Here is a 461,373-nt window from a genome sequence, read left to right as displayed (position 1 = left end):
ACCCGGTCATCGCCGCCCTCTTCCAGGGCACCACGGGACACTGGGTATTCAGCGGACTGGCCAGCATGGGACTGATCGACAAGCTACCCAGCGGCGAGCCGGTCGTCGGTGGCTTGCCCAAGGTGCTGGTGTGGTGGGTCCTGCTCGCGATCGGCGCCGGATTCGTGCTGGCGCGTACGCGCTTCGGCAACTGGATCTTCCTCGTCGGCGGCGACTCCAACGCGGCCAAGAATGTCGGCGTCCCCGTGCGTCGCGTGAAGATTTCCCTCTTCGTCCTCACCGCATTCTGCGCCTGCCTGTTCGGTGTACTGCAGGTATCCGACGTCGGCTCCGCCGCCGCGGATCGCGGTTTGCAGAAAGAATTCGAAGCCATCATCGCGGTCGTCATCGGCGGTACGTTGCTCACCGGCGGATTCGGCTCCGTGCTCGGTGCGTGCTTCGGCGCCGTGATCTTCGGCGTCGTCCAGATCGGCATCTCGTATACGAATATCGACTCGGACTGGTATCGCGTCTTCCTTGGCGGCATGTTGCTGCTGGCGGTGCTGTTCAACCACTACATCCGCAGCCGCGCGACGGCTAATAAGTAGGAGCGACGACGTCATGGCCAGCGAATACATCCTCGAACTCGACAACGTCAGCAAATACTTCGGCACCGTCATTGCGCTGCAGGACGTGACCCTTCGCCTGCGCCGCGGCGAAGTGCACTGCCTGCTCGGCGACAACGGCGCGGGCAAGTCCACACTCATCAAGACCCTGGCGGGCGTGCACCGCCCGAGCACCGGCGACTATCGCGTGGAAGGCGAGTCGGTGAAGTTTTCTTCGCCGCGCGAAGCCCTCGACCGCGGAATCGCCACGGTCTATCAGGACCTGGCACTGGTGCCGCTGATGAGCGTGGCCCGCAACTTCTTCGCCGGACGCGAACCGCGACGCAAGCTCTTCGGCGTCATTCCCGTCATCGACATGAGTTACGCCAACGAAGTCGCACGCGAGAAGCTCTCGGAAATGGGCATCAACGTACGCGATGCCGGCCAGCCGGTCGGCACCATGTCCGGCGGCGAACGCCAGTGCCTGGCCATCGCCCGCGCCATCCATTTCGGCGCGAAAGTTCTCATCCTCGACGAACCCACGGCCGCGCTGGGCGTGAAGCAGTCGGCCAACGTGCTCAAGCTGATCCACAAGGCGCGCAAACGCGGCATCTCGATCATCTTCATCACGCATAACGTGCACCACGCCTACCCCATCGCCGACAGTTTCACGCTGCTCAATCGCGGCCAGTCGATGGGCTCCTTCGCCAAGAGCGACATCACGAAGGAAGCCGTGCTCGAAATGATGGCCGGCGGCACCGAGATCCAGAACCTCGTCGACGAACTCGAAGGACGCGCGGCCTGACCGCGCATCCCTCCACGGAAGAGATCCCCATGTTCAATCCCCCACCGCGATCCCCCTCTCGCCCTATCGACGTCGTCTGCCTGGGCCGGCTCGCCGTCGACCTTTATGCGCAACAGATCGGCGCACGTCTCGAAGATGTCACCAGCTTCGCCAAGTATCTCGGCGGTTCGTCCGCCAACATGGCCTTCGGTACGGCGCGACTTGGCCTGGCATCCGCCATGCTGTCGCGCGTGGGAGACGATCACATGGGTCGCTTCCTCACTGAAACGCTTCAGTCCGAAGGCTGCGACATCAGTCAGGTCCGCGTCGATCCCGACCGGTTGACCGCGCTGGCGATCCTCGGCATCAAGGACCGCGAAACCTTCCCGCTACTGTTCTATCGCGAAAACTGCGCCGATATGGCGCTCGCGGCCGACGACATCGACGAGGACTTCATCGCCCGCAGCCGCGCGCTCGTCATCACGGGCACGCACTACTCCGAGCCGGGCGTGCATGCCGCCAGTTCGCGCGCCGTGGCATTCGCGCGCAAGCACGACGTCCGCACCGTTCTCGATATCGACTACCGCCCCGTCCTGTGGGGTCTGACCGGACGCGGCAACGGCGAAACCCGTTTCGTCGCGGCCGATCACGTGACGCACCATCTCCAGGCGATTCTTCCCGACTTCGATGTCATCGTCGGCACCGAAGAAGAATTCCATATCGCGGGCGGGAGCGACGACCTGCTCGCCGCGCTGCGTGCCGTGCGCGGCGTCAGCGCCGCCATGCTGATCGTGAAGCGCGGCCCACTGGGTTGCAGTGTCGTCGAAGGTCCGATTCCCACCTCGCTCGACGATGCCCCGACGTATCGCGGCGCGCGGGTCGACGTGCTGAACGTGCTCGGCGCGGGCGACGCATTCCTTTCGGGCTTCCTCACCGGCTGGCTGAACGGTGAAACGATCGAGCGCAGCTGTACATTCGCCAACGCCTGCGGCGCGATCGTGGTATCGCGGCACGGCTGCGCGCCGGCCATGCCCAGCCGCGCCGAACTCGATGCGTTCCTCGGCCGCGAAGGCGGCATCGCGCATCCGGACCGGGACGACCAGCTCGCGCATCTGCACCGTACCAGCGTGCCGCGCACCGCATGGGACGATCTGCACGTTTTCGCGTTCGACCATCGCGTACCGTTCTTCGAACTGGCACGCGACTGCGGTGCGGACGAATCGCGCATTCCGCTGCTCAAGCGCCTGCTGGTCGACGCGGTCGCGGCCACCGAACGCCATAACCATCTGCAAGGGCACATCGGCCTGCTGGCCGACGACCGTTATGGTCAGGATGCGCTCAATGCCGCCACCGGCCGTGGCTGGTGGATCGGCCGCCCGGTCGAAGTGCCGGGTTCCAATCCACTGGAATTCGAACGCGGCCGCTCGATCGGCACGCAGCTCGTGTCGTGGCCGAAGGAACACGTGGTGAAGTGCCTCGTCGCATTCGATCCCGACGCGGAACCGGCACATCGCGTGGAACAGGAAACGCAGTTGCGTTCGCTGTACGACGCCGTGCGCGTCAGCGGTCACGAACTGCTGCTGGAAGTGATTCCGCCGGGCAACAGCGAGGCGGCGGAGCGCGACGAGCGCGTCCTTCGCTCGATGAAACGCATCTACAACCTCGGCATCCGCCCCGACTGGTGGAAGCTCTGTCCGCCCCGGAAAGAAGCATGGGAAGCCGTCGATGCGCTTATCGAAGAACGCGATCCTTACTGCCGCGGCGTCCTCCTGCTCGGACTCAACGCACCGGTGGAAACCCTGGCCGAAGGCTTCGCCGCCGCAGCGGCCAGCCGCACCTGCCGTGGCTTCGCCGTCGGCCGGACCCTGTTCGTCGACCCCGCTTCGGCCTGGCTGCGCCATGAGATCGACGACGCGATGCTGGTGGCCCGGGCACGCGAAGCCTTCGAACACATGATCGGCCTGTGGCGCGGTATCAGGCATCCGCACGCCATTGCCGCCAAGGCGGGATACGCCGCATGAGCGATACCGTACGACTGACCTGCGCGCAGGCCCTGATCCGCTATATCGCCGCCCTGCACACGCGCGACGACGACAACGGCGAACTGCTGCCGTTGTTCGGCGGCGTGTTCGCGATCTTCGGTCACGGCAACGTAGCGGGAATCGGCGAGGCGCTGCATGCGCACCGGGACAGCCTCCCCACCTATCGCGCCCATAACGAACAGGGCATGGCACACGCCGCGATCGCGTACGCGAAGAGCCACATGCGCCGCCGCATGATGGCCGTCACCAGTTCGATCGGCCCGGGGGCGACCAATCTCGTCACCGCCGCCGCGCTCGCCCACGTGAACCGGCTGCCCGTTCTGCTGCTGCCCGGCGACATCTTCGTATCGCGCGCGCCCGATCCCGTGCTGCAGCAGCTGGAGGACTTCCAGGACGGGACCGTTTCCGTCAACGATTGCTTCCGTCCGGTATCGCGCTATTTCGATCGCATCGTCGCGCCGGAACAATTGCTTACGGCGCTGCCCCGCGCGATCCGGGTACTCACCGACGCCGCGCTCTGCGGCCCGGTGACACTGGCCCTGCCGCAGGACGTGCAGACCCAGGCCTACGACTATCCGGTGTCGTTCTTCGAACCGCGCGAGATCCGCTTCCGCGCGGCACCACCCGCGAGCGACGATGTAGAACGCGCCGCCGAAGCGATCCGCGCCGCCGAACGCCCCGTCATCGTGGCGGGCGGCGGCGTACTGTACGGCCGCGCCAGCCTCGCCTTGCGCGACTTCGCCGAACGCCACGGCATTCCCGTCTGCGAAACGCAGGCGGGCAAAGGCGCGTTGCCGTGGAACCATCCCCTGCAACTCGGTCCGGCAGGTGTCAGTGGCTCGTCCGCCGCCAACTCGCTGCTTGCCGGAGCCGACCGGATCATCGCCGTGGGCACGCGTCTGCAAGACTTCACGACCGGTTCGCGCTCGCTGTTCGCCCACGTGCCGATCCTCGGCATCAACGTGAACGGATACGACGCCCTGAAGGGCGAAGGTCTCGATATCGTGGCTGATGCGACGCTTGCCCTGGATGCACTGTCCGCACAACTTGGAAGCTATCGCACACCCGATCGCTGGATGTCGTACTCGCGCGATGCCGGCCAGGCGTGGCGGGATGCGGTGGACCGGATCGTCGACGCACGCACGCCGCCCGACGGCCGTCTGCCGTACGACGGCGAAATCATCGGTGCCGTGCAGCGCTCGTCGGCGACATCGACAACGAAGGACATCGTGGTCTGCGCCGCCGGCACGCTACCGGCCGAACTCGAAAAACTGTGGCGCACCGAAACACCGGGCGGATACCACATGGAATACGGCTATTCGTGCATGGGCTACGAGATCGCCGGCGGCCTCGGCGTGAAGATGGCCCGGCCCGACCGCGAGGTCATCGTCATGCTCGGCGACGGCAGCTATCTCATGATGAACTCGGAAATCGCCACGTCGGTGATGCTCGATGCGAAGCTCATCATCGTCGTACTCGATAACCGTGGCTACGGTTGCATCAATCGTTTGCAACAGGCCTGTGGCGGCGCGCCGTTCAACAATCTTCTCGACGATTGCCTGCAAGGTCCGCACGGCGCACCGGCTATCGACTTCGCCGCCCACGCCCGCGCGCTTGGCGCCATTGCCGAGCATGTGGCCGATATCGCCGGTCTGGAAGCCGCGATGCATCGCGCGCGCGCGGCGGACCGCACCTATCTCATCTGCATCGACACCGACCCCGCGCGCACCACCGACGAAGGCGGAACGTGGTGGGAAGTCGCGGTGCCGGAAGTCTCGACGCGCGACGCCGTGCACGATGCGCGCGCCTCCTACGAATCCGCATTGAAGGCCCGCAACGGCCAGGTGAAAGCATGACCATCCGTATCGGTATCAATCCCATTTCCTGGAGCAACGACGACCTGCCCTCGCTCGGCGGCGAGATCCCTCTATCGACAGCGTTGAGCGAGGGCAGGACCATCGGTTACGAAGGCTTCGAACTGGGCAACAAGTTTCCCAAGGACCCGAAGGCGCTGCGCGACCTGATGGCCGGCTACGGCCTGGCCGTGGTATCCGGCTGGTACTCGGGCCGGGTGGCCGCGCGCGAAGCCCACGATGAAATTATTGCCGTCGACAAGCATCTTCGCCTGCTGGCGGAGAACGATTGCAAAGTCATGGTCTACGGCGAGGTCGCCCATGCCATTCAGGGCGAGCCCGTTCCGTTGTACAAGCGCCCACGTTTCCGCAGCGCCGACGAGTGGAAGCGTTACGGCGAACGGATTACCGAATTCGCGCGGCACACGCTGAAGCATGGCGTACGCCTCGCCTATCATCACCATATGGGCGCCTATGTCGAATCGCCCGACGACATCGCGCAACTGATGGCGAACACCGGCGACGAGGTCGGGCTGCTGTTCGACAGCGGACATACCTATTTCGGCGGCGGCCATCCGCTGACCGTGCTGAACCAGCACATCGACCGCATCTGTCACGTGCACTGCAAGGACGTTCGCCCCGACCTCATCCGCCTCGCGCGCAATCGCCAGTGGACCTTCCTCGAGTCCGTGCTCAATGGTGTCTTCACCGTACCGGGCGACGGCGCCATCGACTTCGCCGCGATCGTCGCCCGGCTGAAAGAGCATGGCTACGAAGGCTGGCTGGTCGTCGAAGCGGAACAGGATCCCTCAGTCGCACCCAGTTACGTCTATGCCGACAAGGGCTATCGCACCCTGCGCGGCTTGCTCGATCGCGCTTCGCTCGGAGAAGCCGCATGAGCCTGCTCGTCAAAGCCCTGCGTGAAGGCGAAAGCATCGTCACCGTGACGCCCGAGAGTGCGCACTGGAAGCATGTCGGCTTCGTCGCACGGCGTCTTGTCGCGGGACAGAGCGTGGATATCGCCCTTCCCGCGAACCGCGAAGGCTGCCTGGTCGTACTCACGGGAACCGTCGACATCGCGGTGGGCGCTTCGACGTGGCGCAATCTTGGCGGTCGCGGGAGCGTCTTCGACGATCGCTCGCCCACCGCCGTGTACGCGCCACCGTCGTCGGTCTGCCGCGTCACCGCGTACGACGACGTCGAACTCGCGCTGGCCAGCGCGCCCGCGACGGGTCGTTTCCCGGCGCGGCTGATCGAGCCGCAAACCATGAAGCGTTCTGCGCGCGGCACCGGCAGCAACACGCGTTACGTCTGCGACATCCTCCCTGAGACCGAAGACGCCGAATCGCTGCTCGTCGTCGAAGTCGTCACGCCCGCGGGCCACTCGTCGAGTTATCCGCCGCACAAGCACGACACCGATGCGCTTCCCGAAGAAAGCGTACTCGAGGAAACCTACTACCACCGCATCGATCCCCCGCAAGGTTTTGCGTTCCAGCGCGTATACACCGACGAGCGCGACATCGACGAATCGATGGCCGTCGGCGATCACGACGTCGTGATGGTTCCCCGCGGTTATCACCCCGTGGTGATGCCGCACGGCTATCGCGGCTATTACCTGAATGTCATGGCCGGACCGCGCCGCGAATGGCACTTCCGCAACGACCCCGCCCACGAATGGATGCTCGCACCAGTTTCCCGGAGTTGAACGACATGTCCGCCCAGATTTCCGAACGTAGCGCCACCCTTCCCCGCATCGGCCATTACATCGCCGGCAAGCCTTATGCCGGCAGTGCCGCGCGCTCCGCGCCCGTCTACGACCCGGCCCGTGGCGAGATCGCCGCCGAGGTCGCCCTCGCTTCCGCCGACGATGTCGACGTTGCCGTGCGTGCGGCGAACGAGGCCTTCCACGCGTGGTCGCAAACGCCTCCGCTGAAGCGTGCACGCGTGATGTTCCGGTTCAAGGACCTGATCGAACGCGACATGGACAAACTCGCCCGCATCGTTGTGCACGAGCACGGCAAGGTGCTTTCCGATGCGAAGGGCGAGATCGTGCGCGGGCTCGAAGTGGTCGAGTACGCCTGCGGCATCCCCGAACTCCTCAAGGGCGAGTACACCGAGCAGATCGCCAACGGCATCGACGCATGGACGATGCGTCAGGCACTGGGCGTCTGCGCGGGCATCACGCCGTTCAATTTCCCCGCGATGGTACCCATGTGGATGTTCCCCATGGCCATCGCCTGCGGCAATACATTCGTGCTGAAGCCCTCGGAGCGCGATCCGTCGCTTTCGTTGGAACTTGCGAAATTACTTAAAGAGGCGGGCCTTCCCGACGGCGTATTCAACGTCGTACAAGGCGACAAGACCGCGGTCGACGCGCTACTGGATCATCCGTTGGTGCGCGCGGTGAGTTTCGTCGGCTCCACGCCCATCGCCGAGTACATTTATTCGCGCGGCAGCGCGCAGGGCAAACGCGTACAAGCCCTGGGCGGAGCGAAGAATCACATGATCGTCATGCCCGACGCCGATCTCGACAAGACCGCCGATGCGCTCATGGGCGCCGGATATGGCGCGGCCGGCGAGCGTTGCATGGCCATTTCGGTCGCCGTAGCCGTCGGCGAAGCCACCGCCGACGCCCTGGTGGAAAGGCTAGCGCCTCGCGTTCGCGCGCTGCGCATCGGCAGCGGCCTGGACGAAAGCGTGGAGATGGGCCCCGTCGTCACCAGCCAGCACAAAGACCGTATTACCGGCTACATCGACGATGGCGTACAGAGCGGTGCCGAACTCATCGTAGACGGCCGCGGATACCAGGTAGCCGGCTGCGAACAAGGATTTTTCGTAGGCGGAACGCTGTTCGATCGCGTCACCCCGTCCATGCGGATCTATCGCGAAGAAATCTTCGGCCCTGTCCTGTGTGTCGTTCGTGTGCGCGACTTCGCATCCGCGCTAAAGCTCGTGGACGATCATGAATACGGCAACGGCACATCGATCTTCACGCGAGATGGACAGGTCGCGCGCGAATTTGCCCATCGTGTTCAGGTCGGCATGATCGGCATCAACGTGCCAATTCCTGTACCGATGGCGTTTCACAGTTTCGGAGGTTGGAAGAAAAGCCTGATGGGCGATCACCATGCCCATGGTCCCGAATCGGTGCGTTTTTATACGCGTCAGAAAGCCGTAACCCAGCGTTGGCTGAACCACGACGAAAGCACGGGTGCGGAGTTCGCTATGCCGACGCATTAAGATAGCGCCGTTGTACGCAGGGGGAATGCACTGCGCAAGGATCGCTAGAAATTGAAAACCAATAACCACCACGTACATTGCGTCACTTTCAGGGAGAACGTTTCATGCTCACCAACAAACTAATGCGGCCACTGAGTACGGCGTTGCTCGCCTGCCTGGGTCTTGGTTTGGCCGGCCATGCAAGCGCGCAGGACGCGTCGGACAAATATCTGTTCGGCGACTGGAACGGAACGCGAACCCGCCTCGCGAACGAAGGTATCACCTTCGATCTCGGTTACGGCAGCGAAGTGGCGCACAACTTCACCGGCGGTACGAGCCACCTGACCCGCTATACGGATCAGTGGAAACTCGGTTCCACACTCGATCTCGACAAGCTCTGGGGTTGGAAGGGCGCCACCTTCCGCATCATGGTTACCGACCGTAATGGTCGCAATCTCGGTGCCGACGCCCACATCGGCAACAACCAGCTGATCCAGGAAGTCTACGGCCGCGGCCAGACCTGGCATCTCACCGAATTCTCGCTCGAACAGAAATTCTTCGACGGCAAGCTCGACTGGAAATTCGGACGACTGCCTGTCGGCAGCGATTTCGCCGCGTTCTCCTGCGACTTCCAGAACCTCACGTTCTGCGGTGCACAGCCCGGCAATATCGTCGGCGACTACTGGGTGAACTGGCCGACCAGCCAGTGGGCCACGATCCTCAAACTCAATACGACGGACCAGACGTATATCCAGATCGGCGCGTATCAGGTCAATCCGAAATACGTCGACGATCGCTACGCGCGCAAGAACGGCTGGAAGCTCAACAATCCGGGCGGCACCACCGGCGCGCTGATTCCGCTGGAGTTCGGCTGGACGCCGTCGGTCGGCGGCCTGCCCGGCAGCTACAAGATCGGCGGCTGGTACAACACGTCCAAGGGCAACGATCTGTACCTCGACGTCAATCGCGAACCGATTGCACTAACCGGTGGCAAGCCGCTCCAGCGCGATTCGCGTTACGGCGGTTACATCAACTTCGAGCAGCAGGTCTCGGGTGTGGCGGGCGGCAAGGGCACCACGGTGTTCCTGAACATCTCGCAGGCGGATCGCGACACGTCGGCCACCGATGGCCAGATCGCGCTGGGCATGGAATACAAGGGCATCTTCGATCGCCCGAACGATTTCGTCGGCGCAGCGTTGGGTGCAACGCACGCGAACGGACGCAAGGGAGACTATCAGCGCCTGTTCAACGAAACGCATCCGGATCAGGCTACCGTGGTCAACGACGGTTACGAGTACGTCGCGGAAGTGTTCTACAACTGGTCGCCGATCGCGTCGATCAATCTTCGTCCGAACCTGCAGTACATCCTGCATCCGGGCGGCACCAGCCAGAACAGCAATGCGTTCGTGCTCGGTCTGAAGACCAGCGTTACGTTCTGACGGAAGCGACATCGAAGAACGAAACGGCCCGGCAACCGGGCCGTTTTTTTTGTTCTTCGTGCACTGCGGGGACGATCTCGTACGGCTCGTCGCTCTTTGGTTGAGGATCGCCGCTGGGCGGCTCGTGTTATCAGCGGCGTGGTCGGCTCACGCTCGTGGCTCGAGGAAGCCGCGACCGGGTTGGCCCTTGGGGCCTTCGGCGCCGTCCCTGCGGGAGCGGGCCGTAGCGCCCACTTCGCTACGTCAGTGGGTGATCGCGGCCCTCGGCTAAGGCGGCCCCAAGGGCCAACCCGGCCACGGCACCGTCGACGGCGGTTTGCTGCGGGCAGAGCACGAGCTAAGCAGGTGATCGGACCGGACCGGATGCGGCCATGACGGGTCCTGCGTCACGCGCAGCTTTCCCCCACGTAACCGCAACCTCCGGAAGAGCCGTCGGCCACCGCCCTCGACGCGACTTGCGGAACCGAGCGCGGCGGGCGGAAAAGGCCCGAAGGGGGCGGACCAGGACGGTCCGCCGTTTTCGCTGAGGCAGGAGCCGAATCGAAAACCCCCGCCCGCCGCGCGGGCGCGACGGGGCGCAGCCATTAAGACACCAGCCGCGCAGCGGCTATCCCTTCCCGAGCGACGGTGGAGACGGAGCGGCGAGGGCGGTGGCCGACGGCTCTTCGCGAAGCGTCCGAGTGCTACGGCGAAAGCGATGGCGAAGCCGAGCCCGCCCCGAGAATGCGTGAAGAACCTTTCTCAGGAACACGCCTAGCCGTCGTTTTCGCCGGATACCGTGACGAAAACTTTCTCGTCCTCGCCTACCGTTACCCTGACATCGATCGGGCGGCAGCACACCTGGCAATCCTCGACATAGATCTGATCGCCAGCCGAGGCGTCCACGACGATCTCGATGGATTCGCCACAATACGGGCAGTGGATGTTGACGAAATCGGTCATGGGTCGTTCCTCCGGTGGAGTCTCGCCCGTTATGCTACGCGGCTTCCCCCGGATTCCAAGCGGAGCAGCGCCATGATCGACCTGGTCGGTTTCGACGGCGATGACACCCTCTGGCATAGCCAGGACTATTACGACCACGCGCAGGCGGAATTCGAGAGAATTCTGGCCAATTACATCGATCTGGCCGATGCCGGCCTGCTCGATGCGCTGCTGGCCACCGAGCGCGGCAATCTTTCGCTGTTCGGCTACGGCGCGAAAGGCATGACCCTTTCGATGATCGAATCGGCTATCCAACTAACGAACGGCCGCATCGATGCTGCGGATATCCATCGCATCGTGAAGCTCGGCAAGGACGTGCTGAGTCACCCTGTCGAGCTGCTGCCCGGCATTCGCGATGCCGTGGAAGCCGTGGCGCATACCCATCGCATCGTGCTTATTACGAAGGGTGATCTGTTCCACCAGGAGTACAAGGTCGCACGCTGCGGACTGGCCGACCTGTTTCACCGGATCGAAATCGTGTCCGAGAAGAATCCGGCAGCGTATGCGCGCATTTTTCGCGAATTCGATATCGCGCCGGAACGTTTCGCCATGGTGGGCAATTCGCTGCGCTCGGATATCGCGCCGGTGGTCGCCCTTGGCGGCTGGGGCATCTATATGCCGTATCACAGCACCTGGGCGCATGAGACGGAAACCGATTTCGCGATGAACGAGCGGGTGATCGAAGTGGCCGGTGCCGAAGGCATTCCCGATGCGGTCGCCACAATGCACGCCACGGCCGAACGTTAACAACGACATCTTCTTCGCGTCTTACCGGCGACTCTTCACTCCACGCTCACCTGCGGCAGGGAGACGGCATCGTCATGCACAGACATATCCACCTCGGTTTACGCGTGGTCAAGACCACCGCGACGGGATTCGGCGACGACGAGCTGATGACACGGGCCGCCGCGCTGGCGTTCTATTCCGCCCTTTCCTTTGCGCCCCTGCTGGTGCTGTTGTTATGGATCGTGGCCTCCCTGCGCCCCGAATGGCAGAGCCAGCTCGTCGATAGCCTGAACGGCCTCGTCGGCGAACGGGCGGCCGGTGCCGTGCAGTTGGTCATCGCCAACGCCAAGGAGCGCCCCGGCGTCGGCAGCATGGCCGGCATCATCGGTCTCGGGGTCACCATCGTGGGCGCTTCCGCCGTGTTCGCCCAGCTTCAGGGTGCACTGAATCGCGTGTGGAGCCTGCAACCCAGGCCGGGACAAGCGGTGCTGGGCTGGCTGCGCGCCCGCGTGCATGCGCTTGGGCTGCTGCTGTCGCTGGCCTTCCTGCTGATCGTCTCGTTCTCCGCCAGCGCCATGATCGCTGTGTTCGTGCGCGGCGGTACCACGGCATGGCAGATCGTCGAGGCGGTGATCTCGCTGGGTATCTTCGTCGTTATTTTCGCGGCGATCTTCAAGGTGCTTCCGGACGCGATCATCGAGTGGCGCGATGCCATCGTCGGTGCGGCCCTTACCGCCGTGCTGTTCGTTATCGGCAAGTACGCCATTGGCATTTATCTGGAGCACAGCAATGTGGGCGGACCGTATGGACCGGCCGGTGGCGTCGTGGTGTTGTTGGTATGGGTTTACTACTCCGCGCTGATCCTGTTATTGGGCGCCGAATTGACGGAAGCCGTCGCGGAAGCGCGCGGCAACCCGATCAAACCGCGGCCGTATGCCATGTCGCTGCGATCGGGCAGACCGTCGACTGTTGACCCATCCGTCACGGAACCGGCGGTATCCCTGTCCAGGTCCCCCAAGGAGGAACGGTCATGAAGAAACCTCTGATAGCGTTTGCCGCGCTCGCCCTGATCGCCAACGCGGCCGTTGTTCCGCAGACGCAGGCCCAGAGCAGCCATCGCCGCCAGGTGTGCGAGAACGTCGAGGTCAGGCACAGCGATGCCAAGGACCAGCACCAGATCGCCGGTACCGCCATCGGCGCGGTGGCGGGCGGCGTGCTCGGCCACCAGGTCGGCGGCGGCAAGGGCAAAACCCTGGCCACGGTCGCCGGTGCGGTAGGTGGCGGTTACGCCGGCAATCGCATCCAGAAGAACAACCAGGACAAAAACAGCTATACGACGACGGAACGTCGCTGTCACTACGTGGACGACTGAGCGCCCATGTAATGACCGGGGGCCGCGGCCGGTCTCATGGGTAAGGCGCTCTGCGGGGCGCCACCCCACTTGAGCGAGGTTCCCCCATGAGCACCGCCGATCGATCCCGCCGCCGCTTCGTCGGCGCCCTGGCCACTGTTTCCGCTTTAGCCCTGGCCATCAGGCTTCCCCGTGCGGCGGAAGCGCCCGCGCCGGGTAACGTCACTCTCGATTGCTTCGGCGCCGACAAGAAGCCGCTGGGGCCATGCGTGCAGCCGCGTGTCGTGCTGTCCGATGCCGAGTGGAAGAAGAAGCTCAGCACGAAGGCTTACGACGTCACCCGTCGCGATGGCACCGAGCCGGCATACACGGGGGAAGGCTGGGATCGTCACGACAACGGTCTGTATCGCTGCATCTGCTGCGACACCGCGCTTTACGATTCGGCGACCAAGTTCGAATCCGGTACGGGCTGGCCGAGCTTCTGGCAGCCGATGTCGAAACGTAACGTCGTCGAACACGAAGACACCAGTCTGTTCATGACCCGCACGGCGGTGTCGTGTGCGCGTTGCGATGCGCATCTGGGGCATGTCTTCGACGACGGTCCGCGACCGACTGGTTTGCGCTATTGCATGAATGCGGCAGCGATGCGTTTCGTGGGGGTGGCTGCGTAGCTGCCACCCAATGCGAACAATCGATGAGGCGAAAACCTGTCGCATCGCGCTGGGCTCCTGCCTGCGCAGGAGCGACGGGAGGCAACATTCGGCAATTCCCTCACCGTCGTCCCTGCGCAGGCTTCGGACCCAGTGCGGTGCAATGGGTTGTCGCGACTACGTCGGTTCAGAGCTTAGGAGTGAGGTGGTAAATCGGGAGCGGCAACTTACCCACCAAGCGCCTGCCGCGCCGCCTCGTCCGTCATCGGAAAGAACCGCCAACCCGCCCCGTGCCCGACCGCACGGATAAACCGTCCGTCGGGCAACCGGCATATCAGCGTCGTCGCTTCACCGGAACGTATGACGCGCAACACGACAGCCTCCGCCCCCGACCACTCCTCGTCGCCGATCCGTATGTGTTCGCCCGCCAGCGAGATACCGCGCAGCCTTCCCCTGTCGCGGTACCGATAAACGAGCCAGCCACCGACCAGACAGACGAGCAATAGTCCGAGCGATTGCATGGCTTGTGTCCGTTCAGCCGCCCGGAGGCGTCATCGGCGCCATCTGGTATTCCTTCGGCGGCGTGCCGCCCTGCAGGTTGCGCACGAAGTAATCCCAGCGACGACGCGTCATGTACTGCGTCGCTTCGCCGTAGCCATGGTGGGCATTGGGAATCATGATGAGGTCGAAATCCTTGTTCGCCTTGATCAGCGCATCGACCACCAGCAGCGTTTCATACGGCGGCACGTTGTCGTCCATCGTGCCGTGCGCGAGCAGCAGGTGTCCCTTCAGACCAGCCGCATGTACCTGATTGGCCTGATCGTCGTAGTTGGACGTACCGTCGGGTTTCTTCACGAGCAGACCCTGCCACTTCTCGGCCCAGTCGTCCTCGTAGTTGCGGTTGTCGTGATTGCCGCTTTCCGAGATACCTACCTTGAACAGATCGGGGTAACGGAACATCGCGGTCGCGGTCGCGTTGCCACCGCCCGAATGGCCCCAGATACCGACCTTGTCCATGTCGATCCACGAGTAACGCTTGCCCAGTTCGCGCAGACCCGCGACCTGGTCGGGCAGCGTGTTGTCGACGATATTCTCGAAGTACGCATCGTGGAATGCCTTAGTGCGCCACGGCGTACCCATGCCGTCGATGGCGACGACGATGAAGCCCAGTTCCGCCAGCGCCTGGTTGTCGCCATGCGCGGGGATAAAGCTGCGCGTACGCACCGAACCGGTCTGCGGACCCGGATAGATGTAATCGACGATCGGATACTTCTTCGACGGATCGAAGTTCGTCGGCTTGAACATCAGGCCGTAGAGATCGGTCTTGCCATCGCGGGCCTTGACCGTGAACGCCGTCGGCGGCACCCAGCCCGCCGCCTTGAGGCGCGAGATATCGGCACGCGCGACTTCCTTGACCGTCGCACCCGTGTCCGAGCGACGCAGCACGGTCACCGGCGGATGGTCGATCGTGGAATACGAATCGACGAAATACGTGCCGTCCTTCGAGAGCTCGACCGTGTGATCGGCATCTTCAGGCGTCAGCAGCGTCAGGCCCTTGCCGTCGAAACCGATCTTGTAGAACTGCTGGTAGTACGGATTGCGACCCTTTTCCTTGCCGACGCCGCGGAACCAGATCGTCTTCGACTTCGGATCGATGCGCAGCACTTCGGTGACGTTGCCGTCGCCCGAGGTGATCTGGTGCTTCAGCTTGCCGGTCTTGAGGTCGTACATGTACAGCTGGCCCCATTTGCTGCGCTCGCTGAACCAGATGACCTCGTCGGTTTCGGGCACGTACTGCCAGTTGACCTTGCCGTTGCCGCTTTCGAAGTACGTCTTCACCTTTTCGCCGAAGACTTCGCGCACCGCACCGGTGTCCGGATTGGCCACGCGGAACCATTCCTGCTTGTGATCGCGCGACGTGGAAACGAACGCAATGCTGCGACCGTCGGCGGCCCAGCGCACATCGTCCCATTCGCCGGGGCTGCACGACACGTCGTCGCACAGCGTCGAACGATGCTGGTCGGGCGGCATCTGGAAACGAACGGTTTTGTGCGACGGCACGTCGATCACGACGCGCTCGATCATCGTCACGTCCTTGTCGCCCGGCAGCGGATACTTCCAGGTGTCCACCGTCGGATGACCGACGTTGGTGCCGACCAGCGTCATCTCGCCGGTCTTGCGCTGATCCTGCTGGAAGGTAGCGATCTTCTTCGAATCCGGCGACCAGACGCCGACGGCTTCGTCGGTATGTTTCCAGCCCGCGTTGTCCGTCGCATAGCCGTAGTTGGCCACGCCGTCGGTGGTCAGCTGTGTTTCCGCACCGGTCGCGATGTCGCGCACCCAGAGGTTCCAGTCGCGGATAAAGGCTTCCTGCTTGCCATCGGGCGACGCCAGGCCGGGCTCTTTGGCCAGCGGCTTGCCGTCGGCGCCCTTCTTGGCAACCGGCTCGGCACAGGCAGCGAAATCGGCGTCGCAGACGAAATGCTTGCGACGCGCGGTGACGTCGTAGCGGCCGTCTTCGCGCACGGTATACGCGGACACCGGAAGCTTGTTGGCCTCGACCTTCTTGCCCAGCGCGGTGCTCAGCGCCGTGGCGAGCTTGTCCTGGTCGAACGCCGGGGTGACCTGACCGGTTGCTGCATCGACGCGCAGGAAACGGTCGCCGTTCTGGTCGTGGTCGCGATACCAGAAGTGCGTGTCGTCGGTCCAGGTAACCCGGCCCACCGCATGGTCGACCAGCGGACCGGCGATGTTCCCGAGGAAGCTTTCCGCGTGCTTGTAGTCATTCGCGGTGAGCGTCTGCGCGGCTGCGCCGGTGGAAACGAGGCCTAGCAGCAGAGCGCCCGCCAGCCGCGTGTTGAGAATCGTCGACATCGCATAGTCCCCGTGTCATGGCTAAGGACAGCGCCGGACGGCGCCGCAAACCCACGAGGCTACCGGCAGAAGGCCCCCGGAACGTATGCCATTGGTCACCCCTGATGACCGCCCACCCTGAACTTGCGGCCTTGTTTCTCGACCAGCCGCAACGCCAGGGCGTCGGGCATCAGCTTGAACAGGGATTTGATCAGCCCGTTGACCCGCCCGTTCACGTAGACCGCCTTGCCGGCCTCGACGGCCTGCCAGCCCTGCCGGACGACCGTGGGAGCGTCCATCCACATGAATTTCGGCATCTGGGACACGAGCTGCCGCGAGCCGCTGACGTCGTGGAATTCGGAATAGGTGAAACCCGGGCACAGGGCGGTGACGTTCACGCCCGTACCCAGCGTTTCCAGCGCCAGCGACTGGGAAAAACGGATCAGGTACGCCTTCGAGGCGCCATACAGCGTGTGTCCCGCCGACCCCGGAATATGCCCGGCCAGCGACGCCACGTTGACGATGCGTCCGTAACCACGCGCCTTCATGCCGGGGAGCAGGCGATGGCTGAGTTCGGTCGGCGCCGTCATCAGCACCTGGATAAAGTCCGCGTGGGTTTGCCAGGGACTCTCGTCGAAATAGCCCGGGATGCCATAGCCGGCATTGTTGATCAGGATGTCGATGGGCAGCTGCTGGTTGTCCAGCGCGGCGACCAGCGCTTCGACCGCGTCGGGCCGGGCCAGATCCAGCGGTGCGACCGTGGCTTCGACGCCGTGCCGCGAGCGCAGCTCGGCGGCCAATTGTTCGAGGCGATCGGTACGCCGCGCCGTCAGGACCAGCGCGATGCCATGGGAGGCGAGTTCGCGCGCGAATGCTTCGCCGATACCGGAAGACGCGCCCGTAATGAGGGCGCGACGTGGAGGATTCGTGGTCATGTAGAAGCCTTGTGTTCGCTCACTTCCCGTCGTCCGACTCTTTCATCAGCGCCGAAATCTGCGCCTTGTGCGATTCGTAGAAAGCCACATTGGCCTGGTTCACCTTCTTCTGGTCGACGTACTTGGCCATCTCCGGATTGCTCTTCGCTTCCGACGCGATGGCCGCGTTGGTGACCGCGAGGTTGGCCAGAAGGAAGTCGCGCGGCGTGAAGCCGTACTTCTTGATGAGCGGCGCGATACGCGGATCGGCGCTTACCACCTGGTTCGCCAGATCCTCCAGGCTGTGGATCTTGTTGAAATCGGTCGGCGCTTCGCTGGGTTTGATACCCGCGGCCTTGGCTTCCTGGGACACAGCGACGATGCGTTTAAACACATCGTCATTCAGCTGGTAATTCTGAATCGCCTGTTTGTCCGACTCCGGGATGTGCGAAGCCGGGTTGTCCTGGGCAAGCGCGGCCATGGGAATCAGAGCGGCAAACAGCAGCCCGAAGGCGGCGGCGACGCGGGCTACGGCGGGAAACGAAAGCTTCATCGACAACTCCTTAAGTGTGTTGGACATGTTTGACGGCCGAGGATAAGGGCGGAAAGGTTAGGTTTGTGGCAAGAGAGCGGGGATGGGGGGTGGGAAGTGGGGGCGTGTTCCCGGCGAGCGCCTGAGGGTACTGGTATCGTCCGGCGGAAGTTACGTCTGCGGGGGGCTTGTCGTTCCCTCATGCGATCGCCGGAATGGCGCCCCCACTTCCCACCCCCCATCTCCGCTCTCCACCCATTACGCTTCGCCAATGACCCTGACCCTAACCTTGCTTCTCGCCGCCATCGGCGCCCTGTTTCTCTGGCGGCAACGCCGTCGCGCCGCCGGCGTCTTCTTCGTCCTGTCCATCCTGTGGACCTTCGCGATCGGCTGCGGCCCCGTGGCGAGCTGGCTGCTGCGCGATCTCCAGGCGGGGATGGCGCAGGACGTCGACCACTGGGGGCAACGCAACGTCATCATCCTGCTGGGCGCGGGTACCCTGCGCGGCGACACGGGCGCGGTGGAGCCGGGCATGGCGGCGAACGGCCGCATCCTGCGCGCCACCGAGCTTTATCGCGCCTGCAAGGCCACCGGCGCCGAATGCCGGCTGGAAGTCAGCGGCGGCGACGCGGCCGGGCTCAAGGAGCCGGAAGCCGCGGTATACGGCCGGACACTGGAACGGCTGGGCATTCCCGCCGACGACCTGTTGCTCGAGCCACGCAGCATGAACACGTTCCAGAACGCCCAGTTCAGCGCGCCCCTGCTGGCCGACCTGCACCCCGATCGCATCGTGCTGGTCTCGTCCGCGTTCCACCTGCGCCGCGCTTCGCTGTACTTCGCGCACTTCGCGATCCAGGCCACACCCGTGCGGGCGGACTACCTTAAAGCGAGTTACGACTGGCTGCCCCAGGCGTCCAACATGTACATGGCGGATGTCGCCCTGCACGAATACATCGGCATCGCCCGCTATCGCCTCTATAACGCGATGGGCTGGAACGTGCCTCGCGTCAAGGCGTCGTAAGCGCCTGCCGGATGCGACGCACGAACGTGTCGCCGTCGAAACCTATCACTATCCCTGAGGTTGCTATGAGCGACGAACGCACTCCCATCCCTCCGTCCGGCGCCGGTGCCGTCGTCGAACCGACGGGTGCGGGCCTTTTCCAGAGTCGCATTACCGCGGGCAGCCTGCACTTCATCGCCGACGAACCGGTCGCCGATGGCGGCAACGGTACGGGGCCGGGACCGTACGATCTGCTGGCCGCCGCGCTCGGCGCCTGCACGGTCATGACGCTGCGCCTGTATGCGTCGCGCAAGTCCTGGGATCTCGGGCGGCTTCATGTCGAAGTCGCCCACACGAAGGACGCCACGCGAACGCCCGCCGACGTCTTCACGCGCACCATCGTCTTCGATCCGTCGATCGACGAGCAACAGCGCGCGCGGCTGCTCGACATCGCCGACCGCTGCCCCGTTCATCGCACGCTGGAAGGCGGTGCCAGCGTGGTTACCCAAGTGTCCGATGTGTTGCCGGTGCCCACCGCCTGTGCGCCCGGCGCCCATGTCGTTGGTATGGAACTGGCCTGCGACGAGACGGGTTAACCGAACAGCTTCGCCGCGACCTCGGCGATGTGCTTGCCCTGATACTTCGCGCCCGCCAGTTCGTTGGCACTCGGCTGGCGCGAACCGTCGCCTTTGGCGATCGTCGTCGCCCCGTAAGGCGCGCCACCGGTGATCTCGTCCATATTTGTCAGCCCGGCGAAGCTATACGGCAGGCCGACGATGATCAGGCCCAGATGCATCAGGTTCGTGATGATCGAGAACAGGGTCGTTTCCTGACCGCCATGCTGCGTGGCCGTGGAAGAAAAAGCCCCGCCGACCTTGCCGTTCAGTGCGCCGCGCATCCACAGGCCGCCGGTCTGATCGAGGAAGTTGGCCATTTGCGATGCCATGCGGCCATAGCGGGTGCCGACGCCGACGATAATCGCGTCGTAAGTTTCCAGGTCCTCGACCTTCGCAATGGGTGCTTCCTGCTCCAGCTTGAAGTGCGAACTTCTTGCGATCTCCTCGGGCACCAGTTCCGGCACCCGCTTGATATCGACCGTCGCGCCCGCTTCGCGCGCGCCCTCGGCGACGGCCTTCGCCATCATTTCGATATGGCCATAGGCCGAGTAATAAAGCACCAGTACTTTTGCCATGACGGCGGACTCCGGATGGGGCCTCAAATCTAGACGTCCACGGGTCAATGCGACGTAGAAGACCGCAAAAGCATGCAGCTGGCCGCGTGGACGTCCCATCCACGCTGCACGGCGAGGGGCGACGGGTAGGCAACGTAACGACAACCAGCCTGCTCGCGCTAAAGTGCCTCATCGCAAGACAGGAACCACCCCGTGTCGATCGACGAAGCGCAAAACCCCGAACGCCAGGAGCGCATGACCGCCGAGCGTGCCTACGAACTTTTCTGGGCCGAGCTGCTCGATGCCGGTGCGACCTTCGCCTGCGTCGGCACCGGATGCACCGCAGCACTCATCTGCGCCTGCCTCGATAAACCCGAACAGACCCTGCGCGTACGCCCGTACTTCCGCTCCCGTCGCATCGAAGATCACGCGGAAACGTGCGAAGTACTCCACGGCACGCGATCCGGTACGCGGAAACCGGAAACACCCACGCCCGACGTATTCGAACTGGAACGCCCCGCCGATCACTTCCGCGCATCGCCGCAACCGGGCACCCCGTCCGTGCAGGCCACGCGGGAAGCTCCCGCGCCGAAAAAATCGTCGGGCCTGCGCACCGGTGCCAGTCACTACTACCGGCTGTCGTCCGTCGTGCAGAAGTTCCTCGAACACCGCCGCGACGGCACGCTGGCCGAAGCCACCGTCGCCATCGGCGGCGAAACACCGACGTACGAGGTGCTGTTTCGCAATGTCTATCGACAGAAAGTCGAGGACATAACGGGTGTCCGCGCTATCTGGTGGGGCACCGCATACGTGCAGCGCCTGAAAAAAGAAAACGGCTACTTCATCCGTTTCACGCGTGCATTCAGAACCGGCGAACAGGAAATCAAACCGACCATCACGCTCGGCGAGAAGCTGATCGAAACATACCCCGTGCGCAAACTGCTACGTGCGCGACTCGATAAGCTCATCGCCGAAACCGGCGGTTACTGCGTCGTCTTCGTCTGGGCGAAACCATGGACACCGGCGGAAAGCGAAGCATCGTTCGTTCGCTTTTACGTGAACAACCCCGACCACATCGACATACGTGGTCCGGAGGTTCTCGAAGAACTGAAACAGACCTCGCGAATCGCCCGCGCCCGGTAACGGTATGCTTTCGTCATGACGCCCAAACCGCCGAAAAAACGCCGTCGCTGGCATCGCCTGCATTACGCGCGGCGTCCGCGCGATGCGTCGCACGACTATAACGACGCCGACTACGACGGCGGCAACGCGTCGGGCGGCCTGTATCTTCGCCACGTGATCGCCATCGGCGCCGCGATCGTGGTTGTCGTCGTGGTCGTCCGCTGGCTTGTCGGTTAAACCGCCTTGCGGCCGAAGATCAGGTGCAAGCCGAACAACGCAAAGAACACGCCCGCGCCGCCATCGATCCAGCGACTGGCCCGCACGTAGCCCCTGCGCATGGCCGGCAGCGCGAATACGCCGGCCACCACGGCGAACCAGGCGAACGTTTCCACCGTCACCAGGGTCCACAGCCCCCAACGCGACGACGTATCGACGCTATCGCCAAGGAACGCGGAAAAGATACTGGCGAAATACACCGCCGCCTTCGGATTGGCGAGATTGGTCAGGAGACCGCGACGCAGGGCCACCAGAGGGCTCGATCCGCGCAGGTCGACGACCGGACCGGCTCCCGGCTGCGGCGCGCGAACGGCACCGCGCAGCATCTGGAACGCCATCCACAGAAGATAGGCTCCGCCGCAGATCGCAATCCCCCGCTCCAGCCAGACCAGCCGGTGCAGCAGCAATTGCAGGCCCAGCAGCGCCAGCGCCGCCCAGACCGCCACGCCGAGGGCGATGCCGACGACACCGAACAGCGCCTCCCGCTTCGACCGGCTGGCGGCCAGCTGCGATACGAAGAAGAAATCGGGACCGGGAGTAATCAGGGCCACGATGTGCACGACGGCGATAGTCAGGAAGAGATTCATGGGGGTGGGTCCGGGGGCGACACGTGAGCCTAACGTCCTGACGAGACTGAGTAAATCCTCATCGAAACGGCAAGCCTCCACGAACCCCGCCGCGCTGCGCCTTGCCCCACTCCGCCCCGTCCTCTACGCTGCCGCAATTTACGCGGTCACGGGGCTTTCCCCGGCCTTCTAAGGGGATTGTCTGATGCTGGCTCTGCTTGGCCATGTTCTATTTGGCCTGTTCGGTTTGGCGGTGCTCGTGGGCATCGCGTTCATTTTTTCGAACAATAAGCGCGTCGTCGACTGGAAACTGGTCGCCACGGGTATCGCGCTGCAGATCTGCTTCGCGGCGATCGTGCTGAAAGTGCCGCTGGGCCGCGACGTTTTCGATGCCATCGCCACCGGCTTCGTCCGCCTGCTCGACTATGTCGATGTGGGTTCGCGCTTTATCTTCGGCAGCCTGCTCGACAGCTCGAAGTTCGGCGTGATCTTCGCGGTGAAAGTACTCCCGACCATCGTGTTCTTCGCCGCGCTGACCGGCGTGCTGTACCACCTCGGCATCATGCAGCAGATCGTCAAGGGCATGGCCTGGGTCATCACCAAGGTGATGCGCGTGTCCGGCGCGGAAACCACCAGCGTCTGCGCCAGCGTGTTCATCGGCCAGACCGAAGCGCCGCTGACCATCAAACCCTATATCGAACGCATGACCCAGGCCGAGCTCATGACCGTCATGATCGGCGGCATGGCCCATATCGCCGGTAGCGTGATGGCCGCGTACGTGGCGATGCTCGGCGGCGACGACCCCGTGCAGCGCATGTTCTACGCCAAGCACCTGCTCACCGCGAGCGTCATGGCCGCGCCGGCCACGATCGTGCTCGCGAAGATCCTCGTACCCGAAACGCAGGAACCGCTGACCCGCGGTACCGTCAAGATCGACGTCGAACGCACCACGGCCAACGTCATCGACGCGGCGGCCACGGGCGCGGGCGACGGCCTGAAGCTGGCAATGAACGTTGGCGCCATGCTGCTCGCCTTCATCGCGCTTATCGCGCTGATCAACGGTCCGGTGCAGTGGCTCGGTACCGTCGGCGGTCCTGACGGCAGCCTCAATCACTGGCTCACCGGCCTCGTCGGCCACGACGTGAAGCTGAGCCTCGAAACCATCTTCGGCTGGGTCCTCTCGCCCATCGCATGGCTGATCGGCGTGCCCTGGCAGGATGCGACGCTGGTCGGCAGCTTCATCGGACAGAAGGTCGTCATCAACGAGTTCGTCGCCTATGCGGACCTCGCCAAGCACCTCGACGAGCTGCTGCCCCATAGCCGGTTGATTGCCACGTACGCGCTGTGCGGCTTCGCCAATTTCTCGTCGATCGCGATCCAGATCGGCGGCATCGGCGGACTGGCACCGAACCGTCGCGCGGACCTTGCACGCCTTGGCCTGCGCGCCGTGCTGGGCGGCTCCATCGCCACGTTCATGACCGCGACCATCGCGGGTGTGCTCGAGGGGTTCTGAGCGGTTAAGGCTTAGCAGCCCGCCACAGATTTGTGGGACAGACCTGTGGGGCAGACCTGTGGGAGCGCGCCTGCGCGCGAAAGCCAACAGGGCGAGGATGACGGATGCTCACCTTCGCGAGCCCGCTTCCCGGGCTGCGGATGTCACGCATAGCATCTTCGCTACGTAGGCTTTCGCGCGCAGGCACGCTCCCACAGGACTGCCTCATGGCCGCGTCCCAAGGGCATACCCCACCGGTCCGCGGCGAGTTTGCGGGTTCAGGTTTCTATCCGGAACACATACGCATAGCGGCCTACCGGTTTCGCCGGCAGCATCAGGCGAAGTCCATCCTTCTCCTGCGTCCACTTCACCGCCTGCCCATCGGCCAGCATCGTCACCTTTCTTACGCGATCGTCCGCGCCAACCGAACGAATCGTCAGTGTCCCATCCGCGGGCCAACCCAACGCGATCGCATAGAGCACGCCATCGCGCGTCGTGAACCGGATGTCCTGCGCGGTGAATGGCCGTGACTTGCCTTCCTGCAACGGCCCCGCGACATTGCGCGTCGGACCCTCGCCGAAAACACGCCACGGCTTCGACGCATAGATCGCATCGCCGTTGACCTTCAGCCAGCCGCCGATGGCGAGCAGCGTCGAGCACTCTTCCCCGGTTATCGAACCATCGGCGCGCGGCCCGATGTTGAGCAACAGATTCCCGTTCTTGCTGACAACATCGATCAGCGTATGCACGACCGTTTCAGGCGACTTGTACGTATCGCCTTCGACATAACTCCACGATGCGTTTCCCAGCGACGTATCGGTCTGCCAGTGCGTCGGATGGATGCCGTCGAGCTGGCCGCGTTCGACATCCAGCGTGCCCGCACCATCGGGAAAAGCGCCCAGCTTGTAATCGACCACGACGCCACCGCGTTTCGCGCCGTCGTTGTAGTAGTAGGCCAGTAGCGGCGGCAGCGCGTTGCGGAAGGTCGGATGACCGATCCACCAGTCGAAGTAAATCAGGTCGGGGTGATAACGTTCGACGATCTCAGCGGTCCGCGCTGTCCAGTCGTCGAGCCAGGCCTGCGACACATACGTCCAGTCGGCCGCCAGGTCGAGGTCGCCGTGTGTGTCGCCGCGCGCGTGCGCCGGACCGTAGAACGCGGCATATCGGGGATCGTTCACATCGGAATCAATCGTGCGGCCGTTATCGAAGAACCAGTCGTGTTCCGCACGATGCGACGAGAGGCCCAGGTGCATACCCTCCGCGCGAATGGCCGCGGCCAACTCGCCGACGATGTCGCGATGCGGACCCATCTTCATCGCCGTCCAGTCCGATAACCGGCTGTCGTACATCGCGAATCCATCGTGATGCTCGGCCACCGGCACGACATAGCGCGCGCCGGCCTCGCGAAATAATTTCGCCCAGGCGCGCGCATCGAAGCGCGGTGCCTTGAACAACGGAATCAGATCCTTGTAACCGAAACGATCCTGCGTGCCATATGTCGCGACGTGATGCGCGAACTCCGGCGTCCCCGGCTTATACATATTGCGCGAATACCACTCGTTACCGAACTGCGGCACGGTATAGACACCCCAGTGAATGAAGATGCCGAATTTCGCATCCTCGTACCACGTCGGCGCGCGATAGCCTTGCAACGATGCCCAGTCGGCACGGAACGGTCCTCGCGCAGCGCCTTCCGCCACGCGACCCAGCAAACGAAGACGTTCCGCATCGAACGCCTTACCCGATTCGCGCCATGTCCGATCGATGGTTTCGGGGGCGACCTTGCCAGCGGTGGGCGCCACGGCCTGCGCCTGCGTTGCACAGGAAACAAACAATGCGGCCGCTATCAGCGCACGCAGGAAATTAGTGACCCAGGCGGGCAAGCGCATGCTGTTTTTCCTGATAGGACTTGGGTGTGCAACCGAGTTCGCGGCGAAACACGGTGTAGAGGTATTGCACCGACGTAAAGCCGCAGCGCTGCGCAATATCCGCATAGCTGGTTTCGCCGGCGGCAAGCATCGACTGCGCCCGTTCGATTTTGTGACGCAGAATTTCCTGGTGGACACTGCGTTTCAAACCCATCCGGAAGTGCTCTTCCAGCAGCGAACGCGAAACGCCCACGTAATCGGCGACCTGCTCGGTCTTGATGCCCAGGCAACCGTATTGCCGGATGTATTGCAGTGCCCGCATCACGTGCGGGCTACGCACCGTCTGGTGCCGGCTCGACGCCGCCGCGTCGATGCCATCGGGCGGAACGACGACGCGTGCGTCGCTGCGGCCGATGCCCTGGAGCATCCCGTGCAGCCATTCGGCCGCGGTCCGCCCCATCTGCACGGTGCCCTGACGGATCGACGTCAACGGAATGCGGCACAGCGTGCGCGCCAGCGGATCGCTGTCGATGCCGACGATCGCGATCTGCTCGGGCACAGCGATGTCGGCCATCATGCAAGCCTGGATGACCTGCCGGGCCCGTGCATCCGTTACCGCGATCAAGCCCACGGGCTTGGGCAAATCGCGCAGCCATGCGATCAACGCGTCGGTGGATTCGCTCCACCCCGCCGCGCTGGTCGCGTGACCACGGTAGATGTGTGCCGGTACGCCGTCACCGGCTACCGTCGTTGCGAATATGCGTTCGCGTTCCTGCGCCCAGCGGCTGGACGGAAGTTCCGGCAGCGAATACAGCGCGAAGTTTCGCAAACCCTGCGCTACGAGGTGGTCGTAACCCAGACGGATCAGCTTCGCATTGTCCGTCGCCACATAGGGAAGATTCGCGGGATAGCGCGCCGGGTCGGCATACGAGCCGCCCACCGCGACAATTGGAATATCGACGGTCGCCAGGGCTTCGGCCACCTGCGGATCGTCGTAGTCGGCGATGATCCCGTCCCCTGCCCAGTCGGCCAGACCGCCCAGCCGCGCACGGAAGTCCTCCTCGAGGAACAGGTCCCATGTCACGCGGGTGGAACTCAGGTAAGCGCCCACGCCGGCGATCACCTGCCGGTCGTAAACCTTGTTGGCGTTGAAAAGAAGCGCAATGCGGTGCACGCCGCCCGATCCGACCATTCCCTCCGTCCCTTCTCCATCCGCGCCCCCGCGCAGCCATGGGATTGAAAACTACAGGCGAAGAAGCCGGTTCAGGCACGTTTGCGGCAAACGCAAACGAAGAAACGTCAATCCCGATGAGCAATTTCGTAATTGTGTGCAGAGAGGCATCGCCCCAGCATGCAGCCCAGTCGCATGCCGCCCGTCAACGAGGGGCGACGGTATGGGGTCAGGAGCCAGGGGAGGCTCGTCGGGAAGCGAAACGCTGGCAAAGCGGATCGCCTCGTGGGGCGTGAGGGGCGCGGAACAGGACACCGGATCGGGGCCGGACGTCCGTCGGAAGCCCATCGCTCTCAAGTGATGCAGGAATGGCAAGCGCGCCGGATGGGCCGCGCGGGCGTGGGTAACTGCGGAAAACGTCCGGCGAGCACAGCCTCCCGGAATGAACGAAAACATTTCGGGGAGAGCAATAATATGAATCACCGGTCCGAACAGACCAGGGTCCAGCGCGTCGACCAACGCTTGACCGTCGCCCGCCTGTCCGCGGGTATCGCCATCGCCATCGCCCTGCTGCAGACGCCCGTGCACGCTCAGGACGCATCGCCCACCGGAACGCAGGCCCAGACCGCGAAACCGGATACCGGAAAGAAGAAGACCGAGGCGCAAAAAAAGGCCGAGGCGAATAAGCAGGTCGATCCCACTGCCACGGAACTCGGTGGGATCACCGTGACCGGTGTGCGCGCCAGCCTCCAGTCGGCGGCATCGATCAAGCAGAACGCCGATCAGATCGTCGATTCGATCGTGGCCGAAGACATCGGCAAGCTGCCCGACAGCAACGTGGCCGAAGCCCTGCAACGCATTTCGGGCATCCAGATCGACCGCAACTACGGCGAAGGCAGCAGCATCGCCATCCGCGGCCTGACCCAGGTCCGCACCGAACTTAACGGCCGCGATTCATTCACCGCCAACGGCGGCCGCGCGCTGAGCTTCGAGGACGTTCCGTCCGAACTGCTTGCCGGCATCGACGTGTACAAGAACCCTTCGGCGGAAATCATCGAAGGCGGCCTGGGCGGCACGGTGAACCTGCGCACGCACAAGCCATTCGATTTCGAAGGCAGAAAGCTCGCCGTCACCGGCGAGTACGATTACGGCGATCTGATCAGCAAGGGCAATCCGTCTGCCTCGGGTCTCTTCAGCAATCGCTGGAACACGGACATCGGCGAATTCGGCGTGCTGCTCGACGTCGCCTATCAAAAGCATGCCTTCCGTCAGGACGTTGTCTCGACCGAACCGTTCTACCAGGTCAATGAAGGAAGCGGCGGCCCGGACACGATCTATCCGGGCTACGCAGGCCGGACTCTCAATGTGCCGCACGGCGGCGGCGTCGGCGAAACCTACGGCGACCGCAAGCGTCTGGGCACCGCGCTGGCACTACAGTGGCGCCCGAACGCCGAGTCCGAGCTCTACCTGCAGGCACTGCGTTCGGACTATAAGTTCCAGTGGAAGGATTATGCGGTCTTCGGCTACAGCAGCGCGAACGGCATGGTTCCCGAACCCGGCGCACCGTTCCAGTTCGGTCCCAACGGCGACTTCCAGAGCGGCACGTTCAACGGCACGACCGATGCCAACAGCGGCGCTTACAGCGCGGGTATACCGGTCGACTCGAACTCCAGCCTGGCGACGCGTCACTCCAAGACCACCGACATATCGTGGGGCGGTTCGTGGAATGCGACGAACTCGCTGACGCTGAGTACCGACTTCCAGTACATCAAGGCCACCACGGACCAGCTGCGTTACATCCTGAACACGCACACCACCGCACCGTCGATGTTCCAGGACATTTCCGGCGGCATTCCGGTCATCACCGTGCCGCAGGGTTCGCTCACCGATCCTTCGACCCAGCAGATGGGTTTCGCACTCGACGATCGCGACAAGAGCAAGGGCCGCGAATTCGCATGGCGCGCCGATGCCGAATACACCTTCGACAGCAATTTCTTCCAGTCGATGAAGTTCGGTGTGCGTACCACGGATCGCAAGGCCGACACCCAGACCACGGGTTATCGCTTCAGCTACCTCGGCAAGGACCTGTCGACGCTTCCGTCGTCCATGTGGATTGTCAATTCGTTCAACGACTTCTTCCGCGGCAACGCGAATACCTTCGGCGAAACCATCGCGCCGAACCCGGCCCTGTTGTCGGATTATCCGGGCTCGCTCACGGCCCTCGGCATCACCGATCCGCTTACCTACAATCCGTTCCTGGCCAACCATCAGAACGAGAAGACCTATGCGGCGTATGGCGTGCTGCGCTTCGGTTGGCGCATGTGGGACATTCCGGTCGACGGCAATATCGGCATGCGCGGCGTGCGCACGAAGGTCGGCACCTCCGGCTTCATGTCCGACCCGAACGGCAGCGGCACGTACACGCCGCTGAGCGTCAACAGCACGTACAACTCCTACCTGCCCAGCCTGAACCTCAATATTCACCTGACCGACAAGCTGCAGTGGCGCTTCGCGGCATCGAAGGCGCTGACGCGCCCGAACTTCGACCAGCTGAATCCGACACTTTCGCTGTCGACGCCGAATGCCAGCGGCGCGAACAGTTTTACTGGTACCGCGGGCAATCCGAACCTTCAGCCGATGAAGGCAAAGCAGTACGACACTTCGCTGGAGTGGTATTACAACCCGACCAGCATGCTGTACGGCGCGCTGTTCTATAAGAGCGTGGATGGCTTCATCGCCAACGGCGTCTTCAACGAAACCTATAACGGCCAGGTCTATCAGGTCACCCGTCCGACCAACGGCGACAACGGCATCATCAAGGGCGCCGAAACGGGCTACCAGACCTTCTTCGATTTCCTGCCGGAGCCGTTCAATGGCCTGGGCGTACAGGCGAACTACACCTACGTGTACAGCAAGGCGCCGAGCCCGAGCGCGACCGACACCTCCGGCCGGCCGTTGCAGGTTCCCCTCGAAGGGCTGTCGAAGAACAGTTACAACTTCATCCTGATGTACGAAAAAGGCCCGGTTTCCGCGCGCATCGCGTACAACTGGCGTAGCCAGTGGGTGGAAACGACGGCCGGCAACGGCACGGGCAATCTGCCGATCTACGACAAGGCATTCGGCCAGGTGGATGCATCGGTTACCTATCACGTCACCGATGCGTTCTCGCTCACCGGTGCCGCGGTCAACCTGACCAATACGAAGCGTTCGACGATCTTCGGTCTGGACTCCCGCCCACGCGATGTGCAGATCAACGATCGTCTGTTCAGTCTGAAGGCGCAGTTCACCTTCTGACAATGCGGGACCAATGAGTGGGGGTGGGGGATGGGAAGTGGGGGCGTCGGTCCGGCGATCGGCTGAGGGGGCGGGTATCGCCCGGGGGAAGCAACTTCCGCGTGGCGTTTGTCGTTCTCTCATACGATCGCCGGAAGCACGCCCCCACTACCCATCCCCCCCGCTCCACGACCGAATCATTCAGAGCATCCCTAACGGGCTGCCGGCATGTAGTGGCTTACGAGGAGAAGGATGGGCACGTACCGACGATGGCGGTCATGGCACAGCGCGTTGCTGACGATAGCGGCCGGGCTGATATCGACCGGTGCATCCGCGCGCGATGCCGTTCCATACACATGGAAAAGCGTACGCATCGGCGGCGGCGGTTACGTCAGCGGCCTTTCATGCCACCCCCGCGTGCAAGGCCTGTGTTATGCGCGTACCGATGTGGGAGGCGCCTATCGCTGGGACGCGGCCAGAACACGATGGATACCTCTGACCGACTGGATCGACGCGGACGATGTCAACCTGGCCGGCATCGATAGCCTTGCGCTCGATCCGTCCGACCCCGAGCGCCTCTATCTGGCCGCCGGCACCTATACAACGGAACAAGCGGGCAACGGTGCCATCCTCCGCTCCGACGATCGCGGCGCAACGTTCCGGCGCACCGACCTCCCCTTCAGGCTCGGCGGTAACGAACTGGGGCGCGGCAACGGCGAACGTTTGTCGGTGAATCCCGCCGACGGCCGCCAGCTGATGTTCGGTTCGCGCGGCGCGGGTCTGTGGCGCAGCGACGACCACGGTGCGACCTGGCGGCATGTCGATAGTTTTCCCGCCGTCGCCACCGCGCTTTCCTCCACGGCGGAAAACAGCTGGCGACGGCAATCCATCGGCATTGTGTTCACCGTCTACGACACGTCGACCGTCTATGCCGGCGTGTCGACACGCGAGACCTCGCTGTTCGAGTCCAGCGACGGCGGCAGCGCATGGCAGCCCGTGCAGGGACAACCGACCGGTCTGCGCCCTACCCATATGCGTGCCGATGGCCGTGGCGGCTGGTATCTGACCTACGGCGACGAACCGGGTCCCGATACGATGAACGACGGCGCGATATGGCACTACCAGCCGAAGAGCCATAGGTGGACCGACGTGACGCCCATTCCGCGCGACGGCAAGCCCAGTGGTTTCGGTTGGGGCGATATCGCCGTCGACACGAAGAACCCCGATCGCCTGCTGGCCAGCACGCACGCCCACTACAAGCCTGACGGCGACCTGCTTTTTCGCAGCACCGACGCAGGCAAGCACTGGTCGGAAGTATTCGTTCGCTCCGACTTCGAGCACGACAGCGCCACCTGGACGCGCGACCACAGACCGCACTGGATGACGACGGTCGTCATCGATCCTTTCGATAGCGATCACGCGATGTTCGTCACCGGATACGGCATCTGGGGCTCGCGAAACCTGCGCGCCTTCGACAGCGGCGCGCGGGCTTCGTGGTGGTTTCAGGACGACGGCCTCGAGGAAACCGTGCCGCTTGGACTGGTGAGTCCAGCCAAGGGTCCGCCACTGATAAGCGCCGTCGGCGACCTCGACGGATTCCGCCACGACGACCTGACGCGCGCACCGTTGCAACTCGCCGGGCCGCCGCGTTACATGAATTCCGAAAACATCGACGTCGCGGGCAACGCGCAGGACATCGTCGTTCGCGCCGGACGCATCCGCGGCAACCCCACAACGGCACGCGCGGCCTGGTCCGTCGATGGTGGACGCTCCTGGACTGCTTTCGCCAGCGAGCCCGATGACGGTGCCGGCGCGGGCACGATCGCCGTGGCGGCCGATGGCGTTGCCGTAGTGTGGATGCCGACGCAGGCGCGTACCGCATGGCTGACCGTCGATCGCGGTGCGCACTGGACACGCACCGTGGGCGTGCCGTTCCGGTCGCGCGTTTTCGCCGATCGCGTCGATCCGAAGCGATTCTATGCGTGGTCGTCGATGGACGGACGGTTGTACGTCAGTCGCGATGGCGGCCGCGAATTCGCAGCCATCGCCGGCGAATTCGCCACCGCGCTGACCGCGGGGGCTGGCCAGGCATACGCCACGCCGGGCAAAGCCGGCGACATATGGTTCGCCAGCGCCACGAACGGGCTCATCCACGGTAACAGCGACGGCAGATTGATCGGCCGCGCTGCGCATATCGACGTCGCCGATTCGCTGGGTTTCGGCAAATCGGCGCCCGGAAGCACCACGCCCACGCTATTCGTCGCAGGCAAGCGCGACGGGAAACGTGGCCTCTATCGCTCGACCGACGACGGTGCGAGCTGGGTAAGAATCAATGACGACACACACCAGTTCGGCCGCATCGGACACGTCACAGGCGACCCGCGCCTCTTCGGACGCGTGTATTTCGCCACGGGAGGCCGGGGGATTTTTTATGGCGATGAAAACAAATAGCCGAAAGCGCACCTATCTTGTAGGAGGCCGCTCGCGGGCTTGTGCCAAGCAAAAGATCAATGACGGTGCGAAAGCCAACAGGGCGGAGAAGATATGCGTGGCATTCGCAGCCAGAAGGTCGGGCTCGCGATGTGAGCATCCGTCTTCCTTGCCCCGTTGGCTATCGCCCGCAAGCGGGCTCCTACAGGTGTGCTTGCTGCTCTTGTTGCCCCTCAGCGCCCACGCCCAGCTCGACCTCCCGCTTGTCTACACCAGCGGCGCCGTCCTTCAGCGCGACCAGCCCATGCATGTCTGGGGCTGGTCGACCCCGGGCTCGATCGTCCACGCCACATTCGACGGCAAGCATGCCAAAGCAAAAACAAGCAACGACGGCCGCTTCGACATCGCCCTCCCCGCGCACAAAGCCGGCGGTCCGTACGTTCTCGCCATCGACAACGGCAAGGAACATCGCGACATAAGCGACATCCTCGTCGGCGACGTCTGGCTCTGCTCCGGCCAGTCGAACATGGAATTCATGGTGGCGCAAACCCGCGACGCGGCAAACGAAATCGCGAACGGCAACGACGCCGCGATACGCCAATTCAAAATTCCCAACTCATGGGCGCCCACCCCCGAGGATCGCCTCGCCGGTGGCGAGTGGATTGCCGCATCATCCGCGACCGTCGGCAAGTTCTCCGCCGCATGCTGGTTCTTCGCGCGCGAAATGAAGGCAAAGAGCGGCGTAGCACAGGGACTGGTCAACAGCACCTGGGGTGGCAGCCGCATCGAAGCCTGGATGAACGCGACCACGGCCCGCGTCCGCGCCGACGATGTCGCCGCGCGCGTGAAGAAGATGGACGCCGACGAGCAACGGGCGACGGACGCAACGCGTCGGCGCCTTGCCCGCTGGAGCAACCCCGCGCCGCATACCGGCGCGGCATGGTCCTCGCCCGGTCTCGACACGAAAGACTGGGTATCGATCACCGTCCCCGGCTACTGGGAAACCCAGGGTTATTACGGTATGGACGGAACGGCCTGGTATCGCACCACGTTCACGCTGACCGCGCGGGAAGCGAAGCAAGGCATCACGCTCGGCCTTGGCACGATCGACGATTCGGATACCAGCTTCGTCAACGGAACGCAGGTCGGCGAAACGAAGGCGAAATGGAACGGCATACGCGCCTATCGCGTGGACCCAGCGAACCTGCATGCAGGGACGAACACGATTGCCATCAAGGTCGAAGACCTCGGCGCAAACGGTGGTATTTACGGCGACGCGAATCTGCTTTACGTCCAGCCCGAAGGCGGCGAGAAGCGCCCCCTGAAAGGGCCATGGCTGTTCCGGCCGGATATCGTCACGGTGACTGCCGCCGAAGGAAAGAACCAGCTCGCGACACTGCTCTATAACAAGATGATCCATCCGCTCATCGGCTTCCCCCTGCGCGGCGTGCTCTGGTATCAGGGCGAAGCAAACGCCAACAAGGGCGAAGCATTGGCCTATCGCGAGCAATTCGCGGGCCTGATCGGTCAGTGGCGCGGCGAATGGAAAGCACCCGCCCTGCCCTTCGTCTGGGTACAACTCGCCAACTGGATATCCGGCGTCGACACGCCGGACGAAAGCCCGTGGGCCGAACTGCGCGAATCGCAGTCCGCGAATCTGGGACTGCCGGCGACCGGCGAAGCAGTCATCATCGACATCGGCAATCCGAAAGACATCCATCCGACGAACAAGCAGGACGTCGGACACCGACTTGCGCTCGCCATGCGCCATGCCGCATTCGGCGACACAGCGACGTGGTCGGGTCCGCGCTATCGCGATCTGAAGGTCAACGGTGCCAACGCCAGCGTCGGCTTTGATCTGCACGGTGGCAAGCTTGCCATCCGTAACGGCGACGCGCCGGCGGGTTTCGAAGTCGCCGGCAACGACCGCCGCTTCCATCCCGCCACGGCTCGGATCGAAGGCGACCGCGTTATCGTTTCCAGCGACGCCGTCTCCCATCCCGTCGCCGTGCGCTACGCGTGGAGCGATAACCCCGAACAGGCCAACCTGACGAATGGCGAAGGCCTTCCCGCATCGCCATTCCGCACGGAAAGCGCGACCCAACGGAGTATCCGATGAAACGAAGCACACTGAGCGGCGCGCTGCTTCTCGCGCTCGCCGCCTGCGGAGCAGGCTGGGCCGCCGACATGCCGCGCATAGCCAGCGAGAACGGACGGCACGCGCTGATGGTCGACGGCAAGCCGTTCCTCGTGCTCGGCGCGCAGGTCAATAATTCCAGCGCGTGGCCCGCGATGCTCGACAAAGTCTGGCCAGCGATCGGCCAGATGCATGCCAATACCGTACAGGTTCCCATCGCATGGGAGCAGATCGAGCCCACCGAAGGCCGTTACGATTTCAGCTTTCTCGACACACTGGTAACGCAGGCACGCGAGCACAACGTGCGACTCGTACTGCTGTGGTTCGCCACATGGAAAAACAACGGCCCGAACTACGCACCCGCCTGGGTAAAACTCGATAACACCCGTTTCCCGCGCGTGATCAATCGCGAAGGCAAGACACTGGGATCGCTGTCGCCGCACGCTCCCGCCACACTGGAGGCCGACCGCAAAGCCTTCGTCGAGTTGATGAAGCACCTGCGCTCTATCGACGGTGACCGCCATACCGTCATCATGATGCAGGTGGAAAACGAGTCGGGGACGTATGGCACCGATCGCGACCACTCGCCCTCCGCCGACAAGCTCTTCGCCGGTGCGGTGCCCGATGCGCTGCTGAAGCGGGACGGGAAAAAACCCGGCACGTGGCAACAGGTCTACGGCGCCGACGCGGCGGAGTTCTTCCATGCGTGGTCGGTCGCACACTTCATCGAACAGGTAGCCCACGCAGGCAAGGCGGTCTACGACCTTCCGATGTACGCCAATGCGGCCTTGCGCGATCCGTTCAAGCCCGGCCCGCCGGGCGGTTACTCCAGCGGCGGTCCCACGGACAACGTACTCGATGTCTGGAAGGCGGCGGCGCCTTCGCTCGACCTGCTGGCACCGGATATCTATATGCCCGAGTACGACAGGTACACCGCCGTGCTCGATCGCTACGCCCGGCCGGACAATGCACTGTTCGTCGCCGAAACCGGCAACTCAAAACCGTACGCACGCTATATGTTCGCGGCGCTCGGCAAACGCGGTATCGGCTTTTCGCCATTCGGCATGGACTTCACAGGCTATGCGAACTACCCACTCGGCGCGCGCAAGGTCGACAACGAAACGATCGACGCGTTCGCGAACAACTACAAACTGATCGAACCCCTCGCCGGCGTACTCGCCGAGTTGTCGTGGCAAGGCAAGGTATGGGGCGTCGCCGAACCGGTCGACCGGTATACCCAGGATATCGATCTCGGCGACTGGTCCGCGCACATCGGCTACGGCCAGCCGCAGTTCGGTGTCGATCCGGCCCCCGGCAACGTCGAGCCCGTCGGCGGCGTGCTGATCGGCCAGATCGGCAAGGACGAGTACCTCGTCACCGGCCGCCACGCGCGCGTGAACTTCGGGAACGGGAAAGCCAACGCCCGGCGCAATTTCATTCTTGCGCGCGTCGAGGAAGGTCACTACGAGAACGGCCACTGGGTCTTCGATCGCCTGTGGAATGGCGACCAGACCGACTACGGCCTCAACTTCACCGACGTGCCGCAGGTGCTGCACGTCAAACTCGCTACGTTCTGAAGGAAGTCACGATGCTGAAGAAAGCACTTACCGTCGCGCTGCTGACGGTATTCGCCGCGAGTTCGGCGTTCGCACGGATCGCCGCCGTCGACGACACGACGGTGGACCTGCGTGTCGACACCATGCTCGGCAAACTGACTCTCGAACAGAAGGTATCGCTTCTCGGCGGCGTGGAGAATTTCTACGTGCGTCCGCTTCCCGCGATCGGACTGCCGCGACTCACCATGTCCGACGGCCCGTTCGGCGTTCGCGCGCCCGGCCCGTCGACGGCGTATGCGGCAGGCATCGGCCTTGCCGCGAGCTTCGATCCCGAACTGGCCCAGCGCGTCGGTACGGCCATGGGCCGCGATACGCGCGCCCGGGGCGTGCACTTCCTGCTCGGCCCCGGCGTGAACCTTTATCGCGCGCCGCAGAACGGTCGCAACATGGAGTACTACGGCGAAGATCCACTGCTGGCCGGCAAGATCGCCGTCGGGCTCATCAAGGGCGTGCAGGGCGAAGGCGTCGTCGCCACCGTGAAGCATTTCGCGGCAAACAACTCCGAGTACGACCGCCGCCACCTCGACACTCTCATCGACGAGCGCACCCTGCGCGAACTCTATCTTCCCGCCTTCGAAATGGCCGTCAAGGAAGGCCATGCCGGCGCGGTGATGACCAGCTACAACCTCGTCAACGGCGATTATCTTTCCGAGAACAAACCCATCAGCCACGACATCCTCAAGGGCGAATGGGGTTTCCGCGGCCTGCTGATGTCCGACTGGGAAGCCACGCACGACGGCGTCAAGGCGTTCGACGCCGGACTCGATCTGGAAATGCCGGCCGCCACCGCCATGAAACCGGAGACGATACTTCCCGCGCTACGCGACGGCCGTCTGTCCGAAGTCGCTCTGGACGACAAAGTCCGCCGCATACTGCGCACCGCCGCGCGCTTCGGTTTCCTTGACCGGGACCAGAAAGACACCGCGCTGCCCCTGTTCGATCCCGAGAACAATAAGGCCGCGCTGGACTCCGCACGCGAAGCGCTCGTATTGCTGAAGAACGACAAGGTCCTGCCGTTCGACGCAAATACGATCCGCACGATCGCCATCATCGGACCGGCCGCGCATCCGGGCAACGCCAGCGCGGGCGGCAGCTCGCATATCGACACATTCCGCACGCAAAGCATCCTGACCGGCCTGACCGATCGCCTGGGAGGCAAGGTTCGCGTTCTCTATGCGCGCGGCCTGCCCTCGCCCGAGCAGGTCTTCAAGCAGGAAGCATTCGTCACCGCAGACGGCGCCCCGGGACTGAAACGCGAAACGTTCGCCAACGCAAACTTCGACGGCAAGCCGTCCGTCAGCGATGTGGACGGCAAGATCGACCAATGGAAACCGGAACTGTGGACGACGCCCGCCGTCGACCGGACCAGCATCCGCTGGAGCGGCCGCTTCGTGCCGAAGACGTCCGGCCGTTTTCTGTTCCTGACTGCGGCCGCGAGCAAGGACACTTACGTTCTCTACATCGACGGCAAACCGGTCACGACACAGCCGGAACGCGAAGGTCAGGCACCGCTTTACGCGACCGTCGACCTCAAGGCGGGCAACGCTGTCGATGTCCGGCTCGATTACAAGCCCGACGTCAGCTATAGCCGCATGGGTCTGGGCGTGGTGTCGCTCGACGAGCTGATCTCCGCCGAGGCACGCAAGATCGCCGCCTCGGCCGATGCCGCGGTCGTGGCCGTCGGTTTCGATTCCACGTCGGAAAGCGAAGCCTACGACCGCACCTTCGATCTGCCGTGGGGCCAGGAAGCCCTGATCGAAGCGGTGGCGAAGGCCAATCCCAAAACCGTCGTCACCGTCACCTCCGGTGGCGCGTACGCCACGGATCGCTGGCTCGGCAAGGTGCCGGTGCTGTTGCAGAACTGGTATCCCGGCCAGGAAGGTGGGCAGGCCATCGCGGAAGTCCTCTTCGGCGACCGCGCCCCCGAAGGCAAACTGCCCATCAGTTTCGAACATCGCTTCGCCGATAACCCCGTGCACGACTTCTACGACGCGCCCGCCCATCCGGCCGGCACCCACCCCACGGTGAAGTACGGCGAAGGCGTGTTCCTCGGCTACCGCTGGTATACGAGCTATCCACGCAAGGCCCAGCCGCTTTATGCCTTCGGTTACGGTCTGACGTATACGACGTTCCGCTTCGCCAATCTGAAGCTGTCCGCGACGCAGGCCCATGCAGGCGACAGCATCACGGTCGATGTCGACGTCATCAATACCGGCTCGCGCGACGGTGCGAACGTGGTGCAGGTCTATGTCGGCGATCCGTCGGCAAAGGTCTCCCGTCCCGCGAAGGAGCTCAAGGCATTCGAGAAAGTACGGCTGGCACCCGGTCAGACGCGCCATGTTTCGCTGACCCTCGACCGCCGCGCATTCGCTTACTACGACGTGCATCGACACGACTGGCAGATCGACGCAGGCCGCTTCAAGGTCTATGTCGGCGACGCCTCGGACCATACGCCGCTCGCGGCCGACCTGACGCTCGAGAACTGATCATGAAGTCCACCACACTTGCTTCCCTGCTCCTCGCACCGCTTGCCACCGCGTTGCTCGCCAGTTGCTCGTCGTCGCCATCGGCCCATGCCACGACGCCGGTCAGCCACGCAACACGCATCGCGGACGGTGCCGTCGTCACCGTCGATCGCTCGACGCAGAAGGTACGCCTGCAACTCGTATCGCCGAAGATCGTGCATGTCACGGTCACGCCGGACGGCAACTTCGATCTGCCCGCCAGCCTTATGGCGGTCAGAACCGGCGGCGATGAGTCGTTCTCGCTCGACGAGTCCGGCGATGAAGTCGTGCTGAAGACGGCGGCCCTCGAAGCCCATGTCTCCACGAAGGATGGTGCCGTCCGCTTTACCGATGCGCAGGGGAAACCCATCCTTGCCGAACGCGCCGGTGGCCGCACCTTTGCGCAGACGACCGTCGAAGGCAAACCGTTCGTCGCGGTTCGCCAGCGCTTCGAATCGCCCGACGACGAAGCGTTCTACGGCCTGGGACAACACCAGAACCGCCAGATGAACTACAAAGGCGAGGACGTCGAACTCGCCCAGCACAATATGGATGTCGGCATACCGTTTGTCGTCTCCACCCGCAACTACGGTCTGCTGTGGGACAACAATTCGATCACCCGCTTCGGCGATCCGCGCGAGTATCCGCTGGCCGGCCAGACGCTGAAGTTCTACGACGCGGATGGTAAGGAAGGCGGACTGACCGCCCGTTACTACACCGGCGACACGCTGAAGGCGACGCGCGTCGAGCGCGAGGTCAACTACGCCTACATCAAGGATCTTGCGACCTGGCCCGCCGAACCGACGGCAAAGAAGACCGACCGGGTCGTCTGGGAAGGGTCGTTCGAAACCGTTTCCTCCGGCGAACAGAAATTCCGGCTGTATTCGTCCAGCTACGCGAAGCTCACCATCGATGGCAAGGTCGTCTACGACGACTGGCGTCAGAACTGGAACCCCTGGTACCACAACATCCGTCTGCCCACGGAAACCGGCACGAAGCACACCATCAAGATCGAGTGGAAGCCGAACGAAGGTTATATCGCGCTATACCATCTCGACCCGCAACCGGATGCGGAACAGCGCGATCTCTCGATGTATTCCGAGGTGGGTCACGCGGTCGACTACTACTTCGTCGCCGGCTCGAATCTCGACGATGTCGTTTCCGGATATCGCACGATCACGGGCAAGGCGACGATGCTGCCGCGCTGGGCCTACGGCTTCTGGCAGAGCCGCGAGCGCTACAAGACGCAGAAGGAAATCGTCGACACCGCGACACGCTATCGCAAGCTGGGCCTGCCGCTGGACAACATCGTCGAGGACTGGAGCTACTGGCCCGAGAACGCGTGGGGTTCGCACGAGTTCGATGCGGCACGCTTCCCCGATCCGAAGGGCATGATGAAACAGCTGCACGACATGCACGTGCAACTGATGATTTCCGTATGGCCGAAGTTCTATCCGGAAACGAAGAACTACAAGGAACTGGACGCCAAGGGTTACATCTATCGCCGCAATGTCGAAAAGGGCGAGCGCGACTGGATCGGTACCGGGTACCTCAACTCCGACTACGATCCGTATGCGAAGGAAGCGCGCGACATCTACTGGCGGCAAATCCAGGAGAACCTGGGCGTGCTGGGCATCGACGGGTGGTGGCTCGATGCTTCCGAGCCCGACATTCATTCGAATCTCGACATCGCCGAGCGCAAGCTACGCATGGGGCCGACCGCTCGGGGTCCGGGTGCCGCGTTCTTCAATTCCTATCCGCTGGTCCACACGACCGGTGTCTATGAGGGCCAGCGTGCCAGTGCGCCGGATCGGCGCGTATTCATCCTGACGCGTTCATCGTTCGCCGGTCAGCAGCGCAATGCCGCCGCTACATGGAGTGGCGACGTGGTGTCGCGCTGGAGCAATCTGCACGATCAGATATCGGCGGGCGTGAACTTCTCGCTGTCGGGCATTCCGAACTGGACGACCGATATCGGCGGTTTCGCGCTGGAACCACGTTACGAAAAACCCGGTGCGGCCGACCTGAAGGAATGGCGCGAACTCAATCTTCGCTGGTTCCAGTTCGGCACGTTCACCCCGCTGTTCCGCTCGCATGGCCAGTTTCCGTACCGCGAGATTTTCAATCTCGCGCCGAAGGGTTCGGACGTCTACGAATCCCTTGCGTGGTACGACCGTCTCCGTTATCGCCTGATGCCGTACATCTACACCCTGGCTGGCGATACCTGGCAGAACGATGGCACCATCATGCGCGGCCTGGTCATGGACTTCCCGAACGATACGAAGGTACGCACGATCGACGACGAGTTCATGTTCGGCCCGGCCTTCCTGGTCGCGCCGGTGCATGAATACGGCGCGCGCAGCCGCAAGGTCTATCTGCCAGCCGGTTCGGACTGGTACGACTTCCAGACGGGCAAACGCCACGCCGGCGGCACGACCATCGATGCCGACGCGCCGCTCAACCGCATGCCGCTGTTCGTTCGCGCCGGCGCCATCGTTCCGGTCGGCCCGGCGATCCAGTACACCGGGCAGAAGCCCGACGCGCCGATCACGGTCTATATCTACCCCGGCCGCGACGGCAGTTTCTCGTTGTACGAGGACGAGGGGACGAACTATGGCTATGAGAAGAATGCGTCCAGCCGCATTCCCCTCGCGTACGACGATGCAAGCCATACGCTTCACATAGGTGAACGCCAGGGCAGTTTCCCCGGCATGGTGGAGAAGCGGCGGTTCCGCGTACGGCAGCTCACGGAGAACGCGCGTCCCGGCGTGGAATTCGACGCAAAGGCCGATAAGGAAGTTGAGTACACAGGCCAGGCGATGACGATCCAGCTTTGACGCCACCTGCCGTTGCAGGAGCCCGCTTGACGGCGAAAGCCAACGGAACGGGGAAGATGTGCGGGACATCCGCAGCCCGCACGTCGGGCTCGCGGAGGTGAGCATCCGTCTTCCTCGCCCTATTGGCTTTCGCCCGCAAGCGGGCTCCTGCAACAATACGGGGATGCGTCGCCGAGGTGGCCCCCATGCCCCCCGGGGGCCTAAAATGCCCCCATGCACATCGGCCCCTACCCGATCGCGCCTGCCGTGGTGCTCGCACCCATGGCCGGCGTCACCGACAAACCCTTCCGGCTGCTCTGCAAGCGGATGGGCGCCGGGCTGGCCGTGTCCGAAATGACGACCGCCGATCCACGTCTGTGGCAGACCCGCAAATCCCTGCATCGCATGGATCATGTCGGCGAGCCGGAGCCGGTCAGCGTCCAGATCGCGGGCTACGACCCGGGTATGCTGGCCGATGCCGCGCGCTACAACGTCGACAACGGCGCGCAGATCGTCGACATCAACATGGGCTGCCCTGCGAAGAAGGTCTGCAACGTCTGGTCCGGTTCGGCGCTGCTGCAGGACGAACCGCTGGTCGCGCGTATCCTCAAGGCCGTCGTTACCGCCGTGGACGTGCCGGTCACACTGAAGATCCGTACCGGCTGGGATCGCGACAACCGCAATGCCCTGACCATCGCGCGCATCGCCGAAGACTCGGGCATCGCCGCGCTGGCCGTGCACGGCCGCACGCGCGCCGATAAATACGAGGGCGAAGCGGAGTACGACACGATTGCCGCGGTGAAGGCCGCGGTGCGCATTCCGGTCATGGCCAACGGCGACGTCACCACGCCCGAACAGGCACGCCATGTGCTCGCCGTCACCGGTGCGGATGCCGTCATGGTCGGCCGTGGGGCGCAAGGACGGCCGTGGATTTTCCGCGAGATAGCGCATTACCTGGCAACCGGCGAGACCTTGCCCGAGCCGGATGCCGGCGAGGTCTGCGCCATCCTGTGCGCGCATCTCGAACATCTTTATGCGTTCTATGGCGAACTGCAGGGCGTGCGCATCGCACGTAAGCACCTTGGCTGGTATGCGAAGGATCGCGCGGAGAACGCGGCATTCCGCGCGGTGGTCAATCGCGCCGATACCGCCGATGCGCAGTTGCGGCTGACGCGCGACTATTTCGCCGCGCTGGCGGCTGGGACTGCGCTGGCGGCCTGAAACAGCGTCTCGGCATACCTCACCGTCGCTCCTGCGCAGGCAGGAGCCCAGTGCGGTGCGTACGGTTTTAGCGATACGGCCCGTTCACGCTCCGAGTGCCCGCGCAGGGGCGATAGTGAGGAGCGAATCGACACAGCTTCGATGTAACGGGCGTACCATTCGTCAATGCGCACAGGCACGGCGAGGCGACCATGACCGACGAAACGAAAGTCCCCGGCATCGAAGACTATGAAGGCGCGGCTGGCGGCTGGGGCGCTCTTGGCGCCGTCGCGAAAGCCATCAGTGGCCAGATGGCCATCGCCCGCGAATCCATCGCGCTGCACAAAGTCAACCAGCCGACCGGTTTCGACTGCCCCGGCTGCGCATGGCCCGATCCCAAGCACACCTCGTCGTTCGAATTCTGCGAAAACGGCGCCAAGGCGGTGTCCTGGGAGGCGACCGCCAAACGGGTGAAACCGGAATTTTTTGCGAAGAATCCGGTATCGGCCCTGTGGAACCTGACCGACTACGCGCTGGAAGGTCTCGGCCGCCTGACCCATCCCATGGTCTACGACCGCGCCACGGACACCTACATTCCCATCGCATGGGACGCGGCGTTCGAACGGATCGGTACGGCGCTGCGCGCCCTGCCCGACCCGGACATGGCGGAGTTCTATACCTCCGGTCGCGCATCGAACGAAGCAGCCTTCCTGTATCAGCTTTTCGTACGCGAATTCGGCACGAACAATTTCCCCGACTGCTCGAATATGTGTCACGAGGCCACCAGCGTCGGCCTTCCCACATCGATCGGGGTCGGCAAGGGAACCGTCACGCTCGACGATTTCGACCACTGCGACGCGATCTTCTGCATCGGTCACAACCCCGGCACCAACCACCCACGCATGCTTACGACGCTACGCGAAGCATCGCTGCGCGGCGTACCCATCGTCGTCCTCAACCCATTGTCCGAGCGCGGCCTGGAACGTTTCACTTCGCCACAGCACCCGGCGGAAATGCTTACCGGCCGCTCGGTCCGCATTGCGTCGACGTATTACAAGCTGAAGATCGGCGGCGACGTTGCGGTGCTGAAGGGCATGATGAAATACCTGCTCGACGCCGACGCGACGGATCTGGCGGCCGGGGGCGAAGGCGTCATCGACCGCGATTTCATCGCCACGCATACGACGGGTTTCGATGCGCTATGCGACGATATACGTGCCACGTCGTGGGATGCGATCGAATTCAAATCCGGCCTCACCCGCACCGAGGTGGAGACCGCCGCAGCCATTTACGCCGAAGCCAAACGCGTGATCGTCTGCTACGGCATGGGTATCACGCAGCACGCGCACGGCACGGAGAACGTGCAGCAGATCGCGAACCTGCTGCTGATGCGCGGCAATATCGGCCGCGAAGGCGCCGGCATCTGCCCGCTGCGCGGCCATAGCAACGTGCAGGGCGACCGCACCGTCGGCATCACCGAGAAACCGAACGAGGCCCTTAACGAGGGTATTCGCCGTACCTACGGCTTCGAGCCACCCGTCGTGCACGGGCACGATGCCGTCGAAGCGGTACGCGCCATCCGCGACGGACGCTCGAAGGCACTGATCTGTCTGGGCGGCAATCTGGCCGTCGCCATGCCCGACACGAAAGAAACTTTCGAAGCGATGCGCGGACTGGATCTGGCCGTGCATATCGCCACGAAACTCAACCGTTCGCACCTGATCCTGGCAAAGGAATCGCTGATTCTTCCCTGCCTCGGCCGTACCGAACTGGACGAACAGGCCACCGGTACGCAATCGGTTACCGTGGAAGATTCGATGTCGATGGTGCATGCCTCGGCAGGCAGTCTGAAGCCCGCATCGGAGCATCTGCGCTCCGAACCCTGGATCGTCGCCGGCATGGCGAAAGCGGCGCTGCCGCATACGAAGGTCGACTGGGATCGTCTGGTCGGCAACTACGATTTCATCCGCGACGATATCGAAAAGGTGTTTCCGATCTTCGCGCAATTCAACGAACGGGTACGCGCGCCCGGCGGATTCCGTCTGCACATCGCAGCGTCGGAACGCGAATGGGCCACGCCGGACAAGCGCGCGCACTTCCTCATCGCACGCGGCCTCGACGAGGATGCTGCGGTCGACGAAGGCGGTCTCATGCTGACGACGGTCCGCTCGCACGATCAGTACAACACCACCATTTATGCTCTGAACGATCGCTACCGCGGCGTCAGCGGGCGACGCGATGTTGTATTCATGCATGCGAACGATCTCGCCGCGCGCGGACTGAAGCAAGGCGACCGTATCGACGTCGTCGCCACCGGACCGAACGCACAGGACGGCAAGGTACGCGCGGTACGCGGATTCATCGCCGTCGCCTTCGATATCGCGGAAGGCGCGGTGGCCATGTACTACCCGGAAGGCAATGCGCTTATCGCGCTGGAGTCGCACGATCGCAAGTCCGGCACTCCCGCCTATAAGTCGGTACCCGTGATGATCAGCGCAAGCAGCGCGAAGGCGGCACGTGCGGTCTAAACAAACCAGGCACAAGGGAAGCGCGAAGCGTCCGGTCATTCGCGTCGAAGCGGGTATCGCGACGTCCACGGAGGATTACCTCGCCGAAGAGGTACCTGTCGCCATGCATTTTAACGGCACGCCGTATGCCGTGATGATGACGACGCCAGCGGATCTCGAAGACTTCGCCTACGGGTTCGCACTGACCGAACGCGGACTGGCGAATGTCGACGATGTCGACGTGTCCGAATCGCTGGAAGGCATCGTCATCGACATCCGCGGCGACGTTCGGGACACACGTTCGCCCCGCGACATGCCGGGGCGCAGCGGCTGCGGCATCTGCGGCAGCCGCGAACTTGAAGACATCGTGCGGCATCCGGAGCCGGTAGGCGAAGGCATCAGCATTCATGCCGCGACCGTGGAACGCGCACTGGAAGAACTGCGCGATCGCCAGCCGATCAACACCGTGACGGGGTCGGTGCATGCGGCGGCCTGGATCGACGCGCAGGGCACCGTCATTCTCGTGCGTGAAGACGTCGGGCGGCACAATGCACTCGACAAGCTGATCGGCGCCATGCGTTGCGGCGGAGTCGACCCCACCCTTGGCTTCGCGGTCATTACCAGCCGCGCCAGCTACGAGATGGTGACGAAAGCCGCCACCGCCGGCATTGCCATCGTGGCGGCAATCTCGGCGCCCACCGCGCTGGCCGTGCACCTGGCCGACGCCTGCAATGTCACGCTGCTGGGATTCGCGCGACCGGGGCGATTCGTGATGTACGCACACGAACGCCGCGTACGCTGTTAAGTCAGACGTTGCGCCGGCGGCGTGCGCTGTCTTTCACGTCCACGTCGAAAAGTATACGCATGGCGTCGATGCCCCCTGTCGGCACATCGAAGATGAGTCCTTCCTTGCTCGGCAACCGCGAGGCCAGCTCGCGCACTTCGGCGTCCGGCAGGTCGATGCGCCAGTCGGCGGCCTGACCGTCCAGTCGACACGTCCGGCCGTCGTGCAGGCTGACCGCATAGCGCATCAGGAAGAGCGACCCGAATGCGGTGGTGCCGATGATCGACACGCCACCGAGCAGTTCGGACAGCTCGTCCTCGTCGATGCGCAGGCGCACTGTGTGACCTTGCAGCTGCACTCTCATAGGCTGGCCTCGTTCCATTCGTCGGGAGTATTGCAGTTACGCAGGGCGCGCGTGTCCGTCGCGTCGACGGGCAGTCCGGCGACGCCCAGTCGTCGTTGCAACCCGCCGATCGAACAATCGCGACCCGGGCGGGAGACCATGTCCGCAAGTACGTCGCGCGCATGCGCGTCCAGCCGCATGCGCATCGGCAGGGCGTACGCGATCCAGCACGCACATGCCTCGTCCGTGGCCAGCAGCAATGGCGCCAGCCATTCTGGCCTCAGTTCCGGCATGTCCACGGGAACGATCAGCAGTTCGCCATCGTCCAGCACGTCGGCGACGCTGGCCAGTCCACCGACGGGCCCGGCATCCGGCCAGCGGTCGGGAATGCCGTTGTACCGGGGACGGTCACCGCTGATGACGACCTTCGCCACGCCTGTCGCGAACAATATGTCGCGCATGTGCTCGATGAGCGGATGCCCGTGCCACGCCAGCATCGCCTTGTCGGTTCCCATGCGGGACGATCGGCCACCGGCGAGCACGATGCCGGCGGTCACGGCGAATGGCCGGCATCGAGGGGATATGCGCCCCCCATGTTGCCGTCCGCGCTACTCAGCGACAGCCACACCTGCGCCTGCGTAAAGGGCAGCATGCGATAAGCCGTCTGGCGACCGACGGGACGCGCGCGCAGTCGTGCGTCGTCGTCGCTGAAGAGGTTCGCGAGCACGAAGTGACGCAGGCCTTCGCGCAGATCCGGTGTTTCATCCAACAGCACTCGCAGCGGCCGCTCGGAAGACAGACCGAGCATCGTCCGTACGAGCGGGACGACGAAGAAGCGCATGCCGACGGCCACCGCCATGGGATTGCCCGGCAATGCCATGAGCAGCGGCCCGTTCGCCAGGCGCGCTGCGAGCAGCGGTTTACCCGGGCGAATCGCTACTTTGTGGAATAACGTACGTGCGCCGAGTGCGGCCATCGCGGCGGGCAGGAAGTCGTAACGCCCCGCGGATACCGCGCCTGTCGTCACGACGAGATCCACGTGCCGGTCCAGTGCACGCGCGAGCGATGCCCCGAAGGGTATGACGTCGTCACCGACGGTATCGCACTGGACCACGTGCGCTCCGCACGAGGTAAGCGCCGCACGCAGGAAAGGACCATTGGAGTTATGGATCGAGCCGGGAACGAGTATTCCGGCCCCCGCATGGAGTTCTTTTCCCGTGCAGACGATCGCGACACGCGGTTGACGGCGGACCGTGGCTTCGTCGATGCCCAGCGCGGCCAGCAGCATCAGGGCGGCGGCATCGATCTTCCGGCCAGCCGGGAGCGCGGGTTCGCCGTGTGCGATGTCGTCGCCCGCTTTGCGGACGTGTTGTCCGCGTACCGTATCGTCCAGAAGACGAATGGTGTCGCCATCGCGCTCGACGCGCTCGACAGGCACGACGGTATCGAATCCGTCGGGCATGCGCGCACCGGTCGCGATTTCGCAACTGTCGGCGCCGGTTTGTTCCAGCGTGACGTCGCCGGCGGCTTGCATGCCGCGTACCGTATGGATGCTGCCTTTCGAAAGTGCGGCGGTGCCTGTACGCAAGGCATATCCGTCCATCGCTGCGTTATCGAAAGCGGGAAGCCGCATGGTGCTGGCAATGTCGCTGGCGAGTACGCGGCCGGATGCATCGGCAATGGCGACCCGCTCGGCGTCGAGCGGCTGCGTTTCGGCAAGCAGGGTGGCCAGCGCGTCTTCATAGGAAATCATGTGGGAAGCGTAGCGCACGAGGCCGTACCGCAGGAGCAACGGTGAGGGAATTGGGCGTCGCTTTACGCATGGTCGGGGAGGGCTCGGCTTTGCCATCGCGTTCGCGTTCGGACGTTTCGGGGAGAGCCGTCGGCCACCGCCCTCGACGCTCCGTCTCCACCGTCGCTCGGGAAAGGAGAACCGCTGCGCGGTTGTTGTTCTATGGCTGCGCCCCGTCGCGCCCGCGCGGCGGGCGGGGGTTTTCGATTCGGCTCCTGCCTCAGCGAAAACGGCGGACCGTCCTGGTCCGCCCCCTTCGGGCCTTTTCCGCCCGCCGCGCTCGGTTCCGCAAGTCGCGTCGAGGGCGGTGGCCGACGGCTCTTCCGGGTGTTGCGGTCGCGTGGAGGAAAGCAGCGCGTGACGCATGGCTAGTGATGACCGCATGCCGGTCCGGTCTCATCACCTGCTCGGCTCGCGCTCTGCCTCCAACAAACCGCAGTCGACGGTGCCGTGGCCGGGTTGGCCCTTGGGGCCGCCTTAGCCGAGGGCCGCGATGACTAGTGACGGAGCGAAGTGGCACTACGGCCCGCTCCCGCAGGGACGGCGCCGAAGGCCCCAAGGGCCAACCCGGTCGCGGCCTCCCCCGAGGCACGAGCGTGAGGCGGCTCTCCTCATCCGAAGCTCGACGCGACACGCCAATCCGTCCCCGCTAATGCGTGAAGAGCCAAAAAAGCGGGGCGCCCTTGGGCGCCCCTTTCCTCATGCCGACCGTCTCGCCGGCGGGACCGATTGCTGCGATTGCGCCGGGCGGTAGGCTGCGAATGCCACCGTGGCGGATGCCCGGCCCTGGCTCAACGAGCGCAGCGAGGTCGTGTATCCGTCCAGTTGCGCGAGCGGAACTTCGGCTTCGATTTCCGTCCGGCCCGCTTCTTCGACGAGGCCGATGACCTGCCCACCGCGACGCTGCAGATCGCCGAGTACGTCGCCGACCGCGGTGCCCGGCGCGCTGACGGAAACTCGCATGACGGGTTCCAGCAGTACTGTGCCGGTGGCTTCCAGCGCGGCGCGAACACCTAGCTGGGCCGCACGGTGGAAGGCCATCTCGCTCGAATCCACCGCATGGAATTGACCGTCCAGCACCCTGACCCGCGCGCCCACCACGGGATACCCGCGCGGACCTTCCTGCAACGCGGAGAGGATGCCTTTCTCCACGGCTGCCTGGAACGCCTTCGGAATGACGCCGCCTGTCGTACGATCGTCGACGACATTGCCGCCGCCCTCCTGCGGCGCGACAGACAGGACGACGCGCGCGAACTGGCCGCTACCGCCGGTCTGCTTGGCGACCTTGCCTTCGACGGCACCCGAGTCGCGCGCCGGCGCTTCCTGATACGCCACGCGCGGCGATCCGGTACGCACCGCTACATCCCATTCTCGCCGCAGACGCTCGACCATCACTTCCAGATGCAGTTCGCCCATGCCCCATACGAGCGTTTCGCCCGTTTCGGGATCGGTGCCTGTGCGGAAGGACGGGTCTTCCTGCGCTAGACGAGCCAGACCGTTGCCAAGACGCAGCAGGTCGGCGGAGCGTTCGGGCGATAGCCGCCACGCGAGCACGGCGGGTTGCGCCTCGATAGCTTCGAGACGAAGGCGATGGTCGGTGGCCGTGAGCGTTTCGCCTGTCGCGACGTCTTTCCATCCGGCGATGGCCACGATGTCGCCCGCTTCGGCGACGTCGATGGCTTCGGTGTCTTCCGCACGCAGCACCGCCAGCCGGCCGATGCGTTGAACGCGGTCGTTACCGCTACGCCATACCTGGTCGCCGACATGCAGCTTGCCTGCATACAGACGGATGAATGCGAGCGGGCCGTGCGCCTGGTTGACGACTTTGAAGACGAGCGCGGCCAGTGGCGCGTCCGCATCGGGCGCGACCATCGTGTCGCCATCGTCGGTATGCGCGACGACGGCCGGACGATCCAACGGCGATGGCAGGTACGCGACGAACGCGTCCAGCAACGGTTCGATACCGACGTTCCTGAATGCCGAACCGGGCAGCACGGGCGAGCCGCGTCCCGCCAGCGTCGCGCGGCGCAGTGCAGACATCAGCATGTCCGCGTCCACGGGGCGTTCTTCCAGCCACGCTTCCAGCAATACGTCGTCATGCTCCGCTACCGCGGCAATCAGCGTCTGACGTTCGGAGGCGTGCAGCGCGGCCTCGTCAGCTGTCCACGCAACGACTTCGGGTCGCCCCGATGCATCCCAACGCCATGTGCGTTCGCCAACGATGTCGACGAGCGCGACCATCTGCTCGTTTTCGATCAGCGGACGCGCGACTGCCCACGGATTGGCGCCAAGCCGTTCGCGCATCTGCACGAGGACGGCGTCGAAATTTGCACCGGGGCGATCCATCTTGTTGATGAAGGCGATCAGCGGCACGCCATGCCGGCGCGCCTGGCGCCACACGGTTTCGGACTGCGGCTGTACACCGGCGACGGCCGAGAACACGGCCACGGCGCCGTCGAGGACGCGCAGCGAGCGCTCTACTTCGATGGCGAAATCGATGTGTCCGGGCGTGTCGATAAGCGTCAGCCGGTGCGTGGCTTGCCCTTCGGGTGTCCAGGCAGCCTGCACCGCCGCGGCACCGATGGTGATGCCTCGCTCGCGTTCCAGTTCCATGTGGTCGGTGGTCGTTGCGCCGTCGTGGACTTCGCCGGTGCGATGGATCGCGCCAGCCTTCCACAACAGGCGTTCGGTCAACGTGGTTTTGCCGGCGTCGACGTGGGCAATGATGCCGAGGTTGCGACGACGTTCGACGGGGATGACTTGGCGGGTACTCATGGTGACTTGTATTCCTGTTACGAAACGCCAGGGGCTGGTTCGTGCAAGGGAGAGCGAGATCGACCCGTTCAGCTGACTCGTGGCCCCTGGCGGGTAACGGTCAGCAGTGGGGCTCGCGATGGTTTTTCATGGCACGTGTGCTCCGGTGAAAGGCAAAAAAAAGCACCCTTTCGGGTGCTTTGGATGAACGGACGATAGCGACGGATGGATTATCCGTTCGTATCGCCCCGCTGCAGACGCACGCACCCGCGATGCGCCTGCAAAGCAGGCGGCCTGTCGTGGATCAGTATGTGCATCACGCGGATCATGGTCGTTCGGTGTCCTTCGGTTGTCGCGCAGGCTACGCCTGTCGCGACAAGGTTTCAACGTGACCCATCAGATCGGGTTGGGCGCACTTCTTTTCAAGACCCGGGCACCCGGCCGGGCTAAGCTGGCTCCCACGCGAACGAACGAGATGCCCGCATGCCCCTGTTCTCCCGGTCTCCCTTCGCCTTCGGCATCCTGCTCAGCTTCGCCGCCGCTTTTGTCGACACGATCGGCTTCGTCGCGCTTTTCGAGCTGTTCACGGCCCATGTCACGGGCAACTTCATCGTTATCGGTGCCACGCTGATCGGTCATCACGGCGGTCTGGCCATGAAGCTGCTGGCGTTGCCGGTGTTCGTCGTTTCCGTCGTCGTCACGACGCTTGCGGTGCGCACGCTGGAACATCGCGGCCGGCAGACGCTCGGCTGGTTGCTGGCCGCGCAGATCGTCTTGCTCTGCGTGTTCATGGCGTCCGGCATGCACTTTGCGCCCATTGTCGATGCGGATGCCTGGAGTACGGCCGTGACGGGACTGATCGCCGTCGCCGCCATGGGTATCCAGAATGCCGGTTCGCGCATCGTTTTTCCGACCATCGCGCCGACCACGGTCATGACGGGCAATGTGACCCAGGTCGTCGTGGATCTCACCGACCTGTCCCGGCACGGCACCGACGCGGATCTGACCGGGGCACGCATGCGTCTGGGCAAGATGCTGCCGGCGGTACTGGCATTCGCGATGGGGTCGCTCACCGCGGCGCTGCTGTGGCAACGGGCCGGGTTTGCCTGCGTCGCGCTGGCTATCGCCGCACTGGTCGCGGCTTTCTTCGTGGCGCCGGCCGGACAGCCCGCACCGGCGCACTCGCCGTAATGCGGCCCTGTCCGGTATAGCTGGCGCGATCGTCCGGATCGGCACATCATTCGAGACCTTCGTTCGTTCTCATGAAGGCTGCTCGATGGAATACGTAAAACTCGGCCATACCGGTCTCGATGTCTCTCGTCTCGTCCTCGGTTGCATGACTTACGGTGTGCCCGATCGCGGCAGTCACCCATGGACGCTGGATGAAGATGCCAGCCGGCCGTTGATCCGCAAAGCCGTGGATCTGGGCATCAATTTTTTCGATACCGCAAATTCCTACTCCGACGGTACGTCGGAAGAAATCGTGGGACGTGCGCTGAGGGATTTCGCGCGACGCGACGAAGTCGTGATCGCCACCAAGACATTCTTCCCGATGCGCAAGGGACCGAATGGCGGCGGTCTGTCGCGCAAAGCGATCCTTCATTCGATCGACGCGAGCCTCGAACGGCTCGGCACTGACTATGTCGACCTATTGCAGATTCATCGCTTCGACCCGGCGACGCCTATCGAGGAAACCCTCGAAGCGCTGCACGATGTCGTGAAAGCCGGCAAAGCGCGTTACATCGGCGCATCGTCGATGTTCGCGTGGCAGTTCGCACGGATGGTCTATACCTCGCGCATGAACGGCTGGACGGAGTTCGTCAGCATGCAGAACCATCTGAACCTCATCCAGCGCGAGGAAGAGCGCGAGATGCTTCCGTTCTGCGAAGACGAAGGCATCGCGGTCATACCGTGGAGTCCGTTGGCGCGCGGTCGCCTGACCCGTGACGCGGATACCACCAGTACGCGGCAGGACACCGATAACTACGGCGGTACGTTGTACAACGGGGCGGTGGAGTCCGATCGTGCGGTGATCCAGGCGGTGGCACGGGTCGCGGCCAATCGGGGCGTGCCTCGTGCGCAGATCGCGCTGGCCTGGGTCATGAACAAGCCCGAGGTTACCGCGCCGATCGTCGGCGCATCGAAGCCGCAGCACCTCGACGATGCGGTCGCGGCGCTGGAGATCGCGCTTTCGCCGGAGGAAATAGCCACGCTGGAAGCGGCGTACCTGCCGCATCCGGTGGTGGGTTTCGAGTAACCCCGATAGCACGTCCGTGTGTGTAGGAGCCCGCTTGCGGGCTCCTACACACACGGGCTCGCCTCTATAAAAGACAAACCTTCTCATCGCAACATGCTCACGTCCTTTACCCCTAACATCGACAAATGCCCGCCGACACCCCAGACCTTGGCCTCCTCCTCGCCGACCTCGCCGCCAATCAGGCGCGTGCGCTCGCGCGTGCCCTTGGCCGCTCGAAAGACCGGCACAAGGCGATTCACGAGGCGCGAAAGGCGGTACGCCGCCTTCGCGCCGTACTGAACATCGGTCTGGCCAGGTTCGACGAAGACGCAAGCGCCATCGACCGGGGACTGCGCGCACTGGGTCGCGGCCTGTCCACCCTGCGCGACTCACATGTCGCCGTGGTCACGGGAAAGACCCTGGTCGGCGAAGCCAAACCCGCGGAACGTGCGGCATGGGACGCCGCAATCGCGGCGCTGGAAGCGCGCCGCGACGGCATGCTCGGCGAGGCCCTCCGCCTCGATCCCGAATTTCGCCGGCGCATCGCGCGCGTGCAGCGAGCCGCTGGCGCTATCGCCGCGCTGCCCTGGAAGCGGGTAAAGAAGAAGCATGTCCGGGAGGCGCTGGAACTCAGTGCCCGGCGAGCCCACCGCGCCGCCGAAAGGGCTCAGGAGGAAGGCACGCCCGTGACGATCCATAGCTGGCGCCGCCGCGTGCGCCGGGAGCGGCTTCAGTTGCAGGCACTCCAGTCGATGCACAAACGCTCGGGTGTGCATATCGAGGGCGTCGTCGAACACACCGGCTCCATCCGCAAGCTCATGCGTACGGCCGACCGCCTCGGCTGGCAGCAAGACCTACGCCTGCTGAAGAACGGCCTGCGCGCGACGCATACCGATATCGACGAGGCCGTACTCGCCACGATTCGCAGCGCCATCGCCTCCGCTCGTCCCTGAGACCACCGCCCTTTCCTGCGAGAACGTTTGACTTCGGACGTCCGGACGGCTAACTTTCGCGTCGTCAGCGGTCTTTATCTCTGTATTCGAATATAGAGATAAAGCTAAGAGGGAAGCCGGTGTGAATCCGGCGCTGCCCCGCAGCGGTATGTGGAAACGAACTCGTCAGGGGCTCGAAGCCCCGGCACTGGACCGGATCGGTCCGGGAAGCGACGAGGCAGGTGGTGCGCATGCGCACCGTGTCCACGAGCCCGAAGACCTGCCGCCGACCGAGGGCGCGAGCGACCGTCATGGGTTGCACGCGCCTGGTCCGACCTGGGTTCGCGTTTCCGTTTCCGAAACGCTACCGGTTCGCCCGCGGGGGCGAAGGTCGACGGTCAGTCCGCCATGACGCTCGCGCTTGTCTCGCTCTCATGGGCGGGACACACGGGCGCGCGTCGCGACGGTATGGCCGCCCTTCCCTCCTCTTTGCCACGAAGAGGATGCACTCATGCCACACGTTACCTACCTTGGATTTCCCCGCATCGGCCGGCGCCGCGAACTGAAGCGAGCGCTGGAAAGTCACTGGCGCGGCGAAAGCTCCGCCACCGAACTGCTCGATACCGCACGCGACCTGCGCCATCGCCACTGGGCGCTTGCCCGGGAAGCCGGCGCGGACAGCGTGCCGGTGAACGATTTCTCGCTTTACGACCACGTACTGGATACCGCGGTGCTGCTCGATGCGATCCCCGATCGTTATCGCGCACTGGATGCCGCCGATCCGCTCGCCGCCTATTTCGCCATGGCGCGTGGCGTGCAGACGGCTTCGGTGGATCTTCCCGCGCTTGAAATGACCAAGTGGTTCGATACGAACTACCACTACCTCGTGCCCGAGCTGTCGGCGGGGCAGCGATTCGCCGCGCGTACGGACAAGCTGATCGGCGAATTCCGCGAAGCCACCGCCGCCGGCCATCTCGCCCGGCCGGTCGTGCTGGGCCCGATATCGTTCCTGCGGCTGGCCAAGACCACCGATGGCAGCGACGCACTGGCATTGCTCGATGCGATTCTGCCCGCGTATGTCGACGTGCTCACGGCGCTAGCCGCCGAGGGCGCCGCATGGGTACAGATCGACGAACCCTGTCTGGCACTCGATCTGGACGACGCGGCACGCGATGCCTATCGGCATGTGTATGCCACGCTCGCGGCTGCCAACGGCCCGCGCATCCTGCTCGCCACCTATTTCGCGGCACTGGACGATAACCTTCCCCTCGCCGTTTCGCTGCCGGTCGCCGGCCTGCACGTCGATCTGGTTCGCGCGCCGGAGCAGCTCGAAGCGGTTGCCCTGGCATTGCCCACCGATCGCGTGCTTTCGGCCGGTGTCGTGGATGGCCGCAACATCTGGCTGAGCGACCCGGGCAAGGTCATGGGGCAACTGCGCGCGCTGTCGGCGCGTATCGCCGACGACCGTCTGTGGGTCGCCACGTCGTGCTCGCTGCTGCACGTTCCCATCGACCTTACCGGCGAAAACGACCTGCGCTCCTCGTTGCGCGACTGGCTGTCCTTTGCCCGGCAGAAAATCGCCGAACTTCGACGCTACGCCGATGCGCTCGCGGGCGACCCCGATGCGATGAATGCTCTGGCAAGGCAAAGCGAACGCGTGGCGACGCGCGCGAAATCCAGCGACGTGGTCCGCGTCGACGTCCGCGCGCGCCTGCGCCAGCTGACGCCGCAGGCGGCACAGCGTCGATCGGGTTATTCCAGTCGCGTCGTGTCCCAGCGCGAGCGCTTCGGCCTGCCGGAACTCCCGACGACCACGATCGGTTCGTTCCCGCAGACGCAGGAACTGCGCAAAGCGCGTTCGGCCCATCGCGCCGGCAAGCTCGACACGGCAACCTACGAAGCCGTGCTACGCGACGACATCACACGCGCCGTACGTTTCCAGGAAAGCATCGGCATCGACGTGCTCGTCCACGGCGAGCCCGAACGCAATGACATGGTCGAATACTTCGGCGAACAACTCGACGGTTACGCCTTCACGGCCAACGGCTGGGTTCAGAGCTACGGTTCGCGCTGCGTAAAACCGCCGGTGATCTACGGCGATGTCGCACGCCCCGAGCCGATGACCGTGCGTTGGTCCGCATATGCGCAGTCGCTGACCCAACGTCCCATGAAAGGCATGCTCACCGGCCCGGTGACGATGCTGCAATGGTCCTTCGTACGCGACGACCTGCCGCGCGACGAAGTATGCCGGCAGATCGCACTGGCACTGCGCGACGAAGTGCACGACCTGGAAGCCGCCGGTATCGGCATCATCCAGATCGACGAACCCGCGCTGCGCGAAGGACTGCCGCTGCGTCGCGCCGAGTGGACGAACTATCTGGGCTGGGCCGTACACGCCTTCCGCATCGCGGCCGGCGGCGTCAGCGACGCCACGCAGATCCATACCCATATGTGCTACTCGGAGTTCAACGACATCATCGAATCCGTCGCCGCGATGGACGCCGATGTCATTTCCATCGAAACCAGCCGGTCGCGCATGGACCTGCTCGATGCCTTCACCCGCTTCCGCTACCCCAACGGCATCGGCCCCGGCGTCTACGACATCCATTCGCCCCGCATCCCCAGCGAAGACGAAATGGCCGACCTGCTGACCAGGGCGCTGGCTGTCCTGCGTCCCGACCAGCTATGGGTAAACCCCGACTGCGGCCTGAAAACCCGCGGCTGGCCCGAGGCGGAATCGGCCCTGAAAGCCATGGTCTCGGCGGCACAGAGACTGAGGGCACGCGTCCGGACGGCGGCGTAATCTTCGTGTGCGGGAGCGCCCTGGCGCGCTCCCGCACACGTTTTCTGTCTGAATATCACGCAACCGTCAGGGAGGCGCGATAGGCTTGGACTGCAAAACCGCCAAGGGCCGTGTATCATAGCCCGCCCCCATTCATCTCTTTATCCGTAAAGAAGGATATATCACCGCGATGAGCAGCTACCTCTTCACCTCCGAGTCGGTCTCCGAAGGCCATCCGGACAAAATCGCCGACCAGATCTCCGACGCCGTTCTGGACGCCATCCTGGCCCAGGATTCGCGTGCACGCGTGGCCTGCGAGACGCTGGTGAAGACCGGCGTGGCCATCGTCGCCGGCGAGATCACCACCAGCGCCTGGATCGACCTCGAAGCCCTGACCCGCAAGGTCATCCTCGACATCGGCTACGACAGCTCCGAAGTCGGTTTCGACGGCGAGACCTGCGGCGTGCTGAACCTGATCGGCAAGCAGTCCCCGGACATCAACCAGGGCGTCGACCGCAAAAAGCCGGAAGAACAGGGCGCGGGCGACCAGGGCCTGATGTTCGGTTACGCGACGAACGAAACCAACGAATACATGCCGGCGGCGATCCACTACGCGCATCGCCTCGTCGAGCAGCAGACCAAGGTCCGCAAAAAGAAGAACAGCCCGCTGCCGTGGCTGCGCCCGGACGCGAAGAGCCAGGTCACCCTGCGTTATGAAGACGGCAAGGCCGTCGCCATCGACGCCGTCGTGCTTTCCACCCAGCACGATCCGGGCGTGAAGCAGAAGGACCTGATCGAAGGCGTGCGCGAGCTGATCCTGAAGCCCGTGCTGCCGGCGAAGCTCCTGCACAAGGGCACCAAGTTCCACATCAACCCGACCGGCAAGTTCGTGATCGGCGGTCCCGTGGGCGACTGCGGCCTGACCGGCCGCAAGATCATCGTCGACACCTACGGCGGCTGGGCCCGTCACGGTGGTGGCGCGTTCTCCGGTAAGGATCCGTCGAAGGTCGACCGTTCGGCGGCCTACGCGGCTCGCTACGTGGCGAAGAACATCGTCGCCGCCGGCCTCGCCGACCGTTGCGAAATCCAGGTCAGCTACGCCATCGGCGTCGCCGAACCGACCTCGATTTCGGTCACGACGTTCGGCACCGGCAAGATCTCCGACGAGAAGATCGAAAAGCTGATCCGCAAGCACTTCGACCTGCGCCCGTACGGCATCATCAAGATGCTCGACCTGGTGCACCCGATGTACCAGCCGACGGCATCCAACGGCCACTTCGGCCGCACCCCGTACGACATCACGGACGCGAACGGCAACACGTTCACCGCGTTCTCGTGGGAAAAGACGGATAAAGCCGATGCGCTGCGCGAGGCTGCTGGTCTTGGAGTTGCGAAACGTAAGTAAGTCGCTTCGGACATGGCGAGATAAGACGGGCGCCTCGCGGCGCCCGTTTTTTTTGCGCGCGTCGAACGATTCAGCGCCGAGAGAAACCTGCCCCTCACCGTCGTCCCTGCGCAGGCAGGGACCCAGTGCGGTGCAATGGGTTGTCGCGACTACGCTCGATCAGCTCTTCGCGACAGCACGACGTGCGGGGGTGAGGCAAAGAACTCGCCGTCCCCACGTCGAGGCCACGTCGAGCGGTGAGGGAGTTTGGGGTAAGAGCGGTGGCTTACCAGCGCTTCGCGGGTCTTGCGTAGGAGCGTGCCTGAGCGCGATATCCACGAAGTTGCAGGAAGTGCCGAACCACCGTTATCGCGATAACTCATTGCACCGCACTAGATTCCTGCCTGCGCAGGAATGACGGTGAGGGAAGGTTTGGCCTCATCGCATTCTCAAATAATTACCACGCATTTTTCGGAATAATCGGATGGCTGCGTGGGTGACGGGTTGCGATGCTTGGCGAGCCGTCGACTCCTTTGACGGCCGGGCGTCGAAACCCGAGTTACTAAAACTACGCAGGTCGACTCATGTCGCCTGCGTTCACTCCCGCGTGTTTACGGCGGGCGTGTCGGGCAGGCTTCGGCCTGGCCGGGTTTTGGTTTTAGTAACCGGTTTCGACCCCGACACGTCCGCCACCTCGCGCATCGCGGGTGGCGGCTCTTCGGTCACATGGAGCCGTGCATGTCCTCTCCCTTCCCCGCCCTCGTCTCCTCCTGTCCCGTGTGTCGCGGCGATCTCGCGCTTTCCATGGACGAGTTGCACGATGCTGCGCAGGTGCGGCTTACCGCATCGACGGCGATCTTGAGTCAGCTGGCGCTTTCGACACATACCGATTTCGATGCGACGACGATGTCGCAGGCCATGACAGCCGTGCGGCGGTTGGTCGATGAAGCGGCGGAGTTTGTCGTGGCGATATGGCGCGAGAAAGGGTGTGTCGCCGATACCATCGAGCGATAGAGAGTCGAAGGCCTCCACTCTCCTCACCGTCGTTCCGGCGCACACCGGGACCCACGGCGAGGCGGTCGGTGGTCGCTACGGCCATGGTCGCTTTCAAGCGGAAACCTCAGCGTTCGGGCTTGCCCCCACGTGGTCGCCACGGACCCCGGCGTGCGCCGGGGTGACGGTGAGGGGTGAGGTGGCGCGAGGGAATCTTCAGCGTTGCGCTCTTGTTCTCCATACCGTTTACCGCACGACTCGGCGCAAAGCGCAACCGCTTAAGCGTTCCGATTAGACCCAGACAACACATCAACCCAAACAGCCAACACCAGAATCACACCCTTGATAATCATCTGCCACGAGTTATCGACATCCATCAACTGCATGCCGCTATCGAGACTGGCCATCACCAACGCACCGATCAGCGCGCCGTAAACCGTACCCGAACCGCCACGCATCGACGTACCACCGATAAAGCAGGCGGAGATAGCGTCAAGCTCGCCCCCCGTACCCGCCGACGGCGAACCCGAACCCGTGCGCGCCACTGTGATGATGCCCGCGAAGGCACACATCAAACCCATGATCGCGAACACAGCCAGCTTCACGCCCGCCACATTGACGCCGGAAAGCCGCGTGGCTTCCATATTGCCGCCCACCGCGTAGATGTGGCGACCGAACACCGTCTGCGTGGCGATATACGAGAACACGGCGAGCAGCGCGAGCAGGATCATCACCGGGATGGGAATGCCGTCGGCATCGTTCAGCATGTGAACGAAGGCGCCGATGAACACGCCGATCGCGACGACTTTCGCCACATCGATCCAGAGCGCGCCCTGCTGAAGACCGAGCTTCGCACGGCGCACGCGGCGACGCGCGGTCAGCGCCACCAGAGCGAGGAAGATCAGGCCGCCGATGTAGATCGACAACCGCGGCGGCACGAAGCCCTGCCCCAGCGCCACCAGATCGTCGGGTACCGGCGCAATGGTCTGGCTGTCGGTGAGATAAAGCACCAGACCGCGAAACGCGAGCATGCCACCCAGACCGACGATGAAGGACGGCACGCGCATCTTCGTAACGACGAAGCCATTGAATGCGCCGATGGCAAGACCGAGTAGCAGCACCACACCGATCGCCGACCAGGTACCCCATCCGTGATTGACGGCCAGGATCGCCACGACGCCGCCGAGCAGGCCAAGCATCGAACCGATGGACAGATCGATTTCGCCGGCGATGATCACGAATACCATGCCGCACGCGAGCATGCCGGTGATCGCCATCTGCCGGAACAGGTTCGACAGATTATTCGGCGTGACGAAAATGCCGCCCGTCTTGATGTGAAAGAAGAGCCAGATCACCGCGACGGCAAGAAGCAGCGCGAGGATCTTGTAGCGGACGAACAGTTGCTGCACTTGCTGGGCTTGCATGTCGGCTTCCCTGAAAACGCGGAATGGGATTCTTGTTTTGTGTCAGGCGGCGTTCGGTGTCGCCGCCGCGCTGTCTATGGCGGCGGCGAGCACCTGCTCCTGGGTCAGCCCGACGTTCGGGAAGTTACCCTTGAGCTTGCCCTCGCCCATCACCAGCACACGATCGCTTACGCCGAGCACTTCGGGCATTTCGGACGAGACCATGATGATCGACACGCCCTTCGCGGCAAGTTCGAACATCAATGTGTAGATGTCGAACTTCGATCCGACGTCGACGCCACGCGTGGGCTCGTCGAGAATCAGCACCTTCGGGCTGGGCAACAGCATCTTGGTCAGCACGGCTTTCTGCTGGTTGCCGCCGGACAGGCCGGCGATGGCCAGCTCCGGGCTGGCTGTCTTCACGCGCAGACGCTTGATCTCGGCTTCGACGGTCTGCAATTCGGCGGCGCGATCGATGCGGCCGGCATGCGAATAATGCTGAAGCGTGGCCAGCGTGATGTTGTCGCCCACGCCAAGCAGCGGAACGATGCCCTGGCGCTTGCGATCTTCCGGCACCAGCGAGAGCCCGGCGCGGATCGCCTGCTGCGGCGACGCTACCTTGATCGGCTTGCCTTCGAGCACCAGCTCGGCCGTGGAACGGCCCGGATACGCGCCGAAGATAGCCGATACCAGTTCGGTACGCCCCGCCCCCACCAGGCCCGCGATGCCCAGAATCTCGCCGCGACGCAGTTCGAACGATACGTCGTCGACGCGCTTGCGGTTCGGATTGGCGACATCCCAGCATGTCACGTGGCGGGCTTCGAAGATCACCTCGCCCACGTGGTGCTCGCTCTTCGGGAACAGGTTATCGATTTCGCGACCGACCATCGCCGTGATGATCGAATGCGTCGTCATCTCGCTCATCGGCCTGGTGAGGATGTGCTTGCCGTCGCGGATCACGGTCACCGTGTCGCAGACGCGCGCGACTTCTTCCAGCTTGTGCGAGATATACACACACGCCACGCCTTCGCGCTTCAGGTCTTCGATGATCGACAGCAGCGTGTCGGTCTCGCTGGAGGTCAGCGACGACGACGGCTCGTCCAGGATCAGCAGGCGCGCGTTCTTCGCAAGCGCCTTGGCGATTTCGAACAGTTGCTGGTAACCGCCGCCGTAGTTGCTGACCGGCGCGGCCACGTTGACGCCTTTCAGCTTCAGCCGTGCGAGCAGCGCTTCGGCCTTGGCGTACATGGCGTCGTAATCCATCAGTCCGCCGAACTTGCGGATCTCGTTGCCGAGGAAGATGTTCTCGGCAACGGATAGCTGGGGTACCAGCATCAGTTCCTGATGAATGATGACGATGCCGGCTTTTTCGCTGTCGCGCACGGAGTACGCATGCAGCGGCTTGCCGTCCCACAGGATCTCGCCTTCCCACGTGCCGTAAGGATAAACACCGGAGAGGACTTTCATCAGCGTGGATTTACCCGCGCCGTTTTCACCGCACAAACCGACGCACTCGCCGGGCCGCACGGCCAGATTGATGCCATTGAGCGCGCGCACGCCGGAGAACTCCTTGACGATATCGCGCATCTCGAACAGGTACTCGCTCACTCCCACTCCCTCGTCATGGAGAAACCCCGCCTCCCCGGCGGGGTTTCCCATTTTTACCAGACGCCCGCGTTTGGGGCGCCGGTTTTACAGGCCTAGCTGGGCCTTCGTGTAGAAGCCGTCTTTTACGACAACATCCGCGTTGGCCTTGGTCAGCAGCGTCGGCGTCAGCAGGATCGTATCGACATCTTTCTTGCCATTGTTGAGCTTGCTGGTGTACTTCGGCGTTTCGCCCTTGGCCAGCTGAACCGAGAGTTCGGCCGCATCGGTGGCGATCTGCTTGATGGGTTTGTACACGGTCATCGTCTGCGTACCGGCGATGACGCGCTTCACGCCAGCCAGGTCGGCATCCTGACCGGATACCGCAACCTTGCCGGCCAGCTTCTGGCCTTCCAGCGCCTGGATGGCACCGCCAGCCGTACCGTCGTTGGAAGCGACGATGCCCTGGATGTTGTTCTTGTTGGCCGTGAGTGCGTTTTCGACGATCTTCAGCGCATTGGCGGCGAGCCACTCGTTGGTCCACTGCTGGCCGACGATCTTGATATCGCCCTTGTCGATCAGCGGCTGCAGCACCTTCATCTGGCCCTGGCGAAGTATCTTGGCGTTGTTGTCCGTGGGAGCGCCGCCGAGCAGGAAGTAGTTGCCCTTCGGAGCCGCGTTGACGACGCCCTGCGCCTGCATCTCGCCGACCTTCTCGTTATCGAACGAGATATAGGCGTCGACGTCGGCACCGAGGATCAGGCGGTCGTAGGAAATGACCTTGATGCCGGCCTTCTGGGCCTGGGCAATCACGTTGGTGAGCGTCTTGGCGTTGAACGGAACGATGACCAGCACATCGACTTTCTGGGCGATCAGGTTTTCGATCTGGGACTGCTGCTTCGCTTCGTTGCCGTCGGCGGAGCTGACTTTTACGGTGGCGCCCTTCGCTTTGGCCGCAGCGATGAAGTAGTCGCGGTCGCGGGTCCAGCGCTCTACACGCAGATCGTCGATAGAGAAGCCGATAACCGGCGCGTCCTTGCTGGCGTGGGCCTGCGGCGTGGCGAATATGCCCGCGGCAATCATGGAAACGGCAAGCAATGTGTGTAATGCCTTGTGCTTCATGGTCTCTCCTTAGCTCTGGTCGCCCTTCAGGATGGGCGGATGTCGGCGCCGTTGGCGACGTCAGAAAAGATAGGCTTCAACTGCTTGTACAAGCGGCGGAACAAAGGGTGGCGGGTTTCGCGGAAATAAGCATGACGCGCTGCATCGGGTTCGCGAACGGCCAGGCGCCCGGGCATCGGGCAGACCTGGTCGAGCGTAGCACCTGGCTCGGCGGCCAGGTGAGCAAGGCGCGCGGCGCCCAGCGCCGGGCCAACTTCGCCGCCCCGGCACAGGACGAGCGGCTTGCCAAGGATGTCCGCAAGCATCTGGGTCCAGTAGGCGCTACGCGATCCGCCACCGATCACGGTGATCTCATCGGCGACGAGGCCCGTGGATTCCACGGCGAGAAGGCCGTCCAGAAGGCCAAGGCCCACGCCTTCCAGCGTTGCATTGACCAGATCGGCCCGCACGGTGTCCGGCCCCAGGCCCGTGAACGAACCTCGCGCATGCGCATCGTTGTGCGGCGTGCGTTCGCCCGTGAGATAGGGAAGGAACATCGGGCCGTCTTCACGCAACCCGAAGGATTCGCCGTCGGCCAGCAGGGACGGTACGTCCGCGTAACCGGTAAGACGCGCGGTGAAATCGAGGCAACTGGCGGCGTTGAGCATGACCGACATCAGGTGCCAGGTGTCCGGCAACGCATGACAGAAGCTGTGCACCGCCTGTTCGGGACGGGAACGGAAACCGTCGGAAACAGCGAAGTACACGCCGGATGTTCCCAGCGAGAGCATCGCCTGACCGTGGCGCACGATGCCCACGCCCACGGCACCGGCGGCGTTGTCGCCACCGCCGGCGGCGACCGGCACGGTGTCGATGCCCCAGCGCTCGGCGACATCGCGACGCAGACGGCCGCTCGCCTGACTGCCTTCGCGTACTTCGGGCATGTTCGCGCGCGTAAGACCGGTGGCGGCAAGCATCTCGTCGCTCCACTGCCGGCGCGCCACGTCCAGCCAGAGCGTACCCGCGGCATCGGAGGCGTCGGTGACATAGTCGCCGGTCATCAGCAGACGCAGATAATCTTTCGGCAGCAGGACTTTCGCGACACGATCGAAAACGCCGGGCTCGTGTTTGCGCACCCACGCGAGCTTGGGCGCCGTGAAGCCCGGCATGGCCAGGTTTCCGGTGATATCGCGAAAATGCGGAACACGTTCCAGTTCCGCGCATTCGATATCGGAACGCCCGTCGTTCCACAGGATGGCCGGACGAAGCACGCGGTCGGCGCTGTCCAGCAATGTGGCGCCGTGCATCTGGCCGCTGAGACCGATGCCGGAGACGCGGCGGCGACCGATGCCCGCGCGTTCGGCCGCACGCAGCGCTTCGCCGACCGCCGCCTCCGTCGCCGTCCACCACGACGCGGGGTCCTGCTCGGACCATCGCGGTCGCGAATGGGATACGTCCAGCGGACTGGACGCCATGGCGCGCACGTCGCCTTCCTCGTCGATCAGAACGGCCTTGACGGACGATGTGCCCAGATCGATGCCCAGAAACATATGACTGTCCGTATCCCTGCCGACCGGATCAACCATAAATATAGCGGTTGACGATGTTTTCAAGCAGTTCCTGTTCGCCCGACCGGTGGTTCGGATGGATATTGCGCAGAACCGCGTCGTCTGCCATGGAGGCCAGGCTGAAGCCGCCGTCGAGGATTTTGCGACCGAACGTACCGTCCCATCCGGCATAGCGCCTGGCCTTCAGCTCGGCCAGCGTGTCGCGCTCGATCATCTTCGCGGCACGTTCCAGACCAAGCGCCAGCGCATCGATCGCGCCGATGTGCCCGTGGAACAGATCCGCCGGATCGGAACTCTGACGGCGCACCTTGGTATCGAAGTTGAAGCCACCGGACGTAAAACCGCCAGCGCGCAGGATTTCGTAGATCACCAGCGTGAGTTCTTCGACGCTGTTCGGGAACTGATCGGTATCCCAGCCATTCTGCGGATCGCCGCGATTGGCGTCGATGCTGCCGAAGACGCCCAGCGCGATCGACGTGGCGACCTCGTGCTGGAACGAATGACCGGCGAGCGTGGCGTGGTTGGCTTCCAGATTCGTCTTCACCTCGTTTTCGAGGCCGAATTCCTTGAGGAAGCCGTAGACCGTTGCGGTGTCGTAGTCGTACTGGTGCTTCGTAGGTTCCTGCGGCTTCGGCTCGATCAGGATCAGTCCGTCGAAACCGATCTTGTACTTATGCTCGATGACCATCTGGAAGAACCTACCGAGTTGCGCGCGCTCGCGCTTGAGATCGGTATTGAGCAGCGTGTCGTAACCTTCGCGGCCACCCCATAGTACGTAGTTGGCGCCGCCCAGACGCAGCGTGGCATCCATCGCATTACGCACCTGAGTGGCCGCGTAGGCGAACACGTCCGGCTGCGGATTGGTCGCGGCGCCGGCCGCATAACGCGGATGGCTGAACACGTTGGCGGTGCCCCAGAGCAGCTTCATGCCCGTCGTGGCCTGCTTCGCCTCGAGCACGTCGACCATCTCGGCGAGGTTCTTCTGGTACTCGCCCAGGCTGTTGCCTTCGGGCGCGATATCGGTGTCGTGGAACGTGTAGTAAGGCGTGCCCAGACGCGAGAAGAAATCGAATGCGGCATCGGCCTTCAGGCGTGCCTGGGTCATCGGATCGCCGGCCTGCTGCCAGGGCCGTTCGAAGGTGCCGGCACCGAATACGTCCGAGCCCGGCCATACGAAGGTATGCCAGTAGCAGACGGCCAGACGCAGGTGTTCGGCCATGGTCTTGCCCAACAGCTTCTTGCTGGGATCGTAGTGATGGAACGCGAGCGGATTATCCGATCCGGTTCCCTCGAAGCGGATCTTCGGAATGGCGTCGAAGTAGGACATGGCGGTTCTCGAGTGCTAGACGAATAGCCAAGATGCTGACGATGGGGCTTCTGGCGGGCAATTGCGAAATTCGCCAGTCCGATGATCTTTTTCATTGCCGCGCTGCGTCATGAGGGGTGGCGGACCTCGTGCTAGCGTGAGCGACCGGCAAGCCGCCAGGTCTTCCTTTCGAGAGTCATGGCTCCGCATCGCATCGCGCTGTTGTTCAACGCCAACAAGGTGTACGACCGGCAGGTCATCGCGGGTATTGGCCAGTATCTGAACTCCACTCGCGTGGAATGGGACCTCTTCATGGAGGAGGATTTCCGTTGCCGCATGCGCGACATCCATCGCTGGCAGGGCGACGGCATCATTGCCGATTTCGACGATCCGGACGCCACCGACGCCCTGTGCAATCTGACGATGCCGGTGGTCGCGGTGGGCGGGTCGTATCACGATGCTGCCGCCTATCCCGTCAACACGCCGTATATCGCTACCGATAACGCGAAGCTGGTGCGCCTGGCCTACGATCACCTGATCGAGCAGGGCTTGCAGCGTTTTGCGTTCTACGGCCTGCCACCCAATCCGCGCAGTCGTTGGGCGCTGGAGCGCGAAGGTGCCTTCGAACGCATTCTCGCCGCGGACGGCATGGAAAGCACGGTCTACCGCGGCTCGCCCACCAGCGCGGGCGGCTGGGGCCAGGCGGTAGAGGAACTGGTCGCATGGCTGCGTTCGCTGCCCAAGCCGATCGGTATCGTCGCGGCGACCGACGCGCGTGCGCGGCAGCTTTTGCAGGCCTGCGTGATCGGAGAGATTTCGGTACCCGAGCAGGTCGCCATCGTCGGCATCGACAACGATCCGATGGCGCAGTTGCTTACGCGCATTCCGTTGACGTCGGTGATCCAGGGCGCGGAGGAAATGGGGCGCACCGCTGCGCATCTCCTGCATCAGATGCTGCGCGGCGCCACCTGCACGGATACACGGGTACTGGTGCCGCCGGTCGGCATCAACGTGCAGGCGTCGAGCAAGCACCTGCCGGTGAAAAGCCCGCACGTCATGCGCGCCAGCCATTACATTCGCCAGTACGCCTGTCTTGGCATCAAGACCGAACAGGTGGCCGACTATGTCGGCATTTCGCGCACGGTGCTCGAAGAACATTTCAAGCGCGAACTGAAGCAGACCGTGCACCAGGCCATCCTGCAACACAAACTCGAAACAGCGCGCGAACTGCTCGCCGGTTCGACGACGCCGCTCACGGATATTGCCGTGCGCTGCGGCTTCACCTCGTTGCAGTACATGTATGCCGTGTTCCGCCGCGAATACGACTGCACACCGCGGCAGTATCACGAAGCCCATAGACAGATCATCCCCAGCTAGCACGGAAGCGATCCATGAACGCCATTACTTCCGCCCGGCCTTGGGGCGTGCTGCCAGACGGCCGCGCCGCGCATCGCTGGACACTGCGCAACGCCACCGGCATGACGGTCGACATCAGCGATCTCGGCGGCACCCTGCTTTCCTGGCAGGCACCGGATCGTCAGGGCCGCTTCGGCGATGTGCTGCTAGGTCACGCCACGCCGGGCGACTATCTGGATGCGACGGCGTATATGGGGGCTCTCATCGGGCGCTGGGCCAACCGTATCCGCGATGGCCGTTTCGAGCTGGATAACGTGCCCTACCGGCTGGACCGGAACGACGGTCCCAATCACCTGCATGGCGGACTGGACGGTTTTCACCACAGACTATGGGAGGTCGAGGCGTCGGTTGGCGAACTGCACCTGCGTCTCGTATCGCCCGAGGGCGAAGGCGGATTCCCCGGCGAGCTGAGCGTGGAGGTGACTTATCGCCTCGACGACAACGGCACGGTGGAAATCGCATACGCCGCTCACACCGATGCGGCCACGCCGGTGAACCTGACGTCGCATCCCTATTTCAATCTCAACGATCGTCGCGGCGACATCCGCGATCACATGCTGCGCATCGACGCGGATGCGTTCCTGGCGACCGACGCGGGCGGCATTCCGTACCGGCGCCAGCCCGTCGCTGGCTCGGCTTTCGATTTCCGCGACGCGGCACCCATCGGCGCGCGCCTGCTCTGGCCGGACGACCAGCTGAAGATCGCTGGCGGCTTCGACCATTGCTACGCTCTGACCGGCGGCCACGCATCGCTGCGCGAGGTAGCCGTCGTGGCCGATCCGGCCAGCGGCCGGCGCCTGACCGTGTCGACGGATCAACCCGGCCTGCAGTTCTACAGCGGCCAGAAACTGGGCGGCACCGGGCGCCGCGAAGGCGGCCATTACGAGGCTTTTTCCGGCTTCGCGCTGGAGGCCCAGGCCTTCCCGGACCAGATCAACGGACCCGACGCCGCCGCGGTGGTCCTCCGGCCCGGAGCGGTTTATCGGCAGACCACGCAGTACAGACTCGGCGTCGACTGAGGGGCAGTCCGCTACACTAGGGGGATGTCTCTTATCCAACTCATCCACGTCGACTACAGCATCGGCGGCCCCCTCCTGCTCGAACAGGTCGATCTTTCCATCGAACCGAACGAGCGTGTGTGTATCGTCGGCCGTAATGGCGCCGGCAAATCGACCCTGCTCAAGCTCATCGCGGGTGAGATTCATCCCGACGACGGCGAGATTCGCGTTCAGGGCGGCACGCGCATCGCGCGTCTGACCCAGGAAGTCCCCCAGGGCACCGCCGGCAGCGTCTTCGACGTCGTGGCCGAGGGCCTGGGCGAGCTCGGTCACCTGCTCGCCCGCTATCACCACCTGCTGGCCGAAGGCGATTTCGACGCGCTGGGCGACGTGCAGAGTCAGATCGAAGCGCAGAACGCGTGGGATCTGGACGCCCGTGTGCAGCGGATCGTGGAACAGCTGGAACTGCCGGAAACGGCCGACTTCGCCGATCTTTCCGGCGGCATGAAGCGTCGCGTACTGATGGGCCAGGCCCTGGTGCGCGCGCCCGATCTCCTGCTGCTGGACGAACCGACCAACCATCTGGATATCGAAGCGATCGCGTGGCTCGAAGATTTCCTGAAGAACTTCGGCGGCAGCATCATCTTCATCACCCATGACCGCAGCTTCCTGCGCTCGCTGGCGACGCGCATCGTCGAAATCGACCGCGGCAATGTGACCAGCTGGCCGGGCGATTACGAAAATTACCTGCGTCGCCGCGAAGAGCGTCTGCACGCCGAGTCGCAGGCCAATGCGCTGTTCGACAAGAAGCTGGCGCAGGAAGAGGTCTGGATTCGTCAGGGTATCAAGGCGCGTCGTACCCGTAACGAAGGTCGCGTCCGTGCGCTGAAGGCGCTGCGCAACGAGCGCTCCGAGCGGCGCGAGGTAACCGGCACCGCGAAGATTACGCTGGCGAACGCGCAGTCCGGCGGCCGCAAGGTCGTGGACGCGAAAAACGTGACGCAGGCGTATGGCGGCCGCACGTTGCTGCGCGATCTTTCCACCACGATCATGCGCGGCGACCGTGTCGGCATCATCGGTCCGAACGGCGCGGGCAAGAGTACGTTGCTGAAAATCCTGCTGGGTGAGCTGAAGCCGCAGGAAGGCGAGGTGACGCTGGGCACGGGACTGGAAATCGCCTATTTCGACCAGCATCGTTCGACGCTGGACGATAGCCTGAATGCGCTGGACAACGTGGCCGAAGGTCGCGAGTACATCGAGCTCAACGGCACGCGCAAGCACATCATCGGCTACCTGCAGGATTTCCTGTTCTCGCCGGAACGCGCACGCGCACCCATCACCCGCCTGTCGGGCGGCGAACGCAATCGCCTGTTGCTGGCGAAGCTGTTCGCGCAGCCGTCCAACCTGCTGGTCATGGATGAACCGACCAACGACCTGGACATCGAAACGCTGGAGCTGCTCGAAGAACTGCTCGGCGAATACAGCGGCACGCTGCTGCTCGTTTCGCATGACCGTGCGTTCATCGACAACGTCGTTTCGAGCACGCTGGTGCTGGAAGGCGATGGCGTCGTCGGCGAATACATCGGCGGCTATAACGACTGGGTGCGCCAGCGCCCGGCTGCCGCGGCCGCGATGGCACGCGCGTCGAAAGCTCAGCTGCCAGCGACATCCGCTCCGGCTCCCGCTCCTGCGAAGCGCAAGCTGAGCTTCAAGGAACAGCGCGAACTCGACCTGCTTCCCGAGAAGCTTGAGACGCTGGAGAAGGACATCGCCACGCGTACCGAAGCGATGAATGCGCCCGGCTATTTCCAGCAGGACAATGCGGTGATCGTTCGTAACAACGAAGCCATCGCGAAGCTGCAAGCCGAGCTGGATGCGGCTTACAAGCGCTGGGAAGAACTAGAAAACGGTTGACGCTGAAGAGCGCTCGTCGTCCCTGCGCAGGCAGGGACCCAGTGCGGTGCATTGGGTTGTCGCGGCTACGCTCGATCAGCTCTTCAAGGCGCCGCGACACCAATCAACCCGTGTTCTGCAACCCCTGCGACACACCATTCACGCACGCGACCAGCGCTTTCAACAATCCATCGTCCTGACCGCCCGTGGCGCGCCAGCGCTTCAGCAAATCGACCTGCAACAAGCTCATCGGATCGACATACGGATTGCGCAGGCGAATAGACGTAGCCAGACGCGGGTCGCTCGCCAGCAATTCATCGGCACCCTTCAGCTTCAGCACCCAACGTACCGTGCGCTCGAATTCATCGCGGATCATCGGGAAGAATGTAGCGTGGCGTTCGCCGGCAAGTTGCGAGAACGCTTCGGCAATAGCCAGATCGGCTTTTGCCAGAATCATTTCCACATCGTCCAGCATGGTCGAGAAGAACGGCCAGTCGTGCGCCATGTCGACCAGCGCCTGCTCGCCACATTCTTTCGATACCTCGTCCAGAGCGCTGCCTAGTCCATACCAGCCCGTCAGCACAGCACGGCATTGCGTCCAGGCAAATACCCAGGGAATCGCACGGAGATCTTCTACACCTTTCATGCTGCGACGACGCGCCGGACGCGATCCCAGCGTCATGCGTTCGATCACGTCGATCGGCGTGGCACCACGGAAGTACTCGACGAAACCTTCCGTATCGACGAATGCGCGATATGCTACGCGACTGCGATCGGACAGCCGCGCCATCGTCTCTTTCCACTGCGGTTCGCGCTTTTCTTCGATGCGCGGTCGCAGCGAGGCACGCAATACGGCGCCCAGCGTCTGTTCCAGGTTACGCACAGCCAGTGCGCGAATGCCGTATTTGCGATGGATGACCTCGCCCTGCTCCGTCACACGAAGCACGCCACCTACCGAACCGCGTGGCGATGCCATGAGCGCGGGGGTGATGCGCGAACCGCCACGGCTGGCCGAGCCGCCGCGACCATGGAAGAACCCGAGCCGGATGCCGGCGCCATGCGCCACTTCCAGCATTTCCACCTGTGCACGTTGCAGACCCCAGCGCGATGCGACGGTGCCGCCGTCCTTGCCGCTATCCGAATAGCCCAGCATGACCCATTGCCGGTCGCCGCGCGCTTTCAGGTGATCGCGATAGACCGGATCGTCCAGCAGCGCCTGCAATGTTTCCGGGCCGCCTTTCAGGTCGTCGATGGTTTCGAACAGCGGCGCGACATCGAGGGGAACGCGGCCGTTTTCGAGCAGGCCGCCGCGACGCGCGAGCGCGAGGACGGCGAGTACGTCCGCCGCTGTTTCGGCCATGCTGATGATGTAAAGGCCTGTCGCTTCGCTGCCGTAGCGTTTGCGCGAGTCGGCGAGCGTGGCGAAGACGTCGCGCAGCATGGTCGCCGCTTCGTTGTTCTCGCCAGCGACAAAGCTGCGCTCGCCGCTGGCATAGGGGCGCAGGGTGGCGACGCGGCGTGCGGTGTCGCGCTGCGCCCAGTCGTCTTCGCCGAGCAACGCCGCAAGCGCTTCGTCGTGTACCCGGGCATCCTGACGGACGTCGAGGCGGGCGAGATGGAAGCCGAACGTACGCGCGCGCCACAACAGACGGCGAACGGCGTATGCACCGGCGTGTTCGCCGCAATTCGTGGCGAGGCTTTTTTCGACCAGTGCGATGTCGCCAATGAACTCATCGGCGGACGCGTATGCGTCGTCCTGTTCGTGCCGGGTTGCGTCGATGCGTGCGCTTACGAAGGCGAGGAAGCAACGATATGGCATGTCCGCGTGACGTGGACGGATGTGTGCGGCGGTGTCTGGAAGACGTTCGCGGTAATCTTCCAGACGGCGCACCAGTTTCTCGTCGAGATCGACGCGGTCTTCGGTCTGACTGAGCAGACGCGCCAGCTCGCCCAGGTCTTCGCCGTAGCGTTCCAGCACCAGCGAACGCTGGGCGGATAGGCTGGCCGCGATCGTTTCGGCACCGACATTCGGGTTACCGTCCATATCGCCACCGACCCAGGTGGCGAAACGAAGCAGGCGCGGGGGGACGATGTCTTCGCCATAGGTTTCGCCCAGCGCCTGCTGCAAGGCTTCGTACAACGCGGGCAGTACGCGATAAATGGGACGGGCGATATAGAAACCGACGTGGTCGAATTCGTCCTGCACGCTTGGACGCACCGGTGAGGCTTCGGCGGTTTGCCAGCCCGCGGACAGCGCCATCAGGATGCGCGCGTCGTCGTCGCGCAGTTCCTGCGGCGTACGTGTCGGATCGAATTCGTCCACCAGCGCGCGGACGATTTCCTGTTCTTTCTCCAGCAGCGAACGTCGTACCGCTTCGGTCGGGTGGGCCGTGAATACCGGTTCGACGTCCAGCCGACCGAGCAATGCCACCAGTTCGTCGCGACCGACGCCTTCGTGCTTCAGCCGCGCCAGCACGGCGGCCAGTGACTCCGGCTGCGGCGACGAGCCTTCGCGCTGGTAGTCGCGGCGGCGCCGGATGCGATGTACGCGCTCGGCGGTATTCACCGCCTGGAAATAAGTGGCGAAGGCACGGGCGAGCGCCTCGGCTCCGGCCGCATCCAGGCCGGTCAACGGCTTTGCCAGGGCCTCGACGGCTTCGCCGCTGCGGCGGCGCTGGATGGCGGCGGTGCGGACGTGTTCCACCTGTTCGAAGAATGCCTGCCCGCCCTGCTCGGCCAGCATTTGTCCGACGAGGGCCCCTAAACGGCGTACATCCTCGCGTAGCGGGCCGTCGTGGGGGAGGAATTCAGCGTCGCGTGCGGCTTCCATCGGGATCTCGTCTGCATGGATCGAACCCCGAGAGTACCGAAACCGACGTTCATCCGCTCATGGCGATTAGGAGATATAATCGGCGTCCGTTTTGCCCGCCGAGGGGCGCTGCGACCGTTGGGGCTTTCATGCTTACCACCGGCCAGGCTCGGCGCGGCGTGTTCGACAACGGCGCCCCCGTGACCATCCGGAGCTACGCCAATGAACGCCGTCACCCAAGACAACGTGACCCACGATTACAACGTCCGCGATATTTCGCAAGCCGCCCTCGGCCGCCGCCGCATCCGCATGGCGGAAGAGGAAATGCCGGGCCTGATGCAGATCCGCGCCCGCTACGCGAAAGAAAAGCCCCTTCAGGGCGTACGTCTTTCGGGCTCGCTGCATGTCACCAAGGAAACCGCGGTCCTCGCCGAAACGCTGCGCGAACTCGGCGCATCGGTTCGTTGGGCTTCTTGCAACATCTTCTCGACGCAGGACGACGTCGCCGCGGCCATGGCCGCCGGTGGCCTGCCGGTGTTCGCCTGGAAGGGCGAGTCGCTGGAAGAGTACTGGGACTGCACGCTCGACATGCTGACCCATCCGGGCGAGACCGGCCCGCAGCTGATCGTCGACGATGGCGGCGACGCCACGCTGCTGATCCACAAGGGCCTGGAACTCGAGCAGGGTTCGGACTGGGTGAACAGCCCGGGCGCGAATCACGAGGAACAGGTCATCAAGGACCTGCTGAAGCGCGTCGCGAAAGAGCGCCCGGGCTTCTGGACGAAGGTCGCGGCCGAATGGCGCGGCGTGTCCGAAGAAACGACGACCGGCGTCCACCGTCTTTACCAGCTGGCCGAAGCCGGCAAGCTGCTGGTGCCCGCGATCAACGTCAACGACTCGGTCACGAAGAGCAAGTTCGATAACCTCTACGGCTGCCGCGAGTCGCTGGCCGATGGCATCAAGCGCGCTACCGACCTGATGGTCGCCGGCAAGGTCGCGGTCGTCTGCGGCTACGGCGACGTGGGCAAGGGTTGCGCCCATTCGCTGAAGGGCTTCGGCGCGCGCGTTATCGTGACGGAAATCGATCCGATCAACGCCCTGCAGGCGGCGATGGAAGGCTTCCAGGTCACGACGATCGAAGAAACCCTGGGCATCGCCGACATTTATGTCACCACCACGGGCAACAAGGACATCATCACGCTGGAACACATGGCGGCGATGAAGAACAACGCCCTGGTCTGCAACATCGGCCACTTCGACAACGAAATCCAGATCGATCGCCTGAACACGGCGAAGGACGTCTCCCGCGAGACGATCAAGCCGCAGGTCGACCGTTACACGTTCGCTTCGGGCCGCGCCATCTACATGCTGGCCGAAGGCCGTCTGGTGAACCTCGGTTGCGCCCATGGCCACCCGAGCTTCGTGATGTCGAACAGCTTCTCGAACCAGACGCTCGCGCAGATCGATCTGTGGGCGAACAAGGATCTCTATGAGAAGTCGGTCTACCGCCTGCCGAAGAAGCTCGACGAAGAAGTCGCACGCCTGCATCTGGAGCAGATCGGCGTGAAGCTGACGAAGCTGACGCCGGAACAGGCCGAATACATCGGCGTGCCGGTCGAAGGTCCGTACAAGCCGGATCATTATCGTTATTGATTGATTGCACCGCATCCCGGCGCCATGAAAGGAGCGGCCTTCGGGCCGCTCTTTTTTTGCCCGGAAATTGCCATCCGCGATAACTAGCGTGTACGAGTTACCCCGTAGCTCTCAAGGAAGAACCGTTATGCGCCTCATCCATGGACTGGTGGCACTTTGTACCGCTCTCGTATCGTCATCGTCGTTCGCCGGCGTCGTACTCAAGAACGCGCAATGGCAGGTGACGGTCGAACCCGACACTTTTGCCATCAGGGCAACACCGGCCCACCAGGCGCCGGTCACCGTTTCGACCGGCGTGGATGGGCATCGCGTGGCATCGCTCATCGCCACCGATGCCCATGCCACATGGTCGTGGGACGACGAGGCCTACCGCGTCGATGCGGTACTGGAAGGGCAAGACCTCGCGCTGACGATTCATGCAAAAAATCCCGGCGAACTCCGGTTCTTGCGCCAGCCCGGGGCGGCGATGGGACAAGGACTGATCCTGCCATTGGCCGAAGGACATTACGTTCCTCGGGGCAACGCTGTCTGGCGGCAGTTCATGGTCGAAAACATGGGCGAGACGAATACCGCCGAGGATCTCAGCCTGCCGCTGTGGGGAAATAACCATGGTGCGTTCTCGCTTAGCTGGTTGTTGACCAGCCCATTCGACAATCGACTTCGGTTCAGCGCCGATGACGATGCGCTTGCTGTCACGGCAAGCCACCAGTTCACCGCGCTCAACGTCGATACGCCGCTCACCCTGATCCTGCATCTGGGCGAAGGCGACACCGACCTGCTCGATGCGGCGAAACGGTATCGGCGATGGCTGATCGCTACGCATCGTTTTGAAACGCTCGAGGCCAAGCGCCACACTGCTCCGGATGTCGACAAGCTGATCGGCGCGACACACGTGTATTTATGGGGCGGCGGATTACTCGCGCCCCCCGATGTCAGGGACTGGACCGTACTCGTGGCCTCACTCCGCGGAGCCGATCCTTTGGCGGGCCGACTCAGAGATCGCTTCGATGCCGAATCGCGAAAGCTTCTTGCGACAGCAGAAGGTACACCGAACGATTACGAGAAACGCAGCTTGCTGGATGCGCTCAACAGCGCTCTCAATGCGGAAGCCAGAAATAGATGGCTAAGCGACGAACCCGACATGACGGTACTCGTCGATAGCTACGGAATCGTGCGCGAACAGGTCAAGAAGGTTTTCGGTGCAGCGCTGACGAACGATCCGTCGCGTTGGGGTGGTGGTGTCTCTCTGTCGACGATGCACCGGTTGCGGGCATCTGGGCTATCCCATCTCTGGATCGGTCTGGGCGAGGGATGGGAAGGCGGCCTGTGGCACCCGGAAGCCATCGCGTCCGCCGTTGAGGCGGGTTATCTGATCGGGCCCTACGATTCCTACGAAACGGCGTTACCTCGCGACGTAAACCCGGACTGGATCACCGCACATCTTGACGAACGGGCCTACTCCACCTGCGCGATCGTTCGCGAGAACGGAACGCCCCGGCCAGGCTTTCAGGGCAATGGTCACTACACCGACCCGCGTTGCGTTCGCCCGCTACTCGAAGCGCGCATTTCCGCGTTGCACGCGAAGGTTCCGTTCAATAGCTGGTTTCTCGACGCATATGCCACGGGAATGTCATTCGAAAGTACCCGGCCAAGTGCCACGATGACCCGGCAGCAAAATGCCGACGGCAATATCGCAAGCATGTCGTGGGTAAGCGCATCGCTTCGACTGCCGACCGGCTCCGAAGGAGGCAATGCGGCCACGGCGCAAGGGTTGGTCTTCGCGCATGGCATGCAGACACCGGTCATCGGCTGGGGCGATCGCGATCTGGGCGTCGGGGTCAAACCGAACCGGGGATCGCGTTACTACGTCGGCAACTGGTACCCAGCCTATGAACCGGCCGTGTTCTTCAAGCCCGTTCCCATGAAAGAACCATATCGCACGGTGCACTTCGATCCGGCATTCCGTCTCCCGCTGTATCAGGCCGTGTTCCACGATTCGATCGTCACGACGCATCACTGGCACTTCGACAACCTGAAGCTGACCAACGTCCATGCGGACAGCGAACTGACCCAGATGCTCTACAACGTACCGGCGCTATATCACCTGAGTGCCGGCAGTCTTGCGACGCGCCTTCCCGCGATAAAGCGCCAGGATGCGTTCTTCAGTGCCCTCCATCGCAAGCTGGGCACTCAGGCGTTAACCGGATTCAGCTGGTTATCGGCTGACCGCCGCTTGCAACAGACCACCTTCGCGGACGGTACCCGCCTCGTCGCCAACTTTTCCGACGAAAACAGGGAAACTGGCGGACAGCGGTTCGATGCCCGCAGCGCGACGGCGATTCACCCGGACGGAACGAGGACTTGTTACAAAGTCGATAAATAGACATCTTTTCATCTCGATTGAAAGATATATACTCGGAGCCAACATCCAGCCGGTTCCCTAGCCATGCCCGCCATCAGCTTCGAATTCTTTCCGCCGAAGACCGACGAACAGCGGGCTCAGCTCGATACCACCGTACGCAAGCTCAAGTCCCATGCGCCCGACTACGTGTCGGTGACGTTCGGGGCGGGCGGATCGACGCTTAGCTATACCGACGAGACGGTGAAACGCCTGCGCTCCGAGCATGCTCTCAGCGTCGCGCCGCATCTGAGCTGCATGGGCGGCACGCGGGCCGAGATCGCGGCCCTGCTCGATACCTACCGCGAAACCGGCTGCCGTCGCATCGTGGCGCTGCGCGGCGACCTGCCGTCGGGCATGGCGTCGCCCGGCGACTTCCGCTACGCGGCGGAGCTGGTCAGCTTTATCCGCAAGCACAGCGGCGACCACTTCCATGTGGAAGTGGCGGCGTATCCGGAGACCCATCCGCAGGCGGAAAACGCGCTGAAGGACATGCAACACTTCAAGACGAAAGTCGACGCGGGTGCGAACGGCGCGATCACGCAATACTTTTTCAATGCCGATGCGTACTTCCGCTTCGTGGACGATGCAACGAAACTGGGCGTGAACATTCCCATCGTGCCGGGCATCATGCCGATCGCGAATTTCAGCCAGTTGCAGCGTTTTTCGGAAGCGTGCGGCGCGGAGATCCCGCGCTGGATCGTGAAGCGGATGCAGGCCCATGGCGACAATGCGGCGGCGATTCGCGAACTGGCGGCCGACGTGGTGGCCGAGCTGTGCCGGCGGCTGCTGGATGGCGGAGCGCCGGGGCTACATTTTTATACGATCAATCGGGCGCGTTCTACGACGAGTGTGTTGGAGCGGTTGGGGTAAGGCGTCGCTTTTTCGTACGTGATCGCCCTAGGTTCCTGCCTGCGCAGGAACGACGACGAAGAGGGGCCGAGAGCGACGCAGAGCCTCCCCCACTTATCCACCGCGTATCGTCATTCCTGCGCAGGCAGGAATCTAGTGCGGTGCAGCCGGTTTTCGCGAGACGGCGCCACACGCTTCAAAACCGTGACACACCACGCGTGCCATTCACGCCCGATCCGATAGTCTCCGCCAGCTACCCTTGGCGAGACATCGTGACCACCCTCCTCCGCGCCACTTTCGCCATCGCCCTGCTCTGCGCGCCGGCCATCGCTCTCGCCCAGAACCCCATCCGCCGCTGCATCGGCTCCAACGGCCAACCGGTTTTCACCGACCAGCCCTGTTCGGCGATGAACGCTACCGCGGCCGTGCCGGCACCAACGGACACCCTTGCGGGAAACGCGTCCAGCGCGCCGCCACCGTTGCCCATGCTGTGCGCCAAACACGTCGCCGACCTGCGCCAGGTCATCGTCGACGCGTTCGCGACGAGGGAGGCGAACCGGATCGGCGGGGTGGTGCTGTGGGATGGGTACGGGTCCAAAGGTGCCGTGGCCGATATCCAGGTCATCGGCGCCATGCTGCGCCAGCCGCTGGTTTCCGTAGGCGGCGCCGGCGAGGATGCCGACTCGGCGTCCGAGATCGCAGTGACCACGTCGGACGCCGGCGGCAGCCGGACGTCGCGGTTCGGGATCGCCCGGCAGGCGGGCTGCCTCTGGCTTCGGCCACCGGACTGAGGGTGCCGCGCCAACCGTGTCGGGCTATTATGGGCGGTCACCTGGAGACCCCCTCATGTCGCAGAACTACCCCGAATGGATCTGGCAGAACGGCGAGATCAAGCCGTGGCGCGATGCCACCGTGCATGTCATGGCCCATGCCCTCCATTATGGTTCATCGGTTTTCGAAGGCATCCGTAGCTACGCGACGCCCGACGGCGCAGCGATTTTCCGGCTCACGGATCACCTGAAGCGTCTGTACCTCTCGGCGAAGATCTACGACATCGAGATTCCTTACACCATCGACGAGCTGGCTGCGGCCTGCCGTAACGTGGTGAAAAAGAACGACCTGCTCGCGGCGTATCTGCGTCCCGTGGCGTTCCGCGGCCTTGGCGGTTTCGGCCTGTCGGCCGAATGCCCGACCGACGTCGCAGTAGCGACCTGGCCGATGGGCCCGTACCTCGGACCCGAGGCGCTGGAAAACGGCATCGACGCCTGCGTGTCGAGCTGGCAGCGGTTCGCACCCAACACCATTCCGGCCGGCGCCAAGGCGGGCGGCAACTATCTCTCCGGCCAGCTGATCGCGCGCGAAGCGCGTCGCCTTGGCTTCGGTGAGGGTATTGCACTGGCTTCCACGGGCCTGCTCAGCGAAGGTGCGGGCGAGAATCTGTTCCTGGTATTCGACGGTGTTCTGCATACCACGCCGGCCAGCGCGTCCATCCTTGCCGGCATCACGCGCAACACGCTGATCGTGCTGGCACGCGAGGAAGGCCTGGAAGTGGTCGAGCGCGACCTGCCGCGCGAGTACCTCTATCTGGCGGACGAGATCCTGATGTGCGGCACGGCGGCGGAAGTCACGCCAATCCGTTCGGTCGACGGCAAGCAGGTCGGCAGCGGCAAGGCCGGTCCGATCACGCGTCGTTTGCAGGAGCGGTTCTTCGGGCTGTTCACCGGCGAGACGACGGATCGCTGGGGCTGGCTGGAAAAGCTCTGATCGAAAGCGGCGTCCCCACTGTCGTAGGAGCCCGCTTGCGGGCTCCTACGATTGCTGACGCGGTCTTAGCGGAAGTCGATGGTCGACACCGCGCCCGCCATTTCCGGCCGGGGACGTAGGGATACGTCCCAGCCGTACAGCTCGCACAGGCGACGCACGATCGCGAGCCCCAGACCCGCACCGCCGCCAGCAGCCCCCTCACCGCGAATACCGCGCTGGAAGAGCTTTTCGGCATCTTCGGGCTTGATGCCCGGCCCCGTGTCGAGTACATCGATGCGGCCGTCGATCACACGTACGGTGACCTTGCCCTGCATCGTGTACTTGATGGCATTGCCGATGAGATTGGTGAGCGCGACGGACAGCACCGACGCAGGCGCGTTGACGGTAACCGTATCGCCGACGATCAGCTCGATATCGATGGACTTGCCGCCTATCTGCGGACGTTGACTCTCGATGACGTCGGCCGCGACCTTGGCAACGTCGGTGCTTTCGCCACGCGTCGGTCCGCGCCGCTCGGCACGCGACAGCAATAGCAGCGCTTCGATCAGTTCGGTGGCCTGACGCGAGGCTCGCTCGATACGCTTCAGGCGCTCGCGCAGCTTGTCGGTCAGATCGGGCGAACCCTGCAGAAGCTCGGTCGTACTGGCGATAACAGCCAATGGTGTGCGCAATTCGTGGCTGACGTCGGAGTTGAATTCGCGATCCCGCTCGACGACGGCCGTAAGCCGCGTCGCGTATTCGTCCAGCGCCTGGGCCAGCTGGCCGACCTCGTCGTCCGCGAAGTGCGGCGCCAGCGGCTCCGCCTTGCCGATCTTGCGGAAATCGCGCAGACGCTTTGCCAGCTCGGTGACGGGCTTGAGCACCTTGCGCGACAGCCAGAAACCCAGCGCCAGCGAGAGCAGGCCGAACAGGAATACGGCGCCGATGACACTGATAAGCAGTTGTTGTTTGCCCAGTTCTTCGCGCGAGGCGTCGTAACGAAGGAAGCTGATGATGCCCTTGTCGCGATAGACCGCCAGTTTGTAGTGACGACGCTGGGCGGTCTCGGGATCGACCTCGTAGATGTCGTGCACGCCGGTGTCCAGCGTCTGCCACGAAAGCGGCGCCTTGTAGAGCGTGCGATCGCTGAATAGCTTGGCGGCGAGCAACTTCGACGCGATGGGCTCGCCAGGATGCGCGACGACCTGCTCGTTCGCGTAGCGGGCATCGTCCAGCAAGCTGGCGTTGACGAGCTGGTCTTCGACGCGCTCGCGGATATTGAGCGCCGCGACCGCGAACAGCGCACTCAGGCCGAAGCCGAAGAGCGCGAACGAGACGATCAGGCGGAAACGAAGCTTACGTCTGGACCGCATCCGGATCGACCATGCGGTATCCAATACCGTGACGCGTGTGGATGAGCGGCTTCTCGAACGGCTTGTCTATCGCCGCGCGAAGGCCATGGATATGGACGCGCAGCGAGTCGCTGTCCGGCAGTTCCTCGCCCCAGACACGTTGTTCCAGATCCTGCCGGGTAACCACCGACGGGCTTGCCTCCATCAGGGCCTGAAGGAGCTTGAGGCCGATGGGATTGAGCTGGATCGACTTGCCCTCGCGGTTCACCGTCAGGGTGTCGAGGTTGTAGGTAAGACCGTCGACTTTCAGCACCCGACTCTGCGGACCCTTGCCGCGCCGCGCCAGCACTTCCAGGCGGGCCGCCAGTTCCTGCAGCGCAAAGGGCTTGGTCATGTAGTCGTCCGCGCCCGACTCGAAGCCGGTGAGCTTCTGCTCCAGCGCGTCGCGCGCGGTCAGCATCAGCACCGGGGTCTGCTTGTGGGCTTCGTGCCGGAGCTTTCGCGCCACGTCGAGGCCGTCCATGCCGGGCAGCGTCAGGTCGAGCACGATGACGTCGAAGTCGTGTACCACGGCCAGATGCAGGCCGGTCACGCCGTCGCCGGCGAAATCAACCACATGGCCACGGTCTTCGAGGTAATCGCCGATGTTGGTGGCGATGTCGTTGTTGTCTTCGATCACCAGTACGCGCATGCGGCACTCCGTGGATGGCTTTGGACTCGCAGGGGCCAGTGCCCCGTATCGAGAGCATAGAGTCTAGTGTGAAGAGTGAGAATAGCGTCGTAACGCCTCAATCTTTCTTTGACTCCGCTCCTTGAGGACAAAGAAAGGCCCAGACCAGACTCTCGTCTGCCCTGGGCCCAAGCTACTGCCCCGATACCATAAGCCCGCGCGCGGATTCACAGTGGGGCATATATAGACCAGGACCGTTTAAATCGCTGTTAATGCCCTGCCTTCGCCTTGCGGCGGCGCTTCGGTCCGGGCGACGGACGCTCGGCAACCCGGGTTTCGCAGTGCGCCACGATGGCGCCGGCCACGTCGACGCCGGTGCTTTTCTCGATCCCTTCAAGGCCCGGCGACGCGTTCACTTCCAGCAGCAGGGGGCCTCGGGAGGACCGCAGCAGGTCCACGCCAGCCACTTCCAGACCAAGTGCCGAGGCGGCATGAATGGCCACCGTGCGCTCGTCGTCGGTCAGTTCGACCGCCATGGCGCTGCCGCCACGATGGAGATTGGCCCGGAACTCGCCCGGGGCCGAGGAACGCTGCATGGAGGCCACGACCTGGTCGCCGACAACGAAGCAGCGCAGATCGCTGCCATTGGCTTCGCGAATGAATTCCTGCACCAGGAAATTCGCGTACAACCCGCGGAATGCCTCGATCACGCTTTGCGATGCCGAACGCTTTTCGGCCAGCACCACGCCCTGCCCCTGCGTGCCTTCGTTGAGCTTGATGATGTGCGGCGGCTCGCCGAGCATCGCGAGCAGGTCGGACGTGTCGTCCGGTGCGTCGCCGAACGCCGTGACCGGCATGTCGATACCGCGTGCCGCCAGCAGTTGCAGGCAGCGCAGTTTGTCGCGCGCGCGCAGCACCGCGTCGGAAGGATTGGGCGTGTATACACCCATCAGTTCGAGCTGGCGCAGTACCGCCGTGCCGTAGAACGTGCTGGATGCGCCGATGCGCGGGATCACGCAGTCGACCGCGCCGAGCGGCTTGCCCTTGAAGTGGATCGCGAACGACTGCGGCGCGATGCTCATGTAGCAACGCAGCGGATCGATCACGCGCACCGTGTGCTTGCGCTTGCGCGCGGCCTCGACAAGCCGCTGCGTGGAATACAGCCGCGCGTTGCGCGACAGGATAGCGATCTTCATTTTGTTTCCGTGGCTGCACGCCGTACGGGCGACTGCGAGTAGGACAGAGAGGGGTCGACCCGGAAGCGTCCGTCGAGCGCGGTACGTCCCAGCAATAGGGGAAACAGCATATGGCGGCGATCGGTGAGATTGATCTCTGCGGAGAAACGCTCGCCGGCCAGTTCGATGTCCGCCAGGATGAACCATCGTGTGGTTACGTGACCGCCGGAATCCGTGACGGCGCGCCGACCGGTGGCGAGCGCCTCGCACGGTTCGGACAGGCCGCCCTTGCGCGTGGTGCGCACCTGGAAGCGCAGCCACGTACCGTCGGCGCGCTCGTCGACCTCGAGCCATTCGACGTGCAGCGACGAACTGCGCGCGCCAGTGTCGAGTTTGGCCTTTAGCGAAGCGATGCCGAATTGCGGAATCGCAAGACGTTCCCGCCAGCCGAGGGTGATGACATTCGCCATGAGTCTCGCGCGCTCGACCGGTGCGTTGCGGGGGGATGCGGATCGGGGGAGCGATCCGGGGAACCGCTTCGACCAGCCGCGGCAGGGAAAGCATGCCCAAGGACGAAGACGGATTCAACTGGCACGAGTAAGAACCGTATTCCACCCGTCACTTCGGTCAAGGTTCCGTGAACCGTAGACAACCGCTTCCTCGACCGGATGGACGCTCAGGAACGGGTCGCGCGTGCGGGATGTCGCGTCGACCGAGATATGCAGCGCCTCGTCCAGCACGTCTTCCAGCAGCCTCTGCCGGACCTCCCCGCCACGCCTGATGCTGCCAAGGTCGAGAAAACGAAGTCGCCGCAGCCCCAGGCCGGTGGCGAGCCGGGTCAGCGCCTCGCGGCCGGGCGCGCCCTCGCCAAGACCCACGGTAAGTACCGCCCCCGGGGGGTGCAGGGCGGATATTTCACAAGCGAGACGCTCGAAAAACACAAGAAGGCGCCCACGAGCCGTTTCGTTGTCGACCGCGGGGAATTCGGGAACCGCCAGCCGTAAAGGACGCGGGTGGCGCAGCAGCCACTCAACCCGCAGGCGGCACAGGGTGCCATGGAGATCGCCCGTGGAATCCGGACGCGCGGGATGGCGCTCGTAACGTGCAAGCAGTCCGGCGATGCAGCGGGCTTGATGACTGTTATCCATGGGGCACTCCATTGCGTGGTATTGGCAACCGGGACTGCGGAAAAGCTATCGTCCGGCTAAGGCCCGTCGTCTTCGGTTGGCGCACATGATGTCGCCAATGCCCCTCACGGATGCAGGGGCGTATCCGACAAAACGTGTAGGGGAATGCCTCGTCTCATGTTATGCCGGGGTCGGACGACCCGCCGATGACCATTCGCGCGTATCGGACACGACCAGACCGCTTTCGAGCTTTATGACGCGGTCCGCCACATGGAAATACCGGTCGTCATGACTGATGGCGATGATCGTCTTTCCTCGCCGCTTAAGTTCGGGCAACAGCGTGCAATAGAAGAAATCCCTGAAGTGGGCGTCCTGGTCCGCGGCCCACTCGTCGAAGAAAAAGATCTCCCGGTCTTCCGCGTAACACTGGAGCAGGGCCAGCCTTTTCCGTTGACCGGTCGAGAGGGTCAGCTTCGAGAGTTCGCCCTGATTCGCCTGGACGTGCGACCCGAGGCCCAATGCGGCAAGCAACGTCTGGATGCGTTCGTCCGACAGATGTCGACCGCTCGAATCCAGAACGTGCGGGAAGAGAAAGAAGTCGCCAAAGACTCCGGTGAAACGCTCTCTGTAAAGAAACGGGTCGCCGTCGAGCGGGATGCCGTCGACGGATACGCCGCCGGCATGGGGACTTAACAGGGAGCTGAGCAGTAGCAGCAATGTCGATTTGCCGCTTCCGTTTCCACCCACGACAAAGACCATGTCCCCTCGTCTGAAGTCCAGGCTGATGGGCCCCAGCGTCGGCAGCGATTCGACTTCGCCGGGATAGCTGTAGCAAACCCCGCGCAGGCTGATGCACTGCCAGTCGTCGAACGAGCGACGCTCCTTGCCTTCGGGCCGGTTTTCGGGAGCCTCCCGACCCAGGTCCAGTCCGACGCGCTCGAGATGGCGAAGACTGGCCGTACCCACGCCGACCTGTCTCGCGGCACTCACAATGAAGCCGATGGGGCCGCTGAGGAACAGCGCACCGATCACGAAACGGATGATGGTGATCTGCGACAGCCCCAAGGCCGCATAGCCCAGATACACGATCAGGAAAACCGACCCGTAGATGACCGCCGTCGACCAGGCCTCGTTGAAACCCAGCCCCGCATGAACCTGGATCATGATCCGTCTTGCACGCAGGATAGCCGGCTGCATCAATTCGTCGGTGACATAGGTTGCACGCGAAGCGTTGAGTGTCATCTCCTTCTTTCCTTCGCTGATGTAACGAAAGTATTCGAAGACTTTCTCGTTGGCCTGCCGCAACTGGTCGAATCTGGCTCGCAGTAAGCGCTCGAGCGTCAGTGAAACCACGAGCGTCGTGCACAGGAATCCAAGCAGGATACCGAGCAACTGAAGCGAAACGCTTGCCAGGTAACCCGCATACAGAATGGCCAGCAAAATATTGTAGGCAAGCAACGGTGCAACGAGTACCAGCGGGGCGATGCTTGCGATGTCCTCGATCAGCGAACCGAAGACCGCATGTTTCTTGTCGGCCAGTTTCTCGTATTCCAGATCGATGAATTTCTTCGACAGCTCGATGCGTAACTGAGCCACCAGGTTTCCGCCCAGGTTGGCCAAAAGAAACTGGGATGCCGCACTGGTAATCAGCAGCGCAACGAGCCAGCAGACGCCGATCGCGAATGGCCGTAACCCGAGCGCATGAAAACCGCCCGAAGCCAGGTTATTGATGTGGGAAAGCAGCGCCATGGTTGAAACCGCGCTCGCCGCCGAGAGAACCACCGCGCCAATCAACGAGCCCCGATACTGGCGAAGAAAGCGTTTTAAGATCATCGAATCTTCCGGCTAATTGATAAGTCGCTTCGCCCGGTGAACTTACATCGACAATTCCAGACTACAAGCGGCGGCCTGCCCCTGAAGCATCTTCGCGCATTTCTCCGAACGGTAGCCTGAGTTCGTCGGCAAGCAAACCACTACACGTCAAGGCTACGCAATTTCGGCAAATTTCATGATGCTCGTAACGTTGTCGGGATTCGACTTCTGTGATCTGGTAGTTCCAAATGCGGCCAACTCCGGCGCAAGAATGCTTATGGGGAACGCCACGACACCGAAACACCTTGGAATGAAGGTGCGGTAGTTACGCTGGCGCAAACCGTGATCTTGTGATTAGGATTGCCCGATTCGGGGATTTGTCACCGTAGAAGCGCCCACTGCGGTAAGCCGTTGTGCCATATCTGGGCGCATACCTGTAACAAACCATGGAGTACTCATATGCAGACCGACAATATCTTGGCTGGCTGGTTGAGTGGTGCCGACAGCGTAGGTGGGTATGACAACCCTGCGGGATCGCTTTACACGGAAGGTCACGCCAACACGATGGCGGCCATGACCAGCCCCGATATCGCACTCGCATCGAACTGTAGTTCCTGTACGGCCTCCAGGCCGGGTTTCTGCTGCTGATATTCAGCAGTGGCGATAGCCGTGGCTAACCCCCACGGCTATTTCTGAAACGATGAGGTGCCTACAATTCGGGAATGCCTGGAATTCAAAATGGATGAATCCCACTCGCAAAATACGTTTGCATCGATCATCGAGTACCTGACCGCCGATGCCAGGCAATCTCTCGCCAACCACATTTCTACTCAGGCAGGCCTGAGCGAAAACGAGATACGCATCGTCCAGCAGGTCGCCGACAGGGCATTGCTCGACAGTGCCGAACGAAAGCTCAATCGGGTTCTGTTGCTGGAACTGCATGCCGCGAAGCTATCCGGCCAGCTCATCGGGGCCAACGAAACGGCGAAGTTCGCGGAATTCCTCAGACAAGCCAGAACCCCCGGATTCATCGCGAAAATCGGGCAGCGCTACCCCGTACTGAAGGCGCGATTGAACCGGGTACTCGGGCAACAGAGCCAGGCGATTGTTTCCCTCGCAGCCCGCATCGCTTCGGATCGTGGCGAACTTTCCGCATTCATCGGGAGCCCCATTGGCGAGCTGCTCTCAGTGGATCTTGGCGAAGGCGACGTTCACGACGGCGGACAAACCGTCGCCAGAGTAAAATTCGCCGGCGGCACCGTGATGTACAAGCCGCGCTCGCTTCGTATCGATGCCGCGCTTGAAGGTTTCCTCGACAAACTTCTTTTCGACCAACCGGACCACATCCAGGTCCCGGCCGTGCTTGACCGGGGCGACTATGGCTGGACGCGATATGTCGAGCACACCTACTGCGTCGACGACATCGAACTCGCGGCGTTCTACCGGAACATCGGCCACTGGCTGGCGGTCATGCGCCTGCTTGGCGGCACGGACATCCACTACGAAAACCTGATTGCCTCGGGCCCCATACCTTTCGTGGTCGATGTCGAAAGCCTGTTCGTCATCGACCTGATGCCACCCTCTTCGGATAAGGGTGAGGCGGTCGATCTGGCGGAAGCATTGATTCGTTCTTCGGTACTGAGGACCGGCCTGGTGCCCTTTCGTGCTCCGGCACTCGGCTTAAGCGGCGTGGATATTTCCGCTATTGGCGCACTGCAAGGCGAACAGCCAAAAATACGCATCCCGGAAATCGTCAACCACGGAACCACCGATGCACGGGTCGGTCTGGTCAGTATCGATATCGAGATGGCCAAGAATCATCCGTGCATCAACCCGGACATATCGCGGTTCTGGGAAAACATCGTGTCCGGTTTTCGGGAACTGACCGATCGTCTGGCCCAACTCCAGCAGGACGAAAAACTGGCTCCCATGCTCGTTGCATTCGGGGGCTGCCGCATCCGGCTCATTCGCAGACCGACGCAGACCTACGTCGAAATCATGCGCATGCTCTGGCATCCGGCGTCCCTGCATGACGAACCGGCCGCCATCGAACGCGCAAGGGACTTGCTGGCGCGAAACGCAGCCGTTTCACCCGTGGCCCCCTCCGAGCCGGAAATCATCGCTTCCGAAATCGACGATATGCGTTACGGCGACATCCCCGTTTTCGCCAACGAGCTTGGCCAGGCGCAAATCGACGAAGTGTTCCAGGGCTGGCTCGACATGCGTACGGAGCTGGAAGAACTAACGATACGAGGCGCGCTCGTCACCGCGCATCTCAACACCCGCCTCAACGACGACAAGCGCTCCCCTTACGACCTGGCCGCGCGTCATCCGCACGCAGGCAACATCGATCGGCGGCGGCGGTCCATGGCGAGGAAAACGATCGAACAGCTGCTCCAGCTTTCGGTAAGAGGCCGCGACGGGACGATCACCTGGATCAGCCCCATTCTGGGACGAAGCGGCTGGACGATGCGCACGCTGCAACCCAATCTTTACGTCGGACTATCGGGCATTGCACTCGCACTGGCCGGTTACGACTATGAAATGAAGCGGGGACGCGTCGACGAAGTGACCGGCGTATCGAGCGCGCTGGATGGCGTCCTGCAAGTACTGAGAAAAGCAGAGGACGCAGAGCAACCGGAGGCCGTGGGTGGCTTTGTCGGACTAGGCTCCCAGATTCTCACATGGCTGACACTGGATGTACTCAAACCGGGGTCCGGACTGCTCGAAAACGCGGTGAAACAAGCGGCCGTCATGGAGCAATGGGATATCGAGAACGAGCGTGGCTTCGATATTCTCGAAGGCATCAGTGGCGCGGTCGTACCCCTGTTGCAGCTTGCCGAAGCCACGGGAGACGCCCGCTGGCTGGCACTCGCCGCACGAGCGGGAAAGCGTCTGGAAAGCGCCGCGATCCTCGATGAAAAGGGCGCCTGCTGGCCCGCCTCGATATTCAGCGAACCCATCGGCGGATTCGCCCACGGCGCAACCGGCACGGGCTGGGCGCTTGTCCGTCTTGGATTGAGTGCGGCCGGAAGCGCGGACGACCGGCAGCGCTGGCTTGCGCTGGCCGAGCGCGCTTTCGATTTCGAAGAATCGCTTTACGACGCCGAAGCCCGCAACTGGATCGACGTACGAAAGCCCGAGAATCGCGACTTCGCCAACACGTGGTGCCACGGCAGCGTCGGTATCGGGCTGGCCGCGTGCGATCTCTACGCGCGCACCGGCCATCCCCGCCACCTGAGCACCTTGCAGCGCGCCGTGAACGCCGCCATTCAGGGCGGCTGGGGTTACAGCCACACGTTATGCCATGGCGACCTGAGTTCGTGGGAACTACTGATGCGCGCAAGCAAGATCGATCCCGATCTGGTTCCGCCCAGCGCCATGCCCGGCATCGCGATCATTCTTTCCAGTATCGAAGAACACGGGATCGTAGGCGGCCTCGCGAGAGATGCGTTCACGCCCGGACTGATGAGCGGCATCTCCGGCTCAATCCATCAGTTGAACCGGATGCACCCCGACTGCCCGCTTCCCTCTCCGCTTTTGATGGAATATCGGGTGGGGGAGTACGTGCGGAACAAGGCCTTCGAAGGCGAGCTGGTAGCCAGCGAGTAATCTCCCTGGTGTAACGTGCAAGGCGAGAAACCAGGACAATCGTCGCCCATGCCCGGAGCACGGTTCTGGCAGCTCGTCATCGCGTAACACTAGGGGTTCTGAATGCGTCGTCGTTCCTTGCTTGCTTTATCGCTGGCGTTGTACGCCATATCAGTCATAGCGGGTACGGAACCGGGACGCCTCACGACGCGAAACCCCGACGGCTGGTTCACGCTATCGATTCCGGCAGCGCTAGCCAAGGTGCATCGTCATGCGGATGTCGACGGCGGCTTTTTCGATGGCGACGATACCGGTGCACGGATATTCGTGTCGTGGACCTATTGGACCTATGAAGCCACCCCCAATGCCCATCGCGACGGCAACGGCAACTATTCGAAAGACGCACCGTCCATGTGCCAGGGGAAACCTCAGGGCAAGCACATCGTTGTCGATGGACATCCGGGGATTGTGGAGCAATGCAAATTGTCCGCAACGACTCCTGCCTATAGCCAACAGAACTATCGCTATCGATATGCGGTTCGGTTTTCGGAACTATCAGTAGCGCAGGATGTGGACACCACGAGTGAGCCACCCGCAACGGGCGCGAAACGTGGCAGCGGCGTTTTCACTATCTACGTGGACTATCGCAATCAGGGAGACGAAGCATTGGCGAAACGCATCGCGACCTCGCTCAGATTCGTGCCTTGAACATGCATACATTGACGAAATGCGTTGCTCTTAGCCTGCTTGTTGCGTTGCCAGCTACCGGCATCGGTCCGTTGCATGCACAAACAGCCAGTGCGACGACGGCCGATCGCGAGTTCGCGGGCACCTATCAAGCGGCCGATCCTGAGCAGCCCGGCATAGGTTTTCAATTCAAAATCGCCCGGGAAAAGGGCGTGCTTCGCCTGTACGTCATTCCGGACGACATCGACTGCGATCCCATCCTGTGGCTTGCCGAAGACGGCAAGACGCCGGTCAAGGTGCGCCCTGCCTCCCCGTCAAAACTGAAACAACTGGTCGGCGACCACGCCAATCAAGTCCATGCGATCGATCTGGATGGCGTTGGAATACTTGTCCATGCCCCTGCGGGATGGCGGCTCAACGAGCATTTCGTTACACGAACCGGCTACTTCATGGCACCGGCAACCGACTCGCAAGTCATGGCCGACGCGAGGCCTGCCGACATGAAGAAAGTCGATCCCGAATCCTTGTGCCCTGCGGATAGATGGCGCAAGGCGGGGATACGCCCGATTTAGTCCAAAGGCGAAACCATTCCTTCGAACAGCGTTTTGATCGGGCGCGTGCGGTCGTGCTCGTGGTCCGCTATCTGGCGCTAATAGCAGATGCCGTAGTGAACGTAGGTTTGCGGGAATTTTACGGCGAGCGATCTGCATTACGTATCATCTTTACGGAGTGTCGCAATATCTTGCTGTCTTCGCGCAAAAAACACGTTTATTCGTGGCGCCGAGGACGTTTGAAAGCACAATGACAAATACATATGGCCGGCTAAAATCCTTCAACTTCGCTGCTGTTCTCCTCACGGCTCTCATAGCCTCAGCCCACGTACCAAGGTTGCACGCCGAAGCAGCACCTTCCACCCCGATCTGCACGGATCGCCCCACAAAGGCAAACTCGACCTGCACGGTGCCGGCAGGCAGTTGGCAGCTAGAAACGGATATCGGCGGCTACGTACGTGACAGTCAGCCAACCGTTCTGACCGAAACGGTCTATTACGCCAATCCCACCCTCAAATATGGTCTGACGGACAGCACCGATTTGCAGGTGAACTGGGCGCCCCGCATCCGCATTCAAAGCAAGGATCGAACGACGGGCGAGAGCAAAGTCTCGCGCGGCGGCGGCGACATCTACCTCCGGATTAAAACCCGCATCTTTGAAAGCGACCGGGCCAGCATCGCGCTCATCCCGTTCGTCAAGGCGCCGACAGCCGCTCGTGGCATCGGCAACGATACGTGGGAGGGCGGCATTGCCATGCCCATTGCCTTGCCGCTGTCGGGCGGGTTCTCACTCACGCTTGGCCCCGAACTGGATGTACTCGCCGACAGTGATGGATCGGGACACCACGGAGCCCTGATCAACCTGATCAACGTCTCCCATCCCGTTACAAGCCGGCTCACGCTGGCCGTCGAAGTGTGGGATTCCGTTAACCGGGATCCTTCGGGAACGGTGCGCCAGCAGTCGGCCGATGTCGCACTGACTTATCTGGTCGGCCCCGACTTTCAGCTCGATGCCGGTGCGAACTTTGGTCTGAATAGCAGCACACCCGATAGCCATATCTACCTCGGCCTGTCGCGACGGTTCTAGGTTCGATGCGGTCGGCCGCTTCCTTTGAAAGGAAAAGCGTAAGCCATAACGGTATCGGCGTAAGCCAGTTCGCAAAAATCGTGCATGCGTGGCGATGAAAACGCGTTACGTGCCTAGCATGGGCGACCGCACCCGATTCGTGCGAGATTCGTAACGGCTAACGAGGAGTTGTAATGGCTACTGTGGACTATCGCTCGGACCCGAAAATCAACGAAAAATGGAAGGCGCGTTTCGCATTTTTCGACCAGTTCGGTGCGCCGAACACACCCGAATACAAGACTGAGCTGAAGACACTTCCCTTCGGCAAGAAGATTTTGATCAACACCAACATCTGGGCGTTTTTCTTTGGCCCCATCGCCATGGCCATCATGGGCATCTGGCGCAAGGCGCTGTCGCTGCTGGGCATCATCGTCGCGGTGAGCATCGTGCTTGCCGTACTGAATGTGCCCGATGCCGCCACGCGCGGCGTAGGCGTCGCGTTTGGCTTCATGTGCGCCATCTGCACGAACTACGCGGTCTACCTCAAAAAGGTAAAGGGCCAGGATGGCTGGAACCCGTTTGAAGGTATGCGCCTCTGAGAAAACGATCAAGGCGAACCGATTCCGTAACGCGGGATCATGTGCGCCAGGGAAACCTTGAGCCCGGGTCCGGCAACGTGTCGGGCCCGGGCTTTTTCACAGGCATTACGGTCGCGCCATCAAATACTCCGCCACTGCGGAATAGGCGGGCAAGGATGTCGGGTCGTTCGCCGCATTGCCTGCGGTAGGGTGTGAGCTGAAGCGCGCGATCACCATTTGCGCGGCGGGGTCGACGTAGATCGTCTGCCCGTGAACGCCTCGGGCCATGAACGCGCCGTGTTCATTGTGCGTGACCCACCACATATCGCGGTAGCTCCAACCTTTGAGCAGGCCATAACCCGCCTTTGCAAAAGCGGCTTTGTCTCCGCCTGCACGGATGCGGTCAATCGCAGTCTTCGGCACCAGCCGCTTACCGTTAATGATGCCGCCTTCGAGCATCAATTCACCGATCCGGGCCATGTCGCGCAATCCGGCATTAAATCCTCCCCCGGCGTAAGGCGTTCCGAGAGAGTCGACGGTGTAGTAACCGTCCTGCTCGGCGCCCATGCGACTCCAGATACGCTCTGCAAGCAACTGGGCAACCGATTTACCTGTCTTGCGCGCAATGATCCAACCCATCGCATCGGTATTGATCGTCTTATAAGCAAAGGCCATCCCGTGCTCTCCTTGCTTTCGGACGGTTTTGAGATATTCCCAATAGCTCCGCGGCCCCTTGTAATCGCTGGACCGGGGGAGCGGGCTTCCCGCCGCCGAATAGGTCCAGACTTCCGCGTCGGGATCGGCATAGTCCTCGCTGTACTGAAGCCCGGTCGTCATGTCCAGCACCTGACGAACAGTGGCATCGCCGAATGCACTCTCACGCAATTCGGGCACGATGGTGTCGACGCGCGCCTTGTCGTCGATCACGCCTTCCGCGACGAGCATTTCGCCCAGCAATCCGGTCAACGACTTTGTCACCGACATCGTTCCATGCTGTCCGGCAGCGTCGAGACAGCCCGCATAACGCTCATACACCACCACGCCCTTGTGCAGGATGATGACCCCATCCGTGTAGTTTGCGTCGAACGCCTGCTGCCAGGTCATCGCTTTGCCGCCACCAAGCGGAGTAAAACGGATCGTGTCGATACCTGGATCGATCCTCCGCGCAAGCGGGACGGCCGCATCCGAACCGCGCGGCACACCCACGGTCGGCATCAGTTTGCGGAAATGACAGACCGTCCAGCGCGACTTGGGGAAAGCAAAATAGTCGCTATCGGTGAAGCGGATGACTTTGTCATCGAGGGGAGGAAAGCCCGTCATCCAGCCCAGCTTGCGCGGATCGGACTGCATAGCCGTCAATGAGGTTTCCGTCTGCGCGTGCGCGGCGAACGGCATAGATGTCGTAGCGAACCCCAACAGCCCGATCATTGCGGCAAAGGCTGATCTGAACCTTGATAACGACATTGACGAAATCTCCTGACCGCGTGAACACTCCGACATCCCGGCGTTCTTCTGGCGAAGATAAAGTTTAGTCGTCGACGATACCTTGGAACGCCACCGCCTTGTACCGGCTCTCCATCACAGTCTTCTTGTGCTGCCCCGCGCTGCCCCACTTCTTGGCGGCATCTGATCCCCCCAATACGCGGAACCAGATCATTTTGCCGCGCGCGGCAATCATTGCCGATCAAGAAGGCCACGTGCAAAGCAGGACGCGCAAGTCTTCACCGCGATGCCACCTCGACTAAGCCAGAAGAGGCAGATGCATACATTTCAATCACCCGATCAGCAGATGCGATTGTTTCAGGACGATGAGCGATAGAGATACGTGTCATCTTCAAATGATTGATAGCAGAGTTGATATACCGTTCACGAGCCGTATCAAGATGGCTGGTCGCCTCATCCAGGAGGAGAATTTGCGGCTTCGCGTAAAGTGCGCGTGCGATAAGCACACGTTGGCGCTGGCCGCCAGATAGGGAGGAACCCATATCTCCAACCAGAGTCTCATAACGCATCGGCATCGCAACGATGTCTTCGTGAATTATAGCTTGCCGCGCAGCCTCTTCAATCTGCTTTTGATCAGGTTGGTTATCGAAAAAGGCAATGTTCTCACCGACGGTCCCAGCGAAAAGCTGATCGTCTTGCATAACGGCGCCGATCATAGAGCGGTATAGCTCCAGGCCCAGCGCGCGAATGTCGATGCCGCCGACAGTGATACTGCCTTCTGTTGGCTCTATCAGGCCAAGGATTAATTTTGCGAGCGTCGATTTTCCGCACCCCGATGGGCCAGTAATCGCTACGTATTCGCCAACAGCAATCGTGAAGTCAACATTCCGGAAGACCCATGGATCATCTGACGCGTAACGGAAACCGACTCCGCGGGCAACGATAGTCGGCTCGGGCGTAGACCCTCTCCAAGTACCATGCAGAAACTTCTCCGGTTCGACTAGAACGATATCCGCAAGTCGTTCAGCGTGCATTTTTAACATCCGGAATTCGACGGCCTTATCCACCAACCGCCCAACCTTGGTCGCAAACTGATCTGCATAGGCAACATACGCCACCAACATGCCCGCCGTGAATGTGCCCCGGATGGTAAGCCACGCGCCCAACGCGATCAGTAGTAGTCGCTGAACTCCGAAGACACCTTGGTTCGCGGCACCGAAGATTAACCCAAGCCGCTGGCTTTTCATGTCTCGCTCGGTCGCCTCTATAGTTGCGCTGGCAAGGCGTGCCGAACGCTCGGCGCTCTTATTACCTAGCTTGATCGACTGGATACCACGAACAGATTCCATCAGCTCGGACTGCTGACGTGCGCCGTAAATGATCTGCTCTTCATTAATGAGCCGAAGGGCGCGGAAGTTGACCCAACGCAAAATGGCATAAATGGCAAATCCGAGGAGCACAATGAGCGACAGTAGCGGACTGTAGATCAGAAGAATCACCAACGTCAGGCAACCAGTCATGCCGTCCAGCGCTGCTTCCACAAAGCTTCCGGTGATGGTCGACTGAATCATGCGGGCAGATGAGAAACGAGATACCACGTCACCCATATGACGCCGCTGGAAGTACTCCATGGGGAGCCGCAGGAGATGCTGGAAGATGTTCGAAATCCACTGAATGTTGATCGTCGCTCCCAACCAAGTGATGACGTAAGCTCGCGCAACGCTCAGCCCCATGTGGATACCAACGACTATGGCAAACATTGCCGATACCAACCAAAGAAGGTTGATATCTTGCGAAAGTAATATCTGATCGAGTACCCACTGCGCCTGGAACGGGATGATCATGGCAAGTAGCTCAATAGCTAGCGCCAACCCAAACGCTTGAGCGACGCTCCGTTTCAGGCCCGTGATCTTGCCAACCAAAGTACGTAGCGAAACCGTACGCCGTTCAGTTACAGGAGCAAAGCCCTCGACAGGGGCAAGCTCGATGACAATGCCGGTGAAGTGTTTACTGACCTCATCCAACGGCATGGTGTAGCCGCCTCTCGCGGGATCAAGTATCTCGAGCCCCTTTCGCCCCACTCGATTAAGCACCACGAAATGTGCAAGATCCCAATGTAGAATGCATGGCATCTTGGTCGAAGGTAAGTACTCCAGCTCCGCACGCAATGGGCGCGCCGACAACCGCATCTGACTCGCGATCTGCATCAGCCGCGACAAGCTCGCGCCCTTGATTGAGATGCCAAATCTGAGCCGCGCTGTCGCTAAGTCGATATCGTAACCATGAGATCCCGCGACCATCACTAGGCAGGCAAGTGCGCACTCCGCCGCCTCAGTCTGCATAACCAGCCTCGTGCGTTTCCGAGACCAAGCCTCTTCTTTCGATGCACCATCAGCCATAGTCGATCCAATAAGACGTAAGACGAGTTCAGCGAGACGACAACCGATATAGAGGTTCGAGCACCCAGTCGATGAGGGGACGACGCTCTAGAAGAATGTCGGCATCTACCGCCATTCCAGCCATCAGAGGGTGAGCTCCCCCGGCAAGATTTATCGACTGTGCGTTCAATGTCACTGTGACCCTGAACTGTGGCTCACTGATTTGTCTGCCCAGAACCTGAGAAAGAGTTGCCGGATCGATCGCCGTACCTGCTGCCTCGTCCACCGCGCCCATGTGTTGACCGAACTTCTGATATGAATATGCCTCATAGCGAAGCACCACCAGATCACCTTTACGGATGAAGCCGATAGCACTGCTCGGCAACCAAAACTCCGCCCGAAGAACAGACCCGTCAGGCAGAATGCTCGCGGCATGCTGATTCGCCGGGATCGCCTGACCGCTGTGAACAAGCACATTGCTGACAATGCCATTGCCCGAGGCCCGAATGATTAAAGCGCGGCTCGCTTCGTTCTGTGCAATCTCTCGATCAACGTCAGCGATATCTCGGGATATTTCGCTAATGTGAGCGTCGCTATCGCGCGGAGCACTGCTTATATCTCGATCAATCGATATGCGCCGCTGTCGCAAGTCAAGGACCTGCCGGTTCAGTTCCTTAACTGTCGCCTGCATTTGTAGGGTGGTATCGCGCTGCTGGAGCACCTGAAGCTTACTAACTAGTCCGGAACCGGCAAGCTTTGTCCATTGCCGATAAAGATCCATCGACGAATCTGCACGCTGCTGCTGCAAAGACGCTTGTGCCTGCAACTGGGCCAACTGGGCATCGACAGACAAAGATTTTGAACGCAAGCCATCAAGTCGCGACGAGACCGTCAACGCTTCCTGTGCGATATCGCTTTCAAGCCGTTTCCGCTTGATTTGTAGCTGACGTCCAATATCCGCATACGTATCCCCCAAGGACGCGCTGCTCTGCTCCTGAGATACTTCAAAGAGCGGATCACCCTGGTGAACATGCTGGCCTTCCGTAACCCACACCTTCGTCACTACGCCCCCTCCCTTCGACGTTACGGAAAGCACACCTCGCGAAGAAACGAGTGTTCCGGATGTACGTTCATGGCTCGTATAGGTACCCAGCAGAACCAGAGTTGAAAGCAGCACCAAAGATAGTAAGCCGCCACCCAGCGACCACCACCCGAACCGCGGTGGATGTACCCGGATCGTTCCGATCCATGCTTCTTTTTTGGCTCTGGCGACCTCAGGCCTGAACAAACTATCGGCCATGCAATTTACCTTCCTTTAGTCACAGATTGCTCCGGTCACTTTCTTCGGCTAGCGTAGCTATCACGGACAAGAGAACGACAGGAGCAATTGTGCGATTCGCACGCAAGCATCTTTCAAGCAGACGAATCGTCGCACTTGTCATCGTAATCGCCGTCCACATGGGCGCATTGCTTTACGTCATCATCCCGCCAGCGCCCTTGCCATCACGGCCTTTTGCCGAACCTGAACATGCAAACTCGGTGCAAATCCGACTGATAACAATCGTCGACCCACCAACCATAGCGCTCCTAGGTACATCAGCACTCGCCCCGCCACCCTCTTCGGGCTTGCGCAAGTTGGTTACGGAGCATAAGCATTCCACCGATATAGCAAGGAGCGCACGCGCAACCACTTCACTCACTATAAATACAGAAGGCCCACCGAAGGCAACTCAACTCAACATTTACAACGCCGACGGAAGCATACGACTGGCCAATCCAATAAAAATGGTGCTTCCCCCATCGGGGATAGCTGACATGCGTCATCGCAACGTTATTGAATGCCGGCAAACGCGATACTCAAAAATGGCGCCACGTTACGAATCCATGGGCGTTCACATTGCCCGAAAATATCTTATCTATTTCAATCTATACAACAGATATTTCGAAGAGAAGCATCGCGTACTTACGGCACAGATCGATGCATCATGCCCAGAAATATGAACGCGCGACTTGGGGCCGTAAGAACCCGATTGAACCCATATGACGGGGTCAAAACACAAATCGGAACCGCCAATAATTGAGGTGAGCCAGAAGCAACGTCACCATAGAAAATGAGATTCGTTACGACTGCAATGCGCCCACCATACAGACGTAGCTCTCGACGGGCATCAAACCTACCTTTTCGCGCCGAACGTTGACATCCTTCAGGTTATCAATGGGGATTTTTGGTACGAGGTGGCCACCACTGAAATCCAACTGCGACCCATAGCGCTGCGGATGGCCCTGTCCAATATTCACCCGATCTTCGAGCATTGCGAACTCATCACCGCTAATGTCATGCCCCACTCGGGACTGTAGACTCTCAAGAACCTTTTTCTGAAAGCCGGGATCGGCATCGGCGTGCTGAGTGAGAAGCATGGCGGCTTCAACGCCATCAGTGCCAACCTGAGTAACGGTGGGGAAACCTTGTTTATTGACGATAGTTTTCAGACGAGCAAGGTTCGCCTTATCCGCATCGAGAACTGGTTTCAGTAGACGATCAGTATGATGCTCACCCTCTGCTTGAAATGGTGCCCTAACCTCTGTGTCGTTTCGGGCCATTGCAATAAGTTCATCACGCAATGATGGATCGACCGGAGTGGCGGCAACACTCTTCTTCGCCAACTGCTTCGCCTCTTCGGCCTTGAGCCACTTTGCAGCCTCCGGACATTTCGACGCAATCTTTGCTTCCATGTCCTGATCCTGCGCATGAGCCGGCGGCACAGAAACTCCGCATGCAAGAGCGGCGCAGAGCATGCCCAGCTTCACTTTCTCATATATTGAATGCATCGCAATATTCCATTTTCAGCTTAAGATCCTACGACTTCACTTGCCGGCTCTTCACTATAGGAGCCAGCAGGCTGCCCGACATTTCCGCGCGCAAAAGTGAACTCGTCGACGAATCGAGAGTGGTCTTCAGTCGCGACATAGTCATCAAGTGTGACCGACCCAACAGCATTAGTTAGAGTTGGACCAACGATGTGCCGCGCCATAGCGTCAAGCAACCGGTACTTCGGCGAAAAATGCTCGTTGAACAGAAATTGTCCTTGAGGATTGAGGTCAAGGAAATACAGACTACCGTCTTCGGCTTCGGCGAAGTCAGCACTGGCATAGGTGAGACCGAAGTGCGTCAGAACGGCCAATAACGAACGCTGCGTAGCGACGTCCAGTTGAACCGCCTCTGCCACCGTAGCCTCTTCCGAACGCATATTGACTCTGCAATCGAAGTTTGCGTCGAAGCCCGATTTCACGCTGTAGCGCGTAGCGTAAATGGTCGTACCAATAACCACAGCACGAATATCGGCGACCTTGTCGACGCTCTCCTGATAAATCGCCGGACATACCGAAACAGATGCCTCTGTCAGCAAGCTCGCATCATCCACACGATTAGCGATCGCCTCGAACCGAGGCGTATCGTCCTGATACCACAGATGCCCACTAAAGGGCTTGATGACAAACGCGCCCAATGACTCGGTGAAGGCAAGAACCTGACGATAGTCGCGCGAAACAAGCGTCCTGGGCACAGCAAGCCCTACCGCCTGTGCAGCCACAAGCTGTTCGAGCTTGTTCTCGGAGCGATCGATCACACGCGGCGGATCAATCCACCTAAGATCAGGCTGCGTGTGGAGTAGCTTCAGCGCAGCAATATCGAAATAGCGCGATTCTTTAGCGACGAACTCACGGTCCGACGCATGCACACGCGCATCACTGTTCTTGGGAAAGCGGCGCCGGTCCCAGACTGCACTGAACTTAAGAGTACCCGTCGGCGTGCGAAGCGCGCCATCGCCATTGCAAAGTTCGAACGACCACCAGTCCTTTTCAGTGCCGACGTCCGCAGTGTCGTAGTAGCTGACCGCGCAACCGTAGTGTCTGAGCGCCCAAGCGACCGCGCGCGCGTGAAGATCCAGTGGCGAGGAAATAATAAGTACGGAATGGTTCGTCATGAATGTGGCTATTCTCGGGAGCTGAAGTGAGGCCGGTCACCGAAGACTTCGGTCATCCGCACACCGATGGTGCCACCGATCCCGCGATGTGGATCGGTGGCGGGCGCCTTAGAAGCTCACGCCATCATCAACGCCAGCATCCATATTTGCGGTGCCCGAGGCGCCGGCCGTCGGGTTGCACTTCACACCACCGGCGACGTTGAGGATGTCTTCCTGGGTCATCTCACGAGCCAGTTCGCGAACCACCGGACGGACGTTCTTTTCGTTCTGATTCATTTCAATTCCTTGAACGGATGCAGTTGAGTTGACGCGGCGTATAGGACGTCGCGGCCCTTCGGTACACAAAGAGCCCGCTAAAGCTATCGAAATATTCTCAACTACGCTGCCAGTAATCTCCTACATCGATGTAGGACATCGCCTACACGCTCTCAACTTGACATCTCTCGCACTGTTTCGATGATTGATCAAACAAGTGGCAGGGACAGCAGGGGATATCAGCAGCTACGTGCGTGACAGTCAGCCAACCGCTCTTGCCGAAACGGTCTGCCACACTAACTCCGCCATTGAGTACGGCCTGACGGACAGCACCGATGTTCAGATGAACTGAGCGCTTCACATCTGATCCAAAGCCACGAACGAATCACCGGCGAACTCCAAACGGAGAATCCGGTTGCGTGGCGGCGTCCCGTCTGCGGCAGGCAGATGGACTCAAGCATGAAACGATGCGGGGGTCATGTAAGCAGCCCAAGCCGACCATGCACCTCCCTCCTACACCCTCGCCACGTCTTCAATTTCGGCGACCTTCTGGAACTCGGTCAGGTACACCGGCCGATTCCGGGCAAGCCACTTGACGATGGCATTGCTCCCCAACAGTACGCACAGGTGGGCCCGCAACAACGTCAAGTCGACCATCTCCTGCCCGTAGGCGTCGACGACCGTGCTGGTCTTTTGCTGGAGGGTGTTGAGCTCACGCTCAACCCGGGCGATGGCCACAACGGTGTCTTTCCGCCGCTGCCCCTTGGCTGCGGCCGAGCTCAGGAACTCGTCCGGAGTTGCCGATAACAATGCCTTGGCAAACGGGACCGTGAAGTTCTGGCTGGCAATCATCAGTTCCGCCGCCTCCATCTGCCGGACGGGTTTGAGTCGTTTGAGGATTTCGATGGCGGCGGCAGGACACTGCGTGTCACCAAGCAACACGGCGACCTCCTTGCAGATGCCGTCGAGCAGGCGGGCCCGGCGGCGGATGGTTTCGGGCGTGCGGGCAAGGCCCCGGGACAGCCGCTCGATAGGCACTCCGCTCTTGATGACCTGCAAAATCATCCGGTGGTCCTGGACTGCAGAGATGCGGTTGACCTGGGCGTTGAATGTGTAGGTGTCGTCCGTACTGCTCACCAGGCATTCGACCACCGTACCGCCGAGGTCGCGGAAGGCTTCCAGCCGCATATGTCCGTCGACGACATAGTAATAACCCGGCCGGTCCGATATCGGAGTGACCACCGGCCATTCAACCATCCCCTCCTCCCGGATGGACGCGAAAATCTCCTGCCATTTCGATGTGGCTTTGATTCCTCTGGGCAATGCCCGAAGCGACTCGATGTGGTCAACGTTCACCTCGATGGTCGCGGCAGAAAACGCGGTCTTCAAAGGCGCAGTCGCGTCCTTGGGTTGTGCATTCATGGCTGGCTCCCCATCCGTTCCGGCAGCATCTTCGGCATGGATTCGAGCTTTTCGTTTTTGAGAATCGTCCGGAACTGCGGCTGCATCAGCAGGTCCTTCATGGCTCCCACGCAAAACGTCAGGTGCCGGTGGACAACCTCAGCTTTTTTCAAAAGTAGGCGTTGCTTGTCGGCCTCGCGCTCCAGCATGCGGCGAAGCTCCGCGCCTGACAGTGGCCTGGGCTTGCCCTTCGACGGCGGGTGATACCCCTCCCTCATCTGCACCGAACGGTTGGCCCGTGCCTCGAGCAGCCGGCGCAACCGCCCCATCCGTTTCCCCCGTATCCCTTGGTGATAGGCATCGTTGAGAATGGCTTGGATTTCCGGCGTGCTCGCCCTGGCAATGTCGACGGCCATCGACAAAGTGATGAGCCCTGTCTGCACGCCAACAAGCAGGCGCTCTTCGCCCTTGTCGAGCAGGACACTAACCATGTACACCCAGGACGCACTCGTACCAATGAGTTCGCCGATTTCTGTATCGGTGTGCCCCCGGTCACGGAGCCGCCCGATTTCGCGCATGGTGTCGATGGCGGACTGGGGGCGTCTTGCGATGTTCTCGATCAAGCTCATGACGAGGCAGTCCTCCTCACTGGCCTCGATGACCACGGCGGGCACATGGCTGTGGCCGAGCGCCGTGAGGGCTTCGATTCGGCCCTGCCCACAAACGAGGTCATACCCGGCCTGCCCGTCCTTGCCGGGCCTCCGGCACACCGTGACGGGACGCCGGAGCCCGGTGAGCCGGATGGTTTCGGTGATGCTGGCGTGCTGCGACTTGTCCCGGGACCGGGGGTTGAGCACGCGAATGAGTGCAATGGGCACCGACTCGATGGTCGGTGAGTGGGTGACGTTTGCTTTCATGCGGCCTCCGGATAGCGCACGCGGGCGGCCAGTTGCCCGAGGACGTCGAGGGAGTCCTGGCGGTAGCCGTCGATGAGGGGAGTGTTGTCGAACCCCAGGTGTCTCGGCCACATGCCAAGGTCGAGGCGTGGGATGAGGTAATAATCACGAACCCCACTGCCGGCCCTGTCCATCCGGCAGGCGAGGGTCAGGTCGGGACGCAAGACGGCATCAAAATGGATGCGCCAGCGGAGCGTGCCGTCCGGTTGTTCCTTGCAGGGCGCCAACACCACAGACAGGGTCCATTCCTGGTTGACCCGCAGCAGTCCACTGCCTTCGTCTTGCTCGACCGAACCTCCAGCATGCCGCAGGGCATCGACCACAGCATCGATGACCCCGGGCCGCCATGCACGGAGTTGCCTGTTGAGGTTCAGATACTCAAAGCTCCGGCCGGGGTCATAACTGATGAGCTGGTAGGCCCGGACTAAACCCCCAAAACGATGCTGGTAGGCGCCACTCGATGGCATGCCTTCTTCCTCATCGATGATGAGGCCGGATAGCTCTCCGGTTTTCTCCAGAAGTTTCCGGAGCAACTCCAGCATCTGCGCGTCGGAGAGCTTTTCGGACCGCAGTGCAATCCGGCGGCGCGCTTCGAGAAACACGTCCCGCGAGACGATGGCCTCGAATGCCCCGTCACACCGCACCCATTTCTCGGGCGGATTCGGTGCCGACGGTTGTTTGAGTTTTCCCGAGCGCTTGGCGTAGATGTTCGAGCCAACGTATTTCTCGTTCGTCAGCACCTGGTGCACGGTCCCCCGTGTCCAGGGCCGCTGCATGTCGGTGAGCACCCCCTGCACGTTCAACCGCTCGGCGATGACCGATTCGGTGAGGTCGCCATCAATGAAATCCCGGTAGATGCCACGGACAATGTCGAGCTCATGGTCTGGCCCCGGCACCAGAATCACGCGGTCAGTCTGGATGCTTTTGCGCTCGCCGGGTTCCAGCACGCCCTTCGGTCGTCGTTCCCCGTCAATCAGGGCACGGCGAAGGCCAAAACCCGGAGGGCCGGCCTGACGGAACCCTAGACTTGCAAGACGGCACTGGCCAGCAAACACCTTGGCCGAGAGTTCACGGCTGTACTCGGCCGCCATGCTTCTCTTGACGCCTTTAACAATCGTCGCCAGCGGTGAGCCGTCGTTCTCAAACGGCTCGGCAACATAGACCACCCGAACACCGGCCTGGAAACACCGGTACTCGTAAAAGGCCGCCTCATCTGCATTCTGGAAACGGCCCCAGCGCGAGACATCAAACACCAGCACCGCCTCAAACGGTGCGTGTCCGCTTTCGATGTCAACGAGCAATCGTTGGAGTGATGCACGCCCGCCGAGGTCAAGACCACTCTTGCCCTCGTCGCGATATGTCCGCTCAATGACCATCCCATGGGCAGCAGCATAGGCGTGAATGGCGTCGGACTGGTTTTCGGTGCTGTAGCGCTGGTGGTCGGTCGACATGCGGACGTACTCAGCAACGGAGATTGCTGCATCAGCCCTGCCAGGAGCTGCCGGACGTGCCACGGACTTGGCCATGGTGGCCCCGGTGGGGCCGAAGAACTCCGACTTTATGCCTGTTTTCCGCGTGTAGGAAGCCTGTATCACGGGCGCAACAGAAAGCATAAAGCGGGCCGAGGTATGGCTTCGAAACTGTCGATGTGCCTCCCGTAAGCAGCCTGCCGTCGGTCTCGCCGCCAACATTGCATCGGCATGGAAAGACATGCTCAAGGATGCACGGCCGGTGTTCTCGATGACCGACGAGCAAGTCATCGAAGCGCACGCCGAGATGTTCGAGTATTTCGGTGGCGTGCCTCACGTCATTGTCCCCGATAACGCGAAGTGCTTCATCGAAAAAGCCGGCGGGGATTGGCCCACTGTGTAGCGGGGCTACGCGGACCTGAATAAGCACTACGGCGTTGCCGTGCTGCCGGCTCGGCCTTATCACCCAAAAGATAAGCCGAAGGTCGAGGCCAGCGTGAAATTCCTTCAGATCCATCTGATGGCGCGGCTGCGTTTAATGACCTTTTACTCTCTGGAAGAGTTGAACGACGGCAGCGAGCGCGCCTGAGTGAGTGTGTCTTCGTCCAGGTGCATTGCGGGCCTAGTGATGATGCCAAAGGTCAGCGACCCGCTGTCATGCACGCGATAATCGTGATGCTTGGCGTCGGAGTGGGCGAACACTTCATTGCGAAGGTCGACCCACCGGCCGTGTAAAGCGCGCTGAGCCGCGTCGAGGCCGCCCCCTTTAAGGCGAAACTTCCACCGGTCGTTGTCGGAAAATGGACGCGCGTACGTGACAACAAAAGCAGTACAAAGCGCGAGCTGCTGGACTTCGCGTGCACTAACTCCAGCGAAGACTGGGCCAAACCACTTGCGCCTTATCAGCAGCGCCGCAAAAGCGTCGGCGCGAGAAAAATCGTTCAGCGCTACCCGGTGACCGTGCGCAGCAATGGCCCGCGCGTCATCTGTTTGCATCCCAACTCCCCATGTCAGCCTCCGTGTTGATATTGAATATAGATGCGCTGGCCCCTCCTCGACTACGACCTATCATCGACGATAGGCTTCTCTGGGGAACTCAAGCTTCGCCTAGAGATGCCGATGACAAACGATGCAGTCGATGGACAGGGGGCGCCGGTGATTTCGGAAGTTAGCGCACGCCGCGGGCGGGCAGCCCTCTTGGCTTGGGTGGTCGCCATGCTCGGGACATGGTGGTTCTCGTCTAAGACTGCCACCGGAATCTTTCTTACGGGAATCGCTGCCCTTTGGGTGCAGCAGTCGCTACCCAAGAGTCGACAGCTTCTTAGCCAGGCGACGGAAGAATGCCGCGCGGCTGCCGGCCACCTAAGGCGGGTCTCGCGCGCCGCCCCCGCCGCAGTTCGTCAGCCCGCTTGGCTCCAGCTGCTGTGGCGCGTCGCCTGGTATGTCCTGTTTGTCGCAGGATGCGGCTCGGCGTTTTTCGCCGCCTCGGGTCCCTGGCAAATCGTTCTCGGCGTTGCTGTCAGTTTCTTCGGGGTGGTGGCTTCGCTTGACCTCGTCGTGTTCGGGCGCGCCCTCGTCCACTGGGGTGCCGCGCGGAAGATTGGCGTTGTCGTGTTGGCGGCGGTGGCTGCGCTAATGGCAGGACTTTCGCTGAGCCTAGCCCGAAAGACGTTGTTTGACCTCACCGGGCAGGACCCAGGCTCGTTTCCCGCCGCGTTGACCGCACTCACCGGCTTGCTCGCCCCTATAACCTGGCTCTTCGCCACCGCGTTGCTCGGCGCGCTGCTGATGGTGCCTCTATTCGTGCTGAGCATGGCACGTGGCGGATGGTTAGCCAGGCGACACCGGCCGTGGTCAGACGACCTGCAGGATTTCATCCAGATCGCGCGTCCCCTTTTTATTTGTGCGGTGCCGATCGTGATCGCAGGCGAGATTGCCCACGTCGACCTACGGCAGGGCTCGATGCTTCGAAAGGCCGGCTTGGTGGTTGTGGTGGGCCTGGATTTCTGGCAACGCCCCGTCTGCGGGGCAGCGACCGCCCTTGCAGCACGCATCGATGACCAGCATTTTGTCGTTTTCGACCCGAGTGCCAGGCCTTGGGCGATTCGTCCAGTGAGCTGCGCACCAGCCACCTTAGCCGGCGCAGAAGCGGCACCCCCGCGGCTCGCAGGAAGTCGTGAGTAAGATATCTGCATGGCGCCACACCAACGCGGACGACCCCAATGATCTTAGGCACCATTGAGCTGACGGACGCCGAGGCTGCCCTCCTGGCGGAAATCGAATTTCACGCCCGCACGCATGATGCTCTTGTGCGATCGTGCCGAGCCGCCGCGCGCCTGACGCCCCTCTTGCTAGATCGAGGAGCCATTCCTGAGCAGCGGCTTCGGTACTTCTTCGATCCCGACTACCACACCGGCAAGCGCTCGCGGTGCCAAATCTTTGAAAGCAATGGCACCGTCGGCGACGAGATCTTTGGCCACGGAAATTTCCTTCGACACCTACGCTATTTCGTTCACGGGTCGGCTCTAACGGATCATGCCAAGCAGACCATGTCGGACGCCGTCGGCGACCCCGCGCACTTCACCGGAGGCGATCTGGAGCCCATCCGTAAACTTGCCCGAGCTACCGCCCGTAGGCAAGGACTGAATGCTTCGGCAGCTGATGACTTTTTTCAGTTGATGAACGACCTTGGGCTAAGCGCAGACCATGCTCATTCGGTACGTCACGCCATCCTGTCGGTCCGTTAGTCCTTAACTGCCAGAGAGAATGCCGGCGGCGACGCCAGCATTCATGAGTGAATCACGGACTGCGTCAAACCGGCGGTCGATGAGCTTTCTGAGCTGTTCGATTTACGTTTCTTCCCTCCGCTTCTGCGGCGTTCACCAGCTTCTGTAGTGACATCGTGGGCTCGCTGGTTGCCGCATACAACTTGAGCCACGGCTTCTCATCAGCATTCGCGACATCTATCAGCTCTTCGACCGCGGTGTGGTCTGACGTTTCCAGCAACGCCAAGCGATGCTTGACCTTGCGCCTATCGTCGATGGCATGAAGCCGCCAGGGCATTGCACGCTTCGCGATGTCTTTGAGCTGTTCTTCGATGCCGTTCGACACGCGAAACCGGTCTGCGACCTCTTCTTCGAGTGTGCGAATCTCCGCAAGGCGCTTGCGATGCGCCGGCTCATGCGAGGCGCATCCGCGTGTCGCCGACCTGCTTTGACGGGCACGTGATGGTGATGGAGCTGATCGAGAAACTGGGCCTCGCCGAGCGGATGCGGCCGGGGGCGCTGCCATCTCCCCGTCGGGGCGGCGCCGATCGCGGGTTCCTGGCCGACCGTGGTGGTTCGGGATCGCCGCCCATCATCGTTGCGATGGCCCGCGGCGGAGAGGTCGCCTCTGGCGCGGCGCAGAACCCACGCGAGCCTGCCATCCGAAGCCCGCCCCCGCCCCCTACCTCGCAAGCTCCGCTGACGGCTCAGCTGCTACTGACGGCACCGGTCGTGCCCGTCGTCATGCCCTCGGCGAATACTGACGTCATTCCATCGCCAGCCACTGACGTCTCGATGGCCGGTAGCATGCTCAGCACCTTGATTGAGCGTCACCTCCGGAACCTGGCCTTCGGGCCGAAGCGGGCGACCCCCGCCACCCGTGATCGCGGCTACCCAAGCCGGGCGGCTTCCAGGCGCGCGGCATCGCCGCGCAAGCCGCCCAATGATCGAACAATAGTCTTGGACCCCACGGCCTCCCGCAGCGCCAGGGGCACCCAATAGCGCGCATACAACCCGCTGGGGCGACGCAGCAACAAGGGCTTTGGCATCGAAACAGTCCCTCAAACAGTACCTCGGAAAGGTCGGTTTGAGGTGGCCTTCGCGCTCCAGAAAATCCTTTGATAGCAGGCAGTTGAAGCGGCCTGACAAAAGGATTGGAGCGGGTGAAGGGAATCGAACCCTCGTCAGTAGCTTGGGAAGCTACAGCTCTACCATTGAGCTACACCCGCGTCGGGCTGGGATGTTAGTACGTCGGTCGGTCTGCTGGAAGCGCTATCGGCTAGCGGCCGGCTGAACGGCCTGCGGGTCCCGGCCTGCACGGGCCCTGGCGGCCGCGCATAATCGGCGCAGGAACTTACCCGTCGGAGCTCGAAACCATGCGCAGGTCCGTCCGTCCAGCCTCGTCCGTTCTTGTCGCGCTAGCCTGCGCCGCGTGTGCGCTGTCGACGGTCGCCATCGCGCAATCGGCTAATCCACCCGCCCGGACGGTCTCGACGGCCAATATGCCGAAACCCGGGGTCAGCTTCATCCAGGGCCCGACGCCGGAGCGGCGTGTGACGACGACCAGTTACGGCACGCTGCCGACGCCGGCGCGGCTGCACGTCATGGAGAGGCGTACGGACGGCAGCTATTACAGCGAAGACAACAACGGTAATTACAGCGAAGGCGCCTATTCGTCCGGAACCTATGTCAGCGGCTATGCGGCGGGCTTTGGCGGCTGGGGCGACGATGACCGCCGCGGTCATGGCGGTAACCATGGCCACGATCATGGGCATGACGGTCACGATGGTCCCGACGACGGTCATCATGGCGGCCGCCCCCAGAACGGCAATTCGGTCAGCGTCGCGCAGCCGATGCCCTCGCGCCCGTATCCGAACGCCGGCGGCGGACAGATCACGCTCGCGCCACCACCGCCTCCGCCCCGGGATAACCACGGCGGGCAGTCCGGCGGTCGCCCGCCCCAGCCCGGAACCGGGATTCCCGCCAATGCGGGGCCGCAGCAGGGTACGGGGATGAGCGGTAGCGGGTGGCGGCCGGGTAGCGGGCATTGAGCGACCGCTATTTGTAGGAGCGCGCTTGGGCGCGATGGATGCTGGGCTATCGGCCGGTTATCGGTCGGCTGGGTGGGAGCGGACTTCGTCCGCGAAAGCAGGCTTGCGACTCAGACGATGACGCGAGTGGGGTTTCGCGGACGAAGTCCGCTCCCACCTGCCATACCCAATGTTGTCGCTGGCACCTGTCGCGCTCAAGCGCGCTCCTACAAAGGAAAAGTCCCGTGCAGCCCCGGGCAAGCGGCTTCCGCTACAATTGCGGGCATGCAAATCGTGCTCAACGGTAGCCCGCGCGACTGCGCGTCCGGCACCACTATCGCCCTGCTCCTCGACCAGTCCGGCTATGCCGGCAAACGCGTGGCCGTGGAAGTGAATCTCGATATCGTGCCGCGCAGCCAGCACGCCAGCCATACGCTTGCCGACGGCGACCGCGTGGAAATCGTGCATGCCATGGGCGGCGGCTGAGCGACCCGGCTTTCATCAGGACCGAACACCATGACCCAGCTAACGCAGACCGGCGACGACACGCTCGTCATTGCGGGTAAGCCCTTCCACTCCCGCCTGCTTACGGGCACCGGCAAGTACAAGGATTTCGACGAAACCCGTCGTGCCACGGATGCGGCGGGTGCGCAGATCGTCACGCTGGCGATTCGCCGCGTGAATATCGGTCAGGATGCCAGCCAGCCGAACCTGCTGGATGCGCTGCCGCCCGATCGCTTCACGCTGCTGCCCAATACGGCCGGCTGCTATACGGCCGACGACGCCGTGCGCACCTGCCGTCTGGCGCGCGAACTGCTCGATGGCCATTCGCTGGTGAAGCTCGAAGTGCTGGGCGACCAGCGCACGCTGTATCCGGACGTGGTCCAGACGCTGGCGGCGGCCGAAAAACTCGTCGCCGACGGTTTCGACGTGATGGTCTATACGTCGGACGACCCGATCCTGGCGCGCCGTCTCGAAGAGATCGGCTGTGTCGCGATCATGCCGCTGGCCGCACCGATCGGTTCGGGCCTGGGCATCCAGAATCGCTACAACCTGCTGGAAATTATCGAGAACGCCAAGGTGCCGGTGATCGTCGACGCAGGAGTCGGCACGGCGTCCGACGCCGCGATCGCCATGGAACTCGGCTGCGACGGCGTGCTGATGAATACCGCCATCGCCGGCGCGAAAAATCCGGTGTTGATGGCCCATGCGATGAAGCTCGCCGTGGAAGCCGGCCGCGCCGCGTTCCGCGCGGGTCGCATTCCGCGCAAGCGTTTTGCGTCGGCGTCCAGTCCCATCGACGGCCTGGTGGGTTGAGTTAACGCCATGCAGCACGACGACGACACACCGGAAACCACGCCTTATCTGCGCCGCATCCGCAGCTTCGTGCTGCGCGAAGGCCGCATGACACCCGCACAGCAGCGCGCCTTCGACGACCATTGGGCGCGCTTCGGCCTGGACTATGCGGCGCAGCCGCGCGATCTCGATGCCACCTTCGGCCGCTCCGCGCCCCATGTGCTGGAAATCGGCTTCGGCAACGGCGAGGCGCTGGCCTGGGCCAGCGAGCACGATCTGGAGCGCGACTACGTCGGTGTGGAAGTGCACAGCCCCGGCGTCGGACGCGTGATGAATGCGCTGGCCGAACGCGACGCGGCCAATGTTCGCGTCTATAAGCACGACGCGGTCGAAGTGCTGGAAAACGAAATCGCACCGGGCACACTGTCCGAAGTGCGCATCTGGTTCCCCGATCCCTGGCACAAGAAAAAGCACAACAAGCGCCGCCTCGTGCAGCCGGCCTTTGTCGAACTGCTGGCATCCCGCATGGCCCCCGGCGGCCTGCTGCATCTGGCGACCGACTGGGAGGCTTACGCCGAACACATGCGCGAAGTCATGGAAGCCGCGCCGGGCTGGCGTAATCGCGTCGGTCCCGGACTTTCGGCGGACAAGCCGGCATGGCGTATCGAAACGCACTTCGAGCGTCGCGGTACCCGCCTAGGTCACGGCGTCTGGGATTTCCTCTACGAGCGGACGACGACGGCGCCTTGACCCGGCTTCGGGCATAACGCGGGGCTATCCCCCCGCGGAGCCCCGAGTCCATGTCCATCGAAAGTCTGGCCGACCTTATCGCCGAAACGTTGCAGGAAGCCGGTGTCCGGCGCATCTACGGCATCGTCGGCGACAGCCTCAACGCCATTACCGAATCGCTGCGCGAACGCGGCCGGATCGACTGGGTGCACGTGCGCCACGAGGAAGTCGCGGCCTTCGCGGCGGGCGGCGAAGCGCAACTGACCGGCGAACTTGCCGTCTGCGCCGGCAGTTGTGGCCCCGGCAACCTGCACCTGATCAACGGCCTGTTCGACTGCCATCGCACGCGCGTCCCCGTGCTGGCCATCGCCGCGCATATTCCCAGCGCGGAAATCGGCAGCGGTTATTTTCAGGAAACCCACCCCACCGATCTGTTTCGCGAATGCAGCGTCTACTGCGAAATGGTGTCCGATCCCGCGCAGATGCCGCAGGTTTTCGACTCGGCTATCCGTGCCGCGATCGGGCTGAACGGTGTGGCGGTCGTCGTGATTCCGGGCGACGTGGCAATGAAGAAATCGCCGGTAAAGCGGACCACGCCGCTGGCCGGCCTGATACCGCCAGTGCCGCGCATCGTGCCGGCCGAGAAGGAACTCGACGCACTGGCCGCGTTGCTCAACGCCGGCAAGCGCGTCACCCTGCTATGCGGTCGCGGCTGCGCGGGTGCGCATGACGAACTGATGGCGTTGGCCGGCGCACTCAAGTCGCCGATCGTCCACGCACTGGGTGGCAAGGAATACGTCGAATTCGACAATCCCTTCGACGTCGGCATGACCGGCCTGATCGGCTTCAATTCCGGCTATTACGCGATGGAAGACTGCGACACGCTGCTGATGCTGGGCACCGACTTTCCCTACCGCCAGTTCTATCCGGAAGACGCGACGATCGCCCAGGTGGACCTGCGGCCCGCCCATATCGGCCGTCGCTGCCGAGTGGATCTCGGGGTAGTGGGCGACGTAAAGGCCACGCTACAAGCCCTGCTGCCGCGGATCGAAGAGAAGCGAGTCAGCGGTCATCTGGATCGCTGTCTCGCCCACTACCAGCGCAGCCGCAAGGATCTGGACGACCTCGCCGCCATCGAGCCGGGCCGCGACCTGATCCATCCGCAGCAAGTCACGCGCCTGGTCAGCGAACTGGCCGAGGACGATACCGTGTTCACCTGCGACGTCGGCACGCCCACGATATGGGCCGCCCGCTATCTGCGCATGAACGGCCGTCGTCGCCTGCTGGGTTCCTTCGTGCATGGCTCCATGGCCAACGCCCTGCCCCAGGCCATCGGTGCGCAGTCCGCGTTTCCCGGACGGCAGGTGGTCTCGCTGTCGGGCGACGGCGGTTTCACGATGCTGATGGGCGACCTTATTACGCTTACCCAGCAGCGTCTGCCGGTGAAGGTCGTCGTGCTCAACAATGGCACGCTGGGTTTCGTCGAAATGGAGATGAAGACCGCGGGCCTGCTGGAAACCGGCGTCCAGCTCGACAACCCCGATTTCGCCGCCATGGCGAACGCGATGGGTATCCACGGCCGCCGGGTAACCCGCGCCAGCGACCTGCCCTCGGCCATCGCCGAGGTGCTTGCGCACGAGGGGCCGGCGCTGCTCGACGTGGTGAGCAATCGCCAGGAACTGTCGATGCCGCCGAAGATCAGCGCCGCGCAGGTGAAGGGTTTCAGCCTCTACGCGCTGAAGGCGGTGATGAGCGGACGAGGCGATTCGATCGTGGATCTGGCGCTGAGCAATCTGAGCCGCTGAAAGCCGCCTTTTTTGCAGGAGTCCGCTTGCGGGCTTGTGCCAAGCAAAGATCAATGACGGTGCGAAAGCCAACGGAGCGAGGAAGCAGGATGCTCACCTCCGCAAGCCCGACCTCCGGGCTGCGGATGCCACGCACAGCATCTCCGCTCCGTTGGCTTTCGCCCGCAAGCGGGCTCCTACAAAGAGCGGCGTTGCATTTCGCGACACCCATTCAGCCCCCGCGCAACTTCGCATCTCATGCGCAGCGTATACTCCGAACGCATAACCCGCTGCCCTGGCCACACGATGCCGACAGCTCTACGTACGCGCAACACCGACCGGACCAGGACCGCCGGCTAGTGGCACTGACTCTCACTCCCGAAATGATCCTCGTGCTTGGCCTGGTGGGCTTCACCATGGTCATGCTCGTCCTGGAGTGGATTCGCGCGGATATGGTCGCGCTGCTCGTGGTCGTAACCATCGGCCTCACCGGCCTGATCCCCGGCGACCAGGTGTTCAACGGCTTTGCCGGTAACGCGGTTATCGCCATCATCGCGATCATGATCATGGGCGCGGGCCTCGACCGGGCCGGTGTCCTGAACCTCACGGCCGCCTTCGTCATGCGCATGGCGCGTGGCGTCGAATCGCGCCTGGGCGTGGTGGTCAACAGCGTCACCAGCCTGTTCAGCGCCGTGATCCCGAGCCAGGCGCTGGCGGCGCTGATGATTCCCGTGACCAGCCGTCTTTCCGCGCGCACGGGCGTGCCGCTGTCGCGACTGCTGCTGCCGATGTCCTTCTGCATCCTGACGGCGACGAACACGACGCTGATCGCGAACTCGCCGCTGATCGTACTGAACGACCTCATCGCCAGCGCCAACAGCAACCTGCCCCCGGGCGCGCACACCATTCCGAAGTTCGGCCTGTTCAGCGTCACACCCGTGGGTCTGGTGCTGGCCGTGACCGGCGTGCTGTTCTTCTATGCGTTCACCCGCAAGCTGCTGCCCGAGCGCGAGGACGACCGCCTGAAGGTCACGCCGGGTCGTACGGAAAGCTACTTCGCGGACACCTATGGCATCGTCGGCGAAACGGCCGAGCTGACCGTAACCGCCGAAAGCCCGCTGGTCGGCATGAGCATCGGCGAGGTCGAACAGCTGCACGGCGCGCCGCTGATCCTCGCGATCAAGAACGGCAACGAATCCCGCGTGGCCCCGCCGTCCGACCAGATGATCTGGGTGGGTACCGTGCTCGGCGTGCTGGCCCCGAAAGAAGCCATCGGCGTTTTCGCGAACAACCAGCTGTGCCGCGTATCCACCCGCATGCGCCAGCTGGGCGAGCAGTTCAACACCACGCAGGCCGGTATTTCCGAAGCCGTCATTCCGCCCAGCTCGCGCTTCATCAAGCAGACGGTGGGCGAACTCCGGCTGCGCAAACGCTTCGGTATTTCCGTGCTGGCGGTGAACCGCGGCGACGAAGTGTTTCGCGAAGACGTACGCGCCGTGACATTGCGTGCCGGCGATACGCTGGTCCTGCACAGCAAATGGCGCGACCTGATGCTTGCGCAGGAAGACCGCGACATCGTGGTGGTGACCGACGTACCGAAGGACGAAGCGCGCCCCGGCAAGATCTGGCAGGCGGTGGGTTTCTTCGTGCTGGCCAAGTGCCTCGCGCTGTTCACGCACCTGGATCTGTCGGTGGCGATGATGACCGGCGCGGTAGGCATGTTGCTGACCGGCGTGCTGAACATGGACGAGGCCTATAAGGCCATCAACTGGAAGACCATCTTCGTCACGGCGTGCCTGATTCCGCTGGGCTGGTCGATGGATTCCACCGGCACGGCCTCGTGGATCGCCCAGGAAGTGCTGCAGATACTCGGCGGCGCGCCGCAATGGACGCTGCAGTTGTCCATCGCCGTACTGACGCTGCTGTTCTCGCAGGTGATGTCGAACGTGGGCGCGACCGTGATGATGGTGCCCATCGCCATCAGCGTGGCGGTCAGTACCGGCGGCAATCCGTCGGCGTATGCGTTGATCGTCGCCGTATCGTCGTCGAACACGTTCCTGCTGTCGTCGGGTCACCCGGCCCTGATGATGGTCGCGGGTCCCGGCGGTTACCGTTCGAAGGACTTCCTGCGGGTCGGCATTCCGCTGACCATTCTGGTTCTGACGCTGACGCTGGTCACCATCAATTACATGTATCGCTGAACGCCCGGCCCGGCCGCGTTTTTGTGGGAGCGCGCTTGCGCGCGAAAGCCCACGGGGCGAGGAAGACTGATGCTCACCTCCACGGGCCCGATGGTCTGGCTGCGGATGGCGCCCATCCCATCGCCGCTTCGTTGGCTTCCGCGCGCAAGCGCACTCCCACAACGGCATGGCGGCCGTTACGGCAGCACGACGCGCCCGTCCGTCACAGCCACCGGGACCGACCGCAAACGATCGCCGCGACACGGGCCCGCCGTGCATTCGCCGGTCGCGGCCGCGAAACTCGCGCCATGCGCCGCGCAGACCAGTACACCGTCCTTTACCAGGAACTTGCCCGGCGCCCAGTCCAGACGACGCCCGGCATGAGGGCAGATATTGAGATAAGCGCGTGCTTCCGTATCCCGGCGCCAGACCACCAGCGACTCGTCTTCGCCATTCACGACGGCATTGACCTCGATGGCCTCGCCGTCCGGAATGTCGTCGAGGCGGCACAACACGGTGGCCGGGGATGAAATGGCCATGGGCACTTGTCTCCTGAAGGATTTGGCCCCAAGGTTAGAGGCCTGCATGCATGTCATTGTGCCATACGGATTTTTAACCAATGAGCTTCACGTTTCCGCCTCCCCGCCGCTCCCGCAATCCGCTCGTCCGCGTGCTCTCGCTGCTGGCGGGACTGGCCGTGCTGGGGGTTCTGCTGGTGTTCGGCGTAGTGGTTCTGGGTGTACTCGCGGTCGGCGGCATCGTCTTCTTCGGCTGGCGCCAATGGAAACTGGCTCGTGCCCGCGCGACCGGCGCGGCTCCCGCCTCCCAGGCGCGCGCCACGCACGATCCCAATGTGCTGGAAGGCGAATTCGTGGTGATCAACCAGAATCGTCACGCGCATCATTAATGCGCAAGATGCGGATGGTATGGGGCGTCGCCTCCTCCTAAGCTGGTCTTCTTCGGGAGACCTATGATGAATTCATCGACAGCCATCGCCCCATCGTCCACGTCCGATGCCCTCGAACGGGTACGCATCGAACTCGAACAGTCCGAAACAGCGCCGAACCTCGCCGATCTGGCGCGTATCGCGAACCTGAGCCCGACCCATCTCCAGCGCGCTTTCCGGCGTCGCTACGGCGTCAGTCCCGCCGAGTACGCCCGCGCCCGGCGCTTCGGCCAATTTCGCAGCGCCCTGCGCGACGGCGCCGCGGTTACCGATGCCGTTTACGAAGCCGGTTTTGGCTCGGGCAGCCGGGTCTACGAGCAGAGCAACCGCCTCCTCGGTATGACCCCGGCGAGTTATCGCTCCGGCGGCGCGGGCGCGAGCATCCGCTATACGACCACCGACACCCCGCTGGGTGCGCTATTGGTGGCGACCACCGAACGCGGCATCTGCGCCGTAACGCTCGGCGACGACGACGCGACGCTGGAAAAAAGGCTGGCGGACGAATTCCCGCTTGCGGCGCGCGAACGTGTCGATAACGGGCGGGAAGAATGGCTGGATGCCGTTATCGCCCGCGTGGCGAACGAACTGGGCTGGAGCGACCGGCAACCGCCCGAACTGCCGCCGCTCGATATCGCGGCTACCGCCTTCCAGTGGCGCGTATGGGATGCGCTCACCCGCATTCCCCACGGCGAAACGATGAGTTACGGGAAGCTCGCCGCGCAACTCGGCGCACCGAAAGCGGCACGAGCCGTCGGGCGTGCCTGCGGAAGCAATCGGCTGGCGTTGATCGTGCCCTGCCACCGCATCGTTCGCGAAGACGGGACGCTCGGTGGCTGGCGCTGGGGTGTGGAGCGCAAGGACCGGCTGCTGGCCGCCGAGCGTGCCATGAACGTCGCTCAACGCTGACCACGAAACGTTTCGCTACCGCCGCATCACGCGCGGCGATATCGTCACGGGTCCGCGTCTCCGGCGCGGCCCACGGACACTCCCCATGAACGACTCTGCCTGTACCACCGCGACCGTAACCACGCCCAGCCTTGCCGATCCCCGCTGGATGGTGCCGCTCGCGCTTTTTGCGCTGTATGTCATCTGGGGCTCCACCTATCTGGCCATCCGCTACGCGCTGGCAAGCTATCCGCCGTTCCTGCTCGCAGGTGTGCGTTTCACCGTCGCCGGCCTGCTGTTGTTCGCGGTGTTGCGCCTGCGCGGCGCGCCGTTGCCCACCGCGCGGCAATGGCGCAATGCCGCCGTTACCGGCGTCCTGCTGCTCGGCTTCGGCAACGGCCTTGTCTGCTTCGCGGAGCAGTCGGTGAGCTCCGGTATCGCCGCCGTGGCGGTTGCCAGCATGCCGCTGTTCGCTGCGATCTTCGCCGGCATGTACGGCGACTGGCCCAATCGCGGCGAGACTGTCGGGTTGCTACTGGGTTTCGTGGGTGTCGTCGTGCTCAATCTGGGCACCGGCCTGTCCGGTTCGCGACTTGGCGCGCTGGCGCTCATCTGCGCCGCCACGGCCTGGGCCTTCGGATCGGTGTGGAGCAAGCGGCAGGACATGCCCAAGGGTCCGATGAACGTCGCGGCGCAAATGCTCTGCGCCAGCGTCGCGCTGATCCTGGTGGCCCTGCTGCGCGGCGAGCGCCTGCCTGCCCATCCCCTGCCCAGCGCCACGTTCGCCGTCGCTTACCTGGTGGTATTCGGTTCGATCGTCGCGTTCAGCGCGTATCTGTATGTGCTGAAAACGGTGCGTCCGGCGCTGGCGACCAGCTACGCCTATGTGAATCCCCCCGTCGCGGTGCTCTTCGGTGTGGCGTTCGCGGGCGAGCATGTCGGACCGTTCGATATTGTCGGCATGGCGATCATCCTGGTCGGCGTGGGCATCATCACGCTGATGCGGCAACGGGCCGCCGCGCGCTGATTCGACCATCGGCCAGTTGCCCGTAGCGTCCGCTGCTTCCACCATGGGTGGGAATCAGGAGACGCTACGATGCAACCGAACGAAGAACGTGGGCTGGCCCGGTTTGCCCTGCGCTGCACCGCATGGGCGGAACGCTGGTTTCCCGATGCCTATGTGTTCGCCGCGTTGGCGGTCATTGTCGTCGCGTTGCTGGCGATGGGCATGGGCGCTACGCCGGTCGCGACCGTTACCGCCTTCGGCGACGGCTTCTGGAGCCTGATTCCCTTCACGATGCAGATGGCCTTCGTGGTCATCGGCGGCTATGTCGTCGCGACGGCACCGATTGTCGCGCGCTTTATCGAACGGCTGGCACGCGTGCCGCGTACGGGGCCCGGTGCGATCTGCTACGTCGGACTCGTCAGCATGCTGGCTTCGCTACTGAGCTGGGGATTCTCGCTCGTCTTCGGAGGGCTGCTTGTTCGGGCGCTGGCCAGACGGGAAGACTTGCGCATGGACTACCGCGCGGCGGGAGCCGCGGCCTATCTCGGACTCGGCGCGGTATGGGCCATGGGCCTGAGTTCGTCGGCGGCGCAGTTGCAGGCCAATCCGGCGAGCATGCCGCCCGCCCTGTTGAAGATCACCGGCGTACTGCCTTTCAGCCAGACGATTTTCCTGTGGCAGTCGATCCTGCTCACCACCGTGCTCATCGGCGTATCGCTGGTGGTGTGCTGGCTGACTGCGCCCCGTGCGAACGCACGTACCGCACGCGATGTCGGCGTCGAGGACAACGTGTCGACGCCTCCGCTACCGAAGCGCGAGCGGCCCGGCGAATGGCTGGAATACAGCCCGGTACTGTCGGTCCTGATCGGTTTGCTTGGCCTTGGCTGGCTGGCGCACGAGTTCGCCTCCAAGCAGGTCGTTACCGCGATAGCGAACCTCAATACCTACAACTTCCTGTTCCTTACCGTGGGACTGTTGCTGCACTGGCGTCCGCGCAGTTTTCTCAATGCCGTGGCACGTGCCGTTCCGAGTACCACCGGCGTACTCATCCAGTTCCCGCTTTACGGCGGCATTGCCGCACTGCTCACGCAGGCGAAGGGTGCCAGCGGCGAGCCGCTCGCGCATCATCTGGCGAATGCTTTCGTACGTATCGCATCGACGGATAGCTTCACGCTCGTCATGGGCGTGTATTCGGCGATTCTCGGCTTCTTCGTGCCGTCGGGCGGTGGCAAGTGGGTGATCGAGGCGCCGTATGTGATGCAGGCCGCCAACGATCTGCATGTGCATCTGGGATGGGCCGTGCAAGTCTATAACGCTGCCGAGGCGCTGCCGAACCTCATCAATCCGTTCTGGATGCTGCCGTTGCTTGGCGTGCTTGGATTGAAGGCGCGCGATATCGTCGGTTTCACGTTTATGCAGTTGCTGGTGCATATCCCGTTGGTGCTGGGGTTGCTGTGGTTGTTGGGGATGACGTTGGCGTATGTGCCGCCGGTGATGCCCTGAGGATTTGGGTGGGAGAGCTTGATCGGACGTTTTCGCGACAACCCTTTGCACCGCACTGGGTTCCTGCTTGCGCAGGAACGACGGCGAGGGTTACGCAATCGCCACTAACCCTCACCGTCGCCCCTGCGCAGGCAGGGGCACAGAGCGAACGCGCCCGGCATTACCAGAGGCGAACGATCCGGCCCTACAACTCCCGCAACGCCGTCGTCACCGGCACCCGCGCCGCGCGCACCGCGGGAAACAACCCGCCGATAAACCCGATCGCCAACGCCCACTTCAACCCGGTCCACAGCAACGCGGGCGATACCTTGAACTGAAAGACGACCTGACTGAAGTTCGCCCCCAGCGTCGATGCGGTGTATCCGTTGAAGATCACCCAGACGATGCCCGCTCCGATCGCTCCGCCGATCAAGGCCAGCAGCATGGTCTCCAACATCACGGACACCACGACCGGGATGCCGCGAAACCCGATGGCTCGCAGCGTGGCGATTTCGCGAGCGCGCGCGGCGATGGCGGCGAACATGGTGTTCAGCGCACCGAATACCGCACCCACCGCCATGATCGCCCCCACGACGATACCCACGATGCGCAATACCTTGGTCAGCCCCTCGGACTGCTTGTTGAAGTATTCCTTCGTCGTCGTTACGTCGACCTTGATGCGCGGATCGGCGACCAGCGCCGCCTTGAACGTATCGAATGCCTGCGGTGAATCGAGAAGTACGGTGATCGACTGCACACTGCTGCCCCGGCGATACGCCGACGCCACGCTTTGCGTATCGCCCCACAGTTCCGATTCCAGCACATCGCCCGATGCAAACACGCCAACGACCGTCCAGGTCTGCCCGGCAAGACGAAGCTCCTTGCCGACATCCAGTCCTTCGAATTGCTTGCGCGCGCCTTCGCCCACGATGAGTTCGCGCAACCCTGGCCTGAACTTGCGTCCCTGCGTGATACGCACCTGATCGCGCAGACCCCACACCGCATCGCTGACGCCGCGAATCGGCACGTTCGCATCGCTGTTCGGATCGCCCTTCATCGGCAGATTCGCCACGACGACAATTTCACCCGACGCCGTCGGCCTGCCCTGTGCATCCTTGCGCACACCCGGCGCCTGCATCACGACGTTGGCGCTGTCGCGATCCATGACCGAATTCAGCTCGGCCTGCGATCCACCGCGCAGGACGATTGCCGTGCGGTCGTTGCCCGCCGATTGCAGCGTGGCGCTGAAACCGTCGCTCATGGCCAGCATCGCCACCAGTACACCGACGACACCCGCAATGCCGATCACCACGACCGACGACGAGCCGATGCGCTGACGCAACGTACTTAGTCCGACGCGGGTCACCGACCAGGTCTGCCGGCCGCGACGGGTGAATACCATCCATAACGCCAGAGCCACGGCAATGATGACGACGCCTTGCCAGGGGAGACTGATCCACAGAGCAAGAAAGGCGGCGACGACAACGAGCATGCCGAGTCCGAAGAAGAACTTGTTCATGACTTTCACGGGATAGTTCTCCTTAACGACCGGCAAGCGCATCGACGATGTTCAGTCGCATGGCACGCATGGCAGGCAATGCACCTACGGCGGCGCCGATAACGATCATCAGCACGAGTCCGAGCACCCATGTACCGCTGCCGATAGGCGGCAACTGCAACATGCCTCCGCTACCCGCACTGATGATCGGGACGAGTACCGCGGCGAGCGCCAGTCCGAGAATGCCGCCGATAAGCAGCAACAGCACGCCTTCGGACAACACCATGGCCAGGACGCTACGGCTCGAGAAACCGATCGTCTTCAGTACGGCCAGTTCGTTGGTGCGCTCGCGTACGGCCTGGGCCATCGTGTTCGCCGTCAGCAAGATCAGGGTAAAGAACACCGCGCCCATGATCGACCCGACGATGAGCCCGATATTGCCAAGCTGCTTCGCGAACGATGCGTTGAACGCCTGCTCGCTCTGCGACTTGGTTTCATGGTCGGAGTTGGCCGAGAGCGCATCGATGGCTTTCGCGACGCGGTCGGCCTCCTTCGCATCGGTGAGTTTCACGATGTACCAGCCGACCGTCCCCTTCGTGTATGCGTTGGCTTCATCGAAGTAGGTCCAGTGGAACAGGAACTGTTGATCGGTACCGTTGGCGGCGCCTTTGGCCGGCGTATAGATGCCGACGATATCGAAAGGCCAGGTCTTGTCGCCGTTCTTGCGCGGAAAGATCGTCGACTGAAGCGGAATCTTGTCGCCCACTTTCCAGCCGTAACGCTTGGCCAGCGCGGCACCGACAATGGCGCCCGTCCGGGTCTGCTCGTAGGCTTTGCGTTGGTCGGCGGGAAGCTCGATCTCTTTATACATATCGAGATAGTTGTCGCTGACGGCAAAGCTCAGCACGAAGTTCTTCGGGTCCTGAAAGATGCCGCCGAACCAGTTCGCGTGACCGACCGTGGCCACGCCGGGTATGGCGGCGACACGTGTAGCAAGGCTGGCCGGTAGCGACTGGATGATTGAATAACGCGATGTCACGATCAGCCGGTCGACGCCCACGACACTGTTGCCGCCCGACGTAAACGCGATGCGTACCGCATCGAGCATACCGAACAGGAGGAAGGCGGCAAGAATCGATACCAGCGTCAGGAACGTGCGCGACTTGCGCCGGAAAAGCGCGGCCCAGATCAGATGCAGATACTTCATGGCGCTTCCCTCAGCCGATGGCCTGTTCGACCAGCGTGCCCTTGTCGAGGTGCAGGGTGTGATTGGCGTATTCCGCGGCCTTGGGGTCGTGGGTCACCATCACGATCGTCTTGCCGTGTTCGCGATTGAGTTCGCGCAACAGACCGAGCACGTCTTCCGCCGACTGGCGATCGAGATCGCCCGTGGGTTCGTCGCAAACCAGCAACGTGGGATCGGAAACGATGGCGCGCGCGATGGCGACACGCTGCTGTTGACCGCCTGAGAGTTCGCCGGGCTTGTGTGTGGCCCGATCGCTCAGGCCGACAAGTTGCAACGCGACCGATGCATTCTGTTTGCGCTGCGCGCCGGATAACTTCGTCAGCAGCAACGGCAGTTCGACATTGCGCTGCGCGGTCAGCATCGGCATCAGGTTATAGAACTGGAACACGAAACCGACGTGCGTCGCGCGCCAGCGGGCGAGAGAACCGCTGCTCATCTTGTCGATACGCTCGCCCGCGACGGTAATGCTTCCACCTGTCGGCGTATCCAGACCGCCGATCATGTTAAGCAGTGTCGTCTTGCCCGAGCCCGACGGCCCCATCAGCGCGAGGAAATCGCCTTCCTCGATTTTCAGATCCACGCCGTGCAGCACTTCCACTTTCTGCTTGCCGCGTTCGTACACCTTGGAAAGGTCGTCGATATCGATCAATGTGGTCATGGGTCGGACTCCGATGATGGATGTCGCGCTCAGGGCGCGGGTTCGTTGGTGACGGCCGAGCCGTCCTTCAGTTCGACCGGAGGCGAAACGACCAGCGTGTCGCCGGCATTTACGCCATCGGGAATAAGCCGTAGATCGCCATAGGCATGCTTTGCCGGGACGACATCGCGCCTCCTTGCATGGCCTTCCGTAACGAGGAAGACGACATCGTGGCCGTCGCGATGGGCGACGGCCACGGCGGGGACGAGTACGCCGCGAGGCACCGCCGTCTCCACGGGTTTGCTCTCGAGGAAGGAGACCCGGGCGCCCATGTCGGGAACGATGCGGCCGTCCTTGTTTTCAAGGGCCACACGCACTTTTACCGTCGCCTTGCCGCGGTCGGCGGCGGGAACGATGGCGATGACGTGCGCTGGAATCCTCCAGTCGGGATAGGCATCCAGTACGGCTTCGGCGGGCATGTCGGCTTTGACACGGCCGATGTATGCCTCGTTGACGTCGACGTCCACTTCAAGCGAATCCATGTCGACGATGGTGCCGACGCCCGTACGCGTGAATCCGCCGCCCGCCGAAAGAGGCGAGACGATTTCGCCGACCTGTGCCGCCTTGTCGGTGATCACGCCATCGAAGGGCGCGCGCACGATGGTGTAGTCGAGATTGACGTTCGCGACGGCGACCTGCGCCTCGGCCGAGTCGGCCTGACGCCGCGCCGTATTCAACTGCGCGCGTAACGTCGAGGCCTGCGTGCGTGCCTGTTCCGCGATCTGCCTGGACACCAGCCCTCGCCCGACCAATGCGTCCTGGCGGTCCGCATCGCGCAACGCCTGATCCAGTTGCGCCTGCGCCTGGGCCACCTGGGCGTGCGACGCCGCCGCGCTGGCCCGGTAAGCGTCGAGGCTGGCGCGGGTAGCGTTGTCTTCCAGGCGAGCCAGTATCTGACCCTTTTGCACCCGATCGCCTTCTTCGATCAGCACTTCGGTCAATGTCCCGGTGATCTGGGCGGAAACCGTGGCCTGCCGGCGCGCGGTGACATAGCCGGTGGCCTGAAGCACGGCGCCCGCATCGGGGTTGCTCGCCGGCGATACGGCGGTCGCGGTGTGTACGGCTATGGGGCGCCGTCCCATGACATACCAGGCCCCGCCCGCCAGGATGGCCGCCACGACGACTGCGATGCCGGCGATCAACGCGATGCGACCACCGCGTCCCCCGCCGCCGGGCTGCTCGCGATGCGACTTCTCAATCCTGAGCTGCTTCAGGAGTTCAGCGTTGCTACTCATGCGTTTCCTCGCCCCCGCGGCATCCGCCGCCCGTGATGAAGCATGCGCTCCGTAAGAACTTGAAGGAACTACGGGGCATCAGGTGGTGGGCGTGACAGGTGTCAGGCGGACATGCGCTTTCCGCCATCGCCCACGCCCGCTACCCTTCCCCCATGACCACGATCATCCCCACCCCCACCGCCCCGACCGTCCCCGTCCAGGGAAGCGACCTGCGCTTCCCGGTACGCCGCATCTTCTGCATCGGCCGGAATTACGCCGACCACGCCAGGGAAATGGGCGCCACGGCGGATACCGCAAACCCCATGTTCTTCTGCAAACCCGCCGATGCCGTGGTGACCGATGGGGCCGACCTGCCCTATCCGTCCGTCACCGGCGATCTTCATCACGAGGTCGAGATGGTCGTGGCCCTGAAGGCCGGCGGCAGCGATATCGCCCCTGCCGACGCCGCCGGTCTGATCTGGGGCTATGGCGTGGGCCTGGACCTGACCCGCCGCGACCTGCAGGCGCAGGCGAAGGCCAAGGGCGCTCCATGGGACGTCGCGAAGGGTTTCGACCATTCGGCGCCGGTATCCGCACTGCGTGCTGCCGAAACCGGGGTACCCGGCCCCGAAACGGAGATTACTCTCCGGATAAACGGGGATGTGCGCCAGCGGGCCACGCTGGGCGACATGCTCCTGGACGTACCCCATATCATCGCGGCATTGTCGAAGCTGTTCGAACTGAAGGCGGGCGATCTCATTTTCACCGGCACGCCCGCGGGCGTATCGGCGCTTCAACGAGGCGATCGTTACGAAGCCGAGCTGGTCGGCTTCGCGACGCTCTCCGGCAAGGTAATCTGACGTTTCGCGCCCTGCTTACATATAAGCGACTACTTTTCGCCCACCGCACACGAGGAGCAACAACCGATGAGCCTTATTTCGGAATTCAAGACATTCGCGCTGCGTGGCAACGTAGTCGACCTGGCTGTCGGTGTGGTGATCGGTGCCGCCTTCGGCAAGATCGTCACGGCGCTGGTCGACAACATCATCATGCCGCCCATCGGCTATCTGGTTGGCGGTATCGACTTCTCCGACTGGAAGTGGGTACTCAAGGCGGGCGACCCGACGACCAAAACGGCCGAGGTCGCCGTTCAGTACGGTGTCTTCATCAACGTGCTGATCCAGTTCGTCATCATCGCGTTCGCCATCTTCCTCGTCGTCAAGGCAATCAACCGCATGACGCGTCGCGAAGCCGCCGCCCCTGTCACGCCGCCGGACGTGGTGGTCCTGCAGGAAATCCGCGATCTGCTGAAAGCGGATCGACAGAAGTAAGGAAAGCGGGGATTGGGGGTGGGTAGTGGGGGCGCATAGCTGCATGCGGCGGTAACTGTGCATTTTGCGACCACAGCAACACAATATATGCCCTCATCCGCGCGTAGCCGCGCCCCCACTACCCACCCCACCCTCCAGACCGTGACCTTCGGCCTAGAAGTACGTGAGTCGAATGGACACATAATCGGGACTTTCCCACCGGGGGTCCCCATGAACCGTATCGTTCGCTTCCACGCGCTGGCACTTGGCCTGTCGCTTGCTTTATCGGCGCAGGCCGCCGATAAGGCCACCACCATTCCCGCGAAGGCAGTCAGCGCAGCCGAACAGCTGCGCGATCGCGCCGTGACCGACCAGACGGCATACAAGGTCGTCGAGTCGCTGACGACGGAAGTCGGTCCGCGCGTCGCGGGCAGCCCGAACGACGAACGTGGCCGCGCGTGGGCCGTGGCGAAGTTCAAGGAACTCGGCTTCGACAAGGTCTATACCGAGAAGGTGACCTACCCGCTATGGGAACGCCGCAGCGAGCACGGCGCGATCGTGTCGCCCTATCCGCAGCCGCTGACACTGACCGCGCTTGGCTACTCCGCAGGCACGCCCAAGGGGGGTCTGACTGCCGATGTCGTGGGCTTCGCGGACCTCGATGCGCTGAAGGCAGCGGATGCGGCCACGATCAAGGGCAAGATCGTCTACGTCAGCACCCATATGCAGCGTCAGAAGGACGGGCACGATTACGGCATGGGCTCGGCCACCCGCACACTCGGCGCCGTCCTTGCTGCCCAGAAAGGCGCGGCCGCTTATCTGCTGCGCTCCGCCGGCACGGATGCGCATAGCCGTACCCCGCACACTGGCGTGACCGGATTCCGCGACGAGAAGCAGGCCATTCCGGCCGCCGCGCTCTCGCTGCCGGACGCCGACCAGCTCGAACGCATACTGGCCAGCGGCAAGCCGGTGACGCTGAAGCTCGACCTCGATGTCGGTTTCAACGGCACCTATACCGGCGCCAACGTCATCGGCGAGATCACCGGCCGCAAGCATCCCGATCAGGTCGTCGCCATCGGCGGACATCTGGATTCGTGGGATCTCGGCACGGGCGCCATCGACGACGGCGCGGGCGTGGCCATCGCCATGGCGGCCGCCAAGCTCATCAAGGACATGCCGCAGCGTCCGGATCGCACGATTCGCGTGATCGCTTTCGCGAACGAGGAGATGGGCCTGTGGGGCGGTCGCGCGTACGCCGAGCAGCACGCAAAGGATGTAGCGAAGCATCAGCTCGGTACGGAATCCGATTTCGGTTCCGGCAAGATCTGGCGTATGACGGCGAGCGTGAAACCGGAAGCGCGCGGCGCCATCGAACAGATCGCCAAGGTCATCGAACCCCTGGGTGTCGCCTACGACGCCACGAAGCCGGGCGGCGGCGGTTCCGACCTGTCGCAGATGCACGGCAAGGGCATGGCCGCGCTGTCGCTCACGCAGGACGGTACCGACTATTTCGACTACCACCACACGGCGAACGACACGCTGGACAAGATCGATCCGAAGGACCTGGCCCAGAACGTCGCCGTGTACGCGGTGTTCTCGTACATGGCCGCCCAGGCCAACGGCGACTTCGGCTCGGCACCGAATGCGTTTGCCAATGATGGCGCTCGCGACTGATTAGACCCCGGCGGGGCGCACGGCGCGCCCCGCCCTTCAATCAAGGGCAGCGCCGACAATCGACTGCTTTTACGCCGACAGAAAACAAAAACCCCGGCTTCATCACCAGAGCGAGCTGGGAGAGGAAATACCGGGGACTGCCGTGAAATAATGCACAAAGGAGCAGTGCTGCGTCAAGTAGGGTATCGATATGGAAATCATAGACGTTCGATCCGTCGAACGATCACTTTCAAGCGCGCGCATGGCGCCTTACAAAACACATGGCACGCCTTTTGAAGCCATCATCAGGCACCAATGGAACGCTTCGCTATCTCGCGCGGCGCTTTGTTCGCTGCAGCTTCTCGAGCTCGGCTTACGTAATGCAATGTATAACGCGATAGCCGACAAGACCGGCAATCTCCACTGGTTCGACGCGGCCTGGTTACGCGACAGCGAATCACGACAGATCGAAGATGCGAGACGCTCGATCATGTCCAGTCGAAAAACTGTGACCTCCGACGCCACCGTATCTAAGTTGGGCTTTGGTTTCTGGTGCAGCCTGTTCAACAGACACTACGAAACCAACCGGTCGCTGTGGCCATATCTCGTGAAGCCTGTCTTCCCGCGACTGGCCAAACGTGATCGCGACCTGAGGCGGATCGAAGCCACGCTCAATGCGGTTCGTCTGATTCGAAATCGCATAGCGCATCACGAGCCCATCTGGAACGACCCCGGATTGAGGAACATCCATCTGCGCATGGTCACGCTCGTGCGCGGCATCAACCCGGAACTCGATATCTTGCGCCGCTCTTTCGACTCGTTCCCGATACAACTGGATTCGGGCTTCGCCGAATTTCAGACAGAGGTAAGGCGTTTGGTCACCGCCAACGAATAGTTTCGCTTATGCCTCCGCGGCAATGTCGCGCGGCTTACCCAGCTTTTCCTGCAAACGATTCATATACAGATAGATCACCGGCGTGAGGTAGAGCGTCAGTACCTGCGATACCACCAGACCGCCGACCACGGCCAGACCCAGCGGGCGGCGGGTTTCCGCGCCCGCGCCGATGCCGAGCGCGATCGGCAAGGTGCCGGCGAACGCGGCCATCGTCGTCATCATGATGGGGCGGAAACGTACGCGACAGGCTTCGGCGATGGCTTTCGCCGGGTCCATGCCCTCGTCGCGCTGACGTTCCAGAGCGAAGTCGATCATCATGATCGCGTTCTTCTTCACGATGCCGACCAGCATCACGATGCCGACGAACGCGAACAGATCGAGCGACGCGTTGAAGATCACCAGTGTCAGCAGCGCGCCGACAGCCGCGGCGGGAAGGCCGGAAAGAATCGTGAGCGGATGGATAAAGCTTTCGTAGAGAATGCCCAGCACCAGATAGATCACGAACACAGCCAGCAGCAGAAGCATGCCCATGCCCTTGACCGAATCCTGGAAGGCCTGTGCCGTGCCCTGCACGCTGCCGCTCAGCGTTGCGGGCAAGCCAAGCTGTTTTGTCGCCCGATCGATCTGTGCGACAGCCGTACTCAGCGATACGCCCGGCGCCAGATTGAACGACACGGTTACTGCTGGCAGTTGCCCCTGGTGATTCACCGTGAGTACCTGCGGTTTGCGCTCGAAACGCGCCACGGCATCGAGAGGAATCGACTTGCCGGTACTGGACGTGACGTACAGCTTCGACAGCACCGCCGGGTCGTCCTGCATGCGACGTTCGACCTGGAGAATCACCCAGTATTGCGTCGCCGCGCCGTAAATCGTGGATATCTGGCCCTGCCCGAACGCGGTACCGAGCGCCGTCTGCACCTGGTCCATAGTCAGTCCGAGCGGTGCCAGCTTGTCGCGATTGACCGTCACCACCATCGACGGACTGTTCAGATCGAGATCGCTGGTGACGTCCTGGAAACCCGGGAGTTTCTGGAATGCATTTATCAGACGACCCGACCAGTCGTACAAGGCGTTCAGGTCGGTCGACTGTACCGTGTACTGGTACTGGGCCTTGGATTGACGGCCACCCACCTGGATGGCCGGCGGATTCTGGATATAGGTGCGGATGCCCGGCACGGCCGCGAACTTGCGGCGAAGTTCCTGGGTGATCTCGTCGGGCGTGGTGTCGCGATCGCTCGCCGGCTTCAGCCGCAGAAGCATCGAGCCGGAATTTGCCGTCGCACGCGCACCGCCCGCACCGACGCTGGACATGACCGCTTCGACGTTCGGATCGTCGCCCGCGATTTTCGCCAGCACCTGCTGTCTTGCCGACATAGCGGCGAAGGAGATATCCGTCGGGCCTTCGGTCGTCACGCGCAGCTGGCCGCTGTCGCCGGCGGGAATGAAGTCCTTCGGTACGATGAAGAACAACAGACCGGTCGCGGCAAGACTCAGCGCGAACACGAGAAGCACCGAACGTGGATGTCCCATGCACCAGGCCAGCGTCCGGGTGTAGCCGTTCTGTACGGCCAGGAATCCCCGGTCGAACCACACGACCACGAAGATGCGCTTGTCGTGATCGTGCGCGCGTACGAAACGGCTGCACAGCATCGGCGTCAACGTGATGGAAACGAAGCCGGAGATCAGGATCGACACGCTGATCACGACCGCGAATTCGTGGAAAAGCCGGCCGACGATGCCGCCCATGAACATGACAGGGATGAAGACCGCGACCAGCGATAGCGTCATCGAGAAGATGGTGAACCCGATTTCGGTCGCCCCCTTCACCGCCGCCTCATAGGGTTTTTCGCCCGCCTCGATGTGCCGCATGATGTTTTCCAGCATCACGATCGCATCGTCGACCACGAAACCCACCGCAAGCGTCAGTGCCAGCAGCGAGAGATTGTCGAGGCTGTATCCCAGCGCGAACATCGCGCCGAACGTACCGAGTACGGAAATAGGCAGCGCGACCGCCGGAATCAGCGTGGCCGATGCATTGCCCAGGAAAAGATAGATCACCAGTACAACCAGCACGCCGGCAAGGATCAGCGTGAACTGCACGTCGTGCACCGATTCGCGAATGGATTGCGAACGGTCGTACATCACATCCAGCCTTACCGAGGGCGGTAGGGTTTCGGTGAACGCGGGCAACAACGCGAGAATATTGTCGACCGTCTGTACGGTATTGGCGCCGGGCTGACGCTGGATAGCCAGCGTGATGGTCCGGCCGCCATTGAACCAGCTCGCCTTCTGATCGTCCTGCACGCTGTCGCGCGGCGAGGCGATATCGCCCAGACGCACGGGTGCACCGTTGCGGTAGGCCACGACGATCTGCCCGTAGTCGGCGGCGCGCATGAGCTGGCCGTCCGAACGGATCGACAGTAGCTGCCGGCTGCCATTGAGCGAACCGGTCGCTTTGTTGACGTTGGCGGCGGCGACCGCATCGCGCACCTGATCGACGCCGATCCCGGTCGCGGCAAGGCGGTCGGGATCTACGTTGATACGCACGGCGTATTTCTGCGATCCGTACACATTGACCTGCGCAACGCCATCGACCATCGACAGTCGCTGCGCGAGTTCGGTTTCTGCGTAGTCGTCGACAGTCGAAAGCGGTAGCGTCGACGACTGCATGGTCAGGAACAGGATCGGCGCGTCGGCCGGATTTACCTTGCGGAAGGTCGGCGGCGTTGGCATGTCCTGGGGCAACTGCCGCAGCGCCGCCGAGATGGCCGCCTGAACGTCCTGCGCTGCCGCATCGATGCTTCGAGCCAGCGTGAACGTGACGGTGATGGAGGTCGAACCCAGCGAACTGCTGGAGCTCATGGAATCGATACCCGCGATCGTCGACAGCTGCGCTTCGAGCGGCGTCGCCACCGACGAGGCCATCGTCTCGGGAGACGCTCCGGGCAGATTCGCGCTGATGTTGATCGTGGGGAAATCGACGTTGGGCAGTTCGTTGACCGGCAGCTTCGGATACGCGGCGATGCCGAAGATGACCAGGGCCGCCATTAGCAGCGTGGTCATAACGGGGCGGCGGATACAGAGTTCTGGCAGGTTCACGACGGAACCCTCAGTTCTTTTCGACGCGGATGTGCGCGCCGTCGACGAGCAGCATCTGCCCTTCGGTCACCACGCGTTCTCCCGCGGTCACGCCCTTGTCGATGACGACATGGTCGTTACTGGTCGGGCCGACGGCGATGCTGCGCTGTTCGACGGTATTGTCCGCTTTGACGACGAAGACGAAGCTCCCTTCCGTCGAACTCTGCAACGCCACGACCGGAATGCTGACCGCATCGCTGAGGCGGGTGGTCGGCAAGGTCACTTCGGCGAACTGACCGGAGGTCAGGCGGCCATCGGCATTGTCGAATCGCCCCTTCAGCACGATCGTGCCCGTGGTGATGTCGACAGCGTTATCGATGAATTCCAGTTCGCCGGTCAACGGCGCGCCCTTGTCTCCCGTGACCCGTGCCGTGACCGGCATCGCACCGCGACGCAATGTCGTACGCACGGCGGGAAGGCTGTCCTCGGGGATGGAGAAGGCGACGCGGATCGGATCGATCTCGTTCAGGACGACGATGTCCGTGGTATCCGCGGACAGCGTCGCACCGGGATAAGCCAGTGGCGCGCCCGTTACGCCATCGAATGGCGCGGAAACCGTCGTGAAATCCAGTTGCACCTGCGCGGCCTGCGCGGCGGCGCGGTCGCTTTCCAGCGCGGCGCGGGCCACGCCCAGGTTCGCCTTGTACAGATCGAAATCGGCACGCGAAACGAATCCCTTGCCGAGCATGTTCTGATAGCGCGAAAGGTCGGCCTCGGCCTTCACCAGTTGCGCCTGGTCGCGCGCAACGTTGCCTTTGGCCTGGTCCAGTGCCGCCTTGAGCGGGCGCGGGTCGATACGCGCGAGTACGTCGCCCTTGCGCACATGCGCGCCGGGCGTAAACGCCAGCGATTCAAGCTGCCCATTCACACGCGAACGGATATTGACGGTCGAATAGGCCTCGGCGCGACCGATGACCTTCAGCGACAGATCGATATCGCCACGTGTCGCGGTCGCTACCGTGACGGGAACCGCGGCGCTCGCGACCGGCTTCGCGGTACCTGCCTCGCCACCCTTTCCGCCTTCGTGTCGCCACGTCGCGAATGCGACAACCGCAACGACGAGCAGTCCGGTCAACAGGAGAAATTTCTTCCTTGGGGAACGCTGCATGTGTACTCCGGCCGGACCGCCTGCGGTCCAGGGATGTCGTCCAGGGCAAGGCCCGTGACGACAGCGGGTGGTCGGCCATCGGCCAGTGAAAATGTATAAACGGTGCGCGCCTTGACGCCGCCCCCAAGGAGGGATCAGTCCCCGTCGACCGGATTATCCAGCGCCTGGAGGTTATCTTTCATGCGGTTGAGCACATTCATGGTCGTCACCAGGTCCGCGTGGGAAATGCCGTTATGGGCATCCAGCCTGAGACCGCGGGCAATCTCGTCCATGCCGTCAATCACACCACGAGCCTGTTCGGTATCGTGCAATCGCCACGCACGGCGGTCGCGCGGATCGGGACGGCGCTCGACGAATCCCGCCGCCTGCAGGCGGTCGATGACGCGTCCCACCGCGATGGGCTCCATGTCGAGCTGCTCGGCCAGTTCGTTCTGCCGCAGGCCCGGATGGCGATGCAGCGCTTTCAGCGCGCGCCATTGGGCACGGGTCAGGCCGAAACGCACGGCTCGGCGATCGAAATGCTTGCGGAAAAGTAAGGTCACGTCGTTGATCAGGTAACCGAACGACATGTCTTCTGATTTAAGGGTCTCGGGCATAACCTTCGGTGCTGGCCACTGGGGCCTTGGGGTGGCAAGGCGCCCATCGTAACTAATTGCCGCGTCGGAGGACGAATGGACATCGATTTGCTGGAAAGCGACATCACGATCCTGAACGTGGATGCGATCGTAAACGCGGCAAACGAGTCGCTTCTTGGGGGTGGCGGCGTCGACGGGGCCATCCATCGCGCGGCGGGCCCCCGCCTTCTCGCGGCCTGCCGGGCACTCCCCGAGGTCCGCCCCGGCGTGCGCTGCCCCACCGGGGAGGCCCGCATCACGCCTGGCTTCGACCTGCCGGCGCGTTTCGTCATTCATACCGTGGGGCCGGTCTGGCACGGCGGGGGAGACGGGGAAGCCGGTGGATTGGCGGCGTGCTACCGGAACAGCCTGGCATTGGCCCAGGCATACGGCCTCCGCTGGATCGCCTTTCCGGCGATCAGCTGCGGGGTTTTCGGGTATCCGCTCGATGAAGCGGCGACGATCGCGGTGCGCAGCGTGCGCACCGCGACGGAAGGACCGGAGCGCGTGGTGTTCTGTACGTTCGGGGCTGCAGCGACAGGGGCTTTTGCCAAGGCGCTTGGGGCGTAGTCGCGTACGTTCGCTTTACGCTTCGCAGGGATCGCCATGCGGAAGGCCGCCATGAGGCATCACCGGGGATAAAGCGGCGGAAGCGGATCGTCGCTTTTCGAAACCGTATCGGCTATCCAGACAAACCCCCGCGCAAAAGCCGCCCGCAGCGCGGCGCCATCGACCGTTCCCCCACCAAACCGCGCCCGCTGCAACACCGCAACGGCGTCGCGCTGCGCGCCATCGCCCAGCAGCGGCAACAACGCACCCAGGCTTCTGAGTTCGGGGTGCGCGATGCGTGCCCAGGCGAGAAGCGTCGACTCCTGCGCAGCCAGGTCGTCGCCGTGTGTCGTGGCGACGAAGGCATCGCGTTGCTTGCCGTGATTGCGCCCGGGCTCAGGTACCGGCTTGCCGCCGTTCGCCGGCGCAGGACGCCTGCGCGCCGTAACGAACCACGCAAGCATCGTCAGTGCCCAGAGTCCCAGCGCACCCACGAAAAGCCAGCGCCAGGGGAAGCCCGAAGCCGATGGCGTCACCGCGACCGGCGGTGCAACCGTACTCGCGTGTGCCGGAGCGGCCGACGCCGGTGCAGCAGCCGTACCTCCCGTGACTTCGAGGTCGTGCGCCGGAATACGCGCGGTTTCCAGACGATCCGTCTGGACGTTCCACCAGTGCAGGGTGGTCTCGGGAATATGCAGCGTCCCCGCGCGACTGGGCACGACCGCGAAGCCCTGCTCGCGCCAGCCAGTGATCCACGGACCGCTGTTCGCGCCGCCGGTATTCGGTTTATCCGGATAGACGTCCGCACCGTCGATCGGCGGCAGCGACAACGCCGGCAGCGCCTCGAAGGGAATGCCCGTGGCCTGCAGACGCATCGTCAGGGTGACAGGCTGCCCCACCTGCGCTTTGCCATCCTGCGGCCATCCACCGATGTTGAGCGTCAATTCGCGGGCCGGCAGCCACGCGCCCTCTCCGGCTGTCGCCGGTTTCGCACTCACCTCGATTTTCTGCGGTTGTCCGACGGCGTTGACCGGTGTTCCCGCGCCGAAGAATGCGCCCGGATCTTCCGCGTCGACCGCGGTGCCCTGGAAGGTCGGCGGCCCGATCTGAAGCGTGCCGGCGCGCTGCGGCATGATGGCGTAGTGGCGTTCGATGACGTTGAACGTACGACCGCCGCGCTGGGTCTGGAACGTGACGTCCTGACCAACGCGGCGGATGTCCGTGCCATCGGCGCCCGGATCGCCCAGCGTGCCATCGGCCAGTCGTACGCCGTAATAAAGACGCAGCGTGTAATCGATCTGCTGACCGACATACGCATGCGTGGTATCGGTTTTGACGTCGAGGAAAACGGTCGCATTCGAACGGGCCGGCGCGTTGGGATCCGTCGCGTCGACATTCAGTTCGAGAACCGGCGTGCGCTGCCCGCCGACGATCAGCGCCGGAACGGTGATGTGCCCCTCGTGACGAGGACGCAACGCGATGCCCAATACCGCCCGCGCACGACGCTGTCCGTTGACGACACTGAGCGACCGGCTGACCTGCGTACCGAGCACGACGAAATCGGTGCCGAGCGGCGACAGGTCGGGTGAATCGATATCCACCGAAGCATCGGCTTCGATGTTCAGCGTGACCGTTTCTCCGACGCCCACGTCGGTGCGATCGAGCGATGCGCGCACGCCCGGCGCCTGCGCCAGTGCGAGATACGGCGCGCAGATCAGCGCGAGCAGCACGAGGATCCTTCGCGACATTATTCCTCCGGTCCGACGCCATGACGGCGCTGGTATTCGAGCATGAACTTGCGTCGCAACAGACCGCCAGGATCGTCGGGCACGCGCTGCAATGCCTGGCGCACTTCCTGGGGCAGTTTCTGCGTGGCATCGCCGGGAGCTTCGGCGCCAAGATCGTGCACCTCATGGTCGGCGGGCTTCGCGTCCTTGTTGGCTTCGCCACGGGCGAGTGCGGCGTCCATGCGCTCCTTCAACGCCTGCTGGGCCTTTTGCGCTTCGGCTTTCTGCTCCGCGGTTTTCGCATCGGCATTGCCTTGCGGTGGCTCCGCAGGCGACTGCTTGTCTCCAGCGGACTTACCGTCGTCGCGATCCTTGTCGCCCGGCTTGCCCTGCGGACCCGCTTCGCCGCCTTCCTTCTGGCCTTCGCTACCGTTGCGGGCGTCCTTACCGTCCTTCGACTGGTCGCCTTCCTGTCCGTTGTCCTGTTTGTCGCCCTGCTGTCCCTGCTGATCGGAACCACCGGGCTTATCGGGCTTCTTCGAACCGTCCTTGTCGTTGTCGCCCGACTTTTTCCGCTCCTGTTCTTTCTGCTTTTTCAGCCAGTCCTCGACCGCCTTGCGATTGGCTGTCGCGTCGTCGAGCGACGGATCGGTCTTGAGAGCCCGGTCATATGCGGCAATCGCATCGTCGTAGCGCCCCTGCTTCGCCAGTGCGTTGCCGAGATTGTACTGAGCCTGCGCATCCGGCTGTCCGTTCAACGCCGCCGCCGCATCCGCGTAATCGCCGGCGCGATAGGCCGCGGCGCCACGCAACGCGTCGCTATGCGCCAGAGACTGGGCACGTTTGGCATCGCCATTGGCAAGCGCGCGCGCTGCCTGCTGATCCCGTGTGCGGAACAGATCCTCGATGCCGTCCGCATGCGCGCGACCGGGAACGAGCGGCATGAAAGCCAGCGCCAGTACCAGCAGCCAGCCGCGCCTGAAGACAAGCGCGAGTAAAGGCAGCAGCGGCAGCAGGAACCAGGGACCGCGATCCTGCCATTCGCCGCCCTTCGCACCGGCGACTGCTTCCGCGCCCGCCACGTCATCGACCTGCGTCGCCAGGGCGTCGGTGTCCTCGTGGCCCGAAGCAATCGGTACGTAGCGACCGCCGCCCGCGGCGGCGACCGCGGCGAGCGATGCGTCGTCGCGGGCCGCCATGACAACGTTGCCGGAAGCGTCTTTCACGAATCCGCCATCGCCGGTGGCGATCGGTGCGCCCTGCGCGGTTCCTACGCCCAGCACGGAAACCCTGCGGCCGGCCGCACGCGCGCGCCGCGCGGCGGCCACCGCGCCGGCGTCCGCTTGATCGGTGACCAGGATGATGGAGCCCCCCGGTACGTCGGCATGACGAATCAGTTCGACCGCCTGGTCGATGGCCTTGCCCGGATCGTCGCCTTCCGCGGGCATCGTGTCCGGGGACAATGCATTCAGGAGATCGTCGACACTGTGCGCGTCCGAGGTCAGCGGCGCCACCACGAACGCTTCGCCCGCATAGGCGACGAGCCCGTTCAGGCCGTCATGATGAGCGGCGAACAGATCGCGAACCTTGAATCGCGCGCGACTCAGCCGATCGGGCACGACGTCGCGCGAAAGCATGTGCGGCGACATCGACATTGCCACGACCTGCGCGGAACGCTGCGAGAAAAGCGGTTGTATCTGCCGGTCCCAGGCCGGGCCGGCAAGAGCGATTGTCGCGAGCAGGCCCGACGCCAGCAAGGTCGACGGAGCGAAGCGCGAGCGATTCGGCACGCCGTCGAGCAGATACGGCAGCAACGCCGGATCGGCAAGCCGCGCGAGCACGCGCTGCTCGCCGGAACGACGACCGGTCAGCCATGCGACGAAAACCACGACAGGCAGCAACAACAGCCACGCCGGCTGCAGGAAATGAAACGAGCCGAACAATGTGCTCATGTGCGTGCCCCCGGCCCGACGAAGCGCGGCAAAGCGGCGAACGCGAGCAGAACCATGGCCGCCAGCAGGGGCCAGCGGAACAGTTCGTAGTGCGGACGTAGCGGCTGGCCTGCCTGAGGCATCGGTTCGAGTGCATCGATAGCGCGATACGCCTGGGCCAGCTGATCGGTATCCGTAGCGCGGAAGAAGCGGCCGCCGGTCTGGTTCGCGATATCGGTGAGCATGCCGACATCGAGATCGGCCGACGGATTGATGACGCGGCTACCGAAGAAGTCCGGCACACGCATGGCGTTCGCGCCGATACCGATGGTGTAGATGCGAACGCCGGCAGCCTTCGCCGCTTTGGCGGCTTCCGCGGGCGAGATCGAGCCGGCGTTGTTCACGCCGTCAGTCAACAGCACGACGACGCGTGCCTGCTCGGGAAGGGCAATGAGGCGTTTCACCGCGACAGCGAGCGCATCGCCGATGGCCGTCTCGGTGCCCGGCAAACCGACCACCGCACCGTGTAACTGGGCGCGCACGGCGTCCAGGTCGTAAGTCAGCGGCGTCACCAGGTAGGCCTGCGAACCAAACAGGATCAGACCCACTTCGTCGCCGGCACGCCGGTCGATGAAATCGCCCGCGATGGCTTCGACCGCGGCGAAGCGGCTTACCTGTTGTCCGGCGAGCAGCATGTCTTCGCGCGACATGCTCCCGGACAGATCCACCGCGAGCATCGTGGCGCGGCCGCTGCGCTGCTGCGGCTGTGGCGGTCCCAGCCACTGCGGACGCGCCGCCGCGACCACCAGACAGCACCACGCCAGCGCAAACAGCATCACGGCACGGGTGGAGGGGCGTGTGCGGCTTGCCTGCGTCAGTACCAACCCGGGATGCGGGAGATTGAGTGCCTGCGCCGGCGCGGCGGGTCGCCACACACGACGGACGACGAAGGGAAGCGGCAGCACGAGAAACAGCCAGGGCCACGCGAACTCAGGCAGGAGCATGCGCAACCTCCCCGGCCCCAAGCACGGTACGTCCGGACGATGCGAGCGCCACGGCCGCCCATGCGCGCAGATCGCGCGCCACGGCATCGACATCCAGCTCGACAGCCGGTGCATACAACGCGTCGTCCAGCGCGGCAAGCCGATCGATATCGACACCCGGCGCGAGTTCGCCGAGAACATGACGCCATGCCGCGCCGCGCCGGCTTACCGATGCCGGTCTGCGCGCACGTGCAATACGACGGAGCAACTGCGATGTGGCCGCGACGAACGTCGCGACCTCGCCATCGCGGGCGTAACGCGCTTCCGCCGTACGCAGATCGCCGAGCGCCGCATGCACGAAACGACGCTGACGGCGACGTCCGCGCAGCCATAGCGCAAGCAGGACGATCGCAAGCAGGAACAATGCGATTAGCACCCACCATCCGGGTGCGAGCGGCCACCACGCGCTGACTGTCGGCACGTGGATGTCGCGAAGTTCGGGGCCGTCGGGAAGGTTCACGGGCCGCGTCCTCTCGCGCCGAGCAGCGCGATGGTCGCGTCCAGAGGGTCGACGACGGTGTCGATCGTGCGCTGACGCAAGCCAGTAGCGGCGGCGAGCGCTTCGAGCTTCATCCGTCCCTGGCCGAGCGCGAGCGCGAAGTCGTCGCGCTGACGCGTCGCGTGCAGGACGACGTCGTAATGTTTTCCCTCGTGAGCGAGCGGATAGCGCCCCGGTGGCGGCGCGGCCAGTTCCATCGCGTCGGCCACCGTGAGTACGGCGACATCCGCGCGACGCATCAGATCGAGCAGTGGACCGCGCGCACCGTCGTCGCAGCTGAAGCCATCGCTGATCAGCAGCACTCGGCTGGCACCGTGCATGAGGCGTCCCGCACGCTGCAAGGCACCGGACAGGGATTCGAAGCCAGCGTCGTCGGCGCGTGCATCCCACGCGGCGATAGCCCCGAGTGCGGCAAGTGCGCCTCGCGCCCCGCCACGAGGACGCAGCAAGTGACGTTCCGCACCGAAGGCCAGCACGCCGACGCGATCGCCGCCGCGTACCGCGTACCACGCCGCCACGGCCGCGGCGCGCGCGGCCTGCACGGATTTGAAACGGACGCGGGTACCGAAACGCATGCCCGCATTGGTGTCCAGCAGGATCAGCAGCCGCCCTTCCCGTTCTTCCTGAAAGAGCTTGGTATGCAGGCTTCCGCTGCGCGCGGTCAATCGCCAGTCGAGCCGGCGCACATCGTCGCCGGGCTGGTAGATTCGCGATTCGGCATAGTCCATGCCGCGTCCATGCAACCGGCTGGGTTGCTGGCCGCTGCGCGCGGCGCGCGATACGACCGGCGGCGAAGGCGCACGCGCCACTCGCGCGCGAAGCGCGATCAGTTCGGCGAGATTGACGCTGACCCGTCCATCGCCGTCGCGGTTCATGGAGACGCGGGCATTCACGGCAACGGCACGAGATCCAGCAGGCGATCGATGACGCTGTCGATTTTCACGCCCTCCGCCTCCGCCTCGTAGCTGGGCAGCACGCGATGACGCAGCACTTCGTGAGCCACCGCATGCACGTCTTCCGGCAGCGCATAAGCGCGCCCGGCCAGCCATGCGCGCGCCCGGGCGCAGCGATCCAGCGCGATGCTGGCACGCGGGCTCGCGCCCCAGGCGATCCAGCGCTTCAGTTCGGGGCCGTACACTTCCGCGCGACGCGTCGCCACGACCAGCTGCGTGATGTATAGCTCCAGCGCGGGCGCGACATGTATGGCGAGAACGGCATCGCGCGCCGCGAATACGTCCTCGGGACGCAGGACATGCGCGGGTGGCGGCACCGGATGCATCGCCTCTCGCGCCTGCTCGCGCGCAAGGCGCAGGATAGCCAGTTCCGCGTCGGCATCCGGATAACCGATGGTCACGTGCATCAGGAACCGGTCGAGCTGCGCTTCGGGCAGCGCGAACGTGCCCTCCTGCTCGATCGGATTCTGCGTGGCCATCACCATGAAAAGTTCGGGCAGCGGCCACGTGCGGCGACCGATGGTGATCTGCCGCTCGGCCATCGCTTCGAGCAGCGCGGACTGCACCTTGGCGGGCGCGCGGTTGATTTCGTCGGCAAGCACGATGTTGTGGAACAACGGACCGCGCTCGAATTCGAATGCGCCGGTCTGTGGCCGGAAGATATCGGTACCCGTGAGATCGGCCGGCAACAGGTCCGGCGTGAACTGGATCCGGTGAAAATCGGCTTCGATCCGGGTTGCCAGCGCCTTGATCGCCGTCGTCTTGGCCAGCCCTGGCGCGCCCTCGACGAGCAGATGCCCGTCGGCCAGAAGGGCGATCAGCAGGCATTCGACCAGATGCGGCTGACCGATAATGCTACGCCCGAGCTCCTCGCGCAGACGGACGAACGCGTCCTGGAGGGGCGTGGCGACGACTTCGGGTAGGGACATAGGGGATCTCGAGTACATGGAACGAGGGTGAGACAACACAGTACCCCAGAAGTTTATGCCGGTCGCTGTCCTGTAGGAGCCCGCTTGCGGGCTCCTACAACAAGCAAAAAAAAAGCGGCCCGGAGGCCGCCTCTTCTTCGCCGGTAAAGCCCCTTACTGCAACGTCTCGCTCAGAATGCGCGGCGTCACGAAAATCAGGAGTTCGGCCTTGTTGTTGCTGCGGTTCGTACGGCGGAAGAGCACACCCAGACCCGGGATGTCGCCCAGACCCGGTACCTTGTCCGTCGTATTCGCCTTCGTGATCTCGTAGATACCGCCAAGGACAACAGTCTGACCGTTGTCGACGAGCACCGACGTGTTGATTTCGCGCGTGTCGATCTGCGGCACCGAACCGCCGCCCGGACTCGGCACCATGGCCGCCAGCGCATCCTTCTTCACGTTGATCTTCAGATAAACGCGGCTATCGGCCGTGATGGTCGGGGTGACGCGCAGCTCGAGTACCGCGTCCTTGAACTGGACCGTCGCGTTCTGCGCACCGCCACCGCTGGAGCTGGCCTGATAGGTCACGTAACCGATCTGCTGACCCTGCTTGATGACCGCTTCCTGCTGGTTCGCGGTGATGACGCGCGGGCTGGAGATGACTTCGCCACGGCCTTCCGTCTGCGCCGCCGACAGTTCGAGGTCGACGAGGTAGTTGGCGCCGAGGATCGCGAGACCCAGGCTACCGGCCGGGTTCGAGACCGGCAGGTTGACGTTGTAGCCGCCCGGCAGCTCGACCGAACCCGGAACGGGGACATTCGTCGGAATGGCGGTACCCGCGGCCTGTGCCGCCGCAACGTCGCGGTTGTACTGGTTGAGGGCGTTGTTATAGGTGACGGCGTTGTTGTGTACGCCAGTTACCAGACCCGCTGTACCCGTGCCGTTCGTACCGCTGCTGAGGTTCGGCGTCGTACCGATGACCTGACCGCTCGGATTCGTATTGGACGCCTGCACACCCCAGCGCACACCGAGCTGACGGGTGAAGGTATCCGTGGCGACCACGATGCGCGATTCGATCAGCACCTGCTGCACCGGACGATCGAGGGTACCGATCAGTTCGCGCAGATCGCGGATCTTGTCCGGCGTGTCGTTGACGAGCAGCGTATTGGTGCGGTCGTCGAAGGAAACGCTGCCGCGCGCCGAGAGGAAGCCGCGACTACCGGTGCCCTGACCGCCACCACCCGTGGACTGCATACTGCCCTGGGTCAGCAGCTTGGCGATGTCCGCCGCCTTGCCGTAGCTGATCGGAATGTAGTCGGAAATCAGTTCCGCCGAGTTCTCCGCTTTCTCGCGGGCATCGGCCAGGCTCTGCTCGTAGCCGGCCAGCTCGGCCTGCGGTGCGATCCAGATCACGTTGCCGCTGCGGCGCTTGTCCAGGCCCTTGGCGCGCAGGACGACGTCCAGCGCCTGATCCCAGGGAACATTGACGAGACGCAGCGTGACGCTGCCGCCGACGCTGTCGGATGCAACCAGATTCAGGCCGGAGATATCGGCGATGAGCTGCAGCGCCGAGCGGACCGGAATGTCCTGGAAATTGAATGTGACGCGGTTGCCGCTATACGTCGGATCCTGCCCCTTGGCCAGCTTGGGATTGACCGGCGCGGCCTTCTTCGGGGCCACTTCGACGACGTATTCGCCGCCGCTCTGATAGGCCGATACTTCGACCTCGCCCTTGGTACGGATGTCCATGCGACCGCCGCCGGGCGCGGCCTTCGTGTCGATCGACTGCACCGGTGTGGCGAAGTCGAGCACGTCGAGGCGCTGGGCAAGTTTCGACGGAATGCTCGCACCGCCAAGGCTGACGATGACGTGATCGCCTTCGCGATGCATTTCCGGGCTGGCCGTGCTGCTGCCGAGCGTGACCAGAACGCGGCCTTCGCCGTTGGGGCCACGACGGAAGTCGATGTTGGAAATCGGCGTGCCACCCGACGAGGGGAGTGCCTTGGTCGGATCGGAAACGACCGCCGTGGTCGTCGTGGCGCCCGTCGGCCCGTTGTTCACGGTGACATAGAGGTTATTGCCGTCGACGCGCGTCTTATAGGCGGACTCGCGGAACAGTTCCACCACCACACGGGTCTTGCCGCCTGCGGCGATGACCGAGATGCCGGACGTCGAACCCTTGCCGATGTCGATATGTCGCGTGGCGAATGCGTTTGTCGTATCGGCCAGGTCGACGGCGATGCGCGGAGGGTTGCTCGTCGTGAAGACGTTCGGCTGCGGTGCCGGACCTGCGAAAGCGAGCTTCAGCTCCACACGGCCGCCGGGCTGGACATCGTAGGTGACGTTCTGCAGTGCCGTCGCGGCGGTCGCCGCGCCGGCGAAGATCGCCGAACAGGTAAGGGCTACGCCGAGGAACCAGCGGCGCATAGTGAAACGCGCGCTACCCGGCAGATGATTCTTATTGATGGTCATGTGCGTCATCCCCGAGTTCATTTTTCACCGACCGCAATGCTTGCCTGCCTTTCCATCCAGCCGCCGGTGCCGTTGGGCACCAGCTCGACGAGATCGATGCGATCTTCGGCGACACCGGTGATACGGCCATAGCTCTGCCCCAAGTATTCGTTGCGATGGACGCGGTGGATCACCCCGCCCGGATCTTTGATCAGTGCTTCCATCGACGGACCGGCACCTACCGTGCCCACCATCTTCAGGCTGTCGAGCGAGAACATCTCAAGCGGCTGCTTGGCACGATTTTCGTCCGGCCGGGGGCCCGAACCATTCCCCTGCGCCTGCTGCATCTCGGCGCTGCTGGGACTGAACGGGTCGCGCTGGTTCTGGTCCTGATAGGCGAACGTTTCGAAGGTACGGATCACGGGCAGCGGCGGAATCGGCGCGCCTTTCTTGTGTTTTTCCTGCGCGACCCAGTCGCGCAGATCCGACTGGCCCCGGGTGCAACCGGCCAACGCCAGCGCGCTGAAGGCCACGAGCAGGAACTGACGGTGTGTAGCGTGCATGCGCTTCATCACTTCTGCCCTCCCTGGGTCGCCGGTGCCGACTTGTTTACGTCGGTACTTTCGTCGTCCTCGAGGTAACGGTAAGTCTTGACCGTCCCCTGCAGAACCAGCATGCCGCCCGGTACCGGATCGCCGCCCTTGGACGCTGCCGTCTTCGGGGTCAACGACACATCGTGCAACGTCAGGATGACGACACGCGGCAGCGAGGCCACGCCGCTGATGAATGCGCCGAACTGGTGATAGGTACCCACCATGCGCAGCGTGATCGGCTTCTCGGCGTAGAAGTCCTTGGGCGTCTCGGGACCGGGCTGGAACAGCTCGGTCTCGATGCCTGCCGCAAGGGCCGTCTGCGAAACGTCGACGAGCAGCTCAGGCATTTCCGTCTTGCTGGGCAACTGACGCAACAGCGTCCGCAGCATGTCCTGCATTTCGGCCAGCTGCTGCTCCAGAGCTTCGAGGTTTGCCGCCTTGGCCTGCTTGTCGGAGAACTCGCGCTTGAGTTGCTCTTCCTTGCTTTCCGCCGAGGTCAGATCGTCCTGCTGATTGCTGATGTAGAAATACCAGCCCGCCAGGGTGACGACCACGAACACCAGGCCCGTGAAGAACAGCTTGATCGACTTCGGCCAGGCGCCGACGTTATGCCGATCGAGATTGCGCAGATCGTCTAGGAATTTCATGGCTTGGCTCCTACCGTGGCGGCGGGAGTCGGACGCGGTGCGGCGACCGGTGCGGTGGGCGTGGCGGAGGCCGGTGCCGTGGGCTTTACCAGTCCTGTCACCGGACCCGCGATGGCGGCAGGCACGGCGGCCGGAGCCGTCGATGCGGCGCTTGCCGGAACCAGCGGTACGCCACCGGCGGCGTTCGGATCGGAGGCGTCGGTGCCCGGCTTGCTCAGGCGGACATCCAGACCGAACGTGTACGGCATGCGCGATGCGTCGTGCGTGTTTTCGGTCTTGCGCAGATCGACGTGACCCATCCACGGGCTGGCTTCGATATTGCGCATGTAGTCGGCCACGCTGGTGTTCGACTGGGACACACCATCCAGCGAAAGCGCGTCGCCGGACTGCTTCATGCCGGTCAGGCGGGCGCTGCCCGGGACGGTCTTCACCATCTCGTCGAACAGATGGACCATCTGCGAACGGTTGGCCTGCAGCTGTTCGATAATCTGTTTGCGCTGGAGCAGGCCCGACCGGACCTTCTCCAGATCCTTGATCTTCGCGATGCGGCTATCGAGCTGCTTGATCTCGTTCTGCAGATACGTGTTGCGCTCGCCCTGATTGCCGATACGGGCATCCATCCAGAACGACCACGCCAGCAGCACGAAGACCGCGGCGGCAAAAGCGATACCCAACTGGATGTAAAACTCGCGCTCGCGCAGCTTGCGCCGCTCGGCTCGCCAGGGAAGTAGATTGATCCGTGCCATCAGTCGAAACTCCTCATGGCAAGACCTACCGCGATCATCAGTGCGGGGGCGTCTTGTGCGAGGGACTCCGCCTGCACCCGGTTCGACAGCGACATGCGTGCGAGTGGGTTGGCGACGATGCAGGGAATGCCAAGCTGCTGTTCGAGCACTTCGCTGATCCCTTCGATGGAAGCGCAGCCACCGGCCAGGACGACCTGGTCGACGCGGCTGTACTCGCTGCCCGCGAAGAAGAACTGCAGAAGGCGACTGACCTGCTGCACGAGCGATTCCTTGAACGGCTCCAGCGCTTCGATCTCATAGGATTCCGGAAGGCCGCCCTTGCGCTTGGCCCGGCCGGCTTCCTCGTAGGACAGACCGTAGCGACGCATGATTTCGTCGGTGAGCTGCTTGCCGCCGAAAACCTGCTCGCGCGAATAGATCGTGCGCTGGTTCTTCAGCACCGCCAGCGTCGTCATGGTCGCGCCGATGTCCACGACGGCAACCAGCGCATCCCGGGATACCGAGAGCTGGTCGGCCACCATGCCGAAGGCGTTTTCCATGGCAAACGCTTCGACGTCGACCACCCGGGCGGACAGGCCGCCGAGGTCGAGCGCCGCGATGCGCATGTCCACGTTCTCGGTCCGCGAGGCGGCGAGAAGGACGTTGTTCATTTCGGGATTGTCGCGAACAGGGCCCATCACCTCGAAATCGAGACTAACTTCCTCGATCGGGTAGGGAATGTACTGGTTAGCTTCGACCAGTATCTGTCCTTCGAGGTCATCCTCGGACAGGTCGGCCGACATGGGAATGATCCGGGTAATAACCGCCGAACCCGCCACGGCGGCAGCCGCGTGCTTCAGCTTGGACCCGGACCGGGCCAGGGCGCGGCGAATAGCTTCGCCGACCGCCTCGACCTCTACGATGTTCTTTTCGACTACAGCATTGGGCGGCAGCGGTTCAACGGCGTAGTGCTCGACGCGATAGCGCCCGCCTGTCTGACTGAGCTGCAGCAACTTTACGGCAGTCGAACTTATGTCGACGCCGATTAACGGCGCCGTCTTGGGTGTAAAGAGCCCCACGTTGTCCCCCTTCCCCGCGCCTTGTCGGAATGTAATGTCTTCGGCGCGAAGGCATTAGAACGAATCCTTAATGGATTAGCAACGGCCGATCAGACCCCTCTTCGGGAACTGAATCACAAGTTTAGTCACCGGCTTACATAATCCCCTTCAGGTTTGACGGAAAGTCCCCCCGGCGTCCCCAAACCGGCGTTGCATCTATACTCTGGACGATCCCTTTACGGTCGAAGATCCGATCCCGCATCCATGCGAATTCTCAAGCGTTTACTGCGCTACGCGCTGATTCTCGCCCTCGTGGGCGTGCTTCTGGCGGTTGGCGCCGTCGGTGTCGCCTACTGGCTGATCGCCCCCCGCCTGCCTTCCGTGGCGGTTTTGCGCGACTACCACATGCAGGTTCCGCTCAGGGTTCTGAGCTCCGATGGACGGCTTATCGCCTCCTTCGGCGAAACCCGGCGCATTCCCGTGCGCATCGCCGACGTCCCGCAGCGGCTCAAGAATGCCGTCCTGTCGGCCGAAGATGCCGATTTCTATAGCCATCCCGGCGTGGACTGGCACGGCATCGCCCGTGCGGGCATCCACGTCATCCTGTCCGGGGGCGACAAGGGCCCCGGCGGCTCGACTATCACCCAGCAGGTGGCGCGGAACTTCTTCCTGAGCCCCGAAAAGCTCTACTCGCGCAAGCTGACGGAGATGTTCATCGCGCTCCGTATGGAAAACGAGCTGACGAAGGACCAGATCCTCGAGCTCTATATCAACAAAATGTTTCTCGGCCATCGCTCTTACGGCCTTGCCGCGGCCGCTTCTTATTACTACGGCAAGACGCTCGACCAGCTCACCGTGGCCGAAAGCGCCACGCTGGCGTCGACGTTCCAGCTCCCCTCGGTGGTCAATCCGCTCAATAACCCGAAGCGCATGATCGGCCGCCGCGACTGGGTACTGGGCCAGATGCTGTCGAACCGGTTCATCACCCAGGCCGAGTACGACGAGGCCGTCAAGGAACCCAACGACGCTTATCCGCACGAGCAGCAAATCGAAGTGGATGCACCCTATCTCGCCGAGATGGCTCGCCAGCAAGTGCTGGAGAAACTGGGCAACGATGCGTTGACCGAAGGCTATGTCGTGAAGACGACCGTGCCCAGCGACAGCCAGCAGGCCGCCAACGAAGCGCTGCGCACCCGCCTCGCGTCCTATGACCGACGGCACGGCTATCGGGGTCCCGAAGGACACGAGGAACTGCCCGCGCAGGCCGGCCCCGAAGACTTCGATCGCGTTCTCGCCGGCTACACGAGCATCGCAGGCATGATGCCCGGCATCGTCGTCGAAACCGGCGCGAAGGAGGCCAGGGTGTACCTGTCGGCGCGCGAATCCGTCACGCTCGATTTCGACACCGTCGCCTGGGCACGGCCCTACGTTAATGAGGGTCGCGCCGGCGCCACGCCGAAGGGCGTCGACTCGGTGCTCAAGCGCGGCGACGTCATTCGCCTCTCCCGTGGCGAAAAGGGCGAGTGGGAACTGACCCAGATTCCAGCCGTGCAGGCCGCGCTGGTCGCACTGGATCCCGAAGACGGTGCGGTGCGCGCACTGGTTGGCGGCTTCAGTTTCGTACGCAGCAAGTTCAACCGCGCCGTCATGGCGGCTCGCCAGCCAGGCTCCAGCTTCAAGCCGTTCCTTTACTCGGCGGCGTTCGATCGCGGCTTCACGCCCGCATCCATCGTCAACGATGCGCCGGTCGTCTTCCCCGATCCGTCGCGTCCGGACGGCCAGTGGACCCCCGCGAACGACGACAACAAATTCGACGGGCCGATGCGCCTGCGCGAAGCGCTGGTGAAGTCGAAGAACCTGGTATCCGTGCGTCTGCTCGATGCCATGGGCCTGCGCTACGCCCGCGACTATCTGCAACGCTTCGGCTTCACGCCCGACGCGTTGCCGCAAAACCTTTCTCTGGCGCTGGGCACGGCATCCGTGTCCCCCATGAGCATGGCGCGCGGCTACGCGGTGTTCGCCAACGGCGGCTATCTCGTCACCCCGTACTTTATTTCCGAAATCGACGACCGCGACGGCAATCCCGTCTACCTCGCCAATCCGGAGCGTGCCTGCGCCGACTGCCAGGAGCGACTGCTCAGCCCAACCCAGCCCGGCCCGCCGCCGGTCAACGCACCAGCCGTCGCCGCGCGTCCGGCCGCCGCCAGCAGCACCGGCGGCAGCGAAACGGGCGATGCCGTGCTGCCCGCCGATGCGCATGGCGATGCCACGCGGGCTCCACGTCTGGCGCCGCACGTCATCGATGTCCGCAACGACTATCTGGTGACGTCGCTGATGCAGGATGTCATCAAGCGGGGCACCGGTTCGGCCGCAAGAGAACTCGGCCGCGACGATCTCGCCGGCAAGACCGGCTCGACGAACGACCACCGCGATGCCTGGTTCGTCGGCTTCAACAGCGACGTGTCCGTCGCCGTATGGGTCGGCTTCGACGACTTCACATCGCTGGGTAAAGGCGAGTTCGGCGCGAAGGCCGCGCTGCCGATCTGGATGGACTATATGGGCAGCGTCCTCAAGGATCGCCCATCGCACACGCTTTCGATGCCGCCAGGCATCAGTACCGTACAGATCGATCCGGGCTCCGGCCTGCCCTCGGCGGGCGGCATGCCGGAGATCATGAAGGTGGAAGATGTCGACCGCCTTCGCCAGCAGGCCACACAAAAACAGGAAGAGGACCAGCAGCAACACGCCTACGATATCTTCTGACGCGAGGCGCCCGGACGGGCGCCGCTCGCGACACGCCAAAAAACACCAGCACGGGGGTGAGTCATGGCAAGAGGCGAACATCATCGTATCCACGCGCAGGACAGAACACTGCGCAACCGCGTCCGCGTCGCCCAGGAGGCTGCCCGCCTCATGAGCGAGCACGGCATCCGCGATTTCCATCACGCAAAACTCAAGGCCGCCGAACGGCTCGGCATACTCGACACGCAGGCCCTGCCTCGCAACAACGAGATCGAAGACGCCCTGCGGGAACATCAGCGCCTGTTCCAGGCCGACAGCCAGCCACAGGCCCTGCGCGAACGGCGCGAAGCGGCCATAGAAGCGATGCGCTTCCTCCGCGGCTTCGATGCCCGACTGGTCGGTGCGGTGCTCGAAGGCACGGCGGACGAACACTCGGCCGTCTGCCTCCATGTATTCAGCGACGATCCCGAAGCCGTCACGCTCTTCCTTCGCGAGCAGGGCATTCCGCTGGAAACCCAGTCGCGCCGTCTGCGCTGGTCGAACACGGAGCAAACCGAACATCCCGTACTGCTCTTCGGCGCGGACGGCATTCCTTTCGACATCACTGTATTGCCTCTCGACGCCATGCGTCAGGCACCGCTCGACCGTGTGGACGAACGTCCGATGCGCAGGGCATCGGTGTCGATGGTGCAGACGTTGCTGGAAGAGGAAGACATGCAGGCCTTCGACAGCGCGCAATAGGATCTCTGTTAAAAAAAGTGCTGGTGTTCGATTCGTAACGAAACAAAACGGCCGGTAATGCGAATGACGCGTACCGGCCGTTTTCATTTTTTCGCAATCAATCGCTACCCCGCACTCAAAAAGCGCGCTAAGCGCTCCTATCGAGCTGCGTCGAGATGTCGGCAGCCGTCAAAGCGACATCCCTCGCTGCTGCTCCTGCGCGTTGGCCCGGTCCTGCTGCCACTGGAACTGCGTGGCCCGCTCGCGATGGTGTTCGGTGGCGTCCTGAAACTGATCGTAGGACTGTTCGGGCGGCGTACGCTTCGCCTTCTCGGCATCCGTGACGCTCTGCGGTATGCCGTCCCGGCTCGGGTCGCCCTGATAGGCAAAGATGTAACCGTTCACATCCGGCCGGTCCCTATCGTCGTCACTGAATTCCAGAGACGTCACCCGGGTAATGGTGGCACGGCGCGCGTCGGCCATGATCGCGGCCGTCGTGCGTTCGAGGTGTTGTTCGGACAGGGTGATGTTCTCGTCGGCATAGAGCTTGCGCACCTGCTCGCGCACGCCCTGGTGCATGGCGTGGTCGGGGTGGCCGGGCGTGCGCGGATCGGGACGTTGCTGGAGCGTGTCCATCGCGGGTGTCGCGTGACCGGCGGACGGTGCGGGTGGCGATGCAAACGGTGCCTGATAGGTGGGTTCCGGGGTGGCAAACCCGGCATACGGTGCGGGGGGTGGGGAAGCAGCCGCCGGCCGAGAGGGCTCGGACCACGACGGTGTGGGCGACGGCGTGAGGTGCGCTCGAGGTGCAGACAGCTCCGGCTGTCGGGTGACGGACGGCTCGTCCCTACGCGGCAGAGGGGCTTCGGGTAGCGCTCGCTCCGGCGAAAGGTGACGTTCCGCGGTCCGGTCCAGCGCAAGAGTGGGCGCCCGAAACGGCGCGTGGTCCTGTCCCGGAAACGCCCTGCCATGCTCCTGTTCCGTTCGCTGATTAATCAGGTCGATATCATGTGCCAACCAGCGTTCGGCAACCGGGTCCGCCGTGGGCAATCGATGCACAGGCTGAAGGGACAAGTTGGGCAAGGTGTCGTCGCGGTACTCGTAGTCGGCGGGCAATGGGATATTGCCGATGGCGTGACTGCGTTCGAGGTCATACGTGCGGCGTACGGGAAGCGGTTCGGCAAAGCGCTCGCTATAAGTCGGTGGCGTCGGAGCGATATCGCGTGCGGCCGCATAGGACGGAACCATCGACGGCACGGCCACCCGGTGCCGCTCGCCCAACCCGGCGGCGAGTAGCGGATCGACCGGATCGGGCGGCGCACAGGTTTCGACGAGACGGCAATGCGGCGGCGCTATCTGCGCGCCCATGACATCGCGTACGCCGTCCCGCTCGAAGGTCGAGGTGCCATAGATGAACAGATGTTCTTCGGAACGATGGATCACATACCGCGCCGGATCGTCCGGAAGCTCCCGCTTCCGCACCAGCGGCGTATCGCTCAGGGCATTGATGTAGTCGGCCATCAGGTTGCCGTTGAGACGTGCCAGTCCATCGACGTGGTAACTGCCGCCGATATCCGAATGCGCGCCCGGCACGGTGACGCCAAGGAAGCGGCCATCCGCCGAAAGCCCCTGCGGAATAATCCGACTGGACGGAAACGCATTGCGCCGTTCGTCGCGCGCGACGATCTGAAACCCCGAGACGACCGATGGCGGCAGGTGGCGATCGCGCTTTTGCGGCGTGCCGGTACCGACGGGATCGAACAGGGCGACGGCTTGGGCGACTTTGCCGGGGGCGACCAAGGCGGGTTTGGTGTAAATGATTTCGTCTTTGCCGAAGGTGTGGTCAACCTCTATGCGGCCGGCGGGATCCTGAATACCCCGCTCGTGCACCATGCGTGCAAAACCCGCGGCCTGATCGGCACCGCGGCTAAAGCCGGTTTCTATGATTCGTATTTGTGCTTTCGGATCTTCATCTAGCCATCGCTTTGCCTGAAACAGGAACTTCAAGTACATATCTTCGAGCCGCTTGTCATACGTATAGCCGAATGCACCGTCGGCCGTACGGATGAAAAAATTCCCTTGCGTTCCGGGACCCTCAAGATACTGAACACGAACACGAGGACTTATCCGCTCTATATCCTTGAGGGATTTACTCAACAGAGCAACATTGGTCGCGTGCTCAGGATCGCCATCTACGTCATTGCCGGTCCCATCGAAACTCGCCACATAAAGGCGATCATGCGGATTGGAAGATCGGTACAAGGTCGGCACGGGGAGCGATCCTAAGCCCAGCGCCACACCTTGAAAAATCGCCATATCAGACGTGGTCACCGCATACGTACCAACGCTATCCTGGATTTGCCCGTCTGGGCCGTACTTGTGTTTCTCTGCCATTCCTTTGCCCTCGTCGATCCATCAATACGTGTGGCTGTATGCCAGAACCAAACTGTCACTAAAATCACTGTGCTTGTTTGTCGGATCTTTCAAGTCTTTTAATGGAATGAAAGATTTCATGTAGACGCTGATGGTGCGGTCATCCACAACTAAAATAATGTCCGGATTCGCTATCGCGGCGTTTTCGGGAATATCTCGTTCGTCAACATCGTGAACGATGCGCCGGTCTTTAAAAATCTGCCCAAGGTCAATTTTTTCCTCGTGATATGCGCCATCCTTTGATTGCCACGTCACAACAGCCGGCAGGGGGAAATTCTGTATACCAACCCGAATGGCATCGAGGTGCTTTAAGTGGTCGGCCCCCATGAGCGGGCTCGATACCTCGTCGTCGCGATCTTCGACGTCGTATCTACCGTGATAGAACACCTTGCAGCCAATCGTGCTGAAACAATAGGCAGAAAAATTATGTTCAGTGAACTTGCGATGAGATGATCCACGGTCGTGCGGATGATCGGCGTTGGACATGGCGGTCTGGCATCCTGCGGCGAATAAAGAAAGAAAACTGAGGACGAAGGCGTGGCCTGCGTGACGTATTCGATGACGCATCATGCGTACTTCCTGTTCGGTTCGATCAGCCAAGATTGAGTTTCGGCACATCGATCTTCGGCAATAGTCGCTTCTTGAAGAAGCGATCCGCGTAGTACCTGATCTTGCCGCACTTGATCGGATGCGGGCTACCTTCGATGAAAATGATCTGTTCTTCGGGACTCAATGCCTTCAGTTCCTGCGGGAGCATCAAGGCGCGACGCTCTTCGACCTCCGTATAGGACACGCTTCTATCTCCCCCATTCGAGCGCGTTTTGTTGCGCTTGCGTAGTGTCGTGTAGCCCAGCATTTCCGAGTATTCGTTCGCGTCGCGCTGCTCGCGTGGCGTATAGACGATCTGGCAGGCCAGATTGGTCACCATGCCGCGTGCGACATCGCGCCCGTACGTCGCGTCCAGTTGCGACAGCGACTGGATAACGGTGAATATCCGCAAGTTGTAGCCGGCGAGGTAGCTGATCGCCTTCGCAATGATATCGACACGACCCAGCGCGGTGAATTCGTCCAGCAGGATCAGGCACTGGTGTTTCAGTGCGGGATTCTTTTCCGGCAGTTCCTTGACGTTCTGGTTGATGACCTGACTGAAGAACAGATTAAATATCTTGCTCGACTCGACGAGCTTGTCCGGCGAAATGCCGACATAGATGCTCATCGCTCTGCGGCGAAGATCGGTCAATCGGAAGCTGTCGCCCGATGTGGCCTTATCCAGAATGGGATTGAGGAAAATGTGCAAAGGCGCCTGAAAACTGCCGATGACCGACGAGAAAGTCTGGTCGGCCAGTGCGGTCAGGTTGGCGAACGCGGTCCGGGCATCCTTGCTAAGAAACGTGTGGTGGGTGAGGCCTTGCAGGTAGGCCTTGAGGTCGATGCCATCGCCGGAGAACAGCCGGTAGATACGTCCCAGCGTAGGAACCTTTATCCGACTTCGTTTCTTCTTGTGTCGGCGCTCGTGATCCCGTTGTTCGAACAGGTAGAGACTTGCCGCGAGAAAGCAGTTGCGGGCGTTGTTCGTCCAGAAGGGATCGCCGCCGGCTTCATCGCCGTAAAGGATCGCGGCGATAGCTTGTAAATCGGTGGTGCGGAACGTGGGATCGTCGCTCACATAGGTCATCGGGTTCCAGCAATGCGTACGCAGATCTTCGGCGAACGGATTGAACAGAAACACCGGGCCGAGCGTCGCGCGCCAGCCGGAGGTCAAGTCGTAGGCTTCCTGCTTGATATCGAGCATGACCACCGAATCGCCGTAGGTCAGCAGGTTGGGGATCACCGCGCCAACGCCTTTGCCGCTGCGCGTCGGCGCGGCCAGCAAGGCATGCCGCGTACCGTGCAGGCGAAGCAGGTCGCTGCCGTTTTTACCGATGACGATCCCGTTATCGGTGGTCTTGAGCAATCCCTGACGGGCGAGCTCGCCACGCTGAGCGAAGCGGGCGTCGCCATGCGTGGCCCGGGCGGTTCGTTTGAACAGTTTCGTCAGCAGGAATACCCACAGGATCATCGGTACGCCAAATCCCACGAGACCCGACGCCTTGATCGTGATGGCGTAGCGCGCGATGTCGGGCCGGTCCAGTATCTGGAAGTACTTCCAGTACGTATTCCACGTCCAGGGAACATGGTTCGCTTTCAGCAGGAGCAGCATCAGGAAACCCGAGGCGCACACGCCTGCCAGAAGGGCCAGCGCCAGACACGCGAGCGCGAGCCCGACCTTGATCTTGTTCATCCTTGAATCTCCCCATACGCAGCCCCGCGTACGTGTTGTCATTCTCACGGCGACGCACAAACAACGCCTTCAGACTAGTCTGAAAAATCATGCGTATTTAGCGCGATGGATTGACGGGCGTGGGCGTGGCCACGATGCTTCTCCGGCAGCCGCACACCGGCGACCGGCATAGAAAGCCGGGTTAGGCAACGGGCGCAGAAGACGCCGTCTCACACGACGTCTTCATGCGTGAGGGCTCGGCTTCGCCATCGCTTTTGCGCTCGGACGTTTCGGGGGAGAGGAGAGCCGTCGCGGTGACGTGGAGGAAAGCATGGCGTCGACGTATGGACAGAGATGACAGCAGGCTAGCCACTCCCATCACGTGCGCAGGCGCAGGCTCACGCTCTCCTCACAGCAAACCGCAACCGACGGTGCCGTGGCCGGGTTGGCCCTTGGGGCCGCCTTAGCCGAGGGCCGCGATACCCCACTGACGGAGCGAATGCGGCGCTACGGCCCGCTCCCGCAGGGACGGCGCCGAAGGCCCCAAGGGCCAACCCGGTCGCGGCCTCCCCGACGCACGAGCGTGAGGCGGCTCTCCTCGTCCGAAGATCGACGAGACACGCCAATCCGTCCCCGCTAATGCGTGAAGAGCAAAAAAAAGCCCCGCAATGCGGGGCGTTTTTGTACTTGCGAACGTCTTAGCGCTTGTCGGCGCCCACGTAATCGCGGACATCCGCACCCGTGTAGATCTGACGCGGACGGCCAATGCGCGACCCCGGGGTTTCGTGCTGCTCGATCCAGTGAGCGATCCAGCCGGACGTGCGGGCAATGGCGAACATCACCGTGAACATTTCGGTCGGGATACCCAGCGCCTTGTAGATCAGGCCCGAGTAGAAGTCGACGTTCGGGTAGAGCTTGCGCTCGACGAAGTATTCGTCCTTCAGTGCCGCCTCTTCGAGCTTCAGCGCCACATCGAGCAGCGGATCCTTCACGCCAAGCTCGTTCAGCACCTTGTGGCACATCTCGCGGATGATCTTGGCGCGCGGGTCGAAGTTCTTATACACGCGGTGACCGAAGCCCATCAGGCGGAAGCTGTCGTTCTTGTCCTTCGCGCGCTTGACGGCGGTCTCGACGTTATCCGGCGAACCGATCTCTTCAAGCTGCTTCAGCACGGCTTCGTTCGCACCGCCGTGAGCCGGGCCCCAGAGCGCGGTGATGCCGGCGGCGATCGACGCGTACGGGTTGGCACCGGTCGAGCCAACCAGGCGAACCGTGGAGGTCGAAGCGTTCTGCTCGTGATCCGCGTGCAGGATGAAGAGCAGGTCCAGCGCCTTGGCGGCCACCGGATTCAGTTCCAGCGGCTCGCTCGGCACTTCGAACATCATGTGCAGGAAGCGCGTGACGTATTCGAGGTTGTTGCGCGGATAACGCACCGGCCAGCCGACCGAACGGCGATGCACGGCAGCGGCGATCGTCGGCATCTTCGCAATCAGGCGGATCGCGGCAAGCTTGCGATCTTCCGGATTATCGACGTCGAGCTTGTCGTGATAGAACGCGGACAGCGACGCGATCGACCCGGCCAGCATGGCCATCGGGTGCGCATCGTGGTTAAAGCCACGCAGGAAGAACTTAAGGTTCTCGTGCATCATCGTGTGATGCGTGATGTCGTGTTCGAACGACGCGAACTGCGTCTTGTCCGGCAGTTCGCCATTCAGCAGCAGGTACGAAGTTTCGAGGAAGTTCGACTTCTCGGCGAGCTGTTCAATCGGGTAACCGCGATACAGCAGGACGCCCTTGTCGCCGTCGATGTACGTGATGGCGCTCTTGGTGCTGGCGGTGCTTCCGTAGCCCGGGTCGTACGTAAAGTAACCCGTGTCCTTATACAGCGTACCGATATCGACGCACGCAGGGCCCAGGGTTCCGCTGATGAGCGGCATTTCGCTCTGGGTCTTGCTGGATTCATCGACCAATTTGACGGTTTTGGCGTCGGACACGGCGAGCTCCTTCAGTCTGCGCCGGCGCCCGAGGGAATAGGCGCCGACCAATGTACGTTTTAGGGAAACGTCGCCCGGGGAGAGGCGACGCGACGGCCGCCGGAGCGACCGAATCTGCCCATTATCGCACACCGAAGAATCAAACGACCGTTAGACCTATGTCCGGTTCCGGGACGCAAAAAAGCACGGGGCGAGCATAGCTCGCCCCGTGCCTCTATCCTCGCGCGCACCCCGCAGGCGCGCTCGGGATGATTCAGGCTTTCTTGGCGTAACGCTGACGGAACTTGTCGACGCGGCCGCCGATATCCAACGTCTTCTGCTTACCCGTGTAAAACGGGTGCGAATGGCTGGTGATATCGAGCTTGACCACCGGGTATTCGTTACCGTCTTCCCACTTGACGGTTTCCTTGCTGGACATGGTCGAACGCGTAAGGAACGCGAAGTCGGACGAGAGGTCCTGGAAGACCACGGACTGGTACTTCGGATGGATGTTTTCTTTCATGGCAGACTCTGGAAAGCGGGGTGAAAAGAGCGGCATTGTAGCCCGCCGACCAACCCTCTGCAATACAAAGGGCACCGCCCCATCCCATGCCGGCGCAAGGGAACGGGGCGATCGGGCCTGGATCAGGCAGCGGGAACGCCCAACGCCCCGGCAATCAGCTCGCCGAAGCGGGCGTGATCCACGTCGAGCACGATCCTGGCGTTCGGCGTCCCACCCAGCCGACCGTGCCAGTCGACGACCGTCGCACCGCGGGTCAGGCGGCCATCGAGTTCGATGGCGACATGGCGCGTTTCGGCGCGGGTCACGATGGATGGATCGACCGCGACGGCCATCGCCAGCGCGTCGGCCGCGATGAACCCCGCGCGCTCGTGCTGCGCATTGAATTCGCGTGCCGTGCCGAAAATGGCGTGGAAGAATCGCGCACGCTCATCGCCCTGCGCCGACCATGCCTGATACACGTCGTCCGGAAACGCATGCCGCACGGTGGCTTCCCAGTCCACGAGCTCGAACATGGGAAACGCTTCGAAGACCACGTGCGCGGCTTCCGGGTCGAAGCCGATATTGAACTCGGCGGGAATCTTCCCGGTATTGCCATGCCCGGTGACGGCGCCGCCCATGATCACCAGGCGCTTGACGCGCTGGGGAAGCGTAGGATCGAGGCGCACCGCCAGCGCAAGATTCGTCAGCGGCCCCAGGGCCACCAGCGTGATCTCGCCCTGCCGTTCGCGCGTGATACGCAGAAGCGCCAGCGCGGCGTGCTCGGCCTGCGCGCGAGGCGCGGGTTCCGGGAATCCGACATCGCCGAAACCGTCCGCCCCGTGCACGAAGGCGGCATCTTCATCGGGAGCGCGCACCAGCGGCGACGGACAGCCGGCGAAGACAGGCGTATCGACATCCAGCAGCTCGACCAGCTTGCGCGCATTGCGCACCGTATGGTCCAGACCCACGTTGCCCGCGGCGACCGAAAGCGCAATCACGTCCGCATGGGCGTGCGCCATAAGAATCGCCAGAGCGTCGTCTACGCCAGGGTCGGTGTCGATAAGCAACAAGGGTCGGGTCATGGCCTGGCCTGATCTGATCGGCCGCACAGCATAGCGCTGCCCGGCACGTTCAGACAGCCTCGGTCGCGACCCGAAACGAGAACCCCAGTTCGCCGACCACCCGCTCTACCGACGCGCACAGCGCGTCGAGCGCCGGACTGCGCTCCGCGACGCGCGTCCGCAGGTCCAGCGTGCACGCCAGGGCAACCTGCAACAGATCGCCGTGCGCCACGTGCAGCGTATCTGCCTGTTCTGTCGTCAGCAGGCCGACGTCGCGCAGGGCGTCGATGAGGCTCGTGTTCGCGGTCGTGTCGAGCAACGTCGGATATCGCGAAGCGTGCGCCAGAACCATGCCCTGCAGTACGAATTCGATATCGAGCAGCCCGCCACGCCCCTGCTTCAGGTCGAGATGCGTCGCATCCGACCGGTCGCGCTCCTGCCGCCAGCGCACACGCATGCTGCCGACCTCGGCGTACACGCGTGCGGGATCCCGCTCGGCCGAAAGCACGTCGCGCCGCACCGCCGCCAGCGCCGTCCCCAGCTTCGCATCGCCGGCGACGAGCCGTGCGCGCAGCAAAGCCTGGTGCTCCCAAGTCCATGCGCGACTGCGCTGGTAGCCGTCGAATGCGTCGAGACTGGCCACGAGCAGACCTTTCGACCCGTCGGGGCGCAGTCGCGTATCCACCTCGTAGAGTCGACCCGCGTGGGTCGGCGCACTTAGCCAGTGCATGACGCGCTGGGCAAGGCGCTGATACCAGCGATTGCCATCCACCGGGCGCGCACCGTCGCTCATGACCGATGCGCGCGCACCGTCGTAAACGAAGACGAGATCGAGATCGGAGGCGAAGCCGAGCTCCTCGCCACCGAGGCTGCCGTATCCGAGTACGGCGAAGCCCGTGCCAGCACCGGGCAATCGCCCGTGCTGTGCGGCCAGCTCGCGCGTGGCGAGTGCCACGACCGCCGCCACGACCGCTTCGGCGAGGCCCGCGAGCCGGCGCGCCGTGGTCGCCGCATCGGCGCGTCCGTCGTTGAAGGCCAGTCCCAGGCGAAAAGCGATACTCGAACGAAATTCGTTGATGCGTTCCAGCTCGCGTTCGGCATCGCGATCGTCGAGTGCGCCCAGCACGCGCACGATCTCGGCCGAAATATCCGCGCGGCGGAGAGGAATCTGGTCGATGCGCGGATCGAGCACGTCGTCGAGCAACAACGGCTGCGCGATCACGCGCTCGGCAAGGAACGCGCTGTCGGAGAAAACCCCGGCCAGACGGCGGCGGGCTCCGGGCTGCTCGTCGAGCAACGCCAGATAGGACGAACGTCGCGCAACGGCCTGGACCAGACGAACCAGTCGAAGCAACGAGCCGGTCGGCGCCGCACTGGCGCGTGCCGCGGCAATCAGCTGCGGCATCAGCCGTTCCAGGCGCTCGCCCGAGCGTGCCGACATCGCACGCACGGAACTGGCGCGTGGCAGCTTGCGCAGCGCGTCGGCCGCTTCGTCGCCGGGCACGAAGCCCGAGGCCTCCATCGTTTCCGCGGTCAGCGATTCGTCGCGCGCGGCAGACCATAGCTCAACATCGGCCGCGGGCGCGCCCGTGGCGCTTCCCCCTTGCGGCATCAGTACAGCGGCGAACTCTTCCGATACGGCATCGCGATGGCGCGCAAGCTCAACGCCCAGCTCGTCCCATGATCCGTAACCTAGACCCAGCGCGATACGTTCGCGGGACAGTTCGTCTTCGGGAATATCGTGCGTCTGCGCATCCCGCAACATCTGGACACGATTCTCCAGCCGGCGCAGGAAGAGATAAGCCGCGCGCAGCAGTTTCGCGCGAGCGGCCGGAATATGTCCGCGCGCCTCGCAGACCTGCAAAGCCGGCAACAGTCCGCGCACACGCAAGGCAGGGTCGCGACCGCCCCGGATCATCTGGGTCAGCTGAACGATGAATTCGATTTCGCGGATGCCGCCCGGACCGAGCTTCAGATTTCCCGCCAGATCCTTGCGGACCACCTCGGCATCGATCAGCGCTTTCATCTCACGCAGGCCGGCGAAGGCCGTGTAGTCGAGATAACGGCGGTAAACGAAGGGCCGCAACATATCCTGCAATTCGCGACCCGCGGTGCGATCGCCCGCCACGGGACGCGCCTTGATCCAGGCGTAACGCTCCCAGTCGCGCCCCTCCCGCTGGTAGTACTGCTCCATCGCGGCGAACGGCAACACCAGACGCCCGGCATTGCCGAAGGGACGCAGGCGCAAATCCACGCGTGCGCAGATACCGTCCGACGTCGTCTCAGCCAGAAGCCGCACGAGCTGACGGGCCTCGCGAATGAAGTACTCGGCATTGTCGAGTTTGCGCGGGCCATCGCTTTCGCCTCCGGCGGCATAAGCCAGCACGAGGTCGATATCGGACGAAAAATTCAGTTCGTTGCCGCCCAGCTTGCCGAAGCCGAGTACGACCATGCGCTGTTCGACGCCAGCGGCATCGCGCGCACGCCCATAGCGTTCGAGCATCGCGTGTTCCGACCAGCGCAAGGAGAGCTCCAGCAGCGTCTCGTATAGCGCGCTCGTCGACGAGAGCGTTTCGCCGACGTCGTCCAGACCGTTCACGTCGCGGAAGACCAGGCGAAGCGCCTCGGCGTGCCGGAAACGACGCAACGTCGCCATGCACTCGGCCTCATCGGCCGAAAGTGTCAGCGTCGCACTGCGGGTACCGGCATCGGCCGCGGAGCGAAGTCGCTCCAGCCCGTCCGGAGCAAGCAGCTTCGGCTGGCGACGAAACACGTCGAATGCGAAATCGCTCGCAAGCAATGTGCGACGAATGCGTTCAGCGACACCCGCATCGTCATGCAAAGGCACCCGGGCGGCCCGGCACGCGGCCATCACATCCGCGTAGCGGCTGTCGATCAGGGCCCGGAGTTCGGCGCTTTCGCGCGGGTTGGCTGAAGGCGTGTTCATGGGGCGGCCATTGTGCCGGAGAAGGCAACCCTCCGGGCGCCCTCGCCCGTCCACTGGCTTTCAGCGAGGTGGTCACCTGCATGTCGCCTGACAACCGGTTCATGTCAGCTGCGTTACAGTCCCTACCCCTTTGGGAAAGCAGCCGCGAGCTTGGGAACTTATGGCTTATAATTCAAAAGCTTGGAACGACACAGCCAAGCGCATCGCGCTACCTTTGCTGCTCGCCGTGGCATTCGTGCTGTACACCGGCTTCCTCGACGGCAATCCCGGCGTAGCCGCGGATCGCTGGAGCGACCGTCCCTGGCACCTGTTCGCCAATGCCTTTCCCGGCCTCCTGCTAGCGTCGCTCCTCCTCGTCCTCACGCGACGCGCGCTACTGTCGTTCGGCCTCGCATTCTTTGTGCAAGGCGTCGTGCTGGCGGTCAGCGCGATCAAGATGAAAAACCTCGGCAGCCCGTTGCTGCCCGCGGACTTCCGCATGGTGGGCCAGCTGAAAAATGGCGGCGCCTCCCTGCTCGGCGGCTATCTGCCGCACCAGATCGCGCCCTACCTGATCATTGCGGCCGGCGTCGCGATCGTCGTGCTACTCGCCCGGTATGAAACTCCACTGTTTGCACGGCGGACTCAGGGACGACGCCTGGTGACCGCCATGGCACTGACCGGCCTGATCGGCACGCTGTTGGCAGGCGTACCCGCGTGGTCGCACGTTTACGACCACAACCGTCTGGGCATGGAGCCCTGGTCGGCCGCCGCCAACGCCGGTAATAACGGCGTAGTGACGACCATCATGCAGTTCCGCCTGCAAAACGCCGGAAAGAAAGTAAAACCCGATCCCAACGCCGCCATGCAATTCCTCGGCACCACGGATGCCCAGCTTCGCGCGCATATGGAACAGGCCGCGGGCAACGCGCGACAGACGCCGGACATCGTTATCGTGCAAAGCGAATCCTTCTTCGACCCCTCGATCATCCGGGGTTACGAGCACGAGGATTTCGCACCCAATCTTCATCGTCTGGCAAAAACGTCCAGCACAGGCTCGCTGCACGTGCCGACGTTCGGCGGCGGCACGATTCGCACCGAGTTCGAAGTATTGACGGGACTGTCCCTGCGCTATTTCGCGAACATGCAGTTCCCCTATCTGCAGATGCATAACGCCGTGGTACCCGGCATGGTGCGCGCGTTGCGGTCGCACGGCTATGAAACCGTCGCCGTACACGGCAACGATGCAGGATTCTGGAACCGCACGACGGCGTTCAAGGCGCTGGGCTTCGATCGCTTCGTGTCGTTACCGGATTTCCCCAAGGACGCCCGGAAGGACGGCGAATACATGGCCGACAGCGCCATGACCGACGAGATCATGTCGCAGCTACCCGATGCCGGTTCGCCGCGCCTCGTCTTCGCGATCAGCATGGAAGCCCACGGCCCGTACGACAAGACCGTCAACATCGATGCCGACGAACGCGATGCCATCCCCGTTCCCGACGGCATCGACGGCAACGCGAAGCTTCAGCTGCAGAATTACATCTATCACATGCGTCATGCGGACGCCGAACTCGGACGCCTGGCCGATCTACTGGCCAAACGCGAACGTCCGACGCTTCTCGTTTTCTACGGCGACCATCTGCCGGCACTTGTCGAAACCTACGCCAAGGCGGGCTTCACCAACGGGCAAAGCATGCTGACGCAGACGGTGCCGTGGATTCTCGTCGACGCGCACAACGATGGCCCCCCGCCAGCGCACGAGGATCTTGCCGCATGGATGCTTCCGGGATTCGTACTGGAGCGCGCCGGCGTGCATGACGATGCCTACTTCGCGCTGACCCAGGTACTCGCACCGCGGCTAGCGTCGCTGACACACGCCCCCGATGCGCCCACGGCGGCTGAAGACGCCGAGATGAAAACCACCGATATGGCCATGGGCAATCTCGCGTTGCTGCGCTTCAAGAACCGCCTCGATCCGCTGCTTGCGCAATACGCGCTGCCGGATGCCGCCGCACTTGCGCGGCAGAAGGGCGAAGAGGAAGAACGCGCCGCTGCCGGTGCACGGCAGTAGCGCCGACGCGCCCGACCCGCTGCCGTGCTAGTCCGCTTGCGGACTCCTACAACAAGCGAAAAAGGTTCTTCGCGCATTAGTGGGGACGGATTGGCGTGTCGCGTCGAGCTTCGGATGAGGACAGCCGTCCTACACTTGTGCGTTTGCGAGGCCACGACCGGGTTGGCCCTTGGGGCCTTCGGCGCCGTCCCTGCGGGAGCGGGCCGTAGCGCCACTTTCGCTCCGACGAGTCATCGCGGCCCTCGGCTAAGGCGGCCCCAAGGACCAACCCGGCCACGGCACCGTCGACTGCGGTTTGCTGAAGATAGAGCGCGAGCCAAGCACGTGACGGAACCGGACCGGATGCGGGTCACCCTCGGTCATACATCACCCGCTGCTTTCCCCCACGTCACCGCAACACCCGGAAGAGCCGTCGGCCACCGCCCTCGACGCGACTTGCGGAACCGAGCGCGGCGGGCGGAAAAGGCCCGAAGGGGGCGGACCAGGACGGTCCGCCGTTTTCGCTGAGGCAGGAGCCGAATCGAAAACCCCCGCCCGTCGCGCGGGCGCGACGGGGCGCAGCCATTAAAACACCAGCCGCGCAGCGGCTATCCCTTCCCGAGCGACGGTGAAGCCGGAGCGTCGAGGGCGGTGGCCGACGGCTCTCCTCGAAGCGTCCCAGCACTACGGCAATAGCGATGGCAAAGCCGAGCCCCAGACCATGCGTGAAGAACCAAAAAAAAGCCCCGCCGAAGCGGGGCCTTCTGTATTGCAGCGAACTGAGACTTCTTAGAAGTCCATGCCGCCCATGCCACCCATGCCGCCGCCCTGGCCACCATGGCCGTGGCCGTCGTCCTTCTTCGGCATTTCGGTCACAGCGGCTTCGGTCGTGATGATCGAACCGGCAACCGACGCGGCGAACTGCAGTGCCGAGCGGGTGACCTTGGTCGGGTCCAGAATACCGAACGCAACCATGTCGCCGTACTCGCCATTGGCAGCGTTGTAACCGAAGTTACCCGTACCTTCCTTCACCTTGTTCAGGACGACCGACGGCTCTTCGCCGGCGTTGGCGACGATGGCGCGCAGCGGGGCTTCCAGTGCACGGCGCGTGATCGCGATGCCGAGGTCCTGGTCCGTGTTGGCACCCTTCAGGCCTTCGACAGCCTTCAGCGCGCGGATCAGGGCAACACCACCGCCCGGGACCACGCCTTCTTCGACGGCTGCGCGCGTGGCGTGCAGGGCGTCTTCGACGCGGGCCTTCTTTTCCTTCATCTCGACTTCCGTCGCGGCGCCGACCTTGATGACGGCAACGCCGCCGGCAAGCTTGGCAACACGCTCCTGCAGCTTCTCGCGGTCATAGTCCGAAGAGGTCTCTTCGATCTGCGCCTTGATGTTGCCGATACGTGCCTGGATCAGCTCGGCTTCGCCCGCACCGTCGATGATCGTGGTGTTTTCCTTGGTGATCACGACGCGCTTGGCGCGGCCGAGATCGTTGATCGTCGCCTTCTCGAGCTGCAGGCCGACTTCCTCGGAGATCACGGTGCCATGGGTCAGCACGGCGATATCTTCCAGGATGGCCTTGCGACGATCGCCGAAGCCCGGCGCCTTGACGGCGGCGACCTTGACGATGCCACGGATCGTGTTGACGACGAGGGTCGCCAGGGCTTCGCCCTCGACTTCCTCGGCAACGATCAGCAGCGGCTTGCCCGCCTTGGCAACGGCTTCGAGCACCGGAAGCAGCTCGCGGACGTTCGAGACCTTCTTGTCGTGGATGAGGATGAACGGGTCGTCCAGTTCAACCTGCTGCGACTGCTGGTTGTTGATGAAGTACGGCGACAGATAGCCGCGATCGAACTGCATGCCTTCGACGACGTCGAGTTCGTTCTCGAGACCCGAGCCTTCCTCGACCGTGATCACGCCTTCCTTGCCGACCTTCTTCATCGCGGTGGCGATGATGTCGCCGATGTTCGCATCGGAGTTGGCCGAGATCGTACCGACCTGGGCAATGGCCTTGTCGTCGGCGGTCGGGTTCGACAGCGCCTTCAGACCGCCAACGGCGGCGGCAACGGCCTGGTCGATACCGCGCTTGAGGTCCATCGGGTTGATGCCGGCGGCAACAGCCTTCAGGCCTTCCTGGATGAACGCCTGGGCGAGAACGGTCGCGGTCGTGGTGCCGTCGCCGGCGACGTCGGACGTCTTCGAGGCGGCTTCCTTCACGATCTGGGCGCCGATGTTCTCGTACTTGTCGGCCAGCTCGATTTCCTTGGCGACGGAAACGCCGTCCTTGGTAACCGTCGGGGCGCCGAAGCTCTTCTCGATCACGACATTGCGGCCCTTCGGACCCAGGGTGACCTTGACCGCGTTGGCCAGGGTGTTCACACCCTTGAGCATGCGTGCACGTACATCTTCGCCGAAGCGGACTTCTTTAGCTGCCATGGGACAAATCCTCGTAAATAAATAGGGTTGGATCGGGGGTTACGCGGCGAGCGAAGCTCAGCCCTCGATAACCGCCACGATGTCGTCTTCCTTCAGGAAGACCAGATCTTCGCCGTCGACCTTGATTTCCTGGCCGGCGTACTTGCCGAACAGGACGACGTCGCCTTCCTTGACGCCCATCGGACGCAGCTGACCACCGGCCAGGACCAGGCCGTTGCCGGCCGCGATGACCTTGCCGCGGGTGGGCTTTTCGGTCGCGCTGTCCGGGATGACGATGCCACCGGCCGAAACACGCTCTTCTTCCAGACGCTTGACGATGACGCGATCGTGCAGCGGGCGCAGTTTGCTCATGACTATTTCACCATGTGGTTGACTTGAAAGGAAAAAACATCACCCTGTTAGCACTTGGCCCGGGTGAGTGCCAGAATTTTAGCCGCAATCTTTCCCTTATCGGAAGAGGTTCGCGGTCCCAAGCACAGATGGCGACGCGGCGACGGGGATCAAGGGGGCGGCATGAATTCCTTGCATTCCACCTAGACAACCGGCCCGCGCTGTCGGCCCCACGTCATTCGCGCGCCATCGCCCGCTGCCAGCATGCCTTCGCATTATGACGGAGGCGGTATGGCATTCGAACTGGCGGTTTTCGACATGGCGGGCACCACGGTGCACGACCCCGACCTGGTGACCCAGGCACTCACCGAAGCCCTGGGCGCTTTCGGTTGCCACGTAAGCGCGGCCAAGGTGCGCCTGCTCATGGGCTACACCAAACCGGCGGCCATTCGCAGCCTGCTCAGCGAGCACGATTTCGCGGCCGACGATGCACAGGTCGACGCCGTCCATGCGGACTTCGTCGAACGCATGCTGCATTGCTACCGGAACGGCAACGACGTGCGCCCGATGGCTGGCGCCGAAGACGTTTTCGCGCAATTGCGCGATGCCGGTATCCGCGTCGCCGTGAACACGGCGTTCTCCCGCGATATCGCCGAGACGCTGATCGACCGCTTCGGCTGGCGGACTCGCGGCCTTATCGACGATGCCACCTCGGCCGACCAGGTGGCCGAAGGGCGGCCTGCCCCGGACATGATCCGGCAACTCATGCTGCGCAACGGCGTCACCGATCCGCGCCGCGTCGTGAAGGTGGGCGATACGGAAGTGGACATCCGGGAAGGACGCCGTGCTGGGTGCGGACTGGTGATCGCCGTTACGACGGGCGCGTACGGCCGGGAGCAACTCGAGCCTTACCAGCCCGATGCCCTGCTCGACAGCCTGGCCGAGCTGCCACCCCTGCTCGCCTCGTTCGTCCACGGCCAGACCCGCTAGGAGCGCGCGTCATGCGGATCGCTACCGGGTGGACTTCGCCGGAACGCTGGCCCGCGGGCATGTTGCCCGTCGCCGCGGGCCTTGCCGCCTTTTCCACGTATCTGTGCATGTACGCCTTCCGCAAGCCGTTCAGCGCGGGCAGCTACGACGGCATGACCTGGCTGGGTATCGACTACAAAATCTGGCTGGTGATGGCGCAGGTGCTGGGCTACGCGCTGAGCAAGCTCTGGGGCATCCGCCTCGTGCCCGAACTGCAGACCGCGCACCGCGCGCGGCACATCCTCGTGCTCATCGGACTCTCCTGGATCGCGCTGCTCGGCTTCGCCACGCTGCCGCCCGTCGTGGGCATCGTGTGCCTGTTCCTCAACGGCATACCGCTGGGCATGGTCTGGGGCCTGGTCTTCGGTTTTATCGAAGGCAGACGGGCAACGGAACTGATGGGAGCCATCCTCGCATCCAGCTTCATCTTTGCATCGGGCGTGGTCAAAGGCGTAGGCAAAGCCATGCTGCTGGCGGGCGTCAGCCAACACTGGATGCCCTTCCTTACCGGCCTGGTCTTCGTACCGCCGCTACTGCTTTCGCTGCACGCGATTTCGCGCATACCGCCACCCGATGCCGCGGACATCGCCGCCCGCGCGCCGCGCGGCCAGATGGACCGTGCCGCGAGAAAAGCATTCGTCCGCCGGTTCCTGCCCGCGCTCGTGCCGGTCATCACGCTATACGTTTTGCTGACGGTACTGCGCGACTTTCGCGAAAATTTCGATACGGAAATCTTTCGCGAACTTGGACTCGGATCGAGCGCGACGGTCTTCGGCGAAGTCGACACGCCGATCGGCATAGGCGTACTGACGATGACCGCGCTGCTATGCCTGGTTCGCGACAACATGCGCGCCCTGATGCTCAATCACGCACTCATCGGCGGCGGCCTCGTCTGTGCGGGACTCGCCACGATGGCCTTCGTCGAGCACATGCTGACCCCGATGGCATGGATGACCTTTGTCGGCTTCGGCCTCTATCTGGCTTACGTACCGCTCAACTGCATGTACTTCGAACGCGTCATGGCGAGTTTCCGTGTCGTCGGTACGGCGTCGTTCGTGATGTATCTCGCCGATGCATCCGGCTATCTGGGCAGCGTCGCCATGCTGCTGATCAAACAGTTCGGTGGATTGCACCTCAACTGGACCGAATTCTTCATACGAGCCGTCCTGTTATGCAGCATGGCCGGCATCGTACTCATCTCCCTGGCCGCGCACTGGTTCCGGCGCCATGGCCAGCAGAACGCGCACGTTCCCGCGCCGGCTCTATTCATGATGGAAAGTACCCGAGTATGACGAACGGAAAGACACGTAGCGCGATCGTGGTCGGCGCGGGCATTGTCGGCCTGGCCATGGCGCGCGCACTCGCCGAGGACGGCTATCAGGTCACGGTTTACGAGCGGCACGAACGCGCGACCGGCGCTTCGGTCCGGAACTTCGGCACGATCTGGCCAATCGGCGTGCCCAACGGCAAACTTTACGAGCGTGCGATGCGTTCGCGAGCCGTCTGGAAAGCATTCTGCAAGGCCACCGACGAATGGCATGACCCGTCCGGCTGCCTGCACGTCGCCTGGCAGGACGACGAACTGGGCGCCATGGAAGACTACGCGAACATCAATGGACAGCGTCGCCCGTGCCGGATGCTCAGCGCGGCGGAAACATTGCGTCTCGCACCCGCCGTCAATGCAAGCCATCTTCGCGGCGCGCTTTTCAGCGGCGATGAAATGACCATCGATGCACGTAGCGCGATACGCCGCCTGCCCGACTGGCTGGAACAACGCTATGGCGTCCGGTTCAACTGGAAGCGGCCGATTACCCGTGTCGAATATCCGCACATCTGGTCGGGTCGGCAGCGCATCGCATCCGCCGACCTGATCGTCGTCGCGGGAGGCGCGGACTTCGAACTGCTTTATCCAGAACTGTTCGCGCAGCAACCGATCACCCGCTGCAAACTGCAAATGATGCGGCTAGCTGCGCAACCGACCGATTTCAGGCTAGGCCCCGTCCTGTGCACCGGCCTGTCGATGGTTCATTACACGGGCTTCGCCGAAGCGGCCGGCGTGACCGAACTGCGCGAACGCTACCAACGCGAGCACGGCGACCTTCTCAAGCTGGGCATTCACGTCATGGCCGCGCAAAACGGTGCGGGAGAAATCACCATCGGCGACTCGCACGAATACAGCCATACCGTCGAGCCCTTCGACGAAGCGCATATCAATCGCAAGGTCCTTGCCTACCTGGAACGCCTCATGGTGCTCCCGCATTGGGAACTGAAGCAGAGCTGGCACGGCGTTTACGCGAAGCGCACCGACGGCGGGACCGAAATGGTGCTCGAACCCGAATCCGGCGTCCTCGTGGTCAATGGCATCGGCGGTCTCGGCATGACGCTATCGTTCGGGCTGGCCGAAGAAATCGTAGCCGGGTCGCGTCGTGCGGACCCTGTCGAAACCGATATCCGTACGGCGATCGGCGCCTGACCCGAAACCGGCTCAACGATCGCCGGTCGACATCACCAGTTGCACGCGCTCGGAAGCGAAGCAGGTTAATCCGTACTGCACGGGCATGTTCTGGCCGTCCGCATTCAGCGATTCCACTTCCAGCACGGGAAGCCCGGGCGACTGACCGAGTACGCGTGCCGTCGCGGCATCCGGTAGTCGCGCGCTGACTTTCGTATAGCTACGGAAATAGTCCGCGATACCGAATTCCGCCAGGGTGCGGCTCACCGAGCCCGTGCGCTCGTAAATCGCGTCCAGTCGTGGGAATCGCGCCGCCGGGAACCACGCCTGACTGTGGTCGACGACACATTGCTCGGCATAAGCCGAGGATTCGATCCACCAGGCCCGCTCGCCACGCGCCAGCGCCAGCGCTGCCGCAACGCGCGGCGGCGGCGTCACCAGGCCCGTGGCAAGCACTTTATTGCCCGCCGCGACATTCAGATTGTGCATGTTGCGGCTGAAGCTGGTCTTGCGTCCGATGACGTAGTCGTAGCATTCCTCGCGGACGCGAAGGCCGCCGCCGGGAGCGGCAAGCAGGACACCGTTCTCCGTCATTTCGCCAAGCGCGCGCCGGACGGTGTGCCGGTTGACCTTCAGCTGCCGCGCCAGTTCCAGCGCGGAAGGCAGCCGCTCTCCCCCGCGCAGGCTTCCGTCCCGGATCCGCTCGAGAATCCGCTGCTCGATCTGTCGCCATACGGGTATGTCGCATGTCCGGTCCGGCGGGATCATCCCCTGGCATGTCATGTTCATTGCATCTTGCTCGCGCAAACTTGCCCATGATCTCAGGCGTACGGATTCGAGTGTGCAACAGACAGCTTTCAGATCGGTGACAGATGCAAAGAAAGGCCCACCGCCGCCGCCGTGGTCGATCGTCGGCGCACGGGTCGTGCTTCGCGACGGCGTGATCGAGGGAGGCGTCGATGTCGAAGAGGGGCGTATCTCGCGCATCCATACCGGACGCCGGATGCATGAGGAAGCCATCGATTTCGACGGCGATTTTCTTCTGCCTGGCCTGATCGAACTGCATACCGACAATCTTGAGAAACATCTTATGCCGCGCGCGGGTGTGACCTGGCCCGCGCTGCCCGCCTTTCTCGCGCACGATGCGCAATTGCTGGCCGCTGGCATTACCACGGTACTCGACGCCATATCGCTCGGCGATCTGGAACAGGGCGGCGGCCGCTTCGATACCTTGCGGAACTCGCTCGATGCACTCGACGAGGCGCGGACGCATCGTCTGCTTCGTTGCGACCACTACCTGCATCTTCGCTGCGAACTCAGCTGGCCCGGTCTGCCCGGCTTGCTGGAACCGCTTATCGGGCGGCCCGACCTGCGCCTGCTTTCCCTCATGGATCACACGCCAGGCCAACGACAGTATCGGGACGTCGATCAGTACCGTACGTACTACAGCCGCAATGGCCTGCGCTGGAACGACGACGAATTCGGGCAACTGCTGGAGCAGCGTCGCGATCAACAACACAGGTATCGCGACCGGCAGCTCGCCGATGTCCTCCACCTGTTAAGCGGACACCCCGTCCCGCTGGCCAGTCACGACGATACCGAAACGGCACATGTCGACGATGCCGTTGCGGCGGGCGCCAGTCTTTGCGAATTTCCCACCACGCTCGAAGCAGCGCGTCGCGCCCGCGCCGCAGGGCTTGGCATCGTCGCCGGCGCCGGCAATCTCGTTCGGGGTGGCTCGCACGCGGGCAACGTCGCCGCTTTCGATCTTGCGCAGGCGCACTGCCTCGACATCCTTTCGTCCGATTACATGCCCGCGAGCCTGCTGCAAGGTGCGTTCATCCTGCATCGACAAGCCGGTTGGACATTGCCCGAAGCCATCGCCACGGTGAGCCAGACGCCTGCGGCCGCGCTCGGTTTCACCGACCGCGGCCGCATCGCGTCGAACACGCGAGCCGATCTGCTTCGCGTGCACATGCACGGCGATCAACCCATCGCACGTAGCGTCTGGGTCGAGGGCAGCCGGCATTTCTAGAACGTCATATCCACGCTCAGGAATCCCTGCCGGGGCGATCCGGTAAGCAGCGTCTGGAAAGTACCGTTGGGGTCGGAGGTCGTGAAGCCGTTGCTATCGATCGTCGCGATGTACTTCTTGTCGAGCAGATTGCTGACCGTCAGCGACACTTTCAGCGACTTCGCGAAACCGAGGTTCTTGCGCTCCCACGACAGACCGGCGTCCATCAGCCAGAAACCGGGCACGCGCTGGTCGTTGACGTATGTGTAGTAACGCGCACCCGTATACTTCGCACCGAGCCGCGCACGAAACTCCCCGAACGTATACGACACGTCGCTGGCGAACATCGTCTTCGGCGAATCGACGACCGTCTTGCCGCGCGTGGGAATGAGAGCGCCGGCATCGAGATAATTGTCGCGGTACTTCGCATCGTTGTACGTCGCCGAGTTGAACCAGCGGAACGCGTCCGTCGGCTGCCAGACATAGGTAAATTCCGCACCCTTTGCGTTGACCCGGCCGACATTGGCGATCTGGTTCGGGCAACTCACCACGCCGGCGCAGGGGACGATCACGAGGAGCCGGTTCTTGAAATCGATGTTGTACAACGCAAGCGACGACTGCACCGTGCGATCGATGTAGCGCAGGCCGATCTCGCTATTGCTCGACCGCTCCGGACGAAGGCTTCCCGCAAGGGCGTCGAACGTTTGCTGCGTCGACGACCATGCGCCCGCCGCGCCCGGCTGGAATGCGTTCTGGTTCATGGTGAACGACGCGAACGATTCGAAACCATTGCCAAAACGATAGTTGGCACCGATCTGCGGAAGGAAATCGCTCTGCGCACTCAGCGTGCCGCTTGCGCGCCCGGGCAGCAGCGCCACGGCACTGGTCGTCACGTCATGGCCCTTGAATCCCGCATCGATATGCAGCGCATCGTCCATCAGCGACCAGGTGTCCTGCAGATACCATTGCCGGGTCAGTGTCGTGAAGCGCTGGCGGAAGAGCGTGTTGTAGTACGTGTCGTAGATCGTGTCCTGACTGATCGGTCCCGGTGCGGGAATGGGCTGGAAGCTGCGGGCGATCGTGTACTTGCTGTCTTCGAACCAGAAACCGCCTTCAAGGCGATGGTCGCCGAGATCGAGGGCAAGCGAGCTGGTAAGACCCCCGCGATTCATCAGGTAATGCGAAAGACGCAGCGCGATCGGCTCGTCGCCGGGTGCGGGTGTGTAAGGAAGGTCGCTTGCCGGCGCGAACCAGTGCCCCTGCCCCAGGTCGTGGTGATAGTACGGCTGGACCGTCAAGGTGAGGCGGTCGTTGAGGAAGAACTCACCCTTTACGGACGCCAGTTCGTCGTGGCGAATGCCGTTGCCTGCGTAGTACGTGTCGTCCGCCGATGTCACGCAACCGCTGTACTTGCCATGGGCGATGTCGACCGCGCGTTGCCAGTCCGGGGCGAGATAGTCGAAGTTGTAACCGCAGCGCTTCAACGAGTCCTTGGACAGATCGAGATACGGTTGCTCGACCCGGCGACTCACATCGACGAGCGCGGTGATGCGTCCGCCCGTCCAGTTGTAAAGCGCCTTCGCATTGATCTGGCGCTGGCGCTGACTGTCCTCGCCCTTCCACTTGGGCGCATCGACGTACATGCCCGAAAGATAGCCGCTGAAGCCTCCGATATCGCCGGTGTCGGCGCGAATGAAACCTCGCTTGAATCCGTAGGAGCCGCCGGTGGCGTTGACCCGCACGCCGGGCGTCATGGCCGGATCGTCCGTATGCAACTGCACCGTGCCGCCCAGATTGCTGGTCGATGCGGTACCCAGCCCGCCACTTCCCTGCGACAGTTCGAGGTCGCCCAGATTTTCGCTGATCCACGCACGGGTCACGCTGAGACCGTCGCCGGAGTGGTAGTCGGTATTGCCCAGCGGAATGCCGTCGAGCGTGTAGCCCAGCTGGGTGTGATTGAAGCCGCGCAGGCTGATGCGGGACGACCATTCGTCCGTGCCGAACGGATCGTTCGATACGAAGTTCACGCCGGGGAGCGTCTGCAGCATCTGAATCGGGCTGGTACCCGGCGTCGCGTTGTCGATTTGCTGCTTATCCAGCTGCTGGACCTGTCGCGTGGCGCTCTGGCCCACGACCGAGACGGTTTCCAGCGTTTTCGCGGCGCGGGTCGACGCCGCGGGGGACGACGTGTCGCCCTCGACGACGCCATCGGTGGCGAGTACCGGTGCGGCAAGAGCCGCCAGCAGCGCGAGACTGAGCGAAGTGCGGAGCATATTCATCGGTATGTCTTTGTGTGGGTGGGAGGTTGACGACCGGCACGGACAACGGGCGCAAAGCAGCCGTCATTACGCGCGAGGGTCGTTACACCCCGGTTTTGGCCACATGTCTTCCGTCGGGCACGGCGTGGACAGCGCGTCGGAGCTGTCTAGACAGCGCCCCCGCTTTGATGCCGGGCCTATAGATGCCCGGAATACGGTGCCTCTTGAAGCGGGGATGGTTGAAGCGGGGGTGGGGGATGGGAAGTGGGGGCGCGCTTCCGGCGATCGCCTGAGGGAACGGCAAACGCCACGCAGAGATAGCTTCCGCCGGGCGATACCCGCCCCCTCAGGCGTTCGCCGGATCGACGCCCCCACTTCCCATCCCCCACCCCCGCTTCAACCATCCCCCGCTCCAGTACGACTGGGTGCGGGCGTCCACGGGGCGGTGAAAGCGAAAGTCCACCGCACCGGTCATAATCACCGATGCACTTCGCGCGACCCAGAATCGCGCACCGACCGTGGAGCCGTGATGTCGCAATTTTTTCGCCTGGCCAGAAAGCTGGCCGCACTGTCGCTGATCGCGCTCGCCTTCCCGGCGCTCGCGCAGAACGACGACGACCTGCTGCCCGTCACCCAGGCCTTCCACCTCACGCCGGACGCCAGCCAGCCCGGCGTGGTGAAACTGCACTGGAAGATCGCCCCCGACTATTACCTCTATCGCGGGCGGATCAGGATCAAGGCGGAAGAAGCCGGCGCGGCAACGCTGGGTGAGCCGGCGCTGCCCGACGGAATCAAAAAACACGACGAATACCTCGGCGACGTGGAGATCTATCACGGCGACGTCGAAGCCACGGTGCCGTACACGCTGACCGATCCGGCCGCGAAGACCCTGAAACTGTCCGTGCAGTATCAGGGCTGCCATGAAGTCGATCCGAAGATCTGCTATCCGCCCAACACCGAACATCTGAGCCTGACGCTCGGCGCTGCCCCCGCGACACCTGCGGCGCCGTCCGCACCGGCCGCCAGCCCTTCGGGCGCATCGCTCCTGGGCACGCCCGCGGCGCTGCCGGGTACCGACGCACAGGCATTGCCAGCCGATCGGGCCTTCCGCTTCGAAGCGATCGCGAAAGGCCGCAGCGGTCTTCTGCTTCGCTGGACGATGCCGAAGGACTATTACCTTTATCGCGACAAGACCACGCTTACCGTATCCGGTGCATCGGGCGTTTCGCTCGGCGAACCGGACTGGCCGAGCGGCGTTGCCCATCACGACGAACATTTCGGCGACACGATCGTGTACTTCGATCAGGTCGAATTGCCGGTCCCGCTGATCGGCGCCGGCAACGCGAAAACGTTCACGCTGGACGTGGGTTACCAGGGCTGCCTGGAGAACGGCATCTGCTATCCGGTGATGACCCGGCAGGTGACGTTCGATCTGGATGCTGGCACGGCAAGCATCGTCACTCCCGCGGCAGCGTCCGCCGCCACCGACGACGTCGCGCCCACGCCGCCGCCTCCGGGCGCTGCCGCGGAAGGCAGCGTCGGTATCGCCGCTGCACTGGGCCTCGCCCTGCTGGGTGGCCTCATCCTCAACCTGATGCCCTGCGTCCTGCCCGTGCTGTCGCTGAAGGCGATCACGGTCCTCGAAAGCGGAGAAAGTCCGGTCGAGGCGCGTCGCCACGCCTTGTATTACACGGCGGGCGTACTGGTTTCGTTCGCCGCCGTCGGCCTTGCCGTGGTCGGTATCCGGGCCGCGGGCCATGCCGCTAACTGGGGCGCCCAGTTCCAGCAGCCCGTACTGGTCGCGGTGCTCGTCTATGTCATGCTGGCCGTCGGGCTGTCGCTGTCCGGCGTGGTTAACTTCGGCTCGTCGCTCGGCAATGTCGGCAGCGGCCTTGCGTCGCGCTCGGGACGATCGGGCGATTTCTTCACCGGCGTCCTCGCGGTCGTCGTCGCCAGTCCCTGCACGGCACCCTTCATGGGCTCGGCGATTGCCTACGCCTTCGCGGCACCGATGGCGGTCGCCTTGCTCATCTTCCTCGTACTGGGCCTCGGGCTCGCCCTGCCATTCCTCGTCATCGGCTTCGTTCCCGCCGTGGCCCGCCTGCTGCCGCGTCCGGGCCGCTGGATGGAAACACTGAAGCAGGCGCTCGCTTTCCCGATGTACCTCACCGCCGTGTGGTTGCTGTGGGTGCTGGCCAAGCAGCGTGGCGCCGATGCCGTCGGCCTGGTTCTTGTCGGTGCGGTGATGCTGTCCGCGGCGCTGTGGTGGTTCGAACGCAGCCGTGGCCGTGCCACGTGGTCGCGCGTGTTCGTCGCGCTTCTCGCGCTGGGCGTCGCCAGCCAGCTGTATTACCTGTACCGCCTGCCGGCCGCTCCGATGGCGGCCATCGCAGGCGACGAAGTGCCGTATTCGCCAGAGAAGCTCGCCGAACTGCGCAAGAGCGGCGTCCCCGTTCTTGTCGACATGACGGCCGACTGGTGCATCACCTGCAAAGCCAACGAAAAGGCGGTGCTCGATACCGATGCCTTCCGTGCGCTGCTGAAACGTACGGGCACGGTGTACATGAAGGGCGACTGGACCGACGTCAATGCGCCCATCGCCGCCTTCCTCGAGCAGTATCACTCCGTCGGTGTGCCGCTCTACGTCGTCTATCCGAAGGGCGGTGGCGAAGGGCGCAAGCTTTCTACCGTACTGACTTACGACAAGGTCGAAACGGCACTCGAAGCGGCGGCACACTGACGTGGCACGCGGACCCACGTTCTGGATCGTGTCGCTGTCTGTCGTGGCAGCCGTCGCGGGTTTCTATATCGAACACCGGCGCACAGCACCTCCCCCGCCGCCTGCCGGTGTGATCGTGGCCGGCATCGGCGACATGCGACCCGATGCCTCCTACGTCGATGTCGACGGCCATTCGCATCGTCTGGCCGACTGGAAAGGGAAGCGCGTCCTGCTGAACTTCTGGGCGAGCTGGTGCGCACCGTGCCGGAAGGAAATGCCGCTGCTGAACGCGGCGCAGAAAAAATATGCGGGGCAGAACCTCGTGGTCGTCGGCGTCGCCGAGGACACCGCGGACGATGTGCGCACCTACCTTGCCCAACGCCCGGTCGACTACCCGATCGTGCTGGCGGCAAGCGATGCACCCGGTGCGTCGCTTTCGATGGGCAATACCCGGCGGCTGCTGCCGTACAGCGTGCTGATCGGGCCAGACGGACGCATTCTGAAGAGCAAGCTCGGGGCGCTCGGCGAAGACGAGCTGGACGATTGGCTGGGATCCGACCCCTAGCGAGCGCTCGCTTGTGTGTGGAGCCCGCTTGCGGGCTCCTGCCTACAATAAGCTGCCTCCTTCGACGCTTCCGGATATCCCATGACCAACGACACCGTCATCGCCGCCACCCGCCAATGGCTGGAACGTGCCGTGATCGGCCTGAACCTGTGCCCGTTCGCCAAGGCCGTGCACCAGAAGGGACAGGTCCGCTATGTCGTCAGCCAGGCAACCACGCCCGAGGCGCTGCTTGAAGATCTGCAGGCCGAACTGGAATACCTGCGCGATGCCGAGCCGAACGAGACCGATACGACCCTGCTCATCCATCCGCACGTACTGACGGACTTCCTCGATTACAACGAATTCCTCGAAGTCGCGGATGCCGCCGTGACGGATCTCGATCTGGAGGGCGAAATCCAGGTCGCCAGCTTCCACCCCGATTACCAGTTCGCCGACACCCTGCCCGACGACATCACCAACTTCAGCAATCGCTCGCCCTATCCGACCCTGCACCTCCTGCGCGAAGACAGCATCGACCGGGCGGTAGCCGCCTTCCCCGATGCGGCGTCGATCTTCGAGAAGAACATGGACACGCTGATAAAGCTGGGGAAGCCGGGCTGGGATGAGCTGATGTCGCGCTAAGACGCCTCCGCGCCGCTTTGTGTGCAGGAGGTCGAGGGGTCTGCTTACCATACGCCGCCGTCTGGAATTCGCCCATCTCCAGCGAACTGCGGCGAACTGCGCCGAACTGGACAACGGGATGGGCTAGGCGCACACTGCGCCGCGTTCCGGGTAACCCGGACCCTGGCCTGAGGTAACCGTGGCAAAGATCCTCGTCCTTCATGGACCGAACCTCAATCTTCTGGGCGTCCGCGAGCCGGACGTTTATGGTCGCGAGACCCTGTCCGACATCAATGCGTCGCTGTCCGCGCGCGCCCAGGCAGCCGGTCACGACCTCAGCTGGTTCCAGTCCAACGCCGAACACGAACTGATCGCCCGCATCCACCAGGCGCGGGACGAAGGGACGGCGATCGTCCTGATCAACCCCGCCGCCTTCACCCACACCAGCGTCGCCATCCGCGACGCGCTGGCCGGCGTGGCGATCCCGTTCATCGAGATCCACCTGTCCAATCCGCATGCACGCGAACCCTTCCGTCATAAGTCCTACCTGTCGGACATCGCGATCGGCGTGATTTCCGGCTTCGGTGGCGACAGCTACCGGCTGGCGCTCGAAGCCGCACTGTCGCGCCTGGCCGCACCGGCGACCGCCTGACTCCGCTTCATCAAGACACCCCTACCCTCGGCGCGCCACCGCGCGCCTGACCACAGCCATAGAAGGTTTGTCCCATGGACCTGCGCAAGATCAAGAAGCTGATCGACCTGCTCGAGGAATCGAATCTCGCCGAGCTCGAAATCAAGGAAGGCGAGGAAGTCGTTCGCCTGTCCCGCGTGCCCAAAGGCACCGCCGCCGTCGCGGCACCTCAGATGATCGCGGCACCCGTGGCCGCGCCCGTTGCCGCCCCGGTGGCCGCCGCGCCCGTTGCCGAAGTCGCCAACGCGCTGCCGGCCGGTCATGTCGTGAAGGCGCCGATGGTCGGCACGTTCTACGCGTCGTCCACGCCGGGCGCTCCGGCGTTCGCCGTCGTTGGCAAGCAGGTTCAGGCCGGCGAAACGATTGGCATCATCGAAGCGATGAAAATGTTCAACCAGATCGAAGCCGATGTCTCCGGCACCGTCGTTGCCGTCCTCGTCGAGAACGGTCAGCCGGTGGAATTCGACGAACCCATGTTCGTAATCGCCTGAGGCCGTGCCCATGCTCGAGAAGGTCGTCATCGCCAACCGCGGCGAAATCGCGCTGCGGGTCCTGCGCGCCTGCGCCGCGCTGGGCATCAAGACGGTCGCGGTGCACTCCACGGTAGACCGCAACCTCAAACACGTCGGCCTCGCCGATGAATCGGTATGCATCGGCCCGGGCCCCTCGGCCGAGAGCTACCTCAACATTCCCGCGATCATCGCGGCGGCGGAGATCACCGACGCCGGCGCCATCCACCCGGGATACGGCTTCCTGTCCGAGAACGCCAACTTCGCCGAACAGGTGGAGCAGTCCGGCTTCATCTTCATCGGCCCGACCGCCGACGTCATTCGCCTGATGGGCGATAAGGTCGAGGCGATCAAGGCAATGAAAGCGGCGGGCGTCCCCTGCGTCCCCGGTTCCGGCGGTCCGCTGGGCGACAATACGGATGAAAACATCCGTATCGCCCGTGAGATCGGCTATCCCGTCATCATCAAGGCCGCGGGCGGCGGCGGCGGTCGCGGCATGCGCGTCGTCCGCACCGAGGCCCACCTCGCCAATGCCATCACCATGACCAAGCAGGAAGCCAAGGCGGCTTTCAGCAACGATCAGGTGTACATGGAGAAGTTCCTGGAAAATCCGCGTCACGTGGAAATCCAGGTGCTGGCCGACGGTCAGGGCAACGCGATCCATCTGGGCGAACGCGACTGCTCCATGCAGCGCCGCCACCAGAAAGTCGTCGAGGAAGCGCCGGCACCGGGCATCACACCCGAGCAGCGCGCCCAGATCGGCAAGGTCTGCGTCGACGCATGCCTGCGCATCGGCTATCGAGGCGCCGGCACATTCGAGTTCCTGTACGAGAACGGGCATTTCTACTTCATCGAAATGAACACGCGCATCCAGGTCGAACATCCCGTGACCGAACTGGTCACCGGTATCGATCTCGTTCGCGAGCAGTTGCTGATCGCCGGTGGCGAGAAGCTCTCGATCCGCCAGGAGGACATCGTCCTCAACGGTCATGCGATCGAGTGCCGCATCAACGCCGAAGACCCCGATACGTTCATGCCGAGCCCCGGCACGGTGAAGCGTTTCGAGGCACCGGGCGGTCCGGGCGTGCGCGTCGACACGCATCTGTACGATGGCTATCGCATTCCACCGAACTACGATTCGATGATCGGCAAGCTGATCGTGCACGGTCCCGACCGCGCCACCGCCATCGCGCGCATGCGCATGGCGCTGACCGAGACGGTAATCGAAGGCGTGAAGTGCAATATCCCGCTACAGCAGCGGATCATGGCCGATGTCGGCTTCCAGCTGGGTGGACAGAACATCCACTATCTGGAGAAGCGCATGGCCGAGCAGAAGGAACAGGCGGCGCTGGGCGGTAGCTAAGACAGACCCCTGGCTTTCCGTGGGAGCGCGCCTGCGCGCTCCCACGGAAAGCAAAAATCGTTACAGACGCACGCCGCTGATTCTCACCCAGTCTTCCAGCGTCGCGACTTCCAGGTCGCCGAACCATTCGGCATAACGCGTCAGCAATTCCTCGTGCTGGCCCATCAGAATGCCCGACAGCGCGAACGGCGCGCCCGGCTTCACCGCCGCGGCGAAGGTTGGTGCCAGCTCGCCCAGCGGACCGGCAAGAATATTGGCGACCAGCACGTCGGCCAGATCCTTCGGCGCCTCGCCCGGCATATAGACGTCCAGATGCCCCTCGACGCCATTGCGCCCGGCATTGTCGCGCGAGGCGATCACCGCCTGCGGATCGTTGTCGATGCCGACGGCGTGCGCGGCACCCAGTTTCAGCGCGGCTATGGCGAGAATGCCCGAGCCACAGCCGAAGTCGAGTACCGTCTTGTCCACCAGATCCTGACCGTCCAGCCATTGCAGGCACATATCCGTCGTCGGATGCGTCCCCGTGCCGAATGCCAGGCCGGGATCCAGACGCACCACGACGGCTTCGGCATCGTCCGCCGGCGGATCGATATTCGACGGATAGACCCAGAGCCGGCGACCGAACGACATCGGCTTGAAGCGATCCATCCAGACACGCTCCCAGTCCTGGTCCTCGACATCGCGGTATTCCAGTTGCGCGGGTTCGATCCAGGGCAGCAGGTCCGCCAACGCTTCGGTAAGACCGCGGCGATCCGTATCCGCCTCGAACAGCGCATTCAGCACAATCGTGTTCCACAGCGGAAGCTCGCCGACGCCGGGCTCGAAAATCGCCTCCTCGTCCGGCGTCTCCGCGTTGGCATCCTGCAATGTGACGGACAGCGCACCGAGGTCTTCGAGTGCGGATTCGACGCGCGGCTGCTCCGCGAGGCGGACGGTTAGGGAAAGTTCGAGCCAGGGCATGACGTGTCCGTTGCGTGGGGGCCGGTCGCTGAGCGGGCCGGCCGATCCGGAGATTCTACCGACCCTGTCCGCACGGCGCAGCCGGACATCCCGTCACCTCGGGCTACAATCGGGGCATGTACACCCAGTGTCCCGAGTGTCTCACCGTATACAAGCTGGACGCGGCGCTTCTCGTGCCCGCGTGCGGATGCGTCCGTTGCAGCCATTGCGATGGCGTTTTCAACGCGCTTGGCACGCTGGCAGAGCAGCTCCCGCCCGAACCGTTCACCCATCTCCCGGTGCACGATCTCGACAAGGACCCACCGCTGCTGGACATCGCCGTCTTCCGGCCAAAGGCTGCGCCTGCCCCCGAGGAGCAGCCCGCTGCGGAAAACGGAATCGACGCAAGGGAAGATGAAACATCCAGCGAGGACTTCTCGCACCTGATATTCACTCCGCGTTTCGCCAAACGCCGCCGACGCTCATGGCATGCCATCGCCTGGGTCATGGTATGCATCGTCCTGCTCGTCGGTCTCGGCGGCCAGCTTGCCTGGGCCAAGCGCGACACACTGATCGCCGACCCCACATTCGGGCCGTGGCTGCAATGGAGCTGCGACATGCTGGGCTGCGAGCTGCCGCTGGTCAGCGACACGCACCGCCTGCGATTGCTGGCGCGCGACGTGGAAGCGCATCCTTCGGTGCCCGACGGCCTGCTGATCACGGCCAGCGTGCGAAACGATGCCGCTTTCGCGCAACCCTATCCCACCGTAACGATCACACTCGCCGACGTCGACGGCAAACGGTTGGCGATGCGTCGCTTCCAGCCTGGAGACTACGTGGGCGATCCAGCGGCGCGTGCGCGCGGGCTGGCTGCCGGCGTGACCTCGGCGATGGTGTTCGAAGTGCAAGACCCGGGCCAGAAGGCGGTCGCTTTCGAGTTCGCTTTTGAATGAAGCTGCAATTTTTTTATTTCGCAAGCCTTAAATTCGACGACGGGGACGGGTACACTCGATCCCTTCGCGAGCCGAAAGACCGACGCGCCAGCGTCCGTGCCGCATCGCCGCGACCATACCGATAACCAGCCCCGGAGCGCCCGTCGCTTCGTTGTGACGAGGGGGATTGCCTTGAACGCTGTCAGACTGCCTGCCAACGAGGCCGCGAACGAGACCTCGATGCAAAGTGCACTCAGCGAATGTGTCAGCCGTACGGTCCGTCGTTACCTGGCCGACATTGGCGATACCGAATGCTCCGAAGGTCTGCATGCCCTGGTCATCCGCGAAGTGGAAGGTCCGCTGCTGCGTGAAGTACTCGCGTTCCACGAAGGCAACCAGAGCCGCGCCGCCGCGGCACTGGGCATCAATCGCGCCACGTTGCGCAAGAAGCTCGCGGCCCACGGCCTGGTCTGAGCATCGTCCAGCGCCCGGCTCAGCCGTCCGGGCGGCTATAATGGCAAGCTTTCCTCCCCGGAAGCCGCCATGCCCTCGCCCGATCTCGTCCCCGTCCGCCGCGCGCTCGTCAGCGTTTCCGATAAGCAAGGCCTGATCGAACTGGGTCGTCGCCTTGCCGCCCGTGGCATCGACATCCTCTCGACCGGCGGTTCCGCGCGCGCCCTGCGCGATGCTGGCGTGATCGTTCGCGATGTCGGCGACCTTACCGGCTTCCCCGAGATCATGGACGGCCGCGTCAAGACGCTACATCCGCTGGTGCACGGCGGTCTTCTCGGACGTCGCGGTATCGACGACGCCGTCATGGCCGAGCACGGCATCCAGCCCATCGACCTGCTGATCCTGAATCTCTATCCGTTCGAGCGCACCGTCGCCGACGGCAAAGCCTCGCTCGACGACGCCATCGAGAACATCGACATCGGCGGTCCGGCGATGCTGCGCGCCGCCGCCAAGAACTGGAACGACGTCGGCGTACTGACCGACCCGGCCCAGTACGATGCCGCGCTTGGCGAAATCGAAACGAAGGGCGGACTGTCGCGCGCCACGCGCTTCCGGCTTTCCGTCGCCGCGTTCAACCGCGTATCGAACTACGATGCGGCGATCAGCGACTATCTGTCGGGCCTCACGCTCAATGAGACGCATACGGAAGTCGCCAGCCACGCGACCTTCCCCGAGCAAAGCAACGGCCGCTTCGTGAAGATGATGGATCTGCGCTACGGCGAAAACCCGCATCAGGCCGGCGCGTTCTACCGCGACCTGTATCCGGCGCCCGGTACGCTGGCCACGTTCCGCCAGCTGCAGGGCAAAGAGCTGTCATACAACAACATCGCCGATGCCGACGCGGCATGGGAATGCGTGCGCCAGTTCGACGTGCCCGCGTGCGTCATCGTCAAGCACGCCAATCCCTGCGGTGTCGCCATCGCCGCCGATCCGCTGGCGGCTTATGAGCTCGCGTACGCGACGGACCCGACGTCCGCATTCGGCGGCATCATCGCGTTTAATCGTCCGCTCGACGCCGATACCGCCAAGGTCATCCTGAAGCGCCAGTTCGTCGAAGTGCTGATCGCGCCCAGTGTCGAGGCAGGCGCGGTCGAAGCCGCCGCCGCGAAGGCGAATGTCCGCGTTCTCGAAATTCCGCCGGGCGACGGTCGCAACTCGAACGACGTTAAGCGTGTCGGCTCGGGCCTGCTGATCCAGACCGCCGACGATCGCGAAGTCACGCGCGACGAACTGAAGGTCGTCAGCAAGCGCCAGCCTACGGCGACCGAACTCGACGACCTGCTGTTTGCCTGGCGCGTCGCGAAAATGGTCAAATCCAACGCCATCGTCTATGCAAAGGACGGTCGCACCGTCGGTATCGGTGCCGGGCAGATGAGCCGCGTGGTAAGCGCGAAAATCGCCGGCCTGAAAGCCGAAGAAGCCGGGCTGGTCGTCCCGGGCAGCGCCATGGCCTCGGATGCATTCTTCCCGTTCCGCGACGGCATCGATGCCGCTGCGGCCGCGGGCATCCGCGCTGTCATTCAACCGGGCGGCTCGATGCGCGACAACGAAGTCATCGCCGCCGCCGACGAGAACGACATGGCCATGGTGTTCACAGGCATCCGTCACTTCCGCCACTGATGTTGTTGTAGGAGCCCGCTTGCGGGCTCCTACACGTCGTGCTGGAGTACCGGTTTTACATGCTTCTCATAGCGCATCGCATACCGCCGCGCCAACACCGCGCAGGTCATTAGCTGGATCTGGTGGAACAGCATGATCGGAAGCACGATCGTGCCGAGCGGATGCCCCGCGAACAGCACGTTCGCCATCGGCACGCCGGCGGCAAGACTCTTTTTCGAACCGCAGAAGACGATCGTGATCTCGTCTTCCTTCGCGAAACCCAGCGCGCGCGCGCCGTACCGGGTGATCGCCAGCGCGACCGCTAGCAGGACGATATTCACCACCGCCAGTCCGGCCAGCACCGGCAACGGCATCTGGTGCCAAAGGCCCTGCAAAACCGCGGCACTGAAGGCGGTGTAGACGACCAGCAGGATCGATCCGCGATCGACGGTATTCACCAGGTCGCGATGACGCGCCACCCACGCACCGATCCAGCGCTGCGCCACCTGCCCGGCGACGAATGGCAGCAGCAACTGCATGACGATCTTGCCGACGGATTCCCATGACATCGGCGCACCGGCGCCGTGACTGCTGATGACCAGACCGACGAGCAACGGCGTGATGAAGATGCCGAGCAGGCTCGACGCCGATGCCGAACAGATCGCCGCGGGTACGTTGCCGCGCGCAATGGACGTGAACGCGATCGACGACTGCACCGTGGACGGCAGCGTGCACAGGAACAGCACGCCGAGGTAAAGCTCCGGCGTCACCAGCGGCGAGAGAATCGGTTTCAACGCCAGACCCAGCAACGGAAACAGGGCAAAGGTACTGGCCAGCACCGTGACATGCAGCCGCCAGTTCGTCATGCCGGCGACTACCGCCTCGCGAGACAGCTTTGCGCCATGCAGGAAGAACAGCAGCCCGATAGCCACGTCGGTCGCGACGCCGAAGACCTGTGCCACGACACCCCGGCAGGGGAGGATACTGGCAAGCAGCACCGTCGCGATCAGCGCGCAGGTGAAACCATCGGGCAGGAAGCGGCGAAGAGACATGGCGGCGTGGCCGGAAGGGAAGACCCCTATTGCAACGCGGAACCGTTGATAAGACAAATCGCTTTATCTGATCCGGTGATACATTTATCGAATGAACGTGACTCTCCGCCAGCTTCGTGCATTCCTTGCTGTGGCGCGATACCGGCATTTCCGGCGTGCGGCCGAGGCCGTTCATCTCACCCAGCCCGCCATCAGCCGGCATATCGCGGATCTGGAAGCGGAACTCGACGTCCGGCTGTTCGATCGCACGACACGCGAGGTGGTCCCCACCGAAACGGGTCGCTATCTCGAACACGCGCTTAGCCGCACGCTGGACGACCTGGATGCCGTACTTGCCCATGCCCGGCAGCAGGGCGATCCGCTGCGGGGTCGCGTACGCATTGCTGCCGTGCCCACGCTGTCGGCCAGCATCATGCCGCGCTGCATCGCCCGTTGCGCAGCGGAACACACCGAGATCGACATCTTGTTACGCGATCAGAGCCAGACCCAGGTCCTCGACGCGATCCGCGGCGGCGAGGTCGACTTCGGACTGGCGATCGAGCCGTCGACGAGCGAGGAATTCGATACGCAGACCATCCTGCGCGATCCGTTCTGGCTGGTATGTCCCGCCAGCCACGCATTCGCCGCTCGCGCCAGCGTGTCCTGGAAGATGCTGCGGGGGCAGCCGCTGGTGTTGCTCGATCATGCGTCCGGCAGCCGGCGACTGATCGACCACGCACTCGCCGAAAAAGAGATCGACGCGAATGTCGCCATCGAAGTCGGCCACGCGCAGACCGCCTTTCGCATGGTGGCCGCCGGGCTCGGCGTCACCGTCACGCCGGGACTCTCGCTGGATGCGCTGACCGACGACCTGGTCGCAAGGCGTATCACGCCCGTCGTTTCGCGCGAAGTCACCCTGGTCCGTCGTCGACATCGCTCGCTGAGCCCTTCGGCCGATACGGTGTGGCGCATGCTCGCGGATGTCGCACAGAACATCGTCACGCGGGATTGAAAGCCTGTCCTCCAGGATCGGCGAATCATCCGCCCGGAGTACTCCATGAGTTACGAGCTCTACTACTGGACCGGCCTGCAGGGTCGCGGGGAATTCGTCAGGCTGTGCCTGGAGGACGCGGGCGCGCCGTATATCGATGTCGCTCGCGAGAAAGGCGACGACGCGATGATGTCCTGGCTCAACGGCGACCATGAAGGCGCTCTGCCCTTTGCGCCGCCGTTCCTGACGTCGGGACGGCTCGTCATCGCCCAGGTGGCGAATATCCTGCAGTACCTGGGACCGCGTCACGAGCTGGTGCCCGCCAGCGAATCGAAGCGGCTCTACGCGCACCAGCTCGAACTGACAATCACCGATCTGGTCGCCGAAGTGCACGACACGCACCATCCCGTCGCGACCGGTCTGTACTACGAGGATCAGAAAGCCGAAGCAAAACGGCGGGCGAAGGATTTTCGCGAGAACCGCATCCCGAAGTTCCTCGGATACTTCGAAACGGCCGTCGAACGCGGCGGCGGCAACTATCCGCTGCGCGAGCATTCGTACGTCGACCTGTCGCTGTTCCAGATACTCGCCGGGCTGGACTATGCGTTCCCGAAAGCGATGAAGAAACTCAGCCCGGAAATCCCGCTGCTGCGGGGATTGGCGAAGCGCGTGGCAGCGAGGCCGAACGTGGCGGCATACCTGGCGTCGGAACGCCGCGTGCCGTTCAACGAAACAGGCATCTTCCGGCACTACCCCGAGCTGGACGGCTGACGACGCTGTCGCTGCACCCGCTCCGTTTCTCTGTGGGAGCGCGCCTGCGCGCGACTCCTGCAGAGCAAAACACCAAAGGCTCGCCCCGGAACATCGTCACGAAGCACGTCCGCATCACGCTCCGCAGGAATCGCGCAGGCGCGCTCCCACAGAGAGCCAGAGCAGTAGATCGAAACTACTGCCCCGCCGGCTTCGGCGCCGCGCCCCACTCGTAAACCTTGTAATAAACAGGACTCACCGGGCCGTCTTTCGGGTCGTGGTACAGCTTGCCGCTCTGGTCGGCCATATAGGTCTGCGGCACGCCGTTCTTCGGCGTAACGACCACCATGAACAGCTTACCGCCCGTACGATATTCCTCAACGCGATCTTCGCCCTGCTGGCGAACGGTGACCTGCGGCGGCGGCTGGCCGCGGCGATCATTGCTGCCACCGTTGTCGCGCATTTCGGGCAGCGCGGTCGACGACCGGGGGGCCGGCTGCGCGTCGGTAGTGGCGGGCGTCGTCTGACCCGCTTCGGCGCTGTCATAGGGCACGGGACGCGGGATTTCCGCGGCGCCGGACCGGTCCTTCTCGCCTGCTTTCACACCCGGGTCGTTCAGTGTCGGCGGCGGCAGACCGGGCGTGTACTCGGGCTTCTTCGTGGAATCCTGCGCCGCGGCGGGCAAGGTGGCGGCGATGGCAAGCGCGGCGGCGAGAACGGGGGCGATGCGTTTCATGGGGATCTCCGTGCAGGTGCTGAGCATAGCAAGAGCGGGGATGGGATTGAGAGCGGGGATGGGGGATGGGAAGTGGGGGCGCAATTCCGGCGAGCGCCTAAGGGAACGACAAGCGATACGCGGACGTTGCATCCGCCGGGCAATACCCGCCCCCTCAATCGCTCGCCGGAAACGCGCCCCCACTTCCCACCCCCCATCCCCGCTCTCAATCCCATGCGACAATCTCCCTCATGCCAACGCTTACCCTGATCGACGGATCCTCGTATCTGTATCGCGCGTTCCACGCGCTGCCGCCGCTGACGAACCCGGAAGGCGAGCCGACCGGCGCGCTGTTCGGCATCGTCAATATGTTGCGCACCACGATGAAGGCCGGTTCGGACTACGTCGCGTTCGTCTGCGATGCGCCGGGACGGACGTTCCGCGACGATCTTTACCCCGAATACAAGGCCAACCGACCGTCGATGCCCGACGATCTGCGCGCGCAGATCGAACCGATGATGAAGATCGTCGGCGCGCTCGGCTTTCCGATTCTGTGCGTCCCGGGCGTCGAAGCGGACGACGTCATCGGCACGCTGGCCGTGCAGGCCGCCGCGAAAGGTATCGACGTGATCATTTCCACGGGCGACAAAGATTTCGCGCAGTTGGTCAACCGGCACATCGTTCTTATCAACACGATGACCAACACCACGATGGACATCGACGGCGTGGTCTCGAAATTCGGCGTGCGCCCGGAGCAGATCGTCGATTTCCTGAGCCTGATGGGCGACAGCGTCGACAACGTTCCCGGCGTTGAGAAATGCGGCCCGAAGACGGCGGCGAAATGGCTTGCCGAATACCCGGACCTGGACCAGTTGATCGTCCATGCCGACAAGATCGGCGGCAAGATCGGCGAAAACCTGCGTGCGGCCATTCCGCGCCTGCCGCTATCGCGCGAGCTGGTCACGATTCGCACCAATGTCCCGCTCGATCGGGGACCGACCGACCTGACGATGCGCGATCGCGATGTCGATACATTGCGCGAGCTTTACGCGCGCTACGGTTTCAAGGCCGCACTGAACGACCTGGACAGCGCCCCCACGACCACGGCGACGGCGCCCTCACCCTCTGTTGCGGCGGCAGCGGCCAGACCGGCCGCGCCAGCCGAAGGATCGCTCGCCGGTGAGGGCGAGTATGAGCTGGTCATGACAATGGACCGCTTCGCCGCATGGCTCGAAAAACTGGAAACCGCGGACCTGATAGCGTTCGACACCGAAACGACCAGCATCGATGCGATGCAGGCGGAAATTGTCGGGCTTTCGCTCAGCGTCGAGGTAGGCAAGGCGGCATACATACCGCTCCGGCACGACTATCCGGGCGCGCCGAAGCAGCTCGATCGCGACGAAGTACTCGCGATGCTGAAGCCCATTTTCGAAGATCCGGAGCGTCCCAAAGTCGGCCAGCACGGCAAGTACGACATCAATATCCTGTCGCACTACGATATCGCGGTGCGCGGGCTGCGCCACGACTCCATGCTCGAATCCTACGTATACAACGCGACCGCGACGCGCCACGACATGGATTCGCTGGCGGCCCGCTATCTCGGCTACACCACGATCAAGTACGAACAGGTCGCCGGCAAGGGCGCAAAGCAGATTCCGTTTTCGCAGGTCGACTGCGACACCGCATGCCGCTACGCCGCCGAAGATGCCGACATCACCCTGCGCCTGCACCATGCGCTATGGCCGAAGCTGCAGGCCGAGCCGAAACTTCGCTCGGTATACGAAGACATCGAGATTCCACTCGTTCCGGTGCTCGCCGCCATGGAACGTCGCGGCGTGCTCATCGATGCGGACGAACTGCGCAAGCAGAGCCAGCATCTCGGCAAGCGCATGGTCGAACTCCAGCAGAAGGCATATGCCAGCGCCGGGCATCCGTTCAACCTCGATTCGCCCAAGCAATTGCAGGCCGTGCTGTTCGACGAACTGAAACTGCCGGTAAAGGTGAAAACGCCGACCGGCCAGCCGTCGACCAACGAAGAAGCGATGGAAGCCATCGCGGATGCGCACGAACTGCCGCGCATCCTGCTTGAGTATCGCGGTCTGGCAAAGCTACGCTCGACGTATACCGACAAGCTCGCCGGTATCGTGAATCCGCGTACGGGTCGTGTGCATACCAGCTACCACCAGGGCGCAGTGGCGACCGGCCGCATCAGTTCGTCCGACCCGAACCTGCAGAACATTCCGGTACGTACCGAAGAAGGTCGCCGCATCCGCCAGGCGTTCGTCGCACCCGAGGGCTGGGTGGTGATGGCCGCCGACTATTCGCAGATCGAACTACGCATCATGGCGCACCTCTCCGGCGACGAAGGGTTGATGCGCGCCTTCCGCGAGGGTGGCGACGTGCATCGCGCCACGGCGGCGGAAGTGTTCGGCGTCGCACCCGAAGACGTCAGCACCGACCAGCGGCGCGCGGCCAAGGCGATCAACTTCGGCCTGATGTACGGCATGAGCGCCTTCGGTCTCGCACGTCAGCTGGGCGTCGACCGCGGCGAAGCCTCCGATTACATGGGCCGCTACTTTTCCCGTTACCCGGGCGTACGCGCCTTTATGGACGCTACCCGCGACCAGGCCCATCGCGACGGCTATGTGGAAACCCTGTTCGGTCGACGGCTCTATCTCGAAAACCTGACGTCGCGAAACCAGGCACACCGGGCCGGTGCCGAGCGCGCCGCCGTCAATGCGCCCATGCAAGGCACCGCCGCCGACATCATCAAGCGGGCGATGATCGCCGTCGCTTCATGGATCGAACCCCGCGACGACGTCCGCATGCTGATGCAGGTGCACGATGAACTCGTCTTCGAGGTGCGTGCCGACGCCGTAGAGGAAGTACGTGCAGGCGTCCGGGAACGCATGTCGGGCGCCGCGGAACTTCACGTTCCGCTGGTGGTGGACATCGGCGTGGGCAAGAACTGGGACGAAGCTCACTGACGGCCGGGGTCCAGACGTAAAGATTTCGTTGCGCCCGGAGGCTGCCGCTATGCGGTTTCGGTATCCGGGCCGCCTATCTGCTTGATTGTTCAGCCCATGAATGCCGGCTGACTTTTTTTGTGGGCGACTGTGCAACTTTTGACCACCCTCGCTCTCTAATCCCTCGGATGTCGCAACGACGTCCCATCGGTTGGCTTCACCTCCCTGAAGCCGCCTCAGGACGACGAACCTCACCCCTGGGTTTCGTCGCCCGCGGCCCCGAAGGCTCCCCTGGCTTTCGGGGCTTTTTTTTGGTTTTTTCGCGCACTGCGAGACGATCCCGTGCGGCTCGTCGCTCTTTGTCGAGGACAGCTGCTGGGCGGCTCGCGTCTTCGTCGGCTCACGTTCGTGCGTCGTGGAAGCCGCGACCGGGTTGGCCCTTGGGGCCTTCGGCGCCGTCCCTGCGGGAGCGGGCCGTAGTGCCACTTCGCTACGTCAGTGGGTGATCGCGGCCCTCGGCTAAGGCGGCCCCAAGGGCCAACCCGGCCACGGCACCGTCGACTGCGGTTTGCTGAGGACAGAGCGCGAGCCGAGCACGTGAGGGAGCGGGACCGGACGCGGTCACCACCGGTCCTGCGTCACGCGCGGCTTGAGGTGGCCGACGGCTCTCCGCGAAGCGTCCGAGCGCGACGGCGAAAGCGATGGCAAAGCCGAGCCTTCCCCGAAAAGTCGTGAAGAACTTTTTGCACGGCGCCGCATTCCCACAAAGGCTTCACCTATGTGACGCCATGCTCCCCGGCGGCAAATCGTCAAGGAGCCCTCATGCGCATCGGACTCATCGTTATCGGTCTCATCATCCTCGCCGCCGGCATCTGGGTTGTTGTCGGCAATGGCAGCTACAGCGCCACGGATACCCTGGCCCAGATCGGCTCGGCGAAGATCACCGCCACGCACGACAAAGCCATACCGCAATGGGTCGGGATCGCGGGCATCGTCATCGGCGGCATCGTCGCCGTCGGCGGCTTCGTCCGCAAGAACTAAGCGCTCCGACGCCGGCTTCCGTACGAAGCCGGCGTCGATGCCTCCGGTACAATCCCGGAGATGGATGTTTCCTATCTGCTCGACTCTCTCAACGATGCCCAGCGCGAAGCCGTCAGCGCGCCGCCGGGGCATTACCTCGTGCTCGCGGGTGCCGGCTCAGGCAAAACACGCGTCCTCACCAATCGCATCGGCTGGCTGACCCAGGTCGAACGTGCGCCGCCGTGGTCCATCCTTGCGGTGACCTTCACCAACAAGGCAGCCGGCGAAATGCGCGCGCGCGTGGACGGACTGATTCCCGGCGGCACGCAAGGCCTGACCGTGGGCACCTTCCACGGCATCGCCCACCGACTTCTGCGCAGGCACTGGCGCGAGGCCGGCCTGGTCGAAGGTTTCCAGATCCTCGACTCCGACGACCAGCAACGGCTTATCAAACGCGTAATCGCCGGCATGGGCCTGGACGAAGCCCGCTTTCCTCCGCGCCAGGCCAGTTGGCAGATCAACAACTGGAAAGACGAAGGGAGGCGCCCGGACGCGATCGAACATCGCGACCACCCGGTCACGCGCACCTTCGTCGAAATCTACAAGGCCTACGAAGAAGCCTGCCGTCGCGCCGGCCTGGTCGATTTCGCGGAACTGCTGCTGCGCGCGCACGAACTCTGGCTGAAAGACCCCCAGGTACTCGCCCACTATCGCGAGCGCTGGCGCTACCTGCTGATCGACGAATTCCAGGACACCAACACGCTTCAGTACGCATGGATTCGCGTACTGGCCGGCAGCACCGGCCAGGTCTTCGTGGTCGGCGACGACGATCAGGCGATCTACGGCTGGCGCGGCGCGAAGGTCGAGAACGTGCAGCAGTTCCTGCTCGATTTCCCCGGCGCGAAAACCATCCGTCTGGAGCAGAACTACCGTTCGACGTCCACGATCCTGAAAGCCGCCAACCACGTCATCGCGCGCAACGGCGGCCGTCTGGGCAAGCAGCTGTGGACCGACGGCGAGGAAGGCGATCGCATCGCCCTGTACGCCGCGTACAACGAACAGGACGAAGCGCGCTTCGTCATCGAACGCATCCGCGAACACATCGCGGAGCACGGACACGCGCGCGACTGCGCCATCCTGTATCGCTCGAACGCGCAGTCGCGCAACTTCGAAGAACAGCTGATCCAGCGCGACCTGCCCTATCGCGTCTACGGCGGGCAGCGCTTCTTCGACCGCGCCGAAATCAAGGACGCGCTGGCCTATCTGCGGCTGGCGGCCAACCGTCACGACGACGCGGCGTACGAGCGCGCGGTCAATACGCCGCCACGCGGCATCGGCGATCGCACGCTCGACGAACTGCGTCGCCGTGCGCGCACCGACAATACGTCCATGTGGGAAGCCTCGCTGGCGGAAATCGGGTTCGGCGCGCTGGCCGGCCGTGCGAAGAACGCGATCAAGGCATTCGTCGCGCTGATCGACGATCTGGCACGTACGTTTGCCGGCCGCGCCAGAGGCGACGAGGAAACGCCGACGGCACTCAATCTGGCCGAGCAGATCGAGCACGCCATCGTGCACACGGGCCTACGAGATTTCTACGAGAACGACCGCCGCGGTAATGGCGAGGCCCGCGTCGAAAACCTGGATGAACTGGTCAACGTCGCCAGCCGCTTCGAGATGACCCCGGACGACATCGACGCCGGCCTGACCGAACTGCCCGCTTTCCTCTCGCACGCCGCGCTGGAGTCCGGCGAGGGACAAGGCGAGGCATGGGACGACTGCGTGCAGCTGATGACGCTGCATTCGGCGAAAGGCCTGGAATTTCCCATCGTCTTCCTCGTCGGCATGGAAGAGGGCCTGTTCCCGAGCCAGCGTTCGACGGAGGAAGACAACCGGCTGGAAGAAGAACGCCGGCTCGCCTACGTAGGCATCACGCGTGCGCGCCAGCGCCTGTTCCTGACCCATGCGGAATCCCGCCGCATGCACGGCACCGAAATGCTGGCCCGCCCGTCGCGCTTCCTCGGCGAAATTCCACCGGAGCTGATCGACGAACTGCGTCCGCGCGTACAGGTCAGCCGTCCCGCTTATGGCGGTCGATTCGCGGAAGTCGCGCCTATCGACGAAGCGTTGCCGGTAAAACTCGGTCAGCGCGTCAGCCATCCGAAGTTCGGGGAAGGTACGGTCGTCAGCGCGGAAGGCAGCGGCACGCACATGCGCATCCAGGTGAACTTCGAAGACGCGGGCAGCAAGTGGCTCGTCTACGCTTACGCGAATCTCACGGTGATTTAGAGAGAGAACCCCTATGGCCCAGAGCATTCGCAAGGACGAGCGCAGCGCCAACGAACGAAGAAACCTCGACGAAGATCTCTGCGTGCATATCTTCACGGCCTCCGCCGGCATGGTCGGCGTATGCCTGACGGTGATCGGCATCATCCGGGTCGTGATCAGCCTGCGGGGCACCGACACCATCGCCGACGACCTTCTTGCGGCGGACGCCATGCTCTACCTGACGTCCTGCTTTCTTTCCTACTGGTCGCTGCGGACCAAGCGGATTGCGCGCTCGCATAGGATAGAGCGCGCTGCGGACGCTATTTTTCTCGTCGCTCTGCTGGTAACCGTCGTGGCCGCCGCTGTCATTACCTGGGCCGTCTCCGTCGGGTAAACTCCGCCGGCGCAAGGCCCATGGGGTCAGGGGGAACGCGACCGACAACGCAACTCGTGCCCCCCTTCCGCCGAAGAGTGTCCCAATCAGATGCTACGACACCGGTCAGTTCAGGCCGGTGGCCAGGAAAGAACACATACAAGGAGCGATGTACATGAAGTACCTGAAAGTTTCCGTCACCGCATGCCTGCTTTCGATCGCGTTGCTGCTCGCGGCATGCGGCGCCGGTACGCCGGAGCGCGCCGCGAAGGATTTCTACGGTTATATCGCCGATGGAAAGACCGACAAAGCCATCGACATGTTTTCCTATAGCGACGTGAAAGATACCGAGATGAGTGCCGCTCGCGGCAAGGTCACGATGATCGTCGGCGAAATGCAGGCACGTATCGCCGGCGCGAAGGGACTGAAATCCGTCGACGTCGACAACGTCGAGAACCCGACCGACACCACCGCGAACGTCGCGGTAACGCTCAAACTCGGCGACGGCACCCAGAAGAAAGACACGCTGCACCTCGTTCGCGAAGACGGCAGCTGGAAGGTCAAGCTGCGCTGATGCGTACGCGCCACGTCGTCCGCGCCGCGGCCATCATCGCCGTGGTGGCATCGATGACGTGGCGGTATCTCGTGCCGGTCCATGCGACCGGCATGATTGCCCTGCCCGACGACGTTGCAAGTCATCTCGAGGTGGGCGACCTCGTCTTCCGTCAGGGCAGCGAGCCCGTCAGCGACGCTGTGCGCGCTATCGATACGGGCGAATACAGCCACGTGGGCATGCTGGTCGGTTCCGCCGGCCACTGGCGAGTCGTTCATGCCGTGCCCGCCGAGCGAACGGACCGCAATGACGGAGTCGTTGAGGATTCCCTGGACGAATTCCGGTCGCGCCAGCATGCGCGTCGCATCGTCATTGCGAGGATCGTGGCAACGCCGACGCAGCGTGAGGCCGCCGCGGCATGGACCGAGACCCGTCTGGGCACGCCCTTCCGCATAGCCGGTGGAGGCACGTACTGCACGCAGCTGGTCTGGCAGGCCTATCGCGAGAACGGCGTGGATCTGGACGTGCGGTTCCAGCACCTGAATCTTCCGCTGCTCGAACCCGGCGACTATCTGTTGCCCTCGGCACTGCTGGCGTCACCGCGTGTCAGTCGCGTTTACGAATCGCCTGAAGGTTAGAAGCGCCACAACACGGGGACGTTACGAAAGAGGTCCACGTCCATGTGGGGGGCTTCATTGCGGCGCAAGCGCTGCTCCTTGAAGGACTCCATTGTTGTCGGATCGCACCGTGCGGAGAAGGCGAAAATTCTCAAAAATCTGCGTGAATTAATTTGGGCTGGATTGCGTAGGGAGCCACGTCTTCGCTTCGTTGGTTTTCGCGCAAGCGCACTCCCCCGGAGGGCACGGCGCAGCCTGCTTGAATTTAACCTGGGCTGGATGGGTCAGGGAGCTGCATCTTCGCTCCGTAGGTTTCGCGCGCAGGCGCGCTCCCACAGAGAGCACCTGCGCAACCAGCTTTGGTTAAATCTGGGCTGGATCGGCTAGGGAATTGCGTCTTCGCTCCGTAGGCCCGCGCGCGGGCGCACTCCGCAGAGAGCACCTGCACAACCTGTTTTCTGTGGGGGCGCGCCTGCGCGCGAAACCTACAGAGCGGTGGAGCGGCATCCCCCATCAGGGCGAAAGTCGCGGCACCCCATGCTGATCCCGCTCTTCGACCGCCGTCACCCGCGTATCGATACGCACGGCGCGGTTTTCCGGCAGGGCCTCGGTCGCGTCGCCGCGGGCCAGCGCCAGCGCCAGCGCATTGCGATAGCAACGCTGTGCGATTTCCGGATTGCCTTCGCCCACGTAGACGTCGCCCAGCGCTTCCCACGCGGCGGCGCCAGGCTCGATCGCCAGGGCTCGTTCCAGATACGGTCTGGCCTTACCCCAAAGACGCACGCGCACGCACATGCGGCCAAGCGCCGTGAGCAACGCGGGATCGTTCGGGTGCGTGTCGACCCATGCCTCGGCACGGCGCAGGCGCGTCTCGATATCTTCCGCGCCAAGGCTTCCGTAAGTGGCGATCAGCACGGGAGACCATTCGCGGCGAAGCGACGATTCCAGTTCGTCCATCGCCGCCATGGTCTGACCGAACCGTGCCGCCTGGCGGGCATACGCATCGATCGCGACAGGCAGGCGACGCTGCCCCTTCGGCAATTGCGCCCACAGACTGGCCAGAGTGGCACCGTCGGGTGCCGCGGCGATCTGGGCGACGATGACGCGGCCTTCGAGCTCGGCGAAGGCACGGCTGCCAAGCTCACCGCTTTTTTGCAGGGGATCCAGCGCGCGGCTCGCACCGCGGGCGTCGCTCGTGGCCAGGGAGGCTTCGACGAACTCGATCCATCCCGCCGGTGTCAGCGTGCCGTTGTCCGCTTCGGGCGCCAGCAACGACAGGGCTTCGGCCGCACGGCCGCTGCGACGAAGCAGGCGGGCGCGAAGAAGGCGCGCGGCGCGCGGCGTTTCCTGCGCGGCCTGATCCAGTGTTTCCAGTGCACGCGCCGTTTCGCCATGCCTTTCGGCCGCTTCGGCGGCGGCGAGCAGCGCTGGCCCACGGACCGACGGATAACGCGCCGCACGATGCAGATCGCGCTCGGCCTCGCCATGGCGGCCCTCGATCAACAGAACGAGTCCGTCCGCCAGCCGGCGACGGCTGAGGCGGCGATGGCGACGGTTCATGGCGCCGAACGGCCAGCGAACCAGCCGTACGACGGCACCCACGACCGCCCACGCGAGCAGCAGGATAACCAGCGCCGCGACGACGGTGGTTTCGACCGTCCAGCCGCGCAGGCGAATGAGAACGTAACCGGGATCCGCCGCGACCCAGTGCCAGCCGAACGCGGCGAGCGCCGCGATCAGGATCAGTCCCAGAATCCAGCGCCAGGGCTTCATGGCGTGACCTTCGCAGGTTCACCCGCGGTAGTCGCGTGGGCGGGGGAAGACGGGGCGGCCGGCACGGCGGCAGCGGGCTTGGCCGGCTTCAGCGCATGGACGGCGCGCAGATTACGCAGTTCCGCGAGCGCGCCACCGAGCTGCGGCGCCGGCCCCGTGGCCTGCGCCGTCATCAGCGCCGAAACACGGGCGCGGGCATCGCGGACGGCGGGCGACGCCGGATCGAACTGGCTGGCCAGCGTGTCGTCGACACGCTTCAGCGCCGACGTACGCGCGGCATCGTCGTACGCCAGAATCGCGGCTTCGGCATGGGCGATGTCCAGCATCGCCAGTTCGCGCGCGATCCGGCCATCGGCTGCCGCGAGCGGTGCGGCATCATCGCGACGCACGCTGACTACCGACCCGAGGGCCTGCCCGGCGCGCTGCCAGAAACTCACCGACTCGCCGGTCGGACGCGCACTGTCCAGCGGTTTCAGCGCCAGCTCGGATAACTGCGCGCGCAGTGCCGCCAGCGTTTCCAGATCGTGCTCCCGCGTGGCCGGGCGAATGGCCGCGAGCGCTTCGCGTTCGGCGCCCAGGCTCTGCCGCACACCGGAGAAAGCCCCATCGTTCACACCCGCCAGCGTCTTGTCGGCCAGCTCATAGGCGGACAGCGCACCCGATGCGTCGCCGAACAGCGCGAAGCGCTCCTTGGCCATACGCAACAGGGATTCGGCTTCGTCGAGCAGCATGGCGTCGTGCCCGGACAGGCTCTGCTCGGACAGGTTGGCAACGGCGTCTTCGAGATTGCGCGTGCGCTCCGAAACACCAAGCACTTCCTCGCGCAGCGAACGGTTTACCGAGTCCGCATCGCCCATGCGCTGACGCAGAACGGCGCGTTCCTCGCTCAGCGCGGTGACCGAAGACGACAAACTGCCGACCTGCGCTTTCAGCGCTTCGACAGTGCCGGTCTTTTCGACCTCCCGCTGTTCCAGTTGCCAGACCCGGTAACCGGCGTAGCCCGCCGCGCCGAGGGCGACCAGGGCAAACAGGATGGCAACAGCCAGCGTGCCGCCGCCGCGACGGGGAGCGGGGACCACGGATCGTTGCGGCGCGGGCGTCGCACGAGGTGCCGCGTCGGGGGCCGGCGATGCCGGAACGGTGTCGGTCGAAGAGGGGTCGGTCGTCATCGGCTCATGCTATCAGGCAAGGTGGAAAGGCCATTCACACACGTTCAGGATGGGTGAAATCGAATCGGGCCGCGGCGTCGACCAGGTCGGCCGGCCGGGCGGAACGCGCCACGGTAATGCGTTCGAAGCCCGCCGCGGACGCGGCTTCGCGCATCCGTTCGCTGCTGACCACCGCAACGGCGGCCACGAGTTTGCGCCATGCGGAAGGCACCAGCGCGCGCTGCAAGTGGCCCAGCGCCTCGGCGCTGGAAAGCAGCACCATGGAGCGCCGCGTGAGTTTCAGCAGCGGGTCGATGTGCCGACCGTCCAGGCGCGGCGCGCCACGATGGTAGACGTGCACTTCGTCGAGGTCCGCGCCGCGCGCCGCCAGTTGCGCGCGAAGCAACCCGCGGCCGCCGGGTGCGCCGATCAGCGCCACCCGCCGGCCGGTCACATCGGCCAGCTCCGGCAAGGCCAGCACGCCTTCGCTGTCCTGCGACCGGTCCGGGCAGATGGCGTCCGGCAGGCCGGCCAGCCGCAGCGCGTTGGCCGTGCCGAAGCCCACGGCGATCACCGTCGCCGTGGTCGTCAGGGGCGCGATGGCCGCGGCGAACCGCACCGCGGCGGGGCTGGTGAACACCACGATGTCCCCGGTAAGGGCCCGGCCGAGCGCGGCCGCCACGGGAATCGAGTCCTCGATGGCCCGCAACGTGAGCCCCGGCACCGTCACCGGCACCCCGCCCAGGTGGCGGATGCGCCGCGCGAGCGGGCTTGCCGTACCTGCGGGCCGGGTGACCACGACGGTGATGTTTTGCAGCGAGCGACCGGGTTTCACAGGGCTCTCCATGCATCGGTGGAACGGGCATAAGTCTACCCCGGCTTGCCTGAGTCGCTGTCGCTCGGTCAGACTCGGCGGCTTATGAATGTACGCACAGCCGCAATCGCCGATCTTGAGAGCTTCATCCTTGACGGTATTCCCCTTGCCCGCGCCATGAATCTCTCGATCGAGTCCTTCGACGGCGATCGCCTGATCATGACGGCGCCGCTGGGGCCCAATATCAACGACAAGGGCTGCGCGTTCGGCGGCAGCCTCGCCAGCGTGATGACGCTTGCCTGCTGGGCACTCGTGGAAATGGCGTTGCGCAAGCGCGGCGACGACTGCGACGTGTTCGTCGGCGAATCGACCGTCCGCTACCTGGCGCCCGTCTGGGAAGACCTGCGTGCCGAGGCCTCGCTCGCCGTCGGCGCCAGCTGGGATGCCTTCTTCGCCATGCTGGACGCCCGCGGCAGGGCCCGCGCGGCTTTCCGCTGCTTCATACCGGGCGAGGCCAAACCCCGGGCCAGCCTGGATGCCATCTTCGTCGCCAAGCGCCGTAAGGCATAACAGCGCGCAATCGGGCAGAATCCGCGCGACCACCGAGAGGATTCTCCATGCCCCGCTTTTCGCTCCTGCTCCTTGCCGCTGTGCTCGTTCTTCTGGCCGGTTGTACCTCAGCCAAGCGCAGCGACGGCCTCACGGCGACGCTGAACCGCTATGGGTCCACGGTCCGTTGGGGCGACTTCCAGACCGCCGAGCAGTTCGTCGACCCGAAGTACCGCGAAGAGCACCCCATGACCTCGCTGGAGGCATCCCGTTATGCACAGCTTCGCGTCACGGCTTACGACGACGGTTCCGGCCCGACCCCCAGCGGCGAAAACGAAGCCACCCAGGTCGTGCAGATCGGCCTGACCAATATCAACACCCAGGCCGAGCGCATGATCGTCGACAAGCAGATCTGGCATTACGACGCCGAAAAGAACCGCTGGTGGCTGATGTCGGGGCTACCGAACGTCAACCCGCAATAAGCCGTTATAATCGCGCGTTTACCTCTCAGGGCGCGTGCGTCCACGGACCGAAGCAATGAACGACGTACTGCACAAGCTGCCCGAATTCGTGGGCAACCACATGATGCTCGCCCTGCTCTTCGCGATCATCCTCGTGGCGCTCATCGCCGGCGAAGTGGGCCGCCTGTTCCGCAAGTGGAAGACGATCACGCCCGCGGGCCTCACGCAGCTGATCAACCGCGAAAACGCGCTGGTCATCGACCTGTCGAGCTATGCGGACTACGAGAAAGCCCATATCCCGAACTCTCGTCACGTAGCGCCCAGCCAGTTCGATCCGGAGACCAACAAGGATCTCTCGAAGGCGAAGGATCTTCCGGTCGTCGTCGTCGACAAGGACGGCCGCGGCGTGGCCAAAGCCGCCAATCGCCTGATCAAGGCCGGTTTCCAGAAGGTCTACGTGCTCGACGGCGGTGTTTACGCCTGGCAAACCGCCCAGTTCCCGGTAGCCAAGGGCAAAAAATAACCGCCTCTCACCAGCCGTGAATCCCCGCCCGGCCCTGCAGGATGCAGTCCAGCACGTCGGGCGCGTAATCGAACGAATCGAAGTACAGCCGCTCCTCGGGCAGGTTCGCGTCGAGGAATAGCCCCTTGCCCGCGGCGATCATCGCGGGCGGGCCGCTCATATAGACGTCGTACGATCCCAGGTCGGGATGGTCTTCGAGCAGCGCTTCGTGCACCAGGCCCTCGCGCATGCCGCTGCGGGCGGCCTCCGTCGCATCCGAAACCACGGGTATAAAACGCAGCGTCGCCGTCTCTGCGGCCCAGCGCTCCGCCAGTTCGCGAAGATAGATATCGGCTGCTGTCCGCGCGCCCCAATAAATTTCGATCGGCCGGCGCGTGCCGAGCGCGATGAAGTGCTCGACGATGGCCTTGACCGGTGCGAAACCGGTCCCGCCCGCCATGAAAATCATCGGGAGCTCGGAATCCTCGCGCGGCACGAACGTCCCGAGTGGCGCTTCGATGGTCAGGCGATCGCCCACGCGCAGCGATTCGTAAACCCATGACGTGAAGCCGCCACCCGCGACATGCCGGACATGCAGTTCGATGGCGCCATCGGCGCGCGGGCATCCGGCGATGGAGAACGGACGGTGTTTGCCGTCTTCCAGCACGACGTCCAGATACTGTCCCGGAAGCCAGTTGAGACGCCCTCCGTCGGTCGGACGCAACCATACGCCCACGACATCGGGCGCCAGCGTGCTGCGCTCGATGACCTCGACCTCGACGCGGCGGCGGGGAATATCCTCGACCGAGGCGATTTCACGTGCCTCGATGACCAGGTCCCCACAGGGCACCGCCTGGCAGAGCAACACCGCATGATGGCTTCGCGCCACGGCATTCAGGGCCACCGGCGGATTGCGCGGATAGGCGCATTCGCCTTCGACCAGCGTGGCCTTGCAACTGCCGCAGACCCCGCCACGGCACGAGTACGGCAAGGCGATACCGGCGCGCTGGGCGGCTTCGAGCACGGTTTCGTCGACGGCGGCGTCGAACCGGCGTCCGGACGATTTCAGGGTAACGGTGGGCACGTGCGCATTGTGGAGGCTGGGACAGTCCAACGACAATGATGGCGCTTCGTCCCCGGAACAAGGTCGTAGACTTGTCCGGATACATCTCCTGGAGTCCCGCATGTCGATCTGGAAACAGCCCGTGGAGCTTTCGCGCATCAATGCGTGGAGCGCCAACACGATGATGCAGACGCTCGACATCCGCTTTACCGAAGTGGGCGACGACTGGCTGCGCGGCACGATGCCCGTGGACAACCGCACGCGGCAGCCATTCGGCCTGCTGCATGGCGGCGCGTCGGTGGTGCTGGCGGAAACGCTCGGCAGCAGCGCGGCGCTGCTGACGCTGGACATCGAAAAAGAACTGGCCGTTGGCCTCGATATCAATGCCAATCACATTCGCGGCGTGACGGCGGGCATCGTCACCGGCACCGCGCGTGCCGTGCACCTGGGTCGCAGCACGCAGGTGTGGGAAATCCGGATCGAGAACGAAGAAGGCGCGCTGGTCTGCCTGTCCCGCCTGACCATGGCCGTGATCGCGGCGCGCGGCGGCGCACCGGCGAGCCTGCGCGCGTGACCCTCGAGGCACCCTACGCGACGCTCTCGCCCGATGTCGTACTTTCCGCCGTCGAAGCCGCGGGCCCGTGGACCGACGGCAGGCTGCTGACGCTCAACAGTTACGAGAACCGCGTCTTCCAGATCGGACTGGAAGACGGCGGTTTCATGGTGGCCAAGTTCTATCGCCCGGGTCGCTGGTCCGACGAGGCTATCGAGGAAGAACACACGTTCGCGCGCGAACTGGCCGACGCCGAACTCCCCATGGTCGCGCCGCTGGCGTTCGACGGACGCACGCTGCTGCGCCACGCAGGATTTCGTTACGCGCTGTATCCGCGACGCGGCGGACGGGCGCCGTCGCTGGAATCGCCCGATCAGCTGACCTGGCTCGGCCGTCTGCTGGCGCGCATGCACGCCGTCGGCGCGCGCGGACGTTTCGCCGCCCGCGGCGTGCTGGACCGGAGCACCATGGTGACGACACCGGTCCATGCGGCGCTGGCTTCGACACTGTTGCCTGTGCATCTGCACGATGCTTACCGCCGGGCGGCCGAACGGGTGAGCCATGCGATCGACGCGCGTGTGGACGCCATTGGCCCCGTCGCGCGTATCCGTCTGCACGGCGATTGCCATCCGGGCAACGTCCTCTGGACGGACGATGGCCCGCATTTCGTCGATCTGGACGACGCGCGCACCGGGCCGGCCGTGCAGGACCTGTGGATGCTGGCCGGCGACGAGCGCGCCATGGATGCCCTGCTCGAAGGCTATGGGCAGTTCCGCGATTTCGATCCGGCCGAACTCGCGCTGATTCCCGCGCTACGGGCCATGCGTCAGGTTCACTATGCGGGGTGGATTGCCGAACGCTGGCATGATCCGGCTTTCCCCGCCGCGTTCCCGTTCGCCGCCGAAGGGCGCTGGTGGGAACAGCACATCGCCGACCTTCACGACCTGGCCGACGAACTCGGCTGATTTCCTCTTTCGCTTTCCGGAGTGTTCATGCGTTCGTTGCTCTTTCGCATTATCGGTGTCTTCGAAATCGCCGGCGGCCTGTTCGGACTGGTGGCCCTGCTTCATCGCGTCCTCGGCGCCGGCGGCCTCAATGCCATCGTGGCCGTCCTTGGCCTGCTCGCTTTCGCGTTCGTACTGGTTGCGGGCGTGCTGCTTATCGCCGGCGACGCGCTCGGCGAGCGCCTGTCGATATGGGCGCAGTTCCTGCAAACACCCCTGCTCGCCACGCCACTGGTCAGCTACGCATTCAGCAGCGGCGCCTTCGCCAATCTCTTCCTGACCCTGCAGTCATCGCCGCGACTGGGTTTCGACTGGTCCATCGCCACGCACGGTTGGCTGCTGGCCTTCGGCGGCCCGTCGGTCTCGCACATCGGCGTGAATCTGCTGGCGTTGGTGTCGTGGTTGATTTTGCGGTTCAGCCGTTAAAAATAGACCCCTTCAACGCAGCTCGTCGCCCCTGCGCAGGCAGGGGCCCAGTGCGGTGCAAACGGTTTTGGCGACAACGCTCGTTCACGCTCTTGAAAGCGAATACGTCAGCGTTAAATCCCTCACGAAAACCGAGGCCCTGGGTCCCTGCCTGCGCAGGGACGCCGGTGAGGTTTCTTTGAACGCCGACGATAACCTGCCCCACCCGCTACAATTCCCCCCATGAACACCCCCGCCCCCCGCCCCACCATTCGCCTTAAAACCGACCGCGCCCCTGGCCATCCCTGGGTCTGGTCCGCGCAGATCGTAAAACCCGACGACAAACTGCCGCCCGGCAGCGTCGTCGATATCGTGCATGCGAAGGGCGGTTTCGTCGGTCGTGGCTTCTGGAACGGCCATGCGCGCGTCGCGCTGCGCGTGCTGACCACGAATGTCGACGAGGCGGTCGACGAGGCATGGATCGCGGCGCGGATCGCGCGCGCGGTCGACCTGCGCCGCACGGCGCTGCGCCTGGACGAACAAAGCGACGCCTGGCGCGTGGTGCACAGCGAAGGCGACGGCCTGTCGGGCCTGGTCGTCGACCGCTACGCCAATCACCTCGTCGTCGAGTATTTCGCCGCCGGCATGTGGCGCTTCCGCGACACCATCCACGCCGAACTGCTGCGCCACTTCCCGGGCAGCTCGCTCTACTGGTTCGCCGAACAGCACGTCCAGCGGCAAGAATCGTTCGACGTGCGCTCGGGCGAAGCACCCGATGTCGTCGAAGTCCACGAACACGGCCTGCGCTTCCAGGCGGCACCCGGTCTCGGGCACAAAACCGGTTTCTTCGCCGACCAGCGCGATAACCGCCGCCGCTTCGCCGAACTGGCGCGCGGCCGGCGCGTGCTCGACCTGTGCTGCAATGCCGGCGGATTCGCCGTGCACGCCATGGCGGCCGGCGCTCGCGAAGCCATCGGTGTCGATGCCGATGCCGCCATTCTGGAAGTCGCACGTGCCAACGCCGCACTTAACGGCGTGGAAGCGACGTTCGAACAGGGCGATGTCTTCGAATGGCTGCGCGCGGCCATCGCGCGCGGCGAAACATACGATGCCGTCGTGCTCGACCCGCCCAAGCTCACGCGCGACCGCAACCAGGTCGTCGCGGCGCTGAAGAAATATTTCGCCATGAACCGTACGGCGCTGGACGTCGTCGCTCCCGGCGGCATCCTCCTGACCTGCTCGTGCACCGGCCTGGTCAGCGAAAGCGATTTCGTCGAAATGATCCGCCGCGTCTCGCTCAACGCCGGGCGCGAGATCCAGATCCTGCAAAGCGCCGGCGCGGGTGCCGATCATCCGGTCGCCAGCACGGTGCCGGAAGGTCGTTACCTCAAGGCAATCTTCTGCCGGGTCGACTGACGAATCGTTCACCGGGTCTTGATCGCCCGCCGGCACACACTGCGGGCACGACGAAGAAATCATCCGCCGACACGCTCGTCGACAGGTGGATGAACGTGCAGGGGCTGGAGTGATATGCGGCGATCGATGTGGCGGCTCGTGGTAGTCGGGATGCTCTGCGCGGCGGGCGTGGACGCCTATGCCGGACAGGTACCGGTCACGCCACCCTTTGCCCTTCCCGATGCGACGGCGCACAAAGGCGTCGTCGACGACAGCTGGGTCATCGCGCCGCGGCACCTGGCGCACGCCACGCTGGCCGCGATAAAAAACTATGCCGACGAAGGCGACATCGCCGCCGGTGTCTCCCTGCGTTATCACATCGAAGGTGCCGACTGGATCGTCGCCGATGTCTTCGTTTATCCGGCGGGCCAGGGCGATACCGCGCGGATGCTGAAGCAGGCGTCGGAAGACTTCCGCGAGTCGATCGCATACGCCGAACGACAATCGATCTACAAGAACATCTGGTGGGGCGAGGAAGTGCCCTACACCGTCGTCCTGCACGATGGCGCAAAGCTGGCCGGCCTCTTCCTGCCGCTGGTGTTCGATGCCCAGGAAGACATGCTCACCTCGCGAACGTATCTGTTCTACCGGAAGCTTTATTTCCTGAAGGTGCGTCTCAGCACCACGGTGGAAGCGGTCGATTCGCTTGCGGAGATCGCGGATGGCTTCGTGCACGACATCGCCGACGGCCTGGATATCGTCAGCGTGGGCACCTGCGGTCGCCAGTTCGACCTGCAACTGTTGCCGGCAGGCCAGACGTTGCCCGCCGACATGCCCGACGGCGTGAGCCAGGATGGCTTCCGCGCCATGCTACGCACCCAACCGGGCAAGACCGCCTACGGCACGCAGATGGCGAAAGCGCTGACTCTTGCGGCAAAACGCCAGCGGGCGCTGGGTTGCACGAACCTGGAATACCGCCCACCGACCGACGACACCGAACGCGCCGTATTGCACCTGGGTTTCGGCCCGGACGACTGGGGCGCCTCGGCCAGGCCCTGATCGCAGCGCCTGAGACCTCACCGGGTAAACTGTGCACCAGCCACCCGGACTACCCCATGCCCCTTACCTCCCTCCTGCTCGCCGCCATCCTCGTCATTGGCCTTGGTTGTCTCGGCCTGCTGATCGCGCTGCTATCGCGCGGCCGTGCCGACGCCGGCCTGGGCGAGCGGCTGGACGCCATGCGCGACGACAACCGGCGACTGGAAGCCGCGCTGCGTGACGAACAACGCGCCGGACGCGGCGAACTCGGCCAGACCTTCGGCCAGTTCCGCGGACATATGCAGGAACAGCTGGGCGCCATGTCGCAGCAACAGCAGGAACGCATCGAAGGTTTCGGACGCCGGCTGGACCAGCTGACCGAACGCACGGACACCGGACTGCAATCCCTCCGCCAGGGACTGGCCGACGATTCGCGCAAGACCCGCGAGGAATCCGCGCTGACGCTGAAGCATTTCGGGGAGTCGCTGGACAACCGCTTCGCCGTTCTCGGCGCCGAGAACGAAAAGCGCCTCGGCGACATGCGCACCACGCTGGAAACCCGTCTGGCGGCCATCCAGCAGGACAATTCGGCGAAGCTGGAGCAGATGCGCGCCACCGTCGACGAAAAGCTGCAGACGACGCTGGAAACCCGCCTTGGCCAGTCCTTCCAGCTGGTATCCGAACGCCTGGAAGCCGTGCAGCGCGGCCTCGGCGAGATGCAGACGCTGGCGGCCGGCGTTGGCGACCTGAAGCGCGTCCTGACCAACGTCAAAACACGCGGCACCTTCGGCGAAGTACAGCTGGGCGCCTTGCTGGAACAGATCCTGGTCGCCGAGCAGTACGCCGCCAACGTGGCTACCATCCCCGGCTCGTCCGAGCGCGTGGAATACGCCATCCGCCTGCCCGGCGCGGAAGAAGGCGAGCCGGTCTGGCTGCCCATCGACGCGAAGTATCCGATCGAGGATTACCAGCGCCTGCTCGACGCCCAGGATGCCGCGGACGCCGAAGGTGCGCTGATCGCGGGCAAAGCGCTGGAACTGCGCCTGCGCGAGGAAGCCAAGCGCATCCGGACCAAGTACGTCGCGCCGCCGCACACCACCGATTTCGCGATCCTGTTCCTGCCGACCGAAGGACTCTACGCCGAGGCGATCCGCAGGCCGGGCCTGTCCGACCTGCTGCAACGCGACTATCGCGTCACCATTGCCGGTCCCACGACGCTGACGGCGCTGCTCAACAGCCTGCAGATGGGCTTCCAGACCCTGGCTATCCAGAAGCGCTCGAGCGAGGTCTGGAAGGTCCTGGCCGCGGTGAAGACGGAGTTCGGCAAGTTCGGTACGGTCCTGGAACGGACCGGCAAGCAACTGGACTCGGTGCGCAACAGCATTACCAGCGCGGGTGTCCGTACGCGCAAGATCGAAAAACACCTGCGCGGCGTGGAATCGCTGGCCACCGACGAGACCCAGGCTGTGCTGGAACTGCTTCCGGGCCTGGACGACGATACGGCGGCCGATATCGACGCAGGGCCCGGCGAGGCTACCTAAGGGCGGGGGTGGGGGGTGGGTAGTGGGGGCGTCGATCCGGCGATCGGCTGAGGGTGCGGGTATCGTCCGGCGGAAGTAACCCCTGCGCGGAGCTTGTCGTTCCCTCAGGCCATCGTCGGAAGCACGCCCCCACTACCCATCCCCCACCCCCGTTCCAGCGTGACGGGTTCAGAGCATCCCTCGGCCCAAATCCCCGGTTCGCCGGGTACAATCGATGTTTATTTGCCTTGAGGAATGCCTCGATGAGCGACGACGCCAAGCCGGGCAGCGTGACCCGCGAGCAGGCCGAAGAAGCGGTTCGCACCCTGCTGGTATGGGCCGGCGAAGACCCCTCCCGCGAAGGTTTGCTGGACACCCCGAAGCGGGTCGTGAAGGCCTATAGCGACTGGTTCAACGGTTACGCCGTCGACCCGGCCGAATACCTGCGCCGCACCTTCGAGGAAGTGGCCGGTTACGACGAGATGGTCGTGCTGCGCGACATCGAATTCGAGAGCCACTGCGAACACCACATGGCGCCGATCGTCGGTCGCGCGCACGTCGGTTACATCCCGACCGACCGCGTCGTGGGCATCAGCAAGCTCGCACGCGTGGTCGACGGATTCGCGCGCCGTTTCCAGGTGCAGGAAAAACTGACGGCGCAGATCGCCCACTGCATCGACGAAACGCTGCGTCCCCGCGGTGTCGGCGTGGTCATCGACGCCAGCCACGAATGCATGACCACGCGTGGCGTGCACAAGCGCGGCGTGTCAATGGTCACCAGCCAGATGCTCGGCAGTTTCCGCGAAGATCCCCGGACGCGCGGCGAGTTCCTCCGCTTCGTCGGCGTCGACCGTCGCTGACCTTGGCCGAGACGACCGACTTACCGACTAACGACGAACGTCTGCAGGATCTCTTCCGCGACGGCATCGTCGCCGAAGACCTGCCCAGCGTCTTCCCGCTGCTGCGCGGCCGCTCGTTGCTGCGCGCATTCAGCGCACTGTTCCACGGTGGCGAAGCGCAGGTGCTTTTGCGTCTGCTGGTGCTGCGCACCCTGGGCGGCCGTTCGCACGCACCGGAATGGACGCCGCAGGAAATCCGCGACAACCTCGCGTTCGTCGATCCCGTAAAACTCGACACCGTGGTTCAGCGCCTGAAGGACCACGAACTTCTCGTCTGGGACAGTGAAACGCTGCGCTATCGCATCGGACCACTTGGTCGCAAAGCGCTTGCGTCGCTGGCCACTATGCTGGAATTCGAACGCGACGACGACGATGGCCTCGGCTATCTCACCGCGCAGCTGGCCGCCGGTCAGGCGGTCGGGCGTATTTCGGTCGACGAACTCGGGCATCTGCTATCGCGTCTGTCCGAACTGAAGGACGACTTCGATCGCGCCGTCCTGTCGGGTTCCGAGCATCGCATCCGCCGTGCGGCGGACCGTCTCGACTCGGTGTGGACGTGGGTCGAGAAAGGTACGGAAATCGTGGCGCGTATCGGCGAGCTAGACGATATCGATCCCGCCGCGCACCGGCTTGCGCAGGCGGTCGGTCGCGCGCAGAGCGCACTACTGCGACAAGCCGGCACGTTCCAGCGTGAACTCAACAAAATCGACCAGCATCGCGTGCACCTGGGGCGCACGGGCCTGTCGTCGTCGGATCTGGTCGGCTGGCTGCGCTCTCTCGATGTCGACGGGTTGATCGCGCATGCGGACGAGCAGCTGTTGATGCCGCTGCCCGCGCCTTTCGTGCACGACCAGATCGCGCTCGACGTCGCCGAGTTCGAGCTGCTGGAACGCGAACGCGTCGCGGCCGAAATCACCGCATTGCCCGACGCCGAAACCACACCGGACACCGCCGACCTGCCGATGGACGAGGACGATCTTCGCCATCTGGAATCCTGGCATACCCAGCTGGCCGCCATTGGCGAACCTACGACTCTCGAATCGACGCTGATCGGCGACGACTACGCGCTGAGCGCCTATCGCCTTTCGCTGCTCGGCCTGCTGGGCGATCCCGAATCGGCCGCACTGGAAGGCGGTACGGCGGATCTCGCACGCCTGCCGCTCGCGCTCGAAATCGAACCCACCTTCATCGATGTCGATCTTCCCCGGATCGCACTGGTCAGCGTCGGACGCCTCGTCCCGCGCGCGCCTAACGGAAACAAGACCGATGCATGACGAAACCGCCACCCTGGTCACGCGCCTGCTGGCGCAGCGCTGGCTGCCGCGAGAAGACGTACAGGCGCGCCGCGCCCTGCTGGACGACGGCTTCCGCGAAGAACTCGACCGGCGCCTCGCGTCGGTCGGACTGGAACTGCGCGAGCATCCTTACGCGGCCTATATCGGCCTCGCCGTCGCACGCGGCAGCGAACGCGCCGTGTTCGGTGGCAGCGACAGCTGGATATCGAATACCTTGCAGCTGGACCGCGATGCGATCGCCCTGCTCGTCGTGATCTGGGCATTGATCGTGCTGCCCAAGCGGCAACGCCAGATCGAGCGGCAGAAGGCGGAAGCCGACGCCTCGCAGACGCAGATGTTCGCGGAAGGCAAACCGATTCCGCGCGAACCGGCCATGGCGCCGGTCATCGCCGAACGCACGCTGCTTGCCGACTTCGGCGAAAAACTCGGCGGCAAGATGCGTATCAACGTGAACCTCGGCATGCTCGCGCGCCTCGGCTTCGTCGTTCGCCGCAAGGGCGAAGTATCGGAAGGCCCGCTGCTCGACCTCGCCTTCGACTACGACCGCACCGCGCGACGCATTCTCGACGGCGCACTGGGCGACCTGCTGGCGAACACGACGTCGCGCGAAGCGGAGAACGACGATGCGGCCGACGAACTGGACGACATGGACGATATGAACGAGCCCTCCGACGAGGAGACCAGCGATGTTTGATATCCGCAGTCTGGAAGTCGTCCACTGGGATTACTGGCAGCGCTTCAGTCTTCCGCTCGACACCAATATCGTGACCGTCGTCGGTCCCAACGGCTCCGGCAAGACGACCCTGCTCGATGCGCTGCGCACGCTGCTCACCATCGACTGTGCGGGCAACCGCGACTACAAGAGCTATCTGCGCCACAACGGTAAACCGTTCGCCTGGCTGCGCGCACGCGTGGGCAATACGCCGGGCCCCAGCGGCGAGCGGCCATTCTTTCCGCTGATGGATCGCGAGGTCACCCTCGCCTGCCGCATCCAGAAAAAGGGTGGCGAATGGCAGCGGCAGTACGCCGTACTGGGCGGCGACGTAAGCATCGACGAGATCGAAGCGCGCGGCGACTGGCTGGGCCTTCGCGAATACCGCGTGCGCCTGGAAGGCGCGGGACTGTCCCAGGCCATCCGTCGCGTGCTCACGCTCGAACAGGGCGCCACGGACAAGCTCTGCCAGATGCCGCCGAAGGCGTTGCTCGACCTGGTCTTCGATGTCTTCGGCGATAAAGCTGTCCTCGAAGACTATCAACGCGCGCGCAACGAACAGTTCGAGGCCGATCGCGAACAGCACGACCTCGAACACCAACTCTCGCTGATCGGTGTCAGCCTGCAAGAAGTCGACGGACGCACGCGTTCCTTCCAGGAATGGCATGCGATCAAACGCGAACGCGTGGATCTGGTGTCGGACGTTCTTCCGCGTACCGAATTCGCCGAACTGCATGCCGGTATCCGTGGCGCGCGCCCGCAACTGATCGGCCTGAAGCGCAAACGCGACGAACTGGAACGGCGCGATCGCGACATCGAGGCGAAACTCGGCGAGCTCGATCTCGCCGAACAGACACTGCGCGCGGAACAGAACACCGCCGATCAGGCACGTCAGGCCGCGAGGAAAAGTCTCGACGAGGCTCGCGCCGCGCTTACCGAAAACGATCTCCTGCTCCGGCAGGAAACGCGCCTGCGCGAACAGGTCGCCGCCCAGGGTGGCGCCGATCACGAATACCTCGCCGACGTGCTCGTGGAAGCCCGCGCGAAACTGGCCATGCTGCAGACGGACGAGAATCGCCTGCGCACCGAACTGACGACGCTGACATCGCAGCTCGCGGCGTGGCGCAGCGGACGTCGTTATACGCCCGAGTTCGAGCAATCGTTCCGCCGCGCGCTGGACGACGCCGGTATCCGGCACAGCATGCTCAGCGAGATCGTCGAAATCGTCGAGCCGCGCTGGCAGGCCGCCGTGGAGGCCGTACTCGCGGGCTACCGCCATGTCGTCCTGCTGGACGATCCCCGCGATCGCGAGAAAGCCTGGGCGCTTGGCGAAAGCCACCGTTACAAGCACTTCGTCGTTGCCGATCGCGCCCCCGCCGCCAGCAACGTCACGCGCGGATCGCTGCTCGAAGTCGTCGACTTCTCCGCCGCCGCGCCCGAATGGCTGCTGCGCCAGCTCGATCGCATCCGTCGCGTGGACGATATCGCGGATGGCGCGAAAGTCGCACGCGACCAGGACTGGATTACGCCACAAGGCTATTTCCGCGAACGACGCGGCGGTCGCCATCTTGGCGTCGACGACGTGTATTTCGGCGCCGCGGCACGCGAGCGTCAGCTCGGCGATGGCGAAGCACGTCTGCAACACATCGAGAAACAACTGCGCGACTTCGCGGAAGCGCGCAAGGAGTGGCAGCGCAAGGCAGGCGACGCCGAGGGCGTGCTTCGCGGCGCGAATGCCAGCGGCCAGCTTGCCGATCGCGCGGACGAATTCGCCGAGGCGCATGCGCAACAGTCCGGTCTTCGCGAGGACATGCAGCGCTGCGCGGACAGCTATTCGGCCACCGAGGCGCATTACGAAGCCGTACGCGAGCGACGCGTCAACAATTCGCGCTCACGCGACAACGAGTCGCGAGAGCATCGTCAGGTCCAGAACCAGCTGGCGGATAGCGTGCGCATGTACGCACATGGCCGCACCGAACAGATAGAACGTCTGAAAGCCATGCGTGCCCGTCGCGGCCACGTGCGCATCGAACATCGCACGCCCACCGCCATGGGCACCCTGCGCGAACGCTACGAATCTCCCGCCGCCGTGCGTCGTGAGATCGAGCGCATCGAACGCCGTCTCGCCGAAGGGCACTGGGAAACCGATGCAAGCTGCGTCCCCTTGCGCGACAAACTCGGTGCCGACCACGACGGTCTGAAACACGACCTGGAACGCCGTCGCGTCCATCTGGAACGCGCCTCGCGCATCACGACCGAAGCGCGCGGTGCCTATATCCAGGTGTTGCGCAATACCGTGCGTCGTTACGCGAAGAACCTCAAGGTGCTGGCGGAGCTTGCCGGTATCGGCGTCGAGGTCGACCTGCCCGAACTCAGCAACGACGATCTCGCGCTTGCCTCCGCCGCGCTAAATGTGCGTTTCGAGTTCGACAAAAAGGGCTGGATTGGCATGGACGACGGCGAGGCATCCGGCGGACAGCAGGTCATGAAGTCCCTGCTTCTGCTGGTTGCACTGATGCGCGACGAAGATCGTCCCGGCGGTTTCGTCTTCATCGACGAACCGTTCGCGCATCTGGACATCTTCAACATCGACAAGGTCGGCGCGTTCCTCAAATCGACCAGCGCGCAGTACATCCTGACCACGCCGGCCACGCATAACGTCAACGTGTTCCAGCCGTCCGACATCACGCTGGTCACCAGCAAACGCCGTCCCGGAGCGACCTGGGCGCAGCCCCTGGCGGTGCTGCGACGCCGGCCCGAACCGGCTGGAGAGCCCGCGTGAAGCGCCAGGTCCTCGCCTTCCTCGTGCTGGCCGCCGCCGGACCGGCGGCCCACGCGCAGGCACTACCCGGTACACCCGCCGAGTATCTGCGGCGCATGGATACCAACGGCGACGGCAAGATCAGCGAAGCGGAGTACGTCGATTACATGAGTGCCGGCTTCCGTCGCATGGATATCAATGGCGATGGGGTGCTCGATGCTAACGACGGCCCCATGCGCCCCGGCGCCCGCCCGGTTCACCTGGACGAGTTCCAGCGCAATCTGATCCATCAGTTTCACAAGCTGGATCGCAATCACGATGGATTCCTGAACGCGCGGGAGTTGACCCAGCCGCCGCAGGAGTGAGGGAACGGCGTCTCCGCTTCGTTGGCTTTCGCCGACGAAGTCGGCTCCCACCGGGCGGGAGCAAGTTTTTTGGGAGCCGACTTTGTCGGCGAAAGCCAACAGGGCGGTGACGCGGGGTCGCCACCCCAGCCCATCGCTTGCCGCCCCGGCTTCTCGTAAGATGTGACCTATTTCGCAGAACAACGCGACGGTCGGGGACGTGCGTTTGGACAACCAGCTTTGGGAAGGCAAGTACCACGCGGCGCTCGAGCGCATGGACCGCGAGGTATCGCAGTGGCGATCGGTCGAATCCTTGTTGCGCCAGCTGGTCGGCTGTCTCGGACAGGCCGCGCGAGGCGCGCATGACGATCTCGACCGGCATCTGGATGGCGTTCGCGATGCGATACACGGCCCCGCCGATCCCGCCGTGCTCGAACCCCTTGTCTCCGGATTGACGGATGCCGTTGCGGGCCTGCAACGCCCCCGCGTCGCACACCACGAAACACCCGGCGCGCCTCCGCGCGTCGCCCGGACGGAAAACGGTTCGTCCGTTCAGTCGGCGCTGAGCCGCCTGGTCGACCGTATTCTCGTCGTACCCCGGCTGACGGAACGCGCCGCCAACCTGCGTCGCGACGTGGCCAATGCGGACACCCTGGTGTCGCTGGCGTCCTGCGGCGAAAAGCTGGCCGACCTGATCAACGAACAGCGGCTCGCACTGCAGCGGGAAATCGATACTCTTCAATCCATCCTGCGCCATGTGACCGGACGTCTCGACGAGATGACGCAGCACATGTCGCGCGAACTGGCCGACCAGTCGACGGGCGAAGCGAACGGTCAGGCACTCGATGCTTCGGTCGCGAATGAAATGCGGCTGCTGGGCGACGCCGCACTGGAAGTGGACGACATCACCGAGCTGCGCTTCCAGATCGGCACCCGGCTGGACGCTATCAACGATTGCTTCCGCGAATTTCGCGAGCGCGAAGGTGCGCGGCTATCGGCCTATCGCGAACGTGCCGAAAGCATGCGCTTGCGCGTCGAGCAACTGGAAACCGAACGCGCCACGCTGCAACGTTCGCTCGAGCGCGAACACGAACTGGCGCAGACCGACACGATGATCGGCATGCCCAATCGCCTCGCCTATGAAAAGCGCATCGAGGCCGCGTACGAAAGCTGGCTGGTCACAGGGCACCCGCTTTCCATTGCCGCGATCGACATCGACCATTTCAAGAGCATCAACGATACGTACGGCCATACGGCGGGCGATGCGGTGCTGCGGATCATCGGCCAGGCGCTGGTGAAACATGTGCGGCCCTGCGATTTCGTGGCACGTTACGGCGGCGAGGAATTCATCGTCGTTTTCGATGGCGCCGACGAAGCCGAAGCCTTGCAGGTAAGCGATCGCCTGCGCGGCAAGATCCAGCTTCTGTCCTTCCACGCCAGTCGGCAACACGTACGTGTCACCGCGTCGATCGGCGTCGCCCGCTTCATGCCCGGCGATACGCCCCGGTCGGTGTTCGAGCGAGCCGATCTTGCGCTTTACACCGCCAAGAACGGCGGACGCAATCGTTGCGTGGTCGGCTGAACCGGGAACGCTCTAGCACGGCCTGGCGCGAAACCATCGCATGTCGCGATCATGAACCGGCGCATCGTCATGATGCGATGCCTTTGGCTGCCCTGGATGCGACATGCAGTTGTCCGCCAGTTCGCCCCTATCGTTGACCACATGCAGCTTCGTCGGCATGACCACGGGCGTGCCCTGCGCCTTGCGGTCGTCGAGGTGGGTAATCGCCAACGCCAGCCCGCAGAACCAGGCCATAAACAGAAGCACGAAGTAGCGCTGATTCACGGGTCATTCCTCGACATGACAGGCCCACCCACGGGGTGTCGGTGGCTGTCCCATTTTCTTGAGCGCGACTATCGGCACACCATGCGCCCATCGCCCGGTGCGGACGCTACGTATTCCGAAGGACATGTGGGCGGTTGCCGACATAAGCCCCGGCCTCAGGCGATGCCGAATAATGCACCCACCGCCGACGTGGCCGCCATCGCGGCGGCACCCCAGAAGCCGATGCGACTGGCCCCACGAAGCATGCTCGCCCCGCCGAGCCGCGCGGACAGCGCCCCCAGCCCCAACAGCGCGAGCAGCGAAACACCGACTACCCCGGCCGCCAGATAGCCGTCGGGTGCCAGCCAGGCGGCCAGCAAAGGTAGCAGCGCACCGGTCGCGAAACTGGTCGCCGAAGCGGCCGCCGCCTGCAACGGTCGCGCCGCGGTGGTATCGGACAGTCCCAGCTCGTCGCGGGCATGCGCCTGCAGCGCGTCGTGCTTCATGAGTTGATCGGCCACGGTGCGTGCCAGATCGCGGTCCAGTCCGCGCATGACGTAGATCTCGGTCAGCTCGCGGTGCTCGCCGGTCGGATCGTTCTCCAGCTCCCAGGATTCCAGGGCGAGTTCGGCCCGCTCGCTGTCCGCCTGCGAGTAGACGGACACATACTCGCCCGCTCCCATCGACATGGCGCCGGCCACCAGTCCGGCGACGCCCGCGATCAGCACGTTGCTCGCACCCGATTCGGCGGCAGCCACGCCGATCATCAGGCTCGCCGTGGACAGGATGCCGTCGTTGGCGCCAAGTACCGCCGCACGCAGCCAGGCGATGCGACCCGTGCGATGTTTCTCCCGATGTCGCCTCATGCGTCGTCCTCTCGCGTCTGTTCGTGGATAAATGCGGCCTGGATTCGCGCCATGACCCAGCTCACCGAAAGAGCGCAGACCGTCCCCAGCGCCACCTCGCCCACGCGGATGAATGCGAACTCCCATGGCGGCCCGGCCGAGGGCACCAGCAGGACGATCGTGGCGGTAACCGCGCCAAGCCGCGCCGACGTGCCGGCGTTGAGTATCCAGCAGGCAAGGATGACGACGAACACCGCGACAACAAAGGACACGATCTGCCCGACGTCCAGCCATATTCCGAACAGTCCCGCGACGGCGCCCAGCGCCGCGCCGATGCATTGGTCGCGCGACGAACCGCGGGTATCGGTGTAACTCAGCTGGGTAACGGCGATGGCGGTAATCGCGGCCCAGAACGCCTGCTGGGTATGCAGCAACAGACCGATGCCATAGGCGATCAACGACGCGGTACTCGCCTGCGTCGCCATCAGCAGGCCCTTGAGCACCCGGTGGCCGACAGGCATCGAGCGAAACAGATAATCCAGCGCCCGCTCGGCACGATCCAGACGCAACAACCGATACGCGGCGGCGGTGCGCCTGGCGTCGCGTGTGGGCTCGTCGGGTTTCATCGTGTGGCGGTCCTCGATCTGTCGGCACCCGACGGCACCGGGTCCGAGCATGGTATCGCGCCAGTTCCCCACGGGACCGGGTGGCCGCACAATAGCGCCAGTTCAATGCCCGGCTACGGCTGTGTCCTTACCCAACAAGCGAGTCTTTCGATGTCCATCACGATGTACCACGCCACGGTGCCCGGTCTTGTCCGTGCGCTCAACGCCCTTTCCAGCGTCCTGAAGAAGGGCGAAGTCCATGCGACGGAACGCAACATCGCACCCGAAGTACTGCTGCATACGCGCATTACCCCGGACATGTTCCCGCTGATCCGTCAGGTACAGATCGCCACCGATATGGCCAAGGGCGCCGTCGCCCGCCTGGCTGGCGTCGACCCGATTCGCCTCGACGACAACGAAACCACCTTCGCCGAACTGTATGCCCGCATCGACAAGGTCGTGAACCTGCTGGAGAGCTTCACGCCCGAGCAGATCGACGGCAGCGAAGACCGCGACATCCTGCTGAAAATGCGCACGGGCGAAATGCATTTCAAAGGCCAGGACTACCTGCTCGGTTTCGTGCTGCCCAACGTGTACTTCCACTGCACCACGGCCTACGCGATCCTGCGCGGTGTCGGCGTCGTACTGGGCAAGTCCGACTTCATCGGCAAGCCGTGACTAAGAGCGGGGGTGGGGGTGGGTAGTGGGGGCGCTTTTCCGCCGGGCGCCCGAGGGATCTGGTTGCGCCCGGCAGACGTAACATCTGCGTGGCGCTTGTCGTTCCCTCGGACTTACGCCGGATTTACGCCCCCACTACCCACCCCCCATCCCCGCTCCTTACGATTTAAGCTTCCACCCCGTGCGGAAAATCCACCACACGATGGCAAGACACAGCAGCATGAACCCGAAGGTCATCCCGACGCTGACGAACACGTTCACGTCCGCTTTGCCGTAGAAGCTCCAGCGGAAACCGCTGACCAGATACACGACCGGGTTGAACAGCGTGATCTTCTGCCATACGGGCGGAAGCATGCTGATCGAATAGAAACTGCCACCCAGGAAGGTCAACGGAGTAACGACCATCAGCGGCACCACCTGCAGCTTCTGGAAGTCGTCGGCCCACAGGCCGATGATGAAACCGAAGAGGCTGAAGGTGATGGAGGTAAGGATCAGGAAACCCACCATCCAGACCGGGTGTTCGATGTGGTACGGCACGAAGGCACGCGCCGTGATCAGGATCAGCAGACCGAGCGCGATCGATTTCGTGGCGGCCGCACCGACGTAGCCGATGACGACTTCCACGTATGACACGGGCGCGGAAAGCAGTTCGTAGATCGTGCCGGCCCACTTCGGCATGTAAATACCGAACGATGCGTTGGAAATGCTCTCGTTAAGCAGCGAAAGCATGATCAGGCCGGGAATGATGAAGGCACCGTAGCTCACGCCGCCGATATCGCCCATGCGCGAGCCGATGGCCGCGCCAAAGACCACGAAGTAAAGCGATGTCGACAATACCGGCGAGGCGATGCTCTGCATCAGCGTGCGGAACGTGCGGGCCATTTCGAAACGGTAGATGGCGCGGATCGCGTGGAAGTTCATGCGCGCGACCTCACCAGGCTGACGAAAATATCCTCGAGCGAACTCTCGCTCGAATGCAGATCCTTGAAATCGATACCCAGCTCGCTCAGTCGCCGTAACAGGCCGGCGATACCGGTCTCTTCGCTCTGCGTGTCGAACGTATAGACCAGCTGACGACCTTCGTCGGACAGTTCCAGAGGCAGGTCGGCCAGGTGTTCGGGAAGCTGCTCCAGCGGGTTCTGCAATTGCAGGGTCAGCTGCTTCTTGCCGAGCTTGCGCATCAGCGTCGCTTTATCTTCGACGACGATAAGTTCGCCGCTACTGATGACGCCGATACGATCGGCCATCTCTTCGGCTTCTTCGATGTAATGCGTGGTGAGGATGATCGTGACGCCCGACTCGCGCAGCTTGCGCACCATCTCCCACATATCGTGGCGCAGTTCGACGTCGACGCCCGCGGTGGGCTCGTCGAGGAACAGCACGCGCGGCTCGTGCGCCAGCGCCTTGGCGATCAGTACGCGACGCTTCATGCCGCCGGAGAGAGTCATGATCTTCGAATCGCGCTTCTCCCATAGCGACAGCTGGCGCAGTACGCGCTCGAGGTAGACCGGGTTGGGTGGGCGACCGTACAGGCCGCGACTGAACTTCACCGTCGCCCAGACGCTTTCGAACGCATCGGTGGATAGTTCCTGCGGCACCAGGCCGATCAGGGCACGCGCGGCACGGAAGTCGCGAACGATGTCGTGGCCGTCGACCGTCACGGAACCCTCGCTCCCGTTGACGATGCCGCAGACGATGCTGATCAGCGTCGTCTTGCCGGCACCGTTCGGACCGAGCAGCGCGAAGATCTCTCCGCGGCGAATATCCAGGTCCACGCGCTTCAGCGCCTGGAATCCCGACTTGTATATCTTGGAAAGGCCGCGCACGGAAACGACTGCGTCGGCGGAGGCAAGGCCGTCTGGCCGGGATTGCATATCTGGCATGGGGACCGGTCCGTGGGATCGTGCGAAATCGCGATGGTAGTCCTCCTTCGACGGGCTTGTCGCGGGACTTGTCGTGGACCGTTTCCGACCCCACCCTCTCGCAAACTTCCCAAAAAGGACCGCGGCCATGACGATTTCGCTTTACGAAGCTTCCGTTCCCGTCTTCGTTCGTGGCCTGGGGGTGCTGGAGCATCTGCTGGACAAGGCCGATGCGCATGCGGGCGCGCATGGCACGCCGCACGATGCGCTGGTACAGGCCCGCCTCGCACCGGACATGCTGACACTCGCCGGTCAGGTCCAGCGCGCCAGCGATACGTCGAAGTTCGCCGTCGAGCGCGTTTCCGGCGTGGCGTCGCCACGCTTTCCCGACGAAGAAACGACGTTTCCGGAACTGCGCAAGCGCATCGCCGCGACAGCTGCGTGGCTGGAATCGGTGGATGCCGCCACCGTCGATGCCGCCGAATCGCGCCAGGTCGAATTCAAGCTCGGGTCCGACGTGCGCCACTTCACACCGAAGGCGTATCTGCTGACATTCGCGCTGCCCAATTTTTTCTTCCACATCGCGACGGCGCACGACATTCTGCGCAATCAGGGCGTGGCTGTCGGCAAACTCGATTATCTGGGACCGTACGCGTGAAGCGCTGCGCGTGGTGCGATACCGACGACATGATGCGCGCCTATCACGACGAGGAATGGGGCGTACCGGAACGCGACAGCCGCGCGCTATGGGAAAAACTCATTCTCGACGGATTCCAGGCGGGTCTCTCGTGGCGAACCATCCTTGCGCGACGCGATGGCTTCAGACGGGCATTCAAGGGATTCAACCCGAAGGTCATCGCGCGGTTTGGCGAAAAAGACGTGGCACGGCTGGTGGTCGATGAAGGAATCATCCGGTCCCGCAGCAAGATCGAAGCGACCGTCGGCAACGCGAAGGCCTATCTGGCGATGCAGGCGGCCGGCGAGGATTTCTCCGACTTTTGCTGGGGATACGTGAAAGGCAAGCCGATGGTGACCAAAGGGCCGCGTCCGACCCAGACCGAACTGTCGGTGGCGCTGTCCAAGGCATTGAAAAAACGCGGGTTCAAATTCGTGGGACCCGTAATCGTCTATGCGTGGATGCAGGCCGTTGGACTGGTGAACGACCATGAGGCGAGCTGCTTCCGCCATAAGCAGGTAGGCCTGTTGTAGGAGCCCGCTTGCGGGCTCCTACCCAGAACGCGCAAGTCCGGCTGCCCATTAACGCTTTTATTCCTCACCCCGGCGTAGCGTGGCTGAACGGCCCATCCTGTGAACGAGGACATCATGGCTTCGAGTTCCGCCCAGCTTTTCATCCCTTACTGCGACGTCGCGCAGGGGCCATGGATTGTCCACCGCGCCTCGCTGCCCCTCGGTCGTTATTCCTCGCAGGCTCAGGCCATCGAGGCTGCGGAAGGCATGGCGCCCGCGCTGTCCTCCAGTCTCGGCAGGCCCGTGAAGATCCACGTCCAGCAGCTCGACGGGACCTGGCTGGAGCACACGTACGTCGCGGCGGGCCTGGTGAACCAGGTGCGCGACCCCCTGCCGACGGGACATCACGGCTTCCACCACTGAAACATTGCTGACACGACCGGGGTCTGGCGGCCGGTTTAGGCCACGGTTTCCGTTACCCTAGGGAAGTTGCCGTACCGACCCCCTTCCCATGCTCACCGATGACACCAAGACCGCGATCCGCGCCTCGTATGCGCGGCTGAAAGACGGCCTGACGGGTTTCCGTGGGCGCGCGTCCCAGCTGCGCATGATCGCTGAAGTCGCCAAGGCGCTTTCCGAAACCACCGGCGCCGCCGTGATCGAGGCCCCCACGGGCACCGGCAAGTCCATGGCGTACCTGATCGCGGGACTGGAGGTCGCGCGCGCGCAGAAGAAAAAGCTGCTCATCGCCACCGCCACCGTCGCGCTGCAGGAGCAGCTGGTGCAGCGCGATATTCCCCAGTACCTGACGCTTTGCGGCGTCGAAGCCAAGGTCGCACTGGCCAAAGGCCGCCAACGGTATCTGTGCCCACGCAATCTGCGCATGGCGCGTGCCGAACCGGCGGCGCAGACCGGGTTTTCCTTCGACGCGGATCTCGCGATCTGGGCAAAACCACCAGCGGCGCGCGACACCCAGGCTATCGAGAAACTAAGCGAAGCCTTCGAATCCCGGGCGTGGAACGGCGACATCGATACCAGTCCCGAACCGTTGTCGGACCTGGTCCGCGGCATGGTCACCACCAGCGCCGGCGGCTGCACCGGCCGCAAGTGCGGCTCGTTCGCGGTCTGCCCCTTTTTCGTGGCACGGCGCGCCATCGGCGAGGCGGAAATCGTGGTCGCGAATCAGGACCTGGTACTGGCCGATCTCACCATGCCGCGCGACGAAGACACCTTCGGCGGCGTGATCCTGCCCAAGCCGGAAGAAACGCTCTACATCTTCGACGAGGCGCACCACGTTCCGGCGAAAGCCATCGATCGCGGAGCGGCCGACGTGCACCTCGCCACGGCGGTACGCCGCATCGGTCGCCTGCAGAATCAGGTGCATGGGGCGTATTCGCTCACCGATAAAGAAAACATCGGCAATCTCACGCTGGAAGCCGGCGACGAGAAACTGCTGGAGCTTTCCGGCGCGCTCGAGGAAATCGAACGCGACATACGCATGAGCTGGACGCCTTCGGGAAGCGAACTGGAACCTGTCTTTCGCGCATCGCTCGGTCAGCTTCCCGAGAACTGGAAGATGCTCGCGCAAGGGCTGCACCTGCTGACCCGCGACATCCAGCGCTGGCTGCGCACCGTACGTCGTACCGTCGTGGAAATGGAAGCCGGCGGACCGACGCAGGAAGCGCTGTCGCGCGAACTCGGCGTCGCGCTGGAACGTCTCGAACGTCAGGTACGCACGTGGTACGCATGGTCGACCGACGACCGCGAGAACGGGCCGCCGCTCGCACGCTGGGTCACGCTGACGCCCGATCAGCAACTGGTCTGCCATGCATCGGCCGTGTCCGCCGGCGGCCTGCTGCGCAACGTCCTCTGGGACAACGCGGCCGCTGTCGTCATGACCTCGGCGACGTTGAGCGCAGGCGGCAATTTCCGTGGATTCGCCGACGCCGTCGGCTTGCCCAACGATGCCCTGACGCTTAGCCTGCCCTCGCCTTTCGACCTGGAAAAACAGGCCACGCTCGAAGTGCCGGCGATGCGCACGCTGCCCGACGACCGCGAAGGCCATGCGCGCGAAGTCGCCGAATGGCTGGCCGCGAATCTCGACTGGGAAGCGGGCAACCTCGTGCTGTTCACCTCGCGCGCGAAACTCGATCGCGTCTTGCAGGTACTGCCTATCGAACACGTGCGCAAGGTACGCGCACAGGGTTCGTTATCGAAAGCCCAACTGATCGCGGAACATCGCGAAGACGTCGACGCTGGCAAGGGCAGTACGCTGTTCGGACTGGCATCGTTCGGCGAAGGCCTGGATCTGCCGGGCAAACTCTGCGAAACCGTGGTCGTCACGCAGCTTCCTTTCGCGGTACCGACCGATCCCGTGGGCGCGACGTATGCCGAATGGCTTGAATCGCGCGGCCGCAATCCGTTTATCGAGGTCAGCGTGCCCGACGCGACACGTCTCCTTACGCAGTACTGCGGCCGTCTCATCCGCACGGAAACGGATACGGGCCGGATCGTCCTTCTGGATCGTCGTGTGGTCGTCAAACGTTATGGCGCCGGCATGCTGCGCGCGCTACCGCCTTTTGCGCGCGATATCGAGCGCGCCGCATGACGACGATCCGCGCCACCGATCTTATTGCCGTGCCGTGGAAGAACGGCATGGGCGTGACGCGTGTCGTCGCCACCGAGCCGGCCGATGCCGGTATGGACGATTTTCTCTGGCGCGTCAGTGTGGCCGACGTCGACACCGCTTCGCCGTTCTCGGCCTTTCCCGGCGTCGACCGCACGATCGTGCTGCTTGAAGGTGCCGGCTTCGTCATGACCCTGAATGGCGAGCGCACACACGCACTTACCACACCGTGCGATCCGTTCGCGTTCGAGGGAGAGGCCACGGTCGATGTCGAACTGGCCGGCGGTGCCACGCGCGATTTCAATCTGATGGTCCGTCGCGGCCAGGCCCGCGGCAAAGTAGACGTGCTACGCGAGTCGGCACGGCTCGGCGACGATGTCGTGCTCGTCTATCTGGCAGGCGGGCGCGCATCGATCGCAGGCGCGACACTGGCCGCAGGCGATGCATATCGCCCGGATAGTGGCGATCGTCTCGAACTGAACGAGCACGCCGTCGTACTGATCGTGCGTATCGATGCAGGCCAGGTTGAATGACCGCGGATATCCACGGCAAACCATGCGTGTGCGGCTCGGGTAAAACATACGGCGCATGCTGTGCGCTCTACCACGCGGGCACAGCGGCACCTACGGCCGAAGCGCTGATGCGTTCGCGTTACAGCGCGTACGTCTTCGCGCTGGAAGATTATCTGCTGGCCACGTGGCATCCGCACACGCGCCCTGCGTCGCTGGATCTCGCCACGCAGTCGCCGAAGCCCACGTGGCTGGGCCTCGACGTCAAGCGCCACGACATATCCGGCACGAACACCGCCGTCGTCGAATTCGTCGCGCGCTTCCGCCACGGAGGCGGTCGCGCGGAACGACTTCACGAAATCAGCCGCTTCGTCCGCGAGGACGGCCGCTGGTTTTACGTCGATGGCGATATTAAGAACAGCCATCTGTAAGAACGCTCGAGCGCCCCAAAAAAAGATTCATCGCGGATTACCGGGAAGACTTGACGCGTCTCGTCGAGCTTCGGTCGAGGACAGCCGTCTTACACTTGTGCTGTCGAGGAAGCCGCGACCGGGTTGGCCCTTGGGGCCTTCGGCGCCGTCCCTGCGGGAGCGGGCCGTAGTGCCGCTTTCGCTCCAACCACTCATCGCGGCCCTCGGCTAAGGCGGCCCCAAGGACCAACCCGGCCACGGCACCGTCGACGGCGGTTTGCTGCGGGGAGAGCGCGAGCCAAGCACGTGAGGGGGGCCGGACCGGATACGCTCACCACCGGTCATGCGTCACGCGCTGCTTTCCCCCACGTGACCGCAGCAGTCGGAAGAGCCGTCGGCCACCGCCCTCGACGCGACTTGCGGAACCGAGCGCGGTGGGCGGAAAAGGCCCGAAGGGGGCGGACCAGGACGGTCCGCCGTTTTCGCTGAGGCATGGAGGCCGAATCGAAAACCCCCGCCCGCCGCGCGGGCGCGACGGGGCGCAGCCATAGAACACCAGCCGCGCAGCGGCTATCCGTTCCCGAGCGACGGTGGAGACGGAGCGTCGAGGGCGGTGGCCGACGGCTCTTCGCGAAGCGTCCCAGCGCGACGGCAATAGCGATGGCAAAGCCGAGCCCGCCCGGTAATCCGCGATGACCCCAAAAGAACCAGCGGGATCAGACGATCGAACGGACCACGCCACCGTCGACGCGAACTGCGGCACCGGTCGTTGCGGATGCCTGTTCCGACGCAAGATAGACGGACAGGCTGGCGACCTCATCCACCGTCGCGAGACGCTTGATCAGCGACGTCGGACGATGATCGGCGATGAAGTCCTTCTCGACCTGTTCCAGCGATATACCCTTCTCGGCAGCGATCTTGCCGAAGAACTCACCGACACCTTCGGAAAGGGTCGGCCCCGGAAGAATCGCATTGACCGTAACGCCGGTGCCGGCAAGCGTTTCCGCCAGGCCACGCGATACGCCGAGCTGCGCCGTCTTGGTCACGCCGTAATGCACCATCTCGGCGGGAATCTGCACGCCCGACTCGCTGGAAATGAACTGGATACGTCCCCATCCGCGCTTCGCCATGCCCTGCGCATAGTGCCGCGACAGACGAACGCCCGAGAGTACGTTGACGTCGAAGAAGCGCTGCCATTCGTCGTCGGCGATATCGAAGAAGCCCTTCGGCTCGAAGATGCCCAGGTTATTGACGAGGATGTCGGTATCGGCAACCCGGGCGATCAGCTTTTCGGCGCCTTCGCGCGTACCAAGGTCGCCCGCCACGCCGGTCAGCTTCGCGCCGGGAACCTGCGCGGCGATGGTAGCTAGCGCCTCATCCACGCGTGCCTGAGTGCGGCCGGTCACGACGACATGCGCACCCGCGGCCGCGAGGCCGGTGGCGATGGCCAGGCCGATACCGGCCGTGGAGCCGGTAACGACAGCATGACGGGAACTGAGATCGATATTCATATGAAGGTCCGAAGGGATAGGAGGTGTCATCCGATAGAGTCGGGCCGACGCCTCACCGAATCAATTGCATCTGCTGCAAAAGACTCTATCCCCAGCGGCAAGGAACGGTCAGACCAGATGGCGCACGATGCCACCGTCCACCCGGAATGCGGAACCGTTGATCGCCGATGCCACATCGGATGCGAGGTAGATGGCCATGCTTGCCACCTCGTCGACCGAAGCCAACCGTCCCAGCAAGGAGGTGGGTCTGTTCCGTGCGATGAAGTCGCGCTCGACCTCCTCAGGCGTTTCACCGCCACGTGCGGCCATGCCGGCGAACATATCGGCCATGCCTTCGGTAAGGGTCGGCCCCGGAAGAATCGTGTTCACCGTGACGCCGGTTCGCGATAGCGTCTCCGCCAGACCGCGGGCGAGCGCCAACTGGGCCGCCTTCGTCGCTCCGTAATGGACCATCTCCGGTGGAACCTGCACAGCGGAAATACTGGAGACGAAGACAACCCGCCCCCAACCGCGCGATGCCATCCGTGGCGCGTAGTGCCGCGAAAGTCGCGCACCGCTCAGTACGTTTACCTCGAACAGTCGCCGCCAGTCTTCGTCGTCGATTTCGAACAGCGGCTTTCGCTCGAAAATGCCGATGTTGTTCACGAGGATGTCGGCTTCCGGTTCGTAGGCAACAAGCTCATCGACCCCTTCGGTCGTACCCAGGTCGCCGGCGAAGCCGCTCAGCAGGGCGTCTGGCGTCTCGCTCCGGATCGTTGCCATGGCGTCGTCGACACGTTCGGCGGAACGTCCATTCAGGACCACATGAATGCCCTGTCGGGCGAGTCCGTGCGCAATAGCGAGGCCGATGCCTCCCGTGGAACCCGTGACGATGGCGCGGCGGATGGAGGGGGTAGTACTCATGTCGGTCTCCCTGACCTTATTGGCAATGTCTCGCCGTGAAACCGAACCGTCGACGGTTCAGTGTGAAGCTGTATCCGTATCGAGGCGTGTTTCACCCATCGGAACGCCATTGGGTCCGAAGCGGCGTTCGACGATGATGGTGCGGTTATCGTGGTCGATCATGATGATCGTGCTCGCGCGCGTGCCGTAATTTTCGCCGACGATGAACGCGCTGGACAGAAAGCTTTCCCGTTCCACGCCGATGCCGGTATCCGGAAGGAGGTCGTCGGGCCAGCGTTCCCGATCGGACAGCATCGCGAACAGTGCATCGGTGTCGGCGTTCCCGCCATCCGCGATCCATCTCGTCAGTCGCCGTTTGAGCGCCTGGGTCTTGGGCCACGGTGCATTGAAGTCGGCGTTCGAAAGGCCGTGAATGCCGGGCACCACCACTTGCCCGTGTGTGCCCGGATGATTGCCGAGATAGAACGCGCTACGTTCGTCGAACGTAAGGAAATTGAAAGGCCGATACCGGTCCGCGGTCGCGCCCAGTTCATGCGCATGGTCTTCGGCGGAAATCGATGCGTCGAGATAATCGGCCGCCAGCAGACCGCGCGATGCGCCGCTATGGTCCGCGGACGGGTCGCGTACGTTGGTGATAACGCACGCCCGGCCGTGCGGCGCGATGCCCATCCACGTGCCGCCGGCTTCCAGATCGCGCCCCGCCATGATTCCGGGGGCTTCGTCCCATCGTGCCAGCGGCGCTGTCGGGCGTACATGGAATTCGTCGCGATTGCCGAGCAGCAGTAACCGCCAGCGCGGATGCGCATGCCAGGCGAAGGCGATCAGGCACATGGGAGGTGGCCACGGCTAAGCATGGCGGCATTGTCGGGGATGGAGCAGATGAGGGCTAGTGGCGAATAGTGAATCAACCTTCAAGCCGCTGCGGTGCGAATCCCCCCTCACCGTCATTCCGGCGCACGTGCGCCGGAATGACGGTGAGGGGCAGGTAGATCGCATGGAAACGATAACGGCGCCGACACAACGGCAAGCCGCTTACGCCAGCGCCTTGGCCCCGACGACCTTCCCAGCCAGCATCCGCGCAATCGACCCAGCCGCTTCGCGCCCGTCATACACCGCACGCACGACCAGATCGGCACCGCGTACGTTGTCGCCACCGGCGAAGATATTCGGATGGCTCGTCTGCAGCGGAAGATTGCCATTCTCGCCGACACGAATGCGACCGCTCTCATCGCGATCGACACCGTACAAATCGCACCAATCCGGCGGGCTCGGCTGGAACCCGAAGGCCTGAATGACCACGTCCGCACGCAGTTCGCTTTCGCTTCCGGGCACATTGCGCGGACGCGGGCGACCGTCGCCATCGTCGACGAGCTGCGTTTCCACCACCTGCACGGCACGCACGCGGGTACCGTCGCCAATCAAGGCCAGGGGCTGGCGCTGGAACAGGAAACGCACGCCTTCTTCGCGGCTGTAACCCACTTCGCGCCTCGATCCGGGCATGCTGGCTTCGTCGCGACGGTACACGCAGGTGACCGATGCGGCACCCAGGCGGATCGCCGTGCGGTTGCAATCCATGCCGGTGTCGCCGCCGCCGAGAACGACGACGTGCTTGCCGGCCAGATCGTACTCCGGCGCGGGCTCCCGTTCGTCCAGAAGACGCTCGGTATTGGCGATGAGGAAAGGCAATGCATCGTGCACGCCGGCCAGGTCGCGTCCTTCGAGGCGACCGTCGACATAGGTATAAGCACCCGTACCGACGAAGACCGCATCGTAGTCGTTGAGCAGTTCCGCAAAGTCGATATCGCGACCGATCTCGACGCCCAGGTGAAAGCGCACGCCCATGCCTTCAAGCACCATGCGGCGCGTACGCACAATGTTTTTGTCGAGCTTGAACGGCGGAATGCCGAAGGTCAGCAAACCGCCGATTTCATGCTGGCGATCGAACACGTGCGCCGCAATACCCGCGCGACGCAGACGGTCGGCACAGGCGAGCCCTGCCGGACCGGCGCCTACGATGGCGACACGCGCCCCCGTTTCGCGGACGTGTGAAAGATCGGGACGCCAGCCTTGACGAATCGCCTCGTCGGTCACCCAGCGCTCGACGCTACCGATGGTGACCGCGCCGAAATCGCCTTGCTCCAGCGTGCACGCGCCTTCGCACAAACGATCCTGCGGACAGACGCGACCGCAGATTTCCGGCAGCGGATTGGTTTCGTGCATCAAAGTGGCCGCTTCGAACAACCGCCCGTCCTGCACCAGCTTCAGCCAGTTCGGAATGTAGTTGTGTACCGGGCAGGCATGCTCGCAATATGGATTGCCGCAATCGATGCAACGCTCCGATTGCGACGCCGCTTCGGTCGACGCGAAGTCGCCGGAGATTTCGCCATAGCCAAGTACGCGCACCGCGACTGGCACGGTGCGCGGCGTCTGTCGCGGAATCTCAAGGAAACGGAAGTCCTTCGAACTCATGCCGCACTCCTCAATTCTTCGGCCAGGGCATCGAGACTGGCCGCCTTCGGCTTCACCAGCCAGAAGCGCTGCAACAGGCCACGGAAATCGCCGAGCACATGACGGCCCCACTTGCTCTGCGTGAGTTCGACATGACGTGCGATGAGCTGGCGCAGATGCTGCATGTAATGCTCCATGCCTTCGGGCGAAATGCGCACGATGTCCACGAGTTCGTGGTTGTAGCAGTCGACGAAGTCGCGCTCCAGATCTAGTACATAAGCGAAGCCGCCCGTCATGCCCGCACCGAAGTTCAGACCCGTGCCGCCGAGTACGGCGACGATGCCGCCCGTCATGTATTCGCAGCAGTGATCGCCGGCGCCTTCGACGACAGCGAGCGCGCCGGAGTTGCGCACGGCGAAGCGCTCGCCGGCCTGACCCGCAGCGTAAAGCTCCCCGCCGGTCGCACCGTACAAACAGGTGTTGCCGATGATCGTGGCGTCCTGGCTGGCGAACGGAGAATCGTCAGGCGGACGCACAACGATGCGACCGCCCGCCATGCCCTTGCCGACACCGTCGTTCGCTTCGCCGACCAGGTCGATGTGGACACCGCCAGCATTCCACGCGCCGAGGCTCTGCCCCGCCGCACCTTCCAGATGCAGCGCGACGGGCTTGCCGGCCATGCCGACATCGCCCCAGCGACGCGCGACATCGCCCGACAGACGCGCACCGATGGCGCGGTCCGTATTGACGATGGGATAGCGGAACGTGCCGCCCACGCCATCGGCGACGATAATGCGTGTATCCGCGGATATGCGATTGGCCAGTGTGGCCGGATCGCGCATCGGATTGCGCGCCAGCGCACAGGCGAAATCGACCTTCGAACCCAGCGCGTCCTCGGCGATCAGCGGCGAGAGATCGAGCTGATCCTGCACCGGCGTGACGCCATGGCGCTGCTCCAGCCGGCCGCTCTGGCCGATGAGTTCGGCCAGCGAACGAACGCCCAACCGTGCCATATGCTGACGGACATCTTCCGCGACGAAGCGGAAGTAGTTCATCACCATATCCGGCAGGCCAAGGAAATGTTTCTGACGCAATACCGGATGCTGCGTGGCCACGCCCGTGGCGCAGTTGTTCAGATGACAGATGCGCAGGTATTTGCACCCGAGCGCGACCATCGGTCCCGTACCGAAACCGAAGCTCTCCGCACCGAGCATCGCCGCTTTGATGACGTCGAGGCCGGTCTTCAGACCGCCGTCGGTCTGCAGGCGCACGCGACCGCGCAGGTCGTTCAGGCGCAGCGTCTGCTGCGTCTCGGCCAGACCCAGTTCCCACGGCGTACCGGCGTACTTGATCGAGGTCAGCGGACTGGCGCCCGTACCGCCATCGTGACCGGACACCGTGATCAGATCCGCACCCGCCTTCACGACGCCCGCCGCCACCGTGCCGACGCCCGCATGCGAGACGAGCTTCACCGAAATCAACGCCTGCGGATTCACTTCCTTCAGGTCGTGGATCAGCTGCGCGAGGTCTTCGATGGAATAGATGTCGTGATGCGGCGGCGGCGAAATGAGGCCAATACCGGGTTTCGCATAACGCAGACGCGCGATGGTGGCGTCGACCTTGTGGCCGGGAAGCTGACCGCCCTCGCCGGGCTTAGCCCCCTGCGCGATCTTGATCTGCAATACCTCGGCATTGACCAGATACGACGGCGTGACGCCGAAGCGGCCGGACGCGACCTGCTTGATCTTGGACGCACGGTCGGTACCGTAACGCGCGGGATCTTCGCCACCTTCGCCGGAATTGCTGCGCGCACCGAGACGGTTCATCGCGATCGCGAGAGCCTCGTGAGCTTCCGGCGACAGCGCACCGAGCGACATGCCGGCCGAATCGAAGCGACGCAGGATGTCTTCCACCGGCTCGACTTCGTCCAGCGGAATCGCCGTGCCTTCGCGCGGTACCAGGAGATCGCGCAACGCCGATGGCGGGCGCGTATCGACGTACTGGGCATAGCGACGGTAATCCGCCCATTCGCCCGTGCGTACGGCCACCTGCAGACTCGCGATAACGTCCGGGTTGTACATGTGGAACTCGCCGCCATGCACGTACTTGTACAGGCCACCCGCGCGCAGCGACTGCGCCTCGTCCCACGCTTCCGCGGCAAGCAGGCGCTGTTCGTGCTCCAGATCGGCGAAGCTCGAACCACCGATGCGCGACGGCGTGCCGGGAAAACAGAGTTCGACGACGTCGGGCGCAAGGCCCACGATTTCGAAGAGCTGCGCACCGCGATAGCCCGCGACCGTCGAAATACCCATCTTCGAAAGAATCTTCAGAAGACCCTTGCGAATCCCGCGACGGTAGTTGCGTCCGATTTCCCGCGGCGCGCCTTCGCCCTTGCGGATATGGCCGCTGCGACCCATGTCGAACAGGCTCTGGTAAGCAAGCCAGGGATAGATGGCCGTGGCGCCGAAGCCGAGCAGGCACGCGAAGTGATGCGGATCGCGCGGCGTGGCCGTCTCGACCATGATGTTGCATTGACATCGCAGGCCAGTATCCACCAGACGCGCGTGCACCGCGCCCACCGCCAGCAGCGAATGGATCGGCAACATGTCGCGACGCGGATAACGGTCGCTCAGGAATACGACGCGTACGCCCGAGCGCACCGCCGCCTCGGCGGCGTCGCAGATACGAACGAGCGCCGACTGCAAGGTTTCGTCGTCGCCGTACATCAGGTCGAAACGCGGCGTGTCGGCGTAATCCGGATGCGCAAGGATCTGGCGAAGCTTGCGCTGGGAAAGCACCGGCGAGTTGAGCAGTATCTGCCTCGCGTTCTCGGGACCGAGATCGAAGATGTTACGTTCCTGGCCGATCTGCGTCACCAGCGACATGACCAGTCGCTCGCGCAGCGGATCGATGGGTGGGTTGGTAACTTGCGCGAAACCCTGGCGGAAGCGGTCGAACAGCGGACGGATCTGGCGCGACAGCACAGCCATCGGCGTGTCGTCGCCCATCGATCCGGTCGCCTCGGCTTCCGTTTCGGCCAGCACTTTCAGCACCGACTCGCATTCTTCGCGCGACAGTCCGTAGAGCTTCTGGTAACGCTTCAGTTCATCGGCAGGCAGCGGTTCGGCGGCGAGGCTGGGATCGATGAGATCGGATTCCAGATACGTTACGCCTGCGCGCAACCAGTCGCGGAACGGTGCACGGGCACGATTGATCGCATCGATGTCGGCATCGCGCAGCAGGCGGTGCTCGCGGAAATCGACGGCGATCATTTCGCCGGGCGCAAGGCGCCCCTTCGCCACCACGCGCGACGAAGGTACGTCCCACAGACCGGCTTCGGAGGCGACGATAAGATGATTGTCGTCCGACAACGCCCAGCGCGCGGGACGCAATCCGTTCCGATCCAGCGTGCAGGCGGCGTAACGGCCGTCGCACATCACCAGACCGGCAGGGCCGTCCCATGGCTCGCTATGCAGTGCGTAATATTCGTAGAAGGCCGAAAGATCTTCGTCGATATCCTCGCGCGCCGAGTACGCCGGCGGCACGAGTACGCGCATCGCGGTGAGCAGGTCCATGCCGCCGATCAGCAGTACTTCCAGCGCATTGTCGAGGCTTTCCGAGTCCGAACCCTTCTGCCGCACCAGCGGACCGATATCGGACAGGTCGACCTTGGGCGATCGCATGACCGACTGACGCGCCTGCATCCAGCGACGATTGGCGCGAATCGTATTGATTTCGCCGTTGTGCGCCAGCAGACGGAACGGCTGCGCCAGACGCCACTGCGGCGACGTATTGGTGGAGAAGCGCTGATGGAAAACGACGGCGTCGGCGATCAGGGCCGGATGAACGAGGTCCGAGTACACCTGACGCAGATGGCCCGGAGCCGCCATGGCCTTGTAGCCGATGACCTGGGCGGACAGCGACACCACGTAGAAATGCACATCGTCGGCCAGCGCCACTTCGGCGCGGCGACGTGCGCGGAACAGGGCCGCTTCGAAAACGGCATCGTCCATATCGGCGCCGGCGTCCACGAATACCTGGCGCACGCGCGGCATCGCCGCGGCGGCCTGGGGTCCGCATGCTTCCGGATCGACGGGAACGTCGCGCCACCCGGCGACCGTCAGACCCGCGGCAAGCAGGTGACGGCCGAATTCGTCGGCGGCACCGTCGTCGCCGGACGGATCGAGAAAGACCACGCCCGCCGCGAAACGATCGCCCACCGCAATACCCGAGTCGCTGGCCAGTGCCCGCAGCCAATCGACGGGACGGCGGATAAGCACGCCGCAACCGTCCCCGCTGACGCCATCCGCATTGACGCCGCCGCGATGGGACAGTTTCGCGAGCGCCGAAAATGCCGTATCGACCAGTGCGGCGCTCGCACGGCCGTCTATCTGCGCAACGATGCCAAAGCCGCAGCTATCGTGTTCGAACGCCTCATCATAGAGTCGCGGAATGCCTTGCTTCACCATCCGCCTCCTCCTGGCATTAGGTTTTGCTGGGCGCCCGGAGCGCAACTTTCCTGTGCGGCGATAGTTCTGCCGCACACGAAGCACGATCGGGCATGCGCCCCACTTTACGCACATTTGCCGCGACGCGTCAAAACGTCTGGACGTCTAAATGGGATGGCAACGGCCGCGCAACGGAATTCTTACGACGCGAGCGCGCAGACCAGTCCTAGCGGATCGCGATTCCAGGCGGGGGTGGGGGCATACCAGAGCGGGGGGGGTGGGGGGTGGGAAGTGGGGGGCGTGCTTCCGGCGAACGCCCGAGGGAACGACAAGCGCCCGGCGGACGTTGCTTCCGCCGGCCGACGCCAGCCCCCTCGACCGCTCGCCGGGGTTACGCCCCCACTTCCCACCCCCCATCCCCGCTCTGGGTAATAATCGAACCCATGCACCCACGCTCCCATTTCCTCGCCTGTGTCCTCGCCCTCGTCCCCGCCCTCCCCGCCACGGCGCAGGAGGCCAAGGCCCGAACCGAACAGGCCGAGACGAAACAGAAGCTGGACGACGTCCGCAAGAATCTGGACTCCCTGACCCGCGAACAGCGGGAAACGGCGAACACCCGCGACAGCGCCAACGCCGAGCTGGCCCGTCAGGCCGAACAGGTGTCGACAGCCGCCCGTGCGGTACGCACCACGGACGCCGAGCTGGCATCCAAACGCCAGGACCTGGAGCAGCTCGGGCAGCAGCGCGACGGCCTTCAGGCCGGTCTCGCGAAGCAGAAGGGGGCCCTGGACGATCTCCTTCGCGCCACTTATACGCTGGGCCGTGGCTCGGACCTGCAATTGCTGCTGGGCGACGAGGATGTCGCCAAGATCTCCCGCGCCCTCGCCTATTCGCGCTACTTCCAGGAAAACCGGGTCGCACGCATCCGTTCCCTGCTGGCGGATCTTTCGAAGCTTCAGGAGGTCGAATCGGCGATCGTGGCCGAACAGGAAGCGCTGAAATCGACACTCGCCGAACGGGAAAAGCGTGCCCGCGACCTGGAAAGCCAGCGCGGCATGCAGCAGAAGGCCGTGGCCGAGGCAGACTCGAAGTACAAGGATCAGGCCCAGCGCATCGCCGCCCTGAAGCAAAACGAAGAGGCCATGAACTCGCTGGTCGCGAAGCTGCAGAAGATCATCGACGAGGCACCCAAGGCAGCGGCACCCAGCGCGCCCAAGGGCGTGCCGGCGAACGCGCCGACGGCCAACCTCCGCGGCAACCTGCCGTGGCCCGCGTCCGGTCCGGTCCATGCATTCGGCGCAGGCGTACTGATCGGTGCGCCGCGCGGCGGCGAAGTGCATGCCGTGTCCCGCGGGCGCGTGGTTTTCGCCAACTTCCTGCGCGGGTACGGCATGATGCTGATCGTGAACCACGGCAATGGCTGGATGAGCCTGTACGGCAATAATGAAACGCTGCTGCACAACGTCGGCGACATGGTCGAGGCTGGCGAATCGGTCGGCACGGCCGCGCTGCCCGCTGGCGCCAATGGCGGCGTGTATTTCGAGCTGCGCCAGAACGGCAAGCCGGTCGACCCCAGAACGTGGCTCAGCCAGCACAAGTAACACCGATCACACGCGTCCCCCACCTACCCCCTGCAAGCAACACCGGAGACTGGCATGCGTCATCACCCCCTGAGCACGGCACTTTGCGCGGCGTTCGCCATCGGCGTCGCAGCCATCGCCCTGCCCGCCCATGGCCAGGCCGTGAAGCAACCCGATGCACCCGCCGCTTCGTCGACCACCGCCGCCGCCATCGCCGCGAAAGCCGACGAGCCGGTCAGTCTGGAAGACATTCGCAATTTCACGCGGGTGTACCAGATCGTGCGCCAGGCCTACGTCGAAAAACTCGACAACAAGACCATCATGAAAGCCGCCATCAGCGGCATGCTGGCGGGCCTCGATCCGCATAGCCAGTATCTGGACAAGGAAGGTCTCGACGAACTCAACGAGGACACCACGGGTCAGTACGGTGGCCTCGGCATCGAAGTGCTCCAGGTCGACGGCCTGCTGAAGATCGTCTCGCCGATCGACGACACGCCCGCGTCGCGGGCGGGCATCAAGCCCGGCGACACCATCCTCAAGATCGACGGCAAGCTGATCGACGCGCAGAACATCGACGAATCGTTCAAGAAGCTACGTGGCGATCCCGGCAGCAAGATCACGCTCACGATTCTTCACGAGAAAACCGACAAGCCTGTCGACATGCCGCTGGTACGCGAACGTATCGCCGTGACCAGCGTGAAAGTGCGCGAACTGGCCCCCGGCTTTGCGTACATCCGCCTCAGCCAGTTCCAGGAAGACACGACCAGCGATCTGGAAAAGAAACTCAACGCGCTGATCGCGAAAAATGGACCGCAGAAGGGTGCGGTACTGGATCTCCGTTCGAATCCCGGCGGCCTGCTCACGGCAGCCGTCGGCGTCAGCGATGCGTTCCTCGATTCCGGCAATATCGTTACCACCAAGGGTCGCCTCGCCGACGCCAACCTGCGCTTCGACGCGCACCCCGGCGATCTGCTGCGCGGCGCACCGATGGTCATCCTGACCGACAACGGCACGGCGTCAGCCGCCGAGATCGTCGCAGGTGCACTGAAGGACAACCACCGCGCGCTGACGATGGGGCGCCGCACGTTCGGCAAGGGCGTCGTGCAGACTGTATTGCCGCTTGATGCCGAACACGCGGTGAAGATCACCACGGCGCGTTACTACACGCCGAACGGCACATCGATCCAGGCCGAAGGCATCAAGCCGGACATCGCGCTCGCGGACCTCGCGGTGAACAAAGCCGACACTCCGCCGCAGCTGATCGGCTCGGAAGCCGACCTGCCGAATCATCTGGTCAACGAAAAAGCCGGTGCCGACGAGCAGTCGACGAACGACGACGAAGGCAAGCTGGCAATCGAAGACTATGCGCTGTCGCAGGCGTTGAATGTACTGAAGGGCATGGCATTGAATCGCCCGGCACCCGCAACGAAATAGCGAAGGTTGTTTGCAGGAGCGTTCTCGAGCGCTCCTGCAAAGTTCGTTGACGATTGGAGGTGTCAGAGCGACAAAAGCAATCGCAGCGCTATTGCCCACATCACCAATGCGATAAGTCCATCGAGCACGCGCCACGCCATCGGCTTGCGAAACAGCGGTACCAGTACGCGCGAGCCGTAAGCGAGCCCGAAGAACCAGACGAACGACGCGGTAGCGGCGCCCGTCGCGAACCATGCGCGTGCGGCGCCCGGGGTCCATGCGGTCGACAGGCTGCCGATCAGCACGACGGTGTCGAGATAGACGTGGGGATTGCCCCAGGTGAAGGCTGCGCAGGTGGCGAGCACCGGTAGCAGTCGCGCGGGCGGTGCGCTTTCGTCCATGTGAATCGTGTCGGGATGAAAAGCGCGGCGCGCAGCCTTTATTCCGTACCAGACCAGCACCAGTGCACCGGCAATACCGATCGCGAGCATCAGCCCACGATGGTTGCCGATGAGGCTGCCGAGCCCGGCAACGCCAGCGACGATCAGCAACGCATCCGACAGCGCACAGAACAGCGCGACTGGCAGGCGATGCTGCCTGAGCAACCCTTGCCTGAGAACGAAGGCGTTCTGCGCACCGATGGCGATGATCAGGGACGCGCCAAGCAGCAGTCCCGAAACGAAAGCGTCGCTCATCGTTCCTTGATTTCCTGCCCCGGCTTCAACAGGAAACGCACCGCCAGCAGACCCAGCTCATAGAGCAGGCACATCGGAATGGCGAGCATGACCATCGACAACAGATCGGGAGGCGTGATGAAGGCCGAAATCGCGAAGGCACCGACGATGGCGTAGCTGCGTCCCTTGCTGAGTTTTTCGGCATCCACGACGCCGACCGCCGCGAGGATCACGACCGCGACCGGCACTTCGAAGCAGAGACCGAACGCGAAGAACATAAGCACGACGAAATCGAGGTAATGCGTGATGTCCGTCATCATCTGCACGCCCTCGGGCGTGACCGCGGTAAGAAAGCGGAACGCCGCAGGCATCACGACGTAGTACGCGAACGCGCAGCCGGCGTAGAACAGCACCAGTGCCGCAACGAGCAACGGCCGGGCAAGACGTTTTTCGTGCCGGTACAGACCCGGACTGACGAAGGCCCAGAGTTGGTACAGGATCATCGGCATGCTGATGAACAGCGCGACGTAGAACGCGAGCTTCAGCGGCGTCACGAACGGACTGGCCACTTCGGTGGCAATCAGGTGCGCACCCGCGGGAAGACGCTGGACCAGCGGCAGCGCCAGTTCCGCGTACAGCCAGTTCGCTACGGGCACCAGCGCAAGCAACACCAGCAACAGGGTGACGACGGCGCGAAGCAAGCGGGAACGCAGTTCGATCAGGTGCGAGAACAAGCCCTCTTCGATCGCGTCCTTCTCGGACGGATCGGGGTCAGCTGCGGCCATGCGGGTCGTTCCTGGGCTCCGGGTCGATGGATGGCTCGGCCTGCACCGGCGCATTCAGGGGGAGCATATGCTGCTGGGGATCGGGTACGGCGTCGGGTGCGGCATGGCGGGCGATCTGCGACTCGGTGAAGGAATCGCGCACACGGTCCGTGGTACCGCGAATATCGTCGCGCACGCTGTCGTGCGTGGCACGTGCGGCATCCGCCGTCTCGCGCAACGTGCGCTTGATTTCTTCGGCCTGGATTTCGCGTTCGACTTCGGCGCGTACGCTGTCCCAGCCACTACGCATGCGACGCAGCAGCGCGCCAGCCGTGCGGGCGGCTCCGGGAAGTTTCTCCGGGCCGAGCACGATCAACGCTACCACCGCGAGCAGCAGCAGTTTGCCGAAGCTGATCTCGATCATTGTCGCGGAAGATCAGTTGCCGCGATCGCGCGGCGTCTCGTTCGCGTCGGCTGTCGACGGCGGCACCGGCTTCGCGGGCGGCGGATCGGCGCGCAGGCGCTCGGCTTCCAGGCGCTCACGTTCGGCCTTGGCTTCTTCGTCGCCGTCGAGACCTTTCTTGAAGTCGCGTACGGCGCCGCCAATGTCGGAACCGATGTTGCGAAGTTTCTTCGTACCGAAGATCAGTACGACGACGAGTAGCAGCAGAACGATGTGGGTGATGCTCATGGGGGCCTCTCGAGCGCGTGTCCGGACGGATTAATGTACCGGACACTCGCAGGATTGTTCAGGATTATCGCTGAGTGTACTCCTCCAGACGGTCGCGGAAGTCGACCACCTGGGAAGGTACGTTGGTGACGCCACCCTCGAAGATACGGCGCGGCGTGACGCCTTCGCCATAGATTTCCTTGTTGGCGTCGTCGTCGATACGCAGGGCGGCGCCGTCGAGCGCGATGCCGGCAAAGAGGCCCTTGGAGCGCGAATACGAGTAGATCTCGGCCTTCAGCTGGCTATCGGTCGACGCCTGGGCGGTGCGCCCCACCGGGCCGGCGGCGGCGGAGGCGTCGGCGCCGATCGTGAATTTGCCGTTGACGATGGAGTCCACGCCGCGATCGGTGCGGAAGACCAGGATCAGGTCGGTCGACGAAATACCGGCCTGAAAGCCGAAACTGCCGCCCGTAATCGTCACGAAACTGGGGTTGGACCAGGTACCGTCCGGACTCTTGACCGAAATCAGGCCCTCGCCGCGCTTGCCACCGAAGATGAAGCCGGCCTTGACCATGTCGGGAATGACGGCGATGGCGCGCGCATTCTTGAGCAGATCGGTGGGAACCGCCTTGTCCGGCGCTTCGTTGACCATTTCCTTGAGCACGCGCACCGCGTTCGTCGCACGCGTCAGCGGCGGGTCCTCGGCATGTGCCGCCATGGCGGGCACGAAGGCAAGCAGGCCGAGTATGAGCAGGCGTTGCAGGCGATGAGTCATCGAAGAGGCTCCTTGTTTGGGATTCGAGGGCGGCTGCGGCATCGGCACCGAAGGTGTGGCCGCGACCTTGTGGCAGACTTCCGTTTCCGAAGAACACCGAAGCCGAAGATGCCAGGCACCCCAAACTATACCGGCCTTGCCGGCTATTCCCACGACATACCGCCCCAGGCGGGGGTGCTTCTGGTTAATCTTGGTACACCTGAGGCGCCCACCGCCGCGGCTGTGCGGCCGTATCTTGCGGAATTTCTTGGCGATCCGCGCGTTATCGAGTATCCGCGCTGGCTGTGGAAGCCGATCCTGCACGGCGTGATCCTGCGCATTCGTCCCAAACGCTCCGCCCACGCCTACGCCCGCATCTGGACACCCCAGGGCTCGCCGCTGCGCGTTGGCAGCGAAGCACTGGCGACGGGCTTGCAGGCCGAACTCGGCCGGCGTCGCAGCGGCCCGATCCGGGTGGCGCTGGCGATGCGTTACGGACGGCCCTCGGTGCGGGAGACCATCGAGCAACTGCAACGCGAGGGCGTGCGCCGCCTGCTCGTCCTGCCGATGTATCCGCAGTATTCGGCGACGTCCACCGGCACGGTGTTCGACGCGGTCGCCGACACGATCAAGTCCCTGCGCTGGCCGCCCGAACTGCGCACCGTCAACGACTACCATGCCGACGCCGGCTACATCGCCGCGCTGGCGGACAGCGTGCGCACGCACTGGGCGCGCCACGGCCGCGGCGAACGCCTGCTGCTGAGCTTCCACGGCATTCCGGAACGCTACGTGCGAGCCGGCGACCCGTATTTCTGCCAGTGCCACGCCACCGCGCGCCTGCTGCGCGAAGCGCTGGGCATGGACGAAAACGAAGCGCTCTTCAGTTTCCAGTCGCGCGTGGGACGCGAACGCTGGCTACATCCGTATACCGACGAAACGGTCAAGGCGCTCGGCAATCAAGGCATCAAACGGATCGATGTCATCAGTCCGGGATTCGCGGTCGACTGCCTGGAAACGCTTGAGGAAATCGCGATGCAGAACGCCGACTTCTTCCGCGAAGCCGGTGGCGAGACGCTGAGCTACATCCCCTGTCTCAATGCCGAACCGACACACGTTGCGACGCTGGCCGATCTCGTCCTGCGCCACACGCAGGGCTGGCCGGAATTCGCGGAAGACTACGACGCAGCGGCTGTCGCTGGCCGCCTTGCCGCGTCGCGCGACCGCGCGCGCAAGGCGCAAACCAATGCGTGAGACGCGCATCCAGACACCTTCGCTCGGTATCGCCGCGCAGGAATGGGGCGACCCGGAAGCGCCACCGCTGGTGATGCTGCACGGCTGGCTCGATAACGCCGCGAGTTTCGATCTGCTCGCACCGCACCTGGCAAAACGCTTCCGCGTCATCGCACTCGATCTTCCCGGCCACGGCCATTCGGACCACCTGCCGCCGGGTGCCGACTATCACTACATGGGCCACGTACGCGCCGCGCTGGCTGCGGTCGATGCGCTGGGTCTGCCGCGATTCCACCTGCTTGGACATTCGCTGGGAGCGGGCATCGCCACCCTGCTTGCTGTCGCGGCACCCGAACGCGTGCGCCGGCTGCTGTTGATCGAAGGTCTGGGTCCGCTCGCCGACGACGGCTCGCGTACGCTGGATCGATTCCGCGATGCGCTGGCTGCGCCACCCAAAAGTACGCGCAATCTGCGCGTCTTTGCCGATGTCGACAGCGCACTCGCCGCGCGCGTGGCGGTCGGCGGCCTCGCCAGCGACCTGGCTCGTCCGATCGTGGAACGCGGTTTACGCGAAGTGCCCGGCGGCTACAGTTGGCGCAGCGATCCGCGCCTGTCGGGACCGACCCCGATCCGCTTCGCCGAGACGCAGGTGATGGCTTTACTGCTGGGACTCGCGGCACCGACGTCGCTGCTGCTCGCCCGGCCACATCCACCGTATCTGGAACCCGAGGCGCTACAGATACGCATCGACTGCGTGGACGACATCCGCACGCGGACGATGGAGGGCGGGCATCATCTGCACCTGGAACACCCGGATGCGGTGGCTGCGTGGGCGCTCGACTTCGCCTGACTCGCCCAGTTCCGCGTCTCTCTGTGGGAGCGCGCTTGCGCGCGAAAACCTACGGAGCGTAGACGCCGTACGTGACATCCGCAGCAGGAAGGATGGGCTTGCGACAGGAGTATCGGGCTTCATTGCTCCGTAGGTTTTCGCGCGCAAGCGCGCTCCCACAGAGAGAGAAACACCGAAAGCACGGAAAGCACCGAAAGCAAAAAACCGGGCGATCAGACCACCGGTTCGAGACTGAAAGCCGGTTGCACGACCGGGTCGACCAGCCAGTGGTCCGCCAGCAGGAAGGCGAACAGCACCATCAGATACACGATGGAATAGTTGAACACCTTCATCGCGAACAACTCGTCCGGCGGATTGAACAGGCGCACCGCGTAGTAGAGGAATCCACCGCCGAGCACCACCGCGCCGAACAGATAGATCAGGCCGCTCATGCCCGTGAAATACGGCAGCAGCGTGACCAGGAAAAGCAGCACGGTGTAAAACAGGATATGCCAGCGCGTATAGACCACGCCGTGCGTCACCGGCAGCATCGGCACCTGTGCACGCGAATAATCGTCGCGACGGAAGATCGCCAGCGCCCAGAAATGCGGCGGTGTCCAGACGAAGATAATCAGCAGCAGTTGCAGCGCATAGGGATGCAGCGAATCGGTAACCGCCACCCAGCCGAGCACCGGCGGCGCGGCGCCGGCGAGACCGCCGATGACGATGTTCTGCGGCGTGGCGCGCTTCAGATACGCCGTGTAAATCACCGCGTAACCGATCAGCGAGAAGAACGTCAGCACCGCCGTGAGCATATTCACCAGCAGCACCAGCACCAGCATCGCCACGATGCCGAGCGACATCGCGAAAATGAAAACCTGGCGCGGCGTGAGATGACCCGTGGCCAGCGGACGATGCGCCGTACGCGCCATGACCTTGTCGATGCGCTGGTCGATGAGGTGATTGAACGCCGCCGCCGATGCGGACGCCATCCAGATACCGATCGTCCCGAAGAGCGCGGCATGCCATGTCGGCAACACGCGCACCCCGTTCGAATCGACGGCGAGGAACATGCCGATGACCGCGCAGAACACCAATAGCGCGACGACGCGCGGCTTGGTCAGTTCCATGTATTCGCTAAAGGTGCTCACGTCAGTTCCTCGTCGCCACGGCGAGCTGGGTCGCCGGCAGGCGCTGGGTACGCGCGAGCGCGACCAGCAGGGTAAACAGCAGCAGCGCGGCGACGCCATTGTGCGCGGTGGCGACCGGCAGCGGGAGGCCCAGGTGGACGTTGCCGATACCGAGCACGATCTGCGCGATCAGCACGACACCGATGGCGATGCCGATCTTGCGCAGACCCGCGCGCGCTATTTTGTGCGATAGCCAGCCGAGGTAGCAGAGGACGACGAAGGCGCCGATGCGATGCGCCATCTGGATCGCGCTGCGCGCGGCCATGTCGAGCACGCCGCCCTCGTAGTTCACGCCGATGCCGCGCCACAGGACAAACGCTTCGCGGAAATCGGTCGCTGGCCACCATGCGCCCAGGCACTTCGGGAAATCCGTGCCGCAGGCGAGTGCCGCGTAATTCGAGCTGGTCCATCCGCCGAACGCGATCTGGCAGACGAGAATGACGATGCCCAGCGTGACGGGCGCACGCAACGCGGCATAGGCATCGTCGCGCGAACCCACGCCCGCGAAACGCAGCGCCGCCCATGCCAGCAAGCCGAACGTAGCCAGACCGCCGAGCAGGTGACCCATAACGACGATGGGTTTCAGCAGCAGCGTCACCGTCCACATGCCGAGCATGGCCTGGAAGATGATGACCGCCAGCGCGGCAACGCTGATGCGCCATGCGCCCGGTCGACGCAGACCGATGGCGACGGCCAGCGGCAAGGCGATCGCCAGCGCGGAAAGCACGGACGACACCATGTGTTCGCCACGCATGTACATCGCCACGCCTGTCGCCGCGAACGCAGCCGCAACGACGACCGTCAGCATGGCCCACCTGCGGCGCCACACGGCGATAAGCGCCATCGCCAGCACCATCACGCCAAGACCGCCGGCGAGGAAACGGTGGACCTGCTCGCGCCACGCCTTGTGCGTTTCGTACGGGCGATCCGGGAACGCTTCGTTGGCCTGCGCGATGTCCTGCGCGTGGCCGGGCCAGCTGGCCTTGCCATAGCAGGTCGGCCAGTCGGGACAGGACAGACCCGCGTTCGACAGGCGTACGAACGCGCCGAACATCACGATGCAGAAAGCGAATACCGCCGCTAGCATGGCCAGCGTGCGCAGGATTTTCAGCGTGCGCGCCGACATCAGCGAATCACCTTCTGCATGTCCTTGCGCAGACCCGAAGGATCGAAACCCGCAGGGTAATAGGACAGTGCCGTCGTGTTGGATTCGACCAGTACCGCCGAGACGGTGTCGGGCTGCGTCGGCCGGAAGGCTTCCAGCTTGTTCGCCACGTCGTTGCCGACCAGCCAGTCGCTCATCACCGCCGGCTGCGACACCGGGGGCTTGCCGACATACAGCAGACGCAGGCGGTCGGCATTGCGATTGAGCGTAATGCGCGCGTTGCGCATCAGTTCCAGCATGGCGATGCATTGCTTGCCGCAATCAGGACCCGGCAGCGCGACCAGTGTCAGGCGCGGCTCGCTGTCGCGCCATGCATAGGTGCCGCCGTTGGCCAGTTCGATGTTCACGTCGGCGAAACTGCGCTGCGGTTCGATCGGCTGGCCGTTGCCCTTGCCGGTCGGCTGCCAGCCGCTCACGGTGAGCAGACCCGCCGCGACGATGGGCGCGAGGAAAACCAGCATGATCAACACCAGCTTCAGCCGGCCACTGGACGAGGGTTTGTCGGGGGAGACGTTCGGTGCGGTCATGTCGTTGAAGGCCGTTTCGGGCGTCGCTTGCGATGCAGGAGTACAAAGATCACCACCGCCGCGACAGCGAAGGTGAACCACTGGAAAGCGTAAGCGCGATGGCGTGCCGGCGGCATAACGTCCGGCGTCCATTCGCGCGTGTAGATGCTGGCCGGGTCGGCATCGAGCAACAGCACGCGAGGATACAGCGTGTGGCCGAAGTCGGCTCCGATCTCGCCGAGGTCGATATAGACGACCGACTTGCGGGGCCCCGTCTGGCCGGGCAGCGCATCGCCCCCCATCCGCATGCCGACGCCCGGCGACGGGACGTACAGGCCGTGGATCGCCTGCCGGCCCGGCGGCAGCGGCGGAAGCGACGGATTCTTTCCGCCCTCCTTCGGGAGGAAGCCCAGGTCGACCAGCAGTACCTTGTCGGTGTTTCGTGGCAGGAAGGGCACGAAGACGCGGATGCCGACCTGCCCGCCATGGGTCTGGTCGTCGAGGATGTAATAGCGGTCGGGTACGAACTCGCCCTCCGCGCCCAGGCGCGGATAGCGGTCGGTGGGCGCGCCGCCGTCCACGGAAGACAGGGGTTCCTGCGGCGCCGTGGCCGATGCGGCATACCGCCGCAGAAGTTCGTCCTTTTCGTCGGCGCGATGGAGCTGCCAGAAGCCCAGACCCACGAAAATCAGGGTTCCCACGACGGTAAGGGCCACCGCGAAGCGCGACGGACGGCGCAGCCAGCTCATGCCGGGCACCGCTTGTCGGCCGCTATACTTCGACCATCGCATTCGAGGGGAACGGTCACGTGGAAACCATCTATAAATACGCGCTGGTGATACTTCTGCTGGTCGTTCTGTTCAATCTCGGCCAGGCGCTGTTCTTCATGATGACCGACAAGGGTCAGAGCAAGCGCACCGTCTGGGCACTGACCCGCCGCATCGGTCTGTCGCTGCTGCTCATCGCCATGGTGGCGCTGGGCATCTTCATGGGCTGGCTGCACCCACACGGGGTGGGCCAATTCTAACCCGCTTGGGGCCCTGGCGCTTCCGCTGCGGCATGGTGACTCAGGGAACCCAACGAAAAAGCCCGCCGAATGGCGGGCTTTTTTCATCGTGACAGGCTCGGCTTAAAGCACGTACACGAACAGGAACAGCGCGAGCCAGACCACGTCGACGAAGTGCCAGTACCACGCGACAGCTTCGAAGCCGAAGTGGTTGTCCTTCGTGAAATGACCCTTGGCGCAGCGGAACCAGATCACGGCGAGCATGATGGTGCCGAGCGTCACGTGCATGCCGTGGAAGCCCGTCAGCATGAAGAAGGTAGCGCCGTAGACGCCGCTCTTCAGCGTGAGGTTGAAGTGGGTGTAGGCCTCCATGTACTCATGGGCCTGGAAGTACAGGAACATGCAGCCCAGGAGCACCGTGGCGCCAAGGCCGACGAGCAGGCGCTTGCGCTGGCCAGCCTTCAGGGCATGGTGCGCAATGGTGATCGTGACGCCCGAGGACAACAGGATCAGCGTGTTCAGCAGCGGAAGACCCCAGGCCGGAATGGTCTGGAAGAAACCGCCGATCTTTTCCGGGCCGCCGCCACCGCTGGCGCCCCAGGCGGCGCTATAGCCGTCCCAGACGAACTGGTGGGTGAGCACGCCGTGACCTTCGCCGCCCAGCCAGGGAATGGCGAACATACGGGCGTAGAACAACGCGCCGAAGAAGGCACCGAAGAACATCACTTCGGAGAAGATGAACCACATCATGCCCATACGGAACGAGCGATCCACCTGGTCGTTGTAGCTACCGGCGAGGGACTCGCGGATGACCGAACGGAACCAGCCGAAGAACATGCCGAGGATCATGGCCAGGCCGACATAGAACGTCGCCTTGCCGAAACCGGGCTGACCGGGCTGGGCGTTGAGCCAGTGCGCCGCACCGAACACGGTGACGAACATGGAGACGGCGGCCACGATCGGCCACTGGCTCTTGCTCGGTACGAAATAAGCGTCTTGCTGATGACCCATGGTGACGTTCCCGTGGATGTCTTGTCTCTAACGCCCGCGGCCCCTCAGGGAACCGCGGGAAACTGCCTGCTCAGATCTTCAGCATCTGCACGATGGACATCACGAAGATCGCCAATGCGACGCACCCCGCAATGAGAGCGGTGCGGCGAGCGCGCTTTTTGCGCGCCGCGATGTCCTGTTCCTGCAAAGACTGTGTCATCTGTCCGGTCTGTCTTTAGTGCGAGGTATCGCCATGGGCCAGCTCGTCGTCATGGATGACGGGCGGCACATCGAAGGTGTGATGCGGAGCCGGCGACGGCACCGTCCACTCCAGGCCCTTCGCGCCTTCCCACGAGCGGTCGGCGGCCTTCTTCTTCGAGAAGTACACGCAATGGACGACCACGCCGAGGAAGATGAGCTGCGAGGCGCCGAACCAGAAGCCGCCGATCGAGCTGATCATGTTGAAGTTCGCGAAAGCCACGTTGTAATCCGGGATACGGCGCGGCATACCGGCCAGACCCAGGAAGTGCTGCGGGAAGAACAGCACGTTGACCGAGATGACGCTGGACCAGAAATGGATCTTGCCCCAGGTCTCGCTGTACATGTTGCCCGACCACTTCGGCAGCCAGTAATACGCGGCGGCCATGATCGAGAACGCGGCACCGGTCACCAGCACGTAGTGGAAGTGGGCAACCACGAAGTACGTGTCGTGGTACTGGAAGTCGGCCGGCGCCAGCGCCAGCATCAGGCCCGAGAAGCCGCCGATGGTGAACAGGATCACGAAGGCGATCGAGAACAGCATCGGGGTCTCGAAGGTCATCGAGCCGCCCCACATCGTGGACACCCAGTTGAAGACCTTCACGCCCGTGGGCACGGCGATCAGCATCGTGGCGTACATGAAGAAGATTTCGGCACCCATCGGGAGGCCGACCGCGAACATGTGGTGGGCCCAGACGATGAACGACAGGAACGCGATGGAAGCGATCGCGAACACCATCGCGCGGTAACCGAAGATCGGCTTGCGCGAGAAGGTCGGGATGATTTCCGAGATGATCCCGAATGCCGGCAGGATCATGATGTAAACCTCGGGGTGACCGAAGAACCAGAAGATGTGCTGGTACAGGACCGGATCACCGCCGCCTGCGGCGTTGAAGAAGTTGGTGCCGAAGTACTTGTCGGTCAACAGCATGGTGACCGCGCCGGCGAGGACGGGCATTACCGCGATCAGCAGGAACGCCGTGATCAGCCAGCTCCACACGAAGACCGGCATTTTCAGCAGGTCCATGCCCGGAGCGCGCATGTTCAGGATGGTGGCGATGATGTTGATCGCACCCATGATCGAGCTGATACCCATCAGATGGATCGCGAAGATCACATAAGCGACCGACTCGCCCTGCAGCGACAGCGGCGGGTACATCGTCCAGCCACCGGCAGGACCGCCACCGGGCATGAACAGGGTGGACAGCAGCATGATGAACGCGAACGGGAGAATCCAGAACGACAGGTTGTTCATGCGCGGCAGCGCCATGTCCGGTGCGCCGACCATCAGCGGAACCATCCAGTTCGCCAGACCGACGAATGCCGGCATGATCGCGCCGAAAATCATGACCAGCGCGTGCATGGTCGTCATTTCATTGAAGAAATACGGCTGTACCAGCTGCATGCCGGGTTTGAACAACTCCGCACGGATAACCATGGCGAAGGCGCCGCCGATGAAGAACATCGTCAGCGAGAAGATCAGATACAGCGTGCCGATGTCCTTGTGGTTCGTGGACAGAAGCCAGCGCTGTACGAAGCTCGCGGGAGCTCCGTGGTGATCGTTATGGTCGTGGGTGGCTGCGTGCGCCATGGCCTTAAACCTCTACCTGCAATACGTGTTCGGTTAGCCCTGGTTGGCAGGGGCGGGAGCGGTCTGAGCGGTCTGCGCAGCCTTCTGAACCTTGGCTTCGTCCTGCTGGGTTGTCAGCCACTGCTCGAATTCGGCCTTCGGCACGGCCTTGACCACGATCGGCATGAAGCCATGGTCCTGACCGCACAGTTCGGCGCACTGCCCACGATAGACGCCGGGCTCCTTGATATTGGTCCAGGCCGCGTTGGCGATGCCCGGGATCGCGTCGATCTTCCAGCCCAGCGCCGGCACCCACCACGAGTGGATGACGTCGCCGCCGACGATGACGAAGCGGATCTTGGTGTTGACCGGCACGACGAGCGGCTTGTCCACATCCAGGAGATAAGTGTTGTAGCCGTCGACCTGGATCTTGGCCGGGTCGAGGTTCGACTTCAGCTGGCGCGTGCGATCGCTCGATTCCTCGAGCTTGGACATGAAGCCGACCTTGTCGACGCCCTTGCCCTTGTAATCGACATAGTCGTAGCGCCACTTCCACTGGTAGCCGGTGATCTTGATCGTCATTTCCGAACCGGTGGTATCGGCGAACGACGTCAGGCCGCCGGTGGCGAGCTTGGCCAGGACGATAAGGATAATGACGGGAATGACCGTCCAGACGATTTCGAGCCTGGTGCTGTGGGTCCACTTTTCCGCCACGGCGCCGCGCGACTTACGGAAGCGGAACATGGCGACGAACATCGCGCCGAAAACGAGGATGCCGATAACGACGCAGACCCAGAAGCCCACCATGTGCAGCGCGTAGGGAGACCACTCGCTGACGCCCTTGGTCATGTTCAGCTGGTTGGGCTCGGGGTTAGCCCATGCCGCCGTGCCGAACGCCGCGCAGGCAGCCGCCGCCCATGCCGTTACCGATCGCCTGATGCCGCCAGATGTCATGTCTTGCACCTTTATTGAACCTACCTGCGCGTCTGACCGGTTACTTCCGACAGCAGCACCATGAGTTTCGTCGACAACTCGACGCGCTCCTCTTCGCCGAGGAATGCGCCGATTTCCAGCTCGTCGCCATGCGACCTCAGCAACAGACGGTGACGTCCGTTGCCCGGCGCAAGCAGCACCCGCACCCAGTACGACTGGAAACGGCGCGACCGGTGACCCGGCATCGTGCGTACTTCCAGCGTATCCGGACCGATGACGATACGTTCGCCACGGCTGCCGGCCCGCCAGGCCGCACCGAGCGCGAACGCGAGAACGAAGCACTCGACGAGCGCAAACACGGGAGCGAATACATTCCCCTGCCACGCTCCAAGCCATGCCGTCGTCAACGCCAACGCCGCAAGACCCCCTATGAGACGACGAAGACCGCGACGGCTCAACGCGCGATTGGGCCGTAGCCACATCACGCGCGGGTGACCCGCGACGGTCGGTCGAAGCACGATCACGAGGAGTCCCGCGTGCCTGGAACAGCGGAATGATAGGGCGGTGGGCTGGAACCGGCAAGGATGGAAGTGGCGGGTTGTCGCAGGAAGGGGCCCGAAGGATCGCGCGAGGCGGCGAGAGAGGGCCTTCGCCACCCGCTGCGCGGGCCTGCCCGTTGCGGCCTTCCCGCATCCCCGCTCCGTTGGCTTTTCGCCGGCAAAGCCGGCTCCCACCGGGCCTCGCTCCGGCACGGTACAATTTGCGATTCCCCCGGCCCCACCCGAGCCACATCAGTGAACCCAAGCATTCTCAGCCCAGAACTTCCCGCCGGCGCCGAGCCGGCGCGAGCACGTATCACGTCCGCGTGGCTGCGCGACGAAACGGAAGCCGTCAACGACCTGCTCGTGCAGGCCACGCTGCCGGCGACCGAGCGCGAGCAGGTCATCGATCTTGCCGCCGGACTCGTCTCGCGCGTCCGCGCGCGGGCGAAGGACCAGAGCGCCGTCGAGTCCTTCATGCGCCAGTACGATCTTTCCAGCGAGGAAGGCGTCCTGCTGATGTGCGTGGCCGAAGCGCTGCTGCGCATTCCCGACAAGGCCACCGCCGACAAGCTGATCCGCGACAAGCTCGGCGAGGCGGACTGGAAGAAGCACCTGGGCCAGAGCGAATCGCTGTTCGTGAATGCGTCGACATGGGGTCTGATGCTGACCGGTCACCTCGTGAACCTGGCCGAGGAAACCCGCCACGATTTCGCCAGCGCGCTGCGCCGGCTGGTCGGCCGCGCCGGCGAACCCGTCGTGCGGCTGGCCGTGCGCCAGGCCATGCGCATCATGGGCCACCAGTTCGTCATGGGCCGCACGATCAAGGAAGCGCTGGACCGTTCCGCCGAAAAAGAACACGCGGTCTACCGTTATTCGTACGACATGCTCGGCGAGTCGGCGCTGACCCAGGAAACCGCCGAACGCTATCAGCAGGATTACCGCGACGCGATCAACGCGCTCGGCGCGCGCGGTCCGTTCCCGAACAATCTGGAAGCGCCGTCGATCTCGGTGAAACTGTCGGCGCTGCATCCGCGCTACGAAATCGGCAATCGCGAACGTGCACGCGCCGAACTCGGCGCGAAGTTGCTGGAACTCTCGCAACTGGCCATGAAGAACGGCATCGCGCTCTCCGTCGACGCGGAGGAAGCCGACCGCCTGGAATTGTCGCTGGACATCATCGGCGACGTCTTCGCGCATCCGTCGCTGCAAGGCTGGAACGGTCTGGGCATCGTCATCCAGGCGTACCAGAAGCGCGCGCCGTTCGTGATCGACTGGGTGACCGAGAAGGCTCGCGAAACCGGCCGCCGCTGGTACGTGCGTCTGGTGAAGGGCGCCTACTGGGACGCCGAAGTCAAACGCGCGCAGGAAAACGGCCTGCCCGGCTATCCGGTCTATACGCGCAAACCGAACACCGATGTGTCGTATCTCGCCTGCGCGCGCCGCCTGTTCGCCGCCGGCGCCGACGCGATCTATCCGCAGTTCGCCACGCATAACGCGCACACCATCGCCGCCATCAACCACATCGCGCAGGGTCGTCCGTACGAGAACCAGCGCCTGCACGGCATGGGCGCCGACCTTTATGCGGAAGTGATCGGCAAGGACAAGCTCAACGTTCCGTGCCGCGTGTACGCGCCGGTCGGTAGCCACGAAGACCTGCTGCCGTATCTCGTGCGTCGCCTGCTGGAAAACGGCGCGAACACCAGCTTCGTGAACCGCGTGGTCGACGAGTCCGTGCCAGTGCGCGACCTGGTCGCCGATCCGTGCGAAACGGTCCGCGCCTTTGCCTCTATCCCCCACCCCCGTATCCCCCTGCCGGTCAATCTCTACGGCGAACTTCGGAAGAATTCCATGGGCATGAACTTTGCGAACGACAACGAACTGCGCGAACTCGCTCAGGCCGTCAACCGTCACAGCGGCCCGTGGCACGCCGCTCCGCTCGTCGCCGGCGCGTCGCATGCCGGCACGAAGGTCGAGGTCACCGACCCGTCCGATCGCCGCCGCATCATCGGCACCGTCGAGCTGGCCGATCCGTCCATGGTCGACCGCGCGCTTGCCAACGGCGTCGCCGCCCAGCCGGCCTGGGACCGTCTGCCGGCCGCCAGCCGCGCAGCGATCCTCGAGCACGCCGCCGAGCAGCTGGAACACAACCGCGCCGAATTCATCGCCATGTGCGTGCGCGAAGCCGGCAAGAGCCTGCCCGACGCCATCGCCGAAATCCGCGAAGCCGCCGACTTCCTGCGCTACTACGCCACGATGGCCCGCCGTCACTTCGGCCAGCCGGAACAGCTTCCGGGCCCCACTGGCGAGAGCAACCAGCTCTTCCTCAATGGCCGCGGCGTCTTCGTCTGCATCAGCCCGTGGAACTTCCCGCTGGCGATCTTCATCGGTCAGGTCGCCGCCGCGCTCGCCGCGGGCAATGCCGTCGTCGCCAAGCCGGCCGAACAGACCTCGCTGATCGGCTACGCCGCGGTGAAGCTGCTGCACGCCGCCGGCGTGCCCGCCGATGTGCTGCAGTACCTGCCGGGCGACGGCGCCACGGTCGGTGCCGCACTCACCCGCGACCCGCGCGTCGCCGGCGTTGCCTTCACCGGCTCGACCGAAACCGCCTGGGCGATCAACCGCGCGCTTGCCGCGCGTAACGCGCCCATCGCCGCACTGATCGCCGAAACCGGCGGCCAGAACGCCATGATCGCCGACTCCTCCGCTCTGCCCGAGCAGATCGTGAAAGACGTCGTCGCGTCGGCGTTCCAGTCGGCCGGCCAGCGCTGCTCCGCCGCGCGCGTGCTGTTCGTGCAGGAAGACATCGCCGACAAGGTGATCTCGATGCTCGCCGGCGCCATGGCGGAACTGACGGTCGGCGATCCGGGCCTGCTGTCCACCGACGTCGGCCCGGTCATCGACGAAGACGCCCGCAAGATTCTCGTCGACCACGCCGCACGCATGGATCGCGAAGCGAAGAAGATCGGCGAAGTCGCGCTGCCCGACGCCACGGCGAACGGCACGTTCTTCGCGCCGCGCGCTTACGAAATTCCGGGCCTGAAGACGCTCGATCGCGAAATCTTCGGTCCCGTTCTGCACGTGATCCGCTGGAAGGGTAGCGAGCTGGACAAGGTCGTCGATGAAATCAACGCGACGGGCTACGGCCTGACGCTCGGCATCCACAGCCGCATCGACGACACCATCGAATACATCCAGAGCCGCGCGCGCGTCGGCAACTGCTACGTCAACCGCAACCAGATCGGCGCGGTGGTCGGCGTGCAGCCGTTCGGTGGCGAAGGCCTGTCCGGCACGGGTCCGAAAGCTGGCGGTCCGCACTACCTGTTCCGCTTCGCCGGCGAGCGCACGCTCACGATCAACACCACGGCAGCGGGCGGCAACGCATCGCTGCTGACGATCGGCGAATAAGCCACATCAACGATCGATCCGAAGGCCGCGTCTCGCAAGGGACGCGGCCTTTGTGTTCCTGGCACGAAAGCATTAACCCGACGTACCCGCACCGCCTGTTCGCTTGCGCCACTGAGCGCGACCAGGAATGGGCCTTACGTGAACCAGAAAATTGACGATATCGCTGCTGGGTTCGACATTACCCAATGCATTCAGAATATCGCGGATATCTCCGTCTTCGGCGTTACCCGCTGCAGCGCCAGCGCCTTCCCCCAGCATTTCGATGCTAGGGCCGGGGACGACTACCCTGGTAACCGATGTCGCTTCCATCCCGAAGTCGTCCAGTGTTCTCTGCGTCATTTTGCCATTTGGCGTCGCCTTCAGAAATACCGTGCGCAACGCCGCCGAGCTGTTGGGCAACCCCTCGGTAAGCTGCAGCGTCTCGGCATTGATTACGTGGTCTCGTGTAATCGACGAAGGCATGGTTCCGCGAATCCCCACTCCTCGCGCAACCTGTCTGTACTGATGTCTCACGATGTCGTTCGCGAAGTACCTGTTCGACCTGCTGTACTTGAAATTTCGTGCGAGCACCCAGTGGTTTTTGAAAAATTTGTTGTAGTAGGTATCCACCAGATAATTGACTTCCTCCCTCGCCGTGGAAGTTATGTCATGCGTGTCATTAAGAGGATTGACAGTGTCGAAGGCCATAAACGTATCGCCTGCCTCATGCACAAAGTCGTCCCGGACCATCGCCGCCCCACTTCCGGATCTCAAATCTTGCAGCTCCAGACGGTCTTCTAGAAACGGATCGACGTGTCCGCCCGCCGGCCCGCGCATCTCCTCGGCATCTCCCCAGAGCGCACCCGCGCGGAGATCGACCGGGTCCCCATGAACGACATCCCACCCCGGTCCACGCCTCTCCTCAGGGTCACCCCAGAGCGCACCCGGCCGGGCATCTTCACCGTAAAGTCCGTTGATATCCGCGCGTCTTACCGGATTGTTCCTGACCATGCGGTACAGATTTAACCCGTCGACATCGCCGGCCGGGTCGGGGTTGATCCAACGGGCGAGCCACGGGGCGTAGTAGCGGAAGCCGTAGTAGTAGAGCCCGGTCGCGTCGCGTTCCTTGCCCGAGTAGCGCACCGTGCGCCAGTCCGCTTCCAGCTGCGAGCTTGCCGCTTGCCATGCGGTACCGCCGAAGGGGTAGTACTCCTCGCACGAGGCCAGCTGGCCGGTCTCGTCCAGCTCCATCGCCGTGGAGCCCAGATGATCGGTCACGGCGTAACGGGTGGTGGTACTGCCATCGGCTTTGACGATGATGCGCACGGCGTCGCCGCCAAGCGCCACGGTGATCACGTCGCGATGCGTATGGGTGACGTCGTCATGGTGGCGTTCGAGCGTGCCCAGATAGCAGGTCTCGGCGATACGCATCGTGCCCGCCACATCGTGCCGCCAGCGCTTGCGCACGCGTTGACCGCCGCCATCGTACAGGTACAGTTCGCGATCGTTCTCCCGTGCCGCGCGCACGATGGTGGCCACCTCGCGCAGGCGATGGCGGCCATCCCACACCAGTGTCGCCCCGCCGGGATAAAGCTGATGGGCGTTGCCGCTCGCGTCGAAGAAGCCGTCGACCTTCGCCGGGTCCGTGGTGACGCTGGCGGGGAGCGCGCGATTGGACAAGGGCGCGATCGTCATCGCCTGCGTGCCGAGGTTCGTCGGGTTGCCACCCGCATCGTATGCGTACGCGCGGGTATAGGCGCGCAGGGAGGCGGGATCGCCAACGACCGGCAGCACATCGGGAAGGTCCGGGCCGTATCCCGCGGAGGCATGCTCGCGCCCGGTCGCTTCGATCAGCTGGTGGAAGGCGTCGTAGGCGAACGTGCGGGTCGCTTCGATCCTCGCGTTGCGATGGAAGACGAGGGGCGATGCGGTATCGCTGATCGCCAGGATGTTGCCGACCGGGTCGTAGCGGTACTCAAGGCGTTGCAACGGTGTCGTATCGCGCAGCGTCGCCGTGCGCCGCAGGCGTCCGTCGTCCGGGTCGTACGTCCAGGTCCGGGTGACCCCATTGGCGGTGGACTGCCCGATCAACTCGCCCGACGGGCCGTAGTGCAGGGCCGTCGCCAGCGGGATGCGGGAGCTTCCGGCCAGCATCACGCCGGTACGCACCGGGGCCCCGGCCACACCACGCACGACCTCTTGCGTATGCCCGGCCGCGTCGGTCTGGGTCAGCAGCGCACCGAGCGCGTCGTAGGTGGCAAGGGTGATCGCCGGAGCTTCCAGCGCGTCGGTATCCGGCCAGTCCGGATCGGTATCGCCGGCGAGCAGTTCGAGACGGGATGCCTGGACCTGTCCGGTGAGCGCGACACGCGTCGTTTCACGGCGACCGGCGGCGTCGAACGCCAGCACCGGTATACCGGCGAGATTGGCCGGCCACGCCTCGGCGGTGCCGTAAGTGGTGAGGGCAAGACAGCGCGAAGCGGTACCGGTGTCTTCATCGTGCCGTACGGGTCTCCCCGCCGGGTCGTATGTTGTCGTCTGCCAGACCCCGTTCGCGTCTCGCGACCACAGCGGCGCACCGGTATCGGCGACGAGCTGCCAGGCATCGCCGGCGTCGGCGCTCCACGCAAACGGCGCGCCCAAGGCGCCGGACGACCTACGCACCGGCACGTTGCGATCGACGGAACGGGCGTCGTATTGCGCGACGACACGGCCATCGGCGTCATACCGCGTGCGCTCCACTCGTTCCACGGTCCCGTCCGTCGCCACTCGTCGGTAATAACGCACCGTGCGGACGGGCAACCCGCGCGGATCGACGGCGACAACGACTGGACTGGAAATGATATCAGCCAACGGCTTATGACTCACTCGATGCACCGGCAATCAGCCTATGCGCCTGAATCCCCTGACGATATCGACCATCAGATGTAGGTGCCCTTTAGGAGCGCTCTTGAGCGCTCCTGCAACAAACCGGGAATCCTTTAGACTTGAGAGAAATCTCAATTGGAAGGAACCAGCGTGAGCTTCGAATCCGTCGTCAATCCTGAAGTTCGCGCCAACGTCGACGAGCAGGCGAAGGCTTTCGCCACCGCGTTGCCTTTTCGTCATCTGGCGATCGACGACTTCCTAGATCGCGGATTCGTCGACCAGCTGCTACGCGAGTTCCCCGCCTTCGAGCGCGGCAACCACATCGGCGACGACGGGCGGCCGGGCGGAAAATCGACGGTCGACAGCATGCCCCACCTGGGCGAGGCTTATCGCCGGCTCGACGAAGTTATCCAGACACCGGCGTTCCTCGATTACATCGGCCGCATCACTGGTATCGACAATCTTCTTTACGACCCGTTCTATCTCGGTGGCGGTACGCACGAAAATCGCCATGGACAGCCGCTCAGTGCCCATATCGATTTCAACTACCATCCGAGCGAGCGCTGGCACCGCCGCCTGAATCTCATCGTGTACCTGAATCACGAGTGGGACGAATCGTGGGGCGGCATGCTCGACCTGTATCGCGATCCGTATGAAGACCCCAGGCCGACCGCGCGCGTGGCGCCGCTGTTCAACCGCTGCGTGATCTTCGAAACCACGGAAACCAGCTGGCACGGCTTCGATAAAATCCAGCTACCCGAAGACCGCCCGGAACTGTCGCGCAAGTCGATCGCGCTTTACTTCTATACGAAAGAACGCCCCGTCGAGGAAACGGCAGGACGCCATACGACGCACTACGTCAATCGCCAGATGCCAGAACATATCGTCGCCGGACGTGTGCTGTCCGACGACGATGTCGAGGAACTGCGTGCACTGGTCGCCGCCCGCGACGTCCAGCTGCGCATGCTTTACGAAGAGAACGGCAAACTGCTTCAGGCGCAGGATAAGGGCTTCGGCGGCCACCTCATCTACCTGATGAAGCGTCTCTACATCCGCTATCGCCGCCGCACGGCCGCCTGACTCCACGCAAAAAGGTTCTTCGCGCATTAGCGGGGATGGCTTGAGGTGTCTCGTCGAGCTTCGGTCGAGGACAGCCGTCTTACACTTGTGCTGTCGGGGAGGCCGCGACCGGGTTGGCCCTTGGGGCCTTCGGCGCCGTCCCTGCGGGAGCGGGCCGTAGCGCCACTTCGCTCCGTCACTAGGTATCGCGGCCCTCGGCTAAGACGGCCCCAAGGGCCAACCCGGCCACGGCACCGGCGATTGCGGTTTGCTGGAGGTAGAGCACGAGCCGAGCACGTGACGGACCGAACCGGATACGGTCACCACCGGTCCTGCGTCACGCACTGCTTTCCCCCACGTCACCGCAACCTCCGGAAGAGCCGTCGGCCACCGCCCTCGACGCGACTTGCGGAACCGAGCGCGGCGGGCGGAAAAGGCCCGAAGGGGGCGGACCAGGACGGTCCGCCGTTTTCGCTGAGGCAGGAGCCGAATCGAAAACCCCCGCCCGCCGCGCGGGCGCGACGGGGCGCAGCCATAGAACACCAGCCGCGCAGCGGCTATCCCTTCCCGAGCGACGGTGAAGCCGGAGCGTCGAGGGCGGTGGCCGACGGCTCTTCGCGAAGCGTCCCAGCGCGACGGCAATAGCGATGGCGAAGCCGAGCCCTTAGCGCATGAAGAACCCAAAAAAAACGCCTGTCCTCACGGACAGGCGTTTTAGTTCAACGCGAAAGGAACGACTCCTTACTTCAGGCCGCGATCCTTCAGCATCGGTTCGATGCTGGGCTCCTTGCCGCGGAAGTCGCGGTAAAGCTTGCCCAGTTCGACCGTGTTGCCGCGCGAAAGAATCTTGTCGCGGAAGATCTGGCCGTTGTCGCGCGTGAGGCCACCGTGTTCAGTGAACCACTGGAATGCATCGGCGTCGAGCATCTGCGTCCACAGGTACGCGTAATAGCCTGCGGCGTAACCGTTACCCCAGATGTGCTGGAAATAGCTGGAACGGTAACGCGGCGGCACCTGTGCCATGGTGAAGCCGGCTTTCTTCAGTGCCTCGGACTCGAACGCATCGACGTTCTTCTTCTCGCCACCGGCGGGAAGCATGTGCCATTGCATGTCGAGCAGCGCTGCCGAGATGAGTTCGCTCATCGCGTAGCCCTGATTGAAACTCTTCGCCTTCTTGATCTTCTCGACCAGTTCCTTCGGCATCGGCTCGCCGGTCTTGTAGTGCTTCGCGTAGTTCGCGAATACCTTCGGATCGGATGCCCAGTGCTCGTTGAACTGCGACGGGAATTCGACGAAGTCGCGCGCCGTGCTGGTACCCGACAGCGATGGATATTGCTGGCTGGCGAAGATGCCGTGCAGACCGTGGCCGAATTCGTGGAACATGGTGACCACATCGTCGAACGAGAGCAGCGCGGGCTGGCCGTCGGCCGGCTTGCTGAAGTTGGCGACGTTATAGATGACCGGCTTGGTACCGAACAGCTTCGACTGCGTGACGAAGTTGTCCATCCAGGCGCCGCCGCCCTTGTTATCGCGCTTGAAGTAGTCGGTGTAGAACAGCGCAATCGAACTGCCGTCCTTGTCGAACACTTCGTACACATGGACGTCCGGATGGTAGACCGGGATGTCCTTGCGCTCTTTGAAGGTCAGGCCGTAGAGCTGGTTCGCGGCGTAGAACACGCCGTTCTGCAGCACACTGTTCAGTTCGAAGTACGGCTTGATCTGCGCTTCGTCCAGATCGTATTTGGCCTTGCGCACCTTTTCCGCGTAATGGTCCCAGTCCCATGCCTGCGCCTGGAAACCACCCTTCTCCTTGTCGATGACATCCTGGATGTCCTTCGCTTCAAGCGTCGCGCGCGCGACAGCGGCCGGCACGAGGCGCTCCATGAACTTTTCGGCAACCTCGGGCGTCTTCGCCATCTGGTCGTCGAGTGTCCATGCCGCATAGTTCGGGAAGCCAAGAAGCTTCGCGCGCTCGGCGCGGAGCTGGGCGATCCGGGAAACGAGTTCGCGGGTATCGTTCGCATCGCCATGTTCGGCACGATCCCACGATGCCTTGAACAGTTTCTCGCGCGTATCGCGATCGTTCAGCGCCTGCAGGTCGGGCTGCTGCGTGGTGTTCTGCAGCGCGATGACCCACTTGCCGTCGAGCTTGCGATCTTTCGCGGCGCCAGCCGCGGCGTCGATGTCGGCGGCGTCGAGCCCGTCCAGCTTCGCTTTGTCGTCGACGACCAGCGCGCCGGCTTTCGTAGCGGCCAGCAGACGGTTCGTGAACTGCGTGCTGAGGGTGGACTCTTCCTTGTTGATGTCCTTGAGCTTCGTCTTGTCGGCCTCGGACAGACGTGCGCCCGCATGCACGAAGTCTTTGTAGTAGTACTCGAGCAGCCGCGCCGATTCCGGATCGAGCTTCAGCGTGTCGCGCTGGTTGTACAGCGTCTCGATACGCTTGAAGAGTTTGTCGTTGAGGTAGATCGCATCGCTGTGCGCGGCGAGTTTCGGCGCCTCTTCCTCTTCGACCTTCTGCAACGTGTCGTTGGTGTTGGCGCCCGTCAGCGCACCGAACACATGCTGCACGCGGGACAACAGGACGCCCGACTTCTCGAGTGCGACCAGCGTGTTGTCGAACGTCGGCGCGTCGGCCTGGTTGGCAATCGCTTCGACTTCGGCAAGGTGCTGCTTCATGCCCTCTTCGATAGCGGGCTGGAAGTCGACGTCCTTGATCTTGTCGAAGGGCGGCGCTTCGAAGGGCAGCGTGCTCTTCGCGTAGAACGGATTTTCAGTCATCGGCGTGGCGGCGGTGGTGCTGGCGGACGCAGGTGCGGCCGGCGCCGTGGAGGCATGCGCGGGCGTGGCCTTGTCGGCGGGTTCGGAGGACTGCGAGCAGGCACCAAGCACAAGCGAGGTGGCGATCACGAGGGTACGGATCCGGAGCATGTGGCGCTTTCCCTGTACGGACGGCAAAACAACGACTCTAGCGGTGTGCGCCGATCCCGCACAACCGCCGTCCGTCACGGGCGAAGCGTTGCTGCGGCGCGTCAGCGCATGTCGCGCAGTTGCCAGTTGGGTCCGATAAGCCAGTTAAGGCGCTGCTTGACAATGCTCATCGGCAGCGTCGTCACCAGTTCGATATCGGCGCGGTCGCTGGCCTGCTTGCCCGTCGCGCTGACGTCGGGATCGGTCGCGCCCAGCGAGGGGGCGACGTCGTCGGGATCCGGCTGCATGGCTTTCCAACGCTGGAACAGCGTATCGCTGCGCAAGGCGTCGGCGAGGTCGGAAGCGAGCTTTTCGGGGCCGATACCCTCGAAAGCCAGCGACGGTTCGGAGCCGCGCGCGTTCGCAAGGTCGGCAACGGAGAGGTAGTAGCGGTGAGTGATTGGCATAAGGGTCGTAGATAAGATGCGGAGCGTGGCGACGGTGTGAATCGTCAGGCGAGAACGGCGATATCCAGCAGCGCGGCGGCATCCCGGGGCGACACGCCATAAGGAATGACGCCCAGGCACGGCGCCGGCAGCAGGTCCACGAGGGTTTGCAGGTTATCGTCCCGCAGGGCCATGTCCGGATCGATGGTATTGGCGATCCAGCCGGCGAGTTCGCAACCGTCGGCCTGGATGGCGCGGGCGGTGAGACGCGCGTGGCTGATGCAGCCCAGGCGCAGCCCGACGACGAGAACCACCGGCAGGCGCCACTCGCGCGCTATATCGCTGGCGCACAGCGTGGGCGACAGCGGAACCATCCACCCGCCCACACCTTCCACGACGACCCATTCATGGTCGACGCCCAGTGCGTCGAAAGCGGCGCGAAGCGGCGGCAGTTCGATGGAAATCCCGGCATGCGCCGCAGCGAGATGAGGCGCCACGGCCTCTTCCAGGGCGATCGGATTCACCCGCTCGTACGGCGGCACCGGCGAGCTGGCCGCCAGAAGCGCCAGCGCATCGTCATTGCGCAGACCATCGATGGTCCGCTCGCAGCCGCTGGCGACGGGCTTCATGCCGGCCACGGAATGGCCTCGCGCCAGCAGCGCATGGACCAGCGCGCAGGCCGCATGGGTCTTGCCGATACCGGTGTCGGTGCCAGCGATAAAAAGGCTTTGCATTGCAGGGATTCCGATCTTGCACAATGGCCGGGAAACCTCCATAGAGGAGGCCTTACCCGCTGGCGGCAGTGTCCCATGTTCGAGACCTCATCGATTCCCACCGACGACAAATCCACGCTTTATAAAGAGCTGGCCCAGCAGGCCTCGGGCATTCTCGCGGGCGAAAGCAACCTGATCGCCAATGCGGCGAACTTCGCCGCATTGGTCTTCAATACGTTGCCGGATATCAACTGGTCGGGCTTTTATCTGTTCGACGGCACCGAACTGGTCGTCGGTCCGTTCCAGGGCAAGCCGGCCTGCGTGCGCATCGCGCTGGGGCGCGGTGTCTGCGGCACGGCCGCCACTACGCGGGAAACCCAACTGGTCCGCGACGTGCACGCCTTCGAAGGCCACATCGCATGCGACGCCGCATCGCAGTCGGAAATCGTCGTGCCGCTGGTCAAGGCCGACGGCACCCTGCTGGGTGTATGGGACGTGGACAGCCCGTCGGTGGCGCGCTTCGACGAGGAAGACCGCAAGGGCATGGAAGCGCTTTGCCAGGTGTTCATGGCCAGCGTGGCCTGACAGGCGTTTTGTGCGGGAGCGCCCTCGAGCGCGCTCCCGCAGCGGCAACACGGCTACAGCTCGTGCGGGCGCGGCGTATGCAGCAGCTCGATGATCCGTGCCCTCGCCTCTTCCACGCCGGTCTTCGCCGATGACGAGAAGACCTGCGCCGTACCGGTGACGCCGTCCTTGCGCATCTCTTTGCGCAACGCTTCCAGCGCGGCGGATGCCGGACCGCGGGAGATTTTGTCCGCCTTGGTCAGCAACACGTGGCAAGGTAGTTCGGTGGCGGCGCAGAAACCCAGCATCATCCGGTCGAATTCCTTCAGCGGATGGCGGATATCGACGATCAGCACCACGCCGCGCAGGCTGCGCCGCATTTTCAGATAGGCGTCGATCTCGCTGCGCCAGTGCAGGCGGATGGCCTCGGGCACCTTCGCGTAACCGTAACCCGGCAGGTCGACGAGACGGGCCGTCAGCGGCTCGGTGCCCTCGGCGCCCTTCAGCGGGGGCAGGTCGAACACCACCATCTGCTGCGTGCGCCCCGGCGTCTTCGACGTCCGCGCCAGTCCGTTGTGTCCGGTCAACGCGTTGAGCGCACTGGACTTTCCGGCATTGGAGCGACCGGCGAACGCGACTTCGGCACCCGAGTCGTAAGGCAGCTGGGTGATCTCGTGGGCGGCAAGCACGAAGGTCGCGCCATTGAGTACGTTGTGTTTGGTGGACATAGGCGAGGCACGCGCGCCGACACGGGGAAGTCATCGGCAGGAAAGGATGGGCGGGCAGTGTATGCGATGCGGCACATCGATGCGTTTGACCGCCGCCCGTTGGCACAGGGATAATTCTTCGGTTACGTCGCCTGAGCACACATGCTCGGCCCAGAAGCATCCCTTGGAGAGAGTGTATGAAGTTTCGGCACGCCGCCGCTGCCATTACCGCAGTACTTGTCATGAGTGCCGCTGCGGCCCAGACCGCCGCGCCGAACGCGAACGCTCCGGCCAAGGCGGGCTCCGCCCCCACGACCGCGACGTCCGCCGCCGCTGCCCCGGCAACCGAAGCGCCGGCCGCCGCCAGCGCGGAAGCCACGGCAGCCGTCAAACCGGGCGACGCCACCGCCGGTGCCGGCAAGGCCGCCGCCTGCGGCGCCTGCCACGGCATGGACGGCAACTCCTCCGATGCACAGTACCCGCGCCTGGCCGGTCAGAACGAGGCTTACATCGTTCGCCAGCTGACCGACTTCAAGTCCGGCGCCCGCGCCAACCCGATCATGATGGGTATGGTCGCCGCGCTCAGCCCGCAGGACATGCACGACATCGGCGCCTACTTCGCCTCGAAGCAGTCGCTGCCGGGCGTGGCCGACCAAGCCTTGGTCGCGCAGGGCCAGACGCTCTATCGCCAGGGTGACTCCACCCGCGGCATCCCGGCCTGCATGGCCTGCCACGGCCCGGACGGCCGCGGCAACCCGGGCGCCATGTACCCGCAGCTCACCAGCCAGCACGCCAATTACATCCAGGCGACGCTGAAGGCCTGGCACGACGGAACGACCTGGGGCACCGACGCGCATGCCAAGATCATGCCGGCGATCGCCCAGAAGCTCGACGACAAGGACATCGCGGCGCTGGCCAGCTACATTGAAGGCCTGCACACCGCCGAGTGAAACCGAACGGGCCCCAGCGGCCCGTTCCTGTTTAAGGACTACAGGAATCCCCATGCTCAAGCGTCTGCCGCTCCTCTGCGTCGCCCTGCTCGCCCTCGCGGCCTGCTCCGGTAACGACAACGCACCCGCGCCCGCTCCGGCTCCCGCCGCGGCGACCACGGCTCCGGCTGCTCTCGCGTCTTCGCCGGCACCCGCCACACCGTCCACCACCGCGACGGCACCCGCAGCCGCCGCCAGCAGCGCACCGGCCCTGGCCGAGGCGCCCGCCGCGCCGAAGGTCGCCGCCGCACCGTTCGTCGACACCGGCAAGTGGGAAGAAGGCAAGCACTACTCGCGCATCGAGCCGTCGCAGCCGACCAGCACGCCCGGCAAGATCGAAGTGACCGAGGTCTTCTCCTACGGTTGCCCGGCCTGCTTCCAGTTCCACGGCATCGTGGACGAGATGGCGAAGCACCTGCCCGAAGGCGTGGTGATGACCTACACGCCGGCTTCGTTCCGCCCCGACGAAAACTGGCCGCTGCTCCAGCGCGCCTACGTCACGGCGCAGACCTTCGGCGTCGCCGACAAGGCGCACGACGCGATGTTCGACGCGGTCTTCAAGAGCGGCGAACTGGGCATGTTCGACATGAAGACGAACAAGCCGAAGCCGCAGTCGGCATGGCCGACCATCGAGGACGTCGCGAAGTTCTACGCGAAATTCGGCGTGAACGAACAGGAATTCGTCGCCACGGCGAACTCGTTCACCATCAACACCAGGATGAAGCGTGCGGATGAACTGATCCGCGCCTACGGGGTCGAAAGCACGCCGACGATCGTCGTGAACGGCAAATACCGGCTCACCGCGATCACCGCCGGCGGATATCCGCAGGCGGTCGAGCTCACGCAGTGGCTCGTCAGCAAGGAAGCCGCGGGCAAGTAACCCGCTTCATCACGCCATTGACCGGACGAAGTCCCGAGGGCTTCGTCCACTGGAGATATCCATGTTCAAGCGCATAGCCCTTCTCGCCTGCGGCCTCGTGCTAGCCACCGCCTGCACCGCGGGCCCCGCCGATAACGCCGCCACCACGTCGTTTACCGACGGCACCGAATACGTCTCGATTCCCAACCCGCAGCGCGCGGGCAAGGACGGCAAGGTCGAGGTGGTCGAAGTGTTCTCGTACGGTTGCATTCACTGCGCCCATTACGAGGAATACGCCGAGAAGCTGCAGAAGGAACTGCCGAAGAACGTCGTCTTCCGCTCCATGCCGGCGGCGTTCAATGACGCATGGCTGCCGTATGCCCGCGCGTTCTACGCCGCGAAGAAGCTCAGCGCGCTCGACGCGACGCATGCCGCGCTCTTCAAGGCCATCCATATCGACCATTACCCGATCCGCACGATCGACGAACTGGCCGACTGGTATGCAAGCAAGGGCGTCGATCGCGCCGCTTTCCTGCGCGAAGCGAACAGCGAAGCCACCACGAAGCAGATCCAGACCGATACGAAGCTGATCCAGCAGTGGCAGGTCGACGGCACCCCGAGCATCGTGGTCGACGGCAAGTACCGCAGCAACAATTTCGGCGACTTCGACAAGCTCAACGCCCTCACCCAGTTCCTGGTGAAAAAGGAACTGGCCGGCGTCAAGTGAGACCTGCCCACCCGGCGCGCCCGAACAGGCCGCGCCGGGTGGACGCAACAGTTGCTGGATGCCCGTTGTTCACATCGCGCCGGGCATGCTCGATCCCCAACGGCCTGCCAGCATCATCAGCAACGACATGAATCGCCCTGTGCCGCCCCGCCCCCCGACGCCGCCGCTTCCCGCGGCCGAACGCACGTTGCGGCTGTTGAGTTGCAACATCCTCGCGGGCGCCAGCGTCCAGCGTTACAGCGACTACGTCACCCGCAGCGTCAATGCGGTGCTTCCCGGCCGCAACAAACTCGACAACCTCGATTCGCTGGCCGGCCTCCTGCAGGACTTCGACGTCGTCGGCCTCCAGGAAGCCGATGCGGGCAGTCTGCGTTCCGGTTTTCTCAACCAGACGCGCTACCTGGCCGAAGCGGCCGGCATGCCTTTCTGGAGCCACCAGCCCAACCGGCCGATGGCGCGGGTCGCCCATTCGGCCAACGGACTGATCAGCCGGATCGAGCCCACCGAAGTCATCGACTATCCGCTGCCCGGCCGCATCCGCGGACGCGGCGCACTGTTCGTTCGTTTTGGCGATGGCCCGGACGCATTGGTCGTGGTCATCGCCCATCTGTCGCTGGGTGCGCAGGCACGCGTGGGCCAGTTGGCCTTCATCGCGGAACTGCTTGCCAACCATCCGCACGCGGTGCTGATGGGCGATCTCAATACCGTGGTCGAAAGCCCCGAAATGCAGCGGCTGTTCGCGAAGACGTCGCTGCAGATGCCGACCAGCCATACGCCGACCTTCCCCAGCTGGAAGCCACGCCGCGCGCTGGACCATATCCTGACCTCGGCCGACATCAAGCTCGACCGGACATGGACATTGCCCCAGGCGTTCTCGGATCATCTGCCGATCGCCGCCGAAATCCGGTTACCCCCGGCGCTGGCCAAGGCCACCGCGAACCCCCAAGGACCCGTCCGCAAATGAACTCCCGCATGCGCATCGCCGCACCCTGGATCGCCATTGCCTTCATCGCGATCGTCGCTGCGCTGCTGCGTTATATGGTGGTCGAACCGCAATACATGCAGCACGCATGCGAGGAAGGCGTCGCGCCGTGGTGGTGCTCCGCGCGTCTTGCCGTGGTGCAGGGGTTCCTGACCTATGGTTACGGCTACGCCGCTGTAGCCGCCGCCGTGCTGGCGCTGGTGTGGCGCCATCCGTTCTCCGCCGCGCTCGCTACGGCACTGGGCCTTGTCGCGTTGCAGTTGTACTGCTTCGAAGCCGGCGCCCTCGCACTGCTGATCGGCGCGCTGCGCCTTATCCGTATTCAGTACGACGAGCGCACCGCCGAAGCGGCGCGGTAACAACGGGGCGACTACGACTGCGCGTTGCGTGCTTTCTGCCACGCAAGCAGCACCGGTATCGCAATCGCCAGATTCAGACCGCACCAGAGCCACGAAACCGCATTGGCGGCGAGCTCCTGCCCAACGACAGTGATGCCCAGCAGCACGAGAAGAATGGCCAGCATCCGCTCTTCGATCAGCGGCAGCAGACGATCAGCGTGTGTACGCAATATCCCCAGCAGACCGAAGCCGATGCAGGGCAGTGCGAACAGGCCGACCGGGAAGTCGCGGTAGCGGCCGTTGAATACCAACAGCAGTCCATACAGCGCCAGTACGAACATCCAGAAGAAGCGCTGCATGGTGAATGCGTCGGTCCAGTCCCTGCCTATGCGGCGACGTTTGACGACGGTCGGAGCAACAGTCGTCACGGCGGCGGGAACACCGCCTGCAAGGCGTGCAGCCAGCGCGCGCGCAAGGCTTAGCGCGGTCAGCAGCGCGAGTACACCGGCAGCGATGCCGATGGTCCATTCCGTCGTGTTGCGGCAGGCGAACAACAGAAGACGCGCATGCGCCGCCAACGCCGTGCCCGTCGCGAAACCGGTCAACGCCAACGCCAGCCAGCCCGCACCGCCGTGCCAGCGACGACGCCACAGCCCGGCCAAGAGGAACACGATCGCACCGATGCCGCCAGCCGCGAGCGCCCAGGTCCAGCGAGCCTCTTCCACCACCGGCCCCTGCATCGGGAATTTCGGTTTTGCATCGACATCGAAGATGCCCCAGTAGCCACCGACCGTACCTTCCAGATCGCGCTTCCAGGGCTGGTCGAATGCTTCGATCACGTTGTAAGGCATGTTGACCGTGGAGGCATACACGAGGAATTCGCGCAGGTAGCGCGCTTCGTTGACCACGCTGGCGCTGGCGTCGCGCCGCGTGCGGCCCTGACTCGGCCAGCCGGTTTCGCCGATCATGATGTCCTTGCCGGCGAACTCCGATTTCATGCGCGTATAGACGTCCGCGACGTGCTGTACCGCGCGTTCCGGTGCAACGGGTTCGTCTTCCCAGTACGGCAGGATATGGATCGTGAGGTAGGTCACCCCCTTCGCCAGTTCGGGATGGCGCAACCAGAACTCCCACACATCGGCATAAGTTACCGGTACGTCGGTCTGCGAACGCACGCGTTCGATATACGCGGACAGTTGTTTCGGCGTCAGTTCGCCGCGCAACAACACTTCGTTGCCCACGACGATGCCACGCAGGTGCGCACGGTCGCGCTTCGCGGCGGCGATACCCAGCGCCATTTCGCGCTCGTTGGCGACGGTGTCGCGGCTGAGCCAGATGCCCATGATCACTTTCATGCCGTAGCGGCCGGCGATATCCGGCACGGCGCCCAGACCCTGCCCCATCGAATACGTACGCACGCAGTCGAACCGGGTCGACAGCGCACGCAGGTCGGCGTCGATGCGTTCCGGCGAAATGACCGCGTTGATATCGAACGGCGTCTCGCCCTTCAATCTGAACGGGGCGTACGACACGCAGGCGATGCGGGCGGAAGGCGCATCGGGGAGATTCACCGGGCGGCCCAGCGTCCACCAGTACACGGCGCCGGCCAGCGCGCAGAGTATGAGCACGATCCATGCGAGCGGACGCGCGAAACGCGCGGAGGGGGTGTGAGGCGACATGCCGTTCCTGGTATCGGTGAGCCCCGCAAGCTTAACGGGCCGGGCCCGTACGGCGAAGCCCCGCGCCGTTCATCCAGCCTGCAAGGACCCATGAACTACAATCGGGGTGGATTTCGTACGTCATCTAAGGAAAGGCTTATGCCCGCTACCCCGGCATCGCGATACGCCATCTCCCGTATGCGCCAGTTCGGTCGCCATACGCTTCTGCTACTCGGCGCGTCCCTCATCATCGGCCAGGCACACGGCACGGGCACCGAAGCCCAGCGCACGCGCTTCCGTCAGGCCTATGTCAGTGCCCAGCAAGGCGGCGACGCATGGCGGATCCAGGCCCAGGGCCTGGAGACCTATGCACTGTTTCCCTATCTGGAAGCCGCGTCGCTGGAGCACGACCTGCGTCAGCTGGACCGCGCCCGCGTCGATGCCTATCTGGCCCGCTATCCGAACCTGATTCCTGCGAACGACCTGCGCCGCGATTTCCTTGGCGAGCTTGCCAGGCGCAAGGACTGGACGACGTTCTCGGCCATGTATCAGCCGGGCCAGGGCGACGGGCTTACCTGCTATGCGCTGCAGGCGAGCCTTTCGCGCGGCCAGCCGCTCGACTTCAACCGCGATCTGGCCGACCTGTGGAAGAAGCCCAGCCTGCCCAATGCCTGCGATCCGGTTATCGTGGCCGCACACGACCAGGGCCTGCTGACCACCGAGCGCCTGTGGTCGCGCATCCAGACGGCGGCCGACGCCGGCAAGGGCGGCACCGTCGCCTCGCTGGCGCCGTGGCTGCCTCCGCAGGATGCCCTCGCCGCCCAGCACATCGCGCAGGCGATGAACGATCCCTCGCGCGCTGTCGCCGACGCCAAATCCTGGCCCGACACGCCGCGCAACCGGCAGGCGGTGGTGCTCGGCGTCCAGCGTCTGGCGCGACGCCAGTCGACGGCCGCGGATGTGGCGTGGACGAATCTTTCGCCCCGTTTCACGCTCGACGAACAGCAGCGCGGCGCGGTGCTGAACTCGCTCGCCCTGTTCCATGCGACGGACTTCGACGAAGGTGCCCTCGACCGCCTCGAAGCCCTGCCGCCCGGCGCGCAGACCGATGCCACGCGCGAATGGCGCGTCCGCGTCGCCCTCGCACGGCAGAACTGGACCGCGGCACTCACGGCGCTGGACGCCCTCGACGAATCGCAAAAACAGGACGGCGAATGGCGCTACTTCCGCGCCATGGTGCTCGGCAAGCTGGGACGCGCGGGCGAATCGCGTACCGGCTACCAGTCGGTAGCGCAGGAAGCGACCTTCTTCGGCTTCCTTGCGGCGGATCGTCTGGATACCTCGTACGCCATCTGCCCGTCGACCATGGCCTCCGACGCCGCGCGCGAACGGGCGTTGCTCGCCGACCCGGGCCTGGATCGCGCCTTCGAGCTCTACGCTGTCGGCCTGCAAAAGCAGGCCCGTCGCGAATGGACGCAGGCACTGGCGAACGCCACGCCCGAAACGCAGCGTCTGGCGGCGGATCTCGCCTATCGCCAGGGCTGGTACGACCGGGCGGTATTCGGACTCAGTTCGGGCGACGCCCTGCGCCTGTACGAACAGCGCTTTCCGCTGGCCCGGCAGGATGGCGTCGTCGAACAGGCTAGCCAGGCGGGGATCGAGGCATCCTGGGCCTACGCCATCATCCGTGCCGAAAGCGCATGGATGACCGATGCGCGTTCCGGCGCGGATGCGCGCGGTCTCATGCAGTTGTTGCCCGACACGGCGTCCAATGTCGCCCGACGCAACGGCTTGCCGTGGAACGGCGGCGAAAGCCTTTACGACCCGCCGACCAATATCGTGCTGGGCACGCGCTACCTCGCGCAAATGGCGGCGCGTTACAACGGTGCGCCGTGGTTGGCCAGCGCGGCTTACAACGCCGGTCCGGGCAGGGTGGACCAGTGGCTTGCCGCGCGGGGCAGCCTGGACCCCGACCTTTTCATCGTCAGCATTCCCTATAAGGAAACCCGCGAATACGTCGCCCGCGTCATGGCCTTCGCCGTGATTTACGACTGGCGTCTCAACGGCAATGCCGTGCCGATCGGATCGCGCCTGACCCGCATCGGACAGACCTATGCGTTGCCGACCAGCGCTACGGTGCGCAAACCCGTGGCATGCCCGGCGCCGGCCGTCGTCAAAGCCGTTCCGGCCACGCCGGCCACGGCCCTTCAACCGTTGCCGGCCGCTGCGTCGTCGACCGAAGAACCGCAACAATGAGCCTGTTGCCTGCCCAGATGCGCGCTATCGAGATATCCCGGCCGGGCCCTCCCGACGTGCTGAAGATCGCCGACCGCCCGGTGCCTTCGCTGCGCCCGGGCGATGTCCTGATCCGCGTGGCCGCTGCCGGCATCAATCGCGCCGACACGGGCCAGCGTGCGGGAACCTATCCGCCGCCACCCGGCGCTTCGGACCTGCCGGGCCTGGAAGTGTCCGGCCGCATCGCCGCCGTGGGCGCGGACGTCGACGACTGGCGGGTGGGCGACGCTGTCTGCGCGCTGGTCGACGGCGGCGGCTATGCCGAATACGTGGCGGCACCGGCGGGGCAGTGCCTGCCCGTACCGAAGGGTCTGGACTGGGTGCAGGCCGCGGCGTTGCCGGAAACCTGCTTCACGGTATGGACGAACGTATTCGACCGCGCGCGACTGGTTACCGGCGAGACCTTCCTGGTCCACGGCGGCAGCAGCGGCATCGGCACCACCGCCATTCCACTCGCCAAAGCCTTCGGTGCGCGGGTATTCGCCACGGTGGGTTCGCGCGAGAAGGCCGAGGCGTGCCTTGCACTGGGCGCCGAGCGAGCGATCAATTACCGCGAGGAAGATTTCGTCGCCGTGGTGAAACAGCTCACGGATGGCGCGGGTGTGGACGTCATCCTCGACATGGTCGGCGGCGACTACGCACCCCGCAACCTCGACGCGCTGGCGCTCGATGGCCGTCTGGTCATGATCGCCCTGCCGCATGGACGGATGGCGGAACTCGACCTGGGCAAGATCATCTTCCGCCGGCTGACCGTTACGGGCTCCGGCTTGCGCGCCCTGCCCGCCGCGCGCAAGGTGGTCATTGGCCGGGAGTTGCGCGAGAAAGTGTGGCCATTGATCGAAGCCGGCACCTTCCGCCCTCTCGTGCATGCCCACTTCGGTTTCGCGGATGCCGCCAAAGCGCATACCCTGATGGAAGATGGCTCGCATATCGGCAAGATCGTGCTCGAAGTGGATCGTTCCCTCGCATCGCCTTAAGGGCTACACATGAAACCGCAGCGCATCGTCATACTCGGCGGCACGGGCTTCGTCGGCGGCATCCTGGTGCCCCGCCTCGCCGCCGACGGTCATAGCATCGTGCTGCTTTCGCGCAACCGGCAGAAGAGACGGCCCAGCGCCGTGGCGCCGGGTGTCATGCTGCGTTCGGCGGACATCTACGACTCCGCCGCACTGCGACCGTATTTCTCGGAAGCCGACACGGTGATGAACCTCGTCGGCATCCTCAACGAACGCCGACGCGACACCTTCCAGCGCGCGCATATCGACCTGACGAAGACGATCATCGATACGTGTCGCGATACCGGCGTACGCCGGCTCCACCAGATGAGTTCGCTGAAGGCGGGTCAGGGCCTGTCCCGTTACCTCAAGACACGCGGCGAAGCCGAAGCGCTGGTGAAGCATTCCGGCCTCGACTGGACGCTCTACGAACCCAGCACTATTTTCGGACCCGGGGACGGACTGGTCACACGCTTCGCCTCCCTGCTGCATCTGATGCCGGTACTTCCACTCGCGCGGCCGAAGGCGAAGATGGCGCCGGTCTACGTGGGCGATGTCGCCGAGGCGATCGCGCGCTGCGTCGGCGACACGGCGCTGTCGCTCAACCGCACGTTCGAACTCTACGGACGGGAGACCCTCTCGTTGATCGACATCGTGCGCCGCATCCGCGACGAGACCCACCCGCGCCGCGGCGTCATACCGCTGCCGGACAGCCTCGGACTTCTCCAGGCGGAAATCGCGCAATGGATGCCCGGCAAACCGTTCTCGCCCGACAACTTCCGTTCGCTGCGCACCGATTCGGTCGGCAAAACCGATGGCCTGGCCATGCTGGGCATCCAGCCGCAATCGTTTACCGCATGGCTACCGCGCCTGCTCGGCAAGGCGGTGCGCCAGCGACGCCTGGACGACGCGCGCGGCATGCGCCGCTAATATCTCTGGCATGAAGACTTATCTGGTAGGCGGCGCCGTCCGCGACAAGCTGCTCGGACGTCCCGTGGTCGACCGCGATTTCGTGGTGGTCGGCGCTTCGCCCGAGGAGATGATCGCGGCCGGATACAAAGCCGTCGGCAAGGATTTCCCGGTTTTCCTCGAAGCGAAAACCGGCGAGGAATACGCGCTCGCTCGCACCGAACGCAAGACGGGTCGCGGCTACCACGGTTTCGCATTCCAGGCCGACGCATCGGTCACCCTGGAGCAGGACCTGGAACGGCGCGACCTCACGATCAATGCCATCGCCGAAGCGGACGACGGCACGCTGGTCGATCCCTACGGCGGCGTGCGCGATATCGAGGCGCGCGTGCTGCGCCATGTGTCCGATGCTTTCGTCGAGGATCCCGTGCGCCTGCTGCGCGTGGCGCGATTCGCCGCGCGATACGCGCCCCTTGGATTCGCCGTTGCGCCCGAAACCATGACGTTGATGCGGCGGATGGTCGCCGACGGCGAGATCGACCATCTCGTTCCCGAACGGGTATGGGCCGAAACGCGCAAAGCGCTGGCGGAGCCGAAACCTTCGGCCTTTCTCCAGGTGCTGCGCGAAAGCCGCGCGTTACGCGTGCTGTTCCCCGAAGTCGATGCGCTTTACGGCGTGCCGCAGCGTGCCGAATATCACCCCGAAATCGACTGCGGCATCCATATAGAACTGGTGCTGGACATGGCCGCGCGCATCGCGCCCGGCGATGCGCTGGTCGGGTACTGCGCGCTCACGCACGATCTGGGCAAGGCACTGACGCCCGACGACGTATTGCCGCGGCACATCATGCACGAGCAGCGCGGCATCGAGCCGGTGCGCCAGATGTCGTCGCGACTGAAAGTGCCGACCGAATTCGCCGTACTCGCCGAAGCGGTATGCCGTTACCATCTCAACGCGCACATGGCCTTCGAACTGAAACCGGCGACGATCCTGAAGATGCTCGACAGTCTGGGCGCGCTGCGCCGGCCCGAGCGCCTGGAGGTTTTCCTCCGTGCCTGCGAGGCGGACAAGCGCGGCCGTCTGGGCAGCGCGGATGCGGGCTATCCGCAGGCGGCGTTCCTGCGTGCCGCGCGCGAAGCGGCGGCAGGCGTTACGTCGCAACCGTTCGTCGACCAGGGCCTGACCGGCCCGGCCATCGGCGAGGCGATGGATCGCGCACGGGTGAAGGCGATTGCGGCTGTGCCGAAGCCCGACTGAAACCTGCGAGTTTGTAGGAGCCCGCTTGCGGGCTCCTACAACAGCGCGGCGTTACAACCGCGAGCCCTGATCCGCCAGCATCAGTTCCGCCGGCAGCGCGACGGCATCGATGCCGCGCGCGAACAGCATCGCCTGAAAACGCTCGCCCATTTCTTCGGGCATCGTCAGCTTCTTCACCTGCTGGGCGAGACGATAACGCGTCGCCTCGTCCTCGGTAGCCATATAACCGGCTTCGAAGAACTCCTGCAAACCCGACGCGATGAGAAACTGCGCCTGCGGAACATACGCCACCACACCGAAGCCGGCGTTGTTGCCCGCCTCGGCCAGCGCGGTGAAATCCACGGACGACGTGAGGTCCTGCAAGCCCGGAGCGAAGAAAGGATCGGCATGCGTGTAGTGCCGGTAGAAAGCGCGCAGCGTGCCGTCGGTGCGCTCGGGCAGATAGAACTCCGCACGCGGATAGCCGTAGTCGATGAAGAGCATCGCGCCCGCTTCCAGCAAACCGCCCACGGCCTGCATCCAGTACGGCAACTGCGGAAGGACTTCGGTGCGATAACCTGCCTCGAATTCGCGTCCGAGGTCGCGCTCCAGATGACGCACGGCACCGCCTGTGAGCGCATCGGCGGGACGGTCGACACGCGTCAGCCCACCATCGCCATTCAGTACGACGTATTCCTCGTACACCTCGCCATCGCGCACGGTGAAGCGTGTGGTCGGGAGGGCGTCGATCACTTCGTTGGCGAAAAGAACGCCCTTCCAGCTTTCTTCCGGCGGTCGGTCGATCCACGCAACCCGCGCATACACCGCAGGGGGTAACGCCGCGGCAAGGCGTTCGCGCTGACGTTCGCGAAGATCCGCGCTGGGTTCGAGAATCATGTAGTGTCGCGGCAATACGTCGGCGGCATCCATCGCGACAAGCGCGCTTTCGGCGAAGGCGCCGCTGCCGCCGCCAAGCTCCAGGAAATCCGCTTCGTTACCCAGCAGCGCAAGAATCGGCTGCACGGAGCGCACCACGCATTGCGCGAAAAGATCGCCCAGCTCGGGCGCGGTGACGAAGTCGCCTTCGGCACCGAATTTAGCCTTGCCCGCGCTGTAGTAACCCAGTCCCGGCGTGTAGAGGCAGCGTTCCATGAATCGCGAGAACGGCATCGGCCCCTGGGAGGCGATGTCCTCGCGCAACAGCGCGAGCAGGTGATCGGAGTGGGCGCGCTCGTCGGCGGAGGGTTCGGGAAGTCGGGCGTTCATCTCAAGGTGCAGGCTGGGGGCGAAACCGCAGGATAACGGATCGCCCCCTCTTTCACCGCCGCTACGTCAGAAGTCCTTCTGCACCGAAAGGTACACGCCACGACGCGGACCATACTGCGGCGCGCCCACGCCGATACCCGATCCGTCGCGGAGCTGGTAGGTACGATCCAGCGCATTGATCAACGCCAGTTGCGTGTGCAGTGCGCCGGTTCTGTCGAAGTTGAAATCGTGCGCGACGCTGAGGTTGAGCTGGAAGTACGACGGCATGGAGGCGCCGTTAGGTACCGCACCGTCCTTGCGCAGCCCCGAACCGAAGAGGTAATCCGCGCCGATCCTCGTGGTCGAATCGATGGCGTAATTCACGCCGCCCGACGAGGTGTACTTCTGGTCGTGATCCAGATGGATGTAGTTGTTCGCGATATAGGCGAGGTCATCGGGCGCGAAGTTGTACTGGCCCGTGATGATCTTCTTACCCAGCGAGCGGTTGTATGCGAAGTTGAAGTATGCGGTCAGTGGGCCACCGTCGAAATTCAGCGTGAACTCGGTGCCCTGGATGCGGCCCTGGTCGTAGTTGAAGGTCGAGTAGACCACGGCCGCACCGAACTGCCCTTCGTCCTGGATGCGCGAAACGCGGCGATAGTAGGCGTCGAGTCCGGCCGTCCACTGGCTGCCCAGCTTCTGCGAAATGCCGATGTCGTAGTAATCGGAACGCTCGACCAGCGGCGTGTTGCTACCGTTGTCCGGCAGTGCATTGGTCGTACCCGCGAACTTCTCGATCGACGTGGACGTGATCGCTTCGCTGGCCGGCGGCGTGAAGTAACGCGAATACCCGGCGTGCACGGTGGTGCTGTCGTTCGGCTGCCAGATAGCGCCGATTCGCGGGCTCAGCTGGCTTTCCACACGGAAGGCGTTGTACTTGTCGGCGCGCACGCCGTAGTTGACCGTCCAGTGATCGCCGATGCTCCATTCGTCCTGCACATAAAGCGCGTAAGTCCGGGCGATCACGCGGCTGGCGTCCACGATATTCAACGGTACGGTGCTGGTCTGATTGCCGTTGTCGTCAGCGGGAAAGACCATCGCGTCATTCGTCGATTTCGCGTTCTCGTACGCGCCATAAAGGCCATATCGCAGCGTGTGGTTATCGCCCAGCGGCGTCGAAAAATCGGCCTGGAGCGTCGTCGCGCGATTGCTGCGACGGACGTTCGATGCCACGCCGTTGAACATCAGATCGCCGATGTCGTCGGGCGTGAACGAGAGGCCGCTGTAACGTTCGCCCGCGGAGACCTGATACGCCGTCTCGCCCATCTTGCCCTGCAAGGAGAGGATGCCGAACCGGGTCTTTTCCTGCTGGCGCTCGTTGAGGTTCGCCGAATCGAAGTTCGTGACGTCCAGATAGCCGAACTGCGGCGTCTGGCCCGGATTGTTCGGAATCTGGAAGCGGTTGTTCGTCGCGCCGAACATGAAGCTCAGGCGCGTGTCGTTGTCGATCAGGTACGAGATGTCGCCGAACGCTTTCACCTGGTTGGTGCGGTCGTGCACCGGTTTGCGGCTGGACGTCGGATTTTCGATACCGACATCGTTGACCAGATAGTTCGCCGTGGCGAACCAGCTCCACGCACCCGAGCGGCCGAAGATCGTCGCGTTCGGATTGATGGTGCCGAAACTGCCGCCGGTCACGCCAACGCTGCCACCCGTGCCTTCCTTGCCGGTGCGCGTGGTGATGTCGACGATGGCGGCGGTACGCTCGCCGTACTGGGCCGGCAGCGCGCCGGTAAGGAGCTTCATGTTGTCGATGAGGCGCGCGTCCAGCGTCTGCCCGAAGCCGCCGATGCTCTCGGGGATCAATACGCCGTTGATGCGGTACTGCAGATTCGCGTGATCGCCGCGGATATGCAGCTGCCCATACGAATCCTGCACGACACCCGGCGCCTGCAACACGATCTGGTTCAGCGGCGTCGCATCGCCCAGCGGCAGCGCCTGAATGGTCTGCCGATCAATGACGTACTGACTGCTACCCGTATCCGGCGACAGACTGTTGCGCGCTTCGTCCAGACGCGCACTGACGTCCACGGCGCCGAGCGTGGTCGCCTTCTGGGGGTTGGTCGCATCGTCGCCAGTCCCATCGGCCGCGAAAGCCGGCATGGCGGACAGGCTGGCAAGCGCTCCGGCGATAGCCAGGGCAAGGCGGGCGTCTTTGATGAAGCGGATTCTCATCGGGGCGTCTTCTTATGGGGGGACAGGGAACGATATAGCGAATGTTATAATATTACGCCAGTATCCTGATCCGAACCTTTCGCGCCGCTTTCGCTTCATTCGGGGCTCACAAGGCTGCCGACACCATGCTCCGAGGCGCAATCGCGGAGATAACGATGGGAAACGACAAGGAAACCTCCGGCTCACGGGAGATCGTCCCGGCCCGGGCCATGCATGAGGAAAGCCCCGTGGCCCGGGCGATTCTGGAGTTCGTCAGCCGGATTCCGGCCAGCGAGGTACCGGCGGCGGGCCATGCCAACGCCGAGGAGGCATGCCGGAAGATCGCCAGCTCGGCAGCACACCGCGCCGGCCTGACCGCCGGTTCGCTCGCCCTGCCACCCGGCCCCCTGGGCTGGCTGACCGTGCTGCCCGAGCTGGTGGCGATCTGGCGCATCCAGGGTCAGATGGTCAGCGATATCGCGGCGGCCTACGGCAAAACCGCGAAACTGGGCCGCGAACAGATGCTGTGGTGCCTGTTCCGCCATACCGCCGCGCAGGCATTCCGCGACGTGGCCATCCGCGTGGGCGATCGCCTGATCTTTCGCACCACGGCAACCAGTGTGCTGCAGCGCCTGGCCCAGCGGATCGGCGTCGGCGTGTCCAAACGCGCGGTCGGCAAGGGCATGTCGCGCTGGCTGCCGATCGTCGGCGCACTGGGGGTAGGTGCGTACGCGTACTACGACACCGGCCAGGTGGCCAAGACGGCGATAGATCTTTTCAGCGGGGATATCCACGTCGAAGACAGTGACGGGGAGGCGGTTGTTGCTGCTATGGAGCCGTCGCGTGAGTCTGGGAAACGGACTTAGAAATGAAGACTTCAGGGGATGGGAGTGGGAAATGGGGGCGTGCTTCCGGCGAACGCCTGAGGGAACGAGAAGCGTCAAGCAGACGTTGCTTCCGCTGGGTGACGCCAGCTCTCTCAAGCGGCCGCCGGATCTACGCCCCCACTTCCCATCTCCCATCCCCCAATAGCAAGTGACCTCGACGTGGGAATGCGGCAAGCTCGTACGCATCAATCGTCAGGAAACGCAGCAATGGAACCGAAACGCGTCGTCCTCGTCACAGGCGGAGCCCGGCGCGTAGGCGCGGCCATCGTGCGCCGCCTGCACGAAGCGGGCTGCGATATCGCGCTGCATTACCTGCGCTCGGAGGACGAAGCCGCCGCGCTCGCGTCGGAGCTTCAGGCCATACGCCCCGGCAGCGTCGTTCCCTTCCGGGCCGACCTTGCCGACACGTCGGCGACACGCCGCCTGGTGGACGAGGTCGTCGCACGCTTCGGCCGGCTGGACGGTCTGGTCAACAACGCATCGTCGTTTTATCCCACGCCGGTGGACTCGGCCACGCCAGAGCAATGGGACGATCTCTTCGCGGCCAATGCACGCGCGCCCTTCTTTCTGGCGCAGGCCGCCGCTGCCGAACTGCGTCGTTCGCGCGGAGCCATCGTCAACATCGTCGATATCTACGGCGAACGCCCGCTGGCGGAACATCCGGTCTACTGCATGGCGAAAGCCGCGCTAGGCATGCTTACGCTGTCCCTGGCGAAGGATCTGGCACCGGACATCCGCGTCAACGCGGTCGCGCCGGGCGCGATTCTCTGGCCCGAATCGGGTAAGAACCCATCGGCAGCGGAGGCCTTGATGGAGAAAACCCCGCTGGCGCGGATGGGTCGGCCCGCCGACGTAGCCGAAGCCGTGCGCTGGCTATTGCTTGATGCGAACTACACGACCGGTCAGACCGTGCGCGTCGACGGCGGCCGCGCCCTGGCGATCTGATCCATAGAATCCGAGCCATAAAAAAGGGAGCCCTGAGGCTCCCGTCAGCTTCCCTGCGGAGGAAGTGTCGCTCGTATCTCGTGCGTCCCCACTGATCCGGTGACAAACGTCGTTCCGTCGACAGAGAGATGCTAGACGTCCGCAGTCCGATGAACTTGAGATACCTCTCAGCCGCAATACCTGCGCACATCACGTGCAGGAGCGCTCTTGAGCGCGATAGCCGACGAAGCGAAGACGCCATGCGTTGCAACGCCAGCCCGCGGATCGGGGCTGGCGAATGTGAGCATCCGTTTCTACGCTCCGTTCGCTATCGCGCTCAAGAGCGCTCCTACAACAGAACGCGATTACTTCGAGCGGAACGCACCTTCCAGCAACGCCGGCTCGAAGCCCGCGCCCGCTTCGCCTTCTTCCGCGAAACGATAAAGCGCAGCGGCATAGATGCCCTGTAGCGCGGCCTGGATCAGCGACAGCGCCAGCAACGCGATGAAGGTCAGCACACCGATGATCGCGAACACGACATACGACTGCGTGGCCAGGGTAGCGAACACCAACGCCATGCCGGCGATAACGATGCCGAAGCTGATGAAACCGAACACGAGACCGAGGCCACCGTTGCCGATGAGGTTCTCGCCCCACGTCTTGCGCAGCAGTTGGACGCTGCGCTTCAGTGCGTCGACGGGACCGACGTTCTGGCTGGCGAGTACGGGAACGACGAGGAAGGTGGCAACCGTCCAGCCAAGACCGAGCAGACCGGCCACCAGGCGACCGACAAAACCCAGACGTTCCTGCAAGGCGCGCAGGAACACGCCCACGGTGGCTGCAATCAGCGCGTAGCCGAGGATCGCCGGGAACCGGGTCATAGCCGCACGGATACCGCCGCCGACCGTGGGAACGCCGCCGCGAAGACGCACGAGCGCCGCGGAGACGAGTGCGGTATTGAAGAAAAAGATGACCGTGTACTGGACGAGATAGAACGCGAACAGGCCTATGTAATGCAGGGGCGACAGGCGCTCCTGGTCCAGCTGGTGCCCTTCGTTGTGCATGAGGAACACGACAACGGGAATGAAGAAACTCGCGACAACGATCAGCGAGCACAGACCCGAAAGCAACGGAAACAGCATCAGCGTCTTGTCCTGTTTCAGGACGCGACCGCTGGCCTTCATCAATTCCCAGCTACGTGCGAACTTGCCTGCCATAAAACCTCTCCCCTTTGACTGGCCGACGTTGTAGCACCTCGCCCGGGCGTCCGCCAGCGGCGTCAGGCGGAAAGATCGTCCGGTGCCATGGGCTCGCTCGCCACGGGGAATGCCGCCCACAACTCGCCCATCGTGCGGCCGGTTACCGGATGCTTCAGATCCGGCGCGATATCGGCCATCGGGCGCAGCACGAAGGCATGCCGCAGTTCGCCGCGCGGAATGTCCAGATGCCCCTCGCCGCTGAGTACGAGGTCGTCGTACAGGACGATATCGACATCCAGCGTACGGTCGGCGTAACGCGAGCCGCCGCGCAGACGTCCGTGCCGATCCTCGAGCGCATGCAGCCATTCGTTGAGGACAACGGGCGGAAGGTCGGTATCGAGACCCACCGCAAGATTGACGAAGTCCGGTCCTTCGAAACCTACCGCGACGCTGCGATACGCGGGCGATACGTCGAGTGCGCCGAAGCGCGCACGCAGTTCGTCGAGGGCCGCGCGCAGATAACGATGGGGTTCGACATTGGAACCGAGGCTTAAATAGGCACGCCCCATCAGCGCGGACGCTCGCCGCGTTCGATGCATACGCCCACGGCCTTCGCGCCGCGGACGGCACCCGGCTTGGAAAGCTTCAGGCGAACCCAGCTCACGCCGAATTCTTCACGCACGATGGCGGCACAGCGTTCGGCCAGCGTTTCGACCAGGCCGAAACTGGATGCTTCGACATAAGACTGCAGCCGCTTGGAAATCGACTTGTAGTTGAGCGTATCGGCGATATCGTCGGTCGCGGCCGGACGCGTGTTGTCGAACGCCATTTCCAGATCGAACGAAAGCGTCTGGCGAATACGGCGTTCCCAGTCGTAGATGCCGATGACGGCATCGATACGCAGGTCTTCGATGAAGACGATATCCATGGAGCGGGCTTTCTGTGTGCGGGCCTTACAGGGTCCGCGACACGGCGGGGTTTCGCAAGAGCGGAGGCGGCGACTTCACGCCGCCGGCAACGTCTCCAGGCTCCACCGCGGATGCACCGCGATCGTCTCGTCCTGATGCTGGCCGGACGCAAGACGAATGGCGCCGGCAAGCGCGATCATCGCGCCGTTGTCCGTACAGAAGGCCAGACGGGGGAAGTACACGCGGAACCCCTCGTCGCTGGCGGCCTGCCCCAGTTGCTCCCGCAGACGCTTGTTCGCGCCCACGCCGCCGGCGATCACCAGACGCTTCGCGCCGGTCGCGGCCAGGGCGCGCCGGCACTTGATGGCCAGCGTGTCCACGATGGCTTCCTGAAATCCGCGCGCAATATCGGCGCGGGTCTGATCGCTGCGGTCGCTGGCCTGCCAGGCGAGCAATACCTGGGTCTTCAGCCCCGAAAAACTGAAATCCAGCCCGGGCCGGTCGGTCATCGGACGCGAAAAGCGGAATGCGCCCGGCGTGCCCTGCTCCGCCAGCGCCGCCAGGGCGGGGCCACCCGGATAGGGCAAACCCATCATTTTGGCCGTTTTGTCGAAGGCTTCGCCCGCCGCGTCGTCCAGCGTATCGCCCAGAATGCGGTACTGGCCAATGGCCTGCACCTCGACCAGCATCGAATGCCCGCCGGAGACCAGCAGGGCCACGAACGGCGTTTCGGGCGGATCTTCTTCGAGCAGGGGCGCCAGCAGATGTCCTTCCATATGGTGTACGCCGATGGCCGGCACACCCAGCGCCCAGGCCATGGCACGGGCGGCGGAAGCCCCCACCAGCAAGGCGCCGACGAGGCCCGGACCGGCCGTATAGGCCACGCCGCCCAGGTCGGCCGTGGTCAGTCCGGCGTCCTTCAGAGCCTGGCGCACCAGGGGCAGCAGCTTGCGGACATGGTCGCGACTGGCCAGTTCGGGCACGACGCCGCCATACTCCGCGTGCAGCGCAATCTGGCTGAAAAGCGCATGGGAAAGCAGCCCGCGACCGGGTTTTTCAGGGTCCCAGCGCAGCAGGGCGACCCCTGTTTCATCGCAGGAGGTCTCGATTCCCAGTATGGGCTTTGAAAAATTCTGTTCGGTCACGTTATAATCCACGGCTCGCCCGATCTTACGGGTCAGTTTAAACATTAGTGGAGTTTCCATGCCGAGCGTTAAAGTCCGCGAGAACGAGCCATTTGAGCTTGCCCTTCGCCGCTTCAAGCGTACGTGCGAAAAGGCTGGCGTTCTGGCCGAAACGCGCAAACGCGAATTCTATGAAAAGCCCACTCAGGAGCGTAAGCGCAAGCGCGCCGCTGCTGTGAAGCGTCACCTGCGTCGTCTGTCGCGCGACACCACGCGCCGGACCCGCATGTACTAATCCCATCTGCCCGTCAGGGCAGGTGAGATTAACGGTTGGCGCGGCAACGCCGCCACCGTACGCATGGCGAACTCCCGAGCCGGCTTTGCCCATGGCAAAGCCGGCTTTTCGTCGTTCAGGAGGAATTGTGTCACTCAAACAGCAACTTACTGAAGACATGAAAGCGGCCATGCGCAGCGGCGACAAGACGCGGCTGGGCGTCATCCGCCTGGTGCAGGCCGAAATCAAGCGCCGCGAAGTCGACGAACGCATCGAACTGGACGACGTCCAGGTTCTGACCGTGCTCGAAAAGATGCAGAAGCAGCGTCGCGACTCCATCGACCAGTTCGACAAAGCCGGTCGCACCGACCTGGCCGACATCGAACGCTTCGAGATGGGCGTCATCGACGCTTACCTGCCGGCGAAGCTGTCCGACGCCGAACTGGATGCCATCATCGATGCCGCCGTGACCGAATCGGGTGCCACCACGGCCCGCGACATGGGCAAGGTCGTGGCGCTGGTGAAGGAAAGGGCCGCCGGACGAGCGGACATGGGGGCTGTGGCGCAGAAGGTGAAGGCGCGGCTGATTTAAGAGCGGGGATGGGGGGTGGGAAGTGGGGGCGTAGACCCGGCGATCGCCCGAGGGCACGACAAGCGTCACTCAGAAGCTTCGTTCGCTGGGCGACACCAGTATCCTCCGGCGATCGCCGGGTCTACGCCCCCACTCCCCATCCCCAACCCCCTCACTTCACACGTCCGCCACACCCCCAAAAGCATCCTCCGCTGCCATACGGAGGTAGACCCATGCTCAAGTTCGCCATCATCTTCGGCCTTATTGCGCTCGTCACCGGCGCACTCGGCTTCGGCCGGATCTCCGGTGCGGCGGCGACCATCGCCAAGATCTGCTTCGCCATCTTCCTGATCCTCTTCCTGCTTGCCTTGCTCGCGATCTTCGGAGTGCTTCACCTCGCATTCTGACGACGCGGCTAGCGGTGCCCCATCCGGGGGCACCGCGTGGCATCCTAGTCGTCTTATGCGTGGTCGAATTCCTGACAGCTTCATCGACGAACTGCTTGCCCGCGTCGACATCGTCGACGTGATCGAGCGGCGCGTGCCGTTGAAAAAGGCCGGCCGGGAATGGACCGCCTGCTGTCCGTTCCATAACGAACGCTCGCCTTCGTTCTACGTCAGTCCGCAGAAGCAGTTCTTCCACTGTTTCGGCTGTGGCGCGCACGGCAGCGCGATCAAGTTCCTCATGGATTACGAGCGGCTGGAGTTCCCCGATGCCATCGAGGAACTGGCGCAGTCGGCGGGTCTCACCGTTCCCTACGAAGGCGGCCGCGACAACGCCCCGCGCGAGGACAAGACGGATCTCTACGGCCTGCTCGACGACGCCGCCAGCTTCTATCAGAAAGAGCTGGGAGGCAGTCCCGAGGCCATGGCCTATGTGGATCGTCGCGGCCTGGACGCCGAAACGATCAAGCGCTTCCGCATCGGTTGGGCACCGGCCGGCTACGACGGCGTGATGAAAGCGCTCGGTACCAGCGATAAGCGCCGCCAGTTGCTCAACGAAGCGGGCATGGTCGCCAGCAACGAGCGGGGCAATCGCTACGATCGCTTCCGCGAACGCGTGATGTTCCCGATCCTCGACCGCCGCGGCCGCGTCATCGCGTTCGGCGGACGCGTACTGACGGCCGAGCAAAGCCCGAAATACCTCAACTCGCCCGAGACCCCCCTATTCCACAAGGGCCGCGAGCTCTTCGCGCTATGGCAGGTGAAACAGGCCAACCAGAACCTGACGCGGATCATGGTCGTCGAAGGCTATATGGACGTCATCGCACTCCATCAGGCCGGCCTGCCGATCGCGGTGGCCACGCTGGGTACCGCGACCACGCCCGACCACGCCGAAGTCTTGTTCCGTGCCGCACCCGATGTCTTCTTCTGCTTCGATGGCGACCGCGCCGGCAAGGCGGCCGCGTGGCGAGCGCTGGAATCGGTACTGCCGCGCATGCGCGACGGTCGCCAGGCGTTTTTCCTGTTCCTGCCCGACGGCGAAGACCCCGACACCCTCGTACGCAAGGAAGGCAAGGACGGTTTCGAGAAGCGCATGAAGGAAGCGATGCCTCTGTCGGAATACTTCTTCGAAGAACTGGCACGCGATGTGGACATCACACGCCTCGACGGCCGCGCACGACTGGCCGAACGCGCCCGCCCGCTGATCGCGAAGTTTCCGGATGGCGCATTCCGCGACCTGATGGCGCAGGAACTGGAACGACGCACCGGCGCCCGCGCCATGCTGGAACCGGAAAAACCCTCGCGGCCGTCCTCGCGCAACGTCAACATCCAGCGCAGCCTCGTGCGCAGCGCCATCACGTTGTTGCTGGCGCAGCCGTCGATGGCCGAAGAAGTCGAAACACCTTATCCTTTTCTTCGCCTGGACAAGCCCGGCATCGACCTGCTGGCCGAACTGCTCGACATCGCGCGCGCGCGGCCAGGCATCAATCCCGCTCTGCTTATCGAGACGTTCGCGGAACGTCCCGAATATGCGTCGCTGCAGAAACTCGCGCAGGCGGACGTCATTGGCGAAGCGGAAATGCAGAAGGTCGAATTCATGGATGCGCTCCGGCAGATGCAACTACAGGCCGTGATGCAGCGCCGCGAAGCGCTGATCGCGAAGAGCCGCGAGGGTGCGCTCGACGATGCCGAGAAAGCGGAGCTGCGCATGCTGTTTGCCGCCCGCGTCGTCCAGGTCGTCGCCGAATGATGCATTCGCAAGCGCTCGTAACGCGTTCCGTGGGATCATCGCCCACCGAACCTGGCAACGGACCGGCAAGCGCCGGACACGAGCGACGTTGATGGACCTGCTTGAACGACTCGTAACCATCTTCGGCGAGAACGGCTATGCAGCCGTCTTTCTCGCGCTGATGCTATGCGGCGCCGGTGCGCCGCTACCCGAGGACATCACGCTCGTCGCGGGCGGCATCATCACGGGTCTCGGCTACGGCAGCGTGCATATCATGGTCGGGGTCGCCATGGTCGGCGTACTGCTAGGCGATTCCACCATGTTCCTCCTGGGCCGCCACTACGGCGCCCGCATCCTGCGCTGGCGCTTCGTCGCCCGATTGCTCACACCGGCGCGCTACGCGCGCGTGCAGGAAAAATTCGAACGCTACGGCAATCGCCTGATGTTCTTTGCGCGCTTCCTGCCCGGCATGCGCACCGCCGTTTATATCACCGCCGGTGCCACGCATCGCGTGACCTTCCTGCGCTTCTTCATCCTCGACGGATTCGCCGCGCTGATCAGCGTGCCGATCTGGGTCTACCTCGGCTACTTCGGCGCGAATAACCACGAGTGGCTGGTGACGTGGATCAAGCGCGGGCAGACCAGTCTCTGGATCGCGTTGGCGGTGATCGTGGTGGTCATCGGCATTATCTGGTGGCGGAAGAAGCGCAAGAGCTGCTGTTAGGTCACGCATACCCCTCATCCCGTCGTCCCGCGCGGGTGTATGGACCGGGAACCTGGCGCACAGGTGTGCGGGGCATGGGTTTTCGCGATTCGACACGGCGCCCGTCATAGCAAAGAAGCTGGTGCAAAGGATGTGCGACTAGGCCACTTCCGCGAACAACCAATCCTTGAATATCTCCGTCTCCACACGCCCCGCGGCATCGCGCGACACGCATAAGTAGTAAGCATGCCGCAGCGGCACATCGACCCGGAACGGTTCCGCGAGGCGCCCCGCCGCAAGGTCGTACGCCACCAGCAATTCCTGCGCGAGCGCCACGCCCTGCCCTTCGATAGCCGCCTGCAACATCATCGTGCCGTCGCCGAAACCCATTTCGCGGGAGACATCGCCAAGATCGATACCGCCACGGGCAAGCCACTGATCCCAGCCGGGGGACGGTGCGGCGCGACGGTTCTGGCGTTCGTGCAACAGCGTATGACTCGCCAGATCCTCCGGACCGTGCAGTCCGGCCGCCAACGCGGGACTGCATACCGGCGTGTAGCCGCTGCTGACCAGCAACACCTGCTCGCCGCCTTCACTCAGACGGTCGTCGATGGCGATATCCCATCCGGCCGCGTCCGGCTGACCGTCCGTGACCACCTCGACACCGATGTCCGGGTAGCGATCGAAGAAACGGAAAAGGCGGGGCACCAGCCACTTCGTGCCGAAAGTCGCCGGGACAAGGACACGCAAAGAGGCGTTGCGGTGGTCCAGCAGCTGATCCGTTGCATGTTGCAACGCACGAAAAGCTTCGCGAATGCGCGGGAAATAGTTCTCGCCGGCGGGCGTCAACGACAGCTTATTGTTGCTACGCACAAACAACGGCATGCCCAGCCATGATTCCAGCTGTTTGATCTGCTGACTCACTGCGGCGGCCGTCAACGACAACTCCTCACCTGCTTTGGTGAAGCTCAGATGTTGCGCTGCAAGTTCGAAAACACGCAGGGCATGCAGGGGGAGCGAGCGCTTCATTGCGGACTCATTAAAGAAAACTTGGGGAAGCCCCCGAAGAAATCTAGTTTGCCACGCCCGTCGCCACTGCCAACAATCCGCCGCGATACGAAGCGGACAACGCATGAACATCATCACTATCGATACCGGCACCACGAATACCCGCGTCTGCCTCTGGCGCGACGGCCAGGTCGTCGCCCACGCGGCCCGGCAGGTCGGCGTGCGCGATACCGCCATCGGCGGCAGCCGCGACAAACTCGAAGCCGCCGTCCGCGAAACGATCGAGGAAGCGCTGACGCAGGCATCGCTCGACGAGGACGCCGTCGAACTCGTGCTGGCCTCCGGCATGATCACGTCGAACATGGGCCTGTGCGAGATATCGCACGTGGTCGCCCCCGCGGGGCTCGACACGCTGGCTGCCGCGATGCGCGAGTCGACCGTCCCGACGGTGTGGAAGCGCCCCATCTGGTTCGTCCCGGGCGTGCGCAATGCCGTGGAACACATCGGCCTGCACAACTGCGAAGCCATGGACATGATGCGCGGCGAAGAAGTCGAATCCTTCGCGCTGGTGGAACGGCTCGGCCTGAAGGAACCGGCGGTGATCGTGCTACCCGGCTCGCACTCCAAGTTCGTCAGCATCGATGCGAAGCAGCGCATCGCGGGCTGCGTGACCACGCTGGCGGGCGAATTGCTGCACGTCATCTCGCACGACACCATTCTCGCCAGCTCGCTCAAAGAGGGTTTCGCCAAGCGCATCGATAAGGAAATGCTGCTGGCCGGTGCGCGCTCGGCGAAACAAATCGGCCTGGGCCGCGCCTGTTTCAGCGTGCGCATTCTCGATCAGTTCGCCGTCTACGACGCGAATGCCCGCGCCAACTTCCTGCTGGGCGCCGTGCTTGGCTCGGACCTGCTTACCCTGAAGAACTCCAGCGCCATCCGCATGAGCCCGGGTACGCGCTTCGTGGTCAGCGGCAAGCCGATCCTGCGCGAGGCCATCGCGCTTCTGGTCGAAGGCGACGATTTCTTCTCCGGCGCCGTAACGGTACTGAGCGACGACGAACAGCGCGACCTGGCGGGATACGGCGTGATCGCCGTCGCTCGCGTCCGCGGGCTGGTCGACACGAACGAACCCGCGCTTGGCTAAGGCCACGCGCGACTAACGATCCAACGAGGGAGCCATGATGAACATTCGATTCGCTTTCGCACTGCGCGCACTTGCCGTCGCACTGGCCATGGCCAGCGCGCCCGCCTTCGCCGTCGACACCGTAAAGATCGGCTTCGTCGTGAAGCAGCCCGAGGAACCCTGGTTCCAGGACGAATGGAAATACGCCGAGCAGGCGGCGAAGGAAAAAGGCTTCACCCTCGTCAAGATCGGTGCGCCGAGCGGCGATCAGGTACTGACCGCCATCGACAATCTCAAGGCGCAGCACGCGCAGGGCTTTATCATCTGCACGCCGGACGTGAAGCTCGGACCGTCGATCGTCGCGAAGTCGAAGATCAATAACCTGAAGCTGATGACCGTCGACGATCGCCTTGTCGACGGCTCGGGCAAGCCGATCGAAACCGTGCCGCACATGGGCATTTCGGCAAGCAAGATCGGCGAGCAGGTCGGCGAAGCCATCGCGGCGGAAATCAAGAAGCGTGGATGGAAGCCCGAGGATACCGGTGCGCTGCGCATCTCCTACGACCAGCTGCCGACCGCGCGCGACCGTACCGACGGCGCCATCGCCGCGCTGACCGCCGCGGGCTTCCCGAAGGCGAACATCGTCAACGCGCCGGAAGCGAAGACGGATACGGAAAACGCATTCAACGCCGCGAATATCGCTATCACGCAGCATCCGAACTTCAAGCACTGGATCGCGTTCGGGCTGAACGACGAAGCCGTGCTGGGTGCCGTACGCGCCGCCGAAGGTCGCGGCTTCCGCGCCGAGAACATGATCGGCGTCGGTATCGGCGGCAGCCGCTCCGCACTCAACGAATTCGCCAAGGCGCAGCCGACCGGCTTCTACGGCAGCGTATTGATCAGCCCGAAGCGCCACGGCTATGAAACGTCGGTGAACATGTACGACTGGATCGCCAGCAATAAGGCGCCGCCGATGCTGACGCTTACCACCGGCAAGCTCGTCACACGCGACAACGCAGCCGAAGTCCGCAAGGAAATGGGCCTCTGATGTCGTTTCTCGAGTTCCAGGGTATAGGCAAGGCCTTTCCAGGCGTTCGCGCGCTGTCGGACGTGAGCTTCGGCGTGGACGCGGGTAGCGTCCACGGCCTGCTCGGCGAAAACGGCGCCGGCAAGTCGACCATGATGAAAATCCTGGGCGGCGAGTACGTGCCCAACGAAGGCCGCCTGATGATCGACGGCGAGCCGCGTGCGTTCCGTTCCGCCGCCGACGCAATCGAAGCCGGCGTCGCGATCATTCATCAGGAACTGCAATACGTCCCCGAACTTTCGGTGATGGAAAACCTCCTGCTCGGCCGCTTGCCCACCCGACTGGGTCTGGTCGACCGCCGCCGCGCCCTGGACTGGACGCGCCAGCGCCTGAATGCGCTGGGCGTCGACCTCGATCCCCGCGCGAAGCTCAAGCAGCTTTCCATCGGCCAACGTCAGATGGTCGAAATCTGCAAGGCCGTGCTGCGCGATGCGAAGATCCTCGCGCTGGACGAACCGACCAGTTCGCTGTCGCATCGCGAAACCGACGTGCTGTTCCGCCTCGTCCGCGACCTGAAGGCGCAGGGCAAGGCGATGATCTATATCTCGCATCGTCTGGACGAAATCTTCGAACTTTGCGATGCGGCGACAATTTTCCGCGACGGTCGCAAGGTCGCCGATTTCCCGACCCTCGAAGGCATCACACGCGACACCCTCGTCCAACGCATGGTCGGTCGCGAAATCTCGGACATCTTCGGCTACCGTCCCCGCGTACAGGGCGACGTTCGCCTTGCCGTGCGCGACGTGACCGGACATGCGGTCGCCGAGCCCATCGGATTCGATGTCCGCGCGGGTGAAATCGTCGGCTTCTTCGGCCTTGTCGGCGCGGGTCGCAGCGAGACCATGCGCCTGATCTACGGCGCCGACAGCAGAAGCGGCGGCACGGTGGCCATCGATGGCAAAACGCTACGTAGCTCCGATATCCGTTCCGCGATTCGTAGCGGCCTGATGTACTGTCCCGAAGATCGCAAGGAAGACGGCATCATCGGTGTGCGCTCCGTCGCGGAGAACATCAATATCAGCGCGCGCCGCAATCATCTGCGCGCCGGCATGTTCGTCAACGAAGCCAACGAAGCGCGCACGGCCGACATCTTTATCGAGCGCCTGCGCATCCGTACGCCGAATCGTCGCCAGGAAATTCGCCTCCTGTCCGGCGGCAACCAGCAGAAAGCCGTGCTCTCGCGCTGGCTCGCGGAGAAAGATCTCCGGGTGCTGATTATCGACGAACCCACGCGCGGCATCGATGTCGGCGCGAAGAACGAAATCTACAACGTGCTTTACGAACTAGCCGAACGCGGTGTCGCGATCGTGATGGTGTCGAGCGAACTGCCCGAAGTACTCGGCGTGTCCGACCGCGTCATCGTCATGTGTGGCGGCCGGGTCACCGGCGAGTTCACCCGCGAGCAAGCCAGTGAAGAAGCCGTGCTGGCCAGGGCGTTGCCCGAAGGCGCGGCACGCGCGGATGCGAATACCACGAGGACTGTTTCACCATGACCGACAGCAAGACCGCCCCGGCACTCGACCTGGCGCCCGGCAGCAGCCATACCGAACGTCGCGCCGCATTCTGGCGATTCGTCGACGACTACAGCCTCATTCTTATCTTCATCGCACTGTTCGCGGTGCTCAGCTGCACCGTCGAATATTTCTTCTCGTGGGATAACGTCGTCGGTCTGGCGCTATCCGTGTCGCAGATCGGCATGGTCGCGTGCACGATGATGTTCTGTCTCGCATCGCGCGACTTCGATCTTTCGGTCGGCTCCACCGTCGCCTTCGCCGGCGTGTTGTGCGCGATCGTGTCCAATGCCACCGGCAGCGTCACGCTCGGCATCGCGGCCGCGCTGATGGCGGGCGCGGCGATCGGTTTCGTCAACGGTGCCGTGATCGCCAAGCTGAAGATCAACGCGCTGATCACAACGCTGGCGACGATGGAAATCGTACGCGGACTGGCCTTCATCTCGTCGCAGGGTCAGGCCGTCGGCGTCGCCAACGAAGCCTTCTTCAGTATCGGCAGCTCTATCCTGTTTGGCTTGCCGGCGCCTGTATGGGTCACCCTGGCCTGCTTCGTGCTGTTCGGCGTACTGCTCAACAAGACGATCTACGGACGGAACACGCTCGCCATCGGCGGCAATCCGGACGCGGCGCGGCTGGCCGGCGTCTCCGTCGACCGCACGCGCATCCTGATCTTCCTGGTACAGGGTGCGGTGGCCGCACTCGCCGGCATCATCCTCGCCTCGCGCATGACCAGCGGCCAGCCGAACGCGGGCGAAGGCTTCGAGCTGAACGTCATTTCCGCATGCGTGCTGGGTGGCGTATCCCTGATGGGCGGCCGGGCAAGCATCAGCGGCGTACTCGTCGGCGTTCTCATCATGGGCACCGTGCAAAACGCCATGAGCCTGATGAACATCGATGCGTTCTATCAGTACCTCGTGCGCGGCACGATCCTGCTGATCGCCGTGCTGGTCGATCAGCTGAAGAATCGCCGGCAGTCCCGCTGATGGCAGCGAACGACACCTTCCAGCCCTTGGGTTCGTCCCGTCACGCACTGGCCGAAGGCGTGCTGTGGGACGATCTTTCCGGCGTGATCCGCTGGACCGATATCCACGCGTCGCGCCTGTGGGAATACGATCCCGCCACCGGCAAGAGCCGGGACTGGATTCTTCCCGCGCGTCTGGCGTGCTTTGCCCTGACGCATAAGCCGGGCATGCTGCTCCTGGCGCTCGAACACCAGCTCGTGCGCTTCGATACACACGATGGATCGATCGTGACGCTCGACGATATCGAGCCCGAAATCGCCAGTACGCGCGCCAACGACGGTCGCTGCGACCGCGCGGGCAATCTCGTGTTCGGTACGCTGAACGAAGGCGGCAGCGAGAAGATCGCCTCTTTCTATCGTTATGGCGCGGACGGTCGCTTGACTCGCCTCGCCCTGCCCAAGGCCGCGATCACGAACAGCATCTGTTTCAGTCCCGACGGCGAAACGATGTATTTCACCGATTCGCCCAGTCTGCGCATCATGGCCTGCGATTACGACGCCGCTACCGGCGACGTCGACCGCATTCGCGGCTTCGCCGAATTGGACCCCGTACTCGGGGGCGAGCCGGATGGCTCGACAATCGATGCCGATGGCTTTCTGTGGAACGCGCAATGGGGCGCCTCGCGCGTCGTGCGTTACGCACCGGACGGCCGCATCGATGCCATCGTCGACCTGCCGGCCCGCCAACCGAGTTGCGTCGCCTTCGTGGGCCGCGAACTCGACCAGCTGGCAATCACATCGGCTCGCCAGGGGCTGAATAACGACGACATCGAACGGCAGCCATTGCATGGTGCCGTCTTCCTCGGCAAAGCGCCGAAAGGACACGGCCTTCGCGAAAGCCGTTATGGACACGTACCCCAAGGAATACACGCATGACCGCGGCAACCAGGCGCCCCGACCCGCGCACGACACCCCTGCCCCGACTGGCGGGCAAGATCGCCCTCGTCACCGGCGCTGCCCAGGGCATCGGTGCAGCCACCGCGCGCCTGTTCGCGGCACACGGTGCGAAAGTCGTTATCAACGTGCTGGAAGAGAACGCAGCGGCGCATGAAACCCTCGCCGCCATCGGCACGGACGATGCGATGCTGTTTCAGGCGGACGTCACCGATCCCGCTGCCATCGCCCGCATGGTGGAAGCCACCTTGCAGCGTTTCGGTCCACCCGACGTCCTCGTCAACAATGCCGGCATCAATGTCTTCAACGACCCGCTGACGTTGAGCGACGACGAGTGGGCCCGCTGTTTCGAAGTCGACCTCAAAGGCGCGTGGAACTGCAGCAAGGCCGTGCTTCCGCACATGCTCGCGGGCAAGGCCGGCAGTATTGTCAACATCGCTTCCGTGCACGGGCACAAGATCATTCCGAACTGCTTCCCCTATCCGGTGGCCAAGCACGGACTGATCGGCCTGACGCGCGCACTGGGCATCCAGTACGCCGCTCAGGGCGTGCGCGTGAACTCCATCTCCCCGGGCCTCATCCTTACCGCCATCGCCGAAGCCGGCTTCGCGGCCGCGCCGGATCCGGCGGCGGAGCGTCAGCGTCAGGCCGATATCCTGCCGACGAAGCGCATCGGCGAACCCGACGAGGTGGCCTATACCGCGCTCTTCCTCGCCAGCGACGAAGCACGTTTCATCAACGCCGCCGATATCCTCATCGATGGCGGCCGTTCCCAGCTGTACCACGAGTGAGTCCGATGACCTGGCCGACGTCCCTGCCGCTGATCGCCATCCTTCGCGGCATCACGCCCGAAGAAACGCTCGCCCATGTCGGCGCACTGGTCGACGCGGGATTCGATGCCATCGAAATCCCGCTCAACTCGCCCGACTGGAAGTTGAGCATTCCCGCTGCCGTTTCGCGATACGGTGAACGCGCGCTGATCGGTGCGGGCACGGTTCTTACGCCAGAAGACGCCATGGAAGTCGCCCGACTCGGCGGCAAGCTGATGGTGACGCCGAACACCGATCCCATCGTGATCAAACAAGCCCGCGAGAGCGGGATGTACACGGCTATCGGTTTTTCGACGCCGAGCGAAGCATTCACCGCCATCAAGGCCGGTGCGCAATCCCTGAAACTTTTCCCCGCCACCATCTTCGGTCCGGCGTATATCAAGGCTATCCGCGCCGTGTTGCCGAAGGACCTGCCGCTACTTGCCGTCGGCGGCGTCACGCCGGAGAACTTGCACGAATTCCTCGATGCGGGCTGCGTCGGCGCGGGACTTGGAAGCGACCTCTACAAGCCCGGTCAAACGCCTGAGCGAACGCGCGAACGCGCCGGTGCATTCATCGACGCCTATCGCCAACATCGCGCATAAGGATCCGTTGTATCGTCACAAAGGCGGAAGCGTAGCCGAGCGGTAACGTGCATCCGATGGCGGCGTGACCTCATGTGCAAGTAGGCTTTCGCCCTTACGGATGTCCAGAGTGTCATAACGAATATGCGACGCGCTTAGACTAGGGCGCCACTGCTCGCAGTCCCCACTGCGACGCCCTCGCAAAGGACTGCCGATGGCATTGCCATACGCTTGTTTTCGCCCAATCTTTTCATTTCTCCTTGCGCTTCCCGCCGTCACGGCAATCGCCGGCGAGCACCTGTCTGCACGAACCGCGAATGCTGTCGCGGCATTCGACGAAGCGGTAGCTTCCGGCCTCCCCCGCACGGTCGTACTTCCAGCATCGGATGGGCAAGCCCGGAAGACCGCAAGCGACGGCGAGCTTCTCATCGAATCGCCATTGGATGCCGAGCTTCGGTTTCCCGGCGACGTACCGGGCACCATGTATCTTGCGACCTGGCAGGGCGAAACCGCCGTGGTGACAAGATCGGGCGACCATCTGGACATCACCGTGCCGGGCCCCGATGGCGTCGCCGTTACCGGATTCAGCAGCGATACCGACGCTCCTCACCACGTACGTGCGGATGCACCGCAAGATATGCGTCCAACGGATCCGGACCCCCAAACACCGCACAATCCGGCCGATGGATTACGCTCTTCGACGTCAACACGCAAATCCGGCTCGCCTACCGTCGTCTTCTGGATGTTCCTGCACGACGACACACTCGACGTGCAACGGCAGCACATCCATGCACGCTATGTGGCCTGGTGGATCGCGGATATGGCGAAAATCCTTCCCACGCGCCGGTTATGGACAATCTACAGCCAGCAAATCGAAGGTCTTACGGATATATCTTATGGTCACGAGTCTTCGCTTCAGGATTGGACGAAAGCAATAGACGCCTATTCGGCACGCGAAAAACTGCCTCGCGCGTCCAGCTCGCTCGATTTCAAGTTCATGCTTGTCACGACCGGCAATACGTCCCCCGGCACCTCCGGGCAAGCGTGGCTCGGTGGCGACCAGGCCCTGGCATCGCTCGATGGACGCTATACCATCATCGCCCACGAATACGGCCATACCATGGCCGCTGTGCACGACGATGCCGAAACAAAGTGGTCCTCTGCGTGGCCATGCGAAACGAACATGACGTCGGCGTCCATCGCACTACGGTCGAATTGCTATCGCTACTCAGCGAAGAACGAACGCAACATGCGCGTCCACTTGGCTCGCGAATGGACGATACCGCCTGCCCCGGGCAGCCCCGATATACCGCTTAACAAAGTCGATGCACAGGCATCGTCGACGGCGCTGCCCGTGGAAACCCGACACATCCACCACACCATCGAGTAATGGTTTACTCGGTGTCGCCGTCGTCTTCAAAGCGCAGATGCTTCACGCTGCGACCATGACGACGCACCAGCTTCAGCGCTTCGACACCAACCTTGATGTGCCGCTCGACGAAGTTGGCGGTGACGTTCTTGTCGCTGAGTTCCGTCTTCACGCCTTCGGGAATCATCGGCTGGTCGGAAACGAGCAGCAGCGCGCCGCAGGGAATGTGATTGGCGAAACCGGCGGCGAAGATCGTCGCGGTTTCCATGTCGACCGCCATGCAACGCGTACGGCGCAGATAGTCCTTGAATACCTCGTCGTGTTCCCAGACGCGACGGTTGGTCGTGTAGACCGTGCCGGTCCAGTAGTCGTGCCCGAGGTCGCGGATCATGGTGGACACCGCGCGCTGGAGCTGGAAGGCCGGTAGCGCGGGAACTTCGGGCGGCAGGTAATCGTTCGAGGTGCCCTCGCCACGGATCGCCGCGATCGGCAGCACCAGATCGCCGATAGCGTTCTTCTTCTTCACGCCACCGCATTTGCCCAGGAACAGCACGGCCTTGGGCGAGATGGCGCCCAGCAGGTCCATGACCGTGGCGGCGTTGGGGCTGCCCATACCGAAGTTGATGAGGGTGATGCCATCCGCCGTGGCGTTGGGCATGGGCCGGTCGCGGCCGTTGACCGGTACGCCGTGTTCTTCGGCGAAACGTTCGACGTAATGGCCGAAATTGGTCAGCAGGATGTGCTCGCCGAACTCCTCGACCGGCGTGCCCGTGTAACGCGGGAGCCAGTTGGAGACGATTTCGTTCTTGGTTTTCATTGCGGATCACGCCAGGCGGGGCCGACACGGCATCCACGAGACCCTGGGGCCGGAATGGATTTGTGCGGCGCGGTTACCGGCGACGCCACGCCGGCGAGCTGCCAAAGTTTGTGACACACAGTGTAGCATCCGCCTTAACGAAGGTAGGCGAAGCGGAAGGGTGCTTCTCAACTACCGACCACCCGCAAGGGGACAGGCAGGGGGAGCTCCAGATGCGAATCGGCGTAGCTATCGATGCGGCCTGCGATGTGCCGCAATCCTTCATCGAGCAGAACGGCATCGCCGTGATGCCGATCACCGTCCGGGTGGACGGCCACGTGTTCAAGGACGACCGCGATCCCGTGGAAATCCAGCGATTCCTGGACCAGAAGCTCGGCAGCCGGGGCCATTCGGCGGAAACCGAGCCCAGTACCGTCGAGGACGTCCAGCACTTGTTCCTGGATCGCATGGTCAAGGAATACGACTGCGTCATCTGCCTGACGATCATGGCGACGCGCAGCCCGATCCACGACAACGTCATCAAGGCCAGCTTCGCGATCCTGAAGCACTATCGCCCCGTTCGCGAAGCCGCCGGCATAGCCGGTCCTTTCCTGATGCGCGTGGTGGATACCCGCAGCATCTTCGCCGGTTCCGGGCCGTCGGTGGCCGAGGCCATCCGCATGATCCAGACCGGACAGCCCCCGCAGCAGCTGCGCGAACGGGTGGCGCATATCGCCAACAACTCCTACGGCTACATGATGCCCCGCGACCTGCATTACCTGCGGGCGCGGGCGAAGAAGAAGGGCGATCGCAGCGTCAGCGCGCTGAGCGCGATGCTGGGCTCGGCGCTGGATATCAAACCCCTGCTGCGCGCGTATCGCGGCGAGACCGCACCGGTCGGGAAAGTACGCGGCTTCGAGCACGGTGCGCAAACCCTTTTCGACTACGCGGCGAAGCGTGTGCAGGCGGGCCTGCTGGTGCCGGCACTTTCGCTGAGCTACGGCGGCGACCTCGACGACATGCGCAATCTCGTCGGCTATCACGCACTCACCCGCGCCTGCGGCGACGCCGGTGTGGAGTTGATGGAAAGTCCGATGAGCATTACCGGCATGGTGAATGTCGGCGAGGGTGCGCTGACGATCGGCTTCGCCGCCGAAGAACACGCCGCCGAGTTCTGACGATGCGACTGCGCTGGTTTTTCCCGCTTCTGCTGGCGACCTGTGCGCCGGCAGGCGCGGAGACGATCTACAAGTGCGTCGGCGCGAACGGCCTGCCCAGCTACCAGCAACAACCGTGCGCGAAGGGTCAGAAACAGAACACCATCCAGCTACAGGATTCCGCGCCTGCGTCAGGCCAGGTCGCGCCGATGCCGTTGCCCCCGCCACGCGAAGAGGCGTTGCCGCCTCCCCCGCAGCCCACGCCGCCGCACGTGCCGCCGCCACGCGTCTACGCCTGCATTCGCGCGACGGACGGCAAACCGTATACCAGCGCCAATGGTCATCCCGATCCCTATCTCGCACCCTTCGGCGTACTCGGCGCCGTGCAACAGCCACTCGCCGATGTCTATGGTCCGCCGAACAACGCGGGCGGTTCCGCGCCGGAACTCAACCGCGGACGCGTGAGTTCCACGCTCGTCGCGAATAACTATGTCTGGGTGCAGGACCAGTGCCGCGAACTGAGTCCCGCCGAAGCGTGCAGCGCGATCCGGGACGAATACGACCAGAACGATCTCAAGCTGCGCAACGCGTTCAAAAGCCAGCAAGGTCCGTTCGAGGAGCAAGCCGCACGGCTGAAAGCGAAGCTCGCCGGCTGCGGTCAGAACCCGTAGCGCAGGAACCCGCCGTCCACGGCGATGACCTCGCCGGTGACATAGCTGGATGCCGGCAGGCACAGAAACGCCACCGCGCCGGCTACTTCCTCGGGTTCGCCAATACGACGCATGGGCGTGCGGTCGAGGACTTCTTCCAGATACTCGGCATCCGCCAGTGCGGGCTCCGAACGCTGCGTGCGGATATACCAGGGCGCCACGGCGTTCACGCGGATACCGTCTTCGGCCCATTCGCAGGCGAGGTTGCGCGTGAGTTGAAGCAACGCGGCCTTGGTCATGCCGTACGGCGATCCGGTGCGTACATGGGTGATACCGGAAACGGAGCCGACGTTCACGATCGCGGCGTTGGCGTGCTGGACCAGATGCGGATAACCGAGACGGCACATCTCGAAGGCCGAGAACACATTGAGTTCGAAGAGCTGCCGGTATTCGGCCCCGGCGTATTCCAGCGTCGCACGCGGGACGTTGCCGCCCACGTTGTTCACCAGCACGGACAGGCTGACCCCCAGATCGGCGACCCAGTCGAAAACCGACAGACGGTCTTCCTGATCGGCCAGATCGGCGGCGAATGCGAGAACGTCCACGTCGGGACATTCTTCCGCCAGTTCGGCACGCACCTCTTCCAGTTGCAGTTCGTCGCGCGCCACCAGCAGCAGGTCGGCGCCAAGCGCCGCGAGTTCGCGCGCACAGGCATAGCCGATGCCCTTGCTGGCTCCCGTCACCAGGGCCGTTCGGCCGTCCAGTCGCCAGTTGCCGAGTCGTGGGTGCATGCGAGATCTCCGTCGTTATCCGCGCATCGTACAACGTGCGAACATGAGGCGACCCGCACCCGCATGGAGACGCCCCGTGGACCCGACCGCCCCGCTGCTCGAGATAGACCACGCCACCGTGGTCCGCGACCGGCATGCCCTGCTCGACCGGCTTTCGCTGCGGATCGAAGCCGGTCAGCACACGGCGATCCTCGGCCCCAATGGCTCGGGCAAGTCGACGCTGGTCAAGCTGATCGAACGGCGCATCTATCCGCTGGTGCACGACGACGGCAAACCGGTGCTACGGGTATTCGGGCGCGACCGGTGGAATGTCGTGGAACTACGCAGCCTGCTCGGCGTGGTTTCGTCGGATTTGCGCCGCGAGTTCGAAGGGCTGACGCAGAACGCCCTGGATGCCGTGCTGTCCGGCTTCTTCGCTTCCTTGACGCTCGGGCTCGATCACGAAGTGACGGACACCATGCGCCGGGAGGCGCTGGACGCACTGCATCGGGTCGATGCCGCGCATCTGGCCGATCGCGACGTCGCTACGCTGTCCACTGGCGAGGCTCGCCGCGTCCTGATCGCGCGAGCGCTCGTACATCGGCCCCGCGCGCTCCTGCTGGACGAGCCATGCGCCGGACTCGATCCGGGCACCCGTCGCCGTTTTCTCGATCATCTTCGCCGTCTGGCGCAGGAAGGCACGACGCTGATTCTCGTCACGCATCACATCGAGGAAATCGTTCCCGAAATCGGTCACGTCGTCATGCTTCGCGATGGCGCCTTGCTCGATCAGGGCCCGAAAGAACGCCTGTTGCGCGACGAATGCCTTTCGGCGCTGTTCGACTGGGATATCGCGGTCGAGACGGACGACGACTTTTACGCGGCGCGGCTGCGCTAGACTCCGGGCGAATCGCCTGGAGCCACTAATGAACCGACTTGCCGTGTTCGCCGTGCTTACGCTCGCCTGCGTCGCCTGCTCGAAGAAGATCGAACCGCAGCCGCCGACCCCGCAAGCTGCCGCATCCACTGCGCGCGTGGCAACGCCATGGGATCCGTTGCTGGCGGATAAGAAGCGTGCGGAGGATGTGCAGAAGACGGTCGACGATCAGGCCAAGCGGCAGCGCGATGCCGTGGATGCGCAGGATAAATAGGCGGTACTGCTTCTACGCGCCGTAAGCTATCGCGGACAAAGTCCGCTCCCACCGATCAAGAGCCGACTTGGTGGGAGCGGACTTTGTCCGCGATAGCCCACGAAGCGCAGAAGCCGCGCTATATCAGCGCGGCGAACAGAAACAATACGCATAAACCTGCGGCTTACCCGGTTGCGCATTGCGAAACAGCGCCAGCTCAGGCGCCAGCATCGGCAGCTGCGACACCCACGACGGCAGTCGTACGCCGTACGACAGTGCGACGTGCGCCGATGAGCTCTCGCTCATATTCGTCAGGAATCGTTCGAACGCGCCCATCGGCTTTTCGGCATAGCGAACGCTGAAATCGTCGCCCAGGTTCGCCTTGGCCGCCGCCGCGTGAACGGCGTCGTCGAGGCTGCCGAGCTGATCGACCAGACCGCGCTCCAGTGCCTGCTGCCCCGTCCACACGCGCCCCTGTGCAATGGCGTCGACCGATGCGAAGTCTTTGTTGCGCGCCTTGGCGACGCTGCCGACAAAGTCGCGGTAACCCTTGTCGATGATGCTCTGGATCAGCACGCCGACCTTCGGGTCGAGCGGACGGGTGATGTCGAATGCGCCAGCAAGCGGACCGGTACCGACACCGTCGCTGGTGACACCGAATTTCTGCAACGTGTCGGGCACGGTGAAGAACATGCCGAAGATGCCGATCGAACCGGTGATCGTATTGGGTTCGGCGAAAATGCGATCCGCATTCATCGAAATCCAGTAACCGCCGCTCGCCGCCATATCGCCCATCGACACGACGACCGGAATGCCCGCGTCGCGCGTAAGTTCCACTTCGCGACGGATCTGTTCCGCGGCGAACACTTCGCCACCGGGCGAGTTCACGCGCAGCACCAGTGCTCGGGTGCGCTTGTCGTTGCGCGCCTGACGGATCAGCTGTGCCGTCGAATCGCCGCCGATGCTGCCGGGGCCCTGTTTACCGCCGACGATTTCGCCTTCGGCCACGACAACCGCAACGCCGGGCTTCGTGGTCAACGCATCCATCGAAAGACCGCGATCGGCGATATATCCCGACAGGTCGACCTGTCGGAACGCCTCTTCGCGGCGTCCGGCCGGCACGCCTTCCTTATGCAGCAGTTCGACCAGCTGCTGTTCGGTGGCGATGCCGTCGGCAAGGTGCTCCTTGAGCGCCAGCTCTGCCAGGTTGCCGTTGGTGCTCTGGATACGCTGTGGCAGTTCGTCGATATCGGCGCGTAGCGCGGCGGGATCGATGCCACGGCGCTTCGACACTTCGTCGATCCACGTATCCCATAGGCCGCCGAGCCAGAAGGCATCGGCCTGTTTCGATTCGGGCGACGCGTGGTCGAGGATGAAGGGTTCGGCGGCGGACTTGAACTGACCGACGCGGAACAGGTGCACCTGCACACCGAGTTTGTCGAGCAGGTCCTTGTAGAACAGCCGGTAGTTCGCGAGGCCCGTGGCAATGACGCCGCCTTGCGGGTCGATCAGGATGCGGTCGGCATGTGCCGCAAGGTAATACTGGCCCTGATCGAGATTGACCGACCAGACCAGCACCTGCTTGCCGCTCTTGCGGAAGCGGTCCAGCGCCGCGCCAACTTCGCGCAGCGCGGCGAAACCGCCGGCCTGGAGCTTGTCCGGCTTCAACAGGATGCGCGTGATCCGCGCGTCTTTCGCCGCCGCGTCGATGGCGCCGACGATGTCGCGCACCTGGGTCTGCTTCGGCTGCTCGCCGGAAAGCCGGCTGAACGCGCGCGACAGCGCATCGATGCTGAACTGCTCGACGAGCTGGCCTTCCGGCGCGAGCACCAGCACGGTCTTGTCCTGGATGGCATTGCTTCCGCCACTGGTGAACAGCACCAGCAGGAAAACAAAGAGCAGCCCGAAAAATATCCCGTTGATGATGACGAGCCGCACCACGTTGACGCCACGGCCGAAGCCGAACAACGCCGCGACGAAACCGTTCCGGCGACGCGGCGGCGGAGCCGGGCGCGGCAGGGGCGGCGGGATGGCGTCGTGGCGTTCCGTCATGGGGCAGACCTCTTGGAGTTGCGTGCAGCGTAACGCGTCAGGCGACGCGCATCACGTGTGTAACGGCAGGGGCGGCGAAGTGTCCGAATTGCCCCGCCAGCGTTCGGTAGCGCTGATCCGGTAGAACCTTGCGAACAGCAGCACGGCGGCCATCGAAAGACCGGCGATCAGGCCCATCCACATCCCTCGCGCGCCGAGGTCGTGCACGAAGGCCAGGTACCAGCCGACGGGCATCCCGACCACCCAGTAGGCGAACATGGTGATGACCATGGGAACGCGCGTGTCCTTCAACCCGCGCAGGGCGCCGTTGGACGCGACCTGGATGCCGTCGGAGAACTGGAAGAAACCCGCCAGTATCAGCAACTGCGATGCCATAGCGAGCACGCCGGGATCGCCCGTGTACAGCCGGGCGATGGGGCCGGGTATCGCCAGCATCACGCCCGACGAAACCAGCTGCGTCACAAGGATCAGTGCGATGCCGCAGAACCCGGCATAGCGCACGCCCGCGCCGTCCCCGCGACCGACGGCGTTGCCGACGCGCACGGTGATGGCCATCGACAGACCCAGCGGGATCATGAAGGCGACCGATGCCACGTTCAGCGCCACGTGATGGGCGGCGGTCACCGTTTCGCCCAGTCGGCCGATCAGCAAGGCGACGGCGACGAACAGGCCACCTTCCATCAACAGCGTGACCGCCATCGGCACACCGATATGCAACAGCTGGCCGATGGGTTGGCGACGCGGCAGGACGAAGCGCTGGCGAAGATTCAGGTCGCGATAGTTCCGGTGGAGCAGCACGTAGGCCGCGAAACCCAGCATTTCCAGCCAGAGCACGATCGCCGTGGCGATACCGCTGCCTCGCGCGCCCATGGGCGGGAAGCCGAGCTTGCCGTACATCAGCACGTAACCCAGCGGCGCCAGCACCAGCAGTCCGCCGAAACTGAAGTACATGGAGGGTCGCGGCATCGACAGGCCTTCGGACAGCCCGCGCAACGCGAAATACGTGGTGAGCGCGGGTGCCGCCCAGCTGATGGCGTGCAGGAAACCGGTCACGTCGGGCCGCAGCGAGGGCACCACGCCGAACGCATTCATCAGCGGCGCGGCATGACGCACGCCGAACCAGAGCAGAACACCCAGCCCCCATGCGATCCACAACGCCTGATGAAATACCGCGCCTACCTCGGCGCGACGCCCGGCACCGTCGAGCTGGGCCACGGTCGGGGGCACCGACATCATCGTGCCGATACCCGCGACGATAGCCAGCGCCCAGATGCTGGCGCCCGTGACCACGGCGGCCTGCGTATGGGCGTTGAGGTGTCCGGCGAGCACGGCGTCCACGACATTCGTGCCGATCGCGCTCAACTGGGCAATCACCATCGGCAGGGCAAGCCGGAGGGTGGCGCCAATGTCGCGCCTGGCGCGGGCACGGTCGATGGACATGGGTGGGGACTGCGGGGAAAGTGGTCGGTATTGTAAGGCACAACCTCAAATGGCGCTGGGCGACCCCATCCGCTTGCCGGTTTTGTAGGAGCCCGCTTGCGGGCGAAAGCCAACAGGGCGGGGAAGACGGATGCTCACATTCGCGAGCCCGAGCCATGGGCTGCGGATGTAAACCACATCATCTCCGCTCCGTTGGCTTTCGCCCGCAAGCGGGCTCCTACAAATATAGTCGGCGATACAACCCGCGAGGCGCGGCTCCTACAAGAAGGCGGCGGGGCATGCCATCATCTGCGCTTCATGTCGGGGGACAAGACGAATGAATGAACTGAAGCCGGCGCCGGTGCTTCTTTGCGCCAATTGCAGCACCGAGTTGCAAGGGGAGTTCTGCTACCACTGCGGCCAGTCGGTGAAGAGCGTGCTGCGACCGGTCTCGCACATGATCGAGGACGTGGGCGATCTGTTTTTCCACCTCGACGAGCGCGTGATCCATACCCTGCCCGCGCTGTATTTCAAGCCGGGCTTCCTGACCCTCGAATACTTCGCTGGCCGCCGGGTGCGCTATATCGCGCCGTTCCGCCTGATGTTCGTGTTCTGCCTGCTGGCGTTCTTCTTCGTCCACATGATGCTGGGCACGGCCGAACATGCGAGCTTCAAGAACGAAGAACCCGTCGCCATCGGCAATACCGACGCGTTCGTCGCGGCGAAGACGCCGGAGGAGGTCAAGACGATTTACGCCTCGCGGATCGAGAGCCTGGAACAGGCAGCGGACAACCCCGAACTTCCCGCCATGGCCCGCATGGGCATCGAAGCCGGTCAGACGATCGTCTGGAAAGCCGCCAACGAACGACTGATCCAGCTGGGCGCCGACGCCTTGCCGACGCCCAGGGCGCTGCCCGGCAATGGCAACGACAGGGACATGTCCACCTTCCCCGTGGAGGTCCATGCCTGGTGGCTGCCCAATTTCCTCAACGAGCGCATCAGTGAAGGGCTCGTTCATATGAAGGCCAACGTCATCCTGCTGAAGAACGGCGGTCCGCAGCGCCAACTGGCGGCACGCCGTCTCCAGGATGGCGTGTTCGGCGTACTACCCCAGGTCATGTTCGTCCTGCTGCCGATCTTTGCCCTCATCCTGAAGCTGTTCTATGTCTTCCGCCGACGGCTCTACATGGAACACTTCATAGCGTGCCTGCACAGCCATGCGTTCATGTTTCTGTCGCTGCTGATCCTGACGATCCTGGGCATGTTCGCCGCGTGGGTGAGACCGCATGCCGGGATCGTGGCCAGCGGCATTGGCTGGGTCCAGTTTGCGATGGTCCTCTGGATCCCGGTCTACCTGTTGATCATGCAGAGGCGGATTTACCGGCAAGGCTGGGGTATGACGGTCTTCAAATACTGGCTGGTAGGCAGCATCTACTTCTGGCTGTTGGTAGCCGCGCTATGCATGTCCATCGTGATTTCCATGGCCCATTGACGGCTAGGATTTTTTCCTAGCCGAACCAGGTTGTACACAGCCCGCGAACGGCCGTCGCAATTGTCAATATCCTGACGAAGCGAAGTGAAGAGCCTGCGCCATGTTTTTTCAGGTCATTGATATATAAGTACATTTCAGCTTGGTTAAAATGTACCCAAGCTGACTCGAAGGGCCTAACCATGCGCCTTGGATGGCCTCCATCCGACACTCATCCACAGACTTATCCACAGGACTTGTGGATAACCGGGAAACCCTTCGCATGACGGGCACTTACCGGGGACTCCTCCGACAACTCGCGTCATCCGACGCCAACTCCATGATCGTGCCCGCAAAGCGGCTGGTCAAAGATTGACCAGCTCCGATCTCGCGCGCGGGTACACTTCCCGACCATGCCCGCAGTCCTTCGCGTCGCCCTTCCCCTACCCTTGCTGACCCTCTTCGACTACCTGCCTCCGGAAGCAGGTGTCGCTGCCGCGGGGTCTCGCGTACGGGTGCCGTTCGGCCGCGGCGAGATGCTCGGCATCGTGATCGATCCGGCCGCCGAGGCGACGGTCGGCAAGGGCCGGCTGAAGCGTGCGCTGGAAGTCCTGGACCCCGCGCCGTTGCTGGATGCGGAACTGCTGGCGACGCTGAGCTGGGCTGCCGAGTACTGGGCTGGCGCGCCCGGCGAGGCCTTCGCCAACGCACTACCGCTCGCCCTTCGCGAACCCCGGGCATTGCCCGCGACCGGGCGCGAGGTATGGGCCATGACCCTGCAAGGACGGAGCGCGCTCGACGCGGGCAGTCGCAAGGCCGGAAGCGCGGCTTTGCTGACGGCACTCGCGGACGGACCACGCGCCGCCGACGAACTGCAGCTGGCATTACCGGGCTGGCGCGCAGCCGCGCGTCGTCTGGCGGAAGCCGGGCTCGTCGAAAAACTCGATCTCGAAGAAGTCGCCCTTCCCGCCAGTCCGGCACCGGGCCCGGCACTCAGCGACGAACAAAGCCAGGCCGTGGACACCATCGGCGCCGCGTTCGGCCGCTTCCAGCCCTTCGTGCTGGACGGCGTCACGGGCAGCGGCAAGACCGAGGTCTATCTGGCGCTGATCGAGCGCGCACTGGCCGAGGGCCGGCAGACACTGCTCCTGGTTCCCGAGATCGGCCTCGCGCCGCAAACGGTACGCCGGCTGCGCGAACGACTGGGCGTCGCCATCGAAGTGCTGCACTCCAATCTTGCCGAAGGCGATCGCGCCCGTGCGTGGTTGCGCGCCCGGAACGGCACGGCCAAGGTCGTACTCGGCACCCGTTCGGCGGTGTTCACCCCCCTGCCCAACGCCGGGCTGATCATCGTCGACGAGGAGCACGATCCTTCCTATAAACAGCAGGAAGGCTTTCGCTACCACGCCCGCGATCTCGCCCTGGTCCGCGCCCGTGCCCATGGCGTGCCCGTTGTGCTGGGTTCGGCCACGCCGTCGTTGGAGAGCCTCGCGAACGTGGATGCCGGACGCTATGAACGCGTCGCCCTGCGCGGCCGTCCCGGCGCTTCCCAGCCGACGCAGGTACGCATTGTCGACATGCGCGCGCAACGCCTGGACCACGGCCTGTCGCCAACCCTGCTCGCGGCCGTGACCGACTGCATCGGCCGGGGCGAACAGGCGCTGGTGTTCCGCAACCGGCGTGGCTACGCCCCCGTCCTGCTCTGCTACGACTGCGGCTGGCATGCGGACTGCCCGCGTTGCGACCGCCCGCTGACCCTGCACGCCCGGCGACGGCGCCTGATCTGCCACCACTGCGACTACACGGCGCACGTTCCCGAGGCCTGCCCTAGCTGCAAGTCGGCCAACATCAGCCCACAAGGACAGGGCACCGAGCGTCTGGAAGAGGCGTTGACCGAGCGCTTTCCCGATACGCCCGTCATCCGGGTCGACCGCGAAACGACCCAGCGCCGCGACGCCTTCGACACACTGCTGTCCAGCCTGCGCGACGACAAGCCGGCGATCCTCGTCGGTACGCAGATGCTGGCCAAGGGGCACGATCTGCCGAACCTCACGCTGGTCGCGATCGTCGGCGTGGACGAGGGACTGCACAGCATCGACTTTCGGGCCAGCGAACGGCTGGCCCAGTTGGTAGTACAGGTGGCAGGACGCGCCGGGCGCGCCCGCAAGCCGGGCAGCGTGCTGCTGCAAACCCATCATCCCGACCACCCGTTGCTGCATACGCTGCTGCGCAGCGGCTACGGCGCCGTGGCGAAGGAGCTGCTGGCGGAGCGCAAGCTGATCCAGTTGCCGCCGTACGCCCATCAGGTGCTGCTGCGCGCCGACGCCCACGACCGCGCCGACGTCGATGCCTTCCTCATCCAGGCGAACGAGGCCATCGGCGATCCCGGCGACATGCGCGTGGCAGGGCCGATGCCGGCGCCCATGCCACTGCGAGCCGGGCGTCACCGGGGGCAATTGCTGGTCGAAGCCGACACCCGTGCGCGCCTGCATGCTTTTCTGCGCCCATGGCAATACGCGTTGGCCGCGTTGCCGACGGCCCGCAAGGTACGTTGGTCACTCGATGTAGACCCGATCGATCTATATTGAGTACTTGGAAAAGCGGGGATGGGGGGTGGGAAGTGGGGGCGCGTTTCCGGCGAACGCCTGAGGGAACGACAATCGCCCGGCGAACGCTACGTCTGCCGGGCGATACCAGTGCCCTCGAACGATCGCCGGAAACGCGCCCCCATCCCCCATCCCCCAACGGGAGCTTCAATGCAAAGCAACGCCACTCCCCAGAACACGCATCACCGCGTACTGATCATCGGCGGCGGTTTCGGCGGGCTGTCGGCCGCCCGGGCACTGGCGAAAACGCCGGTCGAGGTAACGTTGGTGGACCGGCGCAACCACCACCTGTTCCAGCCCCTGCTCTATCAGGTCGCCACGGCTGGCCTTTCCGCGCCGTCGATCGCCGCGCCGCTGCGTTTCATCCTGCGCGAACAGGCCAACGCGTTCGTCTACATGGACGAGGCCCTGGAAATCGACCGGGAAAAGAAAACCGTGCGCTTCGCCCATGGCGTACGCGAGTACGACACCCTCATCGTCGCGACCGGCGCGGGTCATGCCTACTTCGGTCACGACGAGTGGGCGAAGGACGCACCGGGACTGAAGACGCTGGAAGACGCATTCCACATCCGCCGGCGCATCCTGCTGGCGTTCGAGAACGCGGAGCGAGAAACCGACCCCGCGAAACGGCAGGCGTGGCTGAACTTCGTCATCGTCGGCGGCGGTGCAACCGGCGTGGAACTGGCCGGTACCCTGGCGGAAATCGCCAGACATACGCTGCCGCGCGAATTCCGCAACAGCGAGCCGCGCGACGCCAACATCATGCTGGTGGAAGCCGGCCCGCGCGTGCTGCCCGCCTTCGCCGAAGATCTTTCGGAGAAAGCCCGCAAGCAGTTGGTGAAGCTGGGCGTCGACGTGCGCACCGGCGGCGCGGTCACCGCGATCGACGCGCATGGCGTAGACCTCGGCGACCAGCACATCGAAGCCCGTACCGTGCTGTGGGCCGCTGGCGTAGCAGCCTCGCCGCTGGGGGCGCTGCTCGGCGCGCCGGTCGATCGCGCGGGGCGCGTGCAGGTACTGGGCGATCTCAGCATCCCCGGCGACCCGGATGTCTTCGTCATCGGCGATCTGGCCAGCGTCAACAGCGACGGCAAGCCGGTGCCCGGCGTCGCGCCTGCGGCAAAACAGATGGGCGCGTACGTCGGATCGGTCATACGCGCGAGGATCGAGGACCAGGCCGCACCCGCGCCTTTCCGCTATCGCGACGACGGCTCGCTCGCCACCATCGGCCGTATGGCGGCGGTGGCGCAGTTCGGCAAGGTGAAGCTGTCGGGCGTCCTGGCGTGGTGGGTCTGGCTGATTGCCCACGTCTACTTCCTGATCGGCTTCCGCAACCGCCTGGTCGTTCTCATGGACTGGGCGTCGTCGTACTGGACCTACCAGCGGCACGCGCGCATCGTGCAGGGCGATATCGGCCGCGACGATCCACCACGATGAACGGCCGCGCTCCCTGCACATTGTCTCCACGTAGTTAAACCCAAACCTACAGATGCATACCCCCCGGCACCAATCGGCGCGACAATAGGGGTCTTACCGGCACAGGAACCGCTCTCGTGACGAACCAGCTCGAACAACTGCGCAAGATCACCACCGTCGTGGCCGACACGGGCGACATCGAAGCCATCGCGAAATACAAACCCGTCGACGCGACCACCAACCCGTCGCTGCTACTGAAGGCGGCCGGCATTCCGGCGTACGCCTCGCTGCTGGACGAAGCCATCGCCTGGGCGAAGGGCAAGGGCAACGATCGCTCGCAGCAGCTGATCGACGCCGGCGACAAGCTCTCGGTTCTCGTCGGCCGGAAAATCCTGGATGTGGTTCCGGGCCGCGTGTCGACGGAAGTCGACGCTCGCCTCTCGTTCGATACCAACGCTACCATCGCCAAGGCCGAACGCCTGATTGGCATGTACGACGAAGCCGGTATCTCGAAAGACCGCATCCTCATCAAGACCGCTTCGACCTGGGAAGGCATCCGCGCCGCCGAGCAGCTCGAAAAGAAAGGCATCAAGTGCAATTGCACTCTGCTCTTCAGCTTCGAGCAGGCCGTGGCCTGCGCCGAGGCCGGCGTATTCCTGATCTCGCCGTTCGTCGGTCGCATCTTCGACTGGTACGTCGCCAATACCGACAAGAAAATCTACGCGCCGGAAGAAGATCCGGGCGTGCAGTCGGTCCGCAAGATTTACGATTTCTACAAGCTGCACGGCTACGAAACCGTCGTCATGGGCGCCAGCTTCCGCAACATCGGCCAGATCCAGGCCCTTGCCGGCTGCGATCGCCTCACGATCAGCCCTGAGTTGCTTGGCGAACTGGAAGCCAATACCAGCGACCTGCCGCTGGCACTGAAAGACAACGGCAAGCGCGAAAAAGCGGGCGAGCGCCTGTCGGAAGCCAAGTTCCGCTGGGGCCACAACGAGAACGCGATGGCCACCGACAAGCTTGCCGACGGCATCCGCAAGTTCGCGGTCGATCAGCGCAAGCTCGAGGCGTTGCTTGGCGCGAAGCTGTAAACAACGATTGGCGAATCCGCTCCTGCGGTGATGCATAAGGCCACATCGGCGGCCTTATGCATCACGACTCCCGGACAACACCCAAAGCGACCATGCGATCGAGCGCATCGCTTGCACCCGCCCACATCGCCGGCTCACCTGGAAACGCTATCGCGATCACGTCGCCCCGCACCCGGCCACGCGCCGCGTCGATGGTTGCAAGCAGGCGGAACATCGCGTGATCCAGCGACATGAAACGAATGGTATGCGACGTGTCGCGCCACATCATCAGGCATATCGCGCGATCTGCTTTATCCGGCACCACTCCCGTACTCAGACGGTGCACCGGGTAGTCGAACGCACCGATCCGCGTATGCGCGCACAGACGAACACCCGAAGGCACGACGTCCTCGACGTCCGGCGCGGTCATCAATTCGAGCTCCAGATGCTCCCATAACGCAAGCTCGTAACACCACGGCTCGTCACGCCCGCGCGCATGTAATTCCATGTACCGGAGAAAGGCAGCGGGCAACTCGTGGATCTGTGGCGACGGGCAGGCGTATACCGCCATGAATTCGTCGATGCGCGCGGACCATGCATCTGCGCCAACCATCGCCGAAAGCACAGGATAGGCACGGTCGAGCACATCGACAAACGTGTTGCGGATCAGACGCCGGTACAGCAACGCCACATCGGCATGCACTCCGGGTGGCGGTGGAAGGCCGGGATCGCGAAGATGATCCGCCAGAGCACGCTGCAACGCATGGTTACGCATGGGCCCTGATCCACTCGCCGGCCTGCAACTCGTGCACGATATTCAGCTCGTTCAGCAGCTCATCGAGAGGCGGAATATCGAAATCGCGTTCGAGGACGGTTCCGCGCACGCCAAATCGTGCATAGGCATGACGTAGCAGTTGCCACACGGCCGGGACCACATGGGCGCCATGGGTATCGACGATGCCGGTATTCTCCTGGTGATGTCCGGCGACGTGATAGCCGCGTATCCGTTCAACCGGAAGACCATCGATAAATGCCTCGGCGTCGTAACCGTGATTGCTGGCATTGACGTAAACATTGTTGACGTCGAGGAGAAGATCGCAGTCCGCCTCTTCCAGTACGGCGAGAACGAACTGCGCTTCGGTCATCCGGTTATCGAGCACCCCGTAGTAAGAGACATTTTCCAGTGCTATGCGACGACCGAGAATGGACTGGACCTGCGCGACGCGTTTCGCAACGTGCCGTACCGCACTCCGGTTGAACGGCATCGGGAGCAGGTCGTAGAGATGGCCGCCCGCGCTGCAGTAACTGAGATGATCGCTGTAGTCGGCAATGTCGTGACGGTCGAGGAAATCGGCAAGTGAACGCACGAAGGACAGATCGAGTTCGTCCGGGCTTCCGATCGACAGAGACAGACCGTGCGCTGTCATGGGATACAGGTCGCGAAGCATGGCCAACTGCTCGGCGTAAGCGCCGCCAATGTTCATCCAGTTTTCCGGCGCCAGTTCGAGAAAATCGACCGAGCCTGCGTTCGCAAGCAGATCGTCCATCAATGAACGTCGCAACCCGAGACCCACGCAACCTGACGGATTGGTATGCATACCGATGCTCCTTGTGAGCCGTCCGCCAACTGGCCGGACGGCTCGTATTGCGTTCCCTTATCTACCGCCGCACTTCGCTTCGCCGCATTTACCCTCGGCTTTCTTCGTGGCGCCGGCTTTACCGTGGTCGCCGCACGAACCATCGGCCTTCTTGTCGGCACCACACGAACCTTCAGACCTCTTGTCGGCACCGCAACCGGTTTCCGCGACCTTTCCGCCCTTTGCATCGTGCTTCTTCTGGGCCTTCATCGCCGATGTATCCACCTGGGCCAGCATGTAACCGCGCGCGAGCTCGTCCGCGGCGAACGGTGCGGCGTGAGCGAACGAAGCCGCGCCCAGGGCGATGGCCGCGGTGGTCAGGGCGATGTTGCGCGTCGTCTTATTGGTCTTCATGGTATTGCTCCTTGCGTTGGTGATTTCCACTTACTAGAACCGGCACTTCCGATTCTTCTTTCATACCTTCGGAACGACGGGATCGCCGCACTATGGAGGCGACAAGATGATCCACGCTTGTATATCGACCGGCGCCGCCGAACAGCAGCGCAACGAGCATGACAATATAGGTCACGGCGAACTCGATGCCATTATTCAGGACGGCCAGACGGCCAAATTCGGTGACGGAATCGTAAGCACCGGCGTTGCGCAGTACATCTTTTGCATCGGACAGTGCCGCGACGGCGGCTGCCGTTCGCTCCGTCGCGAAGAAACCTTCCGACTGGGCAATAGCGAGCCAGCCATTGGGAAGATGCACGGTCACGGCGGCAACGATCATCGTGACGATAAGCGGGATACTGATGAAGCGAACGCCCAGGCCGACCAGCAAAGCTACAGCGCCCACAAGCTCCGTACCCGTTGCGAGCGCCGCCATGAGCGTGGGAAACGGCAATCCAAGCCCCCCTTCGACAACGGGCGAGCCGAACCATTCGACGACACCGTCGAATCCCCCAAGCTTGTTTATGCCTGCGTCCCAGAAAACCGGAACGAGAAAAAGTCTGAGCGCGAGCGGACCGATACCGCTGGCGTGACTGAGCGCATGGCGCGCATGGAAAAATGTCGCAGCGAGCTTCATGCCCGTGACCTCCTTGTCGAATGCGCTCATTCATGCGGAACGAGCGTTGTCCATTGAGCGGTGATCCTACCGCTCCTTCTTTGCAGCTATGCGACAGACCTTACCGTAAGGACTACGATGCTGTCATCGACCAACCGCCGCCAAGCGCACGAATTAGTTGCACACTTGCACGGAGCTGGCGCGTCTGCAGATCGAGCACGCTTCGCTGCGCATCGAGCGCGGCGGTTTGCGCTTGCACGACATCGAGATAGCCCACCGCACCTGCGCGATAACGATCCATCGACAGATCGACGGAACGCTGAGCGGCATCCGCCGCTGCCTTCTGATCGTTCAGTGCGGAACCGAGATCCTTCAGCAGCGTGAGATTGTCTTCGACCTGCTGGAACGCCGTGAGTACGACGCCGCGATACTTCGCACCCGCTTCGTCGGTCGCGGCTTTCGCCGCTTCGACGCCGGCTTTGCGACGGCCGCCATCGAATACATTCAGCAACAAGTTCGGTCCGATGGCCCAGAAGCGATTCGGCGCGCTGAGCAATCCACCGTAAACATCGCTCTGATAGCCGCCCTGCGCACTGAGCGTCACCTGCGGAAAATACGCGGCTCGCGCGACGCCGATACGCGCATTGGCCGCGGCAGTGCGACGTTCGGCGGCCGCGATATCGGGGCGACGCTGCAACAGCAGCGACGGCACTTCGAGCGGGATCGTCGGCACGGGGACGATATCCGTCTGTGCGGCGACGTGGAATGTCGACGGCGAATCGCCGACCAGTACAGCGATGGCGTGTTCTACCAGCGCCCGCTGCGCCTGCGCCTGCTGAAGCTGCGAGCGCGCCGACGACAACTGAGTCTGCGCGCGTGCGACGTCGAGTCCCGAAGCAATACCGCCCTGATGCCGCGTCTGCGTGAGCTGCAATGCGCGTTCGAAAGCGTCGATGCTCTCCTGCAGCAGCTTTACCTGGCGATCCAGCCCATTGAGCGCGAGATAGCTGTCGGCAAGCTGCGCCTGAAGGCTTAGCCGCGCCGACGCAAGATCGGCTGACGATGCCGCCTCTTCCGCAGTGCCGGCTGCAACGGAGTCACGCACACGGCCCCACAGATCGACCTCGTAATCGACTTCGCCGCCCAGCGTGTACGAGTCGTACACCGCAGGCGATGTCGAACCGCGCAGCGGCTTGGTATCCGACTGGCGATCGCGCTGGCCATTGCCGTTGAGACCGATCTGCGGGAACAGTCCGGAGCGCACCTGCGACGTGAACGCCTGGGCCTGGCGGTAATGCGCCAGCGCGGCGGCGAGATCGGCATTGTTCTTCGACAATCGCGTCTGCAGATCGTCCAGCCGCGAATCGCCGTACAGCTTCCACCATCCGTCGCGCGCGAGATGATCGGCGGGCTTCGCGTCCGTCCACGGTGTTGTCGCACCCGCGTATTCGGTGGCTTCCGGCGTCGCGGGCGCCTGATAGGTCGGGGCGAGCGAGCAGGCCGAAAGGCTCGCTGCCAGCAACACGACGAGTTCAAGCCTGCGCATGGGTCGCCTTCGCCTTTTCCGGAGCCGCGATGCGTACGGTGTCGCCATCCGCGAGACCATCGGGCGGGCTTTCGATGACGCGATCGCCCGCGGCGATGCCGGAACCCAGCTCTACGCTCTTGCCATAGTCGCGCGTGATGGTCACGGTCTTGAACGCCACTTTGTTCTGTCCGTCGACGACCGCGATACGCAGACCCTTGTCGTCGAACACGAGCGCACTGGCTGGCACGCGCAACGCACCGGCATCCGTCGGCAGGTCGAACGTGACGCTGGCATAGCTGCCGGGAAGGAGCTGGCCTTCGGTATTGTCGACCGCCAGCTGGACCAGGGTCGTCCCCGTCGTCGCGCTGATGGCGTTGGCCGATGCTTCCACCGTACCCGTGAAGGTCTTGCCCGGATACTCGGGAACCGTCAGCGTGGCTTTGGCGCCCGGACGAATGGAAGGCGCATAGTTCTGCGGCACGTTCACGTACATGCGCAGCATATGCGTATCGGACACCACGAACAGCTCCTGACCACCGCCGCCTGCGTTGATAAGCGCGCCGACATCGGTTTCGCGTGCGGTCACCACGCCGTCGAACGGCGCGACGATCCGGGTGAAGCTCTTGAGCGCGACGATGCGATCGACGTTCGCCTGACCGGAGCGCGCCAGTGCCTGCTTCGCGGTGTAGTCGCCGGTTTTCTCGTCGACTTCCTGCTTCGATACGGAATCGGAATCGCGCATCGCTTCCCAGCGTTTCGCGGTGGTGCCGGCCAGTGCGGCATTCGCCTGGGCACTGGCGAGGTCAGCGCGAGCCTGCAGCAATTGCTGGTCGAGGTCGGGGGTTTCGATTTCGGCAAGCAGCTGACCGGATTTCACCTTCGCACCGATATCGGCCTTCCAGTATTTCAGGTAACCGCTGACGCGCGCGTAGATCGGCGCACGTGCATAGGCGTCCAGACGGCCGGGCAGTTGCAGGCTGTGATTGGCGTCGCCGGTTTCCGGCGCGACGATGGCGACGGTCGGGGTCGACTGCTCGTCCGTCCACTTGCGTAGCTTGTGCGCGTCGTTGGCGCGCGTGGCCACGCCAGCGACGACGATGGCAAGCACGACGATGGCTGCGATGATGCCTGCGAGCCGCAAGCGACGGCGCGGTGAGGGGGACTGGAAAGAATCAGACGACATGGACGGGCTCTCCGGAAGCGGGCACCGGTGCGGGCGAGGCACGGCCGTGCTTCGCGTGGATGATGCTGAAAACGACGGGGACGAACATAAGGGTTGCAATGGTGGCGAACACCAGGCCGCCGATCACGGCACGGCCGAGCGGCGCGTTCTGCTCGCCGCCTTCGCCAAGGCCAAGCGCCATGGGTGCCATGCCGATAATCATCGCCAGTGCGGTCATCAGCACGGGTCGGAAGCGGACGAAACCGGCTTCGATCGCGGCCTTCGTCGCATCGCCGTGTTCGGCAAGGCGTTCGCGACAGAAACTCACCACGAGGATCGAGTTCGCCGTGGCCACGCCCATGCACATGATCGCGCCGGTGAGTGCGGGGACCGACAGTGTCGTATGCGTCGCGAACAGCATCCAGACGATGCCTGAAACCGCAGCCGGCAGCGCGGTCACGATCACGAATGGATCGCTCCACGACTGGAAGTTCACGACAATCAGCAGATAGATGAGCACGATGGCGCCGAGCAAGCCGAGGATCAGGCCGGAGAAAGCGCTGTTCATCGTCTGCACCTGACCGAGCAGCGCAACATTCGACGCCTTCGGCAGGTACTGCTTGTTGGCGTCGATGACCTTCTGGATATCCGCGGCCACGCCGCCGAGATCGCGATCCTGGGTCGTGGCGAATATCTCGACCATCGACTGGATGTTGTACTGGCTGACTACCGCATTGGACGCATTGCGACTGATGGTCGCCAGACCGCCCAGCACCTGCGACGTACCGCCACCGCTGGAGCTGATGGGTACGTTCTCCAGTGCGGGTAATGAGTCGAGGCTGTACTGCGGCGTCTGCATCACGATGGAATATGAAATGCCGTTCGCGGGATTGAGCCAGAACGTCGGGGCGACCTGACTCGAACCGGCAAGGTTCACGCCAAGGCTGCTGGTGACATCGCGCTCGGTAATACCGACCTGCTGCGCACGGGAGCGATCGACGTCGATGGCGAAGCCAGGGTTGGCCTGCGACTGCTGAATGCGTGCATCGACCACACCGGGGATGCGGCGGATATCGCGCAGCAGACGATTCGCGTAAGCAAAGTTGCCCGGCAGGTTGGCGCCACGAATCTGCAGATCGATCGGCGCAGGCGCACCGAAGTTCAGGATCTGGCTGATGATATCGGCGGGCGGGAACGAGAACGTCGTACCGGGGAATTCGCGCGGCAGCTTTTCGCGCAGCGTACGCACGTAGCCGGCGGTCGGTGCGTGACCTTCCTTCAGCGATATCTGGATATCGCCATCCTGCGATCCGATGGTGCCGGTATTGTTGTATGCCGTGTTGATACCGCTGGAGGACAGGCCGATGTTGTCCACGACCGTACCGAGCTGCTCTTCCGGAATGATCTTGCGCACGGAGTCCTGCACTTGCGCGAACAGCCGCGCGCTTTCCTCCACACGCGTACCGACCGGTGCGCGCACATGCATCAGGATCTGACCCGAATCGACCGACGGGAAGAAGTTCCGCCCGAGCATTGGCACCAGTGCGAACGACAGGACGACGAAGGCCATGAACCCGATGATGAAGGTGCGGCGATGTGCCAGCGCCATCTGCAACAGATCGTTGTAAACATCGCGAACGCGCTCGAAGCCGCGCTCGAACGAGCGCTGGAACTGGACCAGCGGATTGCGCGACGGCGGCTTGCCGACGCCGTTGCCGTGTTCGTCCGTATGCGGGGCATGCGGGTGCAGGAGATACTTAGCCATCGTCGGCACCAGTGTGCGCGACAGGATGAAGGAGGCGATCATCGCGAACATCACGGCTTCGGCCATGGGCACGAACAGGAAGCGCGCGACGCCATCCAGGAAGAACATCGGTACGAAGACGATACAGATACACAGCAGCGACACGAACGCCGGCGTCACGATCTGCGCCGCACCGTCGAGAATCGCCGTTTCGACGTCCTTGCCGTGCTCCAGATGCCAGTTGATGTTCTCGATAGTCACCGTCGCATCGTCGACGAGGATGCCGACCGCCAGTGCGAGACCACCCAGCGTCATGATGTTCAGCGTTTCGCCAAATGCGGAGAGCGCGGCGATGGAGCCGAGGATCGCCAGCGGAATCGACGTTGCGATGATCACCGTCGAACGCCAGCTTCCAAGGAACAACAGGATCATCAGACTGGTCAGCGCCGCGGCAATGATGCCTTCGCGCGCCACACCGGTGATCGCCGCGCTGACGAAGAGCGACTGATCGCCGATGGGTGCGATTGTCAGCGAGTCGGGCAACGAGCTTTTCAGCGCCGAGACCCGCTCCTTGATGCCCGAGATGATCGCGAGCGTCGACGCGGACCCGTTCTTCAGTACGGTCATCAGTACCGAGCGGTTGCCGTCGACGTGCACGATATTGGTCTGCGGCGGCGCGCCGTCGCGAACATGCGCGACGTCGCGGATATAAACCATCGCTCCGCGCACGCTCTTCACCGGAAGATTGCCGAGCTCCTGGATATCCGACGGCGCGTTGTTGAGCTGCAGCGTGTATTCGAACTTGCCGATTTTCTGCGTGCCTACCGGCGTGATCAGGTTCTGCGCCGCCAGCGCGTTGGCGACGTCCTGCGCGGAAAGGCCGCGCGCCTGCAGCGCCGGCGGATCGATGTCGATCTGCACCTGACGCGTCTTGCCGCCGAACGGATAGGGAATCGCGGCACCCGCCACCGACGTCAGTGCCGGGCGGATGACGTTAAGGCCCAGATCGCCGAGGTTCTGTTCCGTCAACCCCTTGCCGGACAACGCCAACTGGATGATCGGCACCGTCGAAGCGTTGTAATTGAGGATCAGCGGCGGCGTGGTACCGGGTGGCAGCTGACGCAACAGCGTCTGCGCCACGGCGGTGACCTGTGCGTTGGCGGTGCGGATATCGACGGTCGGCTGGAAGAAGATCTTCACGACGCCAAAGCCGGAGATCGACTGCGCCTCGATGTGTTCGACGTCGTTCACCGTCGTGGTCAGCACGCGCTCGAACGGCGAGGACACACGTCCGGCCATCTGATCGGGAGGCAGGCCGGTGTACTGCCAGACCACCGCGATGACGGGAATCTTGATGTCGGGAAAGATATCCGTCGGCGTGCGGATAGCGGCCAGCGGACCCACGATGAGGATCAACAGAGCGAGAACGACGAATGTATACGGTCGCGTGAGAGCGATCCGGACAATGCCAAGCATGGGGACGGGTTCCGTGCGCGATGTTGCGACGCGCAAAAGTGTGCACCCGACGGATCGTTCAGCGTAGTGAAGAATAATTCATGCTGGATTTAAATGCGCTCATCACGGGCGCGAGAGCGCTTTGCAGGAGCCGGTCAGGCTGCCTTGGGATAGCAAATCACGCTGAATTGCGCCCCGTGGTCGTCGCCGCCGATTTCCAGCGAGTATCCGTGCAGCTTCACGATGGCGTTGACGATGCTGAGCCCTAACCCGGAGCCCGGTTGTGCCCGCGTGTTGTCGCCGCGGTAGAAGCGACGGACGACCGCCTCGCGTTCGTCCGCGGGAATGCCCGGACCGCTGTCGACGATATCGATGCGTGCGTTGCCTTCCTCGTCGACACCCGCGGTCAACCGAACCGCACCGCCATTGGGAGTGAACTTGATCGCGTTGCCGACGAGGTTCGCCAACGCTTCGAACAACAGCTGCGGGTCGCCGCGCAATGCGGGCAGTTCGCCGACCGTCAGTGCGAACTGCTGCCCGCGGTCCTCGGCCAGCGGCACATAGAATTCGTATACGTCGCGAATCACCTGCGCGAGATCGATGTCGGCGAAGCAGGCACTGCGCTGGCGATCTTCGAGTTCCGACACGCGCATCAGCGCGCGGAAGCGGGTGAGCACGGTATCGATATCGTCGACGCAGGCATCCAGCAACGCTGCTTCGGGACGCTGGCCGATCTGTTGCTGCGTGCGATACAGCCGCGTGCGCAAACGCGTGAGTGGCGTGCGCAAGTCATGAGCGATGTTGTCGCACACGCCCTTCACTTCGCCCAGAAGACGTTCGATTTCGCCGAGCATCGTATTGACGATACCGGCCAGAAGATCGAGTTCGTCGCCACGCCGGCTCACGGGCAGGCGACGCGTCAGGTCGCCTTCGCGAATGGGAGCCGTCGCGTCCTGAATTTCGCGAATGCGTCGCGCGGGTCCGCGCGCGATCAGGATGCCGCCAAGCAGACCGGGCAGCAGCGTGAGCGAAAGCCCCCACAGGAGCCCGCGCTTGATAATCGTGCCGACACCGTCGATCGTATTGCTTTCCTTCGCCACGACCAGCCGCTGACCGTTCGCCAGATGCACGGTCACGCCGCGCGCACGTGCCGGACGTTTGGCATCCGGATCGGCCAGACTCGCCCTCAGCGGATACACCACGCCGTCCTGCACCAGCTCGTCGGGAAGCCGGGTGATATTGCCCGCCACCGGCTTGCCGTCCGCGTCGAACAACCCGACCCACATGATGCCTTTCGGGTCGATAACGCTGGCCGCTTCCACCGTGCCCTGCAGGCGACGCGGATCGGAGACTTCGAGGTAGTGGATGCGCTGGAGCAGCATCTGGTCGATGACGCCGACGAGGTAGCGCGACGCCTCCCACTGCACGACGCCGAGCAGGATCACGCACCAGATGGCGAACAGCGCACCGTAAATAAGGATCAGGCGCGATGAGGCCGAACGCCAGACGTCAATCAGCGGGCGCAAGGAGATACCCCGAACCGCGTACGGTGCGAATGAGTGGCGACTGACCGGGACCGTCGATCTTGCGACGCAGCCGGCCGATATGGACATCGATCACGTTGGTCCCCGGATCGAAATGGAACCCCCATACCTGCTCGAAGATCATCGTCCGCGTCAGCACCTGACCGGCGTTGCGCATCAGGAATTCCAGCAGACGGAACTCGGTGGGCAGCAGCGTCAGTGGCTGGCCGTTGCGATTGGCGATGTGGCGGACGAGATCGAGTTCCAGTTCGCCGACGCGCAACCGGTTCGATTCGACACTGGGCTGACGGCGGCGCAGCAGCACTTCCGCCCGCGCGGCCATTTCGTCCGGAGCGAATGGTTTGGTGAGGTAGTCGTCGCCGCCGGCGCGCAGGCCACGCACACGGTCGTCGACATCGCTCAGCGCACTGATCATCAGTACGGGCGTGTCGATGTTGCGCTCGCGCAGTGCCGCGACGATGTCGATGCCGTCCATGCCGGGCAGCAGGCGATCGAGCGTGATGATGTCGTAGCCGTCGTTCAGCGCACGGGTCAGACCCTCGCGCCCATCGGCCACCCAATCGGCTGTCATGCCGTGGGAAGCCAGCTCCGTGACGATTTCACGCGCCGTGACTTCGTCGTCCTCGATGACCAGCACCCGTGCCATCCAAACTCCGCGACCTGAGGGAAAGGGAAAAGGAAACGGCCCCACGAGGGGGCCGTTCGTTATCTTACGCCTTGCCGAAGGTCAGGCCGCAATGGCCACGCGCATCTTCTTCATGGCATTGGCTTCGATCTGACGGATACGCTCGGCCGAAACGCCGTATTCGTCCGCGAGATCCTGCAGCGTGGCCTTGTTGTCTTCGGCCAGCCAGCGACGCTGAATGATGTCGCGCGAGCGGTCGTCCAGGTTGCTGAGCGCCGAGGACAACGCGCCCATTTGGTTTTCGCTGGCGTCGGCATCCGCCACGTTGTCGTACGGATCGGCGCCTTCATCGACCAGGAACGCCGCTGGAGCCGGCTTGTCGTCGTCATCGGCGTCGGCCGGAGCCTCGAAACCGATATCGCGACCGGACAGACGCGATTCCATCTCGCGAACGGTGGCCTCGGGAACCCCGAGATCCTTCGCGACGACGCGCACTTCCTCGGCATTCATCCAGCCCAGGCGCTTCTTGCTCTTGCGCAGGTTGAAGAACAGCTTGCGCTGCGCCTTGGTGGTGGCGACCTTGACGATGCGCCAGTTGCGCAGGATGAACTCGTGCATTTCGGCGCGAATCCAGTGCACCGCGAAACTGACCAGGCGAACACCCTGATCCGGGTCGAAGCGCTTCACGGCCTTCATCAGGCCGATGTTGCCTTCCTGGATAAGGTCGGACAGCTGCAGGCCGTAACCGTTGTAACCGCGAGCCACGTGAACGACGAAGCGCAGGTGAGACATCACCAGCTGCTTGGCGGCATCGAGGTCGGTCGCGTCGCGGAAACTACGCGCCAGCGCCTGCTCCTCGTCCAGGCTGAGCACCGGAATACGATGAACGGCCGAGATGTAGGAATCCAGACTGCCAACGACGCTCGGGACACCGAAATTACGGGTGACGAGGGCTTGGGACATCTTGGAACCTCCTGAAAATACTTTTGGCAGGTTAGCACTGACCCTATGAGAGTGCTAAGTCCGATAAAGGTTCATCGGTTAACTGTACGCAATGGTACAGAAATACCCCGGGCGTGTCCATATAGAGGCCACGGCTGTTCAGGAGGTAGCAGGTTGTGGGGGCTACTTAACGGATGAGTTTGGGGCTAAGTCGTGGATTTCAAAGGGGGAGGATCACTTAGCCTCGGGCCCTTTCATGGAATAGGTCACGTTCGAAACCCCTGTGACATAGAGCACGCCATGGCCGACCTTGCCGCTGAAGACCCCCACGAAATCGGCCTCAATGGTCTTACCGACGGAGCCCTGATACCCCACACCGTCGACAACCCGGTCGACCGGCACCCAATTCACGTTCTTTCCCGCCGAATCCACGGCAAGAGCTTTCCCGCAGGAGGGGTCGACGATGGCCGCACCGTGAATCCCGTCGGTCACGTACTGAGCATGCAGGCGGACGCTGCGACCTTCGAACAGCTCGGGGTGAGCTCTAATGTCGCAGACGGATGTTTGTTTACTTCCGGACGACGGTCGTGAGCATGCGGCAACCAGGGTGCACAGCAGGATGCAGGGAACGAGAACGGCGAGCCTCATGGACAGGAGCCTCCATTGGCGCACCACAAGATCGCACTCATCTCTGCCGCTTCATTGACTTTCGATTCGTCGACATCACCGCTCCCGGTTTTCCATAGGCCAAGAGGCGAGTCCACCCCCGAGCCCCTGGGCAGTCCATTGTGCAGGCCGTAATAAGGACGCTCAGGACAACATAACTAACCGGAGCATATCTCGCGGGCAGTGTCAGCCGGTGCACGTAGATCTATTCAACGTCATCTCTCAGATCCGAAGGGATACAGACCAATGGACTAAAGTCGGTTTTCCACAGATCCAGTTCGAACGGCCTGCGTTCCTTATCGAGATTAAGCGACGCTAGAACCTCCACACCATCAGAGTCACGAAAGCGAAGTTCGCTGGCGCGCACTCCAAAAGTCGACCCAGATCCAACGAAGCGCAAGCTGCCCATACCCCCGTCTTGCATAGATTCTACTTGAATAGAATCGAGCCAAGCTTGATCAAATCCATGAATATCGCTGCGCGATATAAGAATAGCGATAAGTCTTTTTTCCGATGTTGACAAACCTCGCATTGCTACTCTCCAGTAGTAATTCTTCCAACGTTGATAGATCCATCGGGCAGTTTGTATGCGGTATATGTCACTCGTTCACCACCTACCATGATCGATTTATTGAACGGAGTGCCTGGCTGAATACTTCCCGCAATTCCCTTCAAGTCATTAAGGACTTCGCGTTGCACCACACCACGCTCAAGCCCGGCCGCCTCGATATGCCGGAATGTATGAGACAGTTGATTTTCGCTTCGACCAAACGTAACAGCCAATTTTTCGCCAAAACCTAAAATCCCAACAATACGCCCAAAGAGCTTTCCGAGCGGCCCTCCGGCGGCCATTATGGCGCCCTCTTTCAGTCCATAAAGACCAGCCTCCTGCAGGGCTTCACCTTGATTGGCAAGAATCGTACGGTTTGTTTCGCGATACGAGCTACATTCGTCTGTATCGCATCCGTCGTTGCGTGGTGGCTCACTTTTGGTGGTTTGACTGACCTGGAGACCTATGTTGTTGCCGCGCTCGACGTCACGTGCCAAGGGACATTCGGCGCGATAAAGACCATCACTACACTACAACTAGCTTTACCGGTGGGATCAATGAACTTGTACGGATTGGCAGATCCGTAAAGATACGGACTCATTCCAGTTATGTCGCCAGGTGCATAGACAACCGGGTCTCTGCTCAGGAATCTATCTATGCTGGGATCGTAGAAACGGGCTTGCATATAACTAAATCCGGTATCAGAGTCATACACATGACCCGTATAGCCCGGAGTGTCAGATGCAGCGCCAAGTATCAACGCACCGTATGGACGATAGTCCAACACGTTACTGACGATGCCCACCGCATTCGTTGTCGCCAGAGGAGTGCCCTGAGGGTTCGTGTAGTAGTACGTAACCTCCTCAGCGCGTACGGTAATACCGCACAACAAAACGATAAGACTAGCAACGAGCCATATAGGACCGATCTTCCGCACTTGACGTGCAATATTGCGGAAACTGAAACAACGTCCACGTTCATACCGTCCAAACGGCACTCTTTGCATACTCGAATCCCCCTGACCCGCACCCGTGCACAAGAGATCGCATATCTCAGCTGATAGCGCAGTGCCTCCCTCTCAACGGCAACCTACTGCGAACGGATACAGGTTATTCACAAACCTCAGGCAACGACCAGTCGATCGGCGCTTGCCCGTGCGACACCAGATAGTCGTTGGCCTTGCTGAAATGTCCCGAGCCCAGAAAACCCCGGTGTGCCGAGAGCGGCGAGGGGTGGACGGATTTCAGGACCAGGTGGCGCCTTGTATCGATCAGCTGCCCCTTCTTCTGTGCGTACGAACCCCACAGCATGAAGACCAGACCTTCGCGTTCGCGGTTCAGCGCTTCGATGGCCGCGTCCGTGAAACCTTCCCAGCCCTTGCCTTGATGGGCGTTGGCGTTGGCCTGTTCCACCGTCAGTACGGCGTTGAGCAACAGCACGCCGCGGTCGGCCCAGGCGGTGAGGCAGCCGTGGCCGGGGCGCTGGATGCCGAGGTCGCGGTGGATTTCCTTGAAGATGTTGTCGAGCGACGGCGGTACGCGCACGCCGGGCTGGACCGAGAAGCAGAGGCCGTGGGCCTGGCCCGGGCCGTGGTAAGGATCTTGCCCGAGGATGACGACGCGGACGTTGTCGAACGGCGTGTGATCGAAGGCGGCGAAAATATCCGGGCCGGGCGGGAAAATGACCTTGCCCTGCCTTTTCTCCTCGCGGAGAAAATCGCTCAGCGACCGCATGTCCGGACGGTCGAGATAGGTGCCGATGCGCTCCTTCCACGACGGCTCGAGCTTTACCCGTTCGTTCATTCCGCGGCGGTCCTCTCTCGCAGGTGCAGTGCGACGCGAAGCTGAAAGAGCAGTTTGGTGATCAGCAGCTTCTCTTCGATGGGTTTCTCGACGAGATCGTTGGCGCCGGCGCGCAGCAGCGCGGCCTGGTTCGCCGGATTCTCATCGCCCGTCATGACCAGCACGGGCAACTTGCCCTTGCCGTAACCGAACTCGTTGCGGATGCTTTCGACGAGGTCGCCGCCGGTGAGCTCACCCTTGAGGCTGACGTCGGTCAGGACGATATCCGCGCCGATCTCGCCCTGCTTGCGTGACGTTTCAAGCCGCGCTATGGCGTCCTCGGCGCTGATAACGTGATGCACGGTCAAGCCGTATTTCTCCATCATGCGTCGCGTGGCCAGCGCGACGACGCGGCTGTCTTCCACATAGAGGACTTCGCCCTCGGCGCCGCCTTCCGGCCGGATATAGCCAAGGATGAATTCGGCCAGCGCGCCGAAGCCGAGGGATTTGTCGAAGTAATCGGTGACGAATTCACCGAGTTCGCGCCGATGCAGGCGCGCCTCGACGTCGCCGGACACGACGACGATCGGCATGTAGATCTGCGGCGCGCTTTCGCGAACGAAACGCGCCAGCTCCAGTCCATCCATATCCGGGAGGCGCAGCGCGATCGTGACGAAGTCCATGACTCCGCGCTGCAACTCGGTCTGCGCCTCGGCACCCGTACCGCAGCCGATGACTTCGACGCCGGGCATTTCCGCGGTAACGACGCGCGTGATCAGCTGGCGCACGACCTTCGAGCCGTCGACCACGAGAATCCTCGGCGACGCCCCCGCGACGCGCGAGCCAATCTGACGATCCATTCCCCCTCCCCCACTCATGCCGCGGCTGCGCGACGCAGCTGCCGGGCACTGACCAGACGCGCTCCCAGCCAGCCAAGCAGGGCAGAAACCAGCGGAACCGCCAGCAATAGCCACGCCGGCAGACCACCGAACGACACGCTGCCATCGTATGCCGCGGCGAGGCGCCCGACTGGGCCGGCCATCGCAAGTTCGGCCAGCACGGCCAACCCCACGGCGAGGACCCCGGCGAAGAGCCCGAGCCAGATGCCGGCATACAGATAAGGTCGGCGCACGAACGACCGGCCGCCGCCTATCAGCAGCAGTACGCCGATTTCGGCGGCGCGGCTCTGGATATCGACGCGAATGGTATTGCCCACGACCAGCAGCGCGGCAACCGACAGGAGGACGGCCAGCAGCAGCACTGCCCGGGTGCCGACGCCGATAAGGGCATCCAGACGCTGACGCCAGGTGCCGCTGTCCTGGACGACGTCCACGCCGGGCATGCCCCGCATGGCCTGCACCAGAGTGTCGACGGCATCGGCAGGCAGGCCGGGTTTCGGCTGGACCTGCAACACAAAGGGAAGCGGATTGGTGTCGAGCGACTGCAACGCGCCGGTGAAGCCCTGCATCTGGGCCAGCTCGTCCAGACCGTCCTTCGGCGTTTTAATCTGCACGTCGGCGACTTCCGCCCGCTCCCGCAATGCGGCGGCGGCCGTTTCCGCGCCGCCCGCGTTCTGGCTGGACTTAAGGAAAACGCTGATCGACTGATTGCGGCCGAGGGCATCGCTCATGCGCTGGACGTTGCCCAACAGCAGATAGAAAGCGAGCGGCAACGCCAACGCGAAGCCCATGACGGCGACGGTCAGCGCGGTACCGAGAGGGCGTGCCCGCAGCCGCTTGAAGCTGGTTACGAAACTCCAGGCGTGATGCTCGCGCCACGCCGAGAAATGCCGCGGGCCGCTGCGCTTACTGGGAGCCGCATCGGGCCGACGCTCTTCGCGCGGCGTGTTCATACGACCTCCGTGGCGGGCACGTCGGCGACAAGGCGGCCGTGGTCGAGGACGACGACGCGCTTTTTCATTCGTTTGATGAGCATGAGGTCATGGCTTGCCACGAGGACGGCGGTGCCTACCTGCTGGAATTCGGCGAAGAGGCCCATGATTTCCATGGCGAGCTGGGGATCGAGGTTGCCCGTGGGCTCGTCGGCGATCAGCACGGCCGGCTTGGCCACGATGGCGCGGGCGATGCCCACACGCTGCTGCTCACCCGTCGACAGCGCTGAAGGCAACTGCTTCTCGTAACTCAGCAGACCGACCTTCTCCAGCGCGGCACGTACGCGTCGACCGCGATCGGCGGGCGCGATGCCCGCGATGACCAGCGGCAATTCGACATTGGCGAAAACGGTGCGGTCCAGCAGCAGCCGGTGATCCTGGAACACCATGCCCAGCTTGCGCCGCAGTTTCGGGATATCGCGGGCCCGGACGGTCGCCAGATTCTGGCCGTCGAGGGTGACGATGCCGTTGGTTGGCCGCTCGATCAGGGCCAGCAATTTGAGCAGGGTACTCTTGCCTGCGCCGGAATGGCCGGTGACGAACGCCATTTCACCGGCGTCGACGCGGAAAGATACATCGGACAGGGCCTGGTGATTGCCCTCGTATCGCTTGCTCACCAGATCGAAACCGATCACCGAATCATCCGCTTGCTGCACCAACGCGAAGCATAAGAGATGTTGGAAGGTTAATGGGGGTGGGAGATGGGAAGTGGGGGCTTAATTCCGTGCGCCCCCACTTCCCACCTCCCATCCCTGCTTTTCGCTTACTTGCCGCCGAACAGCCGGCCCAGACGCTTGAAGAACCCGACTTTTTCGGTGGGCGCGGCCGACTGCGACGGGCGGGCCGGAACGGCTGCCACGTGGCGCGACGGACGCTTCTGCTCGTTGCCCTGCGATGCTTCGCGGCGCGGGCGTTCGCCCTGCGGGCGGGCTTCGCCGTTACGCGGCGCGGCGCTGTTCTCGCCGGCGCCGCCTTCGCGCCCACCGCGACCCTTGCCACCACGACGGCGACGACGCTTGCGCGCGGCACCATCGGCGGCGATGGCTTCCGCCGCTGCGGGCAGGTCGGCCACGGTTTCGGCGACGACAACCGTGGTTACCGGCACTTCCGTCGACACGGACTCGGTCTTCTCGACACGCGGCGGACGCGGACCACGCGGACGATCGCCCGAACGGCTTCCGCTGCCGCCACGACCGGCACCGCCGGCACCACTACCGCTGCGGGGACGCTTCTCGGGCGGCGCGCCACGGGTCGGGATATGGCCGTCGTTGTCGTTCGGGTCTTCGACCTCGTCCTGCATACCGTCGGCACGCGGACGCGGCGCCGGCATGACGAGCATGTCGGGCTCGACACGCGCCGTCGGGATCTTCTGGTTGATATAGGTTTCGATGTCCGGCAGCCCCATCGCGTACAGGTCGCAGGCGAAGCTGATGGCGTCGCCTTCGGCACCCAGGCGCGCCGTACGGCCGATGCGGTGCACGTAATCCTCGGCGTCCTGCGGCAGGTCGTAGTTGAAGACGTGGCTGACGGCCGGGATGTGCAGGCCGCGGGCCGCCACGTCGGTGGCGACCAACATGTCGATCTGGCCTTCCTGGAAGCGCTGGAGCAACTTCTGACGCTTGATCTGCGGCACGTCGCCCGAGATGGCGCCGACGCGGTAGTTGTTGCGCTTCAGGCGATCGGTGATGCGCTCGGCGGCGGCCTTGGTGTTCACGAAGATGATGCTGCGCTCGGCACCGGTGCGCTCGAGCAGGTTGAGCAACAGCGGCATCTTCTCTTCCTTGGAAGGGAAGTAGACGACCTGGCGAACGCGGTCGGCCGTGATGTTGTCCGTCTCGACGACCAGCTTCTCGGCGTTGTGCATGTGCTCGTAGGCCAGCTCCAGCACGCGATGGCTGAGCGTGGCCGAGAACAGCAGGACCTGGCGGGCTTCGCGCGCCGGCAGGCGGCGGAAGATGAAGCGCACGTCCTTGATGAAGCCGAGGTCGAACATGCGATCGGCTTCGTCGATGACCATGACTTCGACACTGCCGAAGCTGAAAACGTCCTGCTTGTAATAGTCGAGCAGGCGACCCGGCGTGGCGATGATGATGTCGCAGCCGTCGCGCAGCTGCTGGCGCTGCTTGTCGTAGTCGACGCCGCCATAGATCAGCGCGGTGCGCAGGCCGGTGTGGGCGCCGATGGCCTTGGCGTCCTTTTCGATCTGGATAGCCAGCTCGCGCGTCGGCGCGATGATCAGGGCGCGGGGGTCGCTGTCCTTGCGGTCGGCGTGGGCCGGCGAGGTCAGCAGGCGGTTCATCAGGGCGACCAGGAACGCGCAGGTCTTGCCCGTGCCGGTCTGCGCCTGGCCAGCGACGTCGCGGCCGGTAAGGGCGACGGGCAGCGTCAGCGCCTGGATCGGCGTGCAGCGCGTGAAGCCTGCATCGGCGAGACCCTGCTGAAGGAGGGGATGGAGGTCGAGGTTTTCGTAGAAGACGTCGGTGAGAACGGTTTGCGACATGAGTATGGGATGACCGGATCGGGCGGCCGCGAAGGCGGGCGCCGGTCCCTTGAGGCCAGGATTGGCCAGGGACGGTGGGGTGATCCGACGTGCGGTCGGGAGGTGGCGGCAATGCGGGCTCTGCCCCGCCGGCCGGCGACACGCTCCTGGCCATAGGCCGGAGGCGGTTGGCGCGCGACCCGACAGCTCCCGCTGGCATAGGTGAAAAGGCTGGCCAGATGCGGGGTTAACCCACGAGCCATTTCACCTATGTCAACGGAAACCATCCGTCCGCGCCCTTGAATCGCTTGAATCGCGCCCCGAGTTGCGTTGGAATGAAGACCAAGGCCGCAATGGCTTGTGTCCTCGTCCCCGGTTCAAACCGCGCAACAAGGTTCCATAAGTGTAGCCGAACCCGGCCGCGCGGTCGTCAACCCCACTTAACACTTACTGGAGAACCCGGTGAACGACCTGATCACCCATGTGAGCGACGAGGCCTTCCAGCGCCACGTGCTCGAATCCGATACACCCGTCCTGCTCGATTTCTGGGCCGAATGGTGCGGTCCCTGCAAGTCCATCGCCCCGATCCTGGACGAACTGGCGACGCAGTACGAAGGCAAGCTGAAGGTCGTGAAGATCAATATCGACCAGAATCAGAAGACGCCCCGCGACTACGGCGTCCGTGGCATCCCGACCCTGATGGTCTTTAAGAACGGCAAAGTCGAGGCGACGCAGATCGGCGCCGTCGGCAAGGGTCAGCTGACCCAGATGATCGATAAGGCGATCTGATCGCCCTTCAGAGTGTGAGGCGCTTTACGGCGCGCCTCACACGGTGCTAGGCTCTTTCGGGTTCGCCAGGACTGTTCTGTCCTCCTATTGGGCGAGCCCCCTCCCTTTTTCTTCCAACGGCGCCCCGTGAGGTTTGCCCGTGTCCGATATCGAAACCAAGAATCCCAACGACGCCAAGAGCGCCGGCGACCAGCCTGCAGCCGAACCGCGCCCCCGCGCGCCCCGCAGCAGGGCGAAAGCCGCTGTGGACGCTCCGGCGCGTGCCGCTCCGGCGGAGGCCAAGGCAGTTGCTGCCCCGGCACCCGCTCCGGCGGCTCCAGCACCGGCTCCGCCTCCCGCTCCGGCACCACAGGCCGAACTCCAGCTCGGCGGCGGTTCGCAGGACGGCAACGTCCAGGCGGCACGTCCATCCGAACCCCGCGAGGGCAACGGCAATGGCGGCCAGCAACCGCAGGGCCAGCAGCCCCAGCAGGGCCAGAACAACGGCCAGCAGCAGAACAACAACGAGCGTCGCGACCAGCAGCAGCGCGAAGGTCGTGACGGCCGCGGTCGTCGCCGTCGCAACGAACGCAACAACCAGAACCAGCAGCGCCCGCCCGGCGGTGGTGGTGGCGGCAATCCGCGCAACAACAACGGCTATCCCGTCGACGACGACGAGAACGCCGATGCGGGCAGCAGCGATCGCCTGATCAACCTCACCGAACTCAAGCGCATGAACGCGGTCCAGCTCCTGGATTTCGCCGAGTCGCTGGGCGTTCGCGAAGGTGTCGCCCGCCAGCGCAAGCAGGACGTCGTCTTCAACATCCTCAAGGCGCACGCACGCTCCGGCGGCGGCATCTGGGCGGAAGGCGTTCTGGAAATCCTGCAGGACGGCTTCGGCTTCCTGCGCTCGGCCGACGAGTCCTACCTGGCCGGTCCGGACGACATTTACGTGTCGCCCAGCCAGATCCGCCGTTTCAACCTGCGCACCGGCGACTACATCACCGGACGCGTGCGTCACCCGAAGGAAGGCGAGCGTTACTTCGCCATGCTGAAGGTCGACGACATCAACGGCGATCCGCCGGAAGCGTCGAAGAACAAGCTGCTGTTCGAGAACCTCACCCCGCTGTTCCCCCGCAAGGCTTTCAAGCTCGAGCGCGGCAACGGTTCGACCGAGGACATCACGGGCCGCATCCTGGATCTCGTCGCCCCGATCGGTCGCGGCCAGCGCGGCCTCATCGTCTCGCAGCCGAAGTCCGGTAAGACGATGATGCTGCAGAACATCGCGCAGGCTATCCAGTACAACCATCCGGACGTCCATCTGATCATGCTTCTGATCGATGAGCGCCCCGAGGAAGTCACTGAAATCGCCCGCACCGTTCGCGCCGAAGTCATCAGCTCGACGTTCGACGAGCCGGCCGTGCGCCACGTGCAGGTCGCCGAAATGGTGATCGAGCGCGCCAAGCGCCTGGTCGAGCACAAGCGGGACGTCGTGATCCTTCTCGACTCCATCACTCGCCTCGCACGCGCCTACAACACCGTGGTTCCGAGCTCCGGCAAGGTCCTCACCGGTGGTGTCGACGCCAATGCGCTGCAGCGCCCGAAGCGTTTCTTCGGCGCCGCACGCAACGTCGAGGAAGGCGGCAGCCTGACGATCATCGCCACGGCGCTGACCGACACCGGCTCCAAGATGGACGAGGTGATCTACGAAGAGTTCAAGGGCACGGGCAACATGGAAGTGCACCTGTCCCGCCGTATCTCCGAGAAGCGCGTCTACCCGGCCATCGACATCAACCGCTCGGGCACCCGGCGCGAAGACCTGCTCATCGACCCCGACCTTCTCGCGAAGATCTGGATCCTGCGCAAGCTCCTGCACCCGATGGACGAACTCGCGGCGATGGAGTTCATGCTCGACAAGATGAAGACCACGAAGTCCAACGACGAGTTCTTCAATTCGATGAAGCGCTGATCCAGCGCCTCATCCGGAACGGAAAGGCCGCCCTCGGGCGGCCTTTTCTGTAAAAGGTCGCCCGGCTGATGCATAACCTTGCTAAGGTTACGCATCATTGACTTTGGGGGAAGTCATGCACGACTCAGCGTTGGCATTAGGCGCATCTTCATACCGACTGTCGCCTTCCAGGCGATACATTTCATATCTCGCGTTCTTTATTGCGAATCTTCTTTGCTCCGCCATACGGGCGGAAACCGTGCGCTACTACTTCTCGGATCCACAAGGCAACATTCTCGCTGAGACGGACGGACAGGGTGTCATAACAGCGGTCCAGGACTATCGTCCGTACGGCCAAATTGCGTTGGGGCCAGCACATGACGGACCTGGATATACGGGACACGTAACTGACTCAGACACGGCCCTCGTGTATATGCAGGCCCGCTACTACGATCCAAGCATAGGGCACTTTCTCAGCGTCGACCCACTGGGCCCCGACAGTGCCAATCTTCCCAGCTTCAACCGATATATGTATGTAGCGGGTAATCCTATTGCCAACATCGACCCCGACGGCCGAGACATACTTGTTATTGCGGGTGGTCACCGCGCAGGCAGCTTGAGCCCTTTCGGACACGTGGCATCGTCCATACAGGGATATGGAGTTGCGAGTTTCGGCAACGGCACTCCTCTCGGAACATCAACAACGCAGTACCTGACAACGGAAAGCACCTTGCGTAGCCAGGTAGTGACTATTCTCTCCACGAGCACGACTCAAGACCAGCAGGCATCCAGCTTCGTTTCGACAAAACTCATTACGAGTGACGCCGGACTGATCGACAATTGCGCAGTCAAGACAAATCTCATACTGAATGCGGCAGGTGTTTCGACCCAAGACATTCCATTTCCAGGCGGTCTCTCCAGGGACGTGTCGTCTACACCCGGAGCCAAGACTTACTTAATTCCGAAAAATGGTCCAATCCCACAGGAATTGCAGAACTTCCTTAAAACATTCGATAAACCATCGCCTGAGCCCAACAAGGATCCTGCGCCCCAACATCCCCCGCCGCCGGACAAAAGCCCCGATCAACTCATTTAGAGTCGGCAATGATGAGAATAATGAAGCACATTCTTGGCGCAATACGCTCATTGATGATACTTCTGGCGCTGACAGCTGCCGCCGCGGTTGGGGCTTGTGCCTGGATATCGCGTCAGGGCAACGCTGCATATACTGAAATTCATACAGGGGACCAGAAGCGCCAAGTTACCGAGCGATTCAATATGCCCTTCTCGGTGCAGCGCAGCGGCGAGGGGCACCTCGCTTTTACTAACGATTTGTGTAGCAAGCCATGCGTTCAGCGCCTCTGGTTCGACAACCGCTTCTCCCTCGATACTCAGGCGTGGTCGTTCGATCTCGACGAACAAGGCCGTGTCGTAGGAAAGAATGCATGGGCGTCCCCCTGACGTAGACGGACTGGCACCTGACGCCGCCTCTCGCCTCTTAGCCACACCGGTCGCGCGCCCCGGTACAGCAATGGTTTCCATTGCCACCGGCAGGCGATACGCTGCGCTCCATTGCGCCTTTTGAATCGGTGCTGGCGCCCCCAGTTAGGGCGCTCCCGAAGGTCCGCCATCGTCAAGGAAGTACCCGTGTCCATCCCCAGCGCCGCAAAGAGCACGCCGATCGGCGATCGCAATGAACTGGTCGACTATCTGGCGCAGGGCGAAAAGCCGCTGGATGCGTGGCGGATCGGTACGGAACACGAGAAGTTCGGCTTCCATACCGACAACCTCAGGCCGCCCGCCTTCGAGGGCGAGCGCGGCATTCGCGCCATTCTCGAAGGCGTGGCCTCGCGCTACGACTGGGAGATCGCCCGCGAAGGCGAGACGCCGGTCGCGCTGACGCGCGGCAAGGCGAACATCACCCTGGAGCCCGCCGGTCAGCTGGAGCTTTCGGGTGCGCCGCTGGAGACGATCCACGATACCTGCGAAGAAGTGATGGGGCATCTCCACGAGGTGCGCTCGGTCGCCGACGAGCTTGGCATCGGCTTCCTTGGCATGGGCTTCCAGCCGAAGTGGCGTCGCGACGAAATGCCGTGGATGCCCAAGGGTCGCTACAAGATCATGCGCGAGTACATGCCCAAGGTCGGGTCGCTCGGTCTGGACATGATGACGCGCACGTGCACGGTGCAGGTCAATCTCGACTTCGCCACCGAAGCCGACATGGTGAAAAAATTCCGCGTCGGACTCGCGCTGCAGCCGATCGCGACAGCATTGTTCGCCGACTCTCCTTTCACCGAAGGCAAGCCGAACGGTTATCTGTCCTATCGCTCGCACGTATGGAGCGACACCGACAACGATCGCACCGGCATGCTCGATTTCGTCTTCGAAGAGGGATTCGGTTACGAACGCTATGTCGATTACATCCTCGATGTACCGATGTACTTCAGCTACCGCGATGGCAAGTACGTCGACCTGTCCGGCCAGGACTTCAAGCGCTTCATGAAGGGCGAGTTACCCGCATTGCCCGGCGTGAAGGCCACGATGAAAGACTGGGCCGATCATCTGACTACCGCGTTCCCGGAAGTCCGCCTGAAGCAGTACCTGGAAATGCGCGGTGCCGACGGCGGTCCGTGGAATCGCCTTTGCGCGCTGCCGGCATTCTGGGTTGGACTGCTATACGACGATCAGGCACTGGACGCCGCGTGGGATCTGGTGAAGGATTTCTCGCGCGGCGAACGTCACGCGTTGCGCGACGGTGTGCCGAAGCATGCGTTGAAGCTTCCGTTCCGTGGACACAGCGTGCGCGAGCTTTCGCTGGAAGCGCTGAAGATTGCATCGGGCGGCCTGAAGCGCCGCGCGAAGTTGAATAAGAATGGCGCCGACGAATCCATCTATCTCGAGCCGCTCTTCGAATTCGCTTATGCGAACCAGACGCCCGCCGAGCGCAAACTCGAACTCTTCCACGGTGCGTGGGGCGGCAGTGTCGATCCCGTGTTCCGCGAATTCGCGTACTGACAGGCAAGGCCAGAAGCAATGATGCTCGACGAAGACAAACTCGAACGCCTGGAAACCCTGCTTACCGACACCGACCGGTATTCGGTGGAAACCGTCGACGGCCTGTTCAGTGCGGCCCTCGTCGGTCCGGGTAACGCGACGATCGACGATTGCATCGCCTTGCTGGAAATGGGTGGCGCGCAGCCCTGGGCTTCCGAGCGCGACGAAGCCGAAGCACACAAGCTGCTCGAAGCACTCTGGAAGATGATTGCGTGGCGCGTCGGCGCCGACCCAATCGATCTCGCCGACGAAGCGCTGCCGCTGGTCGACATGCCGATCGAGTTCGAGGAACTCGACGATGTCAGCACGTACAAGGGCGATTTCCCCCTCGCCAGCGACTGGGCCATCGGCTTCCGTTTCGGCATCAACGAATGGACCGGCGCATGGTCCGAATGGCTGGATGACGACGTCAGCACGTTCTTCGGCATCGTGACCACGCTGTCGAGCGATCAGGCACCCGCCGGCGGAGACGAGGACGGCGCCAAGCCGCCCACCTTCGCCGAACGCCTGCAACTGCTCAACGCTATTCCGCACTACCTGTCGACCTTCCACCGCCGACGCCTTGGCGAAGCCCACCCAGGGACCGTGCGACACACGCAGGGCAAGACAGGCCGCAACGATCTGTGCCCCTGCGGCAGCGGCAAGAAATACAAGAAGTGCTGCGGGGCGTAGTGGCGTAAGCGCTCTTTAGGTAAGGAGAGCCGCCTCACGCTCGTGCCTCGGGGGAGGCCGCGACCGGGTTGGCCCTTGGGGCCTTCGGCGCCGTCCCTGCGGGAGCGGGCCGTAGCGCCGCATTCGCTCCGTCAGTGGGGTATCGCGGCCCTCGGCTAAGGCGGCCCCAAGGACCACCCCGGCCACGGCACCGTCGATTGCGGTTTGCTGTGGGGAGAGTGCGAGCCGACCACGTGACGTGACGGGACGAGATGCGGTCACCACCGGCTATGCGTCACGCGCTGCTTTCCTCCACGTAACCGCAGCATCCGGAAGAGCCGTCGGCCACCGCCCTCGACGCGACTTGCGGAACCGAGCGCGGCGGGCGGAAAAGGCCCGGAGGGGGCGGACCCGGACGGTCCGCCGTTTTCGCTGAGGCACGGAGGCCGAATCGAAAACCCCCGCCCGCCGCGCGGGCGCGACGGGGCGCAGCCATAGAACACCAGCCGCGCAGCGGCTATCCGTTCCCGAGCGACGGTGGAGACGGCGCGTCGAGGGCGGTGGCCGACGGCTCTCCGCGAAGCGTCCGAGCGCAAAAGCGATGGCGAAGCCGAGCCCGCCCCGACAATGCGTGAAGAACCATAAAAAAAACCTCCCCGTCGCCGGGGAGGTTTTCATTCAGTACCGCGATTCCGGATGAATCAGAACGCGTACTTGGCCGAGACGCTGAGCAGGTTGCCCTTGTCGTCGTTCTCGCCGGTCAGGATGTCGTTCGTCGCGCTCTTCGCGCCAGCGATGTGCGCGCTGTTCACGAAGATATGAGCGAAGCCGGCATTGAGTTCGAAGTGCTCGGTTGCCTTGTAGCCAACACCGAACGAAATCCACTGGCGGGTCGAGTCCGGCACGCGCGGCGAGCGGGTGTCGTCGTACGTCGGGGTGCTGTCGATGGCCACACCGGCGCGCAGGGTCAGCTTGTCGTTGACGTAGTACTCGCCACCGACGGAAGCGAACCAGCTGTTACGCCAGGCGTAGTTCTCGACGCTGGGCGGCTGCGACGGGTTGCCGTAGTTGACGCGCAGTTCCTTGAAGGAATCCCACTTCGTCCACGACAGGTCCATACCCAGACCGAACTTCTCGTCCTGGTGCCAGAAGCTGGCCGAGGCGATAGCCGGCGTGGTGAAACCCGCCGTACCGGTGGTGTGCGTGAACGGGGGCTGGCCCGAGCCCAGCAATGCGCCGACGGCCGGGTTGGACAGCACCGCGCTGACGTTGGCCGGTACGGTGTAGTTGGCCGTGCCTTCCAGCGTATGGGAGATCTTGGAGCGGTAGTTCAGCGAGAGGCGATCGTTCGGCGTGAGCTTCCACAGACCGCCGACCTGCCAGCCGTAGGCCCAGTCGTCACCCTTGATGCGAGCGGTACCGTCGCTGCCCGGCGGGACCACCGTTGCCCAGGTGCGGGCAAGCGCAGCGGCGTTCGCCGGCGGAAGCTGACCCGATGCCGCGGCCTGCTGGATGAGGCCGAGGCCGACCGTATTGAAGTTGATCGCGCTGGTCAGTTCCGCGCTGGTCTTCTGCGCGATACCGCTGACGCCGACGGCGAAAGTGTCCGACACGTCGTACGACACCGAGAGCGTCGCGTCGAGGGACTTGAAGTCGGACTTGATGCCGTTGTAACGGCCCACCCAGTTCGAGTCGTATTCGGTCTTGAAGCCGAACGGCGCGGTGAAGCCGACGCCGACGTGCCACTTGTCGGCAAACTGCGTGGCGAAGTACATGGCGGGCACCGGAATCGTGGTGCCGGCGTCGCCGCCGTTGCCGCCCGAGATGGGACGACCCTGGGCATCGTGCCCCGTGCCGGTGAACTTGGTACTGAAGTTGACACCCGTGACGTCGGCCTGGAAGACGTTGCCCTTAAGCAGCGTCATACCAGCCGGGTTGTTCACGATGGTCGATGCATCGTCACCCGCGGTCGTGGAACCGGCAAAGGCGCGACCCAGCGCCTTGGCGCTGTTCTCTTTCAGCTGGAAAGCGCTCGCATTTGCTGCCTGCGGGGCGATCAGGGCACCGGCGATAGCGACAGTGAGGGCCGCGAGTACCAGCGGGCGGGTACGGCTGAGGAAAGTGGTCTGCATGCGGTATGGCTCCTTGCGTGTTCTTCGGGCTTGGCGTGACGACGCAGCGAAAAGATCACCGCATTCATACGCGCGTTTAACATCTTGGGGTGGAACTCTGACGGCATTGACATAAATTTTGCAAGTGCTGGTGCAACAAACCCCAGATATCGGTGTCGAACGCACACACATGCGCGCGGACCCGCTGGTAGCATGGAATGCCGAGCCGTCCGCGAGACCGAAGCCCATGCATTGTTTCGTCTACGCCAGTCAGCGCAAACCCGGCACTTACGTATGGCTCTCGCGTCGCGAGGGCTACGACCTGCTGCCCGAACCGCTCGCTCTGCTTCTGGGGGACCTGCGCTTCGTGCTGGAGATCGAACTCACCCCCAGTCGAAAGCTGCCGAACGAGGACACCGACCGCGTGCTCGACGCCCTCGGCAGGGACGGCTGGCATCTGCAGTCGCCGCCCAACGAAATGCTCAGCGTCGGCAACCAGCAGAACCACAATCGCGAGCTGAACATCGATGAGGACGTCGCCCGCGTTTAATCGCCGGCCGTTCATGTCGCCGATGTGCAACGGCGGTTAACACGACGTTACCGCGAAGGCCCCATACGCTACGTATACTGCGGCGCATGGCCAATCCCAAACGTCGTCGCCCGCCGCTGCACAAAGCGCTGCTCTGGTTCCTGCCCGCCCTCGCCGCCGTGGCGTGTGCCGGATTTTCCGCGCATCCGCTAGCACTGATTCCGCTCTTGCTGGCCAATGCGCTGGCGATGGGCGCGATATGCCACGCCATAGGCTTCGACCCCGAAACGAGTTTCATCAGGACGACGCTACGACGCGGCTCCGCCCATGTCGTGATGTTCACGGCGTATACGTTCGTGGTCTTCGTGCTGGTCGCATGGCCTTTGCTGAAACTCACACAGGCACCCAGCCTTGGCGCCGCGTTGCTGCTGGCCGCCACGCTGGTAGTCGCGCTCGCTTCGTTGTGGCGGGTGTGGCCTGCGTTCGGCCTGCTATTCCTGTGGGACGACGCCTATCCGGAACACAGTGGCGAAGGCTCCTGGATATTCACGGCCATCGCGCGCAGCGTCGCGTTCGGGCGACATCTTTCGGCGGAAGAGCGCTTCTTCTCGCACTTCATCCCCGCCGCGCTCGGCTTGCTGGTACTCGCCTTCTGTGCCGTCGCGCTCAGCGGACTCTACGGCGTACTCCCTTCGGAGATGCGCATCGCCGCGCTGGCGATTTACGGCGTTGTCCTGTTGCCGCTGGCCTGCATGGTCATTGCCAACCGCACCCTGCGTGCCCTGCTCTGCGATCGTCGCGGCCATATCCGCGGGCATGCCGTCACCGATAAAGCACCGGCTTCCAAACCGGCACCGATCGCCGAACGCCCGCCTCTCGTGCTGACGGCGGAAGAGATCCAGCCGGGCCAGCGCGAAGCGGAGCTGCTGGCCGCCGTACGCGCCGGCGATATCGAACGCGCTATTGCGCTCGTCGAAGCGGGCTCCGATCCGGATACCGCCGCGGAAGCCGGCGATCGGGACCAGCGGCCGGTCCTTACGCTAGCCGCCCTGCTGCCCGACCCTCGCCTGCTGCGCTCGCTGATCGCGCGCGGGGCCGACGTCAATCGCGCGCAAGGTGGCGTTACGCCACTGCTCGCCGCGACGCGGGACAGCTGGCACGGTCGTCCGGACTCGGTGCTGATCCTGCTCGCGAATGGCGCGAATGCCGCCGGGACCGACGCCGAAGGCAATACGGCGCTGCATGGCGCGGTCCTCAGCGCGGAACCGATCGTGGCCGCGATGCTGTTGGACGCGGGCGCTCCGGTGAGCGCCGTTAACGCCGCCGGTGCGACGCCGCTCGTGATCGCATGTCGCGCGGCGAACTGGACGATTGCACGCTTCCTTCTCGAACACGCTGCGCGTCCGGCTGTCGCCGATGCGGAGCCGGCCCTCGTCGCAGCCGCGGGTATCGCCGACGACGACGCGGAAGGCGTGAAGCTGCTGCTTCGACACAAGGCGCCGGTGAATGCGACGGGCGCGCAGGGTCGCACTGCTCTGCTGGTCGCCGCGGGAGAAGGCCACGAACAGATCGTGCGCGCGCTATGCCTGGCCAACGCCGATCCGAATATCGCCGATCGCAACGGCACCACGCCGCTGATGGAAGCCGCGCGCGCCGGTGCGCACGGAATCGTCCAGTTGCTGGCCGAGGCGCAGGCGAATGCCCGGGCGCGGGACAGCCACGGACGCGATGCGCTGACGCTGGCCTGCCAGTCGTCGCGTGCGCAGGCGGCAACCATTCGCGCCCTTCTCGCCCTCGGCGCACAGCCGAAGGAAGCCGGTGGCGACGGACGCAGCGCGCTGGACCATGCCGCCTCGACCGGCCGCTGGGATCTGGTCGCGCTGCTGGACCCGGATACGCCACTGCCGACATCGCTTAGCGAAGCGGTCATGCCCGAGGCGGGCGCCGATTCGCCGACCCACCTCCTCGATGCGCTGCGCTTTGGCCACTGGGCCGTGGCGTCGACGTTCACCGCACGCGTTCGCGAATGGCCGCAGGACGAACTCGCGGGACTGTACGTCGACCTCAGCGGCACGGGCCTGGATGCGGCACGACGCTGGCTGCTGGACCACGGCCTCTCGGCGGAAGCGCGGCTTGCGCCGACCAGCCTGGACGACGACACGGCGCCGCAACTCGGCCGTCGCCTCTTCGATGCGCTGCTGACGCAGCTACCCAATGCGGCCGATGCGCTGTTCCAGCTGATGCGCGCGGGCGCCACGCCAGCCGGTGCGGGCCTGCTGGGATACGCCATCTGCCGGATGGAAGGCAACGACGACCGGCTGACGATGGCCATGCTCGAAGCGGGCGCCGATCCCTTCGGGGCGGACAGCCGCGGCCGGACGCCGGTGCATATGGCCGCCGCCACCGGCCGCGCCACCCTGCTGGGCGCACTACTCGCCCGCGGCACGAATCCGAATGCGCGCGACACCGGTGGCCGCACGCCGTTGCATGCCGCGCTCGAACAGGGCGACGACAGCCTTCCGCTGGTGCGGCTGCTGGTTTCCCACGGCGCCGATCCGGAAGCCACCGACGTCAATGGCGAGACGCCCTTCGGGCTCGGTATCGGCCACGGCGATGTCGAGCGCTGGCTGACCTGGCCGCAATGGCCGCTGCCGCGTCGCGCGCTGCGTGCCGACGATCTTCCGGTCGCCGCGGCGGCTGGCGATACCCACGCCATCGACCGGTTGCTGGAACTCGGATTCGCCGTCGATACGCGCGATCCCCAGGGCGCCACCGCCCTGCTGCGCGCCTGCGGCGCCGGTCAGCGCGACGTCGGCGCTCACCTGCTTGCTGCGGGTGCCGATGCCACGACCACCGCCGGCAGTGGCGTGACACCGCTCGCCGCCGCGGTCAACGCGCGTCGCGACGGCATCGTCGATCTGCTGATCGAGCACAAGGTGCCGGTGGATCAGCGCCTGCCCGGCGAGGCTACGGCACTGATGATCGCCGCCACGCTCGGCTATCCCGAGATCGTGGAAACGCTGCTGGCCGCGGGCGCGGACAGCAATGCGGAAGATGCGCACGGACACACCGCGCTGCATGCCGCCGCACAGTATTGCTTCGGCGGCACGGACAGTCTGCGCGCGCGCAGACTGCTGGACCTGCTGATCCGTCACGGCTCCGACGTGAACAAGGTCGATCGCGAAGGGAAGACGCCCCTGCTCCTGCTGCTAGGCGCACACATGCGGCCCAGCAGTGCCGCCGACGCCACGCATCTGGGCGCCCTGCTTCCGGCGATGCTGGATGCAGGTGCGCGCATCGAACATGCGGACCAGCGCGGCGTAAGCGCACTGCACGCATGCGCGATGCATGCGCTGCTACCGCCTGCTCGCGTCCTGCTGACGCGCGGTGCCGATCGCGGTGCGGCCGACGCCTTCGGACGGACGGCGGCCGATGTCGCGCGTCATCTTGGTTTCGTCGATATCGCTCACGAGCTCGGCGCGCGCAACAACGCGATCCCCAGCGTGCGGCAGACGCTGCGCCAGCCGGCACAGCCTTCGGAGTAGGCGCGTGCTGTTTGTGTGTGCAGGAGCGCTCTCGAGCGCTCCTGCACAAAGAAGCGCGCGTCAGGCCTTCCGTTCGCGCTCGCGCTCTTCCGCCGAGTCGGCTTCGAACAGTTGCTGGAGGTCGACCAGAGCGTCCCTCGACGACTGGATCAGCGCCGCTTCGTCGTCGTAGACCAGGTATTGCGAACGCAGCAGTTGTTCGTCCTGCTTCTTGAAACGGTCGATGCGATCCTGCGCGACCGACTCCGAAAAACCCAGTGACACGAGTACGTTTCGAGTCATCTTCAGACTCGAATAGAAAGTCTCGCGCACCGGATCGTCGACACCTATATCCATCAGACGAAACGCGTGCTGACGGTTACGGGCGCGGGCGACGATCTTCAGATGCGGGTACTGGCGTCGTACGAGACGCGCGGTACGGATGTTCGCCTCGGGGTCGTCGGTGGCGATGACGAAAACCTTGGCCTTGTCCGCCTGCGCGGCGCGCAACATTTCGGGACGGGCGGGATCGCCGAAGAACAGGGACGTGCCGCCGAAGCGCCGCGAGGTATCCACCTGTTCGACCGAACTCTCCAGCGCCACGAACTGAATGCCCTGCGCGCGCAGCAAACGGGCGACGATCTGGCCCATGCGCCCGAAGCCCGCGATGATGACCTGAGGCGTGTCTGCCTGGATCTCGTCGAACTCCCGGTCGGGCTTTTTCGCCTTCTCATGGACCAGTTTCGACGCTGCGATCACCAGCACGGGCGTCAACGCCATCGACAGCGAAATCGCCATCACCATCAGGCCGCGCTGGCTACCGTTGATCAACCGGTTCTGCTGAGCCAGGTTCAGGATGACGAACGCAAATTCGCCGCCGCTGGCAAGAATGGCCGCAAGCCGAAGCGAATCGCCATTCGTAAGCGAGCCGACGATGCGTCCGAGCGGCCAGATCAGTATGGCCTTCACCGCCAGCAGCAGTCCCACCATGCCGAGGACCAGTAACGGCTTGGATGCCAGCAGCGCCAGGTCGACGGACATGCCCACGCTGACGAAGAACAGGCCCAGCAGCAGCCCTTTGAACGGCTCGATGTTCGACTCGAGTTCGTGACGGTATTCGGAATCGGCCAGGAGCAGGCCAGCGAGGAAAGCGCCGAGCGTCGTGGAGACCCCTGCAACCTCCATCAGCCACGCCGTACCCATGACGACGAGCAGCGCCGTAGCGGTGAACACCTCGGTGCTCTTGGCGCGCGCCACGAAGCGGAAAACATGACGCAACACCAGCCGGCCGCCGACGATCACGGCGACGATCACGCCCACAACCTTCAGCACGTTCATGATGTCCGGGCCGTGGGCATCGCGGGCGACGGCGCCCCCCAGCAGCGGCACGGCGGCGATAAGCGGGATAGCCGCCAGATCCTGGAACAGCAGGATCGCGAACGCCTGACGGCCATAGGCGGAACCGGCTTCCTTGCGCTCGGCAAGGATCTGCAAGCCGAAGGCCGTCGACGAGAGAGCGAGACTGCCGCCGACGATAACCGCGGCCTTCCAGGTCAGGCCGAACAGGAGGTAGCCCATCGTGCCCAGCGCGATGGCGCAGACCGCGACCTGGAGCAGGCCGCTGCCGAATACGGCACGCCGCATCACCCACAGGCGCGATGGCGAGAGTTCGAGGCCAATGACGAACAGCATCAGCACGACGCCGAAATCGGAGATCTCGGCAACGCCCGCCGTATCGCTGACCAGACCAAGCGCCGACGGTCCGATGACGACGCCGGCGAGCAGATATCCCAATACCGCACCGAGCCGGAAGCGTTTGGTGAGCGGCACGGCGATGACCGTCGCGAGAAGGAAGACGACGGCGGTCTTCAAGAAATCATGGTTTTCCATGCACGCACTCCCTGACGATCGCCCGGGATTATGTCATGCAGGGATGGGTGGTGCTTTGCGAAAAACCGCTCTTCGACGCGGATGTTCAGCCGACGACCTGCAGGAGCGCAATCAGCCTTTCAGCCAACGTGCCACGTCTACCGCGAAGTACGTGAGGATGGCATCGGCACCCGCGCGCTTCATCGCCAGCAGCGACTCCATGACCACCGCACGCTCGTCGAGCCAGCCGTTCTGCGCGGCGGCCTTGATCATCGCGTACTCGCCACTGACCTGGTAGACGAAGGTCGGCACGCCGAAGGTATCCTTCACGCGGCGAACAACATCCAGATACGGCAGGCCGGGCTTGACCATCACGGCATCGGCGCCTTCCGCGATATCCAGCTCCACCTCGCGCAGCGCTTCGTCGCTGTTGCCCACGTCCATCTGGTAGGTGTGCTTGTTGCCCTTGCCCAGGTTGGCCGAGGAACCCACCGCATCGCGGAACGGACCATAGAAGCTCGATGCGTACTTCGCCGAATAGGCCAGGATGCGGGTATGGATGTAGCCCTCGTCCTCAAGCGCCTCGCGAATGGCGCCGATACGGCCGTCCATCATGTCCGAGGGGGCGACGAAGTCCATGCCCGCCTCGGCCTGGGCCAGCGACATCTTGATCAGCGCCTCGACGGTCGGCTCGTTCATCACATAGCCGGTCTCGTCGATCAGGCCGTCCTGACCGTGCGTGGTGTAGGGGTCGAGGGCAACGTCGCCGATCAGGCCCAGTTCGGGAAAACGCTCTTTCAGTGCGCGGGTGGCGCGCTGGAACAGACCCTGCGGATTCCACGCCTCGCGCGCGTCTTCGGTCTTCACCGATCCGTCGACGGATGGGAACAGCGCCAGCGCCGGAATGCCCAGATTCACGCATTCCTCGCCCAGCTTCAGCAGTTCGTCGATCGACAGCCGATCCACGCCCGGCATCGACGGCACCGGCTGGCGGACGCCCTCGCCTTCCACCACGAACGCCACCATGATCAGGTCGGCGGTCGTCAGCACGTTCTCGCGCATGAGGGCGCGGGAAAAGGCATCGCGGCGCATACGGCGCATACGAACGGCGGGAAAGGTCATGGGGCGTGCCTCGATGGGGGAGCGATCCGCCCATTTTACCCCCGCCCCGCCATCCGCGTGGGCGACAGGGCGTCGCAGGCTAGCTGGGCACGATCGTCCAGCCGGTGGCACCGTGGGCCTGGCGCTCCAGCGGAATGCCGTAGACCTCCGAAAGCAACGGTGTATCGAGGGCCGCCTCGGGCGTGCCCTGGCGCAGGATGCGGCCACAGGCGATCACAGCTATGTCGTCGGCGTAGCGCGCCGCGAGGTTCAGATCATGTAGCACCGCGATCACACCGAAGCCCGCCGCCGCCAGTTCGCGCGCGCGGCGAAGGATGAAGTGCTGGTGCGCAATGTCCAGTCCAGCCTCCGGTTCGTCCAGCATCAGCCAGGCGCCTTCGTCGGCGGCGTCCCATATCTGCGCAAGCACCCGCGCCAGTTGCACGCGCTGCTGTTCGCCGCCGGAGAGTTCGAGGAAATTCCGTCCGCGGAACGCCCAGGCATGTGCTGCGCGAAGCGTTGCGTCGACGATGGCGCGGTCGCGCGCTTCGTTCGGCGTATGCGGACTGCGCCCCAGCGCCACCACTTCCTCGACGGAAAAACCGAACGTCAGCTGGACGCGTTGCGAAAGCATGGCTCGTCGACGCGCCAGGTCACGGGTCGGCCACGCGCCCAGTGCCAGGTCATCCAGCGTCACACTGCCCGCCGCTGGCGGCAACAGCCCGGAAAGCACGTTCAGCAAGCTGCTTTTGCCGGCACCGTTCGGGCCGACAAGTACCAGTACGCGACCGGGCCGGGCCACGAGGTTCGCCCCGGCAATGATCGTCCGTGCGCCTCGCACGACGTCCGCGCCCCGGCAACGAAGCACGCCACGTTCCGCGTCCTGCCCGGTCATTGCACACCCTCGCCTACGCGATTGCGCAGCAGAAGCCAGAGAAAGAACGGACCGCCGACGATGGCCGTCAGCACACCGATCGGCAATTCGGCGGGAGCGACCACCGATCGCGCCAACGTGTCCGCCGCCACCAGCAACGCGGCGCCGCCGATCGCGGATGCCGGAAGCAGCAGGCGATGATCGGGGCCCCAGACCATGCGCAGAAGATGCGGCACGATCAGCCCGACAAAGCCGACGACCCCCGTCATGGCGACGGACGCGCCCACCGCGAAAGCTACCAGCAGTATCAGCACGGGCTGGAGACGTTCTGGCCGGAAGCCGAGAAGCGACGCCTCGTTTTCGCCGAGCAGCAAGGCGTTCAAAGCCCGCGCCACACGCGGAAGCAGAACCAGCGGAACGACGATCCATGGCGCGACCACGCCAAGCTGCGTCCAGTCGGCACCGCCCAGACTACCCAGCGACCAGAACGTCAGATCGCGCAGCTGATTCTCGTTGGCGAGAAACGTGAGCAACCCGACGCCGGCCATCGCGATGGCATTGATCGCAATACCCGCGAGCAGCAAATTGGCGACGCCCGGTCGTCTGCGCCCGATGCCATAGACGATACCGGTCGTGACGAGGCCGCCGACGAAGGCGCAGGCCGCGATAACGAAACCGCTCGCACCATTGTGCGCCCGGCCGCCGAGCACGATAGCGGCGACGGCGCCCAGGGCCGCGCCGGCGGAAACACCGATCAATCCGGGGTCGGCGAGAGGATTTCGAAACAGGCCCTGCATGGTTGCGCCGCTGGTAGCCAGCGCCGCGCCCACGACAACGCCAAGCAGCAAACGCGGCAGGCGCAGCATCAGGACAACGCGGTCGTCCCCGATGGCATCCGCTCCCGCGAACCAGCGGCCGATGGCACCGGCGACTTCGCGCGCCGGCACATCCATCGCGCCTGTGGTCAGACTCCACAATGCCGTCCCCGCAAGCAGCAGGCCCAGCAATGGCAGACTCCAGCGACGGCTTCCGTGCCGCGTAGCCCTCGGCAACGGAATCGCGTTCATGGCTTATATGCCGCCCATTGCGCCTGCAATGCCTGCGCCGTCTCCGCCGTGCGCGGGCCGAAGCCGAGCAACGCCTGTCCGTCGACGAAAACGATGCGCCGCGCGCGACCCGCGGGCGTCTGCGCAATGCCCGGCATCGCCAGCACCCCGTCGATGCCGCCCACGTCCTTCTCGCGTTCGTGCATGAGCACGATGACATCCGGTGCAAGTGCAACCAGTGCTTCGGGCGACACGGCCTTGTAACCGGCGAACGAGTCGATCGCGTTATGGCCACCCGCCAGCGCCAGTGCACGATCCGCCGCGGTATCGCGACCTGCCGCCATCGGACTGCCGCTTCCCATCGACATCAGGAAGATCGCGCGCGGATGCCGCGGCATCGCCGCGACGGATTTCGCCAGCGCGGCGAAGCGCGCATCCACGTCGCGCGCCAGCGCGGCGGCTTCTGTCTCGCGACCGAGCACCTTGCCGATCGCGAGGATCTTCGCGGTGACGTCGGCCGGTGTCCGCGAGACCGGCAACAGCTCCATCCGCACGCCGGCATCGCGCAGCTGGGCGACCGCGGTCGCCGGACCGGCATCGTGCGTGGCGAGGATTAACTGCGGATGCAGGGAGAGCACACCCTCGGCACTCAGCTGACGCAGATAGCCGACTTTCGGCAGACGCGCCGCGGCATCGGGCCACTGGCTCGTCGTATCCGTCGCCAGGAGCCCGTCCTCCGCGTGCAACGCATAGACGGCCTCGGTGATATCGCCACCCAGCGAGACGAAACGCGTCGCCGCCGACACCGTCGTTGCGGCCATCGACGCAACGACAAGACATATCGCCAGCCAACGCCGACTCACGACACACGCTCCAGACCGGCGAGCAGCGCGCGCCAGTCGTCGCGCTCGGGGATGCCGGGCTTGCGCTTGCCGAACACCTGCGCGATCTGCGTACCGTCTTCCGCGTAAAGTTCCAGCGAGGTAACGACGCCTTCCGGTACCGGCTTGCGCACCACCCACGATTCGACGATGCACCCCTCGCGCAGATGGAGGTTGAAGCCTTCGTCCAGCACGTTCAACCAGGGATCGGCAACCTTAATGTTCCTCACCGGGCCCGTATGGATCTGCACGACACCCGGCGATCCGACGAAAATCATCAGCGGTACTTCGGTAGCCGCCGCGCCCTCTAGCATGGTCCGCATCGAGCCATTGTCGACGCGCTGCGCGAACTCGTCGCCGACCAGTCGCAGAGCTTGCATGCGCGTGGTCTGGTGACGTTTCAGCAGGGCGAAGAAATCGTGGGGATCGCGCAGCGCGCGCCACCCGTCGCGCAGCGAGTCGACATCCACTTCGGCATCGGACCGGCGCGAAGGCAGCGGATCGACCACATCGACCAGCTCCAGCAACGGCGACTGCACCGCCGCCGTATAACGATGCACCAACGCACGCCATGCCGAACGGTCGGTGCCTTCGGTGAGATAGACCTTGTGCACGGCACGCCCATCGCCATCGAAGAACTGCAGGCTTTCCAGTTCGCGACCGCGCGAGGTTTCGCGTACGGCGAAACCGACGTGCCAGTGACGGAAGAACAGCCGCAGGTCGATATCTTCCGCGAGCACGATCCCCATGCTGCCGCCGGCATCGACGTTGTCGTATTGCCCCTTCTTTTCGTGCACGCAGTAATCGTTGCGCGTGAGCGCCATCACGCGACCGAGCGACGGCAGGTCGCGGATAAGATCGGCGAACGTGCCCTCCAGCCGGATGACACCGTCGCCGCAACGACTGGCGACAAGCTCGCCTTCGCTCACGCCCAGACGGGCGGCGACATCGCGGGCGCGTAGCAGTGGCTCGTCCTGACGCAGACGCAGCCAGCCCGTGCGAAGACTGGGAATATCGACCGGAGCGGGTATGGAATTCGTGTTCTCGAGCATGGTTCGTCTCCTCAGAAGCTGTAACGGGCGGACACGTTGAGCGACCGGCCCGGCATGGTCAGGCGCTCGATCTGTGCGGTGCGCTGCTGCGTATCGTCGACACCCCCACCGCTGGCGACATTGGCGAGCACGCCGCCGTGCAGGGCGCCCCAGTCCCAGTAGCGTCGATCGGCGATGTTGCTGACGCCCGCGGCCAGTTCCAGCGAGCCGATCGGCGTCCAGTGCGCGTAGAGATCGATCGTCGCGTAGCCCGGCGCCGAGAACAGCGACGTCGCGTCCAGACGATCTTTCCGGCGCACCGCCTTGCCGATCAGTTCGACGCCCCACGCTTTTGCGTCATAGGAAATACCAAGCACGGCCGATGCCGGGTCGACGCTGTTGAGCGGCGACGTGCCGCTCTGGCCGATCACCGTCTTGTCGCCACGCGCGGCACTGAGGCTACCTTCGAGTTTCCAGCCGGCGAGCGAGCTGTTGAGTGCACCAAGATTGAGTCCCGCCGTCGCTTCCGCGCCCTTGATCGTCGCCTTGGGGAAGTTGACCGCCTGCATCACGATCAGCAAGTTCTGATCGATGGCCCATTGCGGCCACTGCGAACGGTCGAGCGTGTAACCGCCGAAGATGAAATTCTTGTACCGGTTGTAATAGACGTTGGCGGTGAAGTAACCGAGTTCGCCCGTACCGCGCACACCCAGCTCGATGCCCTTGCTGGTTTCGGGTTTCAGGCCGGGATTCGGGATGATGCCGTACGCGCGCGGCGTACCCCAGGCGACAGCCAGCTCGCTGTACAGCGGCGGCCGGAACCCCTGCGAGTACTGCGCGTACGCGCTGATCGCATCCGTCACGGCGTACTCGACACCGAGCTTGGGCGACACACGACTCTTCTTCACGTCGGTCAGGCCGCTCTGCACGAACGAGCTCTTGTAGTAGCTGTCGTTCTCGTCCGGTTTGAAGGAGTAGCGATCGATGCGCACACCCGGCGTTACGTGCAGGCGCCCATTGAGGAAGGACATCTCGTCCTGCGCGAACACGGCATAACGGTCCGTGTCGTTCTTCGGAAAGAAACGCAGCGGATAGTTTTCCGGCATATACGGCGTATTGCTGGAAACGATGCCCGTACGCGTATCGCGTCCCTGGCCGCCCAGCTGCCCCGTAGGCGTCGTACGCGACACGTCGACACCGTAGGCAATACGATGCTCGACGACATCGCCGGTTACCGACTTGAACAGGGTGGCCTTGCCGCCGAAGAGACGCTCGTCGAGATGGCTCAGATACAGGCGATCGTAGGTCGCTCCGCGCGATGGCACGTTTGCCAGCGTGTTGGTGGTCGACTCGGTCTCGGTCTTCTGCCAGTACACATTCCATTCGATGCGATCGACCAGCGCCGTATCGAGGTTGGCATAGCGCTGCTCGAACGAGCCGCGGATACGCGACGACGTATCTTCGGCCCGGTCGTCCAGCAAGCGCGTAGTACCGGTCGCCTGATTCATCGCGCTGTAGATATGCGTATTCACCTTGTTACGGAACACATCGACCGTGACGCGATCTTCGCGACCCGAGTCGGCGGTGTGCACGTACTTTCCGAGCACGCTGTTCGTCGTCGACGACATCGGATCGGGCCGCGTGCGCAGGTAATTCGTAGTGTCTACGTCGCCTTTGTTGTTCGTCGCACTGGCTTCGCGATGGTTCGCGACGAAGACGATACCGTTGCGCTTATCGCCGCCGGCCAGTGTAAGCGACGTGCCCAGACCGCGATCCGCGCTGCTGTACTGCTCTTTCACCGAGACATAGGTATCGCGTCCGTCGCGCAGGTAGTCGGCGGGATCGCGCGTCACATAGCGAACGGTGCCGCCGAGTGCATCGGAAGGATCCAGGGCGGATGCGGGACCGCGCGCGATCTCGACGCTTTTCACCGAATCGAGATCGATGAAGTCGCGGCCCGCGCGCATGCCGGTAGTCGAGAAGCCGAACGAATTCGCCGCAGCGACACCATCGGTCTGGATGTTGACGCGATTGCCGTCCAGACCGCGGATACTGAAGCTGTCCAGGCCCCATCGTCCCGCGGTGCCGATAGCCGACACGCCGGGTTCGTAACGCACCAGGTCGCGGATATCGACCACCAGATGGCGATCCATCGTTTCCCGGTCGATAACCGACACCGTGGCGGGCACGTCGAAACGGAACGCCGAGCCGATGGCGGTGACCGTGATGCGCGGCAATTGCTGCGTATCGTCGGTGGAAGGCGCCGTATCCGCGGCGTACGCCGACAGGGAGCCGCCGAGCGCCGCGCACACAAGCGCGGCCAGTGTGGTTTTCTGGAGCACAGGAAATCCTTCGCAATCGTGCCTTTTGCACGAATCGGGGGCTTGCGAAGGAGGCCTGGCCTCCGGCTGGCGACCGGGGTTGATGGGTAGGAAATGAAGATCGCACGAAGGCGTCTTCTTCACATGGTATTGAGAACCATTCCTATTTACAACACATGGCGCCTGGATTTCTCAAACGTCGATGCGACACGTTGTTTCGGGATCGAAGAAATGCAGCCGCTCGGCGGCGAAGCCCAGCGCCACATCCGTACCCGGCTGCACGACGGAATGCGGCGGCGCGCGCGACACGATTTCGCCACCGGCGTAACGCATGTTGAGGAAGATTTCGTTGCCGACGGGCTCGACGACTTCCAGGTGCGCATGCAGTCGCGTTGCCATGCCGTTCGCTTCGGCAAGTTGCAGATCTTCCGGACGCACGCCGACGATGACCGGCTTGTCGACGTACGCGGCAAGCGCGTCGGAAGTCACGTCCAGCGACACCGTGCCTTCGGCCATCTGCAGACTCAGGCCATCGGCATGACGAAGCGTGCCGTGGAAAAGATTCATCGCAGGACTGCCGAGGAAGCCCGCGACGAAAAGATTCACCGGCTTGTTGTAGAGATTCATCGGTGTGTCGAGCTGCTGGATCACGCCGCCATTGAGCACCACGATGCGTTGGCCGAGCGTCATCGCTTCGATCTGGTCGTGCGTGACGTAGATCATGGTGGCGCCCACGCGGCGATGGATACGCGCGATTTCGACGCGCGTCGACAGGCGCAGCTTCGCGTCCAGGTTCGAGAGCGGTTCGTCCAGCAGGAAAACCGCCGGGTCGCGCACCATGGCACGCCCCAACGCCACGCGCTGGCGCTGTCCGCCCGACAGCGCGGCGGGCTTGGAAGACAGGCGTTCGTTGAGGCCGAGCATGTCGGACGCTTCGGCGACGCGACGATCGATTTCTTCTTTCGGCTGTCCACGCAGACGCAGACCGAAGCCGAGGTTTTCCTGCACCGTCATGTGTGGATACAGGGCGTAATTCTGGAACACCATCGCGATGTCGCGATCCTTCGGTGCCACGTCGTTGACGACACGGTCCCCGATCCACAGTTCGCCGCCCGAAATGGATTCCAGGCCGGCGATCATGCGCAGCAACGTCGTCTTGCCGCAGCCGGAAGGACCGACGAGAACCAGTAACTCGCCATCGGCGATGTCGAAACTGGCTTCGGCGACGGCAACGTGCCCGTTCGGGTAAACCTTGCGTACCTTATCGAGCCGAACACCTGCCATCTTCTTCTCCGTGGACGCCCGCACCGCGTAACGCCGCATCATCGTCAAACCCGGAACCGGTGCGGCGTGGGAGCCTGCACTTTGCCGGGACAATCCGGTATTCTGCCGATGTAATCGTTTACGTCCAAGTGTAGGCTCCAGCGATGGGACTCGGAGCGGTCCACCGACCGTCCAGGGCGCGCCACCGGAATTGTCACTAGACGTCAGGCCCCGCCCAAGGCACCCTTGCGGGCTCAGTGACATGACAGGTTCTCGATAATGGTCAACGGTAGCGCTTCGGCGAAGACCCTGCTCGCCGATCTCGGCGGCACCAATGTTCGCTTCGGCATAGCGGACCCATCCCTTGAGCAGCCCCTGCTCCTGGATACCGTGAAGCGTTACCGCGTGAAGGATTACGAGTCGCTTACCCACGCGGCACGTGAATATTTCAAGGAAACCGGCCATAACGCCGATCGCGCGATCATCGCCGCGGCCGGTCGTATCGACGATGGCGAGACCGTGAAGGTCACGAACAACCCCTGGGCGATTTCGGCGAAGAAAACCGCCGCCGAGCTCGATCTCGAATGGGTACATCTGGTCAACGACTTCGCGGCGCAGAGCATGGCCGTGATGCTGCTTAAGGGTAACGATCTGGTTCAGGTCGGCCCGACGGCCGTGCCGCAAATTGGCAGCGACGCGGAACAGACGTTCGTCGTGGTGGGACCGGGTACGGGTCTCGGTGTCGGCGGCCTGCTGATTCGCGGCGACAAAGTCAGCGTGCTGCAAACCGAAGGCGGCCATGCCGGTTTCGCCGCGCATACGGCCGAGGACATCGAAATCCTCAAGGTGCTGAATCTGCGCTACGGCCGCGTGTCGAACGAGCGCCTGATCTGCGGCGCCGGCCTCGTCAATCTGTACAGCGCGATCTGCGAAATCGCGGGTCAGAAGGCCGAAGATCTGACACCTGAAGACGTCACCGACCGCGCCAAGGCCGATACCTGTCCGATGTGCGTGCGCGCCGTCGAAACGTTCGCCGGTATCTTCGGCAGCGTCGCGGGCGATCTGGTGCTGACTCTCGGCGCGTGGAACGGCGTTTATCTCACCGGCGGCATGATCCCGATCCTGCTGCCGTGGCTGGAACGCGGTCACTTCCGCGAACGCTTCGAAGCCAAGGGCCGCTTCCGCGACACGATGGAAAAGGTGCCCACCCAGGCGATCATGAATCCGGAGCCGGGCCTTGTCGGCGGCGCCGCGCTCGCGGTCGTCGAATCGGGACGTTCGCTGCTTAAGCGCTGATGGCCGGGCTTCCCGCGACGGTCGCTGTCTCTCTGTGGGAGCGCGCCTGCGCGCGAAAGCCTACGGAACGCTAATGATGAAGGTCGCATCCGCAGCCCGAAGACCGGGCTTGCGAATGTGGGTAGATCCGGCTTCCTTGCCCTGCTGGCTTTCGCGCGCGGGCGCGCTGCCACAGTGTCACGGTCCCGGCAGAACTGGTGGTAGCGATTACTGCGCAGGCGCCAGCAGCGCGTCCAGATCGCTTTCGTCGAAGCTGAGCCTCTCGCGACTGCCGCCGCCTTCCAACACGGCTTCCGCCAGCTCCGCCTTGCGCGCCTTCAGTTCTTCGATGCGCTCTTCCACCGTGCCCGCCGTAATAAGGCGATACACGAAGACCGGCTTGTCCTGGCCGATGCGATGCGCGCGGTCGCTGGCCTGCGCTTCGGCCGCCGGATTCCACCACGGGTCGTAGTGAATAACCGTGTCCGCCGCGGTGAGATTGAGACCCACACCGCCTGCCTTCAGCGACAGCAGGAACATCGGAACGTCGCCGTTCTGAAACCGCTCCACGGGTTCGGCGCGATCGCGCGTTTCGCCGGTGAGCATCACGTAACTCAGGCGACGGCGATCGAGTTCGACCGCGATCAGCTTCAGCATTTCCGTGAACTGACTGAAGAGCAGTACACGCCGCCCCTCGGCGAGCAATGCGGGCAGCATGTCCATCAGCAATTCGAACTTCGCCGATTCGCGCACGCCACGCGCCGCTTCCAGTTTCACGAGTCGCGGATCGCAGCAGACCTGACGCAGCTTAAGCAGAGCGTCGAGCACGACGATGCCGCTGTGCGCGATGCCACGCTGCGCGATGACTTCGCGCAGTTCTTCGGCCAGCGAAAGACGCAGGCTTTCGTACAGGTCGCGCTGACGCGGCTCCATGACGACGCGTCGCGTGATTTCCGTTTTCGCCGGCAACTCGGAGGCCACCTGGCCCTTCGTGCGACGGAGGATGAAGGGCGCGATGCGCCGGTTCAGCCGCTCCTGGCAGTCGACATCCTGTTGCCGCTCGATAGGCACGCGGTAGTGGCGACGGAACGCGCCTTCGTCGCCCAGCAGACCCGGTACGGCAAGATCGACCTGCGACCACAGTTCGCCGAGATGATTTTCAAGCGGCGTGCCCGTAAGACACAGGCAACGCGGCGCCTGCAGCGCGAGCAACGCGCGACGCGCCTGCGTGCGCGGATTTTTTACCTGCTGCGCTTCGTCCAGCACGACCAGCGCGAACGACTGCTTCTTGAGCGCGTCGACATCGCGCGGAAGCAACGCATATGTCGTGAGAATGACATCGTGATCGGCGATGCGCGTGAAGGTTTCGGCGCGTTGCGGTCCGTGCAGCGCCAGCAGACGGAGGTCCGGTGCGAACCGCGCGACTTCGGCCACCCAGTTGGGAACAAGACTGGTCGGCACCACCACCAGCGCCGGCGAATTCAGCGAACCGCTTTCCTTCAGCGCAAGCAGATGCGTGATCAGTTGCAGCGTCTTGCCCAGGCCCATGTCGTCGGCGAGGACGCCACCCGTACCGGCCTCGGCAAGCGCGTTCATCCAGCGCAGACCATCGCGTTGATAAGGGCGAAGCTCCGCACGCAGACCCGCGGGCACCGCGTCGCTGGCGCGCTCGGCCGCTTCGCGCAGGCGGCGCGTGAAACCGCGCAGACGCTCGGGCGCTTCGAAGGAGCCACCAGACGGCAATGCCTGAACCAGTTCTTCCAGACGCCCCGCCTGCACGCGCGGCAAATGCAGCTGCTGACGCGGGCGTTCGAGATATTCCGCAAGTGGCGCGAGCAGGCCGCGCAGCTCCTTCAGCCGGACGGGTACGCGACGTCGTTCGTCGACCGGGGCGTACCACACCGAGTCCTCGGCCTCGTTCGGCGCGGGGCTCAGGCTGAGTTGATGTTCGGCCAGCGCCTGGGCCACGGCGGGAAGCAGGTTGACGCGCTGCCCTTCGACCTCGATACCGATTTCCAGATCGAAGGCCTGATCTTTATCGTCTTCGGCGGCGCGTCCATACCAGCGCACGGGCCCTTCGAGCACTTCGAACGGGAAACTTGGCGCGTACTCCAGCACGAAACCGTCGGCTTCCAGCTTCGGCCGCAGCGCGAGCCAGCGCGCCGGCGTGTTGACCTCCAGCGCGCCCGCATAGCCCTTACCTGGAAAGAGCCACGCATCGTCGGGCAACGTGTCGGCCATATCCCAGGGCAGACCTTCCGTATCCACGGCAGGATTGAGGCCGGCGGTCTCCAGATGCTCCATGGAGGCGAGCTCTTCCGCGCGGCGGCGCGTGATTTCGAGCAACGTCCCGTTTCGTATACGCCGCACCAGCGGCTCGCCGCCGCGACCGGGCAGACGCTCGCCCGCATAGTCGAAGGCCAGACGACCGTACGCCAGCGGGGGCGTACCGGCCGCCAGACGCGCGTGACGCGTGAGTGCATGCAGCACCAGGACCGGCCGCGGCGAAAGCTCGGCGCGCCGCATGTCTTCGAATACCTGGGGGGCCGGCATGCGCGCGGCGAGCGGCGTGCTCGCCAGGGTACTGCGGAAAATGCCGCTGTTTTCGGGCGGTAGCGGCGGCAGGTCGAGCCATTCGCTTTCCTCCCTGGCCCCTTCCAGCTGACCGACTTCGGCGTGCTCGGCGTCGAGGAACCATAGCGCGCCCACGCGGAGCAGGCGCTGGCTGTGCGGGACGACGGGCAGCAGCTTCTGACTGCCGTCGTTCTCCAGATGCCAGCGCCAGTTCAGCGGATGCGACTTGCCGCGCGACAGGTGCAGCCCGGCCACGCCGCCGAAGAAACATGGCGCCGTGTCGAGGATTTCGGTAAGCAGGGAGTCACCCAGCGATCCAGCGAACCGGGCATAGCTACGGCTCTTGCGCAGGGTTTGCGGCAGTCCCAGCACCGTGGCGGCAAGACGCTGCTCGGAGGCGCTGAGCGATGCGTGCAACAGGTGCTTACTATCCAGCGGCGTCGGCCGCGTATAGCGACCTTCCGCGCTGACAGTAAGCAAAACCGGAGCGATATCCAGATGAGCCGACGGCTCGTGGGCGTCGTTGACGGCTTCGAGGAAGAAGCCCAGAACAACCCGATCGGACGAACGCACCTGTGCCGGCGCGTCCAGCGCCCGGCGCCACGCCACAGGCAGTGATTCCGCCTGTCCGGCCGAAGCCTCGAAGCGACTCCGTTTGTCGTCCGGCTGGTGCATCCGTTTCGATCCGCCTGCGCGACCAAAACAAGAAGCTTAGCAGGGGCGGACGCCAAGCCTTGTAGGACTATTTCCTGTTTTGGGACATCCGGACCGGCACGGTTCAGCGACGCGGGTAAGCCCTGCGTCGCCAACGGACAATCAGGCCGGCGAATCGCCGAACAGATTGGCCGGATATTCCGGCTTGCGCTCGCGGGCCATCAGGGCGCGCAGCCCTTCTACCGGCGTGACCTCGCCATGCAGCACGGCCCGGACTCCCGCCGCGATGGGCAGGTCGAGCTGGTGCTTGGCGGCCAGACGGGCCACTTCGTCGGCGGTGACCACGCTTTCGACCACCTGGCCGATCTCGCGGACAGCCTGGTCCAGCGGAATGCCCCGTCCAAGAGCGAGACCGAGCCGGCGATTGCGGGACAGATCGCCCGTACAGGTCAGGACGAGGTCACCCAGACCGGCCAGACCCATGAGGGTTTCCGCCCGGGCACCGAGAGCCACGCCGAGGCGCAGCATCTCGTTCATGCCACGCGTGATGAGGCCGGCGCGGGCGTTGAGGCCAAGTTCCATGCCGTCCGCGACACCCGTCGCGACGGCCAGCACGTTTTTCATGGCGCCACCGAGCTCCGCCCCCAGGATGTCGCTACCTGTGTAGGCGCGAAAATTCGGCGCGTGGAGCATCGTGGCGAGCAACTGCGCGAAATCCGCGTCGTCCGAATGGACGGTAACCGCGCTGGGCAGGCCCGCCGCCACTTCGCGGGCGAACGACGGTCCGGTGACCACGGCCGCCGCACGGCCCGGGAGCTTTTCCTGCACCACTTCATGCAGGAAGCGGCCGGTCCCTGTCTCGAAACCCTTGGTTGCCCACGAGATCGATGCACCGTCGTCCAGCAGCGGCTTGATCTCGTCGAGCATCGACGCGAAGGCGTGACTGGGAACGACGATAAGCACGACGCCGGCACCGCGAAGCACGGTGGCCAGATCGGGCTCGTAGGTCAGCTCGGCCGGCAGGTCCAGGTCCGGCAGATAGCGGGCGTTCCGGCCGCTTTCCGCCATGGCGGCGAGGGCAACGGCATCGCGCCCCCACAGCCGCGTGGGCACGTCGTTACGCGCCAGCAGCGCGGCAAGCGCCGTGCCCCAGGAGCCGGCGCCGAGAACGGCGACGACCGGATGATCGGGCGTTGTCATCGATCAGCTATTGAGCGTACGGGTCTCTTCGGCGCCGGTACCGCCATTCTGCTGGGCGGCGTAGAGCGCATCGAAGTTGATCGGCTGCAGGAGGAACGGCGGGAAGCCACCTTCCTGAATCATCGACGACACCATCTGGCGGGCGTATGGGAACAGCAGGTTCGGGCAGTAGCTGCCGAGGATGCCGTCGCGGTCTTCGTCGGTGAAACCACCGATGCCGAAGATACCGGCCTGGTGCACTTCGGCCAGGTACGCGGTGCGCTCGCCGAGGTTGCAGGTAAGCGTCAGGCTGAGGACCACTTCGAACGTGTCGTTGCCGAGGTCGACGGCCTTGTGGCCCAGATTCAGCTGAACCTGCGGCTGCTGCTCGTTTTCGCCCATTTCCTGAAAGACCTGGGGCGCGTTCGGTGCCTCGAACGACGCGTCCTTTACGTAGATCTTCTGCAGCACGAGCTGCGGCTGGCCTGCCTGGCCGTTTGCGTTGATCTCTGCCATGCGCTTACCCCTTAAGAATGGAAGCTTTTATGAATGAAAGACGGATATACGAAAGACGTCGATTGTTTCATAGAACCCTTGCTGCCGCACAGCCCCGGGTTGCGTCCTGGCGTCGGATTCTGCGAGAATGCCCGGCTCCCCTATGCCGACCCGTTCCCTCGGGCAAGTCCGCCACGCGATGCGGGCCTTACGGCGAGGACGCTTTACCCCCTCCAGCCATCGCGTGGCGACCTGTTCGCCGCTGGGCCGATGCCACCCTGGCCAAAGGGTGGTCAAACGAATTACGGAGGTCATCATGGCCCGTAGATGCCAAGTAACGAACAAGGGTGTGCAGACCGGCAACAACGTCTCGCACGCTAACAACAGGACCCGTCGCCGCTGGTTGCCGAACCTGCACGAGCGCCGCTTCTGGGTTGCCAGCGAGAACCGCTGGATCAAGCTGCGCGTTTCCAATCACGCACTGCGCACGATCGACAAGAAAGGCATCGAGGCCGTGATCGCCGACCTCCGCGCCCGTGGCGAGAAAATCTGAGGAGCATGAGACATGGCTGGTAAGCGTGATAAGCATCGCCTGATTTCTACCGCGGGTACGGGTCACTTCTACACCACGGATAAGAACAAGAAGAACATGCCGGAAAAGATGGAATTCATGAAATATGATCCCGTCGTCCGGAAACACGTGCTGTACAAGGAAGGCAAGATCAAGTAATCGCCCCGGCGATTCGATCTTCGAAAAACCCGCCCTCGTGGCGGGTTTTTTTGTAAAGGCATGGGAAGGGCTGAATGCGCCTCGCCGCCTCGCGCTCGTGCGTCGGGGAGGCCGGAGCGGCGAGGGTGGTTGAGGTGGTCAAGTATTTCTAAACACCCGATAGGTTTTTTTTTCGGGCCGTCAGCATCTCGTGGATGGCTGGCGGGACCTGACCGTTGGCCGCATGCAGGCGCCGGTAGTTGTAGTAAGACGTCAGGAAGACCGTGGCGTCGCTCTCGGCTTCGTGACGAGTGTCGTAGGTCCGTTGCATCCATTCGGTTTTCAACGACGCGAAGACCCGCTCGGCGACAGCATTGTCCCAGCAGTGTCCCTTTCGACTCATGCTTTGAGTGATTCCCAGGCCTTGCAGGCGCCGAATGAAGCCGAAGCTGTTGTATTGCGAGCCCTGGTCGGAATGGAACATCAGCTCACCCGAGGGCCTGCGGTCCTTCACCGCCCGATCCAGAGCAGCCAGCGCCAAGTTCGCGTTGGGCTGGATCGAGAACGCCCAGCCGACGATCCGCCGGGCATACAGATCCACCACGATGGCCAGGTACAGCCAGCCCTGTCGGGTCGGCAGGAAGGTGATGTCGCCGACCCAGACCTGGTTGGGCCGGGCCACGTTGAACTGCTGCGCAAGAAGGTTGGGGGCGGGCACCGCCGCCTTGCTCGCTCTGCGATAGGAGTGCCGGCGTACCCGTTCGGCCCACACACCCGCCTTCTTCATCAGGGTGCGGGCGCGATATCGACCCGTCGGCATGCCTTGCCGGGCAAGCTCCGCAGCCATGCGGCGTGTACCGTAGCTGCCTCGGCTCTGCCGATGAATCTGCCGAACCGAGGTCACCGCCTTCGGCTCGTCAGGAATCGGCCGCTCCTCCGCGCCGCGCCCGGCGTAGTAACTGCTGCGGGGGTATTCCATGGCGTCACAAAGCTGGGTGACCGCGTACGCCCCCTTCAGTTCGTCGATCACCGCCGTGGGCGATCGTTCTCCCGAACGAAGAAGGCGATAGATTTTTTTAGCAGTTCGCGCTCCTCCTGGAGCTTGAGCACCTGCGCCTCGAGCTCGACGACACGGCGACGGTCCTCGTCGGCCGTCCTTTGGCTGCCTGGCGCCGGATGCTCTGCCTGGTACATTGCCACCCACCGTCTTAACGCCGTAGGGCCGACATCCAACATCTCACACACCTGCCGTGTCGAATGGCCTTCGGCCAGGATCAGATGCACGGCTTCGTCCCGCTGCGCCTGCGTAATATTTTTACGTCCCATGGTTCACCTCGTTCTGGCTGTGAATCCCCTCAGGATGTCCAGAAAGATTAGACCACCTCAGGTGGCCGACGGCTCTCCCCAAAACGTCCGAGCGCAAAAGCGATGGCGAAGCCGAGCCCGCCCCGAAAAAGCGTGAAGAACCAAAAAAAAGCCCGCCATGTAGGCGGGCTTTCGTTCTCCCGGAGGAAGGCGCTTTACGCGCCGACCGCCGAGTATCCCTTCAGGCGCTGCGCGAACTGCTGAAGCGAACGGATGCCGCTCTGTTCCGCTTCGACGATCCACTGCTGGAGCGCCTTCAGTGCGTTGTCCGCACCGCGCTGCTCCATCAACGCCACCAGACGGGCGCGGAATTCGCAGACGGTGGTCAGCGTCGGGCGCTTGGCCATGACGGCCTGCAGGCGCTCGCGACCTTCGTGATCCAGCCAGCGGCCACCATCGGCCAGTGCGCGACGCATGCGACGCGGGACTGCCTTCATGTTCTCGCCGGCGTGGCCGACTTCCTCGCGCATCGTCGGAAGAATGACGTCGCGGTAGTAGTCGGTCGTGGCCTGGAAGCGAAGCGCGAGCACGCCCTTCAGCGTCTCGGCGTCCGGCAGGTGTACGTTCGGACGGATGTTCAGCGTCGGCGCGACACGCAGCACCTTCGCCAGACCGACCGCACGCAGACCGCAGATCACGGCCCAGCCGATGTCGAATTCCCACTTGCGCAGGGCGAACTTCGCCGAACTCGGGAAGGCATGGTGATTGTTGTGCAGCTCTTCGCCGCCGATCCAGAAGCCCCACGGCGAAATGTTCGTCGCGGTGTCGGAGCTTTCGAAGTTGCGGTAACCCCACCAGTGACCGATGCCGTTGACGAAACCGGCGGCCCAGAACGGGATCCAGATCATCTGGATGGCCCAGATCGCCAGACCCGCCGCACCGAAGAGCGCGAGGTCGATGAATGCCATCAGCGTCGGACCCCAGTACGGATGACCGCCGAGCAGCTTGCGCTCGATCCAGTCGCCCGGGGTGCCGCGGCCGTACTTCTCCATGTCGGCCTTGTTGTAGCTGGCTTCGCGGTACAGCGAAACGCCGTCCCAGAACACCTTGCTGATGCCGTAGATCTGCGGGCTATGCGGATCTTCCTCGGTCTCGACCTTGGCGTGGTGCTTGCGGTGAATCGCAACCCATTCGCGCACGACCATGCCCGTCGTCAACCAGCCCCAGAAACGGAAGAAACCGTTGAGGGTCCAGTGGAAGTCGACGCCGCGATGGGTCTGGCTACGGTGGTAGTAGAGCGTCACGGTAAAGATCGTGAGCTGCGTCACCACGAGCAGGTAGACCAGCATGCTTACCCAGCTTGCGCGGGTGAGCCCATTGGCCAGAAAGTCGAGCAGGGAATCGAGCATGTAGGCGATAACCACGCGAGTAAGAAAAGGAATCGTGCTCACGCAGTCTACACGGGCCGCTTCCATACCCACCAGCACGGTCTGCGGCCAAATGTGAAGAGGTCGGTTGTATGAAAACGGGGCGGCCGCGACAATCGCCGGATGACCCGAAACCCGCACGTTCATATTGCCGTCGCCGGCCATCCCGATAAGGGACCGATGCACGCACGTTGCCCGCTGTTCGGCGACGAACGCGCATGACGGCGACCAGCTTGCTGAACATCTCAGGGGTTTCGAGGCAACGGGCGGGACGGGCCGCCGTTTCCGACCTATCCCTGATTCTGAATCGTGGCCAAGTACTCGGCCTTCTCGGGGTCAATGGCGCGGGCAAATCGACGACCCTGGCGATGCTTGCCGGAGCCCTCAGGCCGGATCGGGGCTCCATCCTGCTCGACGGCCACGACTTCGTGGCCTCGCCGGAGCTGGCCCGCCGGACGATCGGCTGGCTGCCGGAAGCCGCGCCGCTATGGCCCGAACTGTCGGTGGACGAACACCTGATGGGTTTCGCCACGCTGCGCGGCATGACCCGGCGCGATGCACGGCGCGCCACGGATGCCATCGTCGAGCGGCTTCAGCTCGGCGAATTGCGCCGACGCCTGGCGGGCGTACTGTCCCAGGGACAGCGCCAGCGGCTCGGACTGGCCTGCGCACTGGTTCACGACCCGGCGCTGCTTATCCTCGACGAACCGGCCAACGCACTCGATCCCGTACAGGTCGGCGAGTTGCGCAAGCTGGTTCGCGAACGCGCGGCCGCAGGCTGCGGCGTGATCCTGTCGACCCACGTACTGGGCGAAGTGACGGCGGTCTGCGATCGTGTCGCCATCCTCCACGAAGGCCGTCTGCGCCACGATGCCGCGCTGCGCGACGACGCGGACGGTCACATACTGGAATCCACCTTCTTCGCTATCGCGACGGGAGCCTCCGCCGCATGAGCATCCGTGCCGTTACCCGCCTCGAACTCCGGCGACTTCTCGTACGCCCGATGGCATGGGCGCTCGCCGCGCTCGCCATCGCCTGGCTAGCCTGGACCTATGTGTTGTCGCTGGGCAATTTCCTCAACGTGCAGGTAAAGCTCGCCGCGCTGGCCGATGCACCGGGCTTCACCGATCTGGTATCGGTGCCGCTGCTGGCCGAACTCATCAAGCTGGCGTTCCTCGTCGTGCCGTTGCTGACGATGTCGCTGCTGGCCGGCGAACGCCGCGCCGGCACGTTGCCGTTGCTGGCCTCGACGGGTATCGCGCCGTGGAAGCTGATCGTCGGCAAATATCTCGCCGTACTCGCATGGCTTGCCGTGTGGCTGATCGCGACGCTCGCCATGCCGCTGGTACTCGCCGGATCCACATCGCCCGACTGGGGCAAACTGGCCGCCGCCACATTGGGTACCGCCCTGACCCTGGCCACTCTGGCCGCGATCGGCATCGCCTGTTCGGCGGCCACCGGGTATCCCGCGATCGCCGCCGCGCTGGCGCTGATCGTCACCTTGCTGCTGTGGACCGTCGATCGCGGTGCGCAGGCTGCTGGCGTGAGTGGCGGATTCCTGGAATGGCTGACGATGAGCACGCATCTGCAGAACCTGCTCCGCGGCCTGGTGGCCAGCCCCGACCTGATCTGGTTCGCGCTCGCGATCGCTCTTCCGCTGATCCTCGCCGCGCGACGCCTGTCGGCCGACAGGGAGCGTCACTGATGCGGCGCTTCGATCGCTGGTTCGTGCTTCTCGCGCTGATTGTCGCCACTGGCTGCATCGGCTATCTCAGCACCCGGCATGTGTGGGTGGCGGACTGGACGCGCGGCGCACGCGCGAGCCTTGCTCCGGAAAGCGTCGCGGTGCTGAAAAAACTCGACGGCCCGGTCGATGTCGTGGGATATCTCGCACCGGCGGGCGATCTGCGGGAACAACTCGCCGCCATCGTCGAACGCTATACGCGCGAGAAAGGCGACCTGACCCTCAGGTTCGTCGATCCGGACATCGATCCGGCCGCCTCGCGACAACTCGGCATCACCGGCGACGGCGCCTTGCTGCTACGTCATGCCGGACGCGAAGAGCGCGTGGAAAGCCCGGTCAACGAACGCAGCTTCAGCAACGCGCTGGAACGTCTCGCGCGGGGCGGGGACCGCGTCGTGGCATTCGTTTCCGGCGATGGCGAACGCCAGGCCGACGGCAAAGCGAACGCCGACCTCGGCATGTTCATGCTGCAACTGGAACATCGCGGCGTGCGCGCGGTGCCGCTCAATTTCACCCAGGTCATGGGCGTGCCCGAACACACGGACCTTGTGGTACTCGCCAGCCCCAGCGCGCCCCTGCCCGATGGGGCCGTGCGCGCACTGGTCGATTACGTTCGCGGCGGCGGCAATATCCTCTGGCTGACCGAGCCCGGCGAAGACAACCTGGGCACGGGACCACTTGCCGACGTGCTTGGGGTCCGCGTTCTGCCGGGCGTTCTGGTGGATGGTCAGGGTTCCGCGCTGGGTCTTCAGGACCCGCGCCTGATTACGCTGGGCGATTACCCGTTCCACGCTGTCACTCGCGGCTTCCGCCTGACTACGCTCTTCCCGCAGGTGGCGGCGCTGGCCCAGGTATCCGACCACGACTGGGCCGTCGTGCCCTTCCTCAGGTCGGGCGATCGTAGCTGGACGGCCTTCCACGGCATCGACAACGACAAACCCTCGACGATCCGTTTCGACCCCGCTGCCGGCGAACTCAAGGGACCGCTGGATTTCGGCTTCGCCCTGAACCGGCTATCGCCGCGCCCCGACCGTAGCGAACAGCGCGCGATGATCGTCGGCGACGGCGACTTTCTTTCGAACACGTTTGTCGGCAATGGCGGAAACCGCGCACTGGGCGAGCGCATGTTCGACTGGCTGCTCGGCGACGACGTACTCGTCGACCTGCCGTCGCGTGGCGCACCGGACCGCGTGATCCGTCTGTCGCAGAACGCGCTGAACATGCTCACGCTGGGCTTCCTGATCGCCCTGCCCGTGCTGCTGCTTGGCGCCGGGGCGTTCATCGCCTGGCGACGCCGGAGGCGCTGAGTGAATCGCGAACTGCGCCTCCGCCTGATCGGTGCGCTGGGCCTGTTCGGCTTGCTGGCCGCCGTGGCCTGGCAATGGCGCGCCGACGAAAGGGATATTCGCGAACACACGCTGCTTGCCATCGATCCGGCGACTGTCGATCGCGTGGACGTGGCGATCAAGGGACTGCCTCCACAGCACTTCGAACGTCACGATGGCCGCTGGAGCGGCGATGTCGCGCTTCACGACGACGTCGGTCGCATTGAAGAACTGGCCTCCCTCGCCGCCGCGCCCGTCACGACATGGAAGGCCGCGAGCGATTTCGTCCCCGCAAAAATCGGTCTTTCCCCACCCATCGCCGTCCTGACGCTCAACGACCAGCGAATCGAATTCGGCGAGATGACCGCACTGGGCAAGCAGCGCTACGCGAAGGTGGGCGACCGCATCGCTTTCGTCCCCGCCCAGGCCCTGCCAAGGGCGCCCCGCAGCGCGTCGCTGCCGATGCAGTAAAACGGCGGGGGTGGGGGATGGGAAGTGGGGGCGTAGGTCCGGCGAACGCCCGAGGGAGCTGGTATCGCCAGGCAGACGTTGAGCCTTCCGGACGCGTGTCGATCCCTCAGGCGTGCGCCGGAAACGCGCCCCCACTTCCCACCCCCCATCCCCGCCCTTCAAAACAACCATATTGCGCGAGGGAACAACAGCCTCCATCTTGCGCACATGCCCGAACTTCCCGAAGTCGAAACCACCCGTCGCGGGATCGCGCCGCACATCGAAGGCCGTCGCGTCAGCGGCGTCGTGCTACGTCGGCCCGATCTGCGCTGGCCGATTCCCGAAGAGATCGTCACCCTGCTTCCCGGGCAGATCGTCGAAGCCGTGGAACGACGGGCGAAATACCTCCTGCTACGCACCGCCATCGGCAGTGCCATGGTGCATCTGGGCATGTCCGGCGTGCTGCGCGTCCTGCCTTCGGATATACCTCCCGGCAAACACGATCATGTCGACATTGCATTCGACTCGGGCCAGCTCCTGCGCTTTACCGATCCACGCCGTTTCGGCTCGCTGCTGTGGCAGCCCGCCGGCGAAACCCACGAACTGCTTACCGCACTCGGGCCCGAACCGCTCACGGAAGCCTTCGACGGCGATGTGCTCTGGCATCTTTCGCGCGGACGCGTCGCCGCCGTGAAAACGTTCCTGATGGACAACGCCGTCGTGGTGGGTGTGGGAAACATCTACGCCAGCGAGGCACTGTTCGCCGCGGGCATCGACCCGCGACGCGCGGCCGGCAAAGTGTCCAGAGGGCGATACGCCCGCCTTGCCATCGAAGTCAAACGCATTCTCGCTCATGCGATCACGCGCGGCGGTACAACATTACGCGACTTCCTGAGTCCCGACGGCGCACCGGGCTACTTCTATCAGGAACTGTTCGTCTATGGACGCGCAGGCGAACCGTGCAAGGTTTGCGGCAGCACGATCCGGTCCGTCGTACTCGGGCAGCGGGCGTCTTTCTTCTGTCCCGCGTGTCAGCGCTGACCGACATTCACATCCGGCAACACCCTAGTCAATGACACGTCTTTCGCTGGGAGAGTCGTAAGGCATCACCTCATAACCTATGGCGATCCATCGGAAGGACCGTCATGTGAGAAAGAAAGGAATCGCCTTGCTGCTTGCCCTGGCAAGCCTCCACGCCACCGCCGGAGATCGCCCCTATGTCCATGATCTCGATCGCCGCTTCGATCAGTACACCTGGGTAACTACCCACAATTCGTTCAATACCTGGCTCTCTCCCCTACCGAATCAGAGCAGGAGCATCTCCCAACAGCTCATCGATGGCGTGCGCGGCCTGTCGCTGGATCTGCACGAAATAGCAGGCAGAGCCTGGGTCTGTCATGGCACCTGCTTTCTTGGGGGAAAATCGCTATCCACGTATCTGAACCTCGAGATCGTCCCCTTCCTTCTGGCCGATCGCGAAGCCATCGTTACGATCCACCTGGAGGACTACGTCTCGTCGTCCGCGCTGCGCGCCGAGCTGGCGAAGGTCCCCAATCTCGCACGGCTGACATTCAATCCGGATCGCTGGAACACCCCGGGCTGGCCGACCCTCCGGCAGATGATCGCCGCGGATCAGCGATTGCTGATCTTCGACCAGAAATCCGAAAACGCTCGCAACTATGCCATTCCCGGCGGCACGGCGACCATCATGTCCGCCAGAGCCGGCACGACGGAGAACTACTGGGAACTGGGCAAGACCATCTTCGAGCACGACACGTCGTGCATAAGTCGCTGGGGCGGCGGGCTAACACCGGGAACAGTGTCGTTCCCCGGAAAATCGTGGCCTCGCCTGTTCACCATGAATCATTTCCATCGCGTCGGCGAACCTCTGCACGCGAAGACGGACAATCGATTCGACAAGCTGATGGAGCGCGCGTATGGCACCTGCGCCCGCGCCGCACGTCGCCCGCCAAACTACATCGTGATAGACCACTATCAGAACGGCGATGCATTCGAACTCGCCGGCGTACTCAACCAGGGCGGCATTGTCCTCTACGAGGGCAACAGGGCGACCCAGGACATCGTGTGCGGCATACCTGGCGGCGAGGCGACCACGATCAACTTCAAGAGCGGCGACCGACGCGGATGCGAGAACGACGAAGCCCGTTCGGCACGCCTGTTCGACTTACCTGCCGGCACGACATTCACTTTATTCGACGCGCCGAACGGGAAGCGATCCGACGACTACACGACGATTCGCGTTCTTAGGAATCTCACGAACCGATCCGTCGTCATTCCTTCGTTTCATACCTCGTACAACGACGGTAACGTTTCGGTCGATGCGCGATACCGTAATGGCCTGGACGGAAAAATCTCCCGCGTGGAACTCACGCCGGCAACCCCTCACTCCCCTCCCCGGGCGATCATCAGGCACCCGCCTCCCGGTTCGCGGGTGGAGCCGGGCAAATGAAACAGCGCACCGGCACACATCTGTCGGAAGCTGTTCGTTCATGAGCGTGCCGCATACCCTGCAAGGTATGCGGCACGACGGTCCGATCGGCCGCACCTGGGCAGCGCACGTCGTTCTTCTGCCCGTCGTGTCGGCGCCGACCGACACCCTAACCAGGTAATGCCCTAGCCGGATAGTCGTCCAACACCGGGTTGGCGACACTCCGTGACGGCATAACCTAGGGACACCATTGAAAGGAGTTCTCGTGAAGACGAAAGGAATCGTCGCCCTTCTGGCGTTTTCCGGCGCGATAATCGCGCATGCGAACCCACCGGGCACGCGGGATCTCGACCGCCCCTACGACCAGTACACCTGGCTGACTACGCATAACTCGTTCAACGTTGGCCACGCAGGCAATCAGAGCCGATCGATTTCAGCGCAACTCGCCGACGGCGTGCGCGGACTTATGATCGATATCCATGACAAGGATGGCCGCGGCATCGTCTGCCACACATGCCTCACCGAGGGAGACTATTTCGCGGACGTCCTCAACAAAGAGGTGATTCCCTTTCTCGAGCGGGATCCCACCGCCATCGTGGCACTGCACCTCGACGACTATGTATCGCGCGACGTCCTGAATCGCGAACTGGATAACGTGCCCGGCCTGGCGCCGCTGGTATTCGATCCCGACGACTGGAATACACCGCAATGGCCCACGCTCCAGCAGATGATCGACCGGGGGCAACGCCTGCTTATCTTCGACCTTCAGAACGAGCATCCGAACGCCGGCCACTACCACACACCGGAAGGGAACGTGCGCGTGATGGCTAGCGACGAAGCCACCGTGGAAAACTACTGGAGTCTTGGCTTTACGCAGTGGATGCACGACTTCAGTTGCTACAGCCGCTGGACGCCGCGCATACCGCTCACCACGGGACAGGTTGCGTGGAAGGACAAGACTTGGAGCCGGCTCTTCGTCATGAACCAGTTCCATGGCCTTGCCTTCGCGCGCCACGCGGAAGCCGATAACAAGCTGCAAGCCCTGACGGATCGCTTCGAAAACTACTGTTTTCCGGCGGCCGGACGGAAGCCCAACTATGTTGCTGTCGACCAATACGAGCGAGGCGACGGCATGGAGTTCGTCAAGGCGCTGAACGAAGGAACGATCGGGCCACAAGAGTACTGAACACTCAAGCGCGGCCCGACACCCTCAGTCGGGCCAGCGCATATCCGCATGGGTGTTGTTGAAACGCGGATCGCTTTCGTCGCCGCCGAGCTTCACGGTAAGACCATCCGCGATACCGTCGACTTCCATGACCTGGCCATCACTGAAACGGGCACCGAAAGCCTGCAGTTCGACGAGATTTTCGGCGAGGGCGCCGGCACGGTCGATCTCGCGATCGGGCACGTTCGTCAGGCTGATATCCGGACGGCCGAACTTGCGCATACCGCGGGTACGAATCCATGAGCGACCGTTAATTTCCTCGGGGCTGCACAGGATCAGCACGTGATGGCGCGGCGGCGCACCACCCTGCACGAGGTAGTGGTCGCGCCAGCTCTGGGCATCGAACAACGTGAGAATCTGCGGATCGATAACGACCTTGCCGCCGATGTCGGTCAATGCGGCGACGACGCCCAGCGTGTCGCGCAGGTAATCCAGACCGGGCCGGTCGGGAAAACGACCGCGAACGGCGATCACATGCGGCGCAGCTTTCGCGGCGGCGAACGCCTCGGGGCTGTCTTCCTTCAGCACCTCGCCAAGCGCGCCCGAGAGGGGATAGCCCTCCCAGCGGGACAGCACGGCGTTCTGGAAGCGCTGGAGTTCCACGCCTTCGGGCAAGCCGGGGCTGCCGTACTTCGCGGCCGGAATCACCAGATCTTCGGGGAATGCGCCGAACACGAAGAACAGCAGCAGTCCTTGCTCGTCGCTTTCCTGCCAGTAAGGGCGGGGCCAGTTCGGGGTATTGGTCTCGTCGGTCACAGTGGCTCCTTAGCCTTCGCCAAGCGGCAGTACGGACTGCTGCAATTCGATACGTCCATCGCCGGCGGTGATGGTCTTGAACTCCGCCCGGCTCACGGAGACATAGCGGTCGTTGCCGCCGATCTCAACCTGCGGCCCCTGGGTGACGGCGCGGCCCTGTTCATCCACGCGCACGACCATGGTCGCCTTCCGGCCGGTATGGCAGATGGTCTTGATCTCGTCCAGGTTGTCGGCCCAGGCCAGCAGGTACTGGCTGCCCTCGAACAATTCGCCGCGAAAATCCGTGCGCAGACCGTAGGCCAGCACCGGGATATTCAGCCGGTCGACCACGTCGGTCAGCTGCCAGACCTGGGCCTTGCTCAGGAACTGGGCTTCGTCGACCAGCACGCAGTGCAGCTGGCCGCGCGAGGCGATATCGGCCTCGACGGTCGCAAAGATATTTTCGTCGGCGGCAAAACGCATTGCCCGCGCCTGCAGGCCGATCCGCGAGGCAACCACGCCTTCGCCGTAACGGTTGTCCAGCGCCGGCGTGAGAATCAGCGTGCGCATGCCGCGCTCGTGATAATTGTGCGCGCTCTGCAGCAGCGTGGTCGTCTTGCCGGCGTTCATCGCCGAATAATAGAAATACAGCTTGGCCATGGGTGCGCCCCGAACGTGACCGCACATGGTAACGCGAGCCGTGCGCCGGGACACCGGCACCCGGCGGAGCGAGCTGTCCCAAGGCTCTCCGGCCACCTGGGCTGGCTCTGCTAACATCCCCTCGCCCGATCCTCTAGCGCCAACGGCCCCCGACTCCATGCTCAATCCGCAACAACACGCGGCGGTCGAATACTGCGACGGCCCGCTCCTCGTGCTGGCCGGCGCCGGCTCCGGCAAAACGCGCGTCATCACCGAGAAAATCTCGCACCTGATCTCGCGCCGGCACCTGGCGCCCGAGAAGATCGCGGCCATCACGTTCACGAACAAGGCCGCGAAGGAAATGCGCGAGCGCGTGAGCAAGCTCATCTCCGACGACGCCTCGAAGGCGCTGACGGTGTGCACGTTCCACGCACTGGGCCTGAAGTTCCTGCAGATCGAGCATGACCGCGCCCAGTTGCGCCGCGGCTTCTCGGTGCTGGACGCCGACGACAGCGGCAACATGATCAAGGAGCTGTCGCCGAAGGGCATCAAGCCGGATGTGCTCAATGGCATCCGCAATCTCGTCGGCCGGGCCAAGAACGCCGGACTGACGCCCGACGAGGCGATGGCCGCGGCGCGCAGCCCACGCGAGCTGGAAGCGGCCCAGATCTACGACATGTACCAGACGCGCCTGGCCGCGTTCAACGCGGTCGACTTCGACGATCTGATTCGTCTTCCGCTGCGCATCCTCGAGGCCGACGACGAAGCCCGCGCCATCTGGCAGGAACGCCTGCGCTACCTGCTCGTCGACGAATACCAGGACACCAACGACGCGCAGTACCGCCTTCTGCGCACGCTGACCGGGACGAAGGGCCGCTTCACCTGCGTGGGCGACGACGACCAGAGCATCTATGCCTGGCGCGGCGCCAATCCGGAAAACATCGACCAGCTCGGCAAGGACTTCCCGCAGCTTCGCGTGATCAAGCTCGAACAGAACTATCGCTGCGCCAAACGCATCCTGCGCGCCGCGAACCATCTGATCGCCAATAACCCGCACGTGCACGAAAAGAAACTCTGGAGCGATCACGCGGAAGGGCCGCCGATCCGCGTACTGGAATGCAAGGACAACGAACACGAAGCCGAGCGCGTCGCATCGATCGCCGCCAGCCTGCACGAAAAGTACAAGGACAAGGTTCGCTGGAGCGATTTCACCATCCTCTATCGCGGCAACTTCCAGGCTCGCGCACTGGAAAAAGCGCTGCGTCTGGCACGCGTTCCGTACCATCTGAGCGGCGCCCTGTCCTTCCTCGATCGCGCCGAGGTCAAGGACATCCTTTGCTATCTGCGCCTGCTGACCAATCCGACCGACGACGCTGCGTTCCTGCGCGTGGTCAACGTACCCAAACGCGAAATCGGCGCCACGACGCTGGAGAAGCTCGGCACGATGGCGCAGACGCGTAACGCATCGCTGCTGGAAGCCTCGCGCAGCGATGCGGTACTGAAGACCATCGCACCGCGTTCGGCGTCGGCGCTGGCATCCTTCTCGCGTCTGATCGACGAATTGCGCAGTTCATCGATTCACCAGAGCGCCGCCGACCTGGTCGAAACAGTGCTGGATCGCACGGGTTACGCCGCACAAATCGCATCGACCATCGCCGATCCGACCCTGCGCGAGCGCAAGCTCGGCAACCTGCGCGAACTGGCCGACTGGTTCCGCGCCATGGGCAAGGACGGCGGCCGTACGGGCGATCTCACGGCACAGCTTGCTCTGCTGAGCCACGCCGATCGCGACGATCCGGGCAACGCACTGCGCATGATGACGCTGCATTCGGCTAAGGGGCTGGAGTTCCGTTTCGTCTTCATCGTGGGTTGCGAAGACGGCACGCTGCCGCACGAAGGCGCCATCGACGAAGGGCGTCTCGACGAGGAGCGCCGTCTGATGTACGTAGGCATCACGCGTGCGAAGGAACTACTTACGCTTTCGTTCTCGGCACGCTCGAGGAAATACGGCGAAGTGCTGTCGAACGATCCCAGCCGCTTCCTGCAGGAACTGCCGCAGGACGATCTGCATTGGGATGGCAAGGACCCCGATGCCGATGCCGAGGTCACACGCGAAACAGCGGCGACGCACATGGCCAGGATCAAGGCGATGCTGGCGGGCGGGGTCTGAACCCATCGCTCGCTCCGTTTTTTAGGAGCGCGCTTGCGCGCGAAAGCCAACAGGGCGAGGACACCGGATGCTCACATCCGCGAGCCCGTTATCCTGGCTGCGGATGCCACGCACGTCGTCTCTGCTTCGTTGGCTTTCGCGCGCAAGCGCGCTCCCACAATAAAGAGCGGCGCGGTGTCAGATCAGTCGCTCCGCTTCCAGCTCGCTCTTCAGATACGCGTAGTAAATCGGGGCAGCCACCAGCCCCGCCAGTCCGAACGCCGCTTCGAATACCAGCATCGCCACCAGCAGTTCCCAGGTGCGCGCGCGGATCTGTCCGCCGACGATGCGCGCGTTGAGGAAGTATTCGAGCTTGTGCACGACGATAAGAAAACCCAGCGCCGCGATCCCCACCCACAGCGAGACGGATAGTCCGGCGATGGTGATCAACGTGTTCGAGATGAGATTGCCGACAACCGGCAACAACCCGACCACGAATGTGACGATAACGAGCGTCTTGGCCAGCGGCACATTGATACCGAACAGCGGCAGTCCGACCAGCAGGAACAGAGCGGCCAGGGTCGTGTTGATCGCCGATATCTTCAGCTGGGCGAAGATGATGTTGTGGAATGCCTCGGCGAGACGTTTCGTACGCGTCGCCAGCTCGAACGCCAGCGGGTGCGCCGGACGGCCACCCGCACCATGACTGAGCGCCACGATGCCGCCCAGTACCAGACCGATGACGATGTGCGCAAAGACCCGTGCGGCGGTCGTACCGACCAGTTGCAGATCGACCGCGTGCTTCTTTGCCAGCGTCATGCCCTGCTCCCTGAGATCGCCGAGGCTATCGGGGAGATTCGAGGTAAGAAAGGCGGGCAATTGCTCGTGCGCCTTGGTCAGCAACGGCAACAGCTTCGTATTCCATAGCTCGTCCGGGCTACCCAGATCGCGCCGGTAGAAGCCAAGTCCACCGGCCACGATGAGGATAATGGCGCCGACGACGACCACGGTGACGAAGCCCACCGCGATCAGACGCTGCCGCTCGCCCGGCAGAAAGCGACGCAGAACGGGGGTCAGCGTTTCGACCACTTCGTAGACCAGCAGGCCGGCGAGCAGCGCGGAGACGAGGTGCAGCATGAGTACGCCCCACAACGCGACGGCGGCCAGCACATAGCTGGCGATGCGTACGTTACGGGCATTGGCGGGGGTGTCGATCATGCGCTCCATCCATTGACGAACGCCCGGCGGGCGTCGGTGCGGCATTGCATCAGTGCCGACATGAAACCTAGATCAACCGCTCCGCTTCCAGCTCGCTCTTCAGGTAAGCGTAGTAAATCGGCGCGGCGACCAGCCCAGGGAGCCCGAACGCCGCTTCCAGCAGCAGCATGGCGACCAGCAGTTCCCATGCGCGGGCACGGATCTGGGTGCCGACGATGCGCGCGTTCAGAAAATATTCGAGCTTGTGGATCAGGATCAGGAAGCCGAGCGCCGCGACGCCGACGTACAGCGACACGGACAGACCGGCGATGGTGATGGCCGTGTTCGACAGAAGATTCCCTATCACCGGCAACAGGCCAACGATGAAGGTGATGACGATCAGCGTTTTGGTCAACGGCAGGTGCACGCCGAACACCGGAAGCACCACCAGCAGGAAGATCGCGGTGAACGTGGTGTTGACCAGGGATATCTTGATCTGCGCGAACACGATGTTGTGGAACGCGTCGGCGAGCCGCGCCGCGCGCAGGCTGAGTTCGGCGGCCAGCGGGCCGACCTGGTGCGCGGGGCGCGCACGGCTCAGCGCAACGATCGCACCGAGTACCAGTCCGATGATGATGTGCACGAAGACACGCGCGGCCTCTTTACCCGCAAGCTGCAGGGTAACGGCATGGGAACGCGTCCATTCCATCGCCGTGATACGCAGGTCGTCCACGCTGTCCGGAAGACGCTCGACAATGGACTGCGGCAACTGCGAACGCGCGCGCTCGACCAGCGGCATGAGTTTGTTCTGCCAGAGGTCCTGCGGATTGCCGACCTCATTCCTGAAGAAGCTGATGGCGCCAAGGATCAACAGGATCAGCAGACCGACCACCACGATGCCGATCAGCGCCACGGCCAGTACGCGCGCGCGGTCGCCGGCCAGCCGGCGTCCCATCAGCGGCGCGACGGACACCACCACTTCGTATACGAGCAGTCCCGCCAGCAGGGCCGGCAGCAGGCGAAGATAAAGAACGAGAAAGAGACCGGCGGCGGCTCCGACGTAACTGGCGATGCGTATAGCGTGCGACGGCTTCTTTTCGACACCCATGAGACATACCGGACGACAGGAGGCCCGAGTCTGGCAGGTGGACGGGTTGCGGGCCAGTGGTTGACGCGCTTCGCGCGGGGGATTGGGGATAGGTAGTGGGGGCGCATGGCTCGACGGTCGAGCGAGCCCCATGTCCGCGTCAACGCGCTCGCTACATAACCACCCCCCGACGGACTGACGAAGCCGCGCCCCCCCTACCCATCCCCCATCCCCGTTTTCCTGTCTCCAGCCTGTCGTAAACTTGCCCGACTATCTCGACGTTCCATCCAGGGGATTTCCGCTCCATGTCTTTCAAGCTCCTTCCGGTCGCACTGGCGTCCGTTCTCATTCTCGCCGGCTGCGCGTCCGGTCCCGCTGCGGCTCCGAAGCACGTCGATACGTCGACGATGGCGAAAGAAGAGCCCGCGGCGCCCAAGGCACGCGCCGCGGACGACAACCTCAACGCCGTCGCCTGGTCGCAGCATGCGGTAGAGCACGACCTGATCTACACCGAGGTCTTCCGCAACGCGCGGGAAAAACTGCTCGCGGCGAAGAAGGACCCGAAGTGGGACGCGTTGGCACATGACGACCGCGCGGCGCACAAGGATCTCAAGGGCCTGAAACCCGCCATCGTTCTCGACATCGACGAAACCGTTCTCGACAACTCGCCCTATCAGGCACGTCTGGTGCGCTCCGGCGGCGAGTTCAACGAGGCCGACTGGGCCGCGTGGTGCAAGGAAGCCATCGCGCGTCCGTTACCGGGCGCGCTGGAACTGACGAAGTTCGCCGCCGACCACGGCATCGCGGTTATTTACATCTCCAATCGCGCCAAGGATCTGGATACCGCCACGCTTTCGAACTTGCGCACGGCCGGCTTCCCGGTGGCCGGGCCCGATTCGTTCCTGGGCCTGGGTACGTTTGTCGAGGACTGCGAACAGGTCGGCACGGAGAAAGGTTGCCGCCGCCAGCGCGTCGCCAGCCAGTACCGCGTGCTGATGCAGTTCGGCGATCAGATCGGCGACTTCGTCAACGTCCTCGGCAATAACGCCGAAGGCCGCGCGAAGGCCATCGCACCCTATGGCGACTGGTTCGGGCAACGCTGGTTCGTGCTCCCCAATCCGACGTACGGCTCGTGGGAACCGGCCCTGTTCGATAACGACTACACGGCTCCCCGCGAGGAACGCCGCCAGAAGAAAATCGACTCGCTGCGCATTAATTAATAAAAATAATGGGTTACGCACATATATCTAACGTATTGCTTTAACTTTGTCGCACAACTATCATCGCACTCGCCAAAACCGCTGAACCAAAAGCCAAGCGGACGAGGCCATTTCCCTTACCGGCTTCGGGCCGGATAGCCCCGTGAGGCCTTGCGCCTCCGGGGTTTTTCTTTTTACGGTTGTGGGCCGACCCTTCGCCCGCGTACGCTGACCGACCCCATGCGTCACGCGATGCGTGTCGAGAGTCCTCCCATGCGCCGCCTCCTGTTCCGCTCCCTGTGGTTCGCACCGCTGCTGGTCATCGCACTGGCGGCTGGCTGCGGCAAGAAAGAAACGCCCGCCACGCCGGAAGCCAGCTCACCGGAAGAAACCGTTCGCGCATCGCTGGTCCTGCTGCGCGACGGACAGTTCGACGCCTTCTGGCAACACGCGCTGCCGCCCGCGGATTACCGCGACCTGAAAGCCGACTGGCCGAAGCGCGATGCGGCGAACGAACCGCTTACCGCCGATGACCGCGAGCGATTCGCTACCGGCGTAAAGCGACTCACCGAAGCGGACGCCGAGAAAAAACTCTTCGCCAGCCTGAAGCCGACGCTGGTCCAGTACGACCGCGAATACAAAGACCAGATGATCCTGACCCTGGGCATATTCCAGTCGATGGCCATCACCGCCATCGATCAGGCGAAGGACCTGACCCTGTCCCAGAAGCGCCAGTTACGCGACGCGCTGGTCATCCTCAATCCCTGGGCCCAGACGGTGCCCTGGAGCGACCAGGCCAAGGCGAAGGAAGCGATCGCGATCGTCACGGATACGGCCCGCAAGCTGAACCTGTCGACGCCCGACGACATGCGCACGATGGATTTCGACACCAGCATGAAACGTTACGCGATCGTCTGGAGCGGCCTGAAGCGCACGCTGGACGTTTACGGTCTGTCGCTCGACAAGAGCTTCGATTCGGTCGCGGTGGAGACGCTGGAGAACGGCAGCGGCTCAGCCCACGTCAAGATCCGCTACACCTTGCTGGACAAGCCGATGGAGACCGAGGCCACCCTCGTGCAACTCGATGGCCACTGGTACGACAGCGACATGCTCCAGAGCGTCCGCGAACAACACGCCCGCCTGATGCCTCCCGCGACGCCCGCGCCCGCAACCAGCACACCGCTACCTGCACCCGCCAGCTCCGTACCCGCCACTGCCGGTGCACCGGTAGCGGACGCACCCCGCCATTGAGGCCTTACAATGCAAGGATGCCTGACATGTCTATGACTTCGGACCCGCACGTCCCGCGCGCGCGATCCCCCTGGTGGTTCAACCTGCTGGGGCGCCTTCTCGAACCCTGGGTCCGCATCAAACGGGAACCCTCGGAACCCGCGAGCCTGCTCAACAGCCAGACCGCCGTCTGCTACGCCATCGAACGCGATGGCGTGTCCGATGCGTTGATCCTGGAGCGCGCCTGCCGCGAAGCCGGCATGCCCAGCCCCATGCAGATACTGAATCTGCCCGGCCGTCGCCGTCGCTCGGTGTTCTCGCTGAGCCGCCGCCAGGGCTGGCTGTTCGGGCGCACCGACTCGCGCGGACCCAAGGAACCCATCGGACAGCTTATCCAGGCCCTGGAAGATGCTCCCGAACGCGATATCCAGGTCGTACCCGTCTCGATTTACGTCGGCCGCGCGCCCAACCGCGAGAGCGGCTGGTTCAGCGTGCTGTTCGCGGAAAACTGGATCGTCGTCGGACGCTTCCGACGCATGCTCGCGCTGCTGTTGAACGGTCGCGATACCGTCGTGCATTTCTCCCCGCCCGTCTCGCTACGCAGCGTACTCGGCGAATCGCATGGTCTGACGCCCGAGCGGCTTACGCGCAAGATCGCCCGCGTATTGCGCACGCACTTCCGTCGCATCCGCGCCGCGGTAATCGGACCGGACCTGTCGCATAAACGCACCGTGGTCGATTCCGTCCTGAATGCCGAACCGGTGCGCGCGGCGATCGCAGCCACCGCCGCCAGGGAAAATATCCCGCTGACGAAAGCGGCGCGGCGCGCTCGCGACTTCGCGCTGGAAATCGCGGCGGATTATTCGCATCCGGTCGTACGGTCCACGTCGTTCCTGTTGTCGAATTTCTGGAACAAGCTTTACGACGGCATTGCCATGCATCACTTCGACAAGGCGCGCGCCGCGGCGCCCGGTCATGAAGTGGTCTACGTCCCTTGCCATCGCAGCCACGCCGACTATCTGCTGCTGTCTTATCAGTTGCATCAGTCCGGCGTGGTACCGCCGCATATCGCCGCGGGCGTGAACCTGAACCTGCCCGTCATCGGCCCCATCCTCCGTCGCGGCGGCGCGTTCTTTCTGCGCCGCAGCTTCAAGGGCAACGCGATGTACTCGGTGGTGTTCAACGAATACCTCGCGCAACTGGTCGATCGCGGCGTACCGCTCGAGTACTTCATCGAAGGCGGACGTTCGCGCACGGGCCGCCTGCTGGCGCCGCGCGCCGGCATGCTGGTGATGACGGTCCGCGCGTTCCTTCGCGCGCCGCGCCGCCCCGTCCTGTTCCAGCCCGTGTACATCGGCTACGAAAAGCTGATGGAAGGTAAATCGTATGCAGGCGAACTGTCCGGCAAGCCCAAGGAAAAGGAATCGCTGCTGGGGCTGGTTCGCGGCCTGAAAGTGCTGCGTCAGCGCTATGGCCACGTCACGCTGAATTTTGGCGAGCCCATCGAACTGAACCCGTTGCTGGATGCCGCCGCACCGGACTGGCGTGGCGTCGGCGGCGATCCCGACGCCAAGCCCGAGTGGCTGAACTCCGTGGTCGACGACCTGGCCGAACGCATCCTGATCAATATCAACCGCGCGGCGGACGTCAATCCGATCAACCTGCTCGCACTGGCCCTGCTTGCCACGCCCAAGCACGCCATGGCCGAGAACGACCTGCTCGCGCAGCTCGACCTCATGAAAGCCATGCTGGTCGAGCTGCCCTATTCCGACCGGGTCACGGTCACGCCGATGAATCCGGCCGGCATCATCGCCTATGGCGAACAGATGGGCTGGATCCGGCGCGTACGTCACCCCCTCGGCGACGTACTGGTCGCGGAAGGCGAGCAGGCCACGCTGCTTTCGTACTTCCGCAACAACGTCCTGCACCTCAATGCCAGCGCTGCATGGGTGGCGACGTGTTTCCTCAACAACCGGCGCATGTCGCGTTCGTCGGTGTTGCGCCTGGGCCGCATCATCTATCCGTTCATCCAGGGCGAGCTGTTCCTGCCGTGGAACGACGAAGGCTTCGGCCAGCAGCTTCACGAAACCATCGATTTCTTCGTACGTCGCGGCATCCTGGAATCCAACGGCGAGGGACGCCTGCTCGAACGCGGCCCCGGTCAGGACGATGGCGCCTACCAGCTACGCGTGATTGCCCGAAGCATGTTGCAGGCATTCGAGCGCTATTACATCGCGATCGCCGCGCTGGTGAAGAACGGGCCGCATACGCTCACGGCGGCCGAGCTGGAAAATGCGTGTACGCTCACGGCGCAGCGGCTCAGCCTGCTCAACGAGCTTTCGGCACCTGAATTCTTCGACAAGGCACTCTTCCGCGGCTTCATCCAGAAGTTGCGCGAAGCGCGTATCGTCTGGACCGACGACGACGGCAAGCTCGATTTCGATGCGGTCCTGGAAGACATGGTGCGCGACGCGCGCGTGATTCTCGCACGCGAGATACGTCACTCCATTCTGAAGATCACGCCGGGCGGCGAAAGCGATCGCGATCTGGATGCGCGACCACCGACCGATCCGGGCGCGACCAGCACCAGCGATTCGTTGCACGAGAGGCACGTCGCGGCCGAGCGGGAACGGCATTCGTGATGGGTTTTCGCGTCAACGCCTCGCTGGCTATCGCGCTCGAGAGCGCTCTTACATTCACCTATTGAAGTCCGACCATGACCGACGACAAGAACACCGGCACCACCCATTTCGGCTTTCGCGACGTGCCAGTCGACGACAAGCAGAAGCTCGTCGGCCAGGTGTTCACCTCGGTCGCGCGCAACTACGATCTGATGAACGACCTGATGTCGTTCGGCATTCATCGCCTGTGGAAGCGTCATTTCGTGGCGGTCAGCGGTGTGCGGCGCGGCGATCGCGTACTCGATCTGGCCGGTGGCACGGGCGACATCGCCGCGCTGCTGAAGCCGGTGGTCGGTGCGGAAGGCGAGGTCGTTGTCGGCGATATCAACGCCGCGATGCTGGGCGTGGGTCGCGACCGCCTCACGGATCGCGGGCTCGTTTCCGGCCTGCGCTGGGCCCAGATGAACGCCGAAGCGCTGCCCTTTCCGGATGCGAGTTTCGACGCCGTGACCATCGCCTTCGGTCTGCGCAACGTGACGGATAAGGACAAAGCGCTGGCCGACATGTGCCGCATCCTGAAACCCGGCGGCCGTGCACTGGTGCTGGAATTCTCGAAGGTGAAGAGCCCGCTCTTCAGCAAGCTCTACGACGTGCACTCCTTCAAAATCCTGCCGAAGTTGGGCAGCCTGTTCGCGGGCGACGCTAACAGCTATCAGTACCTCGCCGAATCCATCCGCAAGCACCCGGACCAGGAAACGTTGAAGGGCATGATGCTGCGCGCGGGCTTCGGGCATGTGGAAGTGCGCAATCTTACGAATGGCATCGTTGCGATTCATCGGGCTTATAAACTTTAGGCATCACAGCGACCACCGGCCTGCACCCTCGCCGCCGCCCCCGCGCAGGCAGGGCCCCAGGGCGACCATGGTCGGCTTCGCGATGTCGTTGCACGGTTTCGCCGGTACCAGCTGAATGGGCTCGTCGCGAAAACCCATCGCACCGCACGGGGCTCCTGCCTGCGCAGGAGCGACGTTGAAGGGAGCCTATCGATGCCGGCAAGGCGTCCTTCGGCACACGTCCCCCTCGGCATGCAGTGGCATACTTGGGCCTTTCCACCATCGGATCGCCCTCGATGCGCCTGCTTCCCCTCTTCGCACTCACTCTGGTCTTCCCGGCCGTGGCCCTCGCCGCCGACCCGCACAGCTACGCCCAGCCGGCGAAGGTGCGGGTGACGCACCTCGACCTCGACCTCAAGGTCGATTTCGCCCAGCGCCAGCTCGACGGCGGCGCGACACTGAAGCTCGACTGGAAGGACGCGAAAGCGAAGGACCTCGTCCTCGACACCCGCGACCTGAAGATCGCGAGCGTGGAAGCCGTCGGCACCGATGGCAAGACGCAGTCGCTGAAGTTCGCGCTGGCACCGCGCGACAAGGAACTGGGCAGCAAGCTCACGATCCAGGCACCGCAGCACCCCGCGCAGGTACGCATCGTCTACACGACGGTCCCCGAGGCTTCCGGCCTGCAATGGCTGCCGCCCGAACAGACGGCAGACAAGAAGCTGCCCTTCATGTTCTCGCAGTCCGAATCGATCCACGCGCGCTCGTGGGTGCCGTTGCAGGATTCGCCGGCCATCCGCTTCACCTATAACGCGCATGTCACCGCGCCCAAGGACGTGCGTGTCGTGATGAGCGCGCTCAACGATGCGAAGCATCCGCTGGACGGCGACTTCACGTTCGCGCAGCCGCATCCGATTCCGTCCTATCTGCTCGCGATCGCCGCCGGCGGTATCGACGTGCGCGAAACCGGTCCGCGCAGCGCCGTCTACGCCGAGCCCAGCGTGGTGGCGAAAGCCGCGCACGAGTTCGAGGACACCGAAAAACTCATCGCCACGACCGAAAAGCTCTACGGTCCGTATGCATGGGGCCGTTACGACATTCTCGTGCTGCCGCCGTCGTTCCCGTACGGCGGCATGGAAAATCCGAACATGACGTTCGCAACGCCGACCGTGCTGGTCGGCGACAAGAGCCTCGTGTCGCTGGTGTCGCACGAACTCGCGCATTCCTGGTCGGGCAACCTGGTGACCAGCGCCGCATGGCGCGACATCTGGCTCAACGAAGGCTTCACCACCTACGTTCAGGGCCGCATTACCGAAGCCGTCTATGGCAAGACGCTCGCCGACGAAGAAGCATTGCTATCGGCGCGCGCGCTGCAGAAGTCCATCGGCGAAATGTCCGCGAACTCGCAGAAATTGACGCCCGATCCGCGCGGCGTCGGCGCCGACGACTCGCTTTCGTCCGTCGCGTACGACAAGGGCTCGTGGTTCCTGCGTACGCTGGAGCAGCGCTTCGGTCGCGAAACCTTCGATGCTTACCTGCGCGGCTACTTCGATCATTTCGCGTTCCAGAGCATCGACACCGACACGATGTTCGTGTATCTGAAAACCAATCTGCTCGACAAATACCCGGGCAAGATGAGCGAGGCCGAAGCGCGCGCGTGGATCTGGCAGCCGGGCATTCCGAAGGACGCGCCGCTTCCCACCTCGCCGCGCTTCGACGGTATCGACAAGCAGCGCACCGACTTCCTCGCGGGCAAACTCGCCGCCGACAAGCTCGATGCAAAAACCTGGAACACCCAGGAATGGATGTTCTTCCTCGATCGCCTGCCCGACGTAACGCCGCTGGACAAGATCAAGGAAATCGACGCGGCATGGCATCTCACCGGTACGCCTAACGCCGAAATCGGCATGCGCTGGTACGTGCACGCCATCGCGGCGGGCGACAAGGATGTCTGGACGGCTGCCGGCGAACACATGGCCCGTATCGGACGCCTGTACTTGACAACACCGGTCTACAGGGCATTCGCGAAGACGCCGGAAGGCCTGGCATTCGCCGAAGGCATCTATGCCAAAGCGAAGTCCGGCTACCACCCGATGACGCAGGGCGCGGTGGAAGGCATCTTCGCCAAGGCGAAGAAAGCGCAAGCAAAGTAAGCAAGGCAGACGGGCGGCGCCTTGATTGCGCCGCCCTCCTCCCGCATCTCGCGGAACATCCATCAAGAAAGACCGACTCATGGCAAAGCCACTTCCCGTCGTCAAAACCGATTCACGGCCGCTCTGGAAGCGGCTGCTGCTGCGTCGGCTGAAATTCCTCGTCGTGGTGGCCGCCGTACTTGGCGTGGGCTTCGGCGGCGTCTACCTGTTCGCACCTCAGCTATTGGTGAAGGCCGACTATGCCCGCCTGGCGATGGCCGCGCACCTGGAAAAGCACTCGGTGCAGGCGGGCGACACGAACTGGACATACTACGAGGGCGGTCAGGGTCCGACGATCGTGCTGCTTCACGGTTTCGCGGCGCGCAAGGAAGTCTGGCTGGAATCCGCGAAGGAGATGACCAACCACTTCCACGTCATCATTCCCGACCTGCCCGGCTGGGGTGAGTCGTCGCGCCTGACGGATGGCAGTTACAACATCGATGCCCAGGCGGCCCGACTCGATGCCTTCTTCAGCACGCTCAACATGAAGGGCTTCATGCTGGTCGGCCATTCGATGGGCGGTGCCATCGCGGGCGTCTACGCCGCGGAGCATCCCGAACGCATCGCCAGCCTCGTGCTGATGGACTCGCTGGGCCTGACGTTCAAGGAAAACGACTTCGCGCGCGAGGCACTGGCGGGCAAGGATCCCTTTATCTTCGACGACCGTGCAAGCTTCGAAAAAGCCAACGAACTCGCCTTCCTGCATCCGCAAAATGTCCCCGGTCGCGTGGCCGATGTGTTCATTAAGGAAAACCAGAACGACCGCGCATTCATCGAGCGCACGTTCAATCAGCTCAGGGACAAGTCCCAGTCGCTCGCACTGGACCCGCTGATCGGCAAGCTGACGATGCCGGTACTCGGCGTGTGGTGCCACGACGACAAGATCATCGACGTTTCCGCGCTGGAAACCCTGCGCAACGGACTCAAGTCGTCGCCGTCGATCTCCGCGACCGTGCTCAACGGCTGCAACCATATGCCGATGATGGAACGTCCGACGGAGACCGCACAGATTCTTACGGGATTTGCGATCGCGCATTGATCGGAGTGGCCCGCTATTCAATCAATCGGCAACGTCCGCTATCAACCGGTCCAGCTGTGCCTTCATCCCGCTGCCGTTCACCCGCAGCCAGTCCCGCTGTTCTTTGTAATCGGGAAGGATGCTCGCGACCCAGTTCCAGAAACGCGGCGAATGGTTGCGCACTTTCAGATGGCACAACTCATGGACCAGCACGTAGCGCAGGGCGGACGGCGGAGCGAGTGCCAGGGCAAGGTCCAGGTTGATGCGGTCGCGGGTGTCCAGGCTGCCCCACAGGCTCTTCAGGGGGCGGATGCGCAACGCGGTGGGCGCCGCATTGATCAGCGGCACGTATACCGGCAACCAGCGCGCCACATCGCGCCGGATCTGCATTTCGAAGAACGTAGCCAGCAGTCCCCGCGCGAGCATCAATCCGCGCGTATGCGGACGCGGTAGCACCAGCGTGAGGTTCTCGCCGTGATGTTCGACTTTCGGATAAGAGCCTTCGGCCCAATCCAGATCGATCGTTTCGCCGCGTAACGGAAACGACGTGGCATGGCCGACCTTCAGCGCCGGTAACGGTTCGGAGTCGAGATTGAATTCGCCGAGCTTCCGTTCCAGCCAGTCGGCGTGATGGCGAAGAAACGCCGTCATCTGTGCCGTATGCGTACCGTTGGGGTAGGTGAGTCGCGCCCCTTTGGGCGTCACCGTCAGGCGCAGGCGACGCGCGCGCGGATGCGCCGCCTTCAGCACGCGAATGGTGCCTCCGGTCGGCGTCGCCAGTTCCAGCCAGTCGCCTTGGTCGTATGTCATGCCGCCCGTCTCGTGATTATCCGACGACGTCCATACCGTCACATATACACCAACCACCGCGGCACGCCGGAGGACTTACTCCGGGCGCGGTAGCTTGAACCACTCTTCCAGCTTGCCGAGCAGCCTGTCGAATTCCAGGGCCATCAGGGCGAAGTTGGCATCCATTTCCGCCGCCTGCGATTCGTGGCTATCGCCCTGCTCGTCGAGAACCACATCCGTGAAGCGGATTTTACGCAGGATCAGGTCTTCGCCGAGCGTGAAAGTGATGCGGTCGTCGAAAACCAGCCCCAGCTGGAAAACCTGTTTTCCGTTGCGCAAATGCTCCCGAATCTCATCGGTATCGAGATCCTGGCGACGGCAACGGGCAATGGCGCCTGTGGCGGTCGCCGGATCGCGCAGTTCGCACTCGTCTCCCAGCGCCAGGCCGGCCGGCAAATCGCCCGAGGACACCCAATCGGTCATCAGGACGCGGGGCGATTCCTCCGGGGCCAACGGCACCGCCGGGAAGCTGCCCAGAGCCTCGCGGATCTGGGTAAGCGCGTTCTCAGCGGACTTGCGACTGGACGTATCGAGCACCAGCCACCCGCGCTTCTTATCGGCATAAGCGGACATGCGCGAGCTGCGCACGAACGCACGCGGCAGGAGCTCGTTCATCACGTCGTCCTTCATGCGCTTGCGCTCGCGGCCGCTGATCTTGCGCCCTTCTTCCTCCGCGATTTTCTGCACACGGCGTGACAGTTCGTCGTTCACCACGGCGGCCGGGAGGAGTTTGTCCTCGCCGCCGACCGTCACCATCGTGTTGTGGCCGACATTGTGGGTCAGGGCTTCCTCGTTGCGGCCCAGGGGCGAGATAAACCCCCTGGTGGACATTTCGAGGGGACCGACGGGACGCAGACGATGTTCCGGAAGCGCTTCTTCGAGGCGTTCCAGATCGGCGGCGACGGGGGCGGAAAAGCGAAAGAGCGTCAGATTACGGAAGAACATGCGTGGACGGATCTCGTTCGAATAGGTGACCGGAACGGACGGCATGCGCCCGTTCGCGGATGGCCCCCCCTCAAGGAAGGGGATCGGCTCTGGATTCAGCTGACCTGGGCGATCGCTTCGGCGACGCGGTCGAGGTTGCCGTCGTTGAGCGCGGCGACGCAGATGCGTCCCGTGCCGACGGCGTAGATACCGAACTCCGTGCGCAGGCGTTCGACCTGTGCGGCGCTGAGCCCGGAATAAGAGAACATGCCGCGCTGGGCTTCGATGAATCCGTAATCGCCCTTCGCGCCATGCGCCGCCAGACGCTGGACGAGACCGCGACGCATCTCGCGGATGCGATCGCGCATTTCGCCGAGCTCCGCTTCCCAGGTAGCGCGCAGTTCCGCGTGATTGAGCACGGCGGACACCACGGCGGCGCCATGCGTCGGCGGATTGGAATAATTGGTGCGAATGACGCGCTTGATCTGCGACTGCACGCGCACGGCTTCGTCGTGGCTTGCCGTGACAATCGACAAAGCGCCCACGCGTTCGCCGTAAAGCGAGAACGATTTGGAGAACGAACTGGCGACGAAGAACGGCAGCCCCGAGGCGGCGAACAGACGTACGGCGACGGCATCGGCATCGATGCCGTCGCCGAAGCCCTGGTACGCGATATCGAGGAAGGGCACGAGCGCATGCTCGCGCACGGTGTCGATGACGCGCTCCCAGTCGCCGGTGCCGAGATCGACACCCGTCGGATTGTGGCAGCACGCGTGCAGCACGACGACCGCCCCCTTGGGCAACGCCTCGAGGCCCGCGATCATGCCGTCGACATCGACGCCATGCGTTGCCGCGTTGTAATACGGATAGTTCACGACCTTGAAGCCGGCGGCTTCGAACAGCGCGCGGTGGTTTTCCCAGCTGGGATCGCTGATGGCGACCGGCACGTTCGGATTCAGGTGACGCAGGAAGTCGGCACCGACCTTGAGCGCGCCCGTGCCACCCAGCGCCTGCGCGGTAACCACGCGACGATCAGCCAGCAACGGCGAGGATGCGCCGAACAGCAGACGCTGCACAGCCTGGTCGTAAAGCGCGATACCGTCGATGGGCAGGTAGCCGCGCGGCAGCATGGCCTCGACGCGCGCTTTCTCGGCTTCGCGCACGGCGCGCAGCAGCGGAACATGTCCGTTTGCATCGTAGTAAACGCCAACGCCGAGATTGACCTTGTCCGCGCGCGTATCGGCGCCGAAGGCTTCGTTCAGGCCGAGGATCGGGTCGCGCGGAGCGAGTTCGACGGAAGAGAAGAGTGTCATGGTCGATTTGCCGGTTACGGTACGGAAGAAGTGTCGTCGCTGGCGTCACCACCGGCGAGCCAGGCATGCGCATCCGGCCGGACCGCGCCTTCGCGCGCACCCAGCGATGCGAAGTCGAACAGCTGGCGGTCGACGAGCTGCGAAGGCGCGATGTTACCCATCGCGCGGAAGATGGTTTCGCTACGGCCGGGATGCCCTTTTTCCCAGTCCTCGAGCATGCGTTTGACGACCTTGCGCTGCATATTCTCCTGCGAGCCGCACAGGTTGCAGGGAATGATCGGGAACGCCTGCGCCTGAGCGTATTCGGCGATATCGTCTTCGCGGCAGTAAGCCAGCGGACGGATCACCACATGCCGGCCATCGTCCGACCGGAGCTTGGGCGGCATCGCTTTCAGGCTGCCCTGGTAGAACATGTTCAGGAAGAACGTACCGAGGATGTCGTCGCGATGATGACCGAGCGCGATCTTCGTGATGCCATTGTCGGCCGCCCACTGGTACAGCGCGCCGCGCCGCATGCGCGAGCACAGGCTGCACATCGTCTTGCCCTGCGGAATCACACGGGTAACGACGCTGTAGGTGTCCTGCTCGATGATGTGGAACGGTATGCCGCGCGCCGTGAGGTATCCGGGTAGCACGTGCTCGGGGAAGTCGGGCTGCTTCTGGTCGAGATTGACCGCGATCAGCTCGAATCGCACCGGCGCTTTCGCCTGCAGCGAAAGCAGCATGTCGAGCAGGGTGTAGGAATCCTTGCCGCCGGACAGGCAGACCATGATCCGGTCGCCATCCTCGATCATGCCGAAATCGGCGATGGCCTGACCGACCTGATGGCGCAACCGCTTGGCCAGTTTGCCGGCTTCGTAGGTCTGTTTGCGATGGATTTCGGGACGGGCGGACATGGGCGTACGACGGAAAGGCGGACCCCTATTGTAGCCGCTGCCGGGGACGGCGCCGGAGAGGTACACTCTGGGTCTTCCCTTCCGTGCCGGCCATCGCCATGCAGGTCCAGGATCCGACCCAGCTCGCCCACCGTCTTGCCGAACTCAAGGTCGAACATCGCGACCTGGATTCGGCCATCGACCAGCTGGCCGCCAGCATCGGCCGGGACGAGCTCCAGCTGACCCGCCTGAAGAAGCGCAAGCTGCTGCTGAAAGACACCATCGCCCGGATCGAAAGCCGGCTTATTCCCGATCTGGACGCCTGATACCGCCCATGACCTCGCTGGAAAACGCCTACGTCGCGCTGGAACCCCTCAGCCCCTCGCATGTTCCCGAGCTGGAACGGGCCGCGGCCGATGGCGATCTGTGGAATCTGTGGTTTACGTCGGTACCCGCCCCGGGCGGCATGGCCGACTACGTCGACAAGGCACTGCTCGGCCGGGATGCCGGGCTGATGCGACCGTTCGCCATCCGCGAAAAGACCACCGGCCAGATCGCCGGCACCACGCGTTATTACGACATCGTCCCCGACCCGGCCCGCGCCGCGATCGGCTACACGTGGTACGCGAAACGCTGGCAGAAAGGCCATCTGAACACGGCTTGCAAACATTTGTTGCTGGAGAACGCGTTCGGGAACCTTGGACTGGTCGCGGTGGAGTTCCACACCGACTCGTACAACTTCGACTCGCAGCGGGCTATCGAGCGGCTCGGGGCGAAGCGCGAAGGCGTACTCCGGGCCCATAAACGCCGCCCCGACGGCAGCCTGCGCGATACGGTCTGCTATAGCGTGCTGGCCAGCGAATGGCCGGATGTGGATCGCTGGCTGCGGTTGAGGCTGGAGCGGCTGGTTGCCTGACCCGCCTCCCTCGTCGTTGTAGGAGCCCGCTTGCGGGCTCCTACATACAAAGCCGGACGTTAGTGCGTGCTTTCCCCACTCGGATGCACCACCAGCGTCGCCGTCATGCCGGCGGCCAGCACCGTGTCCTTGGGCATGTTCTCCGGATCGATCTTTACCCGCACCGGTACGCGCTGCGCAAGACGCACCCAGTTGAATGTCGGATTGACATCGGCCAGCAGATCCGAGCCGGTCGGGTTGTCGGCGTCGGTAATACCGCGAGCGATACTGTCGATCGTGCCTTTCAGGCGTACACCGCCGCTCATCAGGCGAATATCCACCGCGTCGCCGACGCGCAGGCTGGGCAGTTTCGTCTCTTCGAAGTAGCCGTAAATCCAGTACGAATGGCTGTCGATAAGGGCCATGCGCGCGCCACCCGCACTGGCGTAATCGCCGACGCGGATATCCAGGTTGGTCACATAACCGTCCACCGGCGCCCGGACTTCCGTGCGATCCAGATTCAGCTCGGCGGATGCCAGCTCGACCTGTGCCTGGGCGACGGCGGCCAGCGCCTGTTCCTGCGATGCGCTGGCCTGCTTCTGGCTGGCCTGTGCCTGCTGCCAGCCGGCACGGGCAGCGTTGGCGACGGCGACGGCGTTCGCCTTGTCTTCCGCCGAAATCACATTGTTGATGAGCTTCTGGCGACGCTCGGACTGCGCCTGATACATCTCGAAGTTGGTGCGGCTCTGCGCTATGCCCGCCTGCGCGGCGTTGATCGTGGCGCCCGCCGCGCGCGCGGCGGCTTCCGAAGCGTTGAGGTTCGCCTGTGCCTGCGCCACCGCGTTCTGATAACGCGCCTGATCGACGACGAAGAGCAGATCGCCCTTCTTCACCACCTGGTTGTCCTTCACGCGTACGTCGGTCACCAGTCCGGAAACGTCGGGCGCGATGCGGACGATTTCGGCACGCACGCGACCGTCGCGCGTCCATGGCGAGTACATGTAGTGCTTCCATAGTGCGTGCGCGATAAACGCCGCAACGATGACGACGATGGCGGTAATGGCGAAACGGATGAGGGTCGGAAGCTTCATGGGATGACTCAGAACAAGGTGAGCGCAAGGGCGCCGAACACGCAGACGAACAGCGCGAGCCGGAACAGGGGCGGATGCCAGACGAGGCGGTAGATGCCGAAACGCCCGGCCGCCCAGTCGAGCAGCCAGAGCAACACCAGCGACACGACGAAGAGAACGAACAGGCCCGGAACCAGCGCGTCGCCAATAGCAATTTCACGGGGCATTGGAAATCTCCTGCGCAAGAGGGGCCGAAGGCATGTACGCGGCGAGGACCGATTCGCCATCGAGCAACGCCATCCGGATCAGATGGAGGTGTTCGAGCAAGCCATGGGAGGCGTCTTTCTCACTGACTGCCGCAATCGCCGTCGCGACGGCATCGCGCGCCAGCAGGTACTTCGCCGCATCGGGCGCTTCGTAGAAACGCGCCAGAGATGCCAGCGCCGTATCGATGTATCCGCGCACTCCGCTGGGTGCGGTGCCGCGATCGAGGTCGTGTCGAAGCTCGATCAGCGCACGCCCCGTTTCGTGCACGGCCAGTGCCCAGGCCAGCAACGCGCGGGAGTCGGCACTGCCGGGCTCCGTCTGCGACACCACCTGACTCACCAGATCGTGATTGATGCTTTCGAAACGATGCCTCAGGTCCGGCAATGGCGCTTCGGCGGCCAACGCGACCTGACCGCGCAACCGCGCGAGTTGCCGTTGGCGCAACCAGCGACTGCCGATCACCGTGGGCACGAATACGAATGCGATCGCGGCCGCCGACAGGCCGACTACCTGGGCGATGGCATCGTTGATGAAATGCACGGGGTCGTAAACCATCGGGTTCTTGACAGCCAGGATGTACGCGAAGCCCATCGAGTAACCAAGACCGATGCTGCCAAGCGTCGCGCTCGTCATCATGACCAGGCCGATCATGAGGAAAGGCGCGATGCCCGCGACCATTAACGGATAGCCATCCATCTGGGTGAGTACGAAGAACTCGCATACGAAGCCGACGATCATGCCGATGAGATAGCCGAACATGACCTGACCGGTCACGCGCGTGGGGTTCGGCGCGGCGGCGAACAGTCCCGCGAAGATCGTCGCGAGCAGCATCGCGCTGGAACCCATCGGCCATGCGCTCAGAATCCAGAACACGCCGAGCGCGAGCATGGTGATCGTCGTACGGAAGGTGGCCAGTATTGCGCCAGCGTAGTCATTGCCTCGCGCGAAGCGGACGCGCTCCGCCGAACCGGCGATGATCCGTGGCGCCTGCAAGGTGGCGGCTGTGTCCACGTATGCGTACAACTCGTCCGTGAAGCGACGGAGCAATGCGGCACCCGTGTCGAAATCGCGCACGTCCTGCGAGTCGGTCATACCCTCGCGCAAAAGAGGCGCTTTCGCCGCCATCTCATCGCGCGCGCCGATAAGCCGCGGCAGCAGCACGCGCGCCGCGGCGCCCGCTTCGATCGGAGCGTCGAGCGCCGCACCTAGCGGCGCGTAAAGCGCGATCAATGCCTCGCCGGCCGTATCGCGATGCGCGCGCTTCAACCGGTTGATCAGGTGGTGCAGCGACTGGAAGCTGGTCGACGCAGCCATGAAACGCTGGTTGAACTCCTGCAGATGGCCGCTGCGCGCGCGGGCTTCGGCATCTTCGAAGATGACCGAACTGCGCAGGTCTTCCAGCGTCACCGCATCGCGCACGAAACGAAGATGGGCGCGCTCCATGGTCGAGCGCGCGATGCTTCCGCCCGTGCTTGCGCGCACGAAATCGACGAAGTGCGCGAACTGTTCGCGCGCCGTGCGGCGAAGCACATCGCGCATGCGGCTAGGGAATACGGTGTCGTTGATGACGCCGCTGACCAGAAGACCAAGCAGCACTTCGCTGATGCGCGCCGTGGCCGAATCGAAGACGCCCGGTGGATTGTCGATCACCGGAAGGGCAATGATCGCCGCGGTATAGCCGCCGAGGACGAACGCGTACGACTTGAAGTTCCGGTATAGCGTCGCGCCACCGGAACAGATGCCCAGCCACAGGGATAGCGCCACCAGGAACAAGTCGCGCTGCTGCGGGAAAGCCGCCACGATGAGGAAGGCGACGACGGCGCCACCAAGCGTGCCGATGGCGCGATAGAAACTTTTCGCCAGCACCATACCCGACTGGCGATTGGCCACGATGATTGTCGTGAGCATCGCGGTCGACGGCGCTGGCAGCGACAGCCGCATGGCGATCCAGCCGGTGAGGAAGAACGCCAGCATCGTCTTGAAGACGAACAGCCAGATCGACGCTTGCTCGCGCAGGGTGTCGACGACGATCTGACGCGTCGCGGGGACCTGTTTTTCGATGTCGATGGCGGACATGGCGGGCCCCTGCCTCAGGCGGGAAAACCTTCCAGCATCTTCTTGAGCAATTGTTCCAGCTGGCCCTGCTCGCCTGTCGTCAGGTTGCCGGTCTGCTGGAGCAGAAGCGTCGAAATTCCGGGCAGAAAGCCCTCGATCAACGCCGTGCCCTTATCGGTAAGGGTAAGCGTGACTTTGCGGCGGTCGTCTTCGCTGGCCGTACGGGCGATGAGACCCTTGTCGCACAACTGGTTGGTCAGCCGCGTGACGTTCGCCGACTTCTCGCCGGCCGCATCGCTGAGCTGGGACGGGTTCATGGCGTTGTCCGTCGTGCCGTACATCATCATCAGGATGTTGTACTCGGGGTGGTTGAGCCCGTAAGGCCGCAGGATCGCATTGGCTTCGTCGTGAATCTGTTTGTACAGATGCTTGACCAGGCGGACCAGAACGGCCGGCTGCCGGGGAAATTCGCGGTACTTGCCCAGGGTGACGTCAAGGCGCTGCTCGGTCGGGGCGAAGCTGGACATGGTCGCGAATCTCGTTTGATTACCTCAGTAGTATATAGTTCATAACTGAACTATCAATATATGGATAAGTTCATGGCGCCCGAGCTGGCGCGCCATGAAGACCCAGGCTATCGTTTTTGCTCGATTTTCTTATATAGAACCGCAAGTTCCGCGGTCTTTCGCCGGATGACCTCCATGTCGGTAGCCACCAGTTCGCCGGGCGACAGGTCCCGGCCAAAGAACCGTCGCAGGATGTCGTCCGGCTTCGCGGCGAACCCCTCGGCGAGCAATCGCGCGTAGCGCTTCTGGAAATCCGCCGGGTCGCGGGTGGCCATGTCGAACATCTTCGTCGCGAGCAAACCGGCGTACAGGTAGTTCACCAGGTAGAGCGGATCCTGGTACATGAGGCGCTTGGTCATCCACGCATGCGCCAGCTGCGGGTCGCGGGCGGGCCATATCTCGAAGCGACTTATCGTCGACAGCGTCAGGGCATCCAGGTCGGCGGCGTTCTTGATCGTTCCCGCCACGGTACCGTCGTAGATCGCCTGCTCGAGCTCTCCCTCTTCGGCCGAGGTGAATATCTCGAAGGTCATCTCGTCCAGTTGCGATTGCAGGTAGAACGCGCGGGTCGCGGGATCCTTGCTGTTCCGGTACAGGTCTTCGTAGAACAGCATCTCGTTGAGGATAGCGATGCCTTCGTGCATCCAGCTTGGACCGTGATTGAAGAACGGCGACACACCATGTTCGTTCATCAGCTGCGCATGGATGGCATGCCCACCTTCGTGCGCGACCACGCTCGCGTCTTTAACGGCGCCCTCATAAGTCCCGACGAAGAGTCCCGCTGGCACGCCAGGCGCGGCGATGGAAAACGCATCGCTCACCCGAGTGCCCTGCTTTTCGGCCAGGTCGGTACGATTGGCGGCGGGATCGAGCAGCGCGGCGAAATGCGCGACATAGCCGGGGCCAAGCGGACGCAGTGCGCGCAATACCGAGCTGCGCATGTTCTCGTAGGTGAATGTCGGCGGCACGAATCCTGGCGGCGGAAGCGCCATGTCCCACGAATGCACATCGACGATACCCGTCATCGCGCCTATGTGCTCCGCACGGATACGCTGATAGTTCTTCAGCGTATCGGCCTGTGCTTCGACCGCCTTCGTTGTTTCGTCGACATTCTTACGATCGAACTGGCGCGAGAAATAGGCCGCGGCAGGGGCGTCGTCGAAGTGCTGGAGTCGCGCGGTGCGATCGTTGAGACGTACGACGCCCAGAAGAATGCTGGCGTAGATGTCGCTGCGGCCCGCGTAGGCATCCCAACGCCGCGTCCATGCCTGCTGGCGCACGGACCGGTCCGGATCGCGCAGTAAGGCATCCGCGTCCTTGTTTATATCCCGCTCGCCCGAGGCCGTGGCGATCTTGCCAAAATCGGTGCTGCGCTTCGTCTTCTGGTAGATGTTCCAGTAATCCGACGACGATGCATCGCTGAGCGAATCGAGGATGGACTGCTGCGCATCGGGAAGCTCGTGCGGCAGGCTCCTCAAGGCCCGTTCCAGCAGGTAGCTATACGTTCCCAGCGCCGGCTCGCTGGCAACCGCTTTGTCGAAGCCGTCTTTGCCGAGACTGCGCAATGTGGAGCGAACCTGCATCACGAGTTGTCCAATCGCATTACCCATGGCGCTCTTGGCATCGGCGGTTTCGCGATCGTCGATATCGAGTGCGGAGCGTAAATGCAACCACGCGCCGTGCCGCTGACCCCGCGCCAGGAGCGCCTCGACTCCATGCAGATAATCGAGCAGTTCGCGCGGCGTGGGCGATGTCGGCGATACGACGGCCGCCATATCGGCAAGCAATGCCTTGCGGTCGGATTGCTCCGCCTCCGGGCTCGCAAAGTAAGCGCGCTGATCGATGCTATGCGTTTCAGCGGCAGCGGTCGCCATCGCGAACGCTAAAGCCAACCCCACAACCACCATGGTCCGTACACGCATATCGCCGCCCCACCATCGAAAGATCGCCCACTTTATCGGGCGTTACCGGCTCCGTGCTTTGCGTTATTTAGCGGACTTGCGTCGCCTTAGCGCACAGCCTTGCGGTAATTGGACGGCGTACTGTCGAACACCGCCCGAAACGAGCGGGAAAACTGCGCCGCACCAGCGAAACCGCACTCGATCGCGATATCGATAAGCGGACGTCGCGTCGAGCGAAGGAGCACGGCAGCTTTCTCGACGCGTAGCCGACGCACGTAATCGCCTACGGGAACGCCGTAGAACGCGTGGAAGCTTCGGGAGACATGGACAGGATGGCGCCCGGCGACTGCCGCGAGCCGGTCGAGCGAGACATCGGCGGAGGGATCGTCATGAAGACAGTCGCGAAGGCGCCGCAACCATAGCGGCGGCGATGGATCGACACGGCCGTTGAAACCGCGACCCAGCGCCGCCACCAGTTCCAGTGCTAGTCCCTGCGCCGACAAACTGGCGAATGGATCGTCGATGTCCAGCTCGGCGGCGAGCCTGTCGCCGATACGGAGAAGCCGTGCCGACCGACGAATGCTGGGGGCTTCGTCGAGATGGACGCCATGTTCCCGTAACAACGCCTGCAGGTTCTCGTCGGGGGAAAACAGGAGTTTTCGTGCGCCCACGGCTCCGAAACGCTGTTCGTGCACGGCATGTGCCGGGCAATAAAGCAGGTCGCCAGGAAGGTGGTCATTCGCTCGCGAGCGAATACGCTCTTCGTATCCTCCCGCCAGCACGAGGCAGAACCACGCCTCGTCGTGCTGGTGCGCATCCATCGTGCCGTGCGGCCGATAGCTGGAGATGTGCAGTTCGCTGATCCCGCTCAATGCCGTTCTCTCCCCGCAACCCGAAAACCATGATGGGGGCGTGCACCGGCACGCCCCCAAGATCGTCGTCGGAGATTACACCCGGCGCGGATGCAGCAGATCTTCCAGACCGATCCGGCGGAACATCTCGGTCCGGACCCGATCGGCGACGCCGTTCACCACTTCCGCGCCATCCTGGGAAGGATCGACGTGGACGCGGAACGGACGCTTGCCATGTTCCATATCGACGATCCCAACCATGGCGATAGCGACCGAGCCTGCGTCCGCGTCGGCAGGCTCCAGACCCGACAGACCTTTGAGGATCGCATCCGGCAGGCCGGCATAGGGACCGTTGTCGTATTCGGCGGCACGCGCCTCGTCGGCCGGCTTGCCCGAATGGGCAAAGTGATTGGTGCCCTTGGTAAAGGCGCCCGGCACCATGATCGTCGTTTCGATACCCCAACGGGCCAACTCGCCCGCATAGCTGACGGCAAGCGCATCCATCGCGGCCTTGGCGGCGAAATACGGTGCGAGATAGGGCGGCGTGCCGCCGCGCGTACTGCTGCTACCGACCCACAGCACCAGACCTTTTCCCTGCTTGCGAAGCTGGGGAAGCGCCGCGCGGTTTACGCGCTGGGTGCCCAGCACATTGACGTCGTAAAGCTGTGCGTATTGCTCGGCGGTAAAGGACTCCGCCGGACCGAAAACCATATGACCGGCGTTGTGCACCAGGACATCCAGATGACCATCCGTTTCGACGATGTGATGCACGGCGGCGTCGGCGGATGCCTGAGACGTAACGTCGAGTTCGACGGTGCGCAGGTCGATACCGCGCTCCTTCGCTTCGCGCGCGATGGCTTCGGCTTGCGGCGCATTGCGGCCGGCGATGTCGCGCATGCTGGCGTAGACGGTGTGGCCGGCGGCAGCCAGGGCGCGGGCGGTCAGCAGGCCGAAGCCGCTGGATGCGCCGGTGATGAGAATGATCTGTTTCATGGTGACGTACCTCGAATAGATGGCAATGCGGGAAGGGGTCGAATCAGATGATTCCGCCGTTGGCGCGCAGGGTCTGGCCGTTGATCCAGGAGCCATCCGGGCCGGCGAGGAACGCGACCGCGGCGGCGATGTCTTCCGGTGTGCCCAGACGCTCAAGCGGCGCGAGTTTCGCGAGGCGATCGATCAGCTCGTCGGACTTGCCGGTCAGGAAAAGGCCGGTAGCGGTCGGCCCCGGGGCGACGGCGTTGACCGTGATCTGGCGGCCGCGCAGTTCGCGGGCCAGGATGGTCGTCAGCGATTCGATGGCCGCCTTCGTCGCGGCGTACGGACCGTATGTGGGCTGCAGCAGCGCCACCACGCTGGACGAGAAGTTCACGATGCGGCCGCCGTTACGCAGACGCTTCGCGGCTTCGCGCATGGTGTTGAAGCTGCCTTTCAGATTGACCGCGATCAGGCGATCGAACGCATCGTCGTCCGTCTCGGCGATACTGGCCAGGTGCATGATGCCGGCGTTGTTCACCAGCACATCCACGCCGCCGAACACGCTCTCGGCCTGGTCGAAGAGGCGGAGGACATCCGCCGTGTTCGCGACATTGGCCTGGGCCGAGATGGCGTTGCCGCCCGCCTTTTCGATCTCGCCGACCAGCGCCTCGGCGGCGGCCGCACCACCGGCATAATTCACGACGACGGTGAAGCCGTCCTTTGCCAGCCGCTTCGCGACGGAAGCGCCGATACCGCGGGAAGCGCCCGTGACGATGGCAACCTTGTTCGTAAGCTCGTTCATGTTTTTCTCCCGATCCGACGGAATGCCGGTGTGGAGAAAGTTTGCTCGCGTTGCTATGGATGGATAATCAGCCTAAATTTGCCAACACTATTCCAGCAAAACGAACAGTTGGGGATTCAGTGGACCGTTTCGACACCATGCGTCTGTTCGTCCGGATTCTGGAACGGCGAAGCTTCACGCTGGCCGCCCAGGACCTGGAACTGCCCCGCTCCACCGTGACCCAGGCCATCAAGCGGCTGGAAACCCGGCTGGGCGTTCGTCTGCTCCAGCGAACGACGCGCCACGTCAGCCCCACACTGGATGGCGAGGCCTATCACCGGCGTTGCCTGGCGATCCTGGCCGACGTGGAAGATGCCGAAGCCGCGTTCGTGAATGCACGGCCCAGCGGGCTGATCCGCATCGATGTCCACGGCACGCTCGCCCGCGCTTTCGTGTTGCCTGCCCTGCCGGCCTTCCTCGACGAATACCCGGATATCCGGGTGCATGTGGGCGAGGGCGATCGCCTGGTGGACCTGGTGCGCGAAGGCGTCGATTGCGTGCTGCGCGTGGGCGACCTGCAGGACAGCAGCATGGTGGGAAAGCGCGTCGCGCTATTGGAAGAATCGACCTTCGCCAGCCCGGACTATCTCGACCGTCATGGCCGTCCGAAGACCCCGCGCGACCTGGAAGGTCATCGCGTCGTCGGATTCGTTTCGTCGGCGACGGGAGCGGTGTTGCCGCTGGAGTTCGTCGAAGGAGACCGCGTCACCGAAGTCATCCTGCCGGCCACCGTAACGGTCAGCGGCGCGGAAACCTGCGTGGCGATGGCCCGGCTGGGCCTTGGCCTGATCCAGGTGCCGGTCTATCACGTAGCGGCCGACCTGGCGGCGGGACGGCTCGAGCGGGTGCTATCCGATTACCCGCCCACACCGTCGCCCGTATCGTTGCTATATCCGCACAACCGCCAGCTGTCGCCGCGCGTGCGGGTGTTCGTCGACTGGCTGACGCGAACTTTCGCAGCGCAGTCAGCCGGGCCCGGCGACGTCTAGTTCTTCAGCGGAACGGTTTCGAAGCCGCCTTGCGGCGCGGTGGCAGGGGCAGGCGTCGTCGACGGCGCGACGTTACGTGCGGGCGTCGCACCGCGGGCTCCACAGGTGTAAGCACCCCAGGGCTGCGAGCCTTCCGAAGGTTCGCCCAGCGGCTTGATCGTGTCGGCGTGCATCTTGGCCGCTTCGTTGCGGGCGAGCACTTCCAGTTCGTCGCGGACCGTGAGGTCGTTGCGATCCACCGGGCCGACGCGATTCATGACCTGGACGGTGACCTTGCCCAGTTCCTGGCAACTGGAGACATCGCCGTTCCACGCGGTACGCACGTTCTTGGCCGCGTCGTCGAGTTTGATGCCCCAAGTACATGCGGACAGGGTGAGAGGAACGAGTAGGACGAGGATCTTGCGCATGCGGAACTCCGTGAACTTGCGGACGGGGCTATCGTAGCCGAAGGCGCGGCCCGGAACGGGCCGCGCCTTCGAGTCCGTTAATGCACCGGCTTGCCGTCGGCATCGATGATCTGCACATCGCCGAGTTTCAGCGCACGGACCGGCGCCTCGATCTTCTTGAGATCGCCGACGATGACCCAGGTCAGCGCATCCGGCTTGATGACTTCGGCGATAGCCGCCTCGGCTGCCTTCTGGTCCACCCCTTCGATGCGCGACTTCAGTGTCTGGACGTAGTCGTCCGGGCGATCGTAGATGACGATGCCGCCCATGGACGAAAGCACCGCACTGGTCGTTTCGAAACTGCCGGGCAGCGCACGGATACGCTGCGACCGGATCTTGCCGATCTCGTCCGCGGTGAGCGGCCGTGCGCCGACGACGTCGCGCGTCTCCTTGAGGATTTCCGCAGCGGACTCGGCGGTTTTGTCCGTCTGCACCGGTGCGTAGAACAGCATGGGACGCTGCCCCTTCGCATCGGAAAGCATACTGCCCGCGCCGTAAGCCCAGCGCTTTTCCTCACGCAGATTCATGTTCAGCCGCGACGTGAACGTGCCGCCGAACGCCCCGTTGGCAATGCCGAGATCGAGTGCGTTCTTCGCCTTCGTGGACGGCGCGACGAGACCCGCCAGAATCAGCGACTGCGGCGCATCGGTACGGTTGATCAGGAAGACGCGCGGCTTCGATTGCGCGGCGACCTTGCCAATGTTTTTCGTCGGGATAGCCGAAGCCGGCGCCTTCCAGTCGCCGAACGCGGCATCGAGCTGCGGCAGGATCGCGGCAAGCGTCGTATCGCCCGCGACGAGAATCCGCACGTTGTCCGGACGCAGGTAGTCGCGCTGGAAGTTCGTCAGGTCCTTCGCGGTAAGCGAACGGATGGCCTCTTCGTTTCCGGTGCCGGTAAACGGAATGCCATACGCGTGGCCGGCGCCGTATAGCAGCGGCGGCAGGGTGCGCAACGCCAGGCTCGTGGGCTCGGTTTTTTCCTGCGCGATACCGGCCAGCCACAGGCGGCGGACGCGTTCGATGTCGTCGGCCTTGAAGGCGGGATTGCGCACGATGTCCGCGAACAGGTCGAGCGACGGCTTGAGGTCGCTGTTCAACGCGCTGAGTCCGGCGGAACAAGTATCGAGCGAGCAACTCGACCCGATCACCGCGCCAAGCCGCTCCTTGCGCCGCGTGACTTCGACCGAATCCAGCGTGCGGGTGCTTTCGTCGATCAGCGCGGACGTAAAGCTCGCGGTACCCGGCTTGCGCCCTTCGTCGGCGGCATAGCCCGCATCGAACAGCAGCTGCACCTGGGTTACGGGGATTGTATGACGCTCGGCCAGAACGACCTCGATGCCGTTTTTCAGCTTCCCGCGCTGAAGAGTGGGGAAGGACAGCGAGGGGAAGGTGTCGACGTTCGGCACGCCCTTGCTGCGATCGACCTGACTGGCCGCGACGGTATACGCATGCTTTGCGGGCAGCGCCGCAACCGGGCGCCCCGTGGCGGTACCAAGACCGGCAACCGCTTTGTCTTCGGCCTCCGGATCGAAGCCCTTACCTGCCGGCAGCACGGTAAGCGTGTAGTCGCCCTTCGCCAGCCACGTCTGCGATGCCTTACGGACGCTTGCGATCGTCGCGTCCTCGGAGCGCTGCAGATCCTTGCGGAAAGCACCCGGATCGTCACGATAAACCTGCCCACTGGCCAGAAGCGCGGCCTTACCGCTGACCTTCTCCAACTCACGGACAAAACCGGCGCGATTGCTGACCTTGGCGCGATCGAGTTCGTCCTGGGTCGGGCCATCGGCAAGGAACTGCTTCCAGACATCGGCAATGGCGGCTTCCACCTTCGCCGGATCCACGCCTTCCTTTACGTCGACGTTGAGCTGGAACTGGCTGGCAAGCGCGAATGGCGCCATGGTCACCGCCACGTCGTCGGCGAGCTGATCCTTGTAGACCAGGCGCTGATAGAGACGAGAGGTCTTGCCGCCGCCCAGCACGGTCGAAGCAAGGTCAAGCTGCGTAGCGTCGTCGGTACCAAGCTCCGGCACGACCCAGGTACGCAGGATGCGCGTCTGCGCAACCTGATCGTGCTGCGTGCCGCGGGTGGATTTGGCGACCGGCGTGATCCACGCCTGCTGACGCGGCACCGGCGGACCGGCCGGAATGTCGCCGAAGTACTTCTCGGCCTTGGCTTTCGCCTGAGCGGCGGTGATGTCGCCGGCGAGCACCAGCGTGGTGTTCGCGGCGCCGTAGTAATCGTGGAACCACTTTTTCACGTCCGCGAGCGATGCCGCGTCCAGATCGGCCATCGAACCGATCGCGTCGTGGTGGTACGGGTGGTTCGCCGGATAGGTATTGACGAGAAGGTTCTCTTCCACGCGCCCGTAGGGGCGGTTTTCGCCCTGGCGCTTCTCGTTCTGGACCACGCCGCGCTGGGTATCCAGCTCCTTCTGTCCGATGGCGCCAAGCAGGTGGCCCATACGGTCCGATTCCATCCACAGCGCCATGTCCAGCGCCGTGGTGGGCACGGTTTCGTAATAGTTCGTGCGGTCGAACCACGTCGTACCGTTCATGTCCGTGGCACCGGCCAGTTCGAACGGCTGGAAATAAGTGCCCTTGCGGTTTTCCGAACCGGAGAACATCAGGTGTTCGAACAGATGCGCGAAACCCGTCTTGCCGGCCGGTTCGTCGGCCGAGCCGACGTGATACCAGATGCCGACGGCCACGACCGGCGCCTTGTGATCCTCGTGAACCACCACGGTCAGACCGTTGGACAACGTGAACCGGGTGAAGGCGATATCCGGGATGGTGTCCGCCGGATTCGTGGCGGCGGCAGCGCCGACGAACGAAATCAGGCTGGCGGCGAGCAACGCGATCGGTTTCTTCATGCAGGTTTCCTTACCGGCCGGAATGGCCAAAGCCCATCAAGGCTAGCCCGTCGCCACAGCCGGACGCAAATGCTCGAAGGAAGGGGTTGTCCGCTGTCCGACTGACCGCGAGCGGTGTCCGCGGACACCGTCCGACGCCAGGCCAATATGACAAACCTCATGAAAATCAGGTTATTGCAGGCCCTGACGAAGTGGCACGGCGTTTGCGTTACTAGTCATGCCGCAAAGGGCGGCTTCGTCAAAAAACACGTCATAAGGACACGGTCATGAAATACGAAATGCTGATGCTTCGCGGTCTCTTCGTTGCCTCGCTGCTCGTCTCTGGGCTGATCCTCGGCAACATGCTCATTTCCCCCAGCGCCGTCGTGCAGCTGGCCGCCAACGGCAGCACGGGTACGGTCGTCAGCGCCGCGAAGACCGGTTGCGCGGTTCCACCCGATGGTCTCATCTGCCCGCGTCTGGATTCATAATGCGCGAATGCTGAATGTCATCCTGTTCCGACCCGAAATACCGCCCAACACGGGCAACGTGATTCGCCTCTGCGCAAATACCGGTGCGGCATTGCACCTTGTGCGACCGCTTGGCTTCGAGCTGGACGACAGCCGCCTGCGCCGCGCCGGTCTGGATTACCACGAATATGCGAGCGTCGCGGTGCACGACGACCTCGAAACCTGTCTCGCCGCACTGGGACAGCCCCGCGTATTCGCGTTCTCCACGCGCGGCCGGACGGCCCATACGGACGCACGCTTCGCTCAGGGCGACGCCCTGCTGTTCGGCTGCGAAACGGCCGGTCTGCCCGACGCGGTGCTCGATGCGCTCCCCGAGACGCAACGCCTGCGCCTGCCGATGCGGCCGGGTAGCCGCAGCCTCAATCTGTCCAACACCGTTGCCATTGCCGTTTTCGAGGCGTGGCGCCAGTTCGGCTTCGAGGGTGCGGCGGGCTAGCAACCCATCGGGTACGGCGCCCACGCTACAATCGGGCGATGACTCCTACCCGTCCCACGGCCGACGCCGGCCCCCATCGGTTTCTGCCCCGGCCGTTGCGCGTGCTTGCGGGCCGCGCGCTCGAAGCGGCGCTGAATCGTGCCGTCGATCTCGATATAGAAACGCGCCAGCGCCTCGACGCGCTGGATGGCCGGAGCATTCAGGTACATCTGCGCGGTCCGGAACTGGCCTTGCGCATCGCCGTCGAGAAAGGCCGCCTGCGTGTCGGACCGGCAGAAGAAGGCGGCGGCAACCTGCGCGTCACCGCATCGCCCGGCAGTTTGCTGGCCATGGCCATGCGCCGCGACGAGGACGGCGTGTCGCCGGGCTCCGTCGACATTTCCGGCGACGCCGAACTGGCACGCCGGCTGGAGCGACTGGCTCGTCAGTACGCACCCGACGTCGAAGAAGCTTTCGCCCGCACGTTCGGCGATGTCATCGGCGTCCCCCTGGCCCGCGCGCTGCGCGAGGGGCTGGCACACGCCCGCACCTCCGCCGCACATCTGACGGAAGACGGTGCCGACTGGCTGCGCGACGAAGGTCGCGTCGCCGTCGCTCCCGGCGAGATGGACGGCTTCCTCGATGGCGTCGACACCGTGCGCGAACGCGCCGAGCGACTGGAAGCGCGGCTGGCCCGGCTGGACCGCACCGCGAAAGGAAACCGCGCATGACGCCGCTGCGTCTGGCGCCGCGCCTTCTGCGCGTCGCCGCCATCCTGCTTCGCTACCAGCTCGACGATCTTGTCGATGGCGCGCATCTGTTTCGTCCGCTGAAGATTGTCCGGGCATTCCTGCCGCGTCCCTCCGCCGATGTACGGGCTTTGTCGCGCGGCGCACGACTTCGGCTGGCGCTGAACGAGCTGGGCCCCATCTTCGTCAAAGCCGGACAGGTGCTGTCGACCCGCCGCGATCTCGTGCCCGCGGATGTCGCGGACGAGCTGGCCCTTTTGCAGGATCAGGTACCGCCCTTCCCCGGCACCGAGGCGCGGGCGATCGTCGAACGCGAACTGGGCGCATCGGTCGACACGCTGTTCGCCAGCTTCGACGAGACCGCACTCGCATCCGCATCCATCGCACAGGTGCATGCCGCGACGTTGCTTGACGGTCGCGAAGCCGTCGTCAAAGTGCTGCGTCCGGGTATCGACCAGCGCATCGCGCGCGACGTCGATCTGTTGCATGCATTGGGAACACTGGCGCAGCGCTGGCATCCCAATGCGGACAAAATCCGCCCGCTGGACGTCGTGGCCGAAGTGGAGAAGATGCTCTCCAACGAACTCGACCTGCAACGCGAAGGCGCCAGCGCAAGCCTGCTTCGCCGCAATTTCGCAACCGGCGTCGATCTTTACGTTCCGGAGATCTTCTGGGACTTCAGTACCGAGCGCGTGCTCACGCTGGAACGCGTACACGGCGTCAGCGCCGACGATGTCGCCGCCATCGAAGCGGCGGGCATCGATCGCAAACGTCTCGCCGAGAAGGGCGTACGCCTGTTCTACGAACAGGTATTCCGCGACAACTTCTTCCATGCCGACGCGCATCCGGGAAATATCTGGGTCGATACCGCGCGCGTGGACGAGCCGCGTTTCATCGCGCTCGACTTCGGCATCATGGGTTCGCTTCCCGAAGCCGATCAGTACTGGCTGGCCGAGAACTTCATCGCCCTGTTCGAGCGCGACTACGCGCGTATCGCGCAGCTACACGTCGCTGCGGGCTGGATGCCGGGCACCGTGCGCATCGACGAACTCGAAGCGGCGGTACGCACGGTATGCGAGCCGTATTTCACGCGTCCGCTGTCGCAGATATCCATCGCCGAACTGGTCGTCAAGCTATTCCAGACGGCCCGGCGTTTCGAGCTGACGCTGCAACCCCAACTGATCCTGCTGCAGAAGACCCTGCTGAATATCGAAGGCGTCGGCCGCATGCTCGATCCGGAGATCGACATCTGGGCCGTGGCGCATCCGGTGCTGAAACGCATTCTGCGCGAACGTTACAGCCCGCGCGCAACACTGCGCGAGTTCCGTCGCCGCGCGCCCGAATGGTTGCACATGGCGCCGCAGATGCCCGAGCTGGTGCGAGATGCACTGCGACGCGTCGCCAGTGGCGAGAAACGCGAAGTTGCCGATCCGGTCGCGCTTGCCGTGGCGCGCGACGATGCAAGGCAGACACGCCGGTTGCTGGCTTTTACCATGCTCGGCAGCGCCCTTCTGATTTGCGCCGCACTGTTCGCCACACTGCTTCCGCACGGCGTCTGGCCTGCGGTTACCGCCGGTGTCGCCGGCACACTCGCGTTCGTCGCGGGCTGGCCGCGCGGCACGCGCTAACCACCCATGCTGGAAATCCTCTTTCAGGACGACGACATCGTCGCCGTCAACAAGCCTGCGAACCTTGCCGTGCACCGGTCGAAGTTCGTCGGTCCCGATGACGCGTTCCTTATCGACATGCTTCGCGAGCAGATCGATGGACGGGTACATCTTGCCCATCGCCTCGACCGTGCCACATCAGGCGTACTGCTGATCGCACGCTCGCCGGAAGTGGCGGCGGCACTCGGCGAGCAGTTCATGGGCCGGACGGTACGCAAGCGCTACATCGCCGTCGCACGCGGCTGGCCCGAACCCGCCGAAGGCACGATCGACTACCCGCTACCCGGCTCGCGCGACAGCGGCCCGCGTCGCGAGGCGTCGACCGACTACCGGCAACTGGCGACGACGGAAGTCGAAATCGCACTCGGACGCTACGAACGGCAGCGCTATTCCCTACTGCTGGCCGAGCCGAAAACCGGCCGATTCCGGCAGATCCGCAAACATTTCGCGCATATCCATCACCCCCTGATCGGCGATAGCCAGCATGGACGCGGCGACCATAACCGCCTTTTCAAGCAGTACTTTTCATCGCATCGCCTGCTGCTGCACGCACTGCGACTGGATATCGCCCATCCGGTCAGCGGACAGCCCCTGGCGATCGAGGCGGGACTGGACGATACGTGGCAGCGCATTCTCGAGCGTTTCCAGTGGGGCGACGCACTGACATCCGCCCTCCGCGACGACTGCTAGAATCGCCACCCATCATGCTTATCGTTACCCGGTCCATCGCCATTCCCGAATCCGAGCTCGTCGAGCGCTTCATGCGCGCGGACGGTCCCGGCGGGCAGCATGTGAACCGGACGGAGAGCGCCGTCGAGCTTCGCTTCGACGTCGCATCGTCGCCTTCGATATCGGACGAGTTGCGCGAACGCCTGCTTGCGCGCCGCGACCGCCGCATGACGGACGCCGGCGTGCTCGTCATCCAGGCCCGCCGCTTCCGCGATCAGGCACGCAATCGCGACGATGCGCGCGATCGCCTCATCGACGTCATCCGCGAAGCGACCGTCGTTCAGAAAAAGCGTGTGGCTACCAAGCCGACGCGCGCCTCGAAAGAGCGCCGCCTCGTCGGCAAGCAGAAGCGCGGCAACATCAAGAGTACGCGCAGCAAGGATTGGGGCCGCGAATGAGCGAATTGCCCGACTATCCACCGCCGCTTGCGCCTGCGTTACCGGATTCGCTCTGGAAGCGGTTCTGTCGCTGGGCCATTGCTCGCAGCGGCTGGCGTCTTGTAGGTCAGTTGCCCAACCTCTCCAAGGTCGTGGTCATCGGCGCACCGCATTCGTCCAACTGGGACGGCGTCTGGGGCCTGCTCATCAAGTCGGGCATCGGCGTCGATCTCGGCGTCATGATCAAACGCGAAGCGCTCAACGGACCCTTCGGTCCCATCCTTCGCCGCCTGGGCATGGTGCCGATCGACCGCAAGGCCGCCAACGACATCGTCGGCCAGATGATCGAACGCTTCAACACCCGCGAACGCATGTGGCTGGGCATCGCACCCGAAGGCACACGCAAACACGTGCAGCACTGGAAATCCGGTTTCCTGCGCATCGCGCGCGGCGCCAACGTCCCCATCCAACCGATCTTCATCGACTATCCCAGCAAGACCTTCACCCTGGGACCGCTGTTCCATCCGACCGACAGCGTCGAAACCGACATGATCGCCATTCGTGCCATGTTTGCGCCGTATCGTGGGAAGCATCGCGGGGCTTAATGGGTTGACGCCGACGACTGAACGTCGACGCCAGATAGTCGTCATGGCCTGGATAACGTCACGAGGCCATTCCTGACACCATGCGGCGAATTAATCTCGTTCTTCCCGTGCCTATAAACTGCCGCTGCTGTGAAGGCTGATCGTAATGTCATAGTTTCCATCGCCGCTCTTGCTCCCCTGCCGAACAAGTATGTTGTACTCCCCAGCCTCGAGGTCCGGGATGAACATGGCATTGTCAGAAAATTCGTGTTCCGCTGAATCAATATCGCTGTCGTAGACAATATGACCCACGTCGTTGGACTCGATCTTTTCCACGACAAACGACGCTATTTCGCTCTTGATCGATATGGCGAGGCTACTGACGGCTTCGGCTTGGGTCTTGAAGTGGTAGGTCGGATAAAGCGAATCCTCACTGACAAGCCCTCCCGTGGTGAAGTGCACGAAATGGGTATGGGGAAAATCCACCGGTACCAGCTTCGACACCATCGAGGCCGTGACAAGTGCCGGACATAGCAGTGCCGCGGCAATCCATTTCATGGATTTATTCATATGCATTCCTTTATCGAGCGCCTTGATGCGCGAAAGCATTCTGGGCAATTGATCCCTGAATTGATGCGCAACTTGTCTGTCGGCGGGCGTAGGCCGACGGACCAGCCCCCGGTCAGCTTGAGCTCCGCATAAGCTGCCAGTTCCAGGCCAAAACAGTCGCTGCGTGTCGACGCCCTAGCCGGGCGATCTTCATCGACTATCCCAGCAAGACCTTCACCCTGGGACCGCTGCGCCACCCGACCGACAGCGTCGAAACCGACATGATCGCCATCCGCGCGATGTTCGCGCCGTGTCGTGGGAAGCATCGCGGGGCGCGAGGCGATGACGAATGTCGTTGCGACGAAAGAAACAAAGGCGCGCTGCCTTTCGGTAGCGCGCCTTACATTCATCAAGGACTCAACCGATATGCCCCGTTTTTCATACCCTCCTACGACTCAAAAGGCTATAAATACCTGAGGATCGAGTCCAGCGACCGCGGCTATGTTGACAATCCTCTCGAATACACCTCCGCGTCCGAGTCTCTTTCGTCCATGTCGGAAGACACAAAGAACTTCCTTCGCAACGTCAATCTACAGAACACTCGACCGAAAGACCTTGCCAAGGTGATGGGGAGGCTTTTGAACGAAGGTCACCTGTCTAACAGGTCATCCACCACATTTTTCGTACTTCCCGCGGACGGAAACGACCCTATCGACGCCGTCGCTTTCATGGCTGCGGAGGCCAGAAAAGTGGAGTCTGGACAAGTCCGAATATGGACCAAACACCGCCCGCGATTACGCGCGCGCTTCCGAAGCGGCGACAAGGCTGCAAGATGTCATCGCTGTCTTGAGGTCCGAATCGCGCCTCGATGTTATGGCCTGACGACCTCATACAATGACCCATATCATGCTGCTCAGAAGGCCCGCCTTCTATAGCAATGGCGACAACCTAAAGCGAGTACGACGCCGTCAATGAAAACGCCGCGCGAAGGCAAGCCATCACGCGGCACTTTTCAGGGTGTGCGGTAACGTACCGTCAACGAATAGTCGCCGTCGGCATTCGGATCCTGCTTGTAGACCTGCAAGACGTATCGCGAACCATCCAGCTTGGGAATGAACGTGTCGCGTCCGCCGATACGACTGTCGTAAACAACCTCCGACATCAATCCTTTCAGGATATGGAAATGCGCACCCTGACTGGATAGCGATACGAACAGGCTACCCCCGCAAGGCGACTCCGTTTCCCATTCCGTGATGTAGCCAATTTCGGCATAACCCGACCTGGTGAACTCAAAGACAAATGGTTTGCATGCAGTATTTGCCGTGACTGCGAAATTGCTATCGCTCATGCCAGCGGATATCGGCGATGCTGCGACTGCAGTCAGAGGAGTCAGAGCGGCGAGAAGCAGAAGATCTTTCCATGACGTCATTGACGCGTCCTTTATTTCGCGCGGTATCGCGCAAACTGATCTTCGCCCACTCAAGGACGTTTCTACGTAGGTCGGACGCGGGCATTCAAGTCAGCCTTGCACGAGGGACGTTACGGATAGAAACGACGCGCCTTCAGATGCAGCTACATGCCATGCCGATACGATGGAGGGGGGCACGATGACAAAGGAGATAGGCGCGATCGAAGATCGAACCGCCGCAGGCCTAGCGTTCCGAATGGCCCGACTCGTCGTAATCGCGATGCGTCAGCAATCCCGGCCGGATCAGATCGATGAACGCACGCGCCTCGGGACTCAGGAACTTACCCTTGCGCATCACAACGCCATAGCTGCGTTGCGGGAAGTACTGCCGCATGTTGCGCACGACAAGTCGTTCGCGATCCGCATCGGTAATGCAGATACCCGTGACGATGGAGATACCTAGCCCCATCGCCACATACTGCTTGATGACGTCCCAACCGCCGACCTCGATCGCGACGGTGTATGGCACGTGGCGTTGCTGGAAAACCATGTCGACAAGGCGATACGTCGTCAGGCGCTGCGGCGGAAGGATCAGTCCGTACGGTGAGAGGTCTTCCAGGCGTAAGTCGGTACGTTTCGCCAACGGATGATCGGGCGGCATGATCAGCATCGGATCGTAATGCTGGAACGGCGCCCAGGCTATGTCGTTGGGTACATCGATCATCGAGCCGATCGCGATATCGGCTTCATCGGCGCGCAACAGGGCCAGGCCATCCTTCCCGGTGACGTTCGCAAGCTGGAGTTGCACTGTCGGAAAGCGTTCGCGGTAGGCCTTGACCAGTTCGGGAAGCAGGTACTGGATGGTCGACGACCCCGCTGCGACGGTCAGGCGTCCGGCCTGAGTGCCGCGTGTTTTCGCGAGGAAGTTCTTATCGAGAGTCTCCCAACCTTCGACCAGGGGACGAGCCATTTCGTAGAGCGTCTCGCCCGCATCGGTAAGCGTGATGCGTCGACGGGTTCGCTCCAGAAGAGGCAGGCCGAGCTCCCGCTCCAGCGCCTTCAGCTGAAGGCTGATCGAGGGCTGGGATAAGAACAGGGCCTCCGCGGCTCGAGTCAGGGTGCCAAGGCGGACCGTGTAGACAAAGGCGCGAAGCTGCTTGAGCCGGTTGCCCTTGTAGTAGAAACGGGCGATGTCGCCCTCACCCGCCGACTGACTAACGGCGCGCTTCGCGGGCACTTTTCGAGCTTTTACCGGGGCATTCATCTTGCGAACCATAATCATTCCCCAGCCAAATCATATTGATACGTATAACATTAGTAATGTTAATGATATGAATTGAAACATTTGCTTTGTCAACATGACGTCCAAAGGCCTAGCTTGCAATCACGACTTACGTGGAGAGCAACGCCATGGCTGTACCCAAGGACGTCATCGACCTGACCCCCGGCATCGAGGTTTCAGGCACCGTTTCGGTGAACTATGCCGACGTACTGACGCCCGCGGCGCTGGCGTTCGTCGCCACCCTGCACCGCCGTTTCAATGGTCGCCGTCTCGAGCTCCTCGCCGGGCGCGTGGTCCGCCAGGCCGCTTACGACGCTGGCGAGTTACCGGACTTCCGCACGGACACGGCGGCTATCCGCGAGGACAGCTGGACTGTGGCGCCCATCCCGGCGGCACTTCAGGACCGTCGCGTGGAAATCACCGGCCCCGTCGAACGCAAGATGATCATCAACGCGCTCAATTCGGGTGCCAAGGTGTTCATGGCCGACTTCGAGGACTCCAGCGCCCCGACGTGGGCCAACCAGATCGACGGACAGCGCAACCTGCGCGACGCTATCGACGGATCGATCGAATACACCAGCCCCGAGGGCAAGCAGTACCGCATTGGCATCGATCCCGCTGTCCTCGTTATCCGGCCACGCGGATGGCATCTGCCCGAACGCCACGTCACGGTGGATGGCGAGACGCTGGCCGGTGCCCTGCTCGACTTCGGCCTGTTCGCATTTCACAACGCCGCAAGGCTGCATGCCGACGACCTGGGGCCGTTTTTCTATCTGCCGAAATTGCAAAGCATGGAAGAGGCTGCGCTGTGGGAAGACGTGATGTCGTTCGCGGAGAACCAGCTGAGCCTGCCACGCGGCACCATGAAAGTAACAGTGCTGATCGAAACGCTTCCCGCCGTTTTCGAGATGGACGAAATCCTGCACGCGCTTCGTCGTCGTATCGTCGGGCTGAACTGCGGGCGCTGGGATTATATTTTTTCCTATCTGAAGACGTTCCGTGCACACGCCGATCGCCTGCTGCCGGAGCGCGGTCAGGTGGTGATGACGGTGCCGTTCCTGAGGGCGTATTCGGAACTGTTGATCCGGACCTGCCATCGTCGCGGCGCCTTTGCGATGGGTGGCATGGCCGCGCAGATTCCCATTCGCGGCGACGACGCGGCGAACGATGCGGCCATGGAAAAGGTGCGCGCCGACAAACTACGCGAAGTTATCGCCGGCCATGACGGTACATGGGTGGCGCACCCCGCACTGGTCCCGATCGCGAAGGCCATCTTCGATGCGCACATGCCTTCGGCGAACCAATTGCACGTGCTGCGCGACGATGTAAATCCATCGCGCGACACACTGATCGCTCCGGCCACCGGCACCGTGACGCGGGCGGGTTTCGACAACAACGTCGAAGTCTGCCTTCGTTACACCGCCGCATGGCTCGACGGCCTGGGCTGTGTCCCCATCCATAACCTGATGGAGGATGCGGCCACCGCCGAAATCGCACGCGCGCAGCTATGGCAGTGGCTACATCACGGCCCGATCGAATTCAGCGATCACGCACCCATCGACTTCGCGCTTTTCGATCACGCACTCGCCGCGCACGCCCGCCGGCTACGCGAGAGTCAGTTCCCCGGTCACGACCGTGCCGACGAAGCCGCCGCGTTGATCTCGACCCTGACCCACGCAGACGAACTGCGCGACTTCCTCACCCTGCCCGCCTACGACCAGCTCGCCTGATCGCCACGACATATCCACTCTTGAACGGAGATCCATCATGAAGACGCAGACCGCCGAACAGATCACGCTGGACTGGAAGAATAACGACCGCTGGAACGGCGTCGAGCGCCCGTATACCGCCGAAGACGTTACGCGTCTGCGCGGCACGGTGCAGGTCGAATACACGCTTGCCCGCCGTGGCGCCGAACGCCTGTGGCGCTCGTTGCACGAGCAGCCCTACGTCAACGCGCTGGGCGCCCTGACGGGCAACCAGGCGATGCAGCAGGTGAAGGCCGGCTTGCAAGCGATCTACTTGTCTGGCTGGCAGGTAGCCGCCGACGCGAACACGGCGGGCACCATGTATCCCGACCAGTCGCTGTACCCGGTGGACTCGGTGCCGAACGTCGTGCGCAAGATCAACAAGACACTGCTGCGCGCCGACCAGATTCATCATGCGGAAGGCAAGGACGGAACCGACTGGCTCGTGCCGATCGTCGCCGACGCGGAAGCGGGTTTCGGTGGCGTCCTCAATGCGTATGAGCTGATGGCGCACATGATCGAATCCGGCGCGGCGGGCGTGCACTTCGAGGACCAGCTGGCCAGTGCCAAGAAGTGCGGGCATATGGGTGGAAAGGTGCTGGTGCCGACGCAGGAAGCGGTACAGAAGCTCATCGCGGCACGTCTCGCCGCCGACGTGGCCGGTGTGCCGACGCTGATCGTCGCACGCACCGATGCCATGGGCGCGGGCCTGGTCACGTCGGACATCGACGACCACGATAAGCCGTTCCTGACGGGCAAGCGCACGGTAGAAGGTTTCTACGAAGCCAGGGAAGGTATCGATCAGGCCATCAGCCGCGGCCTGGCCTATGCGCCCTATGCGGACCTGATCTGGTGCGAAACGTCGACACCGGACCTGGAGCAGGCACGCCGGTTCGCCGAAACCATCCGCGCGAAGTTCCCGGGCAAGATGCTGGCTTACAACTGCTCGCCGAGCTTCAACTGGAAAAAGAATCTCGACGAGAAAACGATCGCCAGCTTTCAGAGGGAACTCGGCGCCATGGGTTATGCGTTCCAGTTCATCACGCTGGCCGGCTTCCATGCGCTGAACTACTCGATGTTCGATCTTGCCCGCGGCTACAAGGATCGTCAGATGGCCGCCTATGTGGAATTGCAGGAAGCGGAGTTCGCTGCCGAGAAACATGGCTATACCGCCGCGAAGCATCAGCGCGAAGTCGGCACGGGTTACTTCGACCAGGTGAACCAGGTCATCGCCGGCTCGCTGAGCTCGTTGTCGGCACTGAGCGGTTCGACGGAAGAAGAGCAGTTCCACGCTTCGGCCGCGTGAGGGATAAGGGCATCGCAAACGATGCCCCTATTTTTGGTTCTTCATGCATTCGCGGGGACGGCTTGAGGTGTCTTGTCGAGCTTCGGTCGGGGACAGCCGCCTTACGGTCGTGGCTTGAGGAAGCCGCGACCGGGTTGGCCCTTGGGGCCTTCGGCGCCGTCCCTGCGGGAGCGGGCCGTAGCGCCGCTTTCGCTCCGACGAGTCATCGCGGCCCTCGGCTAAGGCGGCCCCAAGGACCAACCCGGCCACGGCACCGTCGACTGCGGTTTGCTGAAGATAGAGCGCGAGCCAAGCACGTGACGGAACCGGACCGGATGCGGGTCACCCTCGGTCATGCATCACCCGCTGCTTTCCCCCACGTCACCGCAACACCCGGAAGAGCCGTCGGCCACCTGAGGTGGTCTAATCTTTCTGGACATCCTGAGGGGATTCACAGCCAGAACGAGGTGAACCATGGGACGTAAAAATATGACGCAGGCGCAGCGGGACGAAGCCGTGCATCTGATCCTGGCCGAAGGCCATTCGACACGGCAGGTGTGTGAGATGTTGGATGTCGGCCCTACGGCGTTAAGACGGTGGGTGGCAATGTACCAGGCAGAGCATCCGGCGCCAGGCAGCCAAAGGACGGCCGACGAGGACCGTCGCCGTGTCGTCGAGCTCGAGGCGCAGGTGCTCAAGCTCCAGGAGGAGCGCGAACTGCTAAAAAAATCTATCGCCTTCTTCGTTCGGGAGAACGATCGCCCACGGCGGTGATCGACGAACTGAAGGGGGCGTACGCGGTCACCCAGCTTTGTGACGCCATGGAATACCCCCGCAGCAGTTACTACGCCGGGCGCGGCGCGGAGGAACGGCCGATTCCTGACGAGCCGAAGGCGGTGACCTCGGTTCGGCAGATTCATCGGCAGAGCCGAGGCAGCTACGGTACACGCCGCATGGCTGCGGAGCTTGCCCGGCAAGGCATGCCGACGGGTCGATATCGCGCCCGCACCCTGATGAAGAAGGCGGGTGTGTGGGCCGAACGGGTACGCCGGCACTCCTATCGCAGAGCGAGCAAGGCGGCGGTGCCCGCCCCCAACCTTCTTGCGCAGCAGTTCAACGTGGCCCGGCCCAACCAGGTCTGGGTCGGCGACATCACCTTCCTGCCGACCCGACAGGGCTGGCTGTACCTGGCCATCGTGGTGGATCTGTATGCCCGGCGGATCGTCGGCTGGGCGTTCTCGATCCAGCCCAACGCGAACTTGGCGCTGGCTGCTCTGGATCAGGCGGTGAAGGACCGCAGGCCCTCGGGTGAGCTGATGTTCCATTCCGACCAGGGCTCGCAATACAACAGCTTCGGCTTCATTCGGCGCCTGCAAGGCCTGGGAATCACTCAAAGCATGAGTCGAAAGGGACACTGCTGGGACAATGCTGTCGCCGAGCGGGTCTTCGCGTCGTTGAAAACCGAATGGATGCAACGGACCTACGACACTCGTCACGAAGCCGAGAGCGACGCCACGGTCTTCCTGACGTCTTACTACAACTACCGGCGCCTGCATGCGGCCAACGGTCAGGTCCCGCCAGCCATCCACGAGATGCTGACGGCCCGAAAAAAAACCCATCGGGTGTTTAGAAATACTTGACCACCTCAACCGCCCTCGACGCGACTTGCGGAACCGAGCGCGGCGGGCGGAAAAGGCCCGGAGGGGGCGGACCTGGACGGTCCGCCGTTTTCGCTGAGGCAGGAGCCGAATCGAAAACCCCCGCCCGCCGTGCGGGCGCGACGGGGCGCAGCCATTAAAGCACCAGCCGCGCAGCGGCTATCCCTTCCCGAGCGACGGTGGAGACGGAGCGTCGAGGGCGGTGGCCGACGGCTCTCCCCGCAACGTCCGAGTGCTACGGCGAAAGCGATGGCGAAGCCGAGCCCTCCCCCGACCATGCGTGAAGAATCTTTTTTAGGAGCTCGCTTGCGGGCTCCTACAACGGCGGGACCAGTGCTATGACGGTCCAGCCCGGGCGCGGCTCCAGTTCGTGCTTGCCCGATGCAATGCGCAGCGTGCCCTTTTCCTCGACGCCGAACAGCATGACCGTCGGCGACCCGTATTGCTCGATGAAATGCGGCCAGTCGAACGTTTCGGTCAGACGCGTCGATTTTATCCGCCAGCCATCGCGCAGCATGTCGGCAAAGCGCGTGTGCGTCATGTCCTCGTCGAACAGCGCGGTTGCGAGCAGGCTACCCGCGAGCGACGCACGTTCGTGACTTTCCGCTGGCGACAGATTGCGCAGGCGATACACTTTGTCCCGCCCGAACGCTTCGCGGTAATGCACACTGACCAGCGAGTTCAGTTCGCGATGCGTGGACATCGCCAGAAGATTGCCCACGCCGGTCAGATCGAGTTTACGATCCGCTGCCTGCGATGCCGGATTGCCGAAGAACGTATTCAATCCTTCCATGCGTGCGAGACGTATGCCGTTCCAGTCATCGTCGGCGACCACGACGCGAAGACCCTCGACCTGAGCGAGCGCACGCGCGATTTCCAGTGCGACCGCGTCGGAACCGAAGATCAGTACGCCGCGCGGCTCGGGCTCCGCGACACGCAACCATTGCGCCAGAGGTCGCGCCGTGGCGCTCTGGAATACCACGGTGCCGATGATCAACAGGAAGACCAGCGGTACGAGACGATCCGCCCCTGCCATGCCGATCTTTTCCAGGCGCAACGCGAACAGCGCCGACACGGACGCGGCGACGATACCGCGCGGAGCGACCCATGCGATAAGCGCGCGCTCCCTCCAGTTGAGTCCGCTGCCCACACTCGACACCAGCACGGATAGCGGACGTATCGCGAGCTGCGCAACAACGAAAATGGCGATACCGGACATCAGTGCGCCGGGAGGCAATGGCCAGCCGAGCCGGGCCGCGAGCATGATGAAAAGCGTCGAAACGAGCAGCGTCGTCAGATGCTCTTTGAAGTCCATGATGTCGTCGACATGCACGTCACGCATATTGCCGAGCGCGATGCCCATGATCGTGACGGCCAGCAAACCCGACTCATGCGCCAGCGCGTTGGACGCGCCGAACGCCGCCAGCACGGCGGCCAGCGTGCCGTAGTTCTGCAGATACTCAGGAATGCTCTGCCGGCGCAGGAGGCGCCCCAGCACGAAAGCCGCGATAGCGCCGATGATGGCGCCGCACGCGATGGTCCCGAGGAACACCTGGATGGAATGACCTTCCCGCCTGGAAACAATGGCTTCGTACACCAGTACCGCGAACAGCGCGCCGACAGGATCGATGACGATGCCCTCCCAGCGCAGCACATTGGCAATGCGTGCATTGGGTCGCACCGTGCGCAGCATCGGGGCAATGACAGTGGGTCCGGTAACGCAGGTCAGCGCGCCAAACAGTAACGACAATTCCCAACTCAGGCCTCCTATCCAGTGCGCTGCGGCGGCCAGCAGCAATAGTGCGAGTACGGCGCCATAGGACACCAGGCCACGCACAGCATTGCCGATGCCGGCCAACTCGCCGAAACGCAGCGTCAGACTGCCTTCGAACAGGATGATCGCCACGGCCAGGGAGACTACGGGAAACAGCAGGTCGCCCATCAGCCGATCCGGCTGAAGCAGGCCGGTTACCGGCCCCAGCACAATGCCCGCGACAAGCAGGAAAAGAATGGCCGGTAATCGAAGACGCCACGCCAGCCATTGGCAAAGAAATCCCACCACGAGCATCGCGGTCAGGACCAATCCGATTTCGAGCCCCATGCAGCATTCGTCCTTTGCTTGCGAAGCGCCGGCCCGCAGGTCGACGCAAAGCGAAGGATAGTAAGCACCCTTTCGTGAAGAAAGGCCGAGCCCGGTATCGAAGCGGGGGAGGGAGGGGATCCGATACCGGGGCGGCCACGGGAGTTCATTAAAGAACTGCCCGGTACAGGATTATCCGCGCGCCCTCGGCATTCGTCAACTCATCAGTACATAAAATATCTTTCACCTAGCCACGGCGATACATCAGCGCCTCGGCGAGATGGCTTTTCTCCACACAACCGGACCCGCCTTCCAGATCCGCGATGGTGCGCGACACACGCAGGATGCGGTGATACGCGCGCGCGGAGCAACCGAGCTGCTCCAGCGATTTTTCGAACCAGTGGCGCTCGGCGGGAGGCAACGCGCAGTCGCGCTCCAGATTCACCACGCTGAGGTCGGCATTGGGCTGTCCGGCACGAAGCAACGCCTTTTCTCGGGCACGAACGACCCGTGCCCGTACGGTCGCCGTATCGTCGTCGCCTTTACCCGGCGGCGATGTGAGATCGGACAGGGGCACGCGAGGTACGTCCACACGCATGTCGATGCGATCCATCAGCGGACCGGATATACGCGAGCGATAACGCAGTATCTGGTCGGGGGTGCAGCGACAGGTCTCGCGGGTATCGCCTGCATAGCCGCACGGACAGGGATTCATCGCGGCGACCAGCTGAAACTGAGCGGGAAACGAACACTGCCGGGCGGCCCGGGAGATGACGATTTCGCCCGATTCGAGCGGCTCGCGCAGGACCTCGAGAACATGCCTGCTGAATTCGGGCAATTCATCCAGGAACAGCACGCCGTTGTGCGCCAGCGAAATTTCGCCCGGCCGCGGCAACGATCCGCCACCGACAAGTGCAACGCCGGACGCGGTGTGATGCGGCGCGCGGAACGGACGGCGGCGCCATAGCGCGGGATCGACCGTGTCGCCATTCAACGATCGCAAGGCGCAGCTTTCCAGCGCATCGGATTCCGTCATCGGCGGCATGATGCCCGGCAGGCGCTCGGCGAGCATCGTCTTGCCGGTGCCGGGAGGTCCCATGAGCAACAGGTGGTGTCCGCCGGCAGCGGCGATTTCCAGAGCGCGCCGCGCCTGCCACTGGCCGCGCACGTCGCGCATATCGGGGCCCGTATAGGGAGGATCGTCCAGTTCGGAGTTGCCTGGCGCCGACAGTTCGGCGGTGCCGCGGAGCCACGCACAGACCTCGGCGAGGCTGTCCGCCAGAAGGATATCCGCAGGGCCGAGCAGCGCCGCCTCGGCGGCGTTGGCGCGCGGCACGACGACGCGGCGTCCGCGCGCCCGCGCGCGCAACAGCGCGGGAAGAATGCCGGGTACGGGCCGGAGTTCGCCGGACAACGCCAGCTCACCGAGGAATTCGCAGTCGTCGAGACGCTCGCGTGGAATCTGCGAGGCAGCCGCCAGAATGCCGAGGGCAATGGCCAGATCGAAGCGTCCGCCGTCCTTGGGCAGTTCGGCCGGCGCGAGATTCACCGTCACACGACGGTTGGGATATTCGAAAGCGGTGTTCTGGATGGCGACGCGGACGCGATCCCGGGCTTCGCGAACCGCCGCTTCGGGCAGGCCTACGATCGAGGTACTCGGAAGACCGCCCGACAAATGCACCTCGACGATGACCTGCGGCGCGGAGACGCCCTGCTGGGCACGCGTCAGGGTGACCGCGAGGCTCATCGAGCGGGGGAAATACAGGTTGGCGCGCGCAGAAGCCGCGTCACGGCCTGACCGAGCTGCGATCTGGCTCGCATACGCACTCCTTGCGTCGTTTGAAAAATAACCGCCCCCGACCGCTCTCGGGGTGAGGGTGACGAATCGGGGGCGGCTCCCGGGAGGTGGCGGGCTATTGCCCGCGAGCTGCAACGCTGACTTCTAGGTCGGCGATGCGCTGTTCCAACTGTTCGAGCTTCTCGCGTGTCCGGGCCAGCACCTGGCTCTGGACGTCGAATTCTTCTCTGGTTACGAGATCGAGGCGGCGTAATCCCTGCGCCAGAATATCTTTGAAGTTGGCGTGCAAATCCTCACGCGCCTGTGCCAACCCTGGCGGCACCAACGACGCCAACCGCTGCGCGAGCTGGTCGATACCCTGCACATCCATCATTGCGCACCCCGATGTCGTGAATGAGAGTCTAGAAGAGCTGTAGAAAGTCGCCATAGGCGCTCGCCGCTACGTAGTGTAGGGTTTTTCCTACAAAGAAGCCCCCAAGCCCCCGGCCCGGGACGCCACGACGTGCCAATGGCACAATGGTCCGTCAAGGGCGCCGGCATGTGGCCGCGCCAGCAGGGAGTAAAGCAATGAAGCTCGTGGTGGCCATCATCAAGCCGTTCAAGCTCGACGACGTGCGCGAGGCGCTGGCCGAGGTCGGCGTTCAGGGCGTGACCGTCACGGAAGTGAAGGGTTTCGGCCGCCAGAAGGGCCATACGGAGCTATACCGCGGCGCGGAGTACGTCGTGGACTTCCTGCCCAAGATCAAGCTGGAAGTGGCCGTCGCGGACGACATGCTGGAGCGCGTGACCGAGGCCATCGCCCAGGCCGCCCGCACGGGCAAAATCGGCGACGGCAAGATCTTCGTGAGTTCGCTCGAGCAGGTCATCCGCATTCGCACCGGCGAGCTGGACAACGACGCACTCTGAGCGCGTCCGTTCAGGCCAGGTCGGCCGCGAGCCGGCGATTCTGCCGGTGGCGCAGCAGGAGACCGCTGTAGTACGCGACGTAATAGCCAATGGTCAGGCCGATTACCAGCATCGTCAGCGGACTGTTCCCCGGTGCGGGTCCATGGACCTGCGCCATGTGCTCGCCGCCCGCGAAAACCGGGGCGAGCACCGTGAAGCGCCACACCAGCCGCCCGATCAGCAATACCGACAATGCGCCGCCAATCCAGGGATTGGGGATATAGCTGTCCCCGTCCGGACCCGATTCGAAACGGGTCAGGCGCAGTCCGAACCAGGCAAGCATGCCGCCCAGCGCCAAGCCGCCCAGCGCGCCTTCGGCAAGCCGGATGTCCTGCAGACCGGAAAGCATCATCAGGCAAGCAATGACCGCGAAAATGGCCACGCGGGCGACCATCCGCTTCCTCCGGATCGGCTGCCGGCCGAAATGGCTGCGCAGGCGGCGATAGATACCGAAGGCGATCAGCGGCGCGACGATGAACGGGATGTAGTTCGGGGCCATGACGACGGACTCGGAGGCAGGGTGTGAGCAGATATTAGGCGTATGCGCCACCAGCCACGATTGCGGCCCGCCATGCATCGCGGGTGACGGATGTCATGCCGGCGTTATTTTGCCTTGCCCTGGTTCGCCACCGCGGCCATCTTCGCCGCGATCTCGGCTTGATCGCCCAGGTAGTAATGCTTCACGGGCTTCATATCGGCGTCGAATTCGTAAACGAGCGGGATGCCGTTGGGGATGTTCAGCTCGGTGATGTCGTCGTCGGAAATCCCGTCGAGGAACTTGACCAGGGCGCGCATCGAGTTGCCATGGGCTGCCATCAGCACGTTGTTGCCGGCGCGGATCGCGGGCGCCAGCACGTCGTGCCAGTACGGCAGCACGCGCTCGACAGTGTCCTTCAGGCATTCGGTCAGCGGCACCGGAATGTTCGCGTAGCGCGCATCGGGCGCGCTATCGGCGATGGCCTGGGCCGGCGGCGGGATGTCGTAGCTGCGGCGCCAGACTTTTACCTGGTCGTCGCCGAATTTCGTGGCGGTCTCTGCCTTGTTCAGGCCGGTGAGCGCGCCATAGTGGCGTTCGTTGAGGCGCCAGTCGGTCACGACGGGGATCCACATCAGATCCATGACGTCCTGAACGTGCCAGAGGGTGCGCACCGCGCGTTTCAGGTACGAGGTATGCGCCACGTCGAAGGTGAAGCCCGCCTCCTTCAGCAGGCGACCCGCTTCTTTAGCCTCGGCGACGCCCTGCTCGCTGAGATCGACATCGGCCCAGCCGCTGAAGCGGTTTTCGAGGTTCCAGGTCGACTGACCGTGGCGAATCATGACGAGTTTGTACATGGCGTTGGCGTCGATCGGCGAAAACGACGATGGTGAAACCTGGCTCCGCCGCCGTCAACACGGGCCCATGCCGAAGGTCACGCTAAACGAAGCGCGCGGTTGGGGCATCCTAGGATCACTTTCCACCCTCGCGGAGTCGCTGCATGCGCCGTCAACTGCTTTCCCTCGTTATCGCCCTGTCCTTCGCCGGCGCAGCCGTCGCCTCGGATACCGAAAAGGTCAACGGCGCTGTCCGCATCCCGGCTGGACAGCATGTCGAAGACGTCAGCACCGTGAACGGATCGGTCGAACTCGGCGCCGGCGCCACTGCCCAGAAAGCCAGCACCGTCAACGGTTCGATCACGATCGGCGACAACGCCAGCGCCCGCGCACTCGAAACGGTGAACGGCGCGATCACGCTGGGCACGAAGGCTCAGATCGCCAGTACCGTCGAAGCCGTCAACGGCGGCATCCGCCTTGCTCAGGGTGCGGACGTCAAAGGCAAGACATCCAACGTCAACGGCTCGATCGTGCTCGATGCGGCGCATGTGGGCGGCGGCATCGAAACAGTGGCTGGCGACATCGACGTGGGCGCCAACTCGCGCGTCGAAGGCGGCATCCTGGTGAAAAAGCCCGGGGGCTGGTTCAACTTCAACTCGTCCCACAACCGTCCACCGCGTATCGTGATTGGCCCGAATGCCGTCGTGCAGGGCACGCTGCAATTCGATCGCGATGTCGAACTGCACGTCAGCGACAAGGCCACCGTCGGCGTCATCAATGGCGCCACACCGGAGAAGTTCTCCGGCGCGACGCCTTAAACCCAGTCGCGCGGCTTGAGGTACTCGTCGAGCCGCGCTTCCGGACTGCCAGCCTCCGGCGTATAGGCGTATTCGAAACGTACGCGCGGAGGCAGGCTCATCAGAATGGACTCCGTGCGCCCGCCCGATTGCAGGCCGAACAGCGTGCCGCGGTCGTAAACGAGATTGAATTCGACGTACCGCCCACGACGATAGAGCTGGAATTCACGCTCGCGCTCTCCATATGGCGTGTCCTTGCGGCGGTCGACAATCGGCAGATAGCCGTCCAGAAGGCCTTGTCCGACATCGCGCGTGAACGACAGGCAGCGCTCGAAGCCGCCTTCGTTGAGATCGTCGTAGAACAGGCCGCCCACGCCGCGCGTTTCACCGCGATGCTTCAGATAGAAATACTCGTCGCACCAGCGCTTGTAACGAGCATAGACATCGTCGCCGTACGGCGCGCACAGATCGCGCGCCACGGTATGCCAGTGCTTTATGTCTTCGTCGACGGGATAGAACGGCGTCAGGTCGAAGCCGCCGCCGAACCACCATACGGTATCGACGCCCTCCTTCGACGCTTCGAAGTAGCGGACATTCGCATGCGTGGTCGGTATGTGCGGATTGCGCGGATGCAATACCAGCGACACGCCCGTGGCGACGAAGCTCCCGCCCACCAGATCGGGGCGGTGTGCCGTGGCGCTGGGTGGCAACGGGGAACCGTGAACGCGCGAGAAGTTCACACCCGCCTGCTCGAAGATCGCCCCGTTACGCAGCACGCGCGTGCGGCCGCCGCCGCCCGCCGGACGCGTCCAGGCGTCTTCCTCGAAACGCGCCGAGCCGTCGATTTTCTCGATGGCGGCGCAGATACGGCCCTGTAGCTCCCGAAGGAACGATTCCGCAACGTCGGCTTGTTCTGACATGTCTTCGATTCGCAGGCGATAAATACCGGTCAAGCTTATCAAGCTGGCGAACGACATCGCTGCGGCAGGCGGTCGCGCCTAGGAAATCCGCTCTACCATCCGCCGGTTGCCGATCAGCGCCGCCCAACGCAACCCTATGTCGGTCCACATGATGTATCCCGCTTCAGCGGCGATACGGGCCACATAGCGACGCGAGCGCGGCAGGCAAGGCTCGGCGGCAACCGGCGTGGCGTCGAAGCCCAGGCGGCGGGCCAGCAGCAGGCAACGGGCCAGGTGATAGCGACTGGTCACCAGCGCGACAGCCGGAAGCGCCCCCCCGGCTTCCACCTGATTGCGCAGCATGCTGCGTGCGTGGCGCAGGTTCTCGAGGGAATCGACCGAAGCCTGTTCGAGTTCCAGCGGCACGTTTCGGGGCCAGCCCTGTGCGAGAAGCCAGCGCTGCCCCGCTTCGGCCTCGGATACCACCCCACCGCTAAGTCCGCCGAGCAAAAGTACTTGCTCCGCATTCCCCGCGCTGGCGTTATCCAGCCCACGGCCGAGACGTGCGCGATAATCGGCCTCGGGCTCGTCGGCGACGAGACGCCGGCCGAATACCAGGATGACCATGCGGCGCGGCGGTATCAGCGGACTACGTGCGGCCAGACGCCAGACGTGCGCGAGATAACCCACGTAAACGAGGCCGCAACTGGCGACGACGGCGAGGATCGTGACGAAACCGGCGTGGAGAATGTCGCGATCCGAAAGATATCGCCATACGCCGCGTCGGAAGGGAGTGAGTAAGCGAGTCATCGGCTGGGCTGTGGACGAACCGAAGGGAGTCTGCGCACTCCCGCCGCGATGCGCAATCGAACAGATCGCGTCCCGGGCGGACATCATGACGCGCGCGTAAACCGGTTCGGAGCATCTCTAGGCAATCCAGGGAGCGCCCGCTAGGCTCACGGCATGCCACATCCCATCTCTCCCCTCGCCATTCGCGCGTTCACGGCGACGTCCGCGCTCGGCCGCGGTCTGGACGCCCATGCGCAAGCACTGGCCACCGGACGCGGCGGCCTTACGCGCAACGACTTCAGCTCCGCCCCGCTCGATTGCTGGATCGGTCGCGTTTCCGGCCTCGAGGACGAACCCGTGCCGGAGGCGTTCGCCTCCCTGGATTGCCGCAACAACCGGCTTGCCTGGGCCGGTCTGCGCCAGGATGGCTTCGTCGGGCACGTACTCGCCGCGCGCGAGCGGTACGGCGCCGCGCGCGTCGCGGTGTTGATGGGCACCTCTACCGCCAGCATCGGCGCCACGGAAGAAGGCTATCGCCGGCTCGTCGACGGCCGTCTGCCTCCCGACCTGGCGTTTCCCGCATTGCATACGCCTCATTCGCTGGCGAACTTTGTCGCGTCGCTGTTCGACCTGGAAGGCCCCTGCATGACCGTGGCCACGGCCTGCTCGTCCAGCGCCAAGGTATTCGCCAGCGCCGAGCGGATGATCCGTCTTGGCCTGGTGGACGCGGCCGTCGTCGGCGGCGTCGATACGCTCTGCGACAGTGTGCTTTTCGGCTTCAATTCGCTGGAACTCGTGTCGCCCGAGCCCTGCCGCCCCTTCGACGCCGGCCGCCGGGGCATTTCCATCGGCGAAGCCGCCGGATTCGCCCTGCTCGAAAGGCTTGAGGCCGCGCCGGACGCTCCACGGCTCGTTGGCTATGGCGAGTCCAGCGACGCCCACCACATGTCGACGCCTCATCCGGAGGGCCTGGGTGCGGAACTCGCCCTGCGCGACGCGCTGGCGCGTGCCGGGCTTGCGCCAGCGGATATCGACTACATCAATCTGCACGGCACGGCCAGCATGAAGAACGACGAAGTCGAAGCGGCTCTCATCACGAGGACCTTCCCGGCGACGACGCGCGCCAGTTCGACGAAGGGTTTTACCGGCCACACGCTTGGCGCCGCGGGCATGCTCGAAGCGGCGATCGCGCTGTTGGCGATGCGCGAAGGCCGGGTGCCCGGCAACATCAATGCCGACGAACCGGACCCGAACTGCGGCCCGCAGATGGCATGGTCGGCCGAAGTGCGCGACGTACGCATCGCTCTTAGCAATTCGTTCGGATTCGGAGGCAACAACGCCTGCCTCGCCTTCGCGGCGGCGGAGCGTGTGGCATGAGTCCGGCACTCACTGTATGGGTTCGCGGTATCGGCCTCTGGGCACCCGGCATAGCCGACTGGACAACCTTTCGTGCGGTCGTCCGCAACGAGGCATCGCCCGGCGAAGTCACCCGTCCGGTTGCCGACATTTTGCCCGCGAACGAGAGACGTCGTGCACCGGAAAGCGTCCTTCTCGCTGCGGCCGCCGCCGGCCAGGCGGTCGCCATGAGCGGCCTGTCCGCGGCCGATCTCGCCTGCGTATTCGCTTCCGGGCACGGCGATCAGACCATTACGGATTACATGTGCGCCACGCTGGCATCGGCGCCGGCGGAGCTGTCCCCGATCCGGTTCCACAATTCGGTACACAACGCACCGGTGGGTTACTGGACCATCGCCACGCACTGCCACGCAGCCTCGAGCGCGGTGTCCGCCGCCACGTACAGTTTCGGCGCGGGACTGCTCGAGGCCGCGATGCTGGCCGTCGCGGACGAGCGCGATGTCCTTTTCGCCGCCTACGACATCGCCGGCACGGGTCCACTTCGCGAGATGACCGCCTGCACGGGCGCGTTCGCCGCCAGTCTCGTGTTATCGCCCCACCCGCATCCGGGTGCCGCGCGCATCGACCTCACGCTGGTTCCCGGCAACATCCGGGACGCGTCGCTGGGCGATGCGCGCATGGATGGCCTGGCGCACAGCAATCCAACGGGTGCGGGACTACGGCTGATGGAAGCGCTCGCGCAAGAACAATCGCTGGCGTTGCGCATCGCGACAGCCGATAGTCTCGACGTACATCTCGATGTGGAGGCATGCCGGTGAGCGACGCAACAGCACGCATATGCGTGTTGATTCCCTGCCTGAACGAAGAGAAAGCCATCCGTGGCGTCATCGAATCGACACTCGCACTGGGCATGCCCGTGATCGTGGTGGACGACGGCTCCGACGACCGGACACCGGATATCGTGTCCGGACTGCCTGTGACGCTGCTGCGTCACGCCACGCGACAGGGCAAGGGCGAAGCACTGCGCACGGGCTTTCGCGAGGTCCTGAAACAGGGTTTCGATGCCGTAGTCACGATGGACGGCGACGGCCAGCACCTTGCCTCCGATATCCCGCGCATCCTGGCCGCCAGCGAAAAACATCCCGGCAGCATCGTTATCGGCGCGCGCCTTCTGGAACGCGACCAGCAACCGAAAGGGCGCCGCCGGGCGAATGCCGTGGCCGACTGGGGTATTTCCTGGGCGTGCGCCCAACCGGTGGCCGATACCCAGAGCGGACAGCGTCTCTATCCCCGCACCGCGTTATCGCTTGTCGACCTTCCCGCGGAGCACTTCGTTTTCGAGGCCGCACTGCTGATCGCCGCCTCGCGCGAACTCGACGTGGGCGTCGTATCCGTTCCCATCGCATCGCGTTACCAGGGCGAATTCCGGCTGAGCCATTTCAGCCCCGTGCGCGACGTGACTCGCATAACGGTCTATACCGTTCGCCGTGTATTCCACTATGGCGACGTGATGGCCAGCTACCGCCGCTCGCGCGCGCATACGCCCACCATCGTGGATACGCTCCCGATCTAGGAGATGCCCGTGGGCCCAGCCCTGTTGCTCGTGCAGTTGGTGGTCATCCTCCTCACGGCGCGCGCACTGGCATGGGTGCTGCGCTGGCTCGGACAACCGCCGGTGATCGGCGAAATGATCGCGGGCATCGCGCTGGGGCCGCTGTTGTTCGGCACCATCGCGCCGGAAACCCAGGCCGCGCTGTTCGCGAAACCCAGCCTGGCGGCGCTGCAGAGTCTGAGCACGCTCGGCCTGGTGCTCTTCATGTTCGTAGTGGGTGTCGAACTGCGCATGCCGGGTGGCGCCCGGCGCCAGCTGACGGCCGCCACCAAGGTCGGCGTTCTCGCCGTGATCCTGCCGATGCTGCTGGGCATCGCGGTCGCTCCGGCGCTCTATCCACGCTTTGCACCGCCCGGCGTCGCCTTCTGGCCATTCGCTCTGTTCATTGCCACGGCGGGCGCCATCACCGCGCTTCCGGTCATGGCCCGCATCCTGAAAGAACGGCAACTCGCGCACACCGGACCCGCGCGGCTCGCCCTGGCGTCGGCGGCCGTCGCGGACGCGCTGGCGTGGATCGCGCTGGCCATGGTCGTAGCCCTCGTCTCCGCGCACGGCGACTGGATGCCGTTCTGGCGGACACTGGGCGGCATGATCGCGCTGACCGCGCTGTGCTTCGGCGTATTTCGCCCAATGGCGGCACGCATGCTCGCTCGTTACGCCGCGGATAGCCGTCCGCACGGCAACATGCTGTTCGTTCTGCTCATGGGTGCGCTCGCCTGTGCGGCGGCTACGGAATGGCTGACCCTGCACGCGGTATTCGGCGCATTTCTTTTCGGCGCATGTCTGCCGCGCGACGCGCGTCTGCTCGACACCATCGTCGAACGCATCGAGCATGTGACCGTACTCCTTCTGCTGCCGGTGTTTTTCGCGCTTGCGGGACTCAGCACCAGCGCGGATGCATTCACCGCTGGCGCGGGTTACGCATTGCTGCTGATTCTTGCGTTCGCCGTCGCCGGCAAAGTGCTGGGCGGCATGGCCGGCGCGCGGCTGGCGGGTCAGGGTTGGCGCGATGCGTTCGCGGTGGGTTCGCTGATGAACGCACGCGGCCTCATGGAACTGATCGTCATACGCGTCGGCCTCGATGCCGGGGTCATCGGCAAGGAGATGTTCACCATGCTACTGATCATGGCGATCGTCACCACCATCATGACTACGCCGATGCTGACCTTCTTCATGCGCCGACGCCCCGCGGAAGCACAGGCAACGCGTCGGCAGGAACGCATCGCCGGGTCTTCGGATCTTATAGATGAATGACAGCCGCACGGCCCGACGCGACGATGACGCCTTCGTGCTCGATACGAAACGCATATTGCGCGCCGGAATCGTCGGCATACAGACATTCGGCATGGACATCGAGCGCACCCGTCAGGGTGTCCACGCGCTCGACCGCGAGATCGACGCCGCGCAGGCTGACCAGCATGCCCGACCTCGCCGCGCCACCGCCAGCCGCACGCGCGCGCAACGCGCCATGCACCGCCATCGCCTGTGCGCCGTACTCGGACAGGTGCACCGCGTGCAGTCCGTGGTCGCCGCGCAGCGGGTGTGAGGTCAGTGTGTGATTCGTGCTGCGTGCGTGGATCGTGCGTTCGTCCCAAGCAAGCACGATGTCCAGCAGGCACATGTCGCCCGCATGCGGCACGAGATGCATCCAGTCAGTCTTGTCGAGCATGTGGCGCCATCAGAATCGAAAGACAGAAATGGAATGCGACGCCGAGACTGACCGTCAGACCGATCGCACGAAGCACCGGTATGGACGACCAGCCGAGCATGCCGAATACCAGCAAGGCCGAAACAACACAAACGATCGTGGCGTGCAGCGTACGCCGCTGCTCGGCAGGATCGTCCGTGTCGCGTTCGAAGAACAACGCGTAATGCAGGCCGAGTCCGGCGGCGAGAATCAACGCGACCAGGTGGAACAGCGACAACGGAATACCTGCCGCACGTTCGACGGCAAGCACCAGGAATGTCGCGAGCGTCATCGGCGCGAGGACGTGCCACGCCCGGCGCACGCTACGCAACGCCAGGGCAATCGTCACCAGCAGCAGCGCCGCGGCGGCGAGCAGTGCATGGAGGATGCGCGTGCGGTACTCGACGACCAGCGATTCGGAGGCATCCTTCAGGTCCAGAAGGCGCACGTTTCCACCGAAGTCGGCGCCCAGTGCCGCGACAGCGTCCGGATCGCGAACTCCGCTCAACGTGCCGAGCCCGATCCAGTGATCCCCACGCTGCACAAGCATGGCGGCAAGCCTCTGACCCAGCGGCGACCGGGCGAATGCCTGCGGCGTAAGCGGCGGCGCCGTGCGCGCCGCTTCCACATCGTGCCGGAACGGAGCAAACAGGTCTTTGCGAAACGGCATGCCTTCCAGCGCACTCTCAAGAGACGCGTCGAGCGCCTCAGGGGCCGGAAGCTTCGCCTGCCGGGCGCGCTGCACCGTTTCGCTCGGCAAGTAGATCGATGGCAGCTCGAAAGCATCCAGCGCCTTCTTTGCTACCAATGCATGCATGCGTGGTTCGACGGATTGCGACAACGCGAGCACATCGTCGGCCGTCGCACCCTGCACAATCAGCAAGTAACGGACATCGGGAGCACCGAGTTCGCCGCGCAGCCGCGCATCGGTCGCCAACAAGTCCCGCGGCAGCGGCGTCAGAGCAGACAGGTCGTTCTGCCAGAAGGGACCGGGCGCGAAAATCAGCATCAGTGCCGCCGCGAGAGCCACTGGAATGGGCAGCCAGCGCGGACGCGGCAGCCGATCTAGGAAGTTGCGAAACGCCGCGAGACCCGGCGTGTTCTCGACATCGCGGACGTTGTCCGGCAAAAGCCAGGGCAATGCGTAGCGCGTCGTGAGCCCGGCGGCGAGCAGACCCGTAATAGTAAAGACAGCAAGTTGTTTCAAGCCGCCCACGCCCGATGCGTAGAAAGCGAGATAGGCGATGCAGGCCGATGCGATCGCGGTCAGCAACAATGGCCAGAGACCGCGCACGCTTTCGACGGCGGTTTCGCCCGCGCGGCGATGACTCAGAAGACGAATGGGATATTCCTGCGCGACGCCCAGCAAGGTAAATCCAAAGGCAAGCGTGATGCCATGGACCTCGGAGAACGCGAGCGTCATCACCGCGATGCCCGCTAGCGCACCGCTGACGACAGGCAGCGCGCCGAGCAGCAGGCTACGCACACTGCGATAGGCGGCAAGCATGAGTACGATGAAACCGATCGTCGAAATGCCTCCGATCCAGTCGGCCTCGCTACGCGTCTGCTCGTTCACCACAACGCTGAAATAACCCGGGCCGCTCAGGGTCAGATGCGCTCCGGCGCTATCGGGCAACGCGGCGAAAGCGGCGCGTATCCGATCGATTGCTTCTCCTTGCGCACCCGGATCGAAACCGGCGGCGCGCGTCTGTACGAGCAGCAATGCTTCGCCCCGGGAAGAGAACCAGACGCCGTCGCGCACTTCCGGCGAATGCGCCGGCGTCCATTGCTCCACAAGTTTCAGGACTTCCAGCGTCGGGTCGCGAGGCAGCAGACCCTTGAGCAACGTGGCTGCCGGCGACCCCAGATCGTCGAGGCGTTGTCCGAGCTGGTCGGCGAGATAGTCGCGATCGAACGATGCGGTATCGAGCGTCGGCGAGAGCAGATACCGGTAAGGCAACAGCTGGTCGTCGAGCACACCGAGGTCGAAATCGCCATTGATCGTCTGCGAGAAAGCGCTGTCGGCTCGCAGTTTCGCACTCAGGCCGCGACTCAGCGCGGCGAGTTTCCCGTCATCCGCACCATCGATCGCGACAAGCAGCAGGCGCGAACCGGGGCCCTCGCCAACCTGTTCCATAAGCAGCTTCTGATCCGGCGTGGTCGGCGCGGGCATGAAGCTGCGCAGGTCCGTACTGACGACGAGTCGCTGTGCGATGAGCAGGCCCAGGCCGGCCAGCGCGAGTAGCCAGCAGATCAGCAGCGCGATGCGTGCGCCACGACGCATTCAGCGCACCGTCCGGTGGAGAAAGGTCACGGCGCCCCACCGCACAATGCCGCAAGGTTTCCGCGGGTGGGTGTCGCGGGCATCTTAGTTGCCAGATCGCCCAGCAAATCGACGGCGACATCGCCATCGGCCTCTTCCATGCGCATGCACCCTGGCTCCGTGCCGGTACCGTCGACGCGAATAACCGATATCTGCTTCGCGATGCGCGCGTCACGCGGTGTAAGGGTAAGTGTCCAGTGAACGTCGCTACGCGCTAGCTTCACATCGAATGCATCGCCCAGGCGCGATGGATCGCCACCGAGCAATGCAACGAAACTATCGAGCAGCACCTTGAGCTGTGGTGCCCGCTGCAATGAAAAGCTGCGTGGCTTTTTGCCTTCGCGTTGCTGGGTGACTTCGCCGTCCGCGATGGTGGCGGTCTCGCGATTGGGCGCGTCGACGCGGCGTTCCAGCCGGTCGCCGCCGAGCCACGCCAATTCGCCCGAGACGATCAGCGGCTTGTCGAGCACGCGCATGAAGCGCGCTTCCGCGAACGGCGTGCGCGCGGGAGGCGGACGCTTCAGCGTCGCAATAAACGCATTCGCATCGCTCGTTTCAGGCGTCGACGTGGCGTACGAGGGGAGCGGTATCAGCGCAAGGATCAACGCCAGTGTCTTGCCAGAAGTCATAGAAGTTGAACCAGTTATAGGGGGCCAGACGCGCGTAATGCTCCACCCGCTGAGCGTAGCGGGAAATCAGTTCGTCGAGAGCCTGCGCGCGCCGTTGCCGAGGAATTTCCACGCGATCGCTCAATGCTTCGAAAATCAGCTTGTAGCGATTGCCGCCCATGTACAGGCCCATGCACAGCACGACCGGCACCTGTAGCGCCGATGCAACCAGCCAGGGACCTACGGGGAACGGCGCGGGCGAACCGAGCAGCGGTGCTTTGCGCAAGGTCTCGTGGGCACGACCGCGGTCGGCGAGCAATGCAACCATGCCGCCCTGACGCGTTGCTTCGGCCATGGCGAGCGTGATTGACGTACCGTCCATCGACGAGTCGATGACGCGAGCGCCCACATCCGGCGCAAGCGCTTCGAGCAACATCGTCATGGCTGGTGTTTTCTGTTTATCGAGCACCACGCGCAGCGAGAGTTCGGGTCGGCGCGCGCTCAATGCGCGCAATGCTTCGAAACTGCCCTGATGGGATCCGACCAGCAGAATGCCACGACCCATGGCGATACGCTCGTCGAGTACGTCGAGGCCGATCGTTTCTATGTCGAAATGCTTTTCGCCATGCGCCAGAAGAAATATCCGATCCAGCAGCGTCGCTGCGAAACAATGGATGTGACGCATCACTTCCAGTGGCGTCGCCGGCCGACCGAATACCCGCTCCAGATAGGCCTTCGATGCCTCGCGCTCGGCGCGGCGGCGCAGATAGAAATACAGGGTGATCGGATACAGCAACGCGCGACCCGCACCACGACCGCCATGCAGGGCGATGGCGCGAATGAGCCAGATGGCGAAGCGCCCGCCGCCTTCGCGCTGATGCTGCCAGTGTGCGGTCATGTCGATCCTTCGACGGTGCCCCGTGCCAGCATCGCGCCGGCACGTACGATCGTAAAGCGCATGCGGTATTCCGAAATTTCAGTAAGAGTGAGCGTCGCCTCTTCGCCGGGAAGCAAAGGCGCGACGAATTTCGCATCGGCGATGGACCGCACGCGAAGACCTCGCCATTCGCGCCATGCCAGAGCCACCTGCTCCAGCAACAGAACTCCCGCGACGACGGGACGCCCCGGAAAATGCCCCGCAAAACTGGGATGGCCGGACTCGAAACGGATACTGCGGGTTATCTCCGGCAAATCGCTCATGGGCCACCCCGACGCCAGTTGCGCAGCAGCTCCGGCCAGCGCAGCGCGAGCTGCGTCGCCATGCCAACGGGGCCCACCTGAGGCACGTCGCGAAGCAACACACGACGCACCGGATATTCGACGAGAAACCCCGCTGCAATGACGAGATAGCAGCCAACATGTGCGTATGCCATGAAGATGCCTCCTTCCAACCGGATGGGTACGGCGACACCCAGCGTCGCCAGCAACCCTTCCGGTGCGGCAAAGCAGAACACGAGCGACAGGAGCAAAGCCTGAACAGCCAGCAGCCCTGTCCAGAAAACAGTCAGGCCCCGTGCATATCTGGCTACGCCCGGCAGGGCGAGCCGGTCCGCGCCTTCGATAGTGGCGATGAAATACGCGATGAGCGGCTGATGGCCTCGCAATAATGTGCGCCCGAACAGCCATGCGATTGCCAGATTGATCAGCGCCGGTAGCGCATCCATCGACGTCGTCAGCCAGCCGCGTGCCGCCAGCCAGACGAGCACCGCCGCCAACACCGGCCACGCGATGTACGCAGGCATGCGTCGTGCCAGCAGCGCGGGAAACAGCACGGCGGTAAGCAGCGAAAGCATGGCCAGCAGCGACAGCCATTGGCAATGCGTCATGGCGCCGGCAAAGGCCAGCACGGCATACGTCGCGACGCAGGCGATCATCCACGAACGGCCCGGCGCGGCGTGGGACGGGGGGAGAACGGATGGGGATGCCGGATTGCCGGCGTCGGGACGAGCGCGCTCGACGCTCATCGGCGTTCCGGTCAGGCGACGCGGTGCTGTTCGATATGCTCGGACAGTTTGCGCAGGTTGGCGAAGATCTGCCGGTTGTCGGGATTGTCGGAACGGAGCTGGAAACCGTAACGCTTCGACACCGCCAGCGCGATCTCCAGCGCGTCGATGGAATCCAGTCCCAGGTCGCCGCCGAAGAGGGGAGCTTCGGGATCGATCTGTTCCGGCTTGGTACTTTCGAGGTTCAGACTGTCCACGATAAGCGTGGCCAGTTCATTTTCTGCTGCGGTTTGTTCTGCCATGCTCTTTCCAAGTCCCCAAAATCTGCCATCCCCCCCGGATGTCAGCGGCCGCGGAGTGTATCACAGGGCGTGCCGGCGGACGTTCTTCACCGATGTGAAAACCGCTAACTATCAGTAGCCTGCGTCACTTCGACACGACCGCGTTATATGATGGAGCGCACGTATCGAACGGAAGGTCAGATGGCATCAGGCAGCGAAATGAGGGAGCGGGACAGCGCCTCTGTCCACCCAGCTCCCAGGGTCTGTTACCTGCCGGAAGACCGGGCTCCCTCATCCCACGCACTTGCCACGTTCGGCTTCGGCGCGCACGCCGCGACATATGACGACCCTCGACACCTGAGGCTGGCCATGGAACCGCTCGGCACGTCGATGGGCGAAGAATGGCGAGTGTCGTCGCCCGTGACCTTCGGACGCGAAGGCGCCCTTCGCTGGTCCCGCGGAGGCGGCTGGCTGTACGCCGCGATCGAGCTGGACGAAGACTTGCATGGCGGACCGGAAGCCACGGCGGCTCACGCCTACGACGCGCTGTCGCGATTCGTGGCTGGCAATCCCGAGCGTCATGTGCAGCGCATCTGGAATTATCTGGCCGACATCAACCTCGGTACCGGCGACGACGAACGCTACAAGCACTTCTGCAACGGCCGCATCGTCGGCATGGGGGACATCTTCGCGAACGGTTATCCGGCCGCGACGGCCATCGGCCATCACGCCGCGTCGAAAATCCTGCAGGTCTATCTGCTGGCCACGGATCGTCCGGGCACGCGCGTGGAAAATCCACGCCAGGTAAGCGCCTGGCAGTATCCGCGCCAGTACGGACGGACGCCGCCCAGCTTCGCCCGCGCCACCCTGCTGCCTGCGGACGACGTTCTCGCCATCTCGGGTACTGCATCGGTCGTGGGGCATGCGTCGGCGCATCGCGACGACCTGGACGCGCAGCTTGGCGAGACACTGGCGAACCTGGACGCACTACTGACGGCAAGCCACATGCCGGCAGGTTTCGACAGCTACGCTCCGCTGAAAATTTACGTACGCCACGCGGACCATGCCGCTCGCGTGCACGCTTTTGCCACCGCGCACATGCCGTCGGCGCCCCTGCTGGTATTGCACGGAGACATCTGCCGCGCCGACTTACTCGTTGAAGTGGATGGGTGGCGCTATCGGAAGTGAGGGGTGAGAAAAGCGGGGGTTGGGGATGGGAAATGGGGGCGTGCTTCCGGCGAACGCCTGAGGGGGCCGGTATCGTCGAGCAGAGGTAGCATCGGCTTGGCGTTTTTCGTCCCCTCGACCTATCGCCGGAAGCGCACCCCCATCCCCCAACCCCCGCTTCTCGCTATTTTTTCTTCGGCCGCTGCCAGCCTTCGATCGATGTCTGCCTGACTCGCGCCACCGTAAGCGCATGCGGGGGAGCATCTCTCGTCACGACCGCGCCAGCGCCGATGGTGGCACCTTCGTGCAGCGTGACCGGTGCGATCAGTGCGCTGTTCGAGCCGACGAAGACGTTGTCTTCGATCGTCGTGCGGCTCTTGTTCGCGCCGTCGTAGTTGCAGGTAATCGTGCCCGCACCGATGTTTACGCCACGACCGATGACGGCATCGCCCAGATAGGTGAGGTGGTTCGCCTTGCTGCCCTCGCCCATCGATGTCTGCTTGGTTTCGACGAAGTTGCCGACGTGCACGCCGCCAGCGAGATCGGTCCCCGGACGCAACCGGGCGAACGGACCGATCGTGCACGGTCCATGCGTCACCACGCCATCGAGGTCGCAGTGCGCGAGGACGACGGTGCCCGCCGCAAGGCGCGCGTTACGAATGCGTGTGAACGGACCGATGCGTACATCGTCGCCGAGTTCGACGCTGCCTTCGAAGATAACGTTCACGTCGACTTCGACATCGCGTCCGGCACGGACCGTTCCGCGCACGTCCAGTCGAGAAGGGTCCGCGAAGCGCACGCCGGCGAGCGCGAGTGCGCGCGCCATGCGCTGGCGATACAGCGCTTCGAGTTCCGCGAGCTGCCACGGATCGTTCGCACCGGCCGCTTCGACCGGGTCGCAGTCGACGCATAACGCAGGCGTGCCGTCCGCCGTCGCGAATTCGAAGATATCGGTGAGGTAATACTCGCCCTGCGTGTTGGCGTTGCCGAGCCGGGATGTCCATGCCAGCAACGTCGCCGCGTCGCCGGCGAGGATACCGGTATTGATCAGATCGACCGCGCGCTGCGCCGCACTGGCGTCTTTTTCTTCGACCACGTGACGCACATGCCCGGAAGCGTCGAGGATCACGCGTCCATAGCCTTTGGGATCGGCGACGCGGGTCGCAAGCATGGCCAGCGGCTCTTCCGTCGCGACCAGCCGGCGAAGCGTCTCGCCGTTAATCAACGGAACGTCGCCGTAGAGCACGACCACACGCCCTTCCAGTACGCCGTTGGCGCGGAGATGTTCCAACGCGGTGCGCACGGCGTGACCGGTGCCGAGGCGCTCGGTCTGCTCGACCCAGTCCAGCGTCGTATCGTGCGCAAACGCGGCCGTGACTTTGTCGCCGCGATGTCCGTGCACGACGTGGATACCGGCGGGATCGAGAGTCCGCGCCACGTCGATCACATGCTGCAACAGCGGTCGCCCCGCCAGCGGCATCAGCACCTTGGCGGTCGCGGACTTCATCCGCTTGCCTTCGCCGGCGGCGAGGATCACGACATGGATGGGAGTTTGGGTCATGGCTTATCTTCGGCGCATGGTGACAGGGCGTCACTTTGGCCGGTTTCGGCGAACATGCCAAGTCCGCCGGACGTTACGGGCTCTCCGGGCGGTGGGTCAGGTGCTCGAGGTTCGGTTTATACGCCTCGATGAATGCATTGCGCAGGATGCCGACGATCGCCGACACCGTATCCAGGTCCTTGTCGCCGATGTGGCCGCTGATCGGCACGCGAGTGGCGAACTGATCCTTTTCATGGTTCTTGAAAACCTGCACCACACCCTCCGCTACCGCCTCATAGGCGATTTTCAGCGGTCCCTTCTTATCCTGTTGAATGTCCTGCTTCCAGCTGAAAATCTTCAGGCCATGGAAAAGCGGCTTGGCGTATCCGGTGAGATTGCGGTCGCGCGCTTCCAGCTCCATCACGAAATCGCCCTCGCCGCCCGCAAAATCGAGCCCTGAATACGCCCGCGCGAGGTCGTTCGCTTTCATGAGCTTGATGTTGTGCACGGTGATCTGGTAGTGGAAATCGCCCAGGCGTTCCAACGGATCGAACGAAGCGCGCGTCTCCAGCGGCGCATCGCCCAGTACATTGGCCGTGGCATGCAACTGCGCGACGCGCGACCCCGGCGTCTTCTCCACATTCGTGAGGTTTGTCGCCGTACCGTTGACGTCGGTCATCTTGAGATCGACCTTTGGGCTCGACACGAAATTGTGGAACGTCACGACACCGTCGACGACATTCACTTCTTCCAGACGCATCGGCGACAGAGCTTTCAGCTGCGCACGCCAGTCCACGCCCTTACCCGTCTGCGTATCGCCGTCCCCTTTACCGTCCACGAAGTTGAGTTCCGGTCGGAAGAAGTCGACTTTCCCGCGCACGTGGCCTCGCGCAAGCGCACGCCAGCTGAGCGCGATTTCCGCACGCTCGGCACTGAATAGCGGCACGGGCACCTTGCCGTCGACCTTCGTGATCACCAACCGGTCGATGCTGTACGCGCCGCGCCAGAGATGGATGTCGATATCCGCCATGCGCCCCGAGTACGAGCCCATGCCCGCCATGCGTCCATTGAGGTAATTGAGGACGGCAAAAGGCAGCGCGATGCGCGCCGCGATCAGGACGACGGCAACGATCCCGAGGATCCAGAGACTACGGCGATAGTGAGGCTTCATATCCCGGAGGCTGGCATGAAAACGGTCGTCGGTAGATGAAGGCAGCTGAAAAAGCAAAAAGCCGGCGCTGGGCCGGCTTTTTGCTTTTACTGTGCGATTGGCTCAGTGCTTCAGCGTCTTGCGCAAACGCTCCAGCGCCTGCAGCTGCGCGAGGGCTTCGGCCAGCTTGGCCTGGGCTTCGGCAACGTCGAGCGTATCTCCACGGTTCGCGAGCGCGTCCTCGGCTTCCTGCTTGGCGGCCAGGGCCGCTGCTTCGTCGAGATCGGCGGCGCGTGCCGCGGTGTCGGCAAGAATGGTCACGACCTGCGGCTGCACCTCGAGGATGCCGCCGGAGACGTAGAACTGCTGGCGATCGCCGTTGGCCAGAACCACGTCGACGTGACCGGGCTTCAGGCGGGTGATCAACGGCGCGTGCCGGGGAGCGATACCCAGCTCGCCGAGTTCACCGGTGACGACCACCAGCGTAGCGTCGCCCGAGTAGATCTCGGCTTCGGCGCTGACGATGTCGACACGAATGGTGTGGGTCATGGGTGCGATTCCGTAAACGAAGGGGGGCAGGAACGAGAAGCGTCCGGGGTGCGGGACGAGATGCCTTTACCGGCGTCTCGTCCCTGGCGACCTCAGGCGGCCTTCTTGGCGCCCATGTCCTCGGCCTTCTTGATGGCTTCGTCGATACCGCCGACCATGTAGAACGCCTGCTCCGGCAGGTGATCCACTTCGCCGTCGACGATCATCTTGAAGCCGCGGATCGTTTCCTTCAGCGCCACGTACTTGCCCGGCGAGCCGGTGAAGACTTCCGCGACGTGGAACGGCTGGGAGAAGAAGCGCTCGATCTTACGGGCGCGCGACACCGCTTCTTTGTCTTCCTGCGACAGCTCGTCCATACCGAGGATGGCGATGATGTCCTTCAGTTCCTTGTAGCGCTGCAGCGTGCCCTGAACGCGACGGGCAACGTCGTAGTGCTCCTGGCCGATGACGGCCGGGTCCAGCTGACGGCTGGTGGAATCGAGCGGATCGACCGCCGGGTAGATACCCAGCGAAGCGATGCTACGGCTCAGCGTGACGGTCGCATCGAGATGCGCGAACGTGGTCGCCGGCGACGGATCGGTAAGATCGTCCGCGGGAACGTAGACGGCCTGGATCGACGTGATCGAGCCGGTCTTCGTCGAGGTGATGCGCTCCTGCAGCACGCCCATTTCCTCGGCGAGCGTCGGCTGGTAACCCACCGCCGACGGCATACGGCCGAGCAGCGCGGACACTTCGGTACCGGCCAGCGTGTAGCGGTAGATGTTGTCCACGAAGAACAGCACGTCGCGGCCCTTGCCGTTCTCGTCCTTCTCGTCGCGGAAGTACTCGGCCATGGTGAGGCCAGTCAGCGCGACGCGCAGACGGTTGCCCGGCGGCTCGTTCATCTGACCGTAGACCATCGTCACTTTGTCGAGAACGTTGGAGTCCTTCATCTCGTGATAGAAGTCGTTACCTTCACGCGTACGCTCACCCACGCCGGCGAACACGGACAGACCCGAGTGCGCCTTCGCGATGTTGTTGATGAGCTCCATCATGTTCACGGTCTTGCCGACACCGGCGCCGCCGAACAGGCCGACCTTGCCGCCCTTGGCGAACGGGCACATCAGGTCGATGACCTTGATGCCGGTTTCGAGGAGTTCGTTCGCGGCGGCCTGGTCGTCGTACGACGGGGCTTCGCGGTGGATGACCCACTCGGCTTCCGCGCCGATCGGACCCGCTTCGTCGATGGGATTGCCCAGCACGTCCATGATGCGGCCGAGCGTCTTCTTGCCGACCGGCACCTTGATGCCTTCGCCGGTGTTGCGGGCGATGAGGTTGCGGCGCAGGCCGTCGGTCGAACCGAGGGCGATCGCGCGGACGACGCCGTCGCCCAGCTGCTGCTGGACTTCGAGCGTAATCGCGGTTCCGTCGATTTTCAGTGCGTCATAAATGTTCGGCACCTGATCGCGCGGGAATTCAACGTCGACCACCGCACCGATGATCTGAACAACTTTGCCCTGGCTCATGGGTATAGCTCCGGATGAATCTTCTAAGGTATGTGTTACGGCGCCGCTTCGCGTCGCCATCGATGTCTTGCGTCAGACCGCGGCCGCGCCGCCGACGATTTCCGAGATTTCCTGGGTGATCGCAGCCTGACGGGCCTTGTTGTAAACCAGCGTCAGTTCGTCGATGACCTTGTTCGCGTTGTCCGATGCCGCCTTCATGGCCACCATGCGCGCGGCATGTTCGCTGGCCAGGTTCTCGAGCGCGGCCTGGTAGACCACGGATTCGATGTAGCGACCCATCACGTGCTCCAGCACGGTCCGGGCATCGGGTTCATAGATGTAGTCCCAGTCGTGCTTCTGCTCGACCTTGACGTTATCCGCGCCAGCGCCTTCCACCTGTTCCATTTCCGTCGCCACCAGCTGCAGCGGCAGCAGGGCGTGGACGGTCGGCTTCTGGACGATGGTGTTGACGAAGTCGTTGTAGACCAGGAACACGCGATCGAGGCTGTTCGCGGTGTACGCGTCGAGCACCACTTTGATGACGCCGATCAGGTCTTCCAGCTTCGGACGATCGCCGAGGTGCGTAGCCGTACCGATCAGGTTCACGCCCTTGATCCGGCGGAAGAACTGCACGGCCTTCTGGCCGACGGCAACGATGTCGACTTCGACGCCCTTCTCCTGCCACTCGCGCACCGCGATAAGCGTGCGACGGAACAGGTTGGAGTTCAGGCCACCGGCCAGACCGCGGTCCGTCGACACGACGATGTAACCGACGCGCGCGACGTTCGTCCGCTCCGTGAGGAACGGATGGGTGAAGTCGGTGCTCGCCTGCGCAACATGTGCAATGACCTTGCGCATCAGGCGCGCGTAAGGACGCGACGCCTTCATCATGTCCTGCGCCTTGCGAATCTTCGAGGCCGAGACCATTTCGAGCGCGCGCGTCACCTTGCGCATGTTCTGCGTGCTCTTGATCTTGGTTTTGATTTCGCGTCCGCTTGCCATCTCGTACTCGCAGTTGGGTGAATCGTCGACCGTTTAAAGCTTCAACCGTGCAACGCGAGCCGGCGTTTCCGGCCCGCGCTTACGACGGCTGCTTACCAGCTACCCGTCTTCTTGAACTCGTCGGTCGCGGCCTTGAACGTGGCCTCGATGTCGTTGTTCCAGTCGCCGGTCTTGTCGATCTTGTTCATCAGTTCGGCGTGGTTCTGACGCATGAACGCGTGCAGGCCCTTCTCGAACGGCAGCACCTTGTTGACCGGCAGGTCGTCGAGGTAACCCTTCTCGGCCGCATAGACCGACACGCCGAGTTCGGCGATCGACAGCGGGGAGTACTGCGGCTGCTTCATCAGTTCCGTGACACGCTGACCACGGTCCAGCTGCGCGCGCGTGGCGGCATCCAGGTCCGAAGCGAACTGCGCGAACGCAGCCAGTTCGCGGTACTGCGCGAGCGAGAGCTTCACGCCGCCCGAGAGCTTCTTGATGATTTTCGTCTGCGCTGCACCGCCGACTCGCGACACCGAGATACCGGCGTTGACGGGCGGACGGATACCGGCGTTGAACAGATCGGTTTCGAGGAAGATCTGGCCGTCGGTGATCGAGATTACGTTGGTCGGAACGAACGCCGAAACGTCGCCCGCCTGGGTCTCGATGATCGGCAGCGCGGTCAGCGAACCGGTCTTGCCCTTCACTTCGCCGTTCGTCATCTTCTCGACGTATTCCTCGCTGACGCGGGAAGCGCGCTCGAGCAGACGCGAGTGGAGATAGAACACGTCGCCGGGATACGCTTCGCGACCCGGGGGACGCTTCAGCAGCAGCGATATCTGGCGGTACGCCACGGCCTGCTTGGAGAGATCGTCGTACACGATGAGCGCGTCTTCGCCGCGGTCCCGGAAGTACTCGCCCATGGCGCAACCGGCGTACGGCGCGACGTACTGCAGCGCGGCCGACTCGGACGCCGAGGCGACGACGATGATCGTGTTTGCCAGCGCGCCGTTCTCTTCGAGCTTGCGCACGACGTTGGCGATCGAGGAGCGCTTCTGGCCGATGGCGACGTAGATGCACTTAATGCCGGAGTCTTTCTGGTTGATGATCGCGTCGATCGCGACGGCGGTCTTGCCCGTCTGGCGGTCGCCGATGATCAGCTCGCGCTGGCCGCGGCCGATCGGAATCATCGAATCGATGGACTTGTAACCCGTCTGCATCGGCTGGTCGACCGACTTGCGCCAGATGACGCCCGGCGCGACCTTTTCGATCGGGCTGGTGCCAACGGCGTCGATGGGGCCCTTGCCGTCGATCGGGTTGCCGAGTGCGTCGACGACGCGGCCGAGCAGGCCCGGGCCGACCGGCACTTCGAGGATGCGGCCGGTGGTCTTGGCGGCATCGCCTTCGCGCAGGTGGACGTAGTCACCGAGGACGACCGCACCCACCGAGTCGCGCTCGAGGTTCAGCGCCAGCGCGAAGGTGTTGTTCGGCAGTTCGATCATTTCGCCCTGCATCACATCGGCCAGGCCGTGGATGCGCACGATGCCGTCGGACACGCTGATGATCGTGCCTTCGTTGCGTGCCTCGGCGCCGAGCTTGAACTGCTCGATGCGGGTCTTGATCAGCTCGCTGATCTCGGACGGATTCAGTGTGGTGCTGGACATGGTCGGTTCCTTGGGTTGCGCCGCGCTAGCGGCACCCGGTGTTATGAGAATCTCGTATCAGTGCGTCAGCGCGCTGGCCAGTCGCTCGAGGCGACCGCGAGCGGAGCCGTCGATAACCTGCTCGCCCGTGTCGATCACGACGCCGCCCAGCAGAGCCGGATCGATGTGCGTGTCGATCTCGATCTCGCGCTTGAAGCGGCGCTTGAGCGAGGCACGCAACGATTCGGTCTGTGCGGCGTCGAGGTCGAGGGCACTGGTGACCTTGACCTTCATCGTCGACTCGGACTCGAGCTTCAGCTCGTCGAACAGCGCAGCGACTTCGGGCATCAGGTGCAGGCGACCGTTCTCGGCCAGTTCCTCGAGGAACCGCGCGAACGGAGCGTCGTTACCCATGCCTTCGGGCAGATGCAGCGCGACCAGCTGCGCAGGAAGCACGCGCGGGTCGTTAATCAGGTCGGCCACTCGGGAATCCGCAGCCACGACGGCGGCGAAGCCGAGGGCGCGGGACCAGTCGGCCAGCGAACCCGACGCATGCGCTACTTCGAAGGCAGCGCGCGCGTAGGGACGGGCAAGGGTAAGCGCCTGGGCCATGATCAGATCTCGGTAGCGAGCTGGTCGAGCAGTGCCTTGTGGGCAGCCGGATCGATTTCACGCTGGACGATCTTCGATGCGCCCTGGATAGCGAGGGCACCGACCTGCTCACGAAGCTGCTCGCGGGCACGCTGGGCCATCGAAGCGATGTCGTCCTGGGCCTGGGCCTTCAGACGGTTGATCTCTTCGGTTGCTTCCGCACGAGCCTTTTCGAGCAACTGGTTACCCTGCTGCTGAGCCTTGTCGATGATCTCGCTGGCCTGCTGACGAGCCTGCTTGATCTCGACGGCGACCTTGGCGTCGGCATCCTTGAGTTCGGCGCGGGCACGCTCGGCGGCGGCGAGGCCATCGGCAACCTTCTTCTGACGTTCTTCGATGGCGCCGCTGATCTGGGGCCAGATGAACTTGGTGGTGAACCAGACCAGGATCGCAAAAGAGATCATCTGGCCCAGGAAGGTCATGTTGATTTCCATGATCTCTCCGATTTACTCCGAACGCGTTTGGACGAACGGTTGCAGTGGCGGAAACCGCCACGGCAACGGCGATCACACAATTAGTGTGCTGCTGCGGCTGCAGCCTGGAGCACGCTGATCAGCGGGTTCGAGAAAGCGAACAGCAGGGCAACGGCCAGACCGATAATGAACGCGGCGTCGATCAGACCGGCGAGCAGGAACATGCGGCCCTGGAGCAGCGGGACCAGTTCCGGCTGGCGAGCGGCCGACTCAAGGAACTTCGCGCCCATGAGCGCGATACCGAGACAGGCGCCAAGCGCGCCGAGGCCGATGATGATGCCGATGGCAATGGCGGTCAGGCCCTGCACGTGTGCGATGAGTTCCATGGTGTTCTCCTGCAATGCGTAATTAAAAAATGGAAAAGAAACGAAACAGAATGGGACTAAAGGGTCTAACGTCAGTGCGGTGAGTTAGTGATGTTCACGCGCCGTGGCGATGTAGACGATCGTCAGCATCATGAAGATGAACGCCTGGAGGGCGATGATCAGGATGTGGAAAATCGCCCACGCCGTGTTGAACACGACGCCGGGTACGAAGCTGATCCAGCTCACCATCAGACCGGCAATCAGCATGAACACCAGTTCGCCGCCGTACATGTTGCCGAACAGTCGCATGGCAAGCGACACGGGCTTCGACAGGGTTTCGACGACGTTGAGAAAGAAATTCGGGAGGACCAGGATGGTCTTGGCGACCGGGCCTTCGGCATGGAACGGCGCGGTGATCAGTTCCTTGCCGAAACCGAAGCCGCCCTTCGCCTTGATGCCGTGGCCGATGACGATGAACAGCACCGCGACGGACAGGCCGATGGTGGTGTTGATGTCGGCCGTGGGCACCATGCGGAAGAACGTGTGGTGCGCCGTGTCCGCACCGGCGAAGGTGTGGACCAGCCAGCCGCCGAGGTCGACCGGCAACAGATCCATTGCATTCATGAAGAACACCCACATGAAGATGGACAGCGCCAGCGGCGTCACCGTGCGACGGTCGCCATGGAACGTGTCTTTCACCTGGGTATCAACGAACTCGACGATGATTTCGACGAACGCCTGGCCCTTTGAGGGCACACCCGACGTCGCCTTGCGGGCGTACAACCAGAACCACAGGCAGAACAATGCGCCCAGCACGAACGAGACGACGATGGAGTCGACGCGCACGTTCCAGAAAGCACCTGCATCCGGACGGAAATTGATCACCATGTGGTTCAGGTGATGCTGGATGTATTCGGTCAGACCGCCCTGCGGTTCGCTCACCATGCCTCAACCCTTGAATCTGAATGCAAATACGTTGACCGCGAAGCCCGCCACGAGCCCCACGAGGGCGGCCAGCGGCGGTAGCTTCCAGTAAGCCAGGACCAGCAGGACGCCACCGATGAAGACGGTCCACTTAAGGAACATCCCCAGCAGCAGCCTCCCCGTCGCTACCGTCGCATTGCCCAGCGTGCTGAAGAACCGCGCGGCGAACAGCGCGTTACCTAAAGCGACGATGAGGGCGCCCGCAAAGGCGGCCAGACCAGCCGACCGACTCTGCAGTGAGAATGCGATGCCCACCAGCACGGCCATCACCAGCTGCGCGAATACAACGCGCAAAGCCAGACGACGACCGGCGGCAAGACTGTTCAGCAACGCGAGGCTCCCGTGAGGTTTCGCTCAAAGGCGGCACCAGATAGTTCTACGGGCCACGGTCTAATCTGGAAAAGTATACCAGTGCCGTAAACATACGGACAAGCTGCAAAACCTGCGACAACGCTCTCCGGCGTGACCGACGTCACGCCGTCTCGGGAACGGCCCGGGGTGGAGGGGTCAGTCGTTACCGGCGGGCGTCACCATCGCGGTCAGGGTGCTGGCAGTCTGGCGGGCCACGTCGAAGATGTCGCCGGCGGCGGTGGCGGCGCGAGCCGCATTGTCGCGCTGGCATCCCTCGCCCTTCTCCCAGATGGCACGGAGCGCGGTGGCGTCCTGCGCCACCATGGCATCGGCGAAAAGCCCGGCCACGGAACGCGCCTGACTCTCCATCGCCTGCATCTGCAGGTCGGCGACGCGTTCGAAACCGCGCCATGCCACGGCCTGCGCCGCGGTTGCCTGCTCGACGAAATGCGCGAACGAACGATGATCGGCAAACGGCGTCATGGGGAACTGCCAGGGAAGGAAAGGGGACTGAGTGTAGCGACTGCTGCTGCGATGCACCATCGGGCGCGACTCAGACGTCGGCGACGCCGAATTCCGCACCGGAGGTGCAGGTTTCATGGATCACGACCTTCGCCAGACCGGGGACGTCCACGCGCAAGCGCTCGAAAATCCAGCGGCACAGATTTTCGCTGGTCGGATTTTCCAGCCCCTCGATATCGTTGAGGTAATGGTGATCCAGGCGGTCGTATAGCGGAGCGAACCGCGCCTTGAGATCGGCGAAATCCATCACCCAACCGAAGTGCGGATCAGGCTCGCCCTCGACATGCAGTTCGACCTTGAACGAATGGCCGTGCAGTCGCGAGCACTTGTGCCCCTCGGGAACGTTCGGCAGGCGATGGGCGGCCTCGATGTGGAAGATCTTGAAGATGCGCATGGGCCTACGAAAGAACATGGGGAGGCGCCTATTGTACCGGGCCGGCCGACATCACGAATGTCAAAGTGGTCTTCACGACCTGGTTCTCAGTTCCGTGCACCAGATCACACGATCGCAAGACTTTTCGCACGCGCAAGAATCAAGTGGTATCTTCCGCAATCTTCTGCGACCCGTAATTCCGGTCCTTCGCCGCCTTGGAGGCTTCGATGTGCCTGACCCCGAGTTCAATGCTTTCGCCCGCCTCGCATCATCTGTGCGGACTGGCGGAAGAGGTTTTCGCGGCATCGCCGCTGCCCTGTCTCGTCTGGCAGCACGATGTGGAGCGCGCAGTCATGGTGAACGCAGCCTTCGAACGCGAATTCGGTGCGGACCCGAAGCTGGCCGGCCCCGAATGGCTGACCCAACGATTCCAACCCTGCGGCGAAGACGATGAATTTCTCCTCCGGAAGGACGGCGAGCCGCACGGGCGCTACCGCATCACCCGGCAGACCATGTCCGTTCCACCCGCCTCATTCCATGCTGTGTTCCTGCAGCCATTGCCCGACGATCCGCCGCTCGGTAACGAGCGAGCGAGTCACGCCTTCTCGGCCCTCCGGCCCGATGTCGCGCTGACCCGGCGCGAAATCCAGGTGCTCGACGGCATCATGCGCGGCAAGCTCAACAAGATCATCGCCGGCGAACTGAGCATCAGCCAGAAGACCGTCGAACTGCACCGGGCGAACCTGATGGCCAAACTGCGGGTGCACAACGTTGTGGAACTGGCCCGCGCGGTACTCGACACGCCGCATATCCCGCTCCATCTCGCCGCCGACTGAAGCGGAACGCCGGAACACAGCCAACAGAACGAAAAATGCCCCTTGCGGGGCATTCGGGACCCAGGGGTCCGGTGACGCATAACGTGGTGGCTAGAGGCGGGCTCGAACCGCCGACCTCAGCATTATGAGTGCCGCGCTCTGACCAGCTGAGCTACCTAGCCGTGGAACCTGGTCGTCGTGAACCGTAACGATTCACGAAGGCCGGGCAGTTTAATCGCGGGACGGGTTCCATTCAAGTAGCGCCTTGCCCGCCGTTCGTACGCTGTGGTTGAATCGGGGCGCGAGGGCACGCTGCCGCGATGAAGGAAGCTTCCTGCATCGCATGGCTTCGAGCGAGGAGGCGAGATGATCGACGCTGATGGCTATCGACCAAATGTGGGGATCGTGCTGCTGAACGCGGATGGCCGCCTGTTCTGGGCGCGCCGCGTGAACCGTGACGGCTGGCAGTTCCCCCAGGGAGGCATGCGTAGCGACGAAACGCCGCTGGAAGCCATGTACCGCGAGCTCGAGGAAGAAACCGGCCTCGCCGCGCACCACGTCGAAGTGCTTGCCGCCACGCGCGGCTGGCTGCGTTATCGCCTGCCGAACCGCTTTGTCCGCCATCACCAGCACCCTACCTGCATCGGCCAGAAACAGGTCTGGTTCCTCCTGCGCCTGACCGGCGGCGAGGACGCGCTGAAGCTCGACGCCTGCGAGAAACCGGAATTCGACCTGTGGCGATGGGTGGATTTCTGGTATCCGGCCAATCACGTGGTGAACTTCAAGCGCCAGGTATACGAACGCGCGCTGCGCCAGTTCGCGCCGATGGTCGAAAGCGTCTGCTCGGTGACGATCGGAACCTGCCCGGCCTCCGCGGCACCCCAGTCCGCGACGGGCTGATCGCCCCAACCGCTGGCCTTCACATCCTCGCGGTTGACAATCGTTCGCATTCGCGTTCAAAATCCGCACCCATGTACATCTGCATGTGCAATGCCGTCACCGACCACGCCATCCGCCGCGCCGCGGCAGACGGCGTGCATTCGTTCGCCGACCTTCAGGCCCGCACCGGTTGCTCGGATTGCTGCGGCACCTGCGAGCCCGACGCGCGCCAGTGTCTTTCGGACGCCGTCACCGAGGTCCGGTCGACACTTTCGTTCCTGTCCACGGCCGCCTGACCCCGCCAGTCCGGCGCCATTCGCACAAGCGAACCATGTTCATTCTCGTTACGCCCCGGGATTCGCGGCTTGCGTATAGTCGTGCCTGAACTATCAGGGAGATCCCCATGAAGGGCGACGCGAAGGTCATCGAATTCCTCAACAAGGTCCTCTACAACGAGCTGGCCGCCATCAATCAGTACTTCCTGCATTACAGGATGTTCAAGGATTGGGGATACAACGAACTCGCCGATCACGAGTACAAGGAATCGATCGAGGAGATGAAGCACGCCGATAAGCTTATCGAGCGCATCCTCTTCCTCGACGGCCTGCCGAACCTCCAGCACCTCGGCAAGCTTCGCATCGGCGAAAACGTCGTCGAAGCGTTGCAGGGCGACCTCGATCTGGAAATGGTGGCCACGAAAGACCTGCGCGAGGCCATTGCCTACAGCGAAGGCATCCACGATTTCGTCAGCCGCGACCTGTTCCGGCACATCCTCTCCGAGGAAGAAGAACATATCGACTGGCTGGAAACGCAGTTCAGCGTCATCAAGGACATCGGTCCGGAGCGCTACATGCTCAGCAAGGTCGGCAAGATCGATAGCTGATCGACGTTTTGAAGAGGCCTCGCTGAAAAGCGAGGCCTCGTTCCTTGACGGTGGCGGAAACCGGGGGGTATACCTTCACGCCGCCTGCACGGAATCCGTCCATGGCTTCTACGCCGCCGCCCCGCTTCATTGTGCGCACGGCCGACGACGTCGGTCGCCAGCGCCGGCTGCGTCTGATTCTGATCGGAGCATGGGCCGGTAGCGTCATCCTCGCCTGCGTCCTGACCTGGGGGCTCACGGCCCACGCGCCCGCGCTGGTGTCGTCCGATCGCGGCCAGGTCCGCACACTCACCCAGCAGAACGACGACCTCCTCCAGCAGCTGGCGAACGTCCAGCGCTCGGACCAGGTGACCGATATCGCCGGAAAGGAACTCAAGCGAAGTCTTGCCGAGCGCGACGAGGAAATCAGCGGCCTGCGCGCCGACCTGGCGTTCTATTCCCGGCTTGTCGGCGGGGGTGCCCAGCGCGAGGGCCTGCAAGTGCAGGACACCCGGATTTCGCCCGTAGGCGGGACGTCACGTGCCTGGAATATCGTCCTGACGCTGACCCAGAACGCGAAGCGTGGCGAGGACATCAAAGGCAAGGTCTCGATCGCTGTCGAGGGCATTCGTGCCGACAAGGTCGTGGCACTGGAGGGCGCCGCCCTGGGCGAAACTACTCAAGACGGCATGGCCTTCTCTTTCAAATACTTCCAGCAGTTGCATGGCAGCTTCGTGCTGCCGGCCGACTTCAAACCCACCCGTCTGCGGATTACGGTGACCGCCGACGGAAGCAATGCGGCGACCAGTTCCGTTGCCTGGAACGACGCCATCAAAGGCAAAGAGGAATCCGATGTTCAACGGTAATCGCAAGAATCAGGGGCCAAGCGTCAACGCGTCCGATACCAGTCTGGTATCCCGCGGCATGACCATCCGGGGCGACGTGAAATTCAGCGGCACATTGCACCTGGACGGCGTGGTCGAAGGGTCGATCCAGGCCGACGCCCAGGGCGACAGCGTCCTGACCATCAGTGAGACGGGCCGGGTGACCGGCCAGATCAACGTCCCGCATGCCGTCGTCAATGGACGGGTGATCGGCGATATCGACGTCTTCGACAGGCTCGAACTGGCCGCCCAGGCCCGCATTGAGGGCGATGTGCGCTATCAGGTGCTGGAAATGGCCGCCGGGGCACAGGTCAACGGGAAGATGGCGCACCGCGCCCCGGAAGCACCCCGGCAGCTGGAAGCCCCGGAACCTGAGATCATGCCGTCTCTTGCAGCGCAGGCTTGACCTGCCGGCAATCGGCGCCATTATGGACAGCATGAATAACCCGTTTCCCATGGCGCCCGATTACCGCAGCAGCGGTGCTCCCCTGGTCTTCACCGAGGCCGCGGCGGGCAAGGTACGCGAGCTGATCGACGAAGAGGGCAATCCCGGCCTCAAGCTGCGCGTCTATATCAGCGGTGGCGGGTGTTCGGGATTCCAGTACGGATTCACGTTCGACGAGGAGCAGGCGGACGACGATTTCGCCGTTTCCCGTAATGGCGTGACGCTGGTTGTCGATCCGCTTTCGCTGCAATACCTCACGGGCGCGGAAATCGACTACGCGGAATCGTTCAGCAGTTCCCAGTTCGTCATTCGCAATCCCAACGCAAAGACGACCTGCGGTTGCGGCTCGTCCTTCAGCGCCTGACCGGCTGCCCTGGGGAATGAGCGACGAACAGGAACGTGACAAGGCGGTCGCGACGCGCGCCCGCGAAAATGTCTTCGCCGGCATCGACATCGACCGCATGGCCGAACGTCGCGACGACCGGCTCTGGGTCGACGAACTCGAAGCGACCGACAGTTCGCGCTTCCTGGTACTGGACAGCGAAGGCCAGGCCTTCGCCAACGCGGATGCGGATCAGCTTCAGTGGATGACGCCCGCCACGCGCTCCGATCGCTTTGGCGACATTCCCGCCACGCTGCTCGGCATTGCCGGCGGCGTCGCTTATTTCACGCTGGCCGTGGACGAAGCGCACGCGGAAATCTTCGTGGCGCTTTCCAGTGCGCGACGCCTCGGCCTGCGCGATGCCGGCCTGCTTTTCCCCGAATTCGAAGCCGGACTATTCGCTTTCGCCAAGGGCATCACCCACTGGCAGCGACAGACCCGTTTCTGCAGTTTCTGCGGTTCTCCCGTGCTGCTGGTGGCTTCGGGCCATCGCGCGCAGTGCACCAACGAAGACTGCGCTCATCTGCACTTCCCACGTACCGACGCGGCCATCATTGTCATCGTCGAGCACGATGGCGCCTGCCTGCTCGGTCGCCAGCGCGGCTGGCCCAAGGGGCGCTATTCCACGCTGGCCGGTTTTATCGAGCCCGGCGAATCGCTCGAAGACGCCGTGCGCCGCGAAGTGCGCGAGGAATCGGGCGTGGAAGTCGCGTACGCCACCTACCACTCTTCGCAACCTTGGCCGTTGCCCGCATCGCTGATGGTCGGCTTCACCGCCACGGCCCGCACACGTGACATCCACCTGCGCGACAACGAACTGGAAGACGCCCGCTGGTTCACCGTCAAGCAGATCGTCGAAGGCATGACCGACGGCAGCCTGGCGGTTCCACCTCCGTTGTCGGTGTCATACCGGCTGATCGAGCACTGGCTTGCGTTGCGTGGCGTCGACCTCGGCGAACTCGCGCGAATCAAACAGGCATAGCTAACCGCTGCACGTTGGCTACAATCGGGGCGAACTCCACGGATCGCTCCCTATGGCTCTACGACTGCTCGCTGCCCTGATTGCCCTGCTACTGGCATACTCCCTGCCACAGCTGGCCCGCTGGCGCGACGATCGCTGGTTCCGGGCCTGGGTGGATCGCCTGGGCGACGCCTCCGGTGGCGGCCGGGTCGCTGTCGCACTGCTGGTACCGGTACTTGCCTGCGCGATCATCGGGGCCATCCTCTCCGGCCTGCCCCTGTTCGATCTGGCGTGGCTGGCGTTCGCCGTTATCGTGCTGGTCTACGCACTGGGTCCCCGCGAGATAGAAACCGATATCGACGCGATCCTGAAGGCACCGGATACCCTGCGCCGCCACGAAGCCATACAGGCACTGCGCCAGAACGAGGAATCCCTTCCCTGGTTCGCACCCGCGCTGGTCGAGGCGGCGTTCTTCGCCGCACTACGCCGGCGATTCGGCGTGCTGTTCTGGTTTTTCCTGCTCGGACCATGCGGTGCGCTGCTCTATCGGCTGGCCCAGATCCTTGGGCGCGAGATGACCCAGCGTCTCGACACCGATACGCGCCCCGCGGCTCAGCGCGTCGCGGACGCCCTCGACTGGGTGCCGGCACACATCATGGTCTTCGCCATGGCGCTCGTTTCCGACTTCGACGCAGTCGTCGGATCCTGGCAGCACTGGCACCGGAACTCCGGCAGCCCGCGAACCCGCCTCGATCCCGACTTCCTCGGCGCCGTCGCACGCGCCGGCGTGGATGCGGATGTGGAAGCGGGGGATGGCTACGTCGAAGACACCAGCGACCCCATCGCCGAACTCGCCGATGCGCGCCACGTCATCCGGCGCGTCCTGATCGTATGGCTGGCGGTCGTCGCGGTCATCGTGGTGGGCGGGTGGTTCGCGTAACGCCCGCTGTTATGCCTGATCCCCGCGCAGCTCGCCTACCCGCGTCTCCAGCATCGCGGCATTTGCCTGTTCCGCGGGAACCAGCGATCCACCCACCAGCTCGATACGCGACCAGAAACGGCGCGGTACGCGCATGCGCCGAAGCGCCGAATCGCGGCGGCTGAAAATACTTCCCCACATACCGCGCAATGCCAACGGCACGACCGGCACCGGTCGACGCGCGAGAATGCGATCGACACCTGGCCGGAAAGGTGCGATGGCGCCATCCCTGGTGATTCCGCCTTCCGGGAAAATGCAGACGAGCTCGCCGTTCGCGAGCGCTTCGTCGACACGCTCGAACGCCTCGTCCATCAGCGCCGGATCTTCCTTGCGGCCCGCGATAGGGATCGCCTTCGCCGTCCGGAAGACGAAGCGCAGGATGGGGATGTTGAATATCTTGTAATACATCACGAAGCGCACGGGACGACGCACGCTGGCCATCAGGATCAGCGGATCCATGAAACTCACGTGGTTGCACACGAGCAACGCGGCGCCCTCTTCCGGAATATTGCGCAAGCCATCGACGCGCACGCGATACAGCGTATTCACCAGTATCCAGGTGATGAAGCGCATCGGGAACTCGGGAACCAACGTGAAGATGTACACCGCCACGACGATGTTGATGAGACCGGTGGCGAGGAATATCTGCGGCACGCTGAAGCCGAAATGCGACATCCCGATACCGAAGCCCGACGCGATGCAGATAAGCAGCGCATTGACGATGTTGTTGCCTGCGATAACGCGAGAAAGACGATCGCTGGGCGTCCGGCTCTGTACGAAAGCGAACAGCGGCACCACATAGAAACCGGCGAAGACACCGATCATCGTCAGGTCGAGCGCGATGCGCCACGTACCAGGCGCTTTCAGGAAACCGTGCCAGTCCAGACCGGAAACCGGTGCCAACCCCGAACGCGCGAAGTACAGATCCACCGCGAACACGGTAAGACCGAACGCACCCATCGGCACAAGGCCAATCTCGACGCGACGCCCGGACAGACGTTCGCACAACAGGGAGCCCACACCGGTACCGAGAGAGAACAATGTCAGCACCAACGTATTGACCGAACCGTCGCCGCCCAGATTGTGCAGCGTGTAGTTCGGCAGCTGCGCAATCATCACGGTACCGAAGAACCAGAACCAGGAAATACCCAATACCGCGTTGAATACCGCGCGATCGGAATGCGTGATGCCGAGTACCCGAACGGTTTCGGTGAAGGGATTCCAGTTGAACCGCAGATCCGGCGCCGTCGCCGGCGCGACGGGAATCGAACGGCTTACCGTATAACCCGCGATAGCAATGAGGATTGTGGTCGCCGAAGCGGCAAGTGGACCGTACCCGGCGATCAGCATCAGCGAATTGCCGACGATCATGCCGATCAACATGGCCAGCTGCGTGCCGGTTTCGACGAGACCGTTGCCACCGACCAGCTCCGAACGATCGAGTGCCTGCGGAAGAATGGCGTACTTGATCGGACCGAATACGGTGGAATGGACGCCCATGAGAAACAGCACGACGAGCAGCAGCGAGACGTGATGCGTGAAGAATCCGATGGCCGCGATGGTCATCGCCACGATCTCGAAGATCTTCACGTAGCGGATGATCCGCGTCTTCTCGTATTTTTCCGCCAACTGACCCGCGGTGGCGGAGAACAGGAAAAACGGCAGGATGAACAATGCGGGCGCGAGGTTCGTGTATAGCGACACCATCTTGTCGCCGAGCGACATCTGGAACGCGACGAGCATGACCATCGCATTACGGAATGCATTGTCGTTGAACGCTCCGAGCGCCTGCGTCCAGAAGAACGGAGCAAAGCGACGCTTTCCAAGCAGACTGAATTGGCTCACGGGGTCTTCCATCTGGAGTCGTGGGGCAAGCGTAGCCTGAAACGATGCCGGATGAGGGACGCTGCCGCTACCACGTCCCTCACCGTCGCTCCTGTGCAGGCAGGAGTCCGGTGCGGTGCTGCCGGTTGTAGCGATCACGCTCATTCATGCCCTCAGAGCCTGATCGTGCGCTATACGACCAACGCGTACGTTGTCGCTCTTGGTCCCTGCCTGCGCAGGGACGACGGTGAGAGGCAGAAGCGTCGAGGCGAACCTCAGCCCAACGCCCGATGCGCAATATCGTGGCGATAGAACGCCCCCTCGAAACCAACATGCGCCAGCGCCTCGTACGCTTTCGCACGAGCCTGCGCGAGGTCGTCGCCCAACGCACAGACCGTCAGAACACGTCCGCCCGCGGTCACCGCACGACCAGCCGAATCCTGTGCCGTGCCTGCATGGAAGACTTTGACATCCGGGCCAAAATCGCCGTTTGCACCCTCGATGACATCGCCGCTGCGCACCTTGCCGGGATAACCCCCGGCGGCGAGCACGACGCCAAGGGAAGGGCGCGGATCCCACTGTGCATTCACGCGCGAGATATCGCCATCCAGCGCAGCCTCGATCAGATCGACCATATCGGACTGCAGACGCAGCATGATCGGCTGCGTTTCGGGATCGCCGAAACGCACATTGAACTCGATGACTTTCGGCGTGCCCGACGCGTCGATCATGAGACCGGCATAGAGGAATCCCGTGAACGGAACGCCGTCGGCGATCATGCCCGCCAGCGTAGGATCGACGATCTCCCGCATGACACGATCGGAAATAGCCTGGGTGACGACGGGAGCGGGCGAATACGCACCCATGCCACCCGTGTTCGGCCCCTTGTCGCCATCGTCGCGACGCTTGTGGTCCTGACTGGTCGCCATCGGCAACGCGCGTTTGCCATCGCTGATAACGATGAAGCTGGCCTCCTCGCCATCGAGGAATTCCTCGATCACGACACGCGACGACGCGTCGCCGAACGCTTGCTGACCCAGCATGTCCTCCAGCGCGGCCTCGGCCTCCGCGAGCGTCATGGCAACGACGACGCCCTTGCCCGCCGCCAGACCATCGGCCTTGATGACGATGGGCGCGCCTTTTTCACGGACGTGGACGAGCGCCGGTGCCAGCTCGGTAAATACCGCGTAGTGCGCCGTGGGAATGCCGTGACGCTGCAGGAAATCCTTCGCGAAAGCCTTGCTTCCCTCGAGCTGGGCAGCGGCGGCGCTCGGGCCGAAACAACGCAGGCCGGCGGCGGCGAAACGATCGACGACACCCGCCACCAGCGGCACTTCGGGACCGACGACCGTCAATCCGACGCCCTCGTCGCGGGCCAGCGCCAGCAGACCGTCGGTGTCCGTCACGGCCACCGGCACGTTGCGCAGACCGGGCTCGAGGGCCGTACCGGCATTGCCGGGTGCGACGATCACTTCGCTGACGCGCGGCGACTGCCGGAGCTTCCAGGCCAGTGCGTGTTCGCGGCCACCGCTGCCGATAACGAGGACTTTCATGCTTGCTCCGAATGATTCGGCGCCCATCCGGCGCGACGTGGCATTGTACCGGCCGTCGTGCCCGAGTATCGCCACTTTCCTGCCTGTCCCGGGCCGTTGTGGACCGCCATGCTCCCCGCACCTGCCCCCCAAGGACCTTATGACGATGCGCCGATTATTCCTGTGGATCCCCGTACTGTTCCTGACGCTGGGCGCTGGTCATGCGCACGCCGCTTCGTGGCGCGAACACCCGGAATGGGCTCCGATATTCGACGACGCGGGCCTTCGCGGCACGATCGTCGTCTACGACGAGCGCAACGACACCTACGACGTTTTCGATGCGGAACGCGCTAAGCGCCGCTACCTGCCCGCCTCCACTTTCAAACTCTTCAACGCCATGGTCGCGCTCGATACCGGTGCCGTGAAGGACGAATACGAAACCCTTCCGTGGGATGGCAAGGTGCGTAGCGTCCTGGGCGCGCCGAAGACCGAATGGAATCGCGCCAACTCTCTGGCCAGCGGCATGCGCTATTCGACGGTCTGGTTCTATCAGGACATGGCGCGGCGTGCTGGCGAACCGCGTATGCGCGAATGGCTGCATCGCGTCGGCTATGGCAATGAAACCATCGATGGCGGTATCGACATGTTCTGGCTGAACGATACATTGCGTATCTCGGCGGAAGAACAGGTGGCATTCCTGCGCCGTCTTGCCGACGGAAAGCTACCGTTCTCGGCAAGGGCACAGGAGGTCGTCCGCCGCATCTCCATCACGGAGTCGCAGCCGGCCTACGTGCTTCACGCCAAGACAGGCTGGGGCGCGGAGGGTGCGCAGAATGCCCGGAACGGTGGCAAATCCGACAGCCTGGGCTGGTATGTCGGCTGGGTGGAGTCGAACGGCCGGCGCTGGTTCTTCGCGTCGAACGTCGACATCGTGAAGTTCGAAGATGGCGACAAGCGTATCGATATCGCCAAGCGCGTGCTTGCCGCCGAAGGCGCATTGCCGCGCTGATTCAGGACGACACGCGACCGAGCATTTCCAGCAGAAGACTACGCGGGAGCTTGCCGGTTTCGTTGCGAGGCAACGCCGGCACTTTCCGCAACGGACGCGGCAGGAATACCGGGTCGATCGACTGGCGCAATGCCAGGACGATCGACTGCTCGTCGAGATCGGGCGCCACCACGAGCGCAGCGATACGACGCACACCGATGATGTCGCTATCGTCGAGCTGAAACACCACCCCGTCGTGCACACCGGGGATAGCCAACAGACGCCGGTTGAGATCGCCAAGCGATGCGCGCTTGCCTGCGATTTCCAGCAGGTCGGTATTGCGTCCACGCAAACGGAAACGTCGACCGTCGTCATGCAGCGTGACGATGTCCGCCAGCGCGATCGGTACATCCAGCTGGGGTGCTTCGACCAGCGTGCCGTCCGGCTGCGGATGCAGTCGCACGCCATCGTAAAGCGCCCAGTCGTCGTCCGTCGCCGTGCGACGGCTGGCGAATACACAGGTCTCGGTCGAGCCGAATACTTCGAGCAGCGGCGCACCGAAGCGACGTTCGGCGGCCTGCGCCAGCTCGATGGGCATCGGTGCCGTCGCCGACACGAAGGCGGCGAGAGGCGGCAGATCGATGTCTGCCTCGACAAGCGTACGCAGGTGGACAGGTGTGATGACCAGAACTCGCGGCGGCGGCACGCTGGCCAGCGTCGCGGCGACGTCGGCGGGAAAGAACGGCCGCGCGGCATGGACCGAAACACGACTGAACAGCGGCATCACCACCGACATTTCCATACCGTACATGTGCTGCGGCGGAACCGTCGCGACGACGTGAAACGCTTCGCCCGCGATACTGCTCAGCCTGGCGACATTGCCGAGGTTGCTGGCATGGAAACTACCCCACGTTTTCACGTTGGGCTTGGGCTTTCCCGTCGAACCGGAGGTGTAACCGATGGCAACGACCCGGTCGGCGGGCACGGTGGCCAGCACGTCATCCGACGATGCGCCGGGCGCGCTGTCGGGCCAGACGATGCGGAGATAGCCGGCCGGAGCGGGTTCCAGCACCTGCTCGCCAAGGGCATAACTGCCCGGATGCGCGGCAAGTACTTCGTCGACGGCACGGGGTGCGCGCGACGGCGGCAGCAGATTCGTCTGGCCACGCAACACCAGTGCGCAGAACGCGACGAGAAACGCATAGCGATCCTCGCAGAGGTTCACCGCGCCGGACGCTTCGGGCAAGGTGGCCGCGACATGCCGAACATGACTCAGGAAGGTCGCCGCATCGATACCGCGCCCGTCACGCCAGGCGATAATCCGCCCGGCCGGTCCAAGCACCAGCGGGAGCCTTGCTCCACCTTCCTGCTCGACAATTTCACAGACAATCGACACGTACGGGGCTCCAGGTCAGGCGCGGATGATAGCGCCGGTCAGAGCGTCGCGAATGACGGTAGGCGAAACGAGACCGCCCACCGGGGCGTCCAGCAGCCCGTCGAGCGCATCGCCGAACCACGCGGCCAGAAGATGGGCATCCCGGGCGGGCGGAACGCCGTGGGGATTGGCGCTCGTGGACACCAGAGCCCCGCCAAACGCCCGACACAGCGCGGCGGCGGGCGGATGGGCCGTCACCCTCAGGGCGATACCCGCATGGGCGCCAGCCACCCAACCGGGCACGCGGTCCGTTCGGGGAAAGACCCAGGTGTTCGGACCAGGCCAGGTGGCGTACACCTGTTCCAGCACAGCGGCAGGAACTGCCGCAAGATCGACATAGGGTTCGATCTGGGCGATGTCCGCCGCGATCAGAAGTACGCCCTGGGTCGCGGGACGACCCTTGAGTGCGAATACACGTTCGAAGGCCACGCGGTCGTGCGGATCGCAACCGAGGCCGAATACCGCCTCGGTCGGGTAAGCCAGCACACCGCCGTCGCGCAGAAGCGCGGCGGCGGCATCCACCTCGGACAGCTCGAATCGCCGCACGTTACGTTGCCTGTTTTGCCGGTGCTTTCTTCGCAGCGGCTTTCTTGGTCGCGGTCTTCTTTGTCGCGACTTTCTTCGTGGCGGTTTTCTTGACCGTCGTCTTCTTGGCCGTCGCTTTCTTCACCGCGGCTTTCTTGGCCGGCGCGGCTTTCTTCGTAGCGGTCTTCTTCGCGGCGGCTTTCTTCGTCGCCGTTTTCTTGGCCGCCTTGCCGCCGCGCGGCTTCTTCACCGGCGCTGCGGCAAGCAGCTCCAGGCATTCGGCTTCGGTGAGCGTTTTCGGATCGCGGTCTTTCGGAATGCGCGCGTTCTTCTCGCCGTCGGTGATGTAAGGGCCGTAGCGACCATTCAACACCTGCACGTCGTTACCGAAGTCCTGGATGATACGGTTCGCGATGGCTTCCAGCTTCTCCTGCACGAGCTGCAGCGCGCGCGGAAGTTCGATGACGTACGGATCGTCTTCGGGCTTGAGCGAGGCATAGGTGCTGCCTTGCTTCACGAAAGGACCGAAGCGGCCAATGCCGACCGTCACATCCTCACCCGCATCGGACTGACCGAGATTACGCGGCAGCTTGAACAATTCCATCGCATCTTCGAGCGTGATGGTATGCATGCTCTGGCCCGGACGCAGGCTGGCATACGTTGGCTTTTCCTCGTCGTCCTTGCTGCCGATCTGCGCATACGGCCCATAGCGGCCGAGTCGCACGGATACCGGTTTGCCGGTCTTCGGATCGGTGCCCAGTTCGCGCGCACCCGTAGCTTCGCTGCGATCGACGCTTTCGGTCTTGTCGTCCACCAGCGTCTTGAACGGCTGCCAGAAACGCTCGAGCAACGGCACCCATTGCTCTTCGCCGCGACTGACCGCATCCAGCTCGTCTTCGAGCTTCGCGGTGAAATCGTAGTCGACGTACCGCGTGAAGTGACCGGAAAGAAAATTGCTGACCGCGCGACCGACGTCGGTCGGCTTGAAGCGACGGCTGTCCAGAAGCACATATTCGCGATTCAGCAGCACCTGGATAATGCTGGCGTACGTGGACGGACGGCCGATGCCGTATTCCTCGAGCGTCTTCACCAGGCTGGCTTCCGAGTAACGCGGCGGCGGCTCGGTGAAGTGCTGGTCGGCGGCAATGGCCGATACATCCACCACATCGCCCTCGGCCAGACGCGGCAGGCGGCGCTGATCTTCGTCTTCTTCGTTCTTCTGATCGCGACCTTCTTCGTAGACGGCAAGGAAGCCCGGATCGATGACGGTCGTACCGGTGGAACGGAACGACGAATCGGCCACCGCGAATTCGACGGACACGGTGTTCATCGTCGCGTGAATCATCTGGCAGGCGACGGTGCGCTTCCAGATCAGTTCGTAGAGTTTGCGCTGGTCGTCGTTGAGGTACGACGCCACGCTGCGCGGCGTGAGCATGGCCGAGGTGGGACGGACGGCTTCATGCGCTTCCTGCGCGTTCTTCGATTTCGATTTGTATACCTGCGGTCCATCGGGCAATGCCTGCGCGCCATAGTCGCGCGCAATCAACTCGCGCAGCTCGGTCACGGCATCGTTGGACAGCGCGGTGGCGTCGGTACGCATATAGGTGATGAGGCCGACGTTACCCTCGCTGCCCAGCGACACGCCTTCGTACAGACCCTGCGCTATGCGCATCGTGCGACTGGTCGTAAACCCCAGCTTGCGCGCGGCTTCCTGTTGCAGTGTCGACGTAGTGAACGGCGGCGCCGGACGACGCTTGCGTTCGCGACTGGTAACTTCGCTGACCGTGAATTTGCCAGCCGCGGCCTTTTCCAGCGATGCGCGGGCGGACATCGCATCGGCTTCGTTGGTCAGGTCGAACTGTTCGAATTTCTTGCCATGCAACTTCGTCAGCTTGGCAGTGAATGCGCCATCGGCGTGCGCCAGGGCTGCTTCGATCGACCAGTATTCGCGCGCCTTGAAGGCTTCGATCTCTTCCTCGCGCTCGACAATCATGCGCAGGGCGGGCGACTGCACGCGTCCGGCCGACAAACCACGCTGCACCTTGCGCCAGAGCACGGGCGACAGGTTGAAGCCGACCAGGTAGTCCAGCGCGCGACGTGCCTGCTGCGCGTCGACCAGGTCGTGCGACAGCTTGCGCGGATTGGCGACGGCTTCCTTGATGGCCTTCGGCGTGATCTCGCTGAACACGACACGCAATACTTCCTTGCCGTCGAGCAGGCCACGCTCTTTCAGAATTTCGCTGATGTGCCAGGAAATGGCCTCGCCTTCGCGATCCAAGTCGGTCGCGAGATAGATGGTGCTGGCCTGGCGGGCCGCCTTGGCGATGGCCTCGACATGTTTCTCGTTGCGGTCGATGACCTCGTAAGCCATGGCGAAGCCGCGCTCGGGATCGACGGCGCCCTCCTTGGGGCGCAGGTCGCGGACGTGACCATAGGACGCCAACACCTGGAAATCGGTCCCCAGGTATTTGTTGATCGTCTTGGCCTTGGCCGGCGATTCGACGATGAGGAGGTTTTTTGCCATGGATAAAGCGTTTCCTGGTCCGGCCCGGCCTAGGGCCGCGGCGAACTGCCGGTTCGGTTTCGGATTGTGGGGTAACGAGAAGCTGACACCCGGCCAACGAGCCGGGGGGCCAGCCACTCTATATATATAGTTAGAGACACAGCGCCGTGACGGCTGTCAAGCGGCGGGTGGTTCGGGCAGCCTCTGGTAACGATTTCCGGGCAGGCTGGCGACCTGCCCCTCCAGTTCGAGCATCATCAGCATGGACGACAGCGCGGCCGGGGCGAAGCCCGTGGTTCGCAGCAATGTGTCCAGCGGGGCAGGATCGTAACCCATGGCGTCGAGCAGGCGGCGATATTCAGGATCGTCTCGCCAGTCGAAGGGCCCGGATGAACGCTTTCCGGATGCCCGGGTAGCCGGAAGCGCCAGCCGGGCCGCCAGTTCGGCGCCGAGCTCTCGTGCGGCCGGGGCCAGCGCTTCGAGGATCTCGGCCGGTCGCTGGACCAGCCTCGCACCCTCGCCGATCAGCTCGTGACAGCCTTGCGAGAGTGGATTGTGAATGGAACCGGGCAACGCGAAGACCTCGCGGCCCTGCTCGCCCGCCTGACGCGCCGTGATCAGCGATCCGGACCGCAGGCCCGCTTCGACGACCAGCACCCCCAGGCTCAGGCCCGCGATAATGCGGTTGCGGCGCGGAAAGTGGTACGGAAGCGCGCCGACGCCGGGCGCATGCTCGGTCACGATGACTCCGTGTTCGGCGATCCGGCGGGCCAGGGCGTGGTGCTTCCTGGGATAGACCCGATCCGGTCCGGTACCGACCACCGCGACGGTCGGCATACCCGCGTCCAACGCCGCTTCGTGGGCCGCACCGTCCACTCCGTCCGCCATGCCGCTGGTCACGATCAGGCCATCCCGGGCCAGGGCGTCCGCGAATATCCGAGCATTGGCGAGCGCAGGGGCCGCCGCGGCACGAGACCCGACGATGGCAATCTGGGGGCGAAGGAGCAGCGAGGCGTCGCCCACGACGAAGAGCGCCGCTGGCGGCTGCGCGATCGATTCGAGTTGCGGCGGGAAATCCTCGTCCGTGCAACGAAGCAGACGATGACCGGGCTCCACGAGCCAGACGAGGTCGCGAGCGAGCATCGCTTCATCGGGCGTGTCGAGCCATGCTCTGGCCTCGTCGGAAAGGCCCGACGACCGCTTCCGAAGTGCATCGAGCACGACGCTGGCCCGTCGCGACACGACCAGCGCTTCGCGCAGCCGCGAGGCGGGAAAGTCGGGCGTGCGCAGCAGGATCAGCCAGTCGCGGTCGTCGTCGGTCGTCATCGGAACAGTGTATGGGCTGGACCGGCGTCGCAGAGGGGTTTCGGGAGCGCCGAAACGTAGCCCACGCCGACGCTTTTCTGTAGGAGCCCCAAACAAAATCGCCCCCGGGCTTGCGACCGGGGGCGATGGGACATGCTTTACGGCGCGTCTTATTCGGGCTGCGTGACCCGGTCGCCCTTATGGATCGGACGCAGTCCGTCCATCACCAGACCGTAGCTCACACGATCGAACGTGCGGAAGATCATCACGTGGCCGGCGTATTCGTCGGGCAACCTGACGTTCTTGGCCGTGCCTCGCTCCTCGCTGTTGCTCGCGACATCGTCGGCAATGGTCTCGCCCGCCGACATGACGGTGAACGTCGTGCCGTTGTCGATACCGTCGTGGGCACCTGCCGAAATCGCGACCACCTGGCGGCTACCCACGGCGGCCAGTGCGTCCGAGAACGCGATGACCCGCGGATCGGCAGGCATGGTCTTCGGTGCATGCGGATAGTAATAAGCGTCGTAAGGCGCATCGTCGACGGGCATCAGGCGATCGCCCTTGCGAATCTCCAGCGTCGAATCGACCAGGACCAACGAAGCGGGATCGCCTGCGCGCAGGACTTCCGCCGTACCGATCACGGTCACTTCGACACCGAGCGAGGCGCCCTTGCCGAAGTGCCCGTTATCGCGGCCGTCTTCGTGCCAGGGGCCGCGATTCATCGATACATCGCTGTCGAGCGAATCGCCGACCACGCTGCCGCGATCAATGTTGCCGACATCCTTGAACTCACGGAACGCGTTGGTCGGACGGACGATCGCCCAGCGCTGGCCCGGTTCGGCACTCAGCTGACTCGCATAGACCTTCTGCCCCGGCGTGGCCCGCAGGTGATTTTCCTCGAAGCCGACAACGTAAGGTGCGGACTTGACCTGATCCTCGGTCATGACGCGCGTGTCTTTGAGGAACATCCGCAGTTCGCTCAGCGGAATGGCCGTGACGGCGTCCCCGTCGATGCGTACGCGCGGCTGCAGGCCGAGGTGAGCACCGCCCTGCATCGACAGGTTCAGCACATCGCCCGGATAAATCTTGTGCGGATTGCGGACCTGGGGATTGGCCTGCCATATCTCCGGCCAGAGCCACGGCTTGCTCAGGAAGCGCGCCGAAATATCCCAGAGCGTGTCGCCCTTTTTCACCGTATAGGTGTCGGGATGATCCGGGCGAAGCTGGGCGGCTGCCGCATAAACGGCCACAGTAAAGAACATGCTGCCGAGCAGCATGGCGAACTTCTTGATCATGACGGGATTTCCCCCTTCCCCGGTGCTGTCGCGAGTGTAACTGAATCGTTAAAGGGCACAATACGGCGCTGCGCTCGCCCGGCTTGAC

At 63.6% G+C, this 461,373-nt stretch carries 413 protein-coding genes, 2 tRNA genes, 1 pseudogene and 2 riboswitches (1 of these 418 running past the window's edge); of the genes and pseudogenes, 208 read left to right on the top strand and 208 right to left on the bottom strand.

The genetic code is table 11. The features are described from left to right. From AC3IR3_RS03330 to AC3IR3_RS03295, 8 genes are all read left to right on the top strand, one after another. Positions 1-587: the 3' portion of an ABC transporter permease gene (locus AC3IR3_RS03330; RefSeq protein ID WP_489195610.1), read on the top strand. 574 nt of this gene lie to the left of the window's left edge; 587 of the gene's 1,161 nt are visible here — the last part of the coding sequence; its start codon lies beyond the left edge, outside the window; its stop codon occupies positions 585-587. Between the two features lie 13 nt (positions 588-600). Next, positions 601-1,389, top strand: coding sequence for an ATP-binding cassette domain-containing protein (locus AC3IR3_RS03325; RefSeq protein WP_489195609.1), 789 nt, complete (start codon positions 601-603; stop codon positions 1,387-1,389). 29 nt (positions 1,390-1,418) lie between these two features. Next, positions 1,419-3,389: a bifunctional 5-dehydro-2-deoxygluconokinase/5-dehydro-2-deoxyphosphogluconate aldolase gene (locus AC3IR3_RS03320; RefSeq protein WP_489195608.1), complete on the top strand. Its 1,971-nt coding sequence runs from the start codon at positions 1,419-1,421 to the stop codon at positions 3,387-3,389. Beyond that, a complete protein-coding gene (gene iolD / locus AC3IR3_RS03315; protein WP_489195607.1) occupies positions 3,386-5,266 on the top strand; it encodes a 3D-(3,5/4)-trihydroxycyclohexane-1,2-dione acylhydrolase (decyclizing) in 1,881 nt (626 codons plus the stop codon). Before AC3IR3_RS03320 ends, iolD begins: the two co-directional genes overlap by 4 nt. Next, entirely contained in the window at positions 5,263-6,162 is a 900-nt protein-coding gene (gene iolE, locus AC3IR3_RS03310) for a myo-inosose-2 dehydratase (RefSeq protein ID WP_489195606.1), read from the top strand. Before iolD ends, iolE begins: the two co-directional genes overlap by 4 nt. Continuing rightward, a complete protein-coding gene (gene iolB, locus AC3IR3_RS03305; protein ID WP_489195605.1) occupies positions 6,159-6,968 on the top strand; it encodes a 5-deoxy-glucuronate isomerase in 810 nt (269 codons plus the stop codon). Before iolE ends, iolB begins: the two co-directional genes overlap by 4 nt. Positions 6,969-6,973: 5 nt before the next feature. Beyond that, positions 6,974-8,503: a CoA-acylating methylmalonate-semialdehyde dehydrogenase gene (locus AC3IR3_RS03300; protein ID WP_489195604.1), complete on the top strand. Its 1,530-nt coding sequence runs from the start codon at positions 6,974-6,976 to the stop codon at positions 8,501-8,503. 104 nt (positions 8,504-8,607) lie between these two features. Beyond that, positions 8,608-9,921 carry a carbohydrate porin gene (locus AC3IR3_RS03295; protein ID WP_489195603.1) on the top strand — a complete coding sequence of 438 codons (1,314 nt, stop codon included), beginning with the start codon at positions 8,608-8,610 and terminating at the stop codon, positions 9,919-9,921. Between the two features lie 753 nt (positions 9,922-10,674). Here the strand turns inward: AC3IR3_RS03295 and AC3IR3_RS03290 are convergent. Next, positions 10,675-10,863 carry a CPXCG motif-containing cysteine-rich protein gene (locus AC3IR3_RS03290; protein ID WP_489195602.1) on the bottom strand — a complete coding sequence of 63 codons (189 nt, stop codon included), beginning with the start codon at positions 10,861-10,863 and terminating at the stop codon, positions 10,675-10,677. Between the two features lie 72 nt (positions 10,864-10,935). Between AC3IR3_RS03290 and AC3IR3_RS03285 the strand changes: the two genes are divergently transcribed. From AC3IR3_RS03285 to msrB, 4 genes are all read left to right on the top strand, one after another. Next, complete coding sequence (locus tag AC3IR3_RS03285; protein WP_489195601.1) at positions 10,936-11,649, top strand: HAD family hydrolase; 714 nt, start codon at positions 10,936-10,938, stop codon at positions 11,647-11,649. Between the two features lie 74 nt (positions 11,650-11,723). Beyond that, positions 11,724-12,662 carry a YihY/virulence factor BrkB family protein gene (locus tag AC3IR3_RS03280; RefSeq protein ID WP_489195600.1) on the top strand — a complete coding sequence of 313 codons (939 nt, stop codon included), beginning with the start codon at positions 11,724-11,726 and terminating at the stop codon, positions 12,660-12,662. After that, positions 12,659-13,000, top strand: a complete 342-nt coding sequence (locus tag AC3IR3_RS03275) for a glycine zipper 2TM domain-containing protein (protein ID WP_489195599.1) — start codon at positions 12,659-12,661, stop codon at positions 12,998-13,000. The genes AC3IR3_RS03280 and AC3IR3_RS03275 overlap by 4 nt, the downstream gene beginning before the upstream one ends. Positions 13,001-13,086: 86 nt before the next feature. Continuing rightward, positions 13,087-13,650 carry a peptide-methionine (R)-S-oxide reductase MsrB gene (gene msrB / locus AC3IR3_RS03270; RefSeq protein WP_489195598.1) on the top strand — a complete coding sequence of 188 codons (564 nt, stop codon included), beginning with the start codon at positions 13,087-13,089 and terminating at the stop codon, positions 13,648-13,650. Positions 13,651-13,856: 206 nt separating this feature from the next. Here msrB and AC3IR3_RS03265 read toward each other — a convergent pair whose 3' ends face one another. From AC3IR3_RS03265 to AC3IR3_RS03250, 4 genes are all read right to left on the bottom strand, one after another. Beyond that, positions 13,857-14,150: a hypothetical protein gene (locus AC3IR3_RS03265; RefSeq protein ID WP_489195597.1), complete on the bottom strand. Its 294-nt coding sequence runs from the start codon at positions 14,148-14,150 to the stop codon at positions 13,857-13,859. Positions 14,151-14,163: 13 nt separating this feature from the next. Further along, positions 14,164-16,503 carry a S9 family peptidase gene (locus AC3IR3_RS03260; protein WP_489195596.1) on the bottom strand — a complete coding sequence of 780 codons (2,340 nt, stop codon included), beginning with the start codon at positions 16,501-16,503 and terminating at the stop codon, positions 14,164-14,166. A 95-nt stretch (positions 16,504-16,598) separates the two neighbouring features. After that, complete coding sequence (locus tag AC3IR3_RS03255) at positions 16,599-17,417, bottom strand: SDR family NAD(P)-dependent oxidoreductase (protein ID WP_489195595.1); 819 nt, start codon at positions 17,415-17,417, stop codon at positions 16,599-16,601. Positions 17,418-17,436: 19 nt separating this feature from the next. Further along, positions 17,437-17,949 (bottom strand): hypothetical protein, encoded by a 513-nt coding sequence (locus tag AC3IR3_RS03250; RefSeq protein ID WP_489195594.1) that lies wholly within the window; start codon positions 17,947-17,949, stop codon positions 17,437-17,439. Between the two features lie 250 nt (positions 17,950-18,199). Here AC3IR3_RS03250 and AC3IR3_RS03245 point away from each other — a divergent pair, with 250 nt between their 5' ends. Next, a complete protein-coding gene (locus AC3IR3_RS03245) occupies positions 18,200-18,949 on the top strand; it encodes a YdcF family protein (RefSeq protein WP_489195593.1) in 750 nt (249 codons plus the stop codon). A gap of 65 nt (positions 18,950-19,014) precedes the next feature. Further along, positions 19,015-19,524, top strand: a complete 510-nt coding sequence (locus AC3IR3_RS03240) for an OsmC family protein (RefSeq protein WP_489195592.1) — start codon at positions 19,015-19,017, stop codon at positions 19,522-19,524. Here AC3IR3_RS03240 and wrbA read toward each other — a convergent pair. After that, entirely contained in the window at positions 19,521-20,120 is a 600-nt protein-coding gene (gene wrbA / locus AC3IR3_RS03235; RefSeq protein ID WP_489195591.1) for an NAD(P)H:quinone oxidoreductase, read from the bottom strand. The two genes, AC3IR3_RS03240 and wrbA, sit on opposite strands and share 4 nt — an antisense overlap. Positions 20,121-20,312: 192 nt before the next feature. Here wrbA and AC3IR3_RS03230 point away from each other — a divergent pair, with 192 nt between their 5' ends. Both AC3IR3_RS03230 and AC3IR3_RS03225 read left to right on the top strand, forming a co-directional pair. After that, positions 20,313-21,242 carry a hypothetical protein gene (locus AC3IR3_RS03230; RefSeq protein WP_489195590.1) on the top strand — a complete coding sequence of 310 codons (930 nt, stop codon included), beginning with the start codon at positions 20,313-20,315 and terminating at the stop codon, positions 21,240-21,242. 15 nt (positions 21,243-21,257) lie between these two features. Next, complete coding sequence (locus AC3IR3_RS03225; RefSeq protein ID WP_489195589.1) at positions 21,258-21,458, top strand: hypothetical protein; 201 nt, start codon at positions 21,258-21,260, stop codon at positions 21,456-21,458. Here AC3IR3_RS03225 and AC3IR3_RS03220 read toward each other — a convergent pair. Continuing rightward, a complete protein-coding gene (locus tag AC3IR3_RS03220) occupies positions 21,455-22,084 on the bottom strand; it encodes a LysE family transporter (protein ID WP_132142156.1) in 630 nt (209 codons plus the stop codon). The two genes, AC3IR3_RS03225 and AC3IR3_RS03220, sit on opposite strands and share 4 nt — an antisense overlap. A gap of 184 nt (positions 22,085-22,268) precedes the next feature. On the opposite strand from AC3IR3_RS03220, the gene AC3IR3_RS03215 reads away from it, so the two are divergent. Further along, the gene (locus AC3IR3_RS03215) at positions 22,269-23,576 is read left to right on the top strand and encodes a NupC/NupG family nucleoside CNT transporter (protein ID WP_489195588.1); all 1,308 of its coding nucleotides are present in this window, start codon (positions 22,269-22,271) and stop codon (positions 23,574-23,576) included. A gap of 257 nt (positions 23,577-23,833) precedes the next feature. Here the strand turns inward: AC3IR3_RS03215 and AC3IR3_RS03210 are convergent, their stop codons facing one another. Further along, positions 23,834-25,447: an alpha-L-fucosidase gene (locus AC3IR3_RS03210; RefSeq protein WP_489195587.1), complete on the bottom strand. Its 1,614-nt coding sequence runs from the start codon at positions 25,445-25,447 to the stop codon at positions 23,834-23,836. Next, entirely contained in the window at positions 25,422-26,618 is a 1,197-nt protein-coding gene (locus AC3IR3_RS03205) for a XylR family transcriptional regulator (protein WP_489195586.1), read from the bottom strand. Before AC3IR3_RS03205 ends, AC3IR3_RS03210 begins: the two co-directional genes overlap by 26 nt. 453 nt (positions 26,619-27,071) lie before the next feature. Here AC3IR3_RS03205 and AC3IR3_RS03200 point away from each other — a divergent pair, with 453 nt between their 5' ends. From AC3IR3_RS03200 to fdhD, 9 genes are all read left to right on the top strand, one after another. Next, entirely contained in the window at positions 27,072-29,891 is a 2,820-nt protein-coding gene (locus AC3IR3_RS03200; protein ID WP_489195585.1) for a TonB-dependent receptor, read from the top strand. A gap of 231 nt (positions 29,892-30,122) precedes the next feature. Continuing rightward, entirely contained in the window at positions 30,123-32,321 is a 2,199-nt protein-coding gene (locus tag AC3IR3_RS03195) for a cellulase (protein WP_489195584.1), read from the top strand. A 148-nt stretch (positions 32,322-32,469) separates the two neighbouring features. Next, positions 32,470-34,419: a sialate O-acetylesterase gene (locus tag AC3IR3_RS03190; RefSeq protein ID WP_489195583.1), complete on the top strand. Its 1,950-nt coding sequence runs from the start codon at positions 32,470-32,472 to the stop codon at positions 34,417-34,419. After that, complete coding sequence (locus AC3IR3_RS03185) at positions 34,416-36,014, top strand: GH35 family beta-galactosidase (RefSeq protein ID WP_489195582.1); 1,599 nt, start codon at positions 34,416-34,418, stop codon at positions 36,012-36,014. The genes AC3IR3_RS03190 and AC3IR3_RS03185 overlap by 4 nt, the downstream gene beginning before the upstream one ends. Positions 36,015-36,025: 11 nt before the next feature. Further along, on the top strand, positions 36,026-38,539 hold the full coding sequence (locus AC3IR3_RS03180; protein WP_489195581.1) for a glycoside hydrolase family 3 protein: 2,514 nt from the start codon (positions 36,026-36,028) through the stop codon (positions 38,537-38,539). Between the two features lie 2 nt (positions 38,540-38,541). Next, on the top strand, positions 38,542-41,394 hold the full coding sequence (locus AC3IR3_RS03175) for a TIM-barrel domain-containing protein (RefSeq protein WP_489195580.1): 2,853 nt from the start codon (positions 38,542-38,544) through the stop codon (positions 41,392-41,394). A 213-nt stretch (positions 41,395-41,607) separates the two neighbouring features. Continuing rightward, a complete protein-coding gene (dusB, locus tag AC3IR3_RS03170) occupies positions 41,608-42,594 on the top strand; it encodes a tRNA dihydrouridine synthase DusB (RefSeq protein ID WP_489195579.1) in 987 nt (328 codons plus the stop codon). 191 nt (positions 42,595-42,785) lie between these two features. Next, on the top strand, positions 42,786-45,101 hold the full coding sequence (locus tag AC3IR3_RS03165; RefSeq protein ID WP_489195578.1) for an FdhF/YdeP family oxidoreductase: 2,316 nt from the start codon (positions 42,786-42,788) through the stop codon (positions 45,099-45,101). Then, complete coding sequence (gene fdhD / locus AC3IR3_RS03160; RefSeq protein ID WP_489195577.1) at positions 45,091-45,885, top strand: formate dehydrogenase accessory sulfurtransferase FdhD; 795 nt, start codon at positions 45,091-45,093, stop codon at positions 45,883-45,885. The genes AC3IR3_RS03165 and fdhD overlap by 11 nt, the downstream gene beginning before the upstream one ends. Before the next feature lies 1 nt (position 45,886). On the opposite strand, the gene AC3IR3_RS03155 is transcribed toward fdhD, so the two are convergent. The 4 genes from AC3IR3_RS03155 to fusA form a co-directional block, all read right to left on the bottom strand. Next, entirely contained in the window at positions 45,887-46,228 is a 342-nt protein-coding gene (locus AC3IR3_RS03155) for a hypothetical protein (RefSeq protein ID WP_489195576.1), read from the bottom strand. After that, on the bottom strand, positions 46,225-46,764 hold the full coding sequence (gene mobA / locus AC3IR3_RS03150) for a molybdenum cofactor guanylyltransferase (protein WP_489195575.1): 540 nt from the start codon (positions 46,762-46,764) through the stop codon (positions 46,225-46,227). Before mobA ends, AC3IR3_RS03155 begins: the two co-directional genes overlap by 4 nt. Next, the gene (locus AC3IR3_RS03145; protein ID WP_489195574.1) at positions 46,761-47,978 is read right to left on the bottom strand and encodes a molybdopterin molybdotransferase MoeA; all 1,218 of its coding nucleotides are present in this window, start codon (positions 47,976-47,978) and stop codon (positions 46,761-46,763) included. The genes mobA and AC3IR3_RS03145 overlap by 4 nt, the downstream gene beginning before the upstream one ends. Before the next feature lie 720 nt (positions 47,979-48,698). Continuing rightward, entirely contained in the window at positions 48,699-50,774 is a 2,076-nt protein-coding gene (gene fusA / locus AC3IR3_RS03140) for an elongation factor G (protein ID WP_489195573.1), read from the bottom strand. A gap of 462 nt (positions 50,775-51,236) precedes the next feature. Here fusA and AC3IR3_RS03135 point away from each other — a divergent pair, with 462 nt between their 5' ends. The 6 genes from AC3IR3_RS03135 to AC3IR3_RS03110 all read left to right on the top strand — a co-directional run bounded on the left by AC3IR3_RS03135 (position 51,237) and on the right by AC3IR3_RS03110 (position 59,101). Next, positions 51,237-51,944 (top strand): YoaK family protein, encoded by a 708-nt coding sequence (locus tag AC3IR3_RS03135; RefSeq protein WP_489195572.1) that lies wholly within the window; start codon positions 51,237-51,239, stop codon positions 51,942-51,944. Positions 51,945-52,029: 85 nt separating this feature from the next. Beyond that, positions 52,030-53,010, top strand: a complete 981-nt coding sequence (locus tag AC3IR3_RS03130; RefSeq protein ID WP_489195571.1) for an aldo/keto reductase — start codon at positions 52,030-52,032, stop codon at positions 53,008-53,010. Between the two features lie 125 nt (positions 53,011-53,135). Continuing rightward, positions 53,136-53,942, top strand: a complete 807-nt coding sequence (locus AC3IR3_RS03125) for a CHAD domain-containing protein (RefSeq protein ID WP_489195570.1) — start codon at positions 53,136-53,138, stop codon at positions 53,940-53,942. Positions 53,943-53,993: 51 nt separating this feature from the next. Next, positions 53,994-54,223, top strand: a riboswitch (cobalamin riboswitch). Positions 54,224-54,432: 209 nt separating this feature from the next. Continuing rightward, positions 54,433-56,724 (top strand): 5-methyltetrahydropteroyltriglutamate--homocysteine S-methyltransferase, encoded by a 2,292-nt coding sequence (metE, locus tag AC3IR3_RS03120; RefSeq protein WP_489195569.1) that lies wholly within the window; start codon positions 54,433-54,435, stop codon positions 56,722-56,724. A gap of 169 nt (positions 56,725-56,893) precedes the next feature. Further along, positions 56,894-58,108, top strand: coding sequence for a methionine adenosyltransferase (gene metK, locus AC3IR3_RS03115; protein WP_132142176.1), 1,215 nt, complete (start codon positions 56,894-56,896; stop codon positions 58,106-58,108). Positions 58,109-58,825: 717 nt separating this feature from the next. Then, positions 58,826-59,101 carry a hypothetical protein gene (locus AC3IR3_RS03110; protein WP_489195568.1) on the top strand — a complete coding sequence of 92 codons (276 nt, stop codon included), beginning with the start codon at positions 58,826-58,828 and terminating at the stop codon, positions 59,099-59,101. Between the two features lie 257 nt (positions 59,102-59,358). Here the strand turns inward: AC3IR3_RS03110 and AC3IR3_RS03105 are convergent, their stop codons facing one another. The 5 genes from AC3IR3_RS03105 to xylA all read right to left on the bottom strand — a co-directional run bounded on the left by AC3IR3_RS03105 (position 59,359) and on the right by xylA (position 66,063). Continuing rightward, positions 59,359-60,504: a sugar ABC transporter permease gene (locus tag AC3IR3_RS03105; RefSeq protein ID WP_489195567.1), complete on the bottom strand. Its 1,146-nt coding sequence runs from the start codon at positions 60,502-60,504 to the stop codon at positions 59,359-59,361. A 42-nt stretch (positions 60,505-60,546) separates the two neighbouring features. After that, positions 60,547-62,091 carry a xylose ABC transporter ATP-binding protein gene (locus AC3IR3_RS03100; RefSeq protein ID WP_489195566.1) on the bottom strand — a complete coding sequence of 515 codons (1,545 nt, stop codon included), beginning with the start codon at positions 62,089-62,091 and terminating at the stop codon, positions 60,547-60,549. Between the two features lie 84 nt (positions 62,092-62,175). Further along, complete coding sequence (gene xylF / locus AC3IR3_RS03095; protein WP_489195565.1) at positions 62,176-63,189, bottom strand: D-xylose ABC transporter substrate-binding protein; 1,014 nt, start codon at positions 63,187-63,189, stop codon at positions 62,176-62,178. A 26-nt stretch (positions 63,190-63,215) separates the two neighbouring features. After that, a complete protein-coding gene (gene xylB, locus AC3IR3_RS03090; RefSeq protein ID WP_489195564.1) occupies positions 63,216-64,718 on the bottom strand; it encodes a xylulokinase in 1,503 nt (500 codons plus the stop codon). 28 nt (positions 64,719-64,746) lie between these two features. Continuing rightward, positions 64,747-66,063: a xylose isomerase gene (gene xylA, locus AC3IR3_RS03085; protein ID WP_489195563.1), complete on the bottom strand. Its 1,317-nt coding sequence runs from the start codon at positions 66,061-66,063 to the stop codon at positions 64,747-64,749. A 177-nt stretch (positions 66,064-66,240) separates the two neighbouring features. On the opposite strand from xylA, the gene AC3IR3_RS03080 reads away from it, so the two are divergent. Genes AC3IR3_RS03080 through AC3IR3_RS03070 form a run of 3 tightly spaced genes read left to right on the top strand, consistent with a single transcriptional unit; the run spans position 66,241 to position 70,370 of the window. After that, entirely contained in the window at positions 66,241-67,419 is a 1,179-nt protein-coding gene (locus tag AC3IR3_RS03080; RefSeq protein WP_489195562.1) for a XylR family transcriptional regulator, read from the top strand. 14 nt (positions 67,420-67,433) lie between these two features. Continuing rightward, positions 67,434-68,477 (top strand): aldose epimerase family protein, encoded by a 1,044-nt coding sequence (locus tag AC3IR3_RS03075; RefSeq protein WP_489195561.1) that lies wholly within the window; start codon positions 67,434-67,436, stop codon positions 68,475-68,477. Between the two features lie 24 nt (positions 68,478-68,501). Beyond that, entirely contained in the window at positions 68,502-70,370 is a 1,869-nt protein-coding gene (locus AC3IR3_RS03070; RefSeq protein WP_489195560.1) for an ATP-binding cassette domain-containing protein, read from the top strand. 103 nt (positions 70,371-70,473) lie between these two features. Here AC3IR3_RS03070 and ppc read toward each other — a convergent pair whose 3' ends face one another. Then, the gene (ppc, locus tag AC3IR3_RS03065) at positions 70,474-73,179 is read right to left on the bottom strand and encodes a phosphoenolpyruvate carboxylase (RefSeq protein ID WP_489195559.1); all 2,706 of its coding nucleotides are present in this window, start codon (positions 73,177-73,179) and stop codon (positions 70,474-70,476) included. Between the two features lie 94 nt (positions 73,180-73,273). Continuing rightward, a riboswitch (S-adenosyl-L-homocysteine riboswitch) is annotated at positions 73,274-73,363 on the top strand. Positions 73,364-73,380: 17 nt separating this feature from the next. Between ppc and ahcY the strand changes: the two genes are divergently transcribed. From ahcY to AC3IR3_RS03040, 5 genes are all read left to right on the top strand, one after another. Next, positions 73,381-74,811: an adenosylhomocysteinase gene (gene ahcY, locus AC3IR3_RS03060; RefSeq protein WP_489195558.1), complete on the top strand. Its 1,431-nt coding sequence runs from the start codon at positions 73,381-73,383 to the stop codon at positions 74,809-74,811. 127 nt (positions 74,812-74,938) lie between these two features. Beyond that, a complete protein-coding gene (locus AC3IR3_RS03055) occupies positions 74,939-77,194 on the top strand; it encodes a glycoside hydrolase (protein ID WP_489195557.1) in 2,256 nt (751 codons plus the stop codon). Between the two features lie 63 nt (positions 77,195-77,257). Then, entirely contained in the window at positions 77,258-78,082 is an 825-nt protein-coding gene (gene metF, locus AC3IR3_RS03050; RefSeq protein ID WP_132142188.1) for a methylenetetrahydrofolate reductase [NAD(P)H], read from the top strand. 251 nt (positions 78,083-78,333) lie between these two features. Next, positions 78,334-78,852 carry a DUF4124 domain-containing protein gene (locus AC3IR3_RS03045; RefSeq protein ID WP_489195556.1) on the top strand — a complete coding sequence of 173 codons (519 nt, stop codon included), beginning with the start codon at positions 78,334-78,336 and terminating at the stop codon, positions 78,850-78,852. A 55-nt stretch (positions 78,853-78,907) separates the two neighbouring features. After that, positions 78,908-79,825: a branched-chain amino acid transaminase gene (locus AC3IR3_RS03040; protein WP_489195555.1), complete on the top strand. Its 918-nt coding sequence runs from the start codon at positions 78,908-78,910 to the stop codon at positions 79,823-79,825. A 65-nt stretch (positions 79,826-79,890) separates the two neighbouring features. On the opposite strand, the gene AC3IR3_RS03035 is transcribed toward AC3IR3_RS03040, so the two are convergent. The 6 genes from AC3IR3_RS03035 to AC3IR3_RS03010 form a co-directional block, all read right to left on the bottom strand. Next, entirely contained in the window at positions 79,891-81,177 is a 1,287-nt protein-coding gene (locus AC3IR3_RS03035; RefSeq protein ID WP_489195554.1) for a sensor histidine kinase, read from the bottom strand. After that, positions 81,161-81,847, bottom strand: coding sequence for a response regulator transcription factor (locus tag AC3IR3_RS03030; protein WP_132142191.1), 687 nt, complete (start codon positions 81,845-81,847; stop codon positions 81,161-81,163). Before AC3IR3_RS03030 ends, AC3IR3_RS03035 begins: the two co-directional genes overlap by 17 nt. A 248-nt stretch (positions 81,848-82,095) precedes the next feature. Beyond that, positions 82,096-83,022 (bottom strand): 30S ribosomal protein S6--L-glutamate ligase, encoded by a 927-nt coding sequence (rimK, locus tag AC3IR3_RS03025; RefSeq protein WP_489195553.1) that lies wholly within the window; start codon positions 83,020-83,022, stop codon positions 82,096-82,098. Continuing rightward, entirely contained in the window at positions 83,019-83,471 is a 453-nt protein-coding gene (locus tag AC3IR3_RS03020; protein WP_489195552.1) for an ATP-dependent zinc protease family protein, read from the bottom strand. Before AC3IR3_RS03020 ends, rimK begins: the two co-directional genes overlap by 4 nt. 114 nt (positions 83,472-83,585) lie before the next feature. Continuing rightward, entirely contained in the window at positions 83,586-84,149 is a 564-nt protein-coding gene (locus AC3IR3_RS03015) for a hypothetical protein (protein WP_489195551.1), read from the bottom strand. Between the two features lie 159 nt (positions 84,150-84,308). After that, entirely contained in the window at positions 84,309-85,961 is a 1,653-nt protein-coding gene (locus AC3IR3_RS03010; RefSeq protein ID WP_489195550.1) for a cyclic peptide export ABC transporter, read from the bottom strand. Between the two features lie 438 nt (positions 85,962-86,399). Here AC3IR3_RS03010 and AC3IR3_RS03005 point away from each other — a divergent pair, with 438 nt between their 5' ends. From AC3IR3_RS03005 to AC3IR3_RS02980, 6 genes are all read left to right on the top strand, one after another. Next, positions 86,400-86,588, top strand: coding sequence for a DUF6229 family protein (locus tag AC3IR3_RS03005; RefSeq protein WP_489195549.1), 189 nt, complete (start codon positions 86,400-86,402; stop codon positions 86,586-86,588). Positions 86,589-86,678: 90 nt separating this feature from the next. After that, positions 86,679-89,552, top strand: coding sequence for a type 2 lanthipeptide synthetase LanM family protein (locus tag AC3IR3_RS03000; RefSeq protein ID WP_489195548.1), 2,874 nt, complete (start codon positions 86,679-86,681; stop codon positions 89,550-89,552). 102 nt (positions 89,553-89,654) lie between these two features. Further along, positions 89,655-90,239, top strand: a complete 585-nt coding sequence (locus tag AC3IR3_RS02995; RefSeq protein ID WP_489195547.1) for a hypothetical protein — start codon at positions 89,655-89,657, stop codon at positions 90,237-90,239. Positions 90,240-90,241: 2 nt separating this feature from the next. Next, a complete protein-coding gene (locus tag AC3IR3_RS02990; protein ID WP_489195546.1) occupies positions 90,242-90,790 on the top strand; it encodes a hypothetical protein in 549 nt (182 codons plus the stop codon). A 229-nt stretch (positions 90,791-91,019) separates the two neighbouring features. Next, positions 91,020-91,856, top strand: a complete 837-nt coding sequence (locus AC3IR3_RS02985; RefSeq protein WP_489195545.1) for a transporter — start codon at positions 91,020-91,022, stop codon at positions 91,854-91,856. Between the two features lie 173 nt (positions 91,857-92,029). Then, on the top strand, positions 92,030-92,434 hold the full coding sequence (locus AC3IR3_RS02980; protein ID WP_489195544.1) for a DUF2628 domain-containing protein: 405 nt from the start codon (positions 92,030-92,032) through the stop codon (positions 92,432-92,434). Positions 92,435-92,539: 105 nt separating this feature from the next. Here the strand turns inward: AC3IR3_RS02980 and AC3IR3_RS02975 are convergent, their stop codons facing one another. The 4 genes from AC3IR3_RS02975 to AC3IR3_RS02960 all read right to left on the bottom strand — a co-directional run bounded on the left by AC3IR3_RS02975 (position 92,540) and on the right by AC3IR3_RS02960 (position 97,297). Next, positions 92,540-93,877, bottom strand: coding sequence for a serine hydrolase domain-containing protein (locus tag AC3IR3_RS02975; protein ID WP_489195543.1), 1,338 nt, complete (start codon positions 93,875-93,877; stop codon positions 92,540-92,542). Positions 93,878-93,941: 64 nt separating this feature from the next. Next, a complete protein-coding gene (locus AC3IR3_RS02970) occupies positions 93,942-94,091 on the bottom strand; it encodes a hypothetical protein (RefSeq protein ID WP_489195542.1) in 150 nt (49 codons plus the stop codon). A gap of 43 nt (positions 94,092-94,134) precedes the next feature. Continuing rightward, positions 94,135-96,198, bottom strand: a complete 2,064-nt coding sequence (locus tag AC3IR3_RS02965; protein WP_489195541.1) for a peptidase domain-containing ABC transporter — start codon at positions 96,196-96,198, stop codon at positions 94,135-94,137. 85 nt (positions 96,199-96,283) lie between these two features. After that, complete coding sequence (locus AC3IR3_RS02960; protein WP_489195540.1) at positions 96,284-97,297, bottom strand: HlyD family secretion protein; 1,014 nt, start codon at positions 97,295-97,297, stop codon at positions 96,284-96,286. Positions 97,298-97,623: 326 nt separating this feature from the next. On the opposite strand from AC3IR3_RS02960, the gene AC3IR3_RS02955 reads away from it, so the two are divergent. After that, entirely contained in the window at positions 97,624-98,235 is a 612-nt protein-coding gene (locus tag AC3IR3_RS02955) for a hypothetical protein (RefSeq protein WP_489195539.1), read from the top strand. A gap of 120 nt (positions 98,236-98,355) precedes the next feature. Here the strand turns inward: AC3IR3_RS02955 and AC3IR3_RS02950 are convergent, their stop codons facing one another. The 6 genes from AC3IR3_RS02950 to AC3IR3_RS02925 form a co-directional block, all read right to left on the bottom strand. After that, entirely contained in the window at positions 98,356-98,967 is a 612-nt protein-coding gene (locus tag AC3IR3_RS02950; protein WP_489195538.1) for a DUF6624 domain-containing protein, read from the bottom strand. A 116-nt stretch (positions 98,968-99,083) separates the two neighbouring features. Then, positions 99,084-100,217: an ATP-grasp domain-containing protein gene (locus AC3IR3_RS02945; RefSeq protein ID WP_489195537.1), complete on the bottom strand. Its 1,134-nt coding sequence runs from the start codon at positions 100,215-100,217 to the stop codon at positions 99,084-99,086. A 108-nt stretch (positions 100,218-100,325) separates the two neighbouring features. Continuing rightward, entirely contained in the window at positions 100,326-100,493 is a 168-nt protein-coding gene (locus tag AC3IR3_RS02940) for a hypothetical protein (RefSeq protein WP_489195536.1), read from the bottom strand. 492 nt (positions 100,494-100,985) lie between these two features. Next, on the bottom strand, positions 100,986-101,894 hold the full coding sequence (locus AC3IR3_RS02935) for a plasmid partitioning protein RepB C-terminal domain-containing protein (RefSeq protein ID WP_489195535.1): 909 nt from the start codon (positions 101,892-101,894) through the stop codon (positions 100,986-100,988). Continuing rightward, positions 101,891-102,790, bottom strand: coding sequence for a plasmid partitioning protein RepB C-terminal domain-containing protein (locus AC3IR3_RS02930; RefSeq protein ID WP_489195534.1), 900 nt, complete (start codon positions 102,788-102,790; stop codon positions 101,891-101,893). Before AC3IR3_RS02930 ends, AC3IR3_RS02935 begins: the two co-directional genes overlap by 4 nt. Next, positions 102,787-104,280: a recombinase family protein gene (locus AC3IR3_RS02925; protein WP_489195533.1), complete on the bottom strand. Its 1,494-nt coding sequence runs from the start codon at positions 104,278-104,280 to the stop codon at positions 102,787-102,789. The genes AC3IR3_RS02930 and AC3IR3_RS02925 overlap by 4 nt, the downstream gene beginning before the upstream one ends. Positions 104,281-104,539: 259 nt before the next feature. Here AC3IR3_RS02925 and AC3IR3_RS02920 point away from each other — a divergent pair, with 259 nt between their 5' ends. Next, entirely contained in the window at positions 104,540-104,701 is a 162-nt protein-coding gene (locus AC3IR3_RS02920; protein ID WP_489195532.1) for a hypothetical protein, read from the top strand. A gap of 143 nt (positions 104,702-104,844) precedes the next feature. On the opposite strand, the gene AC3IR3_RS02915 is transcribed toward AC3IR3_RS02920, so the two are convergent. Continuing rightward, positions 104,845-105,294, bottom strand: coding sequence for a hypothetical protein (locus tag AC3IR3_RS02915; protein WP_489195531.1), 450 nt, complete (start codon positions 105,292-105,294; stop codon positions 104,845-104,847). A gap of 42 nt (positions 105,295-105,336) precedes the next feature. On the opposite strand from AC3IR3_RS02915, the gene AC3IR3_RS02910 reads away from it, so the two are divergent. Both AC3IR3_RS02910 and AC3IR3_RS02905 read left to right on the top strand, forming a co-directional pair. After that, positions 105,337-106,482 (top strand): hypothetical protein, encoded by a 1,146-nt coding sequence (locus AC3IR3_RS02910; protein ID WP_489195530.1) that lies wholly within the window; start codon positions 105,337-105,339, stop codon positions 106,480-106,482. Between the two features lie 38 nt (positions 106,483-106,520). Beyond that, positions 106,521-107,045, top strand: a complete 525-nt coding sequence (locus AC3IR3_RS02905) for a hypothetical protein (protein WP_489195529.1) — start codon at positions 106,521-106,523, stop codon at positions 107,043-107,045. 64 nt (positions 107,046-107,109) lie between these two features. On the opposite strand, the gene AC3IR3_RS02900 is transcribed toward AC3IR3_RS02905, so the two are convergent. The 3 genes from AC3IR3_RS02900 to AC3IR3_RS02890 form a co-directional block, all read right to left on the bottom strand. After that, entirely contained in the window at positions 107,110-107,409 is a 300-nt protein-coding gene (locus AC3IR3_RS02900; protein ID WP_489195528.1) for a hypothetical protein, read from the bottom strand. Between the two features lie 544 nt (positions 107,410-107,953). Further along, positions 107,954-108,112, bottom strand: a complete 159-nt coding sequence (locus AC3IR3_RS02895) for a DUF6538 domain-containing protein (RefSeq protein WP_489195527.1) — start codon at positions 108,110-108,112, stop codon at positions 107,954-107,956. 106 nt (positions 108,113-108,218) lie between these two features. Beyond that, positions 108,219-108,292 (bottom strand) — tRNA-Gly (locus AC3IR3_RS02890). A gap of 147 nt (positions 108,293-108,439) precedes the next feature. Here AC3IR3_RS02890 and AC3IR3_RS02885 point away from each other — a divergent pair. From AC3IR3_RS02885 to AC3IR3_RS02860, 6 genes are all read left to right on the top strand, one after another. Continuing rightward, positions 108,440-109,114: a hypothetical protein gene (locus AC3IR3_RS02885; RefSeq protein ID WP_489195526.1), complete on the top strand. Its 675-nt coding sequence runs from the start codon at positions 108,440-108,442 to the stop codon at positions 109,112-109,114. A gap of 264 nt (positions 109,115-109,378) precedes the next feature. Beyond that, complete coding sequence (gene thiS, locus AC3IR3_RS02880) at positions 109,379-109,579, top strand: sulfur carrier protein ThiS (protein WP_489195525.1); 201 nt, start codon at positions 109,379-109,381, stop codon at positions 109,577-109,579. A gap of 30 nt (positions 109,580-109,609) precedes the next feature. Further along, a complete protein-coding gene (locus AC3IR3_RS02875) occupies positions 109,610-110,410 on the top strand; it encodes a thiazole synthase (protein WP_489195524.1) in 801 nt (266 codons plus the stop codon). 9 nt (positions 110,411-110,419) lie between these two features. Beyond that, on the top strand, positions 110,420-111,139 hold the full coding sequence (gene trmB / locus AC3IR3_RS02870) for a tRNA (guanosine(46)-N7)-methyltransferase TrmB (protein WP_489195523.1): 720 nt from the start codon (positions 110,420-110,422) through the stop codon (positions 111,137-111,139). A 65-nt stretch (positions 111,140-111,204) separates the two neighbouring features. Then, positions 111,205-112,923: a ubiquinone-dependent pyruvate dehydrogenase gene (gene poxB, locus AC3IR3_RS02865; RefSeq protein ID WP_489197009.1), complete on the top strand. Its 1,719-nt coding sequence runs from the start codon at positions 111,205-111,207 to the stop codon at positions 112,921-112,923. Positions 112,924-113,285: 362 nt separating this feature from the next. Further along, complete coding sequence (locus tag AC3IR3_RS02860; protein ID WP_489197008.1) at positions 113,286-115,103, top strand: SLC13 family permease; 1,818 nt, start codon at positions 113,286-113,288, stop codon at positions 115,101-115,103. A gap of 176 nt (positions 115,104-115,279) precedes the next feature. Here AC3IR3_RS02860 and AC3IR3_RS02855 read toward each other — a convergent pair whose 3' ends face one another. After that, positions 115,280-115,615, bottom strand: a complete 336-nt coding sequence (locus AC3IR3_RS02855) for a Rieske (2Fe-2S) protein (RefSeq protein ID WP_489197007.1) — start codon at positions 115,613-115,615, stop codon at positions 115,280-115,282. 86 nt (positions 115,616-115,701) lie between these two features. On the opposite strand from AC3IR3_RS02855, the gene AC3IR3_RS02850 reads away from it, so the two are divergent. The 4 genes from AC3IR3_RS02850 to AC3IR3_RS02835 all read left to right on the top strand — a co-directional run bounded on the left by AC3IR3_RS02850 (position 115,702) and on the right by AC3IR3_RS02835 (position 119,422). After that, the gene (locus AC3IR3_RS02850) at positions 115,702-115,989 is read left to right on the top strand and encodes a hypothetical protein (protein WP_489195522.1); all 288 of its coding nucleotides are present in this window, start codon (positions 115,702-115,704) and stop codon (positions 115,987-115,989) included. Positions 115,990-116,055: 66 nt separating this feature from the next. Beyond that, a complete protein-coding gene (locus AC3IR3_RS02845) occupies positions 116,056-116,934 on the top strand; it encodes a methylated-DNA--[protein]-cysteine S-methyltransferase (RefSeq protein ID WP_489195521.1) in 879 nt (292 codons plus the stop codon). 85 nt (positions 116,935-117,019) lie between these two features. Further along, a complete protein-coding gene (yedA, locus tag AC3IR3_RS02840) occupies positions 117,020-117,940 on the top strand; it encodes a drug/metabolite exporter YedA (protein ID WP_489195520.1) in 921 nt (306 codons plus the stop codon). Positions 117,941-118,009: 69 nt separating this feature from the next. Then, on the top strand, positions 118,010-119,422 hold the full coding sequence (locus AC3IR3_RS02835; RefSeq protein WP_489195519.1) for a short-chain fatty acid transporter: 1,413 nt from the start codon (positions 118,010-118,012) through the stop codon (positions 119,420-119,422). A gap of 184 nt (positions 119,423-119,606) precedes the next feature. On the opposite strand, the gene AC3IR3_RS02830 is transcribed toward AC3IR3_RS02835, so the two are convergent. The 4 genes from AC3IR3_RS02830 to AC3IR3_RS02815 are packed head-to-tail and all read right to left on the bottom strand — an operon-like array spanning position 119,607 to position 124,077. Next, entirely contained in the window at positions 119,607-120,920 is a 1,314-nt protein-coding gene (locus tag AC3IR3_RS02830; protein WP_489197006.1) for an ABC transporter permease, read from the bottom strand. Positions 120,921-120,942: 22 nt separating this feature from the next. Next, the gene (locus tag AC3IR3_RS02825) at positions 120,943-122,106 is read right to left on the bottom strand and encodes an ABC transporter permease (protein WP_489195518.1); all 1,164 of its coding nucleotides are present in this window, start codon (positions 122,104-122,106) and stop codon (positions 120,943-120,945) included. 10 nt (positions 122,107-122,116) lie between these two features. Next, positions 122,117-122,803, bottom strand: a complete 687-nt coding sequence (locus tag AC3IR3_RS02820) for an ABC transporter ATP-binding protein (RefSeq protein WP_489195517.1) — start codon at positions 122,801-122,803, stop codon at positions 122,117-122,119. 29 nt (positions 122,804-122,832) lie between these two features. Then, a complete protein-coding gene (locus AC3IR3_RS02815) occupies positions 122,833-124,077 on the bottom strand; it encodes an efflux RND transporter periplasmic adaptor subunit (protein WP_489195516.1) in 1,245 nt (414 codons plus the stop codon). Positions 124,078-124,229: 152 nt separating this feature from the next. On the opposite strand from AC3IR3_RS02815, the gene AC3IR3_RS02810 reads away from it, so the two are divergent. The 4 genes from AC3IR3_RS02810 to AC3IR3_RS02795 all read left to right on the top strand — a co-directional run bounded on the left by AC3IR3_RS02810 (position 124,230) and on the right by AC3IR3_RS02795 (position 127,914). Next, positions 124,230-124,916, top strand: coding sequence for a fumarylacetoacetate hydrolase family protein (locus tag AC3IR3_RS02810; protein WP_489195515.1), 687 nt, complete (start codon positions 124,230-124,232; stop codon positions 124,914-124,916). Between the two features lie 66 nt (positions 124,917-124,982). After that, positions 124,983-125,387: a large-conductance mechanosensitive channel protein MscL gene (mscL, locus tag AC3IR3_RS02805; protein ID WP_489195514.1), complete on the top strand. Its 405-nt coding sequence runs from the start codon at positions 124,983-124,985 to the stop codon at positions 125,385-125,387. 210 nt (positions 125,388-125,597) lie between these two features. Continuing rightward, positions 125,598-127,040, top strand: coding sequence for a M20/M25/M40 family metallo-hydrolase (locus AC3IR3_RS02800; protein WP_489195513.1), 1,443 nt, complete (start codon positions 125,598-125,600; stop codon positions 127,038-127,040). Positions 127,041-127,230: 190 nt separating this feature from the next. Next, positions 127,231-127,914, top strand: coding sequence for a hypothetical protein (locus tag AC3IR3_RS02795; RefSeq protein ID WP_489195512.1), 684 nt, complete (start codon positions 127,231-127,233; stop codon positions 127,912-127,914). Positions 127,915-127,920: 6 nt separating this feature from the next. On the opposite strand, the gene AC3IR3_RS02790 is transcribed toward AC3IR3_RS02795, so the two are convergent. From AC3IR3_RS02790 to AC3IR3_RS02780, 3 genes are all read right to left on the bottom strand, one after another. Then, positions 127,921-131,013, bottom strand: coding sequence for an efflux RND transporter permease subunit (locus AC3IR3_RS02790; protein ID WP_489195511.1), 3,093 nt, complete (start codon positions 131,011-131,013; stop codon positions 127,921-127,923). A gap of 10 nt (positions 131,014-131,023) precedes the next feature. Next, a complete protein-coding gene (locus AC3IR3_RS02785) occupies positions 131,024-132,160 on the bottom strand; it encodes an efflux RND transporter periplasmic adaptor subunit (RefSeq protein ID WP_489195510.1) in 1,137 nt (378 codons plus the stop codon). 134 nt (positions 132,161-132,294) lie between these two features. Beyond that, the gene (locus AC3IR3_RS02780; protein WP_489195509.1) at positions 132,295-132,756 is read right to left on the bottom strand and encodes a MarR family winged helix-turn-helix transcriptional regulator; all 462 of its coding nucleotides are present in this window, start codon (positions 132,754-132,756) and stop codon (positions 132,295-132,297) included. A gap of 75 nt (positions 132,757-132,831) precedes the next feature. On the opposite strand from AC3IR3_RS02780, the gene AC3IR3_RS02775 reads away from it, so the two are divergent. Then, positions 132,832-133,344, top strand: coding sequence for an O-acetyl-ADP-ribose deacetylase (locus tag AC3IR3_RS02775; RefSeq protein WP_489195508.1), 513 nt, complete (start codon positions 132,832-132,834; stop codon positions 133,342-133,344). A 59-nt stretch (positions 133,345-133,403) separates the two neighbouring features. Here AC3IR3_RS02775 and AC3IR3_RS02770 read toward each other — a convergent pair whose 3' ends face one another. From AC3IR3_RS02770 to AC3IR3_RS02720, 11 genes are all read right to left on the bottom strand, one after another. Further along, complete coding sequence (locus AC3IR3_RS02770) at positions 133,404-135,071, bottom strand: BatD family protein (RefSeq protein ID WP_489195507.1); 1,668 nt, start codon at positions 135,069-135,071, stop codon at positions 133,404-133,406. Continuing rightward, entirely contained in the window at positions 135,071-137,002 is a 1,932-nt protein-coding gene (locus tag AC3IR3_RS02765; RefSeq protein ID WP_489195506.1) for a tetratricopeptide repeat protein, read from the bottom strand. Before AC3IR3_RS02765 ends, AC3IR3_RS02770 begins: the two co-directional genes overlap by 1 nt. After that, positions 136,999-137,979 carry a VWA domain-containing protein gene (locus AC3IR3_RS02760; RefSeq protein WP_489197005.1) on the bottom strand — a complete coding sequence of 327 codons (981 nt, stop codon included), beginning with the start codon at positions 137,977-137,979 and terminating at the stop codon, positions 136,999-137,001. The genes AC3IR3_RS02765 and AC3IR3_RS02760 overlap by 4 nt, the downstream gene beginning before the upstream one ends. Next, positions 137,972-138,484, bottom strand: a complete 513-nt coding sequence (locus tag AC3IR3_RS02755) for a DUF4381 domain-containing protein (RefSeq protein ID WP_489195505.1) — start codon at positions 138,482-138,484, stop codon at positions 137,972-137,974. The genes AC3IR3_RS02760 and AC3IR3_RS02755 overlap by 8 nt, the downstream gene beginning before the upstream one ends. Next, entirely contained in the window at positions 138,481-139,416 is a 936-nt protein-coding gene (locus tag AC3IR3_RS02750) for a DUF58 domain-containing protein (RefSeq protein WP_489195504.1), read from the bottom strand. Before AC3IR3_RS02750 ends, AC3IR3_RS02755 begins: the two co-directional genes overlap by 4 nt. Then, positions 139,413-140,405 carry an AAA family ATPase gene (locus AC3IR3_RS02745; RefSeq protein ID WP_132142232.1) on the bottom strand — a complete coding sequence of 331 codons (993 nt, stop codon included), beginning with the start codon at positions 140,403-140,405 and terminating at the stop codon, positions 139,413-139,415. Before AC3IR3_RS02745 ends, AC3IR3_RS02750 begins: the two co-directional genes overlap by 4 nt. Before the next feature lie 153 nt (positions 140,406-140,558). After that, on the bottom strand, positions 140,559-142,856 hold the full coding sequence (locus AC3IR3_RS02740) for a type IV pilus secretin PilQ (protein ID WP_489195503.1): 2,298 nt from the start codon (positions 142,854-142,856) through the stop codon (positions 140,559-140,561). Between the two features lie 17 nt (positions 142,857-142,873). Beyond that, the gene (locus AC3IR3_RS02735; RefSeq protein WP_132142234.1) at positions 142,874-143,398 is read right to left on the bottom strand and encodes a pilus assembly protein PilP; all 525 of its coding nucleotides are present in this window, start codon (positions 143,396-143,398) and stop codon (positions 142,874-142,876) included. Positions 143,399-143,406: 8 nt separating this feature from the next. Next, positions 143,407-144,075, bottom strand: a complete 669-nt coding sequence (locus tag AC3IR3_RS02730) for a type IV pilus inner membrane component PilO (RefSeq protein ID WP_132142235.1) — start codon at positions 144,073-144,075, stop codon at positions 143,407-143,409. Further along, the gene (locus AC3IR3_RS02725) at positions 144,072-144,821 is read right to left on the bottom strand and encodes a PilN domain-containing protein (protein ID WP_489195502.1); all 750 of its coding nucleotides are present in this window, start codon (positions 144,819-144,821) and stop codon (positions 144,072-144,074) included. The genes AC3IR3_RS02730 and AC3IR3_RS02725 overlap by 4 nt, the downstream gene beginning before the upstream one ends. Next, positions 144,821-145,879 (bottom strand): pilus assembly protein PilM, encoded by a 1,059-nt coding sequence (locus tag AC3IR3_RS02720; RefSeq protein WP_489195501.1) that lies wholly within the window; start codon positions 145,877-145,879, stop codon positions 144,821-144,823. The genes AC3IR3_RS02725 and AC3IR3_RS02720 overlap by 1 nt, the downstream gene beginning before the upstream one ends. Before the next feature lie 243 nt (positions 145,880-146,122). Between AC3IR3_RS02720 and AC3IR3_RS02715 the strand changes: the two genes are divergently transcribed. Then, complete coding sequence (locus AC3IR3_RS02715) at positions 146,123-148,621, top strand: penicillin-binding protein 1A (RefSeq protein WP_489195500.1); 2,499 nt, start codon at positions 146,123-146,125, stop codon at positions 148,619-148,621. A gap of 63 nt (positions 148,622-148,684) precedes the next feature. Further along, positions 148,685-149,341 (top strand): hypothetical protein, encoded by a 657-nt coding sequence (locus AC3IR3_RS02710; RefSeq protein ID WP_489195499.1) that lies wholly within the window; start codon positions 148,685-148,687, stop codon positions 149,339-149,341. Between the two features lie 168 nt (positions 149,342-149,509). Here AC3IR3_RS02710 and AC3IR3_RS02705 read toward each other — a convergent pair whose 3' ends face one another. The 8 genes and pseudogenes from AC3IR3_RS02705 to glnE all read right to left on the bottom strand — a co-directional run bounded on the left by AC3IR3_RS02705 (position 149,510) and on the right by glnE (position 160,496). Beyond that, positions 149,510-151,213, bottom strand: a complete 1,704-nt coding sequence (locus AC3IR3_RS02705; RefSeq protein ID WP_489225044.1) for an XVIPCD domain-containing protein — start codon at positions 151,211-151,213, stop codon at positions 149,510-149,512. A 21-nt stretch (positions 151,214-151,234) separates the two neighbouring features. After that, positions 151,235-151,636 (bottom strand): annotated as a pseudogene (locus AC3IR3_RS02700) (phospholipase effector Tle1 domain-containing protein); the annotation flags it as partial. A 99-nt stretch (positions 151,637-151,735) separates the two neighbouring features. Then, positions 151,736-152,323, bottom strand: coding sequence for a hypothetical protein (locus tag AC3IR3_RS02695; protein WP_489195497.1), 588 nt, complete (start codon positions 152,321-152,323; stop codon positions 151,736-151,738). A gap of 22 nt (positions 152,324-152,345) precedes the next feature. After that, entirely contained in the window at positions 152,346-154,034 is a 1,689-nt protein-coding gene (locus AC3IR3_RS02690) for a type IV secretory system conjugative DNA transfer family protein (protein ID WP_489195496.1), read from the bottom strand. 677 nt (positions 154,035-154,711) lie between these two features. Then, a complete protein-coding gene (locus AC3IR3_RS02685; RefSeq protein ID WP_489195495.1) occupies positions 154,712-156,007 on the bottom strand; it encodes a citrate synthase in 1,296 nt (431 codons plus the stop codon). 253 nt (positions 156,008-156,260) lie between these two features. Continuing rightward, on the bottom strand, positions 156,261-156,509 hold the full coding sequence (locus AC3IR3_RS02680; protein WP_489195494.1) for a type B 50S ribosomal protein L31: 249 nt from the start codon (positions 156,507-156,509) through the stop codon (positions 156,261-156,263). Positions 156,510-156,631: 122 nt separating this feature from the next. After that, positions 156,632-157,570 carry a nucleoside hydrolase gene (locus AC3IR3_RS02675; protein ID WP_489195493.1) on the bottom strand — a complete coding sequence of 313 codons (939 nt, stop codon included), beginning with the start codon at positions 157,568-157,570 and terminating at the stop codon, positions 156,632-156,634. A 49-nt stretch (positions 157,571-157,619) separates the two neighbouring features. After that, a complete protein-coding gene (gene glnE, locus AC3IR3_RS02670; protein ID WP_489195492.1) occupies positions 157,620-160,496 on the bottom strand; it encodes a bifunctional [glutamate--ammonia ligase]-adenylyl-L-tyrosine phosphorylase/[glutamate--ammonia-ligase] adenylyltransferase in 2,877 nt (958 codons plus the stop codon). A gap of 160 nt (positions 160,497-160,656) precedes the next feature. On the opposite strand from glnE, the gene AC3IR3_RS02665 reads away from it, so the two are divergent. After that, the gene (locus AC3IR3_RS02665; RefSeq protein ID WP_489195491.1) at positions 160,657-162,549 is read left to right on the top strand and encodes an LTA synthase family protein; all 1,893 of its coding nucleotides are present in this window, start codon (positions 160,657-160,659) and stop codon (positions 162,547-162,549) included. A 768-nt stretch (positions 162,550-163,317) separates the two neighbouring features. Here AC3IR3_RS02665 and groL read toward each other — a convergent pair. After that, the gene (groL, locus tag AC3IR3_RS02660) at positions 163,318-164,964 is read right to left on the bottom strand and encodes a chaperonin GroEL (protein WP_489195490.1); all 1,647 of its coding nucleotides are present in this window, start codon (positions 164,962-164,964) and stop codon (positions 163,318-163,320) included. 57 nt (positions 164,965-165,021) lie between these two features. Next, on the bottom strand, positions 165,022-165,315 hold the full coding sequence (locus tag AC3IR3_RS02655; RefSeq protein WP_489195489.1) for a co-chaperone GroES: 294 nt from the start codon (positions 165,313-165,315) through the stop codon (positions 165,022-165,024). A gap of 270 nt (positions 165,316-165,585) precedes the next feature. Here AC3IR3_RS02655 and AC3IR3_RS02650 point away from each other — a divergent pair, with 270 nt between their 5' ends. Genes AC3IR3_RS02650 through AC3IR3_RS02640 form a run of 3 tightly spaced genes read left to right on the top strand, consistent with a single transcriptional unit; the run spans position 165,586 to position 168,796 of the window. Next, positions 165,586-166,284 carry an HAD hydrolase-like protein gene (locus AC3IR3_RS02650; RefSeq protein WP_489195488.1) on the top strand — a complete coding sequence of 233 codons (699 nt, stop codon included), beginning with the start codon at positions 165,586-165,588 and terminating at the stop codon, positions 166,282-166,284. 11 nt (positions 166,285-166,295) lie between these two features. Continuing rightward, positions 166,296-167,615, top strand: coding sequence for a DUF5690 family protein (locus AC3IR3_RS02645; protein ID WP_489195487.1), 1,320 nt, complete (start codon positions 166,296-166,298; stop codon positions 167,613-167,615). Then, the gene (locus AC3IR3_RS02640) at positions 167,612-168,796 is read left to right on the top strand and encodes a TIGR03364 family FAD-dependent oxidoreductase (protein ID WP_489195486.1); all 1,185 of its coding nucleotides are present in this window, start codon (positions 167,612-167,614) and stop codon (positions 168,794-168,796) included. Before AC3IR3_RS02645 ends, AC3IR3_RS02640 begins: the two co-directional genes overlap by 4 nt. A 12-nt stretch (positions 168,797-168,808) precedes the next feature. On the opposite strand, the gene phnF is transcribed toward AC3IR3_RS02640, so the two are convergent. Further along, on the bottom strand, positions 168,809-169,564 hold the full coding sequence (phnF, locus tag AC3IR3_RS02635) for a phosphonate metabolism transcriptional regulator PhnF (protein ID WP_489195485.1): 756 nt from the start codon (positions 169,562-169,564) through the stop codon (positions 168,809-168,811). Positions 169,565-169,616: 52 nt separating this feature from the next. Between phnF and AC3IR3_RS02630 the strand changes: the two genes are divergently transcribed. Further along, on the top strand, positions 169,617-170,810 hold the full coding sequence (locus tag AC3IR3_RS02630; RefSeq protein WP_489195484.1) for an alpha-D-ribose 1-methylphosphonate 5-triphosphate diphosphatase: 1,194 nt from the start codon (positions 169,617-169,619) through the stop codon (positions 170,808-170,810). Here the strand turns inward: AC3IR3_RS02630 and AC3IR3_RS02625 are convergent. Beyond that, entirely contained in the window at positions 170,807-173,068 is a 2,262-nt protein-coding gene (locus tag AC3IR3_RS02625; RefSeq protein WP_489195483.1) for a TonB-dependent receptor, read from the bottom strand. The two genes, AC3IR3_RS02630 and AC3IR3_RS02625, sit on opposite strands and share 4 nt — an antisense overlap. Positions 173,069-173,576: 508 nt before the next feature. Here AC3IR3_RS02625 and AC3IR3_RS02620 point away from each other — a divergent pair. The 6 genes from AC3IR3_RS02620 to accC all read left to right on the top strand — a co-directional run bounded on the left by AC3IR3_RS02620 (position 173,577) and on the right by accC (position 179,494). Beyond that, entirely contained in the window at positions 173,577-175,787 is a 2,211-nt protein-coding gene (locus tag AC3IR3_RS02620) for a protein-disulfide reductase DsbD family protein (RefSeq protein WP_489195482.1), read from the top strand. Between the two features lies 1 nt (position 175,788). Continuing rightward, on the top strand, positions 175,789-176,331 hold the full coding sequence (locus AC3IR3_RS02615) for a TlpA family protein disulfide reductase (RefSeq protein WP_489195481.1): 543 nt from the start codon (positions 175,789-175,791) through the stop codon (positions 176,329-176,331). 81 nt (positions 176,332-176,412) lie between these two features. Next, positions 176,413-176,952 (top strand): DUF1415 domain-containing protein, encoded by a 540-nt coding sequence (locus tag AC3IR3_RS02610; protein WP_132142260.1) that lies wholly within the window; start codon positions 176,413-176,415, stop codon positions 176,950-176,952. A 178-nt stretch (positions 176,953-177,130) separates the two neighbouring features. Further along, on the top strand, positions 177,131-177,583 hold the full coding sequence (gene aroQ / locus AC3IR3_RS02605) for a type II 3-dehydroquinate dehydratase (protein WP_489195480.1): 453 nt from the start codon (positions 177,131-177,133) through the stop codon (positions 177,581-177,583). A 74-nt stretch (positions 177,584-177,657) separates the two neighbouring features. Further along, the gene (accB, locus tag AC3IR3_RS02600) at positions 177,658-178,113 is read left to right on the top strand and encodes an acetyl-CoA carboxylase biotin carboxyl carrier protein (protein WP_489195479.1); all 456 of its coding nucleotides are present in this window, start codon (positions 177,658-177,660) and stop codon (positions 178,111-178,113) included. Between the two features lie 10 nt (positions 178,114-178,123). Next, on the top strand, positions 178,124-179,494 hold the full coding sequence (accC, locus tag AC3IR3_RS02595; RefSeq protein WP_132142263.1) for an acetyl-CoA carboxylase biotin carboxylase subunit: 1,371 nt from the start codon (positions 178,124-178,126) through the stop codon (positions 179,492-179,494). A gap of 60 nt (positions 179,495-179,554) precedes the next feature. Here the strand turns inward: accC and prmA are convergent, their stop codons facing one another. Further along, a complete protein-coding gene (prmA, locus tag AC3IR3_RS02590) occupies positions 179,555-180,454 on the bottom strand; it encodes a 50S ribosomal protein L11 methyltransferase (protein WP_489195478.1) in 900 nt (299 codons plus the stop codon). 116 nt (positions 180,455-180,570) lie between these two features. Here prmA and AC3IR3_RS02585 point away from each other — a divergent pair, with 116 nt between their 5' ends. The 3 genes from AC3IR3_RS02585 to purH all read left to right on the top strand — a co-directional run bounded on the left by AC3IR3_RS02585 (position 180,571) and on the right by purH (position 183,498). After that, positions 180,571-181,386, top strand: coding sequence for a zinc-ribbon and DUF3426 domain-containing protein (locus AC3IR3_RS02585; protein ID WP_489195477.1), 816 nt, complete (start codon positions 180,571-180,573; stop codon positions 181,384-181,386). A 171-nt stretch (positions 181,387-181,557) separates the two neighbouring features. Further along, entirely contained in the window at positions 181,558-181,839 is a 282-nt protein-coding gene (locus tag AC3IR3_RS02580; RefSeq protein WP_428993083.1) for a helix-turn-helix domain-containing protein, read from the top strand. 69 nt (positions 181,840-181,908) lie between these two features. Further along, positions 181,909-183,498, top strand: coding sequence for a bifunctional phosphoribosylaminoimidazolecarboxamide formyltransferase/IMP cyclohydrolase (gene purH, locus AC3IR3_RS02575; protein WP_489195476.1), 1,590 nt, complete (start codon positions 181,909-181,911; stop codon positions 183,496-183,498). A 29-nt stretch (positions 183,499-183,527) separates the two neighbouring features. Here purH and AC3IR3_RS02570 read toward each other — a convergent pair whose 3' ends face one another. Then, entirely contained in the window at positions 183,528-184,529 is a 1,002-nt protein-coding gene (locus tag AC3IR3_RS02570) for a bile acid:sodium symporter family protein (protein ID WP_489195475.1), read from the bottom strand. Positions 184,530-184,620: 91 nt separating this feature from the next. On the opposite strand from AC3IR3_RS02570, the gene AC3IR3_RS02565 reads away from it, so the two are divergent. Together AC3IR3_RS02565 and AC3IR3_RS02560 are read left to right on the top strand one after the other, a co-directional pair. Further along, positions 184,621-185,520, top strand: coding sequence for a LysR family transcriptional regulator (locus tag AC3IR3_RS02565; protein ID WP_489195474.1), 900 nt, complete (start codon positions 184,621-184,623; stop codon positions 185,518-185,520). Positions 185,521-185,565: 45 nt separating this feature from the next. Then, the gene (locus AC3IR3_RS02560; RefSeq protein WP_489195473.1) at positions 185,566-186,270 is read left to right on the top strand and encodes a glutathione S-transferase; all 705 of its coding nucleotides are present in this window, start codon (positions 185,566-185,568) and stop codon (positions 186,268-186,270) included. Positions 186,271-186,445: 175 nt separating this feature from the next. Here the strand turns inward: AC3IR3_RS02560 and AC3IR3_RS02555 are convergent, their stop codons facing one another. Continuing rightward, entirely contained in the window at positions 186,446-186,985 is a 540-nt protein-coding gene (locus tag AC3IR3_RS02555; protein ID WP_489195472.1) for a DUF2782 domain-containing protein, read from the bottom strand. 230 nt (positions 186,986-187,215) lie between these two features. On the opposite strand from AC3IR3_RS02555, the gene polA reads away from it, so the two are divergent. The 6 genes from polA to AC3IR3_RS02525 all read left to right on the top strand — a co-directional run bounded on the left by polA (position 187,216) and on the right by AC3IR3_RS02525 (position 194,779). After that, positions 187,216-189,951, top strand: a complete 2,736-nt coding sequence (gene polA / locus AC3IR3_RS02550; RefSeq protein WP_489195471.1) for a DNA polymerase I — start codon at positions 187,216-187,218, stop codon at positions 189,949-189,951. 801 nt (positions 189,952-190,752) lie between these two features. After that, positions 190,753-190,971 carry a hypothetical protein gene (locus AC3IR3_RS02545; protein ID WP_489195470.1) on the top strand — a complete coding sequence of 73 codons (219 nt, stop codon included), beginning with the start codon at positions 190,753-190,755 and terminating at the stop codon, positions 190,969-190,971. Between the two features lie 60 nt (positions 190,972-191,031). After that, on the top strand, positions 191,032-193,236 hold the full coding sequence (gene uvrD / locus AC3IR3_RS02540; protein WP_489195469.1) for a DNA helicase II: 2,205 nt from the start codon (positions 191,032-191,034) through the stop codon (positions 193,234-193,236). A gap of 13 nt (positions 193,237-193,249) precedes the next feature. After that, positions 193,250-193,609 carry a hypothetical protein gene (locus tag AC3IR3_RS02535; RefSeq protein WP_489195468.1) on the top strand — a complete coding sequence of 120 codons (360 nt, stop codon included), beginning with the start codon at positions 193,250-193,252 and terminating at the stop codon, positions 193,607-193,609. A 154-nt stretch (positions 193,610-193,763) separates the two neighbouring features. Beyond that, a complete protein-coding gene (locus AC3IR3_RS02530; protein ID WP_489195467.1) occupies positions 193,764-194,162 on the top strand; it encodes a DUF4878 domain-containing protein in 399 nt (132 codons plus the stop codon). Further along, positions 194,162-194,779, top strand: coding sequence for a YiiX/YebB-like N1pC/P60 family cysteine hydrolase (locus tag AC3IR3_RS02525; RefSeq protein ID WP_489195466.1), 618 nt, complete (start codon positions 194,162-194,164; stop codon positions 194,777-194,779). The genes AC3IR3_RS02530 and AC3IR3_RS02525 overlap by 1 nt, the downstream gene beginning before the upstream one ends. Positions 194,780-195,271: 492 nt before the next feature. Here AC3IR3_RS02525 and AC3IR3_RS02520 read toward each other — a convergent pair whose 3' ends face one another. From AC3IR3_RS02520 to AC3IR3_RS02510, 3 genes are read right to left on the bottom strand one after another with little or no spacing between them, the layout of a single operon-like run. Beyond that, positions 195,272-196,531, bottom strand: a complete 1,260-nt coding sequence (locus tag AC3IR3_RS02520) for a heme biosynthesis HemY N-terminal domain-containing protein (protein ID WP_489195465.1) — start codon at positions 196,529-196,531, stop codon at positions 195,272-195,274. Beyond that, entirely contained in the window at positions 196,528-197,700 is a 1,173-nt protein-coding gene (locus tag AC3IR3_RS02515) for a uroporphyrinogen-III C-methyltransferase (RefSeq protein WP_489195464.1), read from the bottom strand. The genes AC3IR3_RS02520 and AC3IR3_RS02515 overlap by 4 nt, the downstream gene beginning before the upstream one ends. Before the next feature lie 34 nt (positions 197,701-197,734). Continuing rightward, positions 197,735-198,514, bottom strand: a complete 780-nt coding sequence (locus AC3IR3_RS02510) for a uroporphyrinogen-III synthase (protein ID WP_489195463.1) — start codon at positions 198,512-198,514, stop codon at positions 197,735-197,737. Between the two features lie 84 nt (positions 198,515-198,598). Between AC3IR3_RS02510 and AC3IR3_RS02505 the strand changes: the two genes are divergently transcribed. From AC3IR3_RS02505 to AC3IR3_RS02495, 3 genes are read left to right on the top strand one after another with little or no spacing between them, the layout of a single operon-like run. After that, the gene (locus AC3IR3_RS02505; protein WP_489195462.1) at positions 198,599-199,063 is read left to right on the top strand and encodes a YiiD C-terminal domain-containing protein; all 465 of its coding nucleotides are present in this window, start codon (positions 198,599-198,601) and stop codon (positions 199,061-199,063) included. A gap of 47 nt (positions 199,064-199,110) precedes the next feature. Then, complete coding sequence (locus AC3IR3_RS02500) at positions 199,111-199,524, top strand: hypothetical protein (protein ID WP_489195461.1); 414 nt, start codon at positions 199,111-199,113, stop codon at positions 199,522-199,524. Between the two features lie 55 nt (positions 199,525-199,579). After that, on the top strand, positions 199,580-200,026 hold the full coding sequence (locus AC3IR3_RS02495; protein WP_132142281.1) for a rhodanese-like domain-containing protein: 447 nt from the start codon (positions 199,580-199,582) through the stop codon (positions 200,024-200,026). Positions 200,027-200,033: 7 nt separating this feature from the next. Here AC3IR3_RS02495 and AC3IR3_RS02490 read toward each other — a convergent pair whose 3' ends face one another. After that, positions 200,034-201,089, bottom strand: a complete 1,056-nt coding sequence (locus tag AC3IR3_RS02490) for a 2Fe-2S iron-sulfur cluster-binding protein (protein WP_489195460.1) — start codon at positions 201,087-201,089, stop codon at positions 200,034-200,036. Between the two features lie 100 nt (positions 201,090-201,189). On the opposite strand from AC3IR3_RS02490, the gene AC3IR3_RS02485 reads away from it, so the two are divergent. The 12 genes from AC3IR3_RS02485 (at position 201,190) to AC3IR3_RS02430 (ending at position 214,576) form a co-directional block, all read left to right on the top strand. Continuing rightward, a complete protein-coding gene (locus AC3IR3_RS02485) occupies positions 201,190-201,642 on the top strand; it encodes a hotdog fold thioesterase (protein ID WP_132142283.1) in 453 nt (150 codons plus the stop codon). Continuing rightward, positions 201,639-202,586, top strand: coding sequence for a serine/threonine protein kinase (locus AC3IR3_RS02480; protein WP_489195459.1), 948 nt, complete (start codon positions 201,639-201,641; stop codon positions 202,584-202,586). The genes AC3IR3_RS02485 and AC3IR3_RS02480 overlap by 4 nt, the downstream gene beginning before the upstream one ends. Positions 202,587-202,613: 27 nt before the next feature. Continuing rightward, on the top strand, positions 202,614-203,051 hold the full coding sequence (locus tag AC3IR3_RS02475; RefSeq protein ID WP_132142285.1) for a hypothetical protein: 438 nt from the start codon (positions 202,614-202,616) through the stop codon (positions 203,049-203,051). Between the two features lie 222 nt (positions 203,052-203,273). Beyond that, on the top strand, positions 203,274-204,446 hold the full coding sequence (locus AC3IR3_RS02470) for a class I SAM-dependent rRNA methyltransferase (RefSeq protein WP_489195458.1): 1,173 nt from the start codon (positions 203,274-203,276) through the stop codon (positions 204,444-204,446). A 114-nt stretch (positions 204,447-204,560) separates the two neighbouring features. Further along, positions 204,561-205,484 carry a hypothetical protein gene (locus AC3IR3_RS02465; protein WP_489195457.1) on the top strand — a complete coding sequence of 308 codons (924 nt, stop codon included), beginning with the start codon at positions 204,561-204,563 and terminating at the stop codon, positions 205,482-205,484. A gap of 56 nt (positions 205,485-205,540) precedes the next feature. Beyond that, positions 205,541-207,004 (top strand): DNA recombination protein RmuC, encoded by a 1,464-nt coding sequence (locus tag AC3IR3_RS02460; protein ID WP_489195456.1) that lies wholly within the window; start codon positions 205,541-205,543, stop codon positions 207,002-207,004. 242 nt (positions 207,005-207,246) lie between these two features. Continuing rightward, complete coding sequence (gene folE, locus AC3IR3_RS02455; RefSeq protein ID WP_132142289.1) at positions 207,247-207,843, top strand: GTP cyclohydrolase I FolE; 597 nt, start codon at positions 207,247-207,249, stop codon at positions 207,841-207,843. 2 nt (positions 207,844-207,845) lie between these two features. Further along, positions 207,846-209,156, top strand: coding sequence for a hypothetical protein (locus AC3IR3_RS02450; protein WP_489195455.1), 1,311 nt, complete (start codon positions 207,846-207,848; stop codon positions 209,154-209,156). Further along, positions 209,149-209,871, top strand: a complete 723-nt coding sequence (locus AC3IR3_RS02445) for a hypothetical protein (protein WP_489195454.1) — start codon at positions 209,149-209,151, stop codon at positions 209,869-209,871. Before AC3IR3_RS02450 ends, AC3IR3_RS02445 begins: the two co-directional genes overlap by 8 nt. Continuing rightward, positions 209,864-212,671, top strand: a complete 2,808-nt coding sequence (locus AC3IR3_RS02440; protein WP_489195453.1) for an AAA family ATPase — start codon at positions 209,864-209,866, stop codon at positions 212,669-212,671. The genes AC3IR3_RS02445 and AC3IR3_RS02440 overlap by 8 nt, the downstream gene beginning before the upstream one ends. A 23-nt stretch (positions 212,672-212,694) precedes the next feature. Then, complete coding sequence (locus AC3IR3_RS02435) at positions 212,695-213,015, top strand: EF-hand domain-containing protein (RefSeq protein ID WP_489197004.1); 321 nt, start codon at positions 212,695-212,697, stop codon at positions 213,013-213,015. 199 nt (positions 213,016-213,214) lie between these two features. Continuing rightward, complete coding sequence (locus tag AC3IR3_RS02430) at positions 213,215-214,576, top strand: GGDEF domain-containing protein (RefSeq protein ID WP_489195452.1); 1,362 nt, start codon at positions 213,215-213,217, stop codon at positions 214,574-214,576. A gap of 12 nt (positions 214,577-214,588) precedes the next feature. Here AC3IR3_RS02430 and AC3IR3_RS02425 read toward each other — a convergent pair whose 3' ends face one another. From AC3IR3_RS02425 to AC3IR3_RS02415, 3 genes are all read right to left on the bottom strand, one after another. Next, complete coding sequence (locus AC3IR3_RS02425) at positions 214,589-214,840, bottom strand: hypothetical protein (RefSeq protein WP_489195451.1); 252 nt, start codon at positions 214,838-214,840, stop codon at positions 214,589-214,591. Between the two features lie 155 nt (positions 214,841-214,995). Next, positions 214,996-215,685 carry a VIT1/CCC1 transporter family protein gene (locus AC3IR3_RS02420; RefSeq protein WP_489195450.1) on the bottom strand — a complete coding sequence of 230 codons (690 nt, stop codon included), beginning with the start codon at positions 215,683-215,685 and terminating at the stop codon, positions 214,996-214,998. Further along, the gene (locus AC3IR3_RS02415; RefSeq protein WP_489195449.1) at positions 215,682-216,290 is read right to left on the bottom strand and encodes an FUSC family protein; all 609 of its coding nucleotides are present in this window, start codon (positions 216,288-216,290) and stop codon (positions 215,682-215,684) included. Before AC3IR3_RS02415 ends, AC3IR3_RS02420 begins: the two co-directional genes overlap by 4 nt. Positions 216,291-216,440: 150 nt before the next feature. Here AC3IR3_RS02415 and AC3IR3_RS02410 point away from each other — a divergent pair, with 150 nt between their 5' ends. Then, the gene (locus AC3IR3_RS02410) at positions 216,441-216,947 is read left to right on the top strand and encodes a DUF1993 domain-containing protein (RefSeq protein WP_489195448.1); all 507 of its coding nucleotides are present in this window, start codon (positions 216,441-216,443) and stop codon (positions 216,945-216,947) included. A 159-nt stretch (positions 216,948-217,106) separates the two neighbouring features. Here the strand turns inward: AC3IR3_RS02410 and AC3IR3_RS02405 are convergent, their stop codons facing one another. Both AC3IR3_RS02405 and AC3IR3_RS02400 read right to left on the bottom strand, forming a co-directional pair. After that, positions 217,107-217,868, bottom strand: a complete 762-nt coding sequence (locus AC3IR3_RS02405) for an ABC transporter permease (protein ID WP_489195447.1) — start codon at positions 217,866-217,868, stop codon at positions 217,107-217,109. Beyond that, positions 217,865-218,821 carry an ABC transporter ATP-binding protein gene (locus tag AC3IR3_RS02400; protein WP_489197003.1) on the bottom strand — a complete coding sequence of 319 codons (957 nt, stop codon included), beginning with the start codon at positions 218,819-218,821 and terminating at the stop codon, positions 217,865-217,867. The genes AC3IR3_RS02405 and AC3IR3_RS02400 overlap by 4 nt, the downstream gene beginning before the upstream one ends. A gap of 136 nt (positions 218,822-218,957) precedes the next feature. On the opposite strand from AC3IR3_RS02400, the gene AC3IR3_RS02395 reads away from it, so the two are divergent. The 6 genes from AC3IR3_RS02395 to AC3IR3_RS02370 all read left to right on the top strand — a co-directional run bounded on the left by AC3IR3_RS02395 (position 218,958) and on the right by AC3IR3_RS02370 (position 223,563). Further along, positions 218,958-219,467 carry a DUF1993 domain-containing protein gene (locus AC3IR3_RS02395; protein WP_489195446.1) on the top strand — a complete coding sequence of 170 codons (510 nt, stop codon included), beginning with the start codon at positions 218,958-218,960 and terminating at the stop codon, positions 219,465-219,467. Continuing rightward, entirely contained in the window at positions 219,464-220,018 is a 555-nt protein-coding gene (locus AC3IR3_RS02390) for a DNA-3-methyladenine glycosylase I (RefSeq protein WP_489195445.1), read from the top strand. The genes AC3IR3_RS02395 and AC3IR3_RS02390 overlap by 4 nt, the downstream gene beginning before the upstream one ends. 114 nt (positions 220,019-220,132) lie before the next feature. Then, positions 220,133-220,420, top strand: coding sequence for a DUF2188 domain-containing protein (locus AC3IR3_RS02385; RefSeq protein WP_489195444.1), 288 nt, complete (start codon positions 220,133-220,135; stop codon positions 220,418-220,420). Between the two features lie 88 nt (positions 220,421-220,508). Continuing rightward, positions 220,509-222,605: an ATP-dependent DNA helicase DinG gene (gene dinG / locus AC3IR3_RS02380; protein WP_489195443.1), complete on the top strand. Its 2,097-nt coding sequence runs from the start codon at positions 220,509-220,511 to the stop codon at positions 222,603-222,605. Further along, positions 222,602-223,156 (top strand): HutD/Ves family protein, encoded by a 555-nt coding sequence (locus tag AC3IR3_RS02375; protein ID WP_489195442.1) that lies wholly within the window; start codon positions 222,602-222,604, stop codon positions 223,154-223,156. Before dinG ends, AC3IR3_RS02375 begins: the two co-directional genes overlap by 4 nt. Further along, entirely contained in the window at positions 223,153-223,563 is a 411-nt protein-coding gene (locus tag AC3IR3_RS02370; protein WP_489195441.1) for a YchJ family protein, read from the top strand. Before AC3IR3_RS02375 ends, AC3IR3_RS02370 begins: the two co-directional genes overlap by 4 nt. A 695-nt stretch (positions 223,564-224,258) precedes the next feature. Here AC3IR3_RS02370 and AC3IR3_RS02365 read toward each other — a convergent pair. The 5 genes from AC3IR3_RS02365 to gltB all read right to left on the bottom strand — a co-directional run bounded on the left by AC3IR3_RS02365 (position 224,259) and on the right by gltB (position 232,873). Beyond that, a complete protein-coding gene (locus AC3IR3_RS02365) occupies positions 224,259-225,053 on the bottom strand; it encodes an SDR family NAD(P)-dependent oxidoreductase (RefSeq protein ID WP_489195440.1) in 795 nt (264 codons plus the stop codon). A gap of 108 nt (positions 225,054-225,161) precedes the next feature. Further along, the gene (locus AC3IR3_RS02360) at positions 225,162-225,956 is read right to left on the bottom strand and encodes an SDR family NAD(P)-dependent oxidoreductase (RefSeq protein ID WP_489195439.1); all 795 of its coding nucleotides are present in this window, start codon (positions 225,954-225,956) and stop codon (positions 225,162-225,164) included. Between the two features lie 57 nt (positions 225,957-226,013). Further along, a complete protein-coding gene (locus AC3IR3_RS02355) occupies positions 226,014-226,787 on the bottom strand; it encodes an NRDE family protein (protein WP_489195438.1) in 774 nt (257 codons plus the stop codon). Positions 226,788-226,988: 201 nt separating this feature from the next. Then, on the bottom strand, positions 226,989-228,425 hold the full coding sequence (locus AC3IR3_RS02350; protein WP_489195437.1) for an FAD-dependent oxidoreductase: 1,437 nt from the start codon (positions 228,423-228,425) through the stop codon (positions 226,989-226,991). After that, the gene (gene gltB, locus AC3IR3_RS02345) at positions 228,422-232,873 is read right to left on the bottom strand and encodes a glutamate synthase large subunit (protein WP_489195436.1); all 4,452 of its coding nucleotides are present in this window, start codon (positions 232,871-232,873) and stop codon (positions 228,422-228,424) included. Before gltB ends, AC3IR3_RS02350 begins: the two co-directional genes overlap by 4 nt. A 422-nt stretch (positions 232,874-233,295) precedes the next feature. On the opposite strand from gltB, the gene AC3IR3_RS02340 reads away from it, so the two are divergent. Further along, on the top strand, positions 233,296-234,453 hold the full coding sequence (locus tag AC3IR3_RS02340) for a murein hydrolase activator EnvC family protein (protein ID WP_489195435.1): 1,158 nt from the start codon (positions 233,296-233,298) through the stop codon (positions 234,451-234,453). Positions 234,454-234,507: 54 nt separating this feature from the next. Beyond that, a complete protein-coding gene (locus tag AC3IR3_RS02335; protein ID WP_489195434.1) occupies positions 234,508-235,866 on the top strand; it encodes a S41 family peptidase in 1,359 nt (452 codons plus the stop codon). 62 nt (positions 235,867-235,928) lie between these two features. Here the strand turns inward: AC3IR3_RS02335 and AC3IR3_RS02330 are convergent, their stop codons facing one another. The 5 genes from AC3IR3_RS02330 to AC3IR3_RS02310 form a co-directional block, all read right to left on the bottom strand. Continuing rightward, positions 235,929-236,540, bottom strand: coding sequence for a LysE/ArgO family amino acid transporter (locus AC3IR3_RS02330; protein WP_489195433.1), 612 nt, complete (start codon positions 236,538-236,540; stop codon positions 235,929-235,931). Continuing rightward, positions 236,537-237,304 (bottom strand): twin-arginine translocase subunit TatC, encoded by a 768-nt coding sequence (tatC, locus tag AC3IR3_RS02325; RefSeq protein WP_489195432.1) that lies wholly within the window; start codon positions 237,302-237,304, stop codon positions 236,537-236,539. Before tatC ends, AC3IR3_RS02330 begins: the two co-directional genes overlap by 4 nt. After that, positions 237,291-237,707 carry a Sec-independent protein translocase protein TatB gene (gene tatB, locus AC3IR3_RS02320; protein WP_489195431.1) on the bottom strand — a complete coding sequence of 139 codons (417 nt, stop codon included), beginning with the start codon at positions 237,705-237,707 and terminating at the stop codon, positions 237,291-237,293. The genes tatC and tatB overlap by 14 nt, the downstream gene beginning before the upstream one ends. A 12-nt stretch (positions 237,708-237,719) precedes the next feature. Then, on the bottom strand, positions 237,720-237,974 hold the full coding sequence (tatA, locus tag AC3IR3_RS02315) for a twin-arginine translocase TatA/TatE family subunit (RefSeq protein WP_132142315.1): 255 nt from the start codon (positions 237,972-237,974) through the stop codon (positions 237,720-237,722). 64 nt (positions 237,975-238,038) lie between these two features. Further along, positions 238,039-238,728, bottom strand: a complete 690-nt coding sequence (locus AC3IR3_RS02310) for a lipid-binding SYLF domain-containing protein (RefSeq protein WP_489195430.1) — start codon at positions 238,726-238,728, stop codon at positions 238,039-238,041. A 108-nt stretch (positions 238,729-238,836) separates the two neighbouring features. Here AC3IR3_RS02310 and hemH point away from each other — a divergent pair, with 108 nt between their 5' ends. Both hemH and AC3IR3_RS02300 read left to right on the top strand, forming a co-directional pair. Further along, positions 238,837-239,958, top strand: a complete 1,122-nt coding sequence (gene hemH / locus AC3IR3_RS02305) for a ferrochelatase (RefSeq protein ID WP_489195429.1) — start codon at positions 238,837-238,839, stop codon at positions 239,956-239,958. Next, the gene (locus AC3IR3_RS02300; protein WP_489195428.1) at positions 239,951-240,787 is read left to right on the top strand and encodes an alpha/beta fold hydrolase; all 837 of its coding nucleotides are present in this window, start codon (positions 239,951-239,953) and stop codon (positions 240,785-240,787) included. Before hemH ends, AC3IR3_RS02300 begins: the two co-directional genes overlap by 8 nt. Positions 240,788-240,999: 212 nt before the next feature. Here AC3IR3_RS02300 and cyoE read toward each other — a convergent pair whose 3' ends face one another. Genes cyoE through AC3IR3_RS02280 form a run of 4 tightly spaced genes read right to left on the bottom strand, consistent with a single transcriptional unit; the run spans position 241,000 to position 244,376 of the window. Continuing rightward, positions 241,000-241,896, bottom strand: a complete 897-nt coding sequence (cyoE, locus tag AC3IR3_RS02295; protein ID WP_489197002.1) for a heme o synthase — start codon at positions 241,894-241,896, stop codon at positions 241,000-241,002. 22 nt (positions 241,897-241,918) lie between these two features. Continuing rightward, the gene (locus AC3IR3_RS02290; protein ID WP_489195427.1) at positions 241,919-243,082 is read right to left on the bottom strand and encodes a COX15/CtaA family protein; all 1,164 of its coding nucleotides are present in this window, start codon (positions 243,080-243,082) and stop codon (positions 241,919-241,921) included. Then, on the bottom strand, positions 243,082-243,648 hold the full coding sequence (locus AC3IR3_RS02285; RefSeq protein WP_489195426.1) for a hypothetical protein: 567 nt from the start codon (positions 243,646-243,648) through the stop codon (positions 243,082-243,084). The genes AC3IR3_RS02290 and AC3IR3_RS02285 overlap by 1 nt, the downstream gene beginning before the upstream one ends. After that, positions 243,645-244,376 (bottom strand): SURF1 family protein, encoded by a 732-nt coding sequence (locus AC3IR3_RS02280; protein WP_489195425.1) that lies wholly within the window; start codon positions 244,374-244,376, stop codon positions 243,645-243,647. The genes AC3IR3_RS02285 and AC3IR3_RS02280 overlap by 4 nt, the downstream gene beginning before the upstream one ends. A gap of 59 nt (positions 244,377-244,435) precedes the next feature. Between AC3IR3_RS02280 and AC3IR3_RS02275 the strand changes: the two genes are divergently transcribed. Continuing rightward, entirely contained in the window at positions 244,436-244,654 is a 219-nt protein-coding gene (locus AC3IR3_RS02275; protein ID WP_036139356.1) for a twin transmembrane helix small protein, read from the top strand. A gap of 102 nt (positions 244,655-244,756) precedes the next feature. Here the strand turns inward: AC3IR3_RS02275 and AC3IR3_RS02270 are convergent, their stop codons facing one another. From AC3IR3_RS02270 to AC3IR3_RS02250, 5 genes are all read right to left on the bottom strand, one after another. After that, entirely contained in the window at positions 244,757-245,644 is an 888-nt protein-coding gene (locus AC3IR3_RS02270; RefSeq protein ID WP_489195424.1) for a cytochrome c oxidase subunit 3, read from the bottom strand. A 70-nt stretch (positions 245,645-245,714) separates the two neighbouring features. Next, complete coding sequence (locus AC3IR3_RS02265; RefSeq protein ID WP_279389020.1) at positions 245,715-245,843, bottom strand: hypothetical protein; 129 nt, start codon at positions 245,841-245,843, stop codon at positions 245,715-245,717. A gap of 15 nt (positions 245,844-245,858) precedes the next feature. Next, positions 245,859-247,472, bottom strand: coding sequence for a cytochrome c oxidase subunit I (gene ctaD, locus AC3IR3_RS02260; protein WP_489195423.1), 1,614 nt, complete (start codon positions 247,470-247,472; stop codon positions 245,859-245,861). A gap of 33 nt (positions 247,473-247,505) precedes the next feature. Beyond that, positions 247,506-248,405: a cytochrome c oxidase subunit II gene (gene coxB, locus AC3IR3_RS02255; RefSeq protein WP_489195422.1), complete on the bottom strand. Its 900-nt coding sequence runs from the start codon at positions 248,403-248,405 to the stop codon at positions 247,506-247,508. A 20-nt stretch (positions 248,406-248,425) separates the two neighbouring features. After that, positions 248,426-248,866 carry a DUF2244 domain-containing protein gene (locus AC3IR3_RS02250; protein WP_132142836.1) on the bottom strand — a complete coding sequence of 147 codons (441 nt, stop codon included), beginning with the start codon at positions 248,864-248,866 and terminating at the stop codon, positions 248,426-248,428. A gap of 312 nt (positions 248,867-249,178) precedes the next feature. Here AC3IR3_RS02250 and putA point away from each other — a divergent pair, with 312 nt between their 5' ends. Further along, positions 249,179-252,331, top strand: a complete 3,153-nt coding sequence (gene putA / locus AC3IR3_RS02245) for a bifunctional proline dehydrogenase/L-glutamate gamma-semialdehyde dehydrogenase PutA (RefSeq protein ID WP_489195421.1) — start codon at positions 249,179-249,181, stop codon at positions 252,329-252,331. Positions 252,332-252,403: 72 nt separating this feature from the next. On the opposite strand, the gene AC3IR3_RS02240 is transcribed toward putA, so the two are convergent. Continuing rightward, complete coding sequence (locus AC3IR3_RS02240; RefSeq protein WP_489195420.1) at positions 252,404-255,163, bottom strand: RHS repeat-associated core domain-containing protein; 2,760 nt, start codon at positions 255,161-255,163, stop codon at positions 252,404-252,406. Between the two features lie 165 nt (positions 255,164-255,328). Here AC3IR3_RS02240 and AC3IR3_RS02235 point away from each other — a divergent pair, with 165 nt between their 5' ends. Beyond that, positions 255,329-256,258: a 2OG-Fe(II) oxygenase gene (locus AC3IR3_RS02235; protein WP_489195419.1), complete on the top strand. Its 930-nt coding sequence runs from the start codon at positions 255,329-255,331 to the stop codon at positions 256,256-256,258. Between the two features lie 720 nt (positions 256,259-256,978). Here the strand turns inward: AC3IR3_RS02235 and dcp are convergent. The 3 genes from dcp to bioD form a co-directional block, all read right to left on the bottom strand. Next, positions 256,979-259,168: a peptidyl-dipeptidase Dcp gene (dcp, locus tag AC3IR3_RS02230; RefSeq protein WP_489195418.1), complete on the bottom strand. Its 2,190-nt coding sequence runs from the start codon at positions 259,166-259,168 to the stop codon at positions 256,979-256,981. A 101-nt stretch (positions 259,169-259,269) separates the two neighbouring features. Continuing rightward, entirely contained in the window at positions 259,270-259,614 is a 345-nt protein-coding gene (locus AC3IR3_RS02225; protein ID WP_489195417.1) for a hypothetical protein, read from the bottom strand. A gap of 44 nt (positions 259,615-259,658) precedes the next feature. After that, entirely contained in the window at positions 259,659-260,327 is a 669-nt protein-coding gene (gene bioD, locus AC3IR3_RS02220) for a dethiobiotin synthase (RefSeq protein ID WP_489195416.1), read from the bottom strand. Between the two features lie 75 nt (positions 260,328-260,402). Between bioD and AC3IR3_RS02215 the strand changes: the two genes are divergently transcribed. Next, complete coding sequence (locus AC3IR3_RS02215) at positions 260,403-260,891, top strand: GAF domain-containing protein (protein ID WP_489195415.1); 489 nt, start codon at positions 260,403-260,405, stop codon at positions 260,889-260,891. A gap of 53 nt (positions 260,892-260,944) precedes the next feature. Here the strand turns inward: AC3IR3_RS02215 and yihA are convergent, their stop codons facing one another. Beyond that, complete coding sequence (gene yihA / locus AC3IR3_RS02210) at positions 260,945-261,598, bottom strand: ribosome biogenesis GTP-binding protein YihA/YsxC (RefSeq protein ID WP_489195414.1); 654 nt, start codon at positions 261,596-261,598, stop codon at positions 260,945-260,947. A gap of 176 nt (positions 261,599-261,774) precedes the next feature. Between yihA and AC3IR3_RS02205 the strand changes: the two genes are divergently transcribed. From AC3IR3_RS02205 to AC3IR3_RS02185, 5 genes are all read left to right on the top strand, one after another. Continuing rightward, positions 261,775-262,527 (top strand): c-type cytochrome, encoded by a 753-nt coding sequence (locus tag AC3IR3_RS02205; RefSeq protein ID WP_489195413.1) that lies wholly within the window; start codon positions 261,775-261,777, stop codon positions 262,525-262,527. A gap of 52 nt (positions 262,528-262,579) precedes the next feature. Next, a complete protein-coding gene (locus AC3IR3_RS02200; protein ID WP_489195412.1) occupies positions 262,580-263,446 on the top strand; it encodes a thiol:disulfide interchange protein DsbA/DsbL in 867 nt (288 codons plus the stop codon). Between the two features lie 61 nt (positions 263,447-263,507). After that, positions 263,508-264,152, top strand: coding sequence for a thiol:disulfide interchange protein DsbA/DsbL (locus AC3IR3_RS02195; RefSeq protein ID WP_489195411.1), 645 nt, complete (start codon positions 263,508-263,510; stop codon positions 264,150-264,152). A 127-nt stretch (positions 264,153-264,279) separates the two neighbouring features. Beyond that, a complete protein-coding gene (locus AC3IR3_RS02190) occupies positions 264,280-265,116 on the top strand; it encodes an endonuclease/exonuclease/phosphatase family protein (protein WP_489197001.1) in 837 nt (278 codons plus the stop codon). Continuing rightward, positions 265,113-265,493, top strand: coding sequence for a hypothetical protein (locus AC3IR3_RS02185; protein WP_489195410.1), 381 nt, complete (start codon positions 265,113-265,115; stop codon positions 265,491-265,493). The genes AC3IR3_RS02190 and AC3IR3_RS02185 overlap by 4 nt, the downstream gene beginning before the upstream one ends. 11 nt (positions 265,494-265,504) lie before the next feature. Here the strand turns inward: AC3IR3_RS02185 and AC3IR3_RS02180 are convergent, their stop codons facing one another. Beyond that, positions 265,505-267,151, bottom strand: a complete 1,647-nt coding sequence (locus tag AC3IR3_RS02180) for a glycoside hydrolase family 17 protein (protein ID WP_489195409.1) — start codon at positions 267,149-267,151, stop codon at positions 265,505-265,507. Between the two features lie 138 nt (positions 267,152-267,289). Between AC3IR3_RS02180 and AC3IR3_RS02175 the strand changes: the two genes are divergently transcribed. The 4 genes from AC3IR3_RS02175 to AC3IR3_RS02160 are packed head-to-tail and all read left to right on the top strand — an operon-like array spanning position 267,290 to position 272,587. Continuing rightward, on the top strand, positions 267,290-269,386 hold the full coding sequence (locus AC3IR3_RS02175) for a transglycosylase SLT domain-containing protein (RefSeq protein ID WP_489195408.1): 2,097 nt from the start codon (positions 267,290-267,292) through the stop codon (positions 269,384-269,386). Beyond that, positions 269,383-270,402, top strand: coding sequence for an NAD(P)H-quinone oxidoreductase (locus AC3IR3_RS02170; RefSeq protein WP_489195407.1), 1,020 nt, complete (start codon positions 269,383-269,385; stop codon positions 270,400-270,402). Before AC3IR3_RS02175 ends, AC3IR3_RS02170 begins: the two co-directional genes overlap by 4 nt. A gap of 9 nt (positions 270,403-270,411) precedes the next feature. Continuing rightward, the gene (locus tag AC3IR3_RS02165; RefSeq protein WP_489195406.1) at positions 270,412-271,350 is read left to right on the top strand and encodes a complex I NDUFA9 subunit family protein; all 939 of its coding nucleotides are present in this window, start codon (positions 270,412-270,414) and stop codon (positions 271,348-271,350) included. Positions 271,351-271,360: 10 nt separating this feature from the next. Further along, the gene (locus tag AC3IR3_RS02160; protein WP_489195405.1) at positions 271,361-272,587 is read left to right on the top strand and encodes a multifunctional CCA addition/repair protein; all 1,227 of its coding nucleotides are present in this window, start codon (positions 271,361-271,363) and stop codon (positions 272,585-272,587) included. 51 nt (positions 272,588-272,638) lie between these two features. On the opposite strand, the gene AC3IR3_RS02155 is transcribed toward AC3IR3_RS02160, so the two are convergent. Next, positions 272,639-273,832 carry a class I SAM-dependent methyltransferase gene (locus AC3IR3_RS02155; RefSeq protein WP_489195404.1) on the bottom strand — a complete coding sequence of 398 codons (1,194 nt, stop codon included), beginning with the start codon at positions 273,830-273,832 and terminating at the stop codon, positions 272,639-272,641. Between the two features lie 66 nt (positions 273,833-273,898). Next, on the bottom strand, positions 273,899-276,046 hold the full coding sequence (locus AC3IR3_RS02150) for a TonB-dependent receptor (RefSeq protein ID WP_489195403.1): 2,148 nt from the start codon (positions 276,044-276,046) through the stop codon (positions 273,899-273,901). Between the two features lie 155 nt (positions 276,047-276,201). On the opposite strand from AC3IR3_RS02150, the gene AC3IR3_RS02145 reads away from it, so the two are divergent. Further along, complete coding sequence (locus AC3IR3_RS02145; RefSeq protein ID WP_489195402.1) at positions 276,202-276,891, top strand: hypothetical protein; 690 nt, start codon at positions 276,202-276,204, stop codon at positions 276,889-276,891. Positions 276,892-277,119: 228 nt separating this feature from the next. Further along, positions 277,120-277,857, top strand: a complete 738-nt coding sequence (locus AC3IR3_RS02140; protein WP_489195401.1) for a pteridine reductase — start codon at positions 277,120-277,122, stop codon at positions 277,855-277,857. A gap of 344 nt (positions 277,858-278,201) precedes the next feature. On the opposite strand, the gene AC3IR3_RS02135 is transcribed toward AC3IR3_RS02140, so the two are convergent. The 4 genes from AC3IR3_RS02135 to tsaD form a co-directional block, all read right to left on the bottom strand. Next, positions 278,202-279,053, bottom strand: coding sequence for a DUF6159 family protein (locus tag AC3IR3_RS02135; RefSeq protein WP_489195400.1), 852 nt, complete (start codon positions 279,051-279,053; stop codon positions 278,202-278,204). Positions 279,054-279,115: 62 nt separating this feature from the next. Further along, positions 279,116-279,604 (bottom strand): 2-amino-4-hydroxy-6-hydroxymethyldihydropteridine diphosphokinase, encoded by a 489-nt coding sequence (folK, locus tag AC3IR3_RS02130; RefSeq protein ID WP_489195399.1) that lies wholly within the window; start codon positions 279,602-279,604, stop codon positions 279,116-279,118. Beyond that, positions 279,604-279,963: a dihydroneopterin aldolase gene (gene folB, locus AC3IR3_RS02125; RefSeq protein WP_132142349.1), complete on the bottom strand. Its 360-nt coding sequence runs from the start codon at positions 279,961-279,963 to the stop codon at positions 279,604-279,606. Before folB ends, folK begins: the two co-directional genes overlap by 1 nt. A 75-nt stretch (positions 279,964-280,038) precedes the next feature. Next, positions 280,039-281,061, bottom strand: a complete 1,023-nt coding sequence (gene tsaD / locus AC3IR3_RS02120) for a tRNA (adenosine(37)-N6)-threonylcarbamoyltransferase complex transferase subunit TsaD (protein ID WP_489197000.1) — start codon at positions 281,059-281,061, stop codon at positions 280,039-280,041. Positions 281,062-281,146: 85 nt separating this feature from the next. Between tsaD and rpsU the strand changes: the two genes are divergently transcribed. From rpsU to AC3IR3_RS02095, 5 genes are all read left to right on the top strand, one after another. Next, positions 281,147-281,362, top strand: a complete 216-nt coding sequence (rpsU, locus tag AC3IR3_RS02115) for a 30S ribosomal protein S21 (RefSeq protein WP_029213735.1) — start codon at positions 281,147-281,149, stop codon at positions 281,360-281,362. Positions 281,363-281,489: 127 nt separating this feature from the next. After that, on the top strand, positions 281,490-281,933 hold the full coding sequence (locus AC3IR3_RS02110; protein ID WP_489195398.1) for a GatB/YqeY domain-containing protein: 444 nt from the start codon (positions 281,490-281,492) through the stop codon (positions 281,931-281,933). A gap of 212 nt (positions 281,934-282,145) precedes the next feature. Then, positions 282,146-282,319, top strand: coding sequence for a DUF1328 domain-containing protein (locus AC3IR3_RS02105; protein ID WP_489195397.1), 174 nt, complete (start codon positions 282,146-282,148; stop codon positions 282,317-282,319). A 55-nt stretch (positions 282,320-282,374) separates the two neighbouring features. Continuing rightward, complete coding sequence (gene dnaG, locus AC3IR3_RS02100; RefSeq protein WP_489195396.1) at positions 282,375-284,105, top strand: DNA primase; 1,731 nt, start codon at positions 282,375-282,377, stop codon at positions 284,103-284,105. Between the two features lie 91 nt (positions 284,106-284,196). Then, positions 284,197-284,808, top strand: coding sequence for a DedA family protein (locus tag AC3IR3_RS02095; protein WP_489195395.1), 612 nt, complete (start codon positions 284,197-284,199; stop codon positions 284,806-284,808). Positions 284,809-284,946: 138 nt separating this feature from the next. Here AC3IR3_RS02095 and AC3IR3_RS02090 read toward each other — a convergent pair whose 3' ends face one another. Further along, complete coding sequence (locus AC3IR3_RS02090; RefSeq protein WP_489195394.1) at positions 284,947-285,816, bottom strand: LysR substrate-binding domain-containing protein; 870 nt, start codon at positions 285,814-285,816, stop codon at positions 284,947-284,949. Between the two features lie 103 nt (positions 285,817-285,919). Here AC3IR3_RS02090 and AC3IR3_RS02085 point away from each other — a divergent pair, with 103 nt between their 5' ends. From AC3IR3_RS02085 to AC3IR3_RS02050, 8 genes are all read left to right on the top strand, one after another. After that, entirely contained in the window at positions 285,920-286,939 is a 1,020-nt protein-coding gene (locus AC3IR3_RS02085; protein ID WP_489195393.1) for a 2-dehydro-3-deoxygalactonokinase, read from the top strand. A gap of 34 nt (positions 286,940-286,973) precedes the next feature. Next, a complete protein-coding gene (locus AC3IR3_RS02080) occupies positions 286,974-287,966 on the top strand; it encodes an arabinose ABC transporter substrate-binding protein (RefSeq protein ID WP_489195392.1) in 993 nt (330 codons plus the stop codon). Next, positions 287,966-289,498, top strand: a complete 1,533-nt coding sequence (araG, locus tag AC3IR3_RS02075; protein WP_489195391.1) for an L-arabinose ABC transporter ATP-binding protein AraG — start codon at positions 287,966-287,968, stop codon at positions 289,496-289,498. The genes AC3IR3_RS02080 and araG overlap by 1 nt, the downstream gene beginning before the upstream one ends. Next, a complete protein-coding gene (gene araH / locus AC3IR3_RS02070) occupies positions 289,495-290,499 on the top strand; it encodes an L-arabinose ABC transporter permease AraH (RefSeq protein ID WP_489195390.1) in 1,005 nt (334 codons plus the stop codon). Before araG ends, araH begins: the two co-directional genes overlap by 4 nt. Then, the gene (locus AC3IR3_RS02065) at positions 290,499-291,413 is read left to right on the top strand and encodes an SMP-30/gluconolactonase/LRE family protein (protein ID WP_489195389.1); all 915 of its coding nucleotides are present in this window, start codon (positions 290,499-290,501) and stop codon (positions 291,411-291,413) included. Before araH ends, AC3IR3_RS02065 begins: the two co-directional genes overlap by 1 nt. Continuing rightward, the gene (locus AC3IR3_RS02060; RefSeq protein ID WP_489195388.1) at positions 291,410-292,222 is read left to right on the top strand and encodes an SDR family oxidoreductase; all 813 of its coding nucleotides are present in this window, start codon (positions 291,410-291,412) and stop codon (positions 292,220-292,222) included. Before AC3IR3_RS02065 ends, AC3IR3_RS02060 begins: the two co-directional genes overlap by 4 nt. 5 nt (positions 292,223-292,227) lie before the next feature. After that, positions 292,228-292,845, top strand: a complete 618-nt coding sequence (locus AC3IR3_RS02055) for a 2-dehydro-3-deoxy-6-phosphogalactonate aldolase (RefSeq protein WP_489195387.1) — start codon at positions 292,228-292,230, stop codon at positions 292,843-292,845. Between the two features lie 193 nt (positions 292,846-293,038). Continuing rightward, positions 293,039-294,214: a hypothetical protein gene (locus AC3IR3_RS02050; RefSeq protein ID WP_489195386.1), complete on the top strand. Its 1,176-nt coding sequence runs from the start codon at positions 293,039-293,041 to the stop codon at positions 294,212-294,214. A gap of 4 nt (positions 294,215-294,218) precedes the next feature. On the opposite strand, the gene AC3IR3_RS02045 is transcribed toward AC3IR3_RS02050, so the two are convergent. Further along, positions 294,219-295,010, bottom strand: a complete 792-nt coding sequence (locus tag AC3IR3_RS02045; protein WP_132142365.1) for an AMP nucleosidase — start codon at positions 295,008-295,010, stop codon at positions 294,219-294,221. 212 nt (positions 295,011-295,222) lie between these two features. Here AC3IR3_RS02045 and AC3IR3_RS02040 point away from each other — a divergent pair, with 212 nt between their 5' ends. Both AC3IR3_RS02040 and AC3IR3_RS02035 read left to right on the top strand, forming a co-directional pair. Next, entirely contained in the window at positions 295,223-296,167 is a 945-nt protein-coding gene (locus tag AC3IR3_RS02040) for a DegV family protein (RefSeq protein ID WP_489195385.1), read from the top strand. Between the two features lie 2 nt (positions 296,168-296,169). Beyond that, positions 296,170-296,817 (top strand): DUF4124 domain-containing protein, encoded by a 648-nt coding sequence (locus AC3IR3_RS02035; protein WP_489195384.1) that lies wholly within the window; start codon positions 296,170-296,172, stop codon positions 296,815-296,817. Here the strand turns inward: AC3IR3_RS02035 and AC3IR3_RS02030 are convergent. Next, entirely contained in the window at positions 296,805-297,587 is a 783-nt protein-coding gene (locus AC3IR3_RS02030) for an SDR family oxidoreductase (protein WP_489195383.1), read from the bottom strand. The two genes, AC3IR3_RS02035 and AC3IR3_RS02030, sit on opposite strands and share 13 nt — an antisense overlap. A gap of 76 nt (positions 297,588-297,663) precedes the next feature. On the opposite strand from AC3IR3_RS02030, the gene AC3IR3_RS02025 reads away from it, so the two are divergent. Together AC3IR3_RS02025 and AC3IR3_RS02020 are read left to right on the top strand one after the other, a co-directional pair. Next, positions 297,664-298,464, top strand: a complete 801-nt coding sequence (locus AC3IR3_RS02025) for an ABC transporter ATP-binding protein (protein WP_489195382.1) — start codon at positions 297,664-297,666, stop codon at positions 298,462-298,464. 28 nt (positions 298,465-298,492) lie between these two features. Then, complete coding sequence (locus tag AC3IR3_RS02020) at positions 298,493-298,717, top strand: hypothetical protein (RefSeq protein WP_243649177.1); 225 nt, start codon at positions 298,493-298,495, stop codon at positions 298,715-298,717. Between the two features lie 123 nt (positions 298,718-298,840). Here the strand turns inward: AC3IR3_RS02020 and sppA are convergent, their stop codons facing one another. Together sppA and AC3IR3_RS02010 are read right to left on the bottom strand one after the other, a co-directional pair. Beyond that, the gene (gene sppA / locus AC3IR3_RS02015) at positions 298,841-300,748 is read right to left on the bottom strand and encodes a signal peptide peptidase SppA (protein ID WP_489195381.1); all 1,908 of its coding nucleotides are present in this window, start codon (positions 300,746-300,748) and stop codon (positions 298,841-298,843) included. Between the two features lie 51 nt (positions 300,749-300,799). After that, the gene (locus AC3IR3_RS02010) at positions 300,800-302,188 is read right to left on the bottom strand and encodes an MATE family efflux transporter (protein WP_489195380.1); all 1,389 of its coding nucleotides are present in this window, start codon (positions 302,186-302,188) and stop codon (positions 300,800-300,802) included. A 316-nt stretch (positions 302,189-302,504) separates the two neighbouring features. On the opposite strand from AC3IR3_RS02010, the gene AC3IR3_RS02005 reads away from it, so the two are divergent. The 4 genes from AC3IR3_RS02005 to tal all read left to right on the top strand — a co-directional run bounded on the left by AC3IR3_RS02005 (position 302,505) and on the right by tal (position 308,748). Continuing rightward, positions 302,505-303,659, top strand: a complete 1,155-nt coding sequence (locus AC3IR3_RS02005; protein ID WP_489195379.1) for a DUF3667 domain-containing protein — start codon at positions 302,505-302,507, stop codon at positions 303,657-303,659. Positions 303,660-304,048: 389 nt separating this feature from the next. Further along, a complete protein-coding gene (locus AC3IR3_RS02000) occupies positions 304,049-306,223 on the top strand; it encodes a primosomal protein N' (RefSeq protein WP_489195378.1) in 2,175 nt (724 codons plus the stop codon). Between the two features lie 168 nt (positions 306,224-306,391). Continuing rightward, complete coding sequence (locus AC3IR3_RS01995) at positions 306,392-307,678, top strand: NAD(P)/FAD-dependent oxidoreductase (protein ID WP_489195377.1); 1,287 nt, start codon at positions 306,392-306,394, stop codon at positions 307,676-307,678. A gap of 116 nt (positions 307,679-307,794) precedes the next feature. Continuing rightward, positions 307,795-308,748, top strand: coding sequence for a transaldolase (gene tal, locus AC3IR3_RS01990; protein ID WP_489195376.1), 954 nt, complete (start codon positions 307,795-307,797; stop codon positions 308,746-308,748). 61 nt (positions 308,749-308,809) lie between these two features. Here the strand turns inward: tal and AC3IR3_RS01985 are convergent, their stop codons facing one another. The 19 genes from AC3IR3_RS01985 to rhlB form a co-directional block, all read right to left on the bottom strand. Continuing rightward, positions 308,810-309,502 (bottom strand): HvfC family RiPP maturation protein, encoded by a 693-nt coding sequence (locus tag AC3IR3_RS01985; protein WP_489195375.1) that lies wholly within the window; start codon positions 309,500-309,502, stop codon positions 308,810-308,812. Next, positions 309,495-310,325: an HvfB family MNIO-type RiPP peptide maturase gene (locus AC3IR3_RS01980; RefSeq protein ID WP_489195374.1), complete on the bottom strand. Its 831-nt coding sequence runs from the start codon at positions 310,323-310,325 to the stop codon at positions 309,495-309,497. Before AC3IR3_RS01980 ends, AC3IR3_RS01985 begins: the two co-directional genes overlap by 8 nt. Before the next feature lie 57 nt (positions 310,326-310,382). Beyond that, the gene (locus AC3IR3_RS01975; protein WP_489195373.1) at positions 310,383-310,718 is read right to left on the bottom strand and encodes an HvfA family oxazolone/thioamide-modified RiPP metallophore; all 336 of its coding nucleotides are present in this window, start codon (positions 310,716-310,718) and stop codon (positions 310,383-310,385) included. Beyond that, positions 310,705-311,424, bottom strand: a complete 720-nt coding sequence (locus tag AC3IR3_RS01970) for an HvfX family Cu-binding RiPP maturation protein (protein ID WP_489195372.1) — start codon at positions 311,422-311,424, stop codon at positions 310,705-310,707. The genes AC3IR3_RS01975 and AC3IR3_RS01970 overlap by 14 nt, the downstream gene beginning before the upstream one ends. A gap of 82 nt (positions 311,425-311,506) precedes the next feature. Then, a complete protein-coding gene (locus tag AC3IR3_RS01965) occupies positions 311,507-312,919 on the bottom strand; it encodes an efflux transporter outer membrane subunit (RefSeq protein WP_489195371.1) in 1,413 nt (470 codons plus the stop codon). Then, the gene (locus AC3IR3_RS01960) at positions 312,906-314,084 is read right to left on the bottom strand and encodes an efflux RND transporter periplasmic adaptor subunit (RefSeq protein ID WP_489195370.1); all 1,179 of its coding nucleotides are present in this window, start codon (positions 314,082-314,084) and stop codon (positions 312,906-312,908) included. The genes AC3IR3_RS01965 and AC3IR3_RS01960 overlap by 14 nt, the downstream gene beginning before the upstream one ends. Next, positions 314,074-317,283 (bottom strand): efflux RND transporter permease subunit, encoded by a 3,210-nt coding sequence (locus tag AC3IR3_RS01955; RefSeq protein ID WP_489195369.1) that lies wholly within the window; start codon positions 317,281-317,283, stop codon positions 314,074-314,076. The genes AC3IR3_RS01960 and AC3IR3_RS01955 overlap by 11 nt, the downstream gene beginning before the upstream one ends. Positions 317,284-317,417: 134 nt before the next feature. After that, on the bottom strand, positions 317,418-318,788 hold the full coding sequence (locus AC3IR3_RS01950; protein WP_489195368.1) for a sensor histidine kinase: 1,371 nt from the start codon (positions 318,786-318,788) through the stop codon (positions 317,418-317,420). Continuing rightward, positions 318,772-319,452 carry a response regulator transcription factor gene (locus tag AC3IR3_RS01945; protein ID WP_489195367.1) on the bottom strand — a complete coding sequence of 227 codons (681 nt, stop codon included), beginning with the start codon at positions 319,450-319,452 and terminating at the stop codon, positions 318,772-318,774. Before AC3IR3_RS01945 ends, AC3IR3_RS01950 begins: the two co-directional genes overlap by 17 nt. 81 nt (positions 319,453-319,533) lie before the next feature. Then, positions 319,534-320,394 (bottom strand): RNA polymerase sigma factor RpoH, encoded by an 861-nt coding sequence (gene rpoH, locus AC3IR3_RS01940; RefSeq protein ID WP_132142379.1) that lies wholly within the window; start codon positions 320,392-320,394, stop codon positions 319,534-319,536. Between the two features lie 213 nt (positions 320,395-320,607). Continuing rightward, entirely contained in the window at positions 320,608-321,021 is a 414-nt protein-coding gene (locus tag AC3IR3_RS01935; protein WP_489195366.1) for a hypothetical protein, read from the bottom strand. 223 nt (positions 321,022-321,244) lie between these two features. After that, complete coding sequence (locus AC3IR3_RS01930) at positions 321,245-321,571, bottom strand: DUF6984 family protein (RefSeq protein WP_489195365.1); 327 nt, start codon at positions 321,569-321,571, stop codon at positions 321,245-321,247. A gap of 2 nt (positions 321,572-321,573) precedes the next feature. Next, complete coding sequence (locus AC3IR3_RS01925) at positions 321,574-322,086, bottom strand: hypothetical protein (RefSeq protein WP_489195364.1); 513 nt, start codon at positions 322,084-322,086, stop codon at positions 321,574-321,576. Then, a complete protein-coding gene (locus tag AC3IR3_RS01920; RefSeq protein ID WP_489195363.1) occupies positions 322,053-322,595 on the bottom strand; it encodes an RHS repeat-associated core domain-containing protein in 543 nt (180 codons plus the stop codon). Before AC3IR3_RS01920 ends, AC3IR3_RS01925 begins: the two co-directional genes overlap by 34 nt. Positions 322,596-322,698: 103 nt before the next feature. Then, the gene (ung, locus tag AC3IR3_RS01915; RefSeq protein WP_489195362.1) at positions 322,699-323,391 is read right to left on the bottom strand and encodes a uracil-DNA glycosylase; all 693 of its coding nucleotides are present in this window, start codon (positions 323,389-323,391) and stop codon (positions 322,699-322,701) included. Then, positions 323,388-324,230, bottom strand: coding sequence for a response regulator (locus tag AC3IR3_RS01910; RefSeq protein WP_489195361.1), 843 nt, complete (start codon positions 324,228-324,230; stop codon positions 323,388-323,390). The genes ung and AC3IR3_RS01910 overlap by 4 nt, the downstream gene beginning before the upstream one ends. Positions 324,231-324,244: 14 nt before the next feature. Beyond that, on the bottom strand, positions 324,245-325,222 hold the full coding sequence (gene ftsX, locus AC3IR3_RS01905; RefSeq protein ID WP_489195360.1) for a permease-like cell division protein FtsX: 978 nt from the start codon (positions 325,220-325,222) through the stop codon (positions 324,245-324,247). After that, positions 325,219-325,896: a cell division ATP-binding protein FtsE gene (gene ftsE, locus AC3IR3_RS01900; RefSeq protein ID WP_489195359.1), complete on the bottom strand. Its 678-nt coding sequence runs from the start codon at positions 325,894-325,896 to the stop codon at positions 325,219-325,221. Before ftsE ends, ftsX begins: the two co-directional genes overlap by 4 nt. Before the next feature lie 128 nt (positions 325,897-326,024). Then, complete coding sequence (gene rhlB, locus AC3IR3_RS01895) at positions 326,025-327,761, bottom strand: ATP-dependent RNA helicase RhlB (RefSeq protein ID WP_489195358.1); 1,737 nt, start codon at positions 327,759-327,761, stop codon at positions 326,025-326,027. A 441-nt stretch (positions 327,762-328,202) separates the two neighbouring features. Between rhlB and trxA the strand changes: the two genes are divergently transcribed. The 6 genes from trxA to AC3IR3_RS01865 all read left to right on the top strand — a co-directional run bounded on the left by trxA (position 328,203) and on the right by AC3IR3_RS01865 (position 334,182). Beyond that, positions 328,203-328,529 carry a thioredoxin TrxA gene (trxA, locus tag AC3IR3_RS01890; protein ID WP_489195357.1) on the top strand — a complete coding sequence of 109 codons (327 nt, stop codon included), beginning with the start codon at positions 328,203-328,205 and terminating at the stop codon, positions 328,527-328,529. Positions 328,530-328,668: 139 nt separating this feature from the next. Beyond that, on the top strand, positions 328,669-330,477 hold the full coding sequence (rho, locus tag AC3IR3_RS01885; protein WP_489195356.1) for a transcription termination factor Rho: 1,809 nt from the start codon (positions 328,669-328,671) through the stop codon (positions 330,475-330,477). Positions 330,478-330,592: 115 nt separating this feature from the next. After that, positions 330,593-331,552, top strand: a complete 960-nt coding sequence (locus AC3IR3_RS01880) for an RHS repeat-associated core domain-containing protein (protein WP_489195355.1) — start codon at positions 330,593-330,595, stop codon at positions 331,550-331,552. A gap of 20 nt (positions 331,553-331,572) precedes the next feature. Continuing rightward, complete coding sequence (locus AC3IR3_RS01875) at positions 331,573-331,917, top strand: hypothetical protein (protein ID WP_489195354.1); 345 nt, start codon at positions 331,573-331,575, stop codon at positions 331,915-331,917. Between the two features lie 186 nt (positions 331,918-332,103). Then, entirely contained in the window at positions 332,104-333,471 is a 1,368-nt protein-coding gene (locus AC3IR3_RS01870; RefSeq protein WP_489195353.1) for a glutamate--cysteine ligase, read from the top strand. An 18-nt stretch (positions 333,472-333,489) separates the two neighbouring features. After that, complete coding sequence (locus AC3IR3_RS01865; RefSeq protein ID WP_489195352.1) at positions 333,490-334,182, top strand: YecA/YgfB family protein; 693 nt, start codon at positions 333,490-333,492, stop codon at positions 334,180-334,182. Between the two features lie 680 nt (positions 334,183-334,862). On the opposite strand, the gene AC3IR3_RS01860 is transcribed toward AC3IR3_RS01865, so the two are convergent. Beyond that, positions 334,863-336,293: an OmpP1/FadL family transporter gene (locus AC3IR3_RS01860; protein ID WP_489195351.1), complete on the bottom strand. Its 1,431-nt coding sequence runs from the start codon at positions 336,291-336,293 to the stop codon at positions 334,863-334,865. Positions 336,294-336,423: 130 nt separating this feature from the next. Between AC3IR3_RS01860 and AC3IR3_RS01855 the strand changes: the two genes are divergently transcribed. Continuing rightward, positions 336,424-336,822, top strand: a complete 399-nt coding sequence (locus tag AC3IR3_RS01855; protein ID WP_489195350.1) for a YcgL domain-containing protein — start codon at positions 336,424-336,426, stop codon at positions 336,820-336,822. An 86-nt stretch (positions 336,823-336,908) separates the two neighbouring features. Further along, entirely contained in the window at positions 336,909-340,346 is a 3,438-nt protein-coding gene (locus tag AC3IR3_RS01850) for an ankyrin repeat domain-containing protein (RefSeq protein WP_489195349.1), read from the top strand. A gap of 60 nt (positions 340,347-340,406) precedes the next feature. On the opposite strand, the gene AC3IR3_RS01845 is transcribed toward AC3IR3_RS01850, so the two are convergent. The 8 genes from AC3IR3_RS01845 to AC3IR3_RS01810 form a co-directional block, all read right to left on the bottom strand. Next, entirely contained in the window at positions 340,407-342,215 is a 1,809-nt protein-coding gene (locus tag AC3IR3_RS01845; protein ID WP_489195348.1) for a monovalent cation:proton antiporter-2 (CPA2) family protein, read from the bottom strand. Positions 342,216-342,326: 111 nt separating this feature from the next. Then, the gene (gene hemB / locus AC3IR3_RS01840; protein WP_132142396.1) at positions 342,327-343,316 is read right to left on the bottom strand and encodes a porphobilinogen synthase; all 990 of its coding nucleotides are present in this window, start codon (positions 343,314-343,316) and stop codon (positions 342,327-342,329) included. A 79-nt stretch (positions 343,317-343,395) separates the two neighbouring features. Next, positions 343,396-344,190 carry a heme ABC transporter ATP-binding protein gene (locus tag AC3IR3_RS01835; RefSeq protein ID WP_489195347.1) on the bottom strand — a complete coding sequence of 265 codons (795 nt, stop codon included), beginning with the start codon at positions 344,188-344,190 and terminating at the stop codon, positions 343,396-343,398. Beyond that, on the bottom strand, positions 344,187-345,236 hold the full coding sequence (locus AC3IR3_RS01830) for a FecCD family ABC transporter permease (protein ID WP_489195346.1): 1,050 nt from the start codon (positions 345,234-345,236) through the stop codon (positions 344,187-344,189). The genes AC3IR3_RS01835 and AC3IR3_RS01830 overlap by 4 nt, the downstream gene beginning before the upstream one ends. Further along, a complete protein-coding gene (locus AC3IR3_RS01825) occupies positions 345,233-346,078 on the bottom strand; it encodes a heme/hemin ABC transporter substrate-binding protein (RefSeq protein ID WP_489195345.1) in 846 nt (281 codons plus the stop codon). Before AC3IR3_RS01825 ends, AC3IR3_RS01830 begins: the two co-directional genes overlap by 4 nt. Continuing rightward, a complete protein-coding gene (locus tag AC3IR3_RS01820; RefSeq protein ID WP_489195344.1) occupies positions 346,075-347,148 on the bottom strand; it encodes a hemin-degrading factor in 1,074 nt (357 codons plus the stop codon). Before AC3IR3_RS01820 ends, AC3IR3_RS01825 begins: the two co-directional genes overlap by 4 nt. An 11-nt stretch (positions 347,149-347,159) precedes the next feature. After that, a complete protein-coding gene (locus tag AC3IR3_RS01815) occupies positions 347,160-349,469 on the bottom strand; it encodes a TonB-dependent hemoglobin/transferrin/lactoferrin family receptor (protein ID WP_489195343.1) in 2,310 nt (769 codons plus the stop codon). A gap of 171 nt (positions 349,470-349,640) precedes the next feature. After that, positions 349,641-350,732, bottom strand: a complete 1,092-nt coding sequence (locus tag AC3IR3_RS01810) for an ABC transporter ATP-binding protein (RefSeq protein ID WP_489195342.1) — start codon at positions 350,730-350,732, stop codon at positions 349,641-349,643. Between the two features lie 258 nt (positions 350,733-350,990). On the opposite strand from AC3IR3_RS01810, the gene glk reads away from it, so the two are divergent. Continuing rightward, complete coding sequence (gene glk, locus AC3IR3_RS01805; RefSeq protein ID WP_489195341.1) at positions 350,991-352,007, top strand: glucokinase; 1,017 nt, start codon at positions 350,991-350,993, stop codon at positions 352,005-352,007. Positions 352,008-352,214: 207 nt separating this feature from the next. On the opposite strand, the gene AC3IR3_RS01800 is transcribed toward glk, so the two are convergent. The 3 genes from AC3IR3_RS01800 to secB all read right to left on the bottom strand — a co-directional run bounded on the left by AC3IR3_RS01800 (position 352,215) and on the right by secB (position 356,909). Continuing rightward, entirely contained in the window at positions 352,215-355,235 is a 3,021-nt protein-coding gene (locus AC3IR3_RS01800) for a DEAD/DEAH box helicase (RefSeq protein WP_489195340.1), read from the bottom strand. Positions 355,236-355,376: 141 nt separating this feature from the next. Continuing rightward, positions 355,377-356,414, bottom strand: a complete 1,038-nt coding sequence (locus AC3IR3_RS01795) for an NAD(P)H-dependent glycerol-3-phosphate dehydrogenase (RefSeq protein WP_489195339.1) — start codon at positions 356,412-356,414, stop codon at positions 355,377-355,379. 3 nt (positions 356,415-356,417) lie between these two features. Then, positions 356,418-356,909 carry a protein-export chaperone SecB gene (gene secB / locus AC3IR3_RS01790; protein ID WP_132142406.1) on the bottom strand — a complete coding sequence of 164 codons (492 nt, stop codon included), beginning with the start codon at positions 356,907-356,909 and terminating at the stop codon, positions 356,418-356,420. Positions 356,910-357,204: 295 nt separating this feature from the next. Between secB and rpmB the strand changes: the two genes are divergently transcribed. Together rpmB and rpmG are read left to right on the top strand one after the other, a co-directional pair. Beyond that, positions 357,205-357,441, top strand: a complete 237-nt coding sequence (rpmB, locus tag AC3IR3_RS01785) for a 50S ribosomal protein L28 (protein WP_132142407.1) — start codon at positions 357,205-357,207, stop codon at positions 357,439-357,441. Between the two features lie 12 nt (positions 357,442-357,453). Then, positions 357,454-357,618, top strand: coding sequence for a 50S ribosomal protein L33 (gene rpmG / locus AC3IR3_RS01780; RefSeq protein ID WP_489195338.1), 165 nt, complete (start codon positions 357,454-357,456; stop codon positions 357,616-357,618). A gap of 148 nt (positions 357,619-357,766) precedes the next feature. Here rpmG and AC3IR3_RS01775 read toward each other — a convergent pair whose 3' ends face one another. The 3 genes from AC3IR3_RS01775 to AC3IR3_RS01765 all read right to left on the bottom strand — a co-directional run bounded on the left by AC3IR3_RS01775 (position 357,767) and on the right by AC3IR3_RS01765 (position 360,311). Continuing rightward, positions 357,767-358,627, bottom strand: coding sequence for an IS3 family transposase (locus tag AC3IR3_RS01775; RefSeq protein ID WP_489195337.1), 861 nt, complete (start codon positions 358,625-358,627; stop codon positions 357,767-357,769). Then, a complete protein-coding gene (locus AC3IR3_RS01770) occupies positions 358,624-358,923 on the bottom strand; it encodes a transposase (protein ID WP_489195336.1) in 300 nt (99 codons plus the stop codon). The genes AC3IR3_RS01775 and AC3IR3_RS01770 overlap by 4 nt, the downstream gene beginning before the upstream one ends. 194 nt (positions 358,924-359,117) lie before the next feature. Continuing rightward, positions 359,118-360,311 (bottom strand): DesA family fatty acid desaturase, encoded by a 1,194-nt coding sequence (locus AC3IR3_RS01765; RefSeq protein ID WP_489196999.1) that lies wholly within the window; start codon positions 360,309-360,311, stop codon positions 359,118-359,120. A gap of 236 nt (positions 360,312-360,547) precedes the next feature. On the opposite strand from AC3IR3_RS01765, the gene AC3IR3_RS01760 reads away from it, so the two are divergent. From AC3IR3_RS01760 to AC3IR3_RS01725, 8 genes are all read left to right on the top strand, one after another. Further along, the gene (locus AC3IR3_RS01760; RefSeq protein ID WP_489195335.1) at positions 360,548-361,282 is read left to right on the top strand and encodes an ABC transporter ATP-binding protein; all 735 of its coding nucleotides are present in this window, start codon (positions 360,548-360,550) and stop codon (positions 361,280-361,282) included. After that, complete coding sequence (locus AC3IR3_RS01755) at positions 361,279-362,034, top strand: ABC transporter permease (protein ID WP_489195334.1); 756 nt, start codon at positions 361,279-361,281, stop codon at positions 362,032-362,034. Before AC3IR3_RS01760 ends, AC3IR3_RS01755 begins: the two co-directional genes overlap by 4 nt. Beyond that, positions 362,034-363,380, top strand: a complete 1,347-nt coding sequence (locus AC3IR3_RS01750; protein ID WP_489195333.1) for a GldG family protein — start codon at positions 362,034-362,036, stop codon at positions 363,378-363,380. The genes AC3IR3_RS01755 and AC3IR3_RS01750 overlap by 1 nt, the downstream gene beginning before the upstream one ends. Next, on the top strand, positions 363,381-363,869 hold the full coding sequence (locus AC3IR3_RS01745) for a hypothetical protein (protein WP_489195332.1): 489 nt from the start codon (positions 363,381-363,383) through the stop codon (positions 363,867-363,869). Between the two features lie 207 nt (positions 363,870-364,076). Continuing rightward, positions 364,077-364,889, top strand: coding sequence for a bifunctional DNA-formamidopyrimidine glycosylase/DNA-(apurinic or apyrimidinic site) lyase (gene mutM, locus AC3IR3_RS01740; protein ID WP_489195331.1), 813 nt, complete (start codon positions 364,077-364,079; stop codon positions 364,887-364,889). Between the two features lie 106 nt (positions 364,890-364,995). Beyond that, entirely contained in the window at positions 364,996-366,318 is a 1,323-nt protein-coding gene (locus AC3IR3_RS01735; protein ID WP_489195330.1) for a phosphoinositide-specific phospholipase C-related protein, read from the top strand. A 53-nt stretch (positions 366,319-366,371) separates the two neighbouring features. Then, the gene (locus AC3IR3_RS01730; RefSeq protein ID WP_489196998.1) at positions 366,372-366,470 is read left to right on the top strand and encodes a zinc finger domain-containing protein; all 99 of its coding nucleotides are present in this window, start codon (positions 366,372-366,374) and stop codon (positions 366,468-366,470) included. Positions 366,471-366,562: 92 nt separating this feature from the next. Continuing rightward, on the top strand, positions 366,563-367,483 hold the full coding sequence (locus AC3IR3_RS01725) for a phosphoinositide-specific phospholipase C-related protein (RefSeq protein ID WP_489195329.1): 921 nt from the start codon (positions 366,563-366,565) through the stop codon (positions 367,481-367,483). A gap of 24 nt (positions 367,484-367,507) precedes the next feature. On the opposite strand, the gene AC3IR3_RS01720 is transcribed toward AC3IR3_RS01725, so the two are convergent. Both AC3IR3_RS01720 and AC3IR3_RS01715 read right to left on the bottom strand, forming a co-directional pair. After that, positions 367,508-368,278 (bottom strand): hypothetical protein, encoded by a 771-nt coding sequence (locus AC3IR3_RS01720; protein WP_489195328.1) that lies wholly within the window; start codon positions 368,276-368,278, stop codon positions 367,508-367,510. A 9-nt stretch (positions 368,279-368,287) separates the two neighbouring features. Continuing rightward, complete coding sequence (locus AC3IR3_RS01715) at positions 368,288-368,917, bottom strand: thymidine kinase (RefSeq protein ID WP_489195327.1); 630 nt, start codon at positions 368,915-368,917, stop codon at positions 368,288-368,290. Between the two features lie 157 nt (positions 368,918-369,074). Here AC3IR3_RS01715 and AC3IR3_RS01710 point away from each other — a divergent pair, with 157 nt between their 5' ends. Continuing rightward, entirely contained in the window at positions 369,075-371,066 is a 1,992-nt protein-coding gene (locus AC3IR3_RS01710) for a UvrD-helicase domain-containing protein (protein ID WP_132142421.1), read from the top strand. Between the two features lie 177 nt (positions 371,067-371,243). Here the strand turns inward: AC3IR3_RS01710 and AC3IR3_RS01705 are convergent, their stop codons facing one another. Both AC3IR3_RS01705 and AC3IR3_RS01700 read right to left on the bottom strand, forming a co-directional pair. Further along, positions 371,244-372,272, bottom strand: a complete 1,029-nt coding sequence (locus tag AC3IR3_RS01705; protein WP_489196997.1) for an AI-2E family transporter — start codon at positions 372,270-372,272, stop codon at positions 371,244-371,246. Positions 372,273-372,330: 58 nt separating this feature from the next. After that, positions 372,331-373,350, bottom strand: coding sequence for an AI-2E family transporter (locus AC3IR3_RS01700; protein ID WP_489195326.1), 1,020 nt, complete (start codon positions 373,348-373,350; stop codon positions 372,331-372,333). A gap of 284 nt (positions 373,351-373,634) precedes the next feature. Here AC3IR3_RS01700 and AC3IR3_RS01695 point away from each other — a divergent pair, with 284 nt between their 5' ends. The 6 genes from AC3IR3_RS01695 (at position 373,635) to AC3IR3_RS01670 (ending at position 382,443) form a co-directional block, all read left to right on the top strand. Beyond that, a complete protein-coding gene (locus AC3IR3_RS01695; protein WP_489195325.1) occupies positions 373,635-374,549 on the top strand; it encodes a 5'-nucleotidase, lipoprotein e(P4) family in 915 nt (304 codons plus the stop codon). A gap of 252 nt (positions 374,550-374,801) precedes the next feature. Continuing rightward, positions 374,802-375,779 carry a hypothetical protein gene (locus tag AC3IR3_RS01690; RefSeq protein WP_489195324.1) on the top strand — a complete coding sequence of 326 codons (978 nt, stop codon included), beginning with the start codon at positions 374,802-374,804 and terminating at the stop codon, positions 375,777-375,779. A gap of 26 nt (positions 375,780-375,805) precedes the next feature. Beyond that, entirely contained in the window at positions 375,806-378,400 is a 2,595-nt protein-coding gene (gene plsB / locus AC3IR3_RS01685) for a glycerol-3-phosphate 1-O-acyltransferase PlsB (protein ID WP_489195323.1), read from the top strand. A gap of 74 nt (positions 378,401-378,474) precedes the next feature. Further along, positions 378,475-379,233: a bifunctional demethylmenaquinone methyltransferase/2-methoxy-6-polyprenyl-1,4-benzoquinol methylase UbiE gene (gene ubiE, locus AC3IR3_RS01680; RefSeq protein WP_132142426.1), complete on the top strand. Its 759-nt coding sequence runs from the start codon at positions 378,475-378,477 to the stop codon at positions 379,231-379,233. A gap of 275 nt (positions 379,234-379,508) precedes the next feature. After that, positions 379,509-381,365, top strand: a complete 1,857-nt coding sequence (locus AC3IR3_RS01675) for a M1 family metallopeptidase (protein ID WP_489195322.1) — start codon at positions 379,509-379,511, stop codon at positions 381,363-381,365. Between the two features lie 79 nt (positions 381,366-381,444). Beyond that, the gene (locus tag AC3IR3_RS01670) at positions 381,445-382,443 is read left to right on the top strand and encodes an alpha/beta fold hydrolase (protein ID WP_489195321.1); all 999 of its coding nucleotides are present in this window, start codon (positions 381,445-381,447) and stop codon (positions 382,441-382,443) included. Positions 382,444-382,464: 21 nt separating this feature from the next. Here AC3IR3_RS01670 and AC3IR3_RS01665 read toward each other — a convergent pair whose 3' ends face one another. The 4 genes from AC3IR3_RS01665 to ttcA form a co-directional block, all read right to left on the bottom strand. Continuing rightward, positions 382,465-383,232, bottom strand: a complete 768-nt coding sequence (locus tag AC3IR3_RS01665; RefSeq protein WP_489195320.1) for a M48 family metallopeptidase — start codon at positions 383,230-383,232, stop codon at positions 382,465-382,467. A 75-nt stretch (positions 383,233-383,307) separates the two neighbouring features. Further along, a complete protein-coding gene (locus AC3IR3_RS01660) occupies positions 383,308-384,216 on the bottom strand; it encodes a recombination-associated protein RdgC (protein WP_489196996.1) in 909 nt (302 codons plus the stop codon). A gap of 95 nt (positions 384,217-384,311) precedes the next feature. Further along, on the bottom strand, positions 384,312-385,508 hold the full coding sequence (locus tag AC3IR3_RS01655) for an amino acid aminotransferase (RefSeq protein WP_489195319.1): 1,197 nt from the start codon (positions 385,506-385,508) through the stop codon (positions 384,312-384,314). 14 nt (positions 385,509-385,522) lie between these two features. Beyond that, positions 385,523-386,404 (bottom strand): tRNA 2-thiocytidine(32) synthetase TtcA, encoded by an 882-nt coding sequence (ttcA, locus tag AC3IR3_RS01650; protein WP_489195318.1) that lies wholly within the window; start codon positions 386,402-386,404, stop codon positions 385,523-385,525. Between the two features lie 98 nt (positions 386,405-386,502). Between ttcA and AC3IR3_RS01645 the strand changes: the two genes are divergently transcribed. Further along, a complete protein-coding gene (locus AC3IR3_RS01645) occupies positions 386,503-386,709 on the top strand; it encodes a YdcH family protein (RefSeq protein ID WP_132142431.1) in 207 nt (68 codons plus the stop codon). A gap of 8 nt (positions 386,710-386,717) precedes the next feature. Beyond that, entirely contained in the window at positions 386,718-387,299 is a 582-nt protein-coding gene (locus tag AC3IR3_RS01640) for a GNAT family N-acetyltransferase (protein ID WP_489195317.1), read from the top strand. Between the two features lie 59 nt (positions 387,300-387,358). Here AC3IR3_RS01640 and AC3IR3_RS01635 read toward each other — a convergent pair whose 3' ends face one another. The 8 genes from AC3IR3_RS01635 to AC3IR3_RS01600 form a co-directional block, all read right to left on the bottom strand. Beyond that, complete coding sequence (locus AC3IR3_RS01635; protein WP_489195316.1) at positions 387,359-388,369, bottom strand: HlyD family secretion protein; 1,011 nt, start codon at positions 388,367-388,369, stop codon at positions 387,359-387,361. Between the two features lie 8 nt (positions 388,370-388,377). Then, positions 388,378-388,575 carry a DUF1656 domain-containing protein gene (locus tag AC3IR3_RS01630; protein ID WP_489195315.1) on the bottom strand — a complete coding sequence of 66 codons (198 nt, stop codon included), beginning with the start codon at positions 388,573-388,575 and terminating at the stop codon, positions 388,378-388,380. Continuing rightward, positions 388,565-390,691 (bottom strand): FUSC family protein, encoded by a 2,127-nt coding sequence (locus AC3IR3_RS01625; protein WP_489195314.1) that lies wholly within the window; start codon positions 390,689-390,691, stop codon positions 388,565-388,567. The genes AC3IR3_RS01630 and AC3IR3_RS01625 overlap by 11 nt, the downstream gene beginning before the upstream one ends. A 14-nt stretch (positions 390,692-390,705) precedes the next feature. Next, entirely contained in the window at positions 390,706-391,197 is a 492-nt protein-coding gene (locus AC3IR3_RS01620; protein ID WP_489195313.1) for a MarR family transcriptional regulator, read from the bottom strand. 107 nt (positions 391,198-391,304) lie between these two features. Next, complete coding sequence (locus AC3IR3_RS01615) at positions 391,305-393,158, bottom strand: M3 family metallopeptidase (RefSeq protein WP_489195312.1); 1,854 nt, start codon at positions 393,156-393,158, stop codon at positions 391,305-391,307. A gap of 86 nt (positions 393,159-393,244) precedes the next feature. After that, entirely contained in the window at positions 393,245-394,009 is a 765-nt protein-coding gene (locus tag AC3IR3_RS01610; RefSeq protein ID WP_489195311.1) for a helix-turn-helix domain-containing protein, read from the bottom strand. 75 nt (positions 394,010-394,084) lie between these two features. Further along, the gene (locus AC3IR3_RS01605; RefSeq protein WP_489195310.1) at positions 394,085-394,981 is read right to left on the bottom strand and encodes an SDR family NAD(P)-dependent oxidoreductase; all 897 of its coding nucleotides are present in this window, start codon (positions 394,979-394,981) and stop codon (positions 394,085-394,087) included. A 43-nt stretch (positions 394,982-395,024) separates the two neighbouring features. After that, the gene (locus tag AC3IR3_RS01600) at positions 395,025-395,765 is read right to left on the bottom strand and encodes an SDR family oxidoreductase (protein ID WP_489195309.1); all 741 of its coding nucleotides are present in this window, start codon (positions 395,763-395,765) and stop codon (positions 395,025-395,027) included. Between the two features lie 119 nt (positions 395,766-395,884). On the opposite strand from AC3IR3_RS01600, the gene AC3IR3_RS01595 reads away from it, so the two are divergent. Next, positions 395,885-396,793 (top strand): LysR family transcriptional regulator, encoded by a 909-nt coding sequence (locus tag AC3IR3_RS01595; protein ID WP_489195308.1) that lies wholly within the window; start codon positions 395,885-395,887, stop codon positions 396,791-396,793. On the opposite strand, the gene AC3IR3_RS01590 is transcribed toward AC3IR3_RS01595, so the two are convergent. Further along, positions 396,790-397,200 (bottom strand): DUF4156 domain-containing protein, encoded by a 411-nt coding sequence (locus AC3IR3_RS01590; protein WP_489195307.1) that lies wholly within the window; start codon positions 397,198-397,200, stop codon positions 396,790-396,792. The two genes, AC3IR3_RS01595 and AC3IR3_RS01590, sit on opposite strands and share 4 nt — an antisense overlap. Before the next feature lie 77 nt (positions 397,201-397,277). Continuing rightward, complete coding sequence (locus AC3IR3_RS01585) at positions 397,278-400,109, bottom strand: M16 family metallopeptidase (protein ID WP_489195306.1); 2,832 nt, start codon at positions 400,107-400,109, stop codon at positions 397,278-397,280. Between the two features lie 266 nt (positions 400,110-400,375). Between AC3IR3_RS01585 and AC3IR3_RS01580 the strand changes: the two genes are divergently transcribed. Genes AC3IR3_RS01580 through AC3IR3_RS01550 form a run of 7 tightly spaced genes read left to right on the top strand, consistent with a single transcriptional unit; the run spans position 400,376 to position 405,160 of the window. Then, a complete protein-coding gene (locus tag AC3IR3_RS01580) occupies positions 400,376-400,579 on the top strand; it encodes a hypothetical protein (RefSeq protein ID WP_489195305.1) in 204 nt (67 codons plus the stop codon). 7 nt (positions 400,580-400,586) lie between these two features. Beyond that, complete coding sequence (locus AC3IR3_RS01575; protein WP_489195304.1) at positions 400,587-401,054, top strand: tRNA (cytidine(34)-2'-O)-methyltransferase; 468 nt, start codon at positions 400,587-400,589, stop codon at positions 401,052-401,054. Between the two features lie 38 nt (positions 401,055-401,092). Next, positions 401,093-401,764 carry a ubiquinone biosynthesis accessory factor UbiJ gene (locus AC3IR3_RS01570; protein WP_489195303.1) on the top strand — a complete coding sequence of 224 codons (672 nt, stop codon included), beginning with the start codon at positions 401,093-401,095 and terminating at the stop codon, positions 401,762-401,764. Beyond that, positions 401,761-403,410: a ubiquinone biosynthesis regulatory protein kinase UbiB gene (gene ubiB, locus AC3IR3_RS01565; RefSeq protein ID WP_489195302.1), complete on the top strand. Its 1,650-nt coding sequence runs from the start codon at positions 401,761-401,763 to the stop codon at positions 403,408-403,410. Before AC3IR3_RS01570 ends, ubiB begins: the two co-directional genes overlap by 4 nt. A 6-nt stretch (positions 403,411-403,416) precedes the next feature. Beyond that, complete coding sequence (locus AC3IR3_RS01560) at positions 403,417-404,139, top strand: pseudouridine synthase (protein WP_489195301.1); 723 nt, start codon at positions 403,417-403,419, stop codon at positions 404,137-404,139. Positions 404,140-404,153: 14 nt separating this feature from the next. After that, positions 404,154-404,576: an alternative ribosome rescue aminoacyl-tRNA hydrolase ArfB gene (gene arfB / locus AC3IR3_RS01555; protein ID WP_132142449.1), complete on the top strand. Its 423-nt coding sequence runs from the start codon at positions 404,154-404,156 to the stop codon at positions 404,574-404,576. Beyond that, positions 404,573-405,160, top strand: coding sequence for a 1-acyl-sn-glycerol-3-phosphate acyltransferase (locus AC3IR3_RS01550; RefSeq protein ID WP_489195300.1), 588 nt, complete (start codon positions 404,573-404,575; stop codon positions 405,158-405,160). Before arfB ends, AC3IR3_RS01550 begins: the two co-directional genes overlap by 4 nt. Before the next feature lie 111 nt (positions 405,161-405,271). On the opposite strand, the gene AC3IR3_RS01545 is transcribed toward AC3IR3_RS01550, so the two are convergent. The 3 genes from AC3IR3_RS01545 to AC3IR3_RS01535 all read right to left on the bottom strand — a co-directional run bounded on the left by AC3IR3_RS01545 (position 405,272) and on the right by AC3IR3_RS01535 (position 408,372). Further along, a complete protein-coding gene (locus tag AC3IR3_RS01545) occupies positions 405,272-405,709 on the bottom strand; it encodes a hypothetical protein (RefSeq protein ID WP_489225035.1) in 438 nt (145 codons plus the stop codon). A gap of 991 nt (positions 405,710-406,700) precedes the next feature. After that, a complete protein-coding gene (locus AC3IR3_RS01540; protein WP_489195298.1) occupies positions 406,701-407,117 on the bottom strand; it encodes a hypothetical protein in 417 nt (138 codons plus the stop codon). A 223-nt stretch (positions 407,118-407,340) separates the two neighbouring features. Then, positions 407,341-408,372 carry a LysR family transcriptional regulator gene (locus AC3IR3_RS01535; RefSeq protein ID WP_489195297.1) on the bottom strand — a complete coding sequence of 344 codons (1,032 nt, stop codon included), beginning with the start codon at positions 408,370-408,372 and terminating at the stop codon, positions 407,341-407,343. Positions 408,373-408,506: 134 nt separating this feature from the next. Here AC3IR3_RS01535 and aceB point away from each other — a divergent pair, with 134 nt between their 5' ends. The 4 genes from aceB to AC3IR3_RS01515 all read left to right on the top strand — a co-directional run bounded on the left by aceB (position 408,507) and on the right by AC3IR3_RS01515 (position 413,051). Next, complete coding sequence (aceB, locus tag AC3IR3_RS01530) at positions 408,507-410,108, top strand: malate synthase A (protein WP_489195296.1); 1,602 nt, start codon at positions 408,507-408,509, stop codon at positions 410,106-410,108. A 34-nt stretch (positions 410,109-410,142) separates the two neighbouring features. Further along, positions 410,143-411,432 (top strand): isocitrate lyase, encoded by a 1,290-nt coding sequence (aceA, locus tag AC3IR3_RS01525; protein WP_489196995.1) that lies wholly within the window; start codon positions 410,143-410,145, stop codon positions 411,430-411,432. A 453-nt stretch (positions 411,433-411,885) separates the two neighbouring features. Then, entirely contained in the window at positions 411,886-412,185 is a 300-nt protein-coding gene (locus AC3IR3_RS01520) for a transposase (protein ID WP_489195295.1), read from the top strand. Then, positions 412,182-413,051 carry an IS3 family transposase gene (locus AC3IR3_RS01515; protein WP_489195294.1) on the top strand — a complete coding sequence of 290 codons (870 nt, stop codon included), beginning with the start codon at positions 412,182-412,184 and terminating at the stop codon, positions 413,049-413,051. The genes AC3IR3_RS01520 and AC3IR3_RS01515 overlap by 4 nt, the downstream gene beginning before the upstream one ends. Before the next feature lie 334 nt (positions 413,052-413,385). Here AC3IR3_RS01515 and AC3IR3_RS01510 read toward each other — a convergent pair whose 3' ends face one another. The 3 genes from AC3IR3_RS01510 to ubiK all read right to left on the bottom strand — a co-directional run bounded on the left by AC3IR3_RS01510 (position 413,386) and on the right by ubiK (position 417,320). Continuing rightward, positions 413,386-415,170, bottom strand: coding sequence for a cation:proton antiporter (locus tag AC3IR3_RS01510; protein ID WP_489195293.1), 1,785 nt, complete (start codon positions 415,168-415,170; stop codon positions 413,386-413,388). A gap of 226 nt (positions 415,171-415,396) precedes the next feature. Next, complete coding sequence (locus AC3IR3_RS01505; protein WP_489195292.1) at positions 415,397-416,896, bottom strand: YifB family Mg chelatase-like AAA ATPase; 1,500 nt, start codon at positions 416,894-416,896, stop codon at positions 415,397-415,399. Between the two features lie 166 nt (positions 416,897-417,062). Next, a complete protein-coding gene (gene ubiK, locus AC3IR3_RS01500; protein ID WP_132142458.1) occupies positions 417,063-417,320 on the bottom strand; it encodes a ubiquinone biosynthesis accessory factor UbiK in 258 nt (85 codons plus the stop codon). 194 nt (positions 417,321-417,514) lie between these two features. On the opposite strand from ubiK, the gene glnK reads away from it, so the two are divergent. Further along, entirely contained in the window at positions 417,515-417,853 is a 339-nt protein-coding gene (glnK, locus tag AC3IR3_RS01495; RefSeq protein ID WP_489195291.1) for a P-II family nitrogen regulator, read from the top strand. A 10-nt stretch (positions 417,854-417,863) separates the two neighbouring features. Here glnK and AC3IR3_RS01490 read toward each other — a convergent pair whose 3' ends face one another. After that, complete coding sequence (locus AC3IR3_RS01490) at positions 417,864-418,391, bottom strand: CcdC protein domain-containing protein (protein ID WP_489195290.1); 528 nt, start codon at positions 418,389-418,391, stop codon at positions 417,864-417,866. A gap of 104 nt (positions 418,392-418,495) precedes the next feature. Next, positions 418,496-419,224 carry a 2,3-diphosphoglycerate-dependent phosphoglycerate mutase gene (gene gpmA, locus AC3IR3_RS01485; RefSeq protein WP_489195289.1) on the bottom strand — a complete coding sequence of 243 codons (729 nt, stop codon included), beginning with the start codon at positions 419,222-419,224 and terminating at the stop codon, positions 418,496-418,498. A 143-nt stretch (positions 419,225-419,367) separates the two neighbouring features. Between gpmA and AC3IR3_RS01480 the strand changes: the two genes are divergently transcribed. Then, complete coding sequence (locus tag AC3IR3_RS01480; RefSeq protein WP_489195288.1) at positions 419,368-420,021, top strand: DUF4097 family beta strand repeat-containing protein; 654 nt, start codon at positions 419,368-419,370, stop codon at positions 420,019-420,021. Here AC3IR3_RS01480 and hemF read toward each other — a convergent pair. Both hemF and AC3IR3_RS01470 read right to left on the bottom strand, forming a co-directional pair. Next, a complete protein-coding gene (gene hemF / locus AC3IR3_RS01475) occupies positions 420,018-420,920 on the bottom strand; it encodes an oxygen-dependent coproporphyrinogen oxidase (RefSeq protein WP_489195287.1) in 903 nt (300 codons plus the stop codon). The genes AC3IR3_RS01480 and hemF overlap by 4 nt on opposite strands. 78 nt (positions 420,921-420,998) lie before the next feature. Next, positions 420,999-421,709, bottom strand: a complete 711-nt coding sequence (locus tag AC3IR3_RS01470) for a YdcF family protein (protein ID WP_489195286.1) — start codon at positions 421,707-421,709, stop codon at positions 420,999-421,001. 153 nt (positions 421,710-421,862) lie between these two features. On the opposite strand from AC3IR3_RS01470, the gene AC3IR3_RS01465 reads away from it, so the two are divergent. From AC3IR3_RS01465 to AC3IR3_RS01450, 4 genes are read left to right on the top strand one after another with little or no spacing between them, the layout of a single operon-like run. Beyond that, a complete protein-coding gene (locus AC3IR3_RS01465) occupies positions 421,863-423,065 on the top strand; it encodes a beta-ketoacyl-[acyl-carrier-protein] synthase family protein (protein WP_489195285.1) in 1,203 nt (400 codons plus the stop codon). Beyond that, entirely contained in the window at positions 423,062-423,862 is an 801-nt protein-coding gene (locus AC3IR3_RS01460; protein ID WP_489195284.1) for a beta-ketoacyl synthase chain length factor, read from the top strand. Before AC3IR3_RS01465 ends, AC3IR3_RS01460 begins: the two co-directional genes overlap by 4 nt. Next, positions 423,859-424,617, top strand: a complete 759-nt coding sequence (locus AC3IR3_RS01455) for a glycosyltransferase family 2 protein (RefSeq protein ID WP_489195283.1) — start codon at positions 423,859-423,861, stop codon at positions 424,615-424,617. Before AC3IR3_RS01460 ends, AC3IR3_RS01455 begins: the two co-directional genes overlap by 4 nt. A gap of 9 nt (positions 424,618-424,626) precedes the next feature. Further along, positions 424,627-425,910 (top strand): cation:proton antiporter, encoded by a 1,284-nt coding sequence (locus AC3IR3_RS01450; protein ID WP_489195282.1) that lies wholly within the window; start codon positions 424,627-424,629, stop codon positions 425,908-425,910. On the opposite strand, the gene AC3IR3_RS01445 is transcribed toward AC3IR3_RS01450, so the two are convergent. From AC3IR3_RS01445 to AC3IR3_RS01415, 7 genes are read right to left on the bottom strand one after another with little or no spacing between them, the layout of a single operon-like run. Beyond that, on the bottom strand, positions 425,897-426,325 hold the full coding sequence (locus AC3IR3_RS01445; RefSeq protein ID WP_489195281.1) for a hotdog family protein: 429 nt from the start codon (positions 426,323-426,325) through the stop codon (positions 425,897-425,899). The genes AC3IR3_RS01450 and AC3IR3_RS01445 overlap by 14 nt on opposite strands. Further along, complete coding sequence (locus AC3IR3_RS01440; protein ID WP_489195280.1) at positions 426,309-428,627, bottom strand: MMPL family transporter; 2,319 nt, start codon at positions 428,625-428,627, stop codon at positions 426,309-426,311. Before AC3IR3_RS01440 ends, AC3IR3_RS01445 begins: the two co-directional genes overlap by 17 nt. Positions 428,628-428,653: 26 nt before the next feature. Further along, complete coding sequence (locus AC3IR3_RS01435; protein WP_489195279.1) at positions 428,654-429,295, bottom strand: LolA-related protein; 642 nt, start codon at positions 429,293-429,295, stop codon at positions 428,654-428,656. Continuing rightward, on the bottom strand, positions 429,222-430,172 hold the full coding sequence (locus tag AC3IR3_RS01430) for a lysophospholipid acyltransferase family protein (protein ID WP_489195278.1): 951 nt from the start codon (positions 430,170-430,172) through the stop codon (positions 429,222-429,224). Before AC3IR3_RS01430 ends, AC3IR3_RS01435 begins: the two co-directional genes overlap by 74 nt. Then, entirely contained in the window at positions 430,169-430,474 is a 306-nt protein-coding gene (locus AC3IR3_RS01425) for an ApeI family dehydratase (protein WP_489195277.1), read from the bottom strand. The genes AC3IR3_RS01430 and AC3IR3_RS01425 overlap by 4 nt, the downstream gene beginning before the upstream one ends. Continuing rightward, positions 430,471-431,238: a COG4648 family protein gene (locus AC3IR3_RS01420; RefSeq protein WP_489195276.1), complete on the bottom strand. Its 768-nt coding sequence runs from the start codon at positions 431,236-431,238 to the stop codon at positions 430,471-430,473. Before AC3IR3_RS01420 ends, AC3IR3_RS01425 begins: the two co-directional genes overlap by 4 nt. An 11-nt stretch (positions 431,239-431,249) precedes the next feature. Further along, positions 431,250-431,519 (bottom strand): phosphopantetheine-binding protein, encoded by a 270-nt coding sequence (locus AC3IR3_RS01415; RefSeq protein ID WP_489195275.1) that lies wholly within the window; start codon positions 431,517-431,519, stop codon positions 431,250-431,252. A gap of 348 nt (positions 431,520-431,867) precedes the next feature. Between AC3IR3_RS01415 and AC3IR3_RS01410 the strand changes: the two genes are divergently transcribed. Further along, positions 431,868-432,686: a chorismate transformation FkbO/Hyg5 family protein gene (locus tag AC3IR3_RS01410; RefSeq protein ID WP_489195274.1), complete on the top strand. Its 819-nt coding sequence runs from the start codon at positions 431,868-431,870 to the stop codon at positions 432,684-432,686. A gap of 163 nt (positions 432,687-432,849) precedes the next feature. Here AC3IR3_RS01410 and glmU read toward each other — a convergent pair whose 3' ends face one another. From glmU to queD, 13 genes are all read right to left on the bottom strand, one after another. Next, on the bottom strand, positions 432,850-434,226 hold the full coding sequence (glmU, locus tag AC3IR3_RS01405) for a bifunctional UDP-N-acetylglucosamine diphosphorylase/glucosamine-1-phosphate N-acetyltransferase GlmU (RefSeq protein ID WP_489195273.1): 1,377 nt from the start codon (positions 434,224-434,226) through the stop codon (positions 432,850-432,852). 73 nt (positions 434,227-434,299) lie between these two features. Further along, complete coding sequence (locus AC3IR3_RS01400) at positions 434,300-435,376, bottom strand: AsmA family protein (RefSeq protein ID WP_489195272.1); 1,077 nt, start codon at positions 435,374-435,376, stop codon at positions 434,300-434,302. Positions 435,377-435,478: 102 nt separating this feature from the next. Continuing rightward, a complete protein-coding gene (locus tag AC3IR3_RS01395) occupies positions 435,479-435,904 on the bottom strand; it encodes a F0F1 ATP synthase subunit epsilon (protein WP_489195271.1) in 426 nt (141 codons plus the stop codon). A 92-nt stretch (positions 435,905-435,996) separates the two neighbouring features. Further along, positions 435,997-437,409: a F0F1 ATP synthase subunit beta gene (atpD, locus tag AC3IR3_RS01390; RefSeq protein WP_132142478.1), complete on the bottom strand. Its 1,413-nt coding sequence runs from the start codon at positions 437,407-437,409 to the stop codon at positions 435,997-435,999. Between the two features lie 72 nt (positions 437,410-437,481). Beyond that, a complete protein-coding gene (atpG, locus tag AC3IR3_RS01385; RefSeq protein ID WP_489195270.1) occupies positions 437,482-438,390 on the bottom strand; it encodes a F0F1 ATP synthase subunit gamma in 909 nt (302 codons plus the stop codon). A 92-nt stretch (positions 438,391-438,482) separates the two neighbouring features. Next, positions 438,483-440,033 carry a F0F1 ATP synthase subunit alpha gene (atpA, locus tag AC3IR3_RS01380; protein WP_489195269.1) on the bottom strand — a complete coding sequence of 517 codons (1,551 nt, stop codon included), beginning with the start codon at positions 440,031-440,033 and terminating at the stop codon, positions 438,483-438,485. A gap of 57 nt (positions 440,034-440,090) precedes the next feature. Beyond that, positions 440,091-440,624, bottom strand: a complete 534-nt coding sequence (locus tag AC3IR3_RS01375) for a F0F1 ATP synthase subunit delta (RefSeq protein ID WP_132142481.1) — start codon at positions 440,622-440,624, stop codon at positions 440,091-440,093. A gap of 2 nt (positions 440,625-440,626) precedes the next feature. Further along, complete coding sequence (locus AC3IR3_RS01370) at positions 440,627-441,097, bottom strand: F0F1 ATP synthase subunit B (RefSeq protein ID WP_132142482.1); 471 nt, start codon at positions 441,095-441,097, stop codon at positions 440,627-440,629. 80 nt (positions 441,098-441,177) lie between these two features. Continuing rightward, positions 441,178-441,462 (bottom strand): F0F1 ATP synthase subunit C, encoded by a 285-nt coding sequence (gene atpE / locus AC3IR3_RS01365; RefSeq protein ID WP_132142483.1) that lies wholly within the window; start codon positions 441,460-441,462, stop codon positions 441,178-441,180. Between the two features lie 84 nt (positions 441,463-441,546). Next, entirely contained in the window at positions 441,547-442,386 is an 840-nt protein-coding gene (atpB, locus tag AC3IR3_RS01360) for a F0F1 ATP synthase subunit A (protein WP_489195268.1), read from the bottom strand. 3 nt (positions 442,387-442,389) lie between these two features. After that, entirely contained in the window at positions 442,390-442,755 is a 366-nt protein-coding gene (locus tag AC3IR3_RS01355; RefSeq protein ID WP_132142485.1) for an ATP synthase subunit I, read from the bottom strand. Positions 442,756-442,932: 177 nt separating this feature from the next. Beyond that, the gene (locus AC3IR3_RS01350) at positions 442,933-443,259 is read right to left on the bottom strand and encodes a hypothetical protein (protein WP_489195267.1); all 327 of its coding nucleotides are present in this window, start codon (positions 443,257-443,259) and stop codon (positions 442,933-442,935) included. Between the two features lie 70 nt (positions 443,260-443,329). Beyond that, a complete protein-coding gene (queD, locus tag AC3IR3_RS01345) occupies positions 443,330-443,692 on the bottom strand; it encodes a 6-carboxytetrahydropterin synthase QueD (protein WP_132142864.1) in 363 nt (120 codons plus the stop codon). Between the two features lie 227 nt (positions 443,693-443,919). Between queD and AC3IR3_RS01340 the strand changes: the two genes are divergently transcribed. Next, entirely contained in the window at positions 443,920-444,507 is a 588-nt protein-coding gene (locus tag AC3IR3_RS01340; RefSeq protein ID WP_489195266.1) for a response regulator transcription factor, read from the top strand. Between the two features lie 84 nt (positions 444,508-444,591). Here the strand turns inward: AC3IR3_RS01340 and AC3IR3_RS01335 are convergent. Continuing rightward, positions 444,592-444,668 (bottom strand) — tRNA-Met (locus AC3IR3_RS01335). A gap of 184 nt (positions 444,669-444,852) precedes the next feature. On the opposite strand from AC3IR3_RS01335, the gene AC3IR3_RS01330 reads away from it, so the two are divergent. The 8 genes from AC3IR3_RS01330 to AC3IR3_RS01295 all read left to right on the top strand — a co-directional run bounded on the left by AC3IR3_RS01330 (position 444,853) and on the right by AC3IR3_RS01295 (position 449,839). Further along, positions 444,853-445,386: an RNA pyrophosphohydrolase gene (locus AC3IR3_RS01330; protein ID WP_132142488.1), complete on the top strand. Its 534-nt coding sequence runs from the start codon at positions 444,853-444,855 to the stop codon at positions 445,384-445,386. A 71-nt stretch (positions 445,387-445,457) separates the two neighbouring features. Then, entirely contained in the window at positions 445,458-445,661 is a 204-nt protein-coding gene (locus tag AC3IR3_RS01325) for a (2Fe-2S)-binding protein (RefSeq protein WP_489195265.1), read from the top strand. A gap of 107 nt (positions 445,662-445,768) precedes the next feature. After that, a complete protein-coding gene (gene bfr / locus AC3IR3_RS01320; protein ID WP_132142490.1) occupies positions 445,769-446,248 on the top strand; it encodes a bacterioferritin in 480 nt (159 codons plus the stop codon). A 101-nt stretch (positions 446,249-446,349) separates the two neighbouring features. Continuing rightward, the gene (locus AC3IR3_RS01315; protein WP_489195264.1) at positions 446,350-447,093 is read left to right on the top strand and encodes a DUF6776 family protein; all 744 of its coding nucleotides are present in this window, start codon (positions 446,350-446,352) and stop codon (positions 447,091-447,093) included. Continuing rightward, complete coding sequence (locus AC3IR3_RS01310) at positions 447,080-447,517, top strand: bactofilin family protein (RefSeq protein WP_489195263.1); 438 nt, start codon at positions 447,080-447,082, stop codon at positions 447,515-447,517. Before AC3IR3_RS01315 ends, AC3IR3_RS01310 begins: the two co-directional genes overlap by 14 nt. A gap of 31 nt (positions 447,518-447,548) precedes the next feature. Further along, on the top strand, positions 447,549-447,920 hold the full coding sequence (erpA, locus tag AC3IR3_RS01305; protein WP_428993085.1) for an iron-sulfur cluster insertion protein ErpA: 372 nt from the start codon (positions 447,549-447,551) through the stop codon (positions 447,918-447,920). Positions 447,921-447,936: 16 nt separating this feature from the next. Beyond that, a complete protein-coding gene (gene nudC / locus AC3IR3_RS01300; RefSeq protein ID WP_489195262.1) occupies positions 447,937-448,920 on the top strand; it encodes an NAD(+) diphosphatase in 984 nt (327 codons plus the stop codon). Positions 448,921-448,972: 52 nt separating this feature from the next. Then, complete coding sequence (locus AC3IR3_RS01295; protein ID WP_489195261.1) at positions 448,973-449,839, top strand: beta-lactamase induction protein; 867 nt, start codon at positions 448,973-448,975, stop codon at positions 449,837-449,839. 9 nt (positions 449,840-449,848) lie between these two features. Here the strand turns inward: AC3IR3_RS01295 and AC3IR3_RS01290 are convergent, their stop codons facing one another. Both AC3IR3_RS01290 and purD read right to left on the bottom strand, forming a co-directional pair. Next, positions 449,849-451,735, bottom strand: a complete 1,887-nt coding sequence (locus AC3IR3_RS01290; RefSeq protein ID WP_489196994.1) for an MFS transporter — start codon at positions 451,733-451,735, stop codon at positions 449,849-449,851. Between the two features lie 242 nt (positions 451,736-451,977). Beyond that, positions 451,978-453,255 (bottom strand): phosphoribosylamine--glycine ligase, encoded by a 1,278-nt coding sequence (gene purD / locus AC3IR3_RS01285; protein WP_489195260.1) that lies wholly within the window; start codon positions 453,253-453,255, stop codon positions 451,978-451,980. Between the two features lie 145 nt (positions 453,256-453,400). Here purD and blaOXA point away from each other — a divergent pair, with 145 nt between their 5' ends. Beyond that, positions 453,401-454,243, top strand: coding sequence for a class D beta-lactamase (gene blaOXA / locus AC3IR3_RS01280; RefSeq protein WP_489195259.1), 843 nt, complete (start codon positions 453,401-453,403; stop codon positions 454,241-454,243). A 1-nt stretch (position 454,244) separates the two neighbouring features. On the opposite strand, the gene AC3IR3_RS01275 is transcribed toward blaOXA, so the two are convergent. The 5 genes from AC3IR3_RS01275 to AC3IR3_RS01255 form a co-directional block, all read right to left on the bottom strand. Continuing rightward, positions 454,245-455,618 (bottom strand): AMP-binding protein, encoded by a 1,374-nt coding sequence (locus tag AC3IR3_RS01275; RefSeq protein WP_489195258.1) that lies wholly within the window; start codon positions 455,616-455,618, stop codon positions 454,245-454,247. A gap of 15 nt (positions 455,619-455,633) precedes the next feature. Further along, on the bottom strand, positions 455,634-456,203 hold the full coding sequence (gene tsaC / locus AC3IR3_RS01270; RefSeq protein ID WP_489195257.1) for an L-threonylcarbamoyladenylate synthase type 1 TsaC: 570 nt from the start codon (positions 456,201-456,203) through the stop codon (positions 455,634-455,636). Position 456,204: 1 nt separating this feature from the next. After that, positions 456,205-458,706 (bottom strand): DNA topoisomerase I, encoded by a 2,502-nt coding sequence (locus tag AC3IR3_RS01265; protein ID WP_489195256.1) that lies wholly within the window; start codon positions 458,704-458,706, stop codon positions 456,205-456,207. Positions 458,707-458,862: 156 nt separating this feature from the next. Continuing rightward, a complete protein-coding gene (gene dprA, locus AC3IR3_RS01260; protein WP_489195255.1) occupies positions 458,863-460,011 on the bottom strand; it encodes a DNA-processing protein DprA in 1,149 nt (382 codons plus the stop codon). Positions 460,012-460,160: 149 nt separating this feature from the next. Next, entirely contained in the window at positions 460,161-461,285 is a 1,125-nt protein-coding gene (locus AC3IR3_RS01255; RefSeq protein WP_489195254.1) for a LysM peptidoglycan-binding domain-containing protein, read from the bottom strand. Positions 461,286-461,373: the final 88 nt, after the last annotated feature.

The sequence above is a fragment of the Luteibacter sp. GL_149 genome (assembly GCF_057834065.1).
This window is presented reverse-complemented; position numbering and strand designations above follow the sequence as displayed.

Bases quoted from the DNA above. Each gene is read 5' to 3' on its own strand.
- AC3IR3_RS03325 (WP_489195609.1), top strand. From the start codon at position 601: ATGGCCAGCGAATACATCCTCGAACTCGACAACGTCAGCAAATACTTC.
- AC3IR3_RS03320 (WP_489195608.1), top strand. From the start codon at position 1,419: ATGTTCAATCCCCCACCGCGATCCCCCTCTCGCCCTATCGACGTCGTC.
- iolD (WP_489195607.1), top strand. From the start codon at position 3,386: ATGAGCGATACCGTACGACTGACCTGCGCGCAGGCCCTGATCCGCTAT.
- iolE (WP_489195606.1), top strand. From the start codon at position 5,263: ATGACCATCCGTATCGGTATCAATCCCATTTCCTGGAGCAACGACGAC.
- iolB (WP_489195605.1), top strand. From the start codon at position 6,159: ATGAGCCTGCTCGTCAAAGCCCTGCGTGAAGGCGAAAGCATCGTCACC.
- AC3IR3_RS03300 (WP_489195604.1), top strand. From the start codon at position 6,974: ATGTCCGCCCAGATTTCCGAACGTAGCGCCACCCTTCCCCGCATCGGC.
- AC3IR3_RS03295 (WP_489195603.1), top strand. From the start codon at position 8,608: ATGCTCACCAACAAACTAATGCGGCCACTGAGTACGGCGTTGCTCGCC.
- AC3IR3_RS03290 (WP_489195602.1), bottom strand. From the start codon at position 10,863: ATGACCGATTTCGTCAACATCCACTGCCCGTATTGTGGCGAATCCATC.
- AC3IR3_RS03285 (WP_489195601.1), top strand. From the start codon at position 10,936: ATGATCGACCTGGTCGGTTTCGACGGCGATGACACCCTCTGGCATAGC.
- AC3IR3_RS03280 (WP_489195600.1), top strand. From the start codon at position 11,724: ATGCACAGACATATCCACCTCGGTTTACGCGTGGTCAAGACCACCGCG.
- AC3IR3_RS03275 (WP_489195599.1), top strand. From the start codon at position 12,659: ATGAAGAAACCTCTGATAGCGTTTGCCGCGCTCGCCCTGATCGCCAAC.
- msrB (WP_489195598.1), top strand. From the start codon at position 13,087: ATGAGCACCGCCGATCGATCCCGCCGCCGCTTCGTCGGCGCCCTGGCC.
- AC3IR3_RS03265 (WP_489195597.1), bottom strand. From the start codon at position 14,150: ATGCAATCGCTCGGACTATTGCTCGTCTGTCTGGTCGGTGGCTGGCTC.
- AC3IR3_RS03260 (WP_489195596.1), bottom strand. From the start codon at position 16,503: ATGTCGACGATTCTCAACACGCGGCTGGCGGGCGCTCTGCTGCTAGGC.
- AC3IR3_RS03255 (WP_489195595.1), bottom strand. From the start codon at position 17,417: ATGACCACGAATCCTCCACGTCGCGCCCTCATTACGGGCGCGTCTTCC.
- AC3IR3_RS03250 (WP_489195594.1), bottom strand. From the start codon at position 17,949: ATGAAGCTTTCGTTTCCCGCCGTAGCCCGCGTCGCCGCCGCCTTCGGG.
- AC3IR3_RS03245 (WP_489195593.1), top strand. From the start codon at position 18,200: ATGACCCTGACCCTAACCTTGCTTCTCGCCGCCATCGGCGCCCTGTTT.
- AC3IR3_RS03240 (WP_489195592.1), top strand. From the start codon at position 19,015: ATGAGCGACGAACGCACTCCCATCCCTCCGTCCGGCGCCGGTGCCGTC.
- wrbA (WP_489195591.1), bottom strand. From the start codon at position 20,120: ATGGCAAAAGTACTGGTGCTTTATTACTCGGCCTATGGCCATATCGAA.
- AC3IR3_RS03225 (WP_489195589.1), top strand. From the start codon at position 21,258: ATGACGCCCAAACCGCCGAAAAAACGCCGTCGCTGGCATCGCCTGCAT.
- AC3IR3_RS03220 (WP_132142156.1), bottom strand. From the start codon at position 22,084: ATGAATCTCTTCCTGACTATCGCCGTCGTGCACATCGTGGCCCTGATT.
- AC3IR3_RS03215 (WP_489195588.1), top strand. From the start codon at position 22,269: ATGCTGGCTCTGCTTGGCCATGTTCTATTTGGCCTGTTCGGTTTGGCG.
- AC3IR3_RS03210 (WP_489195587.1), bottom strand. From the start codon at position 25,447: ATGCGCTTGCCCGCCTGGGTCACTAATTTCCTGCGTGCGCTGATAGCG.
- AC3IR3_RS03205 (WP_489195586.1), bottom strand. From the start codon at position 26,618: ATGGTCGGATCGGGCGGCGTGCACCGCATTGCGCTTCTTTTCAACGCC.
- AC3IR3_RS03200 (WP_489195585.1), top strand. From the start codon at position 27,072: ATGAATCACCGGTCCGAACAGACCAGGGTCCAGCGCGTCGACCAACGC.
- AC3IR3_RS03195 (WP_489195584.1), top strand. From the start codon at position 30,123: ATGGGCACGTACCGACGATGGCGGTCATGGCACAGCGCGTTGCTGACG.
- AC3IR3_RS03185 (WP_489195582.1), top strand. From the start codon at position 34,416: ATGAAACGAAGCACACTGAGCGGCGCGCTGCTTCTCGCGCTCGCCGCC.
- AC3IR3_RS03180 (WP_489195581.1), top strand. From the start codon at position 36,026: ATGCTGAAGAAAGCACTTACCGTCGCGCTGCTGACGGTATTCGCCGCG.
- AC3IR3_RS03175 (WP_489195580.1), top strand. From the start codon at position 38,542: ATGAAGTCCACCACACTTGCTTCCCTGCTCCTCGCACCGCTTGCCACC.
- dusB (WP_489195579.1), top strand. From the start codon at position 41,608: ATGCACATCGGCCCCTACCCGATCGCGCCTGCCGTGGTGCTCGCACCC.
- AC3IR3_RS03165 (WP_489195578.1), top strand. From the start codon at position 42,786: ATGACCGACGAAACGAAAGTCCCCGGCATCGAAGACTATGAAGGCGCG.
- AC3IR3_RS03155 (WP_489195576.1), bottom strand. From the start codon at position 46,228: ATGAGAGTGCAGCTGCAAGGTCACACAGTGCGCCTGCGCATCGACGAG.
- fusA (WP_489195573.1), bottom strand. From the start codon at position 50,774: ATGAGTACCCGCCAAGTCATCCCCGTCGAACGTCGTCGCAACCTCGGC.
- AC3IR3_RS03135 (WP_489195572.1), top strand. From the start codon at position 51,237: ATGCCCCTGTTCTCCCGGTCTCCCTTCGCCTTCGGCATCCTGCTCAGC.
- AC3IR3_RS03130 (WP_489195571.1), top strand. From the start codon at position 52,030: ATGGAATACGTAAAACTCGGCCATACCGGTCTCGATGTCTCTCGTCTC.
- AC3IR3_RS03125 (WP_489195570.1), top strand. From the start codon at position 53,136: ATGCCCGCCGACACCCCAGACCTTGGCCTCCTCCTCGCCGACCTCGCC.
- metE (WP_489195569.1), top strand. From the start codon at position 54,433: ATGCCACACGTTACCTACCTTGGATTTCCCCGCATCGGCCGGCGCCGC.
- metK (WP_132142176.1), top strand. From the start codon at position 56,894: ATGAGCAGCTACCTCTTCACCTCCGAGTCGGTCTCCGAAGGCCATCCG.
- AC3IR3_RS03110 (WP_489195568.1), top strand. From the start codon at position 58,826: ATGTCCTCTCCCTTCCCCGCCCTCGTCTCCTCCTGTCCCGTGTGTCGC.
- AC3IR3_RS03105 (WP_489195567.1), bottom strand. From the start codon at position 60,504: ATGCAAGCCCAGCAAGTGCAGCAACTGTTCGTCCGCTACAAGATCCTC.
- xylF (WP_489195565.1), bottom strand. From the start codon at position 63,189: ATGAAGCACAAGGCATTACACACATTGCTTGCCGTTTCCATGATTGCC.
- xylB (WP_489195564.1), bottom strand. From the start codon at position 64,718: ATGTTTCTGGGCATCGATCTGGGCACATCGTCCGTCAAGGCCGTTCTG.
- xylA (WP_489195563.1), bottom strand. From the start codon at position 66,063: ATGTCCTACTTCGACGCCATTCCGAAGATCCGCTTCGAGGGAACCGGA.
- AC3IR3_RS03080 (WP_489195562.1), top strand. From the start codon at position 66,241: ATGGCTCCGCATCGCATCGCGCTGTTGTTCAACGCCAACAAGGTGTAC.
- AC3IR3_RS03075 (WP_489195561.1), top strand. From the start codon at position 67,434: ATGAACGCCATTACTTCCGCCCGGCCTTGGGGCGTGCTGCCAGACGGC.
- AC3IR3_RS03070 (WP_489195560.1), top strand. From the start codon at position 68,502: ATGTCTCTTATCCAACTCATCCACGTCGACTACAGCATCGGCGGCCCC.
- ppc (WP_489195559.1), bottom strand. From the start codon at position 73,179: ATGGAAGCCGCACGCGACGCTGAATTCCTCCCCCACGACGGCCCGCTA.
- ahcY (WP_489195558.1), top strand. From the start codon at position 73,381: ATGAACGCCGTCACCCAAGACAACGTGACCCACGATTACAACGTCCGC.
- AC3IR3_RS03055 (WP_489195557.1), top strand. From the start codon at position 74,939: ATGCGCCTCATCCATGGACTGGTGGCACTTTGTACCGCTCTCGTATCG.
- metF (WP_132142188.1), top strand. From the start codon at position 77,258: ATGCCCGCCATCAGCTTCGAATTCTTTCCGCCGAAGACCGACGAACAG.
- AC3IR3_RS03040 (WP_489195555.1), top strand. From the start codon at position 78,908: ATGTCGCAGAACTACCCCGAATGGATCTGGCAGAACGGCGAGATCAAG.
- AC3IR3_RS03035 (WP_489195554.1), bottom strand. From the start codon at position 81,177: ATGCGGTCCAGACGTAAGCTTCGTTTCCGCCTGATCGTCTCGTTCGCG.
- AC3IR3_RS03030 (WP_132142191.1), bottom strand. From the start codon at position 81,847: ATGCGCGTACTGGTGATCGAAGACAACAACGACATCGCCACCAACATC.
- rimK (WP_489195553.1), bottom strand. From the start codon at position 83,022: ATGAAGATCGCTATCCTGTCGCGCAACGCGCGGCTGTATTCCACGCAG.
- AC3IR3_RS03020 (WP_489195552.1), bottom strand. From the start codon at position 83,471: ATGGCGAATGTCATCACCCTCGGCTGGCGGGAACGTCTTGCGATTCCG.
- AC3IR3_RS03015 (WP_489195551.1), bottom strand. From the start codon at position 84,149: ATGGATAACAGTCATCAAGCCCGCTGCATCGCCGGACTGCTTGCACGT.
- AC3IR3_RS03010 (WP_489195550.1), bottom strand. From the start codon at position 85,961: ATGATCTTAAAACGCTTTCTTCGCCAGTATCGGGGCTCGTTGATTGGC.
- AC3IR3_RS03005 (WP_489195549.1), top strand. From the start codon at position 86,400: ATGCAGACCGACAATATCTTGGCTGGCTGGTTGAGTGGTGCCGACAGC.
- AC3IR3_RS03000 (WP_489195548.1), top strand. From the start codon at position 86,679: ATGGATGAATCCCACTCGCAAAATACGTTTGCATCGATCATCGAGTAC.
- AC3IR3_RS02995 (WP_489195547.1), top strand. From the start codon at position 89,655: ATGCGTCGTCGTTCCTTGCTTGCTTTATCGCTGGCGTTGTACGCCATA.
- AC3IR3_RS02990 (WP_489195546.1), top strand. From the start codon at position 90,242: ATGCATACATTGACGAAATGCGTTGCTCTTAGCCTGCTTGTTGCGTTG.
- AC3IR3_RS02985 (WP_489195545.1), top strand. From the start codon at position 91,020: ATGACAAATACATATGGCCGGCTAAAATCCTTCAACTTCGCTGCTGTT.
- AC3IR3_RS02980 (WP_489195544.1), top strand. From the start codon at position 92,030: ATGGCTACTGTGGACTATCGCTCGGACCCGAAAATCAACGAAAAATGG.
- AC3IR3_RS02975 (WP_489195543.1), bottom strand. From the start codon at position 93,877: ATGTCGTTATCAAGGTTCAGATCAGCCTTTGCCGCAATGATCGGGCTG.
- AC3IR3_RS02970 (WP_489195542.1), bottom strand. From the start codon at position 94,091: ATGATTGCCGCGCGCGGCAAAATGATCTGGTTCCGCGTATTGGGGGGA.
- AC3IR3_RS02965 (WP_489195541.1), bottom strand. From the start codon at position 96,198: ATGCAGACTGAGGCGGCGGAGTGCGCACTTGCCTGCCTAGTGATGGTC.
- AC3IR3_RS02950 (WP_489195538.1), bottom strand. From the start codon at position 98,967: ATGGAAGCAAAGATTGCGTCGAAATGTCCGGAGGCTGCAAAGTGGCTC.
- AC3IR3_RS02945 (WP_489195537.1), bottom strand. From the start codon at position 100,217: ATGACGAACCATTCCGTACTTATTATTTCCTCGCCACTGGATCTTCAC.
- AC3IR3_RS02940 (WP_489195536.1), bottom strand. From the start codon at position 100,493: ATGAATCAGAACGAAAAGAACGTCCGTCCGGTGGTTCGCGAACTGGCT.
- AC3IR3_RS02935 (WP_489195535.1), bottom strand. From the start codon at position 101,894: ATGAATGCACAACCCAAGGACGCGACTGCGCCTTTGAAGACCGCGTTT.
- AC3IR3_RS02930 (WP_489195534.1), bottom strand. From the start codon at position 102,790: ATGAAAGCAAACGTCACCCACTCACCGACCATCGAGTCGGTGCCCATT.
- AC3IR3_RS02925 (WP_489195533.1), bottom strand. From the start codon at position 104,280: ATGTCGACCGACCACCAGCGCTACAGCACCGAAAACCAGTCCGACGCC.
- AC3IR3_RS02920 (WP_489195532.1), top strand. From the start codon at position 104,540: ATGCTCAAGGATGCACGGCCGGTGTTCTCGATGACCGACGAGCAAGTC.
- AC3IR3_RS02915 (WP_489195531.1), bottom strand. From the start codon at position 105,294: ATGCAAACAGATGACGCGCGGGCCATTGCTGCGCACGGTCACCGGGTA.
- AC3IR3_RS02910 (WP_489195530.1), top strand. From the start codon at position 105,337: ATGCGCTGGCCCCTCCTCGACTACGACCTATCATCGACGATAGGCTTC.
- AC3IR3_RS02905 (WP_489195529.1), top strand. From the start codon at position 106,521: ATGATCTTAGGCACCATTGAGCTGACGGACGCCGAGGCTGCCCTCCTG.
- AC3IR3_RS02895 (WP_489195527.1), bottom strand. From the start codon at position 108,112: ATGCCAAAGCCCTTGTTGCTGCGTCGCCCCAGCGGGTTGTATGCGCGC.
- AC3IR3_RS02885 (WP_489195526.1), top strand. From the start codon at position 108,440: ATGCGCAGGTCCGTCCGTCCAGCCTCGTCCGTTCTTGTCGCGCTAGCC.
- thiS (WP_489195525.1), top strand. From the start codon at position 109,379: ATGCAAATCGTGCTCAACGGTAGCCCGCGCGACTGCGCGTCCGGCACC.
- AC3IR3_RS02875 (WP_489195524.1), top strand. From the start codon at position 109,610: ATGACCCAGCTAACGCAGACCGGCGACGACACGCTCGTCATTGCGGGT.
- trmB (WP_489195523.1), top strand. From the start codon at position 110,420: ATGCAGCACGACGACGACACACCGGAAACCACGCCTTATCTGCGCCGC.
- AC3IR3_RS02860 (WP_489197008.1), top strand. From the start codon at position 113,286: ATGATCCTCGTGCTTGGCCTGGTGGGCTTCACCATGGTCATGCTCGTC.
- AC3IR3_RS02850 (WP_489195522.1), top strand. From the start codon at position 115,702: ATGAGCTTCACGTTTCCGCCTCCCCGCCGCTCCCGCAATCCGCTCGTC.
- AC3IR3_RS02845 (WP_489195521.1), top strand. From the start codon at position 116,056: ATGAATTCATCGACAGCCATCGCCCCATCGTCCACGTCCGATGCCCTC.
- yedA (WP_489195520.1), top strand. From the start codon at position 117,020: ATGAACGACTCTGCCTGTACCACCGCGACCGTAACCACGCCCAGCCTT.
- AC3IR3_RS02835 (WP_489195519.1), top strand. From the start codon at position 118,010: ATGCAACCGAACGAAGAACGTGGGCTGGCCCGGTTTGCCCTGCGCTGC.
- AC3IR3_RS02830 (WP_489197006.1), bottom strand. From the start codon at position 120,920: ATGAACAAGTTCTTCTTCGGACTCGGCATGCTCGTTGTCGTCGCCGCC.
- AC3IR3_RS02825 (WP_489195518.1), bottom strand. From the start codon at position 122,106: ATGAAGTATCTGCATCTGATCTGGGCCGCGCTTTTCCGGCGCAAGTCG.
- AC3IR3_RS02820 (WP_489195517.1), bottom strand. From the start codon at position 122,803: ATGACCACATTGATCGATATCGACGACCTTTCCAAGGTGTACGAACGC.
- AC3IR3_RS02815 (WP_489195516.1), bottom strand. From the start codon at position 124,077: ATGAGTAGCAACGCTGAACTCCTGAAGCAGCTCAGGATTGAGAAGTCG.
- AC3IR3_RS02810 (WP_489195515.1), top strand. From the start codon at position 124,230: ATGACCACGATCATCCCCACCCCCACCGCCCCGACCGTCCCCGTCCAG.
- mscL (WP_489195514.1), top strand. From the start codon at position 124,983: ATGAGCCTTATTTCGGAATTCAAGACATTCGCGCTGCGTGGCAACGTA.
- AC3IR3_RS02800 (WP_489195513.1), top strand. From the start codon at position 125,598: ATGAACCGTATCGTTCGCTTCCACGCGCTGGCACTTGGCCTGTCGCTT.
- AC3IR3_RS02795 (WP_489195512.1), top strand. From the start codon at position 127,231: ATGGAAATCATAGACGTTCGATCCGTCGAACGATCACTTTCAAGCGCG.
- AC3IR3_RS02785 (WP_489195510.1), bottom strand. From the start codon at position 132,160: ATGCAGCGTTCCCCAAGGAAGAAATTTCTCCTGTTGACCGGACTGCTC.
- AC3IR3_RS02780 (WP_489195509.1), bottom strand. From the start codon at position 132,756: ATGCCCGAGACCCTTAAATCAGAAGACATGTCGTTCGGTTACCTGATC.
- AC3IR3_RS02775 (WP_489195508.1), top strand. From the start codon at position 132,832: ATGGACATCGATTTGCTGGAAAGCGACATCACGATCCTGAACGTGGAT.
- AC3IR3_RS02770 (WP_489195507.1), bottom strand. From the start codon at position 135,071: ATGTCGCGAAGGATCCTCGTGCTGCTCGCGCTGATCTGCGCGCCGTAT.
- AC3IR3_RS02765 (WP_489195506.1), bottom strand. From the start codon at position 137,002: ATGAGCACATTGTTCGGCTCGTTTCATTTCCTGCAGCCGGCGTGGCTG.
- AC3IR3_RS02745 (WP_132142232.1), bottom strand. From the start codon at position 140,405: ATGTCCCTACCCGAAGTCGTCGCCACGCCCCTCCAGGACGCGTTCGTC.
- AC3IR3_RS02740 (WP_489195503.1), bottom strand. From the start codon at position 142,856: ATGACCATCAATAAGAATCATCTGCCGGGTAGCGCGCGTTTCACTATG.
- AC3IR3_RS02735 (WP_132142234.1), bottom strand. From the start codon at position 143,398: ATGCACGCTACACACCGTCAGTTCCTGCTCGTGGCCTTCAGCGCGCTG.
- AC3IR3_RS02730 (WP_132142235.1), bottom strand. From the start codon at position 144,075: ATGAAATTCCTAGACGATCTGCGCAATCTCGATCGGCATAACGTCGGC.
- AC3IR3_RS02725 (WP_489195502.1), bottom strand. From the start codon at position 144,821: ATGGCACGGATCAATCTACTTCCCTGGCGAGCCGAGCGGCGCAAGCTG.
- AC3IR3_RS02715 (WP_489195500.1), top strand. From the start codon at position 146,123: ATGCGAATTCTCAAGCGTTTACTGCGCTACGCGCTGATTCTCGCCCTC.
- AC3IR3_RS02710 (WP_489195499.1), top strand. From the start codon at position 148,685: ATGGCAAGAGGCGAACATCATCGTATCCACGCGCAGGACAGAACACTG.
- AC3IR3_RS02705 (WP_489225044.1), bottom strand. From the start codon at position 151,213: ATGGTGCACGAGCGGGGTATTCAGGATCCCGCCGGCCGCATAGAGGTT.
- AC3IR3_RS02695 (WP_489195497.1), bottom strand. From the start codon at position 152,323: ATGATGCGTCATCGAATACGTCACGCAGGCCACGCCTTCGTCCTCAGT.
- AC3IR3_RS02690 (WP_489195496.1), bottom strand. From the start codon at position 154,034: ATGAACAAGATCAAGGTCGGGCTCGCGCTCGCGTGTCTGGCGCTGGCC.
- AC3IR3_RS02680 (WP_489195494.1), bottom strand. From the start codon at position 156,509: ATGAAAGAAAACATCCATCCGAAGTACCAGTCCGTGGTCTTCCAGGAC.
- AC3IR3_RS02675 (WP_489195493.1), bottom strand. From the start codon at position 157,570: ATGACCCGACCCTTGTTGCTTATCGACACCGACCCTGGCGTAGACGAC.
- glnE (WP_489195492.1), bottom strand. From the start codon at position 160,496: ATGAACACGCCTTCAGCCAACCCGCGCGAAAGCGCCGAACTCCGGGCC.
- AC3IR3_RS02665 (WP_489195491.1), top strand. From the start codon at position 160,657: ATGGCTTATAATTCAAAAGCTTGGAACGACACAGCCAAGCGCATCGCG.
- groL (WP_489195490.1), bottom strand. From the start codon at position 164,964: ATGGCAGCTAAAGAAGTCCGCTTCGGCGAAGATGTACGTGCACGCATG.
- AC3IR3_RS02655 (WP_489195489.1), bottom strand. From the start codon at position 165,315: ATGAGCAAACTGCGCCCGCTGCACGATCGCGTCATCGTCAAGCGTCTG.
- AC3IR3_RS02650 (WP_489195488.1), top strand. From the start codon at position 165,586: ATGGCATTCGAACTGGCGGTTTTCGACATGGCGGGCACCACGGTGCAC.
- AC3IR3_RS02645 (WP_489195487.1), top strand. From the start codon at position 166,296: ATGCGGATCGCTACCGGGTGGACTTCGCCGGAACGCTGGCCCGCGGGC.
- AC3IR3_RS02640 (WP_489195486.1), top strand. From the start codon at position 167,612: ATGACGAACGGAAAGACACGTAGCGCGATCGTGGTCGGCGCGGGCATT.
- phnF (WP_489195485.1), bottom strand. From the start codon at position 169,564: ATGAACATGACATGCCAGGGGATGATCCCGCCGGACCGGACATGCGAC.
- AC3IR3_RS02625 (WP_489195483.1), bottom strand. From the start codon at position 173,068: ATGAATATGCTCCGCACTTCGCTCAGTCTCGCGCTGCTGGCGGCTCTT.
- AC3IR3_RS02620 (WP_489195482.1), top strand. From the start codon at position 173,577: ATGTCGCAATTTTTTCGCCTGGCCAGAAAGCTGGCCGCACTGTCGCTG.
- AC3IR3_RS02610 (WP_132142260.1), top strand. From the start codon at position 176,413: ATGACCAACGACACCGTCATCGCCGCCACCCGCCAATGGCTGGAACGT.
- accB (WP_489195479.1), top strand. From the start codon at position 177,658: ATGGACCTGCGCAAGATCAAGAAGCTGATCGACCTGCTCGAGGAATCG.
- accC (WP_132142263.1), top strand. From the start codon at position 178,124: ATGCTCGAGAAGGTCGTCATCGCCAACCGCGGCGAAATCGCGCTGCGG.
- prmA (WP_489195478.1), bottom strand. From the start codon at position 180,454: ATGCCCTGGCTCGAACTTTCCCTAACCGTCCGCCTCGCGGAGCAGCCG.
- AC3IR3_RS02585 (WP_489195477.1), top strand. From the start codon at position 180,571: ATGTACACCCAGTGTCCCGAGTGTCTCACCGTATACAAGCTGGACGCG.
- purH (WP_489195476.1), top strand. From the start codon at position 181,909: ATGCCCTCGCCCGATCTCGTCCCCGTCCGCCGCGCGCTCGTCAGCGTT.
- AC3IR3_RS02570 (WP_489195475.1), bottom strand. From the start codon at position 184,529: ATGTCTCTTCGCCGCTTCCTGCCCGATGGTTTCACCTGCGCGCTGATC.
- AC3IR3_RS02565 (WP_489195474.1), top strand. From the start codon at position 184,621: ATGAACGTGACTCTCCGCCAGCTTCGTGCATTCCTTGCTGTGGCGCGA.
- AC3IR3_RS02560 (WP_489195473.1), top strand. From the start codon at position 185,566: ATGAGTTACGAGCTCTACTACTGGACCGGCCTGCAGGGTCGCGGGGAA.
- AC3IR3_RS02555 (WP_489195472.1), bottom strand. From the start codon at position 186,985: ATGAAACGCATCGCCCCCGTTCTCGCCGCCGCGCTTGCCATCGCCGCC.
- polA (WP_489195471.1), top strand. From the start codon at position 187,216: ATGCCAACGCTTACCCTGATCGACGGATCCTCGTATCTGTATCGCGCG.
- AC3IR3_RS02545 (WP_489195470.1), top strand. From the start codon at position 190,753: ATGCGCATCGGACTCATCGTTATCGGTCTCATCATCCTCGCCGCCGGC.
- uvrD (WP_489195469.1), top strand. From the start codon at position 191,032: ATGGATGTTTCCTATCTGCTCGACTCTCTCAACGATGCCCAGCGCGAA.
- AC3IR3_RS02535 (WP_489195468.1), top strand. From the start codon at position 193,250: ATGGCCCAGAGCATTCGCAAGGACGAGCGCAGCGCCAACGAACGAAGA.
- AC3IR3_RS02530 (WP_489195467.1), top strand. From the start codon at position 193,764: ATGAAGTACCTGAAAGTTTCCGTCACCGCATGCCTGCTTTCGATCGCG.
- AC3IR3_RS02525 (WP_489195466.1), top strand. From the start codon at position 194,162: ATGCGTACGCGCCACGTCGTCCGCGCCGCGGCCATCATCGCCGTGGTG.
- AC3IR3_RS02520 (WP_489195465.1), bottom strand. From the start codon at position 196,531: ATGAAGCCCTGGCGCTGGATTCTGGGACTGATCCTGATCGCGGCGCTC.
- AC3IR3_RS02515 (WP_489195464.1), bottom strand. From the start codon at position 197,700: ATGACGACCGACCCCTCTTCGACCGACACCGTTCCGGCATCGCCGGCC.
- AC3IR3_RS02505 (WP_489195462.1), top strand. From the start codon at position 198,599: ATGAATGTACGCACAGCCGCAATCGCCGATCTTGAGAGCTTCATCCTT.
- AC3IR3_RS02500 (WP_489195461.1), top strand. From the start codon at position 199,111: ATGCCCCGCTTTTCGCTCCTGCTCCTTGCCGCTGTGCTCGTTCTTCTG.
- AC3IR3_RS02495 (WP_132142281.1), top strand. From the start codon at position 199,580: ATGAACGACGTACTGCACAAGCTGCCCGAATTCGTGGGCAACCACATG.
- AC3IR3_RS02485 (WP_132142283.1), top strand. From the start codon at position 201,190: ATGTCGATCTGGAAACAGCCCGTGGAGCTTTCGCGCATCAATGCGTGG.
- AC3IR3_RS02475 (WP_132142285.1), top strand. From the start codon at position 202,614: ATGCGTTCGTTGCTCTTTCGCATTATCGGTGTCTTCGAAATCGCCGGC.
- AC3IR3_RS02470 (WP_489195458.1), top strand. From the start codon at position 203,274: ATGAACACCCCCGCCCCCCGCCCCACCATTCGCCTTAAAACCGACCGC.
- AC3IR3_RS02465 (WP_489195457.1), top strand. From the start codon at position 204,561: ATGCGGCGATCGATGTGGCGGCTCGTGGTAGTCGGGATGCTCTGCGCG.
- AC3IR3_RS02460 (WP_489195456.1), top strand. From the start codon at position 205,541: ATGCCCCTTACCTCCCTCCTGCTCGCCGCCATCCTCGTCATTGGCCTT.
- folE (WP_132142289.1), top strand. From the start codon at position 207,247: ATGAGCGACGACGCCAAGCCGGGCAGCGTGACCCGCGAGCAGGCCGAA.
- AC3IR3_RS02445 (WP_489195454.1), top strand. From the start codon at position 209,149: ATGCATGACGAAACCGCCACCCTGGTCACGCGCCTGCTGGCGCAGCGC.
- AC3IR3_RS02440 (WP_489195453.1), top strand. From the start codon at position 209,864: ATGTTTGATATCCGCAGTCTGGAAGTCGTCCACTGGGATTACTGGCAG.
- AC3IR3_RS02420 (WP_489195450.1), bottom strand. From the start codon at position 215,685: ATGAGGCGACATCGGGAGAAACATCGCACGGGTCGCATCGCCTGGCTG.
- AC3IR3_RS02415 (WP_489195449.1), bottom strand. From the start codon at position 216,290: ATGAAACCCGACGAGCCCACACGCGACGCCAGGCGCACCGCCGCCGCG.
- AC3IR3_RS02410 (WP_489195448.1), top strand. From the start codon at position 216,441: ATGTCCATCACGATGTACCACGCCACGGTGCCCGGTCTTGTCCGTGCG.
- AC3IR3_RS02405 (WP_489195447.1), bottom strand. From the start codon at position 217,868: ATGAACTTCCACGCGATCCGCGCCATCTACCGTTTCGAAATGGCCCGC.
- AC3IR3_RS02400 (WP_489197003.1), bottom strand. From the start codon at position 218,821: ATGCAATCCCGGCCAGACGGCCTTGCCTCCGCCGACGCAGTCGTTTCC.
- AC3IR3_RS02395 (WP_489195446.1), top strand. From the start codon at position 218,958: ATGACGATTTCGCTTTACGAAGCTTCCGTTCCCGTCTTCGTTCGTGGC.
- AC3IR3_RS02385 (WP_489195444.1), top strand. From the start codon at position 220,133: ATGGCTTCGAGTTCCGCCCAGCTTTTCATCCCTTACTGCGACGTCGCG.
- dinG (WP_489195443.1), top strand. From the start codon at position 220,509: ATGCTCACCGATGACACCAAGACCGCGATCCGCGCCTCGTATGCGCGG.
- AC3IR3_RS02375 (WP_489195442.1), top strand. From the start codon at position 222,602: ATGACGACGATCCGCGCCACCGATCTTATTGCCGTGCCGTGGAAGAAC.
- AC3IR3_RS02370 (WP_489195441.1), top strand. From the start codon at position 223,153: ATGACCGCGGATATCCACGGCAAACCATGCGTGTGCGGCTCGGGTAAA.
- AC3IR3_RS02365 (WP_489195440.1), bottom strand. From the start codon at position 225,053: ATGAATATCGATCTCAGTTCCCGTCATGCTGTCGTTACCGGCTCCACG.
- AC3IR3_RS02360 (WP_489195439.1), bottom strand. From the start codon at position 225,956: ATGAGTACTACCCCCTCCATCCGCCGCGCCATCGTCACGGGTTCCACG.
- AC3IR3_RS02355 (WP_489195438.1), bottom strand. From the start codon at position 226,787: ATGTGCCTGATCGCCTTCGCCTGGCATGCGCATCCGCGCTGGCGGTTA.
- AC3IR3_RS02350 (WP_489195437.1), bottom strand. From the start codon at position 228,425: ATGAGTTCGAAGGACTTCCGTTTCCTTGAGATTCCGCGACAGACGCCG.
- gltB (WP_489195436.1), bottom strand. From the start codon at position 232,873: ATGGTGAAGCAAGGCATTCCGCGACTCTATGATGAGGCGTTCGAACAC.
- AC3IR3_RS02340 (WP_489195435.1), top strand. From the start codon at position 233,296: ATGCACCCACGCTCCCATTTCCTCGCCTGTGTCCTCGCCCTCGTCCCC.
- AC3IR3_RS02335 (WP_489195434.1), top strand. From the start codon at position 234,508: ATGCGTCATCACCCCCTGAGCACGGCACTTTGCGCGGCGTTCGCCATC.
- AC3IR3_RS02330 (WP_489195433.1), bottom strand. From the start codon at position 236,540: ATGAGCGACGCTTTCGTTTCGGGACTGCTGCTTGGCGCGTCCCTGATC.
- tatC (WP_489195432.1), bottom strand. From the start codon at position 237,304: ATGGCCGCAGCTGACCCCGATCCGTCCGAGAAGGACGCGATCGAAGAG.
- tatB (WP_489195431.1), bottom strand. From the start codon at position 237,707: ATGATCGAGATCAGCTTCGGCAAACTGCTGCTGCTCGCGGTGGTAGCG.
- tatA (WP_132142315.1), bottom strand. From the start codon at position 237,974: ATGAGCATCACCCACATCGTTCTGCTGCTACTCGTCGTCGTACTGATC.
- AC3IR3_RS02310 (WP_489195430.1), bottom strand. From the start codon at position 238,728: ATGACTCATCGCCTGCAACGCCTGCTCATACTCGGCCTGCTTGCCTTC.
- hemH (WP_489195429.1), top strand. From the start codon at position 238,837: ATGCCAGGCACCCCAAACTATACCGGCCTTGCCGGCTATTCCCACGAC.
- AC3IR3_RS02300 (WP_489195428.1), top strand. From the start codon at position 239,951: ATGCGTGAGACGCGCATCCAGACACCTTCGCTCGGTATCGCCGCGCAG.
- cyoE (WP_489197002.1), bottom strand. From the start codon at position 241,896: ATGGAACTGACCAAGCCGCGCGTCGTCGCGCTATTGGTGTTCTGCGCG.
- AC3IR3_RS02290 (WP_489195427.1), bottom strand. From the start codon at position 243,082: ATGTCGGCGCGCACGCTGAAAATCCTGCGCACGCTGGCCATGCTAGCG.
- AC3IR3_RS02285 (WP_489195426.1), bottom strand. From the start codon at position 243,648: ATGACCGCACCGAACGTCTCCCCCGACAAACCCTCGTCCAGTGGCCGG.
- AC3IR3_RS02280 (WP_489195425.1), bottom strand. From the start codon at position 244,376: ATGAGCTGGCTGCGCCGTCCGTCGCGCTTCGCGGTGGCCCTTACCGTC.
- AC3IR3_RS02270 (WP_489195424.1), bottom strand. From the start codon at position 245,644: ATGGGTCATCAGCAAGACGCTTATTTCGTACCGAGCAAGAGCCAGTGG.
- AC3IR3_RS02265 (WP_279389020.1), bottom strand. From the start codon at position 245,843: ATGACACAGTCTTTGCAGGAACAGGACATCGCGGCGCGCAAAAAGCGC.
- ctaD (WP_489195423.1), bottom strand. From the start codon at position 247,472: ATGGCGCACGCAGCCACCCACGACCATAACGATCACCACGGAGCTCCC.
- coxB (WP_489195422.1), bottom strand. From the start codon at position 248,405: ATGACATCTGGCGGCATCAGGCGATCGGTAACGGCATGGGCGGCGGCT.
- AC3IR3_RS02250 (WP_132142836.1), bottom strand. From the start codon at position 248,866: ATGTGGCTACGGCCCAATCGCGCGTTGAGCCGTCGCGGTCTTCGTCGT.
- dcp (WP_489195418.1), bottom strand. From the start codon at position 259,168: ATGCTCCGGATCCGTACCCTCGTGATCGCCACCTCGCTTGTGCTTGGT.
- AC3IR3_RS02225 (WP_489195417.1), bottom strand. From the start codon at position 259,614: ATGCCAATCACTCACCGCTACTACCTCTCCGTTGCCGACCTTGCGAAC.
- bioD (WP_489195416.1), bottom strand. From the start codon at position 260,327: ATGCAAAGCCTTTTTATCGCTGGCACCGACACCGGTATCGGCAAGACC.
- AC3IR3_RS02215 (WP_489195415.1), top strand. From the start codon at position 260,403: ATGTTCGAGACCTCATCGATTCCCACCGACGACAAATCCACGCTTTAT.
- yihA (WP_489195414.1), bottom strand. From the start codon at position 261,598: ATGTCCACCAAACACAACGTACTCAATGGCGCGACCTTCGTGCTTGCC.
- AC3IR3_RS02205 (WP_489195413.1), top strand. From the start codon at position 261,775: ATGAAGTTTCGGCACGCCGCCGCTGCCATTACCGCAGTACTTGTCATG.
- AC3IR3_RS02200 (WP_489195412.1), top strand. From the start codon at position 262,580: ATGCTCAAGCGTCTGCCGCTCCTCTGCGTCGCCCTGCTCGCCCTCGCG.
- AC3IR3_RS02195 (WP_489195411.1), top strand. From the start codon at position 263,508: ATGTTCAAGCGCATAGCCCTTCTCGCCTGCGGCCTCGTGCTAGCCACC.
- AC3IR3_RS02190 (WP_489197001.1), top strand. From the start codon at position 264,280: ATGAATCGCCCTGTGCCGCCCCGCCCCCCGACGCCGCCGCTTCCCGCG.
- AC3IR3_RS02185 (WP_489195410.1), top strand. From the start codon at position 265,113: ATGAACTCCCGCATGCGCATCGCCGCACCCTGGATCGCCATTGCCTTC.
- AC3IR3_RS02180 (WP_489195409.1), bottom strand. From the start codon at position 267,151: ATGTCGCCTCACACCCCCTCCGCGCGTTTCGCGCGTCCGCTCGCATGG.
- AC3IR3_RS02175 (WP_489195408.1), top strand. From the start codon at position 267,290: ATGCCCGCTACCCCGGCATCGCGATACGCCATCTCCCGTATGCGCCAG.
- AC3IR3_RS02170 (WP_489195407.1), top strand. From the start codon at position 269,383: ATGAGCCTGTTGCCTGCCCAGATGCGCGCTATCGAGATATCCCGGCCG.
- AC3IR3_RS02165 (WP_489195406.1), top strand. From the start codon at position 270,412: ATGAAACCGCAGCGCATCGTCATACTCGGCGGCACGGGCTTCGTCGGC.
- AC3IR3_RS02160 (WP_489195405.1), top strand. From the start codon at position 271,361: ATGAAGACTTATCTGGTAGGCGGCGCCGTCCGCGACAAGCTGCTCGGA.
- AC3IR3_RS02155 (WP_489195404.1), bottom strand. From the start codon at position 273,832: ATGAACGCCCGACTTCCCGAACCCTCCGCCGACGAGCGCGCCCACTCC.
- AC3IR3_RS02150 (WP_489195403.1), bottom strand. From the start codon at position 276,046: ATGAGAATCCGCTTCATCAAAGACGCCCGCCTTGCCCTGGCTATCGCC.
- AC3IR3_RS02145 (WP_489195402.1), top strand. From the start codon at position 276,202: ATGGGAAACGACAAGGAAACCTCCGGCTCACGGGAGATCGTCCCGGCC.
- AC3IR3_RS02140 (WP_489195401.1), top strand. From the start codon at position 277,120: ATGGAACCGAAACGCGTCGTCCTCGTCACAGGCGGAGCCCGGCGCGTA.
- AC3IR3_RS02135 (WP_489195400.1), bottom strand. From the start codon at position 279,053: ATGGCAGGCAAGTTCGCACGTAGCTGGGAATTGATGAAGGCCAGCGGT.
- folK (WP_489195399.1), bottom strand. From the start codon at position 279,604: ATGGGGCGTGCCTATTTAAGCCTCGGTTCCAATGTCGAACCCCATCGT.
- folB (WP_132142349.1), bottom strand. From the start codon at position 279,963: ATGGATATCGTCTTCATCGAAGACCTGCGTATCGATGCCGTCATCGGC.
- rpsU (WP_029213735.1), top strand. From the start codon at position 281,147: ATGCCGAGCGTTAAAGTCCGCGAGAACGAGCCATTTGAGCTTGCCCTT.
- AC3IR3_RS02105 (WP_489195397.1), top strand. From the start codon at position 282,146: ATGCTCAAGTTCGCCATCATCTTCGGCCTTATTGCGCTCGTCACCGGC.
- dnaG (WP_489195396.1), top strand. From the start codon at position 282,375: ATGCGTGGTCGAATTCCTGACAGCTTCATCGACGAACTGCTTGCCCGC.
- AC3IR3_RS02095 (WP_489195395.1), top strand. From the start codon at position 284,197: ATGGACCTGCTTGAACGACTCGTAACCATCTTCGGCGAGAACGGCTAT.
- AC3IR3_RS02090 (WP_489195394.1), bottom strand. From the start codon at position 285,816: ATGAAGCGCTCGCTCCCCCTGCATGCCCTGCGTGTTTTCGAACTTGCA.
- AC3IR3_RS02085 (WP_489195393.1), top strand. From the start codon at position 285,920: ATGAACATCATCACTATCGATACCGGCACCACGAATACCCGCGTCTGC.
- AC3IR3_RS02080 (WP_489195392.1), top strand. From the start codon at position 286,974: ATGATGAACATTCGATTCGCTTTCGCACTGCGCGCACTTGCCGTCGCA.
- araG (WP_489195391.1), top strand. From the start codon at position 287,966: ATGTCGTTTCTCGAGTTCCAGGGTATAGGCAAGGCCTTTCCAGGCGTT.
- araH (WP_489195390.1), top strand. From the start codon at position 289,495: ATGACCGACAGCAAGACCGCCCCGGCACTCGACCTGGCGCCCGGCAGC.
- AC3IR3_RS02065 (WP_489195389.1), top strand. From the start codon at position 290,499: ATGGCAGCGAACGACACCTTCCAGCCCTTGGGTTCGTCCCGTCACGCA.
- AC3IR3_RS02060 (WP_489195388.1), top strand. From the start codon at position 291,410: ATGACCGCGGCAACCAGGCGCCCCGACCCGCGCACGACACCCCTGCCC.
- AC3IR3_RS02055 (WP_489195387.1), top strand. From the start codon at position 292,228: ATGACCTGGCCGACGTCCCTGCCGCTGATCGCCATCCTTCGCGGCATC.
- AC3IR3_RS02050 (WP_489195386.1), top strand. From the start codon at position 293,039: ATGGCATTGCCATACGCTTGTTTTCGCCCAATCTTTTCATTTCTCCTT.
- AC3IR3_RS02045 (WP_132142365.1), bottom strand. From the start codon at position 295,010: ATGAAAACCAAGAACGAAATCGTCTCCAACTGGCTCCCGCGTTACACG.
- AC3IR3_RS02040 (WP_489195385.1), top strand. From the start codon at position 295,223: ATGCGAATCGGCGTAGCTATCGATGCGGCCTGCGATGTGCCGCAATCC.
- AC3IR3_RS02035 (WP_489195384.1), top strand. From the start codon at position 296,170: ATGCGACTGCGCTGGTTTTTCCCGCTTCTGCTGGCGACCTGTGCGCCG.
- AC3IR3_RS02030 (WP_489195383.1), bottom strand. From the start codon at position 297,587: ATGCACCCACGACTCGGCAACTGGCGACTGGACGGCCGAACGGCCCTG.
- AC3IR3_RS02020 (WP_243649177.1), top strand. From the start codon at position 298,493: ATGAACCGACTTGCCGTGTTCGCCGTGCTTACGCTCGCCTGCGTCGCC.
- sppA (WP_489195381.1), bottom strand. From the start codon at position 300,748: ATGACGGAACGCCACGACGCCATCCCGCCGCCCCTGCCGCGCCCGGCT.
- AC3IR3_RS02010 (WP_489195380.1), bottom strand. From the start codon at position 302,188: ATGTCCATCGACCGTGCCCGCGCCAGGCGCGACATTGGCGCCACCCTC.
- AC3IR3_RS02005 (WP_489195379.1), top strand. From the start codon at position 302,505: ATGAATGAACTGAAGCCGGCGCCGGTGCTTCTTTGCGCCAATTGCAGC.
- AC3IR3_RS02000 (WP_489195378.1), top strand. From the start codon at position 304,049: ATGCCCGCAGTCCTTCGCGTCGCCCTTCCCCTACCCTTGCTGACCCTC.
- AC3IR3_RS01995 (WP_489195377.1), top strand. From the start codon at position 306,392: ATGCAAAGCAACGCCACTCCCCAGAACACGCATCACCGCGTACTGATC.
- AC3IR3_RS01985 (WP_489195375.1), bottom strand. From the start codon at position 309,502: ATGCGTAACCATGCGTTGCAGCGTGCTCTGGCGGATCATCTTCGCGAT.
- AC3IR3_RS01980 (WP_489195374.1), bottom strand. From the start codon at position 310,325: ATGCATACCAATCCGTCAGGTTGCGTGGGTCTCGGGTTGCGACGTTCA.
- AC3IR3_RS01975 (WP_489195373.1), bottom strand. From the start codon at position 310,718: ATGAAGACCAATAAGACGACGCGCAACATCGCCCTGACCACCGCGGCC.
- AC3IR3_RS01970 (WP_489195372.1), bottom strand. From the start codon at position 311,424: ATGAGCGCATTCGACAAGGAGGTCACGGGCATGAAGCTCGCTGCGACA.
- AC3IR3_RS01965 (WP_489195371.1), bottom strand. From the start codon at position 312,919: ATGCGCAGGCTTGAACTCGTCGTGTTGCTGGCAGCGAGCCTTTCGGCC.
- AC3IR3_RS01960 (WP_489195370.1), bottom strand. From the start codon at position 314,084: ATGTCGTCTGATTCTTTCCAGTCCCCCTCACCGCGCCGTCGCTTGCGG.
- AC3IR3_RS01955 (WP_489195369.1), bottom strand. From the start codon at position 317,283: ATGCTTGGCATTGTCCGGATCGCTCTCACGCGACCGTATACATTCGTC.
- AC3IR3_RS01945 (WP_489195367.1), bottom strand. From the start codon at position 319,452: ATGGCACGGGTGCTGGTCATCGAGGACGACGAAGTCACGGCGCGTGAA.
- rpoH (WP_132142379.1), bottom strand. From the start codon at position 320,394: ATGTCCCAAGCCCTCGTCACCCGTAATTTCGGTGTCCCGAGCGTCGTT.
- AC3IR3_RS01935 (WP_489195366.1), bottom strand. From the start codon at position 321,021: ATGAGGCTCGCCGTTCTCGTTCCCTGCATCCTGCTGTGCACCCTGGTT.
- AC3IR3_RS01930 (WP_489195365.1), bottom strand. From the start codon at position 321,571: ATGCGAGGTTTGTCAACATCGGAAAAAAGACTTATCGCTATTCTTATA.
- AC3IR3_RS01920 (WP_489195363.1), bottom strand. From the start codon at position 322,595: ATGCAAAGAGTGCCGTTTGGACGGTATGAACGTGGACGTTGTTTCAGT.
- ung (WP_489195362.1), bottom strand. From the start codon at position 323,391: ATGAACGAACGGGTAAAGCTCGAGCCGTCGTGGAAGGAGCGCATCGGC.
- AC3IR3_RS01910 (WP_489195361.1), bottom strand. From the start codon at position 324,230: ATGGATCGTCAGATTGGCTCGCGCGTCGCGGGGGCGTCGCCGAGGATT.
- ftsX (WP_489195360.1), bottom strand. From the start codon at position 325,222: ATGAACACGCCGCGCGAAGAGCGTCGGCCCGATGCGGCTCCCAGTAAG.
- rhlB (WP_489195358.1), bottom strand. From the start codon at position 327,761: ATGTCGCAAACCGTTCTCACCGACGTCTTCTACGAAAACCTCGACCTC.
- AC3IR3_RS01880 (WP_489195355.1), top strand. From the start codon at position 330,593: ATGCACGACTCAGCGTTGGCATTAGGCGCATCTTCATACCGACTGTCG.
- AC3IR3_RS01875 (WP_489195354.1), top strand. From the start codon at position 331,573: ATGAAGCACATTCTTGGCGCAATACGCTCATTGATGATACTTCTGGCG.
- AC3IR3_RS01865 (WP_489195352.1), top strand. From the start codon at position 333,490: ATGATGCTCGACGAAGACAAACTCGAACGCCTGGAAACCCTGCTTACC.
- AC3IR3_RS01860 (WP_489195351.1), bottom strand. From the start codon at position 336,293: ATGCAGACCACTTTCCTCAGCCGTACCCGCCCGCTGGTACTCGCGGCC.
- AC3IR3_RS01850 (WP_489195349.1), top strand. From the start codon at position 336,909: ATGGCCAATCCCAAACGTCGTCGCCCGCCGCTGCACAAAGCGCTGCTC.
- AC3IR3_RS01845 (WP_489195348.1), bottom strand. From the start codon at position 342,215: ATGGAAAACCATGATTTCTTGAAGACCGCCGTCGTCTTCCTTCTCGCG.
- hemB (WP_132142396.1), bottom strand. From the start codon at position 343,316: ATGACCTTTCCCGCCGTTCGTATGCGCCGTATGCGCCGCGATGCCTTT.
- AC3IR3_RS01835 (WP_489195347.1), bottom strand. From the start codon at position 344,190: ATGACCGGGCAGGACGCGGAACGTGGCGTGCTTCGTTGCCGGGGCGCG.
- AC3IR3_RS01830 (WP_489195346.1), bottom strand. From the start codon at position 345,236: ATGAACGCGATTCCGTTGCCGAGGGCTACGCGGCACGGAAGCCGTCGC.
- AC3IR3_RS01820 (WP_489195344.1), bottom strand. From the start codon at position 347,148: ATGCTCGAGAACACGAATTCCATACCCGCTCCGGTCGATATTCCCAGT.
- AC3IR3_RS01810 (WP_489195342.1), bottom strand. From the start codon at position 350,732: ATGGCAGGTGTTCGGCTCGATAAGGTACGCAAGGTTTACCCGAACGGG.
- glk (WP_489195341.1), top strand. From the start codon at position 350,991: ATGGTCAACGGTAGCGCTTCGGCGAAGACCCTGCTCGCCGATCTCGGC.
- AC3IR3_RS01800 (WP_489195340.1), bottom strand. From the start codon at position 355,235: ATGCACCAGCCGGACGACAAACGGAGTCGCTTCGAGGCTTCGGCCGGA.
- AC3IR3_RS01795 (WP_489195339.1), bottom strand. From the start codon at position 356,414: ATGACAACGCCCGATCATCCGGTCGTCGCCGTTCTCGGCGCCGGCTCC.
- secB (WP_132142406.1), bottom strand. From the start codon at position 356,909: ATGGCAGAGATCAACGCAAACGGCCAGGCAGGCCAGCCGCAGCTCGTG.
- rpmB (WP_132142407.1), top strand. From the start codon at position 357,205: ATGGCCCGTAGATGCCAAGTAACGAACAAGGGTGTGCAGACCGGCAAC.
- rpmG (WP_489195338.1), top strand. From the start codon at position 357,454: ATGGCTGGTAAGCGTGATAAGCATCGCCTGATTTCTACCGCGGGTACG.
- AC3IR3_RS01770 (WP_489195336.1), bottom strand. From the start codon at position 358,923: ATGGGACGTAAAAATATTACGCAGGCGCAGCGGGACGAAGCCGTGCAT.
- AC3IR3_RS01765 (WP_489196999.1), bottom strand. From the start codon at position 360,311: ATGCTCGATTCCCTGCTCGACTTTCTGGCCAATGGGCTCACCCGCGCA.
- AC3IR3_RS01760 (WP_489195335.1), top strand. From the start codon at position 360,548: ATGACGGCGACCAGCTTGCTGAACATCTCAGGGGTTTCGAGGCAACGG.
- AC3IR3_RS01755 (WP_489195334.1), top strand. From the start codon at position 361,279: ATGAGCATCCGTGCCGTTACCCGCCTCGAACTCCGGCGACTTCTCGTA.
- AC3IR3_RS01750 (WP_489195333.1), top strand. From the start codon at position 362,034: ATGCGGCGCTTCGATCGCTGGTTCGTGCTTCTCGCGCTGATTGTCGCC.
- mutM (WP_489195331.1), top strand. From the start codon at position 364,077: ATGCCCGAACTTCCCGAAGTCGAAACCACCCGTCGCGGGATCGCGCCG.
- AC3IR3_RS01715 (WP_489195327.1), bottom strand. From the start codon at position 368,917: ATGGCCAAGCTGTATTTCTATTATTCGGCGATGAACGCCGGCAAGACG.
- AC3IR3_RS01710 (WP_132142421.1), top strand. From the start codon at position 369,075: ATGCTCAATCCGCAACAACACGCGGCGGTCGAATACTGCGACGGCCCG.
- AC3IR3_RS01705 (WP_489196997.1), bottom strand. From the start codon at position 372,272: ATGGAGCGCATGATCGACACCCCCGCCAATGCCCGTAACGTACGCATC.
- AC3IR3_RS01700 (WP_489195326.1), bottom strand. From the start codon at position 373,350: ATGGGTGTCGAAAAGAAGCCGTCGCACGCTATACGCATCGCCAGTTAC.
- AC3IR3_RS01695 (WP_489195325.1), top strand. From the start codon at position 373,635: ATGTCTTTCAAGCTCCTTCCGGTCGCACTGGCGTCCGTTCTCATTCTC.
- AC3IR3_RS01690 (WP_489195324.1), top strand. From the start codon at position 374,802: ATGCGCCGCCTCCTGTTCCGCTCCCTGTGGTTCGCACCGCTGCTGGTC.
- plsB (WP_489195323.1), top strand. From the start codon at position 375,806: ATGTCTATGACTTCGGACCCGCACGTCCCGCGCGCGCGATCCCCCTGG.
- ubiE (WP_132142426.1), top strand. From the start codon at position 378,475: ATGACCGACGACAAGAACACCGGCACCACCCATTTCGGCTTTCGCGAC.
- AC3IR3_RS01675 (WP_489195322.1), top strand. From the start codon at position 379,509: ATGCGCCTGCTTCCCCTCTTCGCACTCACTCTGGTCTTCCCGGCCGTG.
- AC3IR3_RS01670 (WP_489195321.1), top strand. From the start codon at position 381,445: ATGGCAAAGCCACTTCCCGTCGTCAAAACCGATTCACGGCCGCTCTGG.
- AC3IR3_RS01665 (WP_489195320.1), bottom strand. From the start codon at position 383,232: ATGACATACGACCAAGGCGACTGGCTGGAACTGGCGACGCCGACCGGA.
- AC3IR3_RS01660 (WP_489196996.1), bottom strand. From the start codon at position 384,216: ATGTTCTTCCGTAATCTGACGCTCTTTCGCTTTTCCGCCCCCGTCGCC.
- AC3IR3_RS01655 (WP_489195319.1), bottom strand. From the start codon at position 385,508: ATGACACTCTTCTCTTCCGTCGAACTCGCTCCGCGCGACCCGATCCTC.
- ttcA (WP_489195318.1), bottom strand. From the start codon at position 386,404: ATGTCCGCCCGTCCCGAAATCCATCGCAAACAGACCTACGAAGCCGGC.
- AC3IR3_RS01645 (WP_132142431.1), top strand. From the start codon at position 386,503: ATGCAGGTCCAGGATCCGACCCAGCTCGCCCACCGTCTTGCCGAACTC.
- AC3IR3_RS01640 (WP_489195317.1), top strand. From the start codon at position 386,718: ATGACCTCGCTGGAAAACGCCTACGTCGCGCTGGAACCCCTCAGCCCC.
- AC3IR3_RS01635 (WP_489195316.1), bottom strand. From the start codon at position 388,369: ATGAAGCTTCCGACCCTCATCCGTTTCGCCATTACCGCCATCGTCGTC.
- AC3IR3_RS01630 (WP_489195315.1), bottom strand. From the start codon at position 388,575: ATGCCCCGTGAAATTGCTATTGGCGACGCGCTGGTTCCGGGCCTGTTC.
- AC3IR3_RS01625 (WP_489195314.1), bottom strand. From the start codon at position 390,691: ATGTCCGCCATCGACATCGAAAAACAGGTCCCCGCGACGCGTCAGATC.
- AC3IR3_RS01620 (WP_489195313.1), bottom strand. From the start codon at position 391,197: ATGTCCAGCTTCGCCCCGACCGAGCAGCGCCTTGACGTCACCCTGGGC.
- AC3IR3_RS01615 (WP_489195312.1), bottom strand. From the start codon at position 393,158: ATGCGTGTACGGACCATGGTGGTTGTGGGGTTGGCTTTAGCGTTCGCG.
- AC3IR3_RS01605 (WP_489195310.1), bottom strand. From the start codon at position 394,981: ATGAAACAGATCATTCTCATCACCGGCGCATCCAGCGGCTTCGGCCTG.
- AC3IR3_RS01600 (WP_489195309.1), bottom strand. From the start codon at position 395,765: ATGAACGAGCTTACGAACAAGGTTGCCATCGTCACGGGCGCTTCCCGC.
- AC3IR3_RS01590 (WP_489195307.1), bottom strand. From the start codon at position 397,200: ATGCGCAAGATCCTCGTCCTACTCGTTCCTCTCACCCTGTCCGCATGT.
- AC3IR3_RS01585 (WP_489195306.1), bottom strand. From the start codon at position 400,109: ATGAAGAAACCGATCGCGTTGCTCGCCGCCAGCCTGATTTCGTTCGTC.
- AC3IR3_RS01580 (WP_489195305.1), top strand. From the start codon at position 400,376: ATGAAATACGAAATGCTGATGCTTCGCGGTCTCTTCGTTGCCTCGCTG.
- AC3IR3_RS01575 (WP_489195304.1), top strand. From the start codon at position 400,587: ATGCTGAATGTCATCCTGTTCCGACCCGAAATACCGCCCAACACGGGC.
- AC3IR3_RS01570 (WP_489195303.1), top strand. From the start codon at position 401,093: ATGACTCCTACCCGTCCCACGGCCGACGCCGGCCCCCATCGGTTTCTG.
- ubiB (WP_489195302.1), top strand. From the start codon at position 401,761: ATGACGCCGCTGCGTCTGGCGCCGCGCCTTCTGCGCGTCGCCGCCATC.
- AC3IR3_RS01560 (WP_489195301.1), top strand. From the start codon at position 403,417: ATGCTGGAAATCCTCTTTCAGGACGACGACATCGTCGCCGTCAACAAG.
- arfB (WP_132142449.1), top strand. From the start codon at position 404,154: ATGCTTATCGTTACCCGGTCCATCGCCATTCCCGAATCCGAGCTCGTC.
- AC3IR3_RS01550 (WP_489195300.1), top strand. From the start codon at position 404,573: ATGAGCGAATTGCCCGACTATCCACCGCCGCTTGCGCCTGCGTTACCG.
- AC3IR3_RS01545 (WP_489225035.1), bottom strand. From the start codon at position 405,709: ATGAATAAATCCATGAAATGGATTGCCGCGGCACTGCTATGTCCGGCA.
- AC3IR3_RS01540 (WP_489195298.1), bottom strand. From the start codon at position 407,117: ATGACGTCATGGAAAGATCTTCTGCTTCTCGCCGCTCTGACTCCTCTG.
- AC3IR3_RS01535 (WP_489195297.1), bottom strand. From the start codon at position 408,372: ATGGTTCGCAAGATGAATGCCCCGGTAAAAGCTCGAAAAGTGCCCGCG.
- aceB (WP_489195296.1), top strand. From the start codon at position 408,507: ATGGCTGTACCCAAGGACGTCATCGACCTGACCCCCGGCATCGAGGTT.
- AC3IR3_RS01520 (WP_489195295.1), top strand. From the start codon at position 411,886: ATGGGACGTAAAAATATGACGCAGGCGCAGCGGGACGAAGCCGTGCAT.
- AC3IR3_RS01510 (WP_489195293.1), bottom strand. From the start codon at position 415,170: ATGGGGCTCGAAATCGGATTGGTCCTGACCGCGATGCTCGTGGTGGGA.
- AC3IR3_RS01505 (WP_489195292.1), bottom strand. From the start codon at position 416,896: ATGAGCCTCGCGGTCACCCTGACGCGTGCCCAGCAGGGCGTCTCCGCG.
- ubiK (WP_132142458.1), bottom strand. From the start codon at position 417,320: ATGATGGATGTGCAGGGTATCGACCAGCTCGCGCAGCGGTTGGCGTCG.
- glnK (WP_489195291.1), top strand. From the start codon at position 417,515: ATGAAGCTCGTGGTGGCCATCATCAAGCCGTTCAAGCTCGACGACGTG.
- AC3IR3_RS01490 (WP_489195290.1), bottom strand. From the start codon at position 418,391: ATGGCCCCGAACTACATCCCGTTCATCGTCGCGCCGCTGATCGCCTTC.
- gpmA (WP_489195289.1), bottom strand. From the start codon at position 419,224: ATGTACAAACTCGTCATGATTCGCCACGGTCAGTCGACCTGGAACCTC.
- AC3IR3_RS01480 (WP_489195288.1), top strand. From the start codon at position 419,368: ATGCGCCGTCAACTGCTTTCCCTCGTTATCGCCCTGTCCTTCGCCGGC.
- hemF (WP_489195287.1), bottom strand. From the start codon at position 420,920: ATGTCAGAACAAGCCGACGTTGCGGAATCGTTCCTTCGGGAGCTACAG.
- AC3IR3_RS01470 (WP_489195286.1), bottom strand. From the start codon at position 421,709: ATGACTCGCTTACTCACTCCCTTCCGACGCGGCGTATGGCGATATCTT.
- AC3IR3_RS01465 (WP_489195285.1), top strand. From the start codon at position 421,863: ATGCCACATCCCATCTCTCCCCTCGCCATTCGCGCGTTCACGGCGACG.
- AC3IR3_RS01460 (WP_489195284.1), top strand. From the start codon at position 423,062: ATGAGTCCGGCACTCACTGTATGGGTTCGCGGTATCGGCCTCTGGGCA.
- AC3IR3_RS01445 (WP_489195281.1), bottom strand. From the start codon at position 426,325: ATGCTCGACAAGACTGACTGGATGCATCTCGTGCCGCATGCGGGCGAC.
- AC3IR3_RS01440 (WP_489195280.1), bottom strand. From the start codon at position 428,627: ATGCGTCGTGGCGCACGCATCGCGCTGCTGATCTGCTGGCTACTCGCG.
- AC3IR3_RS01435 (WP_489195279.1), bottom strand. From the start codon at position 429,295: ATGACTTCTGGCAAGACACTGGCGTTGATCCTTGCGCTGATACCGCTC.
- AC3IR3_RS01430 (WP_489195278.1), bottom strand. From the start codon at position 430,172: ATGACCGCACACTGGCAGCATCAGCGCGAAGGCGGCGGGCGCTTCGCC.
- AC3IR3_RS01425 (WP_489195277.1), bottom strand. From the start codon at position 430,474: ATGAGCGATTTGCCGGAGATAACCCGCAGTATCCGTTTCGAGTCCGGC.
- AC3IR3_RS01420 (WP_489195276.1), bottom strand. From the start codon at position 431,238: ATGAGCGTCGAGCGCGCTCGTCCCGACGCCGGCAATCCGGCATCCCCA.
- AC3IR3_RS01415 (WP_489195275.1), bottom strand. From the start codon at position 431,519: ATGGCAGAACAAACCGCAGCAGAAAATGAACTGGCCACGCTTATCGTG.
- AC3IR3_RS01410 (WP_489195274.1), top strand. From the start codon at position 431,868: ATGGAACCGCTCGGCACGTCGATGGGCGAAGAATGGCGAGTGTCGTCG.
- glmU (WP_489195273.1), bottom strand. From the start codon at position 434,226: ATGACCCAAACTCCCATCCATGTCGTGATCCTCGCCGCCGGCGAAGGC.
- AC3IR3_RS01400 (WP_489195272.1), bottom strand. From the start codon at position 435,376: ATGAAGCCTCACTATCGCCGTAGTCTCTGGATCCTCGGGATCGTTGCC.
- AC3IR3_RS01395 (WP_489195271.1), bottom strand. From the start codon at position 435,904: ATGACCCACACCATTCGTGTCGACATCGTCAGCGCCGAAGCCGAGATC.
- atpD (WP_132142478.1), bottom strand. From the start codon at position 437,409: ATGAGCCAGGGCAAAGTTGTTCAGATCATCGGTGCGGTGGTCGACGTT.
- atpG (WP_489195270.1), bottom strand. From the start codon at position 438,390: ATGGCAAGCGGACGCGAAATCAAAACCAAGATCAAGAGCACGCAGAAC.
- atpA (WP_489195269.1), bottom strand. From the start codon at position 440,033: ATGTCCAGCACCACACTGAATCCGTCCGAGATCAGCGAGCTGATCAAG.
- AC3IR3_RS01375 (WP_132142481.1), bottom strand. From the start codon at position 440,624: ATGGCCCAGGCGCTTACCCTTGCCCGTCCCTACGCGCGCGCTGCCTTC.
- AC3IR3_RS01370 (WP_132142482.1), bottom strand. From the start codon at position 441,097: ATGGAAATCAACATGACCTTCCTGGGCCAGATGATCTCTTTTGCGATC.
- atpE (WP_132142483.1), bottom strand. From the start codon at position 441,462: ATGGAACTCATCGCACACGTGCAGGGCCTGACCGCCATTGCCATCGGC.
- atpB (WP_489195268.1), bottom strand. From the start codon at position 442,386: ATGGTGAGCGAACCGCAGGGCGGTCTGACCGAATACATCCAGCATCAC.
- AC3IR3_RS01350 (WP_489195267.1), bottom strand. From the start codon at position 443,259: ATGACGCCGTTTGCCGATCATCGTTCGTTCGCGCATTTCGTCGAGCAG.
- queD (WP_132142864.1), bottom strand. From the start codon at position 443,692: ATGCGCATCTTCAAGATCTTCCACATCGAGGCCGCCCATCGCCTGCCG.
- AC3IR3_RS01340 (WP_489195266.1), top strand. From the start codon at position 443,920: ATGCTTTCGCCCGCCTCGCATCATCTGTGCGGACTGGCGGAAGAGGTT.
- AC3IR3_RS01330 (WP_132142488.1), top strand. From the start codon at position 444,853: ATGATCGACGCTGATGGCTATCGACCAAATGTGGGGATCGTGCTGCTG.
- AC3IR3_RS01325 (WP_489195265.1), top strand. From the start codon at position 445,458: ATGTACATCTGCATGTGCAATGCCGTCACCGACCACGCCATCCGCCGC.
- bfr (WP_132142490.1), top strand. From the start codon at position 445,769: ATGAAGGGCGACGCGAAGGTCATCGAATTCCTCAACAAGGTCCTCTAC.
- AC3IR3_RS01315 (WP_489195264.1), top strand. From the start codon at position 446,350: ATGGCTTCTACGCCGCCGCCCCGCTTCATTGTGCGCACGGCCGACGAC.
- AC3IR3_RS01310 (WP_489195263.1), top strand. From the start codon at position 447,080: ATGTTCAACGGTAATCGCAAGAATCAGGGGCCAAGCGTCAACGCGTCC.
- erpA (WP_428993085.1), top strand. From the start codon at position 447,549: ATGAATAACCCGTTTCCCATGGCGCCCGATTACCGCAGCAGCGGTGCT.
- nudC (WP_489195262.1), top strand. From the start codon at position 447,937: ATGAGCGACGAACAGGAACGTGACAAGGCGGTCGCGACGCGCGCCCGC.
- AC3IR3_RS01295 (WP_489195261.1), top strand. From the start codon at position 448,973: ATGGCTCTACGACTGCTCGCTGCCCTGATTGCCCTGCTACTGGCATAC.
- AC3IR3_RS01290 (WP_489196994.1), bottom strand. From the start codon at position 451,735: ATGGAAGACCCCGTGAGCCAATTCAGTCTGCTTGGAAAGCGTCGCTTT.
- purD (WP_489195260.1), bottom strand. From the start codon at position 453,255: ATGAAAGTCCTCGTTATCGGCAGCGGTGGCCGCGAACACGCACTGGCC.
- blaOXA (WP_489195259.1), top strand. From the start codon at position 453,401: ATGCGCCGATTATTCCTGTGGATCCCCGTACTGTTCCTGACGCTGGGC.
- AC3IR3_RS01265 (WP_489195256.1), bottom strand. From the start codon at position 458,706: ATGGCAAAAAACCTCCTCATCGTCGAATCGCCGGCCAAGGCCAAGACG.
- dprA (WP_489195255.1), bottom strand. From the start codon at position 460,011: ATGACGACCGACGACGACCGCGACTGGCTGATCCTGCTGCGCACGCCC.
- AC3IR3_RS01255 (WP_489195254.1), bottom strand. From the start codon at position 461,285: ATGATCAAGAAGTTCGCCATGCTGCTCGGCAGCATGTTCTTTACTGTG.